At 63.7% G+C, this 451,602-nt stretch carries 412 protein-coding genes, 2 tRNA genes, 10 pseudogenes and 1 riboswitch (2 of these 425 only partly in view); of the genes and pseudogenes, 227 read left to right on the top strand and 197 right to left on the bottom strand.

What is annotated here, in order from left to right:
* The 3 genes from LOY34_RS12000 to mobA form a co-directional block, all read left to right on the top strand.
* On the top strand, nt 1-987 hold the 3' portion of the coding sequence (locus LOY34_RS12000; RefSeq protein WP_195883891.1) for an efflux RND transporter periplasmic adaptor subunit. Its footprint begins 192 nt before the window's first position; only the last 987 of its 1,179 coding nucleotides appear in the window; its start codon lies off the left edge, out of view; the stop codon is at nt 985-987.
* A gap of 11 nt (nt 988-998) precedes the next feature.
* Nucleotides 999-4,127 carry an efflux RND transporter permease subunit gene (locus LOY34_RS11995; RefSeq protein ID WP_195883890.1) on the top strand — a complete coding sequence of 1,043 codons (3,129 nt, stop codon included), beginning with the start codon at nt 999-1,001 and terminating at the stop codon, nt 4,125-4,127.
* Between the two features lie 61 nt (nt 4,128-4,188).
* A complete protein-coding gene (mobA, locus tag LOY34_RS11990; RefSeq protein ID WP_195883889.1) occupies nt 4,189-4,764 on the top strand; it encodes a molybdenum cofactor guanylyltransferase MobA in 576 nt (191 codons plus the stop codon).
* A gap of 13 nt (nt 4,765-4,777) precedes the next feature.
* Here mobA and LOY34_RS11985 read toward each other — a convergent pair whose 3' ends face one another.
* Nucleotides 4,778-6,178 carry a pitrilysin family protein gene (locus LOY34_RS11985; protein WP_195883888.1) on the bottom strand — a complete coding sequence of 467 codons (1,401 nt, stop codon included), beginning with the start codon at nt 6,176-6,178 and terminating at the stop codon, nt 4,778-4,780.
* Nucleotides 6,179-6,462: 284 nt separating this feature from the next.
* On the opposite strand from LOY34_RS11985, the gene LOY34_RS11980 reads away from it, so the two are divergent.
* Genes LOY34_RS11980 through LOY34_RS11970 form a run of 3 tightly spaced genes read left to right on the top strand, consistent with a single transcriptional unit; the run spans nt 6,463 to nt 8,298 of the window.
* Entirely contained in the window at nt 6,463-6,756 is a 294-nt protein-coding gene (locus tag LOY34_RS11980; RefSeq protein WP_195883887.1) for a hypothetical protein, read from the top strand.
* Nucleotides 6,757-6,813: 57 nt separating this feature from the next.
* On the top strand, nt 6,814-7,509 hold the full coding sequence (locus LOY34_RS11975; RefSeq protein ID WP_195883886.1) for a transcriptional regulator: 696 nt from the start codon (nt 6,814-6,816) through the stop codon (nt 7,507-7,509).
* Between the two features lie 3 nt (nt 7,510-7,512).
* The gene (locus LOY34_RS11970; RefSeq protein ID WP_195883885.1) at nt 7,513-8,298 is read left to right on the top strand and encodes a PhzF family phenazine biosynthesis protein; all 786 of its coding nucleotides are present in this window, start codon (nt 7,513-7,515) and stop codon (nt 8,296-8,298) included.
* Here LOY34_RS11970 and chrA read toward each other — a convergent pair.
* From chrA to LOY34_RS11935, 7 genes and pseudogenes are all read right to left on the bottom strand, one after another.
* On the bottom strand, nt 8,291-9,490 hold the full coding sequence (chrA, locus tag LOY34_RS11965) for a chromate efflux transporter (RefSeq protein WP_258664880.1): 1,200 nt from the start codon (nt 9,488-9,490) through the stop codon (nt 8,291-8,293). The genes LOY34_RS11970 and chrA overlap by 8 nt on opposite strands.
* A gap of 160 nt (nt 9,491-9,650) precedes the next feature.
* Complete coding sequence (locus tag LOY34_RS11960) at nt 9,651-10,385, bottom strand: TorF family putative porin (RefSeq protein WP_045198667.1); 735 nt, start codon at nt 10,383-10,385, stop codon at nt 9,651-9,653.
* Between the two features lie 41 nt (nt 10,386-10,426).
* Complete coding sequence (locus tag LOY34_RS11955) at nt 10,427-12,169, bottom strand: amidohydrolase (protein ID WP_195883883.1); 1,743 nt, start codon at nt 12,167-12,169, stop codon at nt 10,427-10,429.
* A gap of 81 nt (nt 12,170-12,250) precedes the next feature.
* Nucleotides 12,251-13,240, bottom strand: a complete 990-nt coding sequence (locus LOY34_RS11950) for a LuxR C-terminal-related transcriptional regulator (protein ID WP_258664875.1) — start codon at nt 13,238-13,240, stop codon at nt 12,251-12,253.
* 80 nt (nt 13,241-13,320) lie between these two features.
* Nucleotides 13,321-14,494, bottom strand: a pseudogene (locus LOY34_RS11945) (MFS transporter).
* A 91-nt stretch (nt 14,495-14,585) separates the two neighbouring features.
* Nucleotides 14,586-16,491: pseudogene (locus LOY34_RS11940) on the bottom strand (M14 family metallopeptidase).
* Between the two features lie 73 nt (nt 16,492-16,564).
* Entirely contained in the window at nt 16,565-17,458 is an 894-nt protein-coding gene (locus tag LOY34_RS11935; RefSeq protein WP_045198654.1) for an AraC family transcriptional regulator, read from the bottom strand.
* 176 nt (nt 17,459-17,634) lie between these two features.
* Here LOY34_RS11935 and LOY34_RS11930 point away from each other — a divergent pair, with 176 nt between their 5' ends.
* A complete protein-coding gene (locus LOY34_RS11930; RefSeq protein WP_045198652.1) occupies nt 17,635-18,687 on the top strand; it encodes an NAD(P)-dependent alcohol dehydrogenase in 1,053 nt (350 codons plus the stop codon).
* 5 nt (nt 18,688-18,692) lie between these two features.
* Here LOY34_RS11930 and LOY34_RS11925 read toward each other — a convergent pair whose 3' ends face one another.
* On the bottom strand, nt 18,693-19,178 hold the full coding sequence (locus LOY34_RS11925) for a DUF2199 domain-containing protein (RefSeq protein ID WP_195883879.1): 486 nt from the start codon (nt 19,176-19,178) through the stop codon (nt 18,693-18,695).
* A 188-nt stretch (nt 19,179-19,366) separates the two neighbouring features.
* Between LOY34_RS11925 and mddA the strand changes: the two genes are divergently transcribed.
* Nucleotides 19,367-20,116, top strand: a complete 750-nt coding sequence (mddA, locus tag LOY34_RS11920) for a methanethiol S-methyltransferase (protein ID WP_195883878.1) — start codon at nt 19,367-19,369, stop codon at nt 20,114-20,116.
* Between the two features lie 72 nt (nt 20,117-20,188).
* Here the strand turns inward: mddA and ureG are convergent, their stop codons facing one another.
* The 8 genes from ureG to LOY34_RS11880 are packed head-to-tail and all read right to left on the bottom strand — an operon-like array spanning nt 20,189 to nt 25,726.
* Nucleotides 20,189-20,812, bottom strand: a complete 624-nt coding sequence (ureG, locus tag LOY34_RS11915) for an urease accessory protein UreG (RefSeq protein ID WP_045198646.1) — start codon at nt 20,810-20,812, stop codon at nt 20,189-20,191.
* 10 nt (nt 20,813-20,822) lie between these two features.
* Nucleotides 20,823-21,497, bottom strand: coding sequence for an urease accessory protein UreF (locus LOY34_RS11910; protein WP_195883877.1), 675 nt, complete (start codon nt 21,495-21,497; stop codon nt 20,823-20,825).
* On the bottom strand, nt 21,497-22,042 hold the full coding sequence (locus tag LOY34_RS11905; RefSeq protein ID WP_093383515.1) for a HupE/UreJ family protein: 546 nt from the start codon (nt 22,040-22,042) through the stop codon (nt 21,497-21,499). Before LOY34_RS11905 ends, LOY34_RS11910 begins: the two co-directional genes overlap by 1 nt.
* 22 nt (nt 22,043-22,064) lie before the next feature.
* On the bottom strand, nt 22,065-22,544 hold the full coding sequence (gene ureE / locus LOY34_RS11900) for an urease accessory protein UreE (protein WP_195883876.1): 480 nt from the start codon (nt 22,542-22,544) through the stop codon (nt 22,065-22,067).
* Nucleotides 22,545-22,553: 9 nt separating this feature from the next.
* Nucleotides 22,554-24,257 (bottom strand): urease subunit alpha, encoded by a 1,704-nt coding sequence (gene ureC / locus LOY34_RS11895; protein WP_195883875.1) that lies wholly within the window; start codon nt 24,255-24,257, stop codon nt 22,554-22,556.
* Nucleotides 24,254-24,571 (bottom strand): urease subunit beta, encoded by a 318-nt coding sequence (locus tag LOY34_RS11890; RefSeq protein WP_045198635.1) that lies wholly within the window; start codon nt 24,569-24,571, stop codon nt 24,254-24,256. Before LOY34_RS11890 ends, ureC begins: the two co-directional genes overlap by 4 nt.
* A gap of 9 nt (nt 24,572-24,580) precedes the next feature.
* Complete coding sequence (locus tag LOY34_RS11885) at nt 24,581-24,883, bottom strand: urease subunit gamma (protein ID WP_093383521.1); 303 nt, start codon at nt 24,881-24,883, stop codon at nt 24,581-24,583.
* Between the two features lie 9 nt (nt 24,884-24,892).
* Entirely contained in the window at nt 24,893-25,726 is an 834-nt protein-coding gene (locus LOY34_RS11880; RefSeq protein ID WP_195883874.1) for an urease accessory protein UreD, read from the bottom strand.
* Nucleotides 25,727-26,143: 417 nt separating this feature from the next.
* Here LOY34_RS11880 and LOY34_RS11875 point away from each other — a divergent pair, with 417 nt between their 5' ends.
* From LOY34_RS11875 to LOY34_RS11860, 4 genes are all read left to right on the top strand, one after another.
* Nucleotides 26,144-27,994 (top strand): caspase family protein, encoded by a 1,851-nt coding sequence (locus LOY34_RS11875; protein ID WP_195883873.1) that lies wholly within the window; start codon nt 26,144-26,146, stop codon nt 27,992-27,994.
* Entirely contained in the window at nt 27,991-28,878 is an 888-nt protein-coding gene (locus LOY34_RS11870) for an alpha/beta fold hydrolase (protein WP_195883872.1), read from the top strand. The genes LOY34_RS11875 and LOY34_RS11870 overlap by 4 nt, the downstream gene beginning before the upstream one ends.
* 124 nt (nt 28,879-29,002) lie before the next feature.
* Nucleotides 29,003-29,977 (top strand): quinone oxidoreductase, encoded by a 975-nt coding sequence (locus LOY34_RS11865; protein WP_195883871.1) that lies wholly within the window; start codon nt 29,003-29,005, stop codon nt 29,975-29,977.
* Nucleotides 29,978-29,995: 18 nt separating this feature from the next.
* Nucleotides 29,996-30,919 carry a LysR family transcriptional regulator gene (locus tag LOY34_RS11860; protein WP_093383544.1) on the top strand — a complete coding sequence of 308 codons (924 nt, stop codon included), beginning with the start codon at nt 29,996-29,998 and terminating at the stop codon, nt 30,917-30,919.
* On the opposite strand, the gene LOY34_RS11855 is transcribed toward LOY34_RS11860, so the two are convergent.
* Genes LOY34_RS11855 through LOY34_RS11825 form a run of 7 tightly spaced genes read right to left on the bottom strand, consistent with a single transcriptional unit; the run spans nt 30,916 to nt 39,196 of the window.
* The gene (locus LOY34_RS11855; protein ID WP_195885992.1) at nt 30,916-32,715 is read right to left on the bottom strand and encodes an ABC transporter ATP-binding protein; all 1,800 of its coding nucleotides are present in this window, start codon (nt 32,713-32,715) and stop codon (nt 30,916-30,918) included. The two genes, LOY34_RS11860 and LOY34_RS11855, sit on opposite strands and share 4 nt — an antisense overlap.
* A 23-nt stretch (nt 32,716-32,738) precedes the next feature.
* On the bottom strand, nt 32,739-33,557 hold the full coding sequence (locus LOY34_RS11850; protein ID WP_093383553.1) for an ABC transporter permease: 819 nt from the start codon (nt 33,555-33,557) through the stop codon (nt 32,739-32,741).
* A 12-nt stretch (nt 33,558-33,569) separates the two neighbouring features.
* Nucleotides 33,570-34,631 carry an ABC transporter permease gene (locus LOY34_RS11845; RefSeq protein ID WP_258664868.1) on the bottom strand — a complete coding sequence of 354 codons (1,062 nt, stop codon included), beginning with the start codon at nt 34,629-34,631 and terminating at the stop codon, nt 33,570-33,572.
* On the bottom strand, nt 34,624-36,195 hold the full coding sequence (locus LOY34_RS11840) for an ABC transporter substrate-binding protein (RefSeq protein WP_258664865.1): 1,572 nt from the start codon (nt 36,193-36,195) through the stop codon (nt 34,624-34,626). The genes LOY34_RS11845 and LOY34_RS11840 overlap by 8 nt, the downstream gene beginning before the upstream one ends.
* Nucleotides 36,196-36,205: 10 nt before the next feature.
* Nucleotides 36,206-37,381 carry an LLM class flavin-dependent oxidoreductase gene (locus LOY34_RS11835; RefSeq protein WP_195883868.1) on the bottom strand — a complete coding sequence of 392 codons (1,176 nt, stop codon included), beginning with the start codon at nt 37,379-37,381 and terminating at the stop codon, nt 36,206-36,208.
* A 9-nt stretch (nt 37,382-37,390) separates the two neighbouring features.
* Nucleotides 37,391-38,125, bottom strand: coding sequence for a class II aldolase/adducin family protein (locus tag LOY34_RS11830; RefSeq protein WP_045198608.1), 735 nt, complete (start codon nt 38,123-38,125; stop codon nt 37,391-37,393).
* A 12-nt stretch (nt 38,126-38,137) separates the two neighbouring features.
* Entirely contained in the window at nt 38,138-39,196 is a 1,059-nt protein-coding gene (locus tag LOY34_RS11825) for an ABC transporter substrate-binding protein (RefSeq protein WP_195883867.1), read from the bottom strand.
* Nucleotides 39,197-39,506: 310 nt separating this feature from the next.
* Between LOY34_RS11825 and LOY34_RS11820 the strand changes: the two genes are divergently transcribed.
* From LOY34_RS11820 to LOY34_RS11785, 8 genes are all read left to right on the top strand, one after another.
* Entirely contained in the window at nt 39,507-40,724 is a 1,218-nt protein-coding gene (locus tag LOY34_RS11820) for an acyl-CoA dehydrogenase family protein (RefSeq protein WP_195883866.1), read from the top strand.
* 31 nt (nt 40,725-40,755) lie between these two features.
* Complete coding sequence (locus LOY34_RS11815) at nt 40,756-42,525, top strand: ABC transporter ATP-binding protein (protein ID WP_258664861.1); 1,770 nt, start codon at nt 40,756-40,758, stop codon at nt 42,523-42,525.
* Nucleotides 42,518-44,356, top strand: coding sequence for an ABC transporter ATP-binding protein (locus tag LOY34_RS11810; RefSeq protein ID WP_195883864.1), 1,839 nt, complete (start codon nt 42,518-42,520; stop codon nt 44,354-44,356). Before LOY34_RS11815 ends, LOY34_RS11810 begins: the two co-directional genes overlap by 8 nt.
* Nucleotides 44,357-44,558: 202 nt before the next feature.
* The gene (locus tag LOY34_RS11805) at nt 44,559-45,713 is read left to right on the top strand and encodes an LLM class flavin-dependent oxidoreductase (RefSeq protein WP_195883863.1); all 1,155 of its coding nucleotides are present in this window, start codon (nt 44,559-44,561) and stop codon (nt 45,711-45,713) included.
* Between the two features lie 12 nt (nt 45,714-45,725).
* Nucleotides 45,726-46,766 carry an ABC transporter substrate-binding protein gene (locus LOY34_RS11800; RefSeq protein ID WP_195883862.1) on the top strand — a complete coding sequence of 347 codons (1,041 nt, stop codon included), beginning with the start codon at nt 45,726-45,728 and terminating at the stop codon, nt 46,764-46,766.
* Between the two features lie 30 nt (nt 46,767-46,796).
* Nucleotides 46,797-47,855, top strand: coding sequence for an ABC transporter substrate-binding protein (locus LOY34_RS11795; protein ID WP_045198597.1), 1,059 nt, complete (start codon nt 46,797-46,799; stop codon nt 47,853-47,855).
* A 217-nt stretch (nt 47,856-48,072) separates the two neighbouring features.
* Nucleotides 48,073-50,316 (top strand): TonB-dependent receptor, encoded by a 2,244-nt coding sequence (locus LOY34_RS11790; RefSeq protein WP_195883861.1) that lies wholly within the window; start codon nt 48,073-48,075, stop codon nt 50,314-50,316.
* Nucleotides 50,317-50,353: 37 nt separating this feature from the next.
* Nucleotides 50,354-52,813, top strand: a complete 2,460-nt coding sequence (locus LOY34_RS11785; protein WP_195883860.1) for a TonB-dependent siderophore receptor — start codon at nt 50,354-50,356, stop codon at nt 52,811-52,813.
* 65 nt (nt 52,814-52,878) lie between these two features.
* On the opposite strand, the gene nfuA is transcribed toward LOY34_RS11785, so the two are convergent.
* The 3 genes from nfuA to LOY34_RS11770 form a co-directional block, all read right to left on the bottom strand.
* On the bottom strand, nt 52,879-53,463 hold the full coding sequence (gene nfuA, locus LOY34_RS11780) for a Fe-S biogenesis protein NfuA (RefSeq protein WP_045198594.1): 585 nt from the start codon (nt 53,461-53,463) through the stop codon (nt 52,879-52,881).
* 69 nt (nt 53,464-53,532) lie between these two features.
* Nucleotides 53,533-54,555 carry an acyltransferase gene (locus tag LOY34_RS11775; protein ID WP_093383619.1) on the bottom strand — a complete coding sequence of 341 codons (1,023 nt, stop codon included), beginning with the start codon at nt 54,553-54,555 and terminating at the stop codon, nt 53,533-53,535.
* 112 nt (nt 54,556-54,667) lie between these two features.
* On the bottom strand, nt 54,668-56,968 hold the full coding sequence (locus tag LOY34_RS11770; RefSeq protein WP_258664857.1) for a fatty acid cis/trans isomerase: 2,301 nt from the start codon (nt 56,966-56,968) through the stop codon (nt 54,668-54,670).
* Nucleotides 56,969-57,124: 156 nt separating this feature from the next.
* Between LOY34_RS11770 and metH the strand changes: the two genes are divergently transcribed.
* Together metH and LOY34_RS11760 are read left to right on the top strand one after the other, a co-directional pair.
* Nucleotides 57,125-60,832 (top strand): methionine synthase, encoded by a 3,708-nt coding sequence (metH, locus tag LOY34_RS11765; RefSeq protein WP_258664854.1) that lies wholly within the window; start codon nt 57,125-57,127, stop codon nt 60,830-60,832.
* 119 nt (nt 60,833-60,951) lie between these two features.
* Nucleotides 60,952-61,170: a DUF2970 domain-containing protein gene (locus tag LOY34_RS11760; protein WP_010223692.1), complete on the top strand. Its 219-nt coding sequence runs from the start codon at nt 60,952-60,954 to the stop codon at nt 61,168-61,170.
* Nucleotides 61,171-61,431: 261 nt separating this feature from the next.
* Here LOY34_RS11760 and LOY34_RS11755 read toward each other — a convergent pair whose 3' ends face one another.
* A complete protein-coding gene (locus LOY34_RS11755) occupies nt 61,432-62,514 on the bottom strand; it encodes an ABC transporter substrate-binding protein (protein WP_045198586.1) in 1,083 nt (360 codons plus the stop codon).
* 217 nt (nt 62,515-62,731) lie between these two features.
* Here LOY34_RS11755 and LOY34_RS11750 point away from each other — a divergent pair, with 217 nt between their 5' ends.
* The gene (locus tag LOY34_RS11750; RefSeq protein WP_093383634.1) at nt 62,732-64,384 is read left to right on the top strand and encodes a nitrite/sulfite reductase; all 1,653 of its coding nucleotides are present in this window, start codon (nt 62,732-62,734) and stop codon (nt 64,382-64,384) included.
* Nucleotides 64,368-64,862, top strand: a complete 495-nt coding sequence (locus LOY34_RS11745; RefSeq protein ID WP_045198582.1) for a DUF934 domain-containing protein — start codon at nt 64,368-64,370, stop codon at nt 64,860-64,862. Before LOY34_RS11750 ends, LOY34_RS11745 begins: the two co-directional genes overlap by 17 nt.
* 43 nt (nt 64,863-64,905) lie before the next feature.
* On the opposite strand, the gene LOY34_RS11740 is transcribed toward LOY34_RS11745, so the two are convergent.
* Nucleotides 64,906-69,801, bottom strand: coding sequence for an NEL-type E3 ubiquitin ligase domain-containing protein (locus LOY34_RS11740; RefSeq protein WP_195883858.1), 4,896 nt, complete (start codon nt 69,799-69,801; stop codon nt 64,906-64,908).
* A gap of 92 nt (nt 69,802-69,893) precedes the next feature.
* Nucleotides 69,894-70,913: a protease SohB gene (gene sohB / locus LOY34_RS11735; RefSeq protein WP_093383647.1), complete on the bottom strand. Its 1,020-nt coding sequence runs from the start codon at nt 70,911-70,913 to the stop codon at nt 69,894-69,896.
* Nucleotides 70,914-71,109: 196 nt separating this feature from the next.
* On the opposite strand from sohB, the gene LOY34_RS11730 reads away from it, so the two are divergent.
* Nucleotides 71,110-71,820: a histidine phosphatase family protein gene (locus tag LOY34_RS11730; protein ID WP_258664852.1), complete on the top strand. Its 711-nt coding sequence runs from the start codon at nt 71,110-71,112 to the stop codon at nt 71,818-71,820.
* A 56-nt stretch (nt 71,821-71,876) separates the two neighbouring features.
* Nucleotides 71,877-72,194, top strand: coding sequence for an SCP2 sterol-binding domain-containing protein (locus LOY34_RS11725; RefSeq protein ID WP_195883857.1), 318 nt, complete (start codon nt 71,877-71,879; stop codon nt 72,192-72,194).
* A gap of 55 nt (nt 72,195-72,249) precedes the next feature.
* Here the strand turns inward: LOY34_RS11725 and LOY34_RS11720 are convergent, their stop codons facing one another.
* Complete coding sequence (locus tag LOY34_RS11720) at nt 72,250-77,436, bottom strand: dermonecrotic toxin domain-containing protein (RefSeq protein WP_258664849.1); 5,187 nt, start codon at nt 77,434-77,436, stop codon at nt 72,250-72,252.
* 201 nt (nt 77,437-77,637) lie between these two features.
* Between LOY34_RS11720 and LOY34_RS11715 the strand changes: the two genes are divergently transcribed.
* The 3 genes from LOY34_RS11715 to LOY34_RS11705 all read left to right on the top strand — a co-directional run bounded on the left by LOY34_RS11715 (nt 77,638) and on the right by LOY34_RS11705 (nt 80,417).
* On the top strand, nt 77,638-78,705 hold the full coding sequence (locus LOY34_RS11715; RefSeq protein ID WP_195883855.1) for a phosphotransferase family protein: 1,068 nt from the start codon (nt 77,638-77,640) through the stop codon (nt 78,703-78,705).
* 22 nt (nt 78,706-78,727) lie between these two features.
* Nucleotides 78,728-79,495 (top strand): SDR family oxidoreductase, encoded by a 768-nt coding sequence (locus LOY34_RS11710; protein WP_123565977.1) that lies wholly within the window; start codon nt 78,728-78,730, stop codon nt 79,493-79,495.
* A gap of 142 nt (nt 79,496-79,637) precedes the next feature.
* Nucleotides 79,638-80,417 carry a TSUP family transporter gene (locus LOY34_RS11705; protein ID WP_045198562.1) on the top strand — a complete coding sequence of 260 codons (780 nt, stop codon included), beginning with the start codon at nt 79,638-79,640 and terminating at the stop codon, nt 80,415-80,417.
* On the opposite strand, the gene nudC is transcribed toward LOY34_RS11705, so the two are convergent.
* Both nudC and LOY34_RS11695 read right to left on the bottom strand, forming a co-directional pair.
* Entirely contained in the window at nt 80,385-81,215 is an 831-nt protein-coding gene (gene nudC / locus LOY34_RS11700; protein ID WP_195883854.1) for an NAD(+) diphosphatase, read from the bottom strand. The genes LOY34_RS11705 and nudC overlap by 33 nt on opposite strands.
* Before the next feature lie 33 nt (nt 81,216-81,248).
* On the bottom strand, nt 81,249-82,061 hold the full coding sequence (locus tag LOY34_RS11695) for a crotonase/enoyl-CoA hydratase family protein (protein WP_045198558.1): 813 nt from the start codon (nt 82,059-82,061) through the stop codon (nt 81,249-81,251).
* A 158-nt stretch (nt 82,062-82,219) separates the two neighbouring features.
* Between LOY34_RS11695 and nhaB the strand changes: the two genes are divergently transcribed.
* Nucleotides 82,220-83,722, top strand: coding sequence for a sodium/proton antiporter NhaB (nhaB, locus tag LOY34_RS11690; protein WP_195883853.1), 1,503 nt, complete (start codon nt 82,220-82,222; stop codon nt 83,720-83,722).
* A 528-nt stretch (nt 83,723-84,250) separates the two neighbouring features.
* Here the strand turns inward: nhaB and LOY34_RS11685 are convergent.
* From LOY34_RS11685 to gnd, 3 genes are read right to left on the bottom strand one after another with little or no spacing between them, the layout of a single operon-like run.
* Nucleotides 84,251-86,047 (bottom strand): glycoside hydrolase family 15 protein, encoded by a 1,797-nt coding sequence (locus tag LOY34_RS11685; protein ID WP_258664844.1) that lies wholly within the window; start codon nt 86,045-86,047, stop codon nt 84,251-84,253.
* A 23-nt stretch (nt 86,048-86,070) separates the two neighbouring features.
* A complete protein-coding gene (gene zwf, locus LOY34_RS11680) occupies nt 86,071-87,573 on the bottom strand; it encodes a glucose-6-phosphate dehydrogenase (protein WP_195883851.1) in 1,503 nt (500 codons plus the stop codon).
* Nucleotides 87,570-88,553: a phosphogluconate dehydrogenase (NAD(+)-dependent, decarboxylating) gene (gene gnd / locus LOY34_RS11675; RefSeq protein ID WP_195883850.1), complete on the bottom strand. Its 984-nt coding sequence runs from the start codon at nt 88,551-88,553 to the stop codon at nt 87,570-87,572. The genes zwf and gnd overlap by 4 nt, the downstream gene beginning before the upstream one ends.
* Nucleotides 88,554-88,750: 197 nt before the next feature.
* Here gnd and LOY34_RS11670 point away from each other — a divergent pair, with 197 nt between their 5' ends.
* The 9 genes from LOY34_RS11670 to LOY34_RS11630 all read left to right on the top strand — a co-directional run bounded on the left by LOY34_RS11670 (nt 88,751) and on the right by LOY34_RS11630 (nt 102,232).
* Nucleotides 88,751-88,918: a DUF6026 family protein gene (locus tag LOY34_RS11670; RefSeq protein WP_176794265.1), complete on the top strand. Its 168-nt coding sequence runs from the start codon at nt 88,751-88,753 to the stop codon at nt 88,916-88,918.
* Nucleotides 88,919-89,371: 453 nt separating this feature from the next.
* Entirely contained in the window at nt 89,372-90,931 is a 1,560-nt protein-coding gene (glgA, locus tag LOY34_RS11665) for a glycogen synthase GlgA (protein WP_195883849.1), read from the top strand.
* A 16-nt stretch (nt 90,932-90,947) separates the two neighbouring features.
* Nucleotides 90,948-92,726 carry a malto-oligosyltrehalose trehalohydrolase gene (gene treZ, locus LOY34_RS11660; RefSeq protein WP_230090848.1) on the top strand — a complete coding sequence of 593 codons (1,779 nt, stop codon included), beginning with the start codon at nt 90,948-90,950 and terminating at the stop codon, nt 92,724-92,726.
* Nucleotides 92,719-94,791 (top strand): 4-alpha-glucanotransferase, encoded by a 2,073-nt coding sequence (gene malQ / locus LOY34_RS11655; protein ID WP_195883848.1) that lies wholly within the window; start codon nt 92,719-92,721, stop codon nt 94,789-94,791. The genes treZ and malQ overlap by 8 nt, the downstream gene beginning before the upstream one ends.
* The gene (locus LOY34_RS11650) at nt 94,788-97,553 is read left to right on the top strand and encodes a malto-oligosyltrehalose synthase (protein WP_195883847.1); all 2,766 of its coding nucleotides are present in this window, start codon (nt 94,788-94,790) and stop codon (nt 97,551-97,553) included. Before malQ ends, LOY34_RS11650 begins: the two co-directional genes overlap by 4 nt.
* 18 nt (nt 97,554-97,571) lie before the next feature.
* Complete coding sequence (locus tag LOY34_RS11645) at nt 97,572-97,823, top strand: DUF2934 domain-containing protein (protein WP_093383704.1); 252 nt, start codon at nt 97,572-97,574, stop codon at nt 97,821-97,823.
* A gap of 113 nt (nt 97,824-97,936) precedes the next feature.
* Nucleotides 97,937-100,093 carry a glycogen debranching protein GlgX gene (gene glgX / locus LOY34_RS11640; RefSeq protein ID WP_195883846.1) on the top strand — a complete coding sequence of 719 codons (2,157 nt, stop codon included), beginning with the start codon at nt 97,937-97,939 and terminating at the stop codon, nt 100,091-100,093.
* A complete protein-coding gene (locus LOY34_RS11635; RefSeq protein WP_195885990.1) occupies nt 100,083-100,850 on the top strand; it encodes an endonuclease/exonuclease/phosphatase family protein in 768 nt (255 codons plus the stop codon). The genes glgX and LOY34_RS11635 overlap by 11 nt, the downstream gene beginning before the upstream one ends.
* A gap of 311 nt (nt 100,851-101,161) precedes the next feature.
* Complete coding sequence (locus tag LOY34_RS11630) at nt 101,162-102,232, top strand: autotransporter outer membrane beta-barrel domain-containing protein (RefSeq protein WP_045198531.1); 1,071 nt, start codon at nt 101,162-101,164, stop codon at nt 102,230-102,232.
* 15 nt (nt 102,233-102,247) lie between these two features.
* On the opposite strand, the gene glgB is transcribed toward LOY34_RS11630, so the two are convergent.
* The 3 genes from glgB to LOY34_RS11615 are packed head-to-tail and all read right to left on the bottom strand — an operon-like array spanning nt 102,248 to nt 109,808.
* Nucleotides 102,248-104,458 (bottom strand): 1,4-alpha-glucan branching protein GlgB, encoded by a 2,211-nt coding sequence (glgB, locus tag LOY34_RS11625; protein ID WP_195883845.1) that lies wholly within the window; start codon nt 104,456-104,458, stop codon nt 102,248-102,250.
* Nucleotides 104,459-107,770 carry a maltose alpha-D-glucosyltransferase gene (gene treS / locus LOY34_RS11620; protein WP_195883844.1) on the bottom strand — a complete coding sequence of 1,104 codons (3,312 nt, stop codon included), beginning with the start codon at nt 107,768-107,770 and terminating at the stop codon, nt 104,459-104,461.
* Between the two features lie 13 nt (nt 107,771-107,783).
* Entirely contained in the window at nt 107,784-109,808 is a 2,025-nt protein-coding gene (locus tag LOY34_RS11615; protein WP_195883843.1) for an alpha-1,4-glucan--maltose-1-phosphate maltosyltransferase, read from the bottom strand.
* A gap of 107 nt (nt 109,809-109,915) precedes the next feature.
* Here LOY34_RS11615 and LOY34_RS11610 point away from each other — a divergent pair, with 107 nt between their 5' ends.
* A complete protein-coding gene (locus tag LOY34_RS11610) occupies nt 109,916-110,110 on the top strand; it encodes a hypothetical protein (RefSeq protein WP_195886044.1) in 195 nt (64 codons plus the stop codon).
* A gap of 100 nt (nt 110,111-110,210) precedes the next feature.
* On the opposite strand, the gene LOY34_RS11605 is transcribed toward LOY34_RS11610, so the two are convergent.
* Nucleotides 110,211-111,884 carry an AMP-binding protein gene (locus tag LOY34_RS11605; RefSeq protein WP_195883842.1) on the bottom strand — a complete coding sequence of 558 codons (1,674 nt, stop codon included), beginning with the start codon at nt 111,882-111,884 and terminating at the stop codon, nt 110,211-110,213.
* Nucleotides 111,885-112,153: 269 nt separating this feature from the next.
* Between LOY34_RS11605 and LOY34_RS11600 the strand changes: the two genes are divergently transcribed.
* The 4 genes from LOY34_RS11600 (at nt 112,154) to LOY34_RS11585 (ending at nt 117,827) form a co-directional block, all read left to right on the top strand.
* Nucleotides 112,154-113,317, top strand: a complete 1,164-nt coding sequence (locus tag LOY34_RS11600; RefSeq protein WP_045198521.1) for an isovaleryl-CoA dehydrogenase — start codon at nt 112,154-112,156, stop codon at nt 113,315-113,317.
* 132 nt (nt 113,318-113,449) lie between these two features.
* Entirely contained in the window at nt 113,450-115,054 is a 1,605-nt protein-coding gene (locus tag LOY34_RS11595; RefSeq protein WP_045198519.1) for a carboxyl transferase domain-containing protein, read from the top strand.
* A gap of 2 nt (nt 115,055-115,056) precedes the next feature.
* The gene (locus tag LOY34_RS11590) at nt 115,057-115,875 is read left to right on the top strand and encodes a gamma-carboxygeranoyl-CoA hydratase (RefSeq protein WP_045198517.1); all 819 of its coding nucleotides are present in this window, start codon (nt 115,057-115,059) and stop codon (nt 115,873-115,875) included.
* Nucleotides 115,872-117,827 (top strand): acetyl/propionyl/methylcrotonyl-CoA carboxylase subunit alpha, encoded by a 1,956-nt coding sequence (locus tag LOY34_RS11585; protein ID WP_195883841.1) that lies wholly within the window; start codon nt 115,872-115,874, stop codon nt 117,825-117,827. The genes LOY34_RS11590 and LOY34_RS11585 overlap by 4 nt, the downstream gene beginning before the upstream one ends.
* A 45-nt stretch (nt 117,828-117,872) precedes the next feature.
* Here the strand turns inward: LOY34_RS11585 and LOY34_RS11580 are convergent, their stop codons facing one another.
* Entirely contained in the window at nt 117,873-118,574 is a 702-nt protein-coding gene (locus LOY34_RS11580; protein ID WP_195883840.1) for a LexA family transcriptional regulator, read from the bottom strand.
* A gap of 89 nt (nt 118,575-118,663) precedes the next feature.
* Between LOY34_RS11580 and LOY34_RS11575 the strand changes: the two genes are divergently transcribed.
* From LOY34_RS11575 to LOY34_RS11560, 4 genes are all read left to right on the top strand, one after another.
* Nucleotides 118,664-118,996: a DUF6124 family protein gene (locus LOY34_RS11575; protein WP_045198511.1), complete on the top strand. Its 333-nt coding sequence runs from the start codon at nt 118,664-118,666 to the stop codon at nt 118,994-118,996.
* Between the two features lie 445 nt (nt 118,997-119,441).
* The gene (locus tag LOY34_RS11570) at nt 119,442-119,954 is read left to right on the top strand and encodes a DUF4880 domain-containing protein (RefSeq protein WP_195883839.1); all 513 of its coding nucleotides are present in this window, start codon (nt 119,442-119,444) and stop codon (nt 119,952-119,954) included.
* Between the two features lie 49 nt (nt 119,955-120,003).
* Nucleotides 120,004-121,152 (top strand): M14-type cytosolic carboxypeptidase, encoded by a 1,149-nt coding sequence (locus tag LOY34_RS11565; RefSeq protein WP_195883838.1) that lies wholly within the window; start codon nt 120,004-120,006, stop codon nt 121,150-121,152.
* A 108-nt stretch (nt 121,153-121,260) separates the two neighbouring features.
* Nucleotides 121,261-122,577 (top strand): hypothetical protein, encoded by a 1,317-nt coding sequence (locus LOY34_RS11560; protein WP_195883837.1) that lies wholly within the window; start codon nt 121,261-121,263, stop codon nt 122,575-122,577.
* Here the strand turns inward: LOY34_RS11560 and LOY34_RS11555 are convergent.
* From LOY34_RS11555 to LOY34_RS11545, 3 genes are all read right to left on the bottom strand, one after another.
* Entirely contained in the window at nt 122,574-123,071 is a 498-nt protein-coding gene (locus LOY34_RS11555; RefSeq protein WP_045198503.1) for a PaaI family thioesterase, read from the bottom strand. The genes LOY34_RS11560 and LOY34_RS11555 overlap by 4 nt on opposite strands.
* Before the next feature lie 109 nt (nt 123,072-123,180).
* Entirely contained in the window at nt 123,181-124,590 is a 1,410-nt protein-coding gene (locus LOY34_RS11550; protein WP_195883836.1) for an amino acid permease, read from the bottom strand.
* Between the two features lie 49 nt (nt 124,591-124,639).
* Nucleotides 124,640-126,130, bottom strand: a complete 1,491-nt coding sequence (locus tag LOY34_RS11545) for an aldehyde dehydrogenase family protein (RefSeq protein ID WP_195883835.1) — start codon at nt 126,128-126,130, stop codon at nt 124,640-124,642.
* A gap of 150 nt (nt 126,131-126,280) precedes the next feature.
* Between LOY34_RS11545 and LOY34_RS11540 the strand changes: the two genes are divergently transcribed.
* Entirely contained in the window at nt 126,281-127,198 is a 918-nt protein-coding gene (locus LOY34_RS11540; RefSeq protein ID WP_195883834.1) for a LysR substrate-binding domain-containing protein, read from the top strand.
* Between the two features lie 79 nt (nt 127,199-127,277).
* Nucleotides 127,278-128,528, top strand: coding sequence for an aspartate aminotransferase family protein (locus tag LOY34_RS11535; protein WP_195883833.1), 1,251 nt, complete (start codon nt 127,278-127,280; stop codon nt 128,526-128,528).
* Here the strand turns inward: LOY34_RS11535 and LOY34_RS11530 are convergent.
* Nucleotides 128,525-129,160, bottom strand: a complete 636-nt coding sequence (locus LOY34_RS11530; protein WP_195883832.1) for a metalloregulator ArsR/SmtB family transcription factor — start codon at nt 129,158-129,160, stop codon at nt 128,525-128,527. The genes LOY34_RS11535 and LOY34_RS11530 overlap by 4 nt on opposite strands.
* Before the next feature lie 75 nt (nt 129,161-129,235).
* Here LOY34_RS11530 and LOY34_RS11525 point away from each other — a divergent pair, with 75 nt between their 5' ends.
* Nucleotides 129,236-129,724, top strand: a complete 489-nt coding sequence (locus LOY34_RS11525) for a DUF2938 domain-containing protein (RefSeq protein WP_195883831.1) — start codon at nt 129,236-129,238, stop codon at nt 129,722-129,724.
* Nucleotides 129,725-129,733: 9 nt separating this feature from the next.
* On the opposite strand, the gene LOY34_RS11520 is transcribed toward LOY34_RS11525, so the two are convergent.
* Nucleotides 129,734-130,021, bottom strand: coding sequence for a hypothetical protein (locus LOY34_RS11520; protein WP_045196837.1), 288 nt, complete (start codon nt 130,019-130,021; stop codon nt 129,734-129,736).
* A gap of 167 nt (nt 130,022-130,188) precedes the next feature.
* On the opposite strand from LOY34_RS11520, the gene LOY34_RS11515 reads away from it, so the two are divergent.
* Complete coding sequence (locus LOY34_RS11515; protein WP_082075431.1) at nt 130,189-130,626, top strand: hypothetical protein; 438 nt, start codon at nt 130,189-130,191, stop codon at nt 130,624-130,626.
* A gap of 101 nt (nt 130,627-130,727) precedes the next feature.
* Here the strand turns inward: LOY34_RS11515 and LOY34_RS11510 are convergent, their stop codons facing one another.
* Nucleotides 130,728-131,672, bottom strand: a complete 945-nt coding sequence (locus LOY34_RS11510) for a LysR family transcriptional regulator (protein ID WP_093383788.1) — start codon at nt 131,670-131,672, stop codon at nt 130,728-130,730.
* Between the two features lie 83 nt (nt 131,673-131,755).
* Between LOY34_RS11510 and LOY34_RS11505 the strand changes: the two genes are divergently transcribed.
* From LOY34_RS11505 to LOY34_RS11490, 4 genes are read left to right on the top strand one after another with little or no spacing between them, the layout of a single operon-like run.
* A complete protein-coding gene (locus LOY34_RS11505; protein ID WP_195883830.1) occupies nt 131,756-132,808 on the top strand; it encodes a Gfo/Idh/MocA family protein in 1,053 nt (350 codons plus the stop codon).
* A gap of 53 nt (nt 132,809-132,861) precedes the next feature.
* Complete coding sequence (locus tag LOY34_RS11500; protein WP_195883829.1) at nt 132,862-134,253, top strand: MFS transporter; 1,392 nt, start codon at nt 132,862-132,864, stop codon at nt 134,251-134,253.
* A complete protein-coding gene (gene aroQ / locus LOY34_RS11495; RefSeq protein ID WP_195883828.1) occupies nt 134,250-134,705 on the top strand; it encodes a type II 3-dehydroquinate dehydratase in 456 nt (151 codons plus the stop codon). The genes LOY34_RS11500 and aroQ overlap by 4 nt, the downstream gene beginning before the upstream one ends.
* Nucleotides 134,702-135,868, top strand: coding sequence for a Gfo/Idh/MocA family protein (locus tag LOY34_RS11490; protein WP_230090847.1), 1,167 nt, complete (start codon nt 134,702-134,704; stop codon nt 135,866-135,868). Before aroQ ends, LOY34_RS11490 begins: the two co-directional genes overlap by 4 nt.
* Here LOY34_RS11490 and dsdC read toward each other — a convergent pair.
* Together dsdC and LOY34_RS11480 are read right to left on the bottom strand one after the other, a co-directional pair.
* Nucleotides 135,861-136,793, bottom strand: a complete 933-nt coding sequence (gene dsdC, locus LOY34_RS11485) for a DNA-binding transcriptional regulator DsdC (RefSeq protein WP_195883827.1) — start codon at nt 136,791-136,793, stop codon at nt 135,861-135,863. The two genes, LOY34_RS11490 and dsdC, sit on opposite strands and share 8 nt — an antisense overlap.
* 2 nt (nt 136,794-136,795) lie before the next feature.
* Nucleotides 136,796-138,148 (bottom strand): D-serine ammonia-lyase, encoded by a 1,353-nt coding sequence (locus LOY34_RS11480; protein ID WP_195883826.1) that lies wholly within the window; start codon nt 138,146-138,148, stop codon nt 136,796-136,798.
* A gap of 176 nt (nt 138,149-138,324) precedes the next feature.
* Between LOY34_RS11480 and fusA the strand changes: the two genes are divergently transcribed.
* The 6 genes from fusA to LOY34_RS11450 all read left to right on the top strand — a co-directional run bounded on the left by fusA (nt 138,325) and on the right by LOY34_RS11450 (nt 146,058).
* Nucleotides 138,325-140,430: an elongation factor G gene (gene fusA, locus LOY34_RS11475; RefSeq protein ID WP_093383797.1), complete on the top strand. Its 2,106-nt coding sequence runs from the start codon at nt 138,325-138,327 to the stop codon at nt 140,428-140,430.
* Between the two features lie 148 nt (nt 140,431-140,578).
* Nucleotides 140,579-143,029 (top strand): DNA ligase D, encoded by a 2,451-nt coding sequence (ligD, locus tag LOY34_RS11470; RefSeq protein WP_195883825.1) that lies wholly within the window; start codon nt 140,579-140,581, stop codon nt 143,027-143,029.
* Nucleotides 143,026-144,039 carry an acyl-CoA dehydrogenase family protein gene (locus LOY34_RS11465; protein WP_195883824.1) on the top strand — a complete coding sequence of 338 codons (1,014 nt, stop codon included), beginning with the start codon at nt 143,026-143,028 and terminating at the stop codon, nt 144,037-144,039. Before ligD ends, LOY34_RS11465 begins: the two co-directional genes overlap by 4 nt.
* Nucleotides 144,036-144,800 carry a PIG-L deacetylase family protein gene (locus LOY34_RS11460; protein ID WP_195883823.1) on the top strand — a complete coding sequence of 255 codons (765 nt, stop codon included), beginning with the start codon at nt 144,036-144,038 and terminating at the stop codon, nt 144,798-144,800. Before LOY34_RS11465 ends, LOY34_RS11460 begins: the two co-directional genes overlap by 4 nt.
* The gene (locus LOY34_RS11455) at nt 144,797-145,396 is read left to right on the top strand and encodes a bifunctional 2-polyprenyl-6-hydroxyphenol methylase/3-demethylubiquinol 3-O-methyltransferase UbiG (RefSeq protein WP_195883822.1); all 600 of its coding nucleotides are present in this window, start codon (nt 144,797-144,799) and stop codon (nt 145,394-145,396) included. Before LOY34_RS11460 ends, LOY34_RS11455 begins: the two co-directional genes overlap by 4 nt.
* A complete protein-coding gene (locus LOY34_RS11450) occupies nt 145,393-146,058 on the top strand; it encodes a glycosyltransferase family 2 protein (RefSeq protein ID WP_258664836.1) in 666 nt (221 codons plus the stop codon). Before LOY34_RS11455 ends, LOY34_RS11450 begins: the two co-directional genes overlap by 4 nt.
* On the opposite strand, the gene LOY34_RS11445 is transcribed toward LOY34_RS11450, so the two are convergent.
* Complete coding sequence (locus LOY34_RS11445; protein ID WP_195883820.1) at nt 146,027-146,950, bottom strand: LysR family transcriptional regulator; 924 nt, start codon at nt 146,948-146,950, stop codon at nt 146,027-146,029. The two genes, LOY34_RS11450 and LOY34_RS11445, sit on opposite strands and share 32 nt — an antisense overlap.
* A 113-nt stretch (nt 146,951-147,063) precedes the next feature.
* Between LOY34_RS11445 and LOY34_RS11440 the strand changes: the two genes are divergently transcribed.
* Both LOY34_RS11440 and LOY34_RS11435 read left to right on the top strand, forming a co-directional pair.
* The gene (locus LOY34_RS11440) at nt 147,064-148,260 is read left to right on the top strand and encodes an MFS transporter (RefSeq protein WP_258664832.1); all 1,197 of its coding nucleotides are present in this window, start codon (nt 147,064-147,066) and stop codon (nt 148,258-148,260) included.
* Nucleotides 148,261-148,269: 9 nt separating this feature from the next.
* A complete protein-coding gene (locus tag LOY34_RS11435; protein ID WP_230090846.1) occupies nt 148,270-148,659 on the top strand; it encodes a nuclear transport factor 2 family protein in 390 nt (129 codons plus the stop codon).
* On the opposite strand, the gene LOY34_RS11430 is transcribed toward LOY34_RS11435, so the two are convergent.
* On the bottom strand, nt 148,660-149,520 hold the full coding sequence (locus LOY34_RS11430) for a Ku protein (protein ID WP_195883817.1): 861 nt from the start codon (nt 149,518-149,520) through the stop codon (nt 148,660-148,662).
* Between the two features lie 178 nt (nt 149,521-149,698).
* On the opposite strand from LOY34_RS11430, the gene LOY34_RS11425 reads away from it, so the two are divergent.
* The 3 genes from LOY34_RS11425 to LOY34_RS11415 all read left to right on the top strand — a co-directional run bounded on the left by LOY34_RS11425 (nt 149,699) and on the right by LOY34_RS11415 (nt 151,257).
* Nucleotides 149,699-150,208, top strand: a complete 510-nt coding sequence (locus tag LOY34_RS11425) for a DUF4142 domain-containing protein (protein ID WP_195883816.1) — start codon at nt 149,699-149,701, stop codon at nt 150,206-150,208.
* 14 nt (nt 150,209-150,222) lie between these two features.
* The gene (locus LOY34_RS11420; protein WP_045196801.1) at nt 150,223-150,510 is read left to right on the top strand and encodes a hypothetical protein; all 288 of its coding nucleotides are present in this window, start codon (nt 150,223-150,225) and stop codon (nt 150,508-150,510) included.
* 132 nt (nt 150,511-150,642) lie between these two features.
* A complete protein-coding gene (locus LOY34_RS11415) occupies nt 150,643-151,257 on the top strand; it encodes a Yip1 family protein (RefSeq protein WP_195883815.1) in 615 nt (204 codons plus the stop codon).
* Nucleotides 151,258-151,277: 20 nt separating this feature from the next.
* Here the strand turns inward: LOY34_RS11415 and LOY34_RS11410 are convergent, their stop codons facing one another.
* Complete coding sequence (locus LOY34_RS11410) at nt 151,278-151,550, bottom strand: DUF1652 domain-containing protein (RefSeq protein ID WP_195883814.1); 273 nt, start codon at nt 151,548-151,550, stop codon at nt 151,278-151,280.
* A gap of 292 nt (nt 151,551-151,842) precedes the next feature.
* On the opposite strand from LOY34_RS11410, the gene LOY34_RS11405 reads away from it, so the two are divergent.
* The 3 genes from LOY34_RS11405 (at nt 151,843) to LOY34_RS11395 (ending at nt 152,960) form a co-directional block, all read left to right on the top strand.
* On the top strand, nt 151,843-152,022 hold the full coding sequence (locus LOY34_RS11405) for a general stress protein (RefSeq protein WP_082075430.1): 180 nt from the start codon (nt 151,843-151,845) through the stop codon (nt 152,020-152,022).
* A 49-nt stretch (nt 152,023-152,071) separates the two neighbouring features.
* Nucleotides 152,072-152,632: an ATP-dependent Clp protease proteolytic subunit gene (locus LOY34_RS11400; protein ID WP_045196795.1), complete on the top strand. Its 561-nt coding sequence runs from the start codon at nt 152,072-152,074 to the stop codon at nt 152,630-152,632.
* A gap of 100 nt (nt 152,633-152,732) precedes the next feature.
* Entirely contained in the window at nt 152,733-152,960 is a 228-nt protein-coding gene (locus LOY34_RS11395; RefSeq protein ID WP_093383833.1) for a DUF6555 family protein, read from the top strand.
* A gap of 1 nt (nt 152,961) precedes the next feature.
* Here the strand turns inward: LOY34_RS11395 and LOY34_RS11390 are convergent, their stop codons facing one another.
* From LOY34_RS11390 to LOY34_RS11375, 4 genes are all read right to left on the bottom strand, one after another.
* Nucleotides 152,962-153,879: a DNA-3-methyladenine glycosylase gene (locus LOY34_RS11390; protein ID WP_195883813.1), complete on the bottom strand. Its 918-nt coding sequence runs from the start codon at nt 153,877-153,879 to the stop codon at nt 152,962-152,964.
* Between the two features lie 107 nt (nt 153,880-153,986).
* Nucleotides 153,987-154,613 (bottom strand): isochorismate family cysteine hydrolase YcaC, encoded by a 627-nt coding sequence (gene ycaC / locus LOY34_RS11385; RefSeq protein ID WP_093383839.1) that lies wholly within the window; start codon nt 154,611-154,613, stop codon nt 153,987-153,989.
* Nucleotides 154,614-154,664: 51 nt separating this feature from the next.
* The gene (locus LOY34_RS11380; protein WP_093383842.1) at nt 154,665-155,351 is read right to left on the bottom strand and encodes a hydrolase; all 687 of its coding nucleotides are present in this window, start codon (nt 155,349-155,351) and stop codon (nt 154,665-154,667) included.
* 28 nt (nt 155,352-155,379) lie between these two features.
* The gene (locus tag LOY34_RS11375; RefSeq protein WP_195883812.1) at nt 155,380-156,270 is read right to left on the bottom strand and encodes a pirin family protein; all 891 of its coding nucleotides are present in this window, start codon (nt 156,268-156,270) and stop codon (nt 155,380-155,382) included.
* A gap of 96 nt (nt 156,271-156,366) precedes the next feature.
* On the opposite strand from LOY34_RS11375, the gene LOY34_RS11370 reads away from it, so the two are divergent.
* Nucleotides 156,367-157,275 (top strand): LysR family transcriptional regulator, encoded by a 909-nt coding sequence (locus tag LOY34_RS11370; protein ID WP_045196855.1) that lies wholly within the window; start codon nt 156,367-156,369, stop codon nt 157,273-157,275.
* A gap of 16 nt (nt 157,276-157,291) precedes the next feature.
* On the opposite strand, the gene LOY34_RS11365 is transcribed toward LOY34_RS11370, so the two are convergent.
* From LOY34_RS11365 to LOY34_RS11345, 5 genes are all read right to left on the bottom strand, one after another.
* Nucleotides 157,292-158,260, bottom strand: coding sequence for a nucleotidyltransferase domain-containing protein (locus LOY34_RS11365; RefSeq protein ID WP_195883811.1), 969 nt, complete (start codon nt 158,258-158,260; stop codon nt 157,292-157,294).
* Between the two features lie 220 nt (nt 158,261-158,480).
* Complete coding sequence (locus tag LOY34_RS11360) at nt 158,481-159,353, bottom strand: alpha/beta fold hydrolase (protein ID WP_195883810.1); 873 nt, start codon at nt 159,351-159,353, stop codon at nt 158,481-158,483.
* Nucleotides 159,354-159,370: 17 nt separating this feature from the next.
* Nucleotides 159,371-160,000 (bottom strand): LysE family translocator, encoded by a 630-nt coding sequence (locus LOY34_RS11355; protein WP_176794269.1) that lies wholly within the window; start codon nt 159,998-160,000, stop codon nt 159,371-159,373.
* A gap of 79 nt (nt 160,001-160,079) precedes the next feature.
* Nucleotides 160,080-160,688, bottom strand: a complete 609-nt coding sequence (locus LOY34_RS11350; RefSeq protein WP_195883809.1) for a 2-hydroxychromene-2-carboxylate isomerase — start codon at nt 160,686-160,688, stop codon at nt 160,080-160,082.
* A 46-nt stretch (nt 160,689-160,734) separates the two neighbouring features.
* Nucleotides 160,735-161,466: an SDR family oxidoreductase gene (locus LOY34_RS11345; protein WP_045196777.1), complete on the bottom strand. Its 732-nt coding sequence runs from the start codon at nt 161,464-161,466 to the stop codon at nt 160,735-160,737.
* A 91-nt stretch (nt 161,467-161,557) separates the two neighbouring features.
* Between LOY34_RS11345 and LOY34_RS11340 the strand changes: the two genes are divergently transcribed.
* Both LOY34_RS11340 and LOY34_RS11335 read left to right on the top strand, forming a co-directional pair.
* Complete coding sequence (locus LOY34_RS11340; RefSeq protein ID WP_045196775.1) at nt 161,558-162,112, top strand: TetR/AcrR family transcriptional regulator; 555 nt, start codon at nt 161,558-161,560, stop codon at nt 162,110-162,112.
* Nucleotides 162,099-162,695, top strand: a complete 597-nt coding sequence (locus LOY34_RS11335) for a DUF4157 domain-containing protein (RefSeq protein WP_195883808.1) — start codon at nt 162,099-162,101, stop codon at nt 162,693-162,695. The genes LOY34_RS11340 and LOY34_RS11335 overlap by 14 nt, the downstream gene beginning before the upstream one ends.
* On the opposite strand, the gene LOY34_RS11330 is transcribed toward LOY34_RS11335, so the two are convergent.
* Nucleotides 162,696-163,292, bottom strand: a complete 597-nt coding sequence (locus LOY34_RS11330) for a TetR/AcrR family transcriptional regulator (RefSeq protein ID WP_195883807.1) — start codon at nt 163,290-163,292, stop codon at nt 162,696-162,698. It abuts the gene before it with no gap.
* Nucleotides 163,293-163,402: 110 nt separating this feature from the next.
* On the opposite strand from LOY34_RS11330, the gene LOY34_RS11325 reads away from it, so the two are divergent.
* The 19 genes and pseudogenes from LOY34_RS11325 (at nt 163,403) to LOY34_RS11235 (ending at nt 181,966) form a co-directional block, all read left to right on the top strand.
* Nucleotides 163,403-164,458, top strand: coding sequence for a sugar phosphate isomerase/epimerase (locus LOY34_RS11325; protein ID WP_195883806.1), 1,056 nt, complete (start codon nt 163,403-163,405; stop codon nt 164,456-164,458).
* A gap of 29 nt (nt 164,459-164,487) precedes the next feature.
* On the top strand, nt 164,488-165,354 hold the full coding sequence (locus tag LOY34_RS11320) for an alpha/beta fold hydrolase (protein ID WP_045196767.1): 867 nt from the start codon (nt 164,488-164,490) through the stop codon (nt 165,352-165,354).
* A gap of 91 nt (nt 165,355-165,445) precedes the next feature.
* The gene (locus LOY34_RS11315; RefSeq protein ID WP_258664815.1) at nt 165,446-166,492 is read left to right on the top strand and encodes a class I SAM-dependent methyltransferase; all 1,047 of its coding nucleotides are present in this window, start codon (nt 165,446-165,448) and stop codon (nt 166,490-166,492) included.
* Nucleotides 166,493-166,546: 54 nt separating this feature from the next.
* Nucleotides 166,547-166,654, top strand: a pseudogene (locus LOY34_RS11310) (GntR family transcriptional regulator); the annotation flags it as partial.
* Between the two features lie 80 nt (nt 166,655-166,734).
* Nucleotides 166,735-167,406, top strand: a complete 672-nt coding sequence (locus LOY34_RS11305) for a GntR family transcriptional regulator (protein ID WP_195883804.1) — start codon at nt 166,735-166,737, stop codon at nt 167,404-167,406.
* Nucleotides 167,407-167,528: 122 nt separating this feature from the next.
* On the top strand, nt 167,529-168,461 hold the full coding sequence (locus LOY34_RS11300; RefSeq protein ID WP_195883803.1) for a 4-hydroxyproline epimerase: 933 nt from the start codon (nt 167,529-167,531) through the stop codon (nt 168,459-168,461).
* Complete coding sequence (locus LOY34_RS11295) at nt 168,458-169,573, top strand: FAD-binding oxidoreductase (protein WP_195883802.1); 1,116 nt, start codon at nt 168,458-168,460, stop codon at nt 169,571-169,573. Before LOY34_RS11300 ends, LOY34_RS11295 begins: the two co-directional genes overlap by 4 nt.
* Nucleotides 169,566-169,802 carry a (2Fe-2S)-binding protein gene (locus tag LOY34_RS11290; protein WP_123567779.1) on the top strand — a complete coding sequence of 79 codons (237 nt, stop codon included), beginning with the start codon at nt 169,566-169,568 and terminating at the stop codon, nt 169,800-169,802. Before LOY34_RS11295 ends, LOY34_RS11290 begins: the two co-directional genes overlap by 8 nt.
* A complete protein-coding gene (locus LOY34_RS11285) occupies nt 169,799-171,049 on the top strand; it encodes an FAD/NAD(P)-binding oxidoreductase (protein ID WP_195883801.1) in 1,251 nt (416 codons plus the stop codon). The genes LOY34_RS11290 and LOY34_RS11285 overlap by 4 nt, the downstream gene beginning before the upstream one ends.
* Nucleotides 171,050-171,105: 56 nt before the next feature.
* Nucleotides 171,106-171,855, top strand: a complete 750-nt coding sequence (locus LOY34_RS11280; protein WP_093383887.1) for an AraC family transcriptional regulator — start codon at nt 171,106-171,108, stop codon at nt 171,853-171,855.
* A gap of 231 nt (nt 171,856-172,086) precedes the next feature.
* The gene (locus LOY34_RS11275; RefSeq protein WP_045196753.1) at nt 172,087-172,905 is read left to right on the top strand and encodes a transporter substrate-binding domain-containing protein; all 819 of its coding nucleotides are present in this window, start codon (nt 172,087-172,089) and stop codon (nt 172,903-172,905) included.
* A gap of 10 nt (nt 172,906-172,915) precedes the next feature.
* Nucleotides 172,916-174,697, top strand: a complete 1,782-nt coding sequence (locus LOY34_RS11270; RefSeq protein ID WP_195883800.1) for an aconitase X — start codon at nt 172,916-172,918, stop codon at nt 174,695-174,697.
* Nucleotides 174,690-175,361: an amino acid ABC transporter permease gene (locus LOY34_RS11265; RefSeq protein WP_045196750.1), complete on the top strand. Its 672-nt coding sequence runs from the start codon at nt 174,690-174,692 to the stop codon at nt 175,359-175,361. Before LOY34_RS11270 ends, LOY34_RS11265 begins: the two co-directional genes overlap by 8 nt.
* Before the next feature lie 10 nt (nt 175,362-175,371).
* Nucleotides 175,372-176,022: an amino acid ABC transporter permease gene (locus tag LOY34_RS11260; RefSeq protein WP_045196748.1), complete on the top strand. Its 651-nt coding sequence runs from the start codon at nt 175,372-175,374 to the stop codon at nt 176,020-176,022.
* Entirely contained in the window at nt 176,015-176,737 is a 723-nt protein-coding gene (locus LOY34_RS11255; RefSeq protein ID WP_038995715.1) for an amino acid ABC transporter ATP-binding protein, read from the top strand. The genes LOY34_RS11260 and LOY34_RS11255 overlap by 8 nt, the downstream gene beginning before the upstream one ends.
* A 98-nt stretch (nt 176,738-176,835) precedes the next feature.
* Nucleotides 176,836-177,864, top strand: coding sequence for a trans-3-hydroxy-L-proline dehydratase (locus tag LOY34_RS11250; RefSeq protein WP_195883799.1), 1,029 nt, complete (start codon nt 176,836-176,838; stop codon nt 177,862-177,864).
* Nucleotides 177,865-177,988: 124 nt separating this feature from the next.
* A complete protein-coding gene (locus tag LOY34_RS11245; RefSeq protein WP_045196743.1) occupies nt 177,989-178,906 on the top strand; it encodes a dihydrodipicolinate synthase family protein in 918 nt (305 codons plus the stop codon).
* Nucleotides 178,907-178,976: 70 nt separating this feature from the next.
* Entirely contained in the window at nt 178,977-180,359 is a 1,383-nt protein-coding gene (gene abaF, locus LOY34_RS11240) for a fosfomycin efflux MFS transporter AbaF (RefSeq protein ID WP_195883798.1), read from the top strand.
* Between the two features lie 26 nt (nt 180,360-180,385).
* Nucleotides 180,386-181,966, top strand: coding sequence for an aldehyde dehydrogenase (NADP(+)) (locus LOY34_RS11235; protein ID WP_258664810.1), 1,581 nt, complete (start codon nt 180,386-180,388; stop codon nt 181,964-181,966).
* Nucleotides 181,967-181,975: 9 nt separating this feature from the next.
* On the opposite strand, the gene LOY34_RS11230 is transcribed toward LOY34_RS11235, so the two are convergent.
* The 10 genes and pseudogenes from LOY34_RS11230 to LOY34_RS11185 all read right to left on the bottom strand — a co-directional run bounded on the left by LOY34_RS11230 (nt 181,976) and on the right by LOY34_RS11185 (nt 190,605).
* Entirely contained in the window at nt 181,976-182,983 is a 1,008-nt protein-coding gene (locus LOY34_RS11230) for an Ldh family oxidoreductase (RefSeq protein ID WP_195883796.1), read from the bottom strand.
* 96 nt (nt 182,984-183,079) lie between these two features.
* Nucleotides 183,080-183,172 (bottom strand): annotated as a pseudogene (locus LOY34_RS11225) (DUF1330 domain-containing protein); the annotation flags it as partial.
* A gap of 48 nt (nt 183,173-183,220) precedes the next feature.
* Nucleotides 183,221-183,409 (bottom strand): hypothetical protein, encoded by a 189-nt coding sequence (locus LOY34_RS11220; protein WP_045196737.1) that lies wholly within the window; start codon nt 183,407-183,409, stop codon nt 183,221-183,223.
* 240 nt (nt 183,410-183,649) lie between these two features.
* A complete protein-coding gene (gene ahpF / locus LOY34_RS11215; protein WP_093383925.1) occupies nt 183,650-185,212 on the bottom strand; it encodes an alkyl hydroperoxide reductase subunit F in 1,563 nt (520 codons plus the stop codon).
* Nucleotides 185,213-185,333: 121 nt separating this feature from the next.
* A complete protein-coding gene (gene ahpC / locus LOY34_RS11210; protein ID WP_010223911.1) occupies nt 185,334-185,897 on the bottom strand; it encodes an alkyl hydroperoxide reductase subunit C in 564 nt (187 codons plus the stop codon).
* A gap of 206 nt (nt 185,898-186,103) precedes the next feature.
* The gene (gene gorA / locus LOY34_RS11205; RefSeq protein ID WP_045196735.1) at nt 186,104-187,459 is read right to left on the bottom strand and encodes a glutathione-disulfide reductase; all 1,356 of its coding nucleotides are present in this window, start codon (nt 187,457-187,459) and stop codon (nt 186,104-186,106) included.
* An 89-nt stretch (nt 187,460-187,548) separates the two neighbouring features.
* Complete coding sequence (gene galU / locus LOY34_RS11200) at nt 187,549-188,388, bottom strand: UTP--glucose-1-phosphate uridylyltransferase GalU (RefSeq protein ID WP_045196734.1); 840 nt, start codon at nt 188,386-188,388, stop codon at nt 187,549-187,551.
* Nucleotides 188,389-188,569: 181 nt separating this feature from the next.
* Nucleotides 188,570-189,475, bottom strand: coding sequence for a c-type cytochrome (locus LOY34_RS11195; protein WP_045196733.1), 906 nt, complete (start codon nt 189,473-189,475; stop codon nt 188,570-188,572).
* Nucleotides 189,472-190,122, bottom strand: a complete 651-nt coding sequence (locus tag LOY34_RS11190; RefSeq protein ID WP_195883794.1) for a cytochrome c — start codon at nt 190,120-190,122, stop codon at nt 189,472-189,474. The genes LOY34_RS11195 and LOY34_RS11190 overlap by 4 nt, the downstream gene beginning before the upstream one ends.
* A 132-nt stretch (nt 190,123-190,254) precedes the next feature.
* Complete coding sequence (locus tag LOY34_RS11185) at nt 190,255-190,605, bottom strand: hypothetical protein (protein WP_195883793.1); 351 nt, start codon at nt 190,603-190,605, stop codon at nt 190,255-190,257.
* A gap of 158 nt (nt 190,606-190,763) precedes the next feature.
* Between LOY34_RS11185 and LOY34_RS11180 the strand changes: the two genes are divergently transcribed.
* From LOY34_RS11180 to csrA, 8 genes are all read left to right on the top strand, one after another.
* Entirely contained in the window at nt 190,764-191,066 is a 303-nt protein-coding gene (locus LOY34_RS11180; RefSeq protein WP_038995738.1) for a DUF1883 domain-containing protein, read from the top strand.
* Between the two features lie 4 nt (nt 191,067-191,070).
* The gene (locus LOY34_RS11175; protein WP_093383944.1) at nt 191,071-191,241 is read left to right on the top strand and encodes a hypothetical protein; all 171 of its coding nucleotides are present in this window, start codon (nt 191,071-191,073) and stop codon (nt 191,239-191,241) included.
* A gap of 29 nt (nt 191,242-191,270) precedes the next feature.
* Complete coding sequence (locus LOY34_RS11170; protein ID WP_258664802.1) at nt 191,271-192,344, top strand: nitronate monooxygenase family protein; 1,074 nt, start codon at nt 191,271-191,273, stop codon at nt 192,342-192,344.
* Nucleotides 192,345-192,426: 82 nt separating this feature from the next.
* The gene (gene modA / locus LOY34_RS11165; protein WP_195883791.1) at nt 192,427-193,185 is read left to right on the top strand and encodes a molybdate ABC transporter substrate-binding protein; all 759 of its coding nucleotides are present in this window, start codon (nt 192,427-192,429) and stop codon (nt 193,183-193,185) included.
* On the top strand, nt 193,185-193,865 hold the full coding sequence (gene modB, locus LOY34_RS11160; protein WP_195883790.1) for a molybdate ABC transporter permease subunit: 681 nt from the start codon (nt 193,185-193,187) through the stop codon (nt 193,863-193,865). Before modA ends, modB begins: the two co-directional genes overlap by 1 nt.
* Nucleotides 193,866-193,867: 2 nt before the next feature.
* Nucleotides 193,868-194,956 carry a molybdenum ABC transporter ATP-binding protein gene (gene modC / locus LOY34_RS11155; protein WP_045196718.1) on the top strand — a complete coding sequence of 363 codons (1,089 nt, stop codon included), beginning with the start codon at nt 193,868-193,870 and terminating at the stop codon, nt 194,954-194,956.
* 42 nt (nt 194,957-194,998) lie between these two features.
* Nucleotides 194,999-196,012, top strand: a complete 1,014-nt coding sequence (locus LOY34_RS11150) for a DNA topoisomerase IB (protein ID WP_195883789.1) — start codon at nt 194,999-195,001, stop codon at nt 196,010-196,012.
* A 281-nt stretch (nt 196,013-196,293) separates the two neighbouring features.
* Nucleotides 196,294-196,491 carry a carbon storage regulator CsrA gene (gene csrA / locus LOY34_RS11145; protein WP_010223936.1) on the top strand — a complete coding sequence of 66 codons (198 nt, stop codon included), beginning with the start codon at nt 196,294-196,296 and terminating at the stop codon, nt 196,489-196,491.
* Nucleotides 196,492-196,569: 78 nt separating this feature from the next.
* On the opposite strand, the gene LOY34_RS11140 is transcribed toward csrA, so the two are convergent.
* From LOY34_RS11140 to LOY34_RS11125, 4 genes are all read right to left on the bottom strand, one after another.
* Nucleotides 196,570-196,941: a response regulator gene (locus LOY34_RS11140; protein ID WP_045196714.1), complete on the bottom strand. Its 372-nt coding sequence runs from the start codon at nt 196,939-196,941 to the stop codon at nt 196,570-196,572.
* Nucleotides 196,942-196,960: 19 nt separating this feature from the next.
* Nucleotides 196,961-198,406: an ATPase domain-containing protein gene (locus LOY34_RS11135; protein WP_195885988.1), complete on the bottom strand. Its 1,446-nt coding sequence runs from the start codon at nt 198,404-198,406 to the stop codon at nt 196,961-196,963.
* A 1-nt stretch (nt 198,407) separates the two neighbouring features.
* Nucleotides 198,408-199,568, bottom strand: coding sequence for a nitrogen regulation protein NR(II) (locus LOY34_RS11130; RefSeq protein WP_045196712.1), 1,161 nt, complete (start codon nt 199,566-199,568; stop codon nt 198,408-198,410).
* An 80-nt stretch (nt 199,569-199,648) separates the two neighbouring features.
* Nucleotides 199,649-199,930, bottom strand: coding sequence for a hypothetical protein (locus LOY34_RS11125; RefSeq protein ID WP_195883788.1), 282 nt, complete (start codon nt 199,928-199,930; stop codon nt 199,649-199,651).
* Between the two features lie 138 nt (nt 199,931-200,068).
* On the opposite strand from LOY34_RS11125, the gene LOY34_RS11120 reads away from it, so the two are divergent.
* Nucleotides 200,069-200,263, top strand: coding sequence for a hypothetical protein (locus LOY34_RS11120; RefSeq protein ID WP_045196707.1), 195 nt, complete (start codon nt 200,069-200,071; stop codon nt 200,261-200,263).
* Here LOY34_RS11120 and LOY34_RS11115 read toward each other — a convergent pair.
* Nucleotides 200,257-201,017: pseudogene (locus LOY34_RS11115) on the bottom strand (AraC family transcriptional regulator). The gene LOY34_RS11120 and the pseudogene LOY34_RS11115 sit on opposite strands and share 7 nt — an antisense overlap.
* A gap of 108 nt (nt 201,018-201,125) precedes the next feature.
* Between LOY34_RS11115 and LOY34_RS11110 the strand changes: the two are divergent.
* The 3 genes from LOY34_RS11110 to LOY34_RS11100 all read left to right on the top strand — a co-directional run bounded on the left by LOY34_RS11110 (nt 201,126) and on the right by LOY34_RS11100 (nt 202,660).
* Complete coding sequence (locus tag LOY34_RS11110) at nt 201,126-201,914, top strand: sulfite exporter TauE/SafE family protein (RefSeq protein ID WP_258664797.1); 789 nt, start codon at nt 201,126-201,128, stop codon at nt 201,912-201,914.
* A gap of 103 nt (nt 201,915-202,017) precedes the next feature.
* Nucleotides 202,018-202,102: transfer RNA gene (locus tag LOY34_RS11105), tRNA-Leu, on the top strand.
* Between the two features lie 144 nt (nt 202,103-202,246).
* Nucleotides 202,247-202,660, top strand: a complete 414-nt coding sequence (locus LOY34_RS11100; RefSeq protein ID WP_045196701.1) for a DoxX family protein — start codon at nt 202,247-202,249, stop codon at nt 202,658-202,660.
* Nucleotides 202,661-202,699: 39 nt separating this feature from the next.
* Here LOY34_RS11100 and LOY34_RS11095 read toward each other — a convergent pair whose 3' ends face one another.
* Entirely contained in the window at nt 202,700-202,903 is a 204-nt protein-coding gene (locus LOY34_RS11095) for a hypothetical protein (protein WP_195883785.1), read from the bottom strand.
* A 122-nt stretch (nt 202,904-203,025) separates the two neighbouring features.
* Here LOY34_RS11095 and LOY34_RS11090 point away from each other — a divergent pair, with 122 nt between their 5' ends.
* Together LOY34_RS11090 and LOY34_RS11085 are read left to right on the top strand one after the other, a co-directional pair.
* Nucleotides 203,026-203,268 (top strand): hypothetical protein, encoded by a 243-nt coding sequence (locus tag LOY34_RS11090; protein WP_093383979.1) that lies wholly within the window; start codon nt 203,026-203,028, stop codon nt 203,266-203,268.
* Between the two features lie 73 nt (nt 203,269-203,341).
* Nucleotides 203,342-204,007 (top strand): SOS response-associated peptidase family protein, encoded by a 666-nt coding sequence (locus LOY34_RS11085; RefSeq protein WP_195883784.1) that lies wholly within the window; start codon nt 203,342-203,344, stop codon nt 204,005-204,007.
* Here the strand turns inward: LOY34_RS11085 and LOY34_RS11080 are convergent.
* Together LOY34_RS11080 and LOY34_RS11075 are read right to left on the bottom strand one after the other, a co-directional pair.
* Nucleotides 203,971-204,303, bottom strand: coding sequence for a hypothetical protein (locus LOY34_RS11080; RefSeq protein ID WP_045196693.1), 333 nt, complete (start codon nt 204,301-204,303; stop codon nt 203,971-203,973). The two genes, LOY34_RS11085 and LOY34_RS11080, sit on opposite strands and share 37 nt — an antisense overlap.
* 127 nt (nt 204,304-204,430) lie before the next feature.
* Nucleotides 204,431-204,718, bottom strand: a complete 288-nt coding sequence (locus tag LOY34_RS11075) for a hypothetical protein (protein WP_093383989.1) — start codon at nt 204,716-204,718, stop codon at nt 204,431-204,433.
* 155 nt (nt 204,719-204,873) lie between these two features.
* Between LOY34_RS11075 and LOY34_RS11070 the strand changes: the two genes are divergently transcribed.
* Nucleotides 204,874-205,344 (top strand): hemerythrin domain-containing protein, encoded by a 471-nt coding sequence (locus tag LOY34_RS11070; RefSeq protein WP_045196688.1) that lies wholly within the window; start codon nt 204,874-204,876, stop codon nt 205,342-205,344.
* A 37-nt stretch (nt 205,345-205,381) separates the two neighbouring features.
* On the opposite strand, the gene LOY34_RS11065 is transcribed toward LOY34_RS11070, so the two are convergent.
* From LOY34_RS11065 to LOY34_RS11045, 5 genes are all read right to left on the bottom strand, one after another.
* Nucleotides 205,382-206,968 carry a sensor domain-containing diguanylate cyclase gene (locus LOY34_RS11065; protein ID WP_195883783.1) on the bottom strand — a complete coding sequence of 529 codons (1,587 nt, stop codon included), beginning with the start codon at nt 206,966-206,968 and terminating at the stop codon, nt 205,382-205,384.
* A 182-nt stretch (nt 206,969-207,150) separates the two neighbouring features.
* Nucleotides 207,151-207,507, bottom strand: a complete 357-nt coding sequence (locus LOY34_RS11060) for an I78 family peptidase inhibitor (RefSeq protein ID WP_045196686.1) — start codon at nt 207,505-207,507, stop codon at nt 207,151-207,153.
* Between the two features lie 62 nt (nt 207,508-207,569).
* On the bottom strand, nt 207,570-208,013 hold the full coding sequence (locus tag LOY34_RS11055; RefSeq protein ID WP_045196683.1) for a GNAT family N-acetyltransferase: 444 nt from the start codon (nt 208,011-208,013) through the stop codon (nt 207,570-207,572).
* Between the two features lie 28 nt (nt 208,014-208,041).
* A complete protein-coding gene (locus tag LOY34_RS11050; protein ID WP_195883782.1) occupies nt 208,042-208,236 on the bottom strand; it encodes a hypothetical protein in 195 nt (64 codons plus the stop codon).
* Between the two features lie 175 nt (nt 208,237-208,411).
* Nucleotides 208,412-209,263 carry a phage tail protein gene (locus tag LOY34_RS11045; protein ID WP_230090844.1) on the bottom strand — a complete coding sequence of 284 codons (852 nt, stop codon included), beginning with the start codon at nt 209,261-209,263 and terminating at the stop codon, nt 208,412-208,414.
* A gap of 321 nt (nt 209,264-209,584) precedes the next feature.
* Here LOY34_RS11045 and LOY34_RS11040 point away from each other — a divergent pair.
* Nucleotides 209,585-211,091, top strand: a pseudogene (locus LOY34_RS11040) (MFS transporter).
* Here the strand turns inward: LOY34_RS11040 and LOY34_RS11035 are convergent.
* Nucleotides 211,088-211,723, bottom strand: coding sequence for a TetR/AcrR family transcriptional regulator (locus LOY34_RS11035; RefSeq protein WP_195883779.1), 636 nt, complete (start codon nt 211,721-211,723; stop codon nt 211,088-211,090). The pseudogene LOY34_RS11040 and the gene LOY34_RS11035 overlap by 4 nt on opposite strands.
* A 261-nt stretch (nt 211,724-211,984) precedes the next feature.
* Between LOY34_RS11035 and LOY34_RS11030 the strand changes: the two genes are divergently transcribed.
* Entirely contained in the window at nt 211,985-214,834 is a 2,850-nt protein-coding gene (locus LOY34_RS11030; RefSeq protein ID WP_195883778.1) for an HD domain-containing phosphohydrolase, read from the top strand.
* Nucleotides 214,835-214,884: 50 nt separating this feature from the next.
* On the opposite strand, the gene LOY34_RS11025 is transcribed toward LOY34_RS11030, so the two are convergent.
* Nucleotides 214,885-215,448 carry a recombinase family protein gene (locus tag LOY34_RS11025; protein ID WP_093384026.1) on the bottom strand — a complete coding sequence of 188 codons (564 nt, stop codon included), beginning with the start codon at nt 215,446-215,448 and terminating at the stop codon, nt 214,885-214,887.
* A gap of 289 nt (nt 215,449-215,737) precedes the next feature.
* Between LOY34_RS11025 and LOY34_RS11020 the strand changes: the two genes are divergently transcribed.
* The 3 genes from LOY34_RS11020 (at nt 215,738) to LOY34_RS11010 (ending at nt 218,416) form a co-directional block, all read left to right on the top strand.
* Complete coding sequence (locus tag LOY34_RS11020) at nt 215,738-216,805, top strand: fatty acid desaturase (RefSeq protein ID WP_195883776.1); 1,068 nt, start codon at nt 215,738-215,740, stop codon at nt 216,803-216,805.
* Nucleotides 216,806-216,878: 73 nt separating this feature from the next.
* Nucleotides 216,879-218,024, top strand: coding sequence for a serine hydrolase domain-containing protein (locus LOY34_RS11015; RefSeq protein ID WP_258664789.1), 1,146 nt, complete (start codon nt 216,879-216,881; stop codon nt 218,022-218,024).
* Between the two features lie 50 nt (nt 218,025-218,074).
* Nucleotides 218,075-218,416 (top strand): hypothetical protein, encoded by a 342-nt coding sequence (locus LOY34_RS11010; RefSeq protein ID WP_258664786.1) that lies wholly within the window; start codon nt 218,075-218,077, stop codon nt 218,414-218,416.
* A 332-nt stretch (nt 218,417-218,748) separates the two neighbouring features.
* On the opposite strand, the gene LOY34_RS11005 is transcribed toward LOY34_RS11010, so the two are convergent.
* Nucleotides 218,749-218,822, bottom strand: a tRNA-Cys gene (locus tag LOY34_RS11005).
* Between the two features lie 309 nt (nt 218,823-219,131).
* On the opposite strand from LOY34_RS11005, the gene alkB reads away from it, so the two are divergent.
* Entirely contained in the window at nt 219,132-219,788 is a 657-nt protein-coding gene (gene alkB / locus LOY34_RS11000; protein ID WP_195883772.1) for a DNA oxidative demethylase AlkB, read from the top strand.
* Between the two features lie 104 nt (nt 219,789-219,892).
* A complete protein-coding gene (locus LOY34_RS10995; protein ID WP_045196659.1) occupies nt 219,893-221,170 on the top strand; it encodes a bifunctional O-acetylhomoserine aminocarboxypropyltransferase/cysteine synthase in 1,278 nt (425 codons plus the stop codon).
* A 69-nt stretch (nt 221,171-221,239) separates the two neighbouring features.
* On the opposite strand, the gene LOY34_RS10990 is transcribed toward LOY34_RS10995, so the two are convergent.
* A complete protein-coding gene (locus LOY34_RS10990) occupies nt 221,240-223,090 on the bottom strand; it encodes a polyurethanase (protein ID WP_195883771.1) in 1,851 nt (616 codons plus the stop codon).
* 252 nt (nt 223,091-223,342) lie between these two features.
* On the opposite strand from LOY34_RS10990, the gene LOY34_RS10985 reads away from it, so the two are divergent.
* On the top strand, nt 223,343-225,283 hold the full coding sequence (locus tag LOY34_RS10985) for a DNA topoisomerase III (protein WP_195883770.1): 1,941 nt from the start codon (nt 223,343-223,345) through the stop codon (nt 225,281-225,283).
* Between the two features lie 107 nt (nt 225,284-225,390).
* Here LOY34_RS10985 and LOY34_RS10980 read toward each other — a convergent pair whose 3' ends face one another.
* Nucleotides 225,391-226,215, bottom strand: coding sequence for a bifunctional 2-polyprenyl-6-hydroxyphenol methylase/3-demethylubiquinol 3-O-methyltransferase UbiG (locus LOY34_RS10980; protein WP_258664784.1), 825 nt, complete (start codon nt 226,213-226,215; stop codon nt 225,391-225,393).
* 97 nt (nt 226,216-226,312) lie between these two features.
* Between LOY34_RS10980 and LOY34_RS10975 the strand changes: the two are divergent.
* Nucleotides 226,313-226,456, top strand: a pseudogene (locus LOY34_RS10975) (VOC family protein); the annotation flags it as partial.
* 9 nt (nt 226,457-226,465) lie between these two features.
* Here the strand turns inward: LOY34_RS10975 and LOY34_RS10970 are convergent.
* The 5 genes from LOY34_RS10970 to LOY34_RS10950 all read right to left on the bottom strand — a co-directional run bounded on the left by LOY34_RS10970 (nt 226,466) and on the right by LOY34_RS10950 (nt 233,498).
* Entirely contained in the window at nt 226,466-228,559 is a 2,094-nt protein-coding gene (locus tag LOY34_RS10970) for a TonB-dependent siderophore receptor (protein WP_195883768.1), read from the bottom strand.
* A gap of 103 nt (nt 228,560-228,662) precedes the next feature.
* Nucleotides 228,663-229,610 (bottom strand): p-hydroxyphenylacetate 3-hydroxylase reductase component, encoded by a 948-nt coding sequence (locus LOY34_RS10965; RefSeq protein WP_195883767.1) that lies wholly within the window; start codon nt 229,608-229,610, stop codon nt 228,663-228,665.
* 58 nt (nt 229,611-229,668) lie between these two features.
* On the bottom strand, nt 229,669-230,838 hold the full coding sequence (locus LOY34_RS10960; protein WP_093384089.1) for a p-hydroxyphenylacetate 3-hydroxylase oxygenase component: 1,170 nt from the start codon (nt 230,836-230,838) through the stop codon (nt 229,669-229,671).
* 218 nt (nt 230,839-231,056) lie between these two features.
* Nucleotides 231,057-232,469: a DOPA decarboxylase gene (locus LOY34_RS10955; RefSeq protein WP_045196638.1), complete on the bottom strand. Its 1,413-nt coding sequence runs from the start codon at nt 232,467-232,469 to the stop codon at nt 231,057-231,059.
* Nucleotides 232,470-232,553: 84 nt separating this feature from the next.
* Entirely contained in the window at nt 232,554-233,498 is a 945-nt protein-coding gene (locus LOY34_RS10950; protein ID WP_045196636.1) for a LysR family transcriptional regulator, read from the bottom strand.
* 159 nt (nt 233,499-233,657) lie between these two features.
* On the opposite strand from LOY34_RS10950, the gene LOY34_RS10945 reads away from it, so the two are divergent.
* The 9 genes from LOY34_RS10945 (at nt 233,658) to LOY34_RS10905 (ending at nt 246,908) form a co-directional block, all read left to right on the top strand.
* Nucleotides 233,658-235,145: an aldehyde dehydrogenase family protein gene (locus LOY34_RS10945; RefSeq protein WP_258664779.1), complete on the top strand. Its 1,488-nt coding sequence runs from the start codon at nt 233,658-233,660 to the stop codon at nt 235,143-235,145.
* A 139-nt stretch (nt 235,146-235,284) separates the two neighbouring features.
* Nucleotides 235,285-236,718: a cytosine permease gene (locus LOY34_RS10940; protein WP_195883765.1), complete on the top strand. Its 1,434-nt coding sequence runs from the start codon at nt 235,285-235,287 to the stop codon at nt 236,716-236,718.
* Complete coding sequence (locus LOY34_RS10935) at nt 236,715-237,545, top strand: nitrilase family protein (RefSeq protein ID WP_195883764.1); 831 nt, start codon at nt 236,715-236,717, stop codon at nt 237,543-237,545. Before LOY34_RS10940 ends, LOY34_RS10935 begins: the two co-directional genes overlap by 4 nt.
* A gap of 80 nt (nt 237,546-237,625) precedes the next feature.
* Entirely contained in the window at nt 237,626-238,489 is an 864-nt protein-coding gene (locus LOY34_RS10930) for a LysR family transcriptional regulator (protein WP_045196624.1), read from the top strand.
* 546 nt (nt 238,490-239,035) lie between these two features.
* The gene (locus LOY34_RS10925) at nt 239,036-241,066 is read left to right on the top strand and encodes a type VI secretion system Vgr family protein (protein ID WP_195883763.1); all 2,031 of its coding nucleotides are present in this window, start codon (nt 239,036-239,038) and stop codon (nt 241,064-241,066) included.
* Nucleotides 241,063-242,001 (top strand): hypothetical protein, encoded by a 939-nt coding sequence (locus tag LOY34_RS10920; protein WP_195883762.1) that lies wholly within the window; start codon nt 241,063-241,065, stop codon nt 241,999-242,001. Before LOY34_RS10925 ends, LOY34_RS10920 begins: the two co-directional genes overlap by 4 nt.
* Nucleotides 241,998-245,249 (top strand): T6SS effector BTH_I2691 family protein, encoded by a 3,252-nt coding sequence (locus tag LOY34_RS10915; protein ID WP_195883761.1) that lies wholly within the window; start codon nt 241,998-242,000, stop codon nt 245,247-245,249. Before LOY34_RS10920 ends, LOY34_RS10915 begins: the two co-directional genes overlap by 4 nt.
* 52 nt (nt 245,250-245,301) lie before the next feature.
* Nucleotides 245,302-246,105 (top strand): DUF6708 domain-containing protein, encoded by an 804-nt coding sequence (locus LOY34_RS10910; protein WP_258664771.1) that lies wholly within the window; start codon nt 245,302-245,304, stop codon nt 246,103-246,105.
* 194 nt (nt 246,106-246,299) lie between these two features.
* Nucleotides 246,300-246,908, top strand: a complete 609-nt coding sequence (locus tag LOY34_RS10905) for a DUF6708 domain-containing protein (protein WP_408980906.1) — start codon at nt 246,300-246,302, stop codon at nt 246,906-246,908.
* A 34-nt stretch (nt 246,909-246,942) separates the two neighbouring features.
* On the opposite strand, the pseudogene LOY34_RS10900 reads toward LOY34_RS10905, so the two are convergent.
* Nucleotides 246,943-248,146 (bottom strand): annotated as a pseudogene (locus tag LOY34_RS10900) (HPP family protein).
* Between the two features lie 285 nt (nt 248,147-248,431).
* A complete protein-coding gene (locus LOY34_RS10895) occupies nt 248,432-249,355 on the bottom strand; it encodes a hypothetical protein (protein ID WP_045201328.1) in 924 nt (307 codons plus the stop codon).
* Between the two features lie 227 nt (nt 249,356-249,582).
* Here LOY34_RS10895 and LOY34_RS10890 point away from each other — a divergent pair, with 227 nt between their 5' ends.
* The 3 genes from LOY34_RS10890 (at nt 249,583) to LOY34_RS10880 (ending at nt 251,702) form a co-directional block, all read left to right on the top strand.
* Entirely contained in the window at nt 249,583-250,206 is a 624-nt protein-coding gene (locus LOY34_RS10890) for a hypothetical protein (RefSeq protein WP_195883758.1), read from the top strand.
* A gap of 95 nt (nt 250,207-250,301) precedes the next feature.
* Nucleotides 250,302-250,826: an AAA family ATPase gene (locus LOY34_RS10885; protein ID WP_093384146.1), complete on the top strand. Its 525-nt coding sequence runs from the start codon at nt 250,302-250,304 to the stop codon at nt 250,824-250,826.
* A gap of 45 nt (nt 250,827-250,871) precedes the next feature.
* Nucleotides 250,872-251,702: an alpha/beta fold hydrolase gene (locus LOY34_RS10880; RefSeq protein ID WP_045201325.1), complete on the top strand. Its 831-nt coding sequence runs from the start codon at nt 250,872-250,874 to the stop codon at nt 251,700-251,702.
* Between the two features lie 21 nt (nt 251,703-251,723).
* Here LOY34_RS10880 and LOY34_RS10875 read toward each other — a convergent pair.
* Nucleotides 251,724-252,083, bottom strand: a pseudogene (locus LOY34_RS10875) (glyoxalase superfamily protein); the annotation flags it as partial.
* Between the two features lie 187 nt (nt 252,084-252,270).
* Between LOY34_RS10875 and LOY34_RS10870 the strand changes: the two are divergent.
* The 7 genes from LOY34_RS10870 to LOY34_RS10840 all read left to right on the top strand — a co-directional run bounded on the left by LOY34_RS10870 (nt 252,271) and on the right by LOY34_RS10840 (nt 259,438).
* On the top strand, nt 252,271-252,885 hold the full coding sequence (locus LOY34_RS10870) for a dihydrofolate reductase family protein (protein ID WP_195883756.1): 615 nt from the start codon (nt 252,271-252,273) through the stop codon (nt 252,883-252,885).
* A gap of 56 nt (nt 252,886-252,941) precedes the next feature.
* The gene (locus tag LOY34_RS10865) at nt 252,942-253,613 is read left to right on the top strand and encodes a bifunctional 2-polyprenyl-6-hydroxyphenol methylase/3-demethylubiquinol 3-O-methyltransferase UbiG (RefSeq protein ID WP_195883755.1); all 672 of its coding nucleotides are present in this window, start codon (nt 252,942-252,944) and stop codon (nt 253,611-253,613) included.
* Between the two features lie 35 nt (nt 253,614-253,648).
* Complete coding sequence (locus tag LOY34_RS10860; RefSeq protein WP_195883754.1) at nt 253,649-253,867, top strand: DUF4287 domain-containing protein; 219 nt, start codon at nt 253,649-253,651, stop codon at nt 253,865-253,867.
* Between the two features lie 16 nt (nt 253,868-253,883).
* The gene (locus tag LOY34_RS10855) at nt 253,884-254,549 is read left to right on the top strand and encodes an ABC transporter ATP-binding protein (RefSeq protein WP_045201320.1); all 666 of its coding nucleotides are present in this window, start codon (nt 253,884-253,886) and stop codon (nt 254,547-254,549) included.
* Entirely contained in the window at nt 254,549-257,002 is a 2,454-nt protein-coding gene (locus LOY34_RS10850) for an ABC transporter permease (protein WP_258664766.1), read from the top strand. The genes LOY34_RS10855 and LOY34_RS10850 overlap by 1 nt, the downstream gene beginning before the upstream one ends.
* Nucleotides 256,992-258,056, top strand: coding sequence for a lipocalin-like domain-containing protein (locus LOY34_RS10845; RefSeq protein ID WP_195883752.1), 1,065 nt, complete (start codon nt 256,992-256,994; stop codon nt 258,054-258,056). Before LOY34_RS10850 ends, LOY34_RS10845 begins: the two co-directional genes overlap by 11 nt.
* Nucleotides 258,057-259,045: 989 nt before the next feature.
* Nucleotides 259,046-259,438 (top strand): GFA family protein, encoded by a 393-nt coding sequence (locus LOY34_RS10840; RefSeq protein WP_195883750.1) that lies wholly within the window; start codon nt 259,046-259,048, stop codon nt 259,436-259,438.
* Here the strand turns inward: LOY34_RS10840 and LOY34_RS10835 are convergent.
* Nucleotides 259,435-259,938 carry a GNAT family N-acetyltransferase gene (locus tag LOY34_RS10835; RefSeq protein ID WP_195883749.1) on the bottom strand — a complete coding sequence of 168 codons (504 nt, stop codon included), beginning with the start codon at nt 259,936-259,938 and terminating at the stop codon, nt 259,435-259,437. The genes LOY34_RS10840 and LOY34_RS10835 overlap by 4 nt on opposite strands.
* A gap of 94 nt (nt 259,939-260,032) precedes the next feature.
* On the opposite strand from LOY34_RS10835, the gene LOY34_RS10830 reads away from it, so the two are divergent.
* Nucleotides 260,033-261,061 carry a DUF1176 domain-containing protein gene (locus LOY34_RS10830; RefSeq protein ID WP_195883748.1) on the top strand — a complete coding sequence of 343 codons (1,029 nt, stop codon included), beginning with the start codon at nt 260,033-260,035 and terminating at the stop codon, nt 261,059-261,061.
* A 1-nt stretch (nt 261,062) separates the two neighbouring features.
* Here the strand turns inward: LOY34_RS10830 and LOY34_RS10825 are convergent, their stop codons facing one another.
* Nucleotides 261,063-261,992 carry a LysR family transcriptional regulator gene (locus LOY34_RS10825; protein WP_195883747.1) on the bottom strand — a complete coding sequence of 310 codons (930 nt, stop codon included), beginning with the start codon at nt 261,990-261,992 and terminating at the stop codon, nt 261,063-261,065.
* A gap of 139 nt (nt 261,993-262,131) precedes the next feature.
* Here LOY34_RS10825 and LOY34_RS10820 point away from each other — a divergent pair, with 139 nt between their 5' ends.
* Nucleotides 262,132-263,259 carry an alkene reductase gene (locus tag LOY34_RS10820; protein ID WP_195883746.1) on the top strand — a complete coding sequence of 376 codons (1,128 nt, stop codon included), beginning with the start codon at nt 262,132-262,134 and terminating at the stop codon, nt 263,257-263,259.
* A gap of 112 nt (nt 263,260-263,371) precedes the next feature.
* Nucleotides 263,372-265,789, top strand: coding sequence for a TonB-dependent receptor (locus tag LOY34_RS10815; protein WP_195883745.1), 2,418 nt, complete (start codon nt 263,372-263,374; stop codon nt 265,787-265,789).
* Nucleotides 265,790-265,926: 137 nt separating this feature from the next.
* Here the strand turns inward: LOY34_RS10815 and LOY34_RS10810 are convergent, their stop codons facing one another.
* Nucleotides 265,927-266,406 carry a VOC family protein gene (locus tag LOY34_RS10810; protein ID WP_100782241.1) on the bottom strand — a complete coding sequence of 160 codons (480 nt, stop codon included), beginning with the start codon at nt 266,404-266,406 and terminating at the stop codon, nt 265,927-265,929.
* Nucleotides 266,407-266,484: 78 nt separating this feature from the next.
* Between LOY34_RS10810 and LOY34_RS10805 the strand changes: the two genes are divergently transcribed.
* A complete protein-coding gene (locus tag LOY34_RS10805; protein ID WP_195883744.1) occupies nt 266,485-266,826 on the top strand; it encodes a hypothetical protein in 342 nt (113 codons plus the stop codon).
* Between the two features lie 21 nt (nt 266,827-266,847).
* On the opposite strand, the gene LOY34_RS10800 is transcribed toward LOY34_RS10805, so the two are convergent.
* The 3 genes and pseudogenes from LOY34_RS10800 to LOY34_RS10790 form a co-directional block, all read right to left on the bottom strand.
* On the bottom strand, nt 266,848-268,212 hold the full coding sequence (locus LOY34_RS10800) for a TolC family protein (RefSeq protein ID WP_195883743.1): 1,365 nt from the start codon (nt 268,210-268,212) through the stop codon (nt 266,848-266,850).
* Nucleotides 268,209-270,345: pseudogene (locus LOY34_RS10795) on the bottom strand (peptidase domain-containing ABC transporter). The gene LOY34_RS10800 and the pseudogene LOY34_RS10795 overlap by 4 nt, the downstream one beginning before the upstream one ends.
* Nucleotides 270,346-270,389: 44 nt before the next feature.
* Entirely contained in the window at nt 270,390-271,643 is a 1,254-nt protein-coding gene (locus LOY34_RS10790) for an HlyD family secretion protein (protein ID WP_195883741.1), read from the bottom strand.
* 282 nt (nt 271,644-271,925) lie between these two features.
* On the opposite strand from LOY34_RS10790, the gene LOY34_RS10785 reads away from it, so the two are divergent.
* Nucleotides 271,926-272,144 (top strand): hypothetical protein, encoded by a 219-nt coding sequence (locus tag LOY34_RS10785; RefSeq protein WP_093384216.1) that lies wholly within the window; start codon nt 271,926-271,928, stop codon nt 272,142-272,144.
* Between the two features lie 73 nt (nt 272,145-272,217).
* Here LOY34_RS10785 and LOY34_RS10780 read toward each other — a convergent pair whose 3' ends face one another.
* Nucleotides 272,218-272,391 carry a hypothetical protein gene (locus LOY34_RS10780; RefSeq protein WP_176794272.1) on the bottom strand — a complete coding sequence of 58 codons (174 nt, stop codon included), beginning with the start codon at nt 272,389-272,391 and terminating at the stop codon, nt 272,218-272,220.
* Between the two features lie 141 nt (nt 272,392-272,532).
* Here LOY34_RS10780 and LOY34_RS10775 point away from each other — a divergent pair, with 141 nt between their 5' ends.
* A complete protein-coding gene (locus tag LOY34_RS10775) occupies nt 272,533-273,558 on the top strand; it encodes a DUF1176 domain-containing protein (protein WP_093384220.1) in 1,026 nt (341 codons plus the stop codon).
* Nucleotides 273,559-273,624: 66 nt separating this feature from the next.
* On the top strand, nt 273,625-274,770 hold the full coding sequence (locus LOY34_RS10770) for a hypothetical protein (protein ID WP_195883740.1): 1,146 nt from the start codon (nt 273,625-273,627) through the stop codon (nt 274,768-274,770).
* Nucleotide 274,771: 1 nt separating this feature from the next.
* Here LOY34_RS10770 and LOY34_RS10765 read toward each other — a convergent pair whose 3' ends face one another.
* From LOY34_RS10765 to LOY34_RS10740, 6 genes are all read right to left on the bottom strand, one after another.
* Nucleotides 274,772-275,401 (bottom strand): DUF3885 domain-containing protein, encoded by a 630-nt coding sequence (locus LOY34_RS10765; protein WP_258664761.1) that lies wholly within the window; start codon nt 275,399-275,401, stop codon nt 274,772-274,774.
* Nucleotides 275,402-275,488: 87 nt separating this feature from the next.
* Complete coding sequence (locus LOY34_RS10760; RefSeq protein ID WP_258664758.1) at nt 275,489-277,486, bottom strand: U32 family peptidase; 1,998 nt, start codon at nt 277,484-277,486, stop codon at nt 275,489-275,491.
* A 172-nt stretch (nt 277,487-277,658) separates the two neighbouring features.
* Entirely contained in the window at nt 277,659-278,039 is a 381-nt protein-coding gene (locus tag LOY34_RS10755) for a RidA family protein (protein WP_123567614.1), read from the bottom strand.
* A 51-nt stretch (nt 278,040-278,090) separates the two neighbouring features.
* Complete coding sequence (locus tag LOY34_RS10750; RefSeq protein ID WP_093384240.1) at nt 278,091-279,803, bottom strand: amidase; 1,713 nt, start codon at nt 279,801-279,803, stop codon at nt 278,091-278,093.
* A 287-nt stretch (nt 279,804-280,090) separates the two neighbouring features.
* Entirely contained in the window at nt 280,091-281,611 is a 1,521-nt protein-coding gene (locus tag LOY34_RS10745; RefSeq protein WP_195883738.1) for an FAD-binding protein, read from the bottom strand.
* Nucleotides 281,611-282,021: a hypothetical protein gene (locus tag LOY34_RS10740; RefSeq protein WP_195883737.1), complete on the bottom strand. Its 411-nt coding sequence runs from the start codon at nt 282,019-282,021 to the stop codon at nt 281,611-281,613. The genes LOY34_RS10745 and LOY34_RS10740 overlap by 1 nt, the downstream gene beginning before the upstream one ends.
* 288 nt (nt 282,022-282,309) lie before the next feature.
* Here LOY34_RS10740 and LOY34_RS10735 point away from each other — a divergent pair, with 288 nt between their 5' ends.
* Both LOY34_RS10735 and LOY34_RS10730 read left to right on the top strand, forming a co-directional pair.
* Nucleotides 282,310-283,539 (top strand): hypothetical protein, encoded by a 1,230-nt coding sequence (locus LOY34_RS10735; RefSeq protein ID WP_195883736.1) that lies wholly within the window; start codon nt 282,310-282,312, stop codon nt 283,537-283,539.
* Nucleotides 283,540-283,631: 92 nt separating this feature from the next.
* Nucleotides 283,632-284,186 carry a UPF0149 family protein gene (locus LOY34_RS10730; protein ID WP_258664754.1) on the top strand — a complete coding sequence of 185 codons (555 nt, stop codon included), beginning with the start codon at nt 283,632-283,634 and terminating at the stop codon, nt 284,184-284,186.
* 92 nt (nt 284,187-284,278) lie between these two features.
* On the opposite strand, the gene katG is transcribed toward LOY34_RS10730, so the two are convergent.
* The gene (gene katG, locus LOY34_RS10725) at nt 284,279-286,549 is read right to left on the bottom strand and encodes a catalase/peroxidase HPI (RefSeq protein ID WP_195883734.1); all 2,271 of its coding nucleotides are present in this window, start codon (nt 286,547-286,549) and stop codon (nt 284,279-284,281) included.
* 203 nt (nt 286,550-286,752) lie between these two features.
* On the opposite strand from katG, the gene LOY34_RS10720 reads away from it, so the two are divergent.
* The gene (locus LOY34_RS10720; RefSeq protein ID WP_195883733.1) at nt 286,753-287,364 is read left to right on the top strand and encodes a hypothetical protein; all 612 of its coding nucleotides are present in this window, start codon (nt 286,753-286,755) and stop codon (nt 287,362-287,364) included.
* 43 nt (nt 287,365-287,407) lie between these two features.
* Here LOY34_RS10720 and LOY34_RS10715 read toward each other — a convergent pair whose 3' ends face one another.
* Both LOY34_RS10715 and LOY34_RS10710 read right to left on the bottom strand, forming a co-directional pair.
* Entirely contained in the window at nt 287,408-287,911 is a 504-nt protein-coding gene (locus LOY34_RS10715; protein ID WP_093384263.1) for a GNAT family N-acetyltransferase, read from the bottom strand.
* A 120-nt stretch (nt 287,912-288,031) separates the two neighbouring features.
* Nucleotides 288,032-288,445, bottom strand: a complete 414-nt coding sequence (locus tag LOY34_RS10710) for a RidA family protein (protein WP_195883732.1) — start codon at nt 288,443-288,445, stop codon at nt 288,032-288,034.
* A gap of 145 nt (nt 288,446-288,590) precedes the next feature.
* On the opposite strand from LOY34_RS10710, the gene LOY34_RS10705 reads away from it, so the two are divergent.
* A complete protein-coding gene (locus tag LOY34_RS10705; RefSeq protein ID WP_195883731.1) occupies nt 288,591-289,016 on the top strand; it encodes an SUKH-3 domain-containing protein in 426 nt (141 codons plus the stop codon).
* 90 nt (nt 289,017-289,106) lie between these two features.
* Entirely contained in the window at nt 289,107-289,436 is a 330-nt protein-coding gene (locus tag LOY34_RS10700; RefSeq protein ID WP_093384271.1) for a hypothetical protein, read from the top strand.
* On the opposite strand, the gene LOY34_RS10695 is transcribed toward LOY34_RS10700, so the two are convergent.
* The gene (locus tag LOY34_RS10695) at nt 289,411-289,881 is read right to left on the bottom strand and encodes an NUDIX hydrolase (protein ID WP_195883730.1); all 471 of its coding nucleotides are present in this window, start codon (nt 289,879-289,881) and stop codon (nt 289,411-289,413) included. The two genes, LOY34_RS10700 and LOY34_RS10695, sit on opposite strands and share 26 nt — an antisense overlap.
* A gap of 120 nt (nt 289,882-290,001) precedes the next feature.
* Here LOY34_RS10695 and LOY34_RS10690 point away from each other — a divergent pair, with 120 nt between their 5' ends.
* The 4 genes from LOY34_RS10690 to LOY34_RS10675 are packed head-to-tail and all read left to right on the top strand — an operon-like array spanning nt 290,002 to nt 291,363.
* Nucleotides 290,002-290,214, top strand: a complete 213-nt coding sequence (locus tag LOY34_RS10690; protein WP_195883729.1) for a cold-shock protein — start codon at nt 290,002-290,004, stop codon at nt 290,212-290,214.
* Between the two features lie 45 nt (nt 290,215-290,259).
* Entirely contained in the window at nt 290,260-290,484 is a 225-nt protein-coding gene (locus LOY34_RS10685) for a cold-shock protein (RefSeq protein WP_195883728.1), read from the top strand.
* Between the two features lie 53 nt (nt 290,485-290,537).
* Nucleotides 290,538-290,939, top strand: coding sequence for a GFA family protein (locus LOY34_RS10680; RefSeq protein WP_195883727.1), 402 nt, complete (start codon nt 290,538-290,540; stop codon nt 290,937-290,939).
* 31 nt (nt 290,940-290,970) lie between these two features.
* Nucleotides 290,971-291,363, top strand: a complete 393-nt coding sequence (locus LOY34_RS10675; protein WP_195883726.1) for a lysozyme inhibitor LprI family protein — start codon at nt 290,971-290,973, stop codon at nt 291,361-291,363.
* 4 nt (nt 291,364-291,367) lie between these two features.
* Here LOY34_RS10675 and gstA read toward each other — a convergent pair whose 3' ends face one another.
* The 11 genes from gstA to LOY34_RS10620 all read right to left on the bottom strand — a co-directional run bounded on the left by gstA (nt 291,368) and on the right by LOY34_RS10620 (nt 302,185).
* Nucleotides 291,368-291,979 carry a glutathione transferase GstA gene (gene gstA, locus LOY34_RS10670; protein WP_195883725.1) on the bottom strand — a complete coding sequence of 204 codons (612 nt, stop codon included), beginning with the start codon at nt 291,977-291,979 and terminating at the stop codon, nt 291,368-291,370.
* Nucleotides 291,980-292,076: 97 nt separating this feature from the next.
* Nucleotides 292,077-292,988, bottom strand: a complete 912-nt coding sequence (locus tag LOY34_RS10665) for a LysR family transcriptional regulator (RefSeq protein ID WP_195883724.1) — start codon at nt 292,986-292,988, stop codon at nt 292,077-292,079.
* Between the two features lie 99 nt (nt 292,989-293,087).
* Nucleotides 293,088-294,224, bottom strand: a complete 1,137-nt coding sequence (locus tag LOY34_RS10660; protein WP_195883723.1) for an AAA family ATPase — start codon at nt 294,222-294,224, stop codon at nt 293,088-293,090.
* A gap of 1 nt (nt 294,225) precedes the next feature.
* Nucleotides 294,226-295,095: an RNA ligase family protein gene (locus LOY34_RS10655; protein WP_195883722.1), complete on the bottom strand. Its 870-nt coding sequence runs from the start codon at nt 295,093-295,095 to the stop codon at nt 294,226-294,228.
* Between the two features lie 396 nt (nt 295,096-295,491).
* Nucleotides 295,492-296,838, bottom strand: a complete 1,347-nt coding sequence (locus tag LOY34_RS10650; protein ID WP_045201288.1) for an MFS transporter — start codon at nt 296,836-296,838, stop codon at nt 295,492-295,494.
* A gap of 72 nt (nt 296,839-296,910) precedes the next feature.
* On the bottom strand, nt 296,911-297,843 hold the full coding sequence (locus LOY34_RS10645; RefSeq protein ID WP_045201287.1) for a 3-keto-5-aminohexanoate cleavage protein: 933 nt from the start codon (nt 297,841-297,843) through the stop codon (nt 296,911-296,913).
* A 59-nt stretch (nt 297,844-297,902) separates the two neighbouring features.
* Entirely contained in the window at nt 297,903-298,691 is a 789-nt protein-coding gene (locus LOY34_RS10640; RefSeq protein ID WP_195883721.1) for an SDR family oxidoreductase, read from the bottom strand.
* Entirely contained in the window at nt 298,688-299,407 is a 720-nt protein-coding gene (locus LOY34_RS10635; protein ID WP_045201285.1) for a GntR family transcriptional regulator, read from the bottom strand. The genes LOY34_RS10640 and LOY34_RS10635 overlap by 4 nt, the downstream gene beginning before the upstream one ends.
* 416 nt (nt 299,408-299,823) lie before the next feature.
* A complete protein-coding gene (locus LOY34_RS10630; protein ID WP_045201284.1) occupies nt 299,824-300,081 on the bottom strand; it encodes a hypothetical protein in 258 nt (85 codons plus the stop codon).
* Nucleotides 300,082-300,285: 204 nt separating this feature from the next.
* A complete protein-coding gene (locus LOY34_RS10625) occupies nt 300,286-300,741 on the bottom strand; it encodes a GNAT family N-acetyltransferase (protein ID WP_195883720.1) in 456 nt (151 codons plus the stop codon).
* 55 nt (nt 300,742-300,796) lie between these two features.
* Nucleotides 300,797-302,185 (bottom strand): MFS transporter, encoded by a 1,389-nt coding sequence (locus LOY34_RS10620; RefSeq protein ID WP_408980915.1) that lies wholly within the window; start codon nt 302,183-302,185, stop codon nt 300,797-300,799.
* Nucleotides 302,186-302,308: 123 nt separating this feature from the next.
* Here LOY34_RS10620 and LOY34_RS10615 point away from each other — a divergent pair, with 123 nt between their 5' ends.
* The 5 genes from LOY34_RS10615 (at nt 302,309) to LOY34_RS10595 (ending at nt 305,709) form a co-directional block, all read left to right on the top strand.
* A complete protein-coding gene (locus LOY34_RS10615; RefSeq protein ID WP_195883719.1) occupies nt 302,309-303,205 on the top strand; it encodes a LysR family transcriptional regulator in 897 nt (298 codons plus the stop codon).
* A gap of 153 nt (nt 303,206-303,358) precedes the next feature.
* Nucleotides 303,359-304,594, top strand: a complete 1,236-nt coding sequence (locus tag LOY34_RS10610; protein ID WP_195883718.1) for a DUF1835 domain-containing protein — start codon at nt 303,359-303,361, stop codon at nt 304,592-304,594.
* 106 nt (nt 304,595-304,700) lie between these two features.
* On the top strand, nt 304,701-305,036 hold the full coding sequence (locus LOY34_RS10605) for a hypothetical protein (protein ID WP_038994655.1): 336 nt from the start codon (nt 304,701-304,703) through the stop codon (nt 305,034-305,036).
* A gap of 175 nt (nt 305,037-305,211) precedes the next feature.
* The gene (locus LOY34_RS10600; RefSeq protein ID WP_195883717.1) at nt 305,212-305,523 is read left to right on the top strand and encodes a hypothetical protein; all 312 of its coding nucleotides are present in this window, start codon (nt 305,212-305,214) and stop codon (nt 305,521-305,523) included.
* Nucleotides 305,524-305,526: 3 nt separating this feature from the next.
* Entirely contained in the window at nt 305,527-305,709 is a 183-nt protein-coding gene (locus tag LOY34_RS10595) for a DUF1289 domain-containing protein (protein ID WP_195883716.1), read from the top strand.
* A 4-nt stretch (nt 305,710-305,713) separates the two neighbouring features.
* Here the strand turns inward: LOY34_RS10595 and LOY34_RS10590 are convergent, their stop codons facing one another.
* Nucleotides 305,714-306,625 (bottom strand): LysR family transcriptional regulator, encoded by a 912-nt coding sequence (locus LOY34_RS10590; protein WP_258664745.1) that lies wholly within the window; start codon nt 306,623-306,625, stop codon nt 305,714-305,716.
* Between the two features lie 126 nt (nt 306,626-306,751).
* On the opposite strand from LOY34_RS10590, the gene LOY34_RS10585 reads away from it, so the two are divergent.
* Nucleotides 306,752-307,492: an SDR family NAD(P)-dependent oxidoreductase gene (locus tag LOY34_RS10585; protein ID WP_195883714.1), complete on the top strand. Its 741-nt coding sequence runs from the start codon at nt 306,752-306,754 to the stop codon at nt 307,490-307,492.
* Nucleotides 307,493-307,511: 19 nt separating this feature from the next.
* Nucleotides 307,512-307,721, top strand: a complete 210-nt coding sequence (locus LOY34_RS10580) for a 4-oxalocrotonate tautomerase family protein (protein WP_093384351.1) — start codon at nt 307,512-307,514, stop codon at nt 307,719-307,721.
* Between the two features lie 38 nt (nt 307,722-307,759).
* Here LOY34_RS10580 and LOY34_RS10575 read toward each other — a convergent pair whose 3' ends face one another.
* Genes LOY34_RS10575 through LOY34_RS10565 form a run of 3 tightly spaced genes read right to left on the bottom strand, consistent with a single transcriptional unit; the run spans nt 307,760 to nt 311,157 of the window.
* Nucleotides 307,760-308,854 (bottom strand): carboxylate-amine ligase, encoded by a 1,095-nt coding sequence (locus LOY34_RS10575; RefSeq protein WP_258664742.1) that lies wholly within the window; start codon nt 308,852-308,854, stop codon nt 307,760-307,762.
* Nucleotides 308,851-309,801, bottom strand: a complete 951-nt coding sequence (locus tag LOY34_RS10570; protein ID WP_093384359.1) for a class I SAM-dependent methyltransferase — start codon at nt 309,799-309,801, stop codon at nt 308,851-308,853. Before LOY34_RS10570 ends, LOY34_RS10575 begins: the two co-directional genes overlap by 4 nt.
* Nucleotides 309,802-309,813: 12 nt before the next feature.
* Nucleotides 309,814-311,157: an iron-containing redox enzyme family protein gene (locus LOY34_RS10565; RefSeq protein ID WP_408980905.1), complete on the bottom strand. Its 1,344-nt coding sequence runs from the start codon at nt 311,155-311,157 to the stop codon at nt 309,814-309,816.
* 158 nt (nt 311,158-311,315) lie between these two features.
* Here LOY34_RS10565 and LOY34_RS10560 point away from each other — a divergent pair, with 158 nt between their 5' ends.
* Nucleotides 311,316-312,038, top strand: coding sequence for a GNAT family N-acetyltransferase (locus tag LOY34_RS10560; protein ID WP_195883711.1), 723 nt, complete (start codon nt 311,316-311,318; stop codon nt 312,036-312,038).
* On the opposite strand, the gene LOY34_RS10555 is transcribed toward LOY34_RS10560, so the two are convergent.
* The gene (locus LOY34_RS10555) at nt 312,035-312,922 is read right to left on the bottom strand and encodes a LysR family transcriptional regulator (RefSeq protein WP_195883710.1); all 888 of its coding nucleotides are present in this window, start codon (nt 312,920-312,922) and stop codon (nt 312,035-312,037) included. The genes LOY34_RS10560 and LOY34_RS10555 overlap by 4 nt on opposite strands.
* A 111-nt stretch (nt 312,923-313,033) precedes the next feature.
* Here LOY34_RS10555 and argC point away from each other — a divergent pair, with 111 nt between their 5' ends.
* On the top strand, nt 313,034-313,966 hold the full coding sequence (gene argC, locus LOY34_RS10550) for an N-acetyl-gamma-glutamyl-phosphate reductase (protein ID WP_258664740.1): 933 nt from the start codon (nt 313,034-313,036) through the stop codon (nt 313,964-313,966).
* Between the two features lie 86 nt (nt 313,967-314,052).
* On the opposite strand, the gene LOY34_RS10545 is transcribed toward argC, so the two are convergent.
* Entirely contained in the window at nt 314,053-314,394 is a 342-nt protein-coding gene (locus LOY34_RS10545; protein ID WP_230090842.1) for an SH3 domain-containing protein, read from the bottom strand.
* A 96-nt stretch (nt 314,395-314,490) separates the two neighbouring features.
* On the opposite strand from LOY34_RS10545, the gene LOY34_RS10540 reads away from it, so the two are divergent.
* Both LOY34_RS10540 and LOY34_RS10535 read left to right on the top strand, forming a co-directional pair.
* A complete protein-coding gene (locus LOY34_RS10540; protein WP_258664735.1) occupies nt 314,491-317,142 on the top strand; it encodes an excinuclease ABC subunit UvrA in 2,652 nt (883 codons plus the stop codon).
* Between the two features lie 58 nt (nt 317,143-317,200).
* Nucleotides 317,201-318,643, top strand: a complete 1,443-nt coding sequence (locus LOY34_RS10535) for a SulP family inorganic anion transporter (protein ID WP_195883706.1) — start codon at nt 317,201-317,203, stop codon at nt 318,641-318,643.
* 6 nt (nt 318,644-318,649) lie between these two features.
* Here LOY34_RS10535 and LOY34_RS10530 read toward each other — a convergent pair whose 3' ends face one another.
* Nucleotides 318,650-319,501 (bottom strand): CAP domain-containing protein, encoded by an 852-nt coding sequence (locus LOY34_RS10530; protein WP_195883705.1) that lies wholly within the window; start codon nt 319,499-319,501, stop codon nt 318,650-318,652.
* Between the two features lie 134 nt (nt 319,502-319,635).
* On the opposite strand from LOY34_RS10530, the gene LOY34_RS10525 reads away from it, so the two are divergent.
* Complete coding sequence (locus tag LOY34_RS10525; RefSeq protein ID WP_093384391.1) at nt 319,636-320,250, top strand: cell wall hydrolase; 615 nt, start codon at nt 319,636-319,638, stop codon at nt 320,248-320,250.
* A 1-nt stretch (nt 320,251) separates the two neighbouring features.
* Here the strand turns inward: LOY34_RS10525 and LOY34_RS10520 are convergent, their stop codons facing one another.
* Together LOY34_RS10520 and LOY34_RS10515 are read right to left on the bottom strand one after the other, a co-directional pair.
* Complete coding sequence (locus LOY34_RS10520) at nt 320,252-320,947, bottom strand: DUF1963 domain-containing protein (RefSeq protein WP_195883704.1); 696 nt, start codon at nt 320,945-320,947, stop codon at nt 320,252-320,254.
* Between the two features lie 25 nt (nt 320,948-320,972).
* Nucleotides 320,973-321,563, bottom strand: a complete 591-nt coding sequence (locus tag LOY34_RS10515; RefSeq protein ID WP_093384399.1) for a TetR/AcrR family transcriptional regulator — start codon at nt 321,561-321,563, stop codon at nt 320,973-320,975.
* Nucleotides 321,564-321,652: 89 nt separating this feature from the next.
* On the opposite strand from LOY34_RS10515, the gene LOY34_RS10510 reads away from it, so the two are divergent.
* Nucleotides 321,653-322,252 (top strand): NAD(P)H-dependent oxidoreductase, encoded by a 600-nt coding sequence (locus LOY34_RS10510; RefSeq protein ID WP_093384403.1) that lies wholly within the window; start codon nt 321,653-321,655, stop codon nt 322,250-322,252.
* 6 nt (nt 322,253-322,258) lie between these two features.
* Here LOY34_RS10510 and LOY34_RS10505 read toward each other — a convergent pair whose 3' ends face one another.
* Nucleotides 322,259-322,768 carry an Rrf2 family transcriptional regulator gene (locus LOY34_RS10505; RefSeq protein ID WP_045201334.1) on the bottom strand — a complete coding sequence of 170 codons (510 nt, stop codon included), beginning with the start codon at nt 322,766-322,768 and terminating at the stop codon, nt 322,259-322,261.
* 192 nt (nt 322,769-322,960) lie between these two features.
* Here LOY34_RS10505 and LOY34_RS10500 point away from each other — a divergent pair, with 192 nt between their 5' ends.
* On the top strand, nt 322,961-324,166 hold the full coding sequence (locus tag LOY34_RS10500) for an NAD(P)/FAD-dependent oxidoreductase (RefSeq protein ID WP_195883703.1): 1,206 nt from the start codon (nt 322,961-322,963) through the stop codon (nt 324,164-324,166).
* 5 nt (nt 324,167-324,171) lie between these two features.
* On the opposite strand, the gene LOY34_RS10495 is transcribed toward LOY34_RS10500, so the two are convergent.
* A complete protein-coding gene (locus LOY34_RS10495; RefSeq protein ID WP_195883702.1) occupies nt 324,172-325,065 on the bottom strand; it encodes a GNAT family N-acetyltransferase in 894 nt (297 codons plus the stop codon).
* Nucleotides 325,066-325,229: 164 nt separating this feature from the next.
* On the opposite strand from LOY34_RS10495, the gene LOY34_RS10490 reads away from it, so the two are divergent.
* From LOY34_RS10490 to LOY34_RS10480, 3 genes are all read left to right on the top strand, one after another.
* Nucleotides 325,230-325,736, top strand: a complete 507-nt coding sequence (locus tag LOY34_RS10490; RefSeq protein ID WP_045201262.1) for a sigma-70 family RNA polymerase sigma factor — start codon at nt 325,230-325,232, stop codon at nt 325,734-325,736.
* Nucleotides 325,733-326,716, top strand: coding sequence for a FecR domain-containing protein (locus LOY34_RS10485; protein WP_045201261.1), 984 nt, complete (start codon nt 325,733-325,735; stop codon nt 326,714-326,716). The genes LOY34_RS10490 and LOY34_RS10485 overlap by 4 nt, the downstream gene beginning before the upstream one ends.
* Nucleotides 326,717-326,802: 86 nt before the next feature.
* Nucleotides 326,803-329,253: a TonB-dependent receptor gene (locus LOY34_RS10480; RefSeq protein WP_195883701.1), complete on the top strand. Its 2,451-nt coding sequence runs from the start codon at nt 326,803-326,805 to the stop codon at nt 329,251-329,253.
* A 90-nt stretch (nt 329,254-329,343) separates the two neighbouring features.
* On the opposite strand, the gene thpR is transcribed toward LOY34_RS10480, so the two are convergent.
* Nucleotides 329,344-329,883: an RNA 2',3'-cyclic phosphodiesterase gene (thpR, locus tag LOY34_RS10475; RefSeq protein ID WP_195883700.1), complete on the bottom strand. Its 540-nt coding sequence runs from the start codon at nt 329,881-329,883 to the stop codon at nt 329,344-329,346.
* A gap of 245 nt (nt 329,884-330,128) precedes the next feature.
* On the opposite strand from thpR, the gene lpxO reads away from it, so the two are divergent.
* From lpxO to LOY34_RS10455, 4 genes are all read left to right on the top strand, one after another.
* Nucleotides 330,129-331,028: a lipid A hydroxylase LpxO gene (lpxO, locus tag LOY34_RS10470; RefSeq protein ID WP_045201333.1), complete on the top strand. Its 900-nt coding sequence runs from the start codon at nt 330,129-330,131 to the stop codon at nt 331,026-331,028.
* A gap of 166 nt (nt 331,029-331,194) precedes the next feature.
* On the top strand, nt 331,195-331,539 hold the full coding sequence (locus LOY34_RS10465; protein WP_045201258.1) for a carboxymuconolactone decarboxylase family protein: 345 nt from the start codon (nt 331,195-331,197) through the stop codon (nt 331,537-331,539).
* 92 nt (nt 331,540-331,631) lie between these two features.
* Entirely contained in the window at nt 331,632-332,189 is a 558-nt protein-coding gene (locus LOY34_RS10460; RefSeq protein ID WP_045201257.1) for a GNAT family N-acetyltransferase, read from the top strand.
* A gap of 76 nt (nt 332,190-332,265) precedes the next feature.
* Nucleotides 332,266-332,472: riboswitch (cobalamin riboswitch) on the top strand.
* 108 nt (nt 332,473-332,580) lie between these two features.
* Entirely contained in the window at nt 332,581-334,722 is a 2,142-nt protein-coding gene (locus LOY34_RS10455) for a TonB-dependent siderophore receptor (protein WP_195883699.1), read from the top strand.
* A gap of 111 nt (nt 334,723-334,833) precedes the next feature.
* Here LOY34_RS10455 and LOY34_RS10450 read toward each other — a convergent pair whose 3' ends face one another.
* On the bottom strand, nt 334,834-335,751 hold the full coding sequence (locus LOY34_RS10450) for a LysR substrate-binding domain-containing protein (RefSeq protein ID WP_195883698.1): 918 nt from the start codon (nt 335,749-335,751) through the stop codon (nt 334,834-334,836).
* A 98-nt stretch (nt 335,752-335,849) separates the two neighbouring features.
* Between LOY34_RS10450 and LOY34_RS10445 the strand changes: the two genes are divergently transcribed.
* The 7 genes from LOY34_RS10445 to LOY34_RS10415 all read left to right on the top strand — a co-directional run bounded on the left by LOY34_RS10445 (nt 335,850) and on the right by LOY34_RS10415 (nt 344,449).
* Complete coding sequence (locus LOY34_RS10445; RefSeq protein ID WP_258664729.1) at nt 335,850-336,941, top strand: tartrate dehydrogenase; 1,092 nt, start codon at nt 335,850-335,852, stop codon at nt 336,939-336,941.
* A gap of 197 nt (nt 336,942-337,138) precedes the next feature.
* Nucleotides 337,139-338,737: a BCCT family transporter gene (locus LOY34_RS10440; protein ID WP_052676557.1), complete on the top strand. Its 1,599-nt coding sequence runs from the start codon at nt 337,139-337,141 to the stop codon at nt 338,735-338,737.
* A 119-nt stretch (nt 338,738-338,856) separates the two neighbouring features.
* Nucleotides 338,857-339,978, top strand: coding sequence for an aromatic ring-hydroxylating dioxygenase subunit alpha (locus tag LOY34_RS10435; RefSeq protein WP_045201252.1), 1,122 nt, complete (start codon nt 338,857-338,859; stop codon nt 339,976-339,978).
* 51 nt (nt 339,979-340,029) lie between these two features.
* Nucleotides 340,030-341,478, top strand: coding sequence for an NAD-dependent succinate-semialdehyde dehydrogenase (locus tag LOY34_RS10430; protein ID WP_195883697.1), 1,449 nt, complete (start codon nt 340,030-340,032; stop codon nt 341,476-341,478).
* A gap of 57 nt (nt 341,479-341,535) precedes the next feature.
* Nucleotides 341,536-342,507: a PDR/VanB family oxidoreductase gene (locus LOY34_RS10425; RefSeq protein ID WP_093384445.1), complete on the top strand. Its 972-nt coding sequence runs from the start codon at nt 341,536-341,538 to the stop codon at nt 342,505-342,507.
* 138 nt (nt 342,508-342,645) lie between these two features.
* On the top strand, nt 342,646-343,728 hold the full coding sequence (locus LOY34_RS10420) for a helix-turn-helix transcriptional regulator (RefSeq protein ID WP_093384448.1): 1,083 nt from the start codon (nt 342,646-342,648) through the stop codon (nt 343,726-343,728).
* A 31-nt stretch (nt 343,729-343,759) separates the two neighbouring features.
* Nucleotides 343,760-344,449: a YoaK family protein gene (locus LOY34_RS10415; protein WP_195883696.1), complete on the top strand. Its 690-nt coding sequence runs from the start codon at nt 343,760-343,762 to the stop codon at nt 344,447-344,449.
* Nucleotides 344,450-344,455: 6 nt separating this feature from the next.
* Here LOY34_RS10415 and LOY34_RS10410 read toward each other — a convergent pair whose 3' ends face one another.
* Nucleotides 344,456-344,806, bottom strand: coding sequence for a DUF2322 family protein (locus LOY34_RS10410; protein ID WP_045201247.1), 351 nt, complete (start codon nt 344,804-344,806; stop codon nt 344,456-344,458).
* A gap of 168 nt (nt 344,807-344,974) precedes the next feature.
* On the opposite strand from LOY34_RS10410, the gene LOY34_RS10405 reads away from it, so the two are divergent.
* Nucleotides 344,975-345,181 carry a YceK/YidQ family lipoprotein gene (locus LOY34_RS10405; protein ID WP_052676556.1) on the top strand — a complete coding sequence of 69 codons (207 nt, stop codon included), beginning with the start codon at nt 344,975-344,977 and terminating at the stop codon, nt 345,179-345,181.
* 12 nt (nt 345,182-345,193) lie between these two features.
* On the opposite strand, the gene LOY34_RS10400 is transcribed toward LOY34_RS10405, so the two are convergent.
* The 3 genes from LOY34_RS10400 to LOY34_RS10390 are packed head-to-tail and all read right to left on the bottom strand — an operon-like array spanning nt 345,194 to nt 347,624.
* Nucleotides 345,194-346,018, bottom strand: coding sequence for a methyltransferase domain-containing protein (locus LOY34_RS10400; RefSeq protein WP_258664723.1), 825 nt, complete (start codon nt 346,016-346,018; stop codon nt 345,194-345,196).
* A gap of 26 nt (nt 346,019-346,044) precedes the next feature.
* Nucleotides 346,045-346,407, bottom strand: a complete 363-nt coding sequence (locus LOY34_RS10395; protein ID WP_195883694.1) for a DUF1641 domain-containing protein — start codon at nt 346,405-346,407, stop codon at nt 346,045-346,047.
* Nucleotides 346,408-346,433: 26 nt separating this feature from the next.
* Nucleotides 346,434-347,624: an FAD/NAD(P)-binding oxidoreductase gene (locus LOY34_RS10390; RefSeq protein WP_195883693.1), complete on the bottom strand. Its 1,191-nt coding sequence runs from the start codon at nt 347,622-347,624 to the stop codon at nt 346,434-346,436.
* A 199-nt stretch (nt 347,625-347,823) separates the two neighbouring features.
* Between LOY34_RS10390 and LOY34_RS10385 the strand changes: the two genes are divergently transcribed.
* Nucleotides 347,824-348,243: an RDD family protein gene (locus tag LOY34_RS10385; RefSeq protein ID WP_195883692.1), complete on the top strand. Its 420-nt coding sequence runs from the start codon at nt 347,824-347,826 to the stop codon at nt 348,241-348,243.
* A gap of 1 nt (nt 348,244) precedes the next feature.
* Here the strand turns inward: LOY34_RS10385 and LOY34_RS10380 are convergent, their stop codons facing one another.
* A complete protein-coding gene (locus tag LOY34_RS10380) occupies nt 348,245-348,643 on the bottom strand; it encodes a hypothetical protein (RefSeq protein WP_195883691.1) in 399 nt (132 codons plus the stop codon).
* A gap of 139 nt (nt 348,644-348,782) precedes the next feature.
* On the opposite strand from LOY34_RS10380, the gene LOY34_RS10375 reads away from it, so the two are divergent.
* Nucleotides 348,783-350,612, top strand: coding sequence for an SLC13 family permease (locus LOY34_RS10375; protein ID WP_195883690.1), 1,830 nt, complete (start codon nt 348,783-348,785; stop codon nt 350,610-350,612).
* Here the strand turns inward: LOY34_RS10375 and LOY34_RS10370 are convergent.
* Together LOY34_RS10370 and LOY34_RS10365 are read right to left on the bottom strand one after the other, a co-directional pair.
* Nucleotides 350,584-351,291, bottom strand: coding sequence for a DUF3313 domain-containing protein (locus tag LOY34_RS10370; protein WP_195883689.1), 708 nt, complete (start codon nt 351,289-351,291; stop codon nt 350,584-350,586). The genes LOY34_RS10375 and LOY34_RS10370 overlap by 29 nt on opposite strands.
* Before the next feature lie 2 nt (nt 351,292-351,293).
* The gene (locus tag LOY34_RS10365) at nt 351,294-351,605 is read right to left on the bottom strand and encodes a hypothetical protein (RefSeq protein ID WP_195883688.1); all 312 of its coding nucleotides are present in this window, start codon (nt 351,603-351,605) and stop codon (nt 351,294-351,296) included.
* 120 nt (nt 351,606-351,725) lie between these two features.
* On the opposite strand from LOY34_RS10365, the gene LOY34_RS10360 reads away from it, so the two are divergent.
* The 3 genes from LOY34_RS10360 to LOY34_RS10350 are packed head-to-tail and all read left to right on the top strand — an operon-like array spanning nt 351,726 to nt 354,228.
* The gene (locus LOY34_RS10360) at nt 351,726-352,478 is read left to right on the top strand and encodes a response regulator (protein ID WP_156160233.1); all 753 of its coding nucleotides are present in this window, start codon (nt 351,726-351,728) and stop codon (nt 352,476-352,478) included.
* Nucleotides 352,475-353,806: a cell wall metabolism sensor histidine kinase WalK gene (locus tag LOY34_RS10355; RefSeq protein ID WP_195883687.1), complete on the top strand. Its 1,332-nt coding sequence runs from the start codon at nt 352,475-352,477 to the stop codon at nt 353,804-353,806. The genes LOY34_RS10360 and LOY34_RS10355 overlap by 4 nt, the downstream gene beginning before the upstream one ends.
* The gene (locus LOY34_RS10350; RefSeq protein WP_195883686.1) at nt 353,803-354,228 is read left to right on the top strand and encodes a hypothetical protein; all 426 of its coding nucleotides are present in this window, start codon (nt 353,803-353,805) and stop codon (nt 354,226-354,228) included. Before LOY34_RS10355 ends, LOY34_RS10350 begins: the two co-directional genes overlap by 4 nt.
* A 268-nt stretch (nt 354,229-354,496) precedes the next feature.
* Here the strand turns inward: LOY34_RS10350 and LOY34_RS10345 are convergent, their stop codons facing one another.
* The 4 genes from LOY34_RS10345 to LOY34_RS10330 all read right to left on the bottom strand — a co-directional run bounded on the left by LOY34_RS10345 (nt 354,497) and on the right by LOY34_RS10330 (nt 357,561).
* Entirely contained in the window at nt 354,497-355,762 is a 1,266-nt protein-coding gene (locus LOY34_RS10345) for a DUF4303 domain-containing protein (protein WP_195883685.1), read from the bottom strand.
* A gap of 3 nt (nt 355,763-355,765) precedes the next feature.
* Nucleotides 355,766-355,951: a hypothetical protein gene (locus LOY34_RS10340; protein ID WP_143013292.1), complete on the bottom strand. Its 186-nt coding sequence runs from the start codon at nt 355,949-355,951 to the stop codon at nt 355,766-355,768.
* A 103-nt stretch (nt 355,952-356,054) separates the two neighbouring features.
* On the bottom strand, nt 356,055-356,300 hold the full coding sequence (locus LOY34_RS10335; protein WP_195886043.1) for a DUF6021 family protein: 246 nt from the start codon (nt 356,298-356,300) through the stop codon (nt 356,055-356,057).
* Between the two features lie 82 nt (nt 356,301-356,382).
* A complete protein-coding gene (locus LOY34_RS10330) occupies nt 356,383-357,561 on the bottom strand; it encodes a PAS domain-containing sensor histidine kinase (RefSeq protein WP_258664717.1) in 1,179 nt (392 codons plus the stop codon).
* A 249-nt stretch (nt 357,562-357,810) separates the two neighbouring features.
* Between LOY34_RS10330 and LOY34_RS10325 the strand changes: the two genes are divergently transcribed.
* Together LOY34_RS10325 and LOY34_RS10320 are read left to right on the top strand one after the other, a co-directional pair.
* Nucleotides 357,811-358,053 carry a hypothetical protein gene (locus tag LOY34_RS10325; RefSeq protein WP_052676555.1) on the top strand — a complete coding sequence of 81 codons (243 nt, stop codon included), beginning with the start codon at nt 357,811-357,813 and terminating at the stop codon, nt 358,051-358,053.
* A 46-nt stretch (nt 358,054-358,099) separates the two neighbouring features.
* Nucleotides 358,100-358,516 (top strand): glycine zipper domain-containing protein, encoded by a 417-nt coding sequence (locus LOY34_RS10320; RefSeq protein ID WP_093384495.1) that lies wholly within the window; start codon nt 358,100-358,102, stop codon nt 358,514-358,516.
* A 51-nt stretch (nt 358,517-358,567) separates the two neighbouring features.
* Here the strand turns inward: LOY34_RS10320 and LOY34_RS10315 are convergent, their stop codons facing one another.
* Both LOY34_RS10315 and LOY34_RS10310 read right to left on the bottom strand, forming a co-directional pair.
* Entirely contained in the window at nt 358,568-359,296 is a 729-nt protein-coding gene (locus LOY34_RS10315) for an aspartate/glutamate racemase family protein (RefSeq protein ID WP_045201231.1), read from the bottom strand.
* Nucleotides 359,297-359,318: 22 nt separating this feature from the next.
* On the bottom strand, nt 359,319-360,836 hold the full coding sequence (locus LOY34_RS10310; protein ID WP_195883683.1) for an NCS1 family nucleobase:cation symporter-1: 1,518 nt from the start codon (nt 360,834-360,836) through the stop codon (nt 359,319-359,321).
* A gap of 515 nt (nt 360,837-361,351) precedes the next feature.
* On the opposite strand from LOY34_RS10310, the gene LOY34_RS10305 reads away from it, so the two are divergent.
* The 3 genes from LOY34_RS10305 to LOY34_RS10295 all read left to right on the top strand — a co-directional run bounded on the left by LOY34_RS10305 (nt 361,352) and on the right by LOY34_RS10295 (nt 364,292).
* A complete protein-coding gene (locus tag LOY34_RS10305; RefSeq protein ID WP_045201229.1) occupies nt 361,352-362,038 on the top strand; it encodes a GntR family transcriptional regulator in 687 nt (228 codons plus the stop codon).
* A gap of 121 nt (nt 362,039-362,159) precedes the next feature.
* The gene (locus LOY34_RS10300) at nt 362,160-363,359 is read left to right on the top strand and encodes an amidohydrolase family protein (RefSeq protein WP_195883682.1); all 1,200 of its coding nucleotides are present in this window, start codon (nt 362,160-362,162) and stop codon (nt 363,357-363,359) included.
* 96 nt (nt 363,360-363,455) lie between these two features.
* The gene (locus tag LOY34_RS10295; protein WP_195883681.1) at nt 363,456-364,292 is read left to right on the top strand and encodes a bifunctional allantoicase/(S)-ureidoglycine aminohydrolase; all 837 of its coding nucleotides are present in this window, start codon (nt 363,456-363,458) and stop codon (nt 364,290-364,292) included.
* 71 nt (nt 364,293-364,363) lie between these two features.
* On the opposite strand, the gene LOY34_RS10290 is transcribed toward LOY34_RS10295, so the two are convergent.
* Together LOY34_RS10290 and LOY34_RS10285 are read right to left on the bottom strand one after the other, a co-directional pair.
* Nucleotides 364,364-365,197, bottom strand: coding sequence for a 5'-nucleotidase, lipoprotein e(P4) family (locus LOY34_RS10290; protein WP_195883680.1), 834 nt, complete (start codon nt 365,195-365,197; stop codon nt 364,364-364,366).
* Between the two features lie 151 nt (nt 365,198-365,348).
* Nucleotides 365,349-365,939, bottom strand: coding sequence for a nucleosidase (locus tag LOY34_RS10285; RefSeq protein ID WP_195883679.1), 591 nt, complete (start codon nt 365,937-365,939; stop codon nt 365,349-365,351).
* 162 nt (nt 365,940-366,101) lie between these two features.
* Between LOY34_RS10285 and LOY34_RS10280 the strand changes: the two genes are divergently transcribed.
* Nucleotides 366,102-367,280, top strand: coding sequence for a diguanylate cyclase (locus LOY34_RS10280; RefSeq protein WP_045201225.1), 1,179 nt, complete (start codon nt 366,102-366,104; stop codon nt 367,278-367,280).
* 16 nt (nt 367,281-367,296) lie between these two features.
* On the opposite strand, the gene LOY34_RS10275 is transcribed toward LOY34_RS10280, so the two are convergent.
* Nucleotides 367,297-368,172, bottom strand: a complete 876-nt coding sequence (locus tag LOY34_RS10275; protein WP_045201224.1) for a LysR substrate-binding domain-containing protein — start codon at nt 368,170-368,172, stop codon at nt 367,297-367,299.
* Nucleotides 368,173-368,300: 128 nt separating this feature from the next.
* On the opposite strand from LOY34_RS10275, the gene LOY34_RS10270 reads away from it, so the two are divergent.
* Nucleotides 368,301-368,933: an ankyrin repeat domain-containing protein gene (locus tag LOY34_RS10270; RefSeq protein WP_408980914.1), complete on the top strand. Its 633-nt coding sequence runs from the start codon at nt 368,301-368,303 to the stop codon at nt 368,931-368,933.
* Here the strand turns inward: LOY34_RS10270 and LOY34_RS10265 are convergent.
* Nucleotides 368,930-369,790: a LysR family transcriptional regulator gene (locus LOY34_RS10265; RefSeq protein WP_045201220.1), complete on the bottom strand. Its 861-nt coding sequence runs from the start codon at nt 369,788-369,790 to the stop codon at nt 368,930-368,932. The two genes, LOY34_RS10270 and LOY34_RS10265, sit on opposite strands and share 4 nt — an antisense overlap.
* A 75-nt stretch (nt 369,791-369,865) precedes the next feature.
* Nucleotides 369,866-370,957 carry a DUF3616 domain-containing protein gene (locus LOY34_RS10260; RefSeq protein WP_195883677.1) on the bottom strand — a complete coding sequence of 364 codons (1,092 nt, stop codon included), beginning with the start codon at nt 370,955-370,957 and terminating at the stop codon, nt 369,866-369,868.
* Between the two features lie 396 nt (nt 370,958-371,353).
* On the opposite strand from LOY34_RS10260, the gene LOY34_RS10255 reads away from it, so the two are divergent.
* Nucleotides 371,354-372,976 carry a methyl-accepting chemotaxis protein gene (locus tag LOY34_RS10255; RefSeq protein ID WP_195885985.1) on the top strand — a complete coding sequence of 541 codons (1,623 nt, stop codon included), beginning with the start codon at nt 371,354-371,356 and terminating at the stop codon, nt 372,974-372,976.
* Here LOY34_RS10255 and LOY34_RS10250 read toward each other — a convergent pair.
* On the bottom strand, nt 372,973-373,269 hold the full coding sequence (locus tag LOY34_RS10250) for a hypothetical protein (RefSeq protein WP_195883676.1): 297 nt from the start codon (nt 373,267-373,269) through the stop codon (nt 372,973-372,975). The two genes, LOY34_RS10255 and LOY34_RS10250, sit on opposite strands and share 4 nt — an antisense overlap.
* A 245-nt stretch (nt 373,270-373,514) precedes the next feature.
* Here LOY34_RS10250 and LOY34_RS10245 point away from each other — a divergent pair, with 245 nt between their 5' ends.
* Complete coding sequence (locus LOY34_RS10245; protein ID WP_045201217.1) at nt 373,515-374,387, top strand: universal stress protein; 873 nt, start codon at nt 373,515-373,517, stop codon at nt 374,385-374,387.
* A gap of 208 nt (nt 374,388-374,595) precedes the next feature.
* Here the strand turns inward: LOY34_RS10245 and LOY34_RS10240 are convergent, their stop codons facing one another.
* Nucleotides 374,596-375,453: an AraC family transcriptional regulator gene (locus LOY34_RS10240; protein ID WP_195883675.1), complete on the bottom strand. Its 858-nt coding sequence runs from the start codon at nt 375,451-375,453 to the stop codon at nt 374,596-374,598.
* Between the two features lie 156 nt (nt 375,454-375,609).
* Here LOY34_RS10240 and LOY34_RS10235 point away from each other — a divergent pair, with 156 nt between their 5' ends.
* The 4 genes from LOY34_RS10235 to LOY34_RS10220 all read left to right on the top strand — a co-directional run bounded on the left by LOY34_RS10235 (nt 375,610) and on the right by LOY34_RS10220 (nt 380,245).
* A complete protein-coding gene (locus LOY34_RS10235) occupies nt 375,610-376,167 on the top strand; it encodes a GNAT family N-acetyltransferase (RefSeq protein WP_195883674.1) in 558 nt (185 codons plus the stop codon).
* Between the two features lie 85 nt (nt 376,168-376,252).
* The gene (locus tag LOY34_RS10230; RefSeq protein ID WP_045201214.1) at nt 376,253-376,768 is read left to right on the top strand and encodes a sigma-70 family RNA polymerase sigma factor; all 516 of its coding nucleotides are present in this window, start codon (nt 376,253-376,255) and stop codon (nt 376,766-376,768) included.
* Complete coding sequence (locus LOY34_RS10225) at nt 376,765-377,688, top strand: FecR domain-containing protein (protein WP_195883673.1); 924 nt, start codon at nt 376,765-376,767, stop codon at nt 377,686-377,688. Before LOY34_RS10230 ends, LOY34_RS10225 begins: the two co-directional genes overlap by 4 nt.
* A 109-nt stretch (nt 377,689-377,797) precedes the next feature.
* Nucleotides 377,798-380,245: a TonB-dependent receptor gene (locus tag LOY34_RS10220; protein WP_195883672.1), complete on the top strand. Its 2,448-nt coding sequence runs from the start codon at nt 377,798-377,800 to the stop codon at nt 380,243-380,245.
* An 11-nt stretch (nt 380,246-380,256) separates the two neighbouring features.
* Here the strand turns inward: LOY34_RS10220 and LOY34_RS10215 are convergent, their stop codons facing one another.
* Nucleotides 380,257-380,715, bottom strand: a complete 459-nt coding sequence (locus tag LOY34_RS10215) for a GNAT family N-acetyltransferase (RefSeq protein ID WP_195883671.1) — start codon at nt 380,713-380,715, stop codon at nt 380,257-380,259.
* Between the two features lie 278 nt (nt 380,716-380,993).
* On the opposite strand from LOY34_RS10215, the gene LOY34_RS10210 reads away from it, so the two are divergent.
* Together LOY34_RS10210 and LOY34_RS10205 are read left to right on the top strand one after the other, a co-directional pair.
* Nucleotides 380,994-382,376 carry a cystathionine beta-synthase gene (locus LOY34_RS10210; RefSeq protein ID WP_195883670.1) on the top strand — a complete coding sequence of 461 codons (1,383 nt, stop codon included), beginning with the start codon at nt 380,994-380,996 and terminating at the stop codon, nt 382,374-382,376.
* Nucleotides 382,373-383,551, top strand: a complete 1,179-nt coding sequence (locus LOY34_RS10205; RefSeq protein ID WP_045201209.1) for a PLP-dependent aspartate aminotransferase family protein — start codon at nt 382,373-382,375, stop codon at nt 383,549-383,551. The genes LOY34_RS10210 and LOY34_RS10205 overlap by 4 nt, the downstream gene beginning before the upstream one ends.
* A 33-nt stretch (nt 383,552-383,584) precedes the next feature.
* On the opposite strand, the gene LOY34_RS10200 is transcribed toward LOY34_RS10205, so the two are convergent.
* Nucleotides 383,585-384,718 carry an aminotransferase class V-fold PLP-dependent enzyme gene (locus LOY34_RS10200; protein ID WP_195883668.1) on the bottom strand — a complete coding sequence of 378 codons (1,134 nt, stop codon included), beginning with the start codon at nt 384,716-384,718 and terminating at the stop codon, nt 383,585-383,587.
* Nucleotides 384,719-384,751: 33 nt separating this feature from the next.
* Complete coding sequence (locus LOY34_RS10195) at nt 384,752-385,192, bottom strand: hypothetical protein (RefSeq protein ID WP_195883667.1); 441 nt, start codon at nt 385,190-385,192, stop codon at nt 384,752-384,754.
* Between the two features lie 188 nt (nt 385,193-385,380).
* On the opposite strand from LOY34_RS10195, the gene LOY34_RS10190 reads away from it, so the two are divergent.
* The 3 genes from LOY34_RS10190 to LOY34_RS10180 all read left to right on the top strand — a co-directional run bounded on the left by LOY34_RS10190 (nt 385,381) and on the right by LOY34_RS10180 (nt 387,969).
* Nucleotides 385,381-385,758, top strand: coding sequence for a DUF4440 domain-containing protein (locus tag LOY34_RS10190; RefSeq protein ID WP_195883666.1), 378 nt, complete (start codon nt 385,381-385,383; stop codon nt 385,756-385,758).
* A gap of 104 nt (nt 385,759-385,862) precedes the next feature.
* A complete protein-coding gene (locus LOY34_RS10185) occupies nt 385,863-387,023 on the top strand; it encodes an IS30 family transposase (protein WP_203583931.1) in 1,161 nt (386 codons plus the stop codon).
* A gap of 151 nt (nt 387,024-387,174) precedes the next feature.
* On the top strand, nt 387,175-387,969 hold the full coding sequence (locus tag LOY34_RS10180; protein ID WP_093384575.1) for an aminoglycoside phosphotransferase family protein: 795 nt from the start codon (nt 387,175-387,177) through the stop codon (nt 387,967-387,969).
* Nucleotides 387,970-388,730: 761 nt separating this feature from the next.
* Here the strand turns inward: LOY34_RS10180 and LOY34_RS10175 are convergent.
* The 3 genes from LOY34_RS10175 to LOY34_RS10165 all read right to left on the bottom strand — a co-directional run bounded on the left by LOY34_RS10175 (nt 388,731) and on the right by LOY34_RS10165 (nt 392,845).
* On the bottom strand, nt 388,731-391,157 hold the full coding sequence (locus LOY34_RS10175) for a TonB-dependent receptor (protein ID WP_195883665.1): 2,427 nt from the start codon (nt 391,155-391,157) through the stop codon (nt 388,731-388,733).
* Nucleotides 391,158-391,304: 147 nt separating this feature from the next.
* On the bottom strand, nt 391,305-392,255 hold the full coding sequence (locus tag LOY34_RS10170; protein WP_195883664.1) for a FecR family protein: 951 nt from the start codon (nt 392,253-392,255) through the stop codon (nt 391,305-391,307).
* Nucleotides 392,256-392,326: 71 nt separating this feature from the next.
* Nucleotides 392,327-392,845 (bottom strand): sigma-70 family RNA polymerase sigma factor, encoded by a 519-nt coding sequence (locus tag LOY34_RS10165; protein ID WP_045201532.1) that lies wholly within the window; start codon nt 392,843-392,845, stop codon nt 392,327-392,329.
* A 214-nt stretch (nt 392,846-393,059) separates the two neighbouring features.
* On the opposite strand from LOY34_RS10165, the gene LOY34_RS10160 reads away from it, so the two are divergent.
* Nucleotides 393,060-393,623, top strand: coding sequence for a hypothetical protein (locus tag LOY34_RS10160; RefSeq protein WP_045201534.1), 564 nt, complete (start codon nt 393,060-393,062; stop codon nt 393,621-393,623).
* 13 nt (nt 393,624-393,636) lie between these two features.
* Here the strand turns inward: LOY34_RS10160 and LOY34_RS10155 are convergent, their stop codons facing one another.
* Together LOY34_RS10155 and LOY34_RS10150 are read right to left on the bottom strand one after the other, a co-directional pair.
* Nucleotides 393,637-394,170, bottom strand: coding sequence for an OmpA family protein (locus tag LOY34_RS10155; RefSeq protein ID WP_195883663.1), 534 nt, complete (start codon nt 394,168-394,170; stop codon nt 393,637-393,639).
* 30 nt (nt 394,171-394,200) lie between these two features.
* Nucleotides 394,201-395,415, bottom strand: a complete 1,215-nt coding sequence (locus LOY34_RS10150) for a serine hydrolase (RefSeq protein WP_195883662.1) — start codon at nt 395,413-395,415, stop codon at nt 394,201-394,203.
* 118 nt (nt 395,416-395,533) lie between these two features.
* On the opposite strand from LOY34_RS10150, the gene LOY34_RS10145 reads away from it, so the two are divergent.
* Entirely contained in the window at nt 395,534-396,445 is a 912-nt protein-coding gene (locus LOY34_RS10145) for a LysR family transcriptional regulator (protein WP_195883661.1), read from the top strand.
* On the opposite strand, the gene LOY34_RS10140 is transcribed toward LOY34_RS10145, so the two are convergent.
* The 10 genes from LOY34_RS10140 to LOY34_RS10095 all read right to left on the bottom strand — a co-directional run bounded on the left by LOY34_RS10140 (nt 396,412) and on the right by LOY34_RS10095 (nt 408,231).
* Complete coding sequence (locus tag LOY34_RS10140) at nt 396,412-397,914, bottom strand: amino acid racemase (RefSeq protein WP_195883660.1); 1,503 nt, start codon at nt 397,912-397,914, stop codon at nt 396,412-396,414. The two genes, LOY34_RS10145 and LOY34_RS10140, sit on opposite strands and share 34 nt — an antisense overlap.
* A gap of 31 nt (nt 397,915-397,945) precedes the next feature.
* Nucleotides 397,946-399,259, bottom strand: coding sequence for an MFS transporter (locus LOY34_RS10135; RefSeq protein WP_195883659.1), 1,314 nt, complete (start codon nt 399,257-399,259; stop codon nt 397,946-397,948).
* Nucleotides 399,260-399,436: 177 nt separating this feature from the next.
* Nucleotides 399,437-400,360 carry a carbon-nitrogen hydrolase family protein gene (locus LOY34_RS10130; RefSeq protein ID WP_195883658.1) on the bottom strand — a complete coding sequence of 308 codons (924 nt, stop codon included), beginning with the start codon at nt 400,358-400,360 and terminating at the stop codon, nt 399,437-399,439.
* Between the two features lie 161 nt (nt 400,361-400,521).
* The gene (locus tag LOY34_RS10125) at nt 400,522-400,830 is read right to left on the bottom strand and encodes a hypothetical protein (RefSeq protein ID WP_195883657.1); all 309 of its coding nucleotides are present in this window, start codon (nt 400,828-400,830) and stop codon (nt 400,522-400,524) included.
* Between the two features lie 5 nt (nt 400,831-400,835).
* Complete coding sequence (locus LOY34_RS10120) at nt 400,836-402,314, bottom strand: catalase (protein ID WP_195883656.1); 1,479 nt, start codon at nt 402,312-402,314, stop codon at nt 400,836-400,838.
* A gap of 27 nt (nt 402,315-402,341) precedes the next feature.
* A complete protein-coding gene (locus tag LOY34_RS10115) occupies nt 402,342-403,109 on the bottom strand; it encodes an OmpA family protein (protein ID WP_195883655.1) in 768 nt (255 codons plus the stop codon).
* A gap of 10 nt (nt 403,110-403,119) precedes the next feature.
* Nucleotides 403,120-403,452 carry a DUF4398 domain-containing protein gene (locus LOY34_RS10110; protein WP_258664681.1) on the bottom strand — a complete coding sequence of 111 codons (333 nt, stop codon included), beginning with the start codon at nt 403,450-403,452 and terminating at the stop codon, nt 403,120-403,122.
* Between the two features lie 230 nt (nt 403,453-403,682).
* Nucleotides 403,683-404,117, bottom strand: a complete 435-nt coding sequence (locus LOY34_RS10105; protein ID WP_195883653.1) for a hypothetical protein — start codon at nt 404,115-404,117, stop codon at nt 403,683-403,685.
* Complete coding sequence (locus LOY34_RS10100; RefSeq protein ID WP_195883652.1) at nt 404,114-405,319, bottom strand: EAL domain-containing protein; 1,206 nt, start codon at nt 405,317-405,319, stop codon at nt 404,114-404,116. The genes LOY34_RS10105 and LOY34_RS10100 overlap by 4 nt, the downstream gene beginning before the upstream one ends.
* A 182-nt stretch (nt 405,320-405,501) precedes the next feature.
* Entirely contained in the window at nt 405,502-408,231 is a 2,730-nt protein-coding gene (locus LOY34_RS10095) for an autotransporter outer membrane beta-barrel domain-containing protein (protein WP_195883651.1), read from the bottom strand.
* Nucleotides 408,232-408,659: 428 nt separating this feature from the next.
* Here LOY34_RS10095 and LOY34_RS10090 point away from each other — a divergent pair, with 428 nt between their 5' ends.
* The 4 genes from LOY34_RS10090 to LOY34_RS10075 all read left to right on the top strand — a co-directional run bounded on the left by LOY34_RS10090 (nt 408,660) and on the right by LOY34_RS10075 (nt 413,383).
* Nucleotides 408,660-409,310, top strand: coding sequence for a DUF1120 domain-containing protein (locus tag LOY34_RS10090; protein WP_195883650.1), 651 nt, complete (start codon nt 408,660-408,662; stop codon nt 409,308-409,310).
* A 162-nt stretch (nt 409,311-409,472) separates the two neighbouring features.
* Nucleotides 409,473-410,192: a fimbria/pilus chaperone family protein gene (locus LOY34_RS10085; protein WP_195883649.1), complete on the top strand. Its 720-nt coding sequence runs from the start codon at nt 409,473-409,475 to the stop codon at nt 410,190-410,192.
* Nucleotides 410,193-410,270: 78 nt separating this feature from the next.
* On the top strand, nt 410,271-412,775 hold the full coding sequence (locus LOY34_RS10080; protein WP_258664679.1) for a fimbria/pilus outer membrane usher protein: 2,505 nt from the start codon (nt 410,271-410,273) through the stop codon (nt 412,773-412,775).
* A 5-nt stretch (nt 412,776-412,780) separates the two neighbouring features.
* Nucleotides 412,781-413,383, top strand: a complete 603-nt coding sequence (locus tag LOY34_RS10075; protein WP_258664677.1) for a hypothetical protein — start codon at nt 412,781-412,783, stop codon at nt 413,381-413,383.
* A 63-nt stretch (nt 413,384-413,446) separates the two neighbouring features.
* Here LOY34_RS10075 and LOY34_RS10070 read toward each other — a convergent pair whose 3' ends face one another.
* From LOY34_RS10070 to LOY34_RS10060, 3 genes are all read right to left on the bottom strand, one after another.
* Nucleotides 413,447-417,088 (bottom strand): transporter substrate-binding domain-containing protein, encoded by a 3,642-nt coding sequence (locus tag LOY34_RS10070; protein WP_195883645.1) that lies wholly within the window; start codon nt 417,086-417,088, stop codon nt 413,447-413,449.
* Nucleotides 417,088-417,714, bottom strand: coding sequence for a response regulator transcription factor (locus tag LOY34_RS10065; RefSeq protein WP_093384634.1), 627 nt, complete (start codon nt 417,712-417,714; stop codon nt 417,088-417,090). The genes LOY34_RS10070 and LOY34_RS10065 overlap by 1 nt, the downstream gene beginning before the upstream one ends.
* A gap of 146 nt (nt 417,715-417,860) precedes the next feature.
* Entirely contained in the window at nt 417,861-419,165 is a 1,305-nt protein-coding gene (locus LOY34_RS10060; RefSeq protein WP_195883644.1) for an EAL domain-containing protein, read from the bottom strand.
* 136 nt (nt 419,166-419,301) lie between these two features.
* On the opposite strand from LOY34_RS10060, the gene LOY34_RS10055 reads away from it, so the two are divergent.
* From LOY34_RS10055 to LOY34_RS10025, 7 genes are all read left to right on the top strand, one after another.
* On the top strand, nt 419,302-419,757 hold the full coding sequence (locus tag LOY34_RS10055) for a multidrug/biocide efflux PACE transporter (protein WP_230090840.1): 456 nt from the start codon (nt 419,302-419,304) through the stop codon (nt 419,755-419,757).
* 61 nt (nt 419,758-419,818) lie between these two features.
* Nucleotides 419,819-420,484, top strand: coding sequence for a S24 family peptidase (locus tag LOY34_RS10050; RefSeq protein ID WP_195883643.1), 666 nt, complete (start codon nt 419,819-419,821; stop codon nt 420,482-420,484).
* Between the two features lie 113 nt (nt 420,485-420,597).
* Nucleotides 420,598-420,891, top strand: a complete 294-nt coding sequence (locus tag LOY34_RS10045; protein ID WP_045201548.1) for a helix-turn-helix transcriptional regulator — start codon at nt 420,598-420,600, stop codon at nt 420,889-420,891.
* Nucleotides 420,892-420,990: 99 nt separating this feature from the next.
* Nucleotides 420,991-422,280 carry an FAD-binding oxidoreductase gene (locus tag LOY34_RS10040; protein ID WP_195883642.1) on the top strand — a complete coding sequence of 430 codons (1,290 nt, stop codon included), beginning with the start codon at nt 420,991-420,993 and terminating at the stop codon, nt 422,278-422,280.
* 12 nt (nt 422,281-422,292) lie between these two features.
* Nucleotides 422,293-422,850 carry a helix-turn-helix domain-containing protein gene (locus tag LOY34_RS10035; protein ID WP_045201551.1) on the top strand — a complete coding sequence of 186 codons (558 nt, stop codon included), beginning with the start codon at nt 422,293-422,295 and terminating at the stop codon, nt 422,848-422,850.
* A 23-nt stretch (nt 422,851-422,873) separates the two neighbouring features.
* Nucleotides 422,874-424,226, top strand: coding sequence for a glutamine synthetase family protein (locus tag LOY34_RS10030; RefSeq protein ID WP_195883641.1), 1,353 nt, complete (start codon nt 422,874-422,876; stop codon nt 424,224-424,226).
* Nucleotides 424,227-424,457: 231 nt separating this feature from the next.
* Nucleotides 424,458-425,132 carry a polysaccharide lyase family 7 protein gene (locus LOY34_RS10025; RefSeq protein ID WP_195883640.1) on the top strand — a complete coding sequence of 225 codons (675 nt, stop codon included), beginning with the start codon at nt 424,458-424,460 and terminating at the stop codon, nt 425,130-425,132.
* Here LOY34_RS10025 and LOY34_RS10020 read toward each other — a convergent pair.
* Nucleotides 425,104-425,997, bottom strand: a complete 894-nt coding sequence (locus LOY34_RS10020) for a LysR substrate-binding domain-containing protein (RefSeq protein WP_123567510.1) — start codon at nt 425,995-425,997, stop codon at nt 425,104-425,106. The two genes, LOY34_RS10025 and LOY34_RS10020, sit on opposite strands and share 29 nt — an antisense overlap.
* Before the next feature lie 125 nt (nt 425,998-426,122).
* Here LOY34_RS10020 and LOY34_RS10015 point away from each other — a divergent pair, with 125 nt between their 5' ends.
* The 7 genes from LOY34_RS10015 (at nt 426,123) to LOY34_RS09985 (ending at nt 432,905) form a co-directional block, all read left to right on the top strand.
* Nucleotides 426,123-427,184, top strand: a complete 1,062-nt coding sequence (locus tag LOY34_RS10015; RefSeq protein WP_195883639.1) for an agmatine/peptidylarginine deiminase — start codon at nt 426,123-426,125, stop codon at nt 427,182-427,184.
* Complete coding sequence (gene aguB, locus LOY34_RS10010) at nt 427,181-428,086, top strand: N-carbamoylputrescine amidase (protein WP_195883638.1); 906 nt, start codon at nt 427,181-427,183, stop codon at nt 428,084-428,086. Before LOY34_RS10015 ends, aguB begins: the two co-directional genes overlap by 4 nt.
* Nucleotides 428,083-429,174: an extracellular solute-binding protein gene (locus LOY34_RS10005; RefSeq protein WP_195883637.1), complete on the top strand. Its 1,092-nt coding sequence runs from the start codon at nt 428,083-428,085 to the stop codon at nt 429,172-429,174. The genes aguB and LOY34_RS10005 overlap by 4 nt, the downstream gene beginning before the upstream one ends.
* A 24-nt stretch (nt 429,175-429,198) precedes the next feature.
* Nucleotides 429,199-430,311, top strand: coding sequence for an agmatine/peptidylarginine deiminase (locus tag LOY34_RS10000; RefSeq protein ID WP_195883636.1), 1,113 nt, complete (start codon nt 429,199-429,201; stop codon nt 430,309-430,311).
* Nucleotides 430,312-430,502: 191 nt separating this feature from the next.
* Nucleotides 430,503-431,459, top strand: a complete 957-nt coding sequence (locus tag LOY34_RS09995) for a hypothetical protein (protein ID WP_045201567.1) — start codon at nt 430,503-430,505, stop codon at nt 431,457-431,459.
* A 149-nt stretch (nt 431,460-431,608) separates the two neighbouring features.
* Nucleotides 431,609-432,448: a glutathione-dependent disulfide-bond oxidoreductase gene (gene yghU, locus LOY34_RS09990; RefSeq protein WP_258664671.1), complete on the top strand. Its 840-nt coding sequence runs from the start codon at nt 431,609-431,611 to the stop codon at nt 432,446-432,448.
* A 112-nt stretch (nt 432,449-432,560) separates the two neighbouring features.
* Nucleotides 432,561-432,905 carry a hypothetical protein gene (locus LOY34_RS09985; protein WP_195883634.1) on the top strand — a complete coding sequence of 115 codons (345 nt, stop codon included), beginning with the start codon at nt 432,561-432,563 and terminating at the stop codon, nt 432,903-432,905.
* Here LOY34_RS09985 and LOY34_RS09980 read toward each other — a convergent pair.
* The 3 genes from LOY34_RS09980 to LOY34_RS09970 form a co-directional block, all read right to left on the bottom strand.
* Nucleotides 432,902-433,075 carry a hypothetical protein gene (locus LOY34_RS09980; protein WP_176794279.1) on the bottom strand — a complete coding sequence of 58 codons (174 nt, stop codon included), beginning with the start codon at nt 433,073-433,075 and terminating at the stop codon, nt 432,902-432,904. The genes LOY34_RS09985 and LOY34_RS09980 overlap by 4 nt on opposite strands.
* A 97-nt stretch (nt 433,076-433,172) precedes the next feature.
* Nucleotides 433,173-434,099, bottom strand: coding sequence for an alpha/beta hydrolase (locus LOY34_RS09975; protein WP_195883633.1), 927 nt, complete (start codon nt 434,097-434,099; stop codon nt 433,173-433,175).
* Entirely contained in the window at nt 434,086-434,922 is an 837-nt protein-coding gene (locus LOY34_RS09970) for an SDR family NAD(P)-dependent oxidoreductase (protein ID WP_093384723.1), read from the bottom strand. Before LOY34_RS09970 ends, LOY34_RS09975 begins: the two co-directional genes overlap by 14 nt.
* A 144-nt stretch (nt 434,923-435,066) precedes the next feature.
* On the opposite strand from LOY34_RS09970, the gene LOY34_RS09965 reads away from it, so the two are divergent.
* The 3 genes from LOY34_RS09965 (at nt 435,067) to nudE (ending at nt 438,032) form a co-directional block, all read left to right on the top strand.
* Entirely contained in the window at nt 435,067-436,110 is a 1,044-nt protein-coding gene (locus LOY34_RS09965) for a Rieske 2Fe-2S domain-containing protein (protein ID WP_045201577.1), read from the top strand.
* Nucleotides 436,111-436,241: 131 nt separating this feature from the next.
* The gene (locus LOY34_RS09960; RefSeq protein WP_195883632.1) at nt 436,242-437,372 is read left to right on the top strand and encodes a helix-turn-helix transcriptional regulator; all 1,131 of its coding nucleotides are present in this window, start codon (nt 436,242-436,244) and stop codon (nt 437,370-437,372) included.
* Between the two features lie 87 nt (nt 437,373-437,459).
* Complete coding sequence (nudE, locus tag LOY34_RS09955; RefSeq protein ID WP_195883631.1) at nt 437,460-438,032, top strand: ADP compounds hydrolase NudE; 573 nt, start codon at nt 437,460-437,462, stop codon at nt 438,030-438,032.
* Between the two features lie 129 nt (nt 438,033-438,161).
* On the opposite strand, the gene dmpG is transcribed toward nudE, so the two are convergent.
* The 4 genes from dmpG to LOY34_RS09935 are packed head-to-tail and all read right to left on the bottom strand — an operon-like array spanning nt 438,162 to nt 441,752.
* On the bottom strand, nt 438,162-439,196 hold the full coding sequence (gene dmpG, locus LOY34_RS09950) for a 4-hydroxy-2-oxovalerate aldolase (RefSeq protein WP_195883630.1): 1,035 nt from the start codon (nt 439,194-439,196) through the stop codon (nt 438,162-438,164).
* 13 nt (nt 439,197-439,209) lie between these two features.
* Nucleotides 439,210-440,118: an acetaldehyde dehydrogenase (acetylating) gene (locus LOY34_RS09945; protein ID WP_093384739.1), complete on the bottom strand. Its 909-nt coding sequence runs from the start codon at nt 440,116-440,118 to the stop codon at nt 439,210-439,212.
* An 18-nt stretch (nt 440,119-440,136) separates the two neighbouring features.
* Nucleotides 440,137-440,928, bottom strand: a complete 792-nt coding sequence (locus LOY34_RS09940) for a fumarylacetoacetate hydrolase family protein (RefSeq protein WP_045201588.1) — start codon at nt 440,926-440,928, stop codon at nt 440,137-440,139.
* Nucleotides 440,925-441,752, bottom strand: a complete 828-nt coding sequence (locus LOY34_RS09935) for an alpha/beta fold hydrolase (protein ID WP_045201590.1) — start codon at nt 441,750-441,752, stop codon at nt 440,925-440,927. The genes LOY34_RS09940 and LOY34_RS09935 overlap by 4 nt, the downstream gene beginning before the upstream one ends.
* 154 nt (nt 441,753-441,906) lie before the next feature.
* On the opposite strand from LOY34_RS09935, the gene LOY34_RS09930 reads away from it, so the two are divergent.
* Entirely contained in the window at nt 441,907-442,680 is a 774-nt protein-coding gene (locus LOY34_RS09930) for an SDR family oxidoreductase (protein WP_195883629.1), read from the top strand.
* Between the two features lie 142 nt (nt 442,681-442,822).
* Here the strand turns inward: LOY34_RS09930 and LOY34_RS09925 are convergent, their stop codons facing one another.
* The 9 genes from LOY34_RS09925 to LOY34_RS09885 all read right to left on the bottom strand — a co-directional run.
* Complete coding sequence (locus tag LOY34_RS09925) at nt 442,823-444,025, bottom strand: acetyl-CoA C-acyltransferase (protein ID WP_213601817.1); 1,203 nt, start codon at nt 444,023-444,025, stop codon at nt 442,823-442,825.
* Nucleotides 444,026-444,049: 24 nt separating this feature from the next.
* Nucleotides 444,050-444,508 carry a MaoC family dehydratase gene (locus LOY34_RS09920; RefSeq protein ID WP_195883627.1) on the bottom strand — a complete coding sequence of 153 codons (459 nt, stop codon included), beginning with the start codon at nt 444,506-444,508 and terminating at the stop codon, nt 444,050-444,052.
* 2 nt (nt 444,509-444,510) lie between these two features.
* Nucleotides 444,511-445,293: an SDR family oxidoreductase gene (locus tag LOY34_RS09915; RefSeq protein ID WP_195883626.1), complete on the bottom strand. Its 783-nt coding sequence runs from the start codon at nt 445,291-445,293 to the stop codon at nt 444,511-444,513.
* Between the two features lie 16 nt (nt 445,294-445,309).
* Entirely contained in the window at nt 445,310-446,497 is a 1,188-nt protein-coding gene (locus tag LOY34_RS09910; protein WP_195883625.1) for an acyl-CoA dehydrogenase family protein, read from the bottom strand.
* Nucleotides 446,494-447,666 carry an acyl-CoA dehydrogenase family protein gene (locus tag LOY34_RS09905; protein WP_093384764.1) on the bottom strand — a complete coding sequence of 391 codons (1,173 nt, stop codon included), beginning with the start codon at nt 447,664-447,666 and terminating at the stop codon, nt 446,494-446,496. Before LOY34_RS09905 ends, LOY34_RS09910 begins: the two co-directional genes overlap by 4 nt.
* A gap of 245 nt (nt 447,667-447,911) precedes the next feature.
* The gene (locus LOY34_RS09900; RefSeq protein WP_195883624.1) at nt 447,912-448,787 is read right to left on the bottom strand and encodes an SDR family oxidoreductase; all 876 of its coding nucleotides are present in this window, start codon (nt 448,785-448,787) and stop codon (nt 447,912-447,914) included.
* Nucleotides 448,788-448,817: 30 nt separating this feature from the next.
* The gene (locus tag LOY34_RS09895; RefSeq protein ID WP_195883623.1) at nt 448,818-449,966 is read right to left on the bottom strand and encodes an acetyl-CoA C-acetyltransferase; all 1,149 of its coding nucleotides are present in this window, start codon (nt 449,964-449,966) and stop codon (nt 448,818-448,820) included.
* A 24-nt stretch (nt 449,967-449,990) separates the two neighbouring features.
* Entirely contained in the window at nt 449,991-451,037 is a 1,047-nt protein-coding gene (locus tag LOY34_RS09890) for an acyl-CoA dehydrogenase family protein (protein ID WP_195883622.1), read from the bottom strand.
* A 10-nt stretch (nt 451,038-451,047) separates the two neighbouring features.
* A protein-coding gene (locus LOY34_RS09885; protein ID WP_045201610.1) for an acyl-CoA dehydrogenase family protein crosses the window boundary here: on the bottom strand, nt 451,048-451,602 show its 3' portion. Its footprint extends 612 nt past the window's final position; 555 of the gene's 1,167 nt are visible here — the last part of the coding sequence; the start codon falls outside the window, past its right edge; the stop codon is at nt 451,048-451,050.

The raw sequence follows: 451,602 nt of genomic DNA, 5'->3' as shown, positions 1-451,602 counted from the left end.
ACTGCCGAAGTGCGCGCGCGGGTGGCCGGCGTGGTGCTCAAGCGCGTGTACCGCGAAGGCAGCGACGTCAAACAGGGCGATGTGCTGTTTCGCATCGACCCGGCGCCGTTCCAGGCCGATTTCGACAGTGCCCGCGCCGCCCTGGCCCGCGCCGAGGCCACGCGCTACCAGGCGCGCCTGCAGGATCAGCGTTACCGCGAACTGATCGCCATCAATGCCATCAGCCGCCAGCAGCACGACGATGCCCGCGCCGCCTTCCTGCAGGCCGATGCCGACGTCGCCGCGGCCAAGGCGGCGCTTGAGCGAGCCAGGCTCAACCTCGGTTACGCCACCGTCACCGCGCCGATTTCCGGACGCATCGGCCGCGCCCTGGTGACCGAAGGGGCATTGGTCGGGCAGAACGAAACCACACCGCTGGCGACCATCCAGCAGCTCGACCCGATCCATGCCGACGTCACCCAGTCGACCCGCGAACTCAATGTCCTGCGCCGCGCCCTGCGTGCCGGCGAACTGCAGCAGGTGGGCCAGGACCAGGCCAGCGCGACGCTGATCCAGGACGACGGCACGCCCTACCCGCTGCCGGGCAAACTGCTGTTCTCGGACATCAGCGTCGACCCGAGCACCGGCCAGATCACCCTGCGCAGCGAGTTCCCCAACCCCGACCTCGACCTGCTGCCGGGCAGCTTCATCCGCGTGCGCCTGGAGCAGGCGGTCAAGCAGCAAGGCATCAGCGTGCCGCAGCGGGCCATCCTGCGCGACAGCGCCGGCAAGCCGAAGGTCATGCTGGTCGATGGCGAACAGCGCGTCAGCGAACGCCCGGTGGTGCTGGGCAGTGTGCAGAACGACCGCTGGATCGTCAGCGAAGGCCTGGCCCCCGGTGACCGGGTGGTGGTCGAAGGCCTGCAGCACATCAGCCCCGGCGACCAGGTAGAGGTCGACAACGCGGGCAAGGACGCCCTCCCCATCGTTCAGTCCAACGGCCAGTGAGGGCCTGATTCATGCCGCAGTTTTTCATTGACCGCCCGGTGTTCGCCTGGGTGGTCGCCTTGTTCATCCTGCTTGCCGGCGCCCTGGCCATCCCGCAATTGCCGGTGGCCCAGTACCCCGACGTGGCGCCGCCGCAGGTGGAAATCTACGCCGTGTACCCGGGTGCCTCGGCGCAGACCATCGACGACAGCGTGGTCAGCCTGATCGAGGAAGAGCTCAACGGTGCCGACAACCTGCTCTATTTCAGCTCGCAAAGCAGCCTGGGCAGCGCCACCATCACTGCCACCTTCGAACCGGGCACCAACCCGGACCTGGCTCAGGTCGATGTGCAGAACCGCCTTAAAGTGGTCGAGTCGCGCTTGCCGCGCCCGGTCACCCAGCAAGGCCTGCAAGTCGAGAAAGTCTCCACCGGCTTCCTGCTGATGGTGACCCTCACGGCCATGGACGGCAGCCTTGACGAAGTCACCCTGAGCGATTTTCTCGCCCGCAACGTGATGAACGAGATCCGCCGCCTCAAGGGTGTCGGCAAGGCCCAGCTGTATGGTTCGGAGCGGGCCATGCGCATCTGGATCGACCCGGCCAGGCTGATCGGCTTCAACCTCACCCCCGATGACGTCAACGAGGCCATTGCCGCGCAAAACGCCCAGGTGGCGCCGGGCAGCATCGGCGACCTGCCGGGGACCGGCACCCAGGAAATCACCGCCAACGTGGTGATCAAGGGCCAGCTCAGCACGGTCCAGGAGTTCCAGGACATCGTCCTGCGCGCCAACCCCGATGGTTCGACCGTGACCATTGGCGATGTCGCCCGGGTCGAGATCGGCAGCCAGGAGTACCAGTACGGCACCCGCCTCAACGGCAAGCCGACCAGTGCCTTCAGCGTGCAGCTGTCGCCCGGCGCCAACGCCATGGAAACCGCGACCCTGGTGCAAGCCAAGCTCAGCGAGCTGTCGCGCTACCTGCCGCCGGGGGCCAAGTTCGACATCCCCTACGACACCTCGCCGTTCGTCAAGGTCTCGATCCAGCAGGTGATCACCACCCTGCTCGAAGCCATGGCCCTGGTGTTCGCGGTGATGTTCCTGTTCCTGCAGAACATCCGCTACACGCTGATCCCGACCCTGGTGGTGCCGGTGGCGCTGATGGGCACCTTTGCGGTGATGCTGTCGCTGGGCTTCTCGGTCAACGTCCTGACCCTGTTCGGCATGGTTTTGGCCATCGGTATCCTGGTGGACGACGCCATCGTCGTGGTCGAGAACGTCGAGCGGATCATGAGCGAGGAAGGCCTGGCGCCGCGCGAGGCGACCAAAAAGGCCATGAGCCAGATCAGCGGCGCCATCGTCGGCATCACCCTGGTACTGGTGGCGGTATTCCTGCCGATGGCCTTCATGAAAGGCTCAGTGGGGGTCATCTATCAGCAGTTCTCGGTGTCGATGGCAGTGTCGATCCTGTTCTCGGCGTTCCTCGCCCTGAGCCTGACCCCGGCCCTGTGCGCGACCTTGCTCAAGCCGATTGCCAAGGGTTCGCACCACGAAAAAACCGGCTTCTTCGGCTGGTTCAACCGCCGCTTCGAGAGCATGACCAACGGCTACCAGCGCTGGGTGATCCAGGCCCTCAAGCGCAGCGGTCGCTACCTGCTGGTCTACGCGGTGCTGGTGGCCGGGCTGGTGTACGGCTTCAGCCAGTTGCCCTCCTCGTTCCTGCCCACCGAAGACCAGGGCTACACCATCACCGACATCCAGCTGCCGCCGGGGGCCAGCCGCGCCCGCACCGAACAGGTGGCGGCGCAAATCGAGGCGCACAACGCCACCGAACCTGGCGTGGGCAACAGCACGCTGATTCTCGGTTTCAGCTTCTCTGGCAACGGCCAGAACGCGGCGCTGGCATTCACTACCCTCAAGGACTGGTCCGAACGCGGCAGCGACGACAGCGCGCAATCGATCGCCGACCGCGCCAACGCCGCCTTCAGCCAGCTCAAGGACGCCATCGCCTATTCGGTGCTGCCACCGCCGGTGGACGGCCTGGGCACTTCCAGCGGTTTCGAGTTCCGCCTGCAGGACCGCGGCGGCCTCGGCCATGCCGGGCTGATGGCGGCGCGTGACCAGTTGCTCGCCGCCGCCGAGAAGAGCCCGGTGCTGGTCAACGTGCGCGAAAGCGCCCTGGCCGAAAGCCCGCAGGTGCAGCTGGAAGTCGACCGCAAGCAGGCCAACGCCCTGGGTGTGTCGTTTGCCGATATCGGCAACGTGCTCAACACTGCGGTGGGTTCCAACTACGTCAACGACTTCCCCAACCAGGGGCGCATGCAGCGCGTGGTGGTGCAGGCCGAAGGCGACCAGCGCAGCCAGGTCGATGACCTGCTGAAAATTCACGTGCGCAACAGCAGCGGAAAGATGGTGCCCCTGTCGGCGTTCGTCCAGGCCAAGTGGATCACCGGCCCCGTGCAGCTGACCCGCTACAACGGCTACCCGGCGATTGCCGTGTCGGGCGAGCCGGCACCGGGCTATAGCTCCGGCGAGGCGATGAACGAGATCCAGCGCCTGGTCGACCAACTGCCCTTGGGCATGGGCCTGGAATGGACCGGGCTGTCGCTGCAGGAGCGCTTGTCCGGCTCCCAGGCGCCGATCCTCATGGCCTTGTCGCTGCTGGTGGTGTTCCTGTGCCTGGCGGCCTTGTACGAGAGCTGGTCGATCCCGACCTCGGTGCTGCTGGTGGTACCGCTGGGAGTGCTCGGCGCGGTGCTTGCGGTGAGCTTGCGCGGCATGCCCAACGATGTGTTCTTCAAGGTCGGCCTGATCACCCTGATCGGCCTGTCGGCGAAGAACGCCATCCTCATCATCGAGTTCGCCAAGAGCCTGGTCGATGAAGGCCACGACCTGGTCGATGCCACCGTGCAGGCGGCGCGCCTGCGCCTGCGGCCGATCGTCATGACCTCGCTGGCATTCATCCTCGGCGTGGTGCCCCTGGCAATTGCCAGCGGCGCAAGCTCCGCCAGCCAGCAGGCGATCGGTACCGGGGTGATCGGCGGCATGCTCAGCGCCACCCTGGCGGTGGTGTTCGTGCCGGTGTTCTTTGTTGTGGTGATGCGCCTGACCGGCAAACGCCGGGCCAAGGCTCAAGCCCCTGCGCCAGAAGCCAGCGACAGCTGATCTGGACAGACCGCGGCGTGCATGGGAAGGTGAGCGGCTGATACTGCCAGGAACCCTGACCATGCCCGCCGCCCCGCCTCCCTGCTCCATCCTCATTCTTGCCGGTGGCCGTGGCCAGCGCATGGGCGGCCAGGACAAAGGCCTGCTCGACTGGCAGGGCCAGCCGCTGATCGCCCACATCCACGCCGTGGTGCGGCCGCTGACCGACGACCTGATCATCTCCTGCAACCGCAACCAGGACCGCTACCGGGCCTATGCCGATCAACTGGTCGGCGACGCCGAGGCGGACTTCCCCGGGCCGCTGGCCGGAGTACTGGCCGGGCTTGCAGTGGCGCGCCACGACTGGATACTGGTGCTGGCCTGCGATGCGCCACTGATTGACCAGGCACTGATCCTTGAGCTGATGAACCTGGCCAATGACCAGCAGCAACCGGCGATGATTCGCCAGGGTGGTTACTGGCAGCCGATGTTCAGCCTGATCCCCTGCGCCTTGCGCAGCGACTTGCAGCACGCCTGGGACGCCGGCGACCGGGGGGTACAGCGAACCTTGCGCCAGCACCCGCTACGGGCGCTGGAGTGCGCCGAGGGAGACCCGCGCCTGAGCAATTTCAATACCCCGGATTTTTTGCGCGGCTGATCGCGGGGTAAACTCAGTAGTCCTGCCCCGCCACCACCGTCGCCTGTTTACCCGGCTGTACGACGCGCTGGAATGCCGCTTTTACTTGCGCAGGCGTCACCGCCTCAAGCTGCTCGCGCCAGGTCACCAGGGTGTCGTCCGGCAGCTGGTTCAAGGCGACCTGCGCCACGTGCTCAAGCAGGCGCTGGCGGCTGGTACCGTCAAAATGGGCAAGCAAACGCGCCTTGGCCTCGTCCAGCTCCTCCGGGCTCGGGCCTTCGCTGACAAAGCGTGCCAACGCTTGATGAACCGCCTGCTCGGCCTGCTGCTGGTACCCGGCGCTCACTTCCACAGAGATCACAAACGCCCCGGCTTGCTGGCCCATGGCGAAATAGCTGGCCGATTGCCAACTGACATCACCGCCAAGCGCCTGGCCGATGGCCCGATTGAGCCGCGTCGGCCAGTGCTCGCCACCGAGAATGTCGCTGCCCAGCAGCAACGGGAAAAAGTCCGGGTCGCTGCGCGGCACCGCCGGCTGGCCGATCTGTATCCAGATCGTGCCTTGCTGTGGCTCGATCTGCTGGTGGCTGGCCTGGCTCAGGGCCTGCACCTTGGGCAGCGCCGGCAATGCCGTGCACTGACCGCTCGGCAAGCGCCCCAGTACCGCGCTGGCCACGGCATCGGCCTGGGCCCGGTCAAGCTTGCCGACCAGGCTGACCGTGGCCCGGCACGGCAGCATCATTGCCGTGTAATGGCTGCGCAGATCTTCCATGCGGGTACGTTCGAGCATGGCCGGGGTCAGGGCATAGCCGAACGGCAGCGCGTATTCGTACAGGTCGATCTGCTTGTTGCGCTGCAGCCCCGGGCGGGTCAGCTCGCGGGCATAAGGGTGGTCGCCGTACAGCGCCTGGGCAAAGCGATGCCCTACCCCGGGAAAACGCTTGGTGGTTTCACCGTTGACCTGGCGAATGTAATAGGGCTTGGCGCGAAACCAGATACTGCCGGCAAAGGCCGGCTCGGCAATCTGCCGGCCGAGCAAGGCGCTGGCCTCGGCCTGGCGCTGGGGGTTGTTATCGGTAATGGTCAGGATGTAGCTGAAACGGTCGGCATCGACCTGGGTATTGAGTTGGCTGTCCAGGCGCATCCAGTCCATGCGCAGCGCGTTGCCGTTCAGTTCCGGGGCGTCGCCCTGGGCGTGCACACCTTCCACCGCGAGGACCGCGCCAAGCACCGCCAGGCCCGGTTGGTCCTGTGGGTCGCGGCGGCTGCCGGCATCGAAGTCGACCTGAATCTGCAGGTCGCTGGCCTGGCTTTGCGCCAACAGGTAGACCCGCGCGCCACTGGGCTGGGTCCAGTGTTCAATGGCCAGGCTGTCGGCGGCCACGGCCGGGGCAATTGCGCTCAATCCCAACGCGCAGGTGAAGAGTCGTTCCATCAGGGTCATAGCAATTTCTCAAAGGACCAGGGCGCGGACGCTACGCACTTGGCAGGCGCAGATCAAGCCCGGGCACCGGCTGACACTGGCGCCGGCAGGCTTTATGCTAAGCCGCCACCTTTTCAGGGTGAAAAAACTGGTTCTTCATGGAGGTTGGGTTGGGATGTTGCGGCTACGGCTGCGGGCTTATCCATTTGATGTGGCGCGGCTGCCGGCCCCACACTGAATGGATAAACTCACAGCCTCAACATCCCGACCCTCAATTCCGTGAAGAGCCATAAAAAATGCCAGCCCTGAGTGCCCGCGAGGTTTGCCAGCAACTGCGTGACGCCGCCCTCGGCGTTCGACCGTTGCGCCGTGTCGGGGTTGAGATCGACATCGATGGCTGGCGCCTGCACCTGGATTTCGACGGCAGCCACTTGCACCATTGCCTCGCCTGCCGCAGCAGCGATGGCCGTGTAGGCACGCTGGACAGCTGGCAATGGGGCACAGATCCGGTGAGCTTGCTCAGCACCTGGGAGCTGGCGCAGGTCGAGCGGTTGCTGCGACTACAAACAGCAAATTCAACACGGTGTTGATATTTAAAATTTACGTTGATAGCCTACCTTCACCGTCCAACGCCCACGAAGGCTGCGATGAAGGTTTGCCCAGCAAAAAACCACGAACAGCAACTTATCCTCGGCGTACTGCACAGCACCCTGAAAATGCTCAGCCAGGTCGTCGGTAACCATACCGAGGTTGTCCTGCACGACCTGCTTAACCCTGAGCGCTCGATCCTCGCCATCGCCAACGGCCATGTCACCGGGCGCCGCGTCGGTGATTCGCTGCTCGGCAGCCCGCGTCATGATCTGGGCTTTGCCGCGGTGCGCCGGGCCATGGACGATCGCAGCAACTGCGAGCCGATCGTGGTCGACAACTACGCCACCCTCGCCCCCGACGGCCGCACCTTGCGCAGCGCTACCGTGGTCTATCGCGACAGCAGCGGGCAGCCGTTTGCCAGCCTGTGCGTGAATGCCGATCTGAGCGCCGTCGAAGCTGCGCACCAGTTGCTCGGCGGGCTGCTGGGCCTGACCAGTGCGGCCGCGCCGGTGGCGGACGAGACCAGGGACCTGCAACAGCTGATGGCCGAGATCATTCACGACGCCTGCCCCGGCGGTGTGCTCGGCATGAAGACGGCGCAAAAGCGTGAAGCGGTGCGGCTGATGCAGGAACGCGGCCTGTTTCTGGTCAAGGGCGGCATCGAAAAGGCCGCGGCATCGCTCGGCGTGACCCGCTACACCATCTACAACTATCTGGAGCAGCTCCGGGCAACAGACAACGGACAGCAATGACCCATGCAAGTTGAAATATTCCAGGTAGACGCGTTCTCAGCCACGGCGTTTGGCGGCAATCCGGCGGCGGTGTGCCCGCTTGAAGCCTGGCTGGCAGACGCGACGCTGCAGCAGATTGCCGCCGAAAACAACCTCTCGGAAACCGCGTTCGTGGTCACCAATGGCGAGCTGTTCGAGCTGCGCTGGTTTACCCCGACGGTAGAAGTCGACCTGTGCGGCCACGCCACCCTCGCGGCGGCCTGGGTGCTGTTCGAGCAATTGGGCGAACAACGCGACACCCTGCGCTTTGCCACCCGCAGCGGCGAGTTGCGCGTTCGGCGTGACGGCGCTCGTCTGGCCATGGACTTCCCGGCCCGCCAGCCACAGGCGCCGGCCGTGCCCGAGGGTTTGTTGCAGGCCCTGGGGCTTGAGCGGATCGAGGCGCTGTACCGCACCGATGACTACCTGGTGGTGGTCGACGACCCGGCGCTGGTCGCAGCGCTTGCCCCCGACTTCGCCGCCCTGGCCGCCTTTGACGTGCGCGGCATCGCCGTCACCGCCCCGGGCCGCGAGGTTGACTTCGTCTCGCGCTGGTTCGGCCCGCGGGTAGGCGTCAATGAAGACCCGGTCACCGGCTCTGCCCATACCTCGCTGGCGCCCTACTGGGCCGCGCGCCTGGGCAAGCGCAGCCTCAGCGCCGAGCAAGGCGGCCTGCGCAAAGGCCAGTTGCATTGCCAAGTGCTCGACAACGGCCGGGTGATCATCAGTGGCCAGGCGGCGCTGTACCTGCGCGGCACGATTTTTATCTGAACAGGCTCAAGCACTGCCCGCCCAGGCCACAGGCGATCACCACCAGCCAGGGCGGCAGCTTGAAGGCCATTAGTGCGACCAGCACCAGCAACGCCAGGACAACATCCAGCGGCTGGCCAATGGCGCTGGTCCACAGCGGCTGATACAACGCCGCCAGCAACAGCCCCACCACCGCCGCATTGACGCCCAGCATCGCCGCCTGCAGGCGCGGGTTGCGGCGCAGGCGTTCCCAGAACGGCAACGCCGCGAACACCAGCAAGAACGCCGGGGCGAAGATCGCCAGCAGGCACAGCACCGCCCCCAGCCAGCCGGACTGCGGCCCGTGCATCGAGGCGCCAAGAAAGGCGGCAAAGGTGAACAAGGGGCCGGGCACTGCCTGGGCAGCGCCGTAACCTGCCACAAACGTCTCGTTGCCGACCCAGCCGGTGGGCACCACTTCAGCCTGCAGCAGTGGCAACATCACGTGTCCGCCACCGAACACCAGCGCACCGGTGCGGTAGAAGGCATCGATCATGCTCAAGGTCGGATCGGGCCAAAGCCCGGCCAGCAGCGGCAAACCGAGCAACAGGGCGAAGAACAGCAGCCACCACCAGCCGCCAGCGCGCTGGCTGACCCCGATCGGCAAAGGCTCGTGGACAACGCTGTCGCCCGGTTTCAGCAGCATCAACCCCGCGCCAGCCGCTGCAACCATCACCGCCACCTGCGCCCCGGCACCGGGCAGCAACAGCACCAGGCCGGCAGATGCCAGCATCAGCACAATCCGCGGCGCATCCGGGCACAACGTGCGGGCCATGCCCCACACCGCCTGGGCGACAATCGCAACCGCCACCACCTTAAGACCATGGAGAATGCCAGCCGGCACCGCCTCGGCATAACCGCCCAGCCCCAGGGCCAGCAGGGTCAGGGCCAGCGCCGAAGGCAGGGTGAATCCCAGCCAGGCCGCCAGCGCCCCGGCGTAACCTGCGCGCGACAGGCCCAGGGCGATGCCGACCTGGCTGCTGGCAGGGCCCGGCAGAAACTGGCAAAGCGTCACCAGGTCGGCATAGCTGCGCTCGCTCAGCCAGCGCCGACGGCTGACAAACTCCTGGCGAAAAAAGCCAAGGTGGGCGACGGGGCCACCGAACGACGTCAGGCCCAGGCGCAGGAAGATCAGGAAAACCTGCCATGGCGTGTGATCGTTGGCGTGGGGCATACAACGCTCGTTCTACCGGACTGCGCCCATCTTGCCAGCGATGGGCTTTGTGCAGCCAGAAAATTACCAGCGCTGCGCACTCGATCGCGGGGCAAGTCGAGTCGTCGCACCGCCGCTCCCACAGGTTCGGCGCTGCCTTCAGCATTGGATTGATGCCGGCTCAGAACGCCTTGCTGGCACTCACCACCACAGTCGCCGAGCACAGGTCGTCATAGCCATACCAATTGCTGCACTCGCTTTTGGACAGGTCGGTGTCGATGTAACTCAAGCCCCAGGTCACGCCGACAAACTCGCGACTCAGCTTTGCCTCCCACTCATAGTATGCATTGCGGTCATCGCCACTGGCCGACCAGAACGCCGGGTCCTTGACATCGTTGCGCCCTGCCCGCAGTTCCAGGCCGACCTCGGCCGGCAAGGCGAAGCTGTAGGCAACATAGCTGTACAGGGTGTCCTGGTCCTTGCCAAAGGCGTTGGGCGCATCGCTTGAGTAATAGGCGCCCAGCTTGAGCCCATAGAGGTCAAGGATGGCGTAGACCTCGCTCATGTTGAACTGGCCTTCCTTGGGGTAGCTGTATTTGAGGTAGCCAATATCCAGGCTGATGGCATCGCTGGCCTGCCAGTACCAGCCGGCGTAGTACTCGATTTCCTGGCGGGTCTTGTAGTCGAAGCCGTAATCCACCGTCGAAGTCCAGGCGCCCAGGTACAGGCCGCTGCTGTGCATCAGCGTGGCGCCGGCCTGCAGCGCCGGATCACCGAGGCTTTGCGAGATGCCCCGGGAGCGGTAGTCGCTGGTCGCGGCCAGGCTCATGTCGAGGCTGAAGGAATCGTTGAGTGTCAATGCCTGGGCCGTCAGCGGCGCCAGGCAGGCGAAAGCAATGAGCAAGCGTGTGTTCATACCAGACCCTTGTTGTTATGCGTGTGCGGGTAACGGCGCTGTCAGGACTCGCTGGCGTACACCTGCTTGCCGGCGAAGTAGGTCTTGAGCACCCTGGTGTCGAACAGCTCCTGGGCGCTGACCTTGAACACATCGCGATCGAGCACGATCAGGTCGGCCTGCTTGCCGGGCGCCAGCGAGCCGATCTGCCGTTCCAGGCGCAGGGCCTTGGCGGCGTTGAGGGTGTAGGCCTGGAACATGACCTGGCGGTCGACGCTTTCCTTGGCATTGAGCACCCCCAGCGGGCCCTTGCGGGTCATGGCCTGGGCAATGGCATTCCACGGGTTGGGGCTGGACACCGGCCAGTCGCTGGCGCCGGCGATCAGCGCGCCGGCCTGTTGCAGCGAGTGCGCCGGGTATTGATAGGCGTAGCCCTGGGCACTGACGTAGGGTTTGACCAGCTCGACGGTGTAGTTTTCAGCGGTCGCCCAGAGCATCTGCATGGAGGCGATCACCCCCAGTTGCTTGAAGCGCGCAAAGTCCTTGGGGTCGACCATCTGCAGATGGCTGATGCTGTGCGCCAGCGGCTTGCCTTGCAGCGTGCGTGCATAGGCCACGCCATTGAGCGATTCGCGCACCGCCCGGTCACCGACCGCATGCATGTGCACAATCCAGTCGCGCTGCTCGGCCGCGGCCACCAGCTCGCCGAAATGCTGCGGCTCGATCAACAACTGGCCGTTCTTGTGGCTGTTGCTGTACGGGGTGATGACCGCCGCCGACTGCCCGGGGTACTCGAGCACGCCATCGACAAACACCTTGATGCCCGGGAAACTCAGGTTGGGCACCCCCTCGAACTGCTTCACGACCTGGGCCAGCACCTCAAGGTCGGCCGGCCGGCTCTTGGGGTTGGTGATCATCAGCGCCGCGACATGGGCATTGAGCTCACCGCGCTCGGCCAGCGCCCGGTACAACGGCAGCACGCCAACGGTTTGCGCCGTGGCCTTGAAATCGAACAGCGAATCGCCGCTGCCGGCATTGGCTGCGGCATCCATCCAGGCGGTGACGCCATACTGGTTGTTGACCCTGACCGCCTCGCGTGCGGCCTTGAGCATCACCTCCTGGCTGGCTGCGGGGATCTGGCTGCGGACCTGGTCCCAGCGCGCTTCGGCGAAGTAGCCGTTGGGGCTGAAGTCGGCCTCGTGGCCGACATAGCTGCGGTCTTGCTCGGACAGGCTTTTGACCCACGCCGCGTCGATCTGCATACGCTTGAGCATGGCCTGGTTGGCCCAGCCGGTATGGCCGTCGATGCCACTGAGCACCAGCGGCTGAGTGGCCCAGCGGCCCTGGTTGAACAACTGGCCAAGTTCGCGACTGTTGTCCCAGTAGGCCGAACTCGCCCCGGCGACACTGATCACATCGCCAGCCTTGCCACGGCCTTGTTCGACCTCGGCAAGGATCCACTGCTCAAGCGCGGGCAGCGGCTTGACCTCATCCTGCAGGTTGGCGCCGAGGCTGTCGTAGGCCGCCACCACCGGGTGGCTGTGGCTGTCGATCATGCCGGGCATCAGCACCTTGCCGGCCAGGTCGATGCGTTGCGTGTGGGCGTCGGCCAGGGCCTGGATCTGCGTATCGCTACCCACTTGCAGGACCTTGCCATCCTTGACCGCAACCGCTTGCATCAGGCCCTGGCCGGGTTCGCCGGTGTAGACCTTGCCGTTGAACAGCACCAGGTCGGCGGCGGCCAGGGCCGGCAGCGAAGCACAGGCCAGGGCAGTGGCCAACAGCGTGGGGATCAATCGTTGCATTGCAGCGCTCTCTTGTTGTTATAGGGCTGGTGACACCCTATAGCGCGCAGCGCGGCAATGGACCTCTGCAAATGAGGAGGGTCAGGCGGTTTTTTCCGCCACCGGCATCGACAGGCGCAACGCCGCACCCAGCTCCACCTTGCTCTTGACCCCCAGTTGCACGTAGCAATTGCGCAGGTAGGTGCGCACCGTCGCCGGGCTCAAGGACAGCATCCGGGCGATTTCCTTGTAGGAGTGCCCGGCGGCAAACAGCATGGCTGCGGTGCGCTCGCGAGGCGCCAGCAGCACCCCTGGCGCGGGTGCTTCCAGCGACACAATCACATGCTTGCCATTGGCGCTGAGGGTCAGGCTGCTGCGCCCGAGGCGCATCACGCACGGCGCCCTGGCCAGTTGCGCGCACACCTGGGGCGGCAGCAACGAGCCGCTCCAGCCCGGCAGCGCCTGCTCGATTGCCGCGCACACCCGCGCGCCCACATACAGCAAGCTGCCATCGAGACGGGCAATGGCGAAATCGGCAGCCGCGTTGCCGGTATCGAGACGGATCATGTCCTGCACCTGGAAGCGCCACAGTTGCAGCAGCTGCTCGCAGAAGGCGGCGAACAAGCCGTCTTCGCTTTCGCAAAAGGCAGCGTCGTGCTCGCCGCGGTACAGGCAAACGTAAAAGTTCAGGCCGCTTTGCGGCAGCTCGAAGGTAATGCACATCAGGTGATAGAGGTCGTAGCGGCGGGCGAAGACATTGACCGCCTCGTTGGGGTCGGTGAACTCGCTGTCGCGCACCACCTGCCCTGGCCGCGCTAGGGTGGTGTGGGCGAAACAGTCGATGCCGGCAACCTCGCTCCATTCGCGGGCAAAGGCCGGCGGCAAGTCGATGCGCCCGTGCATCCAGCTTTGCGGCGCAGCGGTTGCGCCAACCCCAGACATCTCGCCCCACCAGGCCGAGGCAAACGGCACTATTGCGCGAAACGCCTGCAGGCCCTCGGCGATGAAGTGCGAGCCGCCACCCTCGCGGGCCAAGCTCGCCAGTTGCAGGACACAACGATTGAACGCCTTGAACTGGGTACTGCTGAGCATTGGCCACCCCTGTTTGCTGCCGAACGGTGGCGCCGACAGTGACACAGGGGTGCAAGAGCGTCCAGCCTGCGCCGCTATGACTAAACGGTCGTCGGCAAAGCCGATTGCAGTTGCCGCTCCACCCACCAGGACAGCGGCAGGGTCAGCAGCAGCAGTGCCGCCAGGCTGATCACCGCCGTGGTGATGCCGGCGCTATCGCCAACAGCGCCAAACACCACCGGTGCCAGGGCGCCGCCGCCGATGGTGCCGGTGTAGAACAGGGCAAAGGCCTGGTCGCGCCTGCCCGCCCCCGCCAGCTCCGGCACCACGCCGTAGAGCACCGACGAGGTGCCATTGAGCACCAGGCCCAACAGCGGCAACAGCACCAGCATCGGCGTCAGCGGCAGGTACAGCATCGACACGATCAGCAGCGCAGTGAGCGACTCGGTGCACCACACGGTTTTTCATCATGCCGATACGTGCGCCCAGGTAGCCGCACAGCAGCTTGCCGAAGGCGCCGCCGACGAACAGCAGCATCAGCGCCAGGCCGATACCGGCGGAGCCTGCGCCCTTGGCTTGCAGCAGAAACGGCAGAAAGGTGAGAAAGCCCATGCGTACCGCACTGTCGAGGGTGCCGGTGAGCAGCAAGGCGGCCAGGCCGCTGGCGGAGTCGCTGCCAACAGCAATCACTGCTTTGCGCACGCCCGGCGCCGCCGACGGCTGCGGCGCGATCAGCCACCAGAGCAGCGCAGCGGCCGCAAGGCCAAGGATGCCCAGCACGGTGACGCTGGTTTGCCAGCTGGTCACCACCAGCAACAGGCCGACTCCGGCGGGCACCAGCATCTTGCCGATATCACCGGCAAAGTTGTAGTGCGCCAGCGCCTCCTTGACCTCGCCGCCGGCCTCATGACTATCGCTGACCAACGACGATGCCAGCGGGTGCTGGGTACTGGCACCGAGGCCGCCCAGCAACAAGGCGAACAGCAGCATACCCAGGCCCCCGGCCTGGCCAGCCACCAGGTAGGCCAGCCCGGCCAGGGCGGTACCGCCGACCAGCAGACGCTCACGGCCCCAGCGTTTTGCCGCGCGGCTGGCCAGCAATTGCAGGCCAGCCATCATCCCGGCGTAGGCGCCACGCAGCAGGCCGACCTGGGCGAAGCTCAGGGCAAACTGCGCCTGCCACAGCGGCAGCAAGACGTAGATGACATCGGTGAGGCCGTCGTGCACGGCGTGGGCCATGCTGGCGGCAATCAGTGAACGACGGCGGGTGTTCATGCATAAAGGCTCGGGCGGGAAGACCAGAGCCTTTATAGATCACGGTTTTTGCGTATGACCAATACCGTTTTTCAGACCGATCGATACCGCTTCAGTACACCGCCCCCACCGGATAGACAAAGGCATTGACGTCATAGAACGGCGTACGTTGGTAGAACCAGTGCAAGCGTGCGCTGGGGCTGGCGGCGAAGGCCTTGTCACCCTTGAGCTTGCTGTCGAACTCGGCCTTGAGCTCGGGGCTTTCGGCGAGCATCTTGCGCGCCATCGGCTCCATCACGTATTCCTCAGGTTCTTCCGCCGCCACCAGGGTCGCATTGAAAAAGCCCCAGGCCCAGAAACGAGTCGGGGCTTTCGGGGTACAGCAGGTTGACCGCCAGCACGCCCAGCGGCTGGTCGGTATCGATCACCACCGAGCCGGCCGGGAAGGTCTGCAAGCGCTCCAGCGGCTTGGCCACGCCACTGACCAGCAAGCGCCCTTCGTAGCCCGGGATCTGGTTGACCTGGGTGCGATCGGGCTCGAAGCCCCCCGCCACTTTTACCTGGTCCATGCGATACAGGGTGACGGCAATCGGCGTCGGCTTGTCGAGGGTGGTCATGTGGATGCCATGGGCCTTGAGCCGGGCAATCACCTCGCGCCACTGGCCCGGCACCACATACTGTTTAGGCCGTTTGACCACCAGGTCGGGCTCGGTGTTGCCCGTCACCGCCACGCTGAGCTTCTTCGGCGTGTTGCTCCAGACGAGGGTCCTGGCACCGGTGATCGGCGACTGCTCATAGCGATAGTCACCGACAGTAAAGGCGGTGCTCTGGGCCTTGCCCGGTTTCCAGGTGAGGGTCACCTGCTCCTGGGCTTCGAGGCGTTCGCGGTCCTGGCGGATGGCTTCGCCAAGCGACGTGGCCTGGTCGCCAATCACCTGGAACATGCTCTTGAGCATCACGTAGTTGCCCAGCACCTGGGTTTGATACGGGTGCAAGGCGTGCTGCTCGATGAGGATCGACGGCACGTTGCGGATGTCGCCGTACTGGTTGGAAAAGCGCGCGTAGTCGGTGCGGTACGGGTAGTAACCCTGGGTCGGGTCCTGGTTGCTGTTGAGGCTGATGCATTCATGCACCACATGGCCGTCGGCCTCCAGCGCCTGGTACACCGGTGCGCGCATGACCTTGTCGATCCAGGCGCTGCTGGCCGGCGACCAGCCGTTGCCGTTGTGGCAATAGGAGCTGTCGTAGGGGTACATGGCGCCGTCGGTGGAATGGGTGTCGGCAAAAAAGCTCAGCTGGTAGGTGTTGAACACCCAGGCGACGTTGCGGATCTCGGCGCTGTCGAGCTTGGTGAAATCGCGGTTGAGGTTGTAGTTCAGGCCGTTGACCCGCCAGCCGGTTTCATCCGGGCCGTTCTGGTTGATGCGCCCGTAGGCGCTGCGGCGCAGGTCGCCGTCGACATTGACGGTAGGGATGAAAAGGATGTTGACCTTCTCCAGTAACGCAGCCAGCGGTTTATCGCCAGTGGTCATGTCGCGCAGGAGCATGAACATCGCGTCCTTGCCATTGGCTTCGCCGGGGTGAATCTGGGCTTCGACGAAAATCGTCGGCTTGCCCGACTCGTTGAGCCCGGCCGGCGACTTGTCGACCTCAAGGGAAGCGATGGCCATCAATATCGGGTGGCCTTCGGCGCTTTTCTCCGGCAGGTCGTTGAGCACGATGCTGCCCCCGGAGGCGGCGGCCAGGCGGGTCATGTAGGCACGAGTTTCGTCATAGTTGCTGGTCTGGCGAAATTCGCTCGCCTCGGCCTGGGTGATCAGCGGGTTGTCCGGCCTGGCCAGGTAACGGGTGCTGGCCAGGGTCTGGGCAAACATCGGTGGCAGGATGCGCTGCTTGGCAGCCGGGGAATACAGGCTATCGTCGATATACGACGGCGCGCTGGGCAACGCCGCCGGGGCTTGCACGGCAGCGCCCAGCAACAGCGCGACAACGAGGGGCTGCAAAAGCGGGTGTTTCATGATCGATCCCTGTCATGAGAGGCAGGTGCCCACCTTAAACCACAATGTGTAAGCAGACGAGAGCCAGGCCGGGTCACAGATACGGCTGTTCTTCCCCCGGGCTGCGCTGGAAATGGCGCTTGTACTCGCGGCTGAACTGCGAGGTGCTCTGGTAGCCCACCCGGTGCGCCGCCTGGGCCACGCCCATGCCCTCACCGATCAGCATCTGCTGGGCCTTGAGCAAGCGCAGGCGCTTGAGGTACTGCATCGGCGACAGCAAGGTGCTGCGCTTGAAGTGCTCGTGAAAGGTCGAGGCGCTCATGTTCGCGCACGCCGCCAGCGCTTCGACGCTCAGCGGTTCGGCATAGTGCTCGCGCAAGTAGCTGAGCGCCGCCGCGATGCGGGCAAAGTGGCCCTGCTGCTCGACCAGTGCCCGCAACACCCCGGCCTGCGGCCCGCGCAAGGCCACATACAGCACCTCCCGCACCCGCGCCTGGCCCATTACCTGGCAGTCCAGCGGGTCGAGCAGGCAGCGCAGCAAACGCTCGACGCTGTCGCGCATGGCCTCATCCAGCGCCGCCGAGGTCATCGACTCCGGGGTTTGCGCCGTGATCGCCCGGTCTGGCGCCAGGCCCATGCTCTGCACCAGCTCCCCGAGCACGCCGCGGTCGATGGCCACCGACACCCCCAGCAGCGGCTCCTGCTCGGTGGCAAAGGTCTCACACATGAACGGCACCGACAGCGCCTGCACCAGGTAATGCCCGGCGCCGTATTCCAGGGTACGCGGCCCAAGGCGCGCCAGCTTGCTGCCCTGGGCGAGGATCATCAGGCTCGGTTCGTAAATCTGCGGGCTGCTGGCCACGTAGTGACTGGCCGACAGCACCTGCACCTGGGCAAGTGGCGTGTCGACAAAACCCGGGCGCAGCGCCAGGGAGCGGATCAGGGTACAGAGGGTGGCGTTGGCATCGGAGTGGCGAGTGAGCTGCATGAAAAACCGCACGGAGGATTGGACACTGACATGATCGCAGCTTCGCGGCCAGGCGCCAGCACCCGGCGACCAAGTACGGAGTTTTAGGCATGACTGGCGGAGGAATGACGATAGGCGAGCCGACGCTGGATGCGCAGAATGCGCAGCCTTCACCGATCACCGTTTATTGAGGCCCTATGTACACAGCCATCGGTTACGCCGCCCAGTCCGCCACCACGCCCCTGGCGCCCATGACCTTCCAGCGCCGCAGCCCGCGCGCCGACGATGTGGCGATCGAGATCCTCTACTGTGGCGTGTGCCACTCCGACATCCACCAGGCCCGCAACGAGTGGGGCATCGCCGTGTATCCGCTGATGCCCGGCCACGAGATCGTCGGCAAGGTCACCGCCGTCGGCGCCAAGGTCAGCCGCTATCAGGTCGGTGACCTGGTGGGCGTGGGCTGCATGGTCGACTCCTGCCGCCACTGCGAAGCCTGCCAGGCGGACCTGGAGCAATACTGCCTGCAAGGCCCGACCATGACCTACGCCACCCCCGACCGGGTCGACGGCAGCAACACCATGGGCGGTTACTCCAGCAGCATCGTCGTCAGCGAGCACTTTGTCGTGCGCATTCCACAAGGCCTGGACTTGCCCAGCGCGGCGCCGATCCTCTGCGCCGGCATCACCACCTACTCACCGCTCAAGCATTACGGGGTCAAGCCCGGTGACCGCGTGGGCATTCTCGGCATGGGCGGACTGGGCCATATGGGCATCAAGTTCGCCAAGGCCATGGGCGCCGAAGTCACCCTCTTCACCCGCTCGCCGGCCAAGGCCGAAGAAGCCCGGCGCCAGGGGGCCGATCACGTGATCGTGTCCACCGATGAAGCGCAGATGCGCGCCGCGGCCGAGCGGTTCGATTTTCTTCTCGACACCATCCCGGTCCAGCACGACCTCAACCCCTACCTGCAGACCTTGAAGTTCGACGGCGTACACATTCTCGTCGGCCTGATCGAGCCGGTCGACCCGGCGCTGCACGCCGCCAACCTGGTAATGAAGCGCCGGGTGCTGGCCGGCTCGCTGATCGGCGGCATCGCCGAAACCCAGGAAGTGCTGGAGTTCTGCGCCGAGCACGGCATCAGTTGCGACATCGAGATGCTCGATATCGGTAACATCAACGAAGCCTTCAGCCGCATGATCGCCGGCGATGTGAAGTACCGCTTCGTCATCGACATGGCCACGCTCAAGGCCTGAGCCTGTCAGGCAAACACCTGGCTGTATTCATGGGCACGGTGCAGGGAAATCCCCTTGGCCTGCTCCACGGCCAGCGGGTGGCTGCTGGCGGCCAGAGTCACACTGGGGCGCGAGGTCGGGCCGCTCAACTGCAGCAGGCCTTCAAGCCCCAGGGTTTCTGCCAGGGTCGGAATACTGTTGGCCAGGCGCACGGTAAAAGGCGGCTCGGCGGCCTGGCGCTCATCGCGCCAGAGCTCACAGACGCGCTCGAAATCCGCCGGCTGCAGTTCGACCCAGATACCGATGCAATAGCTGTCGTTGAGTTGCGCCACGGCCAGCGGCAGCAGCGCCCGCAAAAAAAACCGCTCGCCGGCGATCACGCACCAGTCGTTGCTTTCCCTGACCTTGCTCTGGCGTTCCTCGGCGGCCAGCGCAAACAGCGCATCCGGGCGCCGAAACGCAAGTTCGCCCAGTTCATCGCCGTGGTCGTTACCGCACTGACTGCACATCATCAAAGCTGCCTCCTGCACTGGATTGATTGGTTAAGGGGCGCGACTCTAGCAGGCTCGCCGGGCAAAGTTGAGCTGCGGCTGATTGCCCCACCGGGTCTGGCAGCCGTTGTACTGGTCTAGGGTTAAGGGTTCAGCCGTTGCACCCCACCTGAGCAGGACGTTCAGGTGCTGACTGAAAGGAACCCCTCATGGACGAGATCCCCCTGCTGCGCAAATGCCTCGGCTTGCTCTATAGCCTGGTCTGTTACCTGTTCTCCATGCTGGTGCTGGCGTACTTCGTGGGCTTTATTGGCCCCCCGGAAGTTCCCAAGGACATCAACTCCGGCCCGCCGACCGCCTGGTACTTCGCGGTGCCGATCAATGTGCTGCTGATCAGCCTGTTCGCCCTGCAGCACAGCGGCATGGCGCGCAAGGGCTTCAAGCAGTTCTGGCTGCAATGGGTACCGGCGCCCATCGAGCGGGCCACCTATGTGCTGTTCAGCAGCCTGGCGCTGAGCCTGCTGTTCCTGCTCTGGCAACCGATTCCCCTGACCCTGTGGGATGTCCAGGCGCAACCGGCCCGCGGGCTGATCGAGGCGCTCTACTGGCTGGGCTGGATCATCCTGGTGCTGGCCACCCTCCTGCTCAGCCACTTCGAACTGTTCGGCCTCAAGCAGGCGTTCGACGCCTTTCGCCCACACCCCGGCGAAGCCAGCGCCTTCAAGACCCCCTGGCTGTACCGGCTGGTGCGCCACCCGTTGTACCTGGGCTTTGTCATGAGTTTCTGGGCGACGCCGCACATGACGGTTGGCCACTTGCTGTTTGCCGGGGTGAGTACCTTGTACATCCTGATGGGCACGCTGCTGGAGGAGAAGGACCTGGTGCAGTTGTTTGGCGAGCAGTATCGGCAGTATCAGCGCAAGGTCGGGATGTTGTTGCCTTTTGTGGGGCGCAGATAGATTGATCGCGGGGCAAGTCGAGGCGTCGCACCGCCGCTCCCACAGGATTGCGCGGCCCCGCGATGCTTTTGGCTACACCGACACTTTCAACATCCCCCGCTCGACAATGAAATCAATCACCCGCTGCAACCCCTGCCCGGTCTTGAGGTTAGTGAAGGCCCAGGGTCTTTCCGGACGCATGCGCCAGGTGTCCTTTTCCATCACCTCCAGCGAAGCGCCGACATAAGGCGCCAGGTCGATCTTGTTGATCACCAGGAAATCCGACTTGGTGATCCCCGGCCCGCCCTTGCGCGGGATCTTCTCGCCTTCGGCAACATCGATCACGTACACAGTGAGGTCGGCCAGCTCCGGGCTGAAGGTGGCGCTGAGGTTGTCGCCGCCGCTCTCGACGAAGATCACTTCGAGGTTGCCGAATTTGCGCGCCAGCTCTTCCACCGCCGCCAGGTTCATCGAGGCATCTTCGCGGATCGCGGTGTGCGGGCAGCCGCCGGTTTCCACTCCGACGATGCGCTCGGGGGCCAGGGCGCCGGCCTCGGTGAGGATGCGCTGGTCTTCCTTGGTGTAGATGTCGTTGGTTACCACGGCGATTTCATAGTGGTCGCGCATGGCCTTGCACAGCGCTTCAAGCAGCGCGGTCTTGCCGGAACCGACCGGGCCGCCGACACCAACGCGCAGGGGTTGCTGATAACTTTGCATGGGGCTTTCCTCAGGAGCGGAACAATCGGGTGTATTGGGTTTCGTGGCGCGCCGAGGCAATCGCCAGCAGCGGCAGGCCGCCGCCAAGCTGGTCATCGTCCAGGGCCAGAGCAGTTACCAGCACAGCGGGCAAGGTTTCGCTCAGGTCACGCAACAGGGTCTGCGCTGCTTGCTGGCCGAACGGCACCAGCTTGACCCCGGCCATCACCGCGCCTTCGAGCCAGGCATAGCCGTGCGCGAGGGCCAGGTCAGCCAAGGGGATATCCCAGTGCACGCCCAGCCAGGCCATGCCGCCGAGTTGGCTGAGCTCAAGCGAACTGCGCCATTGGGGTGCCTGGCCCAGTTGCCAGCCGTCGAGCAAACGGGTCAGGGCCATGCCGCGCTGGCGTTCTTCCAGGCGCAGTTCGGCGGTTTCGCGGTTGGCCAGCAAAAACCGGCTCCAGCGCGCGAAGGCTTCGGCGTCATCCGCCAGGCAAGCCTGGTACAAGCGCGCCAGCAGCGGCCAGTCGAGGTGGCACAGGGTGTCTTCGATCTGCTGGCGTTGCCAGGCGCGAAAACCATCGGCGCCCTGCACCCAGCCGGCCTCCACCGCCCACTCCAGGCCTTGCGAGTAGGTAAAGCCGCCTACCGGCAGGCTGGGGCTGGCCAGCTGCAACAGGCGCAGCAGCTTCAGGTTGCTGCTCATCAGCCGGCCAGCACCAGCGCGGCACCGGCCAGCAGGCCGCCACCGAAGACTTTCTGCAGGCCGGTGTGCCGACGCAGCAGGCAACCCCCGGCAAAGCCTGCCAGCAACAGCAGGCCACTGACCGTGACGAAACCTGCGCTGAACACCCAGAACGCACCCGGGCTGGCTTCAACGCCGTGGGCCCAGCCGTGGAACAGGGCAAACAGCGGCATGGCCAGGGCCAGCAGCACCTGGCGGCTGGGCAGCAGCAGCGCGGCAGCGGCCACCAGCAGCGAGCCGATGATCATCTGCTCCATGCCGATCACACCGCCGAACACATGGCCCATCAGCGCCCCGCCGAACATCGCCCCGAGGGTCAGCAACGGCAGCGCCAGGGTACGCCCGGTCAGCGCCGCGAGCACCCCGGTGCCAAGCAGCATGAGCAAGTGATCGAGGCCGGTCAGCGGGTGCAGCAAACCATCCTGCAGCGGATTGGCATCATGGCCGGGGTGGGCAAAGGCCGGAAGCGCAACCAGCAGCAACGCGAGGGTGACGAGTTTTTTCATGGGACAATCTCCTTATCGACAATCAGTGGTGAGCGACGCGAACGAACAGGTGGTCACTGTGGGCATGGCTGTGCGGGGCACTCTGGTAGGCCCCGGCTTCAGGCTCGAACGGTGCTTGCTCGACCGTTACGTCAAGGCCCAGGCCACGGACCATTTCATCCAGCACATGGTCGTGCTGATAGCGCAGCAGGCCGGCCTCGATCTGCAGCGGCACATGGCGGTTGCCCAGGTGATAGGCGGCGCGGGTCAGCAACAGCGGATCGGCGCAGCGCACGCTGGACACCTGCTCGGCCGCCGCCAGCACGCGAATCACCTCGCCGCCCTGCGCTTGGCCAAGCAGCTCGCCACCGCGCAGCAACTGCCCGCGTTCGAGCATCAGGCCGGCCTCGCGGCCATCGTCGAGGGTGACGCGCACGCGGCTCTTGATCCGCGTATCGACAGTGAGGGTGACGGTGCCGCTTACCGTGGCGGCGTCGCTCAGGCGACGGGTCAACAGGATCATCTTCGCTCCTTAAAACAGAAAATAACGCTGGGCCATCGGCAACACCGTGGCCGGTTCGCACACCAGCAGTTCACCGTCGGCGCGCACCTCGTAGGTTTGCGAGTCGACCTCGATCATCGGCAACAGGCCGTTATGGACCATGTCGCCCTTGCGCACTGTGCGACAGCCCCGGGCCTCGCCGATCAGGCTGTGCAGCCCCAGTTGCCGGTGCACGCCACGCGCGATCGCCGCCTGCGACAGGAAGGTCATGCGCGTGGCGTGGCGCGCGGCACCGAGGGCGCCGAACATCGGCCGGTAGTGCACCGGTTGCGGGGTCGGGATCGAGCCGTTGATATCGCCCATCGGCGCCATGGCGATCATCCCGCCCTTGATCACCAGCGCAGGCTTGACGCCGAAGAACGCCGGCGCCCAGAGCACCAGGTCGGCGAGTTTGCCGGCCTCCACCGAGCCCACTTCGTGGGCGATGCCATGGGTCAGCGCCGGGTTGATGGTGTACTTGGCGATGTAGCGCTTGACCCGGAAGTTGTCGCTGCGCGCGGTATCCGGCGCCAAGGGGCCACGGCGTAGTTTCATCTGGTGCGCCACTTGCCAGGTGCGCAGCACCACTTCGCCGACCCGGCCCATGGCCTGGGAGTCGGACGAAGTCATCGAGAACGCGCCCAGGTCGTGGAGGATGTCTTCGGCGGCAATCGTCTCGCGGCGGATACGCGACTCGGCAAAGGCCACGTCCTCGGCAATGCTCGGGTCCAGGTGGTGGCAGACCATGAGCATGTCCAGGTGCTCGTCGACGGTGTTCTGGGTGTAGGGCAAGGTCGGGTTGGTCGAGGACGGCAGCACATTGGCAAAGGCCGCGGCGCGGATGATGTCCGGCGCATGGCCACCGCCGGCGCCTTCGGTGTGGAAGGTATGGATGGTGCGATCGCCGATGGCCGCCAGGGTGTCCTCGATACAGCCCGACTCGTTGAGGGTGTCGGTATGGATCGCCACCTGCACGTCGTGCTCTTGCGCCACGCCCAGGCAGCAGTCGATGGCCGCCGGGGTCGAACCCCAGTCTTCGTGCAGCTTGAGGCCCACGGCGCCGGCTTCGATCTGCTCGCGCAAGGCTTCGGGCCGCGAGGCGTTGCCTTTGCCCAGCAGGCCGATATTGATCGGCAGCTGGTCGGCGGCCTGGAGCATGCGCGCCAGGTACCAGGGCCCGGAGGTGCAGGTGGTGGCATTGGTGCCGGTAGCAGGCCCGGTGCCGCCGCCAATGAAAGTGGTAATGCCCGAGGTCAGCGCCTCTTCGACCTGCTGCGGGCAGATGAAGTGGATGTGCGAGTCGATGCCGCCGGCGGTGACGATCTTGCCTTCGGCGGCGATCACTTCGGTGCCCGGCCCGACGGGCAAGGTCACCCCCGGTTGCACATCGGGGTTGCCGGCCTTGCCGACACCGACGATGCGCCCGTCCTTGATGCCGATGTCGGCCTTGACGATGCCCCAGTGGTCGATGATCAGCGCGTTGGTCAGCACCAGGTCCAGCGCCTGCGCGGCAAGCATCTGGCCCTGGCCCATGCCGTCGCGGATGACCTTGCCGCCGCCGAACTTGACCTCCTCGCCATAGATCGTGAAGTCCTTCTCGACCTCGACCCACAGCTCGGTGTCGGCCAGGCGTACGCGATCGCCCACCGTCGGGCCGAACATGTCGGCATAGGCCCTGCGCGATATGCGGCTCATGCCTGATTCTCCAGCTTGCCCATGACCTTGCCCTGAAAGCCGTAGACCTCGCGCTTGCCGCGGTACGGTACCAGCGGGACGGTCCGCGCCTGGCCCGGTTCGAAACGCACGGCGGTGCCAGCGGCGATGTCCAGGCGGTAACCTCGGGTCGGCTCGCGCTCGAACACCAGGGCGTTGTTGACCTCGAAAAAGTGATAGTGCGAGCCGACCTGCACCGGCCGGTCGCCGTGGTTGGCGACGGTGACGCTGATCACCTCAAGGCCGGCGTTGAGTTCGATGTCGCCGTCGGCAACCTGTATTTCTCCGGGAATCATCCTGTGCTCCTAGACAATCGGGTCATGGACGGTGACCAGCTTGGTGCCGTCGGGAAAGGTCGCTTCCACCTGCACATCGGCGATCATCTCGCTGACCCCGGCCATCACCTGGTCACGGCGCAGCACCTCGCGGCCGAGGTTCATCAGCTCGGCAACGGTGCGCCCGTCGCGGGCGCCTTCCATCACCGTGGCGCTGATCAAGGCCACCGCCTCCGGGTAGTTGAGCTGCAGGCCACGGGCCAGGCGCCGTTCGGCCAGCAGCGCGGCGGTGAACAGCAGCAGTTTGTCTTTCTCTCGCGGGGTCAGCTCCATGGCGTTCTCTCAGGTGGCCCAGATCCGCGGCGGGCATGGCGCCAGGCCGACCACGACGGGTCGCAAGGCGTGCCAGAGCCGCTGCAGGGTAAGTTGCAGGCGTTGGTTGTCGTGATCGAGCAGGCGTACCACCAGCAACTGGCCAAGCAGGGTCGCGCCGGCCGGGGCGCCCAGGTCTTCGAGCAAGGCGCGGCTCTGTTCAAGCAGTTCGCTGCTGGCCGGATAGGCGCAAAAGGTTGCTTGCAGCGGCAAGCCGGCGACTTTGTCGAGCTGCCCGCCGTCGATGCGCAGGCGCTCGTGCAGGCCCGGGTCGTCGGCCAGCTCGATGTGCAGGCGACTGTCGACGGCGCCGTGACTGAAGGTCTCGGCCATCACCGGGCGGCCCAGGCACAGGGTTTCCCAGGCCAGCAGGCGCGCGCCAGGCGCCAGGGTAAAGCGGTTTTCCAGGCGCACGCGGGCGCCGGCAAAACAGATGTTGCCCTGGGGCAGCCATTCGAGCGTGCTGTTTTCGGCCAGGTAAAAATGCTGCTGGAGGATCGAGGTCGGGCCGCCGCTGCGGTAGAACTTGGTCGCTCCGGGCATGGTCAGCAGCGCATGGCTGCCGGGTTCCAGGTGCACATCGAGCAGCAGTTTGTCGCCGCCGACCACGCCACCCGGCGGATGCAGCACGTAGACGTGGCACGGTGCGCCTTCGGGATAGAACGGCCGCTGCACCAAAAGAGGACCGAAATGGCGCCGCGCACCAATACAGGTCTTGCTCTCGCCCCGAACGAAACGCAGCCGCAGCTCGGCGCGCCAGCCGGCATCTGCGGTGTCCAGGTCGGGGGTTGCGGGGAGCGACATGCCTCAGGTTCCAGTAAACGCTGCCCCAACTCGGCGACAGACGCATTTGCAAGAAACAACCTACGCGCTCAAGCGAATCCAGCGACTTGCAGGTTTGACCAATCGATCAGTAATCGATAGCTGAGGCAAAGCACATAGCGGGCCAAGATGGCGCGCTGGAGGGGTTTGTTTAAACAGCCGGCATGCACCGGTTTAGCGCTGTGTGCTTGCCGCGCGTTTAAACCCGGGCATCAGACCATGCCTACAACAGCGGCTACTCCTGACGCAGCCGCTTGCGATGCGACGTGGTGCGCTCGTAGAACCAGAGGATGTAATCCTGCTGGCACCTCGTCGCCCGGCAGCGGCACAGCACTGGATAAGCGCAAAAACCGCCCCATACTGATAGCACTACGCCTCTAGCGGACCGAGGGCTGGACCATGAGCCGAAACGTTGGTTTGATTGCCGTCGGGGTGGATCACACTGGCATTCTGGATTCGTTGAAAGGCGCGGCCAGCGGGGCACTGCAATTTGCCCGCTGGCTCGAGGAGCAACAGCAGTTCGGCATCAGCCCGAGCATCAGCGTACTGACCGATCAGAATGACCAGGTGGTCGAAGCCAAGGCGATCCAGACCGCCGCCCGCGACTTGCTCGCGGTCGGCGGGCTCGACCTGCTGATCCTGTATTTCTCCGGGCATGGCATTGTCAAGAACGGCGCCGATGAACAAGTCTTGCTGTCGAACGTCAAGGACTACCCCGACGAAGCCATCAACATTGCTGCAACGGCGCTCAACGCCCGCCATATTGGCGTACCCCATGTCGTGATCATCTCCGACGCCTGTCGCAATGCGGTCGACCCCTTTGGCTCATTGGGCCAGGTCAGTGGCAGGCCGGCGGTGAAACGCGGTGCGGTGGTCGGCATCAAGCCCGGCAAGGTCGATATCTTCTACGCCACCGAACCGTCACAAACCGCCAAGGAGTACAAAGGCGAAGGATTCTTTACCAAGGTCCTGCTCGAAGCGCTGCAAAGCCCACCAACAGAAATTTGCGAGACCTGGCCGAGCTCCAGCGTGCCGATCATTCCCACCTGGCTTCTGGAAGACTACCTGTACAACCAGGTGCCGACCCGCGCCCAGCAGCAAACACCGCGCTTCGAGCAAACGCCGGACATCATTGTCCAGGCGCGCCAACCGCTGTTCCTCGGCTATGCCAGCCCGCCGCTAGTCTTTGCCAGCCCTCCCCCGCTGCCTGGCCCCGGGCCGCTGGACTACGGCCTGCCCGCTGAAGCCGGAGCACCCTACTTTGAGCAAATCCAGATCTTGCCGCTTCCCGAGCTGTTTCCAGCAAACCTCAGGGTCACCAGCCGAAACCAGGCGATACAACAGGTGGCCAGCAGCTTTCTCAAGGAACCCGAGGCGTACATCAGCACCACATTGCTTGAACAAGCCGGCCTCGACGAAGCCTACCGGCGCAACCTGCAGCGCTACACAGCACTCCCCCAGAGCCCGGCCGAAAGCGGATTGCGCATCATCGGCAGCCAGGCCATCAGCGTCCTGGTGGCCCCCGGCCAAGCGGCGCCCGATGTGCAAACCGATGACCAGCAGAGCATCATCAGCCTGGCGCCGTCTGCTCAGGCGCAGTCAGTCATCGTCACGTTCAGCGACGACACCCTGATCATCTTACCGGTCATGCCCGGCTACATAGGCACAGTCCACGTAGACGAAGGCCTGGTGCAGTCGGTTTCGTTCGAGATGGGTAGGACCCTGGCCCAGACCTTTGCGCAAACTCCGAGCAGGCGCCTGCACCTGCACCACTTGCAAGCACTTGCCGCAGCCTTCGCCAGCAGCGCCAAACTGCGCACCCTGGCCGCGACCCAGGCATCGAGCTTCGCCGATGTCCTGCGCCAGGAAAAGCGCCTGGACCCGACCTTGGGCATCTACGCCGCCTACGCCTATCTGCTGGCCGCTAACGACCAAGGCGTGCGTTCGGTGCTGAGCTACTTCCTTGATTACCAGGCATCGTCCCAACCGCCTTTGCCCGTACCGTTCGATGTGGCTTTGCTCGCCGGCGCCCTGGCACCCGGCAAGCGCAAGGCACGGCCGCTGATCGCACCGTTCTGCCCGATGATGAGCCTGGGCTGGACAGTGCTGGCAGCCCATGGCAAGAGCCAGAAGCTCCACCCTGCAATCCTCGAAGCCGGTAAATACCGGCTCAATACTGAATGGTCGACCTTTCGCCGCCGCGATACCCAACCGCTTATCGAAGCTTTTCTACAAGGAGAGTTGTCATGAAAGTCGTGTTCATCCATGGCCGGTCGCAACAAGGCAAAAACCCGCTCACCCTGCAAAACACCTGGACCAATGCCTTGATCAAAGGTTTTGAAGGCATCGGTTCGCCCTACCCTGGCGTGGTCGATGTGGCCTTCCCTTACTACGGTGATCTGTTGTTCGACGAAACCTACCGCAGAGCGCAGAAAGACTTTCAGGTACTCACCGACAAAGGCGCCGACGCCGCGGCCCCGGGTGGCGAGGAAGAAGAGTTCATGCGCCAGGTCATTTACGACATCGCCAAGCAGCAAGGTATCAGCAAGGAACAGATCAACGCCGAGGCCAATGGCGAGATGCTTGAGAAAGGTGTTCAGAACTGGCGCGGCGTGCTGGCAGCCCTGCGCCTGCTCGATCAGTTGCCCGGTGTCGGCGCGACTTCGGTCGAGCTGTTCACCCGCGATGTGTGGTACTACCTGACCAAAAAAACCATCCGTGACGCGGTCAACACATTGGTCGATGCCCAGCTTCCAGAAAACGATCCGTGCATCGTGGTAGCTCACTCTCTGGGCACCATCATTGCCTATAACCTGCTGATGAACCGGCCTGCACGCAGCAACATCAAGGGCCTGGTGACCCTCGGCTCGCCCCTGGGCATTGAAGCCATCCTGAGCCGGCTGCCCTCCAACGGTTCGCCGCGCAAGGCCCCGGATGGCGTACCCAGCTGGGTCAACATTCGTGACAAACGCGATGTGGTGGCGCTCTACGAAATTCCCGCCGCGCGCTTCAGTGGAGCACCTGCGGTGCAAAACCACAGCAACGCCAGCAACGGCAGCGATAACCGCCACGGCATCGTCGAGTACCTCAACGACACCATCGTAGCGGGCGTATTACGGCCTTTGCTGGCATAAGCAGGTTCAAACACTCAGACTCGTGCACTGGCTGCAGCAATCAACTGCATGCAAGCCGATTGCTGGACCCTGGTTGAAAAAATACCCTTGAACGCACCTTAACTGTGTCTCAGGACTCTCAACCATGGTCATGCACATCCGCCTCCAGCAGACGGGCGCACCAAGTGTTCTGCACCTCGAACAAACCAGCGCGCAAGCCCCCGGCCCCGGCGAGGTCTGGCTTGAACAGGCGGCGATCGGCGTCAACCCGCTGGACGTCAGCCAGCGCAAGGGCGATGTGCCCATCGCCCTGCCCTGCGGGCTGGGCCTTGAGGGCGCCGGAACGGTAGCGGCAATCGGCGCCGGCGTCAGCGGCTTGGCTGTCGGCGAGCGCGTCGGCTACGCCACCGGCCCCTTGGGCGCCTATGCCAGCGCCCGGCTGTACCCCGCCGAGCGGCTGGTGAAACTGCCCGATGATCTTGGCCTGGAGCAGGCCGCCGCCGTGCTGTTCAAGGGCATCACCGCCCATTACCTGCTTCACAGCACCTACCCGGTCGGGCCCGGCACGCGGCTGATGATCTACGGCGCCGCCGGGGCCCTGGGGCAGTTGCTGGTGCCTTGGGCCAAGCACCTGGGCGCATTTGTGATTGGCGTGGTCTCCAAGCCGGAAAGTGTCGCCCGCGCCCGTGCCGCCGGCTGTGATCAGGTGCTGGTGTTCGACGCCGCGACCCTCGCTGCGCAGGTGCTGGATATCACTCAAGGGCGCAAACTCGACGTGGTCTACGACCCGATTGGCCGGCTGTCGTTCGAGGCCTCGCTGGACAGCCTGCGCCCGCGCGGCTTGCTGGTGTCCTGCGGCATGGCCTCGGGAGCGCCGCCAGCCATCGAGCTGAGCACCCTCAACGCCAAGGGCTCGTTGTTCATCACCCGGCCCTCGCTGGCGGCGCACACGGCAAGCGCTGGCGAGTACCAGCAGCGCGCCGGGGAGGTGCTGGCAGCGCTGGCGGCAGGTATCATTCGCGCGCAGATCTGGCAGCGCTATGCCCTGGCCGACGCCGCACTGGCCCATGACGACCTGCAACAAGGACGCTCACAGGGCGCAATCATCCTCACGCCCTGACCTACCGAGGTAACCGCGATGGACCCGTTCGACAGTCGCCAGGCCGATGAGCTTGCCACCCTCCTGGCGCTGTTCGAGCACGGCTCGTTTGCCGCTGCCGGGCGCACGCTGCAGCGCCACCCGTCGGTGCTGTCCAAGCGCCTCGGGGCCCTGGAACAGCGCTTAGGCATTCGCCTGGTCGAGCGCACCACCCGCCAGTTGCGCTTCACCGACGAAGGCGCACGCCTGGTCGAGCGCCTGCGCCAGGCCGCCAGCCTGATCAGCGAGGCCGAGCGCGAAGCCGCCGAAGGTGCGACCCAGGTTCGCGGGCGCCTGCGCATCGCCCTGCCCTCGTCCATGGGCCGGCTGTGGCTGAGCCCGATGCTTGCCGAGTTTGCCCTGGCGTTTCCCCAGGTGCAGCTTGAGACCGAATACGCCGAACGTTTTGTCGATATCGTCGCCGAAGGCTTCGATGCGGCGATCCGCATTGGCGAGCTGGCCGACAGCCGCCTGGTGGCGCGCAAGCTCTGTGAGCACCGGCGTATCCTCTGCGCAGCGCCAGCCTACCTGCAACAGCACGGCCAGCCGCAAACCCCGGCCGACCTCGCCGGGCATAACTGCCTGGGTTTTACCGGCCTGCGTTCGTACCCGGAGTGGCGCCTGGCCGGTCTGGGCCAGCAACACACGGTTAAAGTGCGCGGCTCGCTGGTCAGCAACGACAACGAAGCGCTGCTGACCGCCGCCCGGGCCGGGGTTGGCATCCTTGCCGGCGGCGACTGGCTGATGCAGCACGACCTCGACAGCGGCCGCCTGCTGCGGGTGCTGCCCGACTGGCAGCTGGATGCCGACGCCGGCATTTACCTGGTGCGCCCCGGCGCCCGCTACAACAGCGCCGCGACCCTCGCCTTCAAGCAGTGGATCGAGGCGCGCTTTGCCCACGGCGCGCCCTGGCGCAGCCGCTAGACCGCCGCCAGGCGTGGCGTATGGGCCAGCAGGCTCTGGGTGTAGCGGTCTGCCGGCCTGTCCAGCACCTGATCCACCGGGCCCTGCTCAACGATGCGCCCCTGCTGGATCACCACCACCCGATCGGCAATCGCCCGCACCACCCCCAGGTCGTGGGTGACGAACACCAGGGTCATGCCTTCGCCTTGCAGTTGCTTGAGCAACGCCAGGATCGCCGCCTGCACCGAAACGTCCAGCGCCGAGGTCACTTCATCGCAGATCAGCACACTCGGTTCGCACACTAGCGCGCGGGCAATCGCCACCCGCTGGCGCTCGCCACCGGAGAGGTGATGGGGGTACTTGTCAGCCACCGAGGCGGGTAAGGCCACCCGCTGCAGCGCCGCCTCGATACGCGCCCGGCAGGCCTGGCCCTTGAGTTTGAAGAAGTGCTCCAGCGGAGCCTGCAGGCACTGGGCCACGGTCTGCCGGGGGTTCAGGGCGCGGTACGGGTTCTGAAAAACATACTGGATGCGATGTCGGCTGGCGCTGGGCCGCTGCCGGGCCAGCAGGCTCAACGGCTGGCCGTCGAAACGCAGCTCACCGCTGGCGTTGTCGCCAAGGCCTGCCAGGGTGCGGGCCAGGCTGGTCTTGCCCGAGCCAGACTCGCCGACCACCGCCAGGCATTCGCCTGCCTGCACGTCGAGGGCCAGGTCGAACAGCACCTGGCGGTCGTAGCTGAGGTTCAGATTGCTGATCGCCAGCAGCGGTGCCTGATCGGCGCGAATCGCCCGAACCTGTAGCGCCGCGATCGGTGCTGGTGCCTCAAGCTGCGGATGCAGGCAAGCGACCTGTTGCTGCGCCTCGAGGGTTTGCAAGCCCGGCTCGGCCTGTTCACAGGCAGCCGTTCGCCGTGGGCAGCGCGGCGCAAACGCGCAGCCATGGGCACGCTGGCCCGGCGCCGGGGCATGGCCGGGAATTGCTTGCAGCGGGTGCTGGCGGGCAACGTCTGGAATCGCCGCCAGCAAGCCCAGGGTGTAAGGGTGGCTGGGGCGGGCGAACAGCCGTTCGCGGCTGGCGACTTCGACGATGCGCCCGGCGTACATGACCATCACCCGGTCGACCAGGTCCTTGATCACCGCCAGGTCGTGGGACACGTACACCGCCGCCACACCCTGCTCCTTGCACAGCCGGCGCAGGGTTTGCAGGATGTGCGCCTGGGTGCTGACGTCCAGCGCCGTGGTCGGCTCGTCGAGGACGATCAGCCGTGGACGCAACACGAAGGCCAGGGCGAGCATCACCCGCTGTTGCTGGCCGCCAGACAACTGATGAGGGAAGCGCCGCAGGAACTCGGCGTCGCCCGGCAGGCCGACGTCTATCAGGGTCTGCTGCAGGCGCTGTTGCTGCGCCTCCTTTGCCAATTGCGGTTCGTGGGCGTGCAGGGTTTCCAGCAACAAGCGGCCGATGCGCAGCGCCGGGTTGAGGGCCTGCGCCGGGTCCTGGGCGACGTAGCCGATCAGCCCGCCACGGGCCTGGCGCAGGGCTTCGCCGCGCAGCTCAAGGAGGCTGACGTCGGCGACCGCGATCTGCCCGGTGGCAATCCGTGCACCGCGCCGGGCGTGGGCCAGCAAGGCGGTGGCCAGGGTGGTCTTGCCCGAGCCGGACTCACCGACCAGGCCGAGGATTTCACCGGGGGCCAGGCTGAAGTTGATGTGGTCGATGATGTCGGCGCTTGTGTTGAGTTCAACCCGCAGGTTTTGCACCCGCAAGGCCGGCTTTTCGCGGGTCAAGCCCGCTCGTGCCACTGTGGGAGCGGGCATGACCGGCGATGGCGCATAGGAATTCATCGGCGCTCTCCCGCGCTGTGCCGGGCAATGCCTTCGGCGAAGATGTTGGTGCCGTAGGCGAACACCCCGATCAGCAGCGCCGGGGCCAATACCGCCCAGGGCTGAACCAGCAGGCCAGCCTGGTTTTCATTGATCATCAGGCCCCAGTCGGCCGCCGGCGGCGCCACGCCGTACCCCAGGTAACTGAGGCCCGAGAGCATGCCGATGCCCCAGGTGAGCATGTTGCCAAAGTGCACCAGCAACGGCGTGAGCACGTTGGGCAGGATCTCGCGCACAAGGATGCGCGTGCGCGAAAAGCCCATCATCTGCGCCGCCTCGACGAACTCCTGGCTGGCCACCGCTACCGCACTACCCCGGGCCAGGCGGATCACCCCGGGGGTAAAGGCAATGGCCACGGTGAGCACGATCAGCCACGGCGCGCGGCCGAGCATCGAGACGATCAACAGCACCAGGATCAGGTCGGGGAACGCCAGCCAGACATCCGCAAGCCAGGTGATCGCCTGGTCCAGGCGCTGGCGCGACAGACCGGCCAGCAGACCCAGTACGGTGCCGACGACCAAAGCAATCGCCGCTGCCGCCAGCGACATCCACAAAATCGACAGACCGCCGTTGAGCAACCGCGACAGCACGTCATGGCCAAGAAAATCATGGCCCAGCGGCGCATCCGTTGCCGGCGTGCCGTACACCCCGCCGACCATGTCGGTGGGCGCATGGGGCGCCAGCCACGGCCCGAACAGCGCCAGGAGGACAATGGCCAGGGTCACCAGGGCGCCGCGGCGAATCTGCGGCTCACGCCACCAGCGTGAATTGAACATGGGCGATTCCTCTCAAGGGGCTTTGGCTGCCGGGCGCCGCCACCAACTCTGGATACCACGGCGGTTGCGCTGGATCAGGGTGGCACGGCGGGCGGTGCGCAGTTTTGGGGTCAGCAGCACGGTGAGCAGGTCGGCCACCAGGTTGATCAGCACCACCCCGAGGGTGATCACCAGCACCACGCCCTGCACCAGCGGCAGGTCGCGCATCTGGATCGCGCTGTTGAGCTGGGTGCCGATGCCCGGGTAGCTGAAGATCACCTCGGCGAGCAAGGCGCCGCCGATCAAGGTGCGCAGGGTCAGGGCCACGCCCTGGATCGCCGGCACCAGGGCATTGGGCAAGGTGTGGCGCCAGACGATGCGCCATTCGGCGATGCCGCGCAGGCGCGCCGCGCTGACGTAGTCTGACTCCAGCGCTTCGATCATCGAGGCGCGGACCATGCGCGCCAGGTACGGCAGCGACGACAGGCTCAACGCGAAGATCGGCAGCAGCAGGTACTCAAGCTGCTGCCACAGGGCCTTGTCCGGGTCGAGGATCGACACCGCCGGCAGCAGGTTGACCTGGGGCATGGAGAACAGCAGCACCAGACCGATGGCCAGCAAGAACCCCGGCGTGGCTTTAAGGAAGATCAGCGCCGACAGGCCAAAACGGTCCAGGCGGCTGTCGCGGCGCAAAGCCAGGCTGACGCCGATGCCCAGGGCCAGCGGCACCACCAGCACCAGCACGCCGGCCAGCAGCGCCAGGGTATTGCCGAAGCGGCTGAAAATGATCGAGGCCACCGGCTGGCTGGAGTCCAGCGAGATGCCCAGGTCACCGCGCATCACCTGGCCAAGCCAGCTGAAATACTGCACCAGGATCGGCCGGTTCAGGCCCAGTTGCTCGCGCAGGGTCAGCACGCTTTGCAGCGGCGCCTCGGGGCCGAGGATGACCCGCGCCGGGTCCGACGGCAATGCCTGGGTGGCGATGAACACCACCAGGCTGATAACCCAGGCGGTAAGCAGGCCGTAGCCCAGGCGGCCGATGAACCAGGGCAGCCAGGCAGGCAGTCGGGAAGTTCGTGCGCACGGTTCAGGCATGGTTCAACCACAGGCTGTCAAAGCGCCAGGAGGCGAAGGTGGTCTGTTCGCCGTGCAAGCCGCCGACCTTGCTGGAGGCGGCATCGAGCACGTCGGTAAAGCCCCAGATCAGCAAGCCGCCGCGTTGGTGCTGGATGCTCTGGGCCTCGTGCACCAGTTGCTTGCGCCGCTCAAGGTCGGGCTGGCCGAGGGCCTGGGTGAACAGCTCGGAGAAACGCCCATCGCGAAAATTGCTGCGGTTGTAGATCGCCAGCGGCGCGTCGTTGTGCAGGCCGGTGGCCAGGAAGCCACGGGCAGGCGTGGAGCCTGGCGACATCAGCCACTGCTCTTTCTGCGGGCCGTTGAACACCGAGCTGTCCACGGGTGTGACCTTGACCTGGACCCCGGCCTTCTTCGCCTGTTGAGCGAACACCAGCGCGGCGTTGACTTCGTTGGCGGTGGTGGTCAGCTCGACGCGCAGGTCGGTGGCACCGGCCTGGCGCAGCAGCGAGCGGGCCTGGTCGAGGTCATAGCCGCGCTGGGCGATGGCGTGGTTATAGGTCGGGTCTTGCGGCGAATACAGGTCGTTGGCGATGCGCCCGAAACCATTCAGACCACGGCCGATCAACTCCTGCCGATCGGCCAGCAGGCGAAAGGCCTGACGCACCCGCTCGTCCTGGAACGGCGCCTTGGCGGTGTTGAGGTTGAAGCCGCTGAACGAGGTGGTGGGCGAGACCACCAGTTGCAAGCGTGGGTCGGCCTTGATCAGGGCGCTGTCCTCGGCCTGCACACCGCTGGCGACGTCGATCTGCCCGGCGCGCAGGGCGGCGACCCGCGACACCTGGTCCTTGAATTCGATGATCTCCAGCTCGTCAGCGTAGGGCTGGTTGGGTTTGTAGTAATTCTCGAAGCGGGTGAACAGCGCGCGCTGGCCTGGCACGAAGCTTTTCAGCCGGTACGGCCCCGCCCCCACCGGGTTGCTTAGCGGATCGTAATCGGTCGGCACGATAGCGCCGAAGGCAATCAGGGTTTCGTCCAGCGGGAAGAAGCTGCGGCCCTGCTTGAAGCGGATCTCGATGGTACGCTCATCGAGCTTGCGCAAGGCCTGGCGGTCGATGGCACCGACCAGCCCGGCAAACGGCGAGGCCAGTTTCGGGTCGGTCAGGCGCAGGATCGAAAACAGCATGTCGTCGGCAGTGATGCTCTTGCCATGGTGGAACTCCAGGCCCGGCTTGATGCGGATGGTCCAGGCGCTGGCATCGGCGTTGGGCTCGGCGAACTCGGCCAGGCCCAGGCGCGTGCTGACGTCGTCGTTCCACTCCCAGAACTTGCTGTACAACGCCCAGCCGCGAATGATCCCGCCGCCAGACGGCTTGTGGGCATCAAGATTGCCGGCCTGGTCGCCGTCGATGATGCCAACCCGCAAGCGCCCGCCACGCACCGGCTGGGTGGGCCGGCTGATGGCGCCGACCACCGCCGGCTCGCCGGCGCCGCAACCTGTGAGCAAACTGGAGCCGAGCAACAGGCCGCCACCGACGGCCAGGCTGTTGCCGAGAAACACCCGGCGGGAAAATTCGTTTGGCATGGGCAACTCCTTAAGCCGGTTCGGCAACCGTGCGCGCACTCAGGTGCGCAATGTCGAAACCGTGGTCCAGGTCGAGCAAGGGGAACAGCAGGTCGGCGACCCGGTGGGCTTCATCAATCAGCGGGAAGCCCGAGAGGATGAACGCCGAGGTGCCCTGGGCCTCGTACTCGCGAATCCGTTCGGCCACCTGCTCGGCGCTGCCGACCAGGTAGGTACCGGCCGCCGGGCCGAGAATGTTGAAACCGAACAGGCTCGGGCCGGTCCAGACGTTGGGATAGATCTCAAGCTCCCGCGCGGTGGGCAGGCGGCCGTCGCGAATGCTCTGCACATTGCGCTGGATCTGCGGGTTGTCACTGCTGAAGGTCTCCAGGCTCTGCCCTGGCGGCAACTGGCGTTCGATGGCGGCGCGGGCGGTGGCCAGCGAGGTCTGCTGCAGCAGTTTTTCGGCGTGGGCCCAGGCCTCTTCCTCGGTTTCGCGCACGATGATCTGCAGGCGCGTGCCAAAGCTCAGTTCGCGGCCGATCTTCGCCGCCTCTGCCGCTACCCGGCGGAACTTGTCGCCAAGCTTTGGCGGGGTGTCGGCAAAACTCAAGTAAACGTCCAGCAGTTGCACCGAATGAGCCACGCCCGGGCCCGAGGTGCCGGCGCCCCACAGCGGTACGCTGGCGCGTTTTGGCGGGTGCCAGCCGCCCAGCGGGTGACGTGCCGCCGCAGCCGGGCGCGGCGCCAGCTTGACGTACTGACCGTCAAAGCCTGCGGTTTCGCCGGTATAAATACTCTGGAACGCGCGCCAGTATTCCAGGCTGAACTGGTAGCGCTCGTCGTGCGGGTAATGCACGCCGAGGGTGGCCAGGCCGGCGTCGCTGCCGTTGACCACGTTGAACAACAGGCGGCCGTTGGAGAACTCGTCAAAAGTCAGCGCCCACTTGGCCAGCACCGCCGGCGACAGCTCGCCCGGATGCTGGGCCACCAGAAAACGCAGGCGCTCGGTGGCGTCGATCAGCGCGGCGGCCACTGCCAGGCTTTCGTTGGGGCTTGAACCCAGCAGCGAGCCGTAGTAACCCAGGCGATCGCTGGCCACCGCCAGTTGCTTGAGGTGGGCGAAATCGGTTTTCCAGCGCCCCTGGGCTTCCCACGGATAGGGGCCATCGGGGCTGGTCAGGTACCAGAGAATTTTCACTGCCATGGTCTTTCCTCAGGCGCGAATGCGGTCGGTGGCGGGAATCAGGCCCAGCTCGCTGGCCTTGTCGATCAGCCTGCTCATCTTCCATTGCTGGGTGAGCACGCCCGGGCCGAAGGGCCGCGAGCCGCCGATGGCTTCGGCCAGCAGTTGCAGTTGCGCGCCCTCCTCCAGCAGCACGATGAACTCGGCAGTGGCGCGCAGACCCTGCTGGCCCCACACCGTGGCGCCACCGTTGGCTTCAAGGATGGCCGGGGTGAAGGGGTTCTCGGCCAGGCGTTCGAGGATGAAATCGACCTCGTCCTGGCGCCGGTCGATGTAGGTCGGCAGCTCGCGGGCCAGCTGGAAGCGCTGCACCGGCACGTAGTTGAACGGCAAGGTGCGCTGGGTCTGGGCCCAGGCGCCGAGGTACGGCGAGTGCACATGCGACACCGTGGTGATCTGCGCCTGCTCGCGGAACAGTTTGGCGTAACGGCCCAGGCCACCCTTGCCCTGGCCATGCACCAGGTTGCCGGCCAGGTCGCTGACCGTGGCCTGCAGCGGTTTGCGGTACTCCCACGGCCCCGGGTAGTTGACCGACACCAGCAGCTCGCGCCCCGGTACCCGTTCGATAAAGCCGACGGTGCCGTTGGCGGTGATGGTGTTGGTTTCGCGGAACACGGTGAAGGCCTGCCCGGCCTCGTCGAGCACCTGCTCGATGAAGGTTTGCAGCTCGGCGTCGATCAGGTGCTCGGTGGTCAGTACGGTCATGGCAATGCTCCTTTAAGCGCGGGCGCGGCGTTCAGCCAGCAGTTGCTGGGCGGCTTGCAGTGGACGCGGGTCGACCCAGTCGGCCAGGGCAAAATCGGCTTCGAGAAAGCCGTGCAGGTTGAGGAAGGTTTTCTGGATGTCGAGGTACGCCAGGCGTTCGGCCGAAAGGTCCGGGGCCAGGGTGGTATGAAAGTCGCCGCGGTAGGCTTGATCGACGCCTTCGGCACCGGCGCGGGTTTCGTCCTGGAGGATGCGCAGCAGGCCGTCGCGGTTGTCGCGGGCCCAGTCGGCGGCGCGCAGGGTCTGGGCAAGAAAGCGCACCACCAGCTCGAAGTGATCGTCGAGCAGGCTCTGGTGCACGGTGATCGGCCGTGGCGTGCCGTTGTTGATGCGCAAGCGTGGGTCTGTGATCTGGTCCAGGTCAATGCCCACCACCAGGCCCAGGCGCCGGGCGGCATCGGCGGCGGCAGCGCCCTTGACGTAGACCGCATCGACCTCGCCGCGCACCAGGTAATCCAGGCCCGACCACAGGCGTTGCAGGCCCTGCTGCGGGGTCGGTGCATCGTCCTGGGACTGCAGCGCCACCTCCACCAGCTGGACATCATCGAAGCTCAGCCCGGCCAGGCTCAGCGCGCCCTTGTAGCCGTGCAGGCTCATGGCCCGGGCGATGCTGCCGGGGCGGTTGGCGCCCCAGGCCGGTAGCGCCAGGCGCTTGCCCTTGAGGTCGGCGGCGCTGCGAATGCCCGAATCCGGGCGCACCAGGATGGTCTGCCATTCCTCGATCCAGGTCAGGCCGATCAGCCGGCTCGGTGCACCGGCGGCGCGGGCGGCCAACGCCGGCACGTTACCGCCCTCGCGAAACAGCCCGGGCAGTTGGTGATCGTAGTGGTGATGCCCCAGTTGCCGGGCTTCCTGCAGGGTTTCTACCGGCAGGCCGTCGGCGGCGAATTCTTCGGTGAGCCAGCCCAGGGTGTAGGCGATGCCGGAAGCGGTCGGCACCGGGCAGCGGGTGAACCAGAGTTGCTCAAGCGTGGTTGCGCTGAGCAGTGGCAAGGTGGCGGCGATTGTCATGGGCATGCTCCATCAAGCGGATCGAATCGGCCAGGTGGCCTTTGCCTGAGCTATTGCAGCGCCCGTGCCAACTCGGCAAAGCCCTGATTTCATTGGGCTTTGCCCCTTGCCGCAAGGCGCGACTGCTGATCTGCCAGCAGTCGGGCCGCAAGCCTGCTGCTGCCAGAGCAACAATCACCGGCTTACTGCTTCCCCAGCAACACCCGGCACCGGCAAAACCGCCGCAAGCCCTGCCCCACGGGGCTTTGCCGCCACTGGCACAGAACCTGCTCAAGGCCCTGGGTACCTGTTCATTCAAGGAAGCCCTATCGTGAGTACCCTGCCCCGTCGCCTGCACAGCCCCGCCCAGGCCATCGCCGCGGCCCATGAAATTGCCGAGCAAATCGCCGCCCTCGCCGCCGACCCGTTGCTCAACCGCGAACTGCCCCGGCGCCAGGCGCAGTTGCTGTCCGACAGCGGCATCACCGCCATCGGCGTACCGACAGCGCTCGGCGGCCTGGGCGCGTCGGTCGAGACCATCGTCGAGACCGTGCGGATCATCTCCCGCGCCGACGGCGGCGTCGGCCAGTTGCTGCAGATTCACAACGTGATGCTGCGCGGCGTGCTCAGCGGCTACCCGGATGCCGTGCGCGACCGGCTGATCGCCGATGTACTGGCCGGCAAGCGCCTGGGCAATGCCCTGGCCGAGGTCGGCGGCAAGAACAAGTTCGCCCTCAAGACCCGGGTCGAGCGCCGCGCCGATGGCAAGCTGATCCTCAACGGCAGCAAGTTCTACTCCACCGGCGCCTACTTGGCCGAGTGGATCTCGCTGACCGCCGCCAGCGATGACGGCGGCGCCGGCGTGCTGCTGCAGCGCGACACGCCCGGCCTGACCCTGGTCGATGACTGGGACGCCTTCGGCCAGAACAACTCGGTCAGCGGCACGGTAATCTTCGACAACATCGAGCTGGACGAGCGCTACGTGCTGCGCCGCCAGGGCCCGATGAAGCGCACCGGCCTGACCTTCCCGCAGATCCTTCACGCCGCCATCGACACCGGTATCGCCGCCGGCGCCCTGCAGGCCGGCATCGACTACCTCAACCAGCACGCCCGGCCGTGGGTCGAGAGCGAGGTGGAACGGGCCAGCGACGAGCCGCACATCATTCGCCAGATCGGCGAGTACGCGGTGGCCCTGCGCGCCGCCGAATCACTGCTGCGCGACGCCGCGCGAACCTTCGACGCCCACGAGCAGGACCCGGACAACAAGGCCCTGCAAGACGAGCTGATCCTTTCGGTGGCCAGCGCCCGCGCCCATTCCGATGGCGCTGCGCTGAAGATCTCCAGCGACATCTTCTCGCTGCTCGGCGCCAGCTCATCCTTGAGCAAGTGGAACCTCGACCGTTTCTGGCGCAACGCCCGGGTGCACACCACCCACGACCCGATCCGCTGGCGCCTGCACCACGTCGGCAACTACTACCTCAACGGCATCGACCCCGGCGAATACACCGCCATCCTCAATGCCAAGCAAAAGGCCGGCGCCAGCCGCTGAGCACACACTTTCCTCCTGCCGCGAGTCCTTCATGAGCCCTCGACACCCGCTGCTGCGCAGCCTGGCGATCTACGGTGAAATGCCCTGGCGTTTCGCCCTGGTCGCCGGGCTGTTCGTTTCCATCAACCTTGGCCTGGTCTGGCAGCAATGGCTGATCGGCCACGCCCTCAACGAGGTCAGCGCCGGCAAGGCGGTGCAGAGCCTGGCCGATGGCAGCCTCGACGGTCAGCGCGCCTGGGGCTGGTTCTGGCTGATCCTCGGCGTGGCCCTGGGCCGCGCGCTGTTGCAGTACGCCGCCGCCATCGGCTCGCTGATCCTTGGCCAGGCGCTGCTCACACGCCTGCGCGAGCGCCTGCTGGAGCAGGTGCTGCGCCTGCACCTGGGTTATCACTGGCAGCACGGCATGGGCGAGATGGTCACCCGCACCACCCGCGATGCCGACAAAGTCCGCGATGCACTGGTGAGCTTCTGGCGCCAGCTGGTCGAAACGCCGCTGGTGATACTCGCCACCGTCGGCCTGCTGGCCTGGTACCACCCGTGGCTGGCGTTCGGGCCGCTGCTGCTGACGGTGATCGGCGTGTGGATATTCGTAGTCCAGACCGAGCGCCTGGTCAGCCTCGACCGCGCGGTCGGCGCCGCCTACGACCGGGTCAATCAGGACCTCGCTGAAGGCATTGGCGCGGTGCGGGTGATCAAGTCGTTCGGCCTGCAGGCCCAGCGCATCGACGGCTTCGAGCGTCAGGTCCTGCAGTTCAGCAGCCTGGCACGCCAGGCCCTGGCCTACGCCAGTTCGCGGATTCCACTGCCGCAGGCGGTGGTGGCGCTGGGGCATGTGTGGATACTGGTGGTGGGCGCGCAATTGGTCGCCGCCGGCCGGATCGGCATTGGCGAACTGGTGACATCACTGCTGATCGCCACCACCCTGGTGTTTCGCATCGAAGGCATCGGCCGGGTGATGCAGACCTTCGCCGACGCCCGCGCCTCGGCCGGGCGGATCTGGCAGTTGCTGGATGCGCCGGCGGCGATTGTCGGCGGCAGTCAGCGCCTGCCCGAGGGGCCGCTGGGGCTGAGACTTGAAGACGTCAGTGTCGCCGCCCCTGGCGGTGGCCAGGCGATCCTGCGTCACTGCTCGTTCGAACTGGCCCCCGGTGAAACCGTCGCCCTGGTCGGCGCTACCGGCACCGGCAAGAGCCTGCTGGCCAGCCTGTTGCCACGCCTGAGCGATGTTGCCCAGGGCCGTGTGCTGCTCGGCAACGCACAATCCGGCTGGCAGGACATTCGCGACCTGGAGCTGCGCGACCTGCGCCGGCGCGTGCATGTGCTGCCCCAGGAGAGTTTTCTGTTTGCCGATAGCCTGGCCGCCAACCTGCGCCTGAGTGCGCCCGACGCCAGCGACCCGCAACTGCTCCAGGCCCTGCACCAGGCTGCTGCCGACGACATCCTTGAACGCCTGCCCGCAGGCCTCGACAGCCCGCTCGGCGATCGCGGCGTGACCCTCTCCGGCGGCCAGCGCCAGCGCTTGTGCCTGGCCCGCGCCTTGCTCGCGGCGCCGGCCATTCTCTGCCTGGACGATGCCACCAGCGCCCTGGATGCGCTGAGCGAGGGCCGGGTGCTGGACAACCTGCGCCAGCAGGCAAGCGCCACCACCCTGCTGCTGATCGCCAGCAAAGTTTCCACCGTGCAACGCGCCGACCGCGTGCTGCTGCTCGACCACGGCGCCATCGCCGACAGCGGCACCCACGCGCAACTGCTGCAGCGCAACCCGACCTACCGTGACCTGCTGGGGATCGACCATGGCTAAGCCACTGCCGGGCAACGCCCTGAGCGATATCGAAATCGAAGAGCTACTGGCAAAAAAAGCCCTCGACCGCAGCATGTTCCAGCGCCTGCTGCCGTTGTTGCGGCCGGTGCGCAAACAGATCGCCTGGGTCATCGGCCTGGAGCTGCTGCTGGTGTTTACCGTGTTCCTGCGACCCTGGTTCGTTCGTGAACTGCTCGACCGCGGTCTGATCCACGACGGCAATCGCTGGCTGCTCGAGCAACCGCTGGTGCTGTGGCTGGGGCTGGGCCTGGCGGCCAGTTGGCTGGGGCGCTTTGTGCTGGCCGGGGTATCGCAGTATATCGCCGGCAGCGCGGCGATCCAGGTGCTCAACCAATTGCGGGTGCGGGTGTTTGCCCACGTCCAGGCCTTGAGCGTCGGTTACTTCGACCGCACCCGCGCCGGGCGTATCATTTCCCGCGCCGACCGCGATGTCGATGCCCTGGAGCCGCTGCTGATCCAGGGCCCGCCGGAACTGCTCGGCGCCCTGCTGCGCTGCAGCCTGGCGGCGGTGATGCTGTGGCTGATCGAGCCGCTGTTCTTCTTCAGCCTGATCGGCAGCGTGCCGCTGCTGCTGGCGGCGACCTGGGCGTTCAAGCGCATCGCCCAGCGCAACTGGGCCAAGGTCGCCGAACAGCGCAGCCGCTTCACCGCGCACCTGGTCGAGAGCGTCAGCGGCGTGCGCCTGCTACAGCAGACCGGCCAGCAGGCGCCGAACCTTAAGCGTTACAAACAACTGCTGCACGACTTCAACGAAGCGCTGATCATCGGCAGCCTGCGCTCGGGCTGGTTCGCGCCCTTTACCGCGCTGCTCAGCGCCGCCGGCATGGCGGTGCTGGTGCTGGTCGGCGGCTACAGCCTGGCCAAGGGCACGGTCACGGTCGGCCAGGTCGGCGAAAGCCTGTTCTACGTGATGCTGTTCCTGGGCCCCTTGCAAGAACTGACCGACCTGTTCGAACGCTATGCCACCGGTTCCGCCTCGGCCCAGCGGATCTACCTGTTGCTCGACACCGCGCCGCAGATTGTCGACCCGGTTGCCCCGGTGGACTTGCCCGCGGCACGCGGCGAGGTGCATTTTCAGCAGGTGCGCTTTGCCTATTTGCCGCAACCCACCCGGCCGGTGATCGACGGCCTCGACCTGCGCATCAATGCCGGTGAGGTGCTGGCGATTGTCGGCCCGTCCGGGCATGGCAAGAGCACCCTGGTGCAGTTGCTCACACGCTTCTACGAAGTTGATCACGGCGCGGTGACCCTCGATGGCGTCGATATTCGCCAGCTCAGCCAGCAACAGTTGCGCCGCCATGTTGGCGTGGTGCTGCAGGACAACGTGCTGTTCAACGGTAGCATCCTCGACAACCTGCGCCTGGCCGCGCCGCATGCCGATGACGACACGCTGATTGACGCGGTGCGCGAGTTGGGGGCAGACGAGGTGCTGGAGCGCCTGGCGCATCGCTATGACACCCAGGTCGGGCCGCTGGGCAGCCACCTCAGCCAGGGCCAGCGCCAGCTGGTGTGCCTGGTGCGCGCCTACCTGGCGGACCCGGCGGTGCTGGTGCTCGACGAGGCCACCTCGGCGGTCGATGTGCACACCGAGCGGCGCATCCAGCGGGCGCTTCGGCGCCTGTGCGAGGGGCGCACGGCGATCATCATCGCCCACCGCCTGGCGACCATTCGCGATGCCGACCGCATCGTGCTGATTCGCGAGGGCAAGCTGGTCGAGCAAGGGCCGCATCAGCAGTTGCTGGCCAAGGGTGGCGATTATGCGGCGTTGTATCGGCGGTATCAGCAGGGTGCTGAACTGCAAGCTAGTTGAGGGCCTTTTCGCGGGGCAAGCCCGCTCCCACAACTTGTGGGAGCGGGCTTGCCAGCAATGCTGTGGTGCTGCAACCGCCGCAGCCACTGCTGACCGGTTGCTGCCCTGGCAACACCCCTGCCGCCAACCCCCAATGATTACGGGCCCGCGCGGCGTGGCATGGGCGTTGCACCGCTGTCTCTACCTTCATCGAGGAACAGCCATGAGCACCGAATTCTTCTGGCGTCTGCCCCTGGGCACCGACGGCCCGCAACTGAGCACCGACAAGCACAACCGCGGCAGTTTCAGCCGCAGCCCAGGGCATATCGCTCCCGGCCTGTTGCAGGACGGCAGCGCCGATGGTTTCACCTACATCGACTACATCGCCCAGGTGGCCAAGGCCGCAGAACTTGCAGGCTTTGAAGGCGCGCTGCTGCCCACCGGCCCCGAGCCGTGGATCGCCGCCGCGGCCCTGGCCCGGGAAACCCGCCGTTTGCGCTTTCTGATCGCCTTCCAGGCCACCTGGACCCTGCCCGCCTACGCCGCCCAGCAGGCGGCAATCCTCCAGCACCTGAGCCACGGGCGCCTGGACTGGAACATCATCACCGGCGGCAACCCGGCCAGCCAGCGCGCCCAGGGCGACTTTCTCGACCACGACCAGCGCTACAAGCGTACCGGCGAGTTCCTCGACATCATCCAGGGTTTGTGGAGCAACGAGCGCTTCTCTTACGACGGCGACATCTACCGCCTGGAAAACGGCGCACTGCCGCCGCACCTGGGTAACGAACGCAAGCCGGGGGTGTACTTCTCCGGCTTCTCCGAGCCGGCGCTGGAAGTCGCCGCCCGCCACGCCGACGTGTACCTGAACTGGGCCGAGCCAGTTGAGCAGCTCAAGCCGCACATCGAGCGGGTACGCGAGCTTGCCGACAAGCAAGGGCGCACGGTGCGCTTCGGCCTGCGCGTCGACCTGTTCGCGCGTGAAACCGAAGAAGCCGCCTGGCGCGACCTGCGCCGCCAGTTCGACAAGCTCGACGGCAAGCCCAGCGCCGTCTCCAAGGCCTTCACCAGCGCCAGCGACTCGGTGGGTGGCGCGCGACAAACCGCCTATCACCAGAACATCCAGCGCTTCGACGACCTGATCATCGGCGCCAACCTCTGGGCCGGTTTTGCCAAGGCCAAGCCTGGGCCGACCGTGGGCCTGGTGGGCAGCCACGAGAACATCGCCGAACGCCTGGCCGAATACCGCGACGCCGGTTTCTCGACCTTTATCCTGGCCGGCAATCCGCACCTGGAAGAAGCCTTGCGCATCGGCCAGGAGGTGCTGCCGCTGGTGCGCCAGGCGCCGCTGGCCAGCCTGCCACTGACTGCCAGCGCCTGACCGGAGCCCGACATGAGCACACCCCTCGATACCCTCTGGTACACCCGCTGCCCGGTGCCCACGGGCCTGGGCATTGCCGTTCAGCAAGGCTGGCTGCAGGACAGCCTGCACACGCTTGGCACCCAGGTGCAGTCGATTCGCGAGGCCGACGATGCTGCGGTGCGCGAGTCGCACTTCGATCACAGCCTGCGCCATTCAGTGCGTCATGGCGGCAGCATTCCAGCAATCTGGGCCCGCGCCCAGGGCCGCGAGACGCGCCTGATCGGGCTGTCCTGGGCCGATGAGGCGCAGTTGATCCTGACCCGCGCCGACAGCGCCATTCACAGCATCAGGCAACTGGCCGGCAAGCGCTTCGGCCTGCCCGACCGCGCCCGCGCGCAAATCGACTTCACCCGCGCCCAGGCCCTGCGCGGGCTGGAGAACGCGCTGAAACTCGAGGGCTTGCAGGTCGGCGACTTGCAGTTGGTCAACTACCGCTACGACAGCGGTTTCAGTGACAGCCCGCTGCGCGTTGTTGCCGGCAGCAGCGTGGCCAGCAGTGACGAGGCGCGCAACCTGGAGCTGATCGGCCTGCTGCGCGGCGAAGTCGATGCGATCTTTCTCAAGGGCGCCAGCGCCGTGCAGCAGGCCCATGATTTCGGTCTGCGCACATTACTGGACATCGGCGCCCACCCCGACCCGCTGATGCGCAGCAACAACGGCACGCCGCGCACCCTGACGGTCGACCAGGCACTGCTCGACCAGTACCTGCCGGTGGCCACCCAGGTGCTCGACAGCGTCCTGCGCGCCGAAGCCTGGGCCCATCAGCACCCAGAGCAGACCCGCCGCTACCTGGCGCTGGAAACCAACAGCAGCGAGTACTGGGTCAGCCGCGCCTACGGCGAAGACGCGCACCTGCGCTTGCGCACCGCCCTCGACGAACAGGCCATCGCCGCCCTGCAAGACTTCGTGACCTTCCTGCAGCGCTGGCGCTTTATCCGCACGGCGTTCGATGTACGCCAATGGATCGACCGCCGCCCCATGGACGGGCTGCATACCGCACTGGCCGGCTAACCGGCCACCTGACAAGGACTAGAACCGACAATGAGCACACCCCTCGATACCCTCTGGTACACCCACAGCCCGGTGCCCACCGGCCTTGGCATCGCCGTGCAAAGCGGGCGCCTGGCCGAAGCCTTCCAGCCGCTGGGCACCTCGATCCAGTCGCTGCGCGAATCGAGCGAGCGCGAAGTGCGCGAAGCCCATTACGACCATCACCTGCGCAACTCGGTGCGCCACGGCGGCAACATCCCGGCGATCTGGGCCTACGCCAGCGGCGTGCAGACCCGCGTGCTGGGCCTGAGCTGGGCCGATGAAGTGCAGTTGATCCTGACCACCGAAGACAGCGGCGTACGCACCGTGCGCGACCTCAAGAACCGCCGCTTCGGCCTGCCGAAATGGGCCAACGTGCAGATCGACTTCACCCGCGCCCAGGCCCTGCGCGGGCTGGAGAACGCGCTGAAGCTCGAAGGCCTGAACGTCGCCGATGTCGAGCTGGTCGACTACCCCTACGGCGGCACCCACAGCGATGAACAGGTCACTCATGTGCATGGCGCGGCGGTGACCCTCGGCGTCAACCGCGTCAGCCGCCGCAACAACGAGCTGATCGGCCTGCTGCGCGGCGATATCGACGCGATCTTTTTAAAGGGCGCCACGGCCCTGCAACTGGCCCACGAATTCGGCCTGCGGGTAGTGATCGACACCGGCTCCCACCCCGATCCGCTGATTCGCGCCAACAACGGCACGCCGCGGACCCTGACCGTGGACATCAACCTGCTGGAGCAGCACTTCGGTGCCTGCAAGCGCATCGTTGATGTGCTGCTGCGTACCGAGCAGTGGGCCTGGGCCAATGCCGATGAAACCCGGCGCTATCTTGCCCGCGAGCTGAACACCAGCGAGTACTGGGTGGCAGCGGCCTATGGCGAGGACGCCCACCGGCGCTTGCGCACCACCCTCGATGGCCGCTCGATCGAGGCGTTGCAGGACTTCACCGATTTTCTCCATCGCTGGGACTTTATACCGCGGCGTTTCGATGTGCGTGAGTGGATTGATTTCAGTGTGCTGGAGGCGGTGATCGGCTCTACTTCGCGGGTCGCTACCTGAGGGTTTTTGGGGCTGCTTTGCAGCCCATCGCTGGCAAGCCAGCTCCCACAGGGTTCGCGATTGCTGCTGGAGCAGCAGGCATTCCACACCGCCCTGCTGAATAGCTAACAGTCACCGCTAAAAAAACCCAATAAAACCCTTTAAATACAACATGTTATAAACATGGCACAAACCCTGCTCTATCCCCTTCAACTGCACATCCGGGGAGACCAGCAGCATGCACACACTTAACCCAATCGCCAAAGGCATCGGCCTGAGCATCCTGCTGGCCAGCCAGTCGGAGCTGCTCAGGGCCGAAGACAACACCAGCACTACACCGGCGCTGAAAACCGTTACGGTCACCGCCCAGCACCGCGAAGAAACCCTGCAGGAAGTGCCGGTGGCGGTCACCGCAGTGCAAGGCAGCAGCATCACCGCCGACGGCGTGCGCGCCATGGGCGATATCACCACCTTCATCCCCAACGCCTCGGCGAAGAACCCCGACGGCGATGGTCGCCCGCGCTGGTACATTCGCGGCCTGGGCACCGGCGACACCGGCGCCGCCACCGTCTACCCGGTGGGCATCTACGCCGACGACGTCTACCTCAATGCGCCGGTGGCCGGCGGCGGCCCGTTGTTCGACCTTGAGCGCATCGAGATCCTGCGCGGCCCGCAAGGCACCCTGTATGGCAAGAACACCACCGCAGGCGCGGTGAACATCATCTCCAAGAAGCCGGGCTTCGACACCGACGGCTTCGGCACCCTCGGCTTTGGCAGCAAGAACGAGCGAATCCTCAGTGGCGCCATCGGCGGCGCCCTGGTCGATGAGCGTCTGGCAGCAAGGGTGTCGCTGTACTCCGAAGAGCGCGATGGCTTCACCCACAACCTGAGCAACGACCAGACCTACGGCGACGTCAACAAGAAGGCCGTGCGTGTGCAGTTCCTGGCCAGGCTCAACCCTGACCTTCAAGCACTGTGGAAGGTCCACGGCCGCCAGTTCAAGGGCGATGGCAGCAGCGGTTCGCTGACGCTGGGGCGCTACTACAACGTCGGCTACCAGCGCCCGGAAGGCCGGCGCATCGAGCTCAATGTCGATGAAGATGCCAAGCTCGATCACAACGGCACCTCGCTGACCCTGAACTGGGACATCGGCGACTACAAGCTGACCTCGATCACCGCCTACGACTACATCCGCAACCAGCAACTCAGCGACGCCGACTACACCCCCTATGAAGTCAACGGCGCCGCCGACAGCGACAACCGTTACGACCAGTACTCCCAGGAATTTCGCCTGGCCTCGCCGCAACAGGAAACCCTGCGCTGGATGCTCGGCGCCCACTACTTCCACGAAACCCTCGACAGCAGCGCCTTGCGCACCGTCACCCCGGGGCCTACGCCCAACGGCAGCGGCTCCAACCAGACCGGCGGCACGGTGGATTTTCGTGACCTGAGCTACACCCACAAAACCGACAGCTACGCGCTGTTCGGCAACCTCGCCTACGACCTGAGCGACAACCTGACCGTTACCGGTGGCCTGCGCTGGACCACCGAGAAAAAGGACATCGACCTTGACCTGGTGCAATTGACCCGCGCCACTGCCAACGGCCCGCTGATCCCGCTGACCGCCAGCGGCAGCAACGGCTCCCAGGAAGAGGCCAAGCGCTGGGACGCCTGGACTTACGACCTGACCCCCGAGTACCGCATCAACGACAACCTGCGGGTGTTCTTCCGTTATGCCCATGGTTTTCGGTCCGGCGGTTTCAACACCGGTCTATCCACCAGCCTTGCGCAGTTGACCACGGTCGATCCAGAAGAGCTGGACGCCTACGAGCTGGGCCTGAAGTCTGAATGGCTCGACCACCGCCTGACAGTCAACGCCAACCTGTTCTACTACGACTACCAGGACATCCAGGTCAACCTGCTGACGGTCAACAACGGCATCCTCACCACCGCGCTGACCAACGGCGCCAAGGGCAAGGTCAAGGGCGCCGAGCTTGAGCTCGAAGGCCAGCCGACCGACAACCTGCACCTGCGCGCGGCGCTGTCGTTCCTCGACACCGAGTACACCGACTTCAAGAACACCAACCCCACCACCGGCGCGGTGACCGCCGACTACAGCGGCAACAGCTTCGTGCGCTCGCCGCGTTACGTGGTGTCGCTGGGCGGCGACTACACCATCCCGCTGGAAGTCGGCGGCAAGCTGGTGGCCGGTGCCGATGTCAGCTTCCGTGACCGCGAGTACTTTCTGGCCGACCGCCAGAGCAGCGCCGACCAGCCGCTCAACCAGGCGCACTACACCCTGGCCAACAGCCGCCTGACCTGGTTCAGCCCGGATGAAAAGCTCAGCGTCACCGGTTTCGTCAATAACCTCACCGACCGCCGCTACCAGGTTCACGGCCGCCCCAACGGCACCGCCGGCCAGTACGTGATCACCTATGGCGACCCGCGCACCGTGGGCCTGAGTGTCACCAGCCGGTTCTGATCGCTGCATCCTTTCTGCCTTACAGGAGTCTGTTCCCATGTTCCGACCTACCCCCTTGGCTGGCGCCATCGCGCTGGTCATCGGCGGCTTCGGCGCGCCCGGCGTTTACGCCCAGGCGCCGGGCGCCAGCGACAGCAAGCTCGACACCGTGGTGGTGGTCGGCACCCGCCGCAGTGATATCACCGCCCTGCAGAGCGCCGCCCCGGTGGATGTGCTCAGCGCCGAGCAGTTGCAGGAAACCGGCGCCCAGGATTTGTCCGGGGCGCTCACCGCGCTGTCGCCGTCGTTCAGCTTCCCGCAGTCGCCGCAAGGCGCCTTTGCCGGCTCCATCGCCCAGGGCGCCTCGTTGCGCGGCCTGGCCTCCGACCAGGTTTTGGTACTGGTCAACGGCAAGCGCCGCCACAGCAGCGCCAACGTCACCCGCCAGGGCCTGGCCAACGGCCGCGGCGCGGCGGCGGTGGACTTGAGCCTGATCCCGTTGAGCGCCATCTCACGGGTGGAGATCCTGCGTGACGGCGCCGCCGCCCAGTACGGCTCGGATGCCATCGCCGGGGTGATCAACATCGTGCTCAAAGAGAACGACGCCGGTGGCAACCTCGGCTATCGCTTCGGCGGCTACGCCAAGGGCGACGGCCTGCAGCGCAAGCTCAGCGGCTGGAAAGGCCTGGCGCTGCCCAACGATGGCTTTCTCAACCTGAGTTTCGATGCCGGCAGCCAGGACCCGGCCAGCGACACCCGCGCGGACAACCGGATCTTTTACCCAGGCTCGACCAACATCAACAGCGAGCGCGAACAGAACAACCGCTACCGCACCTGGAACTGGGGCTCGGGCAATGTCTCGGACCAGTACAACCTGGTGGCCAACAGCGAGCTGGGCATCGGCGACGGCCTGAGCGCCTACGGCTTTGCCACCTACGCGCACAAGAACACCGACGCCGAAGGCTTCTTCGACCCGCCCACCACCCTGCGCAACAACTACGCCAGCGTGGCCCTGCAGCGCTATCCGGACGGGCGCCTGCCGATCACCCGCTACAACCTCGAAGACTACGCCGTGACGGGTGGCCTGCGTTACGAAGACGAACACCTGGGCAAGTTCGACCTGGCCGCCAACTACGGCAACGACACGCTCAAGTCCACCGATCGCAATGCCATCAACCCCAGCTGGGGCAACGCCAGCCCGGATAAAATCTACACCGGCGAGCGCGAGAACGAGCAGACCAACCTGACCCTGGACTGGGTCCGCGACTTCCCCACCGACCTGCTGGCCAGGCCGCTGACCCTGTCGGCGGGCCTGGCCTGGCGCAAGGAGCACTACAGCCTGAGTGCCGGCGAAGCGGCCGGCTGGCAGAACGGGCCGCTGTTCAACACCCTCGACCCGCTCACTGGCCGGCGCATTCCCGGTTACTACGCCGGCATCACCCAGGTCGATGCCGCCTCGCTTGAGCGCAAGGTGCTCGGTGCCTATGTCGATGTCGAAGGGCAGATCACCGACACGTTCCAGGCCGGGGTGGCAGTGCGTTCCGAGCACTATTCGGACTTTGGCGACACCACCAACGGCAAGCTGTCGCTGCGCTACGACTTCACCCCGCAGATTGCCGCGCGCGGCAGCATCAGCTCCGGCTACCGCGCGCCGTCGCTGGTGCAGAGCGGCCTTTCGTCGTTCAGTGTGCAGGTAGTCGAGCAGCCTTCGGGCAGCGGCAACTGGGTCGAGGTGCAGCAGCGCACCCTGCGCGCCGACAGCCCGGAGGCGGCCCTACTGGGTGGCCGGGCGTTGAAGCCGGAGGAGTCCACCAACCTGTCGCTGGGGCTGGTCTGGCGGCCACTGAGCAATGCCTCAGTGACCCTCGACGCTTACCGCATCGATATCGACAACCGCATCACCCTCTCCGACCAGCTGCCGGGCAACGTGGTCGGGCCGATCTTTGCCGGCACGCCCTACGCCAACATCCAGAGCGCGGCGTTCTACACCAACATCGCCGACACCCGCACCGACGGCGTCGAGCTGGCCGGACAGTACCAGTGGGACTTGCAGCAGTTTGGCCGGCTCAACCTCAACGCAGGCTTTGCCAAGACCCGCACGCGGATCACCGAGCTGCGCGATGTCGGCGGCATCAGCGGTGAGCAGATCGTCGGCCGCGCCACCCAGGGCCTGATCGAACACGGCACGCCGGAAGACAAACTGACCTTGAGCGCCAACTGGCTGTACGAGAACTGGGGCGTGACCCTGACCCAGCGCCGCTATGGCGAGTGGCAGAGCCTGAACAGCAGCAACCCGGACCTGGACCAGACCTTCAGCGCGCAGTGGATCACCGACCTGGACCTGAGCTACAGCTTCGACCAGGGGCTGAAATTATCGGTGGGCGCGATCAACCTGTTCGACAGCCATCCGGACAAGCTCGATGGGCCACAGTTGTATGGGGTGCCGAAGTATTCGATTACCTCGCCGGAGGGGGCGCAGGGGGCGTTTTACTATGCGAGTGTCAGTTATGACTTTTGAGGCTTGAAAACCATCGCGGGTCAAGCCCGCTCCCACAAGAAGCGTGCTTGACCCGTGATCAGACTTTAGTAGTAAGCGTTTTCTTTCTGACTGTGGTCAGTCACATCACGCACACCCTTGAGCTCGGGAATGCGCTCGAGCAAGGTCCGCTCGATGCCTTCCTTCAAGGTCACGTCGGCCTGGCCGCAGCCCTGGCAACCACCACCGAACTGCAGCACGGCGATGCCGTCCTCGACCACTTCGATCAGGCTGACCTGGCCGCCGTGGCTGGCCAGCCCCGGGTTGATCTCGGTTTGCAGGTAGTAGTTGATGCGCTCGTTGACCGGGCTGTCTTCGTTGACCATCGGCACCTTGGCGTTCGGCGCCTTGATGGTCAGCTGGCCGCCCATGCGGTCGGTAGCGTAGTCGACCACGGCATCCTCAAGAAACGGAATGCTGACCGCGTCAAGGTAGGCAGTGAAGGTCTTCAGACCTACCGCCTCGTCTTCCGGCTTCTCCTCGCCCGGCTTGCAGTAGGCAATGCAGGTTTCAGCGTAGGTGGTGCCCGGTTGGGTAATGAAAATGCGAATGCCAATACCCGGGGTGTTCTGCTTTTCCAGCAGATCGGCCAGGTAATCATGCGCGGCGTCGGTAATAGTTATGGCGCTCATGGAAGTTCCTCACAGACTTGTCGGCAGTTTACGCCAACCTGGCCGCCGAACAAAGTCCTAGTAATTCTGTCAGGAAAGGGTTACCGCCACCGGCGTGCCGCGCCGGGCCTCGAACCAGGCGCTCATGCGCCGGTACAAACGCTTTTCCAGCAGCAGATAACTGGCCCACGACAGCCCGGCGATCAACGGTACGCACAGGGCAAATACCGCATACGGGCTGAGGTTCAGGCGCTCGCTTGCAAACCAGCCGGCATACAGCACCAGCACGTGGATCAGGTACACCGAGTACGAGCAATCGCCCAGCGCCTTGAGCAGGCGGTTGCCCTTGAAGTACGGTTCCAGGGCAATGCAGGCGAAAACAATCAACGCGCTCGGCACGCCCCAGTGCAGCAAGCGCATCGAGGCATCCAGGTGATAGATCGCCAGCCCCGCCGCTGCCAGGATCGCCAGCGGCAGCCACAGGCCCTGGGCGATCCAGCCGCGCCGGTAGAGCACGCCGATGCCGATACCGAGCAAAAATTCATAGACGATATTGTTGCGGTAAAAGTGATTGAGCAGCCCGGCGCGGGTTAGCACCTCGCTGACCAGCAGCAATGCTAACGCCACCAGCAATAGCCGGTGTTGCTGGCGGACCACGAACACCAGCGAGAACAGCAGGTAGAAGAACATCTCGTAGTTCAGGGTCCAGCCGACATTGAGGGTCGGGTACTGGCCGTAACCGCCGGGGTTCTCGGCCGGAATGAACAGCAACGACAGCAGAAAATGCTCAAGGTCGATGGCCTGGTGCGGCATCCACTGGCTGGCGGCGACCAGCAGCAAGGCCATCAGTGCGGTGTAGAACCAGTAGGCCGGCACGATGCGCAGCGCCCGGTTGAGCAGAAAGCGCCGGGCCGGCATGGCCTTGTCGCGGGTCGAGAGGTAGATCACCAGACCGCTGATGACGAAGAACACATCCACGCCCACGGCGCCGCGGTCAGTCAAGAACTGTCCAATCGGGCCACTGGCATGGAAGTCGAAGAAAATCTGCATGAAGTGATGGCAAACCACCACCCAGGCGGCAAGCGCCCTTAAAGCCTGAAGCGAATACAGCATCCGGTTACCTGCGTCTCAAGTCCCACTCAAGCCCCGGCCGGAACCGGGGCCGCATGAGAGCTCGGACCACAGGTTGCCGGGAAAGGTCAGGCGACCTTCCCGGCGGTCATGTCTACAGGTTCTCGTAGCGGTTCATGTCGAGCACCCCCGACTCCACCGCGTCGGTCTCCTTGATGTAGCTGTCGAGGTCATGGAAGTACTGCCAGAACTGCGGATGGCTGCGGCGCACACCCCAGCGCATGACGATGCGCTCGAACCTGGCGGTGTCGTCGCGAGCCGCTTCCAGGTCTTCGACGAACTCCGGCACATCGCTGGCCGGAACGTTGAACATGAAGTTGGGGTAGCTGCTGAGCACGCCCGGCACCAGGGTCAGGGTGTCCAGGCCCGGCTGGTAGCGGTAGGCCTCGCCGAGCATGAAGGCGACGTTGCTGTGCGCGCGGTTGCGCAACAGGCTGTAGACCTGGCGCTGGCCGCCCTGCCCTTCGATGCGCAGCATGGTCGCTTCAGGCAACTGATTGATCACCTTAAGGCCCGCCGCCGGGCGCGAGACCAGGCGGCTCAGCGACTGCTCGACATCACGGAACTCCTCGCTCATTTGCGGCCGCGAGCAATAGGCGCCCTGGCAGCGGTTGATCGGGTCGGGCGCGGCGTTGAGGCTGCCGGTGCGCTGGATCAGCTTGAGACCGAAGTCACGCTTGGGGTCGCGCTTGTCGAGTTTCAGTGCGCTCGGGGTGTCGGTGTCGATGTCCTCGTAGTCCATCCACATCTTCACCTTGCCGCCGTTCTGGTACCAGTCGCTGAGGATCGCGCCACGGGCATCGGCCGGCATCAGGCGCAGGAAGTTGACCTCAGCGCCATTGCGGATCAGGTCGAAGTACAGCCGCGTCTGCGCCTGGTGCGAGACGTTGCCATAGACATCGAAGTTGACCGCCAGCTGGTAGTAGGTGCGTTCGAACAGCGGGTAGTCGAACAGCCAGATGGTTTTTGGCACGTCGCCGATCAGGCCCTTGCTCACCGAGGCGCTGTCAAAGTGACGGAAGATGGTCAGCAGCGCGTTGTCGTTGCCGGCCCAGAGGGTCGACCAGCTCGGCGGCGGCACTTCGGCATAGGCCTCGCGGCGCAGCTTTTCGTACTCGTTGCGCTTGTCGCGGTAGGCATGCCAGAGGGTCAGGATGCTGCCGACGTCGTCGATCTGCCCGGGCATCGCCAGCAGCGGCGTGGCCTGGCCACGGTACTCGGCATCGGTCAGGTAACGGTCGTGGGCCGGCTCCTGGAACAGCGTCCAGAAGTTGTCGCGGATCACGTCGGTGGCAATCTGGCCTCGGCACACCGGGCCGCGGATGAAGGTGCGCACGAAGTACTCGGCGTTATCCAGCATGAACTGGTAACGGGCCACCGCCGGGATCGCTTCGAAGGTCTCGAACGGGTTGGCGCGGTGACGCGGGCCGTAGCCAGGCAGCGCATTGGCGTGCCAGTCGCCGCTGTAGAACAGCTGCTTGACGCGCTTGAGCTTCTGCGGGCCCATCGGGTAGGTAATGTGGGTTTTATGCACAATCACGCCCTGCACCGGCATCAGCCGGTAATAGAAGTCGGTGCCCGGTGGGTCGTTGGGCCGGCGCGTGGCGATCAGGTCGATCGGCTGGCCGCTTGGCGTGCGCGAACGTACCCACTGGAAGAAATGCCCCTGCTCGCCGCCAACAAAGTGGATGTGGGCAAGGAACAGGTGCTCGTACAGCCAGCGCCCGACCAGCGCTTCGGTCGAACCGGGGCGGTTGAGCAACGCTTCCCAGTCGGCAATTTGCGCGGCCTCCCTGGCGCTCGGCTGGATCGGCTCGTGCTCCACCGGCGCACCGGCCGCCAGCCAGCGCTGCAGGGTCTGGTACTGGGCATCGGTGAGGCCGGTAACTGCCAGCGGCATGCCCTCTTTCGGGTGCGCGCCGGCATAGGCGTCGAACTCACCGGGCAATGGGCACATGTTGTTGCGGTTCAGGCCCAGGACAATCTCCTCGGGCAACTTGGCGTTGGGCGTCAGCGGGGTCTTGTGCCCAAGCTCGAGCATGCGCGCCATCAGCGCGGCCTGGCTGCCCTGGTTGTCGAGCACCGAGTAAAAGCCATTGCGCTGCCAGCCTTCGGTGCTGGTGGCATCGTAGAACAAGCGCGTCGGCGCGACCGCCTTGCTGCGCTCGCCCTGGTACACGGGCACCTTGGAGGCACCGCGCGAGGCGCCCTCGGCACTGCCCAGGTTGAGCTGGCAGGCCGCGTCGTTGCAGGCGTGGCAGGCCACGCATTTCTCGGTGAAGATCGGTTGGATGTCCCGGGTATACGAAATAGCCGAGCTTGATTGAGGGGCTTGCCCCAACGCCACGCCGCTGATGAACAGAGCGAAAGCGCCGGCAAGAAAGCGATGCACCATGTGCCGAATGTCCTGGGTATTGATAGCTTCACGATTCTACCGGTGCTGGCGGCGTGCCAACATGAATGAAATTCATGTAAATCTTCAACACGTCTAAAAACCGCGCAGCTTTGTTATTATTCCGCAACTTTTGTTTTTGCCCGACCAGGTAGTCCTATGTCTGACCGCAGCGCTCGTTTCCAAGCACTTCAGCAAGCACTCAAAGAGCGCATCCTGATTCTCGATGGCGGCATGGGTACTATGATCCAAAGCTACCGCCTCGAGGAACACGACTATCGTGGCACGCGCTTCGCCGATTGGCCAAGCGATGTCAAAGGCAACAACGACCTGTTGCTGCTGTCGCGCCCCGACGTCATCGCCGCCATCGAGAAGGCCTACCTGGACGCCGGCGCCGACATTCTCGAAACCAACACCTTCAACGCCACGCAGATTTCCCAGGCCGACTACGGCATGGAGTCGCTGGCCTATGAGCTTAACCTCGAAGGCGCACGCATCGCCCGCCAGGTCGCTGATGCCAAGACCCTCGAAACCCCGGACAAACCGCGCTTCGTTGCCGGCGTGCTCGGCCCCACCAGCCGCACCTGCTCGATTTCCCCCGACGTCAACGACCCGGGCTATCGCAACGTCACCTTCGACCTGCTGGTAGAAAACTACCTTGAGGCGACCCGTGGCCTGATCGCAGGCGGCGCCGACCTGATCCTGATCGAGACCATCTTCGACACCCTCAACGCCAAGGCGGCGATCTTCGCCGTGCAGCAGGTGTTCGAGGAAGACGGCGTCCAATTGCCGATCATGATCTCCGGGACCATCACCGACGCTTCCGGCCGCACCCTGTCGGGGCAGACCACCGAAGCGTTCTGGAACTCGGTGCGCCATGCCAACCCGATCTCGGTGGGCCTGAACTGCGCCCTCGGTGCCAAGGACCTGCGCCCCTACCTCGAAGAGCTGTCGAGCAAAGCCGGCACCCATGTCTCGGCGCACCCCAACGCCGGCCTGCCGAACGCCTTCGGTGAGTACGACGAAACCCCGGCCGAAATGGCCGTGGTGGTCGAAGAGTTCGCCGCCAGCGGCTTCTTGAACATCATCGGCGGCTGCTGCGGTACCACCCCGGGGCATATCCAGGCGATTGCCGAGGCGGTCGCCAAGTACCCGCCACGGGCCATTCCCGACATCCCCAAGGCCTGCCGGCTGTCGGGCCTTGAGCCGTTCACCATCGACCGCAACTCGTTGTTCGTCAATGTCGGTGAGCGCACCAACATCACCGGTTCCGCCAAGTTCGCCCGCCTGATCCGCGAAGAGAACTACACCGAAGCGCTGGAAGTCGCCCTGCAGCAGGTCGAGGCCGGCGCCCAGGTGATCGACATCAACATGGACGAAGGGATGCTCGACTCCCAGGCGGCCATGGTCAAGTTCCTCAACCTGATCGCCGGTGAGCCGGACATTTCCCGCGTACCGATCATGATCGACTCCTCCAAGTGGGAAGTGATCGAAGCCGGCCTCAAGTGCATCCAGGGCAAGGGCATCGTCAACTCGATCTCGATGAAGGAAGGCGTCGAGGCCTTCAAGCATCACGCCAAGCTGTGCAAGCGCTACGGCGCCGCCGTGGTGGTGATGGCCTTCGACGAGGTCGGCCAGGCCGACACCGCCGCGCGCAAGCGCGAGATCTGCCAGCGCAGCTACGACATCCTGGTCAATGAAGTGGGCTTTCCGGCCGAAGACATCATCTTCGACCCGAACATCTTCGCCGTTGCCACCGGCATCGAGGAGCACAACAACTACGCCGTCGACTTCATCGAAGCCTGCGCCTATATCCGCGACCACCTGCCCTACGCCCTGAGCTCGGGCGGTGTTTCCAACGTGTCGTTCTCGTTCCGTGGCAACAACCCGGTGCGCGAGGCGATCCACTCGGTGTTCCTCTACCACGCGATCCAGAACGGCCTGACCATGGGTATCGTCAACGCCGGCCAGCTGGAGATCTACGACGAGATCCCGCCGGCGCTGCGCGAGCGGGTCGAAGACGTGGTGCTCAACCGCACCCCGGAAGGCACCGACGCCCTGCTGGCGATCGCCGACGACTACAAGGGCGGCGGCGCGGTCAAGGAAGTCGAGAACGAGGAATGGCGCTCGCTGCCGGTTGGCAAGCGCCTGGAACATGCGCTGGTCAAGGGCATCACCGCCTTTATCGTGGAAGACACCGAAGAGTGCCGCCAGCAATGCGCGCGCCCGATCGAGGTGATCGAAGGCCCGCTGATGAGCGGCATGAACGTGGTCGGCGACCTGTTCGGCGCCGGCAAGATGTTCCTGCCCCAGGTGGTCAAGTCGGCGCGGGTAATGAAGCAGGCGGTAGCGCACCTGATTCCCTTCATTGAACTGGAAAAAGGCGACAAGCCCGAAGCCAAGGGCAAGATCCTCATGGCCACGGTCAAGGGCGACGTGCACGACATCGGCAAGAACATCGTCGGCGTGGTGCTCGGTTGCAACGGCTATGACATCGTCGACCTCGGCGTCATGGTCCCGGCCGAGAAGATCCTGCAGACCGCCCGCGAGCAAAAATGCGACATCATCGGCCTGTCCGGCTTGATCACCCCGTCGCTGGACGAGATGGTCCATGTTGCCCGCGAAATGCAGCGCCAGGACTTCCACCTGCCGCTGATGATCGGCGGCGCGACCACCTCGAAGGCCCACACGGCGGTGAAGATCGAGCCCAAGTACAGCAACGACGCGGTGATCTACGTCACCGACGCCTCACGCGCGGTGGGCGTCGCCACCCAGTTGCTGTCTAAGGAACTCAAGCCCGGCTTTGTCGAGAGGACCCGCCTGGACTACATCGAAGTGCGCGAGCGCACCGCCAACCGCAGCGCCCGCACCGAGCGCCTGAGCTACGAGCAGTCGATCGCCGCCAAGCCCAAGTATGACTGGGCCGGTTACCAGCCGGTGGTGCCGAGCTTCACCGGCGTCAAGGTACTGGAGAACATCGACCTCAAGGTACTGGCCGAGTACATCGACTGGACGCCGTTCTTCATCTCCTGGGACCTGGCCGGCAAGTACCCGCGCATCCTCACCGACGAAGTGGTCGGCGAAGCCGCGACCGCGCTGTTCAAGGATGCCCAGGAAATGCTCGCCAAGCTGATCGACGAAAAGCTGATCAGCGCCCGCGCGGTGTTCGGTTTCTGGCCGGCCAACCAGGTCAACCATGACGACATCGAAGTCTATGGCGCCGATGGTCAGCCACTGGCGCAGCTGCACCACCTGCGCCAGCAGACCATCAAGCCGGACAACAAGCCGAACTTCTCCCTGGCCGACTTCGTCGCACCTAAAGACACCGGCATCACCGATTACGTCGGCGGTTTCATCACCACCGCCGGCATCGGCGCCGAGGAAGTGGCCAAGGCGTACCAGGACAAGGGCGACGACTACAACTCGATCATGGTCAAGGCCCTCGCCGACCGCCTGGCCGAAGCCTGCGCCGAGTGGCTGCACGAACAGGTGCGCAAAGACTACTGGGGTTACGCCAAGGACGAGCACCTGGACAACGAGGCGCTGATCAAGGAGCAGTACTCGGGTATCCGCCCTGCCCCGGGCTACCCGGCCTGCCCGGACCACACCGAGAAGGAAACCCTGTTCCGCCTGCTCGACGGCACCGCCATCGGCGAAACCGGGCCCAGCGGCGTGTTCCTCACCGAGCACTTCGCCATGTTCCCGGCGGCGGCGGTCAGCGGCTGGTATTTCGCCCACCCGCAGGCGCAGTACTTTGCCGTCGGCAAGGTCGACAAGGACCAGGTGCAGAGCTACACCGCGCGCAAAGGCCAGGAGCTGAGCGTGAGCGAGCGCTGGCTGGCGCCTAACCTTGGTTATGACAACTGAAGCTGCAAGCTTCAAGCTACAAGCTGCAAGAAGGCGCATCAGCCTCTTGTAGCTTGAGGCTCATAGCTTGCAGCTTCCGTCTACACTGAGAGGGGATGCCTTTTAACCAGGAGCCCCTCATGGACGAACCCGCCCAAGGCAAACCCCCGACCTTCTGGCAGATGCTGCAAAGCATCCTGGCAGCGGCCTTCGGGGTGCAAAGCGGCAAGAACCGCGCCCGCGACTTCAACCACGGCAAGGCCAGCCACTTCATTGCGCTGGGCACCGTGTTCACTTTGCTGTTCATTCTGGTGTTGATCGGGCTGGTGCAACTGGCCATGCACCTGACCGCCCGCTGAAATGCAGTCCGCCCGCAGATGTCCATTCTGCGGGCGGTTCACTGTTACCCATCGGGTGATGTCACTGGTGGCTGACCCAGTACACGGCGGTCACTACCACGAGGATGATCAGACAGAGTATCGCCCAGGCATCGACACTGCTGTCAGGCTTACCCGCTTTGGTCGAATTTCCCATTGCATCGCCTCTTGTAGTGTTTATGGGAATGCATGTCACCCGTAGCAGTTAAGTTCAGCAATGGCCATTGCTCAAGCAGGGGTATTTCAATATTCGACCGGGGCGTTGAGAAACGGGTAGCGGTAATCCGGCGCATGGCCCTGAGCGCTGAAACGGTTGAAATCCAGGCCGTAGTCGGCTTGATCCTGCAGGTTCAGCCAGCGCCGGGCCCGTTGCGGGTCGATCATCTGCAGCACCGGCACCTGGTAATCGCGCCGGCCATCTCGGTCGATTGGCAGTTTCAGCGCATCATCGTGCAGTAACACCATGGCCCAGCCGCCGAGGGAAAAGTGTCCGCCCATGAGCACGCTCAGGCGCCCGTCGATGCGCGCCTGCAACGCCGCCGGCGAGCTGTTGACGGCGCTCAGCAGCACATCCTTGCCCGGCACGCGCCCAGCTTCCTCCAGCGCCTGCATGGCGCCAAAGGCCATTTCGTCGTTGGCCGACCACACCAGCTCGACCTTCGGGTAGCGCTGTAACAGCTGGCGGGCCTGTTCGTAGGCACGCTCGCGGCCCCAGCCGCCATACACCACCTGGCGCAGGCGTACCTCGGGGTGCTCGGCCAGGGCGCGGCGCATGCCCTGCTCGCGCAACTGCGAGGCCGGGGTGGTCTTGAGCCCGGAAAACGCCAGCAGCTCCAGCGGCCGGGTCACCCCCGGGCGGGCACGCAGGGCAATCAGGGTTTTGAGCATCTGGTAGCCGGCCTGCTCGTCATTGCCGACCAGGGTGGCGAGCAAGGGCGGGTATTTGTCCGGGTGGCTGGCAATCAGCTCGACCTGATTCGGTGTCAGGCCGTTATTGACCAGGAACAGCTTTACCCCGCTGTCGCGGGACAGGCGGATGATCTCCGGAGCAATGTACTGCTCGTTCACCAGCACCAGGTAATCGGGACGCTGGCGGCCTTCGAGCACTTCACGGGCCTGGGTCAGCGCCAGCTCCGGCCGGCGCTCGCTGTACTGGATACGCAACTGCAGGCCAAGATCGTCGGCGGCAGCCTGCATGAAACGCGAATAACTGACCCAAAAAGTCTCGTTGGAATAGCCCGGATTGAGAAACACCACTGAAGCCGCCTGCGCGCCGGCCACCAGTGGCAGGCTCAGGCAAAGGCTTTGGCACAAGGCCTTGAGCATGCGTTGACGCTCCCGCTATTCAAACCGCCAATTATAACCGTCCGTAGTGGCACATTGGACAAATGCCAGTCAGTCTCACTTAGTCCAAATGGTTCTTTTCATATGCAAAAACTTCACTTTTGCGCATAAACGCAAACTGCTATCTTTCCTCGGCTCCGCATCGGAGTGCGCGGCCGTGCGCGCGATTAGCTGCAAGCAGCTTGAGAACAGGACCCCTATGTACGTATACGACGAGTACGATCAGCGGATCATCGAGGACCGCGTCAAGCAGTTCCGGGATCAGACCAGCCGCTACCTGGCCGGTGAACTGAGCGAAGAAGAGTTCCGCCCCCTGCGCCTGCAAAATGGCCTCTATATCCAACGTTTTGCCCCGATGTTGCGGGTCGCCGTGCCTTATGGCCAGCTGACCTCGCGCCAGACACGGATGCTGGCGAAGATCGCGCGCGACTACGACAAGGGCTACGCCCACATCAGCACCCGGCAGAACGTGCAGTACAACTGGCCAGCCCTGGAAGACATCCCCGAGATTCTGGCCGAGCTTGCCACCGTGCAGATGCACGCGATCCAGACCAGCGGCAACTGCCTGCGCAACGTCACCACCGACCAGTTCGCCGGTGTCGCTGCCGATGAAGTGATCGACCCGCGCCCCTGGTGCGAGATCGTCCGCCAGTGGACCACCTTCCACCCAGAATTCGCCTACCTGCCGCGCAAGTTCAAGATCGCCATCAACGGCTCGAGCAGCGACCGCGCGGCCATCGAAGTGCACGATATCGGCCTGGAGCCTGTGTACAACGCAGCCGGCGAGCTGGGCTTTCGCGTACTGGTCGGTGGCGGCCTGGGCCGTACCCCGGTGGTCGGCGCCTTCATCAACGAGTTCCTGCCCTGGCAGGACCTGCTCAGTTACCTGGACGCGATCCTGCGGGTGTACAACCGCTACGGCCGTCGCGACAACAAGTACAAGGCGCGGATCAAGATCCTGGTCAAGGCGCTCACCCCTGAAGTGTTCGCCGAGAAGGTCGAGGCCGAAATGGCCCACCTGCGCGGCGGCAGCACCACCCTGACAGAAGCCGAAGTGCACCGCGTGGCCAAGCACTTTGTCGACCCGGACTACAAGGCGCTGGACAACCTCGACTTCAGCGAGCTCGAACAGCAGCACCCGGGCTTTGCCCGCTGGCGCGCGCGCAACGTGCTGGCGCACAAGCGCCCTGGCTACGTCGCCGTGACCCTGTCGCTCAAGCCTACCGGCGTCGCCCCCGGCGACCTCACCGACAAGCAACTGGATAGCGTGGCCGACCTGGCCGAGCGCTACAGCTTCGGCCAGCTGCGCACCTCCCACGAGCAGAACATCATTCTTGCCGACGTCGAGCAGAGCCAGTTGCATGCCCTGTGGCTGGAGCTGCGCGAAAACGGCTTGGCCACGCCGAACATCGGCCTGCTAACCGACATCATCTGCTGCCCGGGCGGTGACTTCTGCTCGCTGGCCAACGCCAAGTCGATCCCGATCGCCGAGTCCATCCAGCGCCGTTTCGACGACCTCGACTACCTGTTCGACATCGGCGAACTGGACCTGAACATCTCCGGCTGCATGAACGCCTGTGGTCACCACCACGTCGGCCATATCGGCATCCTCGGGGTGGACAAGAAAGGCGAAGAGTTCTACCAGGTCTCCCTGGGTGGCAGCGCCAGCCGCGACGCCAGCCTGGGCAAGATCCTCGGCCCTTCCTTTGCCCAGGACGACATGCCGGATGTGATCGAGAAGCTGATCGACGTCTACGTTGAAAAACGCACCGAAGACGAGCGCTTCATCGACACCTACCAACGTATTGGCATCGACCCATTCAAGGAACGCGTCTATGCAGCGAATCATTAAGAACAACCAGATCGTCGACGAAACCTGGCACCTGCTGCCCAAGGATTTCAACATCGACGAAGTGACCAACTGCGACGACTACATCGTGCCGCTGCAGCTGTGGCGTGAACACGGCCATATGCTCAAGGCCCGCGACGGCGGCCTGGGCGTCTGGCTGGACGCCGACGAAGAAGCCGAAGAAATCGGCGAAGTGGCCAACCAGTTCCAGGTCATTGCCCTGAACTTCCCGGCCTTCACCGACGGGCGCAACTACTCCAACGCGCGCCTGCTGCGTGACCGCTACAAGTTCACCGGCGAGCTGCGCGCCATTGGCGACGTGCTGCGCGACCAGTTGTTCTACATGAAGCGTTGCGGCTTCGATGCTTTTGCCCTGCGTGCCGACAAGGACCCGGTCGAAGCGCTGAAGAGCCTGCAGGACTTCTCGGTGACCTACCAGGCCGCCACTGACGAACCGCAACCGCTGTTCCGTCGTCGCTGAATGTAAAAAGGCGCCCGTGCCTGGCTTGGCACGGGCGCCAGGGTTACAGATGAGTAACCTGGTCCGGCACGCTGTTCCAGATATCCGTGGTCAGCGTCTCGATCAAGCGTTGCTCGTCCTCCTTGCGCCTCTTGCCAATGGTTTCCGAGCGTGAGCGGTAAGCCTGATCGCTCATCGACAGCTTGTCGGCGTCCAGCGCTTCCAGCCGGGCAAAGTAAGGCTTGTTGACCTCTTCGAAACGCATTGCGTAACGCGCCCTGAGAAACTCGATCCAGAAGTCCCGCCCCGCAATACCAGACTTCAAGGATTCCGGCGTCTCTCCCGCCAGCACCTCGGTAGCAGCGCTGTCCAGTTGCGCGGCGGTGACATTGGCCATGCGTTCGAACAGCATGCTTTGCGGCTGCCCCGGCAGTTCCAGGCGCTCGGCCAGGCCGATGCGATACGCCAGGCGCACCTCCACATCGTCAACCCGAAGCCCTGCCGTGCGCCGCTCGGCGATATCACCCAAGGCAATCCGCTCCACTGCATCCAGGCGGCTCAAGCCACGGGCCAGGTCGATCAGCGCGTACTCGGCGCCGACCACTGTCCCGGCGCGCTTGGCTTGCTCCACCAGCACCAGCACCTCCAACTGGCTGAACACCAGAATGATGCCATCGCCGCAGGTATTCACGTGATTGGCAAACTCGAACAACGCGGTACGCACATCCTCATAGTCGTTGGCGGCAGCGAGCATGTTCCATACCCGTGCGCGCAGCCCGGGGTAGTCGCGGCGAAAATCGGCGGTATTGCGCAAATCGTTGAGCAGGCGAAAGAACTCGCCACTTTGCGGAATTTCAGCCAGCGCGCTCCAATACCCATTGATCTGCACTACCCTGGCCGCATCGGCGCCAGTCAGCCAGTGCGCTGCCGGTGAGGCCGGCGCTTGCAGGTGCGGACCACGCAGGTCCGGCGCCACCTGGAAATTCACACCGGTGCGCTGGCGGTAGCTCTCGAGCCGGTCAAGGCTAAAGGCATCCAGGGGATTGCCATGCAGGCTGGTAACACCGTTAAGCCTCACGATTTGTGGCGTGGTCTGCAGTACCGCGTCGGGTATATGGCGAATCCGGTTGAGGCGCAAATCCAGCACTACCAGCCGCTCAAGCTCGAACACCCCCTCAGGCCAGGTGCTGATCTGGGTGCCTCGCAAAGACAGGTTGAGCAACTGCGGCATTGCTCCGACTGCAGGTGGCTGGCCCAGCGGATTGTCATCCAGATGCAGCAGTTTCAGTTGCGTGAGCCGTCCCAGCACCGCCTGGGTCGAATCAGTCATCTCCAGGTTGTTATGGCGTACCTGTAGCCGAGTCAGGCCCTGCAGCTCGCCGATTGCATCATCAAGCCCGGTCAGGCGATTGCCGTTGAGATCAAGCCAGCTCAGCCTGCTGAAAACCTGCAGAAAGCTAGCCGGCACTGCTTGCAGGCCCATTCCCGAGAGGGACAGGTCGCCGATGTGACTGAAATCTGCCGTCAACGCTGGCAGCGCTCCCAGGCGCATATTGCCCAGATCCAGACGGTAGCCGATAAAGCGTCCGTCACCGGCGTTGACACGGGCAGTTTCCCGGCGCCAGGCCTTTTTGATTTGTTCAGCTACCCGAATCAGCCCCGGCGAGTTTGCCGGGGCTACCATCGCACCAAACCCTAAATCCTGCTCCTGGCCGGCCCATTGCTTCAACGTTTCACTCAACTGCCGGTACTCTTGCCGACGTTGCTCCAGCGCCTGGGCCTGCTCAACCTCGGTCGCGCCCAGTTCCTGAAGCAAACGCTGCGCCTCTTGCGGCTCCAGAATCGGATACAGGCTGCGGACCTGGCTCAACAGGCTGTTGTCGAATCGATTGCCCACCGCCCCGCGGCCACTGAGCGGGTAGCCCAGGCGTCCATCGGCCAGGCTCAGCGGCGAGCGCAACCAGGGGCGTACCGGCTGCTGGCCGAGCAAGCGTGAAGCGCGAAGCCGGTCTGTCGAGGCCAACGCCGCCAGCGTCGCCTGTAAGCGATCCCGCTCGCCAATCTGTAGCCCCAGTGACTGGCGTTCACTGTCCGGCAGGGCCCGCAACAACGCCCCAGCCATGTCGTCGTTGACGGTCAGTTCGTTGCCGTGCGCATCGAAGGCGCTGTAACGCTGGTCTTTGCACAGCAGGGTCTTGAGTTCGCCGCTCGGCTCGCCAACCGACGCCAGTAGCTCGCCATCAAACGTTTCGGCACGCACTTGCAGGTGAACCCGGGCAGTCCAGCCCGGCAATTGATCGAGCAGCCGCAGCATCAGCAGGTCACTGTCCAGGCTGGCCAAACGCGGTTGGTAGATCCCTTCGAACGCACGGTTCAAGCGCACCTGCCGCTGGTACAACCGGGCCTCCTCGGCCAGGCGCAGGGGCACCCGCGCGGCGGCTTGCTGCAGCGTGCCCAGTTCGCCCGGGGTGGCATGGTTGAGCAGTTCTTCAGCGGCCTGCAGGGGCAGCAAGGGAAAGTCCCGCTGCAGCAGACGCACCTCTGCCTGCGCCTGCTGGACAGGCGTCGCATAGATGCTTTCGAATATCGCCGCACGCCTGAGCTGCGCCCGCGCTGCCAATGCGTTACGCAGTGCCTGAAGGCGATCTGTTGGTTGCACGTCGGCACCCAGCAGACGCTTGATAGCCTGTTCATCGAAGCGCTGCAGTATGGCTTCGGGCAACTGGTTGGCGTAGAGCTCACTCATCAACACCTTGAACGTTGCCCTATCAGGCCAGCGGGCCAGGCCGTATACCGTCGAGTCGCCCCATAACTCGGGGCCGCGAAACACTTCGATCGGCAGGTTCAGCCAGTTGGGCAGTTCGGTGGCCAGTACCACGGCAAAATCCCGGCCCACGCCGCCCGGCGAGCCGCTGCGCAGGTTGCCGATCCAGGTTTCGAGCTGGCGGTCCAGGCGTAAACGCTGCAAGGTATCGGCCAGCACCGGTGGCAGTGGTTGCTGCGTGGCGTAAATGGCGCGCAAGACATCATCGCTGACCCCGCTGATATCGGCCGCCTGCAGCCGCTCGGCGTCGCTGAGCCCCTCAGCGGCATGCCCCAGTCGCTGCAACAACTGCAGGCGGCTCCAGCCCAGTGGCTGCTCGCCGATCACCCGCCAGTTGCCCTGGCCATTGTGTTCAAGCATAGGCCGGTATGCCGATGGGTCTGCCGGATGGAGGATGCTCCACTGCCCGTTTTCGCTTGTGGCCACGGCGAAAGTGTCGTCGCCCAGGCGGATGTAGCGCTTGCCCTCGACCAAGTAGTGACCGTTGCTGTCGGGCTCGATCCCTTGCAGGTCGATGTCCTGGGTGTAGTCACCCAGCGCAGGCTGCCACAAGCGCAATTGACCATCGGGCAGCCTGACCTTGACCAGGCCATTGATCGCTTCGCTGGCCGCAACCGGCTCGAGGGTCCTGCCGGCAAGGCCCAGCCCGGCGATGAAGGCAACATTGAGGCCGACCGATTCAAGGTGCGTCCAGGCCTCGGCCAGCTCGCCAGCCTCCCAGGCGTGAGCACCCTCTACCACCTCGCCGATCAGTTGCGCCGCCGCCACGGCGGCCATCACCGCCCCGAGCGAGGGGACGAAAAACGCTGCGGCATTGAGCAGGTTGAAACCGATCGACTCCCAATAAGCCAGGCGCTCACGCCAGGCCTGGTCATCGGCGTCGGCGCTGGGCACGGCCAGGGCCCGTGCCTCATCCTTTATCTTCTGCAGGTGACGGTCCTGCAGGTAGCCAAACAACTCCTGGTCGATGAAGGTCTCGCGCACATGCAGGTTGGCGTCCGGGTTCGGCCGCCGCCAGTGCAGGCCGTCGCCATCATTGACCAGGTGATACAGCGCCTCCTCCAGCCGTTTCAATACATGTTGCTGCGATTGGTGAGCAACGTAGCCGCGTAACAGCGACTGGTACGCGGGTTTGCGCAGCAGGACCTTCAGATCGTCGCTGGCAGCCTTGACCGACGGGTACTCTTTGAGCGCCGCACCCGGCGCCCCAGGCAGGTAGAGGATCACCGGCTCGACGCGATTGTCGTTGCGCTCAGGCCCGATCACCAGCACATCGGGCAGCGGCGCTTCGAACATGCTCAGTTGGCTGCAACGCACGGGCTTGCCATTCCAGCGCGGCGCCCGTACGCCACTCAACAGATCGAGCAAGGCCTGACGTCCCCGCTCGCTGATCTGTTTTTTCATGAAGGCGACCTGCAGGTTCACCCTTAACTGATCCTTGTACAGCTCGATTGCCAGGCTACGACGCAGGGCGCTGCTGGCCGGTGTCTCGAACACTTCGCTCAGGTGCCGCTGGTATTGCCCGCCCAGGTCCAGGTCATGGCACACGCGGGCAAACGCCTGGGGTTCGATATCGAGCTTTTGCGTGTAGCGATAGCGAAAACGCGGGTAGCCCTGCTCGGTCCCCGGTATCAGTTCAAGAAAGAAAGCGTCCTTGGGCGCCAGCGCAGTGCCGGCTTCAAACTCGCTGTCGGCGGCAAAGTTCTGCAATGCCGCCTGCATCAGGCTCTGGCGGCGCGGGACAGTCCTGAGCATTGACCCCAGCAGCACCGATTCACGCTCGATGCGCACGAACTCATCGAAGTCGACATCAGGCTCGGCCCCAAGGTCGGCTTTGAGCCGGGCACTGAGCAAGGGCTCGCAAAATGCGCCGATGCCTTTGAGGTCTTTCAGCTCACGGGCCAGGCGCTGGCCGGAGCGGCGGCTGCGCTGCTGGTAATCGACCAGTAGCGTTTGTTCCGCTGTGCTGGCAGTCGCAAACCAGTCTTGCTGCTCGCGGCCATGCTGCTGCGCCAGCAACTGCGCGCCCATGCGCTCGAAGTCTTCGGGCCGGGCATGGCGAAGCCAGGCCGGCAGGCGTTGCGAAATGAACGGGCCATGCAGGCCGGGAACGGATAGTGAAGAGGGGGTGGTCATGGCAAGTCTCCTGTTGGCTTGAATGCCTAGGAGACCTGCCGCAAGCACCGCCAGGGTGCTAATTAATGCTTGGGTGTTGCAGGGCTAGCCGGTTACCACAGCCGGCCACTCAGACGGCTCCAGAGCTTGACCGCCAGGTGTTCGAGCGAACCGCTGGCTGCCAGGCCCACACGTTCCTGCAGGCTTTTGCGCTCGGCAAAGTGCAGATGATACAGGTTGGCCTCGCGGGCGCGCTGGCTCAGGTACTCGTCGCTGGTCATCAACTGGTCGACCAGTTGCTTGTTCAGCGCGGCAACGCCGAGCCAGACCTCACCGGTGGCAACATCATCGATGTGCAACTGCGGGCGGTAGCGCGAGACGAAGTCCTTGAACAACTGGTGGGTGATGTCCAGGTCTTCCTGGAACTTCTCCCGGCCTTTTTCGGTGTTCTCGCCGAACACGGTCACGGTGCGTTTGTATTCACCGGCGGTGAACACTTCGAAGTCGACGTCGTGTTTTTTCAGCAGGCGGTTGACGTTGGGCAACTGCGCCACCACGCCGATCGAACCAAGGATGGCAAAGGGTGCGCTGACGATCTTGTCGCCGATGCAGGCCATCATGTAGCCACCGCTGGCGGCGACCTTGTCGATGCACACGGTCAATGGCACGCCAGCCTGGCGAATACGCGCCAGTTGCGAGGCCGCCAGGCCATAGCTATGGACCATCCCACCGCCGCTTTCAAGGCGCAGCACCACCTCGTCCTGGGCCGTGGCCAGGCTCAGCACCGCGCTGATTTCATGGCGCAGGCTCTCGGTGGCCGAGGCCTTGATGTCGCCGTCGAAGTCGAGGACGAACACCCGGCTTTTTTCTTCGGGCTTTTTCTTCAGTTGTTTTTCGGCCTTGGCCTGCTGCTTGCGCAAGGCTTTTAACTGGGCCTTGTCCAGCAAGCTGCTTTCCAGGCGCTCACGCAAGTCTTTATAGAACTCATTGAGCTTGTTGACCTGCAACTGGCCGCCGCCCTTGCGCCGGCCCTTGCCGCGCAAACCGGCAATTGCCGAGAGGACAATCAGAATCGCGATCACCAGGGTCGCGGTCTTGGCGAGAAAGCTTGCGTACTCTGCAAGAAACTCCACAGTAACTCCTTAACATGCCTGCGCCCGTGCGGCGCGAACCGATAGTCAAGCATACCGAGGCCGCCCTGCCCCTGCCAGCGCAGGAAATCTTCGGCAATGCAGTTCAAACGCTCTTTTCAAACGCTTGTATGTTTTTTCGTTGACAGCCTGACAGCGGCAACCTAACCTCGGCTCATCCTTAGCGCAGGCGGACGACGTGGGCAGTATCTACCTGATTCGACATGGCCAGGCTTCATTTGGTGCAGACGACTACGACGTCCTCTCGCCCGTTGGCATGCGCCAGAGCGAGGCCCTGGGCGAGCACCTGGCGCAACTGGGCTTGCGCCTGGACCGCTGCCTGGCCGGCGACCTGCGCCGCCAGCAGGACACCGCGCGCCTGGCCATGGCCGTGATGCACAACGCCGGTTGCGAAGTGCCCACGCTGGAGACCGACAATGCCTTCAACGAATTCGATGTCGACGGCGTGATCCGCGGCCTGCTGCCTGGCCTGTTGCCGGACGAGCCCGAAGCCTTGCACGTGCTGCGCAACGGCACTCAGAACCGCAGCGAGTTCCAGCGCCTGTTCGCCTTGCTGGTGCAGCGCTGGCACGGCGGCGAACATGCCTGCGAAGGCGCCGAGAGCTGGCAAGGCTTTGTCCAGCGGGTCGATGGCGGCCTGCAGCGGGTGCTGCAACAGGCTGGTAACGGCGACAACATTGCCATTTTCACCTCGGGCGGCACCATTGCCGCCCTGCTCCACCTGGTAACCCGTATCACTGCCGGCCAGGCTTTCGAGCTGAACTGGCAGATCATCAACACCTCGCTCAGCCAACTGAAGTTTCGCGGCCGCGAGGTGGCCCTGGCTTCCTTCAACAGCCAGGCCCATGTGCAGCTGTTGAAGGCGCCGGAGCTCATCACCTACCGATGAACCCCGGCTCGTTGTGACCTCACCCGTCACGCAAATCACTTAATAAGGAACACACCATGAGCGATGTAGCAAAAGCCGTCGAAGCGATGAAAGCCAAGTTCAACCCAGCCGCCGCCGCTGGCCTGGACCTGGTATTCGGTTTCAACATCACTGATGAAGACAAGCACTACGCCCTCATCGTCAAGGATGGCACCTGCGAAATCCAGGAAGGCGAAAACGCCGACGCCAACTGCACCCTGGTGCTGGACAGCGACACCCTCAAGGGAATCGTCAGCGGCGACACCGACGGCATGCAGGCCTTCATGGGCGGCAAGCTGCGCGTTGAAGGCGACATGATGCTGTCGATGAAACTGAGCGAGCTGTTCCCGGCCTGATCGGCTGGCAGCGATAAAAAAACCGAAGCCTGGGCTTCGGTTTTTTTGTGCTGGCTCAACCCGCGTCACGTCCAATTTCTTCTTTCGTCAGCACCCCTGGAAGCTCGTTTTCCCTCGCTTCCCGGGCATCCTGCAGTTTCCTGTAGGCCTGAATCCATGTGGCTTCATCGTAGGCTAGCTGCGCCAGCTCGCTGGGTGCCAGCGCAAATGCCGAGGCCAGCTGTTCAGCCGTCTCCCCCGCTACCACAGGAAGCGGCGTCGTCAGGTCTGCTTGCGTTCCTCGTAGCCGTTGCAAGTCTTCCATGAAACCGATCGCAGGATCGAAGATGCTGGCCAATTGAGCCTGTAGCGCGTCGTAGCGCGCACGATATTTGCGCCTGAGGTAATCCTGCCAATAGATTTCCTGGGTCATCCATTCAGGCAGCAGAGCCGCCTGATCCTGGCGGATGATACGCGCAGCCTCAGCCAGCATATCGCTGGTGACCCAGAACACCGTATGGCCATGGATCATTTCTGTCGGTTGATGACGTAAGCCCAAGCGTTCAGCCAGATGAATCCGGTAATACAGCTCCACTTCGATCGCATCGATAAAGTGCACGAACTGCGGATCGGCCTGCCAGCCGCGGATCTGCTCCGCCACATAGGTGCGCAGGCGTTGCAGGCACCAGCGGCTGATGCCCAGGGCCAGCAACTGTCGACTTGCCTGGCCACCCTGACCGAGTGCCTGATCGGCCTCTCGCAGCCCCTGCAGGTCACTGAATACCACGATATCGCGGTCCTCGCAGGTATCGGCGTCAACGGCCTGGGCGAACAGTTGCCTGCCCAGTTGTTCAGGGTCCGCTGCAGCCGCCTCGATCAATTGCACAGCCTGAGGCTCGGTTACTTGCCCGTTGGTCAGCAACCGGGCCAGCAAACGCCTGAACGAGCGTGACTCAGGCAGGCGAAACAGCTCCAGCGCGGTGTGCTCCTGCTCTTCAGTCAGCTGCTGATAGGCGCTCAGGTCGGTGTCCCCTCCGTCATCCAGCACCTCCTCGGTACCCACATCCGCCCCGGGCTCGGCCTGAACCTGCATGCGCTCCCGAATCAAGCGGGTAGTCAGCGCCTCGCTCATGCCCTGGTAGCCAAACGACAGGCCCGGCATTCGTCCGGCGCCAGCAGGCACTTCGATAATGGCATTGCCTTCGAGGCGAACTTCAACGTTCGCGGTGGTCTCAAGCCCCAGCGGCCAGCCAGTGATGTGCGCGTCCGGCAACGCCAAGAGGCGCAGCCGCGGCATCTGGCGGATGTCCGGAGTGCGCATCAACGGGTTATGGCCCATGGACAACTCACGCAAGTTGGTTATGCCCGCCAGCTCACTGACATCGGCTTCGCTCAGGGTGATGTTGTTGCGGGTCAGGTACAGCCGGCGCAGGTTCGGCATCCCGGCCAATTCGGCAAACGCGCCTGGGCCGAAGCTGGCTTGGTTCTCCATTAGCGACAAGAAACGCAAGCTGGATAGCTGCCGCAAAGGCGCCAGTTGTTCGGCCGTGACAGTGACCGGCGAGGGCGACACGCCCCGAAGATCCAGCGACCACAAACGCCGAAGTCCGCCCAAGCGTGCCAGGTGGGCCAACCCTGTTCGGCTATAAGTGAGATCCAGCACCCGCAACTCACTCAGTTGGCCAATGTTCTGCGGGATCTGCGTGATCGGCGTGTGTCGTACGCTCAAGCGGCGCAGGTTGGGGAAGGCGCGCAAGAATTCTGCTGGCAACTCACTGATGGCCGTCATGCTGCTCAACTCCAACTCGAGAATCTGGTCGATGGGGCTCGCAAGAGGCGGCAGCGCATCCACCCCAGGGGAGTTGAGTGTCAGTAGGTAGCCAGGCGCCCCATCCAGTTGATACTCGCTGACCTCAAGTGGCGCCCTGCTGCGAAGTTGCCAGACATCCAGCAACTGCATCGCCAGTTGCCTGCGCCGTTCGCGGACAGTGGTTGTATCCCCCTGCTCGACCCAGGCTGACAAGCCTTGGCGTTCGCTTTCAAGCTCCTGCTCCAGGTCACCAATCACACTCTCCAGCGCTTCGCCTTGCAAGCCAACATTGCGAAAAAAATCGCGCAACTGTTCATCGGTATAGTCGGGAAACAGGTTGCGCAAACGCTGCTCGTAAGTACGTGGCAACAAGCGCCCGATCGTACCACCCAAGGGGTAGCCACGGCGCCCCGCCCCGACCGACAGTGGCGGCCTGAAGCGCCCCTGCTCCACCGCCATGCCCAACGCCAGCCGCGCCTTGGCAGGTTGACGCGCTGCCTGCGCCAGCAGGGCGCGGCGCAGTGCGGTGCTGTCACCGATGTTCAAGCCAAGCGCCACGCGCTCGCTGTCGGGCAAAGCCTGCAGCAGGCTGGTGAAGAAGCCGTGATCCGCTGTCTCAAGCCCGCTCAACTCGGCGTCATTTTCGTCGAAAGCGCGCCAGCCCCGGGCACTTTTAACCAGGGTTTTTCGCGACGTCGCGCCCGCGCTGCCAATGCTGTCGAGCTCAGTGCCGGACACACTGTCGCGGCGCACGCTCAAATGAACCGAGTCGCTCCAGCCGGACAATTCCGGCAACAAATGCAGGGCCAGCCGGTAGCTGTCGTCATTGGCCAGGTAGCTGATTTCGAGGCCTTCGCAAGCGCGTGACAGGCGTACTTGGCGCGACGCCTCGCGGGCCCGTTTGGCAAGCGTCAGCGGCACCCGCCCGGAAGCCTGCCAGCGGCTGCGCTCAACTTCGCTGGCAGCCTTGGCCAAGGCTTCGGCGAGCGGCCGCGACAGCCCCTGGAAATCCCGCTGCAACGCCATTTGCAGGGGGTCGAGCGGTTCACTCATATTCAGGTACAGGCTGTCGAAAATCCGTGACCTGGATGCCTGCATCTGCTCAGCTAGTTGCTGGCCGATCTCGGTTTCAAGGTCACGGGCCACGTGGTCATTACCAAACCAACGGCTGCGTTCGGCCACGCTCAAACCCTCTAACACGCTGCGAATCAGGCGTCCTGCGGCCAGGTCACTGCGCGAAAGCCTGATGGCGGCCACCTCAGGCTGCGCACGACCATACACCATCGGTTGCCCCCACAGTTCGGCACTGTCATACAGCTCGACGGCTTTGCCTTGCGGCCAGCGCGGTAACTCCGGCAGCAGCGATACCGGGTAGTTGAAGCCTGATTGCAACCCCTGCCCCGTCTTTACATTGTCGATCTGTGCCGCGATCAGGCGATCGATTTCAAACCGCCGCCTGACGTCGAGCAAGGCTGCCGGGGCGGGTTGGTCGTCACTGTAGACCGCACGCAGCTCAGCATCGCTGACGCCGCTGATGTCGGCCATGCGCTCAAGCGCCGCGTCTGCCCAACCTTCGAAGGCGTGCCCGAGCCTGCGCACCAGGGTCGGGCGTGGCCAACTGTCGACGCGCTCAAGCGCATGATGCCAGGCACCCTCACCGTTATGCTCAAGTACAGGCCGGTAAGCCTGAGGGTCGTCGGGGTGCTCGACACGCCATTTGCCCAGGTGCGAATCCTGGGTGATTTCCAATGGCTTGCCCTCGATGCGGATGTAGCGTTTGCCAGCGACCCGGTAAATGCCTTGCGCATCGGCAAAGTGGCCCTCCAGCAGTGCTGCGCTTTGCTGGTAAGGGGCAAGATCCGGTCGCCACAGGCGGACCTCATCCCCTGGTAGCTCGACCACTTCCAGCGCATCGATCGCCAGCGGCTGGCTCAACGCTGCACCCGCGGCGCCCGCGACCACACCCAGCCCGGCAGTAATAGCCAGGTTGATACCGAAGGACTGCAAATAGCTGATGGCCTGTTGCTGGTCATTGGCCTCCCAGGCTTGCAGGCCGTTGAACAGGTCGCCCAGCAGCTGCGCACCGAGGGCCACCATCATCACCTCGCCCAGGCCCGGTACGAAGAACGCTGCTACGTTGAGCATGCTAAAGCCCAAGTCCAGGTAATGATTCAACTCCTGCAGCCAGGCGTCGCGATCGACATCAGCGGTCGGCACCGCCAGGGTCCTGGCGTCGTCCCAGGCCCTGGTCAACATCGCGCTGTGCAGGTAGTCGAAGCACTCGCCGCGTATTTCCTGAAGCCTGGGTGGTTGCGCGTGCCAGTTGCCGCTTTGCTTGAACTGAGCGAACACGCGCGATTGCCCGCGACGGGCGAGGAAGCGACTGAAAAAACCCTGGAACTGCGGGTCTTGCAGGCGCGCCTTGAGGCTGCGGTAAAAATCGGCGTAGGAGTCGTATTCCTGCACAGGCTTGGCATCGCCCGGCATTACCACCACCACTGGCACCGGTAGCGCCTGGCTGGCAGGGTCGGGGCCGAGCAACAAAAAGCCGCCGCCCAGGGTGCTACCGAAGAGGTTGAGCAGGTAGCAACGCGAACCGTCGAACGCGCTGTTGCCACGTTCATACACCTTGTCGACTCTCAAGGTCTGTGTCGCCGGGGCACTTGCCGACTGCCTGAGCATCTGCTTGAGCATGCGGTAAGCCGGCTCGCTGATGTGGCCGGCGATACGCGCCGCGTGCACGTTGCTTTCGCAGCGGTCCCTGGCTGCCGATACCAGCGTGCGGCGCACGGCATCGCGACTGTGGGCGGCATCGAGAATCGACTTGAGATGGTCCTGGTACTGTTGGCCGATATCCAGTTCCCGGCACAGCTTTGCAAACTGCAGAGGGCTGATGGGCAGCTTGCTGGCATAACGGATGGATTGATGGGCGCGCCGCTCAGGGTCCACTGTCGAAGGGAAAGGTTGCAGGGCACCGACCGCCGTCACCGCACTGTAGGTATCGGTGCGAAAGATCTCTGCGTCGCTTGCAGTAAAATTCTGCAAGGCCGCCTGCAACAACGGTTGGCGTGATATCAACACCGAGGCCAGGCGATCTTCGCGCAACGAAGCATCATCGCGCATGTGCACCAGCTCATTGGCCGTTACGCTGATATCCAGCGCCAAGCGCTTGTTTAATTCAGCGCGCAACAGCGGCTCGGCAAACTCGCTGATACCCTTGATTTGCCTCAGAACCCGGGCGGCCGCAGCGCTGGAAGCCTGGGTACGCCTCAGGCTGTCGTTCAATGCCTGGCGCAGTTGCGCGTCAGTATCTGCGGCACTCTTCGCGGGAGGCAGTTGACGTTGATGCAGCTCTTTGATGGCATGGGTGCTGGCATGGCTCAGCCAGGTGGGGATCTGCTGGTTGAAATAACGCTCGTGGCTCTTGAAAGGCGTCAGGGTGTCGGCGGTCATTGTCGCTGCCTCATGGATGGCGGAAGGCAGCAGTCAATCAAAGGCACGCAGGGAGCGGGGTGTAGTTATATATGCGCAGCCGATCAAACCTGCTGATTGTGCTGCAACACGCTCACCTATAACGCCCGGGTGTGCTTGTGAGCGTGCGCGGCAGGAATTAGATTGGCCAATAATCTCTGGCTTTTAACATAAGGGAAACGCATGACGCTCACCGACCAGTCCACCCAGGTCCGCCCCGGCGAAGAACTTGATGCCGCAGTGATCGACCCTTATCTGAAAGCGCATATCCAGGGCCTGGCCGGTGCGCCGACCATCAGCCAGTTCCCCGGCGGCGCCTCGAACCTGACCTACCTGGTGCAATACCCCGGGCGCGAGTTTGTGCTGCGCCGCCCGCCTTTTGGTCACAAGGCCAAATCTGCCCATGACATGGGCCGCGAGTTCCGCATCCTCAACCAGCTCAACAGCGGCTTCCCCTATTGCCCCAAGGCCTACGTGCATTGCACCGACGAGTCGCTGATCGGCGGCGAGTTCTATGTCATGGACCGGGTCAAGGGCATCATCTTGCGCTCGGACCTGCCGCCGGAGCTGGGCCTGGATGCCCAACGTACCGAGGTCCTGTGCAAGAGCTTCATCGAGCGCATGGTCGAGCTGCACCAGGTCGACTACAACGCCTGCGGCCTGGGCGACCTGGGCAAGCCCGAAGGCTACGTGCAACGCCAGATCGAGGGCTGGGCCAGCCGCTACGAAAAAGCCCTGACCGCCGATGCGCCACGCTGGGAAAAGGTCATCGCCTGGCTGCGCGAGAAAATGCCGGCCGATCACCCCAAGCCTGCCATCGTGCACAACGACTACCGCTTCGACAACGTCATCCTCGATGCCGACAACCCCATGCGCATCATCGGCGTGCTCGACTGGGAAATGACCACCATTGGCGACCCGCTGATGGACCTGGGCAACACCCTGGCCTACTGGATTCAAGCCGACGACCCGGCACCGGTGCAACTGATGCGCCGCCAGCCAAGCAACGCCCCGGGCATGCTGAGCCGCCAGCAGTTTGTCGACTACTACGGCGAACGCGCCGGGATCAAAATCGACAACTACGACTTCTACTACACCTACGGCCTGTTCCGCCTGGCCGGCATCGTTCAGCAGATCTACTACCGGTTCTTCCACGGCCAGACCCAGGACAAGCGCTTCGCCCAGTTCATTCACATGAACACGCTGCTGGAGCACATGAGCCTGCAGGTCATCGGCAAGTCCCCACTCTGACGACTCCAACAAGGAAAAGACCATGTCCAAGACCCAACTGTTCGACCTCGACGGCAAAGTCGCCTTCGTCTCCGGCGCCAGCCGCGGCATCGGCGAAGCCATCGCCCACCTGCTGGCCCAGCAAGGCGCCCATGTGATCGTTTCGAGCCGCAAGCTCGAGGGTTGCCAGCAGGTCGCCGAGGCGATCATCGCCGCCGGCGGCAAGGCCACCGCGGTTGCCTGCCACATCGGCGAGATGGAGCAGATCAGCCAGGTCTTCGCCGGCATTCGCGAACAGTTCGGGCGCCTGGACATCCTGGTCAACAACGCCGCCACCAACCCGCAGTTCTGCAACGTGCTGGACACTGACCTTGGCGCCTTCCAGAAGACCGTCGACGTCAACATCCGCGGTTACTTCTTCATGTCGGTGGAAGCCGGCAAGCTGATGCGCGACAACGGTGGCGGCAGCATCATCAACGTCGCCTCGATCAACGGCGTGTCGCCGGGGATCTTCCAGGGCATCTACTCGGTGACCAAGGCGGCGGTGATCAACATGACCAAGGTCTTCGCCAAGGAATGCGCGCCGTTCGGTATCCGCTGCAACGCCCTGCTGCCGGGCCTGACCGATACCAAATTCGCCTCGGCGCTGGTCAAGAACGATGCGATCCTCAACACCGCCCTGCAGCAGATCCCGCTCAAGCGCGTGGCCGACCCGAAAGAGATGGCCGGCGCGGTGCTGTACCTGGCCAGCGACGCGTCGAGCTACACCACCGGCGTGGCGTTGAATGTCGACGGTGGCTTTTTGTCCTGATGAAAGCATCGCGGGGCAGGCCCGCCCCTACAGTAGGAGCGGGCTAGCCCCGCGATGAGGCCCTGACAGACAGCCCCGATCTCCATTACCATATCGACCCTTCGGCGCAGCCCTTCTGCGCCCAGTCGATTAAGCCCACGCCATGCCTTTCGAACTCAGCGTAGACCCCACCACCCTGGCGATTCTTGCCGCCGTCGCTTTCGTTGCCGGTTTCATCGATGCCATTGCCGGCGGTGGCGGCCTGCTCACCACCCCGGCGCTGCTCACCGCCGGCATGCCACCGCACCTGGTGCTGGGCACCAACAAGCTCAGCTCGACCTTCGGCTCGGCCACCGCCGGCTTCACCTACTACCGGCGCAAGCTGTTCCACCCGGCGCAGTGGCGTCATGCCCTGGTCGGTACTTTTATCGGTGCCCTGATCGGCGCGGTGGTGGCCCACTACCTGCCGGCCGAATGGCTGAACAAGATGCTGCCGGTGATCGTCTTTCTCTGTGGCGTTTACCTGCTGTTCGGCGGCACGCCCAAGGCGCCGCTGGATGCCGATGCGCCGGTGAAAAAGAAGTGGCAGATCCCCCAAGGCTTCACCCTGGGCTTCTACGACGGCGTGGCCGGCCCAGGCACCGGCGCGTTCTGGACCGTCAGCACGCTGCTGCTTTACCCCATCGACCTGGTCAAGGCCAGCGGCGTGGCGCGCAGCATGAACTTCGTCAGTAACGCCGCAGCGCTGTCGGTGTTTATCTTCTCCGGCCAGGTCGACTGGCTGGTGGGCCTGTCGATGGGCTCGGCACTGATGGTCGGCGCGTTCTTCGGCGCGCGCACCGCCATCAGCGGCGGCAGCAAGTTCATCCGCCCGGTGTTCATCACCGTGGTGCTGGCGCTGACCGTGCGCCTAGCGTGGCAGCACTGGTTCGGCCAGGCCTAGACGGCGAGCCACATACAGGTCGATCAGATAGCGCGCAATCGAACGCCCCGCCGGCAACGGCGGTAGCGCATCGACGCGAAACCACTGGGCGTCCTCGATCTCGTCCGGTTGCATGACGATCTCGCCGCCGGCGTACTCGGCATGAAAACCGAGCATCATCGAATGCGGGAACGGCCAGCACTGGCTGCCGACGTACTGGATGTTCTGCACCTCGATCGCCACCTCTTCGCGCACTTCGCGCACCAGGCAGTCTTCGGCCGATTCGCCAGGCTCGGCGAAGCCTGCCAGGGTGCTGTACACGCCGCTGACAAAGCGCGGTGAACGGGCCAGGAGGATTTCGTCGCCACGGCTGATCAGCACGATCATGCTCGGCGAGATGCGCGGGTAGCTGCGTAAATCACACGGCGCGCAGTACATCGCCCGCTCCCAGTGGATTTGCTCCATGGCCTGGCCGCAGCTGCCACAGAAGCGGTGCTCGCGGGCCCAGGTGCCGATCTGCGCGGCATAGCCAAGAATCTTGTAGGTCTCGAAGTCGCCTTCGAGCATGAACTGACGCAAGCCGCGCCAGCTACAGCCGGCTACCACCTGCGGGCTGCGCAATTCCAGAAGGAACACCGGCTGGCCATCGAAATGGCCGATACCGTGTTCGCAAAGTACATCCAGCGCCTGGCGCTTGAGCCAGTCGCGCGGGAACAGCGCGCCGTTGTCATCGACCAGAAAACCCTCGCGGCTGCGGGCAACCGCCCAGCCGCCGGTGAGGTTTGTGTCCAGTACTGCGGTGGTCCAACGCGCTGACATGTGCCGGTTCCTTGCGGGGTTCGCCGCCGGGGGTCAGTCGGCGAACTCGGGTTTCTGTTTGCTCATGTGGGCGGCAACCGCCACCCGCAGATCGGTGGATTGCAGCATGGCGGCGTTCCAGGTGGCGATGTACTCCAGGCCATCGTCGATGCGGTGATCGCGCATGTAGCTGATCATGTGCTTGGTGCCGGCCACGGCAATGGGAGATTTTCCCGCAATTTCGGCGGCAATGGCAAAGACTCCGTCAAGCAGTGCCTCATGGCTGTCAAACACACGGTTGACCAGGCCGATGCGCTGGGCTTCGTCGGCGGCGACATTGCGCCCGGTGTAGGCCAGTTCGCGCATGATGCCGTCGCCGATGATCCGTGGCAGGCGCTGCAGGGTGCCAACGTCGGCGGCCATGCCCATGTCGACTTCCTTGATCGAGAACTGCGCGTCGCTGCTGCAGTAACGCATGTCGCAGGCCGAGACCAGGTCGATGGCGCCGCCGATGCAGTAACCCTGGATCGCCGCCAGCACCGGCTTGCGGCAGTTGTCCACGGCATTGAACGAGGCCTGCATGCGCAGGATGGTGCGGCGCAGCAGGCGCGCGTTGCGGCCGACGTCCTTGCCCAGTTCGTTAGCCACCGAGGCCAGCAGCATCAGGTCGATGCCGGAAGAAAAATGCTTGCCGGCACCGCTGATGACCACCGCGCGCACTTCGTCGGTTTCATCGATCCAGCGGAAGATCTCGACGATTTCGCTCCAGAACGCCGCGTTCATGGCGTTGTACTTTTCCGGGCGGTTGATCTGCACGTGGGCGATGCGGTTGTTCAGTTCGACCTTGAACGCTTGGTAGTCAGTCACGGTGCTCTCCTTGAAGGCGGCGAGGTTGATCGCAGGACTATAACAAGGTGCCCGTCGGCGCCAAGGCCGCGCTTGTGCCAAAACCGGGACTTTTACCTTGATCTCCGTTCGCACATGCGGCACTTTGCCCAGCTGTTGAATCATAAGGATACATTTTCATGTCCCGCTCCCTGGCCGGCGCCCTGGCCCACAATTTTCTTGGCCAGTCGCCGCGCTGGTACAAGGCTACCTTGTGCCTGTTCCTGCTGCTCAATCCCCTGCTGCTGTTCACCCTCGGCCCGGTGGTGGCCGGCTGGGTGCTGGTGATCGAGTTCATCTTCACCCTCGGCATGGCGCTCAAGTGCTACCCGCTGATGCCCGGCGGCCTGCTGATGGTCGAAGCCCTGCTGCTGGGCATGACCACGCCGCAAGCGCTGTATGAAGAGCTGCAGCACAACTTTCCGGTGATCCTGCTGCTGATGTTCATGGTCGCCGGTATCTACTTCATGAAGGACCTGCTGCTGTTCGTGTTTTCGCGGATTCTTCTCGGCGTGCGCTCCAAGGCCCTGCTGGCCTTGCTGTTCTGTTTTCTCTCGGCCTTTCTTTCGGCGTTTCTCGATGCGCTGACGGTGACGGCGGTGATCATCAGCGCGGCGGTCGGCTTTTACTCGGTGTATCACCGCGTCGCTTCCGGCGCCAACCCACGGGAAGACTCGGACCTGGACAGCGACCAGCACGTCGCCCACCTGCACCGCGAAGACCTGCAGCAATTTCGCGCATTCTTGCGCAGCCTGCTGATGCACGGCGCCGTCGGTACCGCCCTGGGCGGCGTGTGCACCCTGGTCGGCGAGCCGCAGAACCTGCTGATCGGCCACGAAATGGGCTGGCACTTCGCCGAGTTCTTCCTCAAGGTGGCGCCGGTGTCGCTGCCGGTGCTGGTGGCAGGCCTGGTGACCTGCGTGCTGCTGGAGAAACTGCGCTGGTTCGGCTACGGCACCCTGCTGCCGGACAACGTGCGCCAGGTGCTGGCCGCCTATGCCGCCGAAGACGACGCTCAGCGCACCACCCAGCAACGTGCCGCACTGGTGGTGCAAGGCCTGGCAGCGCTGATCCTGATCATCGGCCTGGGCCTGCATGTGGCCGAAGTCGGCCTGATCGGCCTGCTGGTGATCGTGCTGATTACCGCCTTTACCGGCATCACCGACGAACACCGCCTGGGCCGCGCGTTCCAGGACGCCATGCCGTTCACCTCATTGTTGGTGGTGTTCTTTGCCGTGGTCGCGGTGATCCACCAGCAGCAGCTGTTTACCCCGCTGATCCAGTGGGTACTGGCGCTGCCGGCCGATCAGCAGCCGGGCATGCTGTTTATCGCCAACGGCCTGTTGTCGGCGATCAGCGACAACGTGTTCGTCGCCACTATCTATATCACCGAGGTCAAGCAGGCGTTTGTCAACGGCGGCATGAGCCGTGAACACTTCGAGACCCTGGCGGTGGCGATCAACACCGGCACCAACCTGCCGAGCGTGGCCACGCCCAACGGCCAGGCGGCATTCCTGTTCCTGCTGACCTCGGCGATTGCGCCTCTGATTCGCCTGTCGTATGGGCGCATGGTGTGGATGGCGCTGCCCTATACCGTGGTCATGGGCGGCCTTGGGTGGTGGGCGGTGACCTACTGGTTGTAACGCTGACTGCACGGGCCTGTGGGAGCAACTGTCTTAAGCAGCTTGCAAGTATTGGGGCAGCCAGGCTGTGTTTGAGCTGATCCATTTGATGGTGAGGGGCTGCCGGCGCCTTCCGCCCTTACGGCGGGTCACTTTTGCTTGGCGGCAAAAGTAACCAAAAACGCCCTGTCCCTTCATCGGCCCTGCGCTGCGCTCCGGGTTCCCTCCTTCCACCCTTGCTCCCGTGGGGGCGCGCCGAAGGGCCGTCCCTGGCCCTGCGGCGCTCGCCGGCCATCCATGGCCGTCGCCCCACTACGCAAGGGTTCCACTCGGCCTTCTGCAAGGGACGATCGGTGGCGCCTGCAATTACGTACATCTAGAAGCAGAGTGCTTTTTTGCTTTTGCTTCTCGTGCATCGCCGGTCCATTCGCCGACAAGGCGCAAAGGTGAAGTGTGAGCAGCATCGCCAATGGATCAGCTCGCGCCTCTAAAGGCCTACGCTACCTGTGGGAGCGGCGGTGCGGCGACCCGATTTGACCCGCGATGCCTTTAACCACATTGCGCCCGGTCGCGCACCGGGCACTGGGCGCGGTGCAGGTTCAGCGCGGTGTTGATGATGCCGATATGGCTGAAAGCCTGGGGGAAATTGCCGAGCATGCGCCGGCCCAGCGGGTCGTACTGCTCGGCCAGCAGGCCGACGTCGTTGCACAGGGCCGCAAGACGTTCGAACAAGGTCCTGGCCTCCTCCTCCCGCCCCAGCAGCACATAGACATCCGCCAGCCAGAACGAGCAGACCAGGAAGGTCCCCTCACCCGGCGTCAGCCCATCGCAACCGCTGTCGCTGTCATAGCGCAGCAACAGGCCATTGCGTAGCAGACGCTGCTCGATGCGCGCAAGGGTGGCGAGAAAGCGCGGATCATCCGCCGGCAGGAAGCCGGTCAGGGCAATCTGCAGCAGGCTGGCATCCATTTCGGTCGAACCATAAGCCTGGACGAAACAGCCCAGCTGCCCATCGAAGCCCTGTTCACACACCTGCCGGTGAATCCTGGCCGCCACCTGACGGTAATGCCCGGCGCGCGCCTGACCTTCTTCGGTGGTATCGCTCAAGCCGGCAGCGCGGTCGAAGGCCACCCAGGCCATGACTTTGGAATGGGTGAAGTGCTGCTGCCCGCCACGCACCTCCCAGATGCCCTCGTCCGGCTGCTGCCAGGTTTTTTCCAGGTACGGCATGATCAACCGGGCAATCGCCGCGCTGCGCGGGTGGCGCGGCAGGCCACCACGAATTGCCTGGCTCATGGCATCGGCGACCTCGCCATAAATATCCAGTTGGTGCTGCAACGCTGCGGCATTACCGATACGCACCGGTTGCGCACCTTCATAACCGGCCAGCCACGGCACTTCATACTCCGCCAGCCGCCGCTCGCCGGCCAGGCCGTACATGATCTGCATCTGCTCGGGGTTGCCGGCCACCGAGCGCAGCAGCCATTCGCGCCAGGCCTGGGCCTCTTCGAAGTAACCAAGGTTCATGAACGCCAGCAAGGTCATGGTCGCATCACGCAGCCAGCAATAGCGGTAGTCCCAGTTGCGCTCACAGCCCAGGCGCTCGGGCAACGAGGTGGTCACCGCCGCGACAATGCCGCCGGTGGGCGCGTAGGTCATGGCCTTGAGGGTAAGCAGTGAACGCTTGACCAGCGCCGTCCAGGGGCCGACGTCCGGGCAGCGCGACGAAAACTGCTGCCACTGCTCCCGGGTCCGTTGCAAAGCTTGCTCGGCATCGAACGCTGCAGGCAATGGCAGGTGTGACGCCTGGTGGCTCAGGCTGAAGGCCAGGCGCTGGCCGGCCTTGACGGTAAAGCGGCTGCCGGTGTGGTGATCCAGGGCCTGGGTGGCGGCGCCGCTGCGCAGTATCAGCCGGTCGGGGCCAACCACCGCCGAGAGCACCAGCGGCTCGGCCTTTTCGACCCAAGGCACACTGTTGCCATAGTCAAAGCGCATCACCAGGTCCATCTCGAACGGCACTTCGCCTTCCAGGCCCTCGACAATGCGCAGCACGCTGTTGTGTTCAGCCAGGGGCATGCAGTCGATCAGGCGCGCACGGCCGCTGGCGGTGGTGAAGGTGGTGTGCAGGATCAGGGTGCCGTCCAGGTATTCACGGCTGACCTGCACCAAAGGCTCGCTCGGCGCCAGGCGCCAGCGGCCGTTTTCTTCATTGCCGAGCAAGGCGGCAAACACCGCCGGGGAGTCGAACCTGGGCAGGCTCAGCCAGTCCAGGGAGCCGTCGCGGCCTACCAGCGCGGCGCTGCGACAGTTACCCAGCAGGGCGTAGTCTTCGATCAAACCCGGCATTCATCCCCCTTGTGCGTGAACCCTCAACCAATCGGGTGCCAGACCCGCCGATCGCGGGTCAGCAGTTCGTCCGCCGCAGTCGGGCCGTTGTCACCGGCGGCATAGGGCTGCACCTCGCCGCCCTCCTGCCAGGCATCGAGGAACGGCTGCACCGCGCGCCAGCCGTTCTCGATGTTGTCGGCGCGCTGGAACAAGGTCTGGTCGCCGGTCAGGCAGTCGTAGATCAGCGTCTCGTAGCCGGTGGACGGCTGCATCTTGAAAAAGTCCTTGTAGGCAAAACCCAGCTCGACGTTCTCCATGGCCAGGGCCGGGCCCGGTCGCTTGGCTTGCAGGTCGAACCACATGCCTTCGTTGGGCTGGATCTGGATCTTCAGATAGTTGGGCTTGAGCCGCTCGACTTCGGTATCGCGAAACTGGGCATAGGGCGCTGGCTTGAAGCAGATGGCAATCTCGGTGTCGCGCACGCTCATGCGCTTACCGGTACGCAGGTAGAACGGCACGCCGACCCAGCGCCAATTGTCGATCATTACCTTGAGGGCGACGAAGGTTTCGGTGTTGCTGTCGGGCGCGACCCGAGGTTCTTCGCGGTAACCGGGGACCTTCTTGCGCCCTTGTTTGCCAGCGCTGTACTGGCCGCGTACCGAGTTTTTCAGGGCCATGTTCTTCGACCAGGGCCGGATCGCGCCGATGACCTTGGCCTTCTCGCTACGCACCGCATCGGCGCCAAAGGCCGCCGGCGGCTCCATGGCGACCATCGCCAGCAACTGGAACAGGTGGTTGGGGACCATGTCGCGCAAGGCGCCGGTACTGTCGTAGAAGGCGCCGCGGCTTTCGACGCCGACGGTTTCGGCAGCGGTGATCTGCACGTGATCGATGTAGTGGTTGTTCCAGAACGCTTCGAACAGGCCGTTGGAAAAACGGCTGACGAGGATGTTCTGCACCGTCTCTTTGCCCAGGTAATGGTCGATGCGGTAGATCTGCTTTTCGCTCATGACCTTGAGCAGGCAGGCATTGAGCGCTTCGGCGCTGGCCAGGTCCGAGCCGAAGGGTTTTTCCACCACCACCCGGCGAAAGCCGGCGCTTTCGTCGAGCAGGCCAGCGGCGCCCAGGCGCTGCACCACTTCGCTGAAAAAGCGCGGTGAGGTGGCCAGGTAGAACACCGCGTTGGCGCTGGGGTTGCTGCGGATGCGTTCGGCGATGGCCTGGTAGGTGGCCTCGTCGAGAAAATCGCCGGTGAGGTAGCCGATGCGTTTGGCCAGGCGCGCCCAGAGTTTGTCATCCAGGCACTTGCTGGCGCCTTCGCTGGCCCTGTCGCGTTCGCGCATGAAGGCTTGCAGGCGCGCGGCGAATTCGTTGTCGGTGGCGGCGTTGTGGTCGACGCCAACGATGCGCAAGCCCTTGTCGAGCAGGCCATCACGGCTCAAGTTGTACAACGCCGGCATCAACAGGCGCTTGACCAGGTCGCCGTTGGCACCAAACAGGAACAGGTTGCAAGGCGGGGCCGCTTCGATTTGTGTTTTGCTCATTCGGCTTTCTTCTCGACGTGGCCACCAAAGCCAAAACGCATGGCCGACAGCATGCGGTCGGCGTAGGTGCCCTGCTGCTGGCGCGAACGGAAGCGGGCGAACAGCGCACTGGACAGCACCGGCACCGGCACCGCCTGTTCCACCGCCGCATCGATGGTCCAGCGCCCTTCGCCGCTGTCGGCCACCGAGCCGCTGTAGCCGCCCAGTTGCGGGTCGGCCACCAGGGCGTCGGCGGTAAGATCCAGCAGCCAGGAGGTGACCACACTGCCACGGCGCCACACTTCGGCGATTTCCGCCAGGTTCAGGTCAAAGCGCTGCTCGGCCGGCACGGCATCGCTGCCCTTGCTCTTGAGCAGGTCGAACCCTTCGGCATAGGCCTGCATCAGGCCGTATTCGATGCCGTTGTGGATCATCTTCACATAGTGCCCGGCACCTGCGGGCCCGGCATGAATGTAACCCTGCTCGGCACGCCCGGCCGGGCCCTGGCGGCCGCGGGTGCGGGGGATCTCGCCAACCCCGGGGGCGAGGGTGGCGAACAGCGGGTCGAGGCGGTCGACCACCGCCTGCTCGCCACCGATCATCATGCAGTAGCCGCGCTCCAGGCCCCAGACGCCGCCCGAGGTGCCGACATCGATATAGTGCAGGTTGCGCTTGCCCAGCTCGGCGGCGCGGCGCATGTCGTCCTTGTAGAAGGTATTGCCGCCGTCGATGATCACGTCGTCGGCGTCGAGCAGGTCAGCAAGCTGGGCGATGGTCTGCTCGGTCGGCTCACCGGCCGGAAGCATCACCCACACCGCCCGGGGTTTCTCCAGCTTGCCTACCAGCGCGCCAAGGTCATGGGCGCCGTTGGCGCCTTCCTTGACCAGGGTTTCCACTGCCTGACGATCGCGGTCATGCACCACCATGCGGTGCCCGCCACGCATCAAGCGCCGTGCAATATTGCCGCCCATGCGGCCCAGCCCCACGATTCCCAATTGCATGTGCGATGCTCCCCTGGAATGAAAAATAGCGCCTCAGGCCTTCAAGGTTAGTCCAGCCCTCGCGTGCTTGGTTCAGCGACGAACGGCAAGACAGCCAGAAACAAAAAAGTTCCCAAGGCCTGCAAAAGAATTCAGAATCGCCGCCGATCCAGCAGCTACGCTGTTAGAAAAACGAACCACCCTATGCGAGGTGTGCAATGGGAACCCTTCTGCCAAAAATGCCTGCCCAGACCCTCTACGTGACGGTACACCGCGACGAGCTGCGTCGCCTTAAAGAAGAGCGCGAGCAGTTGCAACAACAGGTCGCCCAACTCAGTCTGCTTCTGCAGCAAGCCCAGGACGGCCAGTTGCCAGCGCGCAGCTGAGCGTCCCCGCGGTTGGTTGTGCACCTGATGCTTTCTGCCCTGCTTGACGGCATTTCTCCCGCCTAAGCCGTCTGAAACGTTGTGCCACAACCTGCAGCCGCGCTGCTGCAGGTTCCTACGAGCAAAAGTGACCAGCGGGTCACATTCTTCACGAATTCTCTCCTACACTCGGTATTCGGCCAGACATCGCCCGGAAAACTCGACTGAAAATAGTCGAAACTTCTGCAATCGCGGTAGGTCAGGAACTAAGTAGGCCATCGATTCCGCTTCAACGGACGCGGCCCACCCACCCCATATCGTCACCACGCCGTCGGCAGGACGCCGGCTTGCGTAGCGCTTGTGCGCTTGGCTGCGGGGCATGGAAGGCAAGGCAATACCACTCACAGAGAACAGTATCGGTAGACAAACAACAACGGGCGCCCACGCCCGCACAACATAGGGACGGAGAGAAGTATGATCAGTGCCGCTGTCGAACCTCATGTAGAGCAATTCACCCCGGATTCGCGTGAACCGCTTGCAGCGGATTTCACGCCGACAGCCAAGGCACTGGGTGCTGACCCCAGACATTCTTCACATAAACGCAAAGTGTTGTTCGTCACCTCGGAAATCGCCGACCTGGTCAAGACCGGCGGCCTGGGCGATGTCTCGGCGGCGCTGCCACGGGCCATGCGTCACCTGCACGATGTGCGGGTGCTGATCCCCGGTTACCCGCAGGTGCTGGAAAGCGACAACCCGATCCACCTGGTCGGCGAGCTGGGCGGCCACGCGGCCTTGCCGCCCTGCAAGATCGGGCGCATGGACCTGGCCGATGGCCTGGTCATCTATGTGTTGATCTGTCCCGAGCTGTACCAGCGCGAGGGCACGCCCTACGGTGCCAACAACGGTCGCGACTGGCCCGACAATCACATCCGCTTTGCCCGCCTGGGCCTGGCCGCGGCAGAAATCGCCGCCGGTGAAGGCATGGTCCACTGGAAGCCCGACCTGGTCCACGCCCACGACTGGCCGGCCGGCCTGGCCCCGGCCTACATGCACTGGCGCGGCCTGCAGACGCCGACCCTGTTCACCATCCACAATCTGGCCTACCAGGGCGTGGTCAGCCGTGCCTGCTGCCCGGAACTGGCGATCCCCGACCATGCCCTGCAACAGGAAGGCATGGAGTTTTACGGCAAGCTGTCGTTCCTCAAGGCCGGCCTTGCCTACTCCAGCCACATCACCACGGTCAGCGCCACCTATGCCCGGGAAATCACTACGCCCTCGTTCGGTTGCGGGCTGGATGGCTTTCTCGCCAGCAAGGCCCAGCAAGGCCTGCTCAGCGGTATTCCCAACGGCATCGACGAGAGCTGGGACTCGGCCAGCGACCCGCACCTGGATCACCCCTTCAGCCTCAACGACTGGCACGGCAAGGCCGCCAACAGCCGCCAGGTGCGTGAGCTGTTCGGCCTGCAACCTTCGAACGGGCCACTGTTCGCAGTGGTTTCGCGCCTGGTCTACCAGAAAGGCCTGGACCTGACCCTGGGGGTGGCCGAATACATCGTCCGCCAGGGTGGCCAGATCGCGATCATCGGCCGTGGCGAACCGGAAGAAGAACAGGCCATGCGCGAACTTGCCCTGCGCCATCCCGGGCAGATCGGCGTGCGCATCGGCTTCAACGAAACCGATGCCCGGCGCATGTTCGCCGGCAGCGACTTCCTGCTCATGCCGTCGCGCTACGAGCCCTGCGGCCTGAGCCAGATGTACGCCCAGCGCTTTGGCTCGCTGCCGGTGGCGCGCAACACCGGGGGCCTGGCCGACACCATCGAGAATGGCGTCACCGGTTTTCTGTTCGATGAATCGACCGTCGACAGCTACCGCGAAGCACTGGGCCGGGCGTTCTACGTGTACAGCAAGAAGAACCTGCTCAATGCCATGCGCTGCCTGGCCATGACCCAACCGTTCAACTGGTGCCAGGCCGTCGAGCCTTATGCCCGTCTTTATCAGGAGCTGGTCGAAAGCGCCCGAGCAACCCCACGCTGAAGCGGAGATGGCAGGTATGCCCTTGAGGTCACAGGAACACGCGACCCACGGGGCCGTGATGCTGGACAGCAACAGCGCCCGGTTTGCCCTGTGGGCACCGGACGCACAGCAGGTGGAGGTTGAATTCGACGCCGGTGCGCGCCAGCCCTTGCAGGCCCAGGCCGACGGTTGGTTCGTCGGCCAGCTGCCGTGCAAGGCCGGTGACCGCTACCGCTACCGGATCGACGCCACGCTCACGGTGGCCGACCCGGCGTCGCGCTACCAACCCGACGGCGTGCACGGCCCCAGCCAGTTGCTGAACCCCGCAGCCTACCGCTGGCAGTACCCCGACTGGCGCGGGCGCCCCTGGCCTGAGGCGGTCATCTACGAGCTGCATGTCGGCCTGTGCGGCGGCTATGCCGGGGTGATCGAGCGCTTGCCGGCCCTGGCCGAGCTGGGCATTACCGCCATCGAGCTGATGCCGCTCGGGCAATTCCCCGGCGAGCGTAACTGGGGCTACGACGGCGTCCTGCCGTTCGCTGCACAGCACAGCTATGGCAGCCCCGAGCAACTGCGCGAACTGATCGACCAGGCCCACGGCCATGGCCTGATGGTGCTGATGGATGTGGTCTACAACCACTTCGGCCCGGACGGCAATTACCTCGGCCAGTACGCCAGTGGCTTTTTTCGCCAGGATCGCCATACCCCGTGGGGCGCGGCGATTGATTTTCGCCGCCGCCAGGTGCGCGACTTTTTTATCGAGAACGCCCTGATGTGGCTGCAGGAGTACCGCGTCGACGGTCTGCGCCTGGACGCCGTGCACGCCATCGACGACCCGGATTTTCTTGCCGAACTGGCGCGCCGGGTGCGCAGCGAGATCACCCCGGGGCGTCAGGTATGGCTGACCCTTGAGAACGAACACAACCAGGCGCACCTGCTTGAACAGGGCTTCGATGCGCAGTGGAACGACGACGGTCACAACGCCCTGCACGTGCTGCTCACCGGCGAGCAGGAGGCGTACTACGCCGACTACAGCGAGTCGACCATCGAAAAACTCGCGCGCTGCCTGAGCCAGGGCTTCGTCTTCCAGGGCCAGCCCGACCGCAACGGCCATCCCCGCGGCGAGCCCAGCGGGCATTTGCCCCCCACGGCCTTCGTGCTGTTCCTGCAGAACCACGACCAGATCGGCAACCGCGCGTTCGGCGAGCGCCTTAACCAACTGTGCCCGCCCCAGGCCTTGCGCGCAGCCACCACCCTATTGCTGCTGGCGCCGATGATTCCGCTGCTGTTCATGGGCGATGAATGGGGCTGCGAGCAACCTTTTGTGTTTTTCACCGATCACCACGATGAACTGGCCGATGCCGTACGCGAAGGCCGGCGCGCCGAGTTTGCCGGTTTTGCCGACTTCGCCGATACCGTCACCCGCTCGCGGATTCCCGACCCCAATGCCCTCGATACCTTCGACGCTTCGCGGCCGCGGCCAACACACTCAAACCAACAGCCATGGTTGCAGTTGTACCGGCAATTACTGGCCCTGCGCGCCCGCCACATCGTCCCCAACCTGCCCGGCATCCATGCCCTCGGCGCCCGGGTGCTGGGGCCGCAGGCCTTGACGGTGCGCTGGCAGCTCGAACGCGGCGGCGAGCTGCGTATTGACCTCAACCTTGGCCCTACCGCGCAAGTGGCCGACCTGCCGGCCAGCGCTGCACGCCTGTTCAGCTGTAGCGAAAGCTGCATCGGCAACACGCAATTGCCGCCCTACACCACCCTGGTCAGCCTGCTGCCGACCACCCCAGCGGAGCCTGCCCATGACTGACCCACGCTTGCAGCAACTGGCCGAACTGGCGGGCCTGGCGGTGGACTGGATCGACGCCAACGGCCGCGCCCAGCGGGTCAGTGACCCGGCGCTGCAGCGGGTGCTGGCCGGCCTAGGCCACCCGGCCGACAGCGTTGAGGCGATCGAAGCCAGTATCCAGGCGCTGCTGCGCGCCCACGATGCCCGCCACCTGCCGCCGCTGTTGACGGTTGACCACGGCCTCCCCCTGCAGCTGTCCGGCTATTTTCCGCCAGCGATGGACTGCCAGGTGCTGCTTGAAGATGGCAGCGAACAACCGTTGCAACTGGATGATCAGGCCAGGCTCCCCGCCGGGTTGCCGATCGGCTATCACCAGGTGCAGATCGACCAGCAACAGTTCACCCTGGCCGTGGCGCCAGCCCGCTGCTACAGCATTGCCGATGCGCTGGGCACGCCGACGCCTCGCAGCTGGGGACTGAGCGCCCAGTTGTACAGCCTGCGCCGCCCCGACGATGGCGGCTATGGTGATTGCCTGGCCCTCGAGGCGCTGGTGCGCAGCGCCGCCGAACGCGGCGCCGATGCCCTGGCGATCAGCCCTCTGCACGCCATGTTCGCCAGCGACAGCCAGCGCTACAGCCCCTACTCGCCCTCCAGCCGGCTGTTTCTCAACAGCCTGTATGCAAGCCCGGCGGCGCTGCTCGGGGACCGTGCGGTGCGCATGGCCATTGAAGCCTGCCAGTTGCACGGGCCGCTGGAGCAGCTTGAACACCTGCCGCTGATCGACTGGCCGCAGGCCGCATCGTTTCGCCAGCGTTTGCTGCGTGCGCTGTACCGCGACTTTATCGCCACCGAGCACCCGTTGTTCGCCGACTTCGACAGCTATCGCCAGCACGCCGGCCCCGCCCTGGAACGCCACTGCCGCTTCGAGGTACTGCTGGAGCACGCGCTCAAGCGCGACATCGGCCAGGACTGGCGCGACTGGCCCGCTGCCTGGCACGACCCGCACAGCCCCGAGGTGAGTGCCTTCGCCCGCCAGCACAGCGAGGAGGTGGCGTTTCACGCCTTCTGCCAGTGGTTGATCGAACGCAGCCTGCAACGTGCCCAGGATGCGGCGCGCAGCCATGGCATGGGCATCGGCCTGATTGCCGACCTGGCGGTGGGTGCCGACGGCGCCGGCAGCCAGGCCTGGAGCCGCCAGGACGAGCTGCTGGCCGGCCTCAATGTCGGCGCGCCGCCGGATATTCTCAACCGCGCCGGGCAGAACTGGGGCATCTGCGCCTTCTCGCCCGAAGGCCTGCGACGCAACGGCTACCGGGCGTTCATCGAGATGCTGCGGGCCAACTTTGCCCATGCCGGGGGCCTGCGCATCGACCATGTCATGGGTTTGCAACGGCTGTGGCTGATCCCCCAGGGCGCCACCCCGGCCGAAGGAGCCTACCTGCACTACCCGCTCGATGATCTGCTGCGCCTGCTCAGCCTTGAGTCAGTGCGCCACCAGGCCATCGTGCTGGGTGAAGACCTCGGCACCGTGCCCGAGGGGCTGCGCGAAAAGCTCGCCGCGCGGGCCATCCTCGGCATGCGCGTACTGCTGTTCGAGCAAGACCCGCCCGGCCATTTCAAGCCCATCCTCGACTGGCCCGACAACGCCCTGGCCACCACCAGCACCCATGACCTGCCGCCACTGGCCGGCTGGCTGCAGGCCCGCGATATCGACTGGAACCAGCGCCTGAGCCTGATCGACGGCATCACCGAGCGGCACTGGCGCGACAGCCGCCAACACGAGCGCCAGGGCCTGCGGCGCACTCTTGAGCAGAACTACGGCCAGGCCCTGGCCGAGAGCGACGCGCTGATCGATGCCAGCATCCGCTACCTTGGCCATACCCGCGCGCCGCTGGTGCTGGTACCGCTGGAAGATCTGCTGGGTGTCGATGAGCAACCCAACCTGCCCGGCACCCTCGACAGCCACCCCAACTGGCGCCGGCGCTTTGCCCTGGCGGCCAGCGCGCTGCTTGACGACGCGGATGCGGCGCGGCGCCTGGAGCTGCTGGCGCAGGCCCGCGAACAAGCCTGGGAGCGTGACCGATGAAAGCCCTGACCGCGACCCTGCGCCTGCAGTTTCATGCCGACTTCGGCCTCGACCAGGCGGCGGCGCTGGTGCCCTACTTCGCCCGCTTAGGCATCAGCCACCTGTACGCCTCGCCGCTGCTGCGCGCGCGCCCCGGCTCGCGCCATGGCTACGATGTGGTCGACCCCGGGCAGGTCAGCCCGCATCTGGGCGGCGAAGCTGCACTGGAGCGCCTGGTGGCAGCGCTGCGCCTGCACGGTATGGGCCTGATCCTCGACATGGTTTCCAACCATATGGCGGTCGGCAGCGACAACCCCTGGTGGCAGGACCTGCTGGCCTGGGGCCGGCGCAGCCGCTATGCCGAGTTCTTCGACATCCAGTGGCACTCGCCCGACCCGCTGCTTGAAGGTCAGTTGCTGCTGCCGTTTCTGGCCGGTGACTACGGCGCGATGCTGCAAGGCGGCGACATCCCGCTGCGCTTCGACGCTGCAACCGGCCAGTTGCATATCCAGCACCACGAGCACCGCTTTCCGATCTGCCCGGCCGACTATGGCCTGGTGCTCGCCGAAGGTGGCGCAGCCCTGCAGACACTGGCCAGCCGCTTCAATGCCTTGCGCAGCGCTGACGATGCGCCGGCGCAGGCCAGGCCGCTGCTGGCCGAACTGGCGGCGCTGGCCCGCCAACAGCCCCTGGACGATGTGCTCGGCGCCTACGACAGCCGCAGCCCCGAAGGTTTCACGCGCCTGCACGCCCTGCTCGAACGTCAGTCCTACCGCCTGGCCAGCTGGCGCACCGCTGGCGACGATATCAACTGGCGGCGCTTTTTCGACGTCAACGAGCTGGGCGGCCTGCGGGTCGAACGCGCGGCGGTGTTCGAGGCCACCCACAGCAAGGTCTTCGAGCTGATCGGCCGCGGCCTGGTCGACGGCCTGCGCATCGACCACATCGACGGCCTGGCCGATCCGCGCGGCTACTGCCGCAAGCTGCGCCGGCGGGTCGACGGGCTCTTGGCCCAGCGCCCACTGGAGGCAGCGCTGGAGCACTTTCCGATCTATGTCGAGAAGATCCTCGGCGCCGACGAGCAGCTGCACCGCGACTGGCAGGTCGACGGCAGCACCGGCTACGAGTTCATGAACCAGGTCTCGCTGCTGCAGCATGATCCAGACGGCGAAGCAGAGTTGGCGGCGCTATGGAGCGCGCTAAGCGAACGCCCGGACTTCAGCGAGGAAGTGCGCCTGGCCCGCCAGCAAATCCTCAATGGCAGCCTGGCCGGCGATTTCGAGTCGGTGGCCCAGGCGCTGTTGCAAGTGGCCCGCGACGACCTGATGAGCCGCGACCTGACCTTGGGCGCCATTCGCCGGGCGTTGCAGGCGCTGATCGAGCACTACCCGGTGTACCGCACCTACATCAATGCCTGCGGGCGCCCGGCAGAAGATGAAGCGTACTTCCAGCAAGCCATGCGCGGTGCCCGCCAGTGCCTGAGCGAGGCTGACTGGCCGGTGCTCGACTACCTGCAGCGCTGGCTCGGCGGCGAGCCCTGGCGGCGCTTGCCGCCGGGCCGGCCGCGCAAGCACCTGCGCCACGCCTGCGTGCGTTTTCAGCAACTGACCTCGCCCACCGCCGCCAAGGCCGTGGAAGACACGGCCTTCTACCGCTCGGCACTGTTGCTGTCGCGTAACGACGTAGGTTTTGATGCCGAACGTTTCAGCGCCCCGGTCGAGGACTTTCACCAACATTGCCTCACGCGCCTTGAGCAGTTCCCGGACAACCTGCTGGCCACCGCCACCCACGACCACAAGCGCGGCGAAGACAGCCGTGCGCGCCTGGCAGTGCTCAGCGAACGCAGCAGCTGGTTTGCCAGCCGGGTCGAACACTGGCGCGAGCTGGCCAGCCCCTTGCGCAGCACCCTGGCCGACGGCGAAGCGCCAGGTGCAGGCGATGAGCTGCTGCTGTACCAGACCCTGCTCGGCAGCTGGCCACTGGACCTTGATGAGAACAATCCGTTGGCGCTTGAGGCCTATGCCGAGCGCCTGCGCCAATGGCAGCGCAAAGCCCTGCGTGAAGCCAAGTTGCGCAGCAGCTGGAGCGCCCCGAACGAGGCCTATGAACAGGCCTGCCTGGATTTCATCGACACCCTGCTGCTGGAGCGCGCCAGCCAGCAGTTGCGTCATTCCCTGGCCGAGGCGGCGCAGGCCATCGCCTGCCCGGGCGCCCTCAACAGCCTGGTGCAGTGCCTGCTGCGCATGACCGTGCCCGGGGTGCCCGATCTGTACCAGGGCAACGAGTTCTGGGACTTCAGCCTGGTCGACCCGGACAACCGCCGCGCGGTGGACTTTGCCGGTCGGCGCCAGGCCCTGGCGGATGGCACCACAACGGCGCAGTTGCTCCAGGACTGGCGCAGCGGCCGGGTCAAACAGGCGCTGATCAACCAGGTGCTGGAGTGGCGCCAGCAGTCCCCGCAGCTGTTCCTGCGCGGTCAGTACCTGCCGATCGAAGTGCGCGGCAGACACGCCGGGCGGGTCCTGGCGTTTGCCCGGGTGAGCGCTGAACAGCGCGCCGTGGTGGTGGTGCCGCGGCTGGCCTGCAGCTTGCTTGGCCAATCACCGCTACCGCTGATCCCGGCGCAGAACTGGGACGATACCCGGCTGGTTTTGCCGTTTGCCTTGTCGCCTGGCAATTGCTCGGGACTTTTTGCCACAGGCGCAGTCACAGCCTCAAAGGAGCTGTGGCTGAGCACTGCACTCAAGGAGTTTCCGGTCAATCTGTTCGTTGAACATCGTTAAGTCCTCAGGAGCGTAGAGATGAGTGTCGAAGAAAAACGTATCCGTGAATTCGCCTATCAGATCTGGGAGTCGGAAGGTAAGCCCGAAGGCCAGGAAGAGCGGCACTGGGCGATGGCGCGCAAGCTTGCCGAGGCCGAAGCGCTGGCGCCCAAGGTAACGCCGCGCAAACCGGCCAAGGCGCCGCCGGCCAGTAACGCCAAGGCCAAGCCGGCAAGCACTGCGCCAGCGCCGAAAAAGCCCAGGGCAAGCAAAAAGCCACCGACTGCATGAACCTGATCGCCGGGCAAGCCCGCTCCTGCACAGCCTGTGGGAGCGGCGGTGCGACGCCTCGACTTGCCCCGCGATATCCCCTGTGACAACCCCCGGTCTGATCAAGGATTTCCATGAGCAAGCCAAAGCCTACCGCCGAAGTTCACCTCGAACCCTCGCGCATCCGCGAGGGCCTGCCCTTCCCGCTGGGTGCCAGCTGGGATGGGCTGGGGGTCAATTTTGCCCTGTTCTCGGCCAACGCCACCAAGGTTGAACTGTGCCTGTTCGATGCCAGCGGCGAGGTCGAGCTCGAACGCATCGAGCTGCCGGAGTACACCGACGAGATCTTCCACGGCTACCTGCCCGATGCCCATCCCGGGCAGATCTACGGCTACCGCGTACACGGCCCGTACGATCCGGAAAACGGCCACCGCTTCAACCCCAACAAACTGCTGATCGACCCCTACGCCAAGCAACTGGTCGGCAGCCTGAAATGGTCCGAGGCGCTGTTCGGTTACACCATCGGCCACCCCGACGGCGACCTTAGCTTTGATGAGCGCGACAGTGCGCCGTTCGTGCCCAAGTGCAAGGTCATCGACCCGGCCTACACCTGGGGGCGCGACCAGCGCGTGGGCATTCCCTGGGAGCGCACCATCCTCTATGAGGCCCACGTGCGCGGTATCAGCATGCGCCACCCGGCGGTGCCAGAGGCCAATCGCGGCACCTTTGCCGGGCTGATGTGCGACGAACTGCTGGGGCATATCAAGCAGCTTGGGGTGAGCTCGATCGAGTTGCTGCCGATCCATGCCTTCGTCAACGACCAGCATCTGCTGCAAAAGGGCCTGAACAACTATTGGGGCTACAACAGCATCGCCTTTTTTGCCCCGCACCCGCGCTACCTGGCCAACGGCAAGATCGCCGAGTTCAAGGAGATGGTCGCGCACCTGCATGACGCCGGTCTGGAGGTGATTCTCGACGTGGTCTACAACCACACCGCCGAAGGCAACGAGCTGGGCCCGACCCTGTCGATGCGCGGCATCGACAATTGCTCCTACTACCGGCTGATGCCCGATGACAAGCGCTTCTATATCAACGATTCGGGCACCGGCAACACCCTCGACCTGAGCCACCCCTGCGTCTTGCAACTGGTCACCGACTCGTTGCGCTACTGGGCCGGCGAGATGCACGTCGACGGTTTTCGCTTCGACCTGGCGACCATTCTCGGCCGCTACCACGAGGGCTTCGACGAGCGTCACAGCTTTCTCGTTGCCTGCCGCCAGGACCCGCTGCTCAGCCAGGTCAAGCTGATTGCCGAGCCCTGGGACTGCGGCCCCGGTGGCTACCAGGTGGGCAATTTCGCCCCCGGCTGGGCGGAATGGAACGACCGTTTTCGCGATACCGTGCGGGCTTTCTGGAAAGGCGACGAAGGCCAGCTGGCCGACTTTGCCGCGCGCATGACCGCCTCCGGCGAGCTGTTCAACCGCCGCGGGCGCAGGCCCTACGCCTCGGTCAACTTCATCACCGCCCATGACGGCTTCACCCTGCGCGACCTGGTGTCGTACAACGACAAGCACAACGAGGACAACGACGAAGGCAACCAGGACGGCAGCAACAACAACCTGTCATGGAACCACGGCGTCGAAGGCCCTACCGACGACCCCGCGATCAAGGCCCTGCGCCTGCGCCAGATGCGCAATTTCTTCGCCACCCTGCTGCTGGCCCAGGGTACGCCGATGATCGTCGCCGGCGACGAGTTCAGCCGCACCCAGCACGGCAACAACAATGCCTACTGCCAGGACAGCGAGATCGGCTGGATCAACTGGGAGCTGGACGAGGATGGCGCGGCGCTGCTCAAGTTCGTCAAGCGCCTGACCAAGCTGCGCCTGGCCTACCCGGTGCTACGCCGTTCGCGTTTTCTGGTCGGTGACTACAATGAGGCGATCGGGGTCAAGGACGTCACCTGGCTGGCGCCGGACGCCAGCGAGATGAGCGTCGAGCAATGGCAGGACGCCCACGGGCGCTGCCTGGGCATGCTGATGGATGGCCGCGCCCAGGTCAGCGGTATTCTGCGCCCCGGCGCCGATGCCACCTTGCTGCTGATCGTCAACGCCCACCACGATACCGTGGCCTTTACCTTGCCCGAGGTGCCGGAAGGCGAATACTGGAACTGCCTGATCGACACCGACCGGCCGCAACTGCGCAAAGGCGAGCATCATGACTTTGGCAGCGAGTTCCAGGTCAGTGGCCGCTCGTTGCTGTTGCTGGAGCTGTTCCGTGACGATGATGTCTGAAAACCAGACGGCCGCGGTCAAGCGCCTGCGGGTGCTGACCGTCAATACCCACAAGGGCTTTACCGCCTTCAACCGGCGCTTCATCCTCCCCGAACTGCGTGAAGCGGTGCGCAGCACCCGCGCTGATATCGTCTTTCTCCAGGAGGTGCTCGGCTCCCACGACCGCCATGCCGCCCGTTACGCCGGCTGGCCGCAAACCTCGCAGTACGAGTTTCTCGCCGACAGCATGTGGAGCGATTTCGCCTACGGGCGCAATGCCGTGTACCCGGACGGCCATCACGGCAACGCGCTGTTGTCCAAGTACCCGATCATCGAACACCGCAACCTGGATGTCTCGATCACCGGCCCCGAGCGCCGCGGCCTTCTGCACTGCGTGCTGGATGTGCCCGGGCAGCGCGAGGTGCATGCCATTTGCGTGCACCTGTCACTGCTCGAAAGCCACCGGCAACAGCAGCTGCAACTGCTGCGCAAGCTGCTCGACTCGCTGCCTGGCGATGCCCCGGTGATCATCGCCGGCGACTTCAACGACTGGAAACTGCGCGGCAACCGCACCCTCAACCTGCACCGCGACCTGCACGAAGCCTTCGAGCGCCATCACGGCCTGCTTGCCCGCACCTATCCGGCGCGCTTGCCGCTGCTGCGCCTGGACCGCATCTACCTGCGCAACGCCCACAGCCATGCCCCGCAAATTCTCGGCAACAAACCCTGGAGCCACCTCTCCGATCACCTGCCATTGGCCGTGGAAGTGCAGCTTTAGCAATCATTCGGCATAGCCGCACCGCTGGAAAGAGCGGTTGCGGCTATAGGAAGTAAATTTTTGTTTAATTTCAGCTAATTGCCACTACCAATAGCTTGACAACGGTTATTTCACGCTTTCTTGACGCCCGCCCCGTCCTCTCCTTAGCTACAAGTAATGCAGCAACTGCAGATTCCATTCCGAGCCTCTAGCGCGCGCTTTTCAGCGCGCGACAGGGACCGGTTTGCTGGTTTGGGTCGCCCTCTGGTTTTGCTTTACAGCCCGTGACATCAGGCCAGAACCCTGGCTTATAAAAACAGAGGAGAACCGCCATGAAAAAAACTCCGAATCCTGCGGGCTTTGAGTATGTTTTCTATGCGGTTTCCACGTCGCTGCTACTGGCAACCCCGTTGGAAACCCATGCATTGGGCCTGGAGGATAACGACCCGTTCAACAACCTGGTGCAGGCCCAACCTGTACTTTCGCTCAACCCGGTCAGCGCCAGCGGCCTGGGCCTGAGCACCCTCGGTGCGTTTTCCGAACGCCTGGCCGAACGCCATGCGCCAGCACCGAACGACAGCATCGCCAGCCAGTGGGCGCAGTTTTTCCCGACTGCAGTGCGCACCTCAAGCCCAGAGGCCGACAACCTCGCCACGCCAAACCAGAGCCTGCAAATCAGCCCCGATCTGTTCGTTCGTGAAACCGGCGGCGGCAATACTCACCGCGCCGGTTTCTTTGTCGGCCACAGCAACCTGCAAAGCGGTTTCGACGGCCTGCGCAAACCCCAGGTCGGCAACAAAGAGAGCGTGCTCAACCTCGACGGGCAAAGCCTGGGTGTGTACTGGAGCATGACCCACGACCAGGGCTGGCACCTGGATGCGGTGGCCATGGGCACGCGCTTTGATATCAATGGCCGCAGCGAGAGCGGCCAGCGCCTGGATGGCAACGGCCACGCCCTGACCCTCTCGGTCGAGGGCGGCTACCCGATCAGCCTGGGCAACAACTGGACCCTGGAACCGCAAGCGCAGTTGATCAACCAGCAGTACTTTCCCGGCAGCCAGACCCAGACCGACACCCAGCAAGCCTTTGACCAGCAGCCCAACTGGACCGGCCGGGTCGGTGCCAAATTGTCGGCGCGCTACAACGTGCGCGGCATGCCGATCGAGCCGTTCGTGCGCACCAACGTCTGGTACGACTTCTCCAATGCCGACACCGTGAGCCTGGACAAGGTCGACAAGATCAGCAGCGGGCGCAACTCCGCCACCGTCGAACTGGGCTTGGGCCTGGTGGCGCGGGTCACGCCGAAAGTGGCGCTGTTTGTCAGCGCCGACTACAGCAGTGATGTCGATGACAATGACCTCAACGGCCTGATCGGCAACCTGGGGGTCAGGGTGCGCTGGTGATGCGAGCGCTGGCCATCACTGCGGCCGCAGGATCAACACCCCCAGCGGCGGCAGGTTGAGCCGCAACGACAGCGGCTGGCCATGGCTGGGCTGGGCCTGGCTGGCCACCTCGCCAAGGTTGCCGTAGTTGGAGCCGGCATAGCCCTCGGCATCGCTGTTGAACACCTCGGCCCAGCGCTCGCCAAACGGCACGCCGATGCGATAGCCCTCGCGCGGCACCGGGGTGAAGTTGGCCACCACCAGCAACGGCTCGCCGTTCACGCTCCAGCGCAGCCAGGCATACACACTGTTGTGCGCGTCATCGCCGATCAACCATTGAAAGCCTTGCGGCACGCAGTCCTGTTCGTGCAGCGCACGCTCGTCGCGGTACAAACGGTTGAGGTCGCTGACCAGCCGTTGCACACCCAGATGCTCGGGGTACTTGAGCAGGTACCAGTCCAGTTCGCTGTCGTGGTTCCACTCGCGCCACTGGCCGAACTCACAGCCCATGAACAACAGTTTTTTGCCCGGATGGGTCCACATGAAGGTCAGGTAGGCGCGCAGGTTGGCGAATTTCTGCCAGCGGTCGCCGGGCATCTTGTCGATCAGCGAATGTTTGCCGTGCACCACCTCGTCGTGGGAGATCGGCAGGATGAAATGCTCGGAGTAGGCATAAATCAGGCCGAAGCTCATTTCGTTGTGGTGATAGGTGCGGTGGATCGGGTCGTTCTGGATGTAATGCAGGGTGTCGTGCATCCAGCCCATGTTCCACTTGTAGGCAAAGCCCAGGCCGCCCTGCTGGGTCGGCTGGCTGACGCCTGGCCAGGCCGTGGACTCTTCGGCAATCACCAGGGCGCCGGGGGCCTCCAGGGCCACCACGTCGTTGAGGTGACGCAAAAAGTCGATGGCTTCGAGGTTCTCGCGCCCGCCATGGCGATTCGGCACCCACTCGCCGGCCTTGCGCGAGTAGTCGCGGTAGAGCATCGAGGCCACGGCATCGACGCGCAGGCCGTCGATATGAAAATGCTTGAGCCAGTGCAGCGCCGAGGCCAGCATGAAGCCGTGCACTTCGGTGCGCCCAAGGTTGTAGATCAGCGTGTCCCAGTCCTGGTGGAAGCCCTCCAGCGGGTTGTCGTACTCGTACAGCGCGGTGCCGTCGAAGCGCGCCAGGCCGTGGGTGTCGGTGGGGAAATGCGCCGGCACCCAGTCGAGGATCACGCCGATCTGCGCCTGGTGGCAGGCGTCGATAAAGGCGGCAAAGTCTTCGGCACTGCCGTAGCGCGCGGTCGGCGCGTACATCGACAGTGGCTGGTAACCCCAGGAGCCGCCAAACGGATGCTCCATGATCGGCATCAGCTCGATATGGGTAAAGCCCAGCTGCTGGATATAGGGCACCAGGCGCTCGGCCAGCTCGCGCCAGTTGTAAAAGCGCGCCACTTCGCCATTGTCGTCCAGCTCACATTGCCAGGAGCCGGCGTGCAGTTCGTAGATTGACAGCGGCGCGCTGCTGGCCTGGCGTTCACCACGCAGCTGCATCCAGTCCTGGTCTTGCCACTCATGGGCCAGGGGGCCGGCGACCCTTGAGGCGGTGCTCGGCGGTAATTCGGTGGCGCGGGCCAGCGGGTCGGCCTTGAGCGGCAGGATGCCGTCGCGCCCGAGCACTTCGTATTTGTACGCTTCGCCGGCCCGCAGGCGCGGCACAAACAGTTCCCAGACCCCGGACGGATGGCGCAGGCGCATGGGGTGACGGCGGCCGTCCCAGTTGTTGAAATCACCAACCACCGAGACCCGCCGGGCGTTCGGTGCCCACACCGAAAAGCGCACGCCATCGACGCCTTCGACATTCAGCGGTTGCGCGCCCATCGCCGCCGCAAGATCACGGTGGTTGCCCTCGGCAAACAGGTACAGGTCCATGTCGCCGAGCAACGGCCCAAAGCTGTAGGGGTCTTCGGTAATCTGCTCGCCGCCGGCCCAGTTGATCTGCAACAGGTACGGCTGCGATTCGCGCAGATGAGTGATGAACAACCCCGGTACCGGCCCCTGCTCCAGCTCTGCCAGCACGCGACTGTCGTCACGGGCCAGCACCCGTACGTTCAGAGCGTTGGGCAGGTAGGCGCGGACAAACTGGCCACCAGCACCATCCGGGTGCGGACCGAGCACCGCGAACGGGTCGGTATGTTCGGCTCTTACCAGGGCATCGATATCGCGCTGCCCCAGTCCTCCTTCCTCGCGCTTGCGTTGCGTCATTTACTGCTCTCCCCAGGTACTGATCAGACCATGCAGGCCATGCAAAGGCACGGCCAGCCAATGCGGACGGTTCTCGGCTTCGTAGAGGATTTCGTAGGCGACTTTTTCGAGGCTGAACAACGCCAGCGCCGCCTGCTCGCCGTCAGCCTGCTGCCAGGCATGGGGCATGGCCGCGGTGGCCAGCCCATAGGCCTCGACAAAAGCATGCCGGGCCTGGTGCAGGTAACGGCGGGCGACGCGCTGACGCGCCTGACGGGCAGCCTCGCAAAGGTCGACAGCAGAAGCACTGCGCAGCACCATCGCTGCAGCATAGTCGAAGGAACGCAGTACGCCGCTGACATCCTTGTACGGGCTGTGCCTGGCTCGCCGCTCATCCAGCGGTCGCGCCGGTTCGCCTTCGAAATCGATCAGGTAGGCATCGCCCTGCACCACCAGCACCTGGCCCAGGTGCAAGTCGCCATGTACACGCATTAACAGCCCGCCGACCGCCTGTTTGCTCAGTTCGGCTATGTGCTTGAGCAGGCTCTTGCGTTGCTGTTGCAGGTCGTCGACCAGGGCCTGGCTGGCGCTGTCGAGGCTGGCGCGATGTGCTTGCAGCAGGTCCAGGGCGCGGCTCAGCTGGGCGCTGATGTGCGTGTTCCAGGCCTGGCTGTCGCGGCTGCTGCTGGCCCGCGGCTGGAACGCCGGATCGGCGCTGGGCGCCGCCAGCAGCAGGTGCATCTCGCCCAGGCGCTGGCCGAGCAAGGCGGCAAAATCGGCAAGGTCCTGCAGGGCATCGGTGTGCACGTCCCGATCGTTGCTCGAAGGCTCCATCTCGTCGCGGATGGCCCGCTCGAGGTTGTTCTGGGTCCAATCCCAGGCGTCGCCCTGGTTGCTCAGGTAGCCCTGGGCGATCATCAGCAGGTGCGGTTGCGCCTTAGCGTCGACGCGGCTGACCCAGGCCAGCAGCGGCGAGATATTGGCAAAGCCTGCGGCCGTCAGGTAGGCGCTCATCTCCAGCTCAGGGTGCACCCCGGGGTTGACCCGGCGGATCAGCTTGAGCACCAGGCTGCCACCGACCACCACCGAACTGTTGGACTGCTCGGCGCTCAGGTAGCGCACTTGCGCGTCGTCGCCCAGGTTCAATACCGCCAGTTGTTCTGTGGCGGTAAAACGCAGCTCGCCCTCGCTGCACGGCAAGCGCAAGCCGTCCTTGCAGCCGGTCAGCACCGCGCGCACGAAGCTCTCAAGCACGAAGCCATCGGTGATCAGCCCCACCTGGCGGCCGCGGCGCACCCGCGCCAGGGCCAGTTGCTGCGGCGCCGGGCTGTTGATGTTTTCTTCGCCGATCAGGCCGAACGGCAGTTGATAGCGGCTGCTCTGGCCGCCGCCCTGCACGTCGATCTCGCTGAGCAGCACCGGGCTGGTGGCGTCGCCAAAACGCACGCCGTAGGCGATCTGCACCTGTTCGATGCGGCTTTCCTTGCCGGCAAACCAGCGGCGCTTGGGCAGGTACTGGGGCAGGATGCTGTCTTGCAAAGTGGCCCGCGACGGCGCTTCAAGCAGCTCTTCCATGCGCTTTTTCAGCACCAGGGTGGTGAACTCCGGCAGGCTCTGGGCCGGTTCCATGTGCCAGCTGGGCATCTGGTCCTTGTCAGCGAGCAGGAACCAGTAAAAGCCGTAAGGCGGCAAGGTCAGCAGAAACGGCAACTGGCCGATCGGCGGGAAGGCACTGCCGCCGAGCATCTCCACCGGCACCTTGTCGGCGTACTGCTGCAGCTCAAGCTCAGCCGCCTGTGCGGCGCGCGAGACGTTGGCCACGCAGAGGATGATCTCGGTCTTGCCGTCGCTGCCGGTGTACTCGCGGATGTAGGCGAGAATCCGCCGGTTGCTCGGCGTGAGCATCTTCAGTGCGCCGCGGCCGAAGGCTTTTTGCTGCTTGCGCACCGCCAGCAGGCGGCGGTTCCAGTTCAATAGCGAATGCGGGTCGTGGGCTTGGGCCTCGACGTTGACCGACTGGAAGCCGTACAGCGGGTCCATGATCGGCGGCAGCACCAGGCGCGCCGGGTCGGCGCGCGAAAACCCGCCATTGCGGTCGATCGACCACTGCATCGGCGTGCGCACGCCATCGCGGTCACCCAGGTAGATGTTGTCGCCCATGCCGATTTCGTCGCCGTAGTACAGGGTCGGCGTGCCGGGCATCGACAGCAGCAGGCTGCACAAAAGCTCGACCCGGCGCCGGTCGCGCTGCAGCAACGGCGCCAGGCGCCGGCGAATGCCGAGGTTGATCCGCGCTCGGCGATCCTCGGCGTAGTAGTTCCACAAGTAGTCGCGCTCGCGGTCGGTGACCATCTCCAGGGTCAGCTCATCGTGGTTGCGCAAGAAGATCGCCCATTGGCAGTTGGCCGGGATCTCCGGGGTCTGACGCAGGATGTCGGTGATCGGAAAGCGGTCTTCCTGGGCCACGGCCATGTACATGCGCGGCATCAGCGGGAAGTGAAAAGCCATGTGGCATTCATCGCCCTGCCCTTCGCCAAAGTACAACTGGGTGTCTTCCGGCCACTGGTTGGCCTCGGCCAAGAGCATGCGGTCGGGGTAGTTGGCATCGATCTCGGCGCGGATCTTTTTCAGCACCTGGTGGGTTTCGGGCAGGTTCTCGTTGTTGGTGCCGTCGCGCTCGATCAGGTAAGGGATGGCGTCCAGGCGCAGGCCGTCGACGCCCAGGTCGAGCCAGTAGCGCATGACCCCGAGCACCGCCTTGAGCACCTGCGGGTTGTCGAAATTGAGGTCCGGCTGGTGCGAGTAGAAGCGGTGCCAGAAGTATTGTCCGGCCACCGGGTCCCAGGTCCAGTTGGATTTCTCGGTGTCGAGGAAGATGATCCGCGTGCCGTCGTACTTCTGGTCGCTGTCGGACCACACGTAAAAGTCCCGGGCCTTGCTCCCCGGCTTGGCGCGCCGGGCTTTCTGGAACCACGGATGCTGGTCGGAGGTGTGGTTGATGACAAGTTCGGTTATCACCCGCAGGCCGCGCTTGTGCGCCTCGGCAATGAAGTGCTTGACGTCAGCCAGGGTGCCGTAGTCGGGATGCACTGCCTTGTACTCGGCGATGTCGTAGCCATCATCGCGCCGTGGCGAAGGGTAGAACGGCAGCAGCCACAGGGTGTTGACCCCAAGCTCGGCGATGTAGTCGAGCTTGGCGATCAGGCCGGGGAAGTCACCGATGCCATCGTTATTGGAATCAAAGAAGGATTTGACGTGTACCTGGTAGATGATCGCGTCCTTGTACCACAACGGATCATCGATAAAGGCGGCTGGGCGGGCGCGCTTGGCCATGCTCGACTCCTTTCTAGTGGGCTTTTTCGATACGCCAGACAGCGAACGGCAGGTGCCAGGGCTCGATGCGCATCCATTGGGTCTTGCCATGCCAGGTCCAGCGATGGCCACTCATCAGGTCTTCGCCGAAGGTGTCGGCATGGTCGTCCAGGCCCAGCTCCCACAACGGCAGCTCGAAGTGCGCCTCCTGGGCGTTGTGCGGGTCGAGGCTGACGGCGATGAGGATGAAGTTGTCGCGCTCGGCAGTGCGTTTGCCGAAGTACAGGATGTTGTCGTTCCAGGCGTTATAGAAGGCCACGCCCAGGTGGGTGTGCAAGGCCGGATTCTGCCGGCGGATGCGGTTGAGCTGGGCGATTTCGGCGATGATGTTGCCTGGCTGGCTGAAGTCGCGCGGGCGGATCTGGTACTTCTCCGAATCCAGGTATTCCTCCTTGCCTGGCACCGGCGTCGCCTCGCACAGCTCGAACCCTGAGTACATGCCCCACAGGCCCGAGCCCATGGCCGCCAGCGCGGCGCGAATAAGGAAGCCGGCACGCCCCGATTCATGCAGAAAGTACGGGTTGATGTCCGGGGTATTGACGAAGAAGTTCGGCCGGTAGCAGTAGCACCACGGCGGCTGGTTGAGCTCCTCGAAGTAGCTTTGCAGCTCGGCCTTGGTGTTGCGCCAGGTGAAGTAGCTGTAGCTCTGGGAGTAACCGACCTTGCCCAGGCGCGCCATCATCGCAGGCTTGGTGAAGGCCTCGGCGAGGAAGATAACGTCCGGGTACTGGCTGCGCACATTGGCGATCAGCCAATGCCAGAACGGCAAGGGCTTGGTGTGCGGGTTGTCGACGCGAAAGGTCTTGACCCCCTCCTTGACCCAGCCCACCACCACATCGCGCAGCGCCAGCCACAGGGCCGGTACCGAATCGGCGGCATAGAAGTCGACGTTGACGATGTCCTGGTACTTTTTCGGTGGGTTCTCGGCGTAGCGGATGCTGCCGTCCGGGCGCCAGGAGAACCAGCCCGGGTGCTCCTTGAGCCAGGGGTGGTCCTGGGAACACTGGATGGCAAAATCCAGGGCGATTTCCAGGCCATGCCCGGCGGCGGCGGCCACCAGCCGGCGAAAATCCTCGCGGCTGCCCAGTTGTGGGTGAATCGCCTCGTGCCCGCCCTCGGCGCCGCCAATCGCATAAGGGCTGCCGGGGTCACCGGGCTCGGCCTGCAAGGCATTGTTGCGGCCCTTGCGGTGGCGCACACCGATCGGGTGGATGGGCGGGAAGTACAGCACGTCAAAGCCCATGTCGCGGATCATCGGCAAGCGTTGGTGCACGTCATTGAAGGTACCGTGCCGTTCGGGGTCGTCGGTGACCGAGCGCGGAAACAGCTCGTACCAACTGGCGAACCGGGCCTGGATGCGTTCGACATCCAGCGGGTATTCAGGGCTGCGGCTGAGGTAGGTACGGTGCTCGGCCTCGGCCATCAGAACGGCGGTGTCCGGGTGCAGCAGCAAGGCCACCTGCTCGTCGACGGGCAAACCGGGCAGGTGCTGGTACAGGGCCTGCAGCTGGTCACGCAGGGGGCCGTTGCTGCGACCAATATTGTGCTCGATCTGCAGCAGCCCTTCCTGCAACTCCAGCGGCACCGCGACGCCTGCGTTGAATTTCTTCTCCAGGTCGTGGCAATAGGTGGCGAACGGGTCGATCCAGGCCTCGATGCTGAACAGGTGGCGGCCCTGCTCGCTGACGGTGAATTCGGCCTGCCACAGGTCATTGCCGGCAAACTGCATCGGCACGCAGTGCCAGCGCCGGCTGTGGGCCTGGCGCCAGTTGAGCATCACTGCCAGGGCGTCATGACCGTCGGCGTAAACCTTGCTGCTGACCTGCACCGGCTCAGCGACCACCGCCTTGACCGCAAACAGCCCGCCATCAAGCACCGGCACGGTGTTCTCGATCACGATCCGCGGTTCGAGCAAGGCCTGGGACAGGCTCAGGGCCTGGTCCGGGTGGTCGCTAGCCGCAGTCATACGGTCGGTTTCGAAGGGCTCATCGCGGGTCATCGAACGTTGCTCCGTTATGAAGTGGCGGTAAAGGTTCAGAGCGGGGGCGCGGCCCGGGGTTCAAAAAAAATGAGCGATTGGCCGGGCCCGGGGTCGAAACCCTGAGCATGCCATCCACAACCCCGTTGCGAGGTCAGGCCATGAACATTCCCATCCCGGCTGAAACGCCCGATCCGAATATCGACGACCCGACACTGCCACCGCCGGTGCCAGAGCAGGACCCTGATGAGGTGCCGGTGCAACCGACGGTGCCGCCCACCGTGGGCGACCCGCCGAGTAACGAGCCGCCGGTGAAAGCGTAGAGGATTATTGGCAGTCAGCACCGGCCTCATCGCTGGCAAGGCCAGCTCCCACAGGTCTAGTGTGGGAGCCGGCCTTGCCGGCGATGCAGGCGCCGCCGAATCAGCGTTTGATCAGCTCTTCAATGCTGATCTCGCGCATCCTGAACTTCTGCACCTTGCCGGTCACCGTCATCGGAAACTCATCGACAAAGCGGAAGTAGCGCGGGGCCTTGAAGTGGGCAATGCGGCTCTTGCACCACTGTTGCAGTTCGATCTCGCTGGCGCTGTGGCCGGGGTGAAACTTGATCCAGGCGACGATCTCTTCGCCATAACGCTCATCGGGTATGCCGATCACCTGCACATCCGCCACCGCCGGGTGGGTAAAGAAGAACTCTTCCAGCTCGCGCGGATAGATGTTCTCACCGCCGCGAATGATCATGTCCTTGTTGCGCCCGGCGATGCACACATAGCCGGCCTCGTTCATGCTCGCGAGGTCACCGGTGTGCATCCAGCCGGCCGGATCGATGGCTTCGCTGGTGGCCGCCGGGTTACCCCAGTAACCGAGCATCACGCTGTAACCGCGGGTGCACAGCTCGCCGATCTGCCCGCGCGGCACAATGCAGCCCTGCTCATCGATGATCTTGCTTTCCAGCTGCGGCTGGGTCCGCCCTACCGTGGTCACGCGAAGTTCAAGGTCGTCATCGGCGCCGGTCTGCAACGACACCGGGCTGGTTTCGGTCATGCCGTAGGCGATCTGCACCTCGCCCATGTGCATCTCGCCGATCACCCGGCGCATCACCTCGATCGGGCAGGTGGCGCCGGCCATGATCCCGGTGCGCAGGGTCGACAGGTCCATCTCGCTACGTTGCGGGTGATCGAGCATGGCGATGAACATGGTCGGCACGCCATACAGGGCGGTGGCCTGCTCTTGTGCGACACAGCTTAACGTCAGCAGCGGGTCAAAGGCGTCGTTGGGGTAGATCATGGTGCTGCCATGGGTGACACAGCCGAGGTTGCCCATGACCATGCCGAAGCAGTGGTACAGCGGCACCGGGATCACCATGCGGTCGTGCTCGCTCAGGCCCAGGCTCTCGCCGACCATGTAGCCGTTGTTGAGGATGTTGTAGTGGCTGAGGGTCGCGCCCTTGGGGAAGCCGGTGGTGCCGGAGGTGTACTGGATGTTCACTGGTTGGTCGAACTGCAGGCTGTGCTGACGGGCCTGGAAGTCGGCCGGGTCGGTTTCGCTGGCCAGCCAGGCCAGGCGCTCCCAGGGCAGAAAGCCTGCTGGCGGCTGGGCATCAAGGCTGATCAACCCGCGCAGCTCCGGCAGGCGTTCGCTGCGTAGCTGCCCTGGCGCTTGCTGGGCGAGGTTGGGCAGCAGCTCGCCAAGCATGGCGTGATAATCGCAAGTCTTGAAGGCACCGGCGCTGATCAGCCACTGGCAGCCCGACTGCTTGAGCACGTATTCAAGCTCGCTGGTGCGATACGCCGGGTTGATGTTGACCAGGATCACGCCGATCTTGGCGCTGGCGAACTGGGCAATGCACCACTGCGCGCAATTGGGTGCCCAGATGCCTAAGCGATCGCCGGTTTTCAGCCCCAGCGCCATCAGCGCGCGGGCATGCAGGTCGACGCTGGCGGCCAGCGTCTGCCAGGTGTAACGCTGCTGCTGATGTCGCACCACCAGCGCTTCGCGCTGGGCAAAGCGGGCGACCGTCTGGTCGAATGCCTGGCCGATGGTCATGGCCAGCAACGGCTTGTCCTGACGGCCCTGGGTATAGCTCGGTTGATTCATGGCGGTCCCTTTTTGTGGTTGTTCTGGGAGCTGATTCAAGCGCGACTTACTCTGGCGCATATTTACGTTAACGTAAAGGTCATGGCGAGATTGACAGCTAACGATGGCAGGTTTACGTTAACGTAAAGGTTACTGACAATCAGGGTTTGTGTTGTGAGGCTATCGCGGGGCAAGCCCGCTCCCACAAAGAACTGTAGGAGCGGGCATAACCTGCGATGAGGCCAGCACAAGCACCCTTAATCCAAGAACAATCAACAATAGGTGCCCGCATGCGTTATCCGACCCTGAACTTCGCCCTGGGCGAAACCATCGACATGCTTCGCGACCAGGTGCAGTCCTTCGTCGCCGCAGAGCTGGCGCCGCGCGCCGCGCAGATCGACCAGGACAACCTGTTCCCCGCCGACATGTGGCGCAAGTTCGGTGACATGGGCCTGCTGGGCATCACCGTCAGTGAAGAATACGGCGGCGCCGGCCTGGGCTACCTGGCCCACGTGGTGGCCATGGAAGAAATCAGCCGCGGCTCGGCCTCGGTCGCCCTCTCCTACGGCGCCCATTCCAACCTCTGCGTCAACCAGATCAACCGCAACGGCAACGCCGAGCAGAAAGCCAAGTACCTGCCCAAGCTGATCAGCGGCGAGCACATCGGCGCCCTGGCCATGAGCGAGCCGAATGCCGGTTCCGACGTGGTATCGATGAAACTGCGCGCCGAACAGCGCGGCGACCACTTCGTCCTCAACGGCAGCAAGACCTGGATCACCAACGGCCCGGACGCCAACACCTACGTGATCTACGCCAAGACCGACCTCGACAAAGGCGCCCACGGCATCACCGCCTTTATTGTCGAACGCGACTGGAAAGGCTTCAGCCGCAGCAACAAGTTCGACAAGCTGGGCATGCGCGGCTCGAACACCTGCGAGCTGTTCTTCGACAACGTCGAAGTACCCAAAGAGAACATCCTCGGCGTGCTCAACGGCGGCGTCAAAGTACTGATGAGCGGCCTGGACTACGAGCGTGTGGTGCTCTCCGGCGGCCCGACCGGGATCATGCAGGCCTGCATGGACCTGGTGGTGCCCTACATCCACGACCGCAAGCAGTTCGGCCAGAGCATCGGCGAGTTCCAGCTGATCCAGGGCAAAATCGCCGACATGTACACCCAGCTCAACGCCAGCCGCGCCTACCTGTACGCCGTGGCCCAGGCCTGCGACCGCGCCGAAACCACGCGCAAGGACGCCGCCGGGGTCATCCTCTACACCGCCGAGCGCGCCACCCAGATGGCCCTTGAGGCGATCCAGATTCTGGGAGGCAACGGCTACATCAACGAATTCCCGGCCGGCCGCCTGCTGCGCGATGCCAAGCTCTACGAGATCGGCGCCGGCACCAGTGAGATCCGCCGGATGCTGATCGGCCGAGAACTCTTCCAAGAGACGCGCTGAAGCGCTTAGCAGCAAGCTACAAGCGGCAAGTCGATGCAGCCCGCTCAGTGCGGACGGCTCGCGACTGCCGCCATAACACAGATCAGTCTTGCAGCTTGAAGCTTGTCGCTTGATTCTGCGTGAGGAACCACAATGATCATCAAGTCTCACATCAATCCGAAGTCAGCAGAGTTCGCGCAGAGCTACGCCGCCATGGCGAACCAGGTCGACGCCTTGCGCAGCCTGATCGCCCAGGTGCACCAGGGCGGTGGGCCCAAGGCCCAGGAGCGGCACACCTCGCGGGGCAAACTGCTGCCACGCGAACGTATCGACCGCCTGCTCGACGCAGGTTCGCCGTTCCTTGAAATCGGCCAGCTGGCCGCCCATGAGGTGTACGGCGAAGACGTCCCGGCCGCAGGCGTGATCGCCGGCATTGGCCGGGTTGAAGGCGTCGAATGCATGATCGTCGCCAACGACGCCACGGTCAAAGGCGGCTCCTACTACCCGCTAACGGTGAAAAAACACCTGCGCGCCCAGGCCATCGCCCTGCAGAACCGCCTGCCGTGCCTGTACCTGGTGGACTCCGGTGGCGCCAACCTGCCGCGCCAGGATGAAGTGTTCCCCGACCGCGAGCACTTCGGGCGGATCTTCTTCAACCAGGCCAACATGAGCGCCCTCGGCATTCCCCAGATCGCCGTGGTCATGGGCTCGTGCACCGCCGGCGGCGCCTATGTGCCGGCCATGGCCGACGAAGCGATCATGGTCCGCCAGCAGGCGACGATCTTTCTTGCCGGCCCCCCGCTGGTCAAGGCTGCCACCGGCGAAGTGGTCAGCGCCGAAGACCTCGGCGGCGCCGACGTACACTGCAAAACCAGCGGCGTCGCCGACCACTATGCCGACAACGACGAACACGCCCTGGCCATCGCCCGGCGCTGCGTGGCCAACCTCAACTGGCACAAGCTCGGCGAGTTGCAGCAGCGCGCGCCGGTGGCGCCGCTGTACAGCAGTGAAGAGCTGTACGGCGTGGTGCCGGCCGATGCCAAGCAGCCGTTCGATGTGCGCGAGGTAATTGCGCGGCTGGTCGACGGCTCGGTATTCGATGAGTTCAAGGCGTTGTTCGGCACCACTCTGGTGTGCGGCTTTGCCCACCTGCACGGGTATCCGGTAGCGATCCTGGCCAACAACGGCATCCTCTTCGCCGAAGCCGCGCAAAAAGGCGCGCACTTCATCGAACTGGCCTGCCAGCGCGGCATCCCGCTGCTGTTCTTGCAGAACATTACCGGCTTCATGGTCGGCCAGAAGTACGAGGCCGGTGGCATCGCCAAGCATGGCGCCAAGCTGGTCACCGCGGTGGCCTGCGCCCAGGTGCCGAAGTTCACCGTGATCATCGGCGGCAGCTTTGGCGCCGGCAACTACGGCATGTGCGGCCGCGCCTACGACCCGCGTTTCTTGTGGATGTGGCCAAACGCACGGATCGGCGTGATGGGCGCCGAACAGGCCGCCGGCGTGCTCGCCCAGGTCAAGCGCGAGCAGAGCGAGCGCAGCGGCCAGGCCTTCAGCGCCGAAGACGAAGCGCGTCTGAAGCAGCCGATCCTCGACCAGTACGAGCACCAGGGCCACCCTTACTACTCCAGCGCCCGGCTGTGGGACGACGGCGTCATCGACCCGGCGCAAACCCGCGAGATCCTTGGCCTGGCGTTGTCCGCGGCCCTCAACGCACCGATCGAACAGAGCCGTTTCGGCATTTTCCGGATGTGACCATGAGCGACTTCACTACCCTTGAACTGATCAAGGACCCCCGTGGTTTCGCCACCCTGTGGCTGAGCCGGGAAGACAAGAACAACGCCTTCAACGCACAGATGATCCGCGAGCTGATCATCGCCATCGACCATATCGGCGCCGACAGCAGCCTGCGTTTCGTGCTGCTGCGCGGCCGTGGCCGGCACTTCAGCGCCGGTGCCGACCTGGCCTGGATGCAGCAGTCGGCGCAACTGGACTACAACACCAACCTTGACGACGCCCGCGAGCTGGCCGAGCTAATGTACAACCTGGCGCGGCTCAAGGTGCCGACCCTGGCGGTGGTGCAAGGCGCAGCCTTTGGTGGCGCCCTGGGCCTGATCAGCTGCTGCGACATGGCCATTGGCGCCAGTGACGCGCAGTTGTGCCTGTCGGAAGTGCGCATCGGCTTGGCGCCAGCTGTGATCAGCCCGTTCGTGGTCCAGGCCATGGGCGAGCGCGCCGCGCGCCGCTACGCCCTCACCGCCGAACGCTTCAGCGGTGAGCGCGCCCGTGAGCTGGGCCTGCTGGCCGAAGCCTACCCGGCCGCCGAGCTGGAACAGCAGGTCGACAACTGGATCGACAACCTGCTGCTCAACAGCCCGCAGGCCATGCGTGCCAGCAAGGAGCTGCTGCGTGAAGTCGGCCCCGGCGAGCTGACCCCGGCCATCCGCCGCTACTGCGAAAACGCCATCGCCCGCATTCGCGTCAGCCCTGAAGGCCAGGAAGGCCTGCGCGCCTTCCTGGAAAAACGCAGCCCGGCCTGGCAGGGCCAACCGTCGCACAAGGAGCCGCGCCCATGAGCCGCACCCCGTTGACCACCCTGCTGGTCGCCAACCGCGGCGAGATCGCCTGCCGGGTGATGCGCACCGCCAAGGCCCTGGGCCTGACCACTGTGGCCGTGCACAGCGCCATCGACCGTGAAGCGCGGCACAGCCGCGAAGCTGACATTCGCGTCGACCTCGGCGGCGCCAAGGCCGCTGACAGCTACCTGGACATCGACAAGCTGCTGGCCGCGGCCAAAGCCAGCGGCGCCCAGGCGATCCACCCCGGCTACGGCTTTTTGTCCGAGAACGCAGGCTTTGCCCGTGCCATCGAGCAGGCCGGGCTGATTTTCCTCGGCCCACCGGCCAGCGCCATCGATGCCATGGGCAGCAAGTCGGCGGCCAAGGCCCTGATGGAACAGGCCGGCGTGCCGCTGGTGCCGGGTTATCACGGCGAAGCCCAGGACCTGGAAACCTTCCGCGCCGCCGCCGAGAAAATCGGCTACCCGGTGCTGCTCAAGGCTACCGCTGGTGGCGGCGGCAAAGGCATGAAGGTGGTCGAGCACGAAAGCCAGCTCGGCGAAGCCCTGGCCTCGGCCCAGCGTGAAGCGCAGTCGTCGTTCGGCGATGCGCGCATGCTGGTGGAAAAATACGTGCTCAAGCCGCGCCACGTAGAGATCCAGGTGTTCGCCGACCAGCACGGCAACTGCCTGTACCTCAACGAGCGCGACTGCTCGATCCAGCGCCGGCACCAGAAGGTCGTCGAAGAAGCCCCTGCCCCGGGCCTGAGCAGCGCCCAGCGCCAGGCCATGGGCGAAGCGGCGGTCAAGGCCGCCCAGGCCATCGGCTATGTCGGTGCCGGTACTGTGGAGTTTCTGCTCGATGCCCGCGGCGAGTTCTTCTTCATGGAGATGAACACCCGCCTGCAGGTCGAACACCCGGTCACCGAAGCGATCACCGGCCTGGACCTGGTCGCCTGGCAGATCCGCGTCGCCTGTGGCGAGCCATTGCCAATCACCCAGGCGCAGGTGCCGCTCAACGGCCATGCCATCGAAGTGCGCCTGTATGCCGAAGACCCGGCCAATGACTTTCTCCCGGCCACCGGCCACCTGGCGCTGTACCGCGAGTCGGCGCCGGGCGAAGGCCGACGGGTGGACAGCGGCGTCAGCGAAGGCGACGACGTCTCGCCGTTCTATGACCCGATGCTCGGCAAACTGATCGCCTGGGGCGAAACCCGCGAGCAGGCGCGCTTGCGCTTGCTGGCGATGCTCGACGAGTTTGCCATCGGCGGGCTGAAAACCAATATCGCCTTTCTGCGGCGCATCCTCGCCCACCCGGCATTTGCCGAGGCCGAGCTGGATACCGGGTTCATCCCGCGTTATCAGGAACAATTGCTACCGGCACCGCAAGCCTTGCCGGCGGCGTTCTGGCAGGCGGCGGCCGAAGCCTTCATCCAGAGCCAGCCGCTGCGACCGCGTGACGATGACCGTCACTCGCCGTGGGCCGCCAACAACGGCTTTCGTGCCGGCGTGCCGGCGCAGGTCAGCCTGCACCTGACCTGCAACGGTGAAGCTCGGGTCATCAACCTGACTCAGACGGATGCATCGAAGCTGACCCTGGACGGCGAGCAGCTACTGATCGACGAAGACGGCCTGCGCCGCCGGCACCTGGCAATCCGCCGTGGCCAGACCCTGTACCTGCAATGGGACGGCGAGCTGCACAGCGTCAACCGCTACGACCCGATTGCCGAGGCCGATGCCAGCCACAGCCATCAGGGCGGCCTTGGCGCGCCAATGAACGGCAGCATCGTACGGGTGCTGGTGGAGGTTGGCCAGGCGGTGGAAGCTGGCACGCAGCTGGTGGTGCTGGAAGCCATGAAGATGGAACACAGCATCCGCGCGCCCCATGCCGGGACGGTCAAGGCGCTGTTCTGCCAGGAAGGCGAGATGGTCAGTGAAGGGGCTGTGCTGGTGGAGCTGGACGAGGCTTGAGCGCCTCATCGCGGGGCGGCGACCTGCCCCGCGATGAGATTCAGCTCAAAACTTGACCAATGCCTGCACCACCACCCCCAGCAACTCACACTGCTCGCTGCACAAGGCCTTGGGATAGGTCGGGTTGAGCGGGCGCAAGTAGCGCTGGCCGCCCTCCTCGCTCAACTGGCGAAAACTCGTCGCCGTGCTGCCTGGCGAACGCGCGATCACCAGTTTGCCGGGTTCGGCCGCAAGCCCGGTATCGACCAGGATCAGCATGCCCTCCGGCACGCTCAAGCCCAACGGCGCGGTCATCGCGTCGCCTTCGACCCTGAGCCAGAACGCCCGCCCCTGCGCTTTATAGTCGGTTGACTGCAACGGCGTGTCATCGGCCACCTCAACCGGGTCAAGATTGCCCCAGGCCAGAATCGGGTAGCGAAAATACAGTTCGTGCTGTAGGCCATCGGCGCCAGCCAGAGTAGTCGGGTTGCCCGATACCGTGTAGGAACCGTTGCTTTCCGACACCTGATTGGGGAAAACCATCTGCAGCGGCGGCAGCCCCACTTCCACCAGAATCTGGTTGAGCACCCGCAGTTTCGGCTCGCGCTCCTCGCGCAGCCAGTGGCCCACGGCGCCCTGGGTGACTCCGATGCGTTCGGCGAGATTTTCCTGCGTGACTTTCAGTTCACGCATCCTGGCTTTAACCAGGTCAGTCCATTTATCCATCGCTGGCACGATACGGACTGCCTTCTGGCGCTCAATACACATATTGTAGTATTTAAACAATAGTCATAACTACAGAGCGTATTAATATCTGCCAACACCTTTCATCGCTTACCCAAACAGCAGGCAGACGCATGAAACCGATATCCCCTGAAACGGACCTCAGCCTTGATTCCGAAGCATTAAGTAACAGTGATGCCGCCCGGCGCGCGCTGGATTACTACCTCAACCCGGCACCGGTGACCTTTGGCCCCGACGAGCCGCTGCTGGTCGCCCGTGAGGGCCTCAGCAGCGCCCAGGCCACCGCCCATGCCAGCAATATATTGCGCTGCGCTGCCGCCACCGCCTACGAATCGGCTGACGGCATGCAAGGCGTACCGCGCGACCTGGCGCTGGCGTCGATGCACATGATCAACATGGCCAGGGCCATGCTCGAGCGCACGGCAGCCAATCAGGAGCATTCCTGAGCCTGTTGCAGAACGTTACGTGGGAGTCGACCGAAGGCGGGTGCTGGTGTCCGCCGGTCAGGAGGGAGCGCACTGCGTAAAAGTTTTTACGCAATGACAGAAAATTCATTTGACTTGCAAATGATAACGATTATTATTGCTCACAACTGGTCGCGAGACTGGTTGGATAAACTGAAAGCCCTTAGGTCGGACTCTCAGATTATCTCCTCATCAGGCTAATCACGGTTTTTGACCCGGCTTTTTGCCGGGTCTTTTTTTTGGTCTTCAGGCTAATGAAGATGGGTGTTGCTTGAATGGCCGCGATGATAGCAAATGAATGTCGCACAGTGAATGGTTGTAACAGCGCTTTGCGGAATTAGCACTTGAGAATCAATCTCGTTATGAATAAGCTGTTGCAGCGTCAAGGAAGACGCCCCCACTCCACCGACCAGCAAGGAGCTTGTACATGACCCGTCTGTTGCTGCCCCTTGAACACAATCCCCTTTCCCACCATCTGGCGGACGATGCCCTGCTGCAGCGCCTGAAAAAGCTGCCGCGCCGCGTTCAGCAGGTATTTCTCCTCAGCCGCCTCGATCAACTGTCGTTCGCCAGCATTGCCGAGCGCCTCGACCTGCCGGCCATCACTGTCGAGCGCCACATGAACCAGGCGCTGCAGATTGCCCGCGAAGAGCGCGACGCCCTGGCGAGCATCGCCGGCCAGTGGTACGTACGCCTGCAAAGCCCGAACGTGACGGCCAGCGAACGCATCGATTTTCGCCGCTGGCTAGACAGCGCCCCGGCACACCGCGAGGCGTTCCACGCCACCGAGCTGCGCTGGCGCTCGCTGCTGGCTCCGGCGCGCCAACTGGGCGAGGACGGCTGGTACCGGCAACCACGCGCCGCGCTGTCGCTGGGCGGTTGCTCGGTGGCCATCGGCCTGGGCCTGGCGGCATTGGCAGCGATCGGTTTCTGGTCCTGAGCCAGGCGTGTAGAGTAGTTGCCACAACAACTCTACATGGAGCCTGGTGATGACCGTGACGCTGTCCCCCCTGCACATCGACTGCGATTTCGATTCCGGCAACATCCTCGTCAAGGATGCCAGTGACCCTGCACGGGTGCGCCTGGAGATCCGCCCCGACACCCGCAGCGAGCACTTCCAGTGGTTCCACTTCAAGGCTGCGGGGCTGACCCCGGGCCAGACCCATGGTTTTGTCCTGGAAAACGCCGGTGCCTCGTCCTACCACGAGGCCTGGAGCGGTTACCAGGCCGTGGCCTCCTACGACCAGCAACAGTGGTTCCGGGTGCCCACCACTTTCGACGGCAAGGCCCTCGAATTCAGCCTCAAGGCCGAACAGCCCCAGGCCTGGTTTGCCTATTTCGAGCCCTACCCGCGCGCGCGCCACAATCAGTTGATTGAACGCGCCACCAGCCTGCCTGGCGTTGAACTGCTGGCCACCGGCCGCAGCGTCGAAGGCCGTGACATCCGGTTGCTGCGCGCCGGCGACGGCGCCGCAACCAAGCGCAAACTGTGGATCATCGCCCAGCAGCACCCGGGTGAGCACATGGCCGAGTGGTTCATGGAAGGGGTGATCGACCGCCTGCAAGACAATGACCCGACGATTCGGGCCTTGCTGCAGGAAGCCGACCTGTACCTGATCGCGAACATGAACCCCGACGGCGCCATCCACGGCCACCTGCGCACCAACGCCAAGGGCCAGGACCTGAACCGCGCCTGGCAGGATGCGAGCATCGACAAGAGCCCGGAGGTATTCTTCGCCCAGCAGCAGATGAAGCTGCACGGCGTCGACCTGTTCCTCGACGTGCACGGCGACGAAGAAATCCCCCACGTGTTCACCGCCGGCTGCGAAGGCAACCCCGGCTACAACGCGCGTATCGCTGCCCTGGAAACCACCTTCCGCGACAGCCTGTGCAAGCGCACCGTGGACTTCCAGCAGGTCCATGGCTACCCGCGCTCCGCCCCTGGCCAGGCCAATATGACCCTGGCCTGCAACAGCGTCGGCCAGGCCCATGACTGCCTGTCGCTGACCCTTGAGATGCCGTTCAAAGACCACGACGACGCGCCCAACGCCGAAACCGGCTGGAACGGCCAACGCAGCAAGGACCTGGCCAGCGCCGTGCTCGACGTGTTCGCGAAGATGGCCGCTACCCTGCGCTAAACCTGCTGGCGAGCAGGATCAACCGCCCTGGCAGGCAAAGCAAAGACCTGCCGGGGCCTTCGAACCCTAAATGGCGGCCACCAACGCCTCCTTTAGGGAACCTGCGCCATGACCACCCGCCTCCCCCATTTGCTCAAGGGCACCAGCCTCAGCCTGCTGCTGGCCCTGCCCCCGGTTCAGGCACTTGAGCTGTATGCCGATGACGACCCCCACCTGAACGCCAACTTCCTCGCCGTGTACGGCCTGTTCAACAGCCGCAAGAATTACGACGACACCCCAGGCGGCTCGTCCTGGCGCGAAGGCTTTATCAAATATGGCTTGAGCGCCGACCAGCGCCTGGGCGAACTGGGCACGGTTTATGGCACCGCCAACCTGGTCAGCTCGGCGACCTGGGGCGACGGCGATGCTGCCGGCATCAGCGATGGCAGCGAACGCACGACTAAATTCGACGAAGCCTTCGCCGGCTGGCGCTCGGGCAAACTGATCCCGGCACTGGGCGAGGATGGCCTGGACCTGTCGTTCGGTCGCCAGGTCATCACCCTCGGCGATGGCTTCATCATCAACGACGACGGCCTGAACTTCGGCAAGGGCCCGGCCGACGGCGAGCTCAATCGCGGCGGCGCCTATTACCTGGCCGCCCGCCATGCTTTCGACAAGACCGCAGTACTGCGCCTGGGCGCCAAGGATGGCCTGCATGGCAGCCTGTTGTGGATGAAGTCGGACAACCGCGCCCAGGCCAACAGCGAACTGGCCGCCGGCACCCTGGCCTACAGCGCTGCCCCCGGCACCCTGGAACTGACTTACATTCGCGGCCTGAATGTCGATGATCGCTATGCCAGCGAGTTCCAGAAACAACGTGAAGGCATGGACATCTACAGCCTGCGCGGCGCCGGTGATGCTGGGGTCGAGAACGCGCATTTCGCCTTCGAATATGCCTGGCAAAACAAGCACGCAGGGCCGGAGAAAGCCTGGTACGCCGAAGCCGGCTACACCTTTGCCGAGGTGCCCTGGCGCCCGGACCTGACCTACCGCTACAGCCGCTATTCCGAAGGCTGGGACTCGATGTTCAACGGCATGAACCGCGGTTACGGCACCTGGTTCCAGGGCGAGGTCACGGGCAACTATTCAGGCCCGTTCAACAGCAACAACGACGTGCACTTTGTCGGCCTCAAGGCCACCCCGGTCGAGGCCCTGACCCTGGGCGTGCTGCTGTTCAACTACAAGACCCTGCACGAGCGCGGCACGCTGAACCTCGACGGCCGCGAGCTGGACCTGTACGCCGAATGGGCGGTCAGCGAGCACCTGATCATCAGCCCGCTGCTGGGCCTGTACCAGCCGCGCAAGAGCAGCGATGACGGCGGCAACCAGGTTGGCGGCAATGGCACCAACGTCTACAGCCAGTTGACCATTGCCGTGCCGTTTTAAGCGGTGCCGTGGGCCTTGTGCTTGAGCTTTTCGGTGTCGACCCGGACGAACACCGAGTCGGCGCTGACGGTCAGCACGTCGTCGGCCCAGACTTCGCAGATCACCCGGCTCTTGCGCCCCACTTCACCCTCGACCCGGGCCTTGAGCAGCAGCTCGACGCCCATCGGCGTGGGTTTCAGGTAGGTCAGGTTGAGCTGGCCGGTGACGCAGTCGATACGCGGCAGGCTGCCCGGCTCGCGGCCTTCGGCGCGGTAGTGGTAGGCCATGGCGGTCCAGTTCGAATGGCAGTCGACCAGCATCGCCAGCAAACCGCCATAGACCAGCCCCGGCCAGCCGAGGAAGGTGCTGTCGGGCGAGTGCCGGCACAGCAGGTGGATACCGTCGGCGTCCCAGTGGCTTTTCAGGTGCAGGCCGCTGGGGTGGGAACAGCCACAGCCGTAGCAGACGCCTTCGGGGGCGGCCAGTTCCTGCAGGGATAAGGCTTGGGTACTCATAGGCTTCCTGATTGTCTGTTTTTTAAAGGGAAAGCAACGCCGATAGTAACGCCGGACAACGAAAAAGCCCATGAACCGGTCATGGGCTTTTGCCGTGCCAAGCGCCGCGCTAGAGGCCTTTGGCCGATACCGACGGGCTGCCGGCCGGCTCGCTGGCCGGTGTTTTACGGCGGGTCAGCGAGATCAGCAGGATGGCCAGGGTCACCCCCGCGGTCATCAGGGTTTCATAGCGGTAGGCCGGGCTGATCAGCATGTAGCCGAGCACCAGGGTAATCAGGCCGATGACCAGCCAGGTCAGCCACGGGAACAGCCACATCTTGAACGCAAGCTCAGTGCCCTGGCGATCGGTGATGGCGCGCATGCGCAGTTGCGACACAGCAATCACCAGGTACACCAGCAAGGCGATGGCGCCGGTGGTCGAGAGCAAAAAGCCGAAGACCTTGCCGGGGAACACGTAGTTGACCAGGCAACCGGCAAAGCCTGCGAAGGTCGAGAGAATCACCGCCACGGTCGGCACGCCATTGCCGGAGATACGCTTGGTCATCTTCAGCGCCTCGCCCCGCGAGCCCAGCGAGTAGAGCATGCGCGAGGCGGTATAAAGCCCCGAGTTCATACAACTGGTCACCGCCACCAGCACCACCAGGTCGACCATCAGCTTGGCGCCCGGCACGTTGAGCACTTCCAGCACGCGCTGGAATGAGCCAACGGCCTTGAGGCCCGGGTCGTTCCAGGCTACCAGCGAAACGATGAAGAAGATCGAGACGATGTAGAAGATCGCGATGCGGTACACCACCAGGTTGGTGGCCCTGCGGATCTTGTCCTTGGGGTTGGACGTTTCGTCGGCGGCGATGGTGACGATCTCGGCGCCGAAGAACGAGAAAATGGTCACCAGCACGCCGCCGAGCACCGCGCCAAAACCGTTGGGCATGAAGCCGCCAGTGGCCCACAGTTGCTGCACGCCGGAGACTTCGGCCAGTGGCCAGAAGCCGAACACCGCCAGGGTGCAGACGCCAATAAAGGCAAGAATGGCAATGACCTTGATCAGCGCGAACCAGTACTCGAACTCGCCGAAGTTCTTCACGCTGATCAGGTTGGTGCCCGACAGCACGATCATGATCAGAAAGGCGAACAGCCACGACGGCACGCCGGGGAAGTAGGCATGCAGGATATCGGCACCGGCAATCGCCTCGACCGGAATGATCAGCACCCAGAACCACCAGTACAGCCAGCCGATGGTAAACCCGGCCCAGGGCCCGATGGCCTGGCTGGCGTAGGTGGAGAACGAGCCGCTGTTGGGGTTGGCGATGGCCATCTCCCCGAGCATGCGCATCACCAATAGCACCAGCAGGCCGGTCATGGTGTAGGAAATCAGAATGGCCGGCCCGGCGGTGGCGATGGCCGTTGACGAGCCAATGAACAGCCCGGCGCCGATGATCCCGGCAATGGAGATCATCGACACCTGGCGCGAGGTCAGACCGTGTTGCAGCGAACGCTGTTTCTTTTGTTGTAGCGATGCCATGGGTAACCCTCTACTGCTTGTTCTTGTACGGTGGTGTACTTATCGCGGGTCAGTCGAAGACAATCCCCTGCGCCAACGGCAGCTCGCGGGAATAGTTCACGGTATTGGTCTGCCGGCGCATGTAGGCCTTCCACGAATCCGAGCCCGACTCACGGCCACCGCCGGTTTCCTTCTCACCGCCAAAGGCGCCGCCAATCTCCGCACCGCTGGTGCCGATGTTGACGTTGGCAATCCCGCAGTCACTGCCCGCGGCGCTCTGGAAGCGCTCGGCTTCGCGCAGGTCGGTGGTGAAGATGCACGACGACAAGCCTTGCGGCACTTCGTTGTTCAGGCGCAGGGCTTCTTCGAACTCGTCGTACGCCAGCACGTAGAGGATCGGTGCAAAGGTTTCATGACGAACCACGGCGCTCTGGCCAGGCATCTCGACGATCGCCGGGGCCACGTAGTAGGCATTCGGGTACTGGTCCTGAATCTGCCGCTCGCCGCCAAACACCTGGCCGCCTTCATCGCGGGCGCGCGCCAAAGCGTCCTGCATGCCTTCGAACGAAGCCTTGTCGATCAGCGGGCCGACCAGGTTGTCCTTGCGCGGGTCGCCGATACGAACCTTGGCGTAGGCGGCTTTGACCCGAGCAACCACTTCGTCCTTGATCGAGCGATGGACGATCAGCCGGCGCAAGGTGGTGCAGCGCTGGCCAGCAGTACCGACGGCGCTGAAGAGGATGCCGCGTACGGCCAGATCCAGGTCGGCACTCGGTGCAAGAATCATCGCGTTGTTGCCACCGAGTTCGAGGATGCTGCGGCCGAAACGTGCAGCCACCCGCGGGCCGACTTCACGGCCCATGCGGGTGCTGCCGGTGGCGCTGACCAGCGGCACGCGCGGATCGTCGACCAGCGCTTCGCCGGCCTCACGATCACCGATGATCAACTGGCTCAGGCCTTCTGGCGCATCACCAAAGACTTTCAGGGCTTTTTCGAACAGCGCCTGGCAGGCCAGCGCGGTCAGCGGGGTTTTCTCCGACGGCTTCCAGACCACGGCGTTGCCGCACACCAATGCCAGGGTGGTGTTCCAGGCCCAGACCGCGACGGGGAAGTTGAAGGCGCTGATCACTCCAACCACGCCCAACGGGTGCCAGGTTTCACGCATATGGTGGCCCGGGCGCTCGGAGGCGATAGTCAGGCCATAGAGCTGACGCGACAGGCCGACGGCGAAGTCGCAGATGTCGATCATTTCCTGCACTTCGCCCAGGCCTTCCTGGGTGATCTTGCCGGCTTCGATCGACACCAGCTCGCCGAGTGCAGCCTTGTGCTCACGCAGCACTTCGCCGAACAGCCGCACCAGTTCGCCACGCCGTGGCGCCGGCACATCACGCCAGCGCAAGAAGGCCCCATGGGCGGCGTCGATACGACGGGTTACCGCCGCTTTGTCTTCCAGGGTAAGCGCTGCGATCTGGCTGCCGTCGATGGGCGTAAAAACAGCATGAGTGCCGCCGTTATATAAACTTTCAGGCACGCCCAAACGGGTAAGTAGTTCAGCAACCATCTTATTATTCTCCTACAGCGGATACGGGTTGAAATCGTTGATGCAGGTCAGTATTAATCTATAGGGCCGCTGCTCACAAACGACCTTTTAGAAGCACATGATTCCGTAACGGAATGACCTCATCTCTTTTTCGCCAGGTTGACCCCGCCCATGTCCAAACGCCTGATGCCCTCCACCACCGCCCTGCAGTGCTTCGAAGCCGCCGCCCGGCACCTGAGTTTTACCCGTGCAGCCCAAGAGCTGCACCTGACCCAGAGCGCGGTGAGCAAGCAGGTCGCGCAGCTTGAAGAGATGCTCTCGCACCCGCTGTTCCAGCGCATCCGCCGGCGCCTGCACCTGACCCCGGCCGGCGCCCTGTACCTGGCCGAGGTGAACAAGATCCTGGTGCAACTGGACATGTCCAGCCGCTACATCCTCAGTTATGGCGGTGAGACCGAAGTGCTGCGCATCGCCACCCAGCCGACCTTCGGCGAGCGTTGGCTGGTGCCCAACCTCAAGGGCTTCGGCGAGCGCCATCTGCGTATTCACCTGGACATCCGCAACGAACTGGAGCCCTTCGACCTGGTTCAGGCCAAGGCCGACATCGCCTTCTTTTTCGGCCAGGGCACCTGGCCCGGGGCAACCTGCATCGAGCTGTTCAAGGAGCAGGTGGTGCCGGTGTGCGCCCCGGACCTGCTGGCCCGGCAGCACTTCGACAGTGCCGAATCACTCACCGAACACCGCCTGCTGCAGTGCACCTCGCGGCCCGAGGCCTGGCATGAGTGGTTTCTCGGCCAGGGCCTGCACAGCCAGAACAGCTACCACGGCCCACGCTTCGACACCTTCTACATGTGCATCCGCGCCGCCCAGGCCGGCTGCGGCATCGCCCTTGTCCCGCGTTATCTGGTGGCCGAGGAGCTGGCCGAAGGCAAATTGGCGATCCCCTGGAACCACCCGAAAACCAGCGAGGGCTCGCATTTTATCGCCCACGCCGAGCATGCCGCCGAGGTGCCCAAGGTCCGCGCCTTTGTCGAGTGGATCGTTGAGCGCGTAGGCAGTGGCGGGCAAGTTCCGGAATTGAAGGAATGACTGCAATCCTTTATTTCGTTTGCACTGAATATCCACGGCTCGCTTAGATAATAAAAAACTGCAGCGAGGCCGCGGGCAAATGAGTCACGAAACTATCAGCCAGTCTATTTCCGTCGTTCACCCTATTACACTGTCACACGGTAAAAACGCGGAAGTCTGGGACACCGACGGCAAACGCTATATTGATTTTGTTGGCGGTATTGGCGTGTTGAACCTGGGCCACTGCCACCCGCGAATTGTTGCCGCCATCCAGACGCAGGCCACGCGCCTGACCCACTACGCCTTCAACGCCGCCGGGCATGAGCCCTACATCGAGCTGATGCACCGGCTGGCGCAGTTCGTGCCAGTGTCTTACCCGCTCAGTGGCATGCTCACCAACAGCGGTGCGGAAGCTGCAGAAAACGCCCTGAAGATCGCTCGCGGTGCCACCGGCAAGACCGCGATCATCGCCTTTGACGGCGGCTTTCATGGCCGCACCCTGGCGACCCTCAACCTCAACGGCAAGGTCGCGCCCTACAAGCAGCGCGTCGGCGTGCTGCCGGGGCCGGTGTATCACCTGCCCTTCCCCAGCCAGGACAGCGGGGTGAGCACCGAGCAGGCGCTCGAGGCCATGCAGCGCCTGTTCAGCGTCGAGATCGACGTCAATGACGTGGCCGCCTTCATCTTTGAACCGGTGCAGGGCGAGGCCGGCTTCCTGGCCATGGAACCTGCGTTCGCCCAGGCCTTGCGCAGCTTCTGCGACCAGCACGGGATCCTGCTCATCATCGATGAAATCCAGTCGGGTTTTGGCCGCACCGGCCAGCGCTTCGCCTTCCCGCGCCTGGGCATCGAGCCGGACCTGCTGTTGCTGGCCAAGAGTATTGCCGGCGGCATGCCGCTGGGCGCGGTGGTCGGGCGCAAGGCGCTGGTCGACAACCTGCCCAAAGGCGGCCTGGGCGGTACCTACTCCGGCAACCCAATAGCCTGCGCCGCCGCGCTGGCCACCCTGGATGAAATGAGCGATGCCAACCTGGCAACCTGGGGCGAGCAGCAGGAAGCGGCGCTGCTCAGGCGCTTCAAACGCTGGCAGGCCAACAAACTTTCACCTTACCTGGGCCGCCTGACCGGCACCGGCGCCATGCGTGGCATCGAGCTGGTCAACGCCAATGGCAGTCCGGCCACGGCGCAGCTGGCACACCTGCTGGCAGCGGCCAGAAGCGCCGGCCTGCTGCTGATGCCCAGCGGCAAGGCGCGGCACATCATCCGCTTGCTGGCACCGCTGACCATCGAGCCTGAGGTGCTGGAAGAAGGCCTTGATATCCTCGAACGCTGCCTTGGCGAGCTGGCTTAACCCTGCAGCGGCCCGGGCCACTGCTCAACGCCTGCAAGGTAATGACGCGCCTTGAAGCCCCCGGCTTTCAGGGCCGTCACCGCATCGCGGGAAAACACGCACCAGGGCCCACGGCAATAGGCGACCACTTCCTGGCTGGCCGGCAGTTCTCCCAGGCGCTGCTGCAATTCGCTGAATGGAATATTGATCGCCCCCGGCAAATGCCCCTGGGCAAATTCCTCGGCCGGGCGCACATCGAGCAGGGTCACGCTGTGCTCCTGCAAACGCTCAAGCAGCTCTTCCCTGCTGATCCCTTCCAGCTGTTCAGGCGCACTCAGGCTATCGCTCATCAGCTCGCGGATCGCCGCGCGGTTGAACGCGGCCAATTGCCCGAGCGCCGCCAGCACCTCGGTGATCGGCCCGGCGCTGAGCCGGTAGAGCACGCGCTTGCCATCACGGCGGGTCTGCACGAAGCCGGCGCGACGCAAGTGCTGCAGGTGCTGGGAGGCGTTGGCCACCGACAGCTGGCACTGCTGGGCCAGTTGCTCGACGGCCAGCTCACCGCCCGCCATCTGTTCGAGCAGATTCAGGCGGTGGGCGTGGCCAAGGGTCCGCGCCAGCTCGGCAATCTGCTGGTGTGGTTGGGTTTTCATATCAGTCATTGACAGCAAGGTAGCATTGGCCAATCATTCAATCAATCTATTGAATGTTATTAAAAGGAGTACGCCATGCTTGAAGGATTGACCCTTGCGATACTGATTGGCGTAACGGCCACCGCCATTGCCGATCTCTGGTCGCTGTTCCAGCTGCGCGTGCTGGGCATGGCCGGGCCGAACTGGGGCTTGGTCGGCCGCTGGATTGGCCATATGCCGCGCGGGCAGTTCGCCCATCAGAGCATCGCCAAGGCGCCTGCGCTGGCCAACGAACGGCTGATCGGCTGGAGTGCGCATTACCTAATCGGGGTGATGTTCGCCGCTTTGCTGCTCGCCCTTTGCGGGCTGGAGTGGGCGCAACAGCCACGGTTTATGCCAGCATTTGTGCTTGGCCTGGCGACCGTGGCGGCACCCTACCTGATCATGCAGCCCGGCATGGGCGCCGGTGTCCTTGCCTCGAAAACCCCCAAGCCGAATGTGGCGCGGGCACGCAGCCTGCTGGCCCATGGGGTGTTTGGCGTGGCCTTGTACCTGGCCGGGTTGTTCTGGGCCGGGCTGTTGTAGCCCAACTGATTACAGGCCCAGTTCTTGCGGAGTAAGCATGTCGCATTCAAAGGCGATCCAGCCGCCTTCCAGCTCGGCATGGCCGTTAACGATCGGGCCGTAGTAGCTCAGGCCGTTATCGAGGGTCACGCAGATGTGCGTCGCCTTGTCCGGAGCGGCCAGGGCACCGACAAAGTGGACCTTCTTCAGCGTCTCGGTAACGGCTTCAAGACCCACCCGAATTGCAACGTTTTCCACCGCTTCAACGTCTGCATGCAGGTCGTCGCTGACGGTTACGGTGGCTGTGTAGTTGTACATGGTCGAACTCCAACGACAATTCTATCGGCGTCTGCTGACGCTCACGGGCGCATAGGGTAATGGAGCGGCCCGGAAAAAGCCCGCGCCTATCGACGAGGCGACGCACGAAGGTACCCTCGGCCCGCCCCGGCTGGTATTGTGCCCCCCCGGTAAAACCTGTCAGAGGAATGACATTGAGTGCTGAACAGAACCTGACCTCGGACATGTTCGAGGTCGACAAGCGCCTGGGGCTCAAGCCCGTGGTGGATTTCAACAACTACCTGCAAAAAGCCTTCGGCGACGGGCCTTGCACCTGTATCCGCTGCCGCACCAGCGGCGGTGACGAAACGGGCTACGAGTACCAGCACACCTTCGTGCTCGACGGCCAGACGCTCAACCGGCGATTTGCCAACACCGCGGGCAGCGATGTGCTCAATGCACTGAAGAAGGCCTGGCTTTCGTACACCAAGGCCGACCTGCCGGCGCTGGGTGCGCTGGACCTGAGCGCAGTGAAAGGTTTTGTTGAACCGCAGTTGCACAAGCGCCTGCTGCCGCTGTTCCTGGCCAGCGGCCTGGTGCGTGAAATCGACGGGCAGTGGATGCTGCAGGTGCAAGCCGGCGATTGAGTGCTTGGGGCTGCTTGCGCAGCCCATCGCCGGCAAGGCCGACTCCCACAGTTTTGAGCCTGCATAGTGCCTGTGGGAGTTGGCCTGCCCCGCGATGCCCCTCAGCCACCCACCGCCAGCGCAAACGGCCCCTGCGCCAGTTGCTCACGCAAGAACGCCACGCAACTGCGGACCTTCGCCGAGCTACCCGAACGCGCCGCCGTCACCGCCCAGACATCCGCCGGCTGGTGATAGGCCGGCAACACCCTGACCAGCGACCCCTCCTGCAAGCTGGCGGCCACGTCCCAGTACGAAGCCATGATGATGCCGTGCCCGTCCATCGCCCATTGGCGGACGATATCGCTGTGGTTGGCGGCCATGGGCCCGGTGACCTTGACCGTTTCCGGCCCGCCCGGGCCGACCAGTCGCCACACGCCAAAGCGGTCGTCGCGGCTGCGAAACAGCAGGCAATCGTGCTGGGCCAGTTCCGCCGGTACCCGCACCGGCCCGCGCCGCGCCAGGTAATCCGGCGATGCCGCCAGCACCCGCTTGTTCTCGGCAATGCGGTGAGCGATCAGGTGTTTCTCCTGCACCTCGCCGACGCGGATGTCGATGTCGAAGTTCTCGCCAATCAGGTCGACCCGGCGGTCGAGCAGTTCCAGCCAGATATCCAGGGTCGGGTGACGCTTGCGCAACAGCGACAAGATCGGCGCGATGTGCTCGCGGCCCAGGCGCAGGCTGGTGCTGATACGCAGGGTGCCGCGCGGCTCGCTGTGGGCAGCGGACAACGACTCGAGCATCGACTCGACGTTCTCGAGAATCTTCTGCGCCCAGATGAACGCCGCCTCGCCGTCGCTGGTGATATTCACCCGCCGCGTGGTGCGGTTGAACAGCTTGACCCCCAGCAAGGTCTCGAGGGTGGCAATGCGCTTGCTGACATGCGCCGGCGACAGGCCGATCTCGGTGGCGGCGGCGATGAAGCTTGAGCGGCGCGCCACTTCGCAGAACAACTGCAGGTCGCGCAGCAGCGGTTCATTATTCGCTAATAGCGCATTCTGATTCTTCATCTGGCCCGATTATCTCCTGGGAGTTTTTTATTAGCCTCTCACAAAACCGCTGCCGCGGTCCGCATAACAATAACGAGAGCGCCATGAACAAACTTCGCATTGCCGTTGCCGGTGCCGGCCTGATTGGCCGCAGGCATATCGAACTGATCCAGGCCAGCGCCGAGTGCGAACTGGCCGCCCTGATCGACCCGGCCCCGGCCGCCGCCGAGCTGGCAGCCAGCCACGGCGTTGCCCTCTACCCTTCACTTGAGCAACTGTTTGCCGAGCAGCGCCCGGATGGGGTGATCCTCGCTACGCCCAATCACCTGCATGTCGAAGGCGCCCTGGCCTGCGTCGACCACGGCGTTGCCGCGCTGATCGAAAAACCCGTGGCCCACACCCTGGAGGAAGGCAAGCGCCTGCTGGCGATCGCCGAGCAAACGGGTGCGCGGCTGCTGGTCGGCCATCACCGTGCCCACAGCGCGATCCTCGCCAAGGCCCGCGAGGTAATCGCCGAAGGCTTGCTCGGCAACCTGGTAGCGGTGATGGGCAGCGCGCTGTTCTACAAGCCCGACGACTATTTCGACGCCGCGCCCTGGCGCCGGCAGCTCGGCGGCGGGCCGGTGCTGATCAACATGATCCACGAGATCGGCAACCTGCGTTCGCTGTGCGGCGAGATCGTCGCCGTGCAGGCCCAGGCTTCCAGCGCCACCCGTGGCTTTGCCGTGGAAGACAGCGTCGCCATCAGCCTGCGCTTTGCCAACGGCGCCCTCGGCACCTTCATGCTCTGCGACACCGCCGCCTGCGCCCGCAGCTGGGAGCAGACCGCGCGGGAGAACCCCGATTACCCCAGCTACGCCGACGAAGACTGCTACGTGATCTGCGGCACCCAGGGCACGCTGTCGATCCCCACCATGCGCCTGAAGTACTACGAGCAATCTGCCGAGCGATCATGGTGGAAACCCTTCAGCACCGCCGTGGCGCCGCTGCAAAGCGCCGACCCGCTAGCCCGCCAGCTGGCGCATTTCTGCCAGGTGGTGCGTGGCGAACAAGCGCCGCTGGTGAGCGTGCGCGACGGCCTGCGCAACCTGCAGATCGTCGAAGCCATCAGCAGCGCCGCACGCAGCGGGCAGATCGTCGACACCGACAGCCTCTGAAGCCTTTTATCCAGTCCTACCGCTCCATAACAACAACAAACGGAGACAGACAGATGGCCAACCATCCCCAAGGGCTGCATGCAGCCCGGCAAACCAAGAAAGCCACGGCCAGCGGCTGGGTCGGCTCGGCGCTCGAGTACTACGACTTCTTCATTTATGCCCAGGCTGCGGCGCTGATTTTCCCGCAGATCTTCTTCCCTTCCAGCGACCCGAAACTGGCCATCGTCGCCTCCCTGGCCACCTACGGCGTCGGCTACCTGGCGCGCCCGGTCGGCGCCTTCGTGCTCGGCCACTGGGGCGATACCCGCGGGCGCAAGCATGTGTTGCTGCTGTGCATGCTGCTGATGGGCCTGGCCACCTTTGCCGTCGGCCTGCTGCCGACCTACAGCCAGATCGGCTACTGGGCGCCGGTGCTGCTGGTGGTGCTGCGCCTGGTCCAGGGCTTTGCTGTGGCCGGGGAAATCGCCGGTGCCAGCTCGATGATCCTCGAACATGCGCCGCCCGGTCGTCGTGGCTTTTACGCAAGCTTCACCCTGCAGGGCGTGCAGGCCGGCCAGGTGCTGGCGGCGGCAATCTTCCTGCCGCTGGCCTATTTCATGCCCGAAGAGGCCTTCAACAGCTGGGGCTGGCGCATCCCCTTCCTGCTCAGTGCCGCCGTGCTGCTGGCAGCATTCATCATCCGCCGCGAGGTCGAGGAGCCGGCGGCGTTCACCCAGAAAGTCGCCAAGGTGGTGCGCCAGCGCTCGCCCATCGGTGAAGCCTTCAAGCACAGCTGGCGCGGCATGCTGGTAGTACTCGGGGTGTCGCTGATGAACGTGATCCCGGTGGTGACCACCGTGTTCGGCGCCGCCTATGCGGTACAGCCGGCCTACGGCGTGGGTTTTGACAAGAGCGTGTACCTGTGGATCCCGGTGGTCGGCAACATCGTCGCAGTGCTGGTGATCCCCTTTGTCGGCAACCTCTCCGACCGCATCGGCCGCCGCCCGCTGATCATCGGCAGCGCCATCGGCTGCGGGTTGATGTCGTTCCTTTACCTCTATGCCATCAGCCTGCACAACCTGCCGCTGGCGTTTGCCGCCTCGCTGCTGATGTGGGGGATGATCTACCAGGGCTACAACGCCATCTTCCCAAGCTTCTTCCCCGAGCAGTTCCAGACCCATTACCGGGTCTCGGCCATGGCCGTGGCGCAGAACATCGGCTACATGATCACCGCCCTGCTGCCGGCGCTGTTCACCGCCGTGGCGCCGCCGGGCTCCGACAACGTGCCGCTGCTGATCGGCGCCATCACCTGCCTGGTCACCGCGCTGTCGGCCATCGCCGCCTGGAGCGCCCCGGAAACCTACCGCACGCCCATCGACCAACTCGGCAAGGCCGACGCGGTGAGCCTGGACAAACCCACCTACGACGCCCTGCGCGCCAACGCCCTGACTGGAAACCAGCCATGAATACCCTGCTCGTGCTCAACGGCCCCAACCTGAACATGCTCGGCCTGCGCCAACCCGAAGTCTACGGCCGCGAAACCCTGGCCGATGTCGAAAACCTCTGCCAGCAGGCCGCCCGGCGCCTGGAACTGAAGCTTGAGTTCCAGCAGACCAACCACGAAGGCCAACTGATCGACTGGATTCACCAGGCCCGTGGCCGGGTCGGCGCAATCGTCATCAACCCCGGCGCCTGGACCCACACCTCGGTGGCAATTCACGACGCTTTGATTGCCGCCGAGGTACCGGTGATCGAGGTGCATATCTCCAACGTCCACCGCCGCGAAGCCTTCCGCCACCACTCCTATGTATCGCTGGTGGCCAAGGCGGTGCTGGCCGGTTTCGGCACTCACGGCTACGTGCTGGCGATCGAACATTTTGCCCGCGAACTCAAGCACGCCAACGGAGGCGCCCAATGAAAACCATGGCCAACCCACAACAACGACTGCGCCTGGGCTTTGTCGGCGGCGGCCTGGAGTCGTCGATCGGTTCGACTCACCGCTATGCAGCGTCTCTGGACGGCCATTACCAGCTGGTCGCCGGGGTCTTCGCCCGCGACCCCGAGCGCAACCTGGCCGCGGCCCAGGCCTATGGCGTGGCGCCAGAGCGCGCCTATGCCGATTTTGAAGCCATGGCCAGGGCCGAAGCCGCCCGCGCAGACGGCATCCAGGTGGTGGCGATCATGGCGCCCAATGCCGTGCACGTACCGGCGAGCCTTGCGTTTCTCAAGCACGGTATCGATGTCATCTGCGACAAGCCGCTGGCGGCGAACCTTGCCCAGGCCAATGCCCTGCTCGATCAGGTTCGCCAAGGCCCGGCCCTGCACCTGCTGACCCACAACTACAGCGGCTACCCGTTGATTCGCGAAGCCCGCGAACTGATCGCTCAGGGTGCGATCGGCGAGGTGCGCCTGGTGCAGGTCGAGCACGCCAGCGCCTTCGGCACCCACCCGCTGGAGCAGCAAGGGGTCAAGGCCCTGGCCTGGCGCACCGACCCCGATCAGGCCGGCGCTTCGTCGGTACTGGCCGATGTCGGCGTGCATGCCCACCAACTGCTGCGCTTTGTAACAGGCCAGGAGGTCAGCCAGGTCTCGGCCGAGCTCAGCACCCTGGTGCCGGGCCGCGCCTCGGACGACAACGCCCACGTCAAACTGCGCCTGAGCGGCGGCGGCCGAGGCCTGCTATGGGCAAGCTTCGTCGCTGCCGGCCAGCGCCATGGCTTGCAGATCCGGATCTTTGGCTCGAGCGGCTCGCTGTACTGGCACCAGGAACAACCCGAGCGCCTCGAACTGCGCCACCAGGACCAGCCGCACCAGGTGCTGCGCCGGGGTGAAAGCTGGCTCAGCGATGCCGCCAGGCAAGCCACGCGAATCAAGGCCGGCCAGCCCGAAGGCCTGCTCGAAGCCTTCGCCAACATCTACAGCGACGCCGCCGAACTGATCAGGGCCCGCCGCGAACAGCGCGCCCCGGCGCCCTTGGCGCGCCTGTGCCCGACCGCTGAAGACGGCCTGCGCGGCATGGCGTTTATCGAGGCGTGTGTGCAGTCGGATCGCCAGGAGGGGCGCTGGATCGAAGTCAGCTGAGTGCACACTCGCGCAACCACTCAATCATCACCCGCAAACGCAGCGGTAACCTTTCCCGCGGCGGATGCACCAGGTAGTAACCCTGCCCCGCCGTCTGGCCGAAGCCCCCCAGGGGCAGGATCAACGCGCCCTGGTCAAGCAAGGGTTGCACCAGGCGCTGGCGACCGATGGCTACGCCAGCATGCTGGCTGGCGGCGGCGCTGCACAGGTCGGAGCGGTCGAAGGTCAGGTGGCGGGCGGGCAGGTGCTGTTGTACGCCCTGCTCGCCGGCCCAGCGTTGCCACTCGGCGTCGAAGGCGGCATGTTCCCAGGCCAGGGCATCGTGCAGCAAGGTGCACTGGGCCAGGCGGCCGGGGTGGTCGATCAGGCCGTGGCGCTCGGCATACTGCGGGCTGCACACCGGGGCGACGTGCTCGTCCATCAACAACTGGCTGGCCAGCCCGGGAAACTCGCCATGGCCATACAACAAGGCCAGGTCCACCGGGCGGGTGCGAAAATCCACCGGGTCGTTGCCGGTGCGGATGTCCAGGCTGACCTGCCGATAGCGCTGCTGGAAATCCGCCAGGCGCGGCACCAGCCAGTGCTGGGCCAGCGACGGCCGTACATACAGGCTCAGGGCACCGCTGACTTCTTCAGTCGACGGTTGCAGGGCTTCTTGCAGTTGCGCTTCCAAACCTTGCAGCACTTGATAGAGGCGCTCGCCTTCAGCGGTCAGGCGAATGCGCCGGGTCAGGCGTTCGAACAGGCGCAACGCCAGGGCTTGCTCCAGGCGGGCGATGCGATGGCTGACGGCGCTGGCAGTCAGGCACAGCTCTTGCGCGGCCTGACTGAAACTCAGGTGCCGGGCAACCGCGACAAAGGTGTGCAGGTTGGCGAACTGGGCACAGCTCTTGCGGCTGCCAAGGCGATCGGGCAGGTTGAGCATGATCAGTTACCGGCAAGTTCTGCGCGGCCCCTGGCCAGGTAGCGGTCCATCTCCTCGCGCGGCACCATGCTGCCGCCGGTGCCCCACACCAGGTGGGTGGCGCGGGCCATGCGCGCCTCACTCAAGCCCAGGCGCTGACGGTAGCCCTGCTGCTCCTGCAGCACAGTGCACATACCCGCCACCCCGGCCAGCGCCGACGGCTCAAGTTCGATGCCTTCACACGCCTGCATCTGCGCCAGCTGGCGGTACAGGGTAGCGTCGCTGACGGTGTAGTAGCCGTCGACCAGGCGCTGCAACGAACGGCCGACAAAGCCCGAGGGCCGGCCCACCGCCAGGCCGTCGGCGGCGGTCTGGTTGTCGATGCCGAAGTCGTACACCGACACCGCGTCGTGCAGGCCGGTGTATACGCCTAGGAACATGCACGGCGAGTGGGTCGGCTCGGCGAACAGGCAATGTACTGCGTCGCCAAAGATCTGCTTGAGGCCGAAGGCCACGCCACCAGGGCCTCCGCCGACGCCGCAAGGCAGGTAGACGAACAGCGGGTGCTCGGCATCCACCACGATGCCCTGTTCCGCCAACTGGCGCTGCAGGCGCTCGGCGGCCACGGCGTAACCGAGGAACAGGTTCAGCGAATTTTCATCATCGACGAAGTGACAGTGCGCATCGCCCTCGGCCTCCTTGCGCCCCTGCTCCACCGCCACGCTGTAGTCGGCGCTGTACTCGCGCACCTCGACGCCGCAGGCGCGCAGACGCTCCTTTTTCCACTGGCGGGCATCGGCAGACATATGCACGGTGGCCTTGAAACCCAGGCGCGCGCTGATGATGCCGATCGACAAGCCCAGGTTGCCGGTGGAGCCGACCGCCACGCTGTACTGGCCAAAGAACGTCCGGGCGGCATCGCTGTCGAGCCTGGCGTAGCTGTCGCCCGGTTGCAGCAGGCCGCCTTTGAGGGCCAGGTCTTCGGCATGCTTGAGCACTTCATAGATGCCGCCGCGGGCCTTGATCGAACCGGAAATCGGCAGCAGGTTGTCGGCCTTGAGCCACAGCGCGCCGTTCACTGGCAGTTGCTGCTCGGCGCACAGCACCGCCTGCAACGCGTGCAGCGCCACCAAAGGCGATTCAATGATGCCGGCGCTGGCCGAGGTTTCGGGGAACGCCGAGGCGATGAACGGGGCAAAGCGTTCGAGCCGCGCGCTGGCCTCACGGATATCCGCGGCCGTCAGCGCCACGTCACCCAGGGCTTCGGCGCACGGCGCCAGGGCCGGGTTGAACCAGCAGGTCGGGCGCAGCGCCACAAGACCTGCGATCAGCGGATGACTTTGGCACCAGGCAGTAACGGATTTTTCCAGCGGCATCGGGCAGCTCCATGAGGCGAATGCAACGATTAAGCGACAGCCCCGGGCGCATTACAACCGATGCCTGCTCAGCCCATGGATGAACCTGCTTCAGCCATGGCCCGCCGTGCAAGGCGCTGCACTTCTGCTACCTTGGGAATACCCTCTTCTTGTGCATCACACACAGGTGACCCCTCATGGCGCGCACCACCCCTATCGAGCTGTACCGCAACATCGGCATCGTCGCCCATGTTGACGCCGGCAAGACCACCACCACCGAACGCATCCTGTTCTACACCGGGGTCAACCACAAGATGGGCGAGGTGCACGACGGCGCCGCGACCATGGACTGGATGGCCCAGGAGCAAGAGCGCGGCATCACCATCACTTCGGCGGCGACCACGGCGTTCTGGCAGGGCTCGACCAAGCAGTTCCCCGACAAGTACCGCTTCAACATCATCGACACCCCCGGCCACGTCGATTTCACCATCGAGGTCGAGCGCTCGCTGCGCGTGCTCGACGGCGCGGTGGTGGTGTTCAGCGGCGCCGACGGCGTCGAGCCGCAATCGGAAACAGTCTGGCGCCAGGCCAACAAGTACCATGTGCCGCGCCTGGCCTACGTCAACAAAATGGACCGCCAGGGCGCGGACTTTCTGCGCGTGGTCAAGCAGATCGACCAGCGCCTGGGCCACCACCCGGTGCCGATCCAGCTGTCGATCGGCGCCGAGGAACATTTCGCCGGGCAGATTGACCTGGTGAAGATGAAGGCCATCTACTGGAACGACGACGACCAGGGCACCAGCTACCGCGAAGAAGAGATTCCCGCCGACATGCTCGCGCTTGCCAACGAATGGCGCGCGCACATGGTCGAGGCCGCCGCCGAGGCCAACGACGAGTTTATGGAGCTGTACCTCAACGGCCAGGAGCTGAGCAACGAGCAGATCAAGGCCGGCCTGCGCCAGCGCACCCTGGCCAACCAGATCGTCCCGGCGATCTGCGGCTCGTCGTTCAAGAACAAGGGCGTGCCGCTGATGCTCGACGCGGTCATCGACTACCTGCCGGCGCCCTCGGAAATCCCGGCGATCAACGGCACCGACCCCGACCACGAAGACAAGCACCTGGAGCGTCACGCCGACGACAACGAACCGTTCTCGGCGCTGGCGTTCAAGATCGCCACCGACCCCTTCGTTGGCACCCTGACCTTCGCCCGGGTCTACTCCGGCGTGCTCAGCTCCGGCAATGCCGTGCTCAATTCGGTCAAGGGCAAGAAGGAGCGGATCGGCCGCATGGTGCAGATGCACGCCAACCAGCGCGCCGAGATCAAGGACGTGTGCGCCGGCGACATCGCCGCGCTGATCGGCATGAAGGACGTCACCACCGGCGACACCCTCTGTGACATCAACCAGCCGATCATCCTCGAACGCATGGACTTCCCCGACCCGGTGATCTCGGTGGCGGTCGAGCCGAAAACCAAGGCCGACCAGGAGAAAATGGGTATCGCCCTGAGCAAGCTGGCCCAGGAAGACCCGTCGTTTCGCGTGCGCACCGACGAAGAGACGGCGCAGACGATCATCTCCGGCATGGGCGAGTTGCACCTGGACATCATCGTCGACCGCATGCGCCGCGAGTTCGGCGTCGAGGCCAATATCGGCAAGCCGCAGGTGGCCTACCGCGAGAAGATCCGCAACACCTGCGAGATAGAAGGCAAGTTCGTTCGCCAGTCCGGCGGTCGCGGCCAGTACGGCCACTGCTGGATCCGCTTCGCCCCGGGCGATGAAGGCAAAGAGGGCCTGGAGTTCGTCAACGAAGTGGTCGGCGGCGTGGTGCCGCGTGAATACATCCCGGCGATCCAGAAAGGCATCGAAGAACAAATGCAAAACGGCGTGTTGGCCGGTTATCCGCTGATCGGCCTCAAGGCCACGGTGTTCGACGGCTCGTACCACGACGTCGACTCCAACGAGATGGCCTTCAAGGTCGCCGCCTCCATGGCCACCAAACAGCTGAAGGATAAAGGCGGTGCAGTACTGCTGGAGCCGGTGATGAAAGTCGAAGTGGTGACCCCCGAAGAGTACCAGGGCGACATCATGGGCGACCTCAGCCGGCGCCGCGGGATGATCCAGGAAGGCGGCGAGACCCCGGCGGGCAAGGTAGTGCGTGCGGAAGTGCCGCTGGGCGAGATGTTCGGCTACTCCACGCAGATGCGCTCGATGACCCAAGGCCGCGCCAGCTACACCATGGAGTTCACCAAGTACGCCGAGGCGCCGGCGAGCATCAGTGAGGCGATCATCAAGAAACAAGGCTGATACACCGACCGCTCGCACCCTGTGGCAGCCGGCCTTGCCGGCGATGGGGTGCGCAGCGGCCCCACCTCGAACAAAAGCCGATTGAACTCCCACCCCTGCCGCCCTATCCCAATGCTTAGGACCCGCCCAAAAGCCGCAGGACACCGCCATGGCCAAGCCGTTGCAGGAGTACGCGCGCAAGCGCAATTTCGACGCTACCCCGGAGCCCGCAGGCCATCAGCGCAGCGGCAAAAAAACCGCCCACGCCCTGCAGTACTGCATCCAGAAACACGACGCCAGCCACCTGCACTATGACTTTCGTCTGGAGCTGGACGGCACCCTGAAAAGCTGGGCCATCCCCAAGGGCCCGTCGCTGGACCCCAAGGTCCGGCGCCTGGCCGTGCACGTCGAAGACCACCCGCTGGACTACGCCAGTTTCGAAGGCACCATCCCCGAAGGCCATTACGGTGCCGGTGATGTGATCGTCTGGGACCGTGGGGTATGGATTCCCGAAGAAGATCCACACAAGGCCTATGCCAAGGGCAAGCTGCGCTTTCGCCTGCAGGGCGAGAAACTCTCGGGCATCTGGAACCTGTTTCGCACTCACCTGGCCGGCAAGAAGGAGCAGTGGCTGCTGATCAAGTCCGACGATGCCCAGGCGCGCCCGCAGGCCGACTACGACATTCTCGAAGCCGAGCCAGACAGCGTGGTCAGCGAACGCACGCTGCCCACGCGCACACCCAAGGCAGACGGCAACAGCGAACTCGGCGGCGCGAAAAAAGCTGCCCTGCCCGCCTCGCTCAAGCCGCAACTGGCCACCCTGGTAGAGACGCCGCCCGAAGGCGACTGGCGCTACGAAGTCAAATTCGACGGCTACCGCATCCTCGCCCGCATCGAAGGTGACGAGGTGCGCCTGTTCACCCGCAACGGCCATGACTGGACCGCCAGGCTGCCCCGGCAAGCCAAGGCCCTGGCCAGGCTCGGCCTGCACTCGGCCTGGCTCGATGGCGAGATGGTGGTGGCCAATGAGCACGGCGTCGCGGATTTCCAGGCCCTGCAGAATGCCTTCGACCAGCAACGCGACGAGCAGATCCTCTATTACCTGTTCGATGTGCCCTACCTCAACGGCATGGACCTGCGCCAGTGCCCGCTGGAGCAACGGCGTGCGGCGTTGGCAAAGGTGCTGGAAAAGGCCGATGAAAAGCGCCTGCGCTTTTCCGCCGACTTTGACCAGAGCGTCGAATCGCTGCTCGACAGCGCCTGCAAAATGCAGATGGAAGGCCTGATCGGCAAACGCCTGGGCAGCAGCTACCTGAACCGGCGCAGCAGCGACTGGATCAAGCTCAAGTGCAAGCAGCGCCAGGAGTTCGTCATCGTCGGCTTTACCGAGCCCAAGGGCTCGCGCGAGGCCTTCGGCGCGCTGTTGCTGGCCCTGCATGATGACCGCGGCGAGCTGCGCTATGCCGGCAAGGTCGGCAGCGGGTTCAACAGCGCGACCCTGGCCCATATTCACCAGCGCCTCAAACCCCTCGAAGTGGCCAGGCCGCAGTTTGCCAAGCCGCCCAGCGGCGCCGAGGCCAGGGGGGTGCACTGGCTCAAGCCAAGGCTGCTGGCCGAGGTCGCCTATGCGCAGATGACCCGCGACGGCGTGGTCCGCCATTCGGTGTTCCATGGCCTGCGCGACGACAAACCGGCCAAGGCCATTGGCCTGGAGCAACCCGTGAAAACCCCGGCAAGCAAAACGTCCAACCTGCACCTGACCCACCCCGACCGCGTCATCGACGCCAGCACCGGCATCAGCAAGCGCCAGGTCGCCGAGTACTACGCCCAGGTCGCCGAGTGGATCCTGCCGCACCTCAAGCGCCGCCCGGTGGCGCTGGTGCGCGCACCCGATGGCCTGGCCGGCGAGCTGTTCTTCCAGAAGAACGCCGCGCAATTGAACATCCCGGGCCTTGAGAGCCACGCCAAGGCCGAAGCCGGCCAGGCGCTGATGATCATCGACCAGGCCCGGACCCTGCTCGGCGCCGTGCAGATGAACACCCTCGAGCTGCACACCTGGAACGCCACCGCCAAGGATTTCGACAGGCCCGACCGCCTGATCCTCGACCTCGACCCGGACCCGGCGCTGCCGTGGAAGGCCATGCTCGAAGCCACCCAGCTGACCCTGGCGCTGCTCGACGAACTGGGCCTGCAGTCATTCCTCAAGACCAGCGGCGGCAAGGGCATGCACATTGTCGTGCCGCTGACCCGGCGCGCCGGCTGGGACGAGGTCAAAGGCTTCAGCCACGCTATGGTCCAGCACCTGGCCGGGCTGTTCCCCGAGCGCCTGTCGGCGGTGTCCGGGCCGAAGAACCGGGTCGGACGGATCTTCATCGACTACCTGCGCAACGGTAAAGGCGCGACCACGGTTTGTGCCTATTCGATCCGCGCCCGCGAAGGGCTGCCGGTGTCGGTGCCGATTCGCCGTGAAGAGCTGACCGAGCTTAAAGGCGCGAACCAGTGGAACCTGCTCAACCTCGGCGAACGCCTGGCCGCAGGCGATGACCCTTGGGCCGGGTATGGCCAGGTACGCCAGTCGATCAGCAAGGAACTGCGCCGGCGCATGGGGGTTGAGTCATGAACCACCTGGAGCTGTTACAGACCTTCGCCCGTCGCCCGCAGGCGCTGACCCTCGACCGCCAGTTGCAACGCTGCCTGGAACAATGCCGGGAGACCGGTCTCGACCAACTGCCGCTACCCGGTCATGGCCGCACCCTGCAGCGCTGGCAGGTACTGGCCGAGGTCGCCGGGGCTGATCTGGCCCTGGCCAAGCTGTTCGAGGGCCATACCGACGCCCTGGCGATCATCCATGAGTGCGCCGCCAACCATCTGGACCCGGCGGGCAGTTGGGGGGTATGGGCAGCCGAGCCGCCGAATGCGCGGGTGCGTATCGTCCGTCGCAGCGGCAACGACGTGCACCTGCAAGGCCGTAAGGCCTGGTGCTCCGGCGCCCTGCAGATCGACCGGGCGCTGCTCACCGCCTGGGACGAACAAGACCGTCCGCAACTGGTGGCGGTGGCCTTGAACCAACCGGCGCTGCGCATCTTCAATGACGGCTGGCAGGCGGTCGGCATGGCCATTACCGCCAGCGTCGATGTCGAGTTCAACGACTGCCCGGCGCACCTGGTCGGCAGTAGCGGCCAGTACCTGTCGCGACCGGGCTTCTGGCACGGTGGCGCTGGCATCGCCGCCTGCTGGTACGGCGCGGCGCAAACCCTGGGCGAGTTTTTGCTCGAACACTGCCGCAGCCATGAAGACGCCCACGCCCAGGCGCATCTGGGCGCAGTCGACGCGGCGCTTGCCGGAGCCCGGGCGGCCCTGCACGAAACCGCGGCGTGGATCGACGGCCATCCAGGCAGCGATGCCGAACTGAGCGTCCGGCGCCTGCGCGCGCAGGTCGAGAGCGCCGCACTCTGTGTGCTCGATCACGTCGGCCGGGCCCTGGGCGCGACGCCGTTCTGTCGCGACAGCCAGTTCGCCCGGCTCAGCGCCGACCTGCCGGTGTTCCTGCGCCAGAGCCATGCCGAGCGCGACCTGGCCGAGCTGGGCCGGCAAGTGCGTGCAACCCCCGAGGGAGGCTGGCGGCTATGACCCTGCAACCACCGCAAAACCCGATCCAGGCGCCGGGCACACCGCTGGCGCACTGGCAAGCGTCGGCGATCCTGCAGTCGGTGCCGGCAATTACCCATGACCAGTTAGTGCCTGTTGGCAGGCGCCTGGTGGTGGTCGCCCCGCACCCGGACGACGAAGTGCTCGGCTGCGGCGGGGTGCTGGCTGGCATGCGTGGCCGTGAACACGAGTTGCTGCTGGTCTCGGTCAGCGACGGTGAGGCCAGCCATCCCGATTCGCGCCACTGGACCAGCGAACGCCTGCGCCAGCAACGCCCACGGGAAAGCGCCGATGCCCTGCGCCGTCTCGGGCTGGACCTGAGCCGCCTGAGCTGGCTGCGCCTGGGCCTGGCCGACAGCGCCGTGGCCAACCATGAACGCTGGCTGGCCGAACGCCTGGTGCAGCTCCTGCGCACCAGCGACCGGGTGCTGACCACCTGGCGCCTGGACGGCCACTGCGACCATGAAGCGGTGGGCCGCGCTTGCGCCCGTGCCTGCGACACCGTCGGTGCGCGCCTGATCGAAGTGCCGATCTGGGCCTGGCACTGGGCCCGCCCCAGCGACCCGCGGCTGCCCTGGCAGCGCGCCCACAAGCTGTTTCTCGACCGCGCGGTGCTAGCCCTCAAGCAACAGGCCATCGCCGCCCATACCAGCCAGTTGCAGGCCGACGAGCAGACCCCGCCGGTGCTTGACCGCGAGGCCCTGGCCCGCCTGCAGCAACCCTTCGAACTGGTGTTCACATGAGCGTCTCGGCCAGCTACTTCGAGCACCTGTTCGCGCACAGCGACGACCCCTGGGCGTTTCGCACCCGCTGGTACGAAAAACGCAAGCGCGAGCTGCTGCTGGCCAGCCTGCCGCGCCAGTACTACGGCCGCGTATTCGAGCCGGCCTGCGCCAATGGCGAGCTCAGCGCCGCCCTCGCCGAGCGCTGCGAAAGCCTTTTGTGCCAGGACCTCAACGCCACCGCCGTGCAACTGGCCGCTGAACGCCTGCGGCCATGGCCCAACGCCGAGGTCATGCAAGGCTGCCTGCCTGGCGACTGGCCGGCCGGCGACTTCGAGCTGATCGTGCTCAGCGAGATCGGCTACTACCTGGACCCCGGCCAGTGGCTGGAAGTACTGGAGCGCGCCACGGCCAGCCTGACCTCTGACGGCGCCCTGCTGCTGTGCCACTGGTTGCACCCGATCGACGGCTGCCCGCAAACCGGCCACCAGGTCCATGAACTGCTGGCCGAGCGCTTGCCGTTGTACCGCAGCCTGCACCACGAAGAGGCCGACTTTGTTCTTGAATACTGGTGCGTCCAGCCTTATGCCATCGACCTTGACGAGCCCTGCCTATGATTGCCGTGATTGTCCCCGCGCATAACGAAGAACAACTGCTCGGCCGCTGCCTGCGCGCCCTTGGCCGTGCCGCGCGTACGGTGTCGGCGCTGGGTGAAGAGGTGCAGATTGTGGTGGTTTTGGACAGCTGCTGCGATGCCAGCGAGGCCGTCGCCCGCGCCCATGGCGTGGAGCTGCTCAAGGTCCAGGCGCGCAATGTCGGCCAGGCGCGCCGCGCCGGTGCGGCGTTGATGCTCGAGCGTGGCGCACGCTGGCTGGCCTTCACCGATGCCGACAGCTGCGTCCCGGCCGACTGGCTGTTGTGCCAGTTGGCCTTTGCCGCCGATGCGGTGTGCGGCACGGTGCATGTCGACACCTGGCAAGCCCACCAGGATGCGGCGCTGCGCGAACGCTACCTGGCCCATTACCAGGCCCGCGAAGGCCACCGGCACATACACGGCGCCAACCTCGGCATCTGCGCCCGCGCCTATGAAAAGGTCGGGGGGTTCCAGCCATTGCCGCTGCACGAGGATGTACAACTGGTCAACGACCTGCAGCAAAGCGGCGCACATATCGTCTGGACCGCGCGCAACAGCGTGTCGACCAGCAGCCGCAAGGACTGCCGGGTGCGCGGCGGCTTCGGGGATTTTCTCAACAACCTGAATGATCCGGCCCGGGCGTAGCCAGCCAGGCCTTGATGAAGTCGATCCAGGCGCGGACCTTGCGCGGTACGTGGCGGCTGGACGGATACAGGGCATACACGCTTTGCGGCGCAAAACCATAGCCCGGCAGCCCATCGAGCAACTGCCCGCTGGCCAGCTCATCGGCCACCAGCCAGTCCGGCAACAGCGCCACGCCTGCGCCCTGCACGGCAAAGGCACGCAGGATCGAGGCATTGTCGGCGATCAGCAATGGCGTGCCCTGAGGGGCATACTCCGAACTGCGCGCCTTGCTGTCGACCAGCGCCCAGCGGTTGTTCTGCTCGAAACGGCTGTGCACCAGTTGCGGCAGCTGAGCCAGGCGCGCGGGTGAGTTGATCAACTGCTCGCCGTGGGCAGCCAGCAGGCCGGGCGCCAGCACCAGGCGCACCTGGTAGCTCGCCAGGCATACGCCACGGTAATCGCAGTCGTGTGCCTGGCCCAGGCGGATGGCGACATCAAAGCGCTCGCGCACCAGGTCGACCTGAGCGGTGTGGGTTTCCAGACGCACGCTCAGCTGCGGGTGCAAGCGGCAGAACGCCTGCAACGCCGGAGCGAGCACCTTCAGCCCGTATTCAACCGTGGTAGTAATCCGCAAGCTGCCCTGCAGGCCGGCGTGCTCGGCGCGCGCTTCGTCGATGGCGATGCGGGCATCTTCGACCAACAACAGGCAACGCTGGTAAAAGCGCTCGCCGGCATCGGTCAAGGCGATGCGGCGGGTGGTGCGGGTCAGCAGGGTGACGCCCAATTCAGCTTCCAGTTGCTTGATGCTGAAGCTGACCGCAGCGCGGGTTTGCTGCAAGCGCTCGGCGGCGCCGGTGAAGGAGCCGGCCTGGACCACGGCGCAAAACAGTTCGAAACGGTCGAGGCTGACCATGCGGTGCAATCGCCATTGTCAAAATAATTCGACCAATCTGCCGGGTTTACGCACCTTATTCAAGCGTTAACAAGCTTCTAGACTGCGCCTTTCTCCGGCCCATCGAAGTACTCATGCCCTATCGCACGAAAGTCACCCTGGTCTACCTGCTGGGTTTCACCCTCGACCTGCTCAACATGTTCGCCCTCAACGCCGCTTATCCGGCCCTGGGCCAGGAACTGCACGCTTCGGTGGCGCAACTGAGCTGGAGCAGCAACCTGTACATGCTTGGCCTGACCCTGGTGATCCCGCTGGGCACCTGGCTGGCCACGCGGCTGGGTGAACGGCAAACGCTAATGCTGTCGCTGGCGCTGTTCGGCCTGGGCTCGGCGCTGGCAGGCAGCGCCGGTTCGATCGACAGCCTGCTGGTCTGGCGCCTGCTGCAAGGCCTGGGTGGCGGCCTGCTGATTCCGGTGGGCCAGGCCATGGCTTATCGCCTGTATGCGCCCGAGCAGCGCCACCACCTGACCTCACTGGTGATGATGGTCGCCTTGCTGGTCCCGGCGTTGTCGCCGGCACTGGGCGGGGTGGTAGTCGATCAGGGCTCGTGGCGCTGGATCTTCTTCGCCATGCTGCCGCTGAGCCTGATCACCCTTGCCCTGGTGCTGGCCTGGCTGCCGGCAAACCCGCCGTTGCCTGCGCCGCAGCCAATGCTGGAGTTGCGCCTGCTCGGCCAACCGCTGCTGCGCACGGCGATGCTTATCTACCTGTGCGTGCCAAGCGTGTTCATCGGTGCCAACCTGGTGGCCGCCCTGTACCTGCAGCAGCGCCTTGGGCTCAGCGCCACGGCCACCGGCGCCCTGATGCTGCCCTGGTCAGTGGGCGCCCTGGCGGCGATCGCCTGGGGGCGCTGGCGCTTCAACCTGAGCGGCCCCAAGCGCCTGCTGATTGCCGGGATGCTGATTCAGGGCGCCGCGCTGGTATGGCTGGCCCTGCCCTCGGTTGCCGGGCACCAGGCCTGGCTGGCGCTGATCTTCGCCCTGCTCGGCATGGGCAGCAGCCTGTGCAGCAGCAGCGCGCAAAGCCTGGCGTTCCTGGCCATTGCGCCTGCGCAAATGGGCCAGGCCAGCGCCTTGTGGAACCTCAACCGCCAGCTGAGCTTCTGCCTCGGCGTCGCCGTGCTCGGCGCCGTGCTTAACCGGTTGCTGCCCGATGACCAGGCGTTCCGGCACACCTTCATCCTCGCCGCGCTGCTGACCCTGATTCCGCTACCGCTGGTGCTGAAACTGCCCGGGGCTCGCGGCCTGGGGCTTACTACCACTCCTACTTGAGATGTGCCCATGACCCATCCCGCTTTCAAGGAAGTTCTCGACGCCCACGTAGCCATCGAACAATGGCTGTCCGGCGCAGCCCACGCCACAGAGCTGGACGCCTTGATGGCGCGCTTCAGCGCGCAGTTCTCGATGATCAACCTGCCCGGCCAAATCGTCGATTATCAGGGCTTGCAGCAACTGTTCGCCCACGCCCACGGCCAGCGCGCCGGGCTGCAAATCAGCATCGATGAGCTGCAAGTGATTGGCGAAGGGCCAAGCCTTTGCGTGGTCAGTTATCGCGAATGGCAGGTCGATAACGCCGGCAATCGCTCGGTGCGCCGCTCGACCGCGGTGTTCGAGCGCCACGATGGCGCCCTGCGCTGGCGCCATCTGCATGAAACCACCGTGGCCGGCTGATCAGGCCTTCTTGCGCGGCTTGCTGCCGGCAGGCTTTTTCGCCGCTGGCGCGGCTTTCTTCGCCGCCGGTTTGCGCCCGCCCAGGCTGCGTTTGAGCAGCTCGGTAAGGTCGATGATATCGGCGCTTTTCTGTTCACCTTCGCCTTCCAGCGGCTCGACCGTAGCGATCTTGCCCTGGCTGGCCTTCTCTTCGACCAGGCTCATGATGGTGTCCTTGAAGTCGTTGCGGTAGTCCTCCGGCGTCCAGTGCCCGCTCATGTCCTCGACCAGGCGCCTGGCCATTTGCAGCTCACGCTTGTCGATGCTCGAATCGCGCACGCTGGCGTCCAGTTCCAGGCTGTCGAGGCCGCGCACTTCCTCGGGCCAGCGCAGGGTGATCATCACCATCGCGTCCTCCAGCGGGCGCAGCAGCGCCAGGTGCTGCTGGGTGTGCAGCACCACCTTGGCCAGGGCCACCTTGCCGGTGCTCTCGAGGGTTTCGCGCAGCAAGGCATAAACCTTGCCGCCACGCCGGTCGGGGCTCAGGTAATACGGGGTGTCGAACTGCTGCAGGGGGATTTCGTCGCTGTCGACGAACGAGAAGATATCGATGGTCTGGGTCGCCTCGGGGCGGGCCTTGCGGATCTCCTCCTCGCTGATCACCACGTACTGGCCTTTCTGGTATTGCACGCCCTTGACGATGTGCTCGCGGGCGATCTCCTTGCCGGTGACTTTGTTCACCCGCTTGTAGCCCACCGGTTCCATGCTGCGCTCATCGAGCCAGTCGAAATCGACCCGGTCGCTGCTGATCGCAGTACTCAACGACACCGGGATATGCACCAGGCCGAAGCTGATGGCACCTTTCCAGATAGCTCTGGCCATGACGTTCTCCCAGGGGTATTTGAAGGGCCCTTTGTCAGTCTGACTGCGCCGGTCGGTGAAGGTTTGCTGCAACTGCGCCGATCCGCTGCTGCGCAGCATTGAAGCTGAACTCTGGCGCCGGCAGCCTTTCGTAAAACTAACAGCCGTCCGTTTGTTCACACCCACGGAGATACCGCTCATGAGCCCGTTCCTGCGCCCCACCCGCCTCGCCCTGGGGCTTTGCGCCCTGCTCAGCATCGGCGCCCAGGCCGCCAGCAACAATGCCTTTGTCGACGAAGCCATCAGTGCTGGCATGGCGGAAATTCAGACCAGCCAGCTGGCCCTGGAAAAAACCCGCTCGCCCGAGGTAAAGGCGTTTGCCCAGCAGATGATCAAGGATCACACTAAAGCCAATCAGCACCTGCTTGAGCTGGCCAGACAACATGACTTCAGCGTCCCGGACGACGCTGCCCTGACCAGCAAGGCGCGCAAGATGATGCTGCAGGTGCAGGACGGCGCGTCGTTCGATGCGGCCTATGCCATCCATCAGGTCGACGCCCATGAACAGGCGGTGCGCCTGTTCGACGAAGAGAGCCGGTCGACCTCCGACCCGGACGACCTGCGCACCTTTGCCAAGATCACGTTGCCGACCCTCAAGCATCACCTGCAAATGGCCAAGCAACTGCAAAACGCGCACCGCAAGAACTGAAGGAGGGCCCTGGAATGAGAAAGGTCAGCCCGGCCAGCCCGACCAGCCTGCAGATCGACTTTGTCCAGGACACGCTGTTCGGCCCGGTGGCCCACAGCGCCGAATGTGAAGTGCAACTGGCGCCATTGAACATCAATGGCCTGCCGGGCCTGCGCCTGCAGGTACGCGCGCCGGTACCGGCCAAGCTTGAGCGTTCGCACAGCGTGGCGTTTGTCTGGGAGGGCCGTACTTATCGCGGGATCGTCCAGTATCACCGGCGCTGTGATGACGGTGGCTTGCAGTTGCAGCTGGAGCTGCAGTAACCCGGCTCCCACAACAGCGGTGTATACACCGGATCTTGGGCTGGGTGGTTCAAATAAATGAAACCCCGTCGCCGGCCAGACCTCCATAGAACAGGGAGCGGTGTTTTAAACCCTGTTTACCCGGAGGTCACCATGAGTACCCATCTGGTTCAACTCTTCACCCACCCCGCTGACGCCTGGATGGAAATCCGCCAGGAAGAAGAACTGCACCCGCGCCATTACCTGCCGCACCTGCTGCTGATGGCGCTGATTCCCGCCTTGTGCCTGTTCATCGGCACCACCAGTATCGGCTGGAGCCTGGCCGGCACCGAGCGGGTGCGCCTGAGCGTGGCCAGCGCCGCTGAACTGGGTGTGCTGCTGTACGCCTGTTGTGTGCTCGGGGTGATGATCATGGGCGGGTTCATTCGCTGGATGTCGCGCACCTTTGATGCCCGCCCCAGCCTCAACCAGTGCATCGGCTTTGCCGCCTACACCGCCACGCCGTACTTCATCGCCGGTGTCGCCGGGCTCTACCCCGGGCGCTGGCTGGCGTTGATCGTGCTGGGTGCGGCGTCGGCCTATGCGACGTTCCTGCTGTACGTCGGCCTGCCGACCTTCCTGCGCCTGCGCAAGGAAGACGGCCTGCTGTATTCGACCAGTGTCTGGGCGGTGGGGCTGCTGGTGCTGGTGACCATCCTGGTATCGATGATCCTGTTCTGGTTCAACGTCCTCAGCCCTGAATACCTGCGCCCGGCCAGCCTCGGCTGACTGGACGCAGTCGGCGTGGTTCAGGCAAGCGCCTGGGGCTTGAACGGAATCTGGCTACGCCCCAGGCGCTGCTCTTCGCGCACTTGGGCCACCAGGGCGGCAAGTTCGTGGCAGGTAGTCAGGCTATGCACCTTGATGCCGGTGACGGTCAGGCAGTCGCCCAGGCTATCGCCCTGCCCCATCTGGATGGTCAGGTGCTCGCCATCGGAGCACGACACCACACTGTGTTCAGGCAGCAATGCCTGTTCGATCATATGGCACAACTCAAGCGTGGAAACTCCAATCAGTGACATGCTGCGATCCTCGTGTCGGAGGGCCCGACTATTTAGTTAGTACTGCGTCGGCCCTCGATGCCAATTGAAATTGCTGATGCCGCGCCGTTCCCCCATGCAGGGCAGCAATGGTCTTTCGGAAGAGCCACCCGTGGCTCGCCAAGTTCAAAGCATTCGCGGCTATCGGGGATGAACGGCGGCCCCGGACCGTTCGTCCCGCAGCGGCGAAATATTTCAAACTTTGCCTGCGCCGACCGCCTCCCAACCTGTGTAAGGCAAACGCCTTGCGAACATTCACAAGAGGAAGAGAATCATGGCTAGCAAAGACACTTCGAATCCCGGGAATTTCGCGAACGACCGGCAAAAAGCGTCTGAAGCCGGGAAAAAGGGTGGCCAGGCTTCCGGTGGCAATCAAAAGCCAAGTGACCAGAGCCGCAAGCCCGACATGGGCAAAGACCAGACCCGCAAACCAAGTGGTGGCGGCCGTAGCTAAAGGACGAAAGGCCGGCGCACGCCACGTGCGTCGGTCCCGAGGCACTGCCATGAGCCAACAGGTGATCCACTTTCATTGCCAGATCGATCAGGACACCACCGAGCGTTTTCGCGACCGCTGCCTGCAGGCCGTCGACGATGGCGCCACCTCCTTGCTGCTGTTTTTGTCGACCACCGGTGGCAGCACCAACTTCGGTTTCTCGCTGTACAGCTTTCTCAAGTCCTTGCCGGTGCCGTTGTGCGCAGTCAACGCCGGCAACATCGAATCGATGGGCATCATCATGTACCTGGCCGCTGGCGAGCGTGTCGCCGCGCCGCATTCGCGTTTTCTCATCCACCCCATGACCTGGCACTTCAGCCAGAGCGCGGTGGACCATTCGCGCCTGCGTGAATACCTGTCGAGCCTGAACAACGACCTGGAGCGCTACGTACGCATTTTCGAGCTGGAGACTGCCCAGGCCGAGCGCAAACTGGACATCTTCCATTGCCTGTCGACCGAAGAAAAGGTCATCCCCGCCTACGATTCGCTGGCCTGCGGCATCGCCCATCGCCTGGAGCAGGTGGTGTTCGAAAAGGATGCCCGGCACCTGACGATCAGCGGCGCCCACTGAAGAGCTGAAATCCGATGGAATTTTTCTGCAAGCGCAGCACTCACTAGAGGCATTGAAGGGATTTTCTTGGTCACTGCTCTGTAAGGATCATTCCAGACCCATGAACAACGCAAAACTGTTCGTCATCGACTACCAGCTTCACGGCGATCACAAGTCCTTCATCATCCGCGCCGAGACGATGGACAACGCTGAAGCCTGGCACTGGGCAAGTTGCGATGCCGGTATCGGTCGCATAGGCCGGTACGGCCGCGAAAAAGTCAAAAAAGTCAGCAAGCCACTGGCCGAACGCTACGGCATTACCGATGTGACCTGGCGCCAGTCCAGCTGAGTCAGCTCAACGACGCCCACAGGTGCTGGGCGGCATAGGCGCGCCACGGGCTCCAGGCCGGTGCGCGCTGGGCCAGTTGCGCCTCGGGGCCTTCAAGCAGGCGCAGGGCCTTGACCAGCGCCACGTCGCCCAGCGGCAAGGCATCGGCCGCGCCCATCTGGCGCAAGGCCAGGTAGTGCGCGCTCCACGGGCCGATACCGCGCAGCCGGCACAGGCGCTGGACCCAGGCCTCCAGGTCGCGCTCAGGGCGCAGCAGTTGCGGGTCGTGCAGCAGCGCCCGGGCCAGGGTCGAGAGTGTCGCGGCCCGCAAGCGCGGCATGCCCAGGCCACTGAGGTCGACGTCAGCAACAGCCTCTGCGCGGGGGAACACATGGGTCAGGCCGGGTACACGCTGAAGCTGCGCGGCCAGCGGCTCGCCGTACCCCGCCACCAGGCGCCCGGCCAGGGTAATCGCCCCGGCGACGCTGATCTGCTGGCCCAGCACTGTACGCATGGCCTGCTCGAACCCATCCCAGCCCCGAGGCACGCGCAGGCCCGGGCGCAGTTCGATCAATTGCGCCATCAACGGGTCGCGGCGCAGCAGTGCTTCGATCTTCAGCGGCTCGGCATCCAGGTCAAATACTCGCCGGACCCTGGCCAGCAACCCCGGCAACGCACCGGCAGAGCTAGCGATCACAGTGACTTTCAGCCGGTGCCCACGCGCCTTCGCGACCTGGACGATGCCCTGGCCACGAGCGAGATCAAAACTGCGGGTATAGACCCCCGCTACGACCGTCTCTACCCCGCTAATCGCCCGCGCAGCAAGAAACCCCAGCAGCGACGGCCAGTGCAAGGGTGGCTGGTAAGCCAGCCAGAAGCTGATGGCGCTGGCGGGCCGAATGCTGCGGCGATGGCCTGACAGGCTGGAAGTGGAATTCATGCGCCGATCATCACCTGGGAAACGGCAACGACGCCAGGGATTTCGACGACTGTCAGACGACGACGGCCGGGCCACACCAGCGCCCGGCCGTCGATCATTGAACGGCGTTACTTGCCGTTGGTGAGGGTGTTGTAGCTGGTCATCAGGTTGCGGTAGTCGGGGATGTGGTTGGCGAACAAGGTGCCCAGGCCTTCGATATCGTTGCGCCAGTCGCGGTGCAGCTCGCAGGCCAGGCCGAACCAGGTCATCAGCTGGGCGCCGGCTTGCGACATGCGGTTCCAGGCCGAGTCACGGGTCAGCTCGTTGAAGGTGCCCGAAGCATCGGTAACCACGAACACCTCAAAACCTTCTTCCAGGGCCGACAGCGCCGGGAAAGCCACGCACACCTCGGTCACCACACCGGCAATGATCAGCTGCTTCTTGCCGGTGGCCTTGACCGCCTTGACGAAGTCTTCGTTGTCCCAGGCGTTGATCTGCCCCGGGCGGGCAATGTACGGCGCCTCGGGGAACTGCGCCTTGAGCTCGGGCACCAGCGGGCCGTTGGGGCCGGTTTCGAAGCTGGTGGTGAGGATGGTCGGCAGCTTGAAATACTTGGCCAGGTCGCCGACGGCCAGCACGTTGTTCTTGAAACGGTCCGGGTCGATGTCTCGCACCAGCGACAGCAGGCCGGTCTGGTGGTCGACCAACAGGACGGCAGCGTTGTTCTTGTCCAGGCGGACGTAGGGCTTGGTCATGGTCTTACTCCTTGCGTTGAGACGCCGGTGCCAGGCACCGGACATGAGGGATCAGCGTTGCGAATCGAGCAGTTCATTGTCGCGGGCTACCTGTTGCGCCTTGAGGTAGCTTTCAATCAGCAGCTGGTAATGCGGGAACACCGAGCTGTAGGCCTCGGCCCATTGCTGGGCGTCTTCGCGGTTCCAGCTGCGCTGGACCTCCGAGCACACCGCAGCGGTGTCCATCGGCACCACACCGGCCTGCATTACCCGCGCCAAGGTGATTTCCTCAGCCATCTTCGAGTAGGTACCGCTGGCGTCGATCACGGCAAACACCTGGTAGCCTGCAGCAACTGCGCTGATGCTCGGGAAGGCCATGCACACACTGGTGATGGTGCCGGCGATGATCAGTTGCTGCTTGCCGGTAGCCTTGACTGCCTCGACGAACTCGGGATTGTCCCAGGCGTTGATTTCACCTTTACGGGCGATATAGCGGGCATGCGGCGCGGCTTGGTGAATTTCCGGAATCAGCGGGCCATTGGGGCCTTGTGGCACCGAAGCGGTAGTGATCACCGGGATCTTCGCCAGGCTGGCAATCTTGGCCAGGGTGATGGCGTTGGCCCGCAGCTCGGTCATGGGCATGTCCTTGACCGTCTGGAACAGGCCGCTCTGGTGGTCGATCAGCAGCATCGCGACATTTTCAGGGTCTATGCGCGGCACCTGGCCGTTGAAGTTGGCAACGTTGGCAAAGGTACTCATGGCGTATTCTCCTTCAGGGGTTATGAGACTAGTTGTGGTGGCGCGGACCGGCCTGCCCGCTCATCTGGCCGAAGCGCCCGGCGCGAAAATCGTCAAAGGCCTCGGCGATTTCGGCCTCGCTGTTCATCACGAACGGGCCGTAGCCAACGATCGGCTCATCCAGCGGCTCGCCACTGAGCAGCAACACCGACACATCGCTTTGCGCTTCAAGCAGCAGCTCGTCACCGGCGCGGTCAAACAGCACCAGTTGCGCGGCGCCAACCTGGCGCTCGCCGTTGACCAGCAACTGGCCGCGCAACACCACCAGCGCGGTGCTGCGCCCGGCGGCGCTGGGCAGGCGCACGGGTGCGCCGGCCTTGAGCTGCAGGTCCCAGACATCCATGGCCGAGAAAGTCTGCGCCGGGCCCTGATGGCCGCGAAACGCGCCGGCAATCACCCGCAAGGTGCCGGCGCCGTTGCCCAGTGGCACCAGCGGGATGTCGTTGCTGAGCAGGGTCTGGTAACCGGCCGGCGCCGATTTGTCCCTGGCTGGCAGGTTGACCCACAGCTGGACCATTTCCAGGGTGCCGCCCTTGGCAGCGAACGCCGGCGAGTGGAACTCTTCATGGAGAATGCCGCCGGCGGCGGTCATCCACTGCACATCGCCCGGGCCGATCAGGCCGCCGGCGCCAGTGGAGTCGCGGTGCTCCAGTTCGCCCTGGTAGACGATGGTCACGGTTTCGAAACCGCGATGGGGATGCTGGCCGACGCCGCGACGCGCCGTGGTCGGGGTGAAGTCGTGGGGGCCGGCATAGTCCAGCAGCAGGAACGGGCTGATGTGCTGGGCCAGGTTGTCGTAGGTAAACAGGCTACGAACCGGGAAGCCATCACCTACCCAGTGGGGGTTCGGGCTGCTGTAGACGCCTTGGATCTTTTTCATCAAATGCCTCCTCTCGTGCATGGCTATAACCATACGAGCGCAACGACATCGGCGGTAGATCGGTTAAACTGCCTTCAGCGTTCCATATGGAGAACACTGGTGGAAGACCTCAACGACCTTTACTACTTTGCCCAGGTTGTCGATCACGGCGGCTTTGCCCCGGCCGGCCGCGCCCTGGACATGCCCAAGTCCAAGCTCAGCCGGCGTATTGCCGGGCTGGAAGAACGCCTGGGGGTGCGCCTGATCCAGCGTTCGACCCGGCATTTTTCGGTGACTGAAATCGGCCAGGCTTACTACCGCCACTGTGTGGCCATGCTGGTGGAGGCCGAAGGCGCCGCCGAATTGATCGAGCGCAACCGCGCCGAGCCCCAGGGCATCGTGCGCCTGAGTTGCCCGACGGCGTTGCTGGATTTCTGGGTGGGGGCCATGCTTACCCGCTTCATGGTCCAGTGCCCGCTGGTGCAGCTGCATATCGAAAGCACCAACCGCCAGGTCGACCTGATCCAGGAAGGCATCGACATTGCCTTGCGCGTGCGCGTCCCGCCTTTGGAAAGCAGCGATCTGGTGATGAAGGTACTGGCGCGCAGCACCCAGTACCTGGTGGCGGCGCCCGCCTTGCTCGAACGCCTGCCCCCGCGCCCGGTGCCCGCCGACCTGAGCGCCCTGCCGAGCCTGCACTGGGGCTACCCGCAGCGCGATTACCACTGGCACCTGCTCGGTCCCGACGGCGTCCGCGCCAGCCTGCGGCACAGCCCGCGGCTGGTCACCGACGACCTGGTGGTACTGCGCCAGGCGGCGGTGGCGGGTGTCGGCGTGGTGCACTTGCCGCTGGTGGTGATCCGCGAAGAACTCGACGCCGGCCGCCTGCTGCAAGCCACGCCGAACTGGGCACCGGAGTGCGGCGTGGTGCACGCGGTGTTCGCCTCGCGGCGCGGCTTGCTGCCGTCGGTGCGCAGCCTGCTGGACTTTCTCGCGGCGGAGTTCGAGGCCAGTGATATCGCCTGAGTGGCGTGGCAAGTCATCAAAACAGTAACGCGTGGTGGATCGGATGGGCTGGATACTGATGACGTATCCAACGCTCCAGTTCAAGCGAAAAAACCTCACCTAATTCACGCAACTGAAGATAAAGCGACGATTGCTGGCAATTGCTGCGATTGACCTGGTCGAGTAACTGGCGGTTACGTGCGCTGGAGATAGTCGACAAGAAGTGTTGGTAATGGTTGAGAAGAAACACCGTAGAGGGGTTGTCCTGCCCAATGCTTTGCAGGCGCTGCAATGGCGTCAAGTGGAGCAGGTGCTCTATCCGGGCCACCTTTTCTTGCGAGGGTAAATGGCTGGTTTGGGCGACGAGGACAACACCACCAATAAAAAGCAATTTACGCGAAAAATGCAATTTTATGTTGCGTAAGCCCCACGGTTTGCCGAGCACGGTAACCTGATGTTCGAAGTTGGCCATCAGGGTTCGATAGTAACGGACGATATCATTGAGCAAGTAGCGGGCCAGACCATTAGCACTGTCGCCAGGTTTTATATAATGACGCAACAGCTGTTGTCGACACTGGTGAAAAAACAGTTCGCCACACAGCGGACGTCCTTCCAGTAACAGCAGCATTCTGCGGGTCAGGGCAGTGTAACTATCCTGCTTGCCATTGGCCTCCAGGCTGATTTGATCATAACTGCACACTGCAGCCTGGCTGTATTTTTCCGGGTCGTTTTCACTCGCTGCGGTATACGGCGTTACTTCCCTCTGCAGCCGTTGGAGCAAGCCGTTGAGTTTTGCCTCGTCGGTATCACCCTCATGCAACAGGAAAAAGTCCAGGTCCGAGACGTCTGACAATTCGCCGCGCCCAAATGAACCCACGGCAACGATACTCAGGGAGGCATGAGGCACTGCCGCTTCCATGTGCCTTCGAATCCTTTGAATGACCGTCTGCGAGTATTGGTAGCGTTTAGTTAGAAAAGGATGGTGAGGAAAGATGGCCGGGAACATGACAACTACTCTGCGAAAGAACAATGGACTCAGAGTATTCAAGTCCACAAAAAACTTCAGAGTGCAATATCAAGAATTTGTGACATCCAAGGATATTGTTTCCATGCTCCCCTTATTTTGCCATCCCCGTCCCCGCTCACGCCCCTTGCTCATGTCGCCTGCCAGCCGCCCCGGAAAATCCGATCCTCCAGCTTGCGTCGAAAAATGGACAAAACCCAATTCAGCCCAGCAAGAACGCCGCGACCCGCTCGCTACACGCCGCCGGTTCTTCCTGCATGAAGCAGTGCCCGCCCGCCACCTGAGTTGCACTGACCTGGCGATTACCCTGGGCCCAGCGCTGCACCGACTGCGGCACGAAGGGATAGGTGGTTTGGCCATACAGCACCAGGCTCGGGGTACTGACCTGAGCCAGCGACGCCCACATGCGCCGGGGGAAGGAGCTGAAGATTTCCACTTCACGGCTAGGGCGGCACTTGAGCACCACGCCTTCGCCGCAATCGCCAATGGCGTGTTCGATATAGGACTGCAACGCCGGCTCGCTCCAGCCCTTGAAGATCCCCCGCCCTTCCAGCGATGCCCGCGCCGCCGTGCGGTCAGGCCAGTGGCTGCGACGGGTGGCAGCCTTGCGCGCCAGGGCATGGCGACGGTGCAGGCCGACCAGCGCCGCCGCGCCCATGATGCCCATCATCGCTTGGGTGAACAGCACCGGGTCGAGCAGCACCGCGCGCTGGAACAGCTGCGGCTGCTGCGCCAGCATCAGGCCGGTGAGCACCCCGCCAAAACTGTGGCCGACGGCAAAGCGTGGTACATCGCCGTACTCGCCACGGCCGGCCTCGAAGGCTTCGATGGCAAGTTCGGCCGTGCGGTTCCAGCCGGCGAACGGGCCGCCATGGTCGCTGTCGCCATGGCCCTGGACATCGCACAGCCACAGGTCGAACTGCTCGGCCAGGCGCGCCAGCAACGGCTGGTACGCCAGGCAGCAAAAGCCGTTGCCGTGCAAAAAATGCAGCAGCGGCTTGCCACTGGCTGGGGAGCGCCAGCCGCGCAGGGTGAAGCCAGCACTTGTGTCATGGGACCAGGGAATCAACTGCATGTGCCAGCGCACTCACGTCAGGAAAAACCCGATTCTACAAACAGCAGGGGGTACAGGGATATCACCAGCAGCGCCGCCATCAGCAGATTGAACAGCATCAGCCAGCGCGGGTTCTGCAACACCGTGCGCAAGGCGCTGCCGAACATCACCCAGACGCAGACACTGGGCAGGTTGACCAGAGCGAACACCGCGGCAATGACGATGACGTTGGTGACGTAGCCCTGGGCCGGGGTGTAGGTGGTGATCGCGCCCACGGCCATCACCCAGGCTTTCGGGTTGACCCACTGAAAGGCTGCCGCGCCCCAGAAGCCCAGGGGCTTGCGGCTCGACGAGTCGCTGACCGACAGCGGCCCGGAGGTAGCGATCTTGTAGGCCAGGTACAACAGGTAGGCGGCGCCCACGTAGCGCAGCACGGTGTAGATCGGCGGGTAGGCTTTGAACACCTCGCCCAGGCCAAAACCCACCGCCAATACCATGACCATGAAGCCGACACTGATGCCCAGCGCGTGAGGAATCGAACGGCGCACGCCGAAGTTCACCCCGGAGGCCAGCAACATGGTGTTGTTGGGCCCCGGGGTGATCGAGGAGACAAAGGCGAACAGCACGAAGGCAGTGATCAGGTCCAGTGAGCCGAGCATGGCAGGCATCCAGTATTTTTATTGGGCTGCCCTGACACTAACGGAGTCCTGATCCGCCTCGACCATACAGTTAGTGAAAATAATGCCACTACACTTGACTGTCCTGCTCGGCCAGCGCTTCGACGACGAACTCCAGGCGGTCCTGGCCGAAGAACATCTGCTCGCCGACAAAGCAGCTTGGCGCACCGAACACGCCACGGCGCACCGCTTCCTCGGTAGCGTCCTTGAGTGCGGCCTTGACCTCGGGCTCGGCGCTCCAGGCCTGGTATTGCTCGGGGTCGAAACCGGCCTCCTGCAGCACTGTCGCCAGCACCTGCAGGTCAGCAAGATTGCGCTGGCGTACCCACAGGGCCGTGAACATCGCGTTCAGGTAGGCCTCGAAACGCTCTGGCTGGTAGCGCTGCACAGCCACCGTGCCGCGCATCAGGCCCAGGGTGTTGATCGGGAAACCCGGCGGCAAGGCCAGGGTCACGCCGTAGCGTTTGGCGTAGCGCTGAAAATCAACGAACACATGCCGGGCCTTGGCCGGCACCATCGCCGGCGAGGCGTTGCCGGTGGCCTGGAATACCCCGCCCAGCAACATCGGCCGGTACACCAGATGCGCATCGTGCCCGGCGCAGAGTTTCGGCAACTGGGTCCAGGCCAGGTAGCTGGCCGGGCTGCCCAGGTCAAAGAAGAATTCTACGGTTTTGCTCATCTGCAGCAGGTCCTTTTTTGTTGTTGCGCAGGCTGTTGTCAAAGGCTTACCAGCGCTCCATCCACGGCCGCAGGTCAAGCTCGAAGGTCCAGGCGTCGCGCGGCTGGCTGTGCAGAAACCAGTAGCTGTCGGCGATATGTTGCGGGTCGAGAATGCCGTCCTGGTCCTTGAGCGCATAGCGCTCGGGGAAGCTGTCGCGGATGAACGCGGTATCGATGGCACCGTCCACCACCACATGGGCGACATGAATATTGCGCGGCCCAAGTTCGCGGGCCATGCTCTGGGCCAGGGCGCGAATGCCGTGCTTGGCGCCGGCAAACGCGGCAAATCCGGCTGCGCCGCGCAAGCCTGCAGTGGCACCGGTAAACAGGATAGTCCCACGCTCGCGGGTCACCATGCGCCGCGCCACCGCCTGGCCGCTGAGAAAGCCTGCGAAACAGGCCATTTCCCAGATCTTGAAGTACTTGCGCGCGGTCTCTTCGAGAATGCTGCAGGGCACGTTGGCGCCGATGTTGAAGACAAAGGCTTCGATCGGACCGACGCTGCTTTCGATCTCTTCGACCAGCGCCGCCACCTCCTCTTCCTTGCGCGCATCCGAGGCAAAACCGTAGGCCTCGCCACCGGCGGCGCGGATCTCGTCCACCAGCGGCTGCAGCTTGTCGGCGCTGCGCCGGGTCACGCAGGCGACATAACCCTCGCGGGCAAAACGCCGGGCAATCGCGCCGCCGGTTGCATCACCGGCCCCTACCACCAGTACCACCTTCTTGCCTTGGGTCATGTCTCGCCTCCATTGGTAAACGATCATTTAGTAAACGAACGCTATGCTATGATTCAGGCTTCGTCAAGCCAGCCCTGTGGAGCCTACCGGCGTGCGTTATTCCACCACTCACAAAGAACAAACCCGGCAGAAACTGCTGCAAAGCAGCGGCGCCCTGGCCAAGCGCGGCGGCTTTGCAGCCACTGGCGTGGCCGGGCTGATGAAGGCCATCGGCCTGACCGGCGGCGCCTTCTACAACCACTTCCCGTCCAAGGACGAGCTGTTCACCGAGGTGGTGCGCCGCGAGCTGTCGCACAGCCCCATCGCCCAGCAGCCGATGAACCGCGCGCGGCTCGAGCGCTGCCTGGAGCAGTACCTGAGCATGGCCCACCTGCACAATGTCGAAGGCGGCTGCGCGATCCCGACCCTGGGCGCGGAAATCGCCCGCGCCGAGCAGCCGGTGCGCGCGGAAGCCGAACACTGGCTGTGCCAGCTCCAGCAAGCCTGGGCGCAAACCCTCGAAGACCCGGCCCTGGCCTGGGCGCTGATCAGCCAGTGCGTGGGCGCGCTGGTGCTTGCGCGCATGCTCGCCAGCGAGCCGATTCAGGAAGAGGTGCTCAAGGCCTCCCGCGATTTCATTGCCGGGGCCCTGCATGAAGCGCCTTGAGTCGTTGCTGCTGAGCCTTGCCCTGAGCGCCCCGCTCACCGCCCTCGCCGCCTGCCCGGCCGGCCAGTACGAAATCTGCCTGGGCAGTTGCATCTGTTCGCCCATCGACCCCGGCCAGGCCGGCACCGTGCTCGACGACCTCGGCCGGGTGGCCAGCAGTTCCCTGGCCCTGGCCTTGCAGCAGGCGCGCAACACCGCTGCGGCCGGCACGCTGCTGCCGATCCCCCTGCACATCCGCGCCCAGCTCGAACCGTTCTATGACTTCCAGGTGCTCGACGCGGCGCGCTACAAGGTCGGCGACCAACAAGCCCTGGACAGCGCCAACGCCCTGCTGCAGAACCCCGACGTCAACGCCGTGACCCTGATCGACATCATCGTTTTTCGCAACCAGGCCGACGCCGAAAACAACGTCGCCCTCTGGGCCCACGAACTGCACCACGTGCAGCAGTACCAGCAATGGGGCGTGGAAGAGTTCGCCCGGCGCTACTCGCGCGACTTCGACGCCGTCGAAGCGCCGGCCTACGAGATCCAGGCAAAGGTCAGCAAGGCCCTGCGCGAGCGGGCCTCGGGCCAGGCGCGCTGATCAGGCCAGGGCGGCGTGCAAAGCGCACAACGCCGGTTTGATCATCGCCTGCAGGCGCGCCGGGGCAATGCCGTCGCGGGCCTGGATGGCAATACCGTGCAGCAAGGTGGCAAACAGGTCGCCCAGCGCCTGCGGGTCGGCCTCGGCCTTGAGTTCGCCACGGCCATGGGCCTGTTGCAGCAGGTCGATGATCGACTGGGTACGCTGGCGGCGCAGCTCGCTCATCCAGTCCAGTACGCCGCTGATATCCGGGCCGCCGCTGGCGGTCGATGACACCGCCAGGCAACCGCGCGGGCCGTCCGCTGCGGTGTAGGTGGCAATGGCCTCGAGGAGGATCTGCTCCACGGCCTGGCCCACCGCCAGCTCACGGTTGATGACCCGCTCGGCAAAGCCGCCCTGCTCGGCCAGGTACAGCGCCACCACCTCGCGAAACAGCTGCTCCTTGCTGCCGAAGGCGGCGTAGATGCGCGCCGAGGCAATGCCCAGGGCACTGACCAGCAAGGCCATTGACGTGCCTTCGTAACCGTATTGCCAGAAGGTCGCCAGGGCCTTGTGCAGGGCCTGGTCGCGATCGAATTCCCGGGGACGTCCGGCCATGGGTTGTGTGTCCATCAAATCAGATGGGGCGGATTTTACCCTGCAAGACAGTTGACGCAAGCGCGTTGTCGCCCTATTGTTTGTCGATCGACAAATAATAGGAAGTCATCATGCGTACCCTCAAAGGTCCTAGCCTGCACCTGGCCCAGTTCAGTGCCGAACAAGCCCCTTTCAACAGCCTGCCCGAGATCGCCCGCTGGGCTGCCGGCCATGGTTTCAAGGCCTTGCAGGTGCCGGCCTGGGACCGGCGTCTGTTCGACCTGGAACTGGCCGCACACAGCCAGACTTATTGTGATGAGCTGCGCGGCATGCTTGCCGAACACGGCCTTGAGGTCAGCGAGCTGAGCACCCATCTGCTCGGCCAGTTGGTAGCGGTTCACCCGGCCTACGACGCCCTGTGCGACAACTTCGCCCCGCCCGCGCTGCACGGCAAACCCCAGGCGCGCACCGCCTGGGCGCTGGAACAACTGCAGCTGGCAATCAAGGCCTCGCAACGCCTGGGCCTGACCGACATGGGGACTTTCTCAGGCTCACTGGCCTGGCCTTACCTGTTCCCGTTTCCGCAGCGCCCGGCGGGCCTGATCGAGGCGGCCTTCGAAGAGCTGGCGCGGCGCTGGCGGCCCATCCTCGATGCCTGCGAAGACCACGGCATCAACCTCTGCTATGAGATTCACCCCAGCGAAGACCTGCACGACGGCAGCAGCTTCGAGCGCTTCCTCGACCTGGTGGATAACCACCCGCGCTGCAACCTGCTGTTCGACCCCAGCCACTTCGTCCTGCAGCAACTGAACTACCTCGACTACCTGGACATTTACCACACGCGCATCCGCATGTTTCACGTCAAGGATGCCGAGTTCAACCCAACCGGTCGCCAGGGCATCTACGGCGGTTACTGCGACTGGACCGAGCGCGCCGGGCGCTTCCGATCCCTGGGCGACGGCCAGGTCGATTTCAAGGCGATCTTCTCCAAGCTTGCGCAATACGACTTCCCCGGCTGGGCCACCCTGGAATGGGAATGCTGCCTCAAGGACCAGGAAGACGGCGCCCGCGAAGGCGCGGCGTTCATCCGTGAGCACATCATCCAGGTCACCACTCGCACCTTCGACGACTTCGCCGGCGCGCCGGTCGACCCGCAACAGATCCGGACCCTGCTGGGCCTGGCTTGAATCCCCCTCTTTCACCTGGAGTGCAACCGATGTCCATCACCCCCGAAGCCGACTTTGAACACCGCTACCTGATCCTCGAACCCGGCCGCCGCCTGCATTGCGTGCAACTGGGCAGCGGCCAGCCGGTGCTGCTGATCCCCGGCTGGCCGCAGACCTGGTACGCCTGGCGGCATGTCATGCGCGCCCTGGCTCGCCAGGGTTACCAGGCGATTGCCGTCGACCTGCCGGGCACCGGGCTGTCCGACCCGGCCAGCGAAGGCCATGACACCGGCACCATCGCCGCCCTGCTGCACCGCGCCATGGGCCAGCTCGGCCATCAGCGCTACCGGCTGGCCGGGCATGATGTGGGCATGTGGGTCGGCTACGCGCTGGCCAGCGATTACCCCGAGGCGGTCAGCCAGCTAGTGCTCAGCGAAGCGGTGATCCCGGGCCTGGCCGAAGCGCCGCCGATCTTCGTCAGCGCCGAGCAGAACATCTTTATCTGGCACTTTCTCTTCAACCAGTTGCAGGATCTGCCCGAAGCCCTGATCACCGGCCGCGAGGACCGCTACCTGACCTTTATGTACGAGCGTTGGGCGCACCATGTCGACCGCGTGGCCGTCGACACTTACATCAGGGCCTACAGCAAGCCCGGCGGCTTGAGCGGCGGCCTGGCCTACTACCGTTCGATCAGCCAGACCATCGCCCAGAACCGCCAGCGCGCCGGCAAGCGCCTGGGCATGCCAGTGCTGGCCATCGGCGCCGAGCATGCTACCGGCGAGGTGCCGTTGCAGACCCTGCAGGCCCATGCCGACAACCTGCGCGGCAGCGTCATCGCCGACTGTGGGCACTTTGTCATGGAAGAGGCGGACGAAGCGTTCAGCGCCCAACTGCTGGCGTTCTTCGAAGCGAACTAGACTTAAAGGTTGACCCCGCAACACATTGGCCCGAGGTTGCCGGCTCGCCGGCAGCCCCGTTGACGTTGGACTTCTTGCAGGAGAACACGCAATGGACGAAGCCAGACTCAATGACTTCATGGGCAAGCTGGTCACCGACATGGGTGCCGCGGCCATGCTTGCCAACCTGATCCTCGGCGATGAACTCGGTTTATACCGGGCCATGGCCAACAGCCAATTCATCTCCCCCGAACAACTGGCCGACAAGACCGGCTGCAATGCCCGCCTGCTGCGCGAATGGCTGAGCGCCCAGGCCGCGTCCGGCTATATGGAGCACAGCGACGGACGCTTTCGCCTGCCCGAAGAACAGGCCATGGCCCTGGCCATCGAAGACTCGCCGGTGTATGTCGCCGGCGGCGCCTCGGTGATCGCCGCGCTGTTCCACGACAAGGACAAACTGGTCGCCGCCATGCGCGGCGATGGCGCCCTGGCCTGGGGCGATCACCATCCGTGCATGTTCAGCGGCACCGAACGTTTCTTCCGCCCCGGCTACCGTGCCCACCTGGTGGCCGAATGGCTGCCGAGCCTGAGCGGGGTGGTCGACAAACTGCAGGCCGGGGCCAAGGTCGCCGATATCGGCTGCGGTCACGGCGCCTCGACGGTGATCATGGCCCAGGCCTTCCCGGCCTCGCGCTTCAGCGGCTTTGACTACCACGGCCCGTCGATCGCTATCGCCAGCCAACGCGCCGCCGAAGGCGGTGTGGCCGAGCGCACGCAGTTCGTCCAGGCCAGCGCCAAGAACTTCCCCGGCACCGATTACGACCTGATCTGCTATTTCGACTGCCTGCACGACATGGGCGACCCGGTCGGCGCCGCCCGGCATGCCTATGAGTCGCTCAAAGCCGATGGCACGGTGCTGCTGGTCGAGCCCTATGCCAACGACACCCTGGATGAAAACAGCACCCCGGTCGGGCGCTTGTTCTACGCCGCTTCGACCTTTATCTGCACGCCGAACTCGTTGTCGCAGGAAGTTGGCCTGGGGCTCGGCGCCCAGGCGGGCGAGGCGCGGCTGCGTGCAGTGTTCGAGGAAGCCGGGTTCAAGCACTTTCGCCGGGCGACCGAGACGCCGTTCAATTTGATCCTTGAAGCGCGCAAGTAAGCGCTGATACCTGGTCGGGCCAGCCTCCACCCAACCTGGGGGGCTGGCCTCATCGCCGCCAAGGTCGCGCTGGATTACCTGCGCTTGAAACACAACGACAGCAGCAACCTGCGCGACATCGCCGCGCCCTTTGCCCTCAAAGAGCCCCGCATAGGCCGCTGAGCATGCCAGCGGGCAGGTCTGGCGCCATGCATGGAGAGTTTCGTATACCATATCCATAAATAACTTCGGACGACGCCACCGTGACCGTACCCCGCCTCAACGCCCCGGACCTGGGCAACACGCCCTCGACTTCGGAAATCATCACCCGTCACCTGCGCGATGCGATCATTGCCGGGCACTTCGCCGAAGACGAACCAATCCGCCAGGACGATATCGCCCGCCAGTTCAACGTCAGCAAGATCCCGGTGCGTGAAGCGCTCAAGCGCCTGGAAGCCGAAGGCCTGGTGATGTTCCAGCGCAATCGCGGGGCGATGGTTACGCGCATGTCCGAACCAGAGCTGGCGCAGATGTTCGAAGTGCGCATGCTACTCGAAGACAAGGCCCTGCGCCTGGCCATCCCGAACATGACCGAGAAAACCTTCGCCCGCGCCGAGCGCATCTGCCAGGAGTTCGTCGGCGAGAACGACGTCGGCCGCTGGGCCGAACTCAACTGGGAACTGCACGCCTGCCTGTATGAACCGGCGCAGCGGCCGTTCCTGGTCAACATGATCCGCTCGGTGAACGACAAGCTGGAGCGCTACCTGCGCATGCAGATGAGCCTCTCGGCAGGCAAGGAGCGCGCCGACCACGAACACCGCGACATCCTCGACGCCTGCCGGGCCAAGGATGTCGAGCTGGCAGTGAGGCTGCTCGACGAACACATCGCCGGCGTCTGCAAGACCCTGTTCGAGCACCTGCCGCCGAGCAAGTGACAGAAACCTGTGGGTTGCGCCACTGTGCCGATTTCGTCATCGGCGCGACATAAAGGCATCAAGCCTGCGCGCCGCATGACACGCCACTCTGTCCTTCACTTCCCTGAACGGACGCGGCCTCCATGAAACGCATTACCGTGATCGACTCCCACACCGGCGGCGAACCGACCCGCCTGGTCATCGACGGCTTCCCCGAGCTGGGCACCGCCAGCATGGCCGAGCGCCGCCAGCACCTTGCCGAGGCGCACGATCAATGGCGCAGCGCCTGCATGCTGGAGCCGCGCGGCAGCGATGTGCTGGTCGGCGCGCTGCTGTGCGAGCCGGTGGACCCCAGCGCCTGCGCCGGGGTGATCTTCTTCAACAACACCGGCTACCTGGGCATGTGCGGCCACGGCACCATCGGCCTGGTGGTGTCGCTGGCGCACCTGGGCAGGATCGGCCCGGGCGTGCACCGCATCGAAACCCCGGTCGGCACCGTGCAGGCGACCCTGCACGAGGACCGCTCGGTCAGCGTGCGCAACGTGCCGGCCTACCGCTACCGCAAGGACCTGGCGCTGGAGGTGCCCGGCATCGGCAAGGTAGTGGGCGATGTGGCCTGGGGCGGCAACTGGTTCTTTTTGATCGCCGACCACGGCCTGGAGGTCGCCGGGGACAACATCGAGGCGCTGACGGCCTATACCTACGCCGTGCAACAGGCCCTGGAAGAGCAAGGCATTCGCGGTGAAGACGGCGGCCTGATTGACCATATCGAGCTGTTCGCCGACGACCCCGACGCCGACAGCCGCAACTTCGTGCTGTGCCCCGGCAAAGCCTACGACCGCTCGCCCTGCGGCACCGGCACCAGCGCCAAGCTCGCCTGCCTGGCTGGCGACGGCAAACTGCAACCCGGGCAGACCTGGCGCCAGGCCAGCGTGATCGGCAGCACCTTCGAGGGCTCGTTCGAGGCCGACGGCCCACGCATCATCCCGACCATTCGCGGCCGCGCGCACATTAGCGCCGAAGCCACGCTGATCATCGAGGAGGATGACCCGTTCGCCTGGGGCATTTGCCCGTGAGCCGTGGTGCCGTGGCCGATGTCATCGTCATCGGCGCCGGAATCATCGGCGCCGCCTGCGCGCAGGCGCTGGCCGCGCGCGGGCTGCAAGTGCTGGTACTCGATGCCGGGCTGCACGGCGCCACGGCCGCCGGCATGGGCCATTTGCTGGTGCTCGACGACAATCCCGCGGAGCTTGCGCTCAGCCAGTATTCGCTACAACGCTGGCGCGAACTGGCCCCGCAACTCCCCGAGACCTGCGCCTATCGCAGCAACGGCACCCTGTGGCTGGCGGCCAACACCGAAGAAATGGCCGTGGCCGAACACAAATTCAACCTCCTGCAAGCACAAGGGGTAGCCTGCGAATTGGTCGCCGGGCACGCCCTGCGCCAGCGCGAACCGGCGCTGCGCGAGGGGCTCGAAGGCGGTCTGCTGATCAACGGCGACGGTATTCTCTATGCCCCGGCCACTGCCGGCTGGATGCTGCAAACAGCAGGGATCGAACAGCGTCGGGCGCGGGTCAGCGCAGTAGAGGGCAACCGTGTGCGCCTCGACAGCGGCCAGTGGCTGAGTGCCGAGGCCGTGGTGCTGGCTAACGGCATCCAGGCCACGCAGCTGTGCCCGGAGCTGCCGATCGAGCCGAAGAAAGGCCACCTGCTGATCACCGATCGCTACCCCGGCACCGTCACCCATACCCTGGTGGAACTGGGCTACGTGACCAGCGCCCACAACGCCAGCGGGCCGTCGACTGCCTGCAATATCCAGCCTCGGCCGACCGGCCAGCTGTTCATCGGTGCCTCGCGCCAGTTCGGCACCACTGACCCGGCCGTGGAAGGCTGGATGCTGGCGCGCATGCTCAAGCGCGCAACCGAGTACATGCCGGACCTGGCAAATCTGAACGGCATCCGCGCCTGGACCGGCTTTCGCGCCGCCAGCCCCGACGGCCTGCCGCTGGTGGGCCGCCATCCGCAGCAGGATGGCCTGTGGCTGGCGGTCGGTCATGAAGGGCTGGGCGTGACCACGGCGCCGGCGACCGCCGACCTCTTGAGCGCGCATCTGTTTGACCAAACGCCGCCGCTGGCGGCCAGCCCTTACCTGCCAGATCGCTTTCTCGGAGCCCTCGCCCATGCCTGACCTGACCCTCGATGGCCGCCCGCTACGCGTGGCCGACGGCACCAGCGTCGCTGCTGCTCTGGCCCTGGGCGGCGATGGCTGCTCGCGCACTTCGGTCAGCGGCCAGCGCCGCGCCCCGCTGTGCGGCATGGGCATTTGCCAGGAGTGCCGGGTGACCATCGACGGCCGCCGGCGCCTGGCCTGCCAGACCCTGTGCCGTGACGGCATGCAGGTGGAGACCCGCGCATGAACGAACACACCAACCTGCTGATCATTGGCGCCGGCCCCGCCGGGCTGGCTGCGGCACTGGCCGCCGCGCCGCGGGCCGCGCGCATCGTGCTGCTCGACGACAACCCGCTGCCGGGCGGGCAGATCTGGCGCGACGGGCCACAGGCCAAGCTGCCCAAGCAGGCACGCCGGCTGCGCGAGCAGGTGCTGGCCTGTGCCAATGTGCACTGGCACAGCGGCACGCGGGTGATCGCCAACGCCGGCCCCAACAGCCTGCTGGTGGAGAACGCCGAGCGCGGCTGGCAAATCCACTACGAGCGCTTGATCCTCTGTACCGGCGCCCGTGAACTGCTGCTGCCCTTCCCTGGCTGGACGCTGCCTGGGGTGACCGGTGCCGGTGGCTTGCAGGCGCTGATCAAGGGCGGGATGCCGGTGCGCGACGAGCGTATCGTCATCGCCGGCAGCGGCCCCTTGCTGCTGGCCAGCGCCGCCACCGCCAAGGCCAATGGCGCGCGGGTACTGCGCATCGCCGAGCAGGCCTCGCTTGCGGCCGTCAGCGGCTTTGCCGCACAGTTGCCGCGCTGGCCGCACAAGCTGCTGCAATCGTTTAGCCTGTTCGACCGCCAGTACCGTAGCGCCAGCCATGTGCTGGCCGCGCTGGGCACCGACCGGCTCGAAGGCGTACGCCTGCACCAGCACGGCCAGGTGGTTGAAATTGCCTGCGATCGGCTGGCTTGCGGCTTCGGCCTGATCCCCAACATCCAGTTGGGCCAGGCCCTGGGCTGCGCCGTGGAGCAACAGGCGCTTGCCGTCGATGCCTGGCAGGCGACTTCGCAACCCGGCGTTTACGCGGCAGGCGAATGCACAGGTTTCGGTGGCAGCGAGCGCGCTCTGGTTGAAGGCGCTATTGCCGGTCTTAGCGCCACCGGCAATCGCCAGGCGGCGCAGCGGCTGTGGCGCCGCCGGGCGCGCTGGCACGCCTTTGCCCGCGCATTGAACACGGCCTTCGCCCTCGACCCCGCACTGAAGTCGCTGGCAACCGCCGACACCCTGGTGTGCCGCTGCGAAGACGTGCCCTATGCCGCCCTCGCCGGGCACAGCGACTGGCGCCAGGCCAAGCTGGCCAGCCGTTGCGGCATGGGCGCCTGCCAGGGCCGGGTGTGCGGTGCGGCCACCGCCCACCTGTTCGGCTGGCAACCCTCGGCGCCGCGCCCGCCATTCAGCCCGGCGCGCATCGACACCCTGCTGCACCTTGAGAGCGACACTTGAGGTAAACACCGGGGGCGCTCTATGATCCCGACGGTCGCCCCCGGAACGTCAGCGCCATGCACGCCACGCTCAACCACTTCGCGCCCTGCGACCTGCCGACCCTGCTCAGCAGCCTGCAGCCGATTGCACCGCTGCTCGACACCCTCAACGACGTGGTGTTCTTCATCAAGGATTGCGAGGCGCGCTACGCCTTCGTCAACCAGACCCTGGCCCGGCGCTGCGGGCGCAAGCACCGCGAAGACTTGCTTGGGCTTACCGCCGAGCATGTGTTCCCCGCCCGCTTCGGCCCGCTCTATACCGAGCAGGACCGCCGCGTGCTCAGCAGTGGCCGGGAACTGGCCGACCAGCTTGAGCTGCACCTTTACTTCGGCAACCAGCCGATCTGGTGCCTGACCCACAAACGGCCACTCAAGGACGCCGAGGGCACTATCGTCGGCCTCGCCGGCATTTCCCGCGACCTGCAACTGCCCCAGTCCAACCACCCGGCGTTCCACAAGCTCGCTGCCGTCGATGCACATATCCGCGCCCACTTCACCCGCCCCATCAGCCTTGCAGAGCTGACCGCCATCGCCGGGCTGTCGGTGGCGCAGCTGGAGCGCCACTGCAAGCGCATCTTCCAGCTCACGCCGCGACAGATGATTCACAAGGCGCGCCTCGAAGAAGCCTCGCGCCTGCTGCAGGAGCTCGACCTGCCGATCACCGAGATCGCCCTGCGCTGCGGTTACACCGATCACAGCGCCTTCAGCCGGCAGTTTCGCGCCCTCACCGGGCTTTCACCGAGCCAGTACCGCGACAGCCAGCGCTAAGTGTTCCTTTATCGGGCGCTGCGCACAGGCAGTGCTCCGATATGTAACACCTGCCCCGCTCCCCTGCTGCAGCACCCCAACTGCCCTTGTTTGCTTCGAGCGCCCTAGCCCACGGGCCGAAAGATTATTCCTACATCGGCGACAAAACAGGCACGGCCATTGCACTAGAAAATATCGTATACGAAATTACCAATACGATATTTAACAGCACGCTCCCAACCCGAGGCCTCTATGAAAAACCGCACATTTGCCGTAGCCCTCAGCGCTGTTCTCAGTACCACCTTTATCGCCAACGCCCAGGCTGACAAGCTCGATGACATCATCGGCTCCGGCAAGCTGCGCTGCGCCGTGACCCTGGACTTCCCACCGATGGGTTTTCGCGATGAGGGCAATAAGCCCGCCGGCTTCGACGTCGACTACTGCAGCGACCTGGCCAAGGTGCTCGGGGTTGAGCCGGAAGTGGTCGAAACGCCCTTTCCCGACCGCATTCCGGCGCTGGTTTCGGGCCGTGCCGACGTGATCGTCGCGTCCACCTCCGACACCCTCGAACGGGCCAAGACCGTCGGCCTGACCGTGCCCTACTTTGCCTTCCAGATGGTCGTGCTGACCCGCGACAACACCGGCATCAACAGCTTCGACGACCTCAAGGGCAAGGCGCTGGGCAACACCAGCGGCACCTATGAAGCCATTGCCCTGGAAAAAGACGTAAAGAGTTGGGGCAGCGGCACCTTCCGGGCCTACCAGTCGCAGAACGACACCCTGCTGGCGGTCGCCCAGGGGCACATCGACGCCACCGTGGTCACCAACACCGTCGCCGCCGCCACCCTCAAGTCCGGCAAGTACAAGAACCTCAAGGTCGCCGGCAATGCCCCTTACGTGATCGATTACGTGTCGCTGGGCGCCAAGCGCAACGAGTATGGCCTGCTGCGCTACCTCGACCTGTTCGTCAACCAGCAGGTGCGCACCGGGCGCTACAAGGAGCTGTTCACCAAGTGGGTCGGCACCGAAATCGCCCCGACCGACCTGACCGTGCCACAGGTCTACTACTGAGGTGGGCAGCATGACCAGCACACCGATCCCCCAGGCCGGGCGCAGCCTGGTCGCGGGCGCGGCCCAGGGCCCCTTGCTGTTCGCCGATACCGGGCTGAGCTTCTGGGGCGGGGTCGACGCCGCCAGCGGCGAAGTCATCGACCGTCATCATCCACTGAGTGGCCAGTGCATCGCCGGGCGTGTGCTGGCGATCCCCAGCGGGCGCGGCTCGTGCACCGGCAGCAGCGTGATGATGGAGCTGATCAGCAACGGCCACGCACCGGCGGCACTGGTGCTGGCCGAGGCCGACGAGATCCTGACCCTCGGCGTGCTGGTTGCGCAGACCCTGTTCCAGCGCTCCCTGCCGGTGCTGTGCATCGGCAAGCAGGCCTTCGCCAGTTTGCCCGGTGCAGGCTGGGCAAGGGTCGAAGGCGATTGCCTGAGCCTGTATCCCCAGGCCCCGGCCGATCACTGGCAGGCCGCGCCGTATGACCACAGCGCCGAGTCTTTCAGCACCCGCTTGAAGCTGCAATCCCAGGACCAGGCGCTGCTCGACGGCACGCACGGCAAGGCGGCGCAAATGGCGATGCAGATCGTTTTGCGCATGGCCGAGCTGCAAGGCGCCGAGCAGTTGCTGGACGTCACCCAGGCGCACATCGACGGCTGCATCTACACCGGCCCCGCCAGCCTCGGCTTTGCCGAACAGCTGGTGCGCTGGGGCGCAAAGGTGCGGGTGCCGACCACCCTCAATGCCATCTCGGTCGATCAGCGCCGCTGGCGCGAGCTGGGCATCGACCCGGCGCTGGGCGAGCCGGCCAGCGCCCTGGGCGATGCTTACATGGCCATGGGTGCGCAGATGAGCTTCACCTGCGCGCCGTACCTGCTCGACAGCGCGCCGAGTCAGGGCGAACAGATCGTCTGGGCCGAATCCAACGCCGTGGTCTACGCCAACAGCGTGCTCGGCGCGCGCACCCTCAAGTACCCCGACTACCTGGATATCTGCATCGCCCTGACCGGCCGCGCGCCGCGCATCGGCTGTCACCTGGACAGCCAGCGCAAGGCGCAGTTGTTGGTGCAGGTGCCGGCGCTGGCGGCACTGGATGACAGCTTCTACCCGCTGCTCGGCTACCATATCGGCGCCCTGGCAGGCTCGCGAATTCCGCTGATTTACGGGCTGGAACAGGCGCAGCCGAGCCTGGACGACCTCAAGGCGTTCGGCGCCGCCTTTGCCACCACCTCGGCGGCGCCGCTGTTTCATATCGCCGGGGTCACCCCCGAAGCGCTGGAGCCGGCGCAGGTCCTCGAACCTGGCGCCAACCTGCCCAGCGAGCGCATCCAACTGGCGGACCTGCTGCACAGCTGGCACGCGCTCAACAGTGCCCGCGAGTCGCAGGTGGATGTGGTGTCGCTGGGCAACCCGCATTTTTCCTTCAGCGAGTTCGCCGCGCTTGCACAGCTGTGCCAGGGCCGGCACAAACACCCGGAGGTGGTCGTGGCCATCACCTGCGGTCGCACAGTGCTCGAACAGGCCCGCGCCGCCGGGTACATCGCCGAGCTTGAGCGCTTCGGCGTGACCCTGGTGACCGACACCTGCTGGTGCATGCTGGGTGAGCCGGTGATCCCGCCAACGGCGCGTACGCTGATGACCAACTCGGGCAAATATGCCCACTACGGGCCGGGCCTGGCCGGCCGCCCGGTGCATTTCGCCAGCCTCGCCGAGTGCGTCGCGTCGGCCTGCAGCGGCCAGGCCAGCGGTCGCTTGCCGGCCTGGTTGCAAGGGGCCCAGAGCCAGGAGGGCCGCGCGCATGTTTGACTTTGACTACACCTTCCAGTGGCGCTCGGCGTTGCGCGCGCTGCCCGACATGCTCGCCGGCGCCTGGGTGACCTTCGAGACCGCCGCCCTGTCGATGATCTTCGGGGTGCTGATCGCCCTGGCCCTGACCGTCATGCGCGAAGGCAAGCAACCGCTGCTGCGCGGTTTTGCCAACGGCTGGGTGTCGATTGCGCGCAACACGCCGTCGCTGTTCCAGATCTACATCCTGTACTTCGGCCTCGGCTCGCTGGGCCTGCACGTCAGCTCGTGGATCGCCCTGCTGGCGGGCATCACCTTCAACAACGCGGGGTACCTGGCGGAGAACTTTCGCGGCGGCCTCAAGGCCGTGCCGACCACGCAAGTGCGTGCGGCGCGTTCGCTGGGCATGAGCGCTTTCCAGACCTACCGGATGATCGTCATCCCGCAGCTGCTGCGGGTGGTGTTCTACCCGCTGACCAACCAGATGGTCTGGGCGGTGCTGATGACCTCGCTGGGGGTGATCGTCGGCCTGAACAACGACCTCACCGGCGTGACCCAGGACTACAACGTCAAGACCTTCCGCACCTTCGAATACTTCGCCCTGGCGGCGGCGCTGTACTACCTGATTGCCAAGGCGATCGTCGCGCTGGCCCGGCTGATGGCCTGGCGGCTGTTCCGTTACTGAGGAGCTCGGCATGTTTTCCACCGGTTTTACCTGGAACGACTTTGTGTTCCTGCTCGACGGCGCGCGCATCACCTTGCAGCTGACCTTCTGGGCGATTTTGCTGGGGACCTTTGCCGGCTTGCTGTTCGGCCTGGCCCGGGCCCTGTGGCCACGGCTGAGCCTGCCACTGGCGTGGGTGCTGGATGTGTTTCGCAGCGTGCCGCTGCTGATCCAGTTCGTGCTGTTCAACTCGTTCAAGAGCATCGTCGGCCTCGACATCAGCGCCTTCAGCGTCGGCTGCATCGTGCTCGGCGTCTACACCGCCGCGTACTTCACCGAGATCGTCCGCGGCGGCGTGCTGGCGGTGTCGCTGAGCGTGCGTCGGGCCAGCCGCTCACTGGGCATGAGCTACCTGCAGGACCTGCGCTGGATCGTCTTGCCAATGGCCACCCGGGTGGCGTTTCCCGGCTGGCTGAACCTGGTCCTGGGGGTGATGAAAGACACGGCGCTGGTGATGTGGATCGGCATCGTCGAATTGCTGCGCGCTTCGCAAACCATCGTTACGCGGATTCAGGAACCCCTGCTGGTGCTGTGCATCGCAGGCCTCATCTACTACGTCATGAGCCTGGTGGTTGCCCGCCTGGGCGCCCGTCTGGAAAGAAGGTGGCAGGAAAATGATTGAGATCGAGAACGTACACAAATCCTTCGGCGACCTGGAAGTGGTCAAGGGCGTAAGCCTGACCGTGAACAAGGGCGAAGTGGTATCGATCATCGGCGGCTCGGGCTCGGGCAAGTCGACCTTGCTGATGTGCATCAACGGCCTGGAGCCGATCCAGAAAGGCAACATCCGCGTCGACGGCGTCGAGGTCCACCACCGCGCCACCGACCTCAACCGCCTGCGCCAGAAGATCGGCATCGTCTTCCAGCAGTGGAACGCCTTCCCGCACCTGACCGTGCTGGAAAACGTCATGCTCGCGCCGCGCAAAGTGCTTGGCAAAGACAAGCACGACGCCGAGGCGCTGGCCGTCAAGCAGCTGACCCACGTCGGCCTGGGCGACAAGCTCAAGACCTTCCCCGGCAAGCTCTCGGGCGGCCAGCAGCAACGCATGGCGATTGCCCGGGCGCTGGCGATGTCGCCGGACTACATGCTGTTCGACGAGGCCACCTCGGCACTCGACCCGCAACTGGTCGGCGAGGTGCTCGACACCATGCGCATGCTCGCCGAGGACGGCATGACCATGGTGCTGGTGACCCACGAGATCCGTTTTGCCCGCGATGTGTCGGACCGCGTGGCGTTCTTCCGTAACGGCCTGGTGCACGAGATCGGCTCGCCCGACCAGGTGATCGGCAATCCGTTACAGCCGGAGACGGCGGCGTTCTTGAAGTCAGTGAAATAGAAGCATCGCGGCTCAAGCCCGCTCCCACACCACTATCCCTGTGGGAGCGGGCTTGCCCCGCGATGAGGCCCTCCCTAACAACACAAGGAGTCCTGCGAATGCGCTCATCGAAAATCATCCACATCGTCAACTGCCACGCCGAAGGTGAAGTCGGCGACGTCATCGTCGGCGGCGTCGCCCCGCCTCCCGGCGCCACGGTCTGGGAGCAGTCGCGCTGGATCGCCCGCGACCAGACCCTGCGCAACTTCGTCCTCAACGAGCCACGCGGCGGCGTGTTCCGCCACGTCAACCTGCTGGTGCCGCCCAAGGACCCGCGGGCGCAAATGGCCTGGATCATCATGGAGCCGGCCGACACTCCGCCGATGTCCGGCTCCAACTCGCTGTGCGTGTCGACCGTGCTGCTCGACAGCGGCATCCTGCCGATGACCGAGCCCGAGACGCACCTGGTGCTCGAAGCCCCGGGCGGCCTGATCGAAGCGGTCGCCCAATGCCGGGACGGCAAGGTCGAACGGGTGGAAGTGAAGAACGTGCCGTCCTTTGCCGACCGCCTCGACGCCTGGATCGAGGTCGAAGGTCTGGGCTCGCTGCAGGTCGACACGGCCTACGGCGGCGACAGCTTCGTGATTGCCGATGCCCGGCAACTGGGCTTTGCCATCCGCCCGGACGAAGCCAAAGATATCGTCGAGGTCGGCCTGAAGATCACCCGGGCCGCCAACCAGCAACTGGGTTTCAGCCACCCGCTGAATCCGGACTGGGCGCACATTTCCTTCTGCCAGATCGCCGCGCCCATCGAGTATGAGGACGGTGTTGCCAGCGGCGCCAACGCGGTGGTGATCCGCCCCGGCAAGATCGATCGCTCGCCTTGCGGCACCGGCTGTTCAGCGCGCATGGCGGTGTTGCAGGCCAAAGGCCTGATGAAAGTCGGCGAGCGGTTCATTGGCCGCTCGATCATCGGCTCGCGCTTCGACTGCCGCATCGAATCACTGACCGAAATCGCCGGGCGCCCGGCCATCTACCCGTGCATTTCCGGCCGCGCCTGGATCACCGGCACCCATCAATTGCTGCTCGACCCCAGCGACCCCTGGCCACAAGGCTACCGGTTGTCGGACACCTGGCCCGGCGCCTGAACGCTAAGCCGTTGATTTGCAAACGCCCTTGAAAACCGATCGGTAAACGAAGTGAAAAAACACTGGTCCACGCCAAGCACTTCAAATATCGCATACGAAATACAATAAACAACCGGAGAACACCATGAGCAAGTACGTAAACTGGAGCGGCGTCTTCCCTGCGGTCACCACTCAATTCAACGATGACTTCTCGATCAACCTGGAAAAGACCCACGAGGTCATTTCCAACGTGATCCGCGACGGCGTCTCGGGCCTGGTGGTGTGTGGTTCGGTGGGCGAGAACACCTCGCTGAGCGCCGAAGAGAAAATCGCCGTCACCGAAGTCGCCGTCGATGCCTCGCGCGGCCGGGTTCCGGTGATCTGCGGCGTGGCCGAGTTCACCAGCGTGCAGGCCGCCAAGGTGGCCAATGCGGTGCGCCAGGTCGGCGTCGACGGGGTGATGCTGATGCCGGCGCTGGTCTATGGCTCCAAGCCGTTCGAGACCGCCGAGCACTACCGTTACGTGGCCAAGCACACCGACGTGCCGCTGATGGTCTACAACAACCCGCCGATCTACAAAAACGACGTCACCCCGGACATCCTGATTTCCCTGGCCGACTGCGACAACGTGGTGTGCTTCAAGGACTCCTCCGGCGACACCCGCCGCTTCATCGACGTGCGCAATGAAGTGGGCGACCGCTTCGTGCTGTTCGCCGGCCTCGACGACGTGGTCCTGGAAAGCATCGCGGTCGGCGCCCAGGGCTGGGTCTCGGGCATGTCCAACGTGTTCCCCAAAGAGGGCGAGACGATCTTCCGCCTGGCCAAGGCCGGGCGCTTCGCCGAGGCCATGCCGATCTACGAATGGCTGATGCCGATCCTGCACCTGGATGCCCGCGCCGACCTTGTGCAGTGCATCAAGCTGTGCGAAGCCATCGCCGGTCGCGGCAGCGCCCTGACCCGTCCGCCGCGCCTGGCCCTGCCGGAAAGCGATCGGGTCTATGTCGAGCAGATCATGGCCAAGGCCCTGGCCAACCGTCCGCAGCTGCCGGACGTCGGCCTCTGAGTGATTGCCGGGCCGGCTCCGCCCACGGAGACCGGCCTGCCTGTTTTGCGCCCATACAGGAAACGCCAGCATGTCCAGTCACCCCTCCAGCGCAACCAGCCCTTCGGGCTTGAAACGGGTCGTCGCCGCGGCCATGGCCGGCACCGTCGCCGAATGGTATGAATTCTTCCTTTACGGCACCGCCTCGGCACTGGTCTTCGGCCAGTTGTTCTTCCGCCAGACCGACAGCCCCGTCGACGGCATCATCGCCGCCTTCGCCCTCTATGCCGTAGGCTTTCTCGCTCGCCCCCTGGGCGGTTTGGTATTCGGTCACTACGGTGACAAATTCGGCCGCAAGCGCTTGCTGCAACTGAGCCTGGTGGTAGTCGGCATCACCACCTTCCTGATGGGTTGCCTGCCGGGCTTCGACACTATCGGCTATGCCGCGCCGATGTTGCTGGTGCTGCTGCGGCTGATCCAGGGTTTTGCCTTCGGCGGCGAATGGGGTGGCGCGATTTTGCTGGTGTCCGAGCACTGCCCGGACAACCGTCGCGGCTTCTGGGCCAGTTGGCCGCAAGCCGGGGTGCCGGCCGGTAATCTAGTGGCGACGGTGGCCTTGCTGCTGTTGTCGAGCAACCTCTCGGAAGAACAGTTCCTGGCCTGGGGCTGGCGCGTGGCGTTCTGGTTCTCGGCGGTGGTGGTACTGATCGGTTACTGGATCCGCACCAGCGTCGACGACGCACCAATCTTCAAAGAGGCCCAGGCGCGCCAGGCACAGAAAGCCGAGCAGCAACTGGGCGTGGTCGAGGTGTTGCGCCATCACTGGCGCGCGGTGCTGGTAGGCATCGGCGCCCGCTTTGCCGAGAACATCCTCTACTACACCGTGGTGACCTTCTCGATCACCTACCTCAAGCTTGTAGTGCACAAGGACACCTCGCAGATCCTCTTGCTGATGTTCGGCGCGCACCTGCTGCATTTTTTCATGATCCCGCTGATGGGCTACCTGTCCGACCTGGTCGGGCGCAAGCCGGTGTACCTGACCGGCGCGGTGCTCACCGCCTTCTGGGGCTTCGTCGGCTTCCCGCTGATGGACACCGGCAACAACTGGCTGATCATGGCCGCAATTACCCTGGGCCTGGCCATCGAGTCGATGACCTACGCGCCCTACTCGGCGCTGATGGCCGAGCTGTTCCCCACCCATGTGCGCTACACCGCGCTGTCGCTGTGCTACCAGGTGGCGCCGATTTTCGCCGGATCCCTGGCGCCGCTGATCGCCATCAGTTTGCTCAATGAGTTCCACAGCTCGACGCCGATTGCCTGGTACCTGGTTGGCGCTGCGCTGATCTCGATTGTCGCTGTTGGCCTGACCCGCGAGACCCGCGGCAAGTCGCTGCACCAGGTAGACGCCGAAGCTGCCGCACGCATCGCCGCCGGGCAAGCGGCGCCAGTTCGCCCGGGCAGTTCGCTGGCCTGACCCCACCTTTTTTTCAGGAGTAATCCATGGCGGATATCATCGGCCACAACTACATTGGCGGCGCGCGCAGCGCCGCTGGCAGCCTCACCCTGCAGAGCCATGACGCAACCAGCGGCGAGGCCCTGCCCTATCGGTTCCACCAGGCCACCGGCGCAGAAGTGCATGCCGCTGCCCAGGCGGCGGCCGAGGCCTACCCGGTGTTTCGCAGTTTGTCGCCGGAGCGACGGGCGCAGTTTCTTGAGGCCATTGCCGCGCAACTGGAGGCCCTGGGGGATGATTTCATCACCCTGGTGACCGGCGAAACCGCGCTACCCGCCGCGCGGATCCTCGGCGAGCGCGGGCGCACTTGCGGGCAGATGCGCCTGTTCGCCCAGGTGCTGCGCCGCGGTGACTTTCTCGGCGCACGCATCGACCGCGACCAGCCCGATCGCCAACCGCTACCCCGCGCCGACCTGCGCCAGTACCGCCTGGGCGTCGGCCCGGTCGCGGTGTTTGGCGCCAGCAACTTCCCCCTGGCTTTCTCCACCGCCGGCGGCGACACCGCCGCGGCCCTGGCCGCCGGCTGCCCGGTGGTGTTCAAGGCCCACAGCGGCCACATGGCCACCGCTGAGCGGGTGGCCGATGCGATCATCCGTGCGGCCGAACAGACCGGCATGCCCAAGGGCGTGTTCAACATGATCTACGGCGCCGGCGTCGGCGAAGCGCTGGTCAAGCATCCGGCGATCCAGGCGGTGGGTTTTACCGGCTCACTCAAGGGCGGCCGTGCGCTGTGCGACATGGCGGCGGCACGGGCACAACCGATCCCGGTGTTCGCCGAAATGAGCAGCATCAACCCGGTGCTGGTACTGCCCCAGGCCCTGAACCTGCACAGCGAGCAGATCGCCCGCGAACTAGCGGCCTCGGTGGTGCTCGGCTGCGGGCAGTTCTGTACCAACCCGGGGCTGGTGATCGGCCTGCGCTCGCCGGCATTCAGTGCATTTACCGAACAACTGGCCGCGCAACTGGCCGCGCAACCGGCACAGACCATGCTCAACGCCGGCACCCTCGCCAGCTACCGCAAGGGCGTCGAGGCGCTGCTCGCTCACCCTGGCATCAGCCACCTGGCCGGGCAGCCGCAACAGGGCAAGCAGGCGCAGGCGCAGCTGTTCAAGGCCGATGTCAGCCTGTTGCTCGAAGGCGATGCGCTGTTGCAGGAAGAGGTGTTCGGGCCGGCCACGGTGCTGGTCGAGGTGGCCGACAGCACGCAGTTGCAGCAAGCATTGCACGGCCTGCACGGTCAGCTCACCGCTACCCTGATCGCCGAAGCTGAAGATCTGCAAAGCCACGCTGAACTGCTACCGCTGCTGGAGCAGAAGGTCGGCCGGGTACTGTTCAACGGCTACCCGACCGGCGTCGAAGTCTGTGATGCAATGGTGCACGGCGGCCCCTACCCGGCCACCTCCGATGCCCGCGGGACGTCGGTGGGCAGCCTGGCCATCGAGCGCTTCCTGCGCCCGGTGTGCTACCAGAACTGCCCGGATGCGCTGCTACCGCCCGCGTTGCAGAACGCCAACCCGCTGGGCATCGCACGCCTGGTCGACGGCCAGAGCAGCCGCACCGCCCTGTAAGGGCGGGTTTCAGACCAGCAGCGCCCTGAGATCGTTGTACAGGGCCTGCGGGATTTCCACCCCTTCCACCAGGCTGCGCGCCCGTGCTGTATAGCGGCGCGCAGACGGCAGCCGCGCGCCCTGCCCCTCGATGCTCTCGAATACCACCTCGGCCCGTGCCAGGTGCTGATCGGCGGCGTCACCCAAAAACCTGCGCGGGTCCAGGGCAATCAGCAACTCACCATGATAAGGCGAGGATTTGCTGCCGTCGGCATGGGCCAGTGATTCGGCACTGGTCAGGTCGCCGATCAACGGCCCGGCGATCAGTTCGACCATCGCTGCCAGCGCCGAGCCCTTGTGCCCGCCGAAAGTGAGCATGGCGCCACGGTCCAGCACCACGTTGGGGTCGGTGCTGGGCTGACCGTGCTCATCCACGCCCCAGCCTTCGGGAATCGCCTTGCCGGCACGCCGATGCAGCTCGATGTCGCCACGGGCAATGGCGCTGGTAGCGAAGTCAAAGACATACGGATGCGTGCCCGCCCTCGGCCAGCCGAAGGCGATGGGGTTGGTGCCGAACACCGGCCGATGGCCACCGGCAGGCGCCACCCAGGCATGGCTGGGGGTGAATGCCAGGGCCACCAGGCCGGCCTCGGCCAACTGCTCGATCTCGACCCACAAGGCCGAAAAGTGCACACAGCGGTTGATCGCCAGGGCGGCGATGCCGTTGCGTTGGGCCTTGGCTTGCAACAACGGCAAGCCGGCCTGGAATGCCAGCTGAGAGAAGCCGCCGCCGGCATCCACGCGCACGATCGACGGCGCCTGGTCGATGACTTCGGGGCGGGCATCGGCAACCACTTTGCCGGCCTTGAGCGAGCCGACGCAGCCCAGCACCCGGTACAGGCCATGGGAGGCGCAGCCATCGCGCTCGCCGGCGACGATGGTATCGCTCACCGCCCGGGCATGGTCGGCGTCAAAGCCGTTGTGCAAAAGGATCGAAAAGGCCAGCGAATGGGCTTCGGACAGGGTCAGGCGGATCATGGTCATCTCCTTGGGCTGACTGTCCAGCCTGCCTCAAGCCCGCTGCGCCGACTTGATCGCTTTAGCCCCCGGTGATGACGATCTCGGCATAGCGGGGAAGGCTGCAAGGGCCGCCAGTGCCCGCTGGATATACTGCTGATACCGCTCAGGGTCGCTGACCTCGACAGGGGCAATCCAGCAGGCCTTCAATGCATGCTCCCGCCCCAGGTAGATTTGTATTACGGCATACCCTATAGCTTACTCCTCAGCCTCGGGAAAGTTGCGGCAGCTTTTGCGCTCGGCCAGTTCCTGGTCGGTAGGTCGCTGCTCGACGAACACGGCGCGGCCATCCTTGTAGATCTCCAGATACCCCCATTCCAGATCCTGCTCCCGCTGACCAGGCTTGGGCGGATTGCGCCACCAGGGCTCGCGACTGATCAATTGCATGGCAATGGCTCCCGCTGAAACACACTACTTCACTATAGACACTGGACCACGAGCGCTCTGGCTCGGCCATCGGCGCCCGCACACCGATGCCGGGTGATAGCCGGTAGCTTGCAGACTCTTGTCAAAGCGCCGCTGGAATGGCCGGTGTTCCCGACACCGGGCTGGCGCATTGAAACCATCACGGGGCAAGCCCGCTCCTACCTGGTCTGTAGGAGCGGGCTTGCCCCGCGATAAGGCCGGTCAGGCTGGCGCCGAGGTGCGAATCAGGTGATCGAAGGCCGCCAACGAAGCCTTGGCGCCCTCGCCCACGGCAATCACGATCTGCTTGTATGGCACGGTGGTCACGTCACCGGCGGCGAACACGCCCGGCAGGTTGGTCTGGCCGCGGGCATCGACGATGATCTCGCCGCGCGGGGTCAGCTCGACCGTGCCTTTGAGCCAGTCGGTGTTGGGCAGCAGGCCGATCTGCACGAAGATCCCTTCCAGCGCCAGGTCATGCAGCTCATCGCTGTTGCGGTCCTTGTAGCGCAGGCCGTTGACCTTCTCGCCATCACCAAGCACCTCGGTGGTCAGCGCACTGGTGATCACCTTGACGTTCGGCAAGCTGTGCAGCTTGCGCTGCAGCACGGCGTCGGCACGCAACTGGCTGTCGAACTCGATCAGGGTCACCTGGGCAACGATACCGGCCAGGTCGATAGCCGCTTCCACACCCGAGTTGCCGCCACCGATCACCGCCACGCGCTTGCCCTTGAACAGCGGGCCATCGCAGTGCGGGCAGTAGGCAACGCCGCGGCTGCGGTATTGCTGCTCGCCGGGTACGTTCATTTCGCGCCAGCGTGCACCGGTGGCGAGGATCACAGTCTTGGCCTTGAGCGAGGCACCACTGGCCAGGCGCACTTCGTGCAGGCCGCCGTCGGTGGCCGGAATCAAGGCTTCACCGCGCTGCAGGTTGATGATATCGACGTCGTACTGCTTGACGTGTTCTTCCAGGGCCATGGCCAGCTTCGGTCCTTCGGTTTCCTGCACCGAGATGAAGTTCTCGATGGCCATGGTGTCGAGTACCTGGCCGCCGAAGCGCTCGGCGGCAACGCCGGTGCGAATGCCTTTGCGCGCGGCATAGATCGCCGCGGCGGCGCCCGCCGGGCCGCCACCGACCACCAGCACGTCAAAGGCATCCTTGGCGTTGATCTTCTCGGCCTGACGCTCGCCGGCGCTGGTGTCGAGCTTGGCGAGGATTTCTTCCAGGCCCATGCGGCCCTGGCCAAACACTTCGCCGTTGAGGTAGACGCTGGGCACGGCCATGACCTTGCGGCGCTCGACTTCGGCCTGGAACAGCGCACCGTCGATGGCGACGTGGCGAATGTTGGGGTTGAGCACCGCCATCAGGTTCAGCGCCTGGACCACGTCCGGGCAGTTCTGGCACGACAGCGAGAAGTAGGTTTCAAAGTTGAACTCACCCTTGAGCGCGCTGATCTGCTCGATCACCTCCAGGCTGGCCTTGGACGGATGACCGCCGACCTGCAGCAGGGCGAGCACAAGCGAGGTGAACTCGTGGCCCATGGGGATGCCGGCAAAGCGCAGGCTGATGTCAGCGCCAGGGCGATTGAGCGAGAACGACGGGCGACGGGCGTCGCTGCCATCTTCACGCAGGGTAATCAGGTTCGACAGGCCGGCGATTTCCACCAGCAGGTCGCGCAGTTCGCGGGACTTCGCGCCGTCATCGAGGGAAGCAACGATCTCGATCGGCTGAGTGACCCGTTCCAGGTAGGCTTTCAACTGAGTTTTAAGCGTGGCGTCCAACATACGGGCGATTCCTTTTTCAAACGGTAGAAATAACAACGCCCGGGCGAAAGCGCCCGGGCGTTTTGCGGGGCGGTGACAACGTCAGGTGCGGTAGACCACCGCCCTCGGCTGGCTCACGGTCTTAGATCTTGCCGACCAGGTCCAGCGATGGCGCCAGGGTAGCTTCGCCTTCTTTCCACTTGGCCGGGCAGACTTCGCCTGGGTGGGCGGCAACGTACTGGGCAGCCTTGACCTTGCGCAGCAGCTCGCTGGCGTCACGGCCGACACCACCGTCGTTGAGTTCGACGATCTTGATCTGGCCTTCTGGGTTGATCACGAAGGTGCCACGGTCAGCGATGCCGGCTTCTTCGATCAGCACGTCGAAGTTGCGCGAGATGACGTGGGTCGGGTCACCGATCAGCGGGTACTGGATCTTGCCGATGGTGTCCGAAGTGTCGTGCCAGGCTTTGTGGGTGAAGTGGGTATCGGTGGACACGCCGTAGATTTCCACGCCCAGGTCTTTGAACTGCGCGTAGTTGTCGGCCAGGTCGCCCAGCTCGGTCGGGCAGACGAAGGTGAAGTCGGCCGGGTAGAAGAACACCACCGACCATTTGCCTTTCAGATCGGCATCCGAGACTTCGACAAACTTGCCCTGGTGGTAAGCGGTAGCTTTGAACGGTTTGACCTGGCTGTTGATGATAGGCATGAGTGACGCTCCTTCAGGGGGTTGAAAAAACTGATGGGAGAATCGTAGCCAATGCATTGGATTAATGCTCATTGGCAAAGCTCATGTTGTTGATTGGTTTTGGCTATAAGGCGGGGCTATTAATAGAGGGTTTGAAGCTATCGCGGGGCAAGCCCGCTCCTACCGGCCAGTAGGAGCGGGCTTGCCCCGCGATTGGAGTACGCCGTTTAACGCGATGGCGTACGCAAGGTGACGAACTCTTCCGCCGCCGTAGGATGCACGCCAATGGTCTCGTCGAACTGCTGCTTGGTCGCCCCGGCCTTGAGGGCAATGCCCAGGCCCTGGATGATTTCGCCGGCGTCCGGGCCGACCATATGGCAACCCAGCACGCGGTCGGTGTCGGCATCGACCACCAGCTTCATCAGGGTCTTTTCCTGCACCTCGGTGAGGGTCAGCTTCATCGGCCGGAAGCGGCTTTCGAAGATCTGCACCTTGTGGCCCTGCTCCAGCGCCTGTTCTTCAGTCAGGCCAACGGTACCGATCGGTGGCTGGCTGAACACGGCGGTAGGGATGTTCTGGTAATCCACCGGGCGGTACTGTTCGGGCTTGAACAGGCGCCGGGCCACAGCCATGCCTTCGGCCAGGGCCACCGGGGTCAGTTGCACACGGCCGATCACATCGCCAATCGCCAGGATCGACGGCGCGGTGGTCTGGTACAGGTCGTCGACGCGGATAAAACCACGCGGGTCGAGTTCGACGCCGGTGTTTTCCAGGCCCAGGTTGTCGAGCATCGGTCGCCGGCCAGTGGCATAGAATACGCAGTCGGCCACCAGTTCGCGACCATCCTTGAGGGTAGCCTTGAGGCTGCCGTCGTCCTGGCGCTCGATACGCTGGATATCGCTGTTGAACTGCAGGTCCATACCGCGTTTTTCCAGCTCCTCCTTGAGGTGCTCGCGCACACTGCCATCAAAGCCGCGCAGGAACAGATCGCCACGGTACAGCAGCGAGGTTTTTGCCCCCAGGCCCTGGAAGATCCCGGCAAATTCCACGGCGATGTAACCGCCGCCAACCACCAGCACGCGCTTGGGCAGGTCTTTGAGGTAGAACGCCTCGTTGGAGCTGATCGCCAGCTCCTTGCCCGGAATATCCGGGATCTGCGGCCAGCCGCCAGTGGCAATGAGGATGTGCTCGGCGCTGTAGCGCTGGCCATCGACTTCCACCTCATGGGCACCCGTCAGTTTGGCGTGGCCTTCCAGCAAGGTCACGCCGCTGTTGACCAGCAGGTTGCGGTAGATACCGTTGAGCCGCTCGATTTCGCGGTTCTTGTTGGCGATCAACTGGCCCCAGTCGAACTGGGCATCTTCCAGCGACCAGCCAAAGCCTGCGGCTTGCTCGAAGTCATCGGCAAAATGCGCGCCGTAGACCAGCAGCTTTTTCGGCACGCAGCCGACGTTGACACAGGTACCACCCAGGTAGCGGCTTTCGGCAACCGCCACTTTTGCACCGAAGCCTGCGGCAAAGCGCGCAGCGCGCACACCGCCAGACCCGGCACCAATCACGAACAGATCAAAATCGTAGGTCATCTCGAGGGTCTCAAGCTGCAAGTATCAAGCTACAAGCTACAAGAAAAAGCCACCCGAAGGTGGCTTTATCAAACCGCTAGCTACCAGGCTCAGTACGCTTTGCCGGTTTTGTAGAAGTTCTCGAAGCAGAAGTTGGTCGCTTCGATGTAGCCTTCGGCACCACCGCAGTCGAAACGCTTGCCCTTGAACTTGTAGGCAATAACGCAGCCGTCCTGGGCCTGCTTCATCAGGGCGTCGGTGATCTGGATTTCACCGCCTTTGCCCGGCTCGGTTTCTTCGATCAGTTTGAAGATGTCCGGGGTCATGATGTAGCGGCCGATGATCGCCAGGTTCGACGGAGCATCTTCAGGCTTTGGCTTCTCGACCATGTTGCGCACGCGGTACAGGTCGTCACCGATCAGGTCGCCGGCGATCACACCGTATTTGCTGGTTTCCTGCGGGTCGACTTCCATGATGGCAACGATGGTGCAGCGGTACTGTTTGTACAGCTTGACCATCTGCTTGAGCACGCTGTCGCCTTCGAGGTTGACGCACAGGTCGTCCGCCAGTACCACGGCGAACGGTTCGTCGCCGATCAGCGGGCGGCCGGTGAGGATCGCGTGGCCCAGGCCTTTCATTTCGGTCTGGCGGGTGTACGAGAACGAACACTCGTCGAGCAGACGACGGATGCCGACCAGGTATTTTTCCTTGTCGGTGCCCTTGATCTGGTTTTCCAGCTCATAGCTGATGTCGAAGTGGTCTTCCAGGGCGCGCTTGCCACGACCGGTGACGATGGCAATTTCGTTCAATCCAGCTTCCAGCGCTTCTTCAACGCCGTACTGGATCAGTGGCTTGTTCACCACCGGCAGCATTTCCTTGGGCATGGCTTTGGTAGCGGGCAGGAAGCGAGTGCCGTAACCGGCTGCCGGGAACAAGCATTTCTTGATCATATACGTCCTTAACAAGGGCTTTGCGTACGAAATTCGGCGCAGTCTAATCAGGCGGCGGTCACCTTACAATGCCCCACCACGCTGGCCGATGCCATCATAGATGAAATCCCGGGGGGGATAGTTCCCCGGGAGCATAAATAATGCGCCGGTAGCTGACCACCGGCAGTTAAACAGCCGATGCCTACATGCCCTGCCCGACCAGCACCCCGTCGACCTTCTGGCCATAGAGGTTGACGCCGTCATTGGCGTGGAACTTCAGCCGGGTCTTCTCGATCGAGCCGTCGACCAGGCGCGGGTCCTGCGGCCGTTCGTGGCGGTTGATGTAAGCGGCCACGTCCCAGGCCTGCTGGTCGCTCAGGCTGCCGGGCTTGCCCAAGGGCATATTGTGCTTGATGAAGGACGCGGCGGTATTGATCCGGTGCATGCCGGCGCCCCAGTTGTAGGAGTCCTTGCCCCACAACGGCGGCATCACGTAGTTGCCGGCTACCTTCTGCCCTTCGCCACTGGCGCCGTGGCAAATGGAGCACTGGGCCTGGTACACCTGTTCCCCGCGTTTGAAGTCGTAACCTTGCGCCGATTGCGCCACCTCCGGGTAGCCGCGGCCAGCACTCTCGACGCCAATCGGCGCCTTGCTCGCCAGCCAGTAGGCATAGACCGACAAGGCTGTCATCTGCGGGCTGTCGGCCGCCGGTGGCTTGCCGTTCATGCTGAACTGAAAGCAGCCCTGGATGCGCTCGGCGAAGGTGTTGACCTTGTCGTTTTTCTTGCGATAGGCCGGGTACATGGGATACGCGCCCCACAGCGGCGCCGAGTTGCCCAGGCGGCCCTGGTCGAGGTGACAGTTGCTGCAGTTAAGGCCGTTGCCGACGTTGTCAGGCATCAGCCGACGTGTGTCGACAAACAAGGCGTAGCCATCGCGGACCATCTTGCCGTAGGCGTTGTCGGGCAGTTCGCTTTCTGCCGGCGGGGTAAAGCCAGGCGCGGCAGCCGGCGGGGTCTTGAGTTGCGACTGGTCTTCCATGGCAATCGGCGCTGCATGGACACTGCCAAAGGCCAGGGTCAGGGCAGCGAGAATCATCGGCTTCATGGCTTGACCTCCGGGCTGACAGGGTTGGCGAAGTAGTTGGCCACGGCCTTTATTTCGTCATCGGTCATGGCCTTGGCCACCCCGACCATCAACTGGTTGGGGTCGTTGATGCGGCTGCCGTCGCGCCAGGCGTTGAGCTGGGCAACCAGATAGGTGGCCGGTTGATGGGCCAGTGGCGGAAAATGCTCACCAACACCGGCGCCACCAGGGCCGTGGCACTGCACACAGCCGGGGATCTTGCGGTTCCAGTCGCCGTACAGCGCCAGTTTCTGCACCGGGTCGGCAGCCATCTGCTGGCGGTGGATATCGCTGGCAGGCTCGCTGGGAATGGCCGCCAGGGTGGTGGTCACCGCCTGGATTTCCTCGGCGCTGAGGGCCTTGGCCAGCGGCTCCATGATCGGGTGCTTGCGGCTGCCGTTCTGAAAGTCGTGCAGTTGCTTGCTCAGGTACGCCGCAGGCAGGCCGGCCAGGCGCGGAAAGCCGGCAGGCGCAATGCCCTTGGCGTCGGCGCCATGGCAACCCAGGCAGGCCATGGCGGCCGGGTTCTGGCCACCCTGGGTGAAGATTTTCTGGCCATCGACGGCATGTGCGGCAGGCAATGAAAACAGCAGCAGGCTGCTGATCAGGATGCGATCCAGTGGGATCATCACGGACTCCATTTTCTTGTTATAAGCTTAGGCTTAATAAGTATAAGCCTATGAATAGTAGGCCTATACGCCGCAAGCTACAACGCAGAAAGATGGCTAGATGCCAGCTGAATCGATTAGCCGAAAAAGGATTTAGCCCGAGATACAGCGCGTTGCTGCCGTTTTCACATCACCCAGGCGCAGCGGGAAGTTGTTCAGGCGCTCATACAGCTTGATGCTGCTGCCGCTACCGCGCTTGTCGATATCCACCAGCGCCGCCGGGCCGCCGCCGACCTTTTGCGGCACCACCAGGCGCAGACCGTCGTGGCGTTCTTCCACGGTCAGTTGCCCGCGCGACTCGGACAATTGCTGCTGCACGCAGTCCGCGTATTCCTGGGGTTTCTTGCCAGAAATCACATTGAGGGTTTCCGGGCTGTGCTCCAGCTCCGACACACTCACACAGCCACCCAGCGTTACTGCCAACGCTGCTACGACCCACTTCATCAAGCACACCTCCACCACGGAAAAAGAATAAGACCTCGCGCAGACCATTTTGCTCCCTTGATTGGCAGTTTTATCCTGGGCCTGGCACGAAGGCCGACAGTGTAACCGACATCATGGTATCGTTTTGATTTGCTGACAGATCCAATGCGGAGTGCAACATGAAATTCGTACACCAGCGCGAGCACCTCAACGAGGATGACATCGTGGTCATTCATTGCTCCCAGCGCTGCAATATCCGCCTGATGAACGACGCCAACTTCCGCAGCTTCAAGAACGGCGGCCGTCACACCTACCACGGCGGCGCCTTTGTCGACTTCCCGGCGAAGATCACCGTGCCCAGCACCGGCTTCTGGAACATCACCATCGACACCGTCGGCCCGCGCGCCCTGTCGGCAGTGACCAAGCCAACCTTTACCCATACCATCAAGTTCATTCGCCGTTCGTCGTCGAAGCTGAGATAAGCCCATGAGCCAGACCACCAAGTTCGTGATCAAGTACAAGATCGATGGCGAGCAACGATTCGACTTCGCCCAGATGATCAGCGATGCGCCCGAGCACGTGCAGGCAGCGCTGCAACAATTGCACGGCGAAGACGCCAAGAAAATCACTGATATCAAGGTGAGCAAAGCGCTGTAACACCCTCCTCAGCACAAGGAACCCCAGGCATGCGCCAATGGCCGGACACCCGTCTCCTCGATCTGCTCGGCATCGAGCTGCCGATCCTTCAGGCGCCAATGGCCGGCTCCACCGGCTCGGCCATGGCCATTGCCGTAAGCAACGCCGGCGGCCTGGGTTCGCTGCCATGTGCCACCTTGAGCCTGGATCAGATCCGCGCCGAGCTGCAGGCCTTCAGCGAGGCCAGCAACGGCCCGCTCAACCTCAACTTCTTCTGCCACCAGCCGCCGCAGCCGGACCCTGAGCGCGATGCGGCCTGGAAGCAGGCGCTCAAGCCGTATTACCTGGAGCTGGGCGCCGACTTCGATGCGCCCACACCGGTGTCCAACCGCGCGCCCTTCGACGACGCCAGCTGCCAGCTGGTCGAGCACTTCAAGCCGGCCGTGGTCAGCTTCCACTTCGGCCTGCCCGAAGCCAGCCTGCTCAAGCGGGTCAAGGCCACGGGGGCCAAGGTACTGTCCAGCGCCACCACCGTGGATGAAGCGTTGTGGCTGAAAGATCACGGCTGCGACGCGATCATCGCCATGGGCTATGAAGCCGGTGGCCACCGCGGGATGTTCCTCAGCAGCAACCTCACTACCCAGGTCGGCACCCTGGCGCTGGTGCCGCAGATTGTCGATGCTGTGAAGGTGCCGGTGATTGCCGCGGGCGGCATTGGCGACCACCGCGGCATCGTCGCCGCCCTGGCCCTGGGCGCTTCGGCGGTGCAACTGGGCACCGCTTACCTGTTCTGCCCCGAGGCCAAGGTCTCGGCGGCTCATCGCCAGGCGCTGCACAGCGCCAAGGAAAGCGACACGGCGTTGACCAACCTGTTCACCGGGCGACCGGCGCGTGGTATCAACACGCGCATCATGCGCGAGCTGGGGCCGATGAGCGAGCTGGCACCGCGCTTTCCCCTGGCCGGCGGTGCGCTGATGCCGCTGCGGGCCATCAGCGAGCCAAAGGGCAACAGCGATTTCAGCAACCTCTGGGCAGGCCAGGCGCTGCGTCTGGGCCAGGCTCTGGCGGCCGGTGAACTGACCCGCACACTGGCACAAAACGCCCTCGCCCAGCTCAAACGCTGAAGCAGTACTTCCCGTTGGTCGGGTATTCGCTATATATTCACCTATATAACGAATACCCCCTCAGCCTGTGGAGCTGTTTTTCATGAGTAAGTGCGCACCTCGTTTTGCCCTGGCCGCCCTGGCCACCTTCATGACCTTCAACAGCGCCTGGGCCGATGAGGTACAGGTAGCCGTCGCCGCCAACTTCACCGCGCCGATCCAGGCGATTGCCAAGGACTTCGAGAAGGACACCGGCCACAAGCTGGTGGCCGCCTACGGCGCCACCGGCCAGTTCTACGCGCAGATCAAGAACGGCGCACCGTTCGAAGTGTTCCTTGCCGCCGACGACAGCACCCCGGAAAAGCTCGAGAACGAAGGCGACACCGTCAAGGGCTCACGCTTCACCTACGCCATTGGCACCCTGGCACTGTGGTCGGCCAAGGACGGCTATGTCGATGGCAAGGGTGATGTGCTGAAAAAGAATGAGTTCAAGCACCTGTCGATCGCCAACCCGAAAGCTGCGCCCTACGGCCTGGCCGCTACCCAGGTACTGAGCAAGCTGCAGCTGACCGAAGCGACCAAGGGCAAGATCGTCGAAGGCCAGAACATTACCCAGGCGTACCAGTTCGTCTCCACCGGCAATGCCGAACTGGGCTTTGTCGCCCTGTCGCAGATCTACAAGGACGGCAAGGTCAGCAGCGGCTCGGCCTGGATCGTGCCGTCCAACCTGCACGAGCCGATCAAGCAGGACGCGGTGATTCTCAACAAAGGCAAGGACAACGCCGCGGCCAAAGCCCTGGTTGAATACCTCAAGGGCCCGAAAGCCGCAGCCGTGATCAAATCCTACGGTTACGAAATCTGATGCCACTGGATTCCAGCGACCTCGGCGCCATCTGGCTGACCTTCAAACTGGCCAGCCTGACCACGCTGATATTGTTGCTGATTGGTACCCCCATCGCCTGGTGGCTGGCGCGCACGCGCTCATGGCTGCGCGGGCCGGTGGGCGCGGTGGTGGCCCTGCCGCTGGTGCTGCCACCGACGGTGATCGGCTTTTACCTGTTGCTGGCTTTGGGGCCCAACGGCTGGATCGGCCAGACCACCCAGGCGCTGGGGCTGGGCACCGTGGTGTTCAGCTTCAGCGGCCTGGTGATCGGTTCGGTGGTGTATTCGATGCCCTTCGTCGTACAGCCGCTGCAAAACGCCTTCAGCGCCATCGGTGAACGCCCGCTGGAAGTGGCCGCGACCCTGCGTGCCAGCCCCTGGGACACCTTCGTCCATGTGGTATTGCCCCTGGCCCGGCCAGGCTTTATCACTGCCAGCATCCTCGGCTTTGCCCATACCGTCGGTGAGTTCGGCGTGGTGCTGATGATCGGCGGCAATATTCCCGACAAGACCCGGGTGGTCTCGGTGCAGATCTTCGACCACGTCGAAGCCATGGAGTACCTGCAGGCCCACTGGCTGGCCGGGGCCATGCTGGTATTCTCTTTCCTCGTGCTGCTGGCGCTGTACTCCAGCCGCCGGGGCAAATCGGCCTGGAGCTGAGCATGGCGGCGATGATTCACGCCCGATTGAAACTGGACCGCGGCGACTTCAGCCTGGATGTCGACCTGCAACTGCCCGGGCGCGGCATCAGTGCGCTGTTCGGCCATTCAGGCTCCGGCAAGACCACCTGCCTGCGCTGCCTGGCCGGGCTGGAACGGGCCCCCGAAGCCTACATCGAGGTCAATGGCGAGATCTGGCAGGACTCGCGCCGCGAACATTTCATTGCCCCGCACCAGCGCCCGATCGGCTATGTATTCCAGGAGGCCAGCCTGTTCGCGCACCTGTCGGTGCGCGCCAACCTGACCTTCGGCTACAAGCGCATCCCCACCCAGCAGCGCAAGGTCAGCCTCGAGCAGGCCTGCGAACTGCTCGGCATCGAGCACCTGCTACAGCGCAAGCCAGCCACCCTGTCCGGCGGCGAAGCCCAGCGCGTGGGCATTGCCCGGGCGCTGCTGAGCAGCCCGCAACTGCTGTTGATGGACGAGCCGCTGGCAGCCCTCGACGGCCCGCGCAAGCGCGAGATCCTGCCCTACCTCGAGCGCCTGCACAGCGAGCTGGAGATTCCGCTGGTCTACGTCAGCCACGCCCAGGATGAAGTGGCACGGCTGGCCGATCACCTGGTGCTGCTTGAGCAGGGCAAGGTCCAGGCCAGCGGGCCGATTGCCGCCACCCTCGCGCGCCTCGACCTGCCGCTGGCCCAGGGCGACGACGCCGGGGTGATCATCGAAGGCCAGGTCAGCGCCTACAGCAGCGACTATCAGTTGCTCAGCCTGCAACTGCCGCACAGCCACCTGCAATTGCGCGTGGCCCACGAACCGCTGGCCGTGGGCATGCCGCTGCGCTTGAAGGTGCAGGCGCGGGACGTCAGCCTGAGCCTTGGCGCCGACCAGCAATCGAGCATCCTCAATCGCCTGCCGGTGACCGTCAGCGGCCATCGCCCGGCCGACAACAGTGCCCACGTGCTGGTCAGCCTGGACGCCGCCGGCACCACCTTGCTGGCGCGCATCACCCGCTACTCCGCCGACCAGCTGCAGCTGCACGCCGGCCAGTCGCTGTGGGCACAGATAAAGTCGGTGGCACTGTTGGGTTGAGCGTGCGGTCCATAGTACAAACCCCGCAACCGGACCTGCGCCATGCCCGACACCGCCCTGCCCGCCGCCTTGCATTATGTCGATGACAGCCAGCCAGGCCTGCGGCGCAAAAGCCTGCGCGGCAAGTTCGCCTACTTCGATGGGCAAGGCGGGCGGGTCAAAGACCCGGCCACCCTCGCGCGGATCAAGGCCCTGGTGATCCCCCCGGCCTACACCGATGTGTGGATCTGCGCCGACCCGCAAGGCCACCTGCAGGCTACCGGCCGTGATGCCCGCGGGCGCAAGCAGTACCGCTACCATGCCGACTGGCGCAGTTACCGCGACAGCCACAAGTACGCGCGCATGCTGGACTTTGCCAGCCTGCTGCCCAAGCTGCGCCGGCAACTGGACAGCCACCTGGCGCGGCCGGGGCTTGATCGGCAAAAGGTCATGGCCCTGGTGGTGAGCCTGCTCGACAGCACCTTGATCCGCATCGGCAACCGCCAGTACGCCCGCGACAACAAGTCTTACGGGCTGACCACCCTGCGCACCCGTCACGTCAAGGTCGACGGTAGCGCCATCCGCTTTCAGTTTCGCGGCAAGAGCGGTATCGAGCATCAGGTGACGGTGAAGAACCGGCGCCTGGCCAACCTGATCAAACGCTGCATGGACCTGCCCGGCCAGGACCTGTTCCAGTACCAGGATGACCAGGGCCAGCGCCACAGCGTCGGTTCGGCCGACGTCAACGCCTACCTGCAGGAGCTGACCGGCAGCGACTTCACCGCCAAGGATTACCGCACCTGGGCCGGCAGCGCCCTGGCCCTGAGCCTGTTGCGCCAGCTTGAATGGCAACCGGAGCAGGAGGCCAAACGTCAGATCGTCGAGACCGTCAGGCAGGTCGCCAGCCGCCTGGGCAACACCCCGGCGGTGTGCCGGCGCTGCTACATCCACCCGGCGCTGTTCGAGCATTTCACCCTCGGCGAGCTGGCCAAGCTGCCACGGGCGCGCACGCGCAAGGGGCTGGAGGCCGAGGAAGTGGCCCTGGCGCTGTTTCTGCAAAACCTGGCGGCCCCTTGAAAAGCCATTCAGCGAAACCCACCTTGGGTATCATGCAGAGAAATTTCCCATATTCCTTCAACCCCCCTATGCTTGCGGGTACGGGCAGCACTCGCTGCTTCGGAGTGCTCATCCAGCCAATCGGCACCTGCGACTAAAGACTCACTACAGAATCTGTGTTCGGGGGAATTAATATCCGCCGAAAGCGTCTTTAATGAAGGGAAAGAGGGATGCACCCCTGTGTGATCCCGGCTTCTGCGGGCCGCGCCCGCAAGGCAACTTACGTTACCAAGGAGATATACATGCTGATACTCACCCGCAAGGTTGGCGAAAGCATCGTCATCAACGATGACATCAAAGTCACCATTCTGGGCGTCAAAGGGATGCAAGTGAGGATCGGCATCGATGCACCGAAAGATGTTCAGGTGCACCGCGAAGAGATTTTCAAACGCATTCAGGCCGGTAGCCCGGCACCGGAAAAAGGAGGCGACGAGCACTAAGCAGCCCCCAACCGACTCAAGCCGCACGGATGCGCTTGATCCTGACACTGGCAACCCGCCCGGTTGCAGTCACAGGCCTCAAGGCGCCTCGGGCGTATCGACCAGTTCCTTCACTTTGGCAATCAGTTGCTCGATGTCGAAGGGTTTGTCGAACACGGCGGCGAACAGCCCGGGATTGTCCCGCCCCTTGTGAGCCTGCGCCCCGCTCATCAGTATGATCGGCAAGCCTTGCAAGAGTGGCTCTGCACGAATACTGACGGCCAACGCCTCGCCATCCATCACCGGCATCATGTAATCGGTGATCACCAACTCCACCCGCTTGCCTTTCAATACGTCCAGGGCCTTCTGCCCATTGCCGGCCAGCTCCACGTCGAAACCTTCGTCTTCCAGGGCCCAGCCGAGGATATTGGCGATCAGGTACTCGTCGTCGACGACCAGAATGGTGCTCATGCCGTTGCCACCCCCGGCCTCATGATCCAGGCACCTGCGAAGGCGTGCCGGACATCACCCCCGTGGCCTGGGTAAAGGCTTTTTGCAGGTCGATACCATGGTCGCTGATGATCAGCTCCAGCAGGGCCGGGTCGTAATAGCTGTCGCGCACCTTGAGGATCGACAGCAAGCGCTTGAGCTCCGAGTCCATCTCGACAAAGCGCATCAACAGCAGGTTGTCGACAATGCTCGAAAGGTCCGGTGCCGGCGCGTTGATTTCCGAGCCGAAGATATCGCGCATCTCCCAAGTGGCCAGGACGCTGACGTCACGGGCCCGCAGCTCGCCGGTCAGGGCGCGGAAGAATTCATTCAGGCGCGTCGGGTTGCTGGCCAGGCGGGTGAACGCGCCGAGGCTGTCGATCAGCACGCGCTTGATGCTGCGCTGCTCGACCAGGCGCAACAAACGCATACCGACATCATCAAGCACACCTTCGGTGGTCGGTTGCCAGGCAATGTGCAAGGCCTCGGCGCGCTCCATGGCGGCGAAGTCGTAGCCCAGGGCGCCAGCCTTGAGACGCAGGCGCTGCGGGGTTTCATAAAAGCCGAAATGCAGGCCGGGTTCTGCCGCTGTTGCCGCACCGAGAAAGCTCACGCCCAGTGAAGTCTTGCCGATGCCAGAGGGGCCCATCACCAGGGTCACCGAGGCGGCCGGCAGGCCGCCTCCGAGCATGCGGTCGAACACCGGCACGCCGCTGGGAATACGCATCAGTTCGCCCATGCCGTGCCCACTGGGGTGGCTGTACAGTGATTCCAGGCGCGGGTACACCTGCAGGCCGTGTTCGGTGATTTCGCATTCGTGAATACCCGACAGCGCGCCGCTGCCGCGGGTCTTGCGCAGCTGGATCCGGCGCACCGAGCGGCTGCCCAGCAGCTCGTCACCCAGCTCGATGACGCCATCGACCATGGTGTGTTCGGGGCTGCCGTCCTCCAGCCGCGAGCTGGTCAAGAACAGTACGGTGCAACCGGCGAAGGCGGCATGACCATGCAGCTCGGCGATAAATTTCTTGGTGTCCAGCGGCGTTTCCGCGCGCGATCGGGCATTGAGCAGGCCGTCGACGATCAGCAGGCTGGCCTGGTGGCGGCTGATTTCGCCGCGCAGCAGTTTTACCACTTCATCCAGGCCCTCTTGCTCGAGGGTGTCGAAGGCACTGACGAACTGCAGCTGCGCGCCGATTTTGCCGGGGTCGAAAAAGCTCAAGGTCGACAGGTACTGGAACAAACGCTCGTGGGATTCGCTCAGTAGCGTCGCCACCAGCACGCGCCCACCCTGGCTGACGTGATTGAAGGCCAGCTGGTTGGCGAGGATGGTCTTGCCCGAGCCAGGCCGGCCCTGGACGATGTAGGAAGCACCGACCACCAGCCCACCCTTGAGCAGATCGTCGAGACCGGGAATACCGGTGGCCAGGCGTTTGAGTTGTTCCACGATGCTATGCACCTCCGCGTTCAGGGTCGGGGTTGGCGGTGTAGACCGGCAGGTAGACACTCATGCAGGTGCCCTTGCCCGCTTCACTGCTGACGCTGACCGTGCCGTTGCTCTGCTTGGCAAAACCATAGACCTGGCTCAGGCCCAGGCCGGTGCCCTTGCCGAAACTCTTGGTGGTGAAAAAAGGCTCGAAGATGCGCGGCAGTATCTTGCTGTCGATACCCCGGCCGGTGTCGCTGACACTGATGCAGACAAAGCGCCCGAGCAAGCCGTCGGGACGCCCCTGCAGCTCGCAGTTGCGCGCCTGCATGGTGATCGTCCCCTCGCCGTCGATGGCATCGCGGGCATTGAAGATCAGGTTGAGCAAGACCATCTGCAACTGCCCGGCGTCGACTTCGACATCCCACAGTTCGTCGGCCAGCAGCACCTGCAACTCCACCGAGACAGGCAAGGTCTGGCCAAGCAGCAGGCGTGTCGACTCGACCAGATCCGGTACCTTGATGCGGCCGAACTTCAGCGCCTTGTGACGGGCGAAACTGAGCAGCTGCTGGGTCATCTGGCTGCCACGCTCGCCAGCGTCGAGGATGTGCTCGAGCAAACGCCGGGTGCGCTGCGGGTCGCGGCTGTTGAGGGCCAGGCGCGCCGAGCCGATGATGATGGTCAAAAGGTTGTTGAAGTCGTGGGCCATGCCCCCGGTCAGCTGGCCGAGGGCTTCGAGCTTTTGCGACTGGAACAGCTGGGCTCGGACCTCATCGAGTTGCAGCGCCGCGTCACGGCGGTCGGTGATGTCGCGGGTGATCTTCGCCAGCCCGACCACCTCGCCGTCCGGCGACTTGATCACATCCAGCGCCACCAGCGCCCAGAACAGCGTGCCATCCTTGCGCTGGCGCCAGCCTTCATCCTGGGCGCCACCGGTGCTCAAAGCCCGTTCAAGCAGCCGGGCCGGCTTGCCGTCGGCACAATCTTCGGGGGTGAAGAACATCGAGAAATGCTTGCCGATGACTTCTTCGGCGCGGTAGCCCTTGATCCGCTGGGCGCCTGCGTTCCAGGACACCACATGGCCTTCGAGGTCGAGCATGTAGATGGCGTAGTCAACCACGGTTTGCACCAGTTGCTCGAAGCGACTGGCGTGCATCACATGAAGTTCGGAGTCGGATGAGACCATGGCTGCCCCACGAAGCCGTAGATGGCTTGTCTGGATATGACAGCATACGCTGCAAGCGATTCCCTGCGCTGGTCTAAAACTTAGTCGGAATCTTGCGCCACTGCCAACCGCCGACGCGGCAACGCCAGCTGGCCCAGGTAGGCACAGGTCGCCAGTACACCGATACCGGCAGTCAGCGCCAACCAGCGCTGGCTGACATCAAGGCTGCTGTCGGCGCTGGTCATCAGCAGCAATACCCCCGCCCCCAGCAGGCTCAGGAACAAAAACGCGGCAGCCAGCCAGACCTTGGCGAACAGCACGCGCCAGTACCATTTGACGCGCGGTTTGCCGGTGACGGTTTCAGCTGCGGCGTGCTTGGCCACGTTCCCTTGCCTCTATTGGATCCAACATGAAACCCACAGTGGCGCAATGACAGCAAGGAGTCAATTGCTCTATAGTCGCCCCGCACTTAAGACCTGCCACCTACCTCGAGGGAACGACGCGTGGCCGCAGACTTACGAATGAAAGCCATACACGACGATTTGCAAGCGACCGCCGCCGATCTTGAGCGGGTCTCACGCGACCTGCGCGGGCATGTGTTGTACCTGCAGCATTCCGTCCACCAGGCCGATGCCGTTGAAGTGCTGGGCAGGATTGCCGGCCTGAAGACTTCGGTGGATGACTTGCGCGGCGTCGCCGATAGCATCCACTACTGATCGCGCAGGCTGCGCGGCGTCTGCCCGAGGGTGCGGCGGAACATGCTGGAAAACGCCGCCGGGCTGTCGTAGCCAAGGTCCAGGGCAATTCGCGTGATCGCTTCGCCCTGGGCCAGCCGCGCCAGGGCCAGCAGCACACAGGCACGCTGGCGCCACTGGCTGAAGCTCATCCCGGTTTCGGCGCGAAACCAGCGCCCGAAAGTGCGCAGGCTGACATGCAGTTCACCCGCCCAATGCGCGGGTGACTGGTGCACATCAGGCGTGCGCAAAAAAGCCTGGCAACGCATGAGCAGCGCCGGGTCACGCGGCAGCGGTATGTGGAACGGCAGGCTGGCCGCGGCCCGCAGTTCATGCAGCAGCAGGTTGACCAGCGCCCCGTCCCTGCCCTGCTGGTCGTACTCCAGGTCCATCTCCACCGCCGCCAGCAACAACTGGCGCATCAGCGCTGAAACCTCCAGCACCTGGCACTCGCCCGTCAACATCAGCGCATCGGCTTCGATGTACAGGCTGCGGGTACTGACGCCGAGCATCAGCACTTCATGATCCACCCCGGGGCAATCCACACCGCCCGTTGCGGCGGCACGACCCAGTCGCCGGCCGGCGTGCGCACCTGCATCACGCCGGTGGCACCATAGAGCAGTTGCGCGCGACGATGGCGATGGCGCGCCAGCAGGAAGCCGTCGGGATAATCTGTGCCAATGGCAACCACGGCGCGGGGCGTAGCATCGAGCAGATTGATCGAGACATTGTACATGGGGCAAGTCCGTGGCCGATTGGCGATCATTATTGACCGTTTTGCTCAAGCCGGCCAAATCACTGCTGGCTAACCTGTCGCTCCTGACCCGCAAAAGGACGACCTTCCATGCTTCTTGTACTCCTGGCCCTGTTCGGTTGCCTGAGCGGCATCACCACGGTGCTGTTCGGCTTTGGCGGCGGCTTCGTCGTCGTGCCGCTGTTGTATCACCTGCTGCGCATGAACACGGCCACCACCGGCTCGGCCATGCAGATTGCCGTGGCTACCTCCACCTGTGTGATGATTGTCAGCGCCGCACTGGCCACCCTCAAGCATTGGCGTGCTGGCAACCTCAACCGTGAATTCCTGTGGCCATTGGCAGCGTACATCGCCCTCGGCGCGGTGATCGGCGCCGCCCTGGTGGGCGCCCTGGCCAGTGAATGGCTGCGCTGGGCGTTCATCCTCTACCTGGCATTTACCCTGCTCGACTGCCTGCTGCGCGAAGGCTTTGTCCACGGCCAGGCTTCAGCGCGCCCGCTCGGGCCCGTGAGAACCGCCACTTGCGGTGTGCTGATCGGCGGCATTGCCAGCGTGCTGGGGGTGGGCGGCAGCGTCATGAGCGTGCCGTTGCTGCGCCGCCGCGGGCTGGGCATGACCCAGGCCACCGCCATGGCCAGCCCGCTGACCTTGCCGGTAGCGCTGGCGGCGACGGCGACCTACCTGATCACCGCCAGTAGCGATTTCGGAGCGCGGTTTGTCGGTTATGTCGATCTGTCGGCGTTTGCCCTGCTGGCCTTCGGCGCCTGGCTCGGCACCCGGCTGGCGGCGCGCTGGATCGGCAGAATCGATGATCGCAAGCATGCGCAGGTCTATCTCGGGCTACTCGCCCTGGTGCTGTTGAGCATGCTCTGGAGTTAGCCTGGGGCGCCGTCCAGAGCCTTGCACGCGGTTGACTCGAATATAACGATGGGTTATAAAGCTCGCTTGATTGAGGGATCAAATGCATTTCCCTCGAGCCAGTGCGAGTGTGGTGGAATTGGTATACACAGCAGACTTAAAATCTGCCGGCGTGAGCCTTGCGGGTTCGAGTCCCGCCACTCGCACCATCTTCTGAAAAGGCGCCTTAGGGCGCCTTTTTGCTGCCTGAAATTTACCCAGGGCTGCCCTTATGCCTTTTTTGTGCACGCCGGGCCGCAAAACCTTCCGGCAACTGCTAAGGTAAAATTGCCCAACAACAAAGGAAGGCCGCCATGCGCTACACCCTCTTCGACAACCAGCGCGACGTTATCATCCTGCTGGCGCGGATTCTGCTGATGATCCTCTTCGTCATGTCCGGCTGGAGCAAGCTCACCGGCTTCGAGGGCACGGTCGGCTACCTGGCATCGCTCGGCGCGCCAGCGCCTACAGTGGCAGCCGCGGTGGCGGTGATCATGGAGTTCTTCGTCGCCATCATCCTCATCCTCGGTTTCTACACCCGCCCGCTGGCGTTCCTGTTTGCCCTGTTCGTGATCGGCACGGCACTGATCGGCCATCCGTTCTGGACCATGGTCGAGCCGGCCAAAGCAGCCAACACCGTGCAGTTCTTCAAGAACATGAGCATTGTCGGTGGCTTGCTGTTGCTCTCGGTCACCGGTGCCGGACGCTTCTCGCTGGACGGCCGCTAAACACGCCCTGCTTCCAGGTGCCGGCGGCTGCGCTGGTGCCTAGAGGTCGTCAAGGGTGTCGACGCCCTCGTCCCAGAATCCTTCGTCATCGCCTGCACACTCGCGGGCATCCTCGTCATCGTCATCCTGCGGATCGAACAGCGGATTGACCTCGTCCTGCGGCTCGTACTCGTCCTCGGCAAACTCATGGTCAAGCAGGTGATCATGTTCGGGCTCGTGAATGTCCAGATCGTCGTCGTTCATCTCGGGGTCCTGTAGCATCGGGAACGTGGGGCGCCTGTATAAGCCGAGCTCGCCACGGCGTCAATATCAGCCCGTGCTGACAACCCGTGCTGAAAAGGGAAGCGTATTGCCAAGGAGCGACAGTGAAGTACCTGCTGATAGTCATCGCCAGCTATGGCGCAACATTCTTCGTGGTCGGCTCGGTCATCGAGGCCCGGCTGCATGACCTGGCTGAAAACCTGCGCTACCGCGAACGGGCGCCGACCAAGGCGCAGTACCTGCGCGAGGTGCGCGCCAGCGTGCAACGTTCGAAATTTGAGGCCAGTGCCTGGCTGGGCACCTTGCTGGCCCTGCTGCTGTCGCTGGCGGCCTGGTGGTTGAGCTGAGCGTCGGCGCCGCAAGCGTGCCTGGCAATTGCGTCTATCCTCCAGCGATAGGCCCCTCACGGAGCAACGCGCCATGTGCGGCAGGCTTTCTCAATACCGTGGCATTCACGACTTCGTCGACGCCCTGAGCATGCCAGGCGCCCTGGTCAACAACGTCGGCGATCAGGCACTGGGGCACTACAATGTGGCGCCGAGCACCCGCGTGGCGCTGTTGCACCTGCAGGCCGGTACCCTCCAGGCCGACTTGTTGCCCTGGGGCTGGCGCCCGCACTGGGCCAGGGACCGCGCAGCGCCGATCAATGCGCGCGTGGAGAAAGTCGCCCACGGCGCGTTCTTTCGCGCCATCTGGCCACAGCGGGCCATCGTGCCGATCGACAACTGGTTCGAATGGGTTGACCAAGGCGCAGCGAAAAAACAGCCTTACTTGATTCGCCGCAGCGATGGCCGCCCTGCCCTGTGCGCGGCCATCGGCCAGTTCAGTGGCGAGCATACGGGGTTCGTGATCCTCACCGCAGACAGTGAAGGTGGCCTGCTCGACGTGCATGACCGCCGGCCGATCGTGCTGGCGCCGGCTGTCGCCCGGCAATGGCTGGACCCGGCCACCGCAGGCGAGCACGCCGAGCAGATGGCCTTGAACCTGGGCGAGCCGGCGGCGCGGTTCGAGTGGTACCCGGTCAGCGCGGCGGTCGGCAATGTGCGCAATCAGGGCGCCGAGTTGATCGATCGCAACCCGGCGTAAGCATTCATGGAAGGCAGTTCGTGAAGCTCGATGACTTCGGCGGCAATCGCCCGACAGCGTTTTACCCCCCAGACCATGGCCCGGGTCAGCGTAACTTCGTCGAGTCGGTCGTGATACTCCTCGACGACCGGTAAGCCGGCACTGGTATAAACCCCGAGAAACAACTGCGTACAACCACTGCGCGAAAGCCGCGCCTTGACATCAAGGGTAATTCCGGACTCCAGCGATTCTTCATGCTCCTGGCTGTGCAGTTGGCAGTCTGCCCAAGCCCAGTAGTGCGCGCCTCTGTACCTCATTATTATTTTCCTTGGTGAGTCGGCAGCACACGAAAGATATATAAAAAAAGTATGAAACAGAAGAACTCAATTGGCTGTTAAACAGGGTGCAATAGCGCCAGTGGCTATAAAGCATCCGGCGCACGCTTCACGTCAGCGAGACATACCAGGCGCCAAAAGCAAGCAGCCCTACCGCCTGCAAAATCAACAGCGTACCGGCCCCTGCAGGCTTGCCGGCGAGATACCAGTAAGTGCCGACCAGCGCCAGGCACAGGCCGTTGGTGACGCCCAGGGTAAACACTGCCAGCGCACTACTAAGGCCGGGGAACTGGCCGCCGGGGTTGGCCAGCAAGAACACGAAAATAGCGCCGCCAATTAGCGCGACAACAATCGCCGCCCCGGCAAAAAAGCGCTGTGGCAAGAAAGGGTCGTCCATGATCAGTCCGTGGTTGAGATAAGCCGAGCATCATACCCGTTGGCGAAACCGCAGTTAATGAGCAGTTGGGCAATCCGGTTGAATCCCTGGCGCCAGGCCGAGTCACTACTAACGCAAGGCCCCTTTTCAACCATCCGCTTTGCCGAGGATCCACCATGAATGCCATCGACCTGCTTAAAGCTGACCACAAGACCGTCAAGGCCCTTTTAACGCAACTGAGCGAGTCCACCGAGCGCGGGATTAAAAAACGTTCGGAACTGCTGGCCAAACTGGAGATGGAAGTGGCCGTGCATACCCGGCTTGAAGAGGAGATCCTCTACCCTGCCTACAAGAAAGCCGGGGCCAAGGAACAGGTGATCATGTACCACGAGGCCAAGGAAGAACACCGCACCGTCGACTCGTTGGTGCTGCCCGACCTGAAAGTCACCGACCCGGGTACACCCGAGTTTTCCGGGCGGGTGAAAGTGCTCAAAGAGTTGCTCGAGCACCACATCGAGGAAGAAGAAACCGAGATGTTCCCGCAAGCCAAGAAGCTGCTTGGCAAGGACGTGCTCGAGGCCATGGGCGAGCAGATGGAAATGATGAAAGCCCAATACCGCAAGGACATGGCCAAGCAGGCGGCGTGAGGTTTATGTTGGTGGGTTAGTCACCAGGCTGCAGTGATCAGTCGTGGGCTAACGGTGCTGGCCGCTCACTCAAACCATCGATCAGGCACCAGCCATTGCGGCCTTTATCCTTGGCCTGGTATAGCGCCGAGTCGGCGGCGCCCATCAGGGTGTCGGCAGCTACCGGTTCCTTGACCGGGTAACCCAGGGCAATCCCGGCACTTGCCGTGACCCGCCCCGCCGGGCTTTGCACATGCTCGATCGCCAGCGAGCGGATGGCCTGGAGAATGTCTTCGACAATCCTGCTGGCCCCGGCAGCATCGGTGTTGGGCAGCAGCAGGGTGAACTCCTCGCCGCCGTAGCGCACGGCCAGATCACCCGGTCGCTTGAGGCTGCTTTGTATTGCCGCGCCCACCGCACGCAGGCAATCGTCACCGGCAGGATGGCCATAGTTGTCGTTGAAGCGCTTGAAGTAATCCAGGTCCATCATTACCAACGCCAACGGGTAGCGTTGGCGCTTGGCGCGGCGAATTTCTTCTGCCAGGGCCGTATCAAGGCGGCGTCGATTACCCAGCCCCGTGAGGCTGTCGCTCAAGGCCAGGTCGCGGACTGTTTGATGCGCACGGCGCAGCGCGGCCTCCATCACCATGCGCTCGCGCAATTGGCGCAGCACCAACGCGCCAAAGCCGCCCAACCCGACCAGCAGCAACAGCAGCACGACGGCGGTCTTGATCAGGTCCTCTCGCCAAGGGTCAATGATCGATGCCCTCGACAGCCCGGCCTCCACCACCAGCGGGTAGGCGTCCAGGGCCTTGTAGGCATACAGGCGTTGAGTGCCATCGACTACGGCCGTGGTTTCGACGACGCCTTCGGGGGCCTGCGGCAGGTAGTCCTGGAAGATCTCGCTATCGGCCAGGCTGCCGCCGATTACCCGCTCGACAAACGGCCGGCGAACCAGGATGGTGCCGTCGCGCTTGGCCAGTACCAAGGCGCCACGGTCATCGATCTTGAACGCGCCATAGAACTCGACGAAATAATCAACCCTGACAGTCCCCAGCAGCACGCCGAAGAACGAGCCGTCGGGGTTGTTCAGGCGTCTGGAAATAGGAATGATCAGATCACCGGTCGAGCGGCTTTTGACCACCGCGCCGATGTAGACGCCGCGGTCGGTATGGGTGCGGTGATAGTCGAAGTAATCGCGATCGGCGTTATTGGCATTGGTCGGTGTATCGCTCTTGTCGGTGACGATCCAGCGCCCGTCCGCGCCATACACGAACAACCCGTGCAACTGTGGCATCAACAAGGCTTGCTGCTTGAGCAGCCGGTGCAGCCGCGGGATGTTCATTCGGGTAAAACCGTCACCTTCAAGCCGCTCACCGAGCATCGCGGTAACCACATCGACCTGGCGGATCGCGTCTTCGGCATGCTGGGCGGTGGCGCTGGCAAGGTTGGTGACCGAATCATGGGCGCTGGCGAAAGCGTGCCGGTAGTCGCGCCAGATCCGCCAGCCCTCGATGGCGACGAACAGCAGCACGACCACCAGCATGAAGCTCAGGATCAAACGGAACAGCGGCGCTGAACGCCCTTCACGTGGCGAGAACGACTCGGCGGCTTCTTGCCCGTTCAGGTCATCGGATGGGTGCATACAGGTCCCTGCTCCATGAAACTCCCACCCCAGTGATAAACCACCTCCAGACCGACTGTTAATGCTTGCCGTTTAACATAGACCACCCAGGCCCGCGCACCTAGCGCCGCTGTGCAAAAAAGCGAATGAACATTCGAGGAAATCGGCCGCTTGCATGACCGTGGTGACCCGGCACTGCGGCACTAGCCGCAGAATGCCCCGTAGATCCGCTGCTGCTCGTTGACTTCAAGGTTCAGGCGGTCGGGAACGTAGCTCAGGTCGCGCCCAGGCGTCGACAACACGCGCACCGAACTCACCCCCGAAAGCACCTTGGCGACCAGCAGTACCTCCTTGCCCACTTCCTGGCCAAAGAGGATCTGCAGCGGCTCTGACGAGCACTCCTGAAGGTCGCTGGTATAGGCACTGGAATCGTCGTTGAGGGTATCGGCGAGCTCGACTGCAACGACGCGAAACACCAGCCAGCCGACCAGCACCAGGGCGAGCCCGAGGATAAGGGTGGGGAGTGCGTCAAGCACGCTGCGTGCTGCACTGTTGTCCATAAAAGAGCGCCTTGAAAGTCAGCTCAGACCGATCAGGCGAGCGCGAGTTCCCTGACCGCCATTCAAGCGCGAATGCGCTTGAAATACACCAGTTCCGGATCGTGCTCGTCGAGGTTCTCGATGACACCGCTGGGCACGAAGCCGGCCTTGAGAATGAGCCGGCGCGAAGCCAGGTTGGATTGATTGGTCGAGACAAACAGCTTTGCCGTAGTACAGGCGGCTTCGGCGGCGGCCAGGAGTCGGGAGGCGACACCCTGGCGTTGATGACCTGGCGCCACGACCACCAGGCTGACAAAGCCGTGGTCGAAGAAGTGATAGGTAAGTACCACGTAGCCGATCACCGCGCCCGCGCGCAACGCCACCCAACACTGCTGCTTGTCGACGGACTCTTCAAGGAAGTACTGACGCTCCGGGTGGCTGCTGGCGTAGGCATCGAACGCGAGCATTGCGCACACATCTTCAAACGTAGCCGGGCGAATCAACGGCGTATCCTGCATTGTGTCCATGGGGCCTCCTGCCTGATGTTTGCGCTGCTCAGCGTTGGCCCAGCAATGCCGCGTTGGCCTGGCGCACCATCGCCACCCACTCCCCCGGGCTGACCCGGCCGGACTGTTCGAGCTGCTGCGCGGCCATCAACGCCCGGTCGTATTCAGCTTCCTGCAACCTGCCTTCCCCCAGGAAGCGGGCTCGCCATTCCACAATCGCCGCCATCCCTTTGTTCGTCTCCATCCCCGCCCCCAAGTGCACTATAAACAGGTGTGCGACCGGGTCGCCACCTGAGCGGCGGCGAGATTACAGGAGAACAGTAGGTTTGAGAATGCTTCGTAATACCGTTTGTCGTCAATTTGCGCCGCGATTGTGGGTCGTCGCAAAAAAACACCGGAACACAACCCGAGCAATCTATTCAGTATTTGATAAGTGCGAGCATTGCGATGTTGCGTGGGCGCGTGACACCCGAATAGCCTCGGTCCAGCCCCACCCCAGGCAACGGGAAGTTGTTGATCGCATCGGCGCCGCCGATGGTGACGGTCGCGTAGTCGTTGACCTCGTAGGGGTCGACGCCCATTGCCACTTGCGAAGCCGCACCGGTTTTCAGTGAGGTGCAGGCACTCCAGACGCCATTGGCCTTGTTGTACTCGGTGGTGTCGTAGGTCTGCAGGGTGCCCTTCTGGCGCGAGCCGAACACGCGACCGGTGTCCACCCCCCTGCCGCCGTCAAAGCCGCGGATGAACTCGCCGCGCAGGTCAGGCAGCGTGAAGGTAGAGGTGCCATCGCCCTCCCCGTAGGTCGTGCCGATTGCGGCAAAGAGCGCCGCATAGGTGCAACGCGATACCGCTGCGCCATCGGCCTTGAGCCAACCGGCAGGAACGGCATTGGCCGCAGAATATTTAACATCACCCGGCGCAGCCCCCGAAGCGATGGAGATCTGCCCCAGGGTTACCGCGTGATGGCTACGGGTTGCGTTGGCGACCTGTTGCGCGCCGCCGTCACAGCTGAGCAATACCCAGCACAACGCGCCGCCGTTGAGCAAAGGACCAATATGCGAAACCAGCGTGACGTTGCCGCCAGCAACGATCTCGTCACCCTGCAACAGGTGCCCGCCCAGGCCGTAGATCGGTGCTGCCGCCAGCCCGTCAGGGGCATAGGTGGCATCCGCCGGGTTGGTCATGTTGGCGCGAAAATACTGGACCACACCGTTGGTAGTGGGCAACGCGGCAAAAGGAAGAGAATTTGCAGCGGTGTAGATAATTGTCATCTGACATTCCTTGTTAGCTGACATGGAAAATGAATACGCATCGGCCGTGGTTCGCCCTACCCGGGGCACGTTCGGCTGCGTGAAAATACTGTATATCCATACAGCATTATTGACAAGAAAATTTTTCATCATGCGTGCCGAGCCTGGGCACGCTTACGCGGTTCTCACTGTTGTCCCAGGGAGAAAATGACACTCGCGTTACGCCTGGCTGGCGCCTCTACGCTGGCGTAACATTTCCAACAGCCCATTGACCGACGGTCAGTCGATTAACTATGGTTTGCTTTCCCCGTTTATTTCCCGACGGTTCTGGAGACCTCAAGCATGCATCGCTACAAGCGCCCCGCCGTGCTCGCCGCCGCTTACCTGGGCACTTTTCTCGCCTCGCTGGACATCAGCATCGTCAACCTCGCCCTGCCCTCGCTGCAAAACGCCCTGGCCACCGATCTTGGCGGCTTGCAATGGGTGGTCAGCATCTACGCCGTCGCGCTCTCTGCGTTCATGCTGTCGGCAGGCCCAGTGGCAGACCGTTACGGCCACAAACGCGCCTGGCTGACAGGTGTTGCACTGTTTACTGCAGGCTCCGCGCTGTGTGCCCTGGCCGAGGCGCTGCCGATGTTGCTGTTCGGGCGGGCAGTCCAAGGTATCGCTGGCGCCTTGCTGATTCCCGGAGCCATGCCGCTGATCACCCAGGCCTTCCCCGAGCCCAGGGCCCGCGCCCACGCCATCGGTGGCTGGTCGGCCTTCAGTGCCCTGGCCCTGGTGCTCGGCCCTTTGCTTGGCGGTGTACTGCTGCAGCACTTCGGCTGGCAAAGCATCTTCCTGATCAACCTGCCGCTGGGCGGCCTGGCCCTGTTACTCGGCGCCTGGGGCATCAGCGAGCGAGCCCACCCGCAACAGGCCGCACTTGACCCCTGGGGCCAGTTGCTCAGCGTGTGCTGCCTGGGCGCGTTGAGCTACGGCCTGATCCGCGCCGGCGAATCGGGTTTTGCCGCACCGGCACCGAGCATTGCCATAGGCCTGGCGCTGATCGCGCTGCTGGCCTTGATCGCCGTGGAAAAGCGCGTAGCGCGGCCGTTGGTTCCCCTGGACCTGTTTCGTGACCGACGCTTTGCCGTCAGCAACCTGGCGTCCTGGGTGCTGGGCTTTTCCAGCTACAGCAGCCTGTTTTTCTTCTCACTGTTCCTGCAACAGGCGCAAGCCCTGAGCGCCACCGAAAGCGGTTTGCGGATGATGCCGACGTTCATCGCCAGCGGTGCGTTATCGTTGATGTTCGGTCGGTTGCAACGGCATTTCGCCCTGGAACACTTGCTGGCCTTGGGGTTACGGGCTGATCGGCATGGCGATGACCGCCATGGCGCTACTCAGTGCCAACACGCCCTATTGGCCATTGTTACTGTGCTTTGTGACCCTCGGCCTGGGCATGGGCCTGGCCGTACCCGCCACCGGCCTGGTAGTGATGAACGCGGTTCCCGCCAGCCGCGCCGGTATTGCTTCGGCAACCATGAACGCCCTGCGCCAGACGGGCATGAGCCTGGGCATCGCCCTGCTTGGCAGCCTGATGAGCTTGCGCGCCAGTGCCGAACTGACGCGTTTGCTGACGGTTGCAGGCGTCGACGATGCGGCGGCCCTGGCGCAACAAGCGGTTGCCGAGCACCCATTGAGCAGCGCCACGCCGTTGTTCGCCCAGGCCTACGCCACGGCGATGGCCGCAGGCTTCAACCTGGCAATGCTGGCTGCCGGGCTGTGCAGCCTGGGATGCGCCGTGTTGCTGCAGCGGCAATTGCCGGTGCCCAGCGCGTCGGCGACCAACGAGAGTGCACAGGGTTAGGCGTTGCCGGCAGCGCCGAGCATGGCCAGGCAGGCATCGGCAACCGATTTGGCGAACGCCGTGCAGTCGTCGAGACGCTCGACGATGGCGTCGTCGCTGACCCCATGCACCGCGGCGTAGATCATCAAGGCGCTGATGCGCGGCTGCGGCAAGGCCCAGGCACCGGCGGCGCGCCCGCCTTCGAGAATGCCCTGCAACTGGTCGAGAATGTCGTTCCTGGCCTTGTTACTGCGGTCATGGTGGTGATGGTTGGTGTAGACGATATCGTGTATCGCGAAGGTTTTCAGGTAAGTAGCGATATTGGCATGCACCCAGGCGCGCAGGCGGCCGGTCCAGTCATCAGCGGCGCACTGCTCCACCGCCTGTTCGAGTTGCTCGAGAAAGGCCTGGGTGTAGCGCTCGCCGAGGGCTACCAGCATGTCCTGCTTGGATGGGAAATAATGATAGAAGGTGCCCTTGGCCACCTGTGCCTGCTCGACGATGTCACTGATGGTCGTAGCTTCCACGCCTTTGGCCAGAAACAAACATTGCGCCGCCGCCATCAATTCCTCCAGACGTACCTCGGCCGGCTTGGTTCGTGGCGTATTGGCCGCTTTACTACGCGGTGTGCTCCGTGGGCGTCGCTGAGTCATCAGGGGTTCCGGCAGATGAAAAAAACGCTGCAGTTTATGCGAATGCCGATAGCACTGACCAATAGCGGCCTCTGATGTCGGTTCGCAGGTAGCGCAAGTGAGCTCATCGTTGATCCATTTTATAGGTAAGCCACCAGGCTGCTGAAGCGAATTGTCCGGCGCCGGCCCCAGCCCCTGCTGATTAGCAGCTAAGCTTTTCGCGATTGCGCTTGATGTTCCTGCTACCCGCCGATGAGTGCCAACCGCACAAGGTCAACCGCCATGAATCAACACAGGCGCAGCTTCTCCCTGCAATGGATGGTGGCGCTGGCCATCATGCTGGGCCTGCTGCTGCTGGGCACAGGGCTCGCCTGGCAGGGTAATCGGGCAATCCAAAAGGCGCTGGTGGCAGCCGCAGGCGATTCCGCCCTGCAGCTTGGCAAGACCATCGACGAACGGGCGCGGCGCCTGCTCGATCCGGCGCAAAGCAGCATCCGGCTGCTGGCGTTCAACCCTGGCGCAGGCACTCTGGCCGAGCGCCTGGAGCAGGTCCCGCAACTGATCGAGAGCCTGAACGCCAACAAGATGCTCAGCGCCGCCTACATCGGCTATTCCAGCGGCGAATTTCTCCTCGTTCGCCGGCTACGCGACCCGCAGCTCATGCAGCACTTCGGCGCACCGGCCGGCAGCCGCTTCCTGGTGCAGAGCATCAGCAAGGGCGACGACGGCGCGCTGCAAGGCGAATGGCGCTTCTACGACCGGCAACTGACCCTGCTGCAAACACAAGCCAAGCCGGACTATCACTACGACCCCCGCCCGCGCCCCTGGTTCGTCGAGGCCTTCGGGCAATCCAGCACCGTGTTGACCCGCCCCTATGTGTTCTTCACCACTCGCGAGGTCGGCATCACCCTGGCCCAGCGCAGCATCGATGGCGCCGCGGTGATCGGCATGGACGTCTCGGTCGATGACCTGGCCAGCGAGAGCCGCGACCTGCGCATGACCGCCGGCACCGAGACGGTGGTTATCGACCAGCAGGGCAACGTGGTGGCGTACCCGGACCTGCAGCGGGTGATTGTGCAAGAAGGTGACGCGGTGCGCCTGTCACACGTTGCCGAGCTGGGGGTGCCCAGCCTCGAGCACCTTTATGCCAGCCCGACCCTGGGCCCTGGGCCGCAACCGTTCCAGGCACAAGGCAAGACCTGGTACGGCATGCGCATACCGCTGACGACCCTGGCCGGGCAAGACCTGCAGGTGCTGCTCGCGGTACCTGGCAACGAACTGCTTGCCGACGCGCGCAAGGTGCTCTGGGAGCAGGTGCTGTGGACGGCGGTGCTGATGGTCGTGTTGCTGTTCCTGGGGGGCGTGCTTGGCCAGCGCATTGGCCACTCGCTGCGGCTGCTGGCCGAGCAAGTACGGGGCCTGGCCGGTTTTGATTTCAGCCGCGAGGTGGGGGTGCAATCGCGGGTGTCCGAGGTGCGGGAATTGAGTCAGGTGCTGAGCCAGATGTCCGCAACCATCCTCAACTTCCAGGCCATCACCCTCACCCTCAGCCGCGAAACCCAGCTGGAGCGCATGCTCGACGGCGTGCTCAGCCATCTGGTGGACGCCGCCAGGGCAAGCGCTGGCGCGGTGTACCTGTTCGACGCCGAGCGTGGCCTGCTGCGCCTGGCTGCCGCTTGCCGAGGCAGCGGTTACCCTGCGCAACTTGCGGTCGACGAAAACCAGCATGAGGATCTGCCAAGCACTGTGACACGCGCCCTGAAGCTGGGCCGACGCAGCCATGCGGTGGTGCTCCGGGACCGCAGCCAGGCGCTGCTCGGCATTTTGCTGTTGCAACTGCAAGATGAGCCGGCGGGCGATGAGGTCGGCCAACCGTTCCGGCGTTTTGTCGAGGAATTGTCCGGCGCGGCCGCCGTGGCCATCGAAACCCGCCAGTTGGTCGAGGCCCAGCAACAGTTGCTGGATGCCATGATCAAGCTGCTGGCCGATGCCATCGACGCCAAGAGTCCTTACACCGGCGGCCATTGCGAACGGGTACCGCAACTGGCGCAAATGCTGCTCGACCAGGTTGCGCTGGCTGACAGCGGCCCCTACGCCGAGTTCAGCATGACCGAGGCCGAGCGCTATGAGTTTCGCGTCGCCGCCTGGCTTCACGATTGCGGCAAGATCACCAGCCCCGAGCATGTGGTCGACAAGGCGACCAAGCTGGAGGCCCTGTACAACCGAATCCACGAGGTACGCATGCGCTTCGAGGTGCTCTGGCGCGATGCCGAGCTTGCCTACTGGCAAGGGCTGGCCAACGGTGAGCCGCAGCAGCGGCTGCAAGCAACCCTGGCGCACTGCCAGGCGCAATTACAGGAAGACTTCGCCTTCGTCGCCAGGGCCAATGCCGGTGGCGAGTTCATGGAAGAAGCCGACATCGAGCGACTGCAGCAAATTGGCCAGCGCCGCTGGTGGCGGCATTTCGACAACCGCCTGGGCATTTCCCGCGAGGAAGATGAACGCTTCAAGGATGTGCCGCCGGCGCAACTGCCGGTGGACGAGCCGCTACTGGCCGACCGTCCCGAGCACCGGGTGCCCTGGGGCGCGCGCAAGCCGCCGGTGCTCAAGGACGACCCGCGCAACCATTGGGGCTTCGACATGCGCCTGCCGGCCAACGCCAGCAACCTGGGCGAGTTGTACAACCTGTCGATCCGGCGTGGCACGCTGAACGAAGAGGAGCGCTTCAAGATCAACGAGCACATCGTGCAGACCATCGTCATGCTCAACGCCCTGCCGTTCCCGCGCCACCTCAAGCGCGTGCCGGTCATCGCCGGCAACCACCACGAGAAAATGGACGGCAGTGGTTATCCGCGTCGGCTGGGCAAGGATCAGTTGGGCATTGCCGAGCGGGTGATGGCGATCGCCGACATCTTCGAAGCGCTCACCGCCGCAGACCGACCGTACAAGACGCCCAAGACCCTGTCCGAGTCCGTGAAAATCCTGGTATTCATGGCCCGCGACAAGCACATCGATGGCGACCTGTTGCGGCTGTTCCTCAGCAGCGGGGTCTATCGCCAGTATGCCGAGCGGTTCTTGCAGCCCGAGCAGATCGACAAGGTGGATGTCGAGCACTGGCTGCGGCAGATATAGCGGCGAACAACGCTGCACGCCAGCGCAGGCCGCCATGCGCTGGACAGTCGCTATGTCGATTTCAAGTACCGATAAAGTGTCTGACGGCTGATATCAAAATCACGCGCCAATTTGGATTTACTTTCTCCTGCACCGGCGCGGTCAATTAAACTTACAACCTGATTGTCAGACAGTTTCTTCTTGCGCCCACTGTAAGATCCACGATTTTTGGCAGCGGCAATACCGGCTGCCTGTTTTTCCCTGGCCACAACGCGTTCAAACTCTGCAAGTGCCTCCATTACCGAAATAATAGGCCGTACAACCTCCAGATCGTCATGCCGGAACACCAGGCTTTCGTTCAAAAACTCCAGCGTCACCTGCTTTTCAACCAACTGTCGAATCAGCGTGCACAGCTGCTCTGTACTGGAGCTGAGCGATGCCATGCTGTCCACTACCACAGTATCCCCGCCCTGTATGTAGCGAAACAGCTTTTCAAGGCCTGCACGATTGGCGGCATTGTCCGTAGGTTCATCGCAAAACACGGCGTCAAATACATCATGGCTGGTTCTTTTCTCTACACGGCCCTCGGCGTCTTGTAGAGAGAGCCGGAGATATTTGATGCGGTGCAATCTCATGGTGCCTCCTTGGCATTAGCTGTACGCCGTACTCAAAACTTATACAAACTGTAACTAAATCATCAAATCCTTACACAAACGCCTGTCACACTTAGCCCACCCAAAATACACAGTTGCAAAGACTTAAACTTACCTTATCATTTTGAAGCTTGAAATGATCCTAACAAGTTTTTGCCACACCGTCGATTTCGCAGTTCTTGAATGAGCCGCGTCCATTCACGCGGCGAGTGCGAATGCGCCTGTTTTAGCGTGCACACGCAATTCCCCGACGTAAACAGAGGATACAGGGATGAATGCCTTGGAAAACACCATCGAAACTGACCAGTCAATTACCGACCAGGAAAAAATTGAACATGTAACCCGGCGCATTACCGAGCATGGTAATTACCTGCGCCAGCGTTATCCGATCTTGCAGTATCAAAGTGCCTTGGGCGCGGGTGTCATGGTATTTTCCCTGGTGGGAATGGTGGTTACCGGCGGGCTCTACCTGAAGGGTTTTATCCCGGCATGGACGTGTATTTTAATCAACGCGCTGTTGACGTCGTTCATACACGAAATTGAACATGATCTTATTCATCGCCTTTATTTCAGAAAGCAGCCGCTGGCCCATAATGCCATGATGTTCATGTGCTGGCTGGCCCGGCCAGGAATGCCCAGCCCGTGGCTAAGGCGCAGCCTGCATTTTCACCATCACAAGGAGTCCGGCACGGATTCGGATGTCGAAGCATGGATCACCACCAGTGGCAACCCGTGGGGCGTATTGCGGCTGTTGAAACTGATGGATGGATTTATATTTGGATTTTTAAATGCGATCTTCGCACCGGGATGGCGGCAAAAGGTAAGGTTGTTAGGCAAAATCATTCGCCTCAATACACCGTTCGGGCTTTTGTACTGGGGCTGCTGGTACGTATTTCTCGGCTATCACCTGTATGGGTGGCTGGGGTCAATCATCGGCGCCGAAGTTCACCGCTCTGCGGCAACCCTGGCACTGATGGATGTCGTTAATAGCGTCGTGGTTATCCTTATCGCGCCGAACCTGATACGGCAGTTTTGCCTGTTCTTTATAAGTTCAAACATGCACTATTATGGCGATGTCGCTCCGCGCAATGCGCTGCAACAAACCCAGGTAATGAACCCGTGGTGGCTGTGGCCGTTTCAGTTGTTCTGCTTCAACTTCGGCAGCACCCACAGCATTCACCATTTCGTGGTAAGAGACCCATTTTATCTTCGCCAGATGACCGCGCCGTATGCGCATAAAGTCATGGCCGAGGCGGGTGTGCGCTTCAATGACTTCGGCACTTACAAACGAGCCAACCGTTTTTCCATGAACCACGCTCAAACTCGCTCGCGGGGTTGATGGCGGCGGCCGACGCTGCGCCATCAATGTTTTGGCCCTCGGTAATGGTGTTCAGCTACAAGGAGTGTGAAATATGAAAGCGCAAGGGATGTGTGCGAGCCAGTTCGACGCGGTCCGGCAGGCCTTCGAGGACATGTTTGATGATCCGCAGGAGCGCGGTGCCGGGCTCTGCGTCCAGATTGACGGAGAGATGGTTGTCGACCTGTGGGCCGGCGTGGCGGACCAGGAAGGCACCAGGCCCTGGACCCGCGACACGCTGGCCAACACCTTCTGCGTGGTGAAACCCTATGTCGCGGTGGCGGTACTGATGCTGGTTGAACAGGGCAAGCTGGAGCTCGATGCGCCGATTGCCCGTTACTGGCCTGAGTTCGCCCAGAATGGCAAGGCAAAGGTCACCTTGCGCCAGGTGATGAGCCACACCGCAGGCCTGCCGGCGCTACGCGCCCCCGACCATAACGCCATGATGTATGACTGGGAGCATATGGTCCGGGTTCTGGCCGCCGAGCCGCTTTGGTGGGAAGCGGGAACCGACCTGGGCTACGGCACCACCACCTTTGGCTGGATTCTCGGCGAGTTGATTCGGCGGGTGGACGGACGAGACCCCTGCGACTTTATCCACGCAGAGATTCTGCAGCCCCATGGCCTGGACGTTCACCTTGGCGTCGACGAAAAACACTTTCACCGTATCGCCCGTTTCGACAGCGCCAGGGGGCGGGTCGGTGACCCTTACTCGCAAGGCTTGCGCGCCGTGCTGAAAAACCAGCCAACGCACATCGCGACCTTCGCCTTCACCAACCCCGGCATGGTGCCTAAACGCACCAGCGACCCGCGCTGGTGGGCCTATCGGCAACCGGGTGTGTGCGGGCATGGCACCGCGCACGGCCTGGCCGGTTTCTACAGCGCACTATTGGCAGGCAATTTCATCGGGCGCGAACTGCTCAATGAGTTCAGGCGAGAACACAGTCATGGCATGGATCGGGTCTGGATGCGGCCAATGCGTTACGGACTGGGCTGCATGCTTGAGCAGCAACGCGACCCGACGGCCTCCCACGCCATAGGCCCGCAGACTTTTGGCCATATCGGGCTTGGCGGCCCGATAAGTTTCGCCGATCCCGAACGGCAAGTGAGCTTTGGTTTTGTCACCACCACCTCGGGCAGTCATACGATGATCGATCCGCGCCCTAGCCGGCTCTCATCACTCGTCTATGCGGCGCTTTGATTCAGGGATTGCCTGGGGGTAGGATGGCCGCCCTGACAAGGAGATCAAGATTGCAGCCATCCGATAAGCAATGCCCCTTCTGCGCCGAAACCATCAAGGCGCAAGCGCTACGCTGCAGGCATTGCCATGCCGACCTGAGCAAGAAAACCATAGGCGTGTTTGCCAAGACAGGCATGACGGTTGTTGTCCTTGGCATTGTTTTGCTTGGGTTCGGCGCATTTGTCGCAAGCTCACCTCAAAGCAAGGAACAGTCCGAAGCGCAAGCTGCAATTGACCTCTGCCGCGAACGCGAAGCGTCCTACACGGGGCCTGCCAATGGGCGCAGCATAATCAGCGCTGCCTGCCAGAAGATCGAGGATGAACTGCGGGGTAAATTCGGGCACGCACCGTAAGCCACTGCATTGCTCTTTAGAAGAGCTGGAGCGAGACGGCATTATCGGCTCGCTTGTGCCATGACACTCCTGGCAGAGGCCGGGGCCGTCAAGCGCTCTTGCGGCGCTGGACACGCCGGTGCACAGCAAAAGCGATGTTCGGCAACATCATGATTGTGAACATGCCCCAAAATCCGACCTTGCCGGCGCCATGTAGGTAGCCACCCAGCGCGATGAAAGCCACTGTAAGCAAGAATTGAAGCGATACGAATTTCTCTAGACCTCTCATCCTGACTCCTTTTCTGCGCGCAAAGAAAAACCCCGCAGACGTTAATCTGCGGGGCTTTCAATAATGGAGGCCGAGGTCGGAATCGAACCGGCGTAGACGGATTTGCAATCCGGAGCATAACCACTTTGCTACTCGGCCTCAAATGCCCGAGACCCTGAAACTGCGATCTCAAACATGTACAACTCTTTAAGGAAACAACTTGCTAAAACTGCTATCTCCTTGAAAACGCTAGGCTTTTTTCGTGCCTCGTTTTCGATGGACGCAATTATGTACTCATTCCCCTGCTCTGGCAACCCCTTGAATTCAAAAAGTTTTATTTTTTTCTTCGAGGGGCTTCGGGCGCCCTGCAGTGCGGGCTTTGCGCGCAAGTAACAGGGTGACAGCACAGGCGCCAAAGCGCGTTACTATACAGGCTCTACACACCATCCGCTGCCCAGATTGCTGCTTATGATGCAAACCGAACTGGACCTGTTCAACCCCGCCAGCCCCGCCGAGCCGCAATGGATCGGCAAGCAGGCCGTGGTGTTGCCCGGCTTTGCCCTGGCCTGGGTCGAGGCGCTGCTGCCTGAGTTGCGCAAGGTCATCGCCTGCGCGCCGTTTCGGCACATGGTCACCCCCGGTGGCCTGAACATGGCGGTAGGTTTGACCAACTGCGGGGCGCTGGGCTGGGTCAGTGATCGCCGCGGTTATCGCTACAGCCCGGTCGACCCACTCAGCCAGCAGCCCTGGCCAGCGCTGCCAGCGGCGTTGAGCGAGCTGGCAGCCCTCGCCGCTGCAGCCGCAGGCTTTGCCGATTTTCAGCCCGATGCCTGCCTGGTCAACTGCTACCAGCCGGGCAACCGCCTGAGCCTGCACCAGGACCGCGATGAACGCGATTACAGCCAGCCGATTGTTTCGGTGTCGCTGGGTTTGCCGGCGGTGTTCCAGTTCGGCGGCCACAGCCGCAGCGAAGCCACGCAGCGCATCGGCTTGCGCCATGGCGATGTGATGGTCTGGGGCGGCGCAGACCGCCTGCGCTTTCATGGCGTGCTGCCGCTCAAACCGGGCAGTCACCCTGTGCTGGGCAGCCGGCGGATCAACCTGACCTTGCGCAAGGCAGGCTAGGCAGCTCGAAGTTGCGTAGCAAGCCCGCGCCTGCAGGCCTTGACCGTCGCTCCCTGGCCGCTCCATGCTCTAGCCCCCTTCCCCGACTTTCAAGGAACGATTGCATGAAGCTGGAAACCCTGGCCATCCACGCGGGCTTCAGCCCCGACCCGAGCACCAAGGCGGTCGCGGTACCGATCTACCAGACCACCTCTTTTGCCTTCGACGACACCCAGCACGGTGCCGACCTGTTTGACCTGAAAGTCGCCGGCAACATCTATAGCCGGATCATGAACCCCACCAACGACGTGCTTGAACAGCGCATGGCGGCGCTGGAAGGCGGCGTCGGTGCGCTGGCCGTGGCCTCGGGCATGGCCGCGATCACCTACGCGATCCAGACCGTGGCCGAAGCCGGTGACAACATCGTCTCGGTGGCCAAGCTCTACGGCGGCACCTACAACCTGCTGGCCCATACCCTGCCGCGCTTCGGCATCCAGACCCGTTTTGCCGCCCACGACGACATCGCCGCCCTCGAAGCGCTGATCGACAGCCGCACCAAGGCAGTGTTCTGCGAGTCGATCGGCAACCCGGCCGGCAATATCGTCGACCTCCAGGCCCTGGCCGATGCCGCCCACCGCCATGGCGTACCGCTGATCGTCGACAACACCGTGGCCACGCCGATCCTCTGCCGGCCGTTCGAGCACGGCGCCGATATCGTCGTCCACTCGCTGACCAAGTACATCGGCGGCCACGGCACCAGCATCGGTGGCATCGTCATCGACTCGGGCAAGTTTCCCTGGGCCGACAACAAAGAGCGCTTCGCCCTGCTCAACACCCCCGACCCGTCCTACCACGGCGTGACCTACACCGAAGCCTTTGGCCCTGCGGCCTTTATCGGCCGCTGCCGGGTGGTGCCGCTGCGCAACACCGGCGCGGCGCTGTCGCCATTCAACGCTTTCCTCATTCTGCAAGGCCTGGAAACCCTGGCCCTGCGCATGGAGCGGCACACCGAGAACGCGCTTAAGGTCGCCCACTATCTGCAAGGCCATGAGCAGGTCGCCTGGGTGAAATACGCCGGTCTGCCTGATCACCCTGAACATGGACTGGCCCAGCGCTACACCGAAGGCAAGCCGGCTTCGATCCTGTCGTTCGGGATCAAGGGCGGCCAGGAGGCCGGTGCGCGCTTTATCGATGCGCTGCAGCTGGTGGTGCGCCTGGTCAATATCGGCGATGCCAAATCCCTGGCCTGCCACCCGGCCTCCACCACCCATCGCCAGCTCAACGATGAAGAACTCGAACGCGCCGGCGTGCCGCGGGACATGGTGCGCCTGTCGATCGGCATCGAACACAGCGATGACATCATTGCCGACCTGAGCCAGGCGCTGGAGGCCAGCCGCGGCTGATGCTGTCCGACCACATCAGCGCGGCCTGACTGCGCAGGATCGCTTGAGACTAGCGGGCGCAGCGGTGACTCAAGCGATCACCACCTGCGCCGCACTCAGGCTATCTGCCGACACCCCGACCAGGGTCACGCTATCGCTACCGAAGCTCAGCACCGCATCACTGCCCACCTGGCTCAGGTGCTGGCGAATGTCCGGTTGCGCCGTGCCACCTTCGACGCCGATGAACACCAGTCGATCATCGGCGTCGAAGCCCTGTACCTGATCCTGGCCGAAGTGGCCGCTGAACAGGAAGGTGTCGCTGCCACCGCCCGATACCAGCACGTCGTTGCCGGCGCCACCGACCAACACGTCGTTGCCACGGCCACCTTGCAGATGGTCGTTGCCGTCCAGGCCAAACAGCCATTGGCCTTGCGCGCCCGCCTTGAGGCTGTCATTGCCTGGCGTACCGTTCTGGCTGGCGGCGTAGGCGTGAACCTTGCCGCTGCTGAGCAGCCCCGCCGGGTCGATCTGGTGGCTGACTTGCTTGCTGAAGAACAGCAGGCTCGATTCCTTGCTGACCAGGGTTTCGACCTGCTTGACCAGGCTGATGCCGCCGCTGCTGTCACGCAGGTACAGGGTGCCGTTGCCATCACGGGCGACATCAAATTTGTCCAGCGCCTGGCCGAGCTTCAAGGTGTCGTGGCCGGCGCCGCCGTCGATCAGGTTGTAGCCGCCATCGTCACGGAAAGTGTCGTTGCCGGCGCGCCCTTCCAGGTAATCATTGCCGCGCCCGCCATGAATCAGGTCGCCGGCGTCGGAGCCGATGATAAAGGTGCTGCCCTTGTGCGCTTCGGCGTTGCGGTTCAGGTCCTCGACCCAGGTCGAGCCACGGCGAACGTCGGACAGGTTGCTGACGACAATGGTCGAGTCCTTGGCCGTCCATTCATAGAATGCCGAGTCCAGCACCCGCCCCAGGCCGTCGCCGTAGGCGCTCGGCAAGTGCGAGAGCCAGGTGGCGATGTTGCCGATCGAGTACGGCAGCAGGTTCCAGGCATCGGAGGCATAGTGGTCGTTGAAGTTGACGATGTTGTCGGTGCTCGAAGGCTTGGCCGCATCATGCACACCGAAGGTTGCCCAGTCGGCTTTCGAGCCATTGAGCGCGCGGAACACCGGGTCGTTCTCGTAGCCGATGTTCAGCACCTTGCTGCTGTCGCTGGCCTGGGTGGGTGAGGCAAAGGCAACGTAGCGGGCGTCTTGATAGAAGCCGCCCCAGGTGTCGTTGCTAAGCTCGGCCAGGCTGTTGACACCAAGGCCACCGAGGCTGTGACCGCTGACGGTGATGTCGCTGCCGCTCAGGCCGTTGGCCTGGGCGAACCGGGCGACATCATCGAACAGCCGGCCGAAGGCATTGGCGGCGTAGTTCTTGGCAAAGTCAGCCGGGCCGAAGGCCGCCATCAGGTCGTGGATGGCATCGCTGATGGTGTCGCCGATCAGGTTTTCCCGCGGCCCGCTGGTGCCGCGAAAGGCGATGCCCAGGCCGCTTAACTGGCCGGCGGCGTCGTACTTGCCAAGTATCTCGACCTGGGCACTGGTGTAACCGCGGGTTTCACCATGGAAGGTGCCACGAAAATCCGTAGTGCCCTGGTAACCCAGCTGGCTGGCGCTGATCGGCGTCCAGCCGGCGGCCTTGACCGCAGCCAGGGCCTGGGCTTCGGCGTCGGGGTTCCAGGGGATGCCAGGGATCGCGCCCTGGCTGTCGGTGCCGCCGATCAGGGCCTTGATCAAGGTGGCCGGTAAACCGAGGCCAAAACCGTGCTGCTGGTAGCCAACGGCAAAGCCGTTGTCGATGCCGTGGTAGGCATACAGAGTCAGCGCCATGGCGTCGCTGTAGAGGGCTTTGGAAGCGGCGCTGTCGAGGTGATGGTAATCGAAAACAGGCATGGCTATACATCCTTGTGCAGGTGGCAGGTAACCCTGGCGACATCGTCCGTTGACACACCCGTGGGCAAACCCAAACGCTGCCACAGGGGCAATTGGCCCGTCCATGGCAACATCGATGGCAAGCTGGCCAAAAGCGCGGGGGATTCTTCGTCAGCACCGGCAACATCAAGCTGTATATCCATACAGATAAAACTTGCCACGCCCCTCAATCCTGCGCATCCTATGGCCCTCACCCACCATAGATCGAACGGCATGCGCCTGTTTCTCTGCGAAAAGCCTTCCCAGGCCAAAGACATCGCCAAGGTTCTCGGCGCCAACCGCCGTGGCGACGGCTGCTGGGTCGGCACCGAGGTTACCGTCACCTGGTGCATCGGCCACTTGCTCGAGACCGCTCCACCCGACAGCTACGACGCGCGTTACAAGCGCTGGGTACTGGCCGACCTGCCGATCGTGCCCGAAAAGTGGAAAATGCTGGTCAAGCCCAAGACCGCCAGCCAGTTCAAGGCGGTCAAGCGCCTGCTCGGCGAGGCCCGCGAGCTGGTGATCGCCACCGACGCCGACCGCGAAGGCGAGATGATCGCCCGCGAGCTGGTCGAGCATTGCCGCTACCGCGGGCCGATCAACCGCCTGTGGCTGTCGGCACTGGACGACGCCTCCATCCGCAAGGCCCTGGCGGCGCTCAAGCCCGGTAGCGAAACCTTCAGCCTCTACCATTCGGCCCTGGGCCGCTCGCGGGCCGACTGGCTGATCGGCATGAACATGAGCCGGCTGTTCACCCTGCTCGGTCGCCAGTCCGGCTATCAGGGCGTACTGCCGGTGGGCCGGGTGCAAACGCCGACCTTGCGCCTGGTGGTCGACCGCGACCGCAGCATCGCTGACTTCGTGCCGGTGGCCTACTGGGCCATCGACGTGCAGCTGCAAAGCGCCGGCGAGCCATTCACCGCGCAGTGGCGCGCCGCCGAAGATGCCTGTGACGACCAGGGCCGCTGCCTGAACCAGGCCCTGGCCCGGCAGGCCGCCGCCGCCATCGGCGCGGCCAGCAGTGCGCGGGTGGTCAAAGTGGCCACCGAGCGCGTGCGCGAAGCCGCACCGCTGCCCTTCGACCTGGGTACCTTGCAGGAGCTGTGCTCGAAGAAGTTCGGCCTCGGCGCCCAGGAAACCCTCGACATCGCCCAGGCCCTGTACGAGACCCACAAGCTGATCACCTACCCGCGCAGCGACTGCGGCTACCTGCCGTTAAGCCAGCACAGCGAGGCGCCGGCCATTCTCGCCGCCTTGCAGCGCGCCGACGCGAGCCTTGCGCCGTTGCAGCCGCACCTGCAGGCCCAGCGCCGTTCACGGGCCTGGAACGATGCCAAGGTCAGTGCCCACCACGGCATCATCCCCACCGCCGCCGCCAGCGACCCGTCGCGCCTGCCGAGCAAACACAAGGCGGTCTATACCCTGATCCGCGCCCGCTACCTGGCGCAGTTTTTGCCCAACCACGAATACGACCGTACCCAGGCCGAGTTCGATTGCGCAGGCCAGGCGTTGCGCGCGGTGGGCAAGCAGATTGTCGAGCCGGGCTGGCGCCGCGCCCTACCCGAGGCCCTGACCCCGGCCAAAGGCCGTGAGGCGCCGGTGGCCCAGGTACTGCCGCTACTGCGCGAAGGCCAGGACTGCACGGTGGCCGCGGTCACCCTCAAGGACCTCTGGACCCAGCCGCCCAAGCCGTTCACCGAGGGCGACCTGATCAAGGCCATGAAGAACGTCGCCAAGCTGGTGGACGACCCGCGCCTCAAGCAAAAGCTCAAGGACACCACCGGCATCGGCACCGAGGCCACCCGTGCCGGAATCATCCAGGGCCTGCTCGATCGCGGTTACCTGGTCAAGAACGGCAAGGCCCTGAGCGCTACCCCGGCAGCCTTCAGCCTGATCGATGCGGTGCCGCGGGCAATTGCCGACCCAGGCACCACGGCGATCTGGGAGCAGGCGCTGGACATGGTGCAAAGCGGCGAAATGAGCCTTGAAGAGTTCGTCGCCAAGCAATCAGCGTGGATGAGCAAGCAGGTGGAGCGTTGTGCCGGCCTGCGCCTGACCATCAGCGGCCCGGCGACCCCGGCCGGACGCGGTGGCACGCCGTGGAAGAAAAAGCGCAAGAGCAGCGCTGCGGCAGGCAAGCGAACGCGCAAGCCGAAGGCAAAAGCGCAGTGAGATTGCTGGCCTCATCGCTGGCAAGGCCAGCTCCCACAGGGCCGGCGTCTACTTCGCCATTGTGGGAGCCGGCCTCGCCGGCGAAGAGGCCCTCACGGTCGACACCCCTACCCCTGCTTGACCGCCTGCAAGGTATAACTCAACGGCAAGCGCCAGCGATCCTTGTCCAGCGACCACTCGCCGCCTTCGTCCTTGCTCATCTGCCCTGGCAGCGCCTCCCAGGGAATGCTGTCATGTTCTTCCAGTGCGGTAATCTGCAGCCCATGCTTGAGCAAGGCGCTGATGATCTCGCCCAGGCCATGGTTCCATTCGTGGGTTACCGTCTGCTCCAGCACCCCGTCGGTCTCGACATAGGTCTCGCCACTGTCCCACACCGTCGGCGCCTCGCGCTCGAAGTACGGGTACTCGATGACCAGCTTGTCCTGATGGTCCTCGTTCACCGCCAGCAGCATCGGATGGCCCTCGCGCAGAAACAGTCGGCCACCAGGCTTGAGCAAAGCCGCCACGGTACGCGCCCAGCGCTCGATGCTCGGCAGCCAGATCAACGCGCCGATACCGGTGTATACCAGGTCGAAGGCCGCGGCTGGCAGCACCTGGTCGGCGGCATAGACATCCGCCTCGACATAGTCGATCCGCGCTGCACAACGCTGCGCCAGGGCCCGCGCCTGGGCCAAGGACTGTGCAGAAAAGTCCAGCCCGCTGACCTCGGCGCCCAAGCGCGACAACGACAAGGTGTCGGTACCGATATGGCATTGCAGGTGCACCGCGCGCTGGCCGCGAATATCGCCCAGGCGCGGCAGGTCGAAACGCACCACTTCGGACAGGTGCGAGGGGTCGGCGACGAATGTTTCCACTTCGTAGTCGCCGGAGGCGGCATGCAGCGGCGCACGCTCATCCCAGTTGCGACGGTTGAGTTCGATCGGGTCGGTCATCTTGGCGCTCCTTTGCAGTCGCAACCTTAGCGGCGTACCCAAGGCCTGGGCAAGTGCTGTATAAACCGCCCACACCCTCCTCAATCAAGGATGCATTGTTGCCAGCGCCCATGCCCGCGCCGTGGCGGCGGGTGCGGTGGCGCTGAAGGCCCCCGAGGCCAAACCCTGGGGGCAAACCCTGTCGTATGTGCGCTGCCCCGATGGCACCCTGGTGGAGCTGTGCACGCCAGTTGGCATCTGATCGCAGGCGTTACAGCGCCAGGCTCAGGCTGACCATCAAATTGCGCGGCTCCCCCGGCATGTTCCACGCCGCGTTGTAGCCTCGCTCGTAGTACTTGCGGTCGAACAGGTTGTTGAGGTTCAGGCCCACCGTGGCCTGTTCGCTGACCTTGTAATGGGCCAGCAGGTCGACCGTGCTGTAGCTGGGCAAACGAAAGCTGCTGCCGGCCTGGCCGGAACGCTCACCGACGTAGTTGGCTGCAGCGCCAATGTCCGAGCCAAGCAATGGTCCGCTCTGAAACTCATACACCGCCATCAGGCTGCCGCTATGTTGCGGGATGCCCAGCAAGTCGCTGCCCTTGGGCAAGGCGGCATCGCCCTTGGTCACTTCGGCATCGATATAGGCATAGGCGCCGATCACCCGCAGCGCTTCGCTCAACTGGCCGCTGAACTGCAGGTCGAGCCCCTGGCTGCGCGCCTTGCCGGCGGCGATGCTGTCGCCGAAGGCATCGGTGGTGATGACGTTTTTCTTGTCGATCTGGAACAGCGCAATGGTCGCCCCCAGGCGGCTGTCGAACAGGTCCAGCTTGAGCCCGGTTTCATAGCCCAGGCCCTTTTCCGGTTTGTAGATCTGGCCCTGGGTGCCGATGCTGTTGGGCTTGAACGAGGTCGAGGCATTGGCGAATACCCCGACTTCAGGCGTGAGCTGATACAGCAGACCCACGCGCGGGGTGGCGACGTCCTTTTCCTGAGTGTTGCTGACGCGCGTGGAGCGGTTCTGCGCGGTTTGTTCGATATGCTCCAGGCGCACGCCCACCAGAGCGCGCAAGCGCTCGGTAAAGGCGATCTGGTCCTGCAGGTTGAGCGCGTAGCTCTCGGTGCGCTCGAAAAAATCATTAGGGTTGATCAGCGCCGGTTTCGCCTGGCCATACACCGGGTTGTAGATGTCCAGGCCATAGCCGAGCGAAGTGGCGCTTTGCGGGTACTTCTGGCTGTTGCGGTAGTTTTCGTACTCAAGGCCCAGCAGGCTCTGGTGCTCCCAACCGGCGAACTGGAACTGGCCATGCAGTTCGGCCTGGGTGATGTTGTCGTTCCACTCGAAATCGCGCTCGCGGTAGAAGCGGCTGATGCTGGTGCCGACCACTCGCGACGGTTCCGAGCTGTTGCCCTTGAGCCGGCCCTGGGTGTAGTGGTTGGCCAGGCGCAGCTTCCAACTGTCGTTGAGGTGGTGCTCCAGGGTCAGGTCGAGGGTCTGGTTGTCATTGCGGATGCGCCCGTCGTTGGGCTCGCCGAGAAAGGTCGAACGGCTGACCGAGCCCAGTTCGTTGTTGACCGCCGGGATGCCGCGGTCGAACACCGACTCGGTACGCGAGAACTCGGTGTCGATCGACAGCAGGGTCTCGGGGCTCAACTGCCAGCTCAGCGACGGGCTGACGATTCGCCGCTCACTGCCAACGTAATCGCGAAAGCTGCCGTTGTCCTCAACCGCCATATTGACCCGCGACAACACCCGGCCGTCTTCGCTGAGCGGCGTGTTGACGTCCAGGCTGCTGCGGTAACGGTCCCAACTGCCGGCGCTGGCCTTGAACCGAGTGAAGGCTTCGGCTTGCGGACGCTTGGTGACGATGTTTACCAACCCGCCGGGGTCGCCGCGCCCGTACAGACTGGCGGCCGGGCCCTTGAGCACTTCGATGCGCTCGATGTTGGAGGTGTCGGGGGCACTGTAGCTGCCGCGGTTGACGGCAAAGCCGTTCTTGTACAGCTCGCCGGTGGTGAAGCCACGCACGCTGTAGTTGAGGAAGGTCAGGCCGCCGAAGTTGTTCTGCCGGCTGACCCCGCCGGCAAAATCCAGGGCGCGGTCGATGCGCGTGCTGTTGAGGTCCTCGAGCACCTGGCTGGGCACCACGGCGATACTTTGCGGGGTGTCGCGGATGTCAGTGTCGGTCTTGGTCGCGGTGCCCGAACGAGTTGCACGATAGCCCTGCACCGGGCCGCTCGCGCTTTCTTCATAGTGGCGTTCGTTGACGTTGAGGGCGTCGAGCAACACGGTATCGGCAGCGGCAGCTGGCAAAGCGAGCAGCGAGGCGGACAGGCCGAGGGATAACCTTCCTACGGGGTAGTTCATGAGGGCTCCTTAAAATTATGTAATAACATAACAATTTAAGAAGAAAGATAAAAGCAGCACAGCGCAAGCCCCTGTAGGAGCGGGCTTGCCCCGCGATCACCCCTCAACAGCTGCGGATCACCGCCTGTAGCACGGTCTTGAAGGTGGCGATCTGTTCTTCGCTGAATTGCCCGAACACCTTGTCCTGCTGCTCGCGGGCGATGCTCCACAGGCCTTCGGTCTGGTCGATACCGGCAATGGTCAGGCGCACATGCCCGGCCGCTTCGCTGTCGCACACCAGGCCCTTGCGCTTGAGGTTGGCCACTGCCTCGTCGATTTCCCGCGCCGGCATCGCCACTTCGCGCTGCAGGTCGGCAAGGTTCAGCCCGGCGTCGTTTTCCAGCACCATGAGCATCCGCGCCTCGCTGGTACGCAGGCCGCTGGACAATTGCCGTGGCTGATAGCTGCCCTGGTAGGCGCGCAGGGCCTGGGTCATCAGGTAGTACAGGTTATGGCTCAGGCGCCCCTGGAAGTGGCTGCTCGGTGGCTGACCTTCTTCGCGGCGGGTCATGCGCGTGTGTGGCAGCACCATGGAATAGGCGCCCTGGTGATACAGCAACGGCGAGCGGCCGCAGTCATCGAAGGCCACCACCTTGCCGAGCATGATCCAGTGATCGCCACCGTCGAGTAGCTGCTGGGTTTCGCACTGAAAGCACGCCGAGCAATCGGCGAGGATCGGCGCCCCGCCCTCACCTGCCTGGTAGCTGATACCGGCAAAACGGTCATCCTTGGGCTTGGCGAAGTTGTTGGACAGGTCGATCTGGTCGGCGGCGAGGATGTTCACGGCAAAATGGCTGGCTGCCTCGAACACCGCCAGGCTGCTCGAGCGTTTGTCCAGGCTCCAGAGAATCAGCGGCGGGTCGAGGGATACCGAGTTGAAGCTGTTGGCAGTGACGCCGACCAGGTTGCCCTGGGGATCGGCGGCGGTGACCACGGTGACGCCGGTGGCGAAGTTGCCCAGGGCACGGCGAAAGGCGCGGCTGTCGAAGGCCGATGCGGTTGCGGTAGACATGCAAGACTCCCCGGCTGCCGTGCGCGGCAGCCGTCATTGTTGTTATTGGCGAGGCCTATCAGACCATGCTTGGATCGGGCTCCAGGCCCATCAGCTCGCGGCCGAGAATCTGCGCGCAAACGTCGTAGTCGGTGTAGGCATGGGCGCCGGTCATGTGCGCATCGCGCCACAACCGCTGCATCTCGTTGCTGTCGAACCAGGCAGTGCCGCCAGCGGCTTCGAATAGACGATCGACCGCCTGGATGCACATTTTCACCGCGTAGCCCTGGTTGGTGCGCCAGAACGCCAGGGTCTCGCGCGTCGGGTACTGGTGACGTTCGCTGTGCTCGGCGTGTTCCTGCCAGGTTTTTTCCAGAAATGCGCGAGCGGCGGCAACCTGATGGGTGGACTCGGCCAGGCGCATCAGCGCGGGTGTGGCGGCGCCGACATTGACCCCGGTATAGGCACGCACACGGTTCTTGGTCTTTTCGCGGAAGGCTTCGAGCATGCGCTCGGCAATACCGAGGCTGACGGTCGAGAAGCCGCTGGCGAAATATGGCCGGTACGGCGAGTAGAACACCTTGCTGTCCGGATACAGGCCAAAGCCTGCCGACTTGCCTTCCATCATGTCCTTGGCTTTCTGGATGCGGTGCTCGGGGACGAACACCTTGTCGATCACCAGGGTCTTGGTGCCGCTACCCCTCATGCCGGCGGCGAACCAGTCGTCGCGAATCTCGTAGTCGCTGCGCGGCAGCACGGCAAAGCAGTAGTCCTGGGTGCCTTCGGCATTGGCCCGACGGCAGCCGACAATCGCCCACTCGGCATGATCGCTGCCGCTGCTCCAGCCCATCTCGCCGCTGAACAGCAAGCCGCCCTCGACCTCCTCGACCTTGCCGAACGGGGCGATACTGCTGCTGGCGGTGGCGTCGGGGTTGTCGCCCCAGATCTCCTCCTGCAGCTTGGCCGGGAACATCGCCAACTGATGGCTGTGGGTGCACAGCAGGCTCATGGCCCAGGCGGTGCTGGCGCAAGCGCCGGCAAGCAAGGCGATGCAGTCGGCAAATTGCGGCAGGGAGATTTCCAGGCCACCGTAGGGCTTGGGCAAAAAGGCACGGTGCAGGCCAATGCTTTTCAGCAGGGCGATGTTTTCGGCCGGGACTTTGCGGTCCTGCTCGGCACGGGCGGCGTTGGCGGCGATGGCAGGCAAAATCGAACGAAGGTCTTCGAGCAGCGGGTTTGGCTTTTTCATGAGGGGCCCTGCTTATTATTGGATGTCCGCCAGGGCCTGCGAAGTGGCAGGTGGCGGCGGATGCAGGGGCCAGTATGGGAGGCTTGGCTCAGGGGGAAAATGCAACTTCCATAGGCAAGATTGTACTTTTCATAGGATGTTAAAAGCATCGCGGGTCAAGCCCGCTCCCACAGCGAACACCATCAATTCTGTGGGAGCGGGCTTGCCCCGCGATAAATTCACCCCGCCACGACGTTCTGCAAATTGCGCCAAAGCTCAGCCACATGCTCACGCTCGGTCGGCAACGCCCCCACCGACACCCGCACCATCCAGCGGCCATGCAAGGTCGCCGGAGTGACGTAGGCTACCCCCGAGGCATTGAGCTGATCCGCCCAGCGCCGGGTATGTGCATCCAGCGCCTCACCCTGCAGGCCCTCACCTCGATGGCGAATGCACAAGGTCTGCAGCTGTACCGGCGCCAGCAACTCCCAGCCCTCGGCCCCGCGCACCTGCTCGGCCAGCCACTGGGCGTTGTCCAGGTCGCGGCGCAAGCGCTGTTGCAGGTTCTCGATGCCCTCGCTGCGCAGCATGAACCACAGCTTCAGGGCACGGAACCGCCGCCCCAGCGGGATACCCCAGTCGCGCAGGTTCTTGACCTTGCTGTCGACCGCCGACTGCAGGTAGCTGGGGTTGGTGCTCATGACCCGGATCAGGTGCTGCGGATCACGCACGAAGTACAGCGAGCAATCGAAAGCCACACCGAGCCATTTGTGCGCATTGACCACAATCGAGTCGGCCTGCTCGATGCCGTCCCACATCCAGCGGCATTCCGGCAGGATCATCGCCGAACCCGCCATGGCCGAGTCCACGTGCAGCCACAAGCCGTGCTCGCGGGCGATCTGGCCGATCGGTTGCAGCGGGTCGAGGGCGGTGGTTGCCGTGGTGCCGGTGGTAGCCACCACCGCGCAGGGTTGCAGGCCGTCGGCCAGGTCCTGTTCGATGGCTGCGGCCAGCGCTTGCGGGCGCATGGCGAAGTCGTCGTCGGTGTCGATGTAGCGGATGTTGTCCTTGCCAAAGCCTGCCAGCAGCGCGGCCTTGTCTACCGAGCTGTGGGCCTGGGCGCTGGTGTAGATCATCAGCGGCTTGCCCTGCCCCTGCAGGCCGCCCTTGGCCAGGGCGTAGTCGCTGCTGCGCTCGCGGGCGCTGATCAAGGCGACCAGGGTGCTGGTGGACGCGGTGTCCTGGATCACCCCGCTCCACTGCGCCGACAAACCGACCATCTGCCGCAGCCAGTCCACGGTGGTTTCTTCCAGCTCGCTCAGGGCCGGGCTCGATTGCCACGACAGGCCGAGCACGCCAAGGCCGGTGCTGAGAAAATCGCCAAGCACCGACGACAAGGTGCCGTTGGAGGGGAAGTAGCCGAAAAAGTCCGGGTGCTGCCAGTGCGACAGGCCGGGCATCAGCAACTGGTCTACGTCCTTGAGAATGTTCTCGAACGGCTCGCCCTGAACCGGTGCCGAGCCGGGCAAGGCCGCCTTGAGGTAACCGGGCTCGACCTGGGCCATCACCGGCAGTTCGCCGACACCCTGGCGGTAGTCGGCGATCAGGTCGATCAGTTGGTGGCCATGTTTGCGAAATTCTTCCGGGCTCATGCAGCGGCTCCTGTTATTGGCGGTAAGTGGGCCTGAGTCTAGGCCCTGGCTGACCGCCAAAAAACGCCGCCCGGCGCATAGCTGCTATGGCGAATGCGCATGGCCGCCGTGCACGCCGAACTGCGACTGCTGCCACTGCTCGAACACCAGGTTGCGCAACCAGCGGTGCTCGGCCGAGCCGTGCAGGCGCTGGTGCCAGACCACCCAGTAGCGCTGGCTGTGCTCGACAAACGCCAGCGGCCGCCAGGTCAGTGGATGCAGGCGGCTGAGCTGGCGGGCAATGTGCTCGGGCACGGTGACCAGCGCCTGGCTGCTGCCGACCACCTGCACCGCCGCCGAGTAGAACGGCACCTGCAGGCTGATGCGCCGGCTCAGGCCTTGCTCGCGCAGGTGGCGGTCGATAAAGCTGTCCTTGTCGCCACCGCCGGAAATACGCACATGGTTCCAGGCCCGGTAATCGTCCTGGCTCAGTTCGGTTTTTGCCGCCAACGGGTGCTCGCGATGCATCAGGCACACCGCGCGGTCTTCACCGAGCATGCGCCCATGCAGGTTGGCCGGAGCATCGTCGAACAGCGTGGTGGCCAGGTCGACTTCGCCGCTGGCGAGCAGTTCATACTGCCCCGGTTGCCAGGTGCGGTACTCGATCGACACCCCCGGCGCTTCGCGCTCCAGGGTGCTGACCAGCAGCGGCAGCATGTGCTCGGCGATGTAGTCCGAGGCCGCCAGGCAAAAACGCCGCTCGCAGCGCTTGGGCTCGAAGGCCTGCGGTTGACGCAAGGCCTCGAGCTCGGCCAGCACCTGGCCCAGCGGCAGCAGCAGGCTTTCGCCGCGTTCACTCAAGACATAGCCGCGGCCCTGGCGCACCAGCAGCGGGTCGTCAAAGGCTTCGCGCATATGTGCCAGCTGGCGGCTGAGCACCGACTGGCTGCTGCCCAGGCGCTCGGCGGCATGGCTGAGGTTCTTCAGCTGCAGCATGCTCTGCAACGCGCGCAGGTGGGCGATGCTCAGGGAGGCGAAAATCGGATTCAAGGGGCGCTCCTGCACAGGCGGATGCCGCAGCCTAAGGCCAAACCTTGCAGATTACAAAGCGCCTGGCAGGCCGGTGCATGGCCGGCGGCAGGCTCAGTCAAGCCACTGCCGGGGCGCTGCGCTAGGGTCGGGGCTTTGCTTTCCCTTGAGGTTCGTCCCATGAGCAACATCAGCCTTTTGCCCCAGGTGCGCGTTTTTTTGCAACGCGAGCACAGCAGCTTTATCGACGGTCGCCAGCAGCCACAGGCCGATGCCCGCTACCTGGAGGTGATCGACCCGGCCAGTGACCAGGTCATCAGCCGCGTGGCCGAAGCCAGCGCGCAGACCATCGACGATGCCGTCGCCTCCTCGCGCCGTGGCTTTGCGCAATGGTCACAAACCGCCCCCGCCGTGCGTGCCAGCGTGCTGCTCAAGCTTGCCGACCTGATCGAGCAACACCGCGAAGAACTGGCACAGCTGGAGACTTGCCAGTCGGGCAAGCTGATCACCCTTTCGCGCAATTTCGAGGTCGATCAGGCCGCGCATTTCTTGCGCTACTACGCCGGCTGGGCGACCAAGCTCAGCGGCCAGACCCTCACCTCGTCGCTGCCCTCGTTCAACGGCGAGCGCTACACCGCCTTTACCCTGCGCGAGCCAGTCGGCGTGGTGGTGGGCATCGTGCCGTGGAACTTCTCGACCATGATCGCCTTGTGGAAGCTCGGTTCGGCACTGGTGACCGGTTGCAGCATCATCATCAAGCCCAGCGAATTCACCCCCCTGACCATCCTGCGCATTGCCGAACTTGCCATCGACGCCGGCCTGCCCGCCGGGGCACTGAACGTGGTGACCGGCGCCGGCCTGGCCGGCAAGGCGCTGATCGAGCACCCGGGTACCGACAAGGTCTCGTTCACCGGCTCCGTGCCCACTGGCCTGGCCGTCGGCCAGAGCGCCATGGCCGCCAACCTGACCCGCGCCACCCTGGAGCTGGGCGGCAAGAATGCGGCCGGGTTCCTGCGCGACGTACCACTGCACACGGCGGTGGACGGCATCATCGAAGCGGGCTTTTTGCACGCCGGGCAGATCTGCGCGGCAGCCGAGCGCTTTTATCTGCATCGCTCGCAGATCGAGGCGGTGACCGGGGCCTTGAGCGAGCGCCTGGCACAGCTGAAGATCGGCTCACCGCTGGATGAAACCAGCGAATTCGGCCCGGTCAGCAACAAGCAACACCAGGCCAGGCTCGGCGCGCTGTTTGCCAAGGCGCGCAGCGAGGGCAGCCAGATCATCCATGGCGGGCGTTTGCTCGAAGGCCCGGGCTGCTACGTCGAGCCGACGGTGATCCTGGCCGGCTCGGTGGACGACAGCCTGCTCAACGAGGAGACCTTCGGGCCGGTGGCGACCTTCTTGCCGTATGACGATGAAGAGCAACTGATCGCGCTGATGAACGCCAGCCCCTATGGCCTCAGCGCCAGCCTGTGGACCAACGACTTGAGCAAGGCCTTGCGCCTGGTGCCGCAGGTGCAGGCCGGTACGGTGTGGGTGAACATGCATACCCTGCTCGACCCGGCCGTGCCGTTTGGCGGGGTAAAGGCTTCAGGCATAGGCCGTGAATTTGGCGGGGCGTTTATCGAGGATTACACCGAGCTGAAGTCGGTGATGATTCGCTACTGACACTGCCCGCGATGGGCTGCACCGCAGCCCATTACTTCTGAATTCCATGAAGTAATTTTTTGATACCAACGATTCCCCTCACCCACCGTCTGTCGGACCATCGGCCAGTTACCCCATAAAAACAACACGAGGTACTGCCGTGGACAACGCCAACAAGGCGGGGGCTGCACGCCCGCGCATCGAGGTTCGCTCAATCGACTATGTGCCGCGCAGCGAGCGCCACGGCAAGGTCTGGCACCAGGCGCCGTTCTGGTTCACCGGCAACTTCGTGCTCACCACCATGGTCACCGGTTTCACCGGCCCGGCCCTGGGCCTCGGGGCGCTGTACTCGATCCTGGCGATCGTGCTCGGGGTGTGCTTTGGCACCTTCTTCATGGCCTTTCACGCCAACCAGGGCCCACGCATGGGCTTGCCGCAGATGATCCAGTCGCGCGCCCAGTTCGGCCTCAAGGGCGCCATCGTGCCGTTTGCCGCCGTGGTCTTCGTCTACATCGGTTTCAACGTCTTCAACGTGATCCTCGCCACCGATGCGATCAACACCGTGCTGCCCGGCCAACGCACGCCCTGGTACCTGGGCCTGATCGTCATCGCCGTGCTGCTGGCGGTGGTCGGCCACGACTTGCTGCATACCGTGCAGCGCTGGCTGACCTACGTGATGATCCTGGTGTTCGGCGTGCTCACCGTCAGCGCCCTGCTGACCCTGCAGGCCGACGCCGCCCTGCAGGATCCGCAGTTCTCGTGGGGCGCATTCCTGGTGCAACTGTCGGCGGCCGCCGGTTACCAGATCAGCTATTCGGTGTACGTCTCCGACTACTCGCGCTACCTGCCCCACGACACGCCGACGGCGAAAGTGGTGTTGTGGACCTACCTGGGCGCGGCCGGCTCGGCCCTGTGGCTGATGTCCCTCGGTGCCTTTCTCGCCTCGGCCTTGCCAGCGCCTGACGCCATCGCCAGTGTGCGCGAAGTGGGCAACCAGTTCCTGCCGGGCCTGGGCACCTTCACTGTACTGATCTCGGTACCGGCGCTGGTGGGCATCATGGCGGTCAACTGCTACGGCGCCATGCTCACCAGCATCAGCGCCATCGACTGCTTCAAGCAGGTCACGCCGTCGCTGAAGATCCGCGTGGCCGGCATCAGCGTGATTGCCACCATCGTCTTTATCGTCGCCCTGGCCATCCCCGAGAGCTACCTGGGCAGCTTCAACACCTTCGTGCTGCTGATGCTGTACTTCCTGGTGCCGTGGACCGCGGTCAACCTGGTGGACTTCTACTGCGTGCGCAAGGGCCACTACGTGATCAGCGAAATCTTCAACCCCGACGGCATCTACGGTGCCTGGGGCAAGCCCGGGCTGATCGCCTACGGCCTGGGTTTGCTGGCGATGGTGCCGTTCATGGCCTTGAGCTTTTACACCGGCCCCGCAGCCGCCGCGCTGGGTGGTGCCGACATTGCTTTTGTCATTGGTCTGCTGGTCACCGGCAGTCTCTACGCCCTGCTCTGCCGCTCGCTCGACCTGCCTGGCGAACAACGCCTGGCGGCGGCCAGCGAGCGCCAGCTTGAGGAAACCCTCGCATGAGTCCAACCCTGATCCAGGTCGCCTGCTGCCAACTGGCGCCGCAGGTCGGCGAACTTAAATACAACCGCGAGCGCGCCCTACAGGCTGTCCGCAGCGCCGCCGGACAAGGCGCCCAGGTGGTGGTGCTACCGGAGCTGGTGCAAAGCGGCTATGTGTTCGCCGACCGCAACGAAGCCCTGAGCCTGGCCGAAACCCCCAACGGCGAAACCCTGCGCCAGTGGGCAGCGCTGGCGGCGGAGCTGGACATCGTCATCGTCGGCGGCTTTTGCGAGCGCACCGAGCGCGACGAGTTGTACAACAGCGCCGCCCTGGTCGATGCCGACGGCGTGCGCGCGGTGTACCGCAAGGCGCATTTGTGGAACGACGAAAAGCGCATCTTCAGCGCCGGTGGGCAACCGCCGCCGGTGATCGATACGCGCTTCGGACGCATTGCGGTGATGATCTGCTACGACCTGGAATTTCCCGAGTGGGTGCGCTTGCCGGCGCTGGCCGGGGCCGAACTGCTGTGCGCGCCGGTGAACTGGCCGGACGGCCCGCGACCGCTCGGCGAGCGGCCCGCGGAAGTGGTACGGGTGCAGGCCAATGCTTCGGTCAACCGCTTGTACATCGCCGCCTGTGACCGCAACGGCCATGAGCGCGAAGTGGATTGGGTCGGTGGCTCGGTGATTGTCGATGCCAACGGCTACCCGTTGGCCGGGCCGCTGCATGAAGCGCCGGCCGGCACGCAAATCATCCACGCCCGCCTCGACCTGGGCGAGGCGCGGGACAAGCGCATCAGTGCCTTGAACGATGTGCACCGGGATCGCCAGCCGGTGCTGTACGACTGATTTTTCGGGCGGCTGTGCAGCCACGCCCCAAACCCGTGCAAAGCCACTAGAATAAGCCACCGCAAACACCAGGCTGCCCCATGGATATCGAGCTCGCCCGCACCTTTCTGGAAATCGTCCGCACCGGCAGCCTGGTGTCCGCCGCCGAGCGCCTGCACGTCACCCAGACGGCCATCACCGCCCGGGTGCAAAAGCTCGAACAGCAACTCGCCTGCCAGCTGTTCATCCGCAGCCGCAGCGGCGCCAGCCTCACCGCCGACGGCGAGGCCTTCGTGGTGTATGCCAACCAGCTGGTGCAAACCTGGGAGGCCGCACGCCGCGACCTGCCGTTGCCCGAAGGCTGCCACCAGGTGCTGCACATCGGCGGCGAAGTCAGCCTCGGCAACCCCATGGTGCTTGGCTGGGTCAGCGCCCTGCACCGGGAAATGCCCGGCCACGCCATTCGCAGCGAAGTCAGCGACGGCGAGTCGTTGCTGCACAAAGTGGAAATGGGCGTGCTCGATGCCGTGCTGGTCTACCAGCCCACCTACGGCCCGGGCCTGCAGGTGGAGCAACTGATGGAAGAAAAGCTCATCCGCATCCGCCGCAAGGACAAACCCGAGCCTTACGTGTACATCGACTGGGGCCAGGCCTTTCGCCGCCGTCACGACGCCGCCCTGCCCGAATGCGCGCGCCCGGCGCTGAGCTTCAACCTCGGGCCGCTGGCGCTGCAGTACATCCTTGAACACGGCGGCAGCGGTTACTTCCGTACCCGCGTGGTGCAGGCCTACCTGGACAGCGGCGTATTCGAACGCGTGCCGCAAGCGCCCGAGTTCACCTACCCCACCTACCTGGTGTATGCCCGCGAGCGCGACAGCGAGGCGCTGCAACAGGCGTTCAGGGTACTGCGCGAAGTGGTCGCCGGTGAGAGCGACTGGTCACAGCGCTGGGATCCGGTGATCTGAATCCTGGATGAACGCACGCTCTACCTGTGGGGCGGATCGAATGTGTATCCAAGCGCTTTAAAGTAGCTGTCGAGCCCTGAGCGCACTACATCTTTTTCCCCTGTATCAACATCGATATCGTTATCGCGTAGAAACTTCTCGGCGTCAGCCTGGCTGGTCGCTGGCGCTGGCTCCAACGTAGACTCCCGATAGCACTCACTGCGCCGCTCATAAAGGGTGGTGAACTCAGAACCTGTCATGTCCAGTCTCCTGCTATATGCATCTTCGGAATGTAATTTGCAGCGACCTCACTGTATGCCTGTGGGAACGCCTGGACTACTGACAAAAATGTCAGGTACCCATAGCCTCGGTCCCACCTCCCGATGCACTGCGTCACTCTGGTTAGCATCTCCCTCCGATATTTCTGACAGACAAAGGCGAAGGACTCCGTAGGACCTCTCTTGATTGCAGCTCATCCCTTGAGGCGTGAGCTAGCACCTGCCTAGATTTCCCGGGGCTGCCCGCATGGCATCCCGTCATCTGCCGGTCTAGTCAAGAGAGCCCCCCATGCCCCGCCAAAGCGACCTGCGCTTCACCTTCGAGCCCCTGCAGGGCGACGCCTTCGAGGTGGTCGAGTTCCACCTCGAGGAAGGCCTGTCCCAGCCCTTTCGCCTGAGCCTGGAACTGGCCAGCCACGACCCGGCCGTCGACTTCAACCGCGTGCTAGACCTGGCCGCGCTGTTCACCCTGTGGCGGGGCGACACCCCGGTGCGCTACGTACACGGCCTGGTCAGCCTGTTCAGCCAGGGCGACACCGGCTTTCGCCGCACCCGCTACCGCGCCGTGCTCGAACCCAGCCTGGCACGCGCCGGCCTGCGCTCGAACTGGCGCATGTTCCAGGGCCAGAGCGTGCCCGAGATCATCCTCGCGGTGCTCGAGGCCCAGCGCCTGAGCGAGGTCAAAACCTACCTGTGCTTCGACCATCCGCCGCGCGAGTACTGCGTCCAGGCCGGCGAAAGTGACCTCGACTTCATCGCCCGCCTGGCCGCCGAAGAAGGCCTGCTGTACAGCTTCGAGCACCGTGCCGACGGCCATACCCTGTGGCTCACCGACCGCGTCGGCGGCCTGGGCACCATCGGCACCCACGAGCACTGCCCGGTGCTCTACCAGCCGCTGGCCGGCGGCGACAGCGCCGAGCCGGCCCTGCAGCGCTTTCACTACACCGAACAGGTGCGCAGCGCGCGCCAGGTGCAGCGCGACTACACCTTCACCCACCCCTATTACAACCTGCAGCACAACGCCGTCGGCGCCAGCGACCTCGACCATCAGCACAGCGACTACGAACGCTACGACTACCCCGGCCGCTACAAGCGCGACGCCAGCGGCAAGCCCTTCACCAAAACCCGCCTGACCGCCCTGCGCAGCGACGCCCGCCTGGCCCATATGGAAGGCGATGACGCGCGCCTGCAGCCGGGCCTGGCCTTCGACCTCAACGACCACCCGCGCGAAGACTTCAACGACCGCTGGCGCACCATCGCCATCGAGCACCACGGCACGCAGCACAGCAGCCTGCTCGAAGAGGCCTTCGGCAGCGACAGCGGCACCGCCTACCGGCTCAGCGCCAGCGCCATCCGCTGGGACGCCGACTGGAAAGCGCCGCTACGGCCCAAGCCGCGCATCGACGGCCCGCAGATCGCCAGCGTGGTCGGCCCGCCGGGCGAAGAGATCTACTGCGACGAATGGGGCCGGGTCAAAGTCAGCTTCCCCTGGGACCGCGACAGCCACCAGGACGACCACAGCTCCTGCTGGATCCGCGTCGCCCAGGGCTGGGCCGGCGCCACCTGGGGCGCCATGGCCATCCCCCGGGTCGGCCAGGAACTGATCATCAGCTACCTGGACGGCGACCCCGACCAGCCCATCGCCACCGGCCGCGCCTACCGCGAAACCAACCTGCCGCCGTATCAACTGCCCAAGCACAAAACGCGCATGACCATCAAAAGCCGCAGCCACAAGGGCCAGGGCTTCAACGAGCTGCGCTTTGAGGATGAGCTGGGGCAGGAAGAGGTGTTCATCCATGCCCAGAAGGACAAGAACGTTCATATCAAACACAACAATGGGGTGTTTGTTGGCAATGATCGCAGTGAGACGGTGGGCAACGATGAAACCCTCTCCATCGGTCACAACCAGTCCCAGGACATAGGCCTGAACCGCTCGCTGAACATTGGCCAGAACCATGAGATCAGCATCGGCAATGACCGCTGGGAGCGCGTCGGCAATGACCGTTTTGACGCCACCACTGCCAACCATCGCACCGAAGTCGGCGGCCACAGCGAGCACCTCACCCACGGCCAGCATCACCTGAGCGCCGGCCAGGGCATGCAGCGCACCACCACAACCTACCAGCTGCAAGCCAGCGAGCGCCTGGTCATTCAGGGCCCTGGCGGCAGCCTGACGATCGATGCCCAGGGCATTCACCTCAATGGCCTGGCCATTACCCTACAGGGGCCGGTGCAAATGACCGCGCCGGGCAGCGCACAGCCCTTTTCCCTGCAGCTCTCGCCCGAGGCAGGGCAAGCCTGTGTGGAGAAAAACCGATGACGCCGGCGCTTGTGCAGAAGTTCGTTGATGAGATCTACACGCCCGAAGCAACGCTGTACCTGCTGCTCGACCCATTGGCTGACTGTGCCTCGGACGATCCCCTGCATATCGAGGCGCTGCGCCAGACACTGGGCGACGACGCCCTCACCCGCGTGTGGCGTCCGGACCTTGAGCACACGCCGCACGCCTGCCCGGTGCTGGTAACCCTGGCGAGCCCCGGCGCCCGGCCTTCGGAGCGTCTGCTGTCGCTCTCGGCGCAGCGTGTAAACGAGGACGCCAGGCGCTCCCGACGCTACGTCTGCGGCTGGCTCAGCAGCAGCGTCACCACCGCTGCATTCAGTGCGCACCTGATCGCCCTAGGGCATCTGCCCATGGCACAGGGCACACAGTTCTTTCCGGTGTATGAACCGTTGCGCCTGGAATTGCTGGCCGGCACGTTGAAGCAGGCGGAACAGGGATTCTGGTGGCCGATTCAACACTGGCTGTTTCCCATGTCCAGCGGTGCCAGCAGCGTCATCAGTAGCCATCCGCACGCGAGTGTCGTACCTCGTCCACTCGCTGGCGAGGTGCAGCAGGAGGTGGTGCTGGTGTCAACCTTACTTGCCACCTGGCGACGCGCCCTCAGCCTGCCGCTGACGTTCGCGCCGGCGCGCTGGACAGGTGCAACAACACTGCCGCCCCATGCCGCTGCCAAGGCCCACTACCAGATTCACCAGGCCCGTCAATTGGGCCTGAAAAGCCATCACGACATCATCACCCTGGCCATGCACTGCCTGTTGCTGGATCTGCGGCTGCATGAGCACGCCCGCGTCCGTGCACTGATCGACCAGGCGGCTCGAGGAACAGCATCGCTCAGTACCCTGCTCGCCCCTTGCAACGACAACAGCTGGCAACGGATTGTCACCGACCTGAGCCATGCAGGAGCATACCCTTGAGCCTGACTTCGCAACTCGCCATCGCCACCACCGAATGCCTGGTCAACAACGACCAATGCACAGTCTGCCAGCGTCAGGGCCTGCCCATCCTGCCGCTGCGCAAGGCCGTGGTGCCGCGCCTGGCCCATGAATCCCCCCTGCCTGACGACAATACCCGCATGGGTTGGCGCACCCTGCGGGCAGGTTACCTATACGTGCTGCTCGACCGCCAGGTCTGGCAGGCCTATCAGGTCACGCCCGACGGTTACCTGCGTCAGTTCAACCCCTACCAGCCTGCGGCCACCAACGAGACACCGTTGGCCGATAGCTGCATCGCGGCCGGGCATGACTGCCCAGCGGCGTTGCTGAACATCGACACGCAAAAATACACCATGGCGTGGCTGGCCTTTGCCAGCGACCCGTGGCCCGCCAGCGTCCTCGCCGCCTACAAGAGCGGGCGTTTTCCCGAGCGTTTTCTAGCGCTTGACCTGGGCACAGCACGCAACGATCCGGCAAGCGTCGGCTGGGCCATGACGGCCGAAAACCTGCAGGTGGACAACAAAGTCTACGAGTACCGACAGCAGCCCAGTCCAAGCTTTGATAGCGTGCATGGTTTTTACACTCGAGCCGGGCGCCTGACCGCGTTGCGAGGCTACCTGCGCAACGCCATCGCCCATCATGATCTGCCACACGGCGTGCTGGCCCTGGAACTGGACGACAGCATCGGCCTGGTGCAGGAACTCAACAGGATTCGCAACGGCTGGATTGGACACCGTCAACAGTGGATGAACACCCCGGACCGGGCCTATCAACAGCAGACCTCGCAACTGCTGCTGGCGATCCGCGCCATGCATCGCGACTGGGCAGAGCAGCAAACGCCAGCCACCCCCGACCCGCTCACCGGCGATGGCCCACCGGTGTTTGCCGATCCGCAACGGGTGCGCGAAAGGCTGGTCAACGAGCGCGCCCTCGAGCACACCAGACGATTGGAAGAGCGTTACAACGAGCAGCAACGTGCTGAGTTCCAGCAGCGCTATGACCAGCAGTTGGCAAGCTTCCAGCGCATCATCGACGGTGCCGGCCGAGCCTACGCCGGGGCCTGCCGCACGCCGGCCTTTTTATGCTGCGAACAGCACGATTACGACGGTGACGATTTTGCCTCGGGCCAGGCCTACAGTCAGACCATGGCGCTGTGCCTGAGTGGCGGGATCAGCGAGGCCCCGGTAACAGCCAGTGCTGACGCCGACTCGGGGCCTACGGCGATGCTCTGGGACACCTGGCTGCGCAACCCGCAGAGCCCCATCTACCGCGCGCTGCTGCGGCGTGACAGGCAACTGCTGGCCGAGCTGCTGCCGAGTTTCAAGGCCAGCACTGATACCGACTGGAACGACAGCGAAAAACTCTACGCTGCACTGAGCAAGATACTGGCCAGCGACGAGTCGATGCAGTTGCTGCGCACGTCTGTGCAAGACGCCATGGCCCAACTGCTGGGCGCCCTCAATGCCGCCAGCGCACGCCTGCAGCCTGCGCTCGGGCCAGGTGTCGAGCGAGCTGTGTCCCGGCTCAACAGCGCCATTCAACTGCTGCATAACGGCATTCACCTGACCGAGCTCAAGGTGCAGATGAAGCTCAGCGAGTACTACGCCCTGCAGTGTGAACACCTGCGTGAACTGCAACGCAAGGCAGCCGATACCAGCGACCGCGCCATCAACAACCTCAAAGACAAGTTGGGAGAAGTGGACCACGAAGCCCGCCAGGTTCGCACAGCGGTCCGCCCCATCATCCTCAACGGGCTGCTGAGCATGGCGGTACTGGACCCCAGGATTGCAGCGCTGACGGTGACCATTAGCATCTGGGTAAACGCCAAGGCCAGCGAGATTGCGCAACTACAGGCCTCGCTGATGCGCACTGCCAACCTCGGTGCAGAACAACTGGGCAAAGGCGCCCACGCCGCCCTTGGCAGCATCGCCGCGGGCATCGGTACCCTCGACCCCCACGCGCGAAAACTGCTCCAGGGTCTGCAAATTCCTGCGCACCAAACCGCCACCTGGGTACGTACGGGCTTCACGGGTTTGCGTGGCGCGGCTGGCAGCGGCGAGCTTCTGCTGGCATTGGGTGGCCTTTACCTGCTTGGCGATGCGATGAAAAAGAATCTTGAGGAAGTCGACCGGGTGATTGGCGAGAAGTCCATGGAAGCCAGGTTGGCGCTGTATGGAAGCAGCCTGGGGGTGCTGGGGGGTGGGATCGAGGTGGTAGGGATTGCGTTGGGGAAAGGAGCGGAGCAGGTTCAGAAGATGAACGTGCTGCCCACACGCGGCATGGCAGCAACTAACGCAACTGCACGAATGGGCAACATGCTTTTGAAATCGGGGGCAACTATGGGTGCGATTGCAGGATTTTATGATGCTGCGCAAGCGGGTGTTGCTGTTAGACGCGCTTGGAATCGTGGTGATAGTTCTGCTGCAAGGTTTTACACCGCCTCGTCTTTATTCTCGCTTTTTGGAGGGGGCTTTGGCATAGCAGCTGGTTTGTCAGGATCCTTAGTGCTGTTAGGCCCCCTTGGATTAGCCGTACTTCTAGGCTTGGCAGGATATGCGTTTTATAAATCAGCCGAGAGACAAGAGTCGACACCACTAGACCTTTGGGCAAAACGCTGTTTTTTTGGGAATCACGATGAAAGCCCGCCAATTCACTGGAACAAGCCAGAACATGCAGCTATTGCCATCTCCGAGTTAAATGCAGCAACCCTGGGGGTTGAAGCCAAGGTCAACTTTCAACTACTGCTCAACGGCGGTAGTTCTCCTAGAGTTGGCTACGGCATTGCAAGTGGTGGTACTCCATCAGCACAGAAAATACTGAAATACCGTCTACGCCTGCCGCACTACGATGCGAGTCGTTCAGCTTACTATTGGAAATTGACCATTAGCCGTAGAGGAGAGAAATCATCCAGCAATTATAGAAATGGTGAAACTCTAGTTGAAGGCAGTCTGAGCCCCTTGCCTATAGAGGCGAATGAACCGACGACCGCACCGGGCTTTTCGAAAAACACCGTCCCTACCGAAAACATCAACACACCCTCCACATCCATAACAACTGTACCGTCCACGAATAAAAACACGATACAGATCAAAGAAATCAGCGGCTTCATTGATCTATCAAAACATACAGACGGCCACAATATAGAAACGGCTACCCTGACATTAACTTACTGGCCAGACCGATACACCCCTGAAGCGTATGCTCAATTGAACTTATCTGATAGGCCTTGAAGCGAAGCTAGCAACTCTACCCCTACGCCCATAAAACCACCACGGAAATGCAATGAACTCAGCCAAACCTTTATTAGAAAACCCTGCACCTCACTGGAAGTATGATCTTCCCGTTCCCAACGATCCGCCATCACGGGCGCCCTCTGCCCAAACACTAACAAACCCGCCCAATCATGTTAACGACGTATATCTTGAGCTACCACGCTCGTCTTTTAAGACTCGTGGATTTTGCGTGTGGGCCGCAATAGCTCTTTTTATTTTGGCGATAACCTCCTTTTTCTTTCAAATAAGTATCATTACAAACCTGCGGAGTTTTCATTCATTGGCAGCGTTTTTTTTTGGACTTACAGCATCTATAGTAAGCTTCTGGGGAGGCGTTTATTACTGGCGTATGGACGTCGAGGCCCCTCGGGACGAACCCATTCGCTTCAACCGCCTGCGCAGAAAAGTCTATGTCTACCGTTTTCATCAAGACGGACTTCGCCCTTTCAGCCGCGTGGCTTGGGGGGTACGCACCGAAGTTTACAACTGGGAAGACCTTCGCGCTGAAGTCAGCAGTGTGTACGGTCCGATGGGTACAGGCGGTCTGATTGAAACTGTCTCCCTGGCAGTAGTTGAGCCGGGCACCAACAAGGTGATCGACCGTTTTCATTTTGCACATGAGAGCGATGAAGGCGAGATGTATTGGGCCATGGCGCAACTATTCATGCAGCAAGGTCCGCAGGCATTACCCCACTTCCCTCGCCCACCCCGGGACTGGAGTAACGAGTCCGTGACCTTCAATCTCGCCCGACGCCTGGCGCCCAAGGTGAAGTGGCCAGAAGACATGGACCTTGAGTCAAGGTCGGCGCCGTGAGACTTCCTAAATCGCCATTACTGAACAAGCCTGCACCTCACTGGAAGTATGACCTTCCCGCACCTAACGACTTGCCTACAGAAGTACCGCCCCCCTGGGTGCTGCCAAATCCCCCAAACCATGTTGACGATACATACTTGGAACTCTCTCAATCGACCTTCAGGGTACGCGGCATTTGCGTATGGATTGCGATAATGTTCTTTATAACCTCTACAACCTACCTGAGCTTTATTACTATAGTTACGCTCAAACACGCACCTCTTCACAACATTCAACTACTTCTAATTGAGCCATTGATAGTTACAATAGGTTATTGGGGAGGACTATATTACTGGCGAATGGAAGTAGAAGCCCCTCGAGACGAGCCAATCCGCTTCAACCGTCTCCGCCGCAAAGTCTACGTCTATCGCTTCCATCATAATGGACGCCGCCCTTTCAGCCGCACAGCCTGGGGTGTACGCGCCGAAGTTTATGACTGGGATGACCTGCGCGCCGAAGGCTGCAGCGTGTATGGACCGATGGGCGCTGGAGGCCTGATTGAAACCATTTCCTTGGCAGTGGTCGAACCGGGCACCAACAAGGTCATCGATCGCTTCCATTTCGCCCACGGCATCCAGCAGGGTGAAATGTACTGGGCCCTGGCTCAGTTGTTCATGCAGCAGGGACCGCAGGCGCTCCCTGCCTTCCCTCGCCCGCCCCGGGACTGGAACAACGAAAAGGTCACCTTCAATCTCGCCCGCCGCCTCGCGCCCAAGGTGAAATGGCCTGAAGACATAGACCTGGAATCGAGGACAGCGCCTTGAAGCCAACGGCAGGCCCCCGCTGATAAGCGACGCACTATCCGGGCGCGCGGTCCTTGCCGAGCAACCCAACCTCACTCAACAACTGCCGCTTGAGCCCGGCAATCAGATCGGTCTGGGTAATCACCCCCACCAGCGCTTCGCCGTCCATTACCGGCAAGCAATGCAGCCCCTGCTCGCTGAGCAACGGAATCAGCGCCACCGCCGGCTCGTCGCTGCGCACGGTAATCACCGGCCGGCTCATGATCTGCTCCAGCAGCACCTTGGGCCGGCGCCCGAGCAATGCGCGCCAGCTGAACCGCCCCTGGGCCATGGCCGGGCCGATCAGGTCGGTGAGGCTGACTATCCCCACCAGGCGCCGGGCGTCATCGAGTACCGGCAAGGTGTGCAGATGGTGGCTCGACAGCAACTGCCAGGCCTGTTGCAAGGTGGTTTGCGGGGTCGCCAGTTGCACGTCCCGGGACATCACCGAGGCGGCGGTAATGCCGCCCAGGCTGCGTTTGAGCGCGTGTTGCTCGGTGGCCATGATGATGCGTTCGAGTTCGTCGCGGGTGACGTCGACGAACTCGCCGAGCTCTTCCAGCGCCTGATCGAGGTCTTCACCACTGACGCCGACCCGTTCACCTGGCAGCACGTCGGCAGTGTGGTGCAGGTCTTTGCGCGCTGCGGCGGTCTTCGGGTAGCGCACGCCGGTCAGGCGGTTGTAGATCACCGCCACGGCCACCAGCACCAGGGCATTGAGCATGATCGGTTCGAACACCTGGTCGCCCATCGCCGCCAGCGACGAGTCGGCCAGCACCACGCTCACCGCCACGCCGCCACCCGGCGGGTGCAGGCAGCGCAGCAGGCACATGAGCAAAATCGCCACGCCCAGGGCCAACGCCGCGACCCACAAGGCCGAACCAAAGCAGTGATGCAGCACCAGGCCCACCGCGGTGGCGCTAGCATAGCTGCCAATAAACGGCCAGGGCTGCGCCAGCGCCCCGGAGTGCACGGCAAACAGTAGCACCGCCGAGGCCGCCAGCGGCCCGAGCAGGTGCAGCGCCACTGTCGGGCCAAAGGCCAGGCTGCAGGCCAGGCCTGCGAGAAACAGACCGAGCAGTGCGCCGACGCCTGCGCGTAGCCATTCTTTTGGGGGGATGTTCAGAGGGGCCGGCAGCAGCCGGTTGAAGCCGTTGTTCAGAGCGCGCAGAGACATGGGTAGATCGGGCACCTGGGCAGTAAAAAAAGCCCGGCCAAATTGGCTGGGCTGAGTATTGCGAGGGGGCAATACCAATGGGCTCCGTCCGTGGAGATGGAATTTTTGGGTGTTGCGTGGGCGGGGATTTTGCCGGGATCGGGCTGGCGGGTGGTAATTCAAAAAACTGAGGGGTGAGTGCAGTTTTTTTGAGGGATGGCACGAGTCGGCGGCAAGGCCGCCGACTTCGCCAGGCAATCAATGCATGAACAGGGCGATCAGGATGATCACCGGAATCGGTACACCCAGCATGAACAACAGTAGTGAACGCATGGTAGTTCTCCTCAGTTCAACGGACTTGGGCACTGACGTAGTCATCGACCAGCACCACGGCATCGCGACGACGGCCGCCGTAAGTGGCGGCGAGGCTGGCGAAGAACGCCCCGCACAGCAAGGCAATGAACATCCACAATGCCGACAGCGCAGCCGCCTTGCTGGCGGCATCAGCCGCTTCACGGGCAGCCTTTTTGGCGTCGTCCACTGCCTGGCGCGCCTGGGCGAAGACCTGGTCGACACGCTGCTCGGCCTGGGCCGGCGCAAGGTTGGTGCGCTGGCTGACCAGTTGCGCCAGGTACTGGCGGTCTTCGCCGCTCAGTTGCCCGCCGTTGCTCAACGCGCGCGCCATGATCCGGGTCACCGCTACTTGTGCAGCATCTTCGTTGACCGCCACCGTGCCATCGCCACGGAACAGGGTATCGACGAAATAACCATAGGGGTCGCTACCCTGGGAACCGCTGGCAGCCGTCGCTGCCGCAGTAACGCCACCTGCAGCACCGGCGGCGACCTGAGCCCCCGCCTGCACGCCGCCAGCGACGATACTGCTGACCGAACCGACCACCAGCGTTGCCGTGACCAGCGTGGCAACGGCCCAGGCCAGAAAGCCGTGGGCGGTATCGCGAAAGTACACCTCATCGCCATGCACGCTCGCCCATTTGACCCGCAGACGGCCCGCCAGGTACCCCCCCAGGCCGGAGGCAATAATCTGCGTCAGCGCCAGCCAGACAATCGTCGAGATACCCAGGCCCTTGGCGCTCATGCCGTCGCCAACCCACGGCGAAACTGCCGAGAAGCCCAGCCCGATACCGAGCAAAACCAGTATCAACGACAACGCCGCGGCGCCCGCCGCGCCGGCAAATATAGCCGCCCATGACACGCCGGAGCGGCTTTGCGCTTCGACGATGGAGGTGGAGTGGGTTTCTGATGTTGTAATCATTGTTGTAGAGCTCCCGTGAGGAACATCGAATGTTCACTACAACGGGTGCACGCCCTGTGCCAAACCGGTTGAAAGGGCAATGGCTATAAATTCAATAGGTTGCAGCACGTTGCGAACATGCCCATCATGCAAAGTGCATGATCAGGCCAGCGCCAGCGGGTGTTCTGCACACCAGGGCAATCGCCAGGGGCCGGTCTTGTCCGCAATTTTTCGACCCAGAGCCCGCGATGACTAATGAAGCGTTGATAATCGATTTGTTTGAAGCCGCTGACGCCTTGGCCAATGGCGACAACAGGGCAATGCAGCGCCTGCTTGCACCGATCAAGAACCGCGAATCCTATAACGGCACTCCTGTTCTGTTCTATGTGGCTGAAAACATTCAGGCGCTGGAATTTCTTGCGGCCAATGGCGTTGATTTTCTGCAAAAAAACAGCCTTGGCGGCAATAACCTGCTGCACCGGGTGTCATTGGACAGTGATGACCCTGTGTTCGAATGGGTGCTGGCCTGGTACAGCAGCAACAACAGTGTCGATGCAGCGAGCGACGATGGCTTCACCGTACTCTCGACGCTGCTCAAGTTCGGTCGGGCGGACCGCGCCAAGCGCTTGATCGAGTGTGGTGCAAGCCTTTCATCGGTCGCCAACAACGGCCTCACCCCGGCCCGGCAAACGGTCATTTGCATGGAGCAAGAGCACGATGCGCTTGAGGGTCTGGCGCTACTCCTGTCCCACGGATTAACCCTCGGCACTGCAGAGTTGGAGCACATGGCGCACATGGCGCGCGCTATCAACCGGCACCGGCTTGCCAAGTGGATTGAAGACGATCTGATTCCCTCTGCGCCGGCCAATTAGTCTGCCGATAGCTGCAAAACCCCTACCGGTACGCTTTCACTGCCTCGACAAAACCTGCACAATCGCCGGCTTTTTTTCCGACAAGGCAGTCCCTCATGCAACGGATCGTAATTCTGGGCAACGCCGGCAGCGGCAAGTCCACCCTCGCCCGCGCCCTGGGCAAGCAACTGGGCCTGGCGGTGGTGCACCTGGACAGGTTGTTCTGGGAGCCCGGCTGGGTCGAGCCGGATGCCGAGCAGTTCCGCTCGCGCGTGCGCGAGGCAGTGTCGCAGGACGCCTGGGTGTGTGAAGGCAACTATGCGCGGCGCACCTTCGACCTGCGCCTGCCGCAGGCTGACCTGGTGATCTGGCTGGATACGCCGCGCCTGACCTGCTTGATGCGGGTGATCAAGCGCAGCGTGCTGAACCGCCCGCGCCCTGACCTCGCCGACGGCTGCAGCGAAAAGCTGGACCGGGCGTTTCTGACCTTCCTGAAATTCGTCTGGACCTTCGATCGCGGTTATCGCCCGGGGATTGAAAGGGTACGTGAAGCCATCGGGCCGCAGGTACCGGTGGTGCATTTGTGCGGTAGCCGGCAAATTGCGGCGTTTGTCGAAGGCTTCAATCACGTTCCAGCCTGATCTCCTATGCTCATGGTTCGCCCACACTAAAGAGGAGCAGCGAACATGGCATTCGTGACCACTAACGATGGCGTTGAGATCTTCTACAAAGACTGGGGCCCGCGTGACGCCGAGGTAATTTTCTTTCACCACGGCTGGCCGCTCTGCAGCGACGACTGGGATACGCAGATGTTGTTCTTCCTGGCCCAGGGTTATCGGGTCGTCGCCCACGACCGCCGTGGCCATGGGCGCTCCAGCCAGGTCTGGGATGGCCACGACATGGACCATTACGCCGATGACGTGGCGGCGCTGGTCAAGCACCTGGGTGTTCAAAAGGCCGTGCATGTCGGGCATTCGACCGGCGGTGGCGAAGTCATCCATTACATCGCCCGCCATGGCCAGGAGCGGGTGGCCAAGGCCGCCCTTCTCGCCGCGGTTGCGCCGCTGATGGTACAGACCGCCAGCAACCCCGGCGGCCTGCCAAAATCAGTATTCGACGACCTGCAGGCGCAACTGGCGGCCAACCGCGCCCAGTTCTACCACGACATCCCTTCCGGGCCGTTTTACGGCTACAACCGTCCGGGCGCTAAGCCGTCGCAAGGGGTGATCCTCAACTGGTGGCGCCAGGGCATGATGGGCAGCGCCAAGGCCCACTACGACGGTATCGTCGCCTTCTCGCAGACCGATTTCACCGAGGACCTGAAGAAGGTCACGGTACCGGTGCTGGTGATGCACGGCGATGATGACCAGATCGTGCCCTACGACAACTCCGGGCCGCTGTCGGCGAAACTGCTCGGCAACGGCACGCTAAAAACCTACAAGGGGTTCCCTCACGGCATGCCTACCACCCATGCCGACATCATCAATGCCGACCTGCTGGCCTTTATCCGCAGTTGATCGCGGCTCAATGCCGTTCTATCAGCTCTGGCAGAAGCGTATCCGGTTGCCAAACGGGTCGTAGACTTCCAGCACTTTACCCCAGCCCTGCTCGACGATATCCGGGCGTCCATAGCCATAACGCTTGGCCTGCAGTTCGTCGCGCAGTTGCTCGATGTTGTGCGTGGGCACGAAGATCGTCGCCCCCGGGCTGGCATCGCCATGATGTTCGGACAGGTGCAGTTGCAGGCCGTCACGGCTGATGCCCAGGTACAGCGGCAGGTCAGCTTCGAAACGGTGCTCGAACTCAACGCTGAAACCGAGGAAATCCAGGTAGAACTCGCGGGCCTTGGCTTCGTCAAAGCTGCGCAGGATGGGAATGGGCTTGTCGAAGCGGATCGCCATCTGCTTGGCTTGCTCGGTTGAAATCATCGTTTTTCTCCTGAAGCCGAGGCCGTGTGGGCGCGAGCGGCGGGCAGCATTAACCTGGGGGCGATAGTACACAGATGATCGAAGCGCTGTCGATTTTGCCAGCGCCGGTTCGACTAGTGTCAGGCAGTTCCGCCTGCAGCCCCATCAGGAGCCACTCATGCGCAAACTCATCGTTGCCGCCTTCACCAGCCTCGACGGCGTAATCCAGGCCCCGGGCGGGCCGCAAGAAGACACCAGCGGCGGTTTTGGCTACGGCGGCTGGGTCGTGCCATTTGCCGACCAGGCCTTCGGCGAGGCCATGCAGACGCTGTTCTCGCAGCCGTTCGAACTGCTGCTGGGGCGGCGCACCTACGACATTTTTGCCGGCTATTGGCCGCACCAGACCGACTCTGCGGATCAGTTCATCGCCGACCTGTTCAACCGTGTGCCCAAGCATGTCGCCACCCACCACCCCGAGACCCTCGACTGGCATAACAGCCATGCCCTGGTGGGTGAGCTAGCCGGGGCTATTCGTACCCTCAAACAGCAGGACGGCGACACCTTGTTGACCCAGGGCAGCGGCGAACTGGTGCGTCAATTGCTGGCGGCGGGCCTGGTGGATGAACTGCGGCTGTTGATTCACCCGATCATCCTCGGCCGTGGCAAGCGCCTGTTCGATGACCAGGCGCAAGCGGCGTCCTTTACTTTGGCCGATTCGAGCAGCACGCCAGGTGGAGTGCTGATTGCCCGCTATGTGCTTGACGGGGAGGTGCGCACCGGCTCATTTGCCTAGACTGCAGCTGTGCATGCTGGCCTTGCCAGCGCTGGTAATGTTGAATGGAGAGCGCAATGCCTGCCCCCGAAAACGAGCTGTTGCAAAGCTGGCAAGACAACGCCCAAGCGTGGATTGAAGCCGTTCGCAGCGGCGCCATCGAAAGCCGCCAGCAAGTCACCGACCAGGCGATTCTGCTGGCGGTGCTCGGCCGCCAGCCCGAACGCGTGCTCGACCTGGGCTGTGGCGAAGGCTGGCTGTTGCGCGCACTGGCCAAGCGTGGCATCGACGCGGTGGGGGTGGACGGCGATCCGACCCTGGTCGACGCGGCGCGGGCAGCGGGGACGGCCCAGGTGTATCTGGCCAGCTATGAAGCGCTGGCAGACGCACAGGTTGATATCGGCCGCGACTACTCGCTGGTCTGCGCCAACTTCGCCCTGTTGCACCAGGACATCATCCCCCTGCTCGGCGCCATGAACGCCCTGCTCGCCGCTGGCGGCGCCCTGGTGATCCAGACCCTGCACCCGTGGGCGGCAGCGGCCGGCAACTATCAGGACGGTTGGCGGCAAGAAACCTTTGCCAGCTTTGCCGGCCAGTGGCAGCCCATGCCCTGGTACCTGCGCACTTTGTCCAGCTGGTTCACTGCACTGGACCTGGCGGGTTTCAAGCTGGTCGCCGTGCAGGAGCCGCAGCATCCGCAAAGCCCGCTGCCGCAATCATTGTTGTTGATAGCCGAGCCTAAAGATTGAAGCGCATCCCTCCCACCTGAAAGGACCCATACGCCATGAGCGAACAAACAAAAGTAAAAGGACCCGCGTCGTACTTCCCCTCCATCGAGAAGACTTACGGCCAGCCCGTCAACCACTGGCTAGAGCTGATCGGCACGGTCAGCGGCAAGAAGCACATGGAGATCGTCAGCTGGCTCAAGGCCGAGCATGGCTTGGGCCATGGCCATGCCAATGCACTGGTGGCGTATTTTTTGGCGAGCGCTAAAAACAGCTGAGGATAGAACCCGCCCCATGCTGGTCATCGAACAGTTGCACAAGTCGTTCAGCACTGCCCAAGGCCTGCTGCCGGTATTGCAGGGCGTCGACTTGCGCCTGGGCCAGGGCAGCAGCCTGGCATTGATGGGTGAGTCCGGCAGCGGCAAAAGCACCTTGCTGCACCTGGTCGCCGGTCTCGATCGCGCCGATAGTGGGCGCATCCTGATCGATGGCCAGGCGCTGGACGCCCGTTCGGAATCAGCCCTGGCGCGCTGGCGCCGGCAAGGCATCGGCCTGGTGTTCCAGCAGTACAACCTGATCAGCAGCCTCGATGTGGCGGCCAATCTTGCCTTTCAGGCCAGGCTGGCGGCGCGGTTTGACCGCCAATGGCTGGACTACCTGGCTGCCCGCCTGGGTCTGGCCAGCCTGTTGCAGCGCTACCCGGAGCAACTCTCCGGCGGCCAGCAGCAGCGGGTCGCCATCGGTCGGGCGCTGGCCGCCCGCCCGGCACTGGTGCTGGCTGATGAGCCCACCGGCAGCCTCGACGAGCGCAGCAGTGATGAAGTGCTGGCGTTGATGCTGCAACTGGTCGCCGAAGCTGGAAGCAGCCTGCTGATGGTGACCCACAGCCCGCGTCTGGCAGCGCGCCTTGAGCAGCGCTGCGTGCTGCACGCCGGGCGTGTGCAGGTCGAGGCGCATTGATGGGCCCGCTGCTGATTGCCCTGCAGGCGCTGCTGAGCCACTGGCGGCGCCACCGTTTGCAGTTCTTCAGCATCTTTACCGGGTTGTGGCTGGCCACTGCGCTATGGACCGGGGTGCAGGCGCTCAACAGCCAGGCGCGGGCCGACTACGCCCGCGCCAGCGCAGTGCTGACCGGGCCCACCCAGGCGCAGCTGATAGCCGGCAACGGTGAGCGTTTCGAGCAAGCGCTGTACCTGCAACTGCGCAGGCTCGGCTGGCAGGTGTCGCCGTTGCTCGAAGGTCGCTTGCGCTTTGCCGGGGAGCAAGCGCTGACGGTACGGCTGATCGGTATCGAGCCGCTGAGCCTGCCCACGACAATGACCGTCGCCGGCACGCCGTTGCAAGGCTTCGATGTGCAGGCATTCATTAGCGACCCCGGGCAAGCCTGGATCGGCCCCGATACCCTGCGGCAACTGCCTCTGAATGCCAGCGGGCAAGCAACCACCAGCGACGGCCAGTTACTGCCACCGTTTGTTGTGCAGCCGCAGCTGGCACCAGGGGTGATCGTGGTGGATATCGGCCATGCGCAAACCTTGCTGCAAGCCCCCGGGCAGCTGTCGCGACTGCTTTTGAATGATAACGCCAGGCCCTTGCCCGCAGACATCGCCGCGCGCCTGACCCTGCAAGCGCCCAGCGACGACGGCGACCTGCAGCGCCTGACCGACAGCTTTCACCTCAACCTCACGGCGCTGGGCCTGCTGGCGTTCGTCGTCGGCCTGTTCATCGCCCACGCCGCCATCGGCCTGGCCCTGGAACAGCGCCGCGGGCTGATTCGCAACCTGCGTGCCTGTGGCATCAGCCTGAACACCCTGTTGCTCGGCCTGAGCCTGGAACTGGGAGTTTTCGCCGTACTCGGCGGCCTGGCCGGGGCCGCCAGCGGCTATGGGCTGGCCGCGCTGTTGCTGCCCGATATCGCCGCCAGTTTGCGCGGCCTGTACGGCGCCCAGGTGGCCGGGCAACTGAGCCTGCCAGCCGGGTGGTGGCTGGCGGGCATCGCCGTGAGCGTGCTCGGTGCCTTGCTGGCCGGAGCCGGCAGCGTGTTGCGCGCCGCCCGTTTGCCGCTGCTGGCCCTGGCCCAGCCGCAGGCCTGGCGCATGGCCCAGGGGCCGTGGCTGCGCCGTCAGGCAGCGGTCGCCGGGCTGTTGCTGGTGGTCGCGCTCGCTTGCTGGCAATGGGGCAACAGCTTGGCCAGTGCCTTGATCCTGCTGGCAGCGCTGTTGCTGGCGGCGGCCTTGTTGCTGCCCGCCCTGCTCGACGGCGCGCTGGCCTGGCTGGCACGCGGGTGTCGCGGGGCGCTGGCCGAGTGGTTTGTCGCCGACAGCCGTCAGCAGCTTCCGGCACTGAGCCTGGCGCTGATGGCGCTGCTGCTGGCATTGGCCGCCAGCGTCGGCGTCGGCAGCATGACCGAGGGCTTTCGCAAGACCTTCAGCGGCTGGCTCGACCAGCGCCTCTCTGCCGACTTGTACCTCACACCGCAGGACACGACTCAGGCCCTGCAACTCACTGACTGGCTCGCCGAGCAACCGGCAATCACCACGTTGCTGCCCAGTTGGCGTGCCGAAATACGCGTGCAGCAGTGGCCGGTGCAGGTCCAGGGCATCATCGATCACCCCGCCTACCCCGCGCGCTGGCCATTGCTGGAGCAAAGCCCGCAGGCCTGGGCGCAACTGGCCAGCGGCAACGCGCTGATGCTCAGCGAGCAACTGGCCCGGCGCCTGGGCGTGCAGCTGGGCGACAACCTGCAACTGGCCAATCAAGCCATGGCTGTGGTGGGCATCTATGCCGACTATGGCAACCCCAAGGGCCACCTGCTGGTCAATGCCGACTGGCTGCGTGGGCACCTGCCGCAGGCGACGCTGAGCACCATCAGCCTCAATCTTGCGCCCGAGCGCATCGCCACGTTCAAAGACGAATTGCAACAACGCTTCGCCCTGGACGACAGCCGCGTGGTCGAGCAAGCCAGCTTGAAACGCTGGTCCACTGAAATCTTCAACCGCACTTTCGCCGCCACCACCGCCCTCAATAGCCTGACCCTGGGGGTGGCGGGCATCGCCCTGTTCATCAGCTTGCTGACCTTGAGCCAGAGCCGCTTGGGCCAGTTGGCGCCGCTGTGGGCCCTGGGTGTGCGGCGCACGCAGCTGGTAGGGTTGTCGCTGGGGCAAACCCTGATGCTGAGCAGTCTGACGGTGCTGCTGGCGATCCCTCTCGGGCTGTTGCTGGCCTGGTGCCTGGTGGCGGTGGTGAATGTTCAGGCTTTCGGCTGGCGCCTGCCGCTGCATGTGTTTGCCGCGCAACTGCTACAGCTGGCGCTGCTGGGCCTGTTGACCAGCCTGCTGGCCAGCGCCTGGCCCTTGTGGCAACTGGCGCGGAGCCAGCCCAGCGAGCTGTTGAGGCAATTTGCCGATGAAGCCTGACCTTTGCCTGATGATCGGCCTGTTGCTGCTGGGCGGCTGCGACCAACCCACACCTGCTGCCAAAGGCTTTGCCGGGTTGGGCCAGGACGCTGCGGCCTTCACCCCGGTAACCCGCGATCATCCGCTGCTGTTCCCCCTCGATCACGGGCCGCACACCGGCTTTCGCATCGAATGGTGGTACGTCACCGCCAACCTCAAGGACGCTCAGGGCCGCGACTGGGGCGCGCAGTGGACGCTGTTCCGCTCGGCCCTGCGCCCAGGCACCGAAACCACCGGCTGGAACAGCCCCAACCTGTGGATGGGCCACGCCGCGCTCACCGGCCCCGGCGGCCATCAATACGCCGAAACCCTGGCGCGCGGCGGCATCGGTCAGGCGGGCGTGGAGCCCCAGCCGTTTCGCGCCTGGATCAACGATTGGTCGCTACAAGGCAGCGACGACATCGGGCGCCTGCAAATGAGCGCCAATGGCAAGGGTTTCAGCTACACCCTCAAGCTGGTCAGCAACGGCCCGCTGGTGCTGCACGGCGCTCGAGGCTACAGCGAAAAATCCGGCAAGGGCCAGGCCTCGTACTACTACAGCCAGCCGTTCTACCAGGTCAGCGGCGAGGTCGAACGCAACGGCCAGCGCGTGGCGGTGACCGGCAACGCCTGGCTCGACCGCGAATGGAGCAGCCAACCCCTGGCGGCCGGGCAATCGGGCTGGGACTGGTTCTCCCTGCACCTGGACAGCGGCGCCAAACTGATGCTGTTTCGCGTGCGCGAAGCCCAGGGCGCGCCCTACCGCGCAGGCACCTGGATCAACGCCGAGGGCAACGCCCAGGCCCTGCAAGGTGCGCAGATCCAGCTGCAGGAACTGGCCTGGAGCAAGCAGGAAAACGGCCACAAGCTGCCAACCCGCTGGCGTGTGCAGGTGCCGGCGCACGGGGTGGATGTCCAGGTCAATGCACTGGAGCCCAAAGCGTGGATGTCGACGCGTTTTCCGTACTGGGAAGGGCCAGTGCGCTTTAATGGCAGTGTGAGCGGCAAGGGCTATCTGGAGATGACCGGATACTGATGCTGCAGGAGCGGGCTCGCGCCAATCCTGTGGGAGCGGGCTTGACCCGCGATTGAGCGCGAAGCGGTCGCAGTCCGGTCAGCACCTGATGTGCTGGCTGTAACGGCCTCATCGCTGGCAAAGCCAGCTCCCACAGAGATCCTGCAAGCACCCACTTCTGTGGGAGCCGGACTTGCCGGCGATCGAGCGCGAAGCGGTCGTAATTCGGCCAGCACCTGAAGTGCTGGCTGTACCGGTCTAATCGTACGCCCGCCAATCCGAATCCGCTGTCACTGTAGGATCTTTCCGATTCCATTCAGCGGTGCGCTAGATCGCGAGCGGCGGTGCTAGGTTCCGGCCTTCATTGCCCAAGGAACCTGCGCATGACAAGGATGCCACCCTCAACACCTTCCCCAGCTCACTCGATAATGTCTTCCTCAGAATTGCTGCAGCCCAGCGTCTACGTCGTACCGCGCAGCGTGACGGGCAGTCAGGTAGTGGCTTTGGGAAGCATGATTGGCAACACATCTGGTCATCTTGCTGAAGAACTATTCTACAACTGGACAGGCTTATGAGTATTGACCCTCGTTCCTGGCCTCTGGGATTACAGATGGTGCTGATCCTTGGCCCGTGGATCATCATGCTGACTGGGGTCTTGATAAGCGCGTGCATCGCAAATGGCCGAGATTTTGCGAGGTCGCTTTCAGCGCTGCAAAGCAGCACTTGGCTTGAGCAGCAGATTCGCGTTTGGGGGACATCAAGCCTAATGGCGCGTTGGGTGCTTGTCGGAGTGATCAGTGGCTTACTGGCCTACCCACAAAAACATATACGCCAAGGCCAGCTCGACGCAGTGCAAGTGCGCAACTTCCCCCGGCGGCTCCGACGTCGCTTGCTCGTTTCCGGCAGACTGATCTTTATTGGGTTCGCGTTAATGATCATGAGTCTCGGGTTGTACAAAATCTGCGAACCCTAGCCCGTGAGAGCCACGAACACACAACAGGAGACGCATCATGGACCACTTCACCGGCGGTTGCCTGTGCGCCAACGTGCGATTTGCAGCCTCGGGACGCCCCTACCGGGTCGGCCTGTGTCACTGCCTGGACTGTCGCAAGCATCACGGCGCGCTGTTTCACGCTTCGGCGATTTTCCCCGCAGAGGCAGTCAGCATCGAAGGCGAAACCCGTGACTACGCCGGGCGCTATTTTTGCCCACGTTGCGGCTCGTCGGTGTTCGCCCGCTCAGGCGATGAAGTCGAGATCAACCTCGGCGCGCTGGATGCCCCCAACCTGTTCACGCCCACCTACGAAAGCTGGACCACCCGCCGCGAATCCTGGCTGCCACCCTTCCCGCTCAGCCACCACTACGAAAAAGATCGCGACCCGTCGGGGCGCTTCGAGGACTAGACGGCCAGCTGTCGCTGCATCCCCTGCGACATCAGGCTGGACCCTTCGCGCAATGGCTGCGGGGCGCCGACCGGCTGAAAGCCATGGGCCTGGTACAAGCGCATCGCAGGGCTGTCGGCGAGGGTCACGCCCAGGCCCACCCGGCGCACGGCCACGCTGGCAGCCCAGCCCAGCGCCGCCTTGAGCAAGGCACTGCCGGCGCCCAGGCCACGCGCGGCCGGGTCGACCCACATCTGGTAGATATCGGCCACACCCGGCTCGGCCGCGGACAATTTGCACCAGACCATCCCGCACAGGGCGTCGCCGTTAACAGCGAAAAACGCCCGGTCGTTGCCGCTGGCATGGGCCGCCGCTATCCGCGTGGCCCAGTTTTCATCGCTGCGTTGCGACTCGGCGGCGAAGGTGCTGCCAAAGGCATCCGGCGAATCCTGCAATGCCTGCAGGCGCAGGTCGCGGTAGGTGGGCCATTCATGGGGTAAAACAGGGCGGACGGCGATCACAAGGCTTCCTTGGCTGATTGATCCTGAACAGCTGCCAGACTACCACCAAGATGCGATCATGTCGCCCTTCATCGACACCGCAGGATCGACCACGATGTTTTCAGCAAGATGGACCTGGCTGGCCCTTGGCCTGTTACCCGCCCTGACCCAGGCCGCCACCCCGGAGCCGGTGCCACTGACCCGGGTATTCCAGGACTGGCGGCTGGCCTGCGACAACACCCGTCGCTGCACGGCGGTGTCGGGCAGCACCGACAACCCCGGGATGGGCCTGTACATCGCTCGCGAAGCCGGCGCCAAGGGCAGCACCCGAGTCAGTGTGATCGGCTACGACGACGTCGGCCTGCGCTATGAGTTTCACCTCGACGGCCGCCCCACCGCCCCCTGGCAGTACGGCTCGAGCGACCGTGAGTACTACTACCTTGAGGGCGATGCCGCCGTCGAAAAACTGCGCGAGCTGCGCAACAGCGACACCCTGAGCTCCAACAGCAACTTTGGCGAGCGCCGGGTATCGCTGCAGGGCTTGAGCGCCGCCCTGTTGCTGATGGATTCGGTGCAAGGGCGCATCGGCCACCCCAGCGCCTTCGTGCGCCCGGGCTACCAGGCGGACAGCCGCGTGCCGCCGGCCCCGGCGATTCCCAAACTGCCGCGCTTTACCCTGGCCCCGGCCTTGAGCGACGCCGAGCAACAGGCCATCGGCGACTACCTGATTGCCCTGACCAAGGACGAACTGAGCGCCGCGCCCCATCAGAACTGGCAGGCCCAGGCCGAGGTCTACCCCCTGGACCCGGCCCACGCCCTGGTGCGCCTGCGTTACGGCTGCGCCGAGGACGGCTGCAACCACAGCCTCTACCGCGTCTCGCGCACCGCGCCGTACCAGGCGACACCGCTGGAACTCAAGGCGGCGCCCGAGACTCACTTCTCCCCTGACCTGTATGGGCAGATCAGCTTCAACCCGGTCAGCGGCCAGTTGAAGATTTTCCGCGAGATGGGCAAGGACTGCGGTGATAGCTCGACCTGGCAATACGACGGTGCGGCCATGCAGCTCAAGGACCGGCGGACCATGTGGCGCTGCGACAGCATCAACGAGGAGTACTGGCCGGTGACCTGGCGTGCCAAGGGCTGACTCAGGCGCCGAGGTCGTCCCAGTACGGCGGCGTGCCGATGGCGTCAAGAAAGTAGTCCCACACCCGCCGCACCTTCTGCGAGCGCAGGCGGTTTTGCGCTGACAACAGGTGGATCTGGCTCGGCGTCGCCTCCACGGCGCCTTGCCAGTCGGGCAGCAGTTGCACCAGGGCCTTGCTGGTAAAGCTGTGCTTGCTGAACAGCCAGGTCGGAAAAAACACGATGCCGCGCCCGGCCAGGGCCGCTTCCACCAGCACCTGGGCATTGTTGCTGCGCAGCGGCCCGTGCACGTCGACCACCTCGACGCTGTCGCTGCCCGGTCGGCGCAAGTACCAGCGCTGCGCGCCGCCGGTGCCTTTGTAGACCAGGCAGCTATGCTGGCGCAGGTCCTGCGCGCAGGTCGGCTGGCCATGTTTTTCAAGGTAGCTGGGGCTGGCACACAGTACATAACGCTGGGTGCAGATCTGCCGGCCGATCAGCCCCGAATCCTGCAGATGGCCGACGCGAAAGGTGATGTCGGCGCCCTCCTGCACCGGGTCGATGTAGGCATCGGTGGCGGTCAGCTCCACGGTCAGTTCCGGGTATTGCTCATGCAAGCCATTGAGCAGGCGCACGAGATGCAGATGGGCAAAAGCCACCGGCGCGTTGATCCGCACCAGGCCGCGAATGTCGCCGGGCTTGCCGCTGATCGACTCGTCGGCAGCATCCAGCAGCTCCAGCACTTCGCGAATCTGCAGGTAATAGCGCTCACCGGCTTCGGTCAGCTTCACCGCGCGGGTGTTGCGGTACAGCAACTGCTGCCCGACCTCGCGCTCCAGCGCCGCGATAAAACGCGACACCGACGAGGCCGGCACCTGAAAATGCCGGGCGGTGGCAGAGAAACTACCGGTCACCGCGACCATGGCGAAGAAGCGGTGGGCCTTGAGGTGCATGGGCGGCTCCTGAACGGGAAATCCGTCCAGTATAGGTGCTCATATTGCTGTTACAGCAATAGTGTTTTGCCTTTAGCCTTGATTGTGGCTGTTTTCGCAAGCCCCTAGCATGGCGCCATTCCACCCAGAGGCCCCACGCATGAAAGACCTGTTTGCCCCTTATGACCTCGGCCCACTGCAGTTGAGCAACCGTTTCGTCATGGCGCCGATGACCCGTTCACGCGCTCCGCAAGACATCGCCACCGAACAGATCGCCCTGCATTACACCCAGCGCGGCACCGCCGGCCTGATCGTTTCCGAAGGCACGCCGATCTCCCGCGAAGGCCAGGGCTACCTGTTCAATCCGGGCATTTTCAGCGAGCAGCAGATCCACGGCTGGAAGCTGGTGACCGACTCGGTGCACAGCGTCGGCGGCAAGATCTTCGCCCAGCTGTGGCATGTTGGCCGCGTCTCGCACACCTCGATCCAGCGCGATGGCCTAGCCCCGGTCAGCGCCACCGGCAAGGTCGCCCAGGGCGCGATTGCCTTCGGCTACACCGACAGCGGCGAGCCGGGTTTTCTCCCGACCTCGACGCCGCGCCCGCTGAACACCGAAGAAGTCGGCCGGGTCGTCGAAGACTTCGCCCAGGCCGCGGCCAACGCCATTGCCGCAGGCTTTGACGGCGTCGAAATCCACGGCGCCAACGGCTACCTGATCGAGCAGTTCCTCAACCCGCTGGTCAACGACCGCAGCGACCGTTACGCCGCCGACACCCTGGAAAACCGCCTGCGCTTTGTCTTTGAAGTGGTCGATGCGGTGGTCAACCGCATCGGCGCCGACAAGGTCGGCATCCGTATCTCGCCTTACGGCCAGCTGTTCGACATGCCGATCTACGCGCAAATCGACGAGACCTACTCGGCCCTCTGCGCCGGCATGGGCGCGCGCGGTATCGCCTATGTGCATGTGATGGACCAGACCCACTTCTTCCTCGCCAGCGCAGGCGCCGTGGCCCAGGAACAGGCCCTGCGCAAGCTGCTGGCCCATTGCAAGGCGCAACTGCGCCAGACTGCGCTGATCTTGGCCGGCGACATGACCCTGGAGCGTGCCCAGGACCTGGTTGACGCCGGCCTGATCGACCTGGCAGGTTTTGGCCAGCCGTTCATCGCCAACCCCGATCTGGTCGCCCGGCTGAAAAACGGCTGGCCGTTGACCACCCCGGACCGCGACACCTACTACGGCGGCGGCGCCAAGGGCTACCTGGACTACGCCCCGTACGCACCGGCCTGAAGCGCGAGCAGGCCTGCCGTGGCCAGGCGTGGCATTATTTGCGCATACCGCTGTCCCCTTTTGTTCGCTCGCTTGTCATCAAGGGCATGTGAATCGAAAAGAGAGCGCAACAATGCCCGTACTGACACGCCACCGAACGCGCCTGGCGTCTTCGTTTTCGTCCCCTACCCTGTGCCTGGTGCTGGGCCTGGCGTCGTTGGCGCCGCCAGCGGCGCTGGCCGACGGAGCCAGCCGCAGCTACCAGGTACCGGCTGGCGAACTGGGCACCGCGCTGACCCGCTTTGCCGCCCAGGCCGGGGTCAGCCTGTCGGTCGACCCGGGCCTGGTCAATGGTCGGCGCAGTGCCGGCCTGAGCGGCAGCTTCAGCGTCGATGAAGGCTTTGCCCGGCTGCTGCAGGGCTCGGGCCTGCAACTGCAGCCGGTGACAGCGGGCGCCTACACCCTGGTGCCTACACCGCAAAGCGGCGACGCCGTGGAGATCGCCCCGACCAGCATCCTCGGCGCCCACAGCGGCGGCGATGACGACGGCCAGCGCTATGCCGGCGGCCAGGTTGCGCGCCGGGGCTCGCAAGGCCTGCTGGGCTCGCGGGACTTCATGGAAACGCCGTTCAGCATGACCACCTATACCAGCGAGGCGATCAAGGGCCAGCAGGCGCGCACCCTTGGCGACCTGATCGCCAGCGACCCGTCGGTGCGCGCCACCAACCCCGCCGGCGGGCGCTTCGAGCAATTCACCATTCGCGGCTTCAGCCTGTTCAATAGCGATGTTGCCTACAACGGCCTGTACGGCATCCTGCCGACTTACTCCATCGACATGGAAATGGCCGACCGCGTCGACATCATCAAGGGCCCCAGCCAGCTGATCAACGGCATCTCGCCACGCGGCAGCGTCGGCGGTGGCATCAACGTGGTGCCCAAGCGCGCCAGCGACACGCCGATCACCGAGTTCACCGGCAACTACGCGTCCGACAGCCAGGTGGGCGGTGCGGTCGACATCGGCCGGCGCTTTGGCGAGGACGGCAAGTTCGGCCTGCGCTTGAATGGCGTCAAGCAAGCCGGCGACACCGAATGGGACCAGCAGAGCGTCGACCGCGAAATGGCCGTGCTCGGCCTGGACTTTCGCGGCGAGCGCCTGCGCCTGTCGAGCGATGTCGGCCATACCGAGCGCAACACCGATGCGCCCCAGGAGCGAGTCATCGTTGGCGCCAACGCCAAGGTGCCGGACGCCGGCGACGTGCGCCGCAACTACGCCCAGGCCTGGAGCAAGGCGCGCACCAACGACACCTTCGGCACAGTCAACGCCGAGTTCGACCTCAATGACTCGCTGATGGCCTACGGCGCCGTCGGCGCGCGCAAGAGCAACCACGACTTCCTCCGCCACAACGTACCGGTGTCCAACGATGCCGGCGACTTCAGCGTCCAGCCGCGCGACTTCACCCGCGACGAGAACGTGCGTACCGCCACCGCCGGCCTGCGCAGCTGGTTCGCAACCGGCCCGGTGAGCCACGAGTTCAACCTGGCGGCCAACTACTTCTACATGGACTTCGAGAACGGCGGCGGGCGCTATGCCGCCGGCCCCAGCAACCTTTACAACCCGCGCCCGACCCCGACGCCCGGCACCCTGCTGCGCTCGGACCCCAAGGTCTACACCGAGAACCGCTTCAGCGGCGTGGCGTTGTCCGACACCCTGGGCTTTTTTGACCAGCGCCTGTTGCTGACCCTCGGCGCGCGCTGGCAGCGGGTCCAGGTCGATGACTGGAGCGATGGCATCAAGGGCGACACCGCCTACGACGAAGAGAAGCTCTCGCCCTCGGGCGGCATCCTGTTCAAGCTCAGCGACCAGCTGTCGCTGTATGCCAACTACATGGAAGGCCTGAGCCAGGGCAAGATCGCCCCGTCGACCTCGATCAACGAAGACCAGATCTTCGCGCCGTTCATTAGCCGCCAGGTAGAAGTCGGCGCCAAGTACGACCTGGGCAACTTCGCCCTGACCGCCAGCGCCTTTCGCATCAAGCAGCCGGCCTACGAGACCAACGCCACTACCCGGGTGTTCGGGCCCAATGGCAAGCGTGAGAACAAGGGCATTGAACTCAATGTGTTCGGCGAGCCGCTCAAGGGCTTTCGCCTGCTCGGTGGGGTGATGTACATCGACAGCGAACTGACCGACACCGTCGGCGCCAGCTTCGACGGCAACCGCGCCCCGGCAACGCCGGAGTACAACCTCAGCCTGGGCGCCGAGTATGACGTGCCTGCCCTCGCCGGCCTGACCCTGACGGCCCGGGGCATCCACTCAAGCTCGCAGTACCTGGACCAGGCCAACAGCAAGCAGATCGACGGCTGGGAGCGTTACGACCTGGGGGCGCGCTATGCCTTCAAGGTCGATGACAAGGCCATCACCCTGCGCGCCAGTGTCGAGAATGTGCTGGATGAGCACTACTGGGCTTCGGCGGGCGCCTCCGATGACAGCGAAGCGGGGTTGACCTTGTCGACGCCGCGGACCTACCTGGTGTCAGCGACCTTGGGTTTCTGAGGGCACAGCGGTTAGCTGCAATAGGATCCCTGTGGGAGCTGGCTTGCCAGCGATGAGGCCAGTCCAGTCAATACATCAAGTGCTGACCGGACTACGACCGCTGCGCGCTCGATCGCTGGCAAGCCAGCTCCCACAGTTCAACCCCTGACCGCCGCCTCAATCGCCGCAATATCAATCTTGCGCATCCCCATCATCGCCTCGAAAGCGCGCTTGGCCGCAGCACGGTCTGGGCTGGTCACCGCCTCGACCAGCACCCGTGGCGAGATCTGCCACGACAGCCCCCACTTGTCCTTGCACCAGCCGCAGGCGCTTTCCTGGCCGCCATTGCCGACAATGGCATTCCACAAGCGATCGGTTTCGGCCTGGTCTTCTGTCGCGACCTGGAACGAGAACGCCTCGTTATGCTGGAACATCGGCCCGCCGTTCAACCCCACGCAGGGGATGCCCAACACGGTAAACTCCACGGTCAGCACATCCCCCTCCTTGCCTGAGGGAAAGTCGCCCGGCGCCCGATGCACTGCACCGACCTTGCTGTCGGGGAAGGTTTGCGCGTAAAAGGTCGCAGCCTCCAGCGCGGTGCCGTCATACCAGAGGCAGATGGTTGTTTTATTGCTCATCCTGGTTCTCCACGGTTGGTGAATGGCAGGTTGATTCTAGTCATGACGACAGCGCACATACGTGAAGATTTATACAGCATGACCAGAATCAGCATTGCCTGCGCCTCCCCCACCCGTGACCTGGAAATCGCCGTGTTTTTGCATCAACGGCTGAACATGTCGATCAGCGGCGCCCGCAAGCTGTTGGCCCTCGGCGCGCAGGGCTTTTTCTATAGTGCTGACCTTTACGGCAATGACCATCTGCAGCGCGACAGCGACATTCGCGACATCCTGGCCTTCTTCCAGCAAAAACAGCTGGCGCTGCTGTTGGTGGAAACCGACGAAGGCCAGGCGCTGCCTGTAGAGGATCTTGAGCAATATTCAATACCCGAAGAGTACCTGCTGAACGCGCTGGATGCCTGCCGAGGGCATTACCACTAGCGGCTTCATGCACCGGCAAACTCACAACGCACCATTCAACTGCCCCAGGTCCGCCGCCAGTTGCAACCTGGCGGTGTACCAGTTGACCAGCGATTCCACGCGCCGCTGCTCGGCAAGCGCCAGCTCGTTCTGCGCCCTGAGCAGTTCGATGATGCTGCCCACCCCGGCCTTGTAGCGCCCCAATGCCACTTGATGGGATTGCCCGGCGCTGGCGACGAAGCTGCGGCTGATGGCCAGGGCGCGGGTGCGCGCATCCAGGGCCTGGCGGCTTTTCCAGACGTTGAGGGCCACGCTGCGTTCGGCCTGCTCCAGGGCCTGCTCGCGGGCGCCGGCTTCATAATCGGCGGCGCGGGCACGCCGACGGCTGAGGAAGCCGTCGAAGATCGGCACGGTAATCTGCACGCCCACGCTCCAGGTCTCGATCTGCTGGCGTGTCGACACCTGGTCGATCGGCGTGTCTTCTTGCTGGTAGCTGCTGAAAAGCGACACCTTGGGCCGCCCCTCGGCACGCGCTTCATCCGCCCTGGCGCGGGTGGCGAACCAATCGGCGCGGGCCTTTTCGATGGCCGGGTGCCGGGCCCGGGCTTGCTCCATCAAGGCATCGACACTGGCCATGAACTCATCCTCCTGCCCCGCCGGCTCGTTCAAGGCGGTGAGTGTCAGCGGCGCCGAGGGTGACAGCCCGAGGGCACTGGCCAGGGCGCCCTGGGCCGTCGCGTAGTCACCTTCAGCCAGCACCCGTTCAAGCTGCGCCTGGTCGTGAGTCGTCTGGGCCTGCAGACGGTCGCTCTGCTCGCCGGCCCCGGCCTGGTACTTGGCGGTGGCCGCCTTGAGGCTGCTGGCCGCCAGGGACTCGGCGCTGCGCTTGGCCGCGAGCAAGGCGGCGTTGGCCTGGACCTGGTAGAAGGCCTTGCTGGTGGCGAGCACCGTGGCCTGGATTTTTTCCACCCGACTGCTGCTGGCCGCGTTCAACAGCTGGCGGGCGCCCTCGACTTTCGCCGCGCGCAGGCCAAAATCATAGAGCACCCAGTTGAGGTTCAGGCCATAGCTGTTGGTGCGGGTGTTGAGGGTCGAGTCAGCCTCGGGAAAGTTGTCAAAGCGCGTCTTGCGGCTCGCCCGCCCGCTGCTGGCCTGGGCTTGCACAGTCGGCCAGTAGGCCGAGTACTCGGCATCCAGGCTGGCCTGGCTGCTCAGTTGTGACAGCCAGGCTTCGCGCACTTGCGGATCGGCGCACAGGGCGATGGCCACGGCACTGGACAACACCAGTGGCTGTGCAGGGCTTAACCTGCCTGGGCAGGCCTCGAGGGCTTCGGCGGCCATGCCCGGCAGCACCGTCCAGGCCAGCAGCAAGGCGGCCAGACACAGCCTGGTCAGGTGACGGTTCATGACGAAGACGCCGTACCACAGGCACGTTCATCTGGCTCGGCTGGCGCTTGCTCATCGGCCTCGATCAGCGGCCCGTCATACACCACCCGGCCGTTGTCCAGCGCCAGCACCCGGCGCGCCGAGCGAATGGTATCGGGGCGATGGGCAACAATGATGCGGGTGATGTTCAGCGCCTGCAGCGCCTGGTTGACCGCCGCCTCGCGGTCGATGTCGAGGTGGCTGGTGGCTTCGTCGAGAAACAGCAGCTTGGGCCGCCGGTACAGCGCCCGGGCCAGCAGGATGCGTTGCTTCTGCCCACCCGACAGCACCGTGCCCATGTCGCCCACCAGGGTGTTGTAGGCCATGGGCATTTGCGCGATGTCGTCATGCACCGCCGCCATGCGCGCGCACTGCTCGACCCAGCGCGGGTTGGCCTCGGCGCAGAAAAAACTGATGTTGTCAGCAATCGAGCCGGCGAACAGCACATCATCCTGCAGCACCGTGGCGCTGATCCGCCGCAACCGCTCCAGGTTATGGCTGTCGATGGCCACACCGTCGAGCAACACGCTGCCGCTGCTGGGGCTGAGAATGCCGAGCATGACATTGAGCAAGGTGCTCTTGCCGCCTCCCGAGGGGCCGACGATCGCCAGCGAATCGCCGGCTTCGATGCGCACCGACACGTCATCGAGCACATAGGGCTCGTGCTCGGAATAGCGAAACTTGAGCTGGCGCACTTCCAGGCTCGGCACGCTGTCGACGGCGTCGTTGTCGTCAGGTTTCTCAGGCGCTCTGGGTTCGGGCACCTGCAGCAGGATATCGGCCAGGCGCTCGCCATGCAGGCGCAGCATCAGCACATCGACCAGCTTGTCGATCAGCCCGGCTACACGGCTGTTGAACTGCTCCTTGTAGGCGTTGAAGGCAATCAGCATGCCGGCGCTGAACTGGCCATCGAGCACCAGCCTGGCACCGAGCCAGATCACCAGCACGGTCACCAGACCGAACAGCAGGCCATTGAAGGCGCGGTAAGCCAGCGCGAGCTTTTGCGGCCGCAAGCCGGCGTTGATTTCTTCGACCAGCAGGCTGCCCCAGGCGCTGGCGCGTTGCTCCTGATGGCCGAACAACTTGATGGTGCGCACCCCGCGCACGCTTTCCAGAAAGTAACTCTGCTGGCGGGCGGCATACACCAGCTCCTCTTCGCTGGCGCGGCGCAGCGGGCCGAACCAGGCCCAGCGGGCCAGGGCATAGATGACCATGGCCAGCAGCGCGATCAGTGCCAGCGGCGGGCTGTAAGCGAACATCAGGCCCAGGGTTACCAGGGTCATCAGGCCATCGAGCAAGGCTTCGACAAACGAGGTGGTCAGGGTGTGCTGTATCGACTTCAACGAGCCAAAACGCGAGACGATATCGCCCAGGTGGCGGCGCTCGAAAAACGCCACCGGCAAACGCACAAGATGGCTGAAGACGTTAATCTGCCATTGCGCGCTGAGCAGGGTGCCCAGGTACATCAACGCCCAGGAGCGCCCCAGCGCCAGGGTTTGCTGCATCACCAGCAGCAGACCGAAACCTATGGCCAGCACCGCCAGCAGGTCGAGATCGGCGCTGACCAGCACCTTGTCGATCACCGTTTGCAAAAAAAAACGGGCTGAGCACCATGCACAGCTCCAGCGCCGCCGCCAGCAACAGCACATGGCTGAGCACCCCGCCAAAGCCCTGTACCCGGCCCAGCAACTGGCGCAGGCGCAGCGGCGGATTGGCCGCGCCCTGCTGGAAATCGCTCTGTGGCCACAGCTCCAGGGCCACGCCGGTGAAGGCTGCCGAGACTTCTTCGAACGACAGCTTGCACACCCCGCGCCCCGGATCGTGCAGGGTTACCCCGCGCGGCCCGACCTCCTTGAGCACCACGAAATGGTTGAAATTCCAGTGCAGCACACAGGGCAAGCGCAGTTGCCCGAGTGCTTGCAGTTCCAGGCGCAATGGCCGGCTGGCCAGGCCTAACTGGCTGGCCATGGCCATCAGCTGCTTGAGGGTCGCGCCCTTCATCGACGGCGACAGCTTCTGGCGCAGCGAGAACAGGTCGTGACGCTGGCCGTGAAAGCCGGCGATCATCGCCAGGCAGGCCTGGCCGCACTCGGCGGCTTCGGCCTGGAGCACCATGGGCAACTTGCGGCCGATGCCGAAAGCCAGCGGTTGGCGAATGTTCAAAGGCGTTTCCCTATGCCGCGCAGGGGTTCGAGCAGCCACTCGTAGAGGGGCATGTTCTCCTGCAGGATGTCGGCGTCCAGTTGCATGCCCGAACGCAAGCGCTCGTTCAGCCCGCGTCCGCGCATGGCTTGTTGTTCAAGGGTGACCCTGACCCGGTACATCGGGCCTTGCTCGCGCTGCTGCTCGGAGACGCCGCCCACGCTCATGATTTCGTCGGCTGGCAGCGCGCTGCGCGACACCGACGCTACCGTGCCGCGGGCCAGGCCGAAGTGCTGGTAGGGATAAGCCTGGTAGCGCAACAGCACGGCATCGCCGCTGCGCACAAAACCGGCCGAACGGCTGGGCAAATAGAGTTCGGCGTACAGCTGGGCATCGCTGGGCACGATGCTCAACAGCGGCCGGTTACTGTCGGCGCGGGTGCCGTTGACCACGCCCACCGCCGTCACCTCGCCACTGGCCGGGGCGGTAATCACCACCTGGCGTTTGACTTCGCTTTCCAGCAGGTTGCCCTGGCTTTGCGACAAGCGCCGCTCAAGCTCGGCCAGTTGCTTGCCCTGGTTGAACGGCAACTCGGCAAGCTCGGCGCGCAAGGTGGCGATATCGTTGCGCAGCGACAGCAACGAACGGCTCAGTTCTTCGCTGCGCAGGCGCACTTCGAGCACGGCGTCCTGCTTTTCCTGCAACTGGTCGCGCGACACGTAGTCCTGGCGCTGCAGGTCGGCATAACGCGCGGCAATGCCTTGGGCCAACCCCAGGCGCTGGCGGCTGATGTCCATTTGCGTGAGGATTTTCTGCTGCTCGCTTTCCAGCACCGCCAGGCGCCGGCGCTTGCCCTCAAGCTCCTGCAGGTGCAGCGCACGGGTGCTGGCAATCTCCTCAGTGAGGCTGTCGTTACGTCGCTTGATCAAGCGGCTGATAGCCACGTGCGCGCCACCGGCCTCGGCATACAGGTCGCTGCCCAGGGCCATCAGTGTCGACCCGGCCTCAACACTCTGCCCTTCGACCGCAGCCAGGCCTTGCACCACCCCTGCCTGTGGCGCAAACACCTTGATCAGCCCGCCCTCGGGCACCAGTACGCCGCTCACGGTGGCGCGGCGGGTGTAGGTGGCGCAGGTCAGGAACACGATCAACACCAGGCTGAACAGCAGCGCAGCCAGCGCCGCCCAGCGCAGGGGCACGGGCGACACCAGCAGTACGCTGCCCAACTCCTTGTCACGCCGTGCGTGCACGGCTTCGCTCCTGAATAACATGCCAATCCATGACCCGGCGGATAACGTTAATAACATGAACAGACTGATCGCCTGAGCCTGTTGCAGCATAACGGCGAGTTAATCGACAGGCACTAGCACACTTGTACTATTGCACTTAAAGCGCTGGCATTACTAACTTGGCCGGGGATCGAAACAGCCTGCCACTGTTATTGGAACTGTGATCGATCTCACACTTTTATAGTGCAACACCTTGCGCCCAGGCCCTCTCCTGGGGGGATCAACCTAGGACGAACCCACTGTAGCAAACGAGGTATAGATAACATGACCCATGCACAAAACATCGACATGACCAGCGCGCAACCCTCTGCCCTGCGGGTGCTCGACGATCAGGAAGTGGATCAGGTAAGCGGCGGGTTTTCCGTCAGCGCCGGCTCCTGGACACTGACCGGTGGCTCTTATAACTTCGGCGCGGGTGCCGGCTACCGCTTTGACTTGTACAGAGGCGGTGCGCACCAGGGCAGTTACACCCTGTGCAAGTAAACTCGGCGGATAGATGAGTTGGAAGTAAGCGAAGGGCCGCCATGGCCCTTCGTTCTATATATAGAGATGATAGTTAATTGCCATCAGCGACCTTGCGTTCAATCTCGGCAATCTTGCGGCTAAGTTCTTCGGCGGCCTCAGCCTGAGTACGGTGATTGGCCGGAGTGATCGGCCGATTGGCAAGGTCTTCATCTTCAGCAGGCTTGTCCGTCTCGTTGGCGGGCGCCTCGCGCTCGTTGCTGGTCATTGCAGTTACCTCCCGTGTCATACCCGTTGGATAGCACAGCAGCCTTGGAGTTCTGATCGGCAACGGCTTGAAGTTGGCCCGGCTTCTGCGATGATGCCCGGCCAGGACGGACGTTCGCTTACCCTGCAGGATTGAAACACCATGGTTGACCCAAGATGGAACTGGCTGTGCTTGATGCTCCTGCCGGCCCTGGCCCTGGCCGCGCCGGAACCGGAGCCGGTGCTCAAGCAGTTCAAGCAATGGGTCGTGGGCTGCGACAACACCCTGCGCTGTACCGCCGTGTCGAGCAGCGTCGATCAAGGCGTGGGCCTTGAGCTGGTGCGCGAAGCCGGGGCCCAGGGGACTACCACCCTGACCCTGTTCAGCGACGCCGGAGTCGAGCTCGGCGCCCGGCTGCTGCTCGACGGCGGCCCGCTGCCAGCGGGGTTTCGGCCAGGCTCGCAGGGGCAGATGCGTTATCACGCCAAAGGTGACGTCGCGTTGCGCTTGTTGCGCCAACTGCGCAACGGCCAGACCCTGACCCTGGACACCAGCAACGGCCAGCACCCGGTATCGCTGCAGGGCCTGAGTGCCTCCTTGCTGTTCATCGACTCGGTGCAAGGACGCATCGATCACCCCAGCGCCTTTGTAAACCCCGGCACACGCCCCGACAGCCAGCTGCCGCCAGCACCGCCGACGCCCACCCTCGCCCCCTTCACTCCGGCGCCAGGGGTGAGCGATGCCGAGCAGAAGGCCATCGCCGACGCCGTCATTGCCATCACCCGCCATGAATGGAGCGAACCCGAGTACGACAACTGGCAAGCCGAAGCCGAGGTCTCGCCGCTGGACGCGACCCATGTGCTGGTAGGCCTTCGCTACGGCTGTGGGAGCCAAGGCTGCATGTACAGTTATTACCGCGCCTTGCGCAGCGCGCCCTATCAACCCACCTCGCTGCACATCGAGGTCCCCAGGCATGATGTGCTGGGCGGCGAGATGTATGGCTTTTTCAAGTTCGACCCGGCCCGCGGCGAGCTCAACCAGTTGCAGCCGGGCGGGCGCTACTGCGGCGCCAATGCAACCTGGCGCTATGACGGCGCGGTGATGCAGCTCAAGGCATTCAGCCGCATGAGCTGGTGCGACAGCGTCGATACTGCCCATTGGCCGCAGATCTGGCGTACCCGAGGCTAGCGCCAGGCATACAGCTTGGCGCAGGCATTCGCTACACTGCGCGCTTTGCCTCAAGAGCCTACGCGCATGGATGCCCTCGCCCGTTTTGCCCTCAAGCCGCTTGCTGCGAGCCTGGCTGTGCTCACCCTGGCCGCTTGCAGCCACTTTCAAGCCGACCCGCCAGGTGCCGGCCAGTTGCCCGAGTACCAGAGTCCGGCCCCCGACTGGCGCGTGCTGAACCTGGACGAGGATCAGGACTGGCTGCTGATCGACCTTAACAGCCTGCAGCATGAAGGCGACATTACCTACGCCTGGACCGGCATCCAGCGCCACCGCTATCCGATGCAATACGGCCACGCGGTGATGGCCCTGCACAGCCGCGAGCGCCTGGCGTTCTATTGCCAGCGCCAGCTCATCAGCCGGCAAAGCCAGGTGTTCCTCGACAACGACAATCGCCTAGACCGCACCAGGCTTCAGTGGCAGCCCTTCAGCGCGTTCTATCGGCAGGCCCCTTTGTACTATCAGCAGTTGTTCGACGTCGCCTGCCAAGCACCGGCCGAGCTTGCCAAGCTTGCCCCGCTCAAAGCCCGTACACCGTTGCCGCCGCCGTTTTTGCCGCCCAGGGCCAGGCCTGAAGTGCTTGCCGCCATCGCCGCCCTCGACCTGCCGACACCACGCCTGAGCCTGCACCGGCTGGATTATCGCTACGACGCCAACCTCAACGACGGCGACAATGCCGTCAACAGGCCGCGCCAGGTATTCCTCAGCACCGACAGCCGCTCCGGCCAAGTGTTGCTACAGGCTGTGGACCCGACCATAGCGCAGCAGCTGCAACTGAGCTTTCGCGGCCTGTTCGATCTGGCCGCACGCGGCATCGACATCATGACCGGGCAGGAGCAGGACGCCAGCGACAGCTTGACCGCGCTGTCATTCAGCGGCGACTGGCAAACCCTGCCCGCCCATGCGCAGCTGAGCTACACCAGCAGCCACACCGGGCAAACTGCGAGCATTACCCGCACCACCCATTGCCAGGTCGGCAAGGCGCAAGCGGCCAGCGCCCTGCACCCGGCCCTGCAAGGCAGCGCCAAGCCGTTGACCTGCACCTGGCAGAGCCCGCGCGGCAACCGTTGGCGCGAAGGCTACAGCTACCTGGTCGACTACGGCGTGTTCGTCCGCACCCGCGAAGACAACCCGCTGGGCACCTGGCGCTGGAAAATCGAGTCGCTGCAGTGAATCAATGCAGGACCGTGGCGAAGCTTGCGTCCATGCGCTCGCGGTCGTAGTCCAGCAGCCACCCCTGGTGCTGGCGGTACAGCTGCGACAACAGCGCATGGTTGGGGCCGACCACGTCCATGCCGCGATCGTCATAGGGCCAGACCATCAGCCGCTGGTTGAGGTTGAACAGGTAGACGCCACAGCACAGGCTCGGGCGAATGACCCCGGCGCTACCGGACAGCGCACACCAGAGCAGCGGTTGCAGCATCGACAGCGGCACTTTAAAGGCCAGGTGCAACCAGTACTCGGGCCGGTGCTCGTCGAACCAGTCGTCCGGGTCCAGCCGTTCGCTCCACAGCGAGCGCTGGGCGGGGATGCGAATGCCGGCCGCTTGCAGGCCACGCAACAGCTCGCGCCGGGCAAAACCGTTGCCGTCGGTATGGGTGCGCAGGCACACCACCAGCGCTTGCTCACCGGCAAACAGGTCGCGGCACACTGCGGTGGCCTTGCTGACCGCCAGCAGGAAGCGTTCGATGTCGCTGCCACCTTCGGCCAGTTCGAAACGCAGGCCGTGCGGGTAGTTATAGAAAAGCGGCCTGGCGAAGGCCAGGCCGCTGAAAATGTGCTGGATTTGCAATTGTAAATTCACGATACCTTCCTGGCTGTCGGCCCCACACAGCTGGGGCCAGAGTCCATTGCGGCCGGCACCTTGAAAGTGCCGGCCGCGGTGTTTCACTCAGTGCGGCGCGCGCGGGATGGTCTTGAGCAGGTCTTCAGGGCTGATATGCCCGACCACCTGCTGCACGCTGCCCGGTTGCGGCAGGCCAAGGATGTGGCCTTTCATCTTGCCGATGACGTGCATCTCGCACGGCTTGCAGTCGAACTTCAGGGTCAGTACTTCATCGCCGTGAATCAGCTGCATCGGCGCCACCTTGGTGCGCACGCCGGTCACGCCCTTGGCCTGCTTGGGGCACAGGTTGAAGGAGAAACGCAGGCAGTGCTTGGTGATCATCACCGGCACTTCGCCCGCCTCTTCGTGGGCCTCGTAGGCGGCGTCGATCAGCTTGACCCCATGACGGTGATAGAAGTCGCGGGCCTTCTGGTTGTAGACGTTGGCCAAAAACGACAGGTGCGACTCCGGGTACACCGGCGGCGGGTTGGTCTCGGCCTTGCGGCCACCGCGCGGGTGGGCCTGGATGCGCGCGGCGGTCAGCGCTTCGATGACCTCGCGGCGCAGGGCCTTGAGCTGCGAGTTGGGGATAAAGTACGCCTGCGGCGCATCGAGCTGAACGTCGGTGGCGTGGTACTCGGTGGTGCCCAGCTGGCCGAGCAGGTCGCGCAGTTGCTCCAGCGCCTGCTCCGGCTTGTTGGCCAGGCCGAACGGACCGTCCAAGCTGACGCTGGCACTGATGCCCTCCTCGCTGGTGGCGGTCAGGGCCAGGCGCAGTTCGTCAAGCTTGGCCACCCAGGCCAGGCCGATACGGCGCTCGGCCGAGGTCTTTTGCAAAGCCTGCTGCCAGTTGTGGTCGAGGTTGCGGCTCAGCGGGTGGTTGGGCCGCAGCTGGTGCATGCCCTTGGGCATCTCGTTGGGCTCGACGCGGTAGCGGTAGCGCTTTTCGCCGTCTTCATCGAACTCGCCTTTCGGCTCGGCGATGTTGGCGCGAAAGCCCACCACTTCGCGCTTGACCAGCACGTTGAGGCCGTCGCCGTTGGACAGCGGCTCGTGGGTGACCACCTGCAGGTCGCGCTTGCCGACTTTCTCGACCACACCCACCGGCAGGCCGGTGAAGGTCGGCGAGTCGAAGGCGCCGATGTCGATCTTGCGCTCGCTGACGAAGTAGTCGGTGCTGCCGCGGTGGAAGGTTTTGTCCGGGTCGGGCAGGAAGAAGTGCGCGGTACGGCCGCTGGAGGCGCGGGCCAGGTCCGGGCGGTCTTCGAGCACGGCGTCCAGGCGCTGGCGGTAGTAGGCGGTGATGTTCTTCACATAGCCCATGTCCTTGTAGCGCCCTTCGATCTTGAACGAGCGCACGCCGGCCTCGACCAGGGCGCGGATGTTGGCGCTCTGGTTGTTGTCCTTCATCGACAGCAGGTGCTTCTCGTAGGCGATCACCCCGCCCTTTTCGTCCTTGAGGGTGTACGGCAGGCGGCAGGCCTGGGAGCAGTCGCCACGGTTGGCGCTGCGCCCGGTCTGGGCGTGGGAGATGTTGCACTGGCCGGAGAAGGCCACGCACAGCGCACCGTGGATGAAGAACTCGATCGCCGCGTCGGTCTCGTCGGCGATGGCGCGGATTTCCTGCAGGTTCAGCTCGCGGGCCAGCACCAGCTGGGAGAAGCCGGCCTGGTCGAGGAACTTGGCCCGGGCCAGGGTGCGGATGTCGGTCTGGGTACTGGCGTGCAGCTCGATCGGCGGGATGTCCAGCTCCATCACCCCCAGGTCCTGGACGATCAGCGCGTCGACGCCGGCATCGTACAGTTCGTGGATCAGCTTGCGCGCCGGCTCCAGCTCGTTGTCGTGGAGGATGGTGTTGATGGTGGTGAACACCCGCGCGTGGTAGCGGCGGGCAAATTCCACCAGCTGGGCGATTTCACTGACTTCGTTGCAGGCATTGTGGCGCGCACCGAAGCTCGGGCCGCCGAGGTACACAGCGTCGGCGCCATGCAGAATGGCCTCGCGGGCGATGGCGACATCGCGGGCGGGGCTGAGCAATTCCAGGTGATGCTTGGGCAGGGACATGTTTTTTTAGTCAGGCTGTCACGGTCGAGGCGCGCATTGTAGCGGCGAAACGCCCGATCGGCACCCGTAGCCTGCCCGGTGGTGCGCCCGATCGCGGGTCAAGTCGAGGCGTCGCACCGCCGCTCCCACAGGTTCGGCGTTGCGATGAGGCCAGCCCAGCCACCGCAACAACTCAGGCCTTGGCCGCCATCGCAGTCACTTCCACACGCATGCCTTCCACCGCCAGCGACGCCACGCCCACTGCGGCACGCACCGGCCAGGGCTTGGCGAAGAAGCGCTGGTAGACCTCGTTGAACGCCGCCCGCTCGGCCATGTCGGTGAGGTAGATGGTCAGGTGCAACACCCGGTCCATGGAGCTGCCAGCACGCTCCAGAGCGACTTTCAGCGCTTGCAGGGTACATTCGCTCTGGGCGGTGATATCGCCCAGTTCCAGGCTGCCGTCGGCACGGGTGGGGATCTGGGTCGAAACCAGGATGCCGCCGAAACCGGCGACGTCGGAAGAGATCGACTCGGCGTCCGGGTCGGGGATGAAGCTGATGTCTTGGTTAGCCATGGGTATCTCGTGTCTGGGGAATAAAAAAGGGCGGTTACCCGCCCCTTCTGCTTACTTGCCGCCGGCCAGCGCTGGCGTGCGCGGTGGCACCAGGCGCCTGGAGCCGGTCGACTCGAAGGCAGCCGCCAGGCGCAGCAATGACGAATCGTCGTAGGCGCGACCGGCAAAGGTCAAGCCCACCGGCATGCCGATATCGGCCATCACGCCCATCGGCACGGTCACCGTCGGCACGCCCAGGTGACGGATCGCCAGGTTGCCGTTGGCCACCCACACGCCGTTGCTCCAGGCAATGTCGGCCGACGCCGGGTCGACATCGGCATTGGCCGGGCCGACGTCAGCGACGGTCGGGAAGATCACCACGTCGAGCTTGAGCGCATCCATCCAGTCTTCGAGGTCGATGCGCCGGGTCTGTTCCAGGCCGCGCAGGCCGTCCGGCACGGTGCTGATCTGGTCCCACGGGGTGATGCCGCGCTCGGCCATGCGCACGTATTCGTCCATGCCCGCGGCCAGGTCGCCTTCGCGGTTGGGCAGCGTACCCGGATCATGCGGGAAAATCTTCGGCCCGTCGACGTCGACCAGACGGTTGAGCTTGGGGTCGCCGTTGGCCTGGAGGAAATCATCGAAGGCCCAGGCGGTCAGGTCCCACAGTTCGTGGTGAAGAAACTCCTTGGACACCAGGCCGCGATTGAACACGGTCGGCGCACCCGGGCGATCACCTTCGCAGTTGGACACCAGGGGGAAATCGACTTCGATGACTTCGCCACCGGCCGCTTCCAGGGCCTTGCGCGCCTGCTCCCAGAGGGCGATCACCGATGGCCGGGTGTTGATCCGCTGGCCGGTCGGGCCACCGATGCCCGGGGCTTCGCTGGTGCCGGCTTCAGGGTCGGCATTGATGTACATGCGCGGCACGCCGAAACGCTTGCCCTTGAGCGCTGCGGCATCGGCTGCAAGCTCGTGGTAGGAGGCCGGGCGCACCGAATCGACGCTGGGGATTGGTACCCAGGGCTGCAGGCGCCACAGGTCGCCGCGTTTGTCCGGGTCTTGGGCGACGACGATGTCGAGCACTTCGAGCAGGTCGGCCATGGTCCGGGCAAAGGGCACCACCACGTCCATGGTCGGCGTCAGCGGCCAGTTACCACGCACCGAGATCACCCCACGCGAGGGCGTGTAGGCGCACAGGCCGTTGTTCGAGGCCGGGCCGCGGCCACTGGACCAGGTTTCTTCGGCCAGGCCGAAGGCGGCGAAGCTGGCCGCCGTGGCAGTACCGGCGCCGTTGGACGAGCCGGAGGCAAACGGTGCGGTCAGGTAGTCGGCGTTGTACGGGCTTTCGGCGCGGCCATAAACGCCGCGCTGCATGCCGCCATTGGCCATCGGCGGCATGTTGGTCTTGCCCAGGCAGATGGCGCCGGCAGCGCGCAGGCGCTCGATGGTGAAGGCGTCGCGATAGGCCACCAGGTCAGCGAAGGCCGGGCTGCCGGAGGCGGCGGTCAGGCCCTTGACCAGGTAGCTGTCCTTGGCGGTGTAGGGGATGCCGTCGAGCGGGCCGAGGGTCTGGCCCTGGGCGCGGCGTTCGTCTGAAGCCTGCGCTTCGTTCAGGGCTTCGGGGTTGCGCACCACTACAGCATTGAGCTTGGTGGCAGTGTCCGCGCCATCGTAGGCGTCGATGCGCGCCAGGTAGGCCTTGACCAGCTCCACCGCGGTGGTCTGGCCAGACTCGAGCGCAGCGCGCAGCTGGGCAATGGAAACCTCTGTGACTTCGATCATGCTGCTACCGCCGAGGGTTGATGGCTGACTGGGTTAAGGCTTGCACCACACGGGGTCTGGAGCACGGGGATTTCACGGCTTTGAAGATGGGTTCGCATAGTTGTTCTCATTGCACGGCATGACGCTGCAGGGTCTGGACGTTTAACCTGAGCGTGCTATTTAGCACCAAAACAACCAGCAGCGGAACGGGGAGGCAGCGGGCAGCGGTACATTCGAGTGTTTGCGGGCGTGCAAATGCTTGCTGGCGTCAACGGTTGACGCCAGCGTAGTGAGCGATTACCGCCCCATCAGGACCTGGTTTCGAACACAAACGGAAGCTCGACCCGGGCCAGTGTCGTGCGGTGCTCCGAGTACTGCTGGCCGAGCTGAATCAGTTGCAGCCCTGGCACTGATTCCGGATTGATGCCATAGCGCACGGCCACCAGGTCCGCTTGCAGCCATGTGGTTGTCTTGGCCTCCACATCCAGCACCTGCACGCAATGTCCCAGCGAAGTAGCAGTGTAATTGCAGGCCCTGTGCCTGAAACGGATATCCAGGCCCATACGCCCGCTCCAGCTTGCCGGTTTCTGGCGTACGCAGGCCCAGAACAGGTGCATCAAGAATCGGTTCAACAGGTAGCTCTTGCCAAAGTGCGCTTCCATCACCACGAGGGTGACGCAGCCACGCCCGCGACGGATCAACAACCATATCTGGCGTACCATCTGCCGGCACTTCGCCAATTTTCGGGCAATGCGTATGCAGGCCCGGTCCAGTTGCTGATAGTCGTGCTGCGACCTGCTGGTCCAGGTCGCCAATTGCCTGGCCTGGCGGTCGAGGCTGAGCAGCTCGTCCATTTTGCCGCGTAACGCACGCTTTACCGCTGGCTTGGCCTCAAGCTCACGTAGCAGTTCCAGTGGATGGGCACGTCCGGTCAGTGCCCGCAACACATCCTGCAAAGCACCATCGCCACCACCGAATACGGCCGTGCTGGCGTCGCGTGAAGCGCCGTCCAGCAGTTGGTCAGCCCCCCAGAATGGCGGGCAAAGGGGATTTGCGCCGCCATAAGCCCTGCCACGGGCGTCAGTCTTGACCAACTGCAGGTCTTCCTTGCCCATGCCGGCGGCCAGCAGTATGTACTGTGGTGTGACTGTCATGGCTCTGGTTGGCGAATCTGACCATACCTTCACCTTGCGCAAATCAATGCGATGCGCCGGGGGCAGCCTGTTGCCCCCAAGCAAAGCCCCGTGGCGGGCTGTTTCGGCGGCTACGAATGCCTCAATTTCATCCTTTATCCACTGCCTGGCGACACGCCTGCCTATCATCAAAGTGGCCGGAACTTCACTCAGGCGCTGCTGGAGCGACTCGCTCAGCAAGGTCGCCAACTGGTCCGCAGAGCACGGTTGGTCGGCCTTCCAGGTCAGCGGCGAACGCGCCGACGCAGCCCATCCGGTGCGTTTGTGCGCAGGGTAGGACTGATCATTGAAGAACGGGCTGGGCCACTCGTACATGAACGGACCGACATGACGCGAATGAAGCCCCTTGAACAGCGAGAATGGCTCGCCGCTCGCCTCTAGCACGACGACCTTGGCGATGCCCAGTTCACAGGCTGTCAAGGCGGCCGACATCCCCGCCACACCAGCACCGATGATGACCAGTTCCTTAAGCTCAGGGTCGGCGTGCAGCAGATCCCGAACCAGCAGTTGTGCACGGACGATCTGGTCACGAATGCTCACATGGTGCATGCCACTGGAAAGGTCGAAGACATTGGGCGCGACCTTGAGCGACAGCAGCGAGAGACTGTCAACGACCTTGATGGAGGGACTGGCCATTAGTCGAGCTCCACGAAGAGGTTTTCCAGCACAGCATTGAAGTCTGCAGCGGGTAGTGCGAACAACACCGGGTGCCCCAGTACCTCCTTGATTCCACCGCCCCCGCCCCCACCATCGCCACCGCGAGGCTGGCCGGGACCGTCCGTCCCTCTGCCACCTTCATTGCCACCACCACCGCCTGGCGTCCAGTCCAGGCTGTTTGTCCAGCGCTCTGCACCATCGACCGGGCAATCACCGCGGTCTTCACGGACCAGACCGAGATCCGTCAATTGCCTGATTATGGACTCCACTTCATCCTCAAGCAGCGCGAGGTGGCGGTAAAAGTCGTAATACCAGCGTCGCTGTTCAGGGAGGTGCGAAACGACTTCTGCGGTTGTCAGCCTTTCGCCGCGCATCAGCGCTTCACGCATTACACGCAATACCTCAATGACGAGCGTATCTCTACGGCTTCCTGCCATGCTGTCCTCTCTGACGCCATAGGGGATTGATCGAACGCTGCCTTGCGTATTTAGGCTTTGTTCTTCTTCATCTACAGATCGGGCAGATGCTACTGTTTTGCCATTATTGCTGTCGAGCCTTGTCCATCTACTTGGGGTGCCAGCCTTGGCGGGGTGAGCGTAGCGGTATTCAGGTTCTGCTTTACCCCTCCCACCACCACGAGCATCATGCGCACTTCGCGTTCACGGAGGATTTCGCACATGTTCAGGGCACTTTTCGACACGCTGTTCAAGCGCACGCCTACCGAGGAAGGCTTTGCCCGTACCTTCATCAAGGCCGCGCGCGCCGGCGGTTATGCCGAGCCACTGGACTATCAGGCCGACGACTTTCGCCTGCGCTACGGCGCCGGCAGTTACTTCAACCTGCACAACGCCTACCGTGACTACCTGAACGCCGACAAGGGCCGCAAAACCGAGGTACTCAACAGCTACCTGCGCGGCCTGATCGACAGCCGCAACAGCACCGCGGTGCAGCCCCTGGAGCAGGTTAGGCCGCTGCTGCGGCCGGTGATCCGCAACCTGGCCATGCTCGAAGAGATCCGCCTGCATCAGGTCCGTCATCAAGGCTGGGACTCGCCCTGCCCCATGGCCTGGCAGCCGTTCTGCGAAGACTGCGTGACCTTGCTGGCCATCGACTACCCCGACACCACCTCGACCCAGACTGCCGGCCCGCCACAGGACTGGGGCATCAGCCTGGAGCAGGCGCTGGCGGTTGCCCTGGACAACCTGCGCGACGCCAGCCCCGATGCCTTCGAGGCGATCCTCCCCGGTTTGTACCAGGGTGCCTGGAAGGACGGCTACGACACCAGCCGCGTGCTGCTGCCCGACGTGCTGCAGCGCTTGGCGCTCAAGGGCCAGCCGGTGTTCATGATGCCCAGCCGCGATGTGCTGATGGTCACCGGCGACAAGGACGCCGACAATCTGCGGCAGATGGTCGAGCTGAGCTTCCACGCGCTGGAGCACGGGCGCGCGCAGTCGAGCCAGATCTATACCTATCACGACCGCCGCATCGTGCCCTTCCAGGTGCAGGACGCGCACCTGCAAGCGCGCCTGGGCGACCTGCAGCGGCTGCTGCGCCACGGCATCTATAGCACGCAAAAAGAGTTTCTCGACAAGATCCACGAAGCCCATCCCGAGGACATCTTCGTCGCCACCCACAGGCTTTACAGCGACGCCGAAAACGGCAATAGCAGCTTTTCGATCGCGGCCTGGACCGAGGGCGTGTTCACCTCGTTGCCGCAAACCGACCGGGTGATCCTGGTCCAGCCCCAGGCAGACGGCTCGGCCCAGACCCAGGTGGTGGCCTGGCACGAGGTTGAAACACTGCTGGGCGGGCTGCTGAGCAAAGACGGCGAGCTCTACCCGCCACGCTTTCGCACCCTCGGTTTTCCCAGTGCCGAGCAGTTGCAGCAGCTGACGCCCATGGGGTGAGGCCCAACTTGAAGCAACGGGCTGGATTTACACTGCACAAAGCCTCATCCTCCCCGCCTTTTGCCCGCGCCTGAGCGGCCAAGGAGATCCCCATGCATGACCTGCCACTGGCTGCCGCCGACTTCGCGTTCCTCGACGCCACTTTACAGCAGTACGGCGATGACCACTCGGTGCTCAACGCCTCGGAGCTCGACGGCTACTTCACTGCGCTGGTGTCGAGCCCGGTGCAGGTGGACATCAGCGAGTGGTTCCCGGCGATCTGGGGCGGGCAGATGCCGGAATGGCAAAACGCTGCTGACTGCCAGCGCTTCGTCGAGCTGTGTGCCCGTCACCTGAACAGCCTGGCCACCCTACTGGTTGAAGCGCCGCAGGCATTTGCCCCGCGCCTTGAGCAGACCGAACACCAGGGCCAGCCGCTGCCATCAGCGGAGGAATGGTGCTTTGGTTATTTGCGCGGTATCGCCATTGCCAACTGGCCGGTGCTGCCTGAAGCGCAAATGCAGGCCTTGCAGGTGATTACCGGCTGGGCCGAGCAGGATGAATTCGAGCTGCCGGCGAACCTGGACGTTGCCTTGCATCGTCAGCGGGTGGTGGCGATTGCCCCGGCGGCGCGGGCGCTGCATGACTACTGGCTGGCGCAGCGCTGATTGGCTCTTTGGTGCCTGCATTACCACCGCTGCGCGCTCGATCGCGGGTCAGTTCCGCTCCCTGTGGGAGCGGAACTGACCCGCGATGAGGCTTACTTGAGATCGAACCGGTCCAGGTTCATCACTTTCGTCCAGGCCGCGACGAAGTCCTTGATGAATTGCTCCTTGGCGTCGCGACTGGCATAGAACTCCGCCAGCGCCCGCAGTTGCGAGTTGGAACCAAACACCAGGTCGACCCGGGTGCCGGTCCATTTCACCGCGCCGGTCTTGCGGTCACGCCCTTCGAACGTTTCGTTGGCCGCCGACACCGGCTTCCACTCCACGCCCATGTCCAGCAGGTTGACGAAAAAGTCGTTGCTCAGTGTACCCGGCTGCTGAGTGAAGACGCCGTGCTTGCTTTGCCCGGCATTGACCCCCAGCACCCGCAGGCCGCCCACCAGCACGGTCATTTCCGGCGCGCTCAAGGTCAGCAGTTGCGCTTTGTCGATCAGCAAGGCCTCGGCCGGCACCCGGTAGCTGTTCTTCAGGTAGTTGCGAAAACCATCGGCATTGGGCTCAAGAAAACCGAACGACTCGACGTCGGTCTGCTCCTGCGAGGCATCCATGCGCCCCGGGGCAAACGCCACGCGGATGTCGACCCCGGCGTTTTTTGCCGCCTGCTCGACCGCGGCGCTGCCTGCCAGCACGATCAGGTCGGCCAGGGAGATTTTCTTGCCACCGGCCTGGGCACTGTTGAAGTCGTTCTGGATGCCTTCCAGCACGCTCAGCACCTTGGCCAGCTGCTCAGGCTGGTTGGCCTGCCAGAACTTCTGCGGCGCCAGGCGCAGACGCCCGCCATTGGCCCCGCCGCGCTTGTCCGAGCCGCGGAAGGTCGAGGCCGCCGCCCAGGCCGTGGACACCCGTTCGGCCACCGACAGCCCCGACGCCAACAGCCTGGCCTTCAGTGCGGTCACGTCGCTGTCATCGACCAGGGCATGGTCGAGCTCAGGGATGGGGTCTTGCCAGAGCAGCTCTTCGCCGGGCATTTCCGGGCCCAGGTAACGCGACAGCGGGCCCATGTCGCGGTGGATCAGCTTGAACCAGGCACGGGCAAAGGCATCGCTCAATTGCTCGGGATTGGCCAGAAAGCGCCGCGAGATCGGCTCGTAGATCGGGTCGAAGCGCAGCGACAGGTCGGTGGTGAGCATGGTCGGGTTGCGCCGTTTGTTCGGGTCGTGGGCATCGGGGATGATCCCTGCGCCAGCGCCGTTTTTTGGCGTCCACTGGTTGGCCCCGGCCGGGCTCTTGGTCAGTTCCCACTCGAAGCCGAAGAGGTTTTCCAGGTAGTTGTTGCTCCAGCGCGTTGGCGTGGTGGTCCAGGTCACTTCCAGGCCGCTGGTGATGGTGTCGGCGCCCTTGCCCGTGCCAAAGCTGTTGCGCCAGCCCAGGCCCTGTTCTTCAAGACCGGCGGCTTCCGGTTCCGGGCCGACGTTATCGGCAGGGCCGGCGCCGTGGGTTTTACCGAAGGCATGGCCGCCGGCGATCAGGGCCACGGTTTCTTCATCGTTCATGGCCATGCGTGCAAAGGTTTCGCGGATGTCCTTGGCGGCGGCGACCGGGTCGGGGTTGCCTTCCGGGCCTTCCGGGTTGACGTAGATCAGGCCCATTTGCACCGCGGCCAGGGGGTTTTCCAGGTTGCGGCCCTGGTCGGTGCGGCTTTCTTCGTTGCCGTGCTGCTCGGGCTCGGCCACCAGGGTGCCCTCACCAGGCTCCTGCATCGGCTGCGGGCCCTTGCCGTAGCGGGTATCGCCACCCAGCCACTTGTTTTCCGAGCCCCAGTAGACGTCTTCATCCGGCTCCCAGACATCCGCGCGGCCGCCAGAAAAACCAAAAGTCTTGAAGCCCATGGATTCCAGGGCAACGTTGCCGGTGAGCACGATCAGGTCGGCCCAGGAGATGCTCCGGCCATACTTCTGCTTGATCGGCCACAGCAGGCGCCGGGCCTTGTCCAGGCTGACGTTGTCAGGCCAGCTGTTGAGCGGCGCGAAGCGTTGTTGTCCGGAGCCTGCGCCGCCACGGCCATCACCAGTGCGGTAGGTGCCGGCGCTGTGCCAGGCCATGCGGATGAACAGCGGCCCGTAATGACCGAAATCCGCTGGCCACCAGTCCTGGGAATCGGTCATCAGCGCATGCAGGTCTTGTTTCAGGGCTTGAAAGTCCAGGCTCTTGAAGGCCTCGGCATAGTTGAAGCCATCGCCTTGGGGATCGGACTGCGGCGAGTGCTGGTGGAGGATCTTCAGGTTCAGTTGGTTCGGCCACCAGTCGCGGTTCGTCGTACCACCGCCAGCGGCATGACTGAACGGGCATTTCGATTCAGTAGACATGGGTGAGCTACCTTTATATCCAGCGTTTTAGTTATCTCCACATCAGGTCCGGCCGGCACCTGCCAGCGCATCATCAAGGCTAGTCCCGGCCCCGGCAGTCAGCAAATAGACGCAGTATTGCCCGCCGATAGCCATAATCTCTTATACCAACCCCAGGGAAGGAGCAGATCGTAGCGATAGCCGCCTCCCCTGAGGTCATGACCATGAACAGCCGTCCGCGTCGCACCGCCTACCACGAAGCCGGCCATGCCCTGGCCTTCTGGTGGAACGGCCTGGCGATCAGGCGGGTAACCGTGCGCACCCGGGCAGAAGCGCTGATCGGGCCGATGGTGGATTTGCGCGGCAACCTGCAGGCGGTCAAGGGCCTGGTCGAGGCGGACTACCTGGTGCCCCTGCCCGCCTTCGAGCCGCCAGGCATCGCCGAACACCTGCCGTCGATGATCGAGCTGATCGAACGCGACCTGCTCAACTGCTTCGCCGGCCCCGTGGCCGAGGCAATCTACCGTCACAGCGCCGATGATCGCTTTCTCACCACCAGTGGCGCCGGCGACCAGCGCCGGGCCCATGAACTGATCGCCCTGCTGCCGGCGCGCCAGGTTGCGCAGGCCGAGCCCCTGGCCCTGGTTCGCTGTCACAGCCTGCTACGCGCTTACTGGCCGGTGCTGCGGGTGCTCGCCGAACGGCTGCGCGAGCAAGGCGTACTGGACGGCGAAACACTGATCGAGCTGCTGTGCCAGTTGACCGGCGAGACCCCGCAACGGCTCGGCAATCCGCTGGCAAGCCTGGACAGGCGCTGGCAACAACGGTCGGTGTGAGCTTCAGCCCGAGGGCGGCGCAGATGCAGGCGATCGTGCCAGCTCAGTGCAAGGCCCGGGTCACGAGGAAGTTCACCAACTCCGGCTCGTCGTCCAGCTCGATCGAGCGTACCGGCCGCGGCAGCTTGTCGAGCACCGCGCGCCAGAAGGCATGGGCGGTTTCGTCCTGGTCGTAGTAACGCACCAGCCACTGGTTCTGCCCGCTCGCCAGCACCTGGCTGGCCAGGGCGCTGGCGATGCCCTTGCGCCGGTAGCGCTTGAGGATGAACAGGTCGGCCAGCTCCAGGGCGTCGAGGTCCGGCAGCTCGCTGCGTTCGATCAGCAGGAAGCCGGCGATGTAGCCGTCGACCAGAATCAGGTTGGCGCTCCACTGCGGCTCTTGCCAGTAGCGTTGCAGGTGCTCGTCATGCACATAGAAGCGGCCATCGACCTCGACGTCTTCCTGTTCCCAGTCCGACGACTCGTAGGCGTAAAACTGGTAGAGGTTGCGGATCAGCTCGATCTGCTCGGGGCCGGTTTGCAGGAGCTCGACAGTAAGGTCGCTCATGGCTGGACCTCATACAGCGGAAGAATCGACGGCATTGGTATCTCGATAAGTGAACGAACAGCGCGTTTTGCGGGCGCTATTGTTTACAAAAGCCGGGGCCAATGCCATCGCTAAAACATGTCACCCGGCAGCTAGCGCGGCGACCGCGTCGATTTCGATCATCATGCCGTCGAGCGCCAGGCGCGGCACCGGGATCAGCGTGCAGGTCGGGGTCATGTTGCTGCCCCAGGCCCGCTGGGCCTCGCTGCCCCAGATTCGCAGCCTGGCCTCGTCGTGATCGACGATCAGCAGGGTCAGCTTGAACACATCGGCCAGGCTTGCGCCTCTGGATGCCAAGGCGATCTGCAGATTGCCCAGGGCCTGGCGTGCCTGCTCGGCAAAGTCACTCGACAAGCGGCCTTCAAGGTCCTCACCACCCTGCCCGGCGATGTACAGCAGCCGGGCATTGGCGGCGACTTCGGCAACGTGAGAGTAGGCGTTGGCGCTGGGATCGTAGAGGCCTTCGGGGTTGGACAGGTGGAAAGCTGCGGTCATGGTGCTGCTCCGAATGATGGGAGCGGCGAGTATCAAACCTCGACTTAAGTAGAGGTCAAGCCTGATGTTGCCAGCGCTGCGCAGAGGGCAATGATGACTGGCGTGTTAATCTGGCCCCTCGCACGGATTCGACCAGAGAGCAGACATGCCAATCGACCTACCTGACACCCTACGCCCACTGTTCATTGCCGCCGGATGGCCGGCCAACAACCCGCTACCGGCCAGTGTGCCGGCGAACCATCCGGCGGCCACGCTGCTGCTGAGCCTCAACGGCCTGTGCGTCGGCCACTGTGGCGCCGGTGAAGAATGCGCTGCCGGCGACATCGAGTTCAGGGCCAAGCCCGCCCTGCACGACGACAAAGTCATCGTGAGGATGCAACACAAGCTCAACACCACCCTGGTGTGCATCGGCGATGTCCACCACGGCCATGGCGCGCTGTTTGTCGACAGCCAGGGCGCCTGCTATCTCATGAGCCAGGTTCACGATGCCTTCTGGCTGCTGGGCAGCAGCTTCGTCGTTGCTGCAGAAAGCCTGCTGCTGGGCCGTCAGCCACAAGCGCAACTGTTGTGAAATTCAGGCGCAAATAAGGCAAATTGCTGGCCCCCTGCTAGCCGCTTCGTTGGCAAACTCGCTTTCTTTTCAGCAAGTTAGGTAGGTGCTATGCGGGCTTATGGATTAACCTTGGCAGCGTTTTTTCTGCTCGCCCTCCCGCTCGGTGCCCAGGCCAAGGCCCTGGGCAACAATGACCGCTACATGTGCAGTTGGGGTTCGCAGATTGCCGCCGGCGCGCAGCAGTCGAAGCTGTCAGGGGTGACCCTGTACGCCGCGCGCAAGCGCCTGCAGGTGCGTAAGTTCAACAAGCCGTGGATGCGCATGACCGCCATGGGCATCACCGAACAGACCTACAACAGCCAGTCACGTCTCAAGCCCGCAGCCATCAAGCAGACCTACTACGAGCAATGCGTCAGCCATGCGCTGGCGCGGCGCTGAACACCCCGGCCGACTCAAGGGTTTCAATCAGCCGCTCGGGCCACACTATGTCGGTGGTTTGCCGCAGTTCCTCGGCCGACCACCAGCGATGATCGGCCATCACCTCGACCTCCGAAGCCGTCCAGCCCTGGCGGCACAGCTGCTGGTTTTGCGCCTGGATCAGGTAGTACTGCTCGACCGACGTTACCCACTCGCCGCTGGGTAGTTGCATGGTAAAGCGCCGCTCGCTCAAGTGCGCGCCCACCGCGTCGACCTCGATGCCGGTTTCTTCGCGCAGCTCGCGAATGGCAGCCTGTTCAAAGGTTTCGCCCTCCTCCACGCCGCCTCCTGGCGTTGCCCAGTAATCGTCACCGGCCAGCGCGCCGTTGCGATGGACGAAGCGAAACAGCAACACGCTGCGGGAGGGGCTGATGACTAACAGCCGGGCTGATTTACGTTCACGCATCTAGGTATTCCTTTCTTCAGACCTGGCATTTTTACCAGTTGTGCGATTGCCGGCACAGGCCTGCTTTCTTCAGGCAACAGCAATTTCCATGCAAAGCTGCAAGACTCGAGGGTTGGCGCAATGAGCAACAGACAGAACGGTACGGTGAAATGGTTCAATGATGAGAAAGGCTTCGGCTTCATTACCCCAGACGGCGGTGGCGATGATTTGTTCGTGCACTTCAAGGCCATCGAAAGTGACGGGTTCAAATCACTGAGAGAAGGGCAAAAAGTCTCCTTTGTCGCCGAAAAAGGGCAGAAAGGTTTGCAGGCCGCCCAAGTTCGACCGGAGTGAAAACCAGGTAATTCCTTGCTGTTTAACGCACCAGGAGAAACGCTCATGGGCAGAATTCATCGTCCCCCTGCTGGCTCGACCGAAAGTGAACTGAGCGTTTCCATCCCTACCTTCCGCGAGGACGATGTCTTTTTTCAGATCGGGTCCGCAATGCCTGACGGGCTGATTCTGCGCGAGGGCCAGGTGGTGAGTTACGAGCTGGTGCAAGGGCCACAAGGTCAATGGTTCGCTGCCGATATCCAGATCATCGAAGAGCCGCCGCTAAACTAGGCTCAATAGCCCGTGTATGATCCCTGGCAAATTCGCCCGCCAAGGATTTCGGGATGACCAGCGACTTTCACGGCAGCTGCCTGTGCGGCGCCGTCAGTTATCACATCAACACCCCGCTGAAAGCCGTCACCCACTGTCATTGCAGCCAGTGCCGCAAAGCCCATGGCGCAGCCTTCGCCACGTACGCCAGCGTGCCGGCTGCGGCCCTGAGCTGCAGCGATCCGCAGGGCATGTTGCAGGTGTTCAAATCATCACCCACGGTCAGCCGCAGCTTTTGTTCAGGCTGCGGCGCGAGCCTGTTCTGGGCCAATGCCAGTGGCGAGTATCCGGACTGGATCAGCGTTGCGCTGGGCACCCTGGATACGCCGTTCGAGCCTGCCCGGCAAAAACATGTGCATGTACAGTCCAAGGCCTGCTGGCTGGTGATTGGCGATACCTGGCCGCAACACCAATAAACTGAAATAACTTCAACGCAAGGACGCCCCCATGTATCGCTTGATTTATGCCGGTTTCAGCGTGCTGCTGGCGCTGGCTACCCCGGCCCAGGCAAGCAGCCTGTGCCCCGGCGCCAACACCGAAGTGCAGATGCTTGAATGCATGCAGCGCTTGCTGAAAAAATCCGATCGGCAATTGAATCAGCTCTACCAGGAGCTGGTTACACGTTTCAAGGACGAGGGCGCGTCACCCGGGCGCCCGACCCAGGACGTGGCGCTGAAAAAAGCCCAGCGCACCTGGATTGCCTTTCGTGATGCCAGCTGTGAACTGGAGACGTATGAGTCGGTTGGCGGCAGCGGCTACGCCACCATCCATACCCATTGCCTGTTGAAGCAGACGCAAGCCAGAGTTCAGTACCTGAAGCGGATTAGCGGCATGCCTTGAAGGGTCAGACCGGTGCGCTGGCGTGCTCTGCGTGGACGGCGGCCTGCACCGCCGGCCTGGCCGCTACACGCTCGACATAACCCGCCAGCGCTGGCCATTGCGCTATATCGATGGCAAACACCGGCAACCAGCCCAGCACAGTGAACAGATAGGCATCGGCGATACTGAAAGCTCCCTGCAGGTAGTCATTGCTACCGAGCAGTTCGTTCAAATAACCCAGGCGCTTGAACAGCTTGTCGCCAAAGATCACCCTGGCCGCCTCCGGCAGCTCGGCATTGAACAGCGGTGCGCTGCCGGCATGAATTTCGGCGCTGATGAAATTGAGCAGCTCCTGCAGCCGCGAGCGCTCCCAGCTGCCGTTGGCCGGCGCCAATCCGGCCTCGGGCCTGAGGTCGGCCAGGTACTGGAGAATGGCCGGCCCTTCAGTCAGTACCTCACCATTGTCAAGCAGCAGCGCGGCCACGTAACCCTTGGGGTTGATACTGCGAAAATCACGGCCATCGGCGCAGCGTTTGCTCTGGTTATTGACCCGTACCAGCTCGAATGGCAGGCCCAGTTCGCGCAGGATGATATGCGGCGCCAGCGAGCAGGCATTGGGGGCGAAATAGAGTTTCATCGGGCGTCTCCTGACAGGATCAAGAGGCGCAGGATCAACAAACGCCAGCGCCAGGTAAACTTAGAATTTCACCACCTTATCATTAGCTGCGCTTATGTCAGGCGGTGTGGTCCGCTACATCAAGCCCAACTTCGCCCATAGCCTTGTGCACATGCTTGAGCAGCGCCTGGGCCGCAGGCGACGGCGGGTTTGCCGACGCACTGACCAAGCCGAAACGCCGGTAGATCGGCGGATGCAGGTCATACACCCGCATCGCACGCGGGTCCTTTGGCAACGTCGAGGCCGGCACGATCGACACGCCCATGCCCTCGCCCACCAGGGCAAACGCGGTGCGCCAGTCGCGCACCGTCAGGCGCACGTTGCTCAGGTGCAGCCCTGCCTGTTGCACCAGGCTCTGGCCATGCACATGACAGCCACCAGTGGCGACAATGAACGGCTCATCGACCAGCTCTGCCAACTCCACCGGGCTCAGGCTACCGCGCCTGGCCAAGGGGTGATCGAGCGGTATTGCCGCCACCCAGCGGTCACGCCCAAGCATCACCGGATCTCGGCTCGGCAGCGGGTTCATCACCACGCCCAGGTCGGTAGCCCCCGAAGCCAGCCAGCTTTCGACCTCCTCGTCGGTGCCCTCCAGGCAGATCACCTCGATACCCGGGTGCAGGCGCTTGAAAGCCTGCAACAGCGGTGGCAACAGCGAGGCGAACAACGACGGGAAGGTCGCCAGACGCACACGCCCAAGGTGGCAACCGCGGCTGGCGTCGACCAGGTGCTGGATCGACTCCAGCTCGGCGACCATGCGCCGGGCACGCACCAGCACCTGCTCGCCCAGCGCCGTCACGCAAGTGTGCGTGCGCTCGCGCACGAACACCTTTACCCCCAGCGCCGCCTCCATCTGGCTGATCGCCTGGCTGGCGCCAGACTGGGTGATGCCGAAGGCCTCGGCAGCGCGCGAGACATTGCCGGCATCGGCCACGGCGACCAGCAGCTTCCAGTGCATCAGGTTCATCATGATCGTGCTGTTCCCTGCATGGCCTTACATCGACATCGATCTTAGCGCCGTTGGTCAAGCGCACAAAGCCCGTCAACAGTGGCATTAATGCCCGCTGATTCACACCTGATATTCAAGCCGATCCGCCTCCACCGGCGTCGGCACTTCCCAGCGAAAGTACATGCGCTCGATGTCCTTGTTGCGCAGCGTGGTGTCGCGACGGGCGTTGCGGCGCATCAGCTCGCGCTCGCTCTGCTCCAGGTACACCAGGCGCACGTCGGCGTCATAGCTGTAGAGCAGGTCGAGGGTCTTCTTGCGCATCTGTTGCGACAAGTGCGTGCTGTTCCACACGAAGGGCTCACGGCGCCGTAGCAAGGTCTTGGCCTTGTCGATCGCGTACTGCGCCACCGGGCCTTTGTCACCATGGCTCAGGCCCAGCTCCTGGCGGGCATCGTCGAACGACACCACGGCCAGATCCGCTGCGTGCTGGTTGACCCAGGTGTCCTTGCCGCTGGCCGGCAGCCCCGCCAGCATGATCACCTGCGAGCCCTGAACCTCGCGGTACAGGCTGTACTGCGGCAGCACCGAGGCACCGCGAAAGTAGCAGCGCCGGGTGTAATCGTCGGCAAAGGCCTTGGGTCGATCCAGGCAGCCTTCGTCTTCGGCCAGCAGGCGAAATACTTCGATGTCATCGAGCAGCCCCTGCTTGCCGGCAAAGCCGCGGCCCTGCATGTCGGCGTTGGCCACGGCGCAGAGCATCCACACCGGCAACTCCCACGACAGGCGATGAAGGATCTGCTCGGCCGAACGCCCGCTCTTGTCCCCGGCCAGGGCAAAGAACGGCAACTGGTGCACGCTGATGATCCGGCAGATGCTTTCGCGCAGCTCAAACGGCGCCCCGGCCTGCCACAACAGGATGCGCGCATCTACCGCGCCGCGGCGCGAATGCCCGGGCTGGCCGATCTTGCCGGTGACTTCATCGATCACCGTGCACGACGGCTTGGCGATGTCGTGCAGCACTGCGGCGTAAAACAGCACGAATTGCTGCTCTGGGGTGGCGCGCTGGTAGGCAGGGTCGGCGAGCAAGGCATCGACCACCATCATGGTGTGGGTCCAGACGTCGCCTTCCTGGTGGTAGACCGGGTCTTGCGGGGTTGCCGCCAAGGCGCGCAGAGACGGGATCGCCTCGAGCAGTGCCGGGTAGTCGACCGCGCGACCGGGGCCGGGCATCAGCGCTCGCAATGTGTTCATGTCCATATCATTCAACTCCTTGTTCGGCGGCCTGCAGGCTGGCCCAGGTGACCTGGGGCTCGGGCGCATACAGGTCGACACCGGCGGCCAGCAGGTTGGGGATGTAGGGCTGGCGCAGGTGGTGCTCATCGGCTTCGAGGATGGCCTGGACAAAGTCGTGGCGCACCCATTTGATCCGCCCGGTGGTGTGCTCGGCGGTTTCGATTTTCAGGTACAGGCCCTCCATCAGGTCAGAGCGGTCGCCCTGGTTCCAGGCCTTGGCAAAGTCCAGTTGCTGACGGGCGATGACCTCGGCAAACGCGTCTTTCCAGCGTTTCGACTTGGCCTGGGAATGGCCGACCAGGGCAAGCAGGTCCTTCAGCCGAGGCGGCGCGATGCCTTCGAACAGCACCGGTACCGACAACACCGGGCCGCCTGCAAGCAACTGCTGGCGCCGTGCGGTGGAGAGGAACACCTGCGCCTTGCGGTCCCAGATATCGAACTCGAAGAACAGGTGCGGGAGCTGGTCGTAGAACACGCTGTGGCGCTTGCTCATCACCTCGCCGAACAGCACGTAGCGGTCTTCCAGGTGCTCGAGCAGCCAGTGTTCATGGCAGGCCGCCCATTGCTTGAACTGGTTGAACTGGCGCTCGCGGCTACCGCCGGCCAGGTAATGGCCACGGGACTGCAGCAACAGCTCGCCGGCGGCAGAAAAACTGATCGCGGCATTGGCGCCGTCGAGCTTTTCCTCGACCACCAGGTACTGGCCCTTCAGTTCGCTGTAAGGCAGTTGGTCATGGTCACTATCGCCCGATTGCAGGCGAGAACTTTGCAGGTGTGGGGTGCGCGGGTACTTGAACAGGTCGAGCTGCGCGAGCTCGCGGATATCGAGTGTCATGGGTCTTCTCCAAAAGGGCGAAAACCGACGACAGCGGGCAGGTGAAAGTGCGTGCGCAGGCAGGCACCAACAGGCTTAAACGTCCGTCGTCGGCATCAGGCGTGTTGGTTGGCGTGGGGCACTGGCTTCACCTAAATAATGAGGGGTGGTGGATCTGAGGGGGCGGATTGGAAACGAGATGGGGGTGGGCTGTCAAGCGCTGTGTTGTCTGGGATGGCCTCATCGCGGGTCAAGTCGGGTCGCCGCACCGCCGCTCCTACAGGTACTGCGCCCATCCTGTGGGAGCGGGTCTTGCCCGCGATCGAGCGCGCAGCGGTCGTAATCCAGTCAACACTTCATGTGCTGACTGCATTGGCCTCATCGCTGGCAAGCCCCACAAATGTATCGGTGAAAACCTCAGGCAGATTGGCGCTGCGCGTCGTTGAGCGCTCCCCCCTTCGCGCTGTTACGCTCATGCCCCTGGCGCAAGCGCAGCGCCGCCAAGGCCGCCACCACCAGCACCACGGCAATGAACTTCAACCCGTTCACGGCATTGCCGGTGCTTTGCTCGATCATGCCCATCAGCGACGGCCCGAAGAAGCCGCCAAGCAAGCCGCAGGAGTTGACGAAGCCCAGACCACCCGCCAGCGCCGCACCTTTGAGGCGCGAGGCCGGATACAGGAAGATGATCGACTGGACCACAAAGAACATCAGCGCCGACAAGCAAAAGCCCAAGAGGCTGAGCACCGGCCCCGCCTGGGAGGCGATGGCCAGGCCCAGGGCCATGGTCAGCAAACCGCTGACCAGGATCCGTCGCGCCCGCTGCGCCGTGCTGGCAAACCGCGGCAGGACGATCGCCCCGGCCGCTGCCGCCAGCCACGGCAACGAGGTGAGAAAACCGATCTGCAGCACGCTCAGGTCGCCGTACTTGCCGATAATCCCCGGCAGGAAAAAGATCACGGTGTAGATGGTGATCTGGTGGCAGAAATAGACAAAGATCGCCAACAGGATCTGCGGCGTCAGGCACTGCTTGAGCGAGTGCCCGCTGTGGCCGGCGCCCTCCTCGGCCTCGCTGGCCAGTTGGCGTTCGATCTGCTCGGCTTCAGCGCTACTCAGCCACGGCGCCTTGCTCGGCCGGTCGGGCAGCTTCTTCCACACCACGTAGGCGAAGAACACCGCCGGCAAGCCTTCGAGCATGAACATCCACTGCCAGCCATGCCAGCCCATCAGGCCGTCCATCTGCATCAACGCCGCGCCCAACGGCCCGCCGATGATGTTGGCAAAACACACCCCGAGCAGGAAGTAGCCGGTAGCGCGGGCGCGCTGTTCGCGGCCGAACCAGTAGGTCAGGTAGAGCATCACCCCGGGGAACAAGCCGGCCTCGGCGATGCCCAGCAACAGGCGCAGCACGTAGAACGAAGTCTCGCCCTGGACGAAGGCCATGGCGGCGGAAATCAGGCCCCAGGTCACCATGATCCGGGCAATCCAGAAGCGTGCGCCGACCCTGTGCATGATCAGGTTGCTGGGCACTTCCGACAACGCATAGGTAAGGAAAAACAACCCGGCGCCCAATCCGTAGGCGGCCGCGGAAATGCCCAGGTCGACATCCAGTTGATGCTTGGCCAGGGCGATGTTGGTGCGGTCGAGAAAGCTCAGCACATAGGCGGCGATCAGCAACGGCATGAGTTTGACGAACAGCAACCGGTTGAGGGTTGCAGGATCACGGGGCACAGTCAGTTCTTCGGGCGATCTTGTAATTGTCATGGCACGAATCTCTAGTGTGACGACAGCGATGGGAACATCCCCGGCCAGGCTCGGCCGGGGCATGCAGGCAAGCTAGAAATCGACTGCGTAGCGGCCTTTGAGGCTGAGCATTTCCCGCGCCTCGTCGGGGCTGGCGACACGCCCGCCGAGGGCTTCGATCACCGTGCGGATGCGCTTGACCTGCTCGGCATTGGACGCCGCCAGCTTGCCCGGGCCGTCCCACAGCGAGTCCTCAAGGCCCACGCGCACGTTGCTGCCCATGGCCAGGCCCATGGTGCCCAGAGGGATCTGGTTGCGCCCGGCGCCGAGGATCGACCACTCATAGTTGTCGCCAAACAGGCGGTCGGCAGTGCGGCGCATGTGCGCCAGGTCTTCGGGGTGGCCACCGATGCCGCCGCGCAGGCCGAACACCGACTGGATGAACAACGGCGCCTTGAGCAGCCCGCGCTGGAGGAAATGCGCGGCGGTGTACAGGTGACCGATGTCGTAGCACTCGATTTCGAAGCGTGTGCGGTTCTCGGCGCAAGCGTTGAGGATGTAGGTGATGTCGCGGAAGGTGTTGCGAAAGATGCGGTCGTCGCTCTCTTCCAGGTACGGCCGCTCCCAGTCGTGCTTGAACTCGGTGAAGCGCTCGAGCATTTCGTACAGGCCGAAATTCATCGAGCCCATGTTCAGCGAGGCCAGCTCCGGCTTGAGTTGGGCCACCGGCTGCAGGCGCTCTTCGACACCCATGGTCGGCGCGCCGCCGGTGGTGATGTTGATCACCACATCGCTCTGCGCCTTGATCTGCGGCAGGAACTGGCGAAACAGCTCGACGTCCTGGCTGGGCTTGCCGTCGAACGGATCACGGGCGTGCAGGTGAACGATTGAAGCACCCGCCTCGGCGGCACCGATGGCGGCGTCGGCGATTTGTTGCGGGGTGATCGGCAGGTGCGGCGACATCGACGGCGTATGGATGGCACCGGTGACGGCGCAGGTGATGATGACCGGGCGTTTCTTGGACATGCGTGTTCTCCGTTTTTATTCTTGGCGAGAAAGCAGTGCGGTAAAAGCGCAGGTACAGCTCAGAGGTATTCGACGTTGCCATCGACGCTGATGGCTTGCCCGGTGATGTTGCGGGCAGCTGGCGAGCAGAGGAACAAGGCGGTGGCGGCGACGTCTTCGGCAGTGACCATGCGCTTGAGGGAAATCTTCTTCAGGTACTCCTCGCGCATCAGCGCCTCGGATACCCCCACTTGCGCGGCACGGGCGCGAATCACCCCGTCCATGCGCGGCCCTTCGACGATGCCGGGCAGCAAGGCATTGACGCGGATATCGCTGTCGCCAAGCTCCGAAGCCAGGGATTTCATCAGGCCGACGATGGCCCATTTGGTCGCCGCATACGGCGTGCGCCAGGCGTAACCGAGGCGCCCGGCCACCGATGCGATGTGCAGCAGGTGGGCGTTGGGCGAGTCCTTGAGCAGCGGCACTGCGTGGTGGGCGAAGCGGTATTGCGCGGTCAGGTTGATGTCGATGGTGCGCTGCCAGTCGTCGTCGCTGATGGCGTCGATACCGGCGGTAGGCCCGGCGATGCCAGCGTTGTTGACCAGCACATCGAGGCCGCCGAACTGCTCGCGCTGAACCTTGAACAGCGCCTCTATCTGCGCCGCATCGCCGACGTCGGCGCGGGTGGCGACGCTGCCTGGGTAGCGGTCGCGAAACGCCGCCAGGGCCGCCTCGCTGACATCACAGACATGCACCCTGGCCCCGGCTTCGCTATAGGCCGCCGCCAGCACTTCACCGATACCGGCGGCGCCGCCGGAAATCAACACCCGCAGGCCCGGATACGGCGTCAGACGCTTGAGAACGCTCATGCTTTTTTCACTCCAGAAACAGACCGCGCACGGTCGTTGTTGACCAGCAGGCGCGCCAGGGAGTCGGCGGCCTGCATGATGTCGTCGGTCACCGCCGCCCGCGCCGCCGCCGCATCGCGGTCGGCCAGGGCGGCGACGATGCGGTCGTGGGCTTGCATCGAGCGCTGCAGGTGGGCTTTGTCCGGGGCGACCAGGGCAAAACACGGGCCCATGTGCAGCCAGAAATTCTCCACCGCGGCGACGGTCAGTTCAGCCTGGGCCACGGCATAAATGCGCCGGTGAAAGGCAAAGTTGCCCCACAGGTAAGCCGGCACGTCGACCTTGTCGGCGGCGGCCTGCATCTGCACGCAGAGCTCGGTGATTTCAGCCAGGTCGGCATCGCCCAGATGGGCCACGGCCTTCTCGGCCAGCAAGCCTTCGAGGGCCACCCGCGCATCGCGGATTTCGCGCAGGCGTTCAGTGGTCATCACCCGTACCCGCAGGCGCGAGGTTTCAGTGACTTCAAAGGCATTTTCGGCGCTCAGGCGCTGAAGTGCTTCACGCACCGGCATGGGGCTGGAACCCAGCGCTTCGGCCAGGCCACGGATGGTCAGCTTCTGCCCGGGCTGAAAACGCCCGCTCATCAGCGCTTCGCGGATCTGCCGGTAGACCTGGTCTTGCAGGGTATCGCGGGACACCTGGCGCAGGGCCGGCAACAGGACGGGACGGTCGGTCATGGAAAAAAGCCTATGTTGTCGTTCTTGTGATGCGAATATGTGATCACAAATCAAATATGTCAAATGATATTCAGCGACAACGACGAAGCGCCCTGACCGTTAGGGGCAGGGAATCTGTCAGGCTCGGGTATTGATTATCGTGGTGTCGGCGGCGTCGCCAGGTCGCTCAGCCAGCGCTGCTGCAACCGACCGTCAGCCCGCATCTGCTCCAGCGCCTGTTGCCAACGCTGCACGCGCTGGCGAGTGTTGCTTGCAGGCAGGCGGCGATCAGCTTCAGGTGTCAACCAGCGCAGGGTGATCGCGAATTGATAGCGACCAGTTACAACGTACGCTTGACAGAGCTGACCGCCTCCAAAAGCGCCGCGCCCACAACGCCTTCGTTGAAAGCCGGCGTGGGTACGGCGTGGGTACGGCACTTACTCTTCTTCGTACACCTTGCATTCAAGCTTGATGTCTTCAGATTGTTTTTCCTTGTTGGATGGATCCGCCCGCGATTGCTTCTCGGCATCCTGGACACTGGATGCTTTATAAGAGTCGTATCCAAAATCCTTTTTCTGGTTGTCCTCCATCTTGCTGTATTCACAAATGTACTTTTCAGTCTCGGCCCAGCCTGCCAGCGGCGACGCCATCAAGATCAACCCGCAGACCAACACCGCTTTTCTGGATGTATTCATCAGCTTGTGCTCCTGCACAAATTCGATTTACAAGGTGGTTGTTGCCCGGTGCCTGAAACCCTCGCTGACTGCCTGCAACCAAACACCTCGGCCCCGTTGATGCTATCGATCGAGAACAACAGCGTCACCTGACATAAATGCCAGGTACCCCGCGCGCAAAGAGGGGTGCAAACGGCGGCGAGTACTGCTATTGCGCCATGAATTTCAATGACCTATAACGCGCTCCATGACGATGACCCGCTCCTCCCCCTCCATCACCTCGCGGACCTTGGCGTAGCCGAGCCGGGCATAAAACCCCTCTGCAGTGATTGATGACGGCACCCGCAGCACCATCTGCCCCGCTTGCCGGGCCAGGTTTTCAAGCGCCTGCATCAGCGCGCGACCCACGCCGGTGCCCTGCACCCCTGGCACCACAAACACACTGCGCAGCACATTGCCTTGCAAGCTGGCAGTGGCAACCAACTGCTGGTCGAGCAGCGCCACCAGCACCTGGCGCTGCTCAAGCAAGGCCAGTATTCGCTCTGCAGTAAAGCTCTGCTCGACCTGGGCGATCAGCGCCGCCGAATAATCGGCGGCGTTGGTCTGCTGCAAGGACTGGATGATCACCGCGCTGATGGCGCTGGCGTCGGCGGGCGTGGCGGGGCGAATGTGCAGGGGCATCGGCTCGTTCCGTGAGTCAGGGTCGGGACGCCAGTGTGCCGTGTGTCAAAGCCGGCTAACAGCCTTGAGCCTCTGTTGAAGTGCTGCGAACCTTGCCAGGCAACGCCAGGGCGATCAGCACACCCAATAGCGCGATCCCGCCGCTGACCAGTACTGCACGCTGCAAGCCCAGCGCGTAGCCTTGCTGCCAGGCTGCGCCGCTCAAGCCGTCGAGCCCCTGGTTGGCCAACCCCACCAGCAGCGCCAGGCCCAACGCCCCGCCAATCTGCTGGACGGTAGACGCCATCCCTGACGCCACGCCCTGCTCGGCCGCCGCAACCCCCTGCCCGGCGCACACCCACATGGCCGTCCAGGTCATGCCCTGGCCGATGCTGAGCAAGGTAATCGGCGCCAGCAGGCGGGCAAAAGCGCCATCCCCGGGCAACATCCAGCCGAGCCAGAGGATACCCAGGCCGCCGGCCAGCAAGCCGATAATCAAGGTGCTGCGCAAACCCAGGCGGGCCAGCGCCCGTTCGGCAATGCCGATGCCCAGGGTGCACACCAGGGTCGCCGGCAAAAACGCCAGGCCGCTGGCAAGCACGCTGTAGCCGTAGACCTGCTGGAAGTACAAGGCCAGGAAGTAGTACTGCACGCTGAAGCTGGCCATGAACACTGCGGTCAGGCCCATGGCCGCGCGCAGGCCCGGGGTGCGCAGCAGGCGCAGCGGCATCAACGGGTCGCGGCTGCGGGTTTCGATCACCACAAACACCGCCAGGCAGATGAGTGCGGCCGCCAGCACGGTCCAGAACAGCGGCCGTTGCCAGCCCCAGCTCGGCCCTTCGATCAGCGCCAGCACCAGCAGGCTGCCGCCGAGGGTGATGGTCAGGGCACCGGCCAGATCAAACGAGCGCCCCTGGGCCCGTGGCGGGTCGATCGGAATCCAGTAGCCGGCGGCCCAGGCGCAAGCCCCCGCCAGCGGCACGTTGACCAGAAATACCGCCTGCCAGCCCAGCCACTGGGTGAGGATGCCGCCGAGCAAGGCGCCGAGGGCCAGGCCCGCGGCCGAGGCGGCGCTCCAGATCGCCAGGGCGCGAGTGCGCGGCGCACCTTCGGCGTACTGGCTGTTGATCAGCGCCAGGGTCGCGGGGAACAGCAAGGCACCCGCCAACCCCTGCAGCGCCCGCGCCAGCACCAGGATCTCGGCCTGATGGGTCAGACCGCCGGCCAGCGAGGCGATGGCGAACACGCCCTGGCCAAGCCGATACAGGCGCCTGCGGCCGAGCAGGTCGGCGGCGCGTCCGCCAAGCAGCAGGCAGCCGCCAAAGGCCACGCCGAAGGCGCTGATGATCCATTGCAACTGGCGCGGGCCGATGGCCAGGTGCTCGCCAATGGTCGGCAAGGCGACGAAAACGATGGTGTAGTCCAGGGCAATGATCAGTTGGGCGCACGCCAGCAACAGCAGCATCAATGCAGGGTGGCGCGGGGTGGGAGTCGACATGCGGGGCATCCTTGGCAAGAAGGCGCCAGTGTCTTTCATGCGCCAGGCATGATAAATACGCTGCCAGTTCTTTCAGTAATGACTTTAATCATGGATCTGAACACCGTTGCCCTGCTGCTCAAGGTCGCCGAGCTGCGCAGTTTTACCGCCGCAGCCGCCAGCACCGGCTTGACCCAGTCAGGCTTGTCGCGGGCAATCCGCCGTCTGGAAGAGCAACTGGGGGTCAAGCTGCTGCACCGCAACACCCGCAGCGTCAGCCTGAGCGCCGACGGCCTGCTACTGCGCGAGCGTTGCGCCCCCTTGCTGGCCGGCTTCGAGGAAGCCGAGCAACTGCTGCTCGACCGCCGCTGCGAACCCAGCGGCACCCTGCGCCTGAGCCTGCCCTCGGCCTTTGGCCGGATCGTCATCCTGCCGCTGCTGGGCGAACTGACCCAACGCCATCCCCAACTGGTGGTGGATGCGACCATGACCGATCGCCTGGTCGACCTCGCCGAAGAAGGCTTCGACGCCGCAGTGCGCATCGGCCCGCTCAGCGATGTGCGCCTGGTGGCCCGGCCGCTGGCGCCGATGCACTGGGTGACCGTCGCCTCCCCCGCCTACCTGGCCCGCCACGGCATGCCGCAGACCCTCGAAGACCTGGCCCGGCACAACTGCCTGATGGTGCATAACCCCTACCTCGGGCGCCGCGTCGACTGGCAGTTCGTCCAGGACGGCAAGCGGGTCGACGTGCAGGTCAGCGGGCAGCTGCTGTTCGATGTCGGCGACCCGCTGATCGATGCCGCGCTGCAGGGTTTCGGCATTGTCCAGGTGATGGATTTCGTCGCCCGCCAGGCTCTGGCCGACGGGCGTCTGGTGCCGGTGCTTGAGCCGTTTTCCGGGCGCTGGCGTGAACTGGCATTGGTCTACCCGCCGTCGCGCCAGCACTCGCCACGCCTGAAGGTGTTCAGCGACCTGCTGCAGGAGTGCTGGCCGCGCGCCTGGAGCTGACGATTGCCTTTTGCCGGGCGCCGGGCCTATAGTCGCAGCCGGCGTCAACCACGCCACCCGTCCGCGGAAAGGGCTGCGCCCAGGCTGTACACCCCACATTTTTGTCTACGACTCCCGGCCTGACAGCGGACAAGGCTCGCACAAGGAGTTCGTATGCCTGCTCGACTGTCGTCGCCGTCCCATGACGGGCGCATCAATCTTGAACAACAACGCAAACGCGCCAAGGAGCTGCTGCAGCGCCTGCGCAGCGGTACCGCGCCCGAGCAATTGGCGCTACTCGGCCCGGCCTCACCGCGCCTGGCCGATGCCCAGTGGCTGATTGCCCGCGACCTGGGCTTTGCCAGCTGGCCCAAGCTCAAGGCGCATATCGACGCTATCGACTTTGCCGCCCGCCACCCGCAATTTACTGCCGATGACGAAGCCGCCACCCAGCATTGGCGCTGCGGCAACGACATCAGCCACAGCCTGCGCCTGGCCGGCTTTACCGGCGACTTTCAGATGCTCAGCGACCCGCTGGTGATGGGCCCGGTGCGTGACGTGCCGACAGTGCCTTACCGCGCCCTGCGCAGCGACTACATCAGCCAGGCCTATGGCCTGGAGCTCGCCGAAGTACAGCACAAGATGGACACCGAATACGCCGACCTGGCCCGCCTCGACGGCTGCCCCAGCGCGGTGCTCTGGTGCGAGGCGGATGCCTATGACCAGCTGTTTTTGATCCGCGTGCTGGCCGGCTTGGCCAAGCCGCCGCAGCGCCTGGAGCTGATCGAGATTGACAGAATGCCCGGGGTCGAGCGGTTTATCGGCATCGGCCAGTTAGCCCCGGACGTATTGGCCTGGTTGTGGCCGCAGCGCCGGGCAGTGGATGGGCCCATGCTGCAACTGGCGCGCGAGGCCTGGGCGGCGTATTGCGCCCCCTCGCCACTGGCCTGGGCGCAGTTGGCCCATCGCCAGGACTTGGCCCTGCCCTTGCTCGCCCCGGCGCTGCTACGCCAGTTGCAGGAGCTGCCGGGCGTGGACGACGGCCTGTCGCTGAGCGAACGCCTGGCGCTGCAGATCATCAACGAGTTCGGCGAGGTGCCGTTCGGCCGGGTGTTTGCCGAACTGATGGGCAAGCGCGAGCCACTGCCTTACCTGGGCGACATGATGTTCCATGCCCTGCTGCGCCCGCTGATCGATTCGCCGACGCCGCTGCTCATCCAGGCGCAGGCTGAGCTGGACTGGCCGCGCCGGCCCCTGAGCCTCACCCCGCTGGGCGAGCAGGTGCTGGCGGGCCAGGCCAACTGGCTTGAGCAGCAGGCCCCCGAGCGCTGGGTCGGTGGTGTGCGCCTGCTGCCCGGGCAAGGGCATTGGGCGCTGGGCAGCGACCTCTGGCCGGTGTGGCGCGGGTAAATCCATTGCTCCCGAGCGCCGGCAGACGAGCGTGATCCTGGCTGATCCGGTAAAGTATGCGCCGCTCGAGAGATGGATCCCGGGCCAATTGTCATGGAGTTATGCAGTGAAAAACCTGAGCAAAGTTGTCGCCTGCGGCCTGTTCGTCCTGGCCCTGGCAGGTTGCACCGGCACCCCGATGAAAACCCAGCACTACAACGCCGACCAGTACACCGTGATCGGCCACAGCGAAGCCAGCGCCACCGGTCTGCTGGTACTGGGCGTCATTCCAGTGCGTCAGAACAGCCGCTTCGTGCGCGCCCAGAATGCCGCGATCAAGGCCAAGGGCGGCGACGCGATGATCAACACCCAGGTCCAGGAAAACTGGTTCTGGGCCTGGGTACTGACCGGCTACACCACCCGTGTCTCGGGTGATGTGGTCAAGCTGCACAACGTTCAATAGGCCCCGCAGCCACCGGTGTAGGAGCGTGCCTGAACCACGACCGCTTCGCGCTCGATCGCGGGGCAAGCCCGCTCCCACAGGATTGGCGCAAGACCCGGCACCGCTGCGCCCAGTTCCGGGTGGCGCGCTCAGATAGCGTATGATCGCCTCTCCTCCCGCAAAGACCCTCACCGCCATGCCACTGAGCAAACGCGAACAGGCGCAGCTTGACCGCCGTCTGGTCGCCACCCTGACCGAAGCCTGCGAGACCGCCAAGGCCGAAATCGTCGGTTTTGCCTGGCTCACCCACCTGGTCGATTACACACGCTTCCCTTCCAGTTTGCAGGTGATCTGGGTTTTCGAAACCCGGGCTGCCAAGGAACACGCCCTGGCCAGCGGACAAGGTAAGCGAATGATCGAGCTGACGGCCTTGGCTTTGCAAGAAGCCGACGTCGAATTGCATCCGCTCGCACCTCACGTGCAGTTCGACATCGAACAGCGCGGCTGACACATGGCCAAGGACATCGAAACCCCCTGCATCGCCGTGTGCCAGTTGAGCGGCGACCTGTGCCTGAGCTGCGGCCGCAGCAAGGACGACATCCGCAAATGGAAGCGCATGAAACGCCCGGAAAAAATGGCTGCCGTGCAGCGCGCCAAGCAGCGGATGAAAAGCCTGAAAAAAGCCAAAGGCTAGCGTTTCAGCCAGCTGCATCCTGAATCAGGAAATCAATAAAGGCCCGCACCCGCAGCGGCACATGCCGGGCATGGGGATAGAGCAAAATGAACGGCCGTGAGGTGCCGCCATAGGGTGCGAGTACTTCTTGCAACTGGCCGCTGTCGAGTTCCTGCTGCACGGTAAAGCGATACGCCTGCATCAGCCCCGCACCGCTTTTGACCAGTGTGGCGGTGGCCAGGAAGTCTTCCAGGCAGGTGACGCTGCCAGTCACCTCCAGCTCCACGCGCTTGCCCTCAAGCATGAACGACCAGGGCACCTTGCGCCCGCTGCTGGGCAGTTCGAACTGGATGCACTCGTGAGTGGCCAGCTCGTGCGGCGTCTGCGGTGTGCCCGCTGCGCGCAGATACTCAGGCGTTGCCACAATCACCAACTCGGCGTCTTCCAGACGCCGGGCGATCAGCCGCGAATCGGCAGGCTCGCGGCCACGAATGGCCAGGTCGTAGCCTTCGTCGGCAAAGTCGATGTTGCGATTGCTGACGTGAAGGTCGATCTGCACCTGCGGATACAGCTGGCGAAACCTGGCGAGTCTTGGTAGCAAACGATAGTGCGCATAGGGTGTCGGTACGCTGATGCGCAGCAGCCCCGACGGCACGGCCTGGCCGCCGCTAAGCGCACGTTCGGCATCCATCAGCTGGCTCAGGGCCTGACGGCATTGCTCATGGTAATTGCGCCCGCCTTCAGTCAGGCGCATCTGCCTGGTGGTGCGCACGAACAGGCGCACCCCCAGGCGCTCTTCCAGGCGCGCCACCGAACGGCTGACCGCTGCCGGCGTGACCCCGGCCAGGGTCGCCGCGCCGGTGAAACTGCTGGTTTCGGCAGCCAGGCAAAATAGCTCGATACTGCCCAGTTGAAGGTCATCGAAATGGCGGGTCATGGCGGCTCAATTGATTACACAAAGTATCAATTCAAATTCCATGCGCAGCATTTTTCAATAGTCGCTTGCAAATTAAAGTCTGCCTCACCTACCCGGCGACCCCGCCGGGCCCACTGGAGACCGACCATGCACACCGCCAAGACTGTCATCGTAACCGGCGCCTCGAGCGGCCTGGGTTTTGCCATCGCCAAGGCTTACCTTGAGCGCGGCGACAATGTCGTCGCCAATGCCCGCACCCTCGCCCGCCTGCAGGAGGCCGCCACCAAGCTCGGCAACCCGCCCAACCTGCTGCTGGTCGAGGGCGATATCGCCCTGCCGCACACGGCGCGCACACTGTTCGAGCAGGCCATCGACGCGTTCGGCAAGGTCGATATTCTGGTCAACAACGCCGGGATCTTCATCGCCAAGCCGGTCAGCGACTACACCCAGGCCGAGGTCGAAGCCATCGTCGACACCAACCTCAAGGGCTTCTTTTACCCGGCCCAGGCAGCGGCCCGGCACATGGCCGGCAACGGCGCCGGGCATATCATCAACATCAGCGCCTCGATTGCCCTGCAACCGAACATCAAAGTACCGGCGCTGCTGCCGGTGCTGATCAAGGGCGGCATCAACCAGGCAGTCCGCGCCCTGGCCCTGGAGCTGGCGCCGTCACAGGTGCAGGTCAACGCCGTGGCCCCGGGGATCATCGATACCCCGCTGCATGGCGATGACCCGCAGACCCGCGAAGCCCTCAAGGCCCTCGCCCCCACCGGGCAGGTCGGTTCGCCCAAGGATGTGGTCGATGCGGTGCTATACCTGACGGACTCGACATTTGTCACCGGTACGGTGATGGCCGTCGACGGTGGTTCGGCGACGGGAACCTGGTAAACACACAGAGGGAAAGAACATGCCGTATGTCCATATTCGCGTGACCGACGAAGGCGTCACCCGCGAACAGAAGCAGCAGTTGATCGAACAGACCACCGCGATGCTCGAGCGGGTGCTGAACAAGCCACCGTCGTCGACCTTCGTCGTGATCGAAGAAGTGAACACCGACAACTGGGGTGTGGGTGGCGAGACGGTGACGACGCTGCGCCAGCGAGAGAAAACAAAGTAGGCATCTGTCGCGACGCCTCGACTTGACCCGCGATGGCGTCAACACGATTTGACCTCTTGCAATAACCCCTGCACCACCGCCAACATCCCCTGCTGCGCCATCGCCAATTGCCGGTCGGCACTGCTCCCCTGAGCAACAATCACCTGCGCCCGGGCAAAGCTGCGATCACCGTCAACCCCCTGCAGCGCATCGGCAAACACCGCTTGCGCCCGCGCCAGCCACTGCCCGGCGCTACCCTGCCCTTCATCCTCCAGGCAAATGAACTGCCCATGGCGGCCATGGCGCATGGCCCGCCAGTAGTTCTCCCGGGCAAGCCAGTGGGCCTCGCGGCTCAGGTGCACGGTGGTACGTGGTTGCGCCAGATAATGCTCGACCATGCAGCGGAAAAACCCGGCTATGCACAGCGCATCTTCAAGGTTCGGGCAAGCATCAGCGATGCGCAGCTCCACCGTCGGAAAGCGCCGCGACGGGCGGATCGCCCACCAGCCGTCATCACCCTCGCGCAACGAACCGGTGCGTCGCAACAAGGCCAGGTAGCGCTGGTATCCCTGCCAGTCGCTCAAGCGTTCCGGCAGGCCCATGTGCGGCCATTCCCCGCAGGCTACCTGGCGATAGCTCATGTAGCCGGTCACCTGGCCTTCCCAGAACGGCGATGAAGTACTGAGCAGCAACAGCAGCGGCAACCAGGGTAGCAACTGGTTGATCAGCTGGATGCGGTCGTGCCCGGGCGGCACCCCGACGTGCACATGCAGGCCGCACAACAGGCTGCGCCGGGCCACCTGCTGGTAGTCGGCGAACAACTGGCGAAAGTGTTCGTCGTCAGCAGGCTGCTGCTTGCGCCAGCCGCCCAGGGGATGACTGCCGGCGCTCAATAGGCCGATGCCCTCCTCGGCCAGTACCTGTGCCAGTTGCGTGCGACTGCCGGCGAGAAACTCCCGGGCCTGGGCCAGGCTGCTGAACACTGACGATGCCACCTCGATCTGGCCCTTGAACATCTCCTGGGCAAAGTGTGCGCCAAGCACCTGGCGGCACAGGTCGATCTGCGCCGCCGACGGCGCGGCGAGCATGCGCCCGCTGGCCAGCTCGACCAGCAGGTATTCTTCCTCGATGCCAAAGCCGCAGGGGCTGTTCATCGGCGGGTGACGCTCAAGGCCACTGCGCCGATGCGTTCGACCTGCTGGTAACCGGGCTCGAGCAGTTGTTCGCCGAACACGTCGGGGTCCAGTTCATGGTAGTGCCAGGCCCAGTCGGCGGACGCCAAAGGCGCTTGCAAGGCTGTCAGGAACGGGTCGCGACCATCAACCATGGCCACCCCGGTGTACAGCAGCAAGGTGCCGCCCGGCGCCAGGCGTGGCAGTGCTTGTTCAACGATCCGCAACGACAGCCCGGCGCCCAGGGCGCCGCCACCATGCCGGTAGGCGCGCTCACTGGCGTCGAGCATGTACGGCGGGTTGGCGACAATCAGGTCGAAGCTGCCGCTAATGCCCTGGAGCACATCGCTGTGCTCGACCGAGACGTTGGCCAGCTCCGCCAGGGCGACGTTGATAGCGGTCAGGCGCAGGGCCTGCGGGTTGATGTCCACGGCGCTGACCTGCGCATGCCGGCGGGCACGGGCGATCAGCACCGCGCCGACCCCGGCACCGCAACCGATATCCACGGCGTGGTTGATGCTGGCGAAACTCTGCTGCAGGTGGGCTTCGATCAACTGGGCAAAGCGATAGCTGTCCGGGCCGAAGAACACCGCGTCCGTGCTGTCGGTGGGAAAACCGGAATGAACGAACAGCAGATCATGCAGGCTCGACCAGCGTACCCGGCTGCGCAGCAGCTGTTCATGCTCGTCGAGGATCTGCGCCCGTTGCAGCTGCGCCAGCTCGTCCGCTGACAGCAGCGCGGGCGCAAAGGGCCGGTTCCAGCCGAAAATATCGCGCAGGGTATGAGACTGTTCTGCACCCTCACGCTGGTTATTGCGCCACTGGGTCAAGGGCGTGACGCTGGTAAAGCGATAGCCATCAGCCAACAGCCGCCGCCCCAGTTGCAGCAAGGCCTGATCGGCCTGGCGTTGCGCCTCGGTCAATTGCATGGTCAGCCTCCGTTACTGATTGAGCCCAGTCATCTGCGCGTATTTGCGCGTCGCCGCCAGGCCCTGGGGCAAGGCGTGACGAGCCCCGGCCATTTCGCTGATCAGGTAGGCGATCCGCGCCTGCGGCGGCAGGTCATGGAGCTCGCGCTCAAGCGCGCTCACCAGCGCCTCGTCGTGCATAGACACCTCGGCCTTGGCCGGCCCGTGACGAGGGCGGCGCGGCTGCCAGCTGAGCGCGATCCAGTCATGCAGCAGCTGCTTTTCATAGGGGCTGAAGACGCCGAACATCGCTGCTGCCGGGCCGTCGATCAGTTGCCAGAAACGGCTGTCGGCCGGGTCCTGGCCGCGTTTGATCCAGCCCTTTTCCTGCAGGGCGGCGAGAAACCCCGCAATGCTGCCGGGCTCGGCCAGCCACTGGTTGACCGTGCGTCCTTCGATACGGCAGTAATCGGAATGCATGTGCTGGCCAAAACTGCGCTTGCGCTCGAAGGCGACCACCAGCTCGGCTTCGAGGTCAAACTCGGCAATGATCGTCGCTGAGCCCGGGCCCAGGTCGTTGAGCCGATAGCCTCGCGCCACCCGCCGATAGAACTCGCTGGCACCCTGCGCCGGCCACAGTTGCATCAGTGCCTGCACCGCCTTGCAGGCGTGGCCGCTGCTGGCGTTGTCGATGCTCACGTGCAGGCGAAAGTACTGCGGGTCGATGCCCAGTTCGTCCAGCTCGTAAGCGCTGATCAGCAAATGCAGGGGCAGTTGCTCATAGCCCAGGTTGTAGCCGATCACTTCGGGCAGGAACGCCTCGGTGTTGAAGCCCAGCGCCAGTTGCAGCGCACCTTGCAGGTAGCGGTCGTCGCCCAGCGGCAGCTGCTCATGGCAGCCCAGTTCGCTGAGCAGGCGCCGGTAGATCAGCACATGGTTGCAGGCTGGGTCGCCATCACCGAGCTCTTCCAGGTAGATGCGGATCAGGCCGTGGTAGCGCGGGTCGGCCCAGTGCCTGAGCATGCCGAACAGCCAGGCACCATCCACCGCCTTGGTCGGGGCGACGTGCTGGAGAAAATACAGCGCATGGGCGCGGTTGCTGAAGTAACGCCGGGCAGCGCCGGCTTTGCGCTCGGCCAGGTACTGGGCGTATTGCCCGGCCACGGCAGCAGCACGTTCGGCAGTCCATTGGCCAAGTTCGACGGGGTTGGCCGGCAGTTCATCAGGCAAGGCCTCTGCCTGGTGCAGTTGCTCGCCGAGCCAGGCGGCGCTGTCGCTCAGCTCGCCCTGCAACAGGGCGTGATAACGCGCTGCATGGCCTGCTCGGCTATCGATGACATGCGGGTCAAGCACGGGTGCGGCGGTCATCACGGTCATGGCGGCAGCCTTCGGCAGTCGGGCGAGAAGTGCCCTCTATGCAAGGGAGCGGTGCGCCGCAACTGAAGTTCAGATCATCTGCGCGGCAAAGGGACGGATGGCAGGCCGGCGCGGTAGAATCGCGCCATTGCCGTTTTTGCCTGGAGTCACCCCTGCCGATGCCCGCCCTCCACCACTTCGTCGCGCCGCCCGCCGAGCCGATCAAAAGCCAGATCCTGCAGATGGTGGTCGACTACCTGACCGACATCAGCAGCGTCGCCCTGGCGCCGAGCAATCCGCTGTACAGCCTGTACCAGTACGGCATCGGCTTCGAAGTGCACCTGTATCTGCAGGCCATGGACGGCTCGCGCGGCATCCCGGTCGAACTGATCGTGGCCCTGGACCTCGACGACCCGGAGCAGGTGGTGGGCTTTTTGCTGTACCTGCCGCTCAAGGATGACCCTCAGGCCTGTTCTGTGGCCTACCTGGCCGTACACGCCAGCCACCGCCGCCAGGGGATTGCCCGGGCCATGCTCGCGCAGATGACCGCGCGCTACCCGCAGGCCGAGCTCGGCTGCGTCGCCAGCAAGGTGCCGGTGTTCGAGGGCCTGGGCTTTCAGGTCACCGGCGCGCGCGGCCCACAGGTGTTGATGAACACCCACGCCGAGCCCAGCGCCGGCATGGCGGCGGTGCTCGACGTAGCGCCGATCTACCGCACCCTGGAGGTGCAGCAGATCCACAGCTACCTGCTCAAGCAACACGGCAAGCGGGCGATGGTCGATGCCGAGAAACAGCGCGACCGCCACCTCGACCAGCTCAGCCGCAAAGCCCGGGCCCTGGCCCTCGAGCGCTTGGGTCAAGGGCCGTGGCTGGACGGCGGGCGCGGGCTGCGGCTGGTCTAGTTTTTCACCGCCTGGCTCATCAGCACCTGCAGCACCAAGGCGGTGCCCTGCTCCACCTCGCCCTGGCGGCAGGCGATGCCCAGGTGCCGCCACACGCCCGGGCGCAACGGGCGCATGCAGATCCGCGGGTCATGCTCCGGCGCTGCCGATTCATGGGGCAGCAAGGTCGCGCCATAGCCCGCCGCCACCAGGCTTTTTACCGCGTCGTTGTAATTGAGCTGGATACGCGCTGGCGGCTGCAGGCCGGCGCTGGCAAACCATTCGCTGGTCACCCGCGACAGCTGGGTGCTGCTGTCGTTGAGAATCAGCGCCCGGCTGGCCAGCCACGCCGGGCTGATCCGCGCCGGCGGCGACCAGCTGGCGGGAATGAACGCCATGATCGGGTCGCGCCGCCACGGGCGAATCTGCAGGCCCTTGATCGCCGCCTGCGGCAGCGCCACCAGGCCGATGTCGAGGCTGCCGTCGTGCAGGCGCGCCAGCGACTCGCTGGAGGTCAGCACCTGCACCTGCACATCGATGCCAGGGTGCTGCACGCCGAGGATATCCAGCGCCTGCGGCAGCAAATGGGCGATGGCACCGGTGGAAGCGCCCAGGCGCACCCGCCCGGCCAGGCCCTGGACCTGGCGCTGCACATCATCGAGCGCCTGCTCGGCATCGGCCAGCAAGCGCCGGGCGCGTTCGAGCAGGGTTTCACCGATGGCCGTGGGGCGGATCTGCCCGCGCTTGCGCGACAGCAGCGGCGCACCAATGCGCGTCTCGAGGTCGGCGACGTGCAGGCTGACCGTCGGCGGTGCCAGGTTGAGCGCCCGCGCCGCCTGGGCAAAGGAGCCGAGGTCGGCGATCACCACCAGGGTACGCAGCCGGTCGAGGCTGATCTCGCGCATGGGCTTATCGTTCAGAAAAAATGAAGTTGAGCATCATGATATTCAAATTTTCTTTCGTCCAGCCGCAGGTGAAGATGGCTGCACATTTGTCACCTATGTACGAGAGCCCCCATGCACCAGCCCCTGGTTTTTATCGACGGCGACCAAGGCACCACCGGCCTGCAGATCCACGCCCGCCTCAACGCTCGCAACGACCTGCGCCTGCTGACCCTGCCGGCGGGCGAGCGCAAGAACCTGCACCTGCGCGCCGAAGCCATCAACAGCGCCGACGTGGCGATCCTGTGCCTGCCCGATGACGCCGCCCGTGAAGCGGTGGCGGCCATCGTCAACCCGCAGGTGCGGGTGATCGACGCCAGCTCCGCGCACCGCACCACCCCGGGTTGGGTGTATGGCTTGCCGGAGCTGGATGAAGAGCAGGCCGAGCGCATTGCCCAGGCCAAGCGGGTCAGCAATCCAGGCTGCTACCCGACTGGCGCCATTGCCTTGTTGCGGCCATTGATTGGCGCAGGCCTGGTGCCAGCGGACTATCCGCTGACGGTGAACGCGGTATCGGGCTATTCCGGTGGCGGCCGGGCGGCGGTCGAACGTCATGAAGGGCCCGATGCACACACAGCCCAGGGCGTGCTGGTGTATGGCCTGCACCTGGACCACAAGCATGTGCCGGAGATCCAGCAGCATGCCGGTTTGTCGCAGCGGCCGGTGTTTGTGCCCAGCTATGGCAGCTACCGCCAGGGCATCGTCCTGACCATCGCCCTGCAGACCCGGTTGCTGCCGGCAGGCGTGAGCGCCGCGCGGTTGCAGGCGTGCCTGGCCGAGCATTACCACGGCGCCCGGTATGTACAGGTGGCGCCGCTGCAGTTGGGCGCCTCGGCAGTACACCTGGACCCGCAAGCAGTCAACGACAGCAACGACCTGCGCCTGGCGGTGTTTGCCAATGAAGAGCACGGCCAGGTATTGCTGACGGCGGTGTTCGACAACCTCGGCAAAGGTGCGTCGGGGGCAGCGGTGCAGAACCTGGAGCTGATGCTGGCGGCCATGGGTTGAGGGCCCAATCGCGGGGCAAGCCCGCTCCCACAGGGAGGTCCATGTGGGAGCGGCGGTGCGGCGACCCGACTTGCCCCGCGATAGCTTCACACCACCCGCAACACCTGCAACGGCACCCACCCCGATTCGCTCCCCTTGTTGCACCACACCCATCCGTTCAACTGCCGCCCACCCACCAGGCAATCGCCCACGTCCACATTCAGTTCCCGGGCGCAATAATCCTCCAGGGCGACACCCTGATCATCGCCCAGCCGCTCGATCACCTGCCCCGGCACCCAGCCGGCCTGCTGCCCGGGTGTACTGCACAAGTACCACTCATCCCAGCCTTCCTCGCCGTCATAGCGCTCGCCGATGTGCAGTGTCGCGCCCCTGGCAAAAGTGATGGGCTCGGGGTACTCACTGCGGTGCGCTTCAATCACCATGAACATCACCAGATTTCACCTCCATTTGAAAAACCACGGCACTGGCGCCATGCTCGGCGGTCTGCCACTTATGCGGATCGCTCAGCAGGGAAGAATATCGTCATGTGTGCAAAACCAGTAGTCAGTGCCAACCCCGCCGGTTGTGTGCGGGTGCGCGGCGCCCGTGAGCACAACCTGAAGAATGTCGACGTCGACATTCCCCGCGATGCGCTGGTGGTGTTCACCGGGGTGTCGGGCTCGGGCAAGTCGTCGCTGGCGTTCTCCACCTTGTATGCCGAAGCCCAGCGCCGCTATTTCGAATCGGTGGCGCCCTACGCGCGGCGCTTGATCGATCAGGTCGGGGTGCCGGCAGTGGATTCCATCGAAGGCCTGCCGCCGGCGGTGGCCCTGCAGCAGCAACGCGGCACGCCCAGCGCGCGCTCGTCGGTCGGCAGCGTCACCACCCTGTCGAGCCTGATCCGTATGCTCTACTCGCGCGCCGGCAGCTACCCGGCCGAGCAGCCGATGCTGTTCGCCGAAGACTTCTCGGCCAATACCCCGCAAGGCGCCTGCGCCGAATGCCATGGCCTGGGCCGGGTGTTCGATGTCAGCGAGGCGTCGATGGTGCCCGACCCGTCGCTGAGCATCCGCGAACGGGCGGTGGCGTCCTGGCCCATGGCCTGGCAGGGGCAGAACCTGCGCGATATCCTCGTGACCCTCGGCTATGACGTCGACATCCCCTGGCGCGACCTGCCCCAGGCGCAGCGCGACTGGATTCTCTTCACCGAAGAAACCCCGACGGTGCCGGTGTACGCCGGCCTGACCCCGGCGCAAACCCGCCAGGCGCTCAAGCGCAAACTCGAACCCAGCTACCAGGGCACCTTCAGCGGTGCCCGGCGCTACGTGCTGCACACCTTCACCCATTCGCAAAGCGCGCTCATGCGCAAGCGCGTGTCCGCCTTCATGCGCGCCAGCCCCTGCCCGGCCTGCGCCGGCAAGCGTCTGAAAGCCGAGGCGCTGACGGTGACCTTTGCCGGCAAGGACATCACTGAGCTGTCGCGCCTGCCACTGCTTGACCTGGCCGAACTGCTCAAGACCGTCGCCAATACCGATTACCTCAAGCAGCCTGAAGAAGCCGGCGCTGTGCTGAGCCACGCGCAAACCCGCCAGGCCCGCGAGCAACGCGCCGCCCGCGGCGAGAACCCCCATGAAGGCGGTGCGGATGTGCGCCACACGCCCAACCTGTCGGTGGAAAAACGCCTGGCCGCGCAGCGCATCGCCGCCGAGTTGCTGGAGCGCATCAGCACCCTGATCGACCTGGGCCTGGGTTACCTGGACCTGGAACGCAGCACACCGACCTTGTCGTCGGGCGAGCTGCAACGCCTGCGCCTGGCCACCCAGCTCAACTCGCAGCTGTTCGGGGTGATCTACGTGCTCGACGAGCCCTCGGCCGGGCTGCATCCGGCTGATAGCGAAGCGCTGTTCACGGCCTTGCAGCGGCTCAAGCAGGCGGGCAACTCGGTGTATGTGGTCGAGCATGACCTGGACACCATGCGCCGCGCCGACTGGCTGGTGGACGTCGGCCCGGACGCCGGCGAGCACGGCGGCCAGGTGCTGTACAGCGGCCCGCCGGCAGGCCTGGCCAAGGTCGAGGCCTCGCGCACCCGCACTTACCTGTTCAACGAAAATCCCCCCCAGGTTCGCCCGCCGCGCACGCCCCAGGCATGGCTGCAACTTGAAGGCGTCACCCGCAACAACCTCGAGCAACTGGCGGTGGCCTTCCCGCTCGGCTGCTTCAGCGCGGTCACCGGGATTTCCGGCTCGGGCAAATCGAGCCTGGTCAGCCAGGCGCTGCTCGACCTGCTCGGCGAGCACCTGGGCCAGGCCCGCAGCCAGGAGGACGTCGCAGAACAGAGCCTGGAAGACCAACCCGAACAAACCAGCGACGGCTGGATCAGCGCCGGCCTTGAGCATATCCGCCGCCTGGTGCAGGTGGACCAGAAGCCCATCGGCCGTACGCCGCGCTCGAACCTGGCGACCTATACCGGCCTGTTCGATCACGTGCGCAAGCTGTTTGCGGCAACGCCCGATGCGCAGGCGCAAGGTTTCGATGCCGGGCAGTTCTCGTTCAACGTCGCCAAGGGCCGCTGCGAGACCTGCGAAGGCGAAGGCTTTGTCAGCGTCGAGCTATTGTTCATGCCCAGTGTCTATGCGCCCTGCCCGACCTGCCATGGCGACCGCTACAACCCCCAGACCCTGGCCATCACCTGGCAAGACTTGAACATCGCCCAGGTACTGCAACTGACCGTCGACCAGGCCAGCCAGCGCTTTGCCGAACAGCCAGCGATCAGCCGCGCCCTGCGGGTGCTGCAGGACATCGGCCTGGGTTATTTGCGCCTGGGCCAGCCGGCCACCGAGCTGTCGGGCGGCGAAGCCCAGCGCATCAAGCTGGCCACCGAGCTGCAACGCCTGGCCCGCGGCGTCACCCTCTACGTGCTGGACGAACCCACCACCGGCCTGCACCCGCAGGACATCGACCGCTTGCTGGTGCAACTGCAGCGCCTGGTCGAGGCCGGGCACACGGTGATCGTGGTCGAGCACGACATGCGCGTGGTGGCCCAGAGCGACTGGGTGATCGATATCGGCCCCGGGGCCGGTAGCGCCGGCGGCAAGGTGGTGGTCAGCGGGCCGCCAGCGCAGGTGGCGGCGTGCAAGGACAGCCACACGGCGGAATTCCTCGCCAGGGCGCTGGCTTGCGATCGGCAAATTACGTAGCATCCTGCGCTTTTTGCCCCGGCAGCACCCCGCTGCCGGGCCGCTCTTCAGGTAGGTCATGAGAACAACCTCGCTACGCGCCGATGTCCTGGCAGGACTCACCACAGCCTTCGCCCTGGTGCCCGAGTGCATCGCCTTCGCCCTGGTGGCGCACCTCAACCCGTTGATGGGCCTGTATGGCGCCTTCATCATCTGCACCCTGACCGCCCTGCTCGGCGGGCGCCCGGGGATGATTTCCGGCGCGGCCGGGTCCATGGCCGTGGTCATCGTCGCCCTGGTGGTCACCCACGGCGTGCAGTACCTGCTGGCGACGGTGCTGCTCGGCGGGCTGATCATGATCGCCTTCGGCCTGCTGCGCCTGGGCAAGCTGGTGCGCATGGTGCCGTATTCGGTGATGCTCGGCTTCGTCAACGGCCTGGCGATCATCATTGCCCTGGCCCAGCTTGAGCACTTCAAGGCCGATGGTGCCTGGCTCAGCGGTGCACCGCTGTACCTGATGCTGGGGCTGGTGGCGCTGACCATGGCGATTGTCTACCTGTTGCCGCGCCTGACCCGCAGCGTGCCGCCGGCGTTGATCGCCATTCTCGGCGTCGGTGCCGGCGTCTACCTGCTCGACCTGCCGACCCGCACCCTCGGCGATCTTGCCCACATCGCCGGCGGCCTGCCGGCCTGGCGCTGGCCGCAGGTGCCGTGGAACCTCGAAACCCTGCAGGTCATCGCCCCCTACGCGCTGCTCATGGCCCTGGTCGGCCTGCTGGAAACCCTGCTGACCCTGAACCTCACCGATAAAATCACCGAGACCCGCGGCCACCCCGACCGCGAATGCGTAGCCCTGGGCGTGGCCAACATGACCAGCGGGCTGTTCGGCGGCATGGGCGGTTGCGCGATGATCGGCCAGACCGCCATCAACCTGAGTTCCGGCGGCCGCGGGCGGCTGTCGGGAGTGGTTGCCGGGGTGATGATCCTGATGTTCGTGCTGTTCCTCTCGCCGCTGATCGAGCGCATTCCGCTGGCAGCGCTGGTCGGGGTGATGTTCGTGGTGGCCCAGCAGACCTTTTCGTGGGCGTCGTTGCGGGTGCTGCACAAGGTGCCGGTCAACGATGTGCTGGCGATCATCGCCGTGACCCTGGTCACGGTGTTTACCGACCTTGCCACTGCGGTGCTGTGCGGCATCGTCATCGCCGCGCTCAATTTTGCCTGGCAACAGGCCCGTGAGCTGTATGCCGACAGCCACGACGAAAGCGACGGCAGCAAGCTGTACAAGGTCCACGGCACCCTGTTCTTCGCCTCGACCACGCCGTTCCTCAACCAGTTCGACCCGGCCAATGACCCGGCCCAGGTGACCCTCGACTGCCGTCACCTGAACGTTGTCGACTACTCGGCGATCGCCGCGCTCAAGACCCTGCGCGAGCGCTATGGCAACAACGGCAAGCACCTGCGCGTGGTGCACCTGTCCGAACGCTGCAAGCAATTGCTCAAGCGCGCCGGGCTTGAGCACTAGGGCGGTTTACGGCGCGCCGAACATCGCTGTCCAGTAGATCCCGGCGTCGCTTTTGGGGTCGACCGCGTAAGCTGCGCCCAGCTCGCTGAACTGCGGGCTCATCAGGTTGGCGCAGTGGCCGGGGCTGGCCAGCCAGCCATCGACCACCTTGCGCGGGGTGTCCTGGCCGGCGGCGATGTTCTCGCCGACCTGCTGGCCGGCATACCCGGCAAGCTCGGCGCGATCTCCCGGAGTGCGACCGTCGCGGTCCTTGTGATCGAAGAAGTTGTTGTTGGCCATGGCCCGCGTGTGGCTTTCGGCGGCGCCGGCCAGGGTAGTGTTCCAGGCCAGCGCCGTGGTCGCATTGAACGCTTGGCCGCCGCACTGGCGGGCCTGGCTACGCGCTGTGTTGATCATCTCCAGGACCTTCTGCCCTTCGGCCTGCCAGTCGCCCAGGCGCCCGGCCAGCAGCGGCCGCGCCAGCACGATGCGCCAGTCGCGGCCCTCGCGGCTGACGCCGACATCAACGAACTGCGGGTCGAGTACCACCTGGCAGAAGCTTTCGCGCACCGCCTGCATCGCCGCCTGCGCATCGCGCGGCCCGGACAGGCTGATGGCCTGGACGTTGACCATCGGGTAGCTGTTTTGCGCCAACGCCTCGCGCAGGTCGCCCATGCGGTTGGCCGGCAGCATCAGGCGCGGGTCGCTGGCCAGCGGCGGCAGCTCCATCGACCCCTGGCCTGCGCAACGCTGGGCCTGGCTGCGGTAGGCGTTGATCGACTCGATCAGCTGCGACTCGTCGCTGGCCTGGGCGGTCACGCTAAACGCCAGGCCCAGCGACAACAACGCCAGCGATGCAACAGGTGAAGTGACGCGCATGGAAATCTCCCTTGAACGGACTGTGTAGATGATGCCCGAAGTTGCCCGTCGTCTGACAGCGGGAATGTTTTGAGTTCCTTGCGGTCGATCCTGTAACGGGAAGTTCCACTCCCAGGCCAATCAAAGGTTCGAGCATGCGCCTGCTAACAATTGCAACTTGCCTGGTACTGACGTTTTCCAGCGCCCTGACATTGGCGGCCGACTCCAAGGCCCAGGTGGCCGAAGAAAAAGCCCAAGTGCTGGAGCAAAAAGCTGCCAGCAACCCCGATGCCCCACCCGCGCCCAAATCCCAAGCCATCACCAAGACCGAAGTCCAGGCCGTCGACCCGGCTGGTGCAGCCGCGCTGGATGATGCCATCACCTGCCTGGCGCGCAGCATCTACTGGGAGTCCAAGGGCGGCGAATCAGCCGACATGGAGGCGGTGGCCAATGTGGTGATGAACCGGGTTGGCCACGCGGGCTTTCCCGATTCGGTCTGCGGCGTGGTCAAGCAGGGCTCGGAGACCGGCGCCTGCCAGTTCTCCTGGTGGTGCGATGGCCGCTCGGACGCTGTTCAGGAAGAGGTGCGCTACACCCTGGCCAAGGAAATAGCGCGCAAGGCGCTTAACAAACAACTGCCGGATCGCACCGGTGGCGCCCTGTACTTTCACGACCGCCATGTGCGCCCCGACTGGTCGAAGACCTTTGCCCGAACAGCCGAGACCAGCGAGTTTCTGTTCTACAAGCCGCGCAACGGCGAGTCGCACTAGCTCAATAGAAGTCGTAGTAGATCGTCCACTCGCCGCTGTCGCGGTGCTTGAAGAACATCAGGCTGCCGCTGTCGATCACGTTGAGGTTGATCTTGGCATCGGATGAGACCTGGAAGACGAACTCAAAGCCGTCGCCCGGGTCTACGCCCGACTGACAGAACGACGGATAGCCGCCAATCTTGTGCTCGTAGGCGTGGGTGATGACCTCGTAGTAGCACTCGATGTCCCCTGCCTGTTCGAGCTTGACGATCTCGGTGACCAATTCATCCGGCACACCGCCGCCGTCCCACAGCGGATAGTCCTCGGCGAGTTTTTCAGCGCGCAGCGGGAAGGCCTTGAGAAAGGAGTTGGCGACCGGCAGGTCCTTGCGCACCAGCTCGTCGTCGGCGCGGTATTCGCGGATCAGCCAGTTGTTGCCCATGGGCTCGAATTCATCCGGGAACGGGTAACCGACGAACAGGGTGAGAACGCGGATGTCCTTGAGCAGCGGGCTGCTGAACGGCAGGCTCGGCAGGTGGAACTGGGCCACGGGCAACAGGGGCTCGCCAGCGGCGTTGGTCGGTACGCCTTCGTCGGGGCCGTAGAGGAACACCCGGCCGAGCCAGCTTTCTTCATCGCTGTTGGTCGGGCGAAAGCCGCCGGCGAAAAAGCGCATGGCGGGTTTGGCCAGGCGTTGTTTGATTGCTTCAATGTCCATATTTTCTTCCTTGTCGCGATGCAATTTAACTGCGCAGCACCATCGCCTTGATGGTTTCGAACAATTCGCGCTGCGCCTGCTCGGCGCTAATTTCAGCATTCGCCGCCGCATGCGACAACGCCTCCGCCGCGCCGATCATCGCCCGCAATCCGGCCACGGCAATCGCGCCGCTGGCACTGAACGGCGCCAGCAGCGCCCGGCATTTTTCCATGAACACTGCCTCGTACTCGCGCTTGATCTGTTCAAGCTCTGGCGAGCTGGCCAGCGCAGCAATCACTCCGGGTATCTCGCGGCCCTGGGTCAACACGCAGTCGACGTAGCAATTGGCAAGCACTGCAGCGCTGCTCTCAAGCGTCGGCTCGCAGGCGGCCAGGGCGGCGTCCATCACCGCAGTCTGGCGCTCGTCGTAACACTGGTACAACGCCGCCAGCAAGCCTGAGCGGGTACCAAAATGGTCATACACCACCGGCTTTGTAACCCCGGCCAATTCCGCCAGTCGGCCCAGAGTCAGCGCCTCGGTACCCTCTTCGCGGACCAGGCGCCAGGCCACCTCCAGCAGTTGTTGCTGACGGTCTTCGCGCGACAGACGCCGACGTGGTTGCGGATCGCTTGACATGCTTACCTACCAAAAGCAACTTACCAAAGGTAACTTGTACTCAGCTTACAAGCCTTATCCTTTCCCCGCAATCCGCAGGAGCCCTTGCCATGCACGCGCTTGTTGTTGTCGCCCATCATGACCCGCAGTCACTCACCCACAGCCTGGCCGCCAAGGTGGTCGAAGGCCTGGCACAAAACGGCCATAGCGCCGAGCTCGCCGACCTGTTCGCCGAAGGTTTCAACCCGGTGTTCGCCGCCGCCGACCACGCGGTTCACCAACGCACTGCAGCGCCTGGCGCCGATGTGCTGGCCGAGCAGGCGCGCATCGACCGCAGCGATGCGCTGGTGCTGGTGTTTCCGGTGTATTGGTGGTCAATGCCGGCGCTGCTCAAAGGCTGGATCGACCGGGTATTCAGCAATGGCTGGGCGTTCGACTTCAGCACCGAAGCACCGATGGTAAAAATGCTGGGCCGCTTGAACGTGCACCTGGTGGGCGTTGGCGGCGCCGATGCGGCAACCTTCAGCAAGCATGGCTACGGGCAGGCGATGAAGACCCAGATCGACCACGGCATCTTCGATTATTGCGGCGCCCGCGTGGTGAGCTCGACCCTGCTGCTGGAATCGGAAAGCGCCGACCCCGGCGCCCACCTGCAGCGCATGTTCGAGCACGGCCGCAGATTGTTCGCCGAGGTCGCCGAACCCGCCTGAAGCGCCTTACTTGCTGTCGCGGCGCTCGTTGATCCACTTCACCACCTGGGTGGAAAACTCCGCCGGTGCCTTGCGCCCCAGGCGCCGCGACAGGTCGAGGATAGTCTGCTGGGCCAGGGCTTCTTCCATGCGTTTTTGTGCGGTGAGCATCACCGCGTGAATGGCGCAGGTGCCATCGATGGCCCAGGCCGGCGGCGCGCCGTCGAACAGCGTGCAGCGGTCACGCACGTCGCGACAATCAAAGATCGCCTTGTGCCCGTCGATGGCCGTGACGATATCCAGCACGGTGATTTCATCCGCCGGCCGGGCCAGCCGGAAGCCACCCCGCACACCCTCGGTGGCCACCACCAGCCTGGCCTTGGCCAGCTTGGTAAAGACCTTGGCCAGGTATTCATGGGGCACCCCCTGCAGCTCGGCCAGGTCACGCACACTGGCTTCCCGGCTTTCGCCCAGGTCGTCGACCAGAAACAGCAGGCAGTGCAAGCCGTACTCGACGCCGGCGCTATACAGGGACATGACCATCTCCGACTTGATTTGTCGCCAATACTAGCAGTTCATCCTGACCACCAGCAAATCCAAGGCTTAACGCATAGGCGTTAAGAAAATGCTTGCGTCATTTAACTACGACCAATACAGTCGTAGTTATCCGGTGCGGGCAACAACACCCTGCGTCCGGCAAACAACAGCCCTTTTTTCTCGGAGCAGAACATGAAACAGCACATCCTGATCATCGGCGCCGGCTTCGGCGGTATGTGGAGCGCCCTCAGCGCCAGCCGCCTGCTGGACCAGCACGGGCGCAACGATGTCACTGTCAGCGTGCTCGCACCGCAAGCCGAACTGCGCATCCGCCCGCGCTTCTACGAAACCGCTGTGCAGCAGTTGAAAGCGCCGCTGGCCGAGCTGTTTGCCGCGGTGGGGGTGAACTTCATCCAGGGCGCTGTGGACCAGATCGATGTGGCCGAAAAGCGCGTCGGCTACCGCGACGGCCAGGGCCGCCCGCAGGTGCTGGGCTACGATCGGTTGGTCATGGCCAGCGGTAGCGGTGTGGTCCGCCCAGCGCTGGCCGGGCTTGAGCAGTACGCCTTCGACGTCGACCAGATCGAATCGGCCAGCCGCCTGGAGCAGCACATCGAAGCCCTGGCCCTGCGGCCTGCATCAAAGGCGCGCAATACCGTGGTAGTGGCCGGCGGCGGCTTCACCGGCATCGAGACCGCCACCGAAATGCCCGCCCGCCTGCGTGCGGTGCTCGGCGAAGATGCCCAGGTGCAGGTGATCATCGTCGATCGCGGCAACAAGATCGGCGCTGCCCTGGGCGAAGGCATCAGCCCGGCAATCATCGAAGCCTGCACGGCGCTGGGGGTGGAGTGGCGCCTGAATGCCTCGGTGGCTGGCGTCGATGCCGATGGCGTGACCCTCGCCGATGGCCAGCGCATCGAGGCCGCCACCGTGGTCTGGACCGTCGGCGTGCGCGCCAGCGCCCTCACCGCACAAGTCCCGGGGCAACGCGATGGCCATGGCCGCCTGCATGTCGATGACAACCTCAAGGTCATTGGCCAAGAGCATGTATTCGCCACCGGTGACGTCGCCTACGCCGCCACCGACGACCTGGGCAACCACGCCTTGATGACCTGCCAGCACGCCATCGCCCTGGGCCGCCACTCGGGCAACAACGTCGCCGCCGACCTGCTTGGCGTCGAGCCGACGCCATACCGCCAGCCCAAGTACGTCACCTGCCTGGACCTGGGGGCCTGGGGCGCGGTGTACACCGAGGGCTGGGAGCGTGAGGTGAAGCTGATCAAGGACGAAGCCAAAGCCCTCAAGCAGCAGATCAACTCGGTGTGGATCTACCCGCCGGCGGCCGATCGGGCGGTTGCTCTGGCGGCGGCCGATCCGCTGATTCCGGTTGTGGCCTGAACGGCTCAGGCGTGTGACAGCAACGGGAACATCAGCCGGGCGTCTTCGATGAATTGGCCGGCCTGGCCGAGCACGAACAGGCTGTCATCCGACACCAGCGGCTGCGCCTCGAAGCCGCTGCTATCCAGCGGCGCAAACCCCAGCACCACCCGGGTGGTCTGGGGTGTGCTCAGTTCTGCAATCAGTGCCTGCAGGTCGAGCGCACGCCTTGCGAACACCTCATAGAGCGTCATCACCCCGTCGACGATTTCCATCACCACATAGGCCTGCAGCGCTGGCGAGTAGTGAACGCAGTCTTTGAAAAACGACGTGCAATAGAACATCGTCTGGTCAGGGTTGCTGCGCATCGCCAGGCGTGCAACGGGCACGGCACTGTCAACCGCGCTGATGAAGCGCTGGCGCTCGAGCAGGTCGTCCATGTCGACCCGGTTGAAGCTGCAAGGCCTGTCCGCTGGGGTTAGCGCCGCGCTGTATTCATGTTCGAGCACCCGCGCAAAACCGAATTTCGGGTAGTAATCCAGCACCGTGTCGTTGGCAAACAGGTAGATCAGTTCGCACTGGCCCTGCCATCTGTCCAGCACCCGCTCCAGCAACACGCGGCTCAGGCCCTGGCCGCGATACTCCGGTGCGACCATCACCGTGCCCAACTGGATGCCACGCCTGGCTTCGCCGAGCACATCAAACTGCATCAGGTTGACCGAGATGTTGGCCACGATGCGCCCGTCATGGGCCAACGCCCACGGCTGGTAGCCTTCGCCCCAATAGCCGTCCTGGTACCACTGTTCGAAATCAAATTCGAAGGTCTGGTGGGTCAAGGCGTTGAAGCTGGCGCGCAGCCGGGTATCGTCCTTGAAGTTTTCCAGCAGGCTGAACTGCTGGCCTGCGATCGACAGGTCCATGCGCATTTCTCTTGGTTTTTGTCTGGCCGCCACCCTATTACTGCGGCCACGAACAATCTGTAGGTAAATTTTAAAGCGGGCCGGACGCGGGTGATTGCACCTTGCCTCTCCGCACAGGTAAGATTGAGAACGATTCACACTCACACCTTCGGGAACGCCAACCGGTGCCAACCTCTTCCACCCGCAAGCTGGGCTTTTTTTTCAGCGACCATCACCGGTGGCTCCTGCAGCATATCCATAAGCGCCTGCGCAACCGCGCCGACGCCGAAGACACCGCCGCCGAGACCTTCTGCCAGATGCTCGCCGCCCAGGTCGACCCGGCCAGCATCCAGCAGCCGCGCGCCTACCTGTCGACCATCGCCCGCCGGCTGATCTTCGACCGCCATCGTCGGCGCCAGCTGGAGCTGGCCTACCTGGAACGCTTGTCGGCGCTGCCCGAGCCCCTGGCGCCCTCCCCCGAAGAGCAACTGCTGCTGATCGAGGCGCTGGTGAGCATCGACCAGGTGCTCGACGGCCTGCCGATGATCGTCAAGGCCACCTTCCTCTACAGCCAGCTCGACGGCATGAGCTACGTCGATATCGCGCGCAAGCTCGACATCTCCGAGCGCACGGTCAGCCGCTACATGAAGCAGGCCCTGAGCCAGTGCTACCTCAGCGAGCTGGCGCCATGAGCCAGCGCCGCCTCGAGCCCAGCGCCGAAGCCGCTATCGACTGGATGGTGCGCCTGAGTTCGGGCAACACCGACGCCCAGGTGCACAGCGAGTTCAGCCAGTGGCTGGGCAGCGACCCGGCCCACGCCCAGGCCTGGGCGCGCTTGCAGGAGCGTCTGGGTGGCGCCTGCCAGACCGTGCGCAACTTCGAGCGGCGTGCCCCAGGCCAGGCCGGTGAGGCGCGCCAATTGCTGCTGCAAACCAACGGCTCGCGGCGCGAGCTGCTGCGTGCCTTCGTCGGTATCGGTGTGCTCGGCGGCGGCCTGTGGCTGGGCGCGCGCAGCGAGGTCGGCCAAGAGCTGCTGGCCGATTTGCGCACCGCCAAGGGCGAGCGCCGCGACTTTACCCTCGCCGATGGCAGCCGCCTGAGCCTGAATGCCGGCAGCGCCGTCGACTTGCAGTTCGATGGCCAGCAGCGCTTGGTAATATTGCGCCGTGGCGAGCTGATCATCCAGGTCGCCGCCGACCCGCTACGGCCGTTACGGGTGCGCAGCGCTCAGGGCGAAATGCGCGCCCTGGGCACGCGCTTTCTGGTCAGCCAGCAAGCCCAGGCCACGCGCCTGGTGGTGCTTGAGCACTCAGTGCGCGCGCGGCTGTTCAACGGCAGCGAGCTGGACGTGCAGGAAGGCCAGGCCGCGCTGCTCGGTGGCGAACGCATCGAAGCCCTGGGCAACGGCGAGCGCCAGCGCGCCGACTGGCTCAGTGGGCGCCTGAACGTGCTGGATGACTCCCTCGAGTCGGTGGTCGAGGCGCTGCGCCCTTACTACCGCGGCTTTGTCCGGGTCGAACCCGAGGTGCGCGGGCTGCGCGTGCAAGGGGTGTTCCCGCTGGACGAACCGCAACGGGCCTTCGCCGCACTGGCTGAAACCCTGCCGCTCACGGTCGATCACTACAGCCCGTGGCTGACGTTGATTGGGGCGAAAACCCCGGCGCAAAAATAATTTATGCAAATCACTCGTATTTGTGTCCGGTTTTCATTTCTCATTGCACCTATCTCCTGACACGCCAACATAATCAGGAGAATTCCGTGCTCAACCCTTGGTCCCACGCCCTTCCTGTCGCCGTGGCCCTGGCCACGCTGGCCAGCGCCGCCCAGGCCCAGGAACAGGCCCTGAGCTTCAACCTGCCCGCCGCCGCCCTGGCCAGCACCGTCAATGCCATCGCCAGCCAGAGCGGGCGCATCGTGTCCCTGGACCCGGCGCTGGTACAAGGCAAGCAGGCACCGGCGATCGTCGGCCGGATGAGCGCCGTGCAGGCCATGCAAAAGGCCCTGGCCGGCAGCGGCCTGCAGTTGCTGGTCACCGAACAGGGCAACTTCAGCGTGCTGCCGAGCATCGACGCCGGCAACGCCCTGGAGCTGGGTGCGACCAATATCAACGGTATCGGCAGCGGTCTGGACCCAGCCACCACCGAGGGCACCGGCTCCTATGCGGCGCGGGCCACGACCATTGGCAAGGGCAGCCATACCCTGCGGGAAATCCCTCAGTCGGTCACGGTCATGACCCGCCAGCAGATGGACGACCAGAACATCGTCGACCTCAAGGACGCGGTCAACCAGACCACCGGCCTGGTCGGCCTGCAAGGCGTGGGCCCGGGCCTGATCATTACCTCGCGCGGTTTTCAGATCGACGACTGGCAATACGACGGCGTGGCGATCCCGCGCAACAACTATTCGCTGGGCAACTGGGCGACCCAGGACCTGATCTTCTTCGACCGCATGGAAGTGCTGCGCGGCTCCTCCGGCCTGTTGCAAGGCACCGGCAGCCCGGGCGGCGCCGTCAACCTGGTGCGCAAGCGCGGCCAGGCTGCGCCCACCGTGACCGTCACCGGCAAGGCCGGCAGCTGGGACCACTACGGCCTGCAACTGGACGCCGGCGGCCCGTTGAACGATGCCGGCACCGTGCGCGGGCGCTTCGTTGCCGACGAGGACCAGAGCGATTCGTTCGTCGACTACGAATGGAGCAAGACCCACTCGCTGTACGGCGCGCTGGACTTTGACCTGAACGAGGCCACCACCCTGGGCCTGGCGATCAGCCAGTCCAATGCCGAGTCGCGGCCGATGCTGCGCGGCCTGCCGCGCTATGTCGATGGCAGCGGTCTGGATGTATCGCGCTCGACCTTCACCGGCTCGCGCTGGAACCACCTGGAGATCGACGTCACCACCCTGTACGCCGACCTCGAGCACCGCTTCAACGACGACTGGAAATTCCACGTTGGCGCCATTCGCATGAGCGAGACCAACAAGTCGACCCACCAGCGGGTACAAAGCACCGGCGACGGCATCAACCTTGACGGCAGCGGCCTCACCTATGCCGACTGGATCACCGATTTCGACTCCACCAAGATCGGTGTCGACATGAACCTGGTGGGCAAGTTCGACGCCTTCAACTTCGAGCAGGAACTGACCCTGGGCGGCAACTACTCGAAACTGACCACCGATGACCGCTTTGCCCGCGCCTTCAATCCCACCAGCGACAGCATCTTCGGTATCGACCATCATCGCCCGGAAATCAGCACCGAAAGCCTGCTGGCACAACGCACCGGGCGGGGCCTGACCGGCGCCTACGACATTCGCCAGAAAGGCCTGTATGGCGCCTGGCGGGTCAAGCTGGCAGAGCCGTTGACCCTGGTACTCGGTTCGCGGGTCAGCTGGTTCGACTACCGCTATGATGCGAGCGACTACTTTGGCGGCACCGGTGTCGTCTCTGTCAACCCGACCAGCACCATGACCGAAAGCGGCGAGGTTACCCCGTACGCCGGCATCATCTACGACCTGAGCCGCGAATGGTCGCTGTATGCCAGCTACACCGACGTCTTCGTACCCCAGACCGAACGTGCAGTCGGCGGCGCGGCGCTCAAGCCGATCATTGGCAGCAACTATGAAATGGGCATCAAGGGCGAACTGCTCGATGGCCGCGTCAACACCTCGCTGGCGGTGTTCCGCTACGACCAGGAAAACCGCGCGATCACCGACGTTGCCTCAGGCTTTGCCTGCGATGACTGGTATTGCTCCACCGCCGCCGGCAAGGTGCGCAGCCAGGGTATCGAAGCCGAAGTCAGCGGCGAAGTGCTCAGCGGCCTGCAGCTGTTTGCCGGCTACACCTACAACACCACCACCTACCTCGACGACCCGGACAACAAGGGCAAGGTGTTCAGCACCTGGACGCCCAAGCACATGTTGCGCATGTGGGGTAACTACCAGCTGCCGGGTGACTGGAGCAAGGCCAGCGCCGGTCTGGGCTTTACCGCGCAAACCCATACGCTGGGCTACGAGCACACCTACGACGTGCCCGGCTACGCCGTGTGGAACGCGCGTCTGGCGTACCAGCTGACGCCGGAAGTGGGCCTGGCGCTGAACGCCAACAACCTGTTCGACAAGCACTACTACATCGCTGCCTACAACCAGCTCAACGGCAACAACAACTTCGGCGACCCGCGCAACTTCACCTTCAGCGTGAAGTACACGCCGCAGTTCTAGGTTGTCAGTGCTGGCCCTATCGCGGGTCAAGCCCGCTCCTACAGGTTTGAGGTGATCTGTGTGGGAGCGGGCATCAATCAGGCAACAGCGCTACAACGGCCACTGCGCCAGCGGCCAGTACTGCCCCTTGCGCGATTCGAACAAGCTGAAGTGCCGCGCGTGCAGGATAAATTCTGCCGGCACCAGCGCTTCGGGCTCACTGCCACGGTAGTCGCGGGCCAGTGTCAGGTGCGGGCGGTAGTCCCGTGGGTCCTCGGTAAAACCCAGCGCCAGCATCGCCTGCTGCAGGGCATACGCCAGCTGGCGCAACGCCGCCGGCGTCTGGCTGGGCACCAGCACCAGCGCCTTGGCCGGGCGCCACACCTGCAAACGGTCGAGCACCACTGTCAGGGGTTCGCCGGCCACCTTCACGCCCGCTGCGCCGGCCAGAATCGCCGGTAACTGCGCAGTGCCCGCCGCACCGACGAACATCAACGTCAGGTGAAAGTTCGCCGACGGCACCGGTCGTGCGCTTTTCAGTTCCAGCTCGCTGCGCCAGCGGGCAATCGCCCGGCGCTGTTGCGGTGCGCAATCGAGGGCAAAAAACAGCCGCTTGAACGGCTCACCGGTATCGCCATTGCCTGGGTCCATGCCTCGTCATCCTGTGCGTTTTGGGACTGTTGAGACTCTACCGCCAGTTACGCCATGGCGGCGAGGACTGGAATTCTCACGAACTTATCTGCGCTAGCCACCCGCTGAATCGTTCACGCAAACACTTGCACCTAGCACTATGGTCGGACACATAACCGGTAACAATTACTACAAACCGTGATCACGATTGTTTATGCTGGCCGGCTTATGCCATGGCGCATCGCCACATCGACAAGTATCCGCCCATGAAAATCTTCTTCGTTTTACTGTTTGTTTTCTCGATTGCCTACGTTCATTTCAGAGGCAAAGTCAGGCACAAAGTCACCCGCCAGCTGGGTGATCACTCAAGCTTCCTGGCCCCGGTCAACGTCTTTCTGTACCTGTTCTCCAAGCTGCCGGCCAAACCGTACCTGCCGGTCGAGTCGTTCCCCGAGCTCAAGCCGTTGCAGGACAACTGGCAGGAAATTCGCGCCGAAGCCCAGCAACTGCTGCACGTCGGCGAAATCAAGAGTTCGCAGAACTACGACGACGTCGGCTTCAACTCGTTCTTCAAAAGCGGCTGGAAGCGCTTTTACCTGAAGTGGTACGGCGAGAGCCACCCTTCGGCAATGAAGCTGTGCCCGCGCACCACCGAGCTGCTGCAGGGCATCGGCACGGTCAAGGCGGCGATGTTCGCCACCCTGCCGCCGGGCTCCAAGCTGGTGCGCCACCGCGACCCCTATGCCGGCTCGTACCGCTACCACCTGGGCCTGGATACACCCAATGACGACGGCTGCTACATCTGCGTCGACGGCCAGAACTACGCCTGGCGCGATGGTGAAGGGGTGATTTTCGACGAGACCTACATCCACTACGCCTCGAACCAGACCGAGCACAACCGCATCATCCTCTTCTGTGACGTCGAGCGCCCGCTCAAGTACCGCTGGGCCACGGCGTTCAACCGCTGGTTCAGCAAGAACGTGATGGCAGCTGCGGCGGCGCCGAACGATGCCGGCGACAAAACCGGCGGCATCAACCGCCTGTTCACCCGCATCTACAAGATCCGCGAACGCGGCAAGGCCCTGAAAAAACGCAACCGCACCCGCTACTACCTGGAGAAATGGGCAGTGGTGGCGGCCTTGGTGCTGGTGTTCATCTACATCTGATTCAGACCGCTGTCGCTGGCAAGCCAGCTCCTTGTAGGAGCGGGCTTGCCCCGCGATGGCACCCCTGCCAAAGTCCTGCCTTTCCCCGACCATCGACCAACGGCGCCCCGCCGGCAAAAAAACTAGCTTCACTGTTCTAGTTGCCAACCACACCAAGGTGAAGACAATGAGCATGATGGACTGGGATGCCTACCGTAAGCAGTTGATGGCCGGCATCGGCGATCTCAAGCAACTCTCTCCCGACACGGTCAACGGCTACATGACCGCCAGCGGCGCCGGGGCCAAGACCAACCACCTGGATGCCAAGACCCGCGAGCTGATCTCGCTGGCCGTGGCGGTCACCACCCGCTGCGACGGCTGCATCGCCGTGCATTCGGCCCAGGCGGTCAAGCACGGCGCGAGCCGCGAGGAAATCGCCGAAGCCCTGGGCGTGGCCGTGGCCATGAACGCCGGGGCGGCGCTGGTGTACTCGGCGCGGGCACTGGATGCCGTGGGCAAGGCCGGGCAGTAAGGCCGACCCTGAGTGCGCGGCCTGCGCCGCGCCTCACCCACTTCCTGGCGTTTTCGCATAAGCTAGCGGGCGAACCGTTTCCAGGACACCCCATGATCCACATCCGCCCCATGACCGCCGCTGACTTCGAGCTCTTCTGGCCGACCTTCCAGGCCATTGTCAGCGCCCGCGAAACCTACGCCTTCGACCCGGCCATGAGCCAGGAGCAAGCCCGCCAGCTGTGGCTCGACGCACCGCTGCAGACCCTGGTGGCCGAAGAAGATGGCGTGCTGCTCGGTTCCTACTTTCTCAAGGCCAATGCCGCCGGCCCCGGCAACCATGTCAGCAATTGCGGCTACATGGTCTGCGACGCCGCCCGTGGCCGCGGCGTGGCGCGCTTGATGTGCGAACACTCGCAGCGCCTGGCGCGGCAACTGGGTTTCCTGGCCATGCAGTTCAACTCGGTGGTGTCCAGCAACGAGGTGGCGGTGGCCTTGTGGCAGAAGCTCGGCTTTGCCATCGTCGGGCGCTTGCCCAACGCCTACCGGCATGCGCGCCTGGGGCTGGTGGACAGCCTGGTGATGTACAAGTGGCTTGAGGAGCCGAAGCAGCCCATGCTGATCGGGCGCAAGAACATCGAGGCGGTGGTGTCGCGCAAGCGCGGGCGTTGAATCGATAGTGGCGATACTCTGGCGAACTGATCTGCTCATTTGCCCAAGCCGTTGACTGCAAAGGTTTTCGGTGTTCAGATGCGCGCCAGTTTCAGGTGTCCTGCGCCGCCGTGCGCAGGGTGAAACGGGAAGCCGGTGCGTCATGCAAATGACTAGTCCGGCGCTGCCCCCGCAACGGTAAGCGAGCGAAGCCTTCGAAACACCACTGTGCCTTGGCATGGGAAGGTGAAGGCCTTCATGACCCTCGCAAGCCCGGAGACCGGCCTGAAGCTTCTGTTTGGCAACCCCGCGGTGGGCGGGCGCAGGCCGGTTGGCGTCCGCCTGCGCGTGCGCCATGCCTCCATGCGTTGTTCCCTCCGGGATTCATTCTTCCTGTTGACTGTGGAACGACATGTCCCGTACTTCCAAGCTTCACACCCTGGCGGCCAATGCCCTGGCCCCCTGCCTGGCCTTCTCTGCGCCAGCTTTCGCCGATGACCCCAGCCCCTCTGCCCTGGCCCTGCCCTCGACGGCCATCACCAGCAGCAGCGACAACCAATCCGTCAGCCTGGCCACCCCGCTGCCCGCCGGCTCGCGCCTGAACCTCAGCGCCATGGACACCCCGGCCAGCACCAGCAGCCTGGGCAGCGAAGCCATCGACGGGCGCAACAACCTCACCGTGCAGGATGCCGTGACCCGCTCGCCGGGCATCACCTCGGTGGCCACCCCGGGCAACGGCAACACGGCGCTGTCGGCCCGTGGCTTCAGTGGCCACGGTTCGGTGATGACCCTGTTCGACGGCGCGCGGATGTACACCGGCGCCGGCACCCAGAGCTTTCCGGTCGACCCGTGGATGATCGAGCGCATCGACGTGATCCGCGGCCCGGCCTCGGTGCTGTACGGCGAAGGCGCCACGGGTGCGGTGATCAACGTGATCCCGAAAAAACCCTTTGCCGGCGAGATCCGCAACCACCTGCGCCTGGGCTACGGCTCGTACGACCGCCAGCAACTGGGCCTGGACAGCGGCGGTTCGCTGAGCGAGCGGCTGAGCTACCGGATGACCCTCAACCGCCAGCAAAGCAACGGCTGGATCGACCGTGGCGACTCGAAGAACCTGGCCATGAGCGCCGCCCTGCGCTTCGATGCCAGCGACGACCTGAGCTTCACCCTGGCCCACGAGCGCGGCGACGCCGAACCGATGAACTACTTCGGCACGCCGCTGATCGACGGCCACTACCGCGACAGCCTGAGCAAGAAGAACTACAACCTCAAGGATTCGGCCCAGCACTACCACGACGAGTGGACGCGCTTTAACACCGACTGGAGCATCAGCGACTCGATCAGCGCCAACAACCAGCTGTACTACCTCAAAAGCCGCCGGCACTGGCGCAACGCCGAGGACTACAGCTGGAACAGCGGCGTTGGCCAGCTTGAGCGCGGCAGCTACCTGGAGATCAAGCACGACCAGGAACAGCTCGGCGATCGCCAGAGCTTCACTTTCGACCACTCGCTGTTTGGCCTGGCCAGCAAGACCGTGGTCGGCGCCGAGTACAACCGCATTCGTTTCGGCATCGACAGCAACTCACCGTACAACGACATCGGCGGCGATTTCATCGACCCGTGGCAGCCGGCGCCGGGCTACTTCCACAGCGCCAGCCCGACCCGCGCGCAAACCGACAGCACCACCCGCACCTTCGCCGTGTTCGCCGAGAACCGCACCCAGTTGTCGGAGCGCTGGTCGCTGGTCACCGGCATTCGTCGCGACCAGAACCACATTGACCGCAACAACCTGGTCAACGACACCCGCAGCGACCGCAGCCTCAATGGTGGTAACTGGCGCGCCGGCCTGGTGTTCGCGGTGAATGAGCAACTGAGCCTGTACGGCCAGTACTCCACCAGCGAGGATGGCGTCAGCGACCTGGTGACCCTGAGCCCGACCCAGCAGCAGTTCGACCTGACCGAAGCCAAGCAGACCGAGTTCGGCCTCAAGCAGCTGTTCTGGGATGGCCGAGGCGAGTGGACCCTGGCGGCCTATCACATCGTCAAGAAGAAGCTGCTGGTCGACAACCCCGACACCCACCAGAAAGAACAGGCCGGCCAGCAGACCTCCGATGGCCTGGAAGCGACCCTGGAACTGGCCCTGGCCAACCAGTGGCATGTTTCGGCCAACGCCTCGGTGGTACGCGCCAAATACGACGACTTCGACCAGGTAGTGAACGGCCAGAGCGTTTCCCGCGCCGGCAACCGCCCAAGCAACGTGCCACGGCGCACCGCCAACCTGTGGGTCAGCAAGGGCTTTGGCGACGACGTCGATGCCGGCCTGGGCCTGCGTTATGTCGATGAGCGCTATGCCAACACCGCCAACTCCCAGAGCGTGCCGGGCTTTACCGTGGTCGATGCCAACCTGGGCTGGCAGGTGCTGCCGGATGTGCGCCTGGGCTTGCAGTTGAATAACCTGCTGGACCGGCGTTATGCGGCCACCGCGCATAGCGGCGAGCAGTGGTTGATGGGGCAGCCGCGGTCGTATTTTGCGACGCTGGACTACACGTTCTGAAGTGAACCGGGGCTGCTGTGCAGCCCATCGCCGGCAAGGCCGGCTCCCACAATGGGCCTGTGTACACCGGACCTGTGGGAGCTGGCCTTGCCAGCGATGAGGCAGGCCCTGTCAACCTAGCTCAGGCAAGCTATAGCGCTCGGCAAAGTACTGGCGAAAAAACTCCACCGCCACCCGCACCTTGGCCGAGCTGGCCAAGGGCGAGGTGTACACCGCCCAGATGTCCGCCGGCTGGTGATACTCCGCCAGCACCTGCACCAGGCGCCCGTCGGCCAGGCTGTCGTGCACATCCCACCACGAGCGCAGCAAAATCCCGCGGCCATCCAGGCACCACTGGTGCGCCACTTCGCCGTGATTGCTCGACAGGCTGCCGGTCACCCGCACGCTCTCCTCGCCATTGGGCCCTTGCAGCTGCCAGACACCAAACGGGTGGTCGCGCTCTTTGATTACCAGGCAATCATGGCTGGCCAGCTCGGCCAGCACCCCGGGCGTGCCGCGCCGGGCCAGGTAGGCCGGCGAGGCACAGAGCACCCGGCGGTTTCGGGCCAGCGGCTTGGCAATCAGGTTGGGGGCGATGGCATTGCCGACGCGGATGTCCAGGTCGACGCCCTCTTCGATCAGGTCCACCAGGCGGTCATGCACGTCCAGGCGTACATCCAGGCGCGGGTAGCGCTCGGCCAGTTCCGACAGCGCCGGGGCGACGAAACGCCGGCCCAGGCCCAGGCTGCTGGCAATCCGCAGCTGGCCCACCGGCTCGCGGTGCTGGGCGCTGATGTCGTCGCCCATGCGCTGCACCGCATCGAAAATCTGCTGCGCCCACTGGTACACCCGCTCGCCCTCCTCGCTCACTGTCACCCGCCGGGTGGTGCGGTGCAGCAGGCGCACTTCAAGGGTTTGCTCAAGCACGCGGATGCGCTTGCTGATGAACGCGGCCGACATGCCGAGCTCTTCGGCCACCGCCGCGAAGCTGGCACGCTTGGCCACCTGAAGGAAGATATTGAGGTCGTCGAGGCTGGGAAGATTATTCACGATGCGTGCACTAAGAATCCATGAATCACGAGATTATCTCTGAATCCTGCCCTTATAGCATGAGCGCACCTGTTCCCTAGACAACGAGTGCGCCCCTCATGAGCAAGACTTTCAGAATCGCCGCAATTCCCGGTGACGGCATCGGCAACGAAGTCCTCCCCGAAGGCATCCGCGTGGTCGAAGCCGCCGCGCGCAAGCATGGCCTGGACATCAGCTTCGAGTTCTTCGAATGGGCCAGCTGCGACTACTACCTGGCCCACGGCAAGATGATGCCGGACGACTGGTTCGAGCAGCTCAAGGATTTCGACGCCCTGTATTTCGGTGCAGTGGGCTGGCCCGACAAAGTCCCGGACCACATCTCGCTGTGGGGCTCGCTGCTGAAGTTTCGCCGCGACTTCGACCAGTACGTGAACATCCGCCCGGTGCGCCTGTTCCCTGGCGTGCCCTGCCCGCTGGCTGGCCGTGAGCCGGGCGATATCGATTTCGTGGTGATCCGCGAGAACACCGAAGGCGAATACTCGTCCCTGGGCGGGCGCATGTTCGAAGGCACTGACAACGAGTTCGTGCTGCAGGAGTCGGTGTTCACCCGCCGTGGTGTCGACCGTATCCTCAAGTACGCCTTCGAGGTGGCACAAACCCGCGAGCGCAAGCACGTGACCTCGGCGACCAAGTCCAACGGCATGGCCGTGAGCATGCCCTACTGGGACGAGCGCACCGCAGCCATGGCTGCCAATTATCCGGACATCACCTGGGACAAGCAGCACATTGATATCCTCTGCGCCCGCTTCGTGCTGCAGCCGGATCGCTTCGACGTGGTGGTGGCCTCGAACCTGTTCGGCGACATCCTCTCCGACCTCGGCCCGGCCTGCGCCGGCACCATCGGCATCGCGCCATCGGCCAACCTCAACCCCGAGCGCAAATTCCCGTCGCTGTTCGAGCCGGTGCACGGTTCGGCCCCGGACATCTACGGCAAGAACATCGCCAACCCGATCGCGATGATCTGGTCGGGCGCGCTGATGCTCGAGTTCCTTGGCAACGACGGCGCCAACCCGCGCTACCGCGCCGCCCACGACGACATCCTCAAGGCCATCGAGCAGGTCATTGCCGCCGGCGACACCACCCGCGACATGGGCGGGCAGAAGTCGACCCAGCAAGTCGGCGAAGCCATCAGCGCGCTGATCGAAGGTTGAGGACCAGGGGCCGATTGTCAGAATTGTCTGACAAAACGGCCCCTTGGCTCTTGCGGGTGAAGCGGATTATCTGCAGAATCTGTTAACCAAAAGATTCACGTTAACCATTAGTTAACATAGAAGCAGGGAGTGCTGCCGCAACACCCCCGGATTGCCTGCCGGGTATAGCTAAGAACGCCAACGTCCAGGAGACGATGATGTCGCACAAAAATAAAAAGATAGATGTGTTCCTGATTACCGTGAGTTTGATTGCCGTGCTGCTCACTGTCATCGGCCTTGCAGCCTTCCCGGGCGAAGCCGAGCACGCGGCCAACCAGTTGTTCGAACTGTCGACCCGGACCTTCGGCACCAGTGTTCAGGTGCTGGTGTTCGGCAGCTCGCTGGCGGTGCTGTACCTGGCCTTCAGCAAGTACGGCAACATCCGTCTGGGCAGTGGCAAACCCGAGTACGCCACCGCCACCTGGGTGTTCATGTTCATCTGCGCCGGCATGGGTTCCTCGACCCTGTACTGGGGCGTGATGGAATGGGCCTACTACTACCAGACCCCGGGCCTGAACATCGCCGCCGCTACCCCCAAGGCGCTCGAGTACAGCATCAGCTACTCGTTCTTCCACTGGGGCGTCAGCGCCTGGTCGATCTATGCCCTGGCCTCGCTGGCCATGGCCTATCACTTTCATGTACGCAAGAAGAGCGGCCTGAACCTGGCCTCGATCGTTGAAGCGGTGACCGGCTTCAAGGCCACCGGCCCGGTCGGGCGCAGCGTCGACCTGATCTTTTTGCTGACCATGATGGGCGCGCTGACCGTGTCGCTGGCGCTCACTGCCTCGACCCTGACCCGCGGCCTGCATGACCTGGCTGGCACCCCGGACACCTTCACCGTGCAACTGCTGGTGATCGGTGCGGTGGCGGTGATGTTCTCGCTCAGCTCCTACATCGGTATCGATGGCGGCCTGCAGCGCCTGAGCAAGATGGTCTGTATCGGCGCCCTGGTGTTTGCCCTGGTGGTGCTGCTGGTCGGCCCGACCCAGTTCACCATCAACAACACCGCCAACTCGATTGGCCTGATGATCCAGAACTACGTGCACATGAGCCTGTTCACCGACCCGGCCGGCGATGGTGCCTTTACCCGCAACTGGACGGTGTTCTACTGGCTCTGGTGGGTGTCCTACGCGCCGGGCGTGGCCATGTTCGTGACCCGCGTATCGCGCGGCCGGCAGATCAAGGAAGTGGTCATGGCCCTGCTGCTCGGTGGCAGCTTCGGTTGCTGGTTCTTCTTCGGCGCGCTGGAAAGCTACAGCATGCACCAGTTCATCACCGGCGCCGTCGACGTACCGAAGATGCTCAGCGAACAAGGCGGCGAATCGGCGGTCACCCACCTGCTGCTGGCCTTGCCGTGGGGCCAGGTGTTCCTCGGCGTGTACCTGTTCATCATGGCGATCTTCTGCGCCTCGCACATGGACGCCGCCGCCTATGCCGTGGCCGCCACCAGCACCCGCAACCTGCGCGAAGGCGACGACCCGACGCCGACCCACCGCCTGTTCTGGTGCGTGGTGCTGACCCTGGTGCCGCTGGCCATGCTGTTCGCCAAGGCCTCGTTGTCGACCATGAAAACCGCCGTGGTGCTCACCGCCATCCCGTTCATGGTGATCCTGCTGGTGAAGATCTACGGCTTCTTCAAATGGATGATCGAAGACTACGGCCAGGTCCCGGCCTACCGCATCGAGGAAGAAGCGGCGCGCATGGCCGGTGAAGAACCGGCGCAAAAAGCCCCGCGCAGCGCCGCCGCAGTGCACTGATCACACACCTGTGGGAGCGGGCCCGCTCCCACAACAGCAGTAAATTTTTTTGCCTGATTTGTTAACTGATAGATACGCGTTAACCAATAACTAAAAACCGTGCTTGTGAGACCCCGATCATGAATGACTTCAAACGCCTGCCCGCCGATTTTTGCGCCAACGCCGAAGAGGCGTTCACCATCCCTGCGAGCTTCTACACCCAGGCCGCGGTGTTCGAGCACGAGAAAGAAAACATCTTCGCCCGCAGCTGGATCTGCGTCGGCCACCGCAGTGAAGTGGCCGAGAACAACGCCTACATCACCCGTGAAGTGATCGGCGAAAGCATCATCGTCGTGCGCGGTCGCGACAGCATCCTGCGCGCCTTCTACAACGTCTGCCCGCACCGTGGCCACCAGTTGCTCAGCGGCAGCGGCAAGGCCAAGAACGTCATCACCTGCCCGTACCACGCCTGGACCTTCAAGCTCGACGGCGACCTGGCCCACGCCCGCAACTGCGACAACGTGGTCAACTTCGACAAAGAGAACTCGACCCTGGTGCAGCTACGCGTCGAAGAATACGCAGGCTTCATCTTCATCAACATGGACATGCAAGCGGGTTCGGTCGAAGACCAGTTGCCCGGCCTGCAAGCGCGCATGCGTGAAGCCTGCGGCGTGATCGACGACCTGCACCTGGCCGCGCGCTTTGTCAGCGACACCCCGGCCAACTGGAAGTCGATCGTCGACAACTACCTCGAGTGCTACCACTGCGCCCCCGCCCACCCAGGCTTCTCCGATTCGGTCGACGTCGGCCAGTACAGCCACAGTATGCATGGCAACTGGACCCTGCAGTACGGCCTGGCGAAACCTTCGGAGCAGTCGTTCAAGTTCGACGAAAGCGTCAAGGACCCCTCCTTCGCAGGTTTCTGGGCCTGGCCGTGCACCATGTTCAACGTACCGCCGGGAGCCAACTTCATGACCGTGATCTACGAGTTTCCGGTCGATGCCGAAACCACCCTGCAGCACTACGACATCTATTTCCTCAACAAGGACATCAGCGAAGAGCAGCAAAAGCTCATCGACTGGTACCGCGAAGTGTTCCGCCCCGAAGACCTGCGCCTGGTCGAGAGCGTGCAGAAAGGCCTCAAGTCGCGCGGTTACCGTGGCCAGGGCCGGATCATGGCCGACCGCGAGCGCAGCGGCATGAGCGAGCACGGCATTGCTCACTTCCACAACCTGATCGCCGTCGCCCACCTCAACGACTGATACCGCCCGCCGCAGGCCTGACCGCCTGCGGCGCGCTTCGGAGTGCCTTGCGTGAAACTCAATGACAACAAGCTGTTCCGCCAGCAGGCCTACATTGCCGGGCGCTGGTGCGACGCCGATGACCGGCGCAGCCTGCCAGTAACCGACCCGGCCACCGGCGAGCTGCTCGGCAGCGTGCCGCTGATGGCCGGCAACGAAGCGCTGCGCGCCATCGAAGCCGCCGAGGCGGCCCTGGCCGACTGGCGCGGGCGCACCGCCAAGGAACGCGCCCAGGTGCTGCGTCGCTGGTTCGAACTGCTGCTCGAGCACGAACAGGACCTCGCCCGGCTGATGACCTTCGAACAGGGCAAGCCGCTGCACGAAGCCCTGGGTGAAATCCGCTACGCCGCCTCCTTCGTCGAATGGTTCGCCGAAGAAGGCAAGCGCGTCTATGGCGACGTGATCCCCAGCCCGTCCAACGACAAACGCCTGCTGGTGATCAAGCAAGGCATCGGCGTGTGCACCGCCATCACCCCGTGGAACTTCCCGGCGGCGATGATCACCCGCAAGGTCGCCCCGGCCCTGGCCGCTGGCTGCACCATGGTGGTCAAGCCGGCCAACGAAACACCGTTCTGCGCCCTGGCCCTGGCCGAGCTTGCCGAGCGCGCCGGGGTGCCGGCCGGGGTGTTCAGCGTGGTCACCGGCGATGCCCCGGCGATTGGCGCGCAGTTCACCGGCCACCCGAGCGTGCGCAAGCTGAGCTTTACCGGCTCGACGCCTATCGGCCGCCTGCTGATGGGCCAGTGCGCCGAGACCATCAAGAAAGTCAGCCTGGAACTGGGCGGCAACGCGCCGTTCATTGTCTTCGCCGATGCCGACATCGACGCGGCGGTCGAAGGCGCCATCGTCGCCAAGTACCGCAACGCCGGGCAGACCTGCGTGTGCGTCAACCGCTTCTACGTGCACGACAGTGTGTATGAGCAGTTTGCCCAGCGCTTCGTCGAACGCGTACGCGCCCTGGAAGTCGGCCATGGCAGCGCCGCCGGCAGCCAGATCGGCCCGCTGATCAGCGACAAGGCGGTGGCCAAGGTGCGCAGCCTGATCGACGACGCGCTCGGCAAAGGCGCCGAGCTGGTGCTCGGCGGCAAGGCCCATGCCCTGGGCGGCAACTTCTTCGAACCCACCGTGCTGGCCAATATTGGCCCGGGCATGGAGCTGCTCGAAGAAGAAATCTTCGGCCCGGTGGCGGCGCTGGTGCGCTTTAGCAGCGACGAGCAGGTCATTGCCCTGGCCAACGCCACCCAGTACGGCCTCGCCGCCTACTTCTACAGCCGCGATATCGCCCGGGTGTTCAAGGTCGCCGAGCAGCTGGAGTACGGCATGGTCGGGGTCAACACCGGGCTGATCTCCAACGAGGTCGCGCCGTTCGGTGGCATCAAGCAATCGGGCCTGGGCCGTGAAGGCTCCAAGTACGGCATCGAGGATTATCTGGAAATCAAATACCTGTGCCTGGCGGTCTGAGCACAGGTTCCGACACGCGGCAGGGCCTGCCGCGTGCTGTTGCAGTCGAGGTGAAACATGGCCAACAAGTATGAAATGTTCAGCGTGCAGGTAACCGAAGTCGAACAGGCAACGCCGCTGATCAAGCGCTTCACCCTGGCCCGCGAAGACGGCGCGCCGATGCCCGCCTTCACCGGCGGCAGCCATGTCATCGTGCAGATGCAGGGCGCCGATGGCAGCCAGTTCAGCAACGCCTATTCGCTGATGAGCGATCCGCGCGACACCCGCAGCTACCAGATCGGCGTGCGCCTTGAAGAGCAGTCCAAGGGCGGTTCGGCGTTCATGCACCAGCAGGTGCAGGTTGGCAGCCGCCTGACCATCTCCTCGCCGAACAACCTGTTCGCCCTCGACCCCAGCGCCGGGCGCCATGTGCTGATTGCCGGCGGCATCGGTATCACGCCGTTCCTGGCCCAGTTGCACGAGCTGGAAGGTGGCGCCACTGATTACGAGCTGCACTACGCCTTCCGCGCCCCGGAGCACGGTGCGTTCCAGCAGCAACTGGAAAGCGGCCCGCATGCCGGCAACACCCGTTTCTACATCGACAGCCTCGAGCGCAAGCTCGACCTCGCCGCGCTGTGCGCCGGCCTGGCTGACGATGCCCACCTGTATGTGTGCGGGCCCAAGCCGCTGATCGATGCAGTGATCGCCACCGCCGCCAAGGCCGGCATCGGCGAGCAGCGCGTGCACTGGGAGCAGTTTGCCGCCGCCCCGGTCACCGGCGCCGCCTTCACCGTGGTGCTGGCCCGTTCCGGCACCGAGCTGCAGGTCGAGGAAGGCATGACCATCCTCCAGGCCATCGAGAAGTCCAAGGCCGCCAAGGTCGAATGCCTGTGCCGCGAAGGCGTGTGCGGCACCTGCGAGACGGCGATCCTTGAAGGCGAGGCCGAGCACTTTGACCAATACCTGAGCGATGACGAAAAAGCCGCGCAGCAGAGCATGATGCTCTGTGTCTCGCGGGCCCGCTCGGCACGCTTGGTGCTGGATCTGTAGGCATCAAGCTTCAAGCCTCAAGCCTCAAGCTGCAAGACAGGTACGCTCAGGCTCCTCTTGCAGCTCGAAGCTTGAAGCTTGAAGCTGCCCCACAGGTATACTGGCAGGCTCTTGGCCCCCGATCAGGACACCCTGCCGATGATGGAAAACAGTTTCGCCTTTCGCCTCAAGGAACTGCTCGAGCATCACAAGCTGACGTTGCAAGCCGTCGGCACGGCCCTGGGGATCTCGCGCACGGCGGTACACAAATGGACCCGTGGCGGCGAAATCGACTACGACAACCTGCGCAAGCTGGCCGATTTTCTCAAGGTTAACTGGATCTGGCTGCGCTACGGCGAAGAAGCCCTGCAGAACATCCAGCAGCCGCAGGTGGTCGAGCTGCCGATGACCGACCTGCGCCGGCGCTACACCGCCCAGATCATGGAAAGCGAAACGCGCATGAAGCTGGCCCAGGAAGGTGCGCGCATCGTCACCTGGGAATGGAACCTGATCAGCGACGAAGTTACCTACTCGCCCAACGTCGAGCAGGTCTATGGCTGGCCGGTGCATCGCAACGAAGACTTCTGGGCCCACCTGCCGGCCGAAGACGTCGAGCACATGCAGGCCATGTACGCCCAGGCGGTGGCCGACGGCAGTGGCTGCGAATGCGATTTTCGCATCACCCGCCCCGACGGCGAGGTGCGCTGGATTGCTTCCCGGGCCACGGTGCTGCGCGACAGTGCCGGGCGTTCGGTGAAGATGGTCGGCATCAGCATGGACAACACCGAGCGCAAGGTCGCCGAAGAAGAACTGCGCAACAGTGAAGAGCGCTTCCGGGCGATCTTTGAACTGGCCTGGGGCGCCCTCGCCTACATCGACCCCGACGGCAGCTGGCAGCGGGTCAACAACAGCCTCTGCGAGCTGCTCGGCTACCGCGCCGAAGAACTCTACGGCATGACCTTCCAGCAGATCACCCACCCCGATGACCTGGCCGCCAACCTGCAGTTGCTGCAGGCCATGCTCGCGGGCCAGAGCGAGCGCTACGAGGTGGAAAAACGCGTGCGCCGCAAAAACGGCGAGTACCTCTGGGTGCGCGCGCGCACCTCGCTGCAGCGCCGCCGGGATGGTGCGCCGGAGCACCTGATCAGCGTGTTCGAGGACATCAGCGCCGAGCGCTGCGAGCACGAGCGCCTGCAGGCGCATATCGCCGGGCTCGAAGCACGGCTGACAGAAAAACCCTAAGCCCACTCATCGCTTATCGGGAGCGCCAAGGATGCTGCCAGGTTCCACCTCCACTTCTGCCCGGGTCGCGCGCCTGCGCGGCAGGGTCGGCTTGTATTTTGTCGCCGCGCTGTCGGTGCTGGCCGGCATGACCGACGCCATCGGCTTCATCGCCACCGGCGATTTCGTCTCGTTCATGAGCGGCAACACCACGCGCCTGGCGGTATCGCTGGGTGCCGGTGAGCTGGCGCCGATCCTGCGCATTGGCGCGGTGCTGCTGGCCTTTGTCGTCGGCAATGCCCTGGGCGTGGTGATCGCGCGCCTGAGCGGCCGCCGCCCGTGCCCGCTGCTGCTGATCATCGCCGCGCTGCTGGGGTTGGCGGCGTTGCTGCCGAGCACCCTGCAACTGCCGGCACTGGTCTCGGCCGTCACCGCCATGGGCATGATCAACGCGGTGGTTGAAGAGGTGAACGGCCTGCCGATCGGCCTCACCTATGTCACCGGCGCGCTCTCGCGCTTTGGCCGGGGCCTGGGCCGGGCGCTGCTGGGCGAGCGCCGGCAAGGCTGGCGGGTGCAGTTGATTCCGTGGACCGGGATGTTCGTCGGCGCCGTGCTCGGGGTGCTGCTGGAGCAGGCCTTCGATCTGGCCGCACTGCTGTTCAGCGCCCTGCTGGCCGCCGCGCTGGGCGTGATCTCGCTGAAGATCCCGCGGCGCTGGCAGCTCAGGTACATGCCGCGCTAGGCCGCTTTACAGGCAGGTGGCCAGGGCCGCCATGCGCCGCAGGGCGACGTTGTCGTTGTGCTTGGCGTAGTAACTGACCGCAGTGCTGGCGCCCTGGGCCTTGATGTCGGCAAAGGACTCCGCCTCACGGGTGTAGACGGTGAAGCCGCCTTGCTTGCCAGGCTCGAGGTAGCCGCTGGCATCGACCCCGAAGACGTCCTCGTCCTGCCAGCCGAACTGGATGCACTGGGCAACCACATCCGCCGCCTTGGTCGAGGTGAAGGCCTTGGTCGGCGCCTGGCCGCGCGCCGCCTCCATGGCCGAAGACGCACACCCGGCCAACAACGCTGCAGCGACCATCGCCATTACTACCCGCATGACTCATCCTCGTCAGAAAAAAGACGTGACTGTAGCATTGCCCGGGCGTCAAAGAGACAACCCGCGTGCATAAAGCCGCGGTTTCATCTGCCAAGGAAGCGCACCATCAGAACCCTCGCCTGCCTGCTGCTCAGCAGCACCCTCGCCCTCTCTGCCTGCGGCTCGATCATGGGCCGGGGCTCGGGCTACTACTCCGAGCGCCCCTCCGATGGCGCCTTCATGGGCAGCCGCTCGAATGTGGCGATGCTGTTCGCCCCGACCTACCTGCAGTACTGCTGGCCAACCCTGGTCTGCCCGGCGGCCTTTATCGTCTCGCTGCCGGTGGACGTGACCCTGGACGTGGTGCTGCTGCCCTACGACATCGCCCGGCGTTGAGGCCGGGCAAATTCACAGGGTGGCGACAATAAAGGTGCGCTTGAACGGGAACAGCGTGCGGCCGTCGTCCTCCTGCGGGTAATGCGCGTGCAACAGCTTCAGGTACTTGTCGAGAAAGGCCTGGCGTTCGACCTCGTCCAGGGCAGTGAGCACCGGGCGCAGGGCCGAGACCTTGACCCAGTCGAAGATCGGCGAATTGCCCTCGACCACCTGCAGGTGCTCGGTCTCCCAGATGTCCAGCTCGCGAGTCAGCGGCGCCAGCAAGCGATAGTAGCTGTCCAGCGTCAGCACATTGCGCGCGGCCATGAACTTGCGCAGCTCCAGAGTCCCTAACGGCCGGCCACTGGGCCCGGGCTCGCTGAGGGCGCGCAGCATCAACTGGTACCAGGGCGCATCGCGCCAGTTGGGCATGTGCGCCGCCAGGCAGCCGCCCGCCTGCAACTGCCCGAGCAAGCGCGGCAACAGGCTTTCGTGGTCTTCGATAAAGTGCAGCACGGCGGCGGCAAACAGCAGGTTGGCCGGTTTTTGCGCCTGCCACTGGCTGACATCGACATGCAGCCAGTTGACGCTGATCGGCAGTGCCAGCGCCTCCTGGAGCATCTCGACCGAACAGTCGACGCCGAACAGCTCGGCCCGTGGCCAGCGCTCGGCGAGCAGGCGCGTGGCGATGCCGGTGCCGCAGCCCAGGTCATAGATGCATTCGGGTGAGTCCAGGTGCAGGTGGTCGAGCAATTCCAGCACCGGGCGTTCGCGCAGGTGGGCAAACTGCAGGTAGCTTTTGGGGTCCCAGGCACTGTTGGCGCCGGGTGCGGTGGTGCGTTTACGCGGTTCGAGCATGACGGTGGTCCTCTAGCTCCGTGCGATCAATCCTGTCGTCCAATGACATTCAATACTCTGAGTACCAGGGCAAGCCCTCGACGGGTGTGCGGGTCTCGTAGCAGCAACAGCAGGCCATACAGGCTGGGGGTGGGTTGGTTGCGGGTTTGCGCCGAGGCCATGCGCAAGGCATTGCCCAGGTTCCAGCTCAGGGCCGTGGCCTCCTCGAACAGCCCCGAGAGTTTCTCGACCATGGCCGCATCGAGCAGGTCGACAAGGTCGGCGCTCAGTGACAGCAGGTCGACGACGTTGTCCAGGCGGCCGCTGTCGAGCAGCGGCTGGAGTTTGCGCAGCAGGGCGTCCAGGCCCGGGTTGGCGCTCACTACGGCGGGTGAATCGATAGCATCCATGACACTCGGCTCCTCCCGTTATCGGGTCAAAGCATTCCACGGGCTACGGCCCAGTACAGGCCGCGGTTGAATCCATTGCGCAGCAGGCTGCCAAGCTTGGTCGGCGGCGTCGGCAGCACGTCGTGAAGGTAGTCGTAGCACAGCGGCATGCCCATCCCCAGGCCCATCTGCGCCGCAGCCTGGACCTTGCCGTCGTACACCGCGCAGGTGCTGCCCAGGCGGATTTCGCCGGCGATGTTGTTGGCGATTACCGGTGCCTGGTTATGGCAGGCGCCGCCGGCCTTGCTGATCGGCAGGTCGACGCTGTCGCCGATCACATACACGCCGTCCAGGCCATAGACCTGCAGGGTTTCGTGGTTGGTCGGCAGCCAGCCTTCGTTGTTCGGCGCGCGCGAGGCGCCGCTGTGCAACACGGCATCCACCGCGCGGATTGGCGGCGTGGCCATGAGAATGTCGAACGGCTGCGCGTCGCCCTCTTCGGAGTAGGCAATGCGCTGTGCGGGATCGACCTTGCTGAGGGTGAAGCCGCGCTGGAAGCGGATGTTCTTCTGCTCGAAAATGCCCGGCAGGATCTCGCCGGTGGGCCGCTGCAAGAACAGGCAATTGCGCAGCAGCTGCGCGGTGCTCGGGTAGGTGTAGATGATCTCGACCTTGTCGCGCACCCCGCGCTGGCGCAGGTAGTCGTCGAGCATCAGGGTGGTTTCCACCGGAGCGATGCCGCATTGGTGCGGCACGTTGGGGGTTTGCGGAAACGACACGGTGATGAAAATCCGCCCCTTCTCGATGCTCGCCAGGCGCCGCGCCAGTTGCCGCGCCGGCTCGTACTGGTAGAAGTGGTCACCGGCCTCCTGCAGGCCCTCGATACGCTCCGGGGCGGGCACGCAGCCGGTGGCGATCACCAGAAAGTCATAGCCGTAGCGCTTGCCTGAGCGGGTGTGCAGGGTCTGCCTGGCGAAATCGAAGTGGGTGACTTCCTGCACCTGGAAGTCGATTTCCGGGCGCAGCAACGAGCGCTGCGGGCGCTTGAGCTCGTTCTCGAAGAACTGGTTGAAGGCCACGTACATGAACGCGGGCTTGTAGTAATGGTCGGGGGAATTGGACAGCAGGGTCACGCGCACCTGCTCACTGAGCACTTCCGGGTAGAGCTTGCTTACCAGTTGATTGGCCAGCATCGTACCGCCGACGCCGCCACCCACAATGACAATATGCCTGGCCATTGAGTCGCATCCCTGCTGTGGATCCAATCCACATGGTTAAAGCACCGGCGACAATAAGCAAATACTCCTTGGCTATAAGTGTTAATCCATTGGCGCAAGAATTGTGAGCGCATCAGGGGGTTGCTGCCAATCCAGGCCGTGCGTTAAAGCGCCAGGAATGCGACCATCGCCCCACCTCGCAAGGATCAGCGCCATCACCATGCACGTCTCCCGCACCACCCTGATCATCCGCCGCATCGGCGCCTGGCTGCTCGATACCCTGCTCGCCCTTGGCGCCTGGTTTGTGCTGGCCGTGCTCGGCTATGGCCGTGGCGAAGACGGCATGCTGCTGATGCAGCTGCTGTACTTCCCGGTATTTGAATACCTGATGCGCGGGCGAACCCCGGGCAAGCTGCTGCTGGGGCTGATGGTGATCAACCGCGCCGGCCAGCCGCCGAACCTGTTGCAGGCGCTGGTGCGCGGCATCACCCGGCCGTTCGAGGCCGCCTTTGGCCTGATCGTCATCTGGCTGTGCGCCGAGTCGCGCCATTGCCAGCGGCCCGGCGACTGGCTGGCGCGCACCTATGTGATCGACAGCCGCGACCTCAGGGTGCTGCGCCAGCAGGCAGGCACCGGCTAACTTACAAAGCCTCGTCGGCGTCCTCGTCTGCTTCGACTTCACGCTTGATGGCCATGCCGTTCATCAGCCCTATCACCCCCGCCACGTACAGCCCGGCCAGGCACATGATCACCGAGGGCTCGACGCCGAAGATCATCTGCGAGATACCCGCTATCGCCAACACCAGCAGGCCGCCGAAGACGTTGGTGTCGATGTTGTGGTGATTGAGCAAAAACGTGCCCAGCAACGCCAGGGCCACCAGGCTGAAGCAGATGGCGATGTAGGAGTAGGCCTTGAAATCCCAGATCAGAAAGACATTGATCGTCGAGGTGTAGTGGATGATGTAGCCGATCAGCGTGATGCAGCCAATGAAACCGAGGGCCACGGCGGTGCCCTTCCAGTTGCTGGTGTTGTGGTCCAAAACGTTCTTCCTTGAATGGGCAAAAATCGCCGGCCACTCTACCACCGATCCGCGGCAATGCCCCGCACGCTGCAGCACATCAACGAACTGGCGCTGATTTTCTGCCAGACTTGCAGCCTTCAGGTATCAGGATGACTGCATGAACCACGATCTGCTCTGGGTACTCGGCCTGCTGTTCAGCGCCGTGGCCCTGTTCATCGCCAACCGGCCACGCATGGACGTGGTCGCCCTGCTGGTGATCGTCGCCCTGCCGCTGCTGGGGATCATCAGCGTGCAGGAGGCCCTGGCCGGTTTCAGCGACCCCAACGTGGTGCTGATCGCCGCCCTGTTCGTGATCGGCGAAGGCCTGGTGCGCACCGGCATCGCCTACCGCATCGGCGAGTGGATGGCCGACCGCGCCGGCAACAGCGAAGCGCGGCTGATTGTCTTGCTGATGGTCTGCGTCGCCGGCCTGGGCTCGGTGATGAGCTCCACCGGGGTGGTGGCGATCTTCATTCCGGTGGTGTTGAGCATTGCCGCGCGCATGCAGGTCTCGCCCAGCCGGCTGATGATGCCGCTGGCCTTCGCCGGCTTGATCAGTGGCATGCTCAGCCTGGTGGCAACCCCGCCCAACGTGGTGGTGCACAGTGAGCTGGTGCGCCACGGCGAAAGCGGTTTCAGCTTCTTCAGCTTTACCCCGTTCGGCCTGGTGGTGCTGTTGCTGGGGGTTGGCTACATGCTCCTGACCCGCCACTGGCTGGGCGGTGAAGTGCGCAAGGACGGCAGCGCGCAAACCCGCCGCACCCTGCTCGACCTGATCATCGACTACAAGCTCGCCGGCCGCGAACGGCGCCTGCGCGTGCGCCCCGGTTCGCCCTTGATCGGCCACAGCCTGAGCGAACTGAAACTGCGCACCGAACACGGCGCCAGCGTGGTCGGCATCGAGCGCCAGCACAAGTTCACCACCCGCGTGCTCAGCCCCGATTCGAGCACCACGGTGCACGAAGGCGACGTGTTGCTGCTCGACCTGTTCGCGCCCAAGGACGACCTGCGCCGCCTGTGCCAGAGCATGCAGCTGGAACCGCTGCACTTCAAGGCTGCCTACTTCATCGACCAGTCCCAGGAAGTGGGCATGGCCGAAGTGGCGGTGCCGCCAGGCTCGCAATTGATCGGCAAGAGCCTGCTGGAGCTGACCTTCCGCAGCCGCTGGGGCCTCAACGTGGTCGGCCTGCGCCGCGACCAGAACGCCATCGAAGATCAACTGGTGGAAGAAAAACTCAAGCTTGGCGATACCCTGCTGGTGATTGGCACCTGGAAAGCCATTCGCCAGTTGCAGACCCAGCCGCGGGACTTCCTGGTACTGAGCCTGCCAGCGGAAATCGACAACGTCGCCCCGGCCGGCAACCGCGCGCCCTATGCGCTGATCAGCCTGGCGGTGATGGTCGGGCTGATGGTCAGCGGCGTGGTGCCCAACGTGATTGCCGCGCTGATCGGCTGCCTGCTGATGGGCGCCGGGCGTTGCATCGACATGAACAGCGCCTACCGCGCCATCCACTGGCAGAGCCTGGTGCTGATCGTCGGCATGCTGCCGTTCGCCCTGGCCCTGCAGAAAACCGGCGGCATCGCCCTGGCCGTGCACGGCCTGGTGCAGATGCTCGGCAGCGCCGGGCCCTATGTGATCCTCGCCAGCCTGTTCGCCATCACCGCGATCATCGGCCTGTTCATCTCCAACACCGCCACCGCGGTACTGATGGCGCCGGTGGCGGTGACCACCGCCGAGCAACTGGGCGCCTCGCCCTACCCCTTTGCGATGATCGTCGCCCTGGCCGCCTCGGCGGCGTTCATGACCCCGGTATCGTCGCCGGTCAACACCCTGGTGCTCGGCCCCGGCCAGTATCGCTTCGGCGATTTCGTCAAGGTCGGGGTGCCGTTCACCCTGCTGGTGATGGTGGTCAGCGTGATCATGGTGCCTTGGCTGTTTGCCCTGTGACGGCGCCGCGCTTCTGCGCCTGGAGGGTTTCGGCGGCCTGGCGCCAGTCCCGCGCCCAGCCATCAAGGACCACCTTGAGGTTGTCGGCGGTCATCACCTGATCGTCGTTCTCCAGCGGCAGGCCGGTGCCCTTGCGCACCACTTCGGCAACCACCGCACGGCTGCCGCCGTCGAGGAACGCCGCCTCGGTGGCGATCACGCTGTCCAGGTCGCGAATACCGACGGCGCTGCTGACCCCGGCGGCGACCAGGGTCACCGGCAGGTATTCATAGTAGTGCAGCGCCTGGGTATGGGCGCCCACCGAGGTGATCGCCGGGCGGATGATCAAGGTGTGCGGACCGGGCTCCGAGACCAGCTTCAGGACCTTGCCCAGCTCGCGCTTGAGCGCCGCGTCGTAATAGCCGGTGACCGCCGTCAGGGTGGTCGCGGGGATGCGTTGGCTGGCTTCAGGCTTGGGGTAGAACTGGCTCGGGGCAATGTACACCTGGCTGTAGCGCTCCATGCGCAGCTTGGGGCTGACCCAGCGCAGCACGGCGTCGCCGGAAGCGGTCTTGTGTTCGCTCAGCTGGTCGTAGTTGCGCAAAAAGCCCGAGTACTCCTTGGGGCTGACCTTGTTCTGGCTGCAACCGGCCAGCAGCAGCGAGGCGCTCAACAGCGGTACGATCAATTGTTTGCGCATGTTCAGCCTCCGAAGCCATCGTTGGCCGGGCGCGGCGTGCTGCTAGAACGGTCCACGTGCAGCTCGCCGTGGCTCATGATCCAGTGCACCAGTTCGACCAGGGGGATCTTGTAGCTGTACTCCATCCACTGGTTGCTGGTCGGGCTGTAGCGCTCGAAGTAGTGGCTGAGGAGCATGTGCCTACCATCGCTGGACAAGCCCAGGCGCGAGTCCTGGTAGCTGAGCAGCGCGTTGCGCCACATGTCCTGGGTGCGCAGGTCGAGGGTCAGCGACTGGTTGCTGTCAAAGTCTTGGGTCGGGTGGGTGGCCGGCATGGAATACTCCCTTGAGTGAACTGGCCACAGCCTGCCCCAGGGCTTTTGCTGGCTGATGTCCGCTTTGTGTCGGCCTTGCAGGAATGTTACGAGATTGAAATAAATGACCGGCAACGCAGAATGGTTTTAGATACGCACTTTTCACGGCCCGTGGACCACAACGTGAGCAGACTGCTGATCGTCGATGACGACCTGGAAATTTGTGCCCTGCTGAAGAAGTTCTTTGTCCGCCACGGCTATGACGTCGACCTGGCCGGCAACGGCGAGGCCATGTGGGCGGCGATCGAACAGCAGCGCCCGGACATCATCATCCTCGACCTGATGCTGCCCGGCGAAGGCGGCCTGAGCCTGTGCCAGAAACTGCGCGCCAACACCGGCATCCCGATCATCATGCTGACCGCCATGGACGAGCTCAGTGACCGCATCGTCGGCCTGGAGCTGGGCGCCGACGACTACCTGGGCAAGCCCTTCGACGCCCGCGAACTGCTCGCCCGCCTGCGCGCGGTGCAGCGCCGGGCCGGTGAGCAACTGCGCCCGACAAACGAGGAAAGCCGCCCGCTGATTCATTTCGACCACTGGCAACTGGACGTCACCCGCCGCGAGCTGCGCACCCCCGACGGGGTGATGGTGCCGCTGTCGGCCGGTGAGTTCGACCTGTTGCTAGTGTTCCTCGAACACCCGCAGCGCATCCTCACTCGCGAGCAGTTGATCGATCTGGCCCGCGGCCAGGGCCACGAGGCGTTCGACCGCAGCATCGACGTGCAGGTCAGCCGCCTGCGGCGCAAGATCGAACCCGACAGCAAGCGCCCGGAGCTGATCCGCACCGTGCGCAATGGCGGTTACCTGTTCAGCGCCAAGGTCAGCCGCTCGTGATCCGCCTCGACCTGCGCCGCGACAGCATCAGCCGGCGCATCGCCCTGACCATCATCGCGGCGATGCTGACCTCGGTGGCGCTCAATGTGCTGTTCGTGCAAATGGCCGGGGTCTGGGCGCGCCCGCCGTTGACCCAGACCGGCCTGCTGGAACAGATCGCCGTCACCACCCGCACCCTCGAAGCGGCGCCACCGGAACTGCGCGCGACCCTGGCCAACGCCGCCAGCAACCCGCTGCTCGAGGTGCAGTGGAGCCGCCAGCGCGCCGACCTGCAACTGCCCGGGCCGGGCGCACGGATTACCCTCGAAGAAGCCCCGCCGCTGCAGCGCCTGCTGGCCGACAGCCCACGCCAGCTTGAGGGTTTCCAGCCCAGTGACTGGCCGGCGGACAGCGCCGACGCCCATTACAAACTGGTCATGCAGATCAGCGATGGCAGCTGGCTGGCCTTCACCCCACCCTATCGCAGCTGGGGCCTGAGCTCGGCCATGCGCTTTACCATCATCGGCGTGCTGGCCCTGGTTGCCGCGCTGCTGGTGGCCTGGGTCGGCACCCGCCAGCTGGCCGGCCCGCTGCAGCGCTTCGCCCGGGCGGCGCGGCGCTTTGGCAGCGATTTTCGCGCACCGCCCATCCGCCTCGAAGGCCCGCATGAATGGCGCCAGGCGATCACTGCCTTCAACACCATGCAGGCGCAGATCCAGCACTTCGTCGCCGAGCGTACGCAGATGCTCGCCGCCATCTCCCACGACTTGCGCGCGCCCTTGACGCGCATGCGCCTGCGCGGCGAGTTCATCGACGACCCCGAGCAACAGCGCAAGCTGTTTCGTGACGTCGATGAAATGCAGAGCATGATCAATGCCGCGCTGGGGTTTTTCCGCGACGAAACCCGGCTGGAAGAAACCACCCCGTTCGACCTCGCCGAATTGCTGCAAACCCTGATCGACGACTACCGCGACCAGCAGATCGACATCGCCTTTGAAGGCCCGGCCAACCTGGTGTTCCATGGCCGGCCGCTGGGTTTGAAGCGCGCCGTGACCAACCTGGTGGAAAATGCCCTGAAGTACGCCCGCGAGCCCGAAGTGCAGTTGAGCCGCGGCGCCCAGGCCGTCGTCATCGAAATCCGCGACCGCGGCCCGGGCATTGCCGAGGCCTCGCTGGAACAGGTGTTCATGCCGTTCTTTCGCCTCGAGTCCTCGCGCAACCGTGATACCGGTGGGGTTGGCCTGGGGCTGTCGTCGGCGCGCTCGGCAGTGCGTGAACAAGGCGGCGAACTGCTCCTGAGCAACCGCCAGGGCGGTGGCTTGGTGGCGCGTATCGAGTTGCCACGATGAGAAAATGGCGCCTGCCCCGGCTGCAATGGCGTCACCTGGCTCTTGCTCTGTACCTGCTGAGCCTGGTGCTCCCGGCGGTGCACAGCGAGGAGCACAACTGGCTGCGCGAGGAGTACAGCCACACCATCAATTCCGGCTTCATTGCTTGCATCCTGGGCTTGCCGGCGATGCTGTTCGGCTACTTCGCCTGGCTGGCGAACCCCTTGTTCCTGGCGGCCTACCGCACCCGCAGCGACAGGCGCCGGTTGATCTATGCCGTGCTGGCGTTGCTGGCCGGGTTGTCGCTGCAGTGGCAACGGGTGAGCCTGTATGACGAGGACGGTCAGTTCACCGTTACCGGGTACACCTATGGGTATTACGTCTGGTTGCTGTCCTTTGTATGGTTGGGTGTTTGCGGCGCCAGGCGAGCAGGCGCCAGGTGATGTGCTAACAGCCTGATCAAGACAGTTGCTCCCACAATAGATCTGCATACACCGGACCTGTAGGAGCGGGCCTTGCCCCGCGATCGAGCGCGAAGCGGTCGCAATCCAGGCGCTAGCTGATGTGCTGACTGCACCGGCCTCATCGCGGGTCAAGCCCGCTCCCACAATAGATCTGCATACACCGGACCTGTAGGACGCTGGCAAAGCCCCACAGTGGAGCTGTGTCCGCTGGACCAGTGGCTGCCAAGACAGAGGCAGGTTGCCCGTCTCAGCGTTGCAGCGACTCCAAGGTCAAGCCAGCCAGGTAGGCCACCTTCGGGTCAGCATCATTGAGGCATTCCTGCAGCGCGATCAGGGCCGCTTTCAGCTTGCGCTTGCCCAGTCGACGGTTGTCGAGCACACAGGCGGCATGGCGACGAATGGCGACATGCTCGCCCCCCAGGCCGCGCAGCGCTTCGTCGATATCGCTGTTGCTGATGGTGCAGTAGCTGGAGCCCGGCTTGATCACCTCCTCGGCGTCCGCTGCGCACTGCGGGTAACGCTGCAGCAGGGTTTCCAGCGGCCGGTAGTCAAGTACCGGCGCCTGCGCGCCCTGATCCCGAAAGGCCCGAAGATTGGCGCAGCAACCCGCCACCGCCAAGCTCGCCAGCGCTGCGTCATCAGCCTGCGCCAGCAACCAGTCGAAATCGCCCAGGTAACCCAGCGCGTTGGCGCTCCACCTGCGCGTGCTCGGCTCTGTGCCGCTGGCCACTTGCAAGCGCAGCGCCGCGATTGCCGCCGGGTCGGCGACCCCGGCAAGGCCCAGGAGCATCGCCGCCCGCCAGCGCTCCGGGCCCTTGTGCAGCATCTGCACCAGCGCCGCCGTGGCACTGGCACCCCGGGCAATCAGCCAGCGGCAGGCCTCTTCAGCGTCAATCGGCATAGGACGGACAAGGCAGCGCAGGTAGTAACTCACCTGCTCTTGCTCTGTCAGCGCGGCAACCCGACGACGCTCCTGGCCGGTGGCGTCCTGTTCGGGGAAGTGCAGCAGAAACTGGCGCGGCGTCAGGCTTTTGGCCGCAAGCTGCGGCCCACCGCATTCATCATGGAAGAACACGATGAAGTCCTTGGCCAGCCGTGGGTCTTTAGCGTAAATGCGGTTAAGCGCCTTGGCAGCGCGCGCCACGGTCTGCACAAACCGCTGCTCGGCCGCCGTCCAGGCATCCGGCCCGGCGCGATTGGCGTAGGCTTGCATCGGCGCTTCGAGGGCACTCAGGGTGGGGTTGGCGTAATCGTCCAGCATCCAGTCCCAGCGCCAGTCCGCCGGGTTCCACTGCACGCCCCAGAAGCCCTCCTGCTTGCGCCGCGGATGATCCTCCTCCAGCGCCGCCAGGCTGTTGGCGGCAAACGACGGCAGGTCGATGACCCGCTCCTCTTCGCGGTAGCTGGCATGGAAGGCGGCGCCATACAGCGGCCCGACACCTTCAGCGAGCAGCGCCTCCAGGGTGGCCCGGGCCGACTCGACCAGGCTGTTTTCCAGGGCTTTCCAGTCCATGCTTCAGCGCACCACTTGCCGCGGGCGTTGCGGGCGCAAAAAATAGCCCATGAAGAACGCGATCATCACCAGCATCGCGCCCAGGTCGGTATTGCCGCCAGGCCCGACGAACTGGAACAACCCGGTACCCATGACAATCCCGGAGGTAACACACAGGACAAACCACACAGCTTTCTTGAGAAACTTCACGATCGATCGACATCCCTGCCAGAAAAAACAAAAGCCCGACCGAGGTCAGGCTTGAAGGCGGCCAACTTGGCGCAGATGCGGGCGTCTGTCAACTGCGCGGTTGCTAACCGCCATCGGTGTCAATGTCGGCGTCCTTGCGCGGTTTGTCTTCGGGCTTGGACTTGAAGTCCGGGCTGTAGTCGTTGTCCCGGGCGGCCTGGTCGGGCCGGGGCTGGTTAGGCGCCTTGGCCGGCCCGGTCGGGTCGACCTGCGGATCATCGAGGTCCGGCGAGTCAGGATCGAAGCCCAGTTCATCGGGTTTAGTGGCGTGTTCAGACGAATGCGGGCCGCTGTCGCTGTGCTTGTTCATGTAGTCCTCCTGATCGCGCCTCCAGAAACCAGAGGCATGCTATTGAGAGGCCGGCGCGAACCAATCGTGCGATCGGATCTGATCAGTGGCCCGCGTCACGCGGGAAGGTTACGGTAAAGGTGGTGCCCGCCTTCTTCGATGAATTCACCACCACCTCGCCACCATGGGCGTGGACGATCTCGCGCACGATAAACAAACCAAGGCCGACGCTGCGCAGTTCGGCGTTGTCGTGGCTGCCGCGGATCATCGGCTCAAACAGGTTTTCCAGCAGCTCCGGCGGGATCGGCGTACCTCGGTTGTGCACCGCCAGCACCACCCGCTCGTCCTCGAACCGCGAACTGACGATGACCTCGCTGCCGGTCGCACCATAGGCCATGGCGTTGGCCACCAGGTTGCCGACCAGTTGGTAGAGCCGGTCGCTGTCGGCGATGAACTCGCCGTCGCCCACCACCTGATGAACCAGGCGATGGTCGGGAAACACCAGGCGCAGCTCTTCAAGGCATTGGCCAATCAGTTCGTGCAGGCGCACCGGCTGCACACTCACGGCAATGCCGCGCCCGACCTGCACCAGGGTGAAATCGAGCAAGTCGGCCACCAGGCGCTGCGCGCGATCGGCCGAATGGGTGATATGGCCCAGCACCTGGGTCTGCTTGGCATCCAGCAGGCCGCGGCCGAGCAGGTCGGCGGCCATCTTGATCGCCGCCAGGGGGTTGCGCAGGTCGTGGCTGACGATGCCGACCATCTGTTCGGCAAACAGCGCACGGTTTTCGGTGGCGGCATGCATGACCCGCAACTTGCCCTGGGCGATGTCCAGCGCCCGGCGGGTTTTCAGGTGCTTGGCCAGGTGCTGCTCGGCGAGCATCCGCGCGTTGAGCAGCGCCCGCTCGTAGCGCGGGCGGCCTTCGGCCTTGAACAGCGCCAGTTCATGAAAAACCCCACTGTCGTGCTCGCAACTGATGGCGCTGAGCATCATCGGCAAGGTGTAGCCGTCATGGTGCAGCAGGTCGAACTTGACATCGACCACCAAACCCTGGATTTGCAGCAGCGGCAACCAATAGGCCTGGTGGAACGTACGCGCATCCAGGCTCATCAGGCTTTGAATGGGGCGGCCCAGCAGTTCGTCGCGGCGATAGCCGATCCAGCGACAGAAGGTCAGGTTGACCCGCTCGATCTCGCCATTTTCGGCGGTCAACAGCAAACCGCAATCAGCATCGTCGAAGAGGATCTGCGACGCGGGAAGCGGCTGGTTCTCTGCAGGCATGGCGGCACCGACCCGGAGCGGGATGTGGCAGGCAAGACAGACAAATCGAAAAAATTATAGACCCTGCCCGGCCTTAACGACGGCTTAACCACCGCAGATTTATCCTCCAATTCCTCCCTTCAGAACGTTTGGCCCACCTCGGTGGGCCTTTTTTGTTGCGGCAAATTACAACGCTCATGGGAAACAAAATCCCGAAAACACAGTCTGAGTTTGTACCTTCCCTACCGCCCTGCGGATCAAGGACCCTCAGTGCTGAAACAGCTGACGCAAATCGCCGTGATCACCAGCGTACTGGCCGCCTCCGGCTGCTATTACCACGATTACGACCGCGACGATTACCGCCGTGGCGACCGTGACCATCGCTACTCCCGCGACTGGGACGACCGCGACGATCACGACCATCGCAACTACAAGCGCTACCGCGATGACGACCGCTACCGCAACTACGACCATGACCGGCGTCGCGACCGTGACGACGATGATGACGACTGATCTGCCTGCTGTTCCCATAACCCCCGTATTTCCTGAGGCTAACAACATGCGTATCTCATTACCTGCATTGACGCTGGGTATCCTGCTCTCCCAGGGCGCCATGGCTGCCGGCGACGGCACCGCCGCCATTGGTGGTGGCCTGGGCGGGGCGTTGGGTAACGTGGTCGGCCAGCAGATCGGCGGCAGCACCGGCGCGGCCATTGGCGCCGGCGTCGGTGGCGCCGCCGGTAGCGCGGTCGGCGCACGCAAGGGCAACCGCACCGAAGCGGCGATCGGCGGCGGCCTGGGTTCGGCTGGTGGCTCGGTGATCGGCAACCAGGTGGGCGGGCGCACCGGCTCGACCATCGGCGCCGGCCTCGGTGGCGCGGCCGGCGGCGCCCTGGGCAACAACATCGCCGACGATAACCGTCACGATTCCAGCGGGCATAAACACAAGCACAAGCGTAAGCACAAACACCGCTGAGTAAGAAAGGCCCGCACAATGCGGGCCTTTTTCATAAGTGGACCAGGCCATTCACTCCAACATCGCCCGAGGCCAGCCCAGAATCTGCTTCTGCCGCGGCTTGGCGTAGGTGCGCACCTTCGAGGTACTCAGTTTCAGGCGCACCAGCGACTCTGCCAGCGCCACCGCCGCCGTCACCCCATCGACCACCGGCACCCCGGTACGCGCCTGGATCCGCTCCTCCAGCCCGACCATGCCGCCACAACCCAGGCAAATCACCTCGGCCTTGTCGACCTTCACCGCCTCTTCGGCCTCACGCACCACCGACTCGATGGCCCGCTGCGGATCTTCTTCAAGCTCCAGCACCGCCAGGCCACTGGCGCGCACCGAGGCGCAGCGGCTGTCCAGCCCGGCCAGCTTCAGGCGGTCTTCGATCAGCGGCACGGTACGGTCCAGGGTGGTCACCACCGAATAACGATGGCCTAGCAGCATCGCCACGCTGGCCGCCGCCTCGGTGATGTCCACCACCGGTACATTGAGCAGCTCCTGCAGGCCTTCGCGGCCATGTTCGCCGTAACCGGCCTGGATCACCGCATCGAACGGCTGGTCGTAGCTGAGCACCCGCTCCATCACGGCCACCGCCGCCAGGTAACTTTCAAAATTACCCTCCACCGATTCGGCGCCAAAGCGCGGGGTCAGGCCGACGATCTCGGTGCCCGGCGAGGCCACGCTGCGCGCCTGGCGGGCGATGGCGTCGGTGATCGACTGCGTGGTGTTGACGTTTACGACCAGAATTCTCATTGCGGTATTCCTTGTGCAGAACTCAGTGCTGGGCGCTGTCGACGGCAAAGTGCTCGCCGGAACAGTCCACGTAATGTTTGTTGCGATCAGAGATCAGGTAGTACACGCCGCCGGCAATGGCGGCGCCGAAGAACCAGGAGAACGGCGTCAGGGCGCTGAAGGCCGGTACCAGCGACAGCACCACAGCGGCAATGGCCGAGGGCACCAGGGCGGCGACTGCCTTGTAGTTGACCCCGCGGGTGTAGTGATAGGTGCCGCTGGCCGCTTCGCTGTAGAGGTCGGGCACGTGCACCTGGGCTTTGCGGATCAGCCAGTAGTCAACCATGATGATCCCGTACAGCGGCCCCAGCAGCGCGCCCAGGCCGGAAAGGAAGTAGACGATCACCAGTGGGCTGTTGTAGAGGTTCCAGGGCAGGATCAGCACCGCCAGGGTGGCGCTGATCAAGCCTGCGCGGCGAAAGTTCAGGCGGCGTGGCGCCAGGCTCGAGAGCACGAAGGCCGGGGCGACGAAGTTGGCCATGATGTTCACCGCCACGGTGACGATCAGGAACGCCAGGCAACCGAGCACCAGGAAGACCTTGTCGGGGATCGCCGCGACAATCTGGGTCGGGCTGTCGATCACCCGGCCATCGATGCTGAACTGCGCTCCGGCCAGCACAAAGCTGATCACCGCGAACACCAGGATGTTCACCGGCAGGCCCCAGAAGTTGCCGACGCGGATGGTCTTGCGGCACGGCGCGGAACGGGCGAAGTCGCAGAAATTGAGGATCAGCGTGCCGTAAATCGCCAGCCACAGCGCGCCACCGGCAAACACCTGGGTCCACATCGTCCAGCCGGTCAGCGGCTCGCCGACCGACCAGGCCAGGTTGCCGTCGACCCGCAGGTACATCCAGATCGCCAGGATCAGCACGGTGGAAAGAATCACCGGCCCGGCGAAGGACTCGTACTTGCGCACCATCTCCATGCCGAAGGTAAGGATCACCAGCTGCACCAGCCAGATGGCGATAAAACTCGCCCAGCCAAGGCTCGACAGGCCGAGGATCGCGTCCTGATCGAAGCGTGCGAGGTCCGGCGACACCGCCACCAGCAGCACCCGCAGCACCACCGAGGCCAGGTAGGTCTGGATGCCGAACCAGGCGATGGCGATCACCGCGCGGATGATCGCCGGCAACTGCGCGCCATAAATGCCGAAACTCATGCGGCTGATCACCGGGAACGGCACCCCGGTTTTCTGCCCCATGTAGCCCGAAAGGTTCATGAAGAAGTACACCAGCACGGCGCCGATGCTCAGCGCCGCAAGCATCTGCCAACCGGACAATCCGAGGGCAAACAGGCCCATGGCGAAGGAATAGTTGGCGATGTTGTGCACATCGTTGGTCCACAAGGCAAAGATGCTGTAGCCGCCCCAGCGCCGGCCTTCGGCCTTGGTTGGCGCGAGGTCGGCATTGTGCAGCCTGGGGCTCAGCGCCCCCGGCTCGAGCGGCGCGGCCTGCGGCGGCAGGTAGGCAGTTTGCAGCGGGTTGGAAGTATCCAGTTGCATGTTCCCCGGGCTCCTTCTGCAGCCCCTGAGTCAGGGTGTTGCAGCGAATTATTGTTGGATTTGAAGAGTGGGACCGCAGTGTTGGCGCTGCCCTGCGCCGATGCATACAAAGATTGCATACAATTTTTGTCTAACGATTTTCGACGAACAATATGTGTGCCAGATGGGTGGCGAAGTGGTTGAACGTGCATCCTGTAAACACATTTAAATTATTGATTTTTATAGAATTAATTTTTCAACTGAACACTCGAAAAGCGAATAAACCTGATCAAGTGGTCAATCGCCTACAGCGTTACGGTGAGAAAACCAGTAACGCTACGGCTAGTTTTTGTATCCATAAATTTGCTACTCAAGTACACACTTGTGTATTCATGAGCTGTCGCAGGTCAAGCCCGCTCCTACAGCTCGATGCGATTTCTGTAGGCGCGGGCTTGACCCGCGATGAGGTCATCAGTGGTGCACAGCAGCCCTCATTTACGGCATGCTTATAAGGTCAAGGCATATCGGAGCTGGTAATGACGGAAAAACACCCCGCATCGACGGTAGAGCGCGTCTACCAAGGGGTTCACGAGGCCATCAGAAAACGCACCCTGCGCCCCGGCATGAAGCTGGGCGAGTCGTCGTTGGCCGAGCTGTTCAAGGTCAGCCGCACCTCGGTGCGCGCCGCCCTCAAGCAACTGGAAGCCGACGGCCTGGTGTCCACCGAGCTGAACAAGGGCGCGTGGGTCTCGCTGCCCAGCGACGATGACATCCGCTCGGTGTTCGAAACCCGCCGGCTGATCGAAATCGGCATCGTCACCGAGCTGTGCCGCCGCGCAGATCCGGCCATCCTCGCCCCGCTGCACCAGCACGTGGCCGCCGAAGAAGCCGCTGCCGACGCCGGCGACCATGGCCGCTATGTCCACCTGCTGGGCGAATTCCACCTGCGCCTGGCCGAGGTACTCGACAACCCGGTACTGCTCGACTGGTTCCGCAAGCTGATCGAGCGCGGCTCGCTGTACGCCTCGACCCTGGATGACGAGCGCCACGAAGCCTGTCGCGGCAACGAGCACCTGCGCCTGCTGGGCTTTATCGAAGCCGGTGACCAGGCCGCCGCCATCGAGCTGGTCTGCACTCACCTGCGCGGTATCGAAGAGGCGATTCTCAAGGCCACGCAAACGCTCAAGGCCGACTATCACCCGCTCAAGCACCTGCTGGGCTGAGCCCGCCCCAAGCCCGGGGTTCGCATTCAGAAAACCACTGCAACCGATTCCAATATTTAATTTGTGGATAGGTGCGGTCTTTCTATAGGGTGTGAATCAGTAGCAGGCAAAGGGCTGGAAAATGATCGATCGTGTATTCGTCAACGCTGTTGCTGCCGATGGCAGCCCGCTCAACCTTGCGGTTGCCGACGGGCGCATTGTCAGCCTGGGCAGCGAACGTGCGCCCAGCGCAGGTGCCGAGGTCGTCGACCTGGCCGGCCACCTGGTGCTGCCCGGCCTGATCGACGGCCACATTCACCTGGACAAGAGTTTTGTCGGCGATCGCTGGCACCCGCATCAAGCGGTGGGCAGCCTGCGTGAGCGCCTGGCCATCGAAAAACGCGAACTGGCCGCTGCCCCACCGATGCTCGAACGTGCCGAGGCGCTGATTCGCCAGGCAGTAGCGTTCGGCACCGTGGCCATGCGCAGCCATGTCGACGTCGACGCCACCACCGGCCTGCGCAACCTGCAGGCGGTGCTGGAGGCGCGGGAGAAATGGCGTGGCATCGTCGATATCGAACTGGTGGCCTTCCCTCAAGCCGGGGTGATGTCCTGCCCTGGCACTGCGCAGGTACTGGAAGCGGCAATTCGTGAAGGCGCCGACGTGATCGGCGGCATCGACCCGACCACCCTCGACGGCGACGCCGACGGTCAGCTCGATGTGGTCTTCGGCATTGCCGAGCGCCATGCGGTGAAGATCGACATCCACCTGCACGAGCCCGGCCTGCAAGGCATCGAACAACTGCAACGGATCGCCGCCCGCACCCGCGCCGCTGGCCTCAATGGCCGCGTTGCGGTCAGCCACGCCTATGCCCTGGGCCAGGTCGACGACGACGTCGTGGCGCGTACCGCTACCACCCTCGCCGAGGCCGGGGTAGCGATCATGACCAACGCTCCGGGCGATCATGGCTTCCCGCCGATCTTGCGCCTGCGCGCCGCCGGGGTGAACGTGTTCGCCGGCAACGACAATATCCGCGATGCCTGGTGGCCCTACGGCAACGCCGACATGCTCCAGCGCGCCATGCTGATCGGCTACCGCTCGGGCTTCTACAGTGATGAAGATTTGAACGTAGCGCTGGCCCTGGCCACCACCGCCGGTGCGGCAGTGCTGGGCAAAAGCGACTACGGTCTGAAGGTCGGCAATGAAGCGACTTTTATCGTGCTCAAGGCCGACAACGGCGCCGCTGCGGTCGCCGCCGCACCTGCCGAGCGCCGCCTGGTGCGCCGCGGCCAGTTGGTGCCGGCAGCGCCGGCCCTGCAGTTCGAGGTCCGCGCCCGCTAACAAACAGGTTTCTGCCGGCTTGCGCCGCAGAGAAAGACAATCGCCCACGGGCGATGCAACACAAAACCCCAGAACAACAACGACAGAAGGTGTTCCATGTCGAAGTCCAATTACTACGCTCCCCACGGCGGCCATCCGGCGCAGACCGAACTGCTGACCGACCGTGCCATGTTCACCGAGGCCTACGCGGTCATCCCCAAAGGCGTGATGCGTGACATCGTCACCAGCCACCTGCCGTTCTGGGACAAGATGCGCATGTGGGTCATCGCCCGCCCGCTGACCGGCTTCTCCGAGACCTTCTCGCAGTACATCGTCGAAGTGGCGCCAGAAGGCGGCAGCGAGCGCCCTGAGCTGGACAAGAACGCCGAAGCGGTATTGTTCGTGGTCGAAGGTGAAATCGACATCACCCTGCAAGGCAAGCCGTACACCCTCAAGGAAGGCGGCTACGCTTTCATTCCACCGGCCGCCGAGTGGAGCCTGCGCAACAACAGTGGCAAGAACGTCACCTTCCACTGGATCCGCAAGCACTACCAGGTGGTTGAAGGCCTGGCCCTGCCGGAAGCGTTCGTCACCAACGAAAAAGACATCGAGCCGATCCCGATGCCGGGTACCGACGGCGCCTGGGTCACCACCCGCTTCGTCGACATGGCCGACATGCGTCACGACATGCACGTCAACATTGTCACCTTCCAGCCGGGCGGCGTGATTCCGTTCGCTGAAACCCACGTCATGGAGCACGGCCTGTACGTGCTCGAAGGTAAAGCCGTTTACCGCCTGAACCAGGACTGGGTCGAAGTCGAGGCCGGTGACTTCATGTGGCTGCGCGCCTTCTGCCCGCAAGCTTGCTACTCCGGCGGCCCGGGCCCGTTCCGCTACCTGCTGTACAAGGATGTAAACCGTCACATGAACCTGGTGCTCAATCCGCAGCGCTAAGTTTCACGGTTGCATTGAAAGTCCCGCAGGCCTCACGGCTTGCGGGATTTTTTGTTTCAGGGCCGGGTCAATCAGCTGGCCGGCTTCCAGGCGCCCTGCTCTGCCGCGTCGCGGAATTTGGCCCGGTTGGCCGGGGTGTCGGCCGGTTCCGACTCGCCGAAAATAGCCTTGAGCCAATGGCCGTCAGTGGGGTTGGGGAAGATGATGTACTGGCCGCCAAACTTGCTGCGGCTGGCGTCCACCAGCTGCGCACGCTGCTCGACCTTGTCGACGTAGAAGCTGCGCTCGAAGTCGTTGAGGTTATCACCGAGCATTAGCAGCACGTTGTACTGCTCGGCGATCTTGTGCTGGGCCGGCTCCTTGTTCGAGCTTTCACGCAGGATGGTCACGTGGGCTTCGTCGGCATACGGCACCTTGAGCGCGCGCAGGTTGTTGAGCGCGTACTCGTAGGTCTTGTCGCCCTGGTCGCGGCTGGAGACGTAGAAGATCTCCACGCCGCGCGACTTGGCATACTCAAGAAACTCCAGCGCCCCCGGGGTCAGGGTCGGGCCATTGGCGGCGACCCAGCGGTCCCACACCGCGTCATCGAAGAACTCCTTGTCCTGGCCGATCAGAAAGCCCCAGTAGGTGTTGCTGCTGAGGATGGTGTCGTCGATATCGCTGATGATCGCAGGCTTCTTGTCGCCCGGCTTCTGCTGGGCCAGGGCCTGGTCCAGGCGCGCCTTGGCGACGTTGAAACCCTGGTAGTACAGGGCGCGGAACTCGGCCGCGGTCTGGCGCCAGGCCACTGCATCGACCAGCAGGTTGGAGCGTACGGTGGTTTCGGGGGTGGTGGCTTGCGCGTGAACCAGAGGGGTGGCCAGCAACAGCAAGGCCAGAGAGATCGCGTTCTTGAGCTGAGGCATTCGGGGCGTTCCTTGTGATCTCCCGCTCTTGGGCGGCGGGAGTCGGCTACTCATACCGCACGCAGGCAGGCGCCACAATCGCCGCGACGCGCAGGCGCAACAATGTGGCGCACCCGCGCATCTTGGCCGGTTTCAGGCCGCCACCACAGGCTCAACCCTGGGGGCTGAACAGCACCCGCTTGAAGGCTTCGGCGGCCAGGTGCACCTGCACCGACCAGTCGTCTGCGGCGTCGCTGCCAGCGTCATCGGAAATGTACTTAAGGCACAGGAAGGGAATGTCTTCGTTGCGGGCGATCAGCGCCAGCACGTAGGCCTCCATGTCGACGATGTCGTACGGGGCAGCGCCGTGACTGATTTCAAAGCTGTCACCGCTGCCGCAAATGCCCAGCGGCAAGCCCGCAACGCGCTGGCCATGCTCAAGCAGCACCGGGATGTCGGAGAGCGGCGTCTCGTAGCGGGCAAAACCCAGCGGCGTGACGTCCATGTCGCGCTGCACGAAGCCCGTGCAGCACACCAGCGCGCCCTTGCCATGGCCGGCGCTGCCGGCCGAACCGAGGTTGACGATCAGTTTGGGCTTGCGTTGCTGGATGGCCTTGGTCAGGGCAATGGCGGCGTTGACCTTGCCGATGCCGGTGAACAGCGTGTTCATCTCGGTAAACAGCTCGCCGGCCTCCGCCTCGAGGGCGAAGACGAACAGGGTGTCGGCCAGGGAAATATCGGGAAATTGCTGGGTCAGCATCATGGAGCGAAGATTCCGAATGGGCTGCAGATCGGCCATCAGCATAGCCCAAGGCGCAGTTCAAGGCAGCCGGATGCTGACAATGCAACACCGGCTCGGCTAGCATGCCGCTGAAAACCGGCGCTGGCCGGTTGGCCACACGGCCATGAGCGGAGAGCGATACCCTTGCTGCTGAGCATCCCGACCCTGTTGCTGGTGGCCATTTTCATCTTTGCCCTGATGGGCCTGCTGACCCTGCACGCCTGGAGCCGCGGCGTGCGCGAGCGAACCCTCGGCTACCTGGGCAGCATGCTGTTGCTCGCCGCTGGCGGTACGGCGCTGATCAGCCTGCGCGGCAACGCCCCGGACTTCATCGCCCTGGTGCTGGGCAACATGGTGCTGCTGCTCAGCGCCGCGTTGAACTGGGCCAGCATGCGCGCGTTCAGCGGACGCCCGGCGCACCTGCCGGGGATTTTCGCTGGCGCCCTGTTCTGGTTTACCTGGTCGCTGACGCCAGGCTTTACCGATGACCTGGGCCTGCGCGTGACGGTCTATTCCATGCTCACTGCCTGCTACGGCTGCCTGGCGGTGCTTGAGCTATGGCGCGACCGCAAGCGCCTGGAAGTCGCCTACCTGCCAACCCTGCTCCTGCTGCTGGGCCACAGCGGCTTCTACTGCGTGCGCAGCTTCGCCGACCATGGCGTATCGCTGGAACAGGCGATCGCCAGCGACGGCCACGGCACCGGGTTTTTCTCGTTCATGCTGTTCGAGTCGATGCTCTACGCCATCGGCATCGCCTACGTGACCCTGGCCATGGTCCGCGAACGCACCGAGCTCAAGTTCAAGGCTGCCGCCTACACCGACCCGCTGACCGACATCGGCAACCGCCGCGCCTTCATGTCGCGCGGTGCCGAACTGCTGGCCGACTGCGCCCGGCGTGGCGAGCCGGTGAGCCTGCTGCTGTGCGACCTCGATCATTTCAAGCGCCTCAATGATGTCTACGGCCACCAGACCGGCGACCAGGCGCTGATCGCCTTCAGCCAGGTGACCCGCCTGAGCGTGCGCGAGGAAGATGTCTTCGCCCGTATCGGCGGCGAAGAGTTCGCCTGCCTGCTGGCCAACACCGACGAGCACTCGGCGCTGCGCGTGGCCCGGCGCATCTGCAGCAGCTTTTATGAATTGCCGCTGCTTGAGCCCGGGCTGCTCAGCGTCAGCATCGGCATCGTCGGCGCCAGCCGCCCGGGCGAGCACGACCTGTCGCGCCTGCTGTCGATGGCCGACAACGCCCTGTACGCGGCCAAGCGCCAGGGCCGCAACCGCGTCCAGCTGTACCGCCCTGCCGCGCAGCCTGCCGATACGCTGTGAGCGCGGCGAAACCGCCCTACTCGCTGGCCAGGGTGCGCGCCAGTTCCGCGGCCAGTTCCTTGACCATGGCATCGGCGGTCGGCCGATGAATGATCGCCACTTCCATGGCATCGATCGACGGCAAGCCGTGTTCCGAAGTCAGCTTTAAATGCTCGGCGGTAACCGCCCGCAGCGGCAGCAGGCTGATGCCCATGCCGTTGGCCACCGCCGCCTGCAGGCCGCTGAGGCTGGAGCTGGTGAAACTGATGCGCCAACGGCGGCCCATGCGCTCGATGGCGCCGATCATGTCGTCGCGGTACAGGCCGCGCGGCGGAAAGGTCACCAGCGGCACCGGGTCCTGGTCGAAGGCCGGGTTCTTGGCGCTGTCGATCCATTGCAGCTTCTCGGGCCAGCAGGCCACCGCCTCACGGCTGTTGCGCCGCTGCTTGAGCAAAATCAGGTCGAGCTCGCCGTTGTCATAGCTGGCGCTGAGGTCGCGGCACAGGCCGCTGGTGACCTCCAGCTTGACCTGCGGATGCTTGCGGTTGAAGGTCGAGAGCAAATGGGTGGTGCGCCCGGCGGCAAAGTCTTCCGGCACGCCCAGGCGCACGGTCACCGCCACCGTGGCGCCCGACATCGCCTCAAGCATCTCGTCGTTGTAGGCGAGCATCTGCCGGGCGTAACCGAGCAGCGTCTGCCCGGCGTCGGTGGCCAGCACGTCGCGGTTGCCGCGCTCGAGCAGCTTGTGCCCGACCATCTCCTCCAGCCGCCTGACCTTCTGGCTGACCGTCGACTGGGTTGAATGCAGGCGCGCCGCCGCCGTGGTGAAGCTGCCGCAGTCGCTGACCATCACCACCGCGCGCAACAGGTCAAGATCAAACAGCGGCCTATTCGATTTTTCACTGACAGACATGCTTTTATTTAACTTCTAAATAAGGAGCCCGACTTTTAACATGGCCCGACCCTGCGAGCAATCGCCCACCAGGAGGTACTGCCATGCTCCTTGAGCGCCTGTCCACCCACCTTGCAATGGTGTTTGCCATGCTCACATCGCTGACTGCCAGTGCCGACGGCGGCACCCTCGAAAACCAACTGCGCAGCGCCGCCGAAAACGGCCAGGCCGCCCAGGTACGCAACCTGCTCGACCAGGGCGCTGTGCTGGAAGCCCGCGACAAAATGGGCCGCACACCACTGCTGCTGGCCACCCACAACAACCAGATCGACGCCGCCAAAGTGCTGATCGACGCCGGCGCCGACGTCAACGCCAAGGACTCGATCGAAGACAGCCCCTACCTGTACGCCGGCGCCCGTGGCCACAACGACATTCTCAAACTGACCCTGGCCCACGGCGCCGACCTGAAAAGCACCAACCGCTACGGCGGCACCGCACTGATACCGGCAGCCGAACGCGGCCACGTCGAAACAGTGCGTCTGCTGATCGCCGCAGGCGTTGCCGTCGACCACGTCAACAAACTGCACTGGACCGCCCTGCTCGAAGCCATCATCCTCGGCGACGGCGGCCAGCGGCATGTCGAGATCGTGCGTGAGCTGATCAAGGCCGGCGCCGATGTAAACCTTGCCGACGGCAAAGGCGTAACCCCGCTGCAACATGCGCGGCAGCGGGGCTACAAAGAAATGCAGACTCTATTGGAACAAGCCGGCGCCCGCGCTTAACTGCTCTCCAGCAAGCGATCGAGCAACCACAACCCCGCCGGCCCCGGCGGGGTCAGCTTCGACCAGGCCACATCCACTGCAATCGGCCGCGGCCAGCCGCGCAGCTTGAGCTCGGTGAGCTGCCCATGGCCGTACTGACGGACCAGGCCGTGGGGCAACTCGGCCCAGCCAAAGCCCTCCTCGGTCATCTCCAGCAGCATCAGATAATCCGGCGCCGACCACACCCGCCCCTGGGGTTTGTTGACACTGTCGGTGTAGGTATTCAAATACAACTGCCGATGCCCGGCCAGGTGCGCCTGGGTCGGCTGCGCAAGCTGCGCCAAGGGGTGGCTGCTGGCGACGAAAATGCCCATCTGCGCCTGCGCCGCCAAGCGCGTCGCGGCCACATCCGCCGGGTAGCCGGGTTGCGCCGCGAGCATGCCCAGATGTGCGCGGCCGCTCTGCAGCAGGTTCAGCACGTCGCCCGCCTCGGCGATCATGCATTCCAGCTCGATGTCCTGATAGCGCTGCTCGAACAGCTGCATCACCCGGTTGTCCGGGTTGAGCTGATGCATATCGGAAAACACAATGGTCAGCCGCGGCTCGACCTTGTCCGCCAGGCGAATGCTCAACTGGTCGAGGCGCTCGCTGGCGGCGAGGATCTCCTGCACATGGCCGAGCACCTTGCGCCCAGCTTCGGTGAGCAGCGGTTGCCGGGCCTGGCGGTCGAACAGGGTAACGCCAAGGTCAGCTTCGAGGTTGGCGATGGCGGCGCTGACGGTGGATTGGCTTTTGCGCAGCTTGCGCGCGGCGGCGGAGAACGAGCCGAGGGCGGCGGCTTCGACGAAAGCTTGCAGGGCTTCTGGGGAGTAGCGCATTGGAGGTATCGTTTTTTTCGATGCTGGTAGCCGCAGTGTAGCGGCAAAAGCGATCTCAATGCCGCGCAGCCGCCGTTAACTTAGGGTAAACAGGTCGCCTTCCACACTGCGGTCACCGTGTTTACGACGCTGCGCTGCGGCGTCGTAGACGATCAGCAAAAGCTCGCTCTGCTTCTCAGCCGACTGGAACAAACACATACCCTCGGCATGGTCGTCGCCGTTGCCGAACGGTACCTCCAGCACCCTCTGCAATTGATCGGCAAACACCACCTGCTCTTCATCGGCCGCAAAGCCGCCGCGCCACCGGAACACCGTGACCGGGCCATCCAGGTCCATGGACGGCCCTGCCAGAATCAGCAGCTCGTCGCCGCGGCTGCACAGGTCGCGCACCCCCAGGCCGTTGAGCGCGAAGAAGTGCTTGCGATAGCGGCGCCCGTCCGGGCCGATCTTCTTCAGCACCAGGGTGTCGGTGGAGTCGCCATCGGCTTCAGGCTCGATCTCCAGCAGCACGCTCCAGCCGCGCAGCACCGGCCCCCGCAGCCCCAACAGCAGGCGCGAGCCGATGACGGCCAAGCCCTCGATATCGAAACCGTTGTCTTTGCCCGGGATGCGCAAAAAGTCGCGTAGCTGATCGTCCCTTGCAATTTCCGCCGTGAGGTCGTTGCCGAGCGCATTGCCATGCAACTGCGCCGCCGTACGTCCATCGCCATCCAGCTTGTCGGCAAGCACATAACTGTCGTTCTGCTGCACCACCGGGAGGCGCGCCAACAGAAAGCGATTGCCATCCGCCTCTACCGTCGACAGGCGCTTGATGTTCTTCTGCGCAGATTTGTCGGCGTCCGCCTTCTTGCGCTTGAGGCTATGGGAGCCGACGACCCAGAGATAACCCGCGTCAGTGGCATAGGCCAGGCCCTCGATATCGATCTCGGCATCTGCATCGGGTATGGGCAGGCGCAGATACTTCATCAGTGGGAAGCAGTGGTGCTCATCGCACGTCACCGCCCCACCGGGTACTGCGGGCTGGATGGTCAGGCGTTCGAGGCTGGTGGTTTCGTCGTTGGCCAGCCACAGCGTGTTGCCGATCTGCAGGGCAACTGAAAGGCCATCGCGCAATGAGGCAGATGCTGGATTAAAGCGCAGCATCAGGGTGTTGGCTGGCTTGTTCATGGGGGCTCGCCTGGGTTGATGCGAAGGTGTGTGAAGGCTAGTGGCTGTTGGGTAGGAATCAAGGTTGTTGGCAATCGGCCAGAAGCAGACGCTCGTCGTCTCCCTTTTCGACGGAGCGCCGGTGCGCTCATGAACAGCGGTGCCAGGGATGGACGGTAAGGCACAGGACGCCTGCAGGGTGGACCGTCCGAGTGTTGAGTATTCGCTGAGCAAGCTGAAAGGTTTCGCCCTGTGAGCGTCGTGAATGTGTCATGAAATGAAAAGTAAATGACGTCCAATGAAAAGCTGACCACCTGACAATCCCTTAGAAACAACTCGCTCCCCGCACTCACTTTCCAGCGATGGCCTTGAATGGCGGGAGCCAATCGCAAAAAAACTCATAAGAAGAATCCAGAAATGATCAGGAACCTTAGTATCGCTTGGCGTGCATCCATTGGTTTCAGCCTGGTTGTCATACTGACTGCAGGATTGGGGATATTTGCGCTTTCCAGGTTGGACGACATGCGTGAAAGCACCCGACAGATAAGTGACGATTGGTTACCCGGGTTGATGGCCTTGAGTCACGGCGCGCAAAACGTGCAACGTATCCGAGCCCTGACCCTGCGCGTAATGATCAGTCGCGATCCGCAGGCACTGGAGCAGAACTACAAGAAGATGGAATTGCTCAAGGCCGAATCACGCAAGGAAATGGAGCAGTACGAAAAGACCATTCTCGTCGATGAAGACCGGGTATTGTTCGATCGTTTCAGGACCGCTGAAGCGGCCTACATGGCTCTGCAGGCCAAGGTCATCGACCTATCACGCAAGGATCGGCTAGACGAAGCCCGAAACCTTATCAATGGTGAAATGAATCCGCGTGCGGATGAGCTGAGCAAGACGCTTGCCGACCTGATCGGGTTCAATAACCGTGGCGCCAATGGTGCTGCCGCCAACAGCGTCGATGTGTTCAAAAGTGCTCGCACTGGCGTTATCGGGGTGCTTTTGCTCGTCGCGCTGGCATCCTGCATCATCGCCGTCGGCCTGATTCGCAGCATCGTCCTGCCGCTGCGCCAATCAGTCCGCCTGGCCGAGACGGTGGCAAACGGCAATCTCACCACCAGCATGGTGGTGGACGGTAGTGATGAGCCTGCACGGTTGATGGGGGCATTGGCACTCATGCAACACAATCTGCGCGACACCATCATGGCGATCTCCGAGTCCTCCAATCAGTTGGCGTCCGCTGCCGAAGAGTTGAGCGCCGTGACCGAAGATGCCAGCCGTGGATTGCACCAGCAAAATGGCGAGATCGAGCAGGCGGCCACGGCGATCAACGAAATGACCAGTGCAGCCGAAGACGTGGCTCGCAACGCCTCCTCCACGGCAGATGCCACACGGGCCTCGGACCTGACCGCGCAACATGGCCGACAGCAGGTATTGCGCACCGTTGACGCGATCGGTGAACTGGCAAGCGGCGTGACGGCGACCGCGGGTGAAGTGGAAAACCTGGCAGGTCGAGTCCGAGACATCAGTCAGGTGGTCGATGTCATTCGCACAGTGGCCGAGCAAACCAATCTGCTGGCGCTGAACGCGGCCATCGAAGCGGCCCGTGCCGGTGAAGCCGGTCGTGGCTTCGCCGTGGTCGCCGACGAAGTGCGCAGCCTAGCACACCGGACCCAACGTTCGACCCAGGAAATCGAGCAACTGGTCATAGCCATCGAACAGGGCACTGTACAGGCGGTCAACGCGATGCAGGGAAGTAACACCCACGCGCACGACACCCTCGAAGTGGCCCAGGCAGCGGGACAAGCCCTGGATCAGATTGCCTCCTCATTCGCGCAGATCAACGAACGCAACCTTGTGATTGCCAGTGCAGCCGAGCAGCAAGCGCAAGTCGCCCGGGAAGTGGATGGCAACCTGGTCAATATCCGCCAACTGGCTTCGCAGTCCGCCGCCGGTGCAACACAGACCAGCGCTGCCAGCCAGGAGCTTTCCCGATTGGCGGTTTCACTCAATGGCCTGGTGTCCAGATTTGTGGTTTAACCCAAGCCGACCGCGATCGTGATTTTCCCGGTATCGGCAGATTCGAGCCGATCCCAAGTCGCAACCGATTGGTCCTTCTCTCTTAAAATCAGCCGCAATAGTGGCAAGGTGTACGGTGGCCATTGATTGGTCTGTTTTGTCCAATTATTGCGCGTCGCCACCGTCCATTCTGAGGCATTTTCCGACCCGAAACCGACTTGATCAATCGGCGCTTTTTTCTGCCGGTTGTCTCTTGTTATGGCGGCTGTGCGTGCCGGCGTCTCGTCCGAAGACGCGCTGATCCACACCTCCATCCTGCTCAAAAGTGCCTACCAGACCAACGCTCACGCCTGTGAACGGGTCGATGCCGAGGTGCGCGGGTTGCTTTGGGCCACCGATGCGGCCCGCTTATCCCGTGCAGTAGCGTTGCCTTCCCTACTCCTTTGACCCAAATCAAGCCGCCGGGCCTGGTTCGCGAGACGATGGCTGCAAGCAAGGAATGGATCGACGCCGGCCTCGGCCATCGATCCCTGTGCGCGGCATTGCATAAGGAGCCCCCATGAGCCCGCTGAACCACGTTCTGGTCGCCACCGACCTGTCTTCTTCCGCCCGCAACGCGGCAGAGCGCGCTGCACTGCTGTGCAAGGCGCAGCCTGCGGCGCTGGACCTGCTGTATGTGGCCAACCCTGCACCCTACGAGCGTTTGAAGCAGGTGCTGGTGCCCGATGAAGATTTACTGAACCGGGTGCTGGAAACCGCCGGCGAAAATGTTCACGCCCTGGCCACGATGCTGTTCGAGCGCTATGAGATCAGCGCGGGCGTGCAGGTGGCGCCCGGCTCGGTGGTGACTGAAATCACCCGGGTGGTGCAGGACAAACGCAGCAACTTGCTGGTGTGTGGGGCCAAGGGCCAGAGCCTGGCCCGGCGCCTGCTGGGCTCGACCGTGCAGCGCATGCTCAACCGCATGCTCTGCCCGATGCTGGTGGTCAAGCAGGCGCCGCGCGACGCTTACCGCAGCGTGCTGGTGCCGGTGGATTTTTCACCCTCGTCGCTGCGCGCCATCGAACGTGCGAAAAAGCTGGCACCGCAGGCCGAGATTATTCTGTTGCATGTGTACGAAGCGCCCTTTGAAGGCAGCATGCGCTTTGCCCACATCGACCAGGACACCCTCACCCACTACCGCAACGTCATCAAGAAAGATGCCGTGGAGCAACTGGCGGCCTTGAGCGAAGCTGCAGGGGTCGGCGATGCCCGGCAGGTCGTGGTGCACGGCGACCCGGCCTGGCGGATTGTCGAGAAAGAGCAGGAGCTGGACTGCGATCTGATCGTGATCGGCAAGCAGGGCGACAGCGCGCTGGAAGAGCTGTTGATCGGCAGCGTTACCAAGCATGTGCTGAATGAATCGCAGTGTGATGTGTTGGTGTCGTTGTAGGTTGCAGGCCGGCATGCACCGACCCGGTGGGAGTCGGTCGCGATCCAGCCACATCTGATGTGCTGACTGCGCCGGCCTCATCGCGGGTCAAGCCCGCTCCCACAATGTGCACCTGCATTCAACGGCCCGGTGGGAGCTGGCCTTGCCGGCGATCGAGCGCGAAGCGGTCGTGATCCAGGCGCCACCTGATGTGCTGGCTGTACTGGCCTCATCGCGGGTCGCCACCCGCTTGCTGCTCATGCCTTCGATAGCCCGTCAGCGACACTCCGGTTTGGCGCTTGAAGTAGCGGCACAGGTAGGACGCGTCAGCAAAGTTGAGCTTGTCTGCGATCTGCCCGATCGCAAGGTCGGTGTATGAAAGCAGCGCCTTGATCTCCAGGGTCACTTGCCGGTCGATCAGGCCTTTGGGGCTGTCGTTGAAAAACGCCCTGGTGAGTTGTGACAGGTAGAACGGCGTGATGCTGAGCGCGTCGGCATAGAACTTCACGTCGCGGTGGCGCAGGCAGTTTTTGCCGATCAGTTCCCAGAAGCGCCAACTGAGCATCTCCTTGCGGCTGAATTCCCTGCGGCCTTTTTCCAGGCTGGGCAGTTGTTCGGCAATCTTCAAAAAGAAGGTCTGCAACTGGTTGCGCAACATGATGTGCCGGTAGCCGGGACAGCTGTGGGCAATATCGCGCATGTGCATCAGCCAGCCGTCCAGCAGCGGCCGCTCTGCCCTGGCCGGTATGCAGTGGGGATGGTCATGCAGAAACACGAACAAGGGGTTGGGCAGCGGGTAGGCAACCTCCGCGGCAAAGCCTTTGGGCATCAGGCAGTAAAACATCCTGAAACCGCGTGAGCGACGCTTGAGCAGGGCAATGCTGTCTTCGGCCAGCACCAGCACATCGCCGCGCCGGACCGCATGCTCGTTGAAGTTGAGAGTGAAGCAGGCACGTCCCGACAGGCACACCAGCAGCACCATGTAGGCATGCCCGAAAGCAAGCGGCAGCCCTACCCCATCGGCCAACGTGGTGTCACCCAGGCGGAGCAAGTCGTCAGGCGCATAAAGTTTGGGAATGTGCTGCATAGTGGCCCACGTCAACCCGGTACAAGAGGCCTGAGCCTATCACGCCAGGCCATGGAGTTTCGAAAAGTACCGAAAATGCCAAGGTACTGCTGTTTGCCGATCAGCCGCTTGCCACTACCGTGTCTCACCTGAATCAAGCCAACCCGAGAACCGCACATGAGACTGGAAACACCACGGCTGCTGCTGCGCCCCTGGCACGCCGACGATGCCGCCGACTTGTACGAATACGCCAGCGACGAGCGCGTCGGCCCCATCGCCGGCTGGCCCCCGCACACCAGTGTCGAGCACAGCGCCGAGATCATTCGCAGCGTGTTCAATCACCCCGAGGTGTATGCGCTGCAACTCAAGGACAACCAGCGGGCGGTGGGTTGCGTCGGCATTCTCATCGGCGCCAACAGCAACTTCGAGATCAGTGAGCAGGAAGGCGAAATCGCCTACTGGATCGGGGTGCCGTACTGGGGCCAGGGCCTGGTTCCGGAGGCGGTGCGCGAAGTGATGCGCCACGGCTTCGAAACCCTCAAGCTCAAGGCATTGTGGTGCGGCTACTTTGCCAACAACAGCCAGTCGTACACCGCTCAGTCGAAATGCGGCTTTCGCCATCACCACACTGAAGAGAACAAATACAACCCGTTCCTGCAGGACTATCGGACCGAACACATCAGCTGCATCACTTACCCGCAGTGGTTGCAACAGCACCAACCGGCAGGCCGCTGAAAACCGCGGCGCTTCCCTGCGGCCGCTGTCTCTCTTACAATCGCGACAAATTCCTATTCGCATTGGTTGTCGTTGAGAGAGCGGGATGTCCACACCAGGCTGTGATACAGAGCGCCATGAACACCTGCAGACCCTTTACCAGGATTACAACGGCTGGCTGCGTGGCTGGCTGCGCAAGCGTCTGAACAACTCGGCCGATGCGGCAGACCTGGCCCAGGACACCTTCGTGCGCGTCCTGCTGGCGCGCACATCCGGCACCTTGCTCGAGCCTCGGCGCTACCTGGCGACCATTGCCCGTGGCCTGGTGATTGACCTCTACCGGCGCCGCAGCCTCGAACAAGCCTACCTTGAAGCCCTGGCGCTGCGCCCCGAGGTGCACGCGCCATCGGCCGAGGCGCGGGCGTTGATCTTCGACAGCCTGATGGCCATCGACCGCATGCTCGACGGGCTCGGTGCGCGCACCCGGCAGATCTTCCTCGCCGTGCAACTGGACGGGCTCACCTACGAGAAAACCGCCGAACGGCTCGGGGTCTCGGTGACGACGGTACGCAAGCATCTGGCCAGTGCACTGATGCACTGCCTGCTGCTGGATGAAGCATGAACAGCATTCTCGCCCAGGCGGTGGACTGGTATGTGCGCCTGCACGAGAGCACCGTCAGCGAAGCGACCCGCAGCCAATGGCAGGCCTGGCTGGCCGCCGACCCGCAACACGCCGCGGCCTGGAAGCGTATCGAACAGCTGCAGCAACGCCTGACCCAGGCGCCGAGCGCCCTCGCCTCCAGCACCCTCGAACGGGCCCGCCAAGGGCGACGGGCGACGCTGAAAACCTTCGCCCTGTTGCTCGGTGCCGGTGTGCTCGGCTGGCAGGGTTACCAGGCTTCGCCCTGGCGCGCGGACTACGCCACGCGGTTGGGGCAACGGCGTAGCCTGAGCCTCGCCGATGGCAGCCGGCTGGTGCTCGACACCGATACCCGGGTCGATGTGCGCTTCGATCAGCAGCAACGGTTGATCATCCTGCGCCAGGGCGAAATCCTCGTCGAAACCGCCAAGGACGCCCGCCCCCTGAGCGTGCAGAGTGACCAAGGCCTCATCCTCGCCCTGGGTACGCGCTTTACCGTGCGCCAAGGCGATGGCGTCACCCGGGTGAGCGTCGAGGCGCACGCCGTCGAGGTGCGTCCGCGCCTTGCAACGGCGCAAGCCGTGCGCGTTGATGCCGGGCACACATTGAGCTTCGCCGCCGACCGAAATGGCCCCATACAGCGCGCGCCGGCACAGGCCTCGGCCTGGACCCGCGGTCTGCTGGTAGCGATCGACTGGCGACTGCAGGACCTGCTCGCCGAGCTCTCGCGCTATCGCCATGGCTACCTGGGCTGCGGCGCCGATGTGGCCGATTTGCGCCTTTCCGGCACCTTTTTGCTGGATGACAGCGAGGCGGTGCTGGCCAACCTTGAGGCCTCCCTGCCAGTGCAACTGCGCCGGGTAACGCGCTACTGGGTGCGGGTGGAAAGCCGCACGGCCTGAGGGTGAAAAATATTTTCAACGTTTGGGTAACAGATTTTCATTCCTGTTTCGGCTCTTCCTGCACGTGCGCATCAGACGCAGCCCTGCCAACCCGAACAGGAACCTTTGCATGTCCTTCCAACCGTCTTTTCTCGGCCGCAGCATCCACCGCGCGGCGCTTGCCCTGGGCTTGTCCAGCTCGCTGCTGGCGCTGACGCCGGCCTGGGCCAAAGCGCAGGCCTACGACATCCCCGCCGGCAGCCTGTCGCTGGCGCTGAGCCAGTTCGCCGCAGCCAACGGTGTGATGATTACCTTCAGTTCCGAAGACACGGCCGGGCTGTCATCGCCGGGTTTGCAGGGCGATTTTGAACTGGACCAGGGCTTTGCCAGGCTGCTGCAAGGCAGTGGCTTGCGCGTGGTGCAGGCCGGCGACAAGCGCTACGTGCTGGCCAAGGCTGACAGCAGCGCAGCCGTGGAACTCGGCGCCACCAGCATCAACGCCGCCGGCCTGGGCGCCACCACTGAAGGCAGCGGCTCTTACACCACCGGCATCACCAGTACCGCCACCAAACTGCCGCTGTCGCTACGTGAAACACCGCAGTCGATCAGCGTGGTCACCCGTCAGCGCATGGACGATCAGGGCCTCAACGATCTCACCGAAGTACTCAAGCAAACCCCAGGCCTGTCGGTGCAGAGCCTGGGCAGCGAGCGCTTCAACATCTACGCGCGTGGCTACAGCGTCGACAATTACCAGTTCGACGGCATTCCCACCACACTCGACATTGTCAGCCAGGTCTCGGCGCAAAGCCTTGCCGACATGGCGATCTACGACCGCGTCGAAGTGCTGCGTGGCGCCACCGGCCTGATGACCGGTGCCGGCGACCCATCGGCGACCATCAACATGGTGCGCAAGCGCCCCACCGCCGACTTCAAGGGCCACTTCACGGCAGGCCTGGGCTCGTGGGACAAGTACCGCACCGAGCTCGACCTGTCCGGCCCGCTGACCCCGACCGGCAACCTGCGCGGGCGCATGGTCGCGGCCTATCAGCAGAACAACAGCTACGTCGACCACTACTCCCAGGAAAAGCAGATTTTCTACGGGATTGTTGAAGCGGACCTGAGCGACAGCACCCTGCTCACGGTCGGCGCCGACTACCAGAAGAACAACCCGCAAGGTTCGTCCTCGGTGGCCTTCCCGCTGTTCTACAGCAACGGCCAGCAAACCGATTTTTCGCGCTCGACCAACAGCGCCGCGCGCTGGAGCAGCAACCCCCAGGATGTCCTCAACACCTTCGCCAGCCTCGAACACAAGCTGGGTTACGACTGGAGCCTGAAGGTGGCCGTCAACCAGATGTACATCAACCGCGATGACTACAAGCTGGCCACCGCCAGTTGGGGCTTCCCCGACATCAACACCGGCGCCGGGGTGCGCCTGTACGGTGGCGCCGGCAGTACCTGGCAGAAGCAAACCGGCGTCGATGTTCAGGCCCAGGGGCCTTTCCAGTTGTTCGGCCGCCAGCATGAGCTGATCGTCGGCTACAACTTCTCCCGCTACGAAAACCGCCACTCGCCCCTGCGCGGCACCGCCATCGAAGGCACCTCGGTCAATTTCTACGACTGGGACAACTACACCAAACAGCCGAACACCAGCAACGGCAAGCTGTATGACGGCGACACCAGCATCTACCAGAACGGCAGCTACATCGCCACGCGCCTGCGCCCGACCGACGCGCTGTCGATCATCCTTGGCGCCCGCGCCAGCGACTACAAGTACAACTACGACATGGAATACGTGCTGACCCCCAACAGCAACCGCAACACCCAGTACCGCGAGAGCGGCGTGGTCACGCCCTACGCCGGTGTGGTCTACGACCTCAACGACATTCACTCGGTGTATGCCAGCTACACCAGCATCTACAAGCCACAAAGCGTGCGCGACGCCAGCGGGGCGACCCTCGAGCCGCGCGAAGGCGACAACTATGAAATCGGCCTGAAGAGCGAGTTCTTCGGCGGTCGCCTGAACACCAGCATCGCGGCGTATGAAATCAAGCAGGACAACCTGGCGGTGATCGACCCGGGCCAAGTCATCCCCGGCACCACCTCGGCGGCCTACAAGGCCGTCAGCGGCGCCACCACCCGCGGCTTCGAGATCGAAGCCAACGGCGAGCTGCTGCCGGACTGGAACCTCGCCGCCAGCTACAACCACAGCCTCACCGAAGACGCCGACGACCAGCGCATCAACACTGAAGCGCCGGCGAACATGCTCAAGCTGTGGAGCACCTACCGCCTGCCCGGCGACTTCAACCGCCTGACCGTCGGTGGCGGCGCCAACTGGCAGAGTGGCACTCACATCACCGTGACCCCGAGCACCGCGATGGGCACGGTCAAGGCCAGGCAACAGCAGTTCACCGTGGTCAACCTGATGGCCCGCTACCAACTGACCGATCAGCTAGCCGCCACCCTCAACGTCAACAACCTGTTCGACAAGAAGTACATCAGCGCCCTGGACACCACCTTCTTCAGCGGCTACTACGGTGAACCGCGCAATGTGATGCTCTCTACCAAGTACAGCTTCTGAAATCGAGGTGCTTACAACGCCATTCGGTACTCGATAACCCCAGGCTTTTCGGCAATCCAGTCATAGAGCCGTTGGGCGGTGTGATTGGACTCCTGGGTGTGCCAGTACAGCCGGTCGCAGTGGTGCTCCCGCGCCTGCCCTTGCACGTACTCGATCAGCTGCTTGCCGAGCAGCTGGCCGCGCACGCCGGGGCAGACGTACAGGTCTTCGAGGTAGCAGAAGTCGTTACGGCCCCAGGTCGAGCGATGGAAGACGAAATGGACGAAGCCGAGGACCTGTTCGCCGTCAGCGGCCACCGCGCAATGCACGGGTTCGCGGCTGTCGAAGAAGCGCGCCCAGGTGGTCTGGGTGGTCGGCATGCCGATGTCGACCTTGTAGAACGCCTGATACTGGGCCCAGTGCGCGCACCATTGCTTGAAGTCGTTTTGCGTGACGGGGCGAATCGATACAACGGGATGTGCTGCGGTCATGGTCAATCCTTAGTGACGGTAGAAACTGCAGCGATTTATAGCGCGACAATGGCTTGGTTAAACCATCCAGTTTTTCCTTGCCAAGCAGACCACTTGCCACCAAGAAGTGCTGCCAAGCCTGCTTTGAGCCTGTGGGAGCGGGCTAGACCCGCGATCGAGCGCTAAGCGCTCGCCATCCGGGCACCGGCTGATGTACCGGCTGGCTGCACACGGTTGCGGCGGTTGCCATCCGGGCCTATGTTCCATGCGAGGCTTTACCTGCGCTGCGAGGTGACCCCATGGCGAACGACTCCCGCCCGGCCGTGCTCGAACTGATCGGCAATACGCCGCTGGTGCGTGTCAGCCGCTTCGATACCGGCCTGTGCACGCTGTTTCTCAAGCTCGAATCACAGAACCCCGGCGGCTCGATCAAAGACCGTATCGGCCTGGCGATGATCGACGCCGCCGAGCGCGATGGCCGCCTGCGCCCCGGCGGTACCATCGTCGAGGCCACCGCCGGCAACACCGGCCTGGGCCTGGCCCTGGTCGGCCGCGCCAAGGGCTACCGGGTGGTGCTGGTGGTGCCCGACAAGATGTCTACCGAGAAGGTCCTGCACCTCAAGGCCATGGGCGCCGAGGTGCACATCACCCGCTCCGACGTCGGCAAGGGCCATCCCGACTATTACCAGGATGTCGCCGCGCGGCTGGCGCAGGAAATTCCCGATGCGTTCTTCGCCGACCAGTTCAACAACCCGGCCAACCCGCTGGCCCATGAGTGCAGCACCGCGCCGGAGATCTGGGCGCAAACCCAGCATGATGTCGATGCCATCGTCGTCGGCGTTGGCTCGGCCGGCACCCTGACCGGGCTGACCCGCTTCTTTCGCCGCCTGCAGCCGAACCTGGCGATGATACTGGCCGACCCGGTCGGTTCGGTGGTCGCCGAATACAGCCGCAGCGCCACTCTCGGCACTCCCGGTTCCTGGGCGGTCGAGGGCATCGGCGAGGACTTCATCCCGTCGATTGCCGACCTTTCCAGCGTGCGCCAGGCCTACTCCATCAGCGATGAAGAAAGCTTCGATCACGCCCGCCAACTGCTGCGCGCCGAAGGCATTCTCGGCGGCTCTTCAACCGGCACCTTGCTGGCGGCAGCGCTGCGCTACTGCCGCGAGCAAACCGAACCGAAGCGGGTGGTCAGTTTTGTTTGCGACACCGGCACCCGCTACCTGTCCAAGGTCTACAACGACCAGTGGATGACCGACCAGGGCCTGCTGGCGCGCAAGCGCTATGGCGACTTGCGCGACCTGATCGCGCGGCGTTTCGAGGATGGCCGGGTGATCAGCGTCGGCCCCGACGACACCCTGCTCACCGCCTTCCAGCGCATGCGCTTGGCCGATGTCTCGCAACTGCCGGTGCTGGTCAACGGCCAGAAGCTGGTCGGGGTGATCGATGAGTCCGACATCCTGCTCGGCGTGCACCAGGACGCTTCGCACTTTCACTTGAGCGTGGCCAGCGCGATGACCGCCAAGCTCAAGCTGGAAACCCTGGCCCCCAGCGCCAGCCTGGCGCAGCTGCAGGCCGAGCTCGACCGTGGGCTGGTGGCGATCATTGAAGACGCTGCCGGCTTTTACGGCGTGATTACCCGTGTCGATTTGCTCAATCACCTACGCAGGTCCTTACCATGAGCCAGCACGATGAAAGCGGCGCGCCACGCGCCTTCGCCACCCGCGTGATCCATGCCGGGCAGGCACCAGACCCGTCCACCGGGGCATTGATGCCGCCGATCTACGCCAACTCCACCTACTTGCAGCAAAGCCCCGGGGTGCACAAGGGCCTGGACTACGGCCGCTCGCACAACCCCACGCGCTGGGCGCTGGAACGCTGCGTGGCGGACCTTGAGGGCGGCACCCAGGCGTTCGCCTTCGCCTCCGGGCTGGCGGCGATCGCCAACGTGCTCGAGCTGCTCGATGCCGGCGCCCACGTGGTCTCGGGCAATGACCTGTACGGCGGTACTTTCCGCCTGTTCGAGCGGGTGCGCCGGCGCAGCGCCGGGCACCGCTTCAGCTTCGTCGACCTGGCCGACCTTTCGGCATTCGAAGCGGCGCTTGAGGCCGACACGCGGATGGTCTGGGTCGAGACCCCGAGCAACCCCTTGCTGCGCCTGACCGACCTTGCCGCGGTCGCGCGTATCTGCCGCCAGCGCGGCATCATCTGCGTGGCCGACAACACCTTCGCCAGCCCGTGGGTGCAGCGCCCGCTGGAGCTGGGCTTCGATATCGTCCTGCACTCGACCACCAAGTACCTCAACGGCCACTCCGACGTGATCGGCGGCATCGCCGTGGTCGGCAACAACCCGCAGCTGGCCGAGCGCCTGGGCTTTTTGCAGAACTCGGTGGGCGCCATTGCCGGGCCGTTCGACGCCTTCCTCACCCTGCGCGGGGTGAAGACCCTGGCGCTGCGCATGGAGCGCCACTGCAGCAATGCCCTGGAGCTTGCGCAATGGCTTGAGCGTCAGCCGCAGGTGGCGCGGGTCTACTACCCGGGCCTGGCCTCGCACCCGCAGCACGCGCTGGCGCGCCAGCAGATGCGTGGCTTTGGCGGGATGATCTCCCTTGACCTGAACAGCGACCTGGCCGGCGCCAAGCGCTTTCTTGAAGCGGTGCAGATCTTCGCCCTGGCCGAGAGCCTGGGCGGGGTCGAAAGCCTGATCGAACACCCGGCGATCATGACCCACGCCAGCATCCCGGCAGAGAACCGCGCGCAACTGGGCATCGGCGATGCCCTGGTGCGCTTGTCGGTGGGGGTCGAGGATGTCGACGACCTGCGCGCTGACCTGGCCCAGGCGCTGGCGCAGGTTTGAACGGTCGGGGTGCTGGTGGCTGGGTGAGCGGGCTTAGTTCACCATCACCTCGTCCAGTGCCTGCTCGAGGGTGTTGACCGTGCGCTCGATATTGTGCAGCTTTTCGAGCCCGAACAGGCCGATGCGGAAGGTCTGAAAGTCGGCCGGCTCGTCGCATTGCAGCGGCACGCCGGCGGCGATCTGCAGGCCCTGGTCGGCAAATTTCTTGCCGTTCTTGATATCGCCATCATCGGTGTAGCTCACCACCACGCCAGGGGCCTGAAAGCCGGCGGCGGCCACGCTTTTGATGCCTTTGCCGGTCAACATTGCGCGCACCCGATCGCCCAGAGCCTGTTGCTCGCCGCGCAGCTTGTCGAACCCGTAGGCTTGCATCTCTTTCATCACCTCGTTGAATCGCGCAAGGGAATCGCTGGGCATGGTCGCATGGTAGGCATGTCCGCCCTGCTCGTAAGCCTGCATGATCTGCAGCCACTTTTTCAGGTCGCAGGCAAAGCTGCTACTTTGCGTCTGCTCGATGCGCTCGAGGGCCAAGGCGCTGAACATCACCAGGGCGCAGCAAGGGGAAGCGCTCCAGCCTTTTTGCGGTGCGCTGATCAGCAGGTCGACTGCGCATTTGTGCATATCCACCCAAATGGTGCCTGAGGCGATGCAGTCCAGCACGAACAGGCCACCCACCGCATGCACGGCATCACCAACGGCCCGCAGGTAATCGTCGGGCAGGATAATCCCTGAGGAGGTTTCAACGTGAGGGGCGAAGACCACCTGCGGCTTGTGCGTCGCAATGGCTGCCAGCACTTCGTCCAGAGCGGGTGGCGCGTAGGCCGCCTGGCGACCCGGGTCGAGCGGCCGGGCTTTGAGCACCGTGGTGGCCGCCGGGATGTTGCCCATCTCAAGGATCTGGCTCCAGCGAAAACTGAACCAGCCGTTGCGTATCACCAGGCATTGCTGGGCGCTGGCAAATTGTCGCGCAACCGCTTCCATGCCGAACGTGCCGCTGCCCGGGACCACCGCAACAGCCTGGGCGTTGTAGACCTGTTTAAGGGTCGTGGAGATGTTGTTCATCACGCCTTGAAATGACTGCGACATGTGGTTGAGCGAGCGGTCGGTGTAGACCACCGAGTACTCGACCAGCCCCTCAGGATCAATACTGGGATATAGCTTTGACATGGAGTGACTCCTTTGGCAGAGATATCAGTGGTATTACTCGGGAATGCCGGTCAACGTATGCACTACCCGCATTGCACAAGGCGGTCGAGCCCCTTGCGGGTCGATCTGTTCGCATTTCTTCAGCAGCGGATAGGCATCGGCAAACTTCATGGCCGCCACTTGTTCAGCGTGCTGCTGCGAAACAAAGCAGTGCTCGAACCGGAAGGCGGCATACACCTCGGGTAGCAGTGCCGGATAATCGTAAACCTCGTCGACGATACTCTTTAGCATCTTTGACATCTGCCCGTCGGCCGCGGGGGAAATCCTCGCGAGCAGATCATCCTTGGCGACGCCCGCTTGCCTGGCCGCAATGACTTCCTTCGACGCACCGATGGATGCCTGCATTCCCTGCGGAAACGGACAATCAGACGCCGCCAATGCCGAGGCCGACGCCATGCAACTCAGTAAAGTGAAAACAGCAGCCATCCTTGTCATGGAACTTCCTTATGTGTAGCAAGCATTGTTGAAATAAGCTGCGGATTCTAACCGATACCAGATGATGCGCTCCATTGACCTGGTACGCTGCGGGGTTTGGCTGTGTATAGCGACGGTCGAAGTCAGGCTGTCGCTACCGCCACGCCGTGGCGCGCTGGCATGGTGAATCGCAGACGGAGGTCAATTACATGAAAATTTCGAAGGCATGCCTGGAGTCTGTTATTCACGCACTGGAGGCGAGTCTGCTTGAACGCAAGACCCGCCTTGATCGCGACATGCTGACCCGCCTGCTGGCTCAGGACTTCGTCGAGTTTGGCGCGCAGGGTATCGCCTGGAACCGGTCACAAACCATCGACGCTTTGCTGGTGCAGGATTTTGTCCAGCGTCAGATCACCGATTTTCAGATTCGTATCCTCTCCGAAAAGGTGGTGCTGGCCACCTATCGGTGCACGGTCGATAGCCCGAACGGCACCCGTGATTCTTTGAGAAGCTCCATCTGGCGTCGGCTGGGAGACGATTGGCAGATGGCATTCCACCAAGGTACGAGAAGGGCAGCAGAAATTTGATCAGCTATTGGGGCCATGCTTGGGTGAGTGGCCGCTTTGGGTTGTGGATTCAACCGGTCGATGCAACACAACTAAATTCTGTGTAAGCAGAAGGAGTGTTGCAGATGAAGCAGAGACCTCGGATCTATTACACCGAAAGCCAGAAAAAACTGATGTGGGATCACTGGCAAAAAGGCGACTCTCTCCAGCACATCGCCCAACTATTTGATCGGAACCACTCATCGATACAGCGCATCTTGGCGGAGACCGGGGGGATCAGACCCGCTGTACGTCGCAGGTCCAGATTGGCGCTGACGTTGGCTGAACGCGAAGAGATTTCGCGTGCAGTGGTGGCAGGTAACTCGATCCGTTCCATAGCCGCGCTGCTAGGACGAGCAGCCTCTACGATCAGTCGTGAGATCAGGCGTAACGGTGGCCAAGGAGGCTACCGGGCTAATCGAGCGGATCAGGCTGCCTGGGATCGCGCCCATCGACCCAAGATCTGCAAGCTTGTTGAGCACCGAGCGGTGGCGCAAATTGTTGCAGACAAGCTTCAATTGCAGTGGTCACCGGAACAAATTGCCGGCTGGCTGAAGCGCACCTATCCGGACGATACGAGCTATCAGGTGTCACACGAGACGATCTATCGCACCCTCTTCATACAGGCTCGCGGGGCTCTGAAGAAGGAGTTGCTTGAGCATTTACGGCGAACGCGAGCCATGCGTCGCTCGCGCCATCACACGCAGAAGAAAGAAAATCACGGTCGAATCACAGACGCGGTATCGATCCGCGAACGCCCGGCCGCGGCTCAGGATCGGGCGGTGCCAGGTCACTGGGAAGGTGACCTGCTGTGCGGTAGCAGGAACAGCCAAATTGCCACTCTTGTGGAGCGTCATACCCGCTACGTAATGTTGGTGAAATTGGACGGAAAGGATAGCGAGACGGTCATCAGCGCCCTGATCGAAAACGCCCGTAACTTACCCCAAGAACTCTACAAATCGCTGACCTGGGATCGCGGCAAAGAGATGGCTGAGCATAAGCGCTTTACGGTGGCTACCGACATCAAGGTTTACTTCTGCGATCCTCATCGTCCTTGGCAACGGGGATCGAATGAGAACACCAACGGGTTGTTAAGGCAGTACTTCCCGAAAGGAACCGACCTAGCGGAACACTCGCAAGCCACACTCAATGAAGTAGCAAGGCAGCTAAATAGTCGCCCTCGAAAAACACTAAACTACGAAACGCCCGCTGAACGATTTAGTCAATCTGTTGCATCGACCGGTTGAATCCACAGTCGATAGCGGTCAGTGGCGATCGGCCGTTTTCGACCCAAAGCGGCCGGTCGGAGAAGGCAGCAACCCGCCAAAACCGGACATTTAGTCTCACGTCTCAATCATTCATAATGCTGCTCCGGAAAGTGCGAAAGTTAATGAATTCATGTTTGATCAATACTTGAAACGATGGGAACTGACCATCGACGGTGATGCTTTCGCCTCGCTGAATGGACATCTACTGCCCGTTCGCCACCACGGCCTACCAGCCATGCTCAAAATTTCGCAAGAGCTGGAAGAGCGGGCAGGCAATCTGCTCATGGCTTGGTGGGACGGTGAAGGAGCAGCTCCAGTGCTGGCACATGACGGTGAGGCCTTACTCATGGAGCGTGCGAACGGCTCGGTCTCCCTGGCGCACATGGTGAGCTGCGGCCAGGACGACGAGGCTACTCGTATTATCTGTGCGGTGGTCCGCCGCCTCCACATACCAAGTACAAAACCGCTGCCTGCTTTGGTCCCCCTGGTTAACCGGTTCGAAGCCTTATGGAGCGCAGCGGCAACGCACAGAGGAGTCTTTGAACACTGTGCAGAAACCGCCCGCCAACTTTTAGGTGCACCTCGCGAAGTCACGGTACTGCATGGCGACATCCATCACGGAAATGTCTTGGACTTTGGCGCCAAGGGATGGCTCGCTATCGATCCTAAGGGACTGTACGGTGAGCGCGGCTTCGATTACGCGAATATTTTCTGCAATCCGGATAGCAAAAGCGCTTTGGCTCCAGGGTGTTTCGAGCGCCGTATAGGGGTCGTGGCACACGCCTCCGAAATTGATCGCCACAGGTTGTTGCAGTGGGTGCTCGCATGGGCGGGGTTGTCAGCAGCCTGGATGCTCGAGGACGACATTGAGCCGGATGCCCCCCTTGAGGTGGCGAAGCTTGCAGCGTTGGCGCTCGGTTTGTGAGTTGGCCAGTGGCTAAGGTCCATGTGATGGATTGGACGCACTAAGCACAAACCGCACTAAAACACTGGCTTGTAGACTCAGCTCAATTTCCTCGTACCATTTCTGTACCACCACACCCTTCGCAAGTGACGTTCCGCAATGTAGAAAGTCCGTCTACTTTCGGGGCAGCTAACGGCCCAAAGCGGTCAGTTGTCAGCTCCGATAACTGCCTCAAGTAGCTGGCCTTCGAAGTATTCCGTATCATCGCGGGGCTCTGTATCCAACCGCCGCCTAGCCTCAGCCAACATTTGAGGAACTGCGATTCGCTGATTCAGAAAAGTAGCGACCATGAGATCTGAAAGCTCTTTAAAGGGCGTGTCCCAGGCATCTCGACAGCGTTGTAGTAACGTTGTCGGCGCCTCTCCTTTCCAAGGGCCAATGATGCTGGTTAGTGTCGTCGGTTGGGCCATTGGCATCTGTTCGTGCTGGTTGGGAAAAGGGATCTTACCGACAGTTCTAACGCAGTGCGAAGGGCAGCTTCGGGTCGAAAGCGGCCCTCGCGAACGGCAGCATTGGCTAAAAGCCGCCCCTGACGAAGCACAGCGATCCGTTGCGACTGAGCGTGATGTTCTTCCAAGCGGCTGCTACAGCCGCTTGAAAGTCGGTTTATTGACCGGTGCTCACGATCGTGGGCGGCAAGGCGGCCTTCATCGCAAGACCTGGCCGTTGAAGTGGCAGCCGATGTGATACACACAAAGCCCTCTGCAACGTCCGGCTCGCAACTAATTCTCGTAGCGTAGGGTGATGGCAACGTTGCGGGGTTCGCCGTAATAATTTCCGGTGTCTTGACTAAAAATCGCGGTGTAGTACTTCTCGTCGAAAACATTGTTGAGGTTCAATTGAACGCTCAGGTTCTGGTCGATTCGCAAGTTAGCGTTCAGGTCGACAAGGTTGTAGGCACTCTGCGAAATCTCGTTCAGGTACAGCTTGCTCTGATGGTACACGCTGGTCCCCACTCGCCATTGATCCAACTTTCCCGGCAGCTGATAGGTGGTGGCGGCCTTGAACAGTCGCTGTGGCGAATTTTCTGTGCCATAAGCGTCACCCTTTTTGGTACCAGCGACGTATTTTGGATGACTGTAGGTGTAGCCCATCAAGGCATTCCAGCCGGGCATCAACTCGCCTGAAACCTCTGCCTCGAACCCGCGGTTTCGCACTTTCGCACCCTCGGTGTAGCACCGCGAATCACGCGTTGGCCCGCAGACACGTCCAGCATCGGGAACGACCTGCGCAAGGCCTGACTGATCCACCTGGAAGAGCGCCAGGGCGGTATTCAACCTGCCATCGAACAGCTCGTTTTTCACGCCGACTTCGTAGTTACTGCCCGTCGTGGGTTCCAGCAATGTGTTGTCGACGCTGTAGTTGCCCTGCATCTTATAGATCTCGGTATAGCTGGCGTACACCGAGGTGTTGTCATTGACGTCGTAGACGATGCCGCCGTAAGGGATGACCTTGCGATTTTCCTTGAAGCGGTCCGTCTCCCAGGGGCCTTGGGTGTCGTAATCGACCCAGCTCAAACGGCTGCCGAGAATGACGTGCAGATCATCGAGCGGATTGAGGCGGGTGGCGGCATATATGCCCTTGTCCTTACGCACATGTCGGCTGGGCGTCAGGCTGCCGACTATGTGCGGTTCAGGGAACTGCGAGGTGTCGAAGTCCAGAATGTCGACGATAGGGTTCACGCTTGATGAGCCTGTCACGTACTGCAGCCTGTCGCGCCTCATGTTGGTCCCTATCACCACCTCATGCTTGCCCCCCAGCAGGGTGAATGCGCCGTTAAGCGCCGCGTCGAGATTGATCTGTTCGTCATCGTAACGGGCGCTGTTCGGCCAGTACTGCATCGTCGAATCGGAGTCTTTGCTGTGATACCCAACCTGAGCGAGAAAATCTGCATTGGACCAGATCAGATTGGTGGCGACGGTGAGGTTCCAGTCCTCATTGAAGCTGTGCTTGATATCGGCAAAAACGTTGCGGTTGATCTTGTCCAGGTGGGCCCACTTACCGGCGAACGACTTCGAACGCGAGAAGTTGTAAGAACTGCCATCCAGGTGGGTGGGCAAACCACCCCAGTCGTAGCCGCCGTTGTTGTCCTGCTGGAAAGATGCCCCCACCGCGATCGTGGTCGAATCACTCAAGTCGGCTTCGCCAATGGCGTAGAACAGCTGATTGTCCTTGTCAGCGTAGTCCTGGTAGCTATTTCGACTGTTGTACATCAGGACCGTACGGCCACGCAGGGTGCCCTCTGCGTTCAGGGGGCCGCCAACATCGAGTTGCGTGCGGTAGTTGTCCCACGAGCCAGCACCGAGCTCCGCCTTGAGTTGGTATTCACGCGTCGGTCGCTTGCGCACCATATTTATCGCCGCAGACGGATTACCTGCCCCTTGCATCAGGCCTGTCGCACCTCGGACAATTTCCACCCGGTCATACATGGCCATGTTGTTCACTGACATGACGTCCATCGAGAAACTTTCCGTGACGCTGCTCGGCAGGCCATCGAACTGCAAGTCGTCGACCTGGAACCCTCGCGAGTAGTAAAGCGGACGCTCTGTGCCGAACCCTTTAACCGTGCTGATGCCTGTCGCTGCCCTTGCAACGTCTTCCAACGACTGCATGTTCTGGTCATCCATCTGTTGCCGAGTGACCACACTGATGGACTGAGGCGTTTCACGCGGCGAAAGCCCCAACCTTGTCGCCGTGTTGGTAAGGCCAGTGGTATAGGCGCCGGTCCCCTCAGTTGTCGAGGCCAGCCTGAGTGCATTCACATCGGTAACGCCCAGCTCCAGCACTGCCGAATCAGTCGATAGCTTGCGCAAGGTCAGCGTCTTGTCATTGACGAACTCATAACCGAAACCACTGCCGCTGAGCAGATGATCGAGCGCCTCATTGACCTTGTAGGGCCCGCTCAACCCAGCGCTGTTCATTCCACTTACCTCGTCGGAATTGAAAATGATGCGCAGGCCGGCTTGATCGGCGAATCGGGTTAGTGCGCTGTCCAGTGGCTGGGCAGCGATATTGAAGAGCTGAGTGACAGCGAAGGCTTCGGAGCCCCTGGCATGAGCATCGACCGGTGCCAGCAGTCCGAGCAAGGCAGCCAGTGCCATTGCCTGGCGCAACGAATGCGCACGGGTACGTAAGGAGACATGAAACATGAAAGCAACCTTTCCCTAGAGTTGGCTGCGCGACTTTAATGTGAATGATTCGCGCTTCGTATCTACGACGAAACGACGTAGAGGACCTTGCCAAAGAATTTTCATTTTTTTGCAAGGTGCTCTCCGGGAAGGGATGCTGGCCCTGTATCAGCGCTTGGGCCGCACCAGCGTGAGTAACGGCAACCGAGTGATGCGAAGTGGCTGCGTTTGCTCAAGCGCATTGAGCGCAGCGTGTGGATCCTCCACTTCGAATGTGCCGCTGATACGCCGTGCCGCCAGCGTTTCATCCGTCAGGTAGAGGACGCCTGGGATGTACCGGTCGAGTTCGGCGAGCACCTCACCCAGCGGCCGCGCATTGAAAATCAATTTGCCTCGCTGCCAGGTGGCGACATCCTGCACATCGACTTCCACCGCCATCTGCGGCGCCAGACCCTGGCGATAGGCCGTGGATTGCCCTGCGGGCAGACGCAGGGTCTCCCCGCCCGAACTGAGCTGGACTATCCCTTCGCTCACCTGGACGGTGACCTTGTCGCCGCGCTGATCCACATCGAAACGTGTGCCGATTGCCTGTACATCACCTTGAGCGGCGTGAACGATGAAAGGCCGTGATGAATCCTTGGCAACTTCGAAGAGCGCTTCCCCTTGATACAGCGTGATGCCGCGTTGGTTATGGCTGTAATTCACCGACAGCACGGTGTCACCATTCATCCACAGCCGACTGCCGTCTTCAAGGCGCAATTCCCGTCGCTCGCCAGGGTCTGTCACATGATCGGCATAGAGCGCTGACCAGGGGCGTTGTAGCGCTGCACTGAACACCACTAATGCAACACAAGCTGCCATGCCGGCTGCCCATAAGGCGCGTGCAGGTTTACGACGCTTCTCGGGGGGCGGAGCAACGAATTGTCGGGCTTTTTGTGTCAGGGGGAACGCGCCCCACAATGCCTCGGCCCTGCTTGCGGCGTGAGCATGGAACGCAGAGCGCTGGCACCAGTTGTCATAGGCCAGGTGATCGGCTGTAGTAGCCCGACCTGAGTGCAGATGCACCAGCATCTCGATGGCCTGGTCTTCCAGATCGGAAGGATCAACACTGTCGGTCATGGGTTCTTCAAGCTTGGAAGTGTGAAGAGGCGTCAGAGTCTGGGGGGGCACGTTCGTATAAGGCAAGCGGTTCATCTCCACTGCGTCCGGCTCAGCGAGTCGCGACAATGACGTACAGCTTGAACAATGTACTTCCCCACGGTGCTTTCGGAAACGCCGAGTCTTATGGCGATCTGCGCATGGGTCAGCCCCTCGAGACGGTTGAGCAGTAGCGCCAACCTTGCGTTGGTTGGCAACTTGTCCATGGCGATATCGAGCTGTGCCAAAGCCTCATCTGTGATCAGAGCAGTCTCTGGTGAAGGGCGTGGATCGCATACCTCCAGGGCCTGTGATTCATCGGCATGCAAGGCATTGAGTCGCCCCTCCCGACGCATACGATCAATGGCCAGGTTGCCAGCTATGCGGAACAGAAACGCGCGAGGCTCCTGTATCGGTTCGCCCGCCGGCAGGTTAACCAAACGCAGATAGGTATCCTGGGCCACATCGGCAGCTTGCTCAACGTTACCCAACCGCCGAGCCAGGAACGCCAACAGTTCTGCGTAGTGCTCATGGAAGTTGGTTAGCAGATCAGAGGTGCCAATGCGTGACATGCTCAGCCCTATTTCGGTGAACCGGCCCCGCCGGAGAGCGGCGAATACTACATTAACTGAGAAGCATTATTAAATGGATTAAGAGCAGCGGCCCCGTTTTGCAGCGGAGTTCCGCGCAGACACGTCGGTGATTGAAGCCGACAGTCAAACCCAGCCTTAAGGCAATGACGTCAATTTGATATCATGGCTGTCAGTCGAAGCAAGGAACTGCCCCATGATCTCACGCGCAAAAAAAATCCTCTGCCTGCCTGGCATTCTGCTGCTGGCGGCGGTTTCCTCCCAGGCTGTCGCTGGGCACTTCGTCATTGACATGCAAACCGATGAAGGTCGCAAGCTGGCGAAAACCATCGGCACCGATAAGTACCGCTACGCCTTGTTCAACGAGTTCAGCAAGGACGCGCCGTACAGTGCGATTGCGCTGAGCAACTCGGAGGGTTTCAAGGACGGCGTTGTCGTTTACAACGCCGTCATCAATGCCACGGAACAGGGCGCAAAAATGATCTTCACGCAGTTTGTCGACTGCGGGAAGCTGCAGACCAATGAGGGCTTTATTGAAGTCAACGATCAGCCGATCAAGGTGCTGCATGAGTGCCGCGAGGAAAAACCAGGCACCAAGGTGTCGATCTTCCTGCCGGTCTCCGATGCCGCGCAGCACTATATCTACAACGCCTTCGCCAAGGATGTCCCGGTGAAGGTCAGGATGGATAAACACCCCGTCGTTTTTCCAACCGACGGTTTCCTTGAGGCCTGGAGCGTGAGAAACAAGAAGGCGCTTTGAACTCAAGCCCTGCTCACTGTTGCTCAAACTCATAGCCCAAACTGTGCCCATGGCTGACCCACTCCACCACGCCCCGGCGGTTGAGCTTCAAGTCGTCCTTGCCACTGCCCTCGCACACCGGTGAATGCTCGCCATAGGCGTGAACATTCACCTGTTCATACAAGGCGCCGTACTTGACCAGGTAATAGGCGATCATCGCGGCACGCGCCTGGGCCAGGACGATGTTCTGCTCGGGCGAGCCGATGTCATCGGTATGGCCCTCGACAAAGACTTCGGCCTCGGGATGGCTCACCAGGTAGTTGGCCACATAGGCAAGCCTGGCCTGATAAGGCGGCTCGATCGCCGAGCTGTCGGTGTCGAAATACACCACCAGGCCGCCGGCCACATCGGGCTCATCCGACAGCGCTTGCAGGGCGCGCTGGTTGTTGGCATCGGCCTCGGCCGCCGAGACGAACAGCGAGCGTTCGCTGGTGCTTGCAGGGTTGCTGCAGCCTGTCGTCGTCAATACCAACAGCACGGGCAGGAAGCAGCGCAGATAACGGTTCATAGGCCCCTCTTCTCGTCTACAGGATCGCAACTAGCCCGCGCACAACAGGCACACGCCCAGCCATTGGTACACCTTGAGCAACAGGTAGTCCCAGGCCCGGCTGAACCAGCCGCCCTCTTCCACGCTTTCCATCACCACCAGCGGCTTGCTGGCGACGTGTTTTGAGCCCACCTGGAAGTTGACCACGCCTACCACCTGGCCCGCCTGCAACGGCGCGTGAAGTTCGGCGGTGTCGACGATGGCGCTGGCCTGCACCTCGGCCGAGTGCCCGTAGGGCACGCTGATGGTCGCTTGCGCGCCGGCATTGAGCTTGACGTTGCGGGTCTGGCCAAACCACACCCGCTTGCTCATGAACACTTCGTCGGCCTGGATCGGCGTCACCGTCTCGAATGCGCGAAAGCCCCACTTGAGCAGTTTTTCCGACTCCTGAAAGCGCAGCCGATCGGACTTGGCGCCCATCACCACGGCAATCAGCCGGCGCCCGTCACGTTGCGCCGAGGTGACCAGGCTGTAGCCGCCTGCGCTGGAGTTGCCGGTCTTTAAACCGTCGACATCCAGGCTGGTACTCCACAACAGGCGGTTGCGGTTGTATTGTTGAACGTTGTTGAAGGCGAAGGCCTTTTGTTTGTACAAGGCGTACTCCGCCGGCAACTCGGCAATCAGCGCACGGCTGAGTATCGCCATGTCGCGGGCACTGCTGTATTGCCCTTCGGCGGCCAGGCCATGGACGGTCTTGAACTGGGTATTGGTCAGGCCAAGTTTGCCGGCCTGTTCATTCATCAGGTCGACAAAGGCATGTTCGCTGCCGGCAATGTAAGTGGCCAGGGCAATGCAGGCGTCATTACCAGACTGCACCACAACCCCGGTATTGAGGTCTTGTACCGAGACCCGGTCGCCGGGTTTGAGAAACATCAACGAAGAGCCCTGCAAGTGCGGATTGCCTGCGGCCCAGGCATCGTGCTCGATGGTCACCCGGTCACTGGCGCTGAGTGCGCCGGACTGCAGAGCCTCGCCGATCACATAACTGCTCATGATCTTCACCAGGCTGGCAGGATCGATGCGCGCATCGGCATTGCCCTGGGCCAGGACTTCGCCACTTTCATAGTCCATCAACATCCACGATTCGGCAGCGACGCCCGGTGCCGCGACAAGGTCTGCAGCACTTACAGTAAAAGACCCACTGGCCACTAACCACGGTGCAAGTAATACACACAACAACCCCTTAACTACTGCTGAACCTTTCATACGCTCCCAAACTCGACTGCCCAACTCATCAGCCACTGCACATACGCTGATGAAGTATTTGTCCGCGGATTGTGCGTACGCCTATACTATAAATCAACCAACTATCAAGATATCTGATATGCATAGCATTGATATCGACTCTGTCGACTTGAACTTACTGCGAGTGTTTGTCGCCCTGATCGAAGAAGGCGGTGCCAGCCGCGCTGCGCTGCGCCTGGGGGTGACCCAGCCTGCGGTCAGTGCGGCCCTTGCGCGGCTGCGGGAAATTTACGCCGACCCGTTGTTCGAACGCACCGGCCGTGGCCTGCGCCCGACCCTGCGCGCCAACGAGCTGGCACCGCTGATTGGCGAGGCCCTCAATCGCTGCCGCCAAGCCTTTGCGTTGTCGGTCGCGGGTAAAGACATCAAGGGCCGGACCATCACCATCGGCCTCTCCGACGACAGCGAAATCGCCCTGGGGCAAAGCCTGGTGGCGCTGATCGATGAACAACTGCACGGCCTGCGCATTCTGTTCCGCCAGACCCACAGCGGCCTGGTGCAGGACATGCTCATGCATCATCAGATCGATATCGCCGTGTCTGCCGGCGGGCTGTCGTCGCCGCTGATTGCCCGCCACCGCCTGGGCCGTGGCAACTACCTGTGCATCGCCGACGCTCACAACAGCATCCCCAGCAGCGCCGAGGACTACGCCCAGCGGCCGCACCTGCTGGTGTCGTCGGGCGGTTTCGTCGGCATCGTCGACGAGGGGCTGAATGCGGCCGGCTACAAGCGCAGCATCCGCGCCTCGACCTCGCACTTTGCCGCAGTGCCGTTTCTGCTGGTGGGCTCGAAGCTGATCACCACGGTGCCCACCCACGCCGCCCGGGCCATGGAACGGGTCAGCACCCTGCAGACCTTTCCTTGCCCGGTGCCGCTGCCCTCCTACGACCTGGAAATCGGCACGCGGGTGGGCAGCAAGCACGACAGCACGCTGCAAACGGTCAAGTCGCTGATCATTCAACTGGTGGACAACACCTTCTGCCTGTCCTGAGGGCGGGCATCGAGCGCCAGTTGCACGCACGCGCGGGCCAGTACCGTGGTCGGGTCGACCACCGCCACCCGGTGCCGGCCCAGGCCCATGGCCGGCGCCGGGCTGAGCACCAGCGGCAGCTCAGTGCAGCCCAGAATCAACACCCCGGCACCCAGCTCGCACAGGTGCTCGGCGACCACCAGCAACTGCTCCTTGCAGATGCCCTCGGTAAACCCGGCCTTGATCCCGCGCGCGCCGTAAATGGCTTCCATCACCAGTGCCTGGTACTCGTGCCCCGGGGTGAGCAACTGCAAGCCGGCCGCCCGCGCAGCCTCATGATAGACAGCGCTTTGCAACGTGCCCGAGGTGGCCAGCAAGCCCACTGGCGTGCTCGATCCATGCTGCTCGACGATGCAGGCGATGGTCTCGTCGAGCATGTTGACGATCGGCACCTCAAGGTGCGGCTGGATACGCGCTACGAACGCATGAGCGGTGTTGCACGGGATGGCGATGGCATCGGCACCGGCGTCCGCCAGGCGCTGGCAGGTGGCGTAGAGGGCAATGGTCGGATCGGTTTCAGCCCCGAGCAGGTTCGCGGTGCGGTCGGGAATCTGCGGGTTGTGCTCGACCACCATTTTGATGTGGTCCTGATCCTTGCCGGCGGGCGTGTTGGCCACGACCTTATCCATGAAGTCCACCGTTGCCGCCGGCCCCACGCCGCCGACGACGCCGAGCTTGAACGGCGCCTCGGCGCGCCGGTAGTGCTCGCTGGCGGCGTAGTCGGCATAGATCGCATTGCTGTCGAGCATGGCGATGCCGCTACGCTGCAAGGCCGCGCAGACCAGGGCCAGTTCGGTCATGCCCGGTACGATGGCGGCCGCGCCCTGCGCCTGCAGCGCGTCAGCCAGGCGCTGTACGGCCTCGAGCGGCGCGCCGTCGAGTCCGCCGTGCTTGATGCCAGCGTCGCCGTACACCGCCGCCATCAAGGCGGCCTGCTCGGCCGCCGGCGGGTAGCTGAGGCGGTAGTCGCCGCCCAGGTAGCGCTCGAACAGCCCGGACCCGCGAACCACATCCGAGGCCAGCACGCCGAGCACCGTCCCCGGCGCATACCGGCCGGCAATGTGCTGCTTGAGCGCCGCCATCATGTCGAGAATACGCAGGCTCAGTTGCTCCTGGATCTCGCCAAGGAAGGTATGGCTGGCGAAGCACGGCAGCATCACCGTCTCGATACCGCGGGCCTCGAACGCCTTGCACAGTTCATAGACATAGAACTTGCGCGAGGCGATGCTGGCCCCGGCGTAAAGGGGCAACGCGGCGTCGCTGAAAGCCTGCTGCTCCAGCAGCAGGTGGCAGTTGAACTGCTCGGCCAGCACGTGGCGCGAGCGGGTCAGCTTGTAGAACAGGTCTGCCCCGGCCAGCGCCCCCAAGCCGCCGATCACGCCGATTTTGCGTACCGCGACAGCTTCATCCGATTGCACTTTTGTCTTCATTGCCTTGACCTGTTGGTGGCTTGCGTCGGGTTCACAGTGATTCGCAGACTTCACCCTGCACCGCCAGCGTTGGGCTCTCTTTGATAAGCCGGGCCGGCAGCGCCAGGATCAGCGCGCCAGCGCCGACCACCAGCAAGCCGGCGAACAGGTACAGGCCGATATCCAGGCTGCCGGTGCTGGCCTTGACCAGCCCCAGCACCGTTGGGCTGGTGAAGCCGCCAAACAGCGCCAGGGAGTTGATCAGGGCAATGCCGCCGGCAGCTGATTCACTGCCCAGGTAACGGGTGGGGATGGTCCAGAACAACGGCATCGAGGCATACAGCCCGACCGCCGCCACGCTCAGGGTCACCAGGCCCAGCACCAGGTTGCCCGGCACCAGTGTGCAGGCGATCAACGCGCAGGCGGCCACCAGCATGCAACTTGCCAGGTGCCAGCGGCGCTCGCCGACGGCATCGGAATGCCTGCCGATGACGATCATGCCGACGGCGCTGGCGATGTAGGGCACCGCCGTCAGCAGGCCAATATGGAAAGGGTCGTCGACGCCGTAGCTTTTGATCATCCCCGGCAGCCAGAAACCGAGAATGTAGAGCCCGGCCATTACCGAGAAATACACCAGCGCCAGGGCATAGATGCGCGGGTCGCGCACCACCACACCGAGTGCGTGGCTTGTGCTGCCGGTGGGCGTGCCAACCTCTGCGGCGATGCGCTGGCGCTCTTCGCGGCTCAGCCATGTTGCCTGCTCGGGCCGGTCGATCAGCAGGAAGCCGGCCAGAATACCGAGGATGACCGCCGGCGCCCCTTCGAGCAGGAACATCCACTGCCAGCCGTGCAAATCATGCACGCCTTCCATGGCGCGAATGATCCAGCCCGACAGCGGCCCGCCGAGAATGCCGGCGATGGCAATGGCCGACATGAACACGGCGATCACGCTGCCGCGCATGCGCACCGGAAACCAGTAGGTCAGGTAAAGGATGATGCCCGGGAAGAACCCGGCTTCGAACACCCCGAGGAAAAACCGCGCCAGGTAGAACTGCAAAGGCGTCTGCACGAACATCATGCAAGACGACACCAGCCCCCAGGAAATCATGATGCGCATGATGGTCTTGCGCGCACCGATGCGGGTCAGCAGCAGGTTGCTGGGCACTTCAAACAGCACATAACCGAGGAAAAACACCCCGGCGCCGAGCCCGTAGACCGCATCGCTGAAGTTCAGGTCCTGTTGCATGCGCAACGCGGCGAAACCGATATTGACCCGGTCCAGGTAAGAAACGATGTAGCTGACAAACAGCAGCGGCAATATCTTCCAGGCGATCTTGCGGTACAGCAGGTGCGAACCAGTATTCATTTCTGACAAGCCTCTAGTATTTTTGTTATTGGTGCAGGGCAACGCAAAGCGCAGAAACTTCAAAGCAACGATCAACCGCAGAGCGTGTCGGAATCGACAGGCACCTGGCCTCAGGACGAAGCCAGGTGTGCAGCAACATCAGGGCAACCGGCGCACGCGCGCCCTGCCCACTTCGGGTTATTGCTGGAACTTCACCGAGCTTTTCGCCCGTTCATCAACCAGCAAGGTGAAGACATCCGGGCGCGAATAGTGGCCGACCACATCAAAGTCATACCGCGCTTTGACCAGCTCGGCCGAATCGATCTGCGCCACGAGCAAACCGGGGCCGTGCTTCAATGGCCCGGCAATCACCTCGCCCATGGGGCCGATGATCACGCTGTTGCCCTGCATCAGCGGTCGGTCGTCATCCCAGTGCGGCAGGCTGGTACCCAGGTCGCGTGGCGACGGCTGGTACTGGCAGGCGCTGACCAGAAAACAGCGCCCTTCGTGGGCGATATGGCGCATGGAGATTTGCCAGTTGTCGCGCTCGTCCACCGTCGGTGCACACCACACCTCGATGCCTTTGGCGTACATCGCCGTGCGCAGCAGCGGCATGTGGTTTTCCCAGCAGATTGCCGCGCCGATCTTGCCCACCGGGGTATCGATCACCGGCAAGGTCGAGCCGTCGCCCTGGCCCCAGATCAGCCGTTCGCTGCCGGTCGGCATGAGTTTGCGGTGGTTGGCCACCAGGCCCTGCTCCGGCGAGAAGAACAGCGCCGAACAGAACAACGAGCTGCCACTGCGCTCGATGACACCGACCACCAGGTGCGCGCCGGTACGTTGCGCCAGGCCTGCGAGCTCGGCGGTTTCGGCGCCCGGTACATCGATGGCATTGGCGAAATAGCGCTCAAAGGCCTCGCGGCCTTCCGGCAGGCGATAGCCCATGTAGGTGCCGAAGATTTCGCCTTTCGGGTAGCCGCCCAACAGGGCTTCGGGCATGACCACCAGCTGGGCGCCAGCGGCCTTTATTTCAGCCTCGTAGGCAAGAATCGCCTCCAGGGTTGGTTGTTTGCCGTCGGGGTGCGAACCCAGTTGCAGTGCTGCCACAGTAGAGAGGGTCATGGGTCGTTATTCTTGGGTGATGGATGGTGTGTGCATGCTCCTCCGGCGCTTGATATCGAGCAATCCGCCAAAACTTAAATCTGATATGAGTAATTTTGATATCGCTGCCGCACTGGCGGGCCCAGGCCCGCCAGTGGCACATAACGCGACTTTCCAGTGCGCTAAAAGGTCCAGCGCGCGCCCTGCAGGATCCGACTGGATACCAGGCTGGCCTTCATTTTCTCGTCCTGCCTGCCCCTGTCGAGGTAGCGATAGCCCTGGACCTGCGCATGCGTACTGTCATCGCCGGACACCAATGCGCTAACACCAGAGCGCACGCTATCGTCCACATTGCGTTCCTTCTGTTCGGCACTTATCAGGCGAACCACAGCGTAGTAACCCTCTGCGTCTGCAGATGCAGCACAGGCCAGCGATGTATAGGTTGTAGAAACGGCAACCAGCAACGCCGCCGCAGTGTTCAATAGGTGCATTGTTTTTATCTCGTTTGCTTTGAATGATCAGGCGCTTGGTTCAGGGGCATACCCAACGCCTGTGCGATCCCTTCGCCATACGCCGGGTCGGCCTTGAAGAAGTGTTGTAGCTGATGACGGACAACTTCCACGCTGACCCCGGCCATTGAACCGGCAATGTTGTTGAGCAACAGGGTTCGCTGCTGATCACTCATCAAGCGAAACAGAGCGCCGGCATGGCTGTAGTAGTCAGTGTCGGTGCGGTGGTCATAGCGATCGGCGGCGCCCTCAAGGGCCAGAACCGGTTCAGCATGCTGCCGGGCCTGTTTCGGCGCCTCGGCATTGCTGTTCGGCTCATAGTTCGGCGCCGCACCACCGTTGCTGCCAAAGGCCATGGCGCCATCACGCTGGTGGTGGTTAACCGGGCAGCGTGGGGCGTTGACCGGTAACTGCTGGTGATTGGTGCCGACCCGATAACGCTGGGCGTCGGCATAAGCAAACACGCGTCCCTGCAGCATGCGGTCTGGCGACAGGCCAACGCCTGGCACCAGGTTGCTCGGTGCGAACGCCGCCTGTTCGACTTCGGCAAAGTAGTTCAGCGGGTTGCGGTTCAACTCCAGTTCGCCAACCTTGATCAGCGGGAACGCTTTCTGCGACCAGGTCAGAGTGACGTCGAACGGGTTCTGCTCATGACACGCGGCCTGGGCTTCGCTCATGACCTGGATAAACACGTTCCAGCGCGGAAAATTACCGCGCTCGATCGCGTTGAACAGGTCACGCTGGGCGTAGTCCGGGTCGGTACCGGCCAGGCGGGCAGCCGCCTCCGGCGTCAGGTTGCGGATGCCTTGCTGGGTCTTGAAATGCCACTTCACCCAGTGCCGCTCGCCCTTGGCGTTGATCAGGCTGTAGGTGTGGCTGCCAAATCCGTGCATATGCCGGTAGCCATCCGGAATCCCGCGATCAGAGAACAGGATGGTGATCTGGTGCAGCGCCTCGGGGGTGTACGACCAGAAGTCCCACATCGCCTGGGCGCTCTTCAGGTTGCTTTGCGCCAGGCGCTTTTGGGAGTGGATGAAGTCGGGAAACTTCAGCGGATCACGAATGAAGAATACCGGCGTGTTGTTGCCGACGATGTCCCAGTTACCTTCCTCGGTATAGAACTTCACGGCAAAACCACGCGGGTCACGTTCGGTATCCGCCGAACCGCGTTCGCCGCCGACAGTCGAGAAACGCAGGAACACAGGGGTCTGCTTGCCCACCGACTCGAACAACCTGGCGCGGGTGAAATCGCTGATGTCGCGGGTCACGGTAAAGCTGCCGTAGGCACCGGAACCTTTAGCGTGTACCCGGCGCTCCGGAATGTTCTCGCGATTGAAGTGGGCGAGCTTCTCGATCAGCTGAAAATCATCGAGCAGCAGCGGGCCACGCGGGCCGGCAGAACGCGAGTTCTGATTGTCGGCTACGGGCGCGCCACTGGCGGTGGTCAGCACTTTGTTGGGGCTCATGCTTGATTCCCTCTGTCAGTCCAGGCGTTAGCTGCGGCCTTCGACCGCCGATGCACCATTGGAAATAATCACCTCGACACGACGGTTGAGCTGGCGCGATTGCGCTGAGGTTTGATCCGCTACCGGGTATTCCTTGCCGTAGCCCTGGGTAACCATGCGGCTCATGTCGACACCCAGGCGCTCCAGGGCAAAGGCCACACTTTGCGCGCGACGCTCGGACAGACGCTGGTTGAAGGCATCGCCGCCGACGTTGTCGGTGAAGCCTTCAATGCGCACTTTGCGCTCGGGGTTGTTGATCAGAAAATCGGCCAGTCGCTGTACATCGCGCTGAGTGCCCGGCTTGAGGTCGGCCTTGCCGGTATCGAACAGCACATCACCGAAAGTAACCACGTCACCGCGGGGGGTCTGCTTGGCTTTCATCGCCTGCAAGGCTTTGAGCTGCTGGGTACGCACATCCAGCTGCACCTGGGTGCGCTGCACATCGATGGTGCTCAGACCGGCTTCAGCCTTGCGTCCGAGAATCGTCTGCTCGGCCAGGGCGATTTTCTGCTTGGCCAGGTAAGCGTACTGGTCGATGCCCGGGGCACGGCGATCCGCAATGGACAGCTGGTTGGCCTTGCTCAGCGCGACGGAGGCATCCTGGGTCTCCAGGGCAGCGAGCGTACTCGCTTCAGGTTTGCTTTGAAGGTCCGAGTAGAGCTTGCGCGCCTCGAGCAGTTGCGGGTTTTCGGGGGTTGCCGCACAACCGGTCAATGCCAGGGCGACGACACAAGCAGCAGGAAACAAGATACGCATGAAATTATCCTCAGTTGGCAACAGGGGTGGCAGGCATCAAACCAGCATCAGGTGCCTGCAGCATTTCTTGCTTGAGGACTTGAATACCGTTTTGCGCCGCTTTCAGTTCGTTCTGCAATTTCGCGGTACGGGCCATGCGCTCGGCCAGGGCCGAGTCGGCCTGGATCTGCTCGGCAAGCTCCTTGGCCTGGACGAAGTTTTTCTCACCCAGCGCCTGGTCCATCAGGGCGCTCTTGTCCTGTGCAGTTTTCATCTGCAGCGGGGCGTACTGGGTGGCGCCCGCCGATACCGCCCGGTTCAGGGCATTTCTGGCCAGGGAGACCTGCTCACTGGGTACGGGCATGCTGCTGCAGGCGCTGAGAAATACCGCTGCGCTGAGCAGCGAGGACCAAAATACGACTCGCCGGGTTGTCTGTTTAATACTCATTGGGTTCTCCAGTTGTGCTTGTCCAAGTAGTGCTCGACGCCTTCTTCACTCAGGTGAGAGGCAAAAGAAATCCACACGCGCATCGCCCACTGGCAATGCACATCTGCTTACTGACGGTTCATCGGGTACCTCGTGTGCTGGGTGGGTTAAGCTCGAAAGTTCACCTGCAACCTCGCCGGTGATTTCTGGCGGGCCAACGGCGGTGGATCGATAACACTCATCAGCGCGCCCAGGGCGCAGGTGTCTGGCGGCTTGAGCAGAAAGGCCCGCACGACCTGCGCCGGGCATGCCCTGACACGCTCGGGCGATTGATCCTGGTCGCCGTAGAACAGCGTGTGCAGAATCTGCGGCCGTGACCGGCAGAACTCACTCAACTCGACGCCCTGCGGCACAGCCAGGGCCTTGTTGACGATGAGCAGGTCAAAGGGCGCCTGGGGGCTGCTGGTCAGCGATGCCAGTTCGTCAAAGGTGCGAACCGGCGCGATTCGGTAGTAACCGAGAGCGTTCAGCTGCTTCTCAATACGCAACAGCTGCGCGTGACGCTCATCGGCAATCAGGATTCGCAGAGCCTTGTTGATCATGCGCGCTGGCTCCGTTGTTCGGCTCGCCCGAGCCAGCGCACCAGCTCTTCGCCACTCATGGGCCTGGCGTACCAGTAGCCCTGCCCTTGGGTGCAGCCCATGTCGAGCAAACGCTGGCGCTGTTCATCGGTCTCGATGCCCTCGACAACCACCGTCATCCCCAGCGCGCCACCGAGCGCCAGGGTGCTGTTGACCACCGCATGGCAACGCGGCTCATGCATGAGTGCGCGAACAAACTCGGCGTCCAGTTTGATTTCGTTGAAGGGCAACTGGAGCAAACGCTGGAGCGAGGAAAAGCCAGTGCCAAAATCGTCGATCGACAACTGGCAACCCATCATGCGCAAGCGAAACAGGCACTCAAGGCTGGCTTCCGGCGCTTGTAGCAGGCCACTTTCGGTCAGTTCGAAGGTCAGTTCCGAACCCCGTGCTGCATACTCACGCAGCAAGTTGCGGATCTGCGCCGCGAGGGTGCCGTTGGACAACTGAGCGGCTTGCAGATTGAAGGCGAAATTGAGCTGATGCCCACAGGCACGCAGGTGTTGTTGCAGTGCCAGGCCCTGGTGCAACTGCTGGCGTAGAAGCTCATCGAGCAAGCCGTGACGTTCCAGAACGGGCAGGAAGCACGCAGGCGACAACATTTTGCCGGCCCCATGGCGCCAGCGGGCCAGTACTTCAACCCCGGTGGCTTGCCCGGTTTGCAGGTTGAACTTTGGCTGAAAGAACGCACACAGCTCGTGGGACGCGAGGGCCTGACGCACCTGCGCTTCACTAGGAACGAACTCGAGCTGCTCGGGCAGCATTCCAGTACGCGGCACAGCGCAATGCTTTTTTAGCATGCACTCCAGGGTTTCATAGTGCAGCGGCTTGCCGATATCGCCGAGCAGTTCCAGGTTCAACAAGGAAATGATCTGGCGAACCGTACGGCGCAGATCCGCAGACAGCGAACTGCTGATAATCACCGAACCCACCAGCCCTGAATGACCAACGGCCTGCATGAAGGCCAGGCCATCCATGCCCTCCATCTGCAAATCGCACAGGGCGACATCGACCGGGCCGACATCCTTCAGTACTGCCAGCGCCTCTGCCCCGTCGGCCGCCTCGAACACCTCGGTACAGCCCATCTGCTGCAGCATGCTGACAGCAATAGCGCGCTGAAACGAATGATCTTCAAGGACAATGACACGCAAAGGAGAAGTAAGCATTGGACCCTACCCACGAGAAGTGCTGGACCTCATCTTCTGTCATCAACCGGACAAACAACCGATGTAACGGCCTTAGTTACTGTAGGAAATTTCTCAGGCAGAAATTTTTCGATCTACGCGCCGGCCAGAACTGCCAGGCAAAAAAAAGCCCAGCAGCGGCTGGGCAAAGGAGGGAGCAATCATTACCACAGATAGCGATAGCCGAGCGTCACGCCCCATGGCTGTTCAATGTCATTGCCTTTGGCAAACTCGGTGTCCAGCGACACTTTGCTCCGGTCGCTGACCTGCAAGATCCCGCCAACCCCCAGCTCGACGCGATCGCCCGGCAGCTGCGACTTGAGCCTGTAACCATTGACCGTGACATGGCTGTCACCGGCATGCTCGGCGATGTAGGAGGCTTTGACGTAGGGCTGCGCCTGCATGCCATTGCCCAGCGCCAGGCTACGGCCGAACAACGTACTAACCCGGCTTTGCAGCGAGTCCATGGCCGCTGAGTCAACGTGCAAGCCATTGCTGGCGGTATAGCGGGCGCCGGTGGTACGGGTGGCGCTGAGTTCGACCTGGGGTTCGACGAACCAGCCATCCTTGAGCAGGATGTGCTTGCCCACCTCGACGTCGACACCATAGCCGTGGCTGTCATAAGACCCCTTCACGGCAGTGCCCAGGTTGGTCGGCAGCTTGAGGTCGTTATCGAAATGGCTGTACTTGATGACGCTGTCGACATACAGGCCATTGTCATTCAGGTAGGTGGCGTAAGCGCCCAGCATCCGGCTGTCGATCTGCCCGGATGCACCTTCACCGAAGTTCAGGTCCGACTTGGCCGTGCCCAGCATGCCACCGACATAGAGTGTGCCGCTGGCCAGCCCGATGGCCTTGTCGGCACCGATCTCGACCCCGCTGTTGTTCTGGCTGAAGGCCCGGCTGGAATGCTCGGCAATGGTGTAGCGGCTGCCGATGGCGCGGGTCCACACACCACCTTCGTCCTTGCCCAGGCGCAGCTCACCCAGGCGCTTGACCAGTGTGTTCATCTGCGCGTTCCACAAAGTTGCCGCGCCAGCCTGGGAAGCAATCGCCGCATTGGCGCCTGCCGACAGGTGCTCGGGGCCCGGGTTTACTGGAACCACAGGGTCGAGCGGATTGACCGGATCAACGGGGTCAAGCGGATCGACCGGGTCTACCGGATCCACTGGGTCTACCGGATCAACTGGCGGCACCCCGGCAGTGTTGGCCAGGTACCAGTCGTCTGCCCGCTGCTCAAGGGTGTAACGGAAGGCGCCAGCATCCACATGCCCGCCATAGAGGCTGAAGCGCCCCGCTCCACCGTTGCCATCCACCACCATCAGCTTGCCGTTGGCGGCGGTGGGCTCATGGCCGGAGTCCTCGACTACCAGGGTATGCTCGCCTTCGATCACGCCCCCGACCTTGATCAGGTCGCCGCGCTCATTGGCCAGGTCGCTGTTCATCACGAAGGTACCGTTACCGCTGAGGTCGCCGTCAATCGTCAATACGCTGGCCGCAGGATTACTGAAACGGACCTGCCCCTGATCAAGGTTCAACTGCCCCACCTGCGAGCTGCCGGTCATGTTCCAGGCGCTTTGCTCGAGTGTCAGCACATTCAAACCATGGACTGTGCCGGTCAGGCGGGTGCCCTCGGCCAGAAGTAACTGCGCGTTGTGTGCGTTGGCCTGGACTGTGCCGCTCAGGGTCGACTGGCGGGCCTTGATCAGCACGTCTTCACTGTCGACCAGGCGGCCGTCGGCGAGGGTTCGTTGCTCCACCGACAACAGGATATCGGCGCTCAGGGTCGAGCCGCTCAGGTCAATCTGCGCACTGCCGCCCTGAACGCTGATGGCGCGGCCGTTGGCAACGTCCAGGCTGGAGTTGTTGATCTCAAAGTTGTTGCTCACCCCGGCAGTGGCCAACGACTGCACACCCATACTGTTGACCCCGTCGGCGCTGACCGCGACGTTATCCAGGCGCAAGGTGCCGCCATTGCTGGCTTGCACAGCTCTGGCAGCATCGCCGGTCAGGCTCACCGTCGAGTTGCTCGCTTCGATAAGCGAACCGGAATAAGCCGCCAGGCCAATGGTGGTCTGCTCGCTACTGAGTTCGACGCTGTCCAGGTGGATTTGCGAACGATCGGCAGCAAACGCGCCAACACTGTTCGCGCCGACCTTCAACAACAGGCCTTGCCCATCGATTGTCGACGCGTTACCGGCATACAGCGCATAGGCCAGGCTGCCCGAGGTCTGTATCTGCCCACCATCGAGGCTGGCTTTGCCGCCTCGCTGGGTGAAGACGCCAATGGCGTTGTCGCCCTGGGTCTGGATACTAAGATTGCTCGCCAACAGTTGGCTGTCAGCATCCGGCACCCAGACGCCGTAGGCATTCGCGCCGCTGGTGAGAATCCTGCTGTTATCCAGGGTCGCCGTGGCGTTGCGATTGACATTGACCCCGATGGCACTGTCGCCGTGGGTATGGACTTGCGTGTTCTCAAGCGTGGCGAGCGCGCGCTGACGGCTGTTTGCCCCCAGCAGATAGAGACCATGTGCACCGTCGCCGGCCGTCTGCAGCACACTTTCGCGCATAGTGATCACGCTGTCATCGAGCAGATTGACCGCCGAAGAAAACTGGCCGGTGGTGGCAAGCGTTGACGTATCGACCTGAACCTGCGCACTGCGTTGCAGGTTCAAGGCGAAGGCGTTGTTGCCCTGGGTGGTGAGGCTGGAACCTCTGACACGCAACCCTGTGCCTGTTCCCGTCACCGCCACGCCATGGCTGAATTGCCCATCGGTGGTGACAGCACTGTCATTGATCAGTACCTCAAGGTTGTTTCCGGCGAGGCTGATACCGGGGCGGTTGTCCCCTGTGCTGTTGACCACCTCACCATCGAAAACCAGATCAGCATTCAACGTGGGCTGGGCCGCTAACGCCGTACTTTCGCCAAGCGCAAATAGAACCAGGCTGGCGGATAAAGAAAGTACAAAACCAGGTGCATACAACATCGGGAGCCCTTCCATAATTATTCGAGCGCAAGCCACGCAACTCTCCAATAAGTGAAAGAACAGCCGTATAGGGCGCTTCCCATCACCATGTAGGGAATTTCCCACGATCAGCGAAAATACAAACACCTCTGTCTAAACACCCAATCGCTTCCTGAGAAATTTCCTACAGACACTTGCGATCTTCCTTGGTCCGCGTCTCCACACACCCGCCTAAATTAGCGCCTGCTTCCTCGCTTCTGGCTGGCAAGCAGATCATTTGGCCTGAGTGCTCGAAACATTGCGTTTGCAACTCGCGCCAGCGTGAAAGCAATTTAAATCGTATTAGGACTAAGTAGATGAAAAAGATTATCAGCGTGGGTTTGCTGTCTGCCGCAATGCTGTCGTCACTGAATGCCCACGCAGCAAAGGCTGAGTTGAAACTCATTGGTACGATCACGCCAGCGGCGTGCGTTCCAAACTTCGCCGGCGGTTCGATCATTGACTACGGTAATATTCCGGCAGGCACTCTGAACGCTACTGCTCAGACGAACCTTCCTATCAAATCAACCACTATCAACATCACCTGCGACGCACCTACGACGTTCTACCTTAAACCGGCGGACGAACGTGCCGGGACCGTAGCCGCTGGCGTAATGCCCCCAAACGCCGGTGCGACCACGGTGTACGGACTGGGGGCTGCCCCTAATGCTGCGAACATTGGCTCCTATATCGTAAGCATCACTGGTGGTCTCGCAGACACAGGTACCACTTCGCGTACTCATAGCCTGGACGGTGGAGCTACTTGGGCCTTATGGGGCGGCCAATTCAGAAACAACGGTACCCAACTTATTAGTTTTACCAACGGCAGCAACGCAAACCCTGCGCCTCACACCTCAATCACCGCGGATATCACCGTAGTTGCTTCACTGGCTCCTGCCAACAGCCTGCCGCTGGCAAACGAAATCGCCCTTGATGGTCTTACCACCGTTGAAGTTGTTTATCCATAACAGGCGAGTGCAATAGCGCCGCGTAGAGCCGGCCCCAACCACTGGGGCCGGTTCAGCTGCCGTCATGGTTTAGAAATCGACGAAACAACCTCATTTGAAAAACATCAACCTTATCGTCAAGGCGAGAAATAACACTTTCATTTCAAGCACGGAACTATTTACATGCTTCTTATCACCCATCATTTTCGATTAATTACTGCGACACTTATTTCCTGCGCCTTTACACTTTTAACCGCCCCTGCCACCCATGCTGCCGGAATGATTCCGGAAACGACAGTTATCATCCTGGATGAGGGCGTTGGCGAGAAAACCATTAACATCAAAAACTCCGACCCCTCACCTGCACTTCTCTATAGCACCATCGAAAACCTCGAAGATGACCAGGAAAACCTGATTGTCATTACCCCTCCCGTAGCACGCGTGGAGCCGGGAGAAACCCAGGCCGTGCGCTTTCTGCTCAACTCGCCAACACCGCTCAAGGTCCAGCGTCTGCGCAGGGTTACCTTTGAAGGAATCCCGCCCAAAGACAACTCGACAGGTGCCAGGATCGGCATGAATGTGCGACAGAACCTGCCGGTGATCATCAACCCCAAAGGGCTGGAAAAAGAGCCTGAGCCCTGGACCCGTCTGAAGTGGTCCGTTCACGGCAAAAACCTGACCGTCGAGAACCCCAGCCCCTATGTAGTAAGGCTCGGCCAAGCGGTCACTGTACTGCCCTCGAACACCATTGCCAGCCTGCCAAAACTGTATGTGCTGCCCAATGAAAAGATTACGGTCGCCCTGCCTGAGGAAGTAAAGGCTGGCGCGACGGCGATCAAGATCCAGCCAGCGACCGTGTATGGGTTTTCGGTAGACAGTTACGAAGCGCCACTTACTAACTAAGCCGCCGAGCTGCACTTCTCGACTTAGCACGCATCGTTACCCGCTTTGCCGCTGACGATATGCATGGATACTCAGACTATGACCACGCCTTCAATTCGCAACTTCCATGCATATGGAGTTTATTCTGTTCGTACCCTTTCAATCCTGATAAGTGTCGTTGCCATGGCACCCGTGCGCGCCGAAACCGCAGGTGCCGACTATACAGTGGCGGCGCAGGCGAACACGCCCGCCACTGTGACCTTTGATCTGGATATGCTCAAGGGCCGAGGTATTGATCCAAGCCTGGCAGCCTACTTTGCCGATGCGCCGCGCTTTCGCGAAGGCCGGCAAGCAGTGACGCTGTTTGTCAACGGCGAACGTAAAGGTCAGGCACACGCTGCATTTGATTCACAAGGCCAATTGATTTTCGATAAAGACCTGCTCGACAAAGCCCAGCTTAAACTTCCCGCCGCCGCATTTCGTCACAAGAACGCTTCAAGAAATACGCCAACCTACGATTTTATCAAATCATTCCCCAACACCCTGGTGCAATTGCAGCCCGGCAAAGAAGAAGTTCACCTGATTGTTCCAACCGATGCCTTGAAATCACCGGAACAGGCGGTTGATCACTACGACAGTGGCGGCACCGCGGCCTTGCTCAACTATAACGTGATTGGCGTCAACAGTGAGTTCTCCAGCGGCTCCAGCGAGTTTCGCTCGGTGGATACCGTGGCCGGTTTGAATGTTGGCGACTGGATAGTGCGCAGCCGGCAGACCTACACCTCGCAAAACAACAGCAGCCGCGCCGAGCACCTTTATGCGTATGGGCAAAAAACGTTTTCCGAGATCAGCTCGATTGTCCAGGGTGGCCAGATCAACATCAGCAACTCCATTTTTGCCGGTGACTCGATTACCGGCGTCCAGATTGTTCCGGAAACAGGACTGCGCCCAGCGTCCCAAGGCAGTGGGGCAACGGTGGAAGGCATCGCCTACTCCACGGCACGGGTAGAAGTACGCCAGAACAACGCGCTGATCCATACCTCCGTTGTGCCTGCCGGGCCCTTCAGCCTGAGCAATCTGCAATTGCTCAGCAGTAACAGCGACCTCGACGTGACCGTGATTGAGGCCGACGGCTCCAGGCAGGCGTTTTCGATTCCTGCGGCAAGCCTTGGCGGCGGCATGTTGGGGTCTACCCCCGGGTTTTCCTTTGCGGCGGGCCAATATCGCCCCTATGGCGAGGTCGACAGCAAAAAGCCGACGCTGGTAACAGGGACCGGTACCTGGCAACTGAATGGCAAGACCAACCTCACGGCGGGTTTGATGGGGGCTACGGCCTATCAGGCCGCTGGCTGGGCAGCGGACCATGTCTTGACCCCCGCCACCACCCTGGGTCTACGGCAGTTGATCTCGACGGCCTCTGAAGAAAATGCCAGTGGCACCCAATTGAGTGCGTCGCTCAACACGCTGGTCAACGACAGACTGTCGCTGAACTTCAGCGCTACGCAAAACACCGAAGGCTACCGTGACCTGGTGGATACAACCTATATCGACGACGACAACTCCTGGCTCAACGGACGGTACCGCAACCAATACACCGCCGGCATGGGCTGGACCCATAAAACCCTGGGTGGGTTTCGCCTCTCGCATGCCTATTCGACACTGTTCGACGACACGACTACGCAGCGCCTGCTTGGCGCCTGGTCGAAAAACTTCAAGCGCGCCAATGTGTCTTTGAACGTGCAAAAGAGCATGGGCGACAGAGGCCCTTATGACACTGGCGACGCCGTCTACCTGTCGGTGAGTGTGCCGATCGGAACGCGGACAGTGCGCACCTATGTGAACGCCGACAGCAACACCACCCGCACCGGCGCCACCTACAACGAACAAGTGAACGACAGTTTCGGTTATCGATTGCAAGCCGAGCGAGACCTCTCGGACCGGGAAACCGATATCTCTGTAATGACCAACATTCTTCCTCGTTACGCACAAGCAACGCTGGGCTATTCGCGCAACGGCAAAGACACGACGACTTACAACGCCAGCCTCAGCGGCGGGGTGGTAGCGCATCAGGACGGCGTTACCTTCACGCCTTATGCCGTGGACGATACCTTCAGCATCCTTTCGGTAGGGGATATCTCCGGCGTCAAGATCGCCACGCCACAAGGCCCGGTGTGGACAGACTACTCGGGTAAAGCAATCGCGCCGAGCCTGCAGGCCTACAGCAACAACCGCCTGGAAATTGCCCCTAGCAGCTTGCCGCGCAATGTCGACATCGTGAACGCTTTCAAAGAAGTCCAAGTCGCTCGCGGCTCGGTAAAACGGGTGGATTTCGGCGTTGTCTCCAGCCGCCGGGTAATGATGACCGCCAAAGACATCAACGGCCAGCCGCTGGATAAAGGCTTGATGGTACTGGACGGCAACAAACAATACCTCTCCACCGTCGCGGGCAATGGCCAGATCTTTCTGTCGAACATAGAGCCCGGAACCCCGCTGACCGTCTACCTGGCCAACGGCAAAAGCTGCTCATTGAACTACACGCTTGCGGACAAAGCAGAGGCATCTGCCTATTTCGAAACTGTCGACGCCCTTTGCAAGCCACTTTAACGGTAATGGATATGGTCAATTTCTTGAGAACGCCCGACGCCCGGGCACACTTAGTACTGCGCAAGCTTCCCGCTGCGTTGTGTTTTTTCACCACACTGGGCTATGGCGCTTACGCCATGGCAGGCGCTGACACCGATTGCGTGATCCAGCTCAGCCAGCCGCTCATTGACTATGGCCAGGTCAATCGCACGCAACTATTCCCAGGCGGGGTTGCGGTTCGCGATGCGCTGTTGGGTAAAAGTACCCTCAGCCTGTCCGCCGTCTGTGACAGCAAAACCACTATGGCACTGCAGTTCAGGGGCGAACCTGCCGGCAGCGATAGCTATCGCTTCGCTCGTACGGGTGCCTTTACTTTGAAAGTGTTGAGTGCTCAGCTCGATGGCAAGTCTGTTCGTATGCGTCCCGCCCAAAGCGTGGCTGCAAGCGCGAACGGACAGATGATACGCCCGGGAGAAAGCCTTGCACCCTACGATGGAGTGCAGGCCCTGGCAGGCGAGCGGCTGAGTATGTTGATCGAAGTGCAAACCCGCATCGACTCAGCGGCCGCCAGCGTTCGCAATGATGAGGTGTGGGCCGGTAACGGCCAGTTCGAACTGCAAACCTTCTGAACACAAAGAGCCCCAAGTGCCGACCCGATGAAAGACTTCAGGCAGACACTTGGGGCGCAGTGCTCATCGCGTTGCAAATGACTCGGTATAGTTTTCCAACGCTTGCGCCAGCTCCATCATCTCTTCCCGCAGCACCGCCCCCGCCCGTCTCACCTGTTCATCACCTTTCGCTGCACAGGCAGCCTCCAGTTGCTCGCAGGCCTGGATCAGGCGTCGAGCCTTGACGATGCGCGCGCCGCCCTTGACCTTGTGGGCCAGGTCCAGCAGTTCCTGGCAATCCTGCGCGAAGCAGCCCTCGGCCAGACGCGCCATGTCTTGCTGGTTACTCATCGCCAGATCATTGAGCAGCTCACGCAGGGTTGCCTGATCGCCCCGTACGAGTTTTTCCAGGGCGCTAAAGTCGATGTCGTCGGCCTCTAGCGCAGTCGGCTGATCGCCTGGCTCCAGCGGGGCGATCGACTCGAAGCGGTCCAGACGCTGCTTGAGCAGCTCCAGGCTGATCGGCTTGAACAGGCAGTCATCCATGCCCGCCTCCAGGCAACGGAGCTTTTCATCCGGTTGCGCATTGGCGGTAAAGCCGATGATCAGGCAATGCGCGAGCCCGCGTTCGGCTTCCTCGGCGCGGATTGCCCGGGCCAGGGCATAGCCGTTCATGATCGGCATGTTGCAGTCGGTGATGACCACATCGAAGCGCTGCTGGCGCCAGGCCCGCAGCCCGTGGGCACCGTCTTGCACCGCGACCATCTCGTGGCCCAGGTAGCCCAGCTGTTTGGACAGCAACAGGCGATTGGCCGGGTAGTCGTCGACCACCAGGATCTTCAGTTGCCGCTGTGGCGCCTCGTCATCTGCGACAGGCTCTTCAGGGGGCAGGGGTTCGAGGATAGGCACCTGCAGCAATACGTCGATCTGTGTGCCCTGCCCCAGCACACTGTGCAGGTGCAACTGGCCGCCCATCATCTCGCACAGGGTGCGGCTGATGACCAGCCCCAGGCCCGAGCCGCTGCGCGCGGACTGGTTGTTGTTACTGGCCTGGGTGAAAGGGTTGAACAGGTTCTGCTGGTCCTCGGCAGAAATACCCTGGCCGCTGTCTTCCACGCGCACGCGTATCGACAGCGGCTCGCCGGGGCTGTTGTCCAGCACCTCGAGCAGCAGACGCACCTCGCCTTCGGCGGTGAATTTGATGGCGTTGCTGACCAGGTTGGAAATGATCTGCTTGAACCGCAGCGGGTCGATCGACACGTCACAATCGGCACGGGCATCGAGCGCCAGTTCCAGCTTCAGGTGCTTCTGCTGCGCCAGGCCTTCGAAGATCCGCGCCACCGACTGGGTCAGCTCGGTGAGATTGGCCCGACCGGGGCTCAGCGAGAGCTTGCCGGACTCGATCCTGGCAATGTCGAGGATGTCGCCGATCAAGTCGAGCAAACCGTGGGCGGCCCCCGACGCGACCTCGATGGCAAAGCGATCGAGCACACCCTGGTCGGATTTTTTCAAGGCCAGCTCCAGCATGCCGATCACCGCATTCAACGGCGTACGGATTTCATGGCTCATGGTGGCCAGGAAGGTGGTCTTGGCCCGGTTGGCTTCCTGGACCATTCCCAGCAGTTGCTCGCGCTCACTGATGTCGATCCAGCCGCCGATCATGCCGGTGATGGCCCCGTCACTGTCCTTGTAGGGCAGCATCCAGTGATAGATCGTCAGGCGCCGCCCATCCGGCAGCAGCAGCACGCGATCCTGTGCCTTGGCCACATCGTCACGCAGCACTTGCAGGTACTCGGCATGGTAGGCAGCGGCCTCGGCGCAGTCGACGAACAGCTCCTCAGTGATGCGCTTGCCCTGCACTTGCTCTTTACCCAGGCCCAGCACTTCAAGATAGCTGACGTTGCAGGTCACCAGGCGCCCCTCAAGGTCACGCACGTAGATCGGGTGCGGCGTTCCGTCGATCAGTACCCGCATGAACTCCAGCTGGTTGCTCAGTGCCCGCTCGGCCATTTCGCGCCGGTGAATCAGGCGGCGCAGGTAGGCGATCCAGAGGACCGCCACCAGCAACAGCACACCGGCGATAAAGAACCCCTGGATGATCGCGCTGCGATTGCGCAGCCAGAAGTTGTCGTCGATCACCACTTCGCTGCGCCAGCGGCTGGTGATCTCGGCCATTTCTTCCGGCGAAATGCTCAGCAGCGCCTTTTCCAGAATGGCGTACAGCTCGAGGTCGCCGCGATTAGTGACGAAGGCAAACCTGGCGGGTTCGATGCCCACGGTGCTACTGACCTGCAAACGGTCGCGATACTGGCGCGAGATCATGTAGCGGGCGCTCAGTAACGAGTTGGCGCCGGCATCGACCTCGCCCTTGGCGACCATCGACATGACCTGCGCGGCGTTGTCGGCATAGACGATCTGAATACCCGGGAAATTGCTGATGATGTAGTCGGTGAGGAACACGCCACGAATGATCGCCAGGCGTTTGCCTTCCATCTCATCCAGGGTCGCCGGGCTCCCGGGATCGCCGCGGTTGATCATCACATAGGGTGTCGACAGGTACGGCCGGGTGAAGCGCATCTGCCCTTCACGCTCGAAACTTGGGGTCAGGGCCGCCAGCAGGTCGACCTTGCCGGTATGCAGGTTGTCGATCTGCCGGGCCATCGAGGTGCCACGCACCACGTCGAATTTCAGACCGGTACGCAGGCTGACCTTGGCCAGTACGTCGGCACTGACACCGCGCAGAGCGCCGTGTTTGTCGAAGAACGACAGCGGCAAGAAATTTTCCATCGCCGCCACGGTCACCCGCGGGTGTTTTTCCAGCCAGCGTTGTTCCTTGGGCGTCAGGTTCAGGCGATTTTGCCCCGCAATGTTCATCTGCGATGAGCCCCAGCGGCGCAGGATCGCCATGCGCTCGCCGATCGGAATCGCCGCGATCGCCGTATTGATGATGTCCAGCAGGCGGGTGTTGCCAGCAGCCAGGGCAAAGGCAAAGCGGCTGCCTTCAAGCCGGGAAAAATCCGTGAGCTGGACGTTGTTGAGGTAGTTCATGCTGATCAGGTAGTTGGCGCTGATCGCATCGCCCAGGTAAGCGTCGGCCTTGCCAAAGGCCACTGCGCCAATGGCACTTAGCGTCGAAGGATAAAGCTGCAGTTGCGCATCGGGATAGGCACGTTTGACCTCCTGCGGCGGCAGGTAGTGGTACAGCATGGAAATTTTTTTCCCGGCCATGTCCCCCGCAAACCCTGAGTCACCCTCACTGCGGGTGACGATGATGGGTTGATCCTGCGCATAAGCGGCCGTCATCAGCAACTCGGGGTCCGCCGCTTCAAAGCCGTTGGCGGTGGCCAGCAGGTCGATTTCCCCCGTCTTCAACGCGCCGACGACGTCCGCCCGGGATTTGAAGCGCCGCACCTGCACCTGGACATGCAGCAGTTGCGCCAGCAGGTCCATGTAGTCGGCGGTCAACCCTTCGTACTCGCGCCCGTTGCCCGTCACGTCGAATGGCGGGTAATCCGGTGCTGAAACCCCGAGGTAGAGCGTGCCTTTTTTGCGCAACCAGCTCCAGTCCGACTCACTGAGGCCGACCTGGTGCTCGCCCAGCCGGGAGCGCCCGAACAGCTGCAGGGTGTCTTCTGCTGGCTCGTCGCCGGCAAAGGCCGTCACCCCTTCAACTACCATCAACAGGCCCGTCAACAGTGCCAGGCACACGCGCAATGAGTACTTCATCAGATCAGGTTGTTACGTTTGGCCAGCTCCGACAGGTGCACCAGGGAACTGAGGTTGAGCTTCTCGATCACTCGGGCTTTATAGGTGCTGATGGTCTTGTTGCTGAGCAGCATGTCTTCACCGATCTGCTTGTTGCTCAAGCCTTTGGCCAACTGCTGCAGGATCGACAGCTCGCGGTCGGAGAGGCTCTGGATCAACGCCTGCTCCGAGGCATCGACGTCTTCACGGCGCACCGAGTTCAGGGTCAGGTCAGGGAAGAAGGTATAGCCCGACTTGATGGCATTAATGGCGTTCACCAGTTCATCCAGGTCATCGGCCTTCGACACATAGCCGGCTGCCCCGGCGCGCATGCAGCGCATGGAGAAAAACGTCGGCGACAACGAGGTCAGGACCAGCACTTTGACCGGCAACTTGAACGCCGAGATTCTGTTCAGGGCGTCCAGGCCATCAACACCGGGCATGGCGATATCCAGCATGACCAGGTCCGGCTGATGCTCACGCACCAACTGCACTGCCGATGCGCCATTGTCGGCCTCCGCCACCACTTCGTATTGTTCCTGCTTCAGAATCATTCTTACGGTCGAACGAATGAATGGGTGATCGTCAACAATCACGGCTTTCAACATAGGTCCCTCTGGAATACTGGAAATTAAACTAACGAAAAAGCGGCAGAAGAAGATCGCGAGCTGAGGCGATAAACACAGTGTGTCGGTCTACAGCTTTTAGCATAAGTGCGTTGCGCACGCCTTTAATTCAGTGCTGTTGGCGCAGGCTAGAGGTCGTCCTGTGCAGCAGTGAATGGCGCGGGCAGCCACGCTAGCAATTCATGCGACGACATTGGCTGGGCATGGTAAAAGCCTTGCCCTAGTTCACAGCCCATCTCGATCAGTGCGCGACATTCATGCTGATTACTTACCCCTTCAATGACCAGCGCCATGTTCAATGCGCGGGCCAACGCCACGGTGCTGGCAATCACCGCTTTACTGCGCGGCGCCTGGATACTGCAGACAAACTCACCGTCCAGCTTGATCTCGGTGAACGGCAACTGACAGAGCAACTTCAACGACGAGTAACTGACCGCAAAATCATCAATTGACAGGCCACAGCCCATGACCCGCAAACGCAACAGGTTCTCCTGGGTCCTGGGCGGCATCTCGAGCAAGCCGCTCTCCGCCAGTTCGAAAGTCAGGTCTGCAGCCGCCACCCCGTGGCGGCGCAACGCTTGGCGAACATGGTCGATAAGACTCGAGTCGAGCAATTGCGAAGCATGCAGGTTGAAGGACATTTCCAACGGCCGCCCCTCCCGCTGCAACATGCCCAACAGGCTTAGGCCCTGCTCCAGCAACTGTTTGCACATTTCGTCGATCAGGTCGTAAGCCAGTACCGCCGCGAGAAAATCCCGGGGTAGCAGCGATCCCTTCGCAGGGTGTTGCCAACGTGCCAACACTTCTGCCCCGGCCACCTGGCCAGTGACCAGGTGGAACTTGGGCTGAAAGAAAGCCCGGAACTCGCCCAGGGCCAGCCCGCGACGGATGTCTTCTTCATTGGGCAAGGTGCTGCTGGGCAGCGGCGCAACGCTCGTGGCCGGTTGCTGGCGCTTGTAGCCTTGCAGAATCTGTTGCAGCGCTTTGGCCTGGATCGGCGTACTCAGTGTGCCCAGCAGTTCAAGCCCGGAAAACCTAGTCATCTGCTCGATTGCCCGGCGCAACTGCGGTTGAAAATCACAATAGAGAATCACCGCCCGGACCAACGCGAGCTGGCTTGCGCAGTTGAGGAAATCAAGGCAGTCCATCCCTTTGTGGGCAAGATCGCACAGGGCTACGTCCACTGCGCCCTGTCTGTGCATCAAGGCCAGTGCCTGCTCGCCACTGCTGGCCTGGACGATATCGCCGACACCCAGTTGCTGTAGCGCAGAAACAACCGCGCTGCGCTGAACGGAATGTTTCTCTAAAACCAGAATACGCAGTGAGGTCATCGTTCGTCTGCCACTACCATGGAGCCAGGAGCCAGCATTTTGTAGGCAGACAGCCGAATGCTGAGCAAGGAAGTTCTCAGGTATTTGTAGGAATTTTCTCAAGCGATCGATGGATCAGAATTGGCTACGGCGGGTTTACGCACTTGAACTCCATCGCTTTTTACGATGGAACCTATTTTTCAAATAAGCAAAAAACCGATGAGAATGGCCTCACCGAAACACACCTTCAGGTGACGTCATGAAACTGCAAGCCACCCACAAATCCTTTGCTGAACGCATCGTCCACGCCGTCGGCTTCGAACTGATCGCCGTGCTGATCTGCGCGCCGATCGGCGCCTGGCTGCTGAACCGCTCGATGCTGGAAATGGGTGCGCTGGCGGTGATGCTGTCGACCGTGGCGATGATCTGGAACATGCTCTACAACGCGGCGTTCGACCGCCTCTGGCCGGTCAGCCGGGTCGCGCGTACGGTCAAGGTCCGTGCCCTTCACGCCGGCGGCTTTGAAACTGGCTTTGTGCTGATCGGCGTGCCGATCGCAGCGCTGATGCTCGACGTGTCGCTGGTGCAGGCGTTCTTGCTGGAGATCGGTTTCTTCGCCTTCATGCTGCCCTACACCATGGCCTACAACTGGGCCTACGACCTGCTGCGCCAGCGCCTGCTGAGCGCACCGGCAAGCCTAGTGCGGGTGCAATAATCGCGTGAGTAACGCCGGGCCCCTCTTTAGCATCGAGCTAAATAGTGGCATTCTGCACCCCATGGATATCTACGCGATTCGCAAGCACAACCTGCTGCAGTTGCTCGGCACCCAACGCAAGGCCAGCTGTGCCGAGCGCTGGGGCATGAGCCCGGCGCACCTGAGCCAGATCCTGTCGCTGCGCACAGAAAAAAACCTCGGCGATGAAGTGGCCCGGCGCATCGAGCAGGCCGAGCGCCTGCCTGCCGGCTGGATGGATGTGCTACAGGGCGAGGCTGGTGTACCGGCCAGCGGCGAGTTCGTCAGCATCGCCCACTTCGACATCCGCGGCTCGATGGGCAACGGCAACACGCCGCCGGCCCATGTCGAAGTAATCCGCGACCTGACCGTGCACCTGGACTGGCTGCGCGACCAGGGCATCAGTTTTTCTGCCGCGCACAACCTGGCAATCATCAGCGGCGATGGCGACAGCATGGCCGGCACCTTCAACGACGGCGACCCGCTGCTGGTCGACCGTGGCATTCACGAGGTGCGCAGCGATGCCATCTATGTGTTCAGCCTCGACGGCGACTTGTTCGTCAAACGCCTGCAACGCCTGACCGATGGCGCCTTGCGGATGATTGCCGACAATCCGCTGTACCCGCCGGTATTGATCGAAGGCGCGGCGCTGGAAAAACTGCACATTCATGGCCGGGTGCTACTAGTTTGGAACGCGCGAAGAGTATGATGGCAAAACAACCGACCGCCCTGGTCGGTTAATGGACACTAGACAACAGCAGTAGGATGTAGCGATTCCAGCAACGGATTGCTCGACCGAATCCGTGTGACTGAGATCGAATCATGAGCGGTAATCTGTGGGTGTGGGAAGAAGAAGAGCTGCTGGCAATGCGCAGGGCATTTGCCGCACTCAAGGCCGGGCAACCCCAGGCAGAGCGGGTGTCGCAGCGGCGCATGGCCGCCGAGATGGGCGTCAGCGTCACCACCCTGAATGCCTATATGACCGGCAAGCGGGCGCTGGACGTCAAGTTCGCGCTGATGTTCGAACGCCTCACCGGCATCCCCACGCGCAGCTACAGCCCGCGCCTGGCTGACGAGATCGCAAGCCACCGGCACCATCACAAACCTGCGGTCTAGAGCCTGCGCGCCATTGAACGTTGAGCCTCGCTTGGCCTCGTGAAATTTATCTGGTAGTTTTTCATGAAAAAATACCAATAAAAATTCATGAGGTCCGTCGTGTTCAAGCAATCCGCCCAGCATGTCGCCAGCTATTACGCCCAGACCTACCCCACCGCCATCCCTCTGCGCCCTACCCTGCAGGAACGCCTGGACACCGAGGTGCTGATCATTGGCGCCGGCTTCAGCGGCCTGCACACCGCCCTGCGCCTGGCGCTGGCCGGCAAGCGGGTGACCCTGGTGGAAGCCAGCCGGGTGGCCTGGGCGGCGTCCGGGCGCAATGGCGGGCAGGCGTTGCTGGGGTGGTCGTGCGACATGGCGCCGCTGGAAAAGGCCCTTGGCCAGGAACGCGCACGGCGCCTGTGGGACAGCATGCGCTGGGCCGCCAGCGAGCTGCGTGAATTGCCCGAGCGCCACGGTTTTACCGTCGATTACCAGCGTGGCAGCCTGTGGGCGGCAGTGCTACCGCGACGGGTGGCCATGCTCCACGAAGCCAGGCACGAAGCCGAAACTAAATGGGGCTATGACCAGTTGCGGGTGATCGAGCGCGACGAATTGCCCGAATGGATCGGCAGCCCGCGCTACCAGGCCGCGCTGTACGATGCCGAAGGCGCCCACCTCAACCCGCTGAAACTGGCCCAGGGCTTGGCCAACGCCCTCGAAGCGGCCGGCGGGCGGATCTTCGAGCAAAGCCGGGTGCTCAGCTACCGCGATACCCCGGCAGGCTTTGTCGCCCGCACTGAAAAAGGCGAAATCCGCAGCGACGTGCTGGTGCTGGCCTGCAACGCCTACATCGACCAGCTTGACCGACCACTGTCGCAGCGCCTGCTGCCGGTGGGCTCCTATCAGGTGGCCACCGCGCCCCTGGACCCGGCCCTGGCCCGTTCGCTGCTGCCGCGCAACAGCTGCGTGATCGACAACCAGTTCGTCCCCGACTACTTCCGCCTGACCCCGGACCAGCGCCTGCTGTTCGGCGGCGGCTGTACCTACCTGGGCGGTATCCCCAAGGACGTTGCCGCCGCCACCCGCCCGGTGCTGGAACGGGCCTTCCCGCAGCTACAGGGCGTGGCGATCGACTACGCCTGGGGCGGGCATATCGATTGCAGCCTGCGCCGCACCCCGGACATCGGCCGTCAGGGCCAGCGCTACTGGCTGCAGGGCTTCTCCGGGCATGGCGTGCTGCCGACCCTGGCCGGCGCCCGCGCGGTGAGTGATGCGATCCTTGGCAACCACGATTTGCTGGCGTTGTACCAGGCCATCGACAACGGCCGTTTCCCCGGTGGCGACCTGCTCGCCGCGCCGCTGGAAGCTGCCGGCAAAGCCTGGTACCGCCTGCGCGACACTATTTGAGAGAGCCCCTTTATGGACATGCAGGAAGAAATCGAAAGCCTGGCGATCCTCATCCGCGACCTGCGCAAGCACCGCAACCTGACCCTCGGCGAACTGGCCGAACGCATCGACCGCTCGGTGGGCTTTCTGTCCCAGGTCGAGCGCGGCCTGTCGCGCCCGACCGTGGCCGACCTCACCGCCATCAGCGAAACCCTGTGCGTGCCGACCACCTACTTCTACAACCTGAGCAAGCCTCGGCAAGTCGACTGGGTCACCCGCCCCGGCGAACGGCGCACCCTGTACTACGCCGCCGGGGTCACCGACGTGCTGGTCTCGCCCAAGCTCAACGGCGGTTTCTCGATGCTCGAAAGCCACCTGGCGCCCGGCGCCAGCAGCGGTGACGGGCACCTGGACGACAGCTCCGAGCAAGGCGGGTTTGTCCTCGAAGGCGAGTTGAGCCTGTGGCTCGATGACGCCCCGGAGCCGGTCACCCTGCAGGCCAACGACAGCTTCCAGCTGCCGGCGCACAGCCAGTTCCGCTACGCCAACCTGACCGAACACAGTACCCGGGTGCTCTGGGTATTCCGTTGAAACCAAGCGCAGGATCGCACGTGATGACAACAATAAAAGACTGCCCTGATCTGCTTAGTGAAGTACGCGCATTTCGCGCCGAGCATCCTCAGGTGCGTTATGTCGACCTGATCAGCCTGGACATCCCCGGGCACTTTTATGGCAAGCGCTACCCGATCGACATGCTCGAAAAAGTCGCCGCCGGCAGCGCCCTGAAACTGCCGCAGAACTGCGTGCTGCTGGGTGTTCAGGGCGGCCTGCACCCGATCGGCGACTACTGCTTCAACGACGGCGACCCGGACGCGCCACGGCGGCTGATCCCCGGCACCCTCAAGCCGGTGCGCTGGGAGAACCAGCCGCTGGGGCAGATGCTGATCAGCTCTGATGGCACCACCGCGCCCATTGAGTTCGAGCCCCGAGAAGTGCTAGCGCGGGTGCTGCAACGCCTGGAACGGCGCGGCATTCGCCCGGTGGTGGCCTTTGAGCTTGAGTTCTATCTGTTCGACCGCGCGCTCAAAGACGGCCTGCCGCAGTTCCCCCGCGACCCGTTCAGCGGCGATGCCGATGACCAGCCGAACATGCACATCGAGCGCCTGTCGCGCTACTCCGACGTGCTGCGGGACATGGTCGAGGCCGCCAACGAGCAAGGCGTGGACGCCAACGTCATTACCGCAGAACTGGGCCCTGGGCAGTTCGAGATCAACTTCGGCCACTGCGACGACGGCCTGCGCGCCGCCGACTGGGCCGCCCTGTTCGCCCGCAGCACCCGTGGCGTGGCGCTCAAGCACGGCATGCGCGCCAGCTTCATGAGCAAGCCCTACCTCGACGCGCCGGGCAGCGGCATGCACGTGCATGTCAGCCTCTACGACCAGCAGGGCAACAACCTGCTGGCTGCCGACAACCAGCGCCCGCTGCGCCATGCCGTGGCTGGCTGCCTGGAACTGCTGCCGCAGTGCATGCCGATCTTTGCCGCCAACCACAACGCGATGCGCCGCTACGGCGCCATGGTCAACGCCGCGAGCCGCGCCAGCTGGGGCTTTGAAGACCGCGACGCGTGCATCCGCATCCCCGAATCGGACCCACGCAACCTGCGCATCGAACACCGTCTGGCCGGCGCCGACGCCAACCCATACCTGGTGCTGGCAGCGATTTTAAGTGGCATGGAACACGGTTTGGAGGTCGGCAAAGAGCCGATTGCGCCGCTCAACGAAGACCGCAGCAGCGGCATCGACTTTCCCAAGGACATGCTCGCGGCGGTGGCGGCCATGCGTCATCACCCGGTGGTCAATGAGCGGTTGGGCAGTGAGTTCGTCATGGTCTATTGCGAGAACAAGAGGCAGGACCACCTGGCGTTCATGCATGAAGTAAATGCGCGGGAGTATCGCTGGTTTCTTTAACGACTGAGGGCAAAACCCTTGCTGGCTGTACCGGCCTCATCGCTGGCAAGCCAGCTCCCACAGGGTGCGGTGTATACAGATCCATTGTGGGAGCCGGACTTGCCGGCGATCGAGCGCGAAGCGGTCGTAATTTATTTAGCCATTGACGCCACTTTAGCTTGCAGCTAAATATTAGCTCAAGCCCACATCCATTTCAGAGAGGGCCCACACCGAAAACCGAAGGAGAAACCCATGAGCGTCAACATTGACCGCCTAACAATCACCACCCCGGTACCCAAGTCCACCAGCGACCCCACGGCCCTGGAACTGACTGGCGCCCAGGCCCTGGCGCAACTGCCGAAAATCATCGCCAGGCTCGACGACGGCTCCGTCCGCTTCACCGCCCCAACCAAGGGCGCCTCAAGCAAAAGCACCCACCGCACCCGCTGCGAATGGAAAGAACCGACCTACTGGTCGCTCGCCAGCGCCAGCAAACACCACAACCACCAGAGCATGACCCTGAGCAAGGTCAACGCGGCGCAGAAGGTGGTGATCTCGCAACTGCACGTCAAAGACGACGACAGCCCGGTGGTCAAGGTGTTCTGGAACAAGGGCAAGCTCACTTACGGCTTTCGCCGAAGCTACAACCAGAGCGCCCCGGCCAGCGTCACCCTGCTGGCCAATGTGCCGCTGGGCACCGCGTTCGAGATCATTCTCGATGTCACCGCCAAGGGCGTGGTGACCCTCGCTGCCACCTGCAAGGGCAGCACCGCCAGCAGCGGACCATTGCAGATGGATGCCAGCTGGAACAGCCGCACCTTCAACTTCCACGGCGGCGTCTACAACCAGGTTGATTACAGTGACGACACGCCGGCCAGCGACGGCTCGGCCTGCATCATCAGCGCGCTGGCGCTGGGTCACCATTAAGCCCTGAACCCTCTGCCAGGCACTGCTCAAGCCACTGGCAAAAGCTCACAGTCAAGGCCTCCCCTTCACTGTTACGGTGCACCAGCCACGCCCACTTGGGCCCGCGCACAGTCTGCTCGGTCAGCGCTACCAGGTTGCCTTGCGCACGCGCCTGCCCGGCCAGCAAGCCACTCACCAGGGCAATGCCCAAGCCCTGGCTGGCAGCGTCAAGCAACTGCCCGGGGTCGGAAAAATTCAGGCCCTGCAGCTTCTGCCCCACAGCCTCGCCACCCTGGGTGTGCCAGTAGCTCCAGTCCATTTCCCGCTCGCCATGCAGGGTGGTCCGCTGCGCCACGTCGAGCTCCAGCAGGCGCGGGTGACAGGCCGGGTACAGCCGATCCTGAAGCAGCACGCGAAAGCTGCAATCGGCCTGGGCGCTGATGTCGTCGCGCACGGCAATGTCGATGGTCTGGGTGGTCATGTCGGGGATTTCATCGCTGGTGAAGAGCCACAGGTCCACCTCCGGGTGCAGCCGATGAAAGTCGCCCAGGTGCGGCACCAGCCAGTGCCGGGCGAATGCCGGCGTGGTGTTGACCACCAGTTGGTTGGGCTTGCGGTACTGCTCCAGGCGACGGATGCCAACGGTCAGTTGCTGCAGCATCACCTGGGTGGTGCTGAGCAGGTCGTGGCCGGCATCGGTAAGCGACACGCTGCGCCCTTCGCGAAAGAACAGCGGTTGCTCCAGGTAGTTTTCCAGGCTGCGGATCTGCTGGCTGATCGCCGATTGGGTCAGGTGCAGCTCTTCGGCAGCCTTGTGAAAACTGCCCAGGCGCGCCGCCGCTTCAAAACCGCGCAGCGTGTTCAGAGGTGGCCAGTGTTTCAGCATGATTGATAAGCCCAGCTAATCATATATCGGCAAAATCCATCGTTTGTTCAGGTGCAGACCCCAGTTATAGCATGGACACCCCGGCAACCTTGCTGAAAACAATTACTTAACTGAAGGGTATTGCAATGCACAACGACAGCGCCAACAACAACGGCTGGTTCATGCCCGCCGAATGGGCTCGCCACGCTGCCACCTGGATGGTCTGGCCGCACAACCAGGCCCTGTGGGAGTCGACCTGGGGCGTCACCCTGGCGGCTGTGCATGTGGATTTCGCCCGGGTCGCCAACGCCATCGCCCGCTTCGAGCCGGTGAAAATGGTCGTCGACCCCAGCGCCGTCAGCCAGGCCCGGGCGCTGTGCGGGGCCAACATCGAGCTGATCGAAATCGCCGTCAACGACAGCTGGTGCCGCGACTCCGGCCCAAGCTTCATCTGCCACCCGCAGCAAGGCCTGGCCGGGGTCAGCTGGCGCTTCAATGCCTGGGGCGGCAAGTCGGCCCACGACCTCGATGAAGGCCTGGCCCGGCGCGTGCTCAATGGCCTGGGCCTGCCATGCTTCGGCAGTTTTCTGGCCAACGAAGGCGGCGCCATTCATGTCGATGGCGACGGCACGCTGATCACCACCGAATCGGTCCTGCTCAACCCCAACCGCAACCCGGGCCTGGGCAAGCAGGACATGGAAGAAATCTTCGTCCGCCTGCTAGGGGTGAACAAGGTCATCTGGCTGCCGGGCGACCCGGACTACGTCACTGGCGACATGACCGATGGCCACGTCGACGGCGTCTGCGCGTTCGCCCGGCCGGGCGTGCTGCTGGTCGATGCCACCGAAGATCAAACCTCGGTCTACGCCCAGGTGGCGAAGGAGAACCGCCGCGCCCTGGAACTGGCGACCGACGCCCGTGGCCGCAGTTTCGAGCTGATCGACCTGTACGAAGCTTCCGCTGCGGTCGACACCGATGCCGAAGTGTTCTGCGCCTCCTACACCAACTTCTACCTGTGCAACGACGCGGTGATCATGCCCGCCTACGGTATCGACGCCGACCAGCAGGCCGCCGCCACCCTGCAGCAGGCCTTCCCCGGCCGCAGCGTGGTACCGGTGCAAATCAACCAGCTGGCCCATGGCGGTGGCGGCGTGCATTGCATCACCCAGCAGCAACCGGCCTGGCCCCTGAAAGGAGCCAAGCCATGAGCGCGCTGAGCGTCGCCAGCCTGCAGTTGGCCTGCAGCTGGAACCTTGAAGACAACCTCGATAACGCCGAGCGGCTGGTGCGCGAGGCGGCGGCGGCCGGGGCCAGGCTGATCCTGCTGCCCGAGCTGTTCGCCACGCCCTACTTCTGCATCGAGCAATGCCACGAGCACCTGGCCCTGGCGCAACCTTATGAAAACAGCCCGCTGTTGCAGCGCTTTGCCGCCCTGGCGGCGGAACTGAACGTGGTATTGCCGCTGAGCTGGTTCGAGCAGGCCGGCAATGCCTACTTCAATTCGCTGACCGTCGCCGATGCCGACGGGCGCTTGCTCGGCGTCTACCGCAAGACCCACATCCCCAACGCCATCGGCTACCAGGAAAAGGAATACTTCAGCCCCGGCGATACCGGTTTCAAGGTCTGGGACACCGCCGTCGGGCGCCTGGGCGTGGGCATCTGCTGGGACCAGTGGTTCCCCGAGACCGCCCGCTGCCTGGCCTTGCAAGGTGCAGAAATCCTCTTGTTTCCCACCGCCATCGGCTCCGAGCCCGGCGCTGCGGCGCTGGATTCGCGCGACCATTGGCAACTGACCCAGCGCGGCCACGCCGCCGCCAACATCCTCCCGGTGATCACCGCCAACCGCACCGGCGTTGAAGTGGCGCGCAGCGATGCCGAGCTGCACATGCGCTTTTATGGATCGTCGTTCATCACCGACCACAAGGGCCGCCTGCTGGCCGAAGCCGATCGCGACAGCCCTTGCATGCTGCTGGCCGAGCTGGACCTGGCGCACATGCGCGAAGAGCGCCTGACCTGGAGCATCTACCGCGACCGCCGCCCGGAAATGTACGCCACCCTGTTGAGCCTGGACGGCCGTCACCCACACAGCACCTGGAGGCATGGCGCATGAACAGCCTGAAAACCCTGATCGCCCTTTCCCTGGCCCTGGGCTGCAGCCTGGCCAACGCCGAAGACAAAGTGCTGCGCCTGTACAACTGGGCCGATTACTTTGCCGAAGACACCCTCAAGGATTTCACCGCCCAGACCGGCATCAAGGTCATTTATGACGTCATGGACAGCAGCGAAACCCTGGAGGCCAAGCTGCTCTCGGGCAACAGCGGCTACGACCTGATTTTCCCCGGCGACACCGTGGCCGAACGCCTGGCCCGCGCCGGCGCCCTGCAAAAGCTCGACCCGGCCAAACTCGAACACCTGGCAGACATCGAGCCCGGCCTGCAGCGCCTGCACCAGCGCTACCCCAACTCGCGCGAGAGCACCGTGCCCTACACCTGGGGCAGCATCGGCCTGACCTACAACCGCGCGGCCATCGAGCAGCGCATCGCCAATGCCCCGGTCAACAGCCTCGACCTGCTGTTCAAGCCAGAAAACGCCGCGCTGCTGGCCGACTGCGGCATCTCGATGATCGACTCGCCCGACGAAGTGCTGGCGGTGGTGCTGCACTACCTGGGCAAGGACCCGCGCAGCGGCAAGGCCGATGATTTGCTCGCCGCCCGGCAGATGCTCGGGGCAATCAAACCGTACATCCGCAAGTTCCAGTCGCAGCCGGTGACCCAGCTGGTCAATGGTGACACCTGCATTTCCCTCGGTTACAGCGGCGACATGATCCAGGCCCAGCGCACCGCCGATGCCGCCGGTAAAAAGGTCGAGTTCCGCTACCACATCCCGGTGGAAGGCACGACCATCTGGATGGACAGCATGGCCATTCCCGCCGATGCCGCCCACCCGGAATACGCCTACGCTTTTATCAACTTCGTCATGCAGCCGCAGCAGATGGCCGCCATCAGTTCGTTCACCGGCTACCCCACCTCCAGCGCCAAGGCACGGCCGCTGGTCGAGCCGCAGATGCGTGACAACCCGGACATTTACGTCAGCGACGAAACCTACGCGCGGCTGATCCCGGGCAAGGACATTACCCAGAAAGACATGCGCGCGCGCATGCGTACCTGGACCACCCTCAAGACCTCCTCGGCCCATTGAGCCGTCACTACGAGAGCCACACCGATGACACCCCGTCGTACCTTTCTCAAGCATCTGTCAGTCGCCGCCGGCATTGCCGGCCTGGGCCTGGGCCCGTTGCGCCTGGCCATGGCCGCTGACCAGCGCTGGTTCATGCCCGAAGAAGACCAGGCCCAGCGGCGGATCTTCCTGGCGTTTGCCGCCGCCGAAAATGTCTGGGAAGACCAGGCGGACGCGGTCAACAGCTGCATCGCACAACTGGCCCGGACCATCGCCCGCTACCAGCCGGTCAGCGTACTCTGCCGCCCCGAAGACCTGGCCGATGCGCGCGAGCAATGTGGCAGCGACAACATCGAGTTCCTGCCCATGGCGCTGGACGACATCTGGATCCGCGATTACGGCGGCTGCTTCGTCATCGACGACGACGGCAACAGCGCGCTGATGGACTTCAACTTCAACGGCTGGGGCAACAAGCAACGCCACCGCAACGACAGCCGCGTGGCGGCAACGCTGAGCGAAACCCTGAACGTGCCCTACCTGCAAAGCGAGCTGACCGGCGAAGGCGGCGGCATCGAAGTGGACGGCCACGGCACGGCGATCATCACCGAAAGCTGCTGGGTCAATGCCAACCGCAACCCCGACTGGAGCCGCAGCGATGTCGAGGCCGAGCTTAAAGCCAACCTTGGCCTGCGCAAGATCATCTGGCTGCCGGGCATCAAGGGCCAGGACATCACCGATGCCCACGTTGACTTCTACGCGCGCTTCGTCGAGCCGGGGGTGGTGATCGCCAACCTCGACAACGACCCGGACTCCTACGATTACCGGGTCACCCGCAAGCACCTGGAAATTCTCAAGCAGGCCACCGACGCCGACGGCCGCCGCTTGACCGTGCACCTGCTGCCGCCACCGGGCAAATTGCGCAGCAACCGCTTTACCCGCGACAACCCGGAGTTTGCCGCCGGTTACATCAACTACCTGCCGATCAATGGCGCGGTGATTGCCCCGCAGTTTGGCGACCCGAAAGCTGACCAATACTGCAAGCAGTTGCTGGCCAAGTTGTACCCGGGGCGGACCATCGAGCAGGTCAACATCGACCCGATTGCCGCGGGCGGCGGCGGAATTCATTGCGTCAGCAAGAACAGGCCGGCGACTGATTAGCCCCGAGCAAACGCCTTAGCTTAATCGGCGATAAGAAACACCGTTATAAACGCCAAGTTCCAATCTGATTAATTATCATCAGACCTGACCTTTACAAACCAATAAAAAGCGCTATTGTTCTCTTCGCCAGGGACTGGCAATTTGATGTCATTGAGCCTTGGCATTAAACCCCACGACAAGGATGAGCAAAAATGGGCAGAAGCAATAGTGTCAACAAACTGTTGGAAGAAGAGAAAAAGAACCGTGAACGGCTTGAGCAGATTTCCAGGGACTTGATCACCCAACAGAAAAATGCTGAATCCGAATTACAGGCAGACCAGATTCAATTTTATACAAACAGCCAACGCACCTGGAAGTATTCTTCCTACGTCACCGGGGCGAATTCAGATTTCCAGCTTTCAGACACCTGGAGCCTTGAGAACCTGAAGAAAATAATCGATCAGATCACCAATGCAGTCGTCGGCACGGTCACCGGTACCATCACCGGTCTGCCGGAAGGTACCACGGCCTCGCCTGATGCAACCAAAACCAACGCCAGCGGTGGTTTGACCGAAGACACTCGGCTAATGATCGCCGCCAACTGCCTTAACCTGCTGTCGGGCCTGATCAACTCGTTCGGCCACTCAAGCAAGATTCAGGTGAGCACTGCAAAAAGTAGCGTGCCGCTCGGCCAAGGCTTGAGAATTTTTGCATCGGTTGCCTGCAATGTGTCTCAGGAGCGAAGTTTCTTCAATAACAAAATCATGAGCTGCTACCGCTATTGCTACAACGTCAACTATTCACTCGACGAGTTCTCCGAGCAAGCCGAAAGAACATTGGTTGCACAGTACGAGTTGACCCTCAACGCACTGAACACCGCGGCAAAACTCAACTATGACAACTTCGTTTCAAAACAGATCGATATTCGCCAATACATGGAGACCGCCGACTACATTGAAGAAAAAACCGTGCAAGTCGTTGCCAAGATCGAAGCATTAAAACGTAAAGATGGTGACCTTGCCGGTATTTCCACGCTGTACCAAAAACAACTGGCATTCCTTCAAGGTTGCAAGGTCGAGTTTGGCTTTGACAGCAAGGTTTCGACACATATTCAAGGGCAGGTGGATAAATTCTCCGGTGATTCGAAAGTTGCACTAGGCAAACGTTAATCCACGCAGTATTTGCCCTGCCGGCGCAATGCCGGCAGGGCAAAGCGGTGCCCGATACCATGATCGGGCAGTTGCTTGCAGGCCTGTTTGACAACCTCTCATACCAGGCCCGAACATGAGCCCCTCGAGCACACCAGGAGGTTCATCGCATGAGCAAGGCACCCTATGTCCCGCCTCGGGTCTGGCAGCATGACGCACCGTCGGGCGGCGAGTTCGCCAACATCAACCGCCCGGTGGCCGGCCCGACCCACGACAAGGCCCTGCCGCTGGGCAAGCAGCCGCTGCAACTGTACTCCCTGGCCACGCCCAATGGCGTCAAGGTCACCATCCTCCTCGAAGAGCTGCTGGCCCTCGGGCATGCCGGCGCCGAGTACGACGCCTGGCTGATTCGCATCAGCGAGGGCGAGCAGTTCTCCAGCGGTTTCGTCGAGGTCAACCCCAACTCGAAGATCCCCGCCCTGCTCGACCACAGCGTGCAACCGCCGGTGCGGGTGTTCGAGTCGGGTTCGATCCTGCTCTACCTTGCAGAAAAATTCGCCGAGTTCCTGCCCCGCGACCCAGCGGGTCGAACCGAAACCCTCAACTGGCTGTTCTGGCAGATGGGCGCAGCGCCCTACCTGGGTGGCGGCTTCGGCCACTTCTATGCCTACGCGCCAGAAAAATTCGAATACCCGATCAACCGCTTCAGCATGGAAACCAAGCGCCAACTGGATGTGCTCGACCAGCGCCTGGCGCAAAGCCAATACCTGGCCGGCGACAGCTACACCATCGCCGATATCGCCGTCTGGTCCTGGTACGGCCAACTGGCGCTGGGCAGGCTATATTCGGCGGGCGAGTTTCTCAGCGTGCAGGACTACACCCACGTGCAGCGCTGGGCGCAAGCCATTGCCGAGCGCCCGGCGGTAGTCCGCGGCCTGCGGGTCAACCGCACCTGGGGCGATGAAGCCAGCCAGGTGCCCGAGCGGCATTCGGCGCAGGACCTGGACTGAGGCAACAGTATTCGACGTCAAACGCGAGTACTGTGCGACAAACACTGGCAGGGATAGCCATTGTGCTCCACTGTCAGGTCAAGCAAGCGCCGCTTACTACACGAATCAAGAGTTGATCAAATCCAGGATGGAGCACTACAAATCACTGTTACAGGCGCTGTTCTTCTTCGCGCTGACCTTCGGCCTTGGCTATCTGTCGATACGCCGCATGCGCAAGCTGCGCGAGGCCGTCGACAGCGAATTCGAAGCGGCGCTGCGCCGCCTGCACATCGATCACCACGAAGTGCTGCTCGACCGCACCCAGCGCCAGTATCACCCGGAGATGACCCAGGTGCACCGGATACTGCGCGATGACCAAGGCCAGCACTACCTGTACGTGCACATCAGCGGCTCGCCCGGGGTCCTCCAGCCTCTGAGCCGCGAGCGGGCGCTGCTGGCCCTGGGCAACAAGGCCTAGGGCATCAGCCTGGCGACGCTCGGCACCGGGATGTAACACGGCTGGAAGCTGGGCTGGCAGTAATAGGCCATGGTCACCGGCGCCGGCAGCGGGCGGGTCAGCAAGGCGCTATAGACAGCGCCAAAGGCGCAGACGGTCAAGGCAAGGCAAATTGTTCTTGTTGTTTTCATGGCCATTCCACCACAGGTGAGGAAAAGACGTTGTGCGCTCAAGACTAGAAACTGCTGCGACAACCTGCGTCGTCCAAACGGACTAGGCCGCCGCCATTCAGCCCAGCGCCCGGCGCAGGTCGGCCGCGGCCCCGGCCAGGGCCAGAGCGGCGCCCTCGACAAACGCGCTCATGCTGATAAAGCCATGCACCATGCCCTCGCAACGCTCCAGGCGGGTGGCCACACCTGCTTGTTGCAAACGTTGGGCAAAGGCTTCGCCTTCGTCGCGCAATGGGTCGTACTCGGCGGTGATCAGGGTGGTGGCGGGTAAACCCTCCAGTGACTCGGCGAGCAGCGGCGAGGCCAGTGGCTCCTCGACCTGCTCGGGCTGTTGCAGGTAGCTGCGCCAGAACCAGGCCATCATCGCCCGCGACAACAGATAGCCTTCGCCATACGCCTGGTACGACGGGGTGTCGCAGCGGCCATCGGTGACCGGGTAGAACAGGCACTGGTAGCGAATCTGCGGGCCCTGGCGCTCTGCGGCCAGGCGGCTGACGGCGATCGCCAGGTTGGCCCCGGCGCTGTCGCCGGCCACGGCCAGGCGGCTGCCGTCGACGCCCAGGCTGGCGGCATGTTCGACCAGCCAGCAGGTGGCGGCATAGCAATCGAGCGGCGCCGCCGGAAAGCGCGCCTCCGGTGCCAGCCGGTAGGCGACCGACACCACCACCGCGCCGGTGGCGCTGGCCAGTGCCCGGCACAGATGGTCATGGGTATCGAGGGTGCCGATGACAAAGCCGCCACCGTGGAAGAACACCAGCAGCGCCAGGTTGTCTTGCGCCAGCGGCCGGTACAGGCGGGCATCCAGCTCGCCAGCGGCGCCCGCCACGCGCAGCTCACGCACTTCGGCCATCTGCGCGCCAGGGATCGGCGGCAACAGGTGGTCGGCATATTGCCGATACTGCACGGCATCGAGCCGGTGGTAGTCGGGCTCCCCCTGGGCGCTGAACTGTTCGAGCACGGCGGCGATCTGTTTATCGAGCGGCATGGGCGTCTCCTTCGGCGATCATCTGGAACTGCGGGTTGGTTTCTTCAAGGATGCTGCGCAGGCGCAGCTCCAGGGCGGGCTTGAAGTCTTTGTGCGGGAAGATCCAGAAGCGCCGCTCGGCCAGCGCGGCGAATACCTGGGCGGCCAGCTCGCGGGGCGTCATGCCCTGGCGAATGTGCTCGTCGAGCACGGCGCTGAAGGTGGCGTCGGCCTGCTCGCGGGCCTGGTTGGAGGCCATGATGTCACTGGCCACCGGCCCCGGGCAGAGCACCGCCACCGAGACCTGCGCGCCGAGCATGTCCAGCTCGTATTTGAGGGTTTCGGATAACGCCACCACCGCCTGCTTGGTGACGTTGTAGGGCGCCATCAACGGGCTGCTGAGCAAGCCGGCGAGCGACGCGGTGTTGATCACCTGGGCCGGGTGGCCCTGCTCGAGCATCAGCGGCACAAAGCTGCGGATGCCATTGATCACCCCTTGCAGGTTGATGGCGAGCATGCGCTGCCACTGCTCGTGGCTGATCTGCCAGCTGTAGCCGGTCTGCATCACCCCGGCATTGTTGAACAGCAGGTCGACCCGCTGAAAATGCGCCAGGGCGACATCGCGCAGGCGCTCGACCTGGGCCACATCGCTGACGTCGGTCAGCTGGGCAATGGCCTGCACGCCCTGGCCTTGCAGTTGCGCGCTCAGCGCCTGCAAACCCGGGCCATCGACATCGGCCAGTACCAGCTGCATGCCCAGCCCTGCCGCATGCTCGGCCAGGCCCCGGCCGATCCCGCTGGCGGCGCCGGTAATCACCGCCACCCGCCCCTGCTCATTGCTCATTGCGTTCTCCTGCTGCTGGCTTGATTGCGCCAGTAGAGCCGTCAGCCCACGGCCGGCCATCGTCCGTTCAGACGATGCCTGCTGGTACAGGGGCGGCAGAATCACTCGCACAGCACACCCCGTGATACCCCGGAGAACAATAAGATGAGCACCCTGCACCGCATTGAAGCCAAGCTGCTGGAAGACCGTTACGCCCGTGGTTGGCACTGCCTGGGCCTGGCCGCGCACTACCGCGACGGCAAGGCCCACCGCCTGGACGTGTTTGGCACCCGCCTGGTGGCGTTCCAGGGTGAAGACGGCCAGCTGAACATTCTCGACGGCTTTTGCCCGCACATGGGCGCCGACCTGAGCACCGGCTGCATCGAAGGCAACTCGATCCGCTGCCCGTTCCACAGCTGGCGCTGGGGCGCCGATGGCGTGTGCGACGACATTCCCTACGCCAAGCGCATTCCACCGCGGGCCAAGGTCAAGCGCTGGCCGATCATGGAAGAAAACCAGCTGCTGTTCGTCTGGAACGACCCGCAAGGCAACCCGCCGATTGCCGAGCAGGTGATCCCGCGCATCGACGCCTGCTTCAGTGACCAGTGGGCCGCCTGGGAAGTGGCCGAACTGCAGATCGACACCAACTGCCGCGAGCTGATAGACAACGTCGCCGACATGGCCCACTTCGGCACCGTGCATGGCGCGCCGGTGGCCGAGTTCAGCAACGTCTTCGCAGGCCACCTGGCCACCCAGGTCATGCGTGCGCGCAGCGAACGGCTGTCTGGCGACAGCGAGCTGAGCACGGTGGCCACCTACTTCGGCCCGGCCTACCAGATCACCGAAATGACCGGGGCGATGAACGGCCAGCCGATCCATTCGATCCTGCTCAACTGCCATGTGCCGATCGACCTCAACAGCTTCACCCTGCGCTACGGCGTGCTGGTGAAAAAGATCCCCGGCCTGAGCGAGGAGCAGAACCAGGCCATGGCCAAGGCCTACGTGCAGCAGGCCCAGGCGGCTTTCTACGAAGACGTGGCGATCTGGCACAGCAAGACCCGGGTCGACAATCCGCTGCTGTGCGACGGCGACGGCCCGGTGTACCAGCTGCGGCGCTGGTATGAGCAGTTCTATACCGACGTCGACCTGCTGCCTGCCGAAACCGCCGACAGCAAGCGTTTCGTGGTGCTTGACGGCGAGCGCGCCTGAGCCTTGCCGAGCGCTTTGGACAGGCGTGCGCTACGCCTGTCCGGATGCGTGTACGGAGCGTTGCGTGCACGCGTTAACGCCGACTATTCTCTGCCATCGCCAACGCTAATAATAAAAAATGGTAGTTCCCTATGCAGCCGTGCCTCACCCTCGAGTCATTCAGCGACTTGCTCGGTCACCTCTATCAAGGGCCGATGGAGAACATTCCCTGGGTCACCTTCCTCAACCAGCTCAACCTGCAGCTACAGAGCAAATACGTCACGTTCATTCTGCGCCCGCCCAGCGCCCACGTTGACGGCCTGATGGTCAACACCACCGGCAGTTCGAGCGAAACCACCGCCTCGTACAACAAGCACTTCTTCGCCCTCGACCCGTTCGTCGACCTGCCCAACCGCGAAGTGGTGACCCTCGCCAGCTACGTCTCCAACGACGAGCTGTTGCAATCGGAGTTCTACAAGAACTTCCTTGAACCCGTGGACGTGTTCCATATCCTCGGGGCCGACATCAATACCGGCGACGGCGCCCAATGCCGCATCCGCATCAGCCGCGGGCGCGATGAGCAGGCCTTCGGCGACCAGGAAAAAACCCTGCTGGCGCGCTTCATCCCGCACCTGGAGCGCTCGATCAAACTGCACATGCAGCTCAACCGCATCGAGACCGAACGCAACCTCTACGCCGGCGCCGTCGACCAGCTGGCGGTGGGCACCATCATCCTCGACGAAACCGGCAAGGTGCTGCAGACCAACCAGGTTGCCGAGCGGCTGATCCAGGAAAAGGACGGCATCAAGCTGGTCAACGACGGCCTGCAGGTCGGCACCGCGCGCGACACCCAGGAGTTCCGCCGCCTGGTCAAGCAATCGCTGCTGTCGCAAAAAAGCAGCAACCCCTCGGTGGTCGAGGCCATGCGCGTGCAACGCCCGTCCGGGCGCGCCGACCTTGGCATCATCGTGCGCTCGGTGCCGCTGTCGACCTGGAGCGAAGGCAAGCAATGCCCGACCGTGGTGATCTTCATCAGCGACCCCGAGCAGCAATCCTCGGCGCCGCAGGAGATCGTCCGAGCGCTGTTCGATTTCACCCCGGCCGAAACCCAGTTGGCGATGCTGCTGGCCAACGGCCTGACCCTGGACGAAGCCTCGGAGGAACTGGGCATCAGCCGCAACACTTCGCGGGCGCACCTGCGTTCGACCTTTTCCAAGACCGGCGTGACCCGCCAGACCATGCTCGTGCGCTTGATCTTGCGCAGCGTGGCGACCCTCGGCTGAAGCACCCGCCCTCGTCCGCTTGGACGATGGCGGGTTGCCGGGTACGGCGCACAGTGCAGGTATCCACCCGCCGCCAGGGGCCTGCACATGCGCAACTGTCCGACCATCCTCAAGACCGAACTGCTGGCCCAAAGCAGCCATTTCCAGATCGAAGCCCTGCACCTGCAGTTCAGCAACGGCCAGCGGCGCATCTACGAACGCTTGCGCGGCACCGGCTACCGCTCGGTGATGCTGGTGGCGATGCCCGACCCCGAGCACGTGCTGCTGGTGCGCGAGTACGCGGTGGGCGTAGAGGGCACCATCCTCGGCCTGCCCAAGGGCGGTGCCGAGGCGCATGAAAGCTACCTGCAGGCGGCCCAGCGTGAGCTGTGCGAAGAAGTCGGCCTGCGGGCGGCGCGGCTGACCGAGCTGGGCGAACTGACCTTGGCGCCCGGGCATTTGTGTCATCGTTATCGGGTGGTGCTGGCCCAGGACCTGAGCCCCTGTGCTCTGCAAGGTGACGAGCCGGAGCCGCTGGAATGCATCAAGGTGCCGCTGGCGCAGATCCCGGCACGGGTGGCCAGTGGCGAGTTGCATGAGGCCCGGGCCATTGCCGCGTTGTTCATGGCCATGGGAGCCTGTGGGAGCGGCGGTGCGGCGACCCGACTTGACCCGCGATGAGGCCGGTGCAGCCTGCGCAACAAGGCGTTATCTGAATTACGACCGCTGCGCGCTCGATCGCGGGTCAAGTCGAGTCGTCGCACCGCCGCTCCCACAGGAGTGCGCAGGACCCGCGATGAGGACTGCACCTCAGGTCGGCATCACCCCTCGCGCCCGCGACATTGTCAGGGCCAGGTCTTCGATCATGTCTTCCTGACCGCCCACCGTGCCGCGCCGCCCCAGCTCCACCAGCAGGTCGCGGGCAGCAATGCCGTACTTGAGCTCGGCACGCTTGGCAAACAGCAGGAACGAGCTGTACACCCCGGCATAGCCCAGGGTCAGGGCATCGCGGTCGAGGCGGATCGGTTGGTCCATCATCGGCACCACCAGGTCCTCGGCGACGTCCATGATCCGGTACAGGTCAACACCACTGTTCACGCCCATGCGCTCCAGCACGGCGACGAACACTTCCAGCGGCGTGTTGCCCGCCCCCGCCCCCAACCCGGCCACCGAGCCATCGATGCGCACGGCGCCAGCCTCGATGGCCGCCAGCGAGTTGGCAATCGCCATGCCCAGGTTGTGATGGCCATGAAAACCGACTTCGGTGCCGGCGCTTAAACCTGCCCGCAGTACGCCAATCTTCTCGCTGACTTCAGTCGGCAGCATGTAGCCCGCCGAATCGGTGCAGTAGATGCAGTTGGCGCCGTAGCTTTCCATCAGCCGCGCCTGTTCCAGCAGCTTTTGCGCGCTGACCCTGTGCGCCATCATCAGAAAACCGACGGTATCCAGGCCCATCTTCGCCGCCATGCCGATGTGCTGGCCGGAAACATCCGCCTCGGTGCAGTGGGTCGCCACGCGGATGGTCGAGACACCATGCTCATGGGCCATTTTCAGGTGATCGAGGGTGCCAATCCCCGGCAGCAGCAAGGCCGATACCTTGGCCTGCTTGAGGGTGGGAATTACCGCGGCGAAGTATTCCTCATCGCTGTGGGCGGCAAAGCCGTAGTTCAGCGAGGCGCCACCCAGGCCATCGCCATGGGTGATTTCAATCAGCGGCACGCCGGCGGCATCCAGGCCGCTGGCCACCGCGATCATCTGTTCCAGGCTGATCTGGTGACGCTTGGCGTGCATCCCGTCGCGCAGGCTCATGTCGTGCAGACGGACGCTTTTACCTTGCAGATTCATGGCAGTTCTCCACTCAACGGACGGGCAGTTGCAGGGTGCCCTTGTGGGCTTCTTCGGCAAACATCTCGGCGGTGCGCAAACCGGCAGCGGTCATGATGTCGAGGTTGCCGGCAGACTTGGGCAGGAAGTCGCCGAGGCCTTCGACCTCGATGAAGATCGACACCTTGCGTCCATCGAAAATCGGCCCGTTGATCAGGGTGTAGCCGGGCACGTAGCGCTGCACCTCCTTGACCATGCTCAACACCGAGGCGCGAATGGCCTCGCGGTCGGGCTCTTCGTCGGTCAGGCAGTGGATGGTGTCGCGCATCATTAGCGGCGGTTCGGCCGGGTTGATGACGATGATCGCCTTGCCGCGCCGGGCACCGCCGACCTGCTCGACGGCACCGGCAGTGGTGCGGGTGAATTCGTCGATGTTCTGCCGGGTACCCGGGCCCACCGAGCCGGACGACACCGTGGCGACGATTTCGCCATAGGCCACCGACTGGATGCGCGACACCGCCGCGACCATGGGGATGGTCGCCTGGCCGCCGCAGGTGACCATGTTGACGTTCATCGCCAGGCTCGCCGCGTGCTGCTTGAGGTTGACCGGCGGCACGCAGAACGGGCCGATGGCCGCCGGCGTGAGGTCGACCATGATCACCCCCAACTCGTTGAGCTTGCGGCTGTTATGCGCATGCACATAGGCCGAGGTGGCATCGAAGGCGATGCGGATATCGTCGTCGAGGACATGTGGCAATAATCCGTCCAGGCCGTCGGCGGTGGTCTTCACCCCCAGCTCACGAGCGCGCTTGAGGCCTTCGGACTGCGGGTCGACGCCGACCATCCACACCGGCTCGATCCACTCGGAGCGGCACATTTTCATCAGCAAGTCGGTGCCGATGTTGCCCGGCCCGATAATCGCCGCTTTCAGTTTTTTGCTCATTCGCTTGAACCTCGCACGTCACGCACAGAACGACACCCGGGCGCTGCCCAGGCCGTCGATGGTCAGGGCAAACTGGTCGCCGGCCCGTGCAGGCTCCAGCGGCACCAGCGAGCCGGAAAGGATGATTTCCCCGGCCTTGAACGGGATGCCGAAGGCGCCCAGGGTGTTGGCCAGCCAGGCCACCGCGGTCAGCGGGTTGCCTTGCACCGCCGAGCCGAGGCCTTGGCTGATCAGCTCGCCGTTCTTGAACACCTGCATGCGCAGGTTCGGCAGGTCGAGCCGGCGCGGATCGACCTGGCTGTCGCCGAGCACGAACACCCCGCAGGAAGCGTTGTCGGCGACGGTGTCCTGGATGCGGATGCGCCAGTCCTGGATGCGCGAATCGACAATCTCGAAACACGGCATCACGTACTCGGTGGCGGCCAGCACATCGGCCTCGGTGACGCCGGGGCCGACCAGGTCATGCTTGAGCTTGAAGGCGATCTCGCCTTCGGCGCGCGGCTGGATCAGGCGGTTGGCGCCGAGGGAAATCTGCGCGCCATCGGCAAAGGCCATCTGCTCGGTGATAAAACCGAAATCCGGCTGGTGCACATTAAGCATGCGCTGCACCGCCGCCGAGGTGACGCCGATCTTCTTGCCGACGATGCGGTCACCCGCCGCCACCCGCCGCTCGATGCTGTAGAGCGAGATATGGTAGGCATCCTCGATGCTGATGGTCTCCCAGCGCTCGCTCAACGGCGCCAGGGTGCTGGCGCTGCACAGGGCCTGGTACAGCTCTTCGCCATACTGGCGACGCAATTGCTCGCTCATGCCCGCGCCTCCCCAAGAAACGCCAGGCATTCACGGTTGAACAGCTCGCGGTGCTCGACCATCACCCAGTGCCCGCATTCGCTGAGCAGCACAAAGCGGATCCGCCGGCAGGCTGCAAGCAGGGTCTGCGCCCCGGAGGCCGGGCAGAACTTGTCGTTGATACCCCAAAAACCAAGAATCGGGCATTGCAGTTCAGGCAAGCGTGAGGTCAGGTTCGGCACCTGCATGCTGGTCAGCACGCAGGCCGGTTGCTGGCCCACCACCGCCACGCGCTCGGCCACGGTTTCATCGCTGATCAGCGCCGGGTCGAACAACTGCAGGCTGAGCAGGCGGCGCATGCCGGCGGCATCGTTGAGCTCGCCGTTGGCAAAGGCGGCGCCCATCTTCTGGATGCCTTCCATTTGCAGGTAGTACTGCTCCTTGTCCATCAGCCCGCCAGGGGCCATGAGCACCAGGCGGCTGACCCGCCGCGGCTGGTCCAGCGCCAGCTTGATGGCAATGGCGCCACCCAGGGAATTGCCGACCAGCACGCAGCGCTGGATATCCAGGGCATCGAGCAGGCCGCTGAGGGCGCTGACGAAAAAGTCCAGGCTGTAGACCGTTTGCGGCTTGCTCGAAGCGCCGTAACCGGGCAGGTCGGGGACGATCACCCGGTAGCCGGCCGCGGCGAATGCCGGGTAGTTCTGTTTGAAGTTGCTGTGCCCGCTGGCACCCGGGCCGCTGCCGTGGATGAACACCACCGCCTCGCCCGTGCCAACGTCCTGGTAATGCAGCTGCAGACCATCGGCCAGCGTTACCACGTGCCCTTGCGCGGATGCGCCCATGAGCTGTCCTCCCGGCTTGTTGTTGTACCGAGATTATTCAGAGCGGCCAGGGCGCCAACATCGTCCGTCAGGACTACTAGTCCCTTCGGACGTTGGCCCCTGCCCGTGCGCTGCCTAGCATCGAGCTCATTACAGTGGCGAACACGAGGCAGGCATGCACGACCCAATGGATTTTCGCGGCAAGGTGGTACTGGTGACCGGTGGTGGCAAGGGTGTGGGCCGCGGCATCAGCCGGCGCTTTCTTGAATGCGGCGCCGAGGTGGTGATCTGCGGGCGCCAGGCGCCTGCGACACTGCCGGCCAGTGGCGGGCGCGAGGCGCTGTTCCTGGCCTGCGATGTGCGTGACATCGAGCAGGTCCAGCAGATGATGACGGCTATAGTCGAGCGCTTCGGGCGCCTCGATGTACTGGTCAACAACGCCGGCGGCGCGCCCTATGCCGAAGCCGCCAGCGCTTCGCCGCGCTTCAGCGAATCGATCATCCGCCTCAACCTGCTGGCGCCGCTGAACCTCAGCCAGCTGGCCAACCGCATCATGCAGGCCCAGGCCGAGGGCGGCAGCATCATCAACATCTGCAGCGTCAGCGCCACCCGCCCTTCCCCCGGCACCGCCGCCTACGGCGCGGCCAAGGCCGGCTTGCTCAACCTGAGCCGCTCGCTGGCGGTGGAGTGGGCACCCAAGGTGCGGGTCAACGCTGTCACCGCCGGGCTGATCCTCACCGAGCAGGCGGCCCTGCACTATGGCGATGAAAGCGACCTGGCCGAGGTGGCCGCGACCATCCCCCTGCAACGCCTGGCCAACCCCGAAGACATTGGCGACAGTTGCCTGTACCTGGCCTCATCGCTGGCCCGTTATGTCAGTGGCGCCGACATTGCCGTGCATGGCGGTGGCGAGCGCCCGGCGTTCCTCGACGCGGCAAAATCGCCGTAAGCGCTCCCCCTGCGCAAGGCCACACCCTGGCGGGTGTGAGCCTTGCTTGCGCGCTATTGCGGCTCGCGCACGCTGAGGTTGACCTCGCTCCAGTAGGCTTGCATGGTCTGGATCCGGCCGTGCTCATCAAAACGGTTCATGCTCAAGCCACCTCGAACAATGCAGCGGCACCCATGCCGCCGCCAATACACATGCTCACCACCACGTAACGTACGCCGCGGCGCTTGCCCTCGATCAAGGCGTGGCCAACCATGCGCGCCCCCGACATGCCGAACGGGTGACCGATGGCAATCGCCCCGCCATTGACGTTCAGGCGCTGGTTGTCGATGCCTAAGGTATCGCGGCAGTACAGGACCTGGCTGGCGAAGGCTTCGTTGAGTTCCCACAGGCCGATGTCCTCGACTTTCAGGCCGTGGCGCTTGAGCAGTTTGGGAATCGCGTAGACCGGGCCGATACCCATCTCGTCGGCATTGCAACCGGCCACCGCCAGGCCGCGATAGATGCCCAGCGGCGCCAGGCCGCGCTGCTCGGCCAGCTTGGCGTTCATCAATACCGAGGCCGAAGCGCCGTCAGACAGCTGCGAGGCGTTGCCGGCGGTAATGAAGCGCCCGGCCTCGGTCCACTGCCCGCCCTGCCATACAGGCTCCAGTGCAGCGAGGCTGGCCAGGCTGGTGTCGGCACGATTGCATTCGTCGTGCAGCAAGGTCACGGTCTCGTAACGGGTCTCGCCGCTGGCCTTGTCGATGATCGCCTTGCGCGTGCTCAGCGGCGCCAGCTCCAGGTCGAACAGGCCCGCGGCTTGCGCCTGGGCAGTGCGCAACTGGCTTTGCAGGGCATAGGCATCCTGCTCGTGGCGCGTCACACCATAGCGCTGGGCGACGATCTCGCCGGTTTCGATCATCGGGATATAGGCCTGCGGGTCGCGCTCAAGCACGGCGCCGGACTGGTTGCGGTAGAGGTTCTTGTGCTTGTTCTGCACCAGCGAGATCGACTCCAGGCCGCCGGCGACGGCGATGTCGATTTCGTTGCAGATAATGCCCTTGGCCGCCAGGGCAATGCTCATCAGCCCCGAGGCGCATTGGCGCTCCACGGCCATTCCGGCTACCGACGGCGGCAGGCCGCCGGCAATCGCACACAAGCGCCCGAGGTTGTAGGCCTGGGTGCCCTGCTGGGCGGCGGCGCCGATGATCACATCGTCGACCTGCCCGGCCTCGATCCCCGCGCGCCGCACGGCCTCGCGCACCACATGGCCGCCGAGGGCCGGCGCTTCGGTGTCGTTGAAGGCACCGCGAAAAGCCTTGCCGATCGGCGTGCGCGCGGTTGAAACGATAACGGCTTCATTCATGTTCACATGCTCCGATGCCTGGACTCAGGCGGGGTAATAACGGCTGATGGTGTCGACCACGCAACCCGGGCGCTGCTGGCCCTCGATCTCGACGCTGACGCGGATCAGCGCCTGCACGCCGCCTTTGACCTGCTCGGCGCTGATCAGCTGGGCGTTGCCGCGCACCCGCGAACCCACCGGCACCACGCTGGGAAACCGCACGCGCTCGCAGCCGTAGTTGACGCCCATGGCGATGCCGCGCACCTCGACGATCTGCGGCAGGAACAGGTTGACCAGCGCCAGGCTCAGGTAACCGTGGGCGATGCAGGCCCCAAACGGGCCGCTGGCGGCGCGTTGCGGGTCGACATGAATCCACTGGTGATCACCACTGGCCTCGGCGAACAGGTCGATGCGTGCCTGGTCAATGAGCAGCCAGTCGCTGACCCCCAGGACTTCACCGACGGCGTCTTGCAGCGCGTGCGGGGTTTCGAATAGGCGCGTCATGCTCAGGCCCTCTGGCTGGAAACCGACAGCACTTCGCCGGTCATGTACGAGCTGTAGTCGCTGGCCAGGAACATCATCACGTTGGCCACCTCCCAGACTTCGGCGGCGCGGCCGAAGGCTTCGTTGGCCGCCAGTTGCTCGAGCACTGCCTGGGGCGCCGAGCGGGCGAGAAAATCATGCAGGGCAATGCTCGGGCTGACCGCATTGATGCGGATGCCGTGACTGGCCGCCTCGACCGCCGCGCAACGGGTCAGGGCCATGACCCCGGCCTTGGCTGCGGCGTAGTGCGACTGCTCCTTCTGGGCCCGCCAGCCAAGCACCGAGGCGTTGTTGACGATCACCCCGGCGCGCCGGGCCATCATCTTGGGCAGCATGGCGCGAGTCATACGCATGGTGCCGGTGAGGGTAACGTCGAGGACCCGCTGCCATTCTTCGTCGGGCATTTCCACCAGCGCCCGCGAGCCACCGAGGCCGGCGTTGTTGATCAGCACGTCGACGCCGTGCAGGTCGCGCTCGGCGCAGCTCACCAGGTGCTGCACCTGGGCTTCGTCGGTGACGTTGCAGAGCACGCCGAAGACCTCGGCAAGCCCGGTGGCCTGGCGAATCTTTGCCACGGCTTCAAACAGCCGGCCTTCGTGGATATCACTGATCATCAGGGCCCGGCAGCCCTCTTCGGCGGCGCGCAAGGCAGCGGAAAAACCGATCCCGGAACCTGCCGCCGCAGTGATCAGCACGGACTTGCCGCGCAACAGGCCGTGGCCCGCTACATAGTTTGGGGTGGACATCGACTAACTCCTTGGGTCAGGGACGCAGGCGCGGTTCTTTGGGCATGCCCAGGGCGCGCTCGGCGATGATGTTGCGCTGGATCTCGTTGCTGCCGCCGTACAGGGTGTCGGCGCGGCTGAACAGGTACAGCGATTGCAGCCGGGTCAGCTGGTAGGGCGCGGCCTCGAGCAGTTCGGCCTCGGGCCCGAGCACGTCCATGGCCAGCTTGCCGAGGTTGGCGTGCCAGCTGGACCAGAACAGCTTGTAGATGGTCGCCTCCTTGCGCAGCGCGCCGTCCTGGGCGCCGGAAAGCATGCGCAGCGAGTTGAAGCGCATGATCCGCAAGCCGCACCAGGCTTCGGCCAGGCGCTGGCGCAGCAGCGGGTCGCGGGCTGCGCCGTTGGCCTTGGCGATGGCGATGATCTCGTTCAGTTCATTGGCAAACTGCATCTGCTGGCCGAGGGTCGAAACCCCGCGCTCAAAGCCGAGCAAGGCCATGGCGATCTTCCAGCCATCGCCCGGCTCGCCGATGAGGTTGGCGGCGTCGGTGCGGGCGTTGTCGAAGAACACTTCGTTGAATTCCGAAGTGCCGGTCATCTGCTCGATCGGCCGCACGCTGATGCCGGCCTGGGCCATCGGCACCAGCAGGAACGACAGGCCGCGATGGCCGACGCTGCCAGGCTCGGTACGGGCGATCACAAAGCACCAGTCCGACTCATGGGCCAGCGAAGTCCAGACCTTCTGGCCGTTGATCACCCAGCTGCCGCCCTCAAGGCTGGCGCGGGTCTTGACGTTGGCAAGGTCAGAGCCTGCGCCCGGTTCCGAGTAGCCCTGGCACCAGAACTGCGTGCCGCTGACGATAGCGGGCAGCAGGCGGCGCTTTTGCTCGTCGTTGCCGAAGGCGGCGATGGTCGGCCCGGCCAGGCCTTCGCCGATATGGCCCATGCGCCCGGGGCCGCCAGCACGGGCGTATTCTTCGTGGAAGATCACCTGCTGGCTGATTGACAGGCCCCGGCCACCATGCTCCGGCGCCCAGCCGACGCAAGTCCAGCGGCCCTCGGCCAGCTTGCGCTCCCAGGCTTTGCGCTGCTGCGGGAACATGTGCTCATCACCCGGGCCGCCGCGAAAACGCAGGGGCTCGAACTCGCCGCAGAGGTTGGCGGCCAGCCAGCCGGCGACCTCCTGGCGAAACTGCTCGTCCTGTTCACTGAAACTGAGCTTCATGGCTGCTCTCCGATGATCAGCGTGGCGATCTGCTGCAGATGCCAGGCCGGCGCGCCGAGGTAGCTCTCGCTGGCGCGGGCACGCTTGAAATACAGGTGCGGGTCGTATTCCCAGGTAAAGCCGACGCCGCCATGCAGCTGGATCGACTCCGCCGCACAGTGAAAATAGCTGTGCGAGCACTGCGCCTTGGCCAGGGCGGCGGCCAGCGGCAGCTCAGCGGCCACCTGCGGGTCGCCGTCGGGATCGAGCACTTCCTGGGCGACACAGGCGGCGTAGTAACTGGCCGAGCGCGCGCATTCGACCTGCAGCATCATGTCGGCGGCGCGGTGCTTGAGCGCCTGGAAGCTGGCGATCGGGCGGCCGAACTGCTGGCGCTCCTGCATGTAGGCAACGCTCAGGTCGAGCACCTGCTGGGCGCCGCCGACCTGCTCGGCGGCAAGCCCGATGCAGGCCAGTTGCAGCACCTTGTGCAAGGTCGGCCAGGCGTTGCCGACCTCGCCCAGCAGCGCCTCGGGGCCCAGGTACACGCGGTTGAACTCAAGGCGCGCCAGGCGTCGGGTCTGGTCCATGGTCGGCAGCCACTGGCGCTCGATACCGTCACGGTCGGCCTCGACGGCGAACAGGCTGATGCCAGATTCACCGCTGCTGCCGGGCGTGCGCGCGGCGACGATCAACAGCCCGGCACTGTCGCCGTCGATCACCTGGCCGAACAGGCCATCGACGACAAAGCCCTGGCCTTCGGCGCTGGCGCTGGCCTGGATATCCTCCGCAGCCCAGCCACTGCCGCGGGTGAAGGCCAGGGTGGCGGTAAGACGGCCCTCGGCGATGGGCGCAAGCCAGGTGTTTTTCTGCGCCTGGTTGCCGGCCAGCAGCAAAGCGGGTGTGGCCAGGCAGGCGGTGGCGAAAAACGGCGAACAGAACAGCCGCCGGCCCATCTGTTCGAGCAGGATGTTCAGCTCGACAAAGCCCAGGCCCAGGCCGCCGTAGGCTTCGGGGATGTGGATCGCCGGCCAGTACATCTCGGTGCACAGGCGCTGCCAGAGTGCCGGGTCATAGCCTTTGTCGCTGACCATGGCCGCGCGCACGGCGGCGCAATGGGAGACATCGGCGAGAAAGCCCTCGGCCGAAGTACGGATCATTTCCTGCTCGTCGCTGAATGCAAATTCCATCGCGGCGCCTTTTTGCTCGTCTGGCGGAAGTACCGGCGAGTGTGGCCAGATGTGCGGGCGACAGAATCGTTTGCCTCGCCTAGTCCGGATGGCCGATGCGCCTGGGGTGCGGCCGATCGCGGGTCAAGTCGGGTCGCCGCACCGCCGCTCCCACAGGATTGGCAGTGCCTTCAAGACGGGTAACGCAAAAAAGCCGCGCCACCCTCACGGATGGCGCGGCCCGCCTAAGCGGCGCACAACCTCAATCAACTGCCATAGACTTTCTGCGCCGGCAGCGCCTCGGCCAGCAGTTGCTGCACTGCCGCACCCACCTCAGCCAGCGCCCAGCGGCCCTGGTTGTCCACCTGGGGCCCGCGCCGCCAGCCGTCGGCAATCGACAACTTGCCGCCCTCGACTTCGAACATCTGCCCGGTCACCGCCTGGGACGCCGCCGACCCCAACCACACCACCAGCGGCGCGACGTTCTCCGGAGCAAAGTAGTCAAAGCCCTGCTCCGGGCGCTTCATCACCTCGGCAAACACCGCTTCGGTCATGCCGGTACGCGCCGCCGGGGCCAGGGCGTTGGCGGTAATGCCGTAGCGACCAAGCTCCGCCGCCTGCACCAGGGTCAGCGAGGCGATCCCGCCCTTGGCCGCGGCATAGTTGGCCTGGCCAATCGAGCCCTGCAAACCGGCGCCGGAGCTGGTGTTGATGATCCGCGCAGTGAGCCTGGCGCCGCCCTTGGCCTGCTCGCGCCAATAGCGCACGGCATGGCTGGCCAGGCAGAAGTGACCCTTGAGGTGCACGGCCATCACCGCATCCCAGTCGGCCTCGGTGAGGCTGGCGAACATGCGGTCGCGGCAGATGCCGGCGTTGTTGACCAGCACATCCAGGCCGCCAAAAGTCTCGATGGCCTGGCGCACGATCAGCCCGGCGTCGTCATAGCGGGTGATGTCGTCGCTGTTGGCCACGGCCACGCCGCCTGCCGCCTGGATCTGTTCGACCACGGCCTGGGCCGCATCGCGGTTGATGTCGTTGACCAGCACTTTCGCGCCTTCGCTGGCAAAAGCCTGGGCATAGGCGCGGCCGAGCCCGCCGCCGGCGCCGGTGATGATCACTACGCGGTTCTCGCAGCTGTGCATTGTCGCTCTCCCCTGTGTGGTTGCGGGCGCTTAAAGGCGCTCGATAATGGTCACGTTGGCCTGGCCGCCGCCTTCGCACATGGTCTGCAGGCCATAGCGCCCGCCACTGCGCTCCAGCTCATGGAGCAGGCTGCACATCAGCCGCGTGCCGGTGGCGCCCAGCGGGTGGCCAAGGGCGATGGCGCCGCCGTTGACGTTGGTCTGCGCATGGGGGTAGCCGGTCTCCTTGAGCCAGGCCATGGCCACCGAAGCAAAAGCTTCGTTGATTTCCACCCGGTCGATGTCGGCCAGGGTCATGCCGGCACGCTTGAGCGCATGGGCAGTGGCCGGGATCGGTGCGGTGAGCATCCATACCGGGTCGTCGCCGCGCACGCTGAGGTGATGGATGCGCGCCCGCGGCGTCAGGCCGTAGCGCTTCAAGGCCGCCTCCGAGACGATCAGCAGCGCACTGGCGGCGTCGCAGGTCTGGCTCGACACCGCCGCCGTGACCCGCTCGCAGCCAAACAGGTATTCCAGCTCGGCCATTTTCGCCAGGCTGGTGTGGCGCGGGGTTTCGTCGTGCTCGACCCCTGCCAGCGGCACGATCTCGCGCTCGAAGTACCCCTGCTCGATGGCATGCAGGGCCCGCCGATGGGACTCCAGCGCATAGGCTTCCAGCTCGGCGCGGCTCAGCCGCCAGTGTTCGGCAATCATCTGCGCCGCGCGAAACTGGGTCGGTGGCTGCGCGCCGTAACGCCGTACCCAGCCTGTCGAGCCGCTGAACGGGTCGCTAAAGCCAAGGGGTTCGGCAGCGGTCATGGCCGAGGAAATCGGGATCTGGGTCATGGTTTGCACGCCACCGGCGATCACCACGTCCTGGGTGCCGCTCATCACCGCCTGCGCGGCAAAGTGCACGGCCTGCTGGGACGAGCCGCACTGGCGGTCGATGGTGGTGCCGGGCACCACTTGCGAAAGGCCCGCCGCCAGCCAGCTGGTACGGGCGATGTCGCCGGCCAGCGGGCCGATGGTGTCGACGCAGCCGAAGATCACGTCGTCGTAGTCGTCTTCGGGAATGCCGTTGCGCTCGACCAGCGCGCGCAGCACATGGGCGCCCAGGTCGGCGGCGTGGATCTGGCTCAGGCCGCCCTTGCGCCGCCCGGAGGGGGTGCGCAGGGCGTCGACGATATAGGCTTCAGGCATGCTCTACCTCAACAGGAAACAGGATCAGAAGGTGCTGCCGGCGCCAATCGCCAGGCCGCTTTCGAACAGCGCGGTACGCACCCGCGCCTTGTGCAGGCCGCGGTCGCCCCAGCATTTGTCCAGGGCCCAGGCACGCTTCATGAACAGCTGCAGGTCGACCTCCCAGGTGTAACCCATGGCGCCATGCACCTGAATGGCGTTCTTCGCCGCCAGCGCCGCTGCTTCGGCGCAGGCAAGCTTGGCGTGCGACACTTGCACGGCCTGGCCCGGCAGGTTGTGGGCGACGGCATGGGCGGCGCGGTACAGCGGGCCCTTGGCGAATTCGATGTGCACCGCGACGTTGGCCATCAGGTGCTTGACCGCCTGGAACGAGCCCACCGGCTTGCCGAACTGCTTGCGCTCGAAGCTGTAGTCCACCGCCAGATCAACCATGCGCTTGGCCAGCCCCAGCAGTTGCGCAGCATTGCCCAGGGCGCCGCGGTTGAAGGCATCAGCCCAGAGCTGCCGCCCTGGCTCAGCGCTGGCAACGCAAGTAGACGCACTCGGCGTCCACTGCACCTGGAACAACTGGCGGCTGGGGTCGACCGACACATTGCGGGTCAGGCTGACTGCGCTGCGCTCCACGGCATGCACCTCGTCGCCATGGGCCAGCAACAGCAGCCCGGCCACATGCGCATCGCTGACCAGCGGGTTGCCCGGCTCGGCCACCGCCAGGCGCGCCTGGCCCTCGGCAACCTGCGCCAGCCAATGCTGGCGGCGCGGCGCGTCGACACCCGCGAGCAGCGGCACGCCCACCAGCATGGTCTCGACCAGCGGTTCGGGCAGCCCGGCGTAACCGCACTCCTGGGCCAGGAGGATGAAATCCAGCTCGTTCATGCCCATGCCACCGCAGGTTTGCGGCACGGTGATGGCGCTCAGGCCCAGGTCTACCAGTTGCCCCCACAGCGCATCACAGCGCCCGCTATCGCTTTGGCACAGTTCACGCAGGCGTTCCGGGGGCACTTCGTTGAGCAAAAAACTGCGCACGTTGTCCTGGAACAGCAATTGATCGCTGCTGAAACTAAAGTCCATGGTCTGCTCCTCAGGCGCGGGGCATGCCGAGCATGCGCTCGGCGATGATGTTGCGCTGGATCTCGTTGGTGCCGGCATAGATCGGCCCGGCCTGGGCAAACAGGAAGCCATCCAGCCACTGGCCGACATCGCCGGCGGCGGGTGCCTCGGGCAGCAGTTCGGCGCGCAGGCCAAGGATGCTCAGGGCGGTTTCGTGCATGCGCTGGTCGAGCTCCGACCAGAAGATCTTGTTGGTCGAGGATTCCGGGCCGATCTTGCCGCCCTTGCCCAGTTTCGAGGCGCTCATGTAGGTCGCCAGGGTGTAGGCCTCGGCGTCCAGCCAGGCGCGCATCACCGCCTCGGCAATCGCCGGGTCGCGGTCGGCAGCTTCACGGTTGTCCAGGTACAACTGCACCAGGCGCCGGGCGGTTTCCTGGAAGCGCGCGGGCGAGCGCAGCATCAATCCGCGCTCGAAACCTGCGGTGGACATCGCCACGTGCCAGCCCATGCCCTCGCCGCCCAGGGCGTTCTCTACCGGCACCTTGACGTCGTCGAAGAAGATCTCGGCAAAGCCCGGCAAGCCATT

Origin of the sequence: Pseudomonas sp. B21-009, from assembly GCF_024749345.1 — a bacterium.
Lineage (GTDB): Bacteria > Pseudomonadota > Gammaproteobacteria > Pseudomonadales > Pseudomonadaceae > Aquipseudomonas.
This window is presented reverse-complemented; position numbering and strand designations above follow the sequence as displayed.

What these genes read in the sequence shown, in the direction of transcription:
- LOY34_RS10015 (WP_195883639.1), top strand. Translation starts at nt 426,123, where the DNA reads ATGCACAACGACAGCGCCAACAACAACGGCTGGTTCATGCCCGCCGAA.
- LOY34_RS10385 (WP_195883692.1), top strand. Translation starts at nt 347,824, where the DNA reads ATGCACGTCTCCCGCACCACCCTGATCATCCGCCGCATCGGCGCCTGG.
- LOY34_RS11395 (WP_093383833.1), top strand. Translation starts at nt 152,733, where the DNA reads ATGAACAACGCAAAACTGTTCGTCATCGACTACCAGCTTCACGGCGAT.
- LOY34_RS11565 (WP_195883838.1), top strand. Translation starts at nt 120,004, where the DNA reads ATGACCGTGACGCTGTCCCCCCTGCACATCGACTGCGATTTCGATTCC.
- LOY34_RS10085 (WP_195883649.1), top strand. Translation starts at nt 409,473, where the DNA reads ATGCTTCTTATCACCCATCATTTTCGATTAATTACTGCGACACTTATT.
- LOY34_RS11955 (WP_195883883.1), bottom strand. Translation starts at nt 12,169, where the DNA reads ATGCAACGATTGATCCCCACGCTGTTGGCCACTGCCCTGGCCTGTGCT.
- LOY34_RS11130 (WP_045196712.1), bottom strand. Translation starts at nt 199,568, where the DNA reads ATGGTCTCATCCGACTCCGAACTTCATGTGATGCACGCCAGTCGCTTC.
- LOY34_RS10140 (WP_195883660.1), bottom strand. Translation starts at nt 397,914, where the DNA reads ATGAAGACAAAAGTGCAATCGGATGAAGCTGTCGCGGTACGCAAAATC.
- LOY34_RS10685 (WP_195883728.1), top strand. Translation starts at nt 290,260, where the DNA reads ATGGGCAGAATTCATCGTCCCCCTGCTGGCTCGACCGAAAGTGAACTG.
- LOY34_RS10035 (WP_045201551.1), top strand. Translation starts at nt 422,293, where the DNA reads ATGGACATGCAGGAAGAAATCGAAAGCCTGGCGATCCTCATCCGCGAC.
- LOY34_RS11095 (WP_195883785.1), bottom strand. Translation starts at nt 202,903, where the DNA reads ATGAACGACGACGATCTGGACATTCACGAGCCCGAACATGATCACCTG.
- LOY34_RS10370 (WP_195883689.1), bottom strand. Translation starts at nt 351,291, where the DNA reads ATGCGCAAACAATTGATCGTACCGCTGTTGAGCGCCTCGCTGCTGCTG.
- LOY34_RS10970 (WP_195883768.1), bottom strand. Translation starts at nt 228,559, where the DNA reads ATGAACTACCCCGTAGGAAGGTTATCCCTCGGCCTGTCCGCCTCGCTG.
- LOY34_RS10180 (WP_093384575.1), top strand. Translation starts at nt 387,175, where the DNA reads ATGTTTGATCAATACTTGAAACGATGGGAACTGACCATCGACGGTGAT.
- LOY34_RS11600 (WP_045198521.1), top strand. Translation starts at nt 112,154, where the DNA reads ATGCGTTATCCGACCCTGAACTTCGCCCTGGGCGAAACCATCGACATG.
- LOY34_RS10210 (WP_195883670.1), top strand. Translation starts at nt 380,994, where the DNA reads ATGGCGAACGACTCCCGCCCGGCCGTGCTCGAACTGATCGGCAATACG.
- LOY34_RS10620 (WP_408980915.1), bottom strand. Translation starts at nt 302,185, where the DNA reads ATGCTGCTGTTGCTGGCGTGCGCCCAACTGATCATTGCCCTGGACTAC.
- LOY34_RS09945 (WP_093384739.1), bottom strand. Translation starts at nt 440,118, where the DNA reads ATGAGCAAAAAACTGAAAGCGGCGATTATCGGGCCGGGCAACATCGGC.
- LOY34_RS09960 (WP_195883632.1), top strand. Translation starts at nt 436,242, where the DNA reads ATGCAGCCGTGCCTCACCCTCGAGTCATTCAGCGACTTGCTCGGTCAC.
- lpxO (WP_045201333.1), top strand. Translation starts at nt 330,129, where the DNA reads ATGAAAATCTTCTTCGTTTTACTGTTTGTTTTCTCGATTGCCTACGTT.
- LOY34_RS11015 (WP_258664789.1), top strand. Translation starts at nt 216,879, where the DNA reads ATGAAAGCGCAAGGGATGTGTGCGAGCCAGTTCGACGCGGTCCGGCAG.
- LOY34_RS10415 (WP_195883696.1), top strand. Translation starts at nt 343,760, where the DNA reads ATGCTGCCAGGTTCCACCTCCACTTCTGCCCGGGTCGCGCGCCTGCGC.
- treZ (WP_230090848.1), top strand. Translation starts at nt 90,948, where the DNA reads ATGCCCTTGAGGTCACAGGAACACGCGACCCACGGGGCCGTGATGCTG.
- LOY34_RS10395 (WP_195883694.1), bottom strand. Translation starts at nt 346,407, where the DNA reads ATGGATGCTATCGATTCACCCGCCGTAGTGAGCGCCAACCCGGGCCTG.
- LOY34_RS11170 (WP_258664802.1), top strand. Translation starts at nt 191,271, where the DNA reads ATGCGCCAATGGCCGGACACCCGTCTCCTCGATCTGCTCGGCATCGAG.
- LOY34_RS10235 (WP_195883674.1), top strand. Translation starts at nt 375,610, where the DNA reads ATGAGACTGGAAACACCACGGCTGCTGCTGCGCCCCTGGCACGCCGAC.
- LOY34_RS10735 (WP_195883736.1), top strand. Translation starts at nt 282,310, where the DNA reads ATGTTCAGGGCACTTTTCGACACGCTGTTCAAGCGCACGCCTACCGAG.
- LOY34_RS11975 (WP_195883886.1), top strand. Translation starts at nt 6,814, where the DNA reads ATGAAGGTTTGCCCAGCAAAAAACCACGAACAGCAACTTATCCTCGGC.
- LOY34_RS11870 (WP_195883872.1), top strand. Translation starts at nt 27,991, where the DNA reads ATGAAAGTCGTGTTCATCCATGGCCGGTCGCAACAAGGCAAAAACCCG.
- katG (WP_195883734.1), bottom strand. Translation starts at nt 286,549, where the DNA reads ATGTCTACTGAATCGAAATGCCCGTTCAGTCATGCCGCTGGCGGTGGT.
- LOY34_RS11580 (WP_195883840.1), bottom strand. Translation starts at nt 118,574, where the DNA reads ATGTGTATTGAGCGCCAGAAGGCAGTCCGTATCGTGCCAGCGATGGAT.
- LOY34_RS10310 (WP_195883683.1), bottom strand. Translation starts at nt 360,836, where the DNA reads ATGCAACTGGATACTTCCAACCCGCTGCAAACTGCCTACCTGCCGCCG.
- LOY34_RS10445 (WP_258664729.1), top strand. Translation starts at nt 335,850, where the DNA reads ATGAGCAAGACTTTCAGAATCGCCGCAATTCCCGGTGACGGCATCGGC.
- LOY34_RS11420 (WP_045196801.1), top strand. Translation starts at nt 150,223, where the DNA reads ATGAGAAAGGTCAGCCCGGCCAGCCCGACCAGCCTGCAGATCGACTTT.
- LOY34_RS11325 (WP_195883806.1), top strand. Translation starts at nt 163,403, where the DNA reads ATGCGTACCCTCAAAGGTCCTAGCCTGCACCTGGCCCAGTTCAGTGCC.
- LOY34_RS10135 (WP_195883659.1), bottom strand. Translation starts at nt 399,259, where the DNA reads ATGAATACTGGTTCGCACCTGCTGTACCGCAAGATCGCCTGGAAGATA.
- LOY34_RS10755 (WP_123567614.1), bottom strand. Translation starts at nt 278,039, where the DNA reads ATGGCTAACCAAGACATCAGCTTCATCCCCGACCCGGACGCCGAGTCG.
- LOY34_RS10300 (WP_195883682.1), top strand. Translation starts at nt 362,160, where the DNA reads ATGATCGATCGTGTATTCGTCAACGCTGTTGCTGCCGATGGCAGCCCG.
- LOY34_RS09900 (WP_195883624.1), bottom strand. Translation starts at nt 448,787, where the DNA reads ATGCACAGCTGCGAGAACCGCGTAGTGATCATCACCGGCGCCGGCGGC.
- LOY34_RS11790 (WP_195883861.1), top strand. Translation starts at nt 48,073, where the DNA reads ATGCACACACTTAACCCAATCGCCAAAGGCATCGGCCTGAGCATCCTG.
- LOY34_RS10465 (WP_045201258.1), top strand. Translation starts at nt 331,195, where the DNA reads ATGAGCATGATGGACTGGGATGCCTACCGTAAGCAGTTGATGGCCGGC.
- LOY34_RS10125 (WP_195883657.1), bottom strand. Translation starts at nt 400,830, where the DNA reads ATGCACCTATTGAACACTGCGGCGGCGTTGCTGGTTGCCGTTTCTACA.
- LOY34_RS11045 (WP_230090844.1), bottom strand. Translation starts at nt 209,263, where the DNA reads ATGACAATTATCTACACCGCTGCAAATTCTCTTCCTTTTGCCGCGTTG.
- LOY34_RS09895 (WP_195883623.1), bottom strand. Translation starts at nt 449,966, where the DNA reads ATGCCTGAAGCCTATATCGTCGACGCCCTGCGCACCCCCTCCGGGCGG.
- LOY34_RS11510 (WP_093383788.1), bottom strand. Translation starts at nt 131,672, where the DNA reads ATGAAGAATCAGAATGCGCTATTAGCGAATAATGAACCGCTGCTGCGC.
- dsdC (WP_195883827.1), bottom strand. Translation starts at nt 136,793, where the DNA reads ATGCTCAACCTGCCCGATCGCCTTGGCAGCCGCAAGAGCTGTGCCCAG.
- LOY34_RS10925 (WP_195883763.1), top strand. Translation starts at nt 239,036, where the DNA reads ATGCCCCGCCAAAGCGACCTGCGCTTCACCTTCGAGCCCCTGCAGGGC.
- nudC (WP_195883854.1), bottom strand. Translation starts at nt 81,215, where the DNA reads ATGTCAGCGCGTTGGACCACCGCAGTACTGGACACAAACCTCACCGGC.
- LOY34_RS10055 (WP_230090840.1), top strand. Translation starts at nt 419,302, where the DNA reads ATGAAACTGCAAGCCACCCACAAATCCTTTGCTGAACGCATCGTCCAC.
- aguB (WP_195883638.1), top strand. Translation starts at nt 427,181, where the DNA reads ATGAGCGCGCTGAGCGTCGCCAGCCTGCAGTTGGCCTGCAGCTGGAAC.
- LOY34_RS10880 (WP_045201325.1), top strand. Translation starts at nt 250,872, where the DNA reads ATGGCATTCGTGACCACTAACGATGGCGTTGAGATCTTCTACAAAGAC.
- LOY34_RS10640 (WP_195883721.1), bottom strand. Translation starts at nt 298,691, where the DNA reads ATGAGCGTTCTCAAGCGTCTGACGCCGTATCCGGGCCTGCGGGTGTTG.
- LOY34_RS10070 (WP_195883645.1), bottom strand. Translation starts at nt 417,088, where the DNA reads ATGAAGTACTCATTGCGCGTGTGCCTGGCACTGTTGACGGGCCTGTTG.
- LOY34_RS10390 (WP_195883693.1), bottom strand. Translation starts at nt 347,624, where the DNA reads ATGGCCAGGCATATTGTCATTGTGGGTGGCGGCGTCGGCGGTACGATG.
- LOY34_RS10500 (WP_195883703.1), top strand. Translation starts at nt 322,961, where the DNA reads ATGAAACAGCACATCCTGATCATCGGCGCCGGCTTCGGCGGTATGTGG.
- LOY34_RS10610 (WP_195883718.1), top strand. Translation starts at nt 303,359, where the DNA reads ATGCCTGCTCGACTGTCGTCGCCGTCCCATGACGGGCGCATCAATCTT.
- LOY34_RS10330 (WP_258664717.1), bottom strand. Translation starts at nt 357,561, where the DNA reads ATGCCTGCAGAGAACCAGCCGCTTCCCGCGTCGCAGATCCTCTTCGAC.
- LOY34_RS11440 (WP_258664832.1), top strand. Translation starts at nt 147,064, where the DNA reads ATGCCCTATCGCACGAAAGTCACCCTGGTCTACCTGCTGGGTTTCACC.
- nfuA (WP_045198594.1), bottom strand. Translation starts at nt 53,463, where the DNA reads ATGAGCGCCATAACTATTACCGACGCCGCGCATGATTACCTGGCCGAT.
- LOY34_RS10115 (WP_195883655.1), bottom strand. Translation starts at nt 403,109, where the DNA reads ATGCGTATCTTGTTTCCTGCTGCTTGTGTCGTCGCCCTGGCATTGACC.
- glgX (WP_195883846.1), top strand. Translation starts at nt 97,937, where the DNA reads ATGAGCAAGCCAAAGCCTACCGCCGAAGTTCACCTCGAACCCTCGCGC.
- LOY34_RS10980 (WP_258664784.1), bottom strand. Translation starts at nt 226,215, where the DNA reads ATGACCGACCCGATCGAACTCAACCGTCGCAACTGGGATGAGCGTGCG.
- LOY34_RS11610 (WP_195886044.1), top strand. Translation starts at nt 109,916, where the DNA reads ATGCCATCCACAACCCCGTTGCGAGGTCAGGCCATGAACATTCCCATC.
- LOY34_RS10030 (WP_195883641.1), top strand. Translation starts at nt 422,874, where the DNA reads ATGACAACAATAAAAGACTGCCCTGATCTGCTTAGTGAAGTACGCGCA.
- LOY34_RS10895 (WP_045201328.1), bottom strand. Translation starts at nt 249,355, where the DNA reads ATGATTACAACATCAGAAACCCACTCCACCTCCATCGTCGAAGCGCAA.
- LOY34_RS10425 (WP_093384445.1), top strand. Translation starts at nt 341,536, where the DNA reads ATGGCCAACAAGTATGAAATGTTCAGCGTGCAGGTAACCGAAGTCGAA.
- LOY34_RS11595 (WP_045198519.1), top strand. Translation starts at nt 113,450, where the DNA reads ATGATCATCAAGTCTCACATCAATCCGAAGTCAGCAGAGTTCGCGCAG.
- LOY34_RS10760 (WP_258664758.1), bottom strand. Translation starts at nt 277,486, where the DNA reads ATGTCCCTGCCCAAGCATCACCTGGAATTGCTCAGCCCCGCCCGCGAT.
- LOY34_RS10990 (WP_195883771.1), bottom strand. Translation starts at nt 223,090, where the DNA reads ATGCCTGTTTTCGATTACCATCACCTCGACAGCGCCGCTTCCAAAGCC.
- LOY34_RS11590 (WP_045198517.1), top strand. Translation starts at nt 115,057, where the DNA reads ATGAGCGACTTCACTACCCTTGAACTGATCAAGGACCCCCGTGGTTTC.
- LOY34_RS11255 (WP_038995715.1), top strand. Translation starts at nt 176,015, where the DNA reads ATGATTGAGATCGAGAACGTACACAAATCCTTCGGCGACCTGGAAGTG.
- LOY34_RS10995 (WP_045196659.1), top strand. Translation starts at nt 219,893, where the DNA reads ATGAAGCTGGAAACCCTGGCCATCCACGCGGGCTTCAGCCCCGACCCG.
- LOY34_RS11795 (WP_045198597.1), top strand. Translation starts at nt 46,797, where the DNA reads ATGAGCACACCCCTCGATACCCTCTGGTACACCCACAGCCCGGTGCCC.
- LOY34_RS10700 (WP_093384271.1), top strand. Translation starts at nt 289,107, where the DNA reads ATGCGGGCTTATGGATTAACCTTGGCAGCGTTTTTTCTGCTCGCCCTC.
- LOY34_RS11030 (WP_195883778.1), top strand. Translation starts at nt 211,985, where the DNA reads ATGAATCAACACAGGCGCAGCTTCTCCCTGCAATGGATGGTGGCGCTG.
- LOY34_RS09965 (WP_045201577.1), top strand. Translation starts at nt 435,067, where the DNA reads ATGAGCACCCTGCACCGCATTGAAGCCAAGCTGCTGGAAGACCGTTAC.
- LOY34_RS09920 (WP_195883627.1), bottom strand. Translation starts at nt 444,508, where the DNA reads ATGACGCGCCTATTCGAAACCCCGCACGCGCTGCAAGACGCCGTCGGT.
- dmpG (WP_195883630.1), bottom strand. Translation starts at nt 439,196, where the DNA reads ATGAATCTGCAAGGTAAAAGCGTCCGTCTGCACGACATGAGCCTGCGC.
- LOY34_RS10890 (WP_195883758.1), top strand. Translation starts at nt 249,583, where the DNA reads ATGACTAATGAAGCGTTGATAATCGATTTGTTTGAAGCCGCTGACGCC.
- LOY34_RS10520 (WP_195883704.1), bottom strand. Translation starts at nt 320,947, where the DNA reads ATGGACATTGAAGCAATCAAACAACGCCTGGCCAAACCCGCCATGCGC.
- LOY34_RS11315 (WP_258664815.1), top strand. Translation starts at nt 165,446, where the DNA reads ATGGACGAAGCCAGACTCAATGACTTCATGGGCAAGCTGGTCACCGAC.
- LOY34_RS11425 (WP_195883816.1), top strand. Translation starts at nt 149,699, where the DNA reads ATGAGCCCGTTCCTGCGCCCCACCCGCCTCGCCCTGGGGCTTTGCGCC.
- LOY34_RS11120 (WP_045196707.1), top strand. Translation starts at nt 200,069, where the DNA reads ATGAAAGCCATACACGACGATTTGCAAGCGACCGCCGCCGATCTTGAG.
- LOY34_RS10265 (WP_045201220.1), bottom strand. Translation starts at nt 369,790, where the DNA reads ATGCGCTACTCCCCAGAAGCCCTGCAAGCTTTCGTCGAAGCCGCCGCC.
- LOY34_RS10575 (WP_258664742.1), bottom strand. Translation starts at nt 308,854, where the DNA reads ATGAACAGCCCCTGCGGCTTTGGCATCGAGGAAGAATACCTGCTGGTC.
- LOY34_RS10245 (WP_045201217.1), top strand. Translation starts at nt 373,515, where the DNA reads ATGAGCCCGCTGAACCACGTTCTGGTCGCCACCGACCTGTCTTCTTCC.
- LOY34_RS11880 (WP_195883874.1), bottom strand. Translation starts at nt 25,726, where the DNA reads ATGTCGCTCCCCGCAACCCCCGACCTGGACACCGCAGATGCCGGCTGG.
- LOY34_RS10190 (WP_195883666.1), top strand. Translation starts at nt 385,381, where the DNA reads ATGAAAATTTCGAAGGCATGCCTGGAGTCTGTTATTCACGCACTGGAG.
- LOY34_RS10155 (WP_195883663.1), bottom strand. Translation starts at nt 394,170, where the DNA reads ATGAACCGTTATCTGCGCTGCTTCCTGCCCGTGCTGTTGGTATTGACG.
- LOY34_RS10715 (WP_093384263.1), bottom strand. Translation starts at nt 287,911, where the DNA reads ATGAGCGACCTTACTGTCGAGCTCCTGCAAACCGGCCCCGAGCAGATC.
- LOY34_RS11505 (WP_195883830.1), top strand. Translation starts at nt 131,756, where the DNA reads ATGAACAAACTTCGCATTGCCGTTGCCGGTGCCGGCCTGATTGGCCGC.
- LOY34_RS11400 (WP_045196795.1), top strand. Translation starts at nt 152,072, where the DNA reads ATGAGCCAACAGGTGATCCACTTTCATTGCCAGATCGATCAGGACACC.
- LOY34_RS11645 (WP_093383704.1), top strand. Translation starts at nt 97,572, where the DNA reads ATGAGTGTCGAAGAAAAACGTATCCGTGAATTCGCCTATCAGATCTGG.
- LOY34_RS11280 (WP_093383887.1), top strand. Translation starts at nt 171,106, where the DNA reads ATGCACGCCACGCTCAACCACTTCGCGCCCTGCGACCTGCCGACCCTG.
- LOY34_RS10255 (WP_195885985.1), top strand. Translation starts at nt 371,354, where the DNA reads ATGATCAGGAACCTTAGTATCGCTTGGCGTGCATCCATTGGTTTCAGC.
- LOY34_RS11905 (WP_093383515.1), bottom strand. Translation starts at nt 22,042, where the DNA reads ATGAAAAAACTCGTCACCCTCGCGTTGCTGCTGGTTGCGCTTCCGGCC.
- LOY34_RS11365 (WP_195883811.1), bottom strand. Translation starts at nt 158,260, where the DNA reads ATGTTCCCGGCCATCTTTCCTCACCATCCTTTTCTAACTAAACGCTAC.
- LOY34_RS11855 (WP_195885992.1), bottom strand. Translation starts at nt 32,715, where the DNA reads ATGCCCGCTCCCACAGTGGCACGAGCGGGCTTGACCCGCGAAAAGCCG.
- LOY34_RS11060 (WP_045196686.1), bottom strand. Translation starts at nt 207,507, where the DNA reads ATGGACAACAGTGCAGCACGCAGCGTGCTTGACGCACTCCCCACCCTT.
- LOY34_RS10585 (WP_195883714.1), top strand. Translation starts at nt 306,752, where the DNA reads ATGCACACCGCCAAGACTGTCATCGTAACCGGCGCCTCGAGCGGCCTG.
- LOY34_RS10645 (WP_045201287.1), bottom strand. Translation starts at nt 297,843, where the DNA reads ATGTCCAAGAAACGCCCGGTCATCATCACCTGCGCCGTCACCGGTGCC.
- LOY34_RS10680 (WP_195883727.1), top strand. Translation starts at nt 290,538, where the DNA reads ATGACCAGCGACTTTCACGGCAGCTGCCTGTGCGGCGCCGTCAGTTAT.
- LOY34_RS10175 (WP_195883665.1), bottom strand. Translation starts at nt 391,157, where the DNA reads ATGTTTCATGTCTCCTTACGTACCCGTGCGCATTCGTTGCGCCAGGCA.
- LOY34_RS11850 (WP_093383553.1), bottom strand. Translation starts at nt 33,557, where the DNA reads ATGTTCAATTCACGCTGGTGGCGTGAGCCGCAGATTCGCCGCGGCGCC.
- LOY34_RS10745 (WP_195883738.1), bottom strand. Translation starts at nt 281,611, where the DNA reads ATGGCCAGTCCCTCCATCAAGGTCGTTGACAGTCTCTCGCTGCTGTCG.
- LOY34_RS11970 (WP_195883885.1), top strand. Translation starts at nt 7,513, where the DNA reads ATGCAAGTTGAAATATTCCAGGTAGACGCGTTCTCAGCCACGGCGTTT.
- LOY34_RS10335 (WP_195886043.1), bottom strand. Translation starts at nt 356,300, where the DNA reads ATGAACAAGCACAGCGACAGCGGCCCGCATTCGTCTGAACACGCCACT.
- malQ (WP_195883848.1), top strand. Translation starts at nt 92,719, where the DNA reads ATGACTGACCCACGCTTGCAGCAACTGGCCGAACTGGCGGGCCTGGCG.
- LOY34_RS11195 (WP_045196733.1), bottom strand. Translation starts at nt 189,475, where the DNA reads ATGAAGCCGATGATTCTCGCTGCCCTGACCCTGGCCTTTGGCAGTGTC.
- LOY34_RS11140 (WP_045196714.1), bottom strand. Translation starts at nt 196,941, where the DNA reads ATGAGCACCATTCTGGTCGTCGACGACGAGTACCTGATCGCCAATATC.
- LOY34_RS10910 (WP_258664771.1), top strand. Translation starts at nt 245,302, where the DNA reads ATGAACTCAGCCAAACCTTTATTAGAAAACCCTGCACCTCACTGGAAG.
- LOY34_RS10050 (WP_195883643.1), top strand. Translation starts at nt 419,819, where the DNA reads ATGGATATCTACGCGATTCGCAAGCACAACCTGCTGCAGTTGCTCGGC.
- LOY34_RS11635 (WP_195885990.1), top strand. Translation starts at nt 100,083, where the DNA reads ATGATGTCTGAAAACCAGACGGCCGCGGTCAAGCGCCTGCGGGTGCTG.
- LOY34_RS11750 (WP_093383634.1), top strand. Translation starts at nt 62,732, where the DNA reads ATGTACGTATACGACGAGTACGATCAGCGGATCATCGAGGACCGCGTC.
- metH (WP_258664854.1), top strand. Translation starts at nt 57,125, where the DNA reads ATGTCTGACCGCAGCGCTCGTTTCCAAGCACTTCAGCAAGCACTCAAA.
- LOY34_RS10460 (WP_045201257.1), top strand. Translation starts at nt 331,632, where the DNA reads ATGATCCACATCCGCCCCATGACCGCCGCTGACTTCGAGCTCTTCTGG.
- LOY34_RS11320 (WP_045196767.1), top strand. Translation starts at nt 164,488, where the DNA reads ATGTCCATCACCCCCGAAGCCGACTTTGAACACCGCTACCTGATCCTC.
- LOY34_RS10560 (WP_195883711.1), top strand. Translation starts at nt 311,316, where the DNA reads ATGCCCGCCCTCCACCACTTCGTCGCGCCGCCCGCCGAGCCGATCAAA.
- LOY34_RS10885 (WP_093384146.1), top strand. Translation starts at nt 250,302, where the DNA reads ATGCAACGGATCGTAATTCTGGGCAACGCCGGCAGCGGCAAGTCCACC.
- gstA (WP_195883725.1), bottom strand. Translation starts at nt 291,979, where the DNA reads ATGAAACTCTATTTCGCCCCCAATGCCTGCTCGCTGGCGCCGCATATC.
- chrA (WP_258664880.1), bottom strand. Translation starts at nt 9,490, where the DNA reads ATGCCCCACGCCAACGATCACACGCCATGGCAGGTTTTCCTGATCTTC.
- LOY34_RS11995 (WP_195883890.1), top strand. Translation starts at nt 999, where the DNA reads ATGCCGCAGTTTTTCATTGACCGCCCGGTGTTCGCCTGGGTGGTCGCC.
- LOY34_RS11025 (WP_093384026.1), bottom strand. Translation starts at nt 215,448, where the DNA reads ATGAGATTGCACCGCATCAAATATCTCCGGCTCTCTCTACAAGACGCC.
- LOY34_RS10695 (WP_195883730.1), bottom strand. Translation starts at nt 289,881, where the DNA reads ATGCGTGAACGTAAATCAGCCCGGCTGTTAGTCATCAGCCCCTCCCGC.
- LOY34_RS11175 (WP_093383944.1), top strand. Translation starts at nt 191,071, where the DNA reads ATGAGCCAGACCACCAAGTTCGTGATCAAGTACAAGATCGATGGCGAG.
- LOY34_RS11570 (WP_195883839.1), top strand. Translation starts at nt 119,442, where the DNA reads ATGACCCGTCTGTTGCTGCCCCTTGAACACAATCCCCTTTCCCACCAT.
- LOY34_RS10270 (WP_408980914.1), top strand. Translation starts at nt 368,301, where the DNA reads ATGCTCACATCGCTGACTGCCAGTGCCGACGGCGGCACCCTCGAAAAC.
- LOY34_RS10170 (WP_195883664.1), bottom strand. Translation starts at nt 392,255, where the DNA reads ATGACCGACAGTGTTGATCCTTCCGATCTGGAAGACCAGGCCATCGAG.
- LOY34_RS11840 (WP_258664865.1), bottom strand. Translation starts at nt 36,195, where the DNA reads ATGCCAAACGAATTTTCCCGCCGGGTGTTTCTCGGCAACAGCCTGGCC.
- LOY34_RS10565 (WP_408980905.1), bottom strand. Translation starts at nt 311,157, where the DNA reads ATGACCGTGATGACCGCCGCACCCGTGCTTGACCCGCATGTCATCGAT.
- LOY34_RS11150 (WP_195883789.1), top strand. Translation starts at nt 194,999, where the DNA reads ATGCCCGACACCGCCCTGCCCGCCGCCTTGCATTATGTCGATGACAGC.
- LOY34_RS10435 (WP_045201252.1), top strand. Translation starts at nt 338,857, where the DNA reads ATGAATGACTTCAAACGCCTGCCCGCCGATTTTTGCGCCAACGCCGAA.
- LOY34_RS10065 (WP_093384634.1), bottom strand. Translation starts at nt 417,714, where the DNA reads ATGTTGAAAGCCGTGATTGTTGACGATCACCCATTCATTCGTTCGACC.
- LOY34_RS10580 (WP_093384351.1), top strand. Translation starts at nt 307,512, where the DNA reads ATGCCGTATGTCCATATTCGCGTGACCGACGAAGGCGTCACCCGCGAA.
- mddA (WP_195883878.1), top strand. Translation starts at nt 19,367, where the DNA reads ATGGACGAGATCCCCCTGCTGCGCAAATGCCTCGGCTTGCTCTATAGC.
- ureE (WP_195883876.1), bottom strand. Translation starts at nt 22,544, where the DNA reads ATGATCCTGTTGACCCGTCGCCTGAGCGACGCCGCCACGGTAAGCGGC.
- LOY34_RS10045 (WP_045201548.1), top strand. Translation starts at nt 420,598, where the DNA reads ATGAGCGGTAATCTGTGGGTGTGGGAAGAAGAAGAGCTGCTGGCAATG.
- LOY34_RS10195 (WP_195883667.1), bottom strand. Translation starts at nt 385,192, where the DNA reads ATGACAAGGATGGCTGCTGTTTTCACTTTACTGAGTTGCATGGCGTCG.
- LOY34_RS11760 (WP_010223692.1), top strand. Translation starts at nt 60,952, where the DNA reads ATGGACGAACCCGCCCAAGGCAAACCCCCGACCTTCTGGCAGATGCTG.
- LOY34_RS10485 (WP_045201261.1), top strand. Translation starts at nt 325,733, where the DNA reads ATGAGCCAGCGCCGCCTCGAGCCCAGCGCCGAAGCCGCTATCGACTGG.
- LOY34_RS10625 (WP_195883720.1), bottom strand. Translation starts at nt 300,741, where the DNA reads ATGCCCCTGCACATTCGCCCCGCCACGCCCGCCGACGCCAGCGCCATC.
- LOY34_RS10165 (WP_045201532.1), bottom strand. Translation starts at nt 392,845, where the DNA reads ATGTCACGCATTGGCACCTCTGATCTGCTAACCAACTTCCATGAGCAC.
- LOY34_RS10710 (WP_195883732.1), bottom strand. Translation starts at nt 288,445, where the DNA reads ATGACCGCAGCTTTCCACCTGTCCAACCCCGAAGGCCTCTACGATCCC.
- LOY34_RS11720 (WP_258664849.1), bottom strand. Translation starts at nt 77,436, where the DNA reads ATGACCGCCGACACCCTGACGCCTTTCAAGAGCCACGAGCGTTATTTC.
- LOY34_RS11555 (WP_045198503.1), bottom strand. Translation starts at nt 123,071, where the DNA reads ATGAGTACCCAAGCCTTATCCCTGCAGGAACTGGCCGCCCCCGAAGGC.
- LOY34_RS11035 (WP_195883779.1), bottom strand. Translation starts at nt 211,723, where the DNA reads ATGACTCAGCGACGCCCACGGAGCACACCGCGTAGTAAAGCGGCCAAT.
- LOY34_RS11230 (WP_195883796.1), bottom strand. Translation starts at nt 182,983, where the DNA reads ATGATCCGCCTGACCCTGTCCGAAGCCCATTCGCTGGCCTTTTCGATC.
- LOY34_RS10405 (WP_052676556.1), top strand. Translation starts at nt 344,975, where the DNA reads ATGGGCCGGGGCTCGGGCTACTACTCCGAGCGCCCCTCCGATGGCGCC.
- LOY34_RS10535 (WP_195883706.1), top strand. Translation starts at nt 317,201, where the DNA reads ATGAGAACAACCTCGCTACGCGCCGATGTCCTGGCAGGACTCACCACA.
- LOY34_RS10770 (WP_195883740.1), top strand. Translation starts at nt 273,625, where the DNA reads ATGGATGCCCTCGCCCGTTTTGCCCTCAAGCCGCTTGCTGCGAGCCTG.
- LOY34_RS10960 (WP_093384089.1), bottom strand. Translation starts at nt 230,838, where the DNA reads ATGAAAAAGCCAAACCCGCTGCTCGAAGACCTTCGTTCGATTTTGCCT.
- LOY34_RS10505 (WP_045201334.1), bottom strand. Translation starts at nt 322,768, where the DNA reads ATGTCCCTGTATAGCGCCGGCGTCGAGTACGGCTTGCACTGCCTGCTG.
- LOY34_RS11960 (WP_045198667.1), bottom strand. Translation starts at nt 10,385, where the DNA reads ATGAACACACGCTTGCTCATTGCTTTCGCCTGCCTGGCGCCGCTGACG.
- modC (WP_045196718.1), top strand. Translation starts at nt 193,868, where the DNA reads ATGGCGGCGATGATTCACGCCCGATTGAAACTGGACCGCGGCGACTTC.
- LOY34_RS10790 (WP_195883741.1), bottom strand. Translation starts at nt 271,643, where the DNA reads ATGTTATTCAGGAGCGAAGCCGTGCACGCACGGCGTGACAAGGAGTTG.
- LOY34_RS10965 (WP_195883767.1), bottom strand. Translation starts at nt 229,610, where the DNA reads ATGTCTACCGCAACCGCATCGGCCTTCGACAGCCGCGCCTTTCGCCGT.
- LOY34_RS10515 (WP_093384399.1), bottom strand. Translation starts at nt 321,563, where the DNA reads ATGTCAAGCGATCCGCAACCACGTCGGCGTCTGTCGCGCGAAGACCGT.
- LOY34_RS10665 (WP_195883724.1), bottom strand. Translation starts at nt 292,988, where the DNA reads ATGATGAACCTGATGCACTGGAAGCTGCTGGTCGCCGTGGCCGATGCC.
- LOY34_RS10705 (WP_195883731.1), top strand. Translation starts at nt 288,591, where the DNA reads ATGCCAATCGACCTACCTGACACCCTACGCCCACTGTTCATTGCCGCC.
- LOY34_RS10220 (WP_195883672.1), top strand. Translation starts at nt 377,798, where the DNA reads ATGTCCTTCCAACCGTCTTTTCTCGGCCGCAGCATCCACCGCGCGGCG.
- LOY34_RS11180 (WP_038995738.1), top strand. Translation starts at nt 190,764, where the DNA reads ATGAAATTCGTACACCAGCGCGAGCACCTCAACGAGGATGACATCGTG.
- LOY34_RS10305 (WP_045201229.1), top strand. Translation starts at nt 361,352, where the DNA reads ATGACGGAAAAACACCCCGCATCGACGGTAGAGCGCGTCTACCAAGGG.
- LOY34_RS10855 (WP_045201320.1), top strand. Translation starts at nt 253,884, where the DNA reads ATGCTGGTCATCGAACAGTTGCACAAGTCGTTCAGCACTGCCCAAGGC.
- LOY34_RS10690 (WP_195883729.1), top strand. Translation starts at nt 290,002, where the DNA reads ATGAGCAACAGACAGAACGGTACGGTGAAATGGTTCAATGATGAGAAA.
- LOY34_RS10860 (WP_195883754.1), top strand. Translation starts at nt 253,649, where the DNA reads ATGAGCGAACAAACAAAAGTAAAAGGACCCGCGTCGTACTTCCCCTCC.
- LOY34_RS10675 (WP_195883726.1), top strand. Translation starts at nt 290,971, where the DNA reads ATGTATCGCTTGATTTATGCCGGTTTCAGCGTGCTGCTGGCGCTGGCT.
- LOY34_RS10020 (WP_123567510.1), bottom strand. Translation starts at nt 425,997, where the DNA reads ATGCTGAAACACTGGCCACCTCTGAACACGCTGCGCGGTTTTGAAGCG.
- LOY34_RS11455 (WP_195883822.1), top strand. Translation starts at nt 144,797, where the DNA reads ATGAGCGTCTCGGCCAGCTACTTCGAGCACCTGTTCGCGCACAGCGAC.
- LOY34_RS10440 (WP_052676557.1), top strand. Translation starts at nt 337,139, where the DNA reads ATGTCGCACAAAAATAAAAAGATAGATGTGTTCCTGATTACCGTGAGT.
- LOY34_RS10600 (WP_195883717.1), top strand. Translation starts at nt 305,212, where the DNA reads ATGCCACTGAGCAAACGCGAACAGGCGCAGCTTGACCGCCGTCTGGTC.
- LOY34_RS11235 (WP_258664810.1), top strand. Translation starts at nt 180,386, where the DNA reads ATGGCGGATATCATCGGCCACAACTACATTGGCGGCGCGCGCAGCGCC.
- abaF (WP_195883798.1), top strand. Translation starts at nt 178,977, where the DNA reads ATGTCCAGTCACCCCTCCAGCGCAACCAGCCCTTCGGGCTTGAAACGG.
- LOY34_RS11785 (WP_195883860.1), top strand. Translation starts at nt 50,354, where the DNA reads ATGTTCCGACCTACCCCCTTGGCTGGCGCCATCGCGCTGGTCATCGGC.
- LOY34_RS10360 (WP_156160233.1), top strand. Translation starts at nt 351,726, where the DNA reads ATGGTTTTAGATACGCACTTTTCACGGCCCGTGGACCACAACGTGAGC.
- LOY34_RS09890 (WP_195883622.1), bottom strand. Translation starts at nt 451,037, where the DNA reads ATGGACTTTAGTTTCAGCAGCGATCAATTGCTGTTCCAGGACAACGTG.
- argC (WP_258664740.1), top strand. Translation starts at nt 313,034, where the DNA reads ATGCACCAGCCCCTGGTTTTTATCGACGGCGACCAAGGCACCACCGGC.
- LOY34_RS11460 (WP_195883823.1), top strand. Translation starts at nt 144,036, where the DNA reads ATGACCCTGCAACCACCGCAAAACCCGATCCAGGCGCCGGGCACACCG.
- LOY34_RS10850 (WP_258664766.1), top strand. Translation starts at nt 254,549, where the DNA reads ATGGGCCCGCTGCTGATTGCCCTGCAGGCGCTGCTGAGCCACTGGCGG.
- LOY34_RS10945 (WP_258664779.1), top strand. Translation starts at nt 233,658, where the DNA reads ATGAGCAACATCAGCCTTTTGCCCCAGGTGCGCGTTTTTTTGCAACGC.
- LOY34_RS11500 (WP_195883829.1), top strand. Translation starts at nt 132,862, where the DNA reads ATGGCCAACCATCCCCAAGGGCTGCATGCAGCCCGGCAAACCAAGAAA.
- LOY34_RS11335 (WP_195883808.1), top strand. Translation starts at nt 162,099, where the DNA reads ATGAAGCGCCTTGAGTCGTTGCTGCTGAGCCTTGCCCTGAGCGCCCCG.
- LOY34_RS10780 (WP_176794272.1), bottom strand. Translation starts at nt 272,391, where the DNA reads ATGACCAGCAACGAGCGCGAGGCGCCCGCCAACGAGACGGACAAGCCT.
- LOY34_RS09970 (WP_093384723.1), bottom strand. Translation starts at nt 434,922, where the DNA reads ATGAGCAATGAGCAGGGGCGGGTGGCGGTGATTACCGGCGCCGCCAGC.
- LOY34_RS11715 (WP_195883855.1), top strand. Translation starts at nt 77,638, where the DNA reads ATGACGCTCACCGACCAGTCCACCCAGGTCCGCCCCGGCGAAGAACTT.
- LOY34_RS11815 (WP_258664861.1), top strand. Translation starts at nt 40,756, where the DNA reads ATGAGCCCTCGACACCCGCTGCTGCGCAGCCTGGCGATCTACGGTGAA.
- LOY34_RS10275 (WP_045201224.1), bottom strand. Translation starts at nt 368,172, where the DNA reads ATGTCTGTCAGTGAAAAATCGAATAGGCCGCTGTTTGATCTTGACCTG.
- LOY34_RS11390 (WP_195883813.1), bottom strand. Translation starts at nt 153,879, where the DNA reads ATGAATTCCACTTCCAGCCTGTCAGGCCATCGCCGCAGCATTCGGCCC.
- ureC (WP_195883875.1), bottom strand. Translation starts at nt 24,257, where the DNA reads ATGAGCCGCATATCGCGCAGGGCCTATGCCGACATGTTCGGCCCGACG.
- LOY34_RS10730 (WP_258664754.1), top strand. Translation starts at nt 283,632, where the DNA reads ATGCATGACCTGCCACTGGCTGCCGCCGACTTCGCGTTCCTCGACGCC.
- LOY34_RS11890 (WP_045198635.1), bottom strand. Translation starts at nt 24,571, where the DNA reads ATGATTCCCGGAGAAATACAGGTTGCCGACGGCGACATCGAACTCAAC.
- LOY34_RS11770 (WP_258664857.1), bottom strand. Translation starts at nt 56,968, where the DNA reads ATGGTGCATCGCTTTCTTGCCGGCGCTTTCGCTCTGTTCATCAGCGGC.
- LOY34_RS11585 (WP_195883841.1), top strand. Translation starts at nt 115,872, where the DNA reads ATGAGCCGCACCCCGTTGACCACCCTGCTGGTCGCCAACCGCGGCGAG.
- LOY34_RS10150 (WP_195883662.1), bottom strand. Translation starts at nt 395,415, where the DNA reads ATGAAAGGTTCAGCAGTAGTTAAGGGGTTGTTGTGTGTATTACTTGCA.
- LOY34_RS11050 (WP_195883782.1), bottom strand. Translation starts at nt 208,236, where the DNA reads ATGGAGACGAACAAAGGGATGGCGGCGATTGTGGAATGGCGAGCCCGC.
- LOY34_RS11100 (WP_045196701.1), top strand. Translation starts at nt 202,247, where the DNA reads ATGCGCTACACCCTCTTCGACAACCAGCGCGACGTTATCATCCTGCTG.
- LOY34_RS11885 (WP_093383521.1), bottom strand. Translation starts at nt 24,883, where the DNA reads ATGGAGCTGACCCCGCGAGAGAAAGACAAACTGCTGCTGTTCACCGCC.
- LOY34_RS09925 (WP_213601817.1), bottom strand. Translation starts at nt 444,025, where the DNA reads ATGAATGAAGCCGTTATCGTTTCAACCGCGCGCACGCCGATCGGCAAG.
- LOY34_RS11710 (WP_123565977.1), top strand. Translation starts at nt 78,728, where the DNA reads ATGTCCAAGACCCAACTGTTCGACCTCGACGGCAAAGTCGCCTTCGTC.
- LOY34_RS10590 (WP_258664745.1), bottom strand. Translation starts at nt 306,625, where the DNA reads ATGACCCGCCATTTCGATGACCTTCAACTGGGCAGTATCGAGCTATTT.
- LOY34_RS11055 (WP_045196683.1), bottom strand. Translation starts at nt 208,013, where the DNA reads ATGGACACAATGCAGGATACGCCGTTGATTCGCCCGGCTACGTTTGAA.
- LOY34_RS10110 (WP_258664681.1), bottom strand. Translation starts at nt 403,452, where the DNA reads ATGCCCGTACCCAGTGAGCAGGTCTCCCTGGCCAGAAATGCCCTGAAC.
- LOY34_RS11445 (WP_195883820.1), bottom strand. Translation starts at nt 146,950, where the DNA reads ATGGTCAGCCTCGACCGTTTCGAACTGTTTTGCGCCGTGGTCCAGGCC.
- galU (WP_045196734.1), bottom strand. Translation starts at nt 188,388, where the DNA reads ATGATCAAGAAATGCTTGTTCCCGGCAGCCGGTTACGGCACTCGCTTC.
- LOY34_RS10290 (WP_195883680.1), bottom strand. Translation starts at nt 365,197, where the DNA reads ATGCCTCAGCTCAAGAACGCGATCTCTCTGGCCTTGCTGTTGCTGGCC.
- LOY34_RS10955 (WP_045196638.1), bottom strand. Translation starts at nt 232,469, where the DNA reads ATGAGCCCGGAAGAATTTCGCAAACATGGCCACCAACTGATCGACCTG.
- LOY34_RS11290 (WP_123567779.1), top strand. Translation starts at nt 169,566, where the DNA reads ATGCCTGACCTGACCCTCGATGGCCGCCCGCTACGCGTGGCCGACGGC.
- LOY34_RS10920 (WP_195883762.1), top strand. Translation starts at nt 241,063, where the DNA reads ATGACGCCGGCGCTTGTGCAGAAGTTCGTTGATGAGATCTACACGCCC.
- LOY34_RS11350 (WP_195883809.1), bottom strand. Translation starts at nt 160,688, where the DNA reads ATGAGCAAAACCGTAGAATTCTTCTTTGACCTGGGCAGCCCGGCCAGC.
- gorA (WP_045196735.1), bottom strand. Translation starts at nt 187,459, where the DNA reads ATGACCTACGATTTTGATCTGTTCGTGATTGGTGCCGGGTCTGGCGGT.
- LOY34_RS11405 (WP_082075430.1), top strand. Translation starts at nt 151,843, where the DNA reads ATGGCTAGCAAAGACACTTCGAATCCCGGGAATTTCGCGAACGACCGG.
- LOY34_RS10615 (WP_195883719.1), top strand. Translation starts at nt 302,309, where the DNA reads ATGGATCTGAACACCGTTGCCCTGCTGCTCAAGGTCGCCGAGCTGCGC.
- LOY34_RS11190 (WP_195883794.1), bottom strand. Translation starts at nt 190,122, where the DNA reads ATGATCCCACTGGATCGCATCCTGATCAGCAGCCTGCTGCTGTTTTCA.
- LOY34_RS10315 (WP_045201231.1), bottom strand. Translation starts at nt 359,296, where the DNA reads ATGAGAATTCTGGTCGTAAACGTCAACACCACGCAGTCGATCACCGAC.
- LOY34_RS11775 (WP_093383619.1), bottom strand. Translation starts at nt 54,555, where the DNA reads ATGCTGTATTCGCTTCAGGCTTTAAGGGCGCTTGCCGCCTGGGTGGTG.
- glgA (WP_195883849.1), top strand. Translation starts at nt 89,372, where the DNA reads ATGATCAGTGCCGCTGTCGAACCTCATGTAGAGCAATTCACCCCGGAT.
- LOY34_RS10530 (WP_195883705.1), bottom strand. Translation starts at nt 319,501, where the DNA reads ATGCGCGTCACTTCACCTGTTGCATCGCTGGCGTTGTTGTCGCTGGGC.
- LOY34_RS10555 (WP_195883710.1), bottom strand. Translation starts at nt 312,922, where the DNA reads ATGCGCGAGATCAGCCTCGACCGGCTGCGTACCCTGGTGGTGATCGCC.
- LOY34_RS10090 (WP_195883650.1), top strand. Translation starts at nt 408,660, where the DNA reads ATGAAAAAGATTATCAGCGTGGGTTTGCTGTCTGCCGCAATGCTGTCG.
- LOY34_RS10720 (WP_195883733.1), top strand. Translation starts at nt 286,753, where the DNA reads ATGAACAGCCGTCCGCGTCGCACCGCCTACCACGAAGCCGGCCATGCC.
- LOY34_RS11250 (WP_195883799.1), top strand. Translation starts at nt 176,836, where the DNA reads ATGCGCTCATCGAAAATCATCCACATCGTCAACTGCCACGCCGAAGGT.
- LOY34_RS11435 (WP_230090846.1), top strand. Translation starts at nt 148,270, where the DNA reads ATGACCCATCCCGCTTTCAAGGAAGTTCTCGACGCCCACGTAGCCATC.
- LOY34_RS11860 (WP_093383544.1), top strand. Translation starts at nt 29,996, where the DNA reads ATGGACCCGTTCGACAGTCGCCAGGCCGATGAGCTTGCCACCCTCCTG.
- LOY34_RS11530 (WP_195883832.1), bottom strand. Translation starts at nt 129,160, where the DNA reads ATGAAAACCCAACCACACCAGCAGATTGCCGAGCTGGCGCGGACCCTT.
- LOY34_RS11285 (WP_195883801.1), top strand. Translation starts at nt 169,799, where the DNA reads ATGAACGAACACACCAACCTGCTGATCATTGGCGCCGGCCCCGCCGGG.
- LOY34_RS11865 (WP_195883871.1), top strand. Translation starts at nt 29,003, where the DNA reads ATGGTCATGCACATCCGCCTCCAGCAGACGGGCGCACCAAGTGTTCTG.
- LOY34_RS11300 (WP_195883803.1), top strand. Translation starts at nt 167,529, where the DNA reads ATGAAACGCATTACCGTGATCGACTCCCACACCGGCGGCGAACCGACC.
- LOY34_RS10785 (WP_093384216.1), top strand. Translation starts at nt 271,926, where the DNA reads ATGACCCATGCACAAAACATCGACATGACCAGCGCGCAACCCTCTGCC.
- LOY34_RS11520 (WP_045196837.1), bottom strand. Translation starts at nt 130,021, where the DNA reads ATGTACAACTACACAGCCACCGTAACCGTCAGCGACGACCTGCATGCA.
- LOY34_RS11745 (WP_045198582.1), top strand. Translation starts at nt 64,368, where the DNA reads ATGCAGCGAATCATTAAGAACAACCAGATCGTCGACGAAACCTGGCAC.
- LOY34_RS10345 (WP_195883685.1), bottom strand. Translation starts at nt 355,762, where the DNA reads ATGGACTGGAAAGCCCTGGAAAACAGCCTGGTCGAGTCGGCCCGGGCC.
- LOY34_RS11525 (WP_195883831.1), top strand. Translation starts at nt 129,236, where the DNA reads ATGCTTGAAGGATTGACCCTTGCGATACTGATTGGCGTAACGGCCACC.
- LOY34_RS10075 (WP_258664677.1), top strand. Translation starts at nt 412,781, where the DNA reads ATGGATATGGTCAATTTCTTGAGAACGCCCGACGCCCGGGCACACTTA.
- ahpF (WP_093383925.1), bottom strand. Translation starts at nt 185,212, where the DNA reads ATGTTGGACGCCACGCTTAAAACTCAGTTGAAAGCCTACCTGGAACGG.
- LOY34_RS10160 (WP_045201534.1), top strand. Translation starts at nt 393,060, where the DNA reads ATGATCTCACGCGCAAAAAAAATCCTCTGCCTGCCTGGCATTCTGCTG.
- LOY34_RS11110 (WP_258664797.1), top strand. Translation starts at nt 201,126, where the DNA reads ATGCTTCTTGTACTCCTGGCCCTGTTCGGTTGCCTGAGCGGCATCACC.
- LOY34_RS10260 (WP_195883677.1), bottom strand. Translation starts at nt 370,957, where the DNA reads ATGAACAAGCCAGCCAACACCCTGATGCTGCGCTTTAATCCAGCATCT.
- fusA (WP_093383797.1), top strand. Translation starts at nt 138,325, where the DNA reads ATGGCGCGCACCACCCCTATCGAGCTGTACCGCAACATCGGCATCGTC.
- zwf (WP_195883851.1), bottom strand. Translation starts at nt 87,573, where the DNA reads ATGAGCAAAACACAAATCGAAGCGGCCCCGCCTTGCAACCTGTTCCTG.
- LOY34_RS10320 (WP_093384495.1), top strand. Translation starts at nt 358,100, where the DNA reads ATGCGTATCTCATTACCTGCATTGACGCTGGGTATCCTGCTCTCCCAG.
- LOY34_RS11270 (WP_195883800.1), top strand. Translation starts at nt 172,916, where the DNA reads ATGACCAGCACACCGATCCCCCAGGCCGGGCGCAGCCTGGTCGCGGGC.
- LOY34_RS11560 (WP_195883837.1), top strand. Translation starts at nt 121,261, where the DNA reads ATGACCACCCGCCTCCCCCATTTGCTCAAGGGCACCAGCCTCAGCCTG.
- LOY34_RS10935 (WP_195883764.1), top strand. Translation starts at nt 236,715, where the DNA reads ATGAGTCCAACCCTGATCCAGGTCGCCTGCTGCCAACTGGCGCCGCAG.
- LOY34_RS10420 (WP_093384448.1), top strand. Translation starts at nt 342,646, where the DNA reads ATGATGGAAAACAGTTTCGCCTTTCGCCTCAAGGAACTGCTCGAGCAT.
- LOY34_RS10805 (WP_195883744.1), top strand. Translation starts at nt 266,485, where the DNA reads ATGACCAGAATCAGCATTGCCTGCGCCTCCCCCACCCGTGACCTGGAA.
- LOY34_RS10750 (WP_093384240.1), bottom strand. Translation starts at nt 279,803, where the DNA reads ATGATCGAAGTCACAGAGGTTTCCATTGCCCAGCTGCGCGCTGCGCTC.
- yghU (WP_258664671.1), top strand. Translation starts at nt 431,609, where the DNA reads ATGAGCAAGGCACCCTATGTCCCGCCTCGGGTCTGGCAGCATGACGCA.
- LOY34_RS10540 (WP_258664735.1), top strand. Translation starts at nt 314,491, where the DNA reads ATGTGTGCAAAACCAGTAGTCAGTGCCAACCCCGCCGGTTGTGTGCGG.
- LOY34_RS10295 (WP_195883681.1), top strand. Translation starts at nt 363,456, where the DNA reads ATGTCGAAGTCCAATTACTACGCTCCCCACGGCGGCCATCCGGCGCAG.
- LOY34_RS11360 (WP_195883810.1), bottom strand. Translation starts at nt 159,353, where the DNA reads ATGCAGTTGATTCCCTGGTCCCATGACACAAGTGCTGGCTTCACCCTG.
- LOY34_RS10595 (WP_195883716.1), top strand. Translation starts at nt 305,527, where the DNA reads ATGGCCAAGGACATCGAAACCCCCTGCATCGCCGTGTGCCAGTTGAGC.
- LOY34_RS10120 (WP_195883656.1), bottom strand. Translation starts at nt 402,314, where the DNA reads ATGAGCCCCAACAAAGTGCTGACCACCGCCAGTGGCGCGCCCGTAGCC.
- LOY34_RS11910 (WP_195883877.1), bottom strand. Translation starts at nt 21,497, where the DNA reads ATGAGCAGCAACCTGAAGCTGCTGCGCCTGTTGCAGCTGGCCAGCCCC.
- LOY34_RS11670 (WP_176794265.1), top strand. Translation starts at nt 88,751, where the DNA reads ATGGGAACCCTTCTGCCAAAAATGCCTGCCCAGACCCTCTACGTGACG.
- LOY34_RS11925 (WP_195883879.1), bottom strand. Translation starts at nt 19,178, where the DNA reads ATGATGTGCAGTCAGTGCGGTAACGACCACGGCGATGAACTGGGCGAA.
- LOY34_RS11805 (WP_195883863.1), top strand. Translation starts at nt 44,559, where the DNA reads ATGAGCACCGAATTCTTCTGGCGTCTGCCCCTGGGCACCGACGGCCCG.
- LOY34_RS10635 (WP_045201285.1), bottom strand. Translation starts at nt 299,407, where the DNA reads ATGACCGACCGTCCCGTCCTGTTGCCGGCCCTGCGCCAGGTGTCCCGC.
- LOY34_RS11980 (WP_195883887.1), top strand. Translation starts at nt 6,463, where the DNA reads ATGCCAGCCCTGAGTGCCCGCGAGGTTTGCCAGCAACTGCGTGACGCC.
- LOY34_RS10870 (WP_195883756.1), top strand. Translation starts at nt 252,271, where the DNA reads ATGCGCAAACTCATCGTTGCCGCCTTCACCAGCCTCGACGGCGTAATC.
- LOY34_RS10400 (WP_258664723.1), bottom strand. Translation starts at nt 346,018, where the DNA reads ATGCTCGAACCGCGTAAACGCACCACCGCACCCGGCGCCAACAGTGCC.
- LOY34_RS10215 (WP_195883671.1), bottom strand. Translation starts at nt 380,715, where the DNA reads ATGACCGCAGCACATCCCGTTGTATCGATTCGCCCCGTCACGCAAAAC.
- LOY34_RS10810 (WP_100782241.1), bottom strand. Translation starts at nt 266,406, where the DNA reads ATGAGCAATAAAACAACCATCTGCCTCTGGTATGACGGCACCGCGCTG.
- LOY34_RS11740 (WP_195883858.1), bottom strand. Translation starts at nt 69,801, where the DNA reads ATGACCACCCCCTCTTCACTATCCGTTCCCGGCCTGCATGGCCCGTTC.
- LOY34_RS11705 (WP_045198562.1), top strand. Translation starts at nt 79,638, where the DNA reads ATGCCTTTCGAACTCAGCGTAGACCCCACCACCCTGGCGATTCTTGCC.
- LOY34_RS11935 (WP_045198654.1), bottom strand. Translation starts at nt 17,458, where the DNA reads ATGCAGCTCACTCGCCACTCCGATGCCAACGCCACCCTCTGTACCCTG.
- LOY34_RS09975 (WP_195883633.1), bottom strand. Translation starts at nt 434,099, where the DNA reads ATGCCGCTCGATAAACAGATCGCCGCCGTGCTCGAACAGTTCAGCGCC.
- LOY34_RS10200 (WP_195883668.1), bottom strand. Translation starts at nt 384,718, where the DNA reads ATGTCAAAGCTATATCCCAGTATTGATCCTGAGGGGCTGGTCGAGTAC.
- treS (WP_195883844.1), bottom strand. Translation starts at nt 107,770, where the DNA reads ATGGCCAAGCGCGCCCGCCCAGCCGCCTTTATCGATGATCCGTTGTGG.
- LOY34_RS11985 (WP_195883888.1), bottom strand. Translation starts at nt 6,178, where the DNA reads ATGGAACGACTCTTCACCTGCGCGTTGGGATTGAGCGCAATTGCCCCG.
- LOY34_RS11575 (WP_045198511.1), top strand. Translation starts at nt 118,664, where the DNA reads ATGAAACCGATATCCCCTGAAACGGACCTCAGCCTTGATTCCGAAGCA.
- LOY34_RS10570 (WP_093384359.1), bottom strand. Translation starts at nt 309,801, where the DNA reads ATGCAATTGACCGAGGCGCAACGCCAGGCCGATCAGGCCTTGCTGCAA.
- csrA (WP_010223936.1), top strand. Translation starts at nt 196,294, where the DNA reads ATGCTGATACTCACCCGCAAGGTTGGCGAAAGCATCGTCATCAACGAT.
- LOY34_RS10845 (WP_195883752.1), top strand. Translation starts at nt 256,992, where the DNA reads ATGAAGCCTGACCTTTGCCTGATGATCGGCCTGTTGCTGCTGGGCGGC.
- LOY34_RS11330 (WP_195883807.1), bottom strand. Translation starts at nt 163,292, where the DNA reads ATGGCCGGACGTCCCCGGGAATTCGATCGCGACCAGGCCCTGCACAAG.
- LOY34_RS10660 (WP_195883723.1), bottom strand. Translation starts at nt 294,224, where the DNA reads ATGGACATGAACACATTGCGAGCGCTGATGCCCGGCCCCGGTCGCGCG.
- LOY34_RS11800 (WP_195883862.1), top strand. Translation starts at nt 45,726, where the DNA reads ATGAGCACACCCCTCGATACCCTCTGGTACACCCGCTGCCCGGTGCCC.
- LOY34_RS11540 (WP_195883834.1), top strand. Translation starts at nt 126,281, where the DNA reads ATGTCCAAACGCCTGATGCCCTCCACCACCGCCCTGCAGTGCTTCGAA.
- LOY34_RS11615 (WP_195883843.1), bottom strand. Translation starts at nt 109,808, where the DNA reads ATGACCCGCGATGAGCCCTTCGAAACCGACCGTATGACTGCGGCTAGC.
- LOY34_RS11825 (WP_195883867.1), bottom strand. Translation starts at nt 39,196, where the DNA reads ATGACAATCGCCGCCACCTTGCCACTGCTCAGCGCAACCACGCTTGAG.
- LOY34_RS10525 (WP_093384391.1), top strand. Translation starts at nt 319,636, where the DNA reads ATGCGCCTGCTAACAATTGCAACTTGCCTGGTACTGACGTTTTCCAGC.
- LOY34_RS10985 (WP_195883770.1), top strand. Translation starts at nt 223,343, where the DNA reads ATGCGCCTGTTTCTCTGCGAAAAGCCTTCCCAGGCCAAAGACATCGCC.
- LOY34_RS10000 (WP_195883636.1), top strand. Translation starts at nt 429,199, where the DNA reads ATGACACCCCGTCGTACCTTTCTCAAGCATCTGTCAGTCGCCGCCGGC.
- LOY34_RS11535 (WP_195883833.1), top strand. Translation starts at nt 127,278, where the DNA reads ATGAGTCACGAAACTATCAGCCAGTCTATTTCCGTCGTTCACCCTATT.
- LOY34_RS10350 (WP_195883686.1), top strand. Translation starts at nt 353,803, where the DNA reads ATGAGAAAATGGCGCCTGCCCCGGCTGCAATGGCGTCACCTGGCTCTT.
- LOY34_RS10365 (WP_195883688.1), bottom strand. Translation starts at nt 351,605, where the DNA reads ATGCCGGCCACCCACCCGACCCAAGACTTTGACAGCAACCAGTCGCTG.
- LOY34_RS09915 (WP_195883626.1), bottom strand. Translation starts at nt 445,293, where the DNA reads ATGTCCACCCCAAACTATGTAGCGGGCCACGGCCTGTTGCGCGGCAAG.
- ureG (WP_045198646.1), bottom strand. Translation starts at nt 20,812, where the DNA reads ATGCAAAGTTATCAGCAACCCCTGCGCGTTGGTGTCGGCGGCCCGGTC.
- LOY34_RS10105 (WP_195883653.1), bottom strand. Translation starts at nt 404,117, where the DNA reads ATGATCAACAAGGCTCTGCGAATCCTGATTGCCGATGAGCGTCACGCG.
- LOY34_RS10830 (WP_195883748.1), top strand. Translation starts at nt 260,033, where the DNA reads ATGTTTTCAGCAAGATGGACCTGGCTGGCCCTTGGCCTGTTACCCGCC.
- LOY34_RS11375 (WP_195883812.1), bottom strand. Translation starts at nt 156,270, where the DNA reads ATGAAAAAGATCCAAGGCGTCTACAGCAGCCCGAACCCCCACTGGGTA.
- LOY34_RS09930 (WP_195883629.1), top strand. Translation starts at nt 441,907, where the DNA reads ATGCACGACCCAATGGATTTTCGCGGCAAGGTGGTACTGGTGACCGGT.
- LOY34_RS09980 (WP_176794279.1), bottom strand. Translation starts at nt 433,075, where the DNA reads ATGAAAACAACAAGAACAATTTGCCTTGCCTTGACCGTCTGCGCCTTT.
- LOY34_RS10655 (WP_195883722.1), bottom strand. Translation starts at nt 295,095, where the DNA reads ATGACACTCGATATCCGCGAGCTCGCGCAGCTCGACCTGTTCAAGTAC.
- LOY34_RS11085 (WP_195883784.1), top strand. Translation starts at nt 203,342, where the DNA reads ATGTGCGGCAGGCTTTCTCAATACCGTGGCATTCACGACTTCGTCGAC.
- LOY34_RS11830 (WP_045198608.1), bottom strand. Translation starts at nt 38,125, where the DNA reads ATGACCGTACTGACCACCGAGCACCTGATCGACGCCGAGCTGCAAACC.
- LOY34_RS11835 (WP_195883868.1), bottom strand. Translation starts at nt 37,381, where the DNA reads ATGGCAGTGAAAATTCTCTGGTACCTGACCAGCCCCGATGGCCCCTAT.
- LOY34_RS09940 (WP_045201588.1), bottom strand. Translation starts at nt 440,928, where the DNA reads ATGAGCGAGCAATTGCGTCGCCAGTATGGCGAAGAGCTGTACCAGGCC.
- LOY34_RS11490 (WP_230090847.1), top strand. Translation starts at nt 134,702, where the DNA reads ATGAAAACCATGGCCAACCCACAACAACGACTGCGCCTGGGCTTTGTC.
- LOY34_RS09995 (WP_045201567.1), top strand. Translation starts at nt 430,503, where the DNA reads ATGGGCAGAAGCAATAGTGTCAACAAACTGTTGGAAGAAGAGAAAAAG.
- LOY34_RS10820 (WP_195883746.1), top strand. Translation starts at nt 262,132, where the DNA reads ATGAAAGACCTGTTTGCCCCTTATGACCTCGGCCCACTGCAGTTGAGC.
- LOY34_RS11265 (WP_045196750.1), top strand. Translation starts at nt 174,690, where the DNA reads ATGTTTGACTTTGACTACACCTTCCAGTGGCGCTCGGCGTTGCGCGCG.
- LOY34_RS10905 (WP_408980906.1), top strand. Translation starts at nt 246,300, where the DNA reads ATGTTCTTTATAACCTCTACAACCTACCTGAGCTTTATTACTATAGTT.
- LOY34_RS09935 (WP_045201590.1), bottom strand. Translation starts at nt 441,752, where the DNA reads ATGGGCGCATCCGCGCAAGGGCACGTGGTAACGCTGGCCGATGGTCTG.
- LOY34_RS11450 (WP_258664836.1), top strand. Translation starts at nt 145,393, where the DNA reads ATGATTGCCGTGATTGTCCCCGCGCATAACGAAGAACAACTGCTCGGC.
- LOY34_RS10005 (WP_195883637.1), top strand. Translation starts at nt 428,083, where the DNA reads ATGAACAGCCTGAAAACCCTGATCGCCCTTTCCCTGGCCCTGGGCTGC.
- nudE (WP_195883631.1), top strand. Translation starts at nt 437,460, where the DNA reads ATGCGCAACTGTCCGACCATCCTCAAGACCGAACTGCTGGCCCAAAGC.
- glgB (WP_195883845.1), bottom strand. Translation starts at nt 104,458, where the DNA reads ATGACGCAACGCAAGCGCGAGGAAGGAGGACTGGGGCAGCGCGATATC.
- LOY34_RS10240 (WP_195883675.1), bottom strand. Translation starts at nt 375,453, where the DNA reads ATGCAGCACATTCCCAAACTTTATGCGCCTGACGACTTGCTCCGCCTG.
- LOY34_RS11725 (WP_195883857.1), top strand. Translation starts at nt 71,877, where the DNA reads ATGAGCGATGTAGCAAAAGCCGTCGAAGCGATGAAAGCCAAGTTCAAC.
- thpR (WP_195883700.1), bottom strand. Translation starts at nt 329,883, where the DNA reads ATGGACCCAGGCAATGGCGATACCGGTGAGCCGTTCAAGCGGCTGTTT.
- LOY34_RS10285 (WP_195883679.1), bottom strand. Translation starts at nt 365,939, where the DNA reads ATGATGCTGACCCAGCAATTTCCCGATATTTCCCTGGCCGACACCCTG.
- LOY34_RS10130 (WP_195883658.1), bottom strand. Translation starts at nt 400,360, where the DNA reads ATGACCCTCTCTACTGTGGCAGCACTGCAACTGGGTTCGCACCCCGAC.
- LOY34_RS10455 (WP_195883699.1), top strand. Translation starts at nt 332,581, where the DNA reads ATGTCCCGTACTTCCAAGCTTCACACCCTGGCGGCCAATGCCCTGGCC.
- LOY34_RS11545 (WP_195883835.1), bottom strand. Translation starts at nt 126,130, where the DNA reads ATGGTTGCTGAACTACTTACCCGTTTGGGCGTGCCTGAAAGTTTATAT.
- LOY34_RS09905 (WP_093384764.1), bottom strand. Translation starts at nt 447,666, where the DNA reads ATGGAATTTGCATTCAGCGACGAGCAGGAAATGATCCGTACTTCGGCC.
- aroQ (WP_195883828.1), top strand. Translation starts at nt 134,250, where the DNA reads ATGAATACCCTGCTCGTGCTCAACGGCCCCAACCTGAACATGCTCGGC.
- LOY34_RS10840 (WP_195883750.1), top strand. Translation starts at nt 259,046, where the DNA reads ATGGACCACTTCACCGGCGGTTGCCTGTGCGCCAACGTGCGATTTGCA.
- modB (WP_195883790.1), top strand. Translation starts at nt 193,185, where the DNA reads ATGCCACTGGATTCCAGCGACCTCGGCGCCATCTGGCTGACCTTCAAA.
- LOY34_RS10865 (WP_195883755.1), top strand. Translation starts at nt 252,942, where the DNA reads ATGCCTGCCCCCGAAAACGAGCTGTTGCAAAGCTGGCAAGACAACGCC.
- LOY34_RS11930 (WP_045198652.1), top strand. Translation starts at nt 17,635, where the DNA reads ATGTACACAGCCATCGGTTACGCCGCCCAGTCCGCCACCACGCCCCTG.
- gnd (WP_195883850.1), bottom strand. Translation starts at nt 88,553, where the DNA reads ATGCAATTGGGAATCGTGGGGCTGGGCCGCATGGGCGGCAATATTGCA.
- LOY34_RS10185 (WP_203583931.1), top strand. Translation starts at nt 385,863, where the DNA reads ATGAAGCAGAGACCTCGGATCTATTACACCGAAAGCCAGAAAAAACTG.
- LOY34_RS11480 (WP_195883826.1), bottom strand. Translation starts at nt 138,148, where the DNA reads ATGCCGCTGGAAAAATCCGTTACTGCCTGGTGCCAAAGTCATCCGCTG.
- LOY34_RS10230 (WP_045201214.1), top strand. Translation starts at nt 376,253, where the DNA reads ATGTCCACACCAGGCTGTGATACAGAGCGCCATGAACACCTGCAGACC.
- LOY34_RS11355 (WP_176794269.1), bottom strand. Translation starts at nt 160,000, where the DNA reads ATGCCTGCCATGCTCGGCTCACTGGACCTGATCACTGCCTTCGTGCTG.
- LOY34_RS11515 (WP_082075431.1), top strand. Translation starts at nt 130,189, where the DNA reads ATGACATTGAGTGCTGAACAGAACCTGACCTCGGACATGTTCGAGGTC.
- LOY34_RS10410 (WP_045201247.1), bottom strand. Translation starts at nt 344,806, where the DNA reads ATGCGGGTAGTAATGGCGATGGTCGCTGCAGCGTTGTTGGCCGGGTGT.
- mobA (WP_195883889.1), top strand. Translation starts at nt 4,189, where the DNA reads ATGCCCGCCGCCCCGCCTCCCTGCTCCATCCTCATTCTTGCCGGTGGC.
- LOY34_RS11605 (WP_195883842.1), bottom strand. Translation starts at nt 111,884, where the DNA reads ATGAATCAACCGAGCTATACCCAGGGCCGTCAGGACAAGCCGTTGCTG.
- LOY34_RS10145 (WP_195883661.1), top strand. Translation starts at nt 395,534, where the DNA reads ATGCATAGCATTGATATCGACTCTGTCGACTTGAACTTACTGCGAGTG.
- nhaB (WP_195883853.1), top strand. Translation starts at nt 82,220, where the DNA reads ATGTCCCGCTCCCTGGCCGGCGCCCTGGCCCACAATTTTCTTGGCCAG.
- LOY34_RS11260 (WP_045196748.1), top strand. Translation starts at nt 175,372, where the DNA reads ATGTTTTCCACCGGTTTTACCTGGAACGACTTTGTGTTCCTGCTCGAC.
- LOY34_RS10545 (WP_230090842.1), bottom strand. Translation starts at nt 314,394, where the DNA reads ATGTTCATGGTGATTGAAGCGCACCGCAGTGAGTACCCCGAGCCCATC.
- LOY34_RS10740 (WP_195883737.1), bottom strand. Translation starts at nt 282,021, where the DNA reads ATGCGTGAAGCGCTGATGCGCGGCGAAAGGCTGACAACCGCAGAAGTC.
- LOY34_RS11430 (WP_195883817.1), bottom strand. Translation starts at nt 149,520, where the DNA reads ATGGCCAGAGCTATCTGGAAAGGTGCCATCAGCTTCGGCCTGGTGCAT.
- LOY34_RS11070 (WP_045196688.1), top strand. Translation starts at nt 204,874, where the DNA reads ATGAATGCCATCGACCTGCTTAAAGCTGACCACAAGACCGTCAAGGCC.
- LOY34_RS10510 (WP_093384403.1), top strand. Translation starts at nt 321,653, where the DNA reads ATGCACGCGCTTGTTGTTGTCGCCCATCATGACCCGCAGTCACTCACC.
- LOY34_RS10775 (WP_093384220.1), top strand. Translation starts at nt 272,533, where the DNA reads ATGGTTGACCCAAGATGGAACTGGCTGTGCTTGATGCTCCTGCCGGCC.
- LOY34_RS11950 (WP_258664875.1), bottom strand. Translation starts at nt 13,240, where the DNA reads ATGCTCAGCAGTACCCAGTTCAAGGCGTTCAATCGTTGTGTCCTGCAA.
- LOY34_RS10250 (WP_195883676.1), bottom strand. Translation starts at nt 373,269, where the DNA reads ATGGAGGTGTGGATCAGCGCGTCTTCGGACGAGACGCCGGCACGCACA.
- LOY34_RS11845 (WP_258664868.1), bottom strand. Translation starts at nt 34,631, where the DNA reads ATGCCTGAACCGTGCGCACGAACTTCCCGACTGCCTGCCTGGCTGCCC.
- LOY34_RS11810 (WP_195883864.1), top strand. Translation starts at nt 42,518, where the DNA reads ATGGCTAAGCCACTGCCGGGCAACGCCCTGAGCGATATCGAAATCGAA.
- LOY34_RS11245 (WP_045196743.1), top strand. Translation starts at nt 177,989, where the DNA reads ATGAGCAAGTACGTAAACTGGAGCGGCGTCTTCCCTGCGGTCACCACT.
- LOY34_RS11345 (WP_045196777.1), bottom strand. Translation starts at nt 161,466, where the DNA reads ATGACCCAAGGCAAGAAGGTGGTACTGGTGGTAGGGGCCGGTGATGCA.
- LOY34_RS09910 (WP_195883625.1), bottom strand. Translation starts at nt 446,497, where the DNA reads ATGAAGCTCAGTTTCAGTGAACAGGACGAGCAGTTTCGCCAGGAGGTC.
- LOY34_RS10800 (WP_195883743.1), bottom strand. Translation starts at nt 268,212, where the DNA reads ATGAACCGTCACCTGACCAGGCTGTGTCTGGCCGCCTTGCTGCTGGCC.
- LOY34_RS10100 (WP_195883652.1), bottom strand. Translation starts at nt 405,319, where the DNA reads ATGCTTACTTCTCCTTTGCGTGTCATTGTCCTTGAAGATCATTCGTTT.
- LOY34_RS11465 (WP_195883824.1), top strand. Translation starts at nt 143,026, where the DNA reads ATGAACCACCTGGAGCTGTTACAGACCTTCGCCCGTCGCCCGCAGGCG.
- LOY34_RS10825 (WP_195883747.1), bottom strand. Translation starts at nt 261,992, where the DNA reads ATGCACCTCAAGGCCCACCGCTTCTTCGCCATGGTCGCGGTGACCGGT.
- ahpC (WP_010223911.1), bottom strand. Translation starts at nt 185,897, where the DNA reads ATGCCTATCATCAACAGCCAGGTCAAACCGTTCAAAGCTACCGCTTAC.
- LOY34_RS11410 (WP_195883814.1), bottom strand. Translation starts at nt 151,550, where the DNA reads ATGTCACTGATTGGAGTTTCCACGCTTGAGTTGTGCCATATGATCGAA.
- LOY34_RS11020 (WP_195883776.1), top strand. Translation starts at nt 215,738, where the DNA reads ATGAATGCCTTGGAAAACACCATCGAAACTGACCAGTCAATTACCGAC.
- LOY34_RS10375 (WP_195883690.1), top strand. Translation starts at nt 348,783, where the DNA reads ATGAACCACGATCTGCTCTGGGTACTCGGCCTGCTGTTCAGCGCCGTG.
- LOY34_RS10025 (WP_195883640.1), top strand. Translation starts at nt 424,458, where the DNA reads ATGAGCGTCAACATTGACCGCCTAACAATCACCACCCCGGTACCCAAG.
- LOY34_RS10205 (WP_045201209.1), top strand. Translation starts at nt 382,373, where the DNA reads ATGAGCCAGCACGATGAAAGCGGCGCGCCACGCGCCTTCGCCACCCGC.
- LOY34_RS10650 (WP_045201288.1), bottom strand. Translation starts at nt 296,838, where the DNA reads ATGACAATTACAAGATCGCCCGAAGAACTGACTGTGCCCCGTGATCCT.
- ligD (WP_195883825.1), top strand. Translation starts at nt 140,579, where the DNA reads ATGGCCAAGCCGTTGCAGGAGTACGCGCGCAAGCGCAATTTCGACGCT.
- LOY34_RS10630 (WP_045201284.1), bottom strand. Translation starts at nt 300,081, where the DNA reads ATGAATACATCCAGAAAAGCGGTGTTGGTCTGCGGGTTGATCTTGATG.
- LOY34_RS10495 (WP_195883702.1), bottom strand. Translation starts at nt 325,065, where the DNA reads ATGGACCTGTCGATCGCAGGCCAGCAGTTCAGCCTGCTGGAAAACTTC.
- LOY34_RS11755 (WP_045198586.1), bottom strand. Translation starts at nt 62,514, where the DNA reads ATGCTCAAGGCCTTGTGCCAAAGCCTTTGCCTGAGCCTGCCACTGGTG.
- LOY34_RS11650 (WP_195883847.1), top strand. Translation starts at nt 94,788, where the DNA reads ATGAAAGCCCTGACCGCGACCCTGCGCCTGCAGTTTCATGCCGACTTC.
- LOY34_RS11185 (WP_195883793.1), bottom strand. Translation starts at nt 190,605, where the DNA reads ATGAAGTGGGTCGTAGCAGCGTTGGCAGTAACGCTGGGTGGCTGTGTG.
- LOY34_RS11630 (WP_045198531.1), top strand. Translation starts at nt 101,162, where the DNA reads ATGAAAAAAACTCCGAATCCTGCGGGCTTTGAGTATGTTTTCTATGCG.
- LOY34_RS11415 (WP_195883815.1), top strand. Translation starts at nt 150,643, where the DNA reads ATGAGTACCCATCTGGTTCAACTCTTCACCCACCCCGCTGACGCCTGG.
- LOY34_RS10080 (WP_258664679.1), top strand. Translation starts at nt 410,271, where the DNA reads ATGACCACGCCTTCAATTCGCAACTTCCATGCATATGGAGTTTATTCT.
- LOY34_RS11220 (WP_045196737.1), bottom strand. Translation starts at nt 183,409, where the DNA reads ATGCAATTGATCAGTCGCGAGCCCTGGTGGCGCAATCCGCCCAAGCCT.
- LOY34_RS11065 (WP_195883783.1), bottom strand. Translation starts at nt 206,968, where the DNA reads ATGCACCCATCCGATGACCTGAACGGGCAAGAAGCCGCCGAGTCGTTC.
- LOY34_RS11380 (WP_093383842.1), bottom strand. Translation starts at nt 155,351, where the DNA reads ATGAGTACCTTTGCCAACGTTGCCAACTTCAACGGCCAGGTGCCGCGC.
- LOY34_RS11550 (WP_195883836.1), bottom strand. Translation starts at nt 124,590, where the DNA reads ATGGCATCGCTACAACAAAAGAAACAGCGTTCGCTGCAACACGGTCTG.
- ycaC (WP_093383839.1), bottom strand. Translation starts at nt 154,613, where the DNA reads ATGACCAAGCCCTACGTCCGCCTGGACAAGAACAACGCTGCCGTCCTG.
- LOY34_RS10815 (WP_195883745.1), top strand. Translation starts at nt 263,372, where the DNA reads ATGCCCGTACTGACACGCCACCGAACGCGCCTGGCGTCTTCGTTTTCG.
- LOY34_RS10930 (WP_045196624.1), top strand. Translation starts at nt 237,626, where the DNA reads ATGGATATCGAGCTCGCCCGCACCTTTCTGGAAATCGTCCGCACCGGC.
- LOY34_RS11080 (WP_045196693.1), bottom strand. Translation starts at nt 204,303, where the DNA reads ATGAGGTACAGAGGCGCGCACTACTGGGCTTGGGCAGACTGCCAACTG.
- alkB (WP_195883772.1), top strand. Translation starts at nt 219,132, where the DNA reads ATGATGCAAACCGAACTGGACCTGTTCAACCCCGCCAGCCCCGCCGAG.
- LOY34_RS10225 (WP_195883673.1), top strand. Translation starts at nt 376,765, where the DNA reads ATGAACAGCATTCTCGCCCAGGCGGTGGACTGGTATGTGCGCCTGCAC.
- modA (WP_195883791.1), top strand. Translation starts at nt 192,427, where the DNA reads ATGAGTAAGTGCGCACCTCGTTTTGCCCTGGCCGCCCTGGCCACCTTC.
- LOY34_RS11275 (WP_045196753.1), top strand. Translation starts at nt 172,087, where the DNA reads ATGAAAAACCGCACATTTGCCGTAGCCCTCAGCGCTGTTCTCAGTACC.
- LOY34_RS11075 (WP_093383989.1), bottom strand. Translation starts at nt 204,718, where the DNA reads ATGGACGACCCTTTCTTGCCACAGCGCTTTTTTGCCGGGGCGGCGATT.
- LOY34_RS11685 (WP_258664844.1), bottom strand. Translation starts at nt 86,047, where the DNA reads ATGCCGGGTTTGATCGAAGACTACGCCCTGCTGGGTAACTGTCGCAGC.
- LOY34_RS11875 (WP_195883873.1), top strand. Translation starts at nt 26,144, where the DNA reads ATGAGCCGAAACGTTGGTTTGATTGCCGTCGGGGTGGATCACACTGGC.